Here is a 461373-nt window from a genome sequence, read left to right on the forward strand (position 1 = left end):
CAGCAAGCAAGCTGTAAATCAAGCTACCTATCGGACGACTCTTCAAGATGGTCAACTAACTGTCGGCATTACGGGTACAGGGGTTGGCGGATATTTAAATGGACTAATTATTCAGCAGATTGTACCAGGTCCATTGAAAGCCCCTGAGGGATTAGTGGTTCATAATATCACCCCCACTGAGGTATCTCTGGGGTGGGGCAGCGTGACAGAAGCAGTCTATTACAATATTTATCGAACGGTTCTTCCTAGTGGAACTCTTCAAGCCATAGGTCAAGTTGCAGCTAACAGCTACGTGGATTCAGACGTAAATGAAGGCAGTGGCTACATTTACAATGTGTCAGCTGTAAATGGAAAGGGTGAGGAGTCTGTTTTGAGCGCATCTGTGACAGTAGACAAAATTCCGGGGGTAGAGGTTCCCGCAGCACCAACCGGTCTTTCAATTGTCAGTGTAGGTGTAAGTTCTGTTCAACTGAGTTGGAACAGTGTGGCTGGAGCAAACCGCTATACGATCTTAAGGTCTGATTCAGCAGATGGAACATTCCATGAGATTGGTCAGTCAGAGAAGACGACATTTACGGATGTCTCAGCGGATACCTCAAAACGGCAATATTATGGGGTGAAGGCAGCCAATGACCAAGGAGAATCAGAGCTATCTGATAAGGTGGAAAGCGCTGTGTATTCGCCTCCTGGAACTTTGCCAGAAGGGGATGTTTATTCCTTTGATTTTGGCCCGGGTGCTGTGGCTGAAGGTTATCTTAAGGCAGATGCAGGGGTATCTTATTCCTCTGAGGTCAAATATGGATTTACAGATATATCGAAAGTAACTGGGGTAGACCGAGGAACCTCAGATCCTTTGCGTTCAGATTTTGTGGTCCCTAAGGATGCAACTTTTAATGTAGATTTACCGAATGGCGACTATACAGTTTCACTTATCGCTGGTGACAGCGCCGGAGATACAGAGATTGGCATCAAAGTAGAATCCATTCAAAAAGTTCAACAGACGAGCAAAACAGCAGGCCAGTATTTGGAAATGAGCTTTGACATCGCTTTGGTGGATGGACAAATGAACTTGGTGTTCTCTGGCACTAAGCCTAATATCAATGCACTGGTGATTACTAAGCAGCCAGACCGTCCTGCTAATGAATTGCCAACAGTTTATATTGCGGGTGATTCAACCGTGCAGACTTATGATCCTTATTGGATACCACAAGCAGGCTGGGGACAAATGATTCCTGATTTCTTTAGCGAGGAAGTAACGTTTAAGAATCACGCTATCGGAGGCCGCAGCTCTAAGTCATTTATTGTCGAGGGAAGGCTGGATGAAGTCCTGCGTAAGATCCAACCGGGTGACTATTTCCTTATCCAGTTTGGTCATAATGACGCAACGATTAGCGTTCCAGACCGATATGCTTCTCCAGCCGATTACAAAGTTTATTTAAAAACTTATGTCAATGGAGCTAGGCAAAGAGGAGCAACTCCGATTCTGGTGACTCCCATGGGCCGCAGAGATTATAATGCCGCGAGTGAAAAATTTAATGTGAGCTTTCCAGAATATGTGCAGGCTATGAAAGAAGTAGCAAGTGAGTTGGATGTTGACTTGGTCGATCTTAGCGCACTCAGTGTAGCTTATTACAATTCTATCGGTTTTGCAGCTACACGCTCTGTATTCCTTCACCTCGATGCAGGGATATATGGTGCTTTCCCAAATGGCTCGACAGACGATACTCACTTTCAAGAGTACGGAGCCATTCAAATGGCCCGTCTGCTGGCCAAAGGAATAGGGGAATTAAATATTCCACTCTCCAGCTTTGTGCAGGACATCAAACAGCCGGAAACGGTGCCAGCGAAGCCTGAAGGACTTGTAGCTGGGAGTATCAGTAATGCAGGTGCCGTACTGAAATGGAATAAAGTAGAAGGTACAGATATCTATAAAATCTATCGTAAGCTAGCGGCAGAAGCCGAATCTGCTTATACATTAGCGGGAACTTCAACTGTCCCTTCATTGACATTAAGCGGGTTGGTTGAAGGTCAAAGCTACTCGGTAAGAGTGACTGCAGTGAATGGGCTAGGAGAGTCTGAGCCTTCAGATGAAGTGAAGCTGACTACGAAATCCGCTCAGTATCGTTATGATTTCGGACCTGTTGGTTCACCCGTTGCTGCGGGTTATACGGAAGTGAATGTGAATGTCCTATATACCCCAGAACGAGGATATGGTTTGACCTCGAGTGCAGGGATGATTGATCGGGATCGGGGAAATGCGACGGACGATCTGCGCAGAGATTTTGTGATTTATTTTGGAGGATCGTATGAATTCAAAGTTGATTTACCCAATGGTTATTATTCTGTTAAGACTTATACAGGAGATTGGATTGGATCTGCTAAGACGAATGTAGCCATTGAAGGCAAAGATTACGGAACAGTCTCCTCAGGTAAGGAAAATATTGCTGAGAAGCTGTATAACCAGATTGCTGTCAAAGACGGGCAGATGAATCTTGTCTTTAGTGGCACAACCGCTCATCTCAATGGGCTGGAGATCACACCGTTATTATTAGCCCCAACGAATCTGAAACTGGGTAGCCTGGATTTAAACAGTGAGCCTATTACAGCTAATCTTTCTTGGGACAGTATGGAGGGTGCGCTGAAATACCGTATATATCGTCAGGCTACGGTTGCGAATAGTGCAGAGCTGCTGGGCGAGACAATAGAGCCGTTCTACGCAGATACCACTGCGGATATTGGTATGGAATATATCTATACGGTAACTTCGGTCGACAGCACGGGACTGGAATCCGTAGGCTCTAATGCGCTAAAAGTGTCTATGATTGATCCCTCCGTAGCAAAAGCACCCGTACCTAGTGGTCTAGCTGTACAATCTACGAACAAAAATGATGTGACCTTTACTTGGAATGAGGTACCGGATGCACGGATGTTCAACATTTATCGTGCGAAATCCGCAGACGGTGAGTTCATCCTGATCGGCAAATCATTCGAAGCTTCGTACACAGACATGACCGTTCTGACTACCATTCCTTACTATTACAAAGTAGCCTCGGTAAATGCAGGCGGCATCTCTGATCTATCCGCTACGTTGGAAACCTCAGCGGTGACAACTTTATACCGGAAGATGGAGGCGCTGGATCGTGCGCCTGTAGCGGTTAAGACAGATGAAGGTGTGTATATCAGCTGGCGGATGTTAGGTCTGGATCCGGAAACGATAGGATTCAATCTGTATCGTGGCGATAAGAAACTAAATGATTCGTTGATTACTCAAAACACGAACTATCTCGATATTACAGGCAGGGAGGATGCCAAATATAGAATCACATCAGTAATCAATGGAGTCGAGAAATCTGCTTCGGAACCATTCAGCGTATGGCAGAAGCAATATCTATCGATCCCTTTGCAAAAGCCAACAGATGATTACACCAAGGATGGTCAACCGTATACGTATAGTGCGGGAGATGCAAGTGTAGGTGATTTGGACGGTGATGGTGTATATGAAATCATCATGTTGTGGTCACCTTCGAACAGCAAGGATAACTCTCAAGCTGGGTATACTGGACTTGTCTATATGGACGCTTATAAATTAGATGGAACTCGCTTATGGCGGATTAATTTAGGGCCTAATATTCGTGCCGGTGCACACTATTCTCCATTCCTGGTATATGATCTGGATAGTGATGGACGTGCCGAAATTATGATCAAGACGGCAGATGGCACAGTGGACGGTCAAGGAAAAGTCATTGGCAATGCCAGTGCAGACTATCGTAACAGTTCGGGTTATGTGCTGCTGGGCAATGAATATTTAACGGTGTTCGAAGGGGCAACAGGCCGGGCCTTGGATACCGTGGATTATGATCCGCCACGTGGAGATGTTGGCGCTTGGGGGGATACCTATGGTAACCGTGTAGACCGCTTTTTGGCAGCTGTAGCTTATTTAGACGGCGAGCAGCCAAGCGTGATTTTTAGCCGCGGTTATTATACTAGAACTGTACTTGCAGCTTACAATTATCGCGAGGGCAAGCTCGAGAAAGTATGGCGTTTCGATTCTAATGATGAAGGATATGGAGACTTCGTAGGTCAAGGAAACCACAATCTTTCTGTAGGAGATGTGGACGGCGACGGTAAGGACGAAATAACCTTCGGTGCGATGGCAATCGACGATGATGGGTTGCCGCTGTATAATACAAAGCTTGGCCATGGTGATGCAATTCATTTCGGGGACCTTGATCCTACCAGACCCGGGCTGGAAGTCTTTGATGTTCATGAGCATACCGATTCGAAGTATGGGATTGAAATGCGTGATGCAGCTACAGGAGATATATTATGGGGTGTGTTCACGGGGATTGATACTGGACGGGGGATGTCAGCGGATATTGATCCGCGATATGCTGGCGAAGAGGTATGGGCTGCAACGATCACCAATGAGGAGCATATACCTGTTACGGGCCTATACAGTGCGCAAGGTGAACTAATTACTAAAAAACTGCCTTCCTCCACGAATTTTGGTATTTGGTGGGATGGTGATCTTTTACGTGAATTACTGGATGCTAATCGAGTGGATAAGTGGGACTATAGCAATCAGACAACGGTTAACTTATTGACGGCTGTAGGTGCTTCTTCAAATAATGGCACCAAGGCGAATCCAAGCTTGCAGGCAGATCTGTTCGGGGATTGGCGTGAAGAAGTGATCTGGCGGGCAACGGACAGTTCTGAACTACGGATCTACACAACAACGGATATGACAGATTATCGTATTCGCACATTGATGCATGATCCGATCTACCGCCTGGCAGTAGCTTGGCAAAATGTAGGCTATAATCAACCTCCGCACCCTGGATTCTTTCTTGGTGAAGGGATGGAACAACCAGCGGCTCCAAAAATTCAATATGTAGGCTCACCGGGAGAAACTGAAGATACTACACCACCTACGATTTCTGGTTTACCTTCTGCTCAAATGAGTGAAATGGATGTATTGAAGGTGCAGGTCGTAGCGGAAGATCCAGAGTCTGGTATTCGCAGTCTGGATATTACTTTTGATGGTAAACCTGTAGTTTATGGAGATGAGATTCCACTCACAGAACTTGCGGGAGCGCATACGTTCATCGCAACAGCCATTAATAACGCTGGACTCTCAACGACAGAACAAGTGATTGTGGTCGTAAGTGGACCTCAGAAGGCTACAGGTGTTCCGGGGCAATGGGTTCTATCCAATAATAATGGGCAGGATACAGGACTTTTGGACGGGGATTACCAAATCACAATGAATATGTGGTGGGGCAATAATGGTACGGTCTACAAGCTATATGAGAATGGTGCCTTAATCGACACGCAAACCTTACGTGATGATTCCCCAGCTGCACAGACTGCAGTGACTAATATTACCGGAAAAGAAAACGGAACCTACACCTATACGGCTGAGCTAACCAATTCTTTTGGCACAACGGTGTCTGCTGCTCATGTAGTTATCGTGAAGGATGCTGCACCAGCTAAGCCGGTGTTGTCCAATGACAACTGGGATGGCGATGGAGAGTATAAAGTGACTATGAATTTATGGTGGGGGATGAACGGCAAAGAGTATCGCTTGTATGAGAACGGAATACTGATCGATACTCAGACTTTAACAGCAGGCACCCCAAACGCACAAACGGCTTCTACTTCTATTACTAACCGTTCTCCAGGCGTCTATGAATACCGGGCTGAGCTGTTGAATGATCAAGGGGTAAGTGAGAGTGCTATCATGAAAGTTACGGTAAAATAACTGAATATTTGTTAAAAAAACGCCTAAGTCGGTAATATCCGGCTAGGCGCTTTTTTAAGATTATCTAAGATTTAAAGGATCTGCAAGACTAATTCTCCTATCAGCCTCATATGAATCTAAACAACGAATGATAGGGGGGATTGTAAATATGGATTTGACGCATATGATCTCAAAGCTTGTGGTAGTTATACATGTTATAGCATCCATAGTGGGAATTGGACCAGCTTTTGTGCTGCCAATACTGACAAGCTCAGCCAAGACAGGCAGTCAGCTTCGTTTTGTATTTGGTCTTATGAAGAAAATAAACAGATTCCCTAAGACAGGTGGGATCACCCTGATCGTTACAGGTATTTTGTTAATGATCATAGATAAAATGGGCTTGTCGGTGTTGTGGTTAAATCTGTCGTTATTATTTTTTATCGTGATCGAAGTGATTATTATTGGAATGGTTGAGCCCCGATTGAAAAAGCTAACCCAGCTCGTAATGACCAGCGAAGGGGAGGAAATCCCTGAGGGTTACACTACCGCTATGAACAAGATCGCTCCCCTAGAAGCGGCGGTTCATGTGCTTACTATCGTCATTATTATATTAATGGTAGTAAAGCCGGTATAAGATCATAACGTCTATTCTCAATGATCTCTTCATAATCGCGGATGAGTCCATCAAAAATATTCTCCCAAGAGCGGCCGAGTGCCAGCTGTCGACCTTCATGTCCCATAGCAGCTAGCTTTTGAGGGTGCTCTATACATGCACAAATCTCACGAATAAAAGCATCCGGGCAGCGGGACTCGACAATCATTCCTGTGCGGCCGGGTGTGACCAGATCCTTCACTCCACCTTCATTTACTGCGAGGACAGGCAGTCCTGAGGCCATAGCCTCAAGGACAACATTACCGAAGGTTTCCGTACTGGAAGGGAAGACGAACAGATCTGCTGAGGCATATAATTGGGCAAGCTCATCACCATGTTTATAGCCTGTAAACGTGACATTATGGGGCGCCTGTGCCCGCATTTCCGGCAGAAGGGGGCCGTCCCCTACGACCAGCCAATGAACCTGAGATTGCATAGATTCGGGTAATTGCTGCATGGCGAGAGCAAGGGTGTTTATATCTTTTTCAGGGGCGATCCTTCCCACATATAGAAGCAGTAACGGTGCGGTAATTCCGTAGCGCTCACGGACCTCATGGCTGCGTTTTTTGGGGGTGTACTGCTGGCAGTCGATGCCTCTGGACCACAGCTTCAGGCGATGAAAGCCTTGAGCTTGGAGGGAATCGAGGGTTTCGTAGGATGGTGCAAAGGTGGCGTCGCAGGAGCGGTGGAACCACTTCATGTATTTCCAATAGAGCGGAGCGATTTTTTTCATCCGGTAATATTCAAGATAGCGGTCAAAATGGGTATGGTATGAGGCGACATGGGGCAAGTCATGTTTTCGCGCATAACGAAGGCCGCAGAGACCGATATTGAACGGAGTTGCCATATGAAGCAGATCGGGACGAAAAGCTTTCAGCTCTGATTGGATAGAGGACATATTGGGCAGTGCGAGTCTACATTCGGGGTATAAGAAAAAGGGGATGCTGGTAATGGGACGTATGGGATCGGCATAACTGTCTTCAGGAGCAGATTTCGGTGAGAAAAGCAGATGTTCAATACCACGCCCTTTCAAATGAGTGGTTAATCGTTGAAGCGTACGTGAAACTCCGTTGGTTTGCGGAAGAAATGTGTCCGTGAATAAAGCAAGACGCATGGAACCCCTCCCAGATACTCTTGATGCCCTGATCATAACAGGCGATTATTTGATGGAGGTCAAACGGATGTTAAACAGAATATAAAAATCCACTGCACCAAGTAAGGTAAAGAGGTGTGCAGTGGATTTATTAGTTTTAATGGGATGAAGCCCTACAGGGATTCGTATAACTGTTGCAAAAAGGTAATGCTTTCTCCTAAATGTGACTCAGGAGTGCTTTCCAGGATTCCTTGAATATGAGGACGTTCATATTTCATATAACGAAGAATCGGCTCAAACTCTAGCCACCCTTGACCTACAGGGACAATTTTTATAGCTCCATCTTGGACGATAAAGTCTTTTAAATGAATGATAGCAATTCGATTTCCTAAAAGCTTCAAAGCCTCCATAATAATAGCTTCTTGATGCAAGTAATTTGTAGGTGACATTAGATTTGCGCAATCCAATATGACCTGAAGATTGTTAGAAGGGACTTCATCCAGAAGTCGGCGGGTTAAGGGCGCGGTGTACAGCGGATGATGAAGTCCTGCTTCGATTCCTACCGTCACACCAAAACGTTCGGCCTCCGCCACCATGGCCTTAACTGATGTCACCACCTCTTGGAAGGCTTCTTCTGTAAAATTATCTGTGGTATACCCAAGTCCCACACTTCCGGTTTCCGTACCTACCAGACTAGCGCCAAAATCTCTGGCCAAGCGCAGATGGGTATTAAACGCGGCTAACGCTTGTGCCCGTTTGTGAGGATCGGTATCTACAATGTTTACATAGCAGCCCAGAACCGCAATCTGAATACCTGCCTGCCTAAAGGCATTGCCATAATAGCTGGCTGTTCCAGGGCTTATAGCCGTCAGACTAGGGGCACTATCAGGAAAAGATTTCTTAAGTGCAAACTGGATATGAGTGAAATGATAGGACTTAATCTTCTCAATTAACTCTTGCAATGGAACTTGTGTGAAATCATGTGCTCGAACACCTAGATGAAGGGGAATGCTCATATGATCGATCGCTCCTATTAGTATTGTTGTTTGTGAGGTGCTAATTTGTCCCAGTCAAAGGTAACGCCAGTGCCCGTTACTTCAGGCGCTACTGCCATCCCATTGTCTTTGTTAATCACTAGCGGACGTGTAGTGTATTGATCGATAGGGAAGCTATGCATTTCGAGATAACCTGCATTTGGCATAGCTGCTAACAAACTAACGTGTAATTCCTGCATCCCATGTGTGGAAACGGAAAGGTTATAGGCTTGTGTTAAGTGAGCTACCTTTAACCAGCCCGTAATTCCGCCTATATTGGAAGCATCAGGTTGAGGGAAATCAACATGACCATATTGCAGCATGTGATGGAATTCGGTTAATGTGCGCAAGTTCTCTCCGCCTGCAACGGCCATTCCTGTTTCTTCAGCAATCCGTGCATAGCCGGCATAATCCTCCGGAATCGTTGGTTCTTCTAAGAAAAGAATGTCATATTTCAAAAATTCACGTGCGGCTTTTATCGCTTTTTCCACACTCCAGCTCATATTGGCATCGACCATAAAGGCTACATCCGGGCCGACCAATTGGCGTACCGCAGCCACTCGTTCCACATCTTCAGCTAATGTTTTTTGGCCTAGTTTAATTTTGACAGCCTGGAGGCCCATATCTAAGTATTTTTGATTGTTGCGCAGGAGCTTTTCTAATGGGAAATTCAAATCAATCGCTCCACCATAACATTTGACCTCATTGCTTGCGCCACCCAGAAGTTTGTAGAGAGGTTCATCTGCTTTCTTCGCACGTAAATCCCATAACGCAATGTCACATGCCGCAATGGCGAAGCTAGCCAGACCCCCGCGAGCAACATAATGTATTCCCCAGTTCATCTGCTCCCAGATACTTTCCACACAGCTGGCGTCTTTGCCAACTAAAATATGTGTTAATTCATTAGCAATTAGTGAACAGATCGCTTTGCCGCCAAATCCGCCAGTATAGGTATAACCTACACCTTCACGACCGTCATCCGTTCTAATTTTGACAATGGGTACTTCAAAATGAGTATGCAAGCCGTGTTTAGCATCCTCCATGATTTCTGGCAAAGGGATACGATAGTACTCTGTAATAACTTCTTTAATTATAGACATCTGTGATCACTCCTTATAAAAGTTGTTGTAAGTTTGATATAGGGGAGGCTGTATTTTGTTTAAGTGCTTGAACCACAAGTTTAGCAATTTGCTGGGCACCTTCATCCGAGAAATGAGTATCATCCGTAACTCCATTGGGGTAATTGGGATGTGTTTTCTCTGGCAAGTGCATGAATAACTTCTTGGATTCTTCTTCGCCTAATGAACGATAGAGTGCTTGCGAGGCTGTGAAAATATCAAGTAGCGGAGTGTGCGTTTCTTCAGCCACTTGTCTCATTACCTCGGGATAAGCGCCTACAGCCAACGGGTCAAGCTCTCCATCGGCGTTAAAGCGGCGGCGACTTACAGAGGTTAACAGAATCGGAGTCCCCCCTAGCTGCCGAGCTGCATCTATATATTGAATTAGATTGTGGCGATATTCAGTTTCAGGATCGGTGTAACGTAATGGATCATCTTTTTTCTCATCGTTATGTCCAAATTGAATAAACAGGTAGTCGCCGGGTTGAAAGTCTTTTTTGATGGCATCCAGGCGGCCGTCTGTTATGAACGATTTGGTGCTTCGACCATTAATTGCACGATTCTGGATTTGAATAGAAGTCCCAAAATAACTTTGCAGGTATTCTCCCCAGCCAGTCATAGGTTTTTCTCCAGCGCCTTTAATAGCCGCAGTGGAATCGCCTGCAATAAATAGTTGTTGTCTCATAAGGCCTTCTGCTCCTTTAACGTATTGATGTTCCCTTAGCCAGTTCTCAGCAAGGGAAAGCCATTGCTGGCAATGAGGGTGTTCTTTAGCAAGCCCTAAACCATGCCGCCCTTCTTCAAAGATATGTAATTCAAAAGGAATTCCCTGATTAGACAGGGCAGAGGCGAACAACAGACTATTCTCCACGGGAACGCTGGCATCGTTTGCTGTTGTCCAGATAAAGGTTGGAGGTGTGAGTGAATCCACCTGGGCTTCTGAGGAAAAGGAGTCAAGCTCCGCTTGTGATGGGTCGTCTCCAAGAAAATGTAGCCGGCTTCCCTTATGCGAATGGGACTCTTGGAAAGTGATTACAGGATAACCTAACAGAAGAAGATTTGGTTTCTCTGCTCTAGTGGTAGAAAAGATGGAAGCTAAGTGTCCTCCAGCCGAGAATCCAATCATCCCTACTTTGTCTGAGATCACATTCCAAGCTTTGGGTGCTTCCCTAATCCATTTGAGAGCTTCCTCAACATCATTTAACAAAGAAGAGACGTTGAAGTCTCCGACCTGATAATCTAGTACACCTGCATGAATACCTAGATTGTTTAGCCATTGAGCCACAGGTTCTCCTTCATGTTTGGCTAAGTGCTGATATCCTCCACCAGGCAATACCAATATAAATGGACGGGGTTGATCCGTCTCGAGCGGATAGAGGGTGAGTAGTGAGGTTTCCTGAGAAATCTCATCTTGTTCTACACGGTTAGTATTTAGTCGAAAGTTCAACATTGCGTTCAAATTCCTCCCTAAATGGTTATATGCACACGTTAACATATTTTCCGAAAAAAAGAGAGACTCTTTTTTTTTAGATTCGACCTTGAACGATTATTTTGTGATTTTTACATAGATTCGTCAAATGTTGGTTTGGATTTAGTGCCTGTATTGTTATCCCGGTACTGTCCAGGGGTCATCCCTTCCTGTTTACGGAAAGATCGAATGAAATTCTGAGAATTGTTGTATCTTAATTTGGCTGCAATATCTTTGATCGGCATATCGGTTTCCTGCAGCCATTTTTTCGCCATTTTAAATCGGTACATCGTTAAATATTCGCTGAAATAGTATTGGGTCTCCTTACGGAAGACACTGCTGATATAGTTGGCGTTGTAATGCAGCCGAGAAGCGCATTCTTCCAAGGTTAGATCTGTATCATATTCATGTTGGATCAGATCAATGATTTTCTCAGAGATGTTTTGGTATTGGGCATTTTGCCTGCTGATAAAAATTTTGATCATCGGGTAAATGACCATGCTCCAGAACCAATCCTCAATCTCAGCCACAGTATGAAGGTCATGCAATTCCTCAAAAATAGAGCCATTAGCATGATAGATCTGATTTAAGCTAATGCCCGATTCCTGCATCATAATGAGCAAGTTATTGAGTAAGCGGGTCAACGGGATTTGATATTCCTGTGGTGAAAGCTCAAGGGCAAAAATAGATTTAAAAAGCAAATGAATCAGTTCCTTGGCTTTATCCGTTTCAGCCAGCTTGATAGCATCCATTAGATCGTTTTCTTTATGCGTAGGGTAGTTCAAGTTCAGATAATGTTTGCCGGAGTTAATGTTCTCATATTGAATAATAACGCCTTTGCCAAGCTTAATGCGATGTTTCAGTGCTTCTAGACCTTCTCTGTAGGCGATGGCTAGTTTATCGAAGGCGTTGAAGGGAAGGCTCAGCCCAATACTCACCTGCACCTTTAGATAATTATTTATTTCTTGCTGCAGCTTCTCCGTTAACGAATACAGTGTCTTATGAAAAGACTGGGTATCGCAGTCTGGACTGCCCAATAATACGACTACCGCATGGTCCATGATTACAGGAGCCAGCCGTTGTTCAGGACAGATTAACTCTTCGATCATATTGTGGGCAGCGAACAATAAGAGGCTGAGATCTTTTTTCTCATAGCTGGAATCCTCGGCATAATCAATAGACAACGTAATTACTGCCATGGTTTTCCATTCTTCAAGTTGTGTTTGGTAGCCGAATTGCCCTAATTCTTCGAGCAAATCACGTTTCTTAACATTTCCGTGGAAGGCATTGATCAGAAAAAACGTTCGCACCTGCTGAAAGTGTTGCCGGACTTCTTTTTCCAGCTGTGATTTGGATTGGAACAAAGAATGAACTTTTTCTCCTATAATCTGAAATTCATTGCGATGTCTCGATTTAATATCCGGTTTGCGTTGGCCCATCTGATTAAGCAGTCTTTCGATAGGGGTGTACATACGCCTGGAACCGATCCATGCCAGAAGAATGGAGAACAAGAGCATAATGGTGCACACGATTATCGTAAACATCCCGATTTTATTGGACTCCTTCGTCAAGCTTTCCATAGAAGTAACCGATAGATAAACCCAGCCATTTAACTGAGAACGCATGAAAGTGACGGAGTAATTCTTTTTATTGATCACAGTCTTGAACTGTCCGGATGGTTTAGAAGGATCAGAGATTAAAGGGACTTCTTTAAATCCGCCTTGCTCTTTAGGTTTTCCGATTAAGCTGGTATCCGGATGGAGCAGGAAGCGGCCAGCTTGATCCAAAACGATAATGTCATCGAGTGGCTGCACATCTGAATTAATGAAATCCTGAAGACTGCAGACCGGAATATTAGCTAGGGCAAGCCCATATTTTTGCAGCTTATTGGTGGGAAGCTTTTTGATAAGACTAATGCTGTAATTGCAGCCAGTGACGTTAATGCTCTCCTCGCTATAAAATAAGGACGACGGATTCAAAATCCATGAAGTATCGTCAGCTATATTCATTAGATTAGAGAGTTGCGCGTGGTTTTTGTATTCATTCAGACGGTAGACGCCTGAATTTTTGATCATCCAGTTCTGCTGCTGATTGAGCAGGATGACATCCTCCAGTTTCGTATCGAAGGATTGCATATTGCGGATTTCGTTTCTTAAATCATTATATAAAATAAAATCGGTTTCATTTAAAGGGTTATTTAGTGCTTTTTTTAATACACTAGAGTTGATCACTTGGTTTAATGTTTGATTGACAGTTGTTAACTTATGTTCTACATTTGAGGTGATTTGTAATATAAGTTCCATTTTACTGTTGTTTACGTTCTTTTGGATCTCATTAGATGATGTGAAATAGGAAAAAGAACCGATGAATATCACCGGCAACGTGCTAATTACAAAGGCAAAAATCGTTAATTTACTTAAAAAGCTTAATGGTCTCACGGGGCTCAGCACCTTTACTTATGTAGAAGTAGACACTTGTTCTTAGTGTATGAAACCTGGTGGAAAATAACAATAATCATCTCGTTCTGCAATAATCATTAATCCTAATTATGACTACAAAATGGAAATTCTTCAAGCTGTAGGGTGAAAATCCTTACAATACCTTAGGAGGCTGTAGAAATGTTCAGACAATTTTTGTGTAGAAGGGCAACGTTTTGTTTCTGCTTATTTTTCATGCTTGTTTTCCCTATGTTAAGCGCTTGCAGTGATGGAAAGTCAGCTGCTTCTGTACTGCAAGAAGCTCGCCCGAACATCTCCATCTTGGCACCCCTTCATTTTCCACAGCAGCCTTCAAAAAAGATTATAGCTGAGATTGAAAGATTAACAGGGGTGGAGCTTGATATCACGTGGGTGCCTGAGGGTGTTTATACCGATAAAATGAACACGGCGTTGACCACTAATTCCTTAGGAAAAGTCACCTTTGTGAAGTTCTCAGATTATAATCTGGTGAAAAACGCCATCCGTTCTGAAGCATTTTGGGAGATCGGCCCATATCTTCAGGAGTTCCCCAATCTTAAAGCACTGGACCCCGCTATTCTTAAACAGACCGCTGTAGATGGAAAGATCTACGGCCTATATACAGAACGCCCTTCCTCCAGACAGGGTGTCATTATACGTAAGGATTGGCTGGACAATCTTCATTTAAGCAATCCACAGACCTTAGATGATCTATATGAAGTAATGAGGCAATTTACATATAACGATCCGGATCAGAATGGCAAACAAGATACCCTTGGATTAGTCGATCGTAATGATCTTGTTTATGGTGTATTTAAGACACTAAGCTCTTATTTTGACACACCAAATAATTGGAAGCTAGAGAATCATCAATTTGTTCCGGAATTCGTAACAGCGGAGTATATGAACACAATGAATTTTATGAAGAAATTATATGATGAAAAAATCATAAATCAGGACTTTGCTCTTACCAGTAAAGAGGTTCAACGCGATAAATTCATTAACGGAATCGCTGGTGTGTTTATTGGCAGCATGACTGATGTGCAGCGGTTGTCAATTGAAGCTCAAGCATACAATCCAAAGGCTGAACTTACCCTGATCAATCGTATCGGGGGGCCTGATGGATATAAAGTGTGGTCTATCCCCAATTACAACGGACTGTATCTCTTTTCCAAAAAGTCCATTGCCACAGAGGAGGAGCTTCGGCAGGTGCTTGGATTTTTTGATCGGACCATGGATAAAGATGTAGCCAATATAATGATGTATGGCTTTGAGGGGCGGCATTATAAGCTTGAAGGCGGCAAGATTATCCTTCCCGAGGAAACCTCACAACTGCGGGTACAGGAAGTGAATCCGCTATATGCTTTAATGATCGCGGACATTAGTAATAAAAACATTATGGAAGTGGCTCAGAAGGAGCAATTAACCTCTCTAGCAGATCAGCTGAGTAAAGATAATGAATCTTTTCTGGTCGATGACCCGACAGTTTCTCTGAGCTCATCTACTTTTGATGAGAAGAATATGGAGTTATCTACAATCATTGTGGATGCTACATATAACTATATATTAGGTAATATTACCGTCGAGGGATTCCAGCAAGAGGTTGAGAAATGGAGAGCTCGTGGAGGCAATCTTATTATTAAGGAATATGCTGAGGCTGAGTTTGGGACAGAAAAGTAAATAGGTTAAAAAGGTTTTGATCCACTGCGGATAATGCGGTGGATTTTTTTGTGCTGCGATATCACGATAATCATTTGCTCAGATCCCTTTCAGAACGCGCCGTTATGGGGAAATGATTGTTTTCGTAACCTTGCCGACGATGTAACGTGGAACTCGTAACCAATACAAATTATGGAGGTCAAAATGGTATGAAGAAGAAATCCTTCACCATGTTGTTAACAGCACTGTTAACATTCAGCACATTGTTAGCTGGATGCGGTGGTAACAACAATAACAAAGAAGAAGCAGCAGCCCCAACTACAAGTGCAGAGAACACTACGAAGGTGGAAGAGACTGAAGCACCTAAAGAGGAACCTACAGAAATTAAAATCATGCTTCCATTGAATACATCAGAGACTCCGCCTGATACGATTAAGAATGAACTAGAGAAATTGACCAACACGAAGCTGACTTATCAATTTTTTCCGGCTGATACTTATGAAGAAAAACTGAATTCATCTTTTGCAACGGGTTCATTGCCGCAAGTAACATATTTGAAGAATCAGACAACCTTCATTCAGATGAAAGAAGCGATAAAAGACGGACAATTCTGGGAAATCGGTCCACTATTAAGCGAATTTCCGAATTTGAGCAAACTGAAACCAGAAATTCTTAATAACACGAAAGTAGATGACAAGCTTTATACCCTATATATCGGGCGTCCACTTGCACGCCAAGGGATCATTTACCGCAAAGACTGGGCAGATAAATTAGGACTTGCTGCACCAGCTAATGTAGATGAATTATTTGAAATGGCTAAAGCCTTCACAGAACAAGATCCAGACGGTAATGGAAAGAAAGATACTACCGGTATTATTGACCGTAATGAGTTGACCTATGGAGCTTTCAAAACTGTTTCGTCTTGGTTCGGAACACCGAATACCTGGGGTGAGAAGGATGGCAAATTAGCGCCTGAATTTACCTTCGATGAATATTTCGACACAATGGATTTTTTCAAAAAAGCTCGTGATGGCGGATACATTAATCAAGATTTCGCTGCCACCAGTAAAACGGATGCAGTAAATATGTTTAAGGCTGGAAAGGGTGGACTCTATATTGGGGGCTCCATGCAAGATATTGATTCCCTCAATAAAGATACTATTAAGAATAACCCTGACGCTGTTTTGGATGCGCATAGTATGGTTGCAAGTCCAGATGGAAAATATGCTCAATGGATGATTCCAGGCTATAACAATGTTGTCTTGTTCCCGAAATCTGCTGTCAAGGATGAGGCAGAGCTGAAGAAGATTCTTGCTTTCTTTGATCAAATGATGACTCCAGAAGTAGCTAATTTGATGTATTGGGGAATTGAAGGTACTCACTATACCGTTGAAGACGGTAAAGCGAAAGCTGCAGACGACAAAGAATTGATTGAACGTGAAGTAAAGGGATATAAGGACAGCGTTATCGGCGAAGCTGAAACCAATGGAATGTACGAAAACTATAACACGCTGCCAGGAAGAATTCATGCAGATCAATTGGTTCTTGAGAATGTCAAAGTTGGTGTAGCGGATCCAACAGCTGCTATGGATTCGGCTACCTATACAGAAAAAGGCGTAGAGCTTCAACAGATTATTACAGATGCAACCTATAAATATATTTATGGTCAGATTGACAAGGCTGGATTTGAGAAGGAAGTAGAGAACTGGAAGAGCCGTGGTGGAGATAAGATTATTGAAGAATACAACGCGTTATACAAAAAATAGTAACCCGTACTGGAATAGTTAAGCGACAAATTGTAGCTGAAAAGGTTGTTGATCTTGTTTCAACAACCTTTTCTATTCCTCACTGGGTTCAGAAATATCGTGTTTGAATAAAGAAGGAGAAAGGAAGAATATCATGCAGGAAGTCACCGCACAGCCCAGCTCAGCTCCTCAAATGAATCCTAAGCCTGAAATTTATAAAAGCAGCAGCGAACTGAAAAAGCGGCTGTGGAGAAATAAATGGCTCTACGTCATGCTAACTCCGGGAGTACTGTATTTTCTGATTTTTAAATATCTTCCAATGTACGGATTAATTATCTCATTTCAGGATTACAAACCCTATCAAGGGATCAACGGTAGTGATTGGGTAGGGATGAAGCATTTCAGCAGGTTGTTCACAGAGCCGGATTTCTTAAATATATTAGTGAACACACTTATTCTTTTCGGATTAAATATTCTTATCTATTTCCCGATGCCGATTATTCTTGCCCTGATGTTAAATGAACTTCAAGGCAGCTTTTTCAAAAGAACCTTTCAGACGATCTTCTATTTGCCCCATTTTCTGTCATTGGTTATCATCGTCTCCATTTCTTATGTAATGGTCACGATGGATGGAGGGATTATCAACGAGCTGCTTGTCTATTTTGGCTTTGAACCAATCAATTTCCTGCTTAATCCAGGGTGGTTCAGGCCCATGTATATTATTCAGGTGATTTGGAGAGAAGCAGGTTGGGGAACGATTATTTATCTAGCTTCCATAGCTGCGATTGACCCAGGGCTTTATGAAGCATCGCGTATGGACGGAGCTGGAAGACTTAGACAAGTCTGGCATATCACTCTTCCAGCGATTAGAGGCGTAATTATTACATTATTTATTCTGAAAATTGGTTCCGTTCTTGATCTTGGATTTGAACATGTATATCTGCTACTTAACTCCATGAATCGAGAAGTTGCGGAAATTATCGATACGTATGTATATACTGCTGGTTTGAGACAAGGGCAGTTTAGTTACAGTACAGCTATTGGATTCTTTAAATCGATTGTAGGCTTTGTAATGGTGATGATGGTGAATAAATTATCCAAGAAAATGGGAGAAGAAGGCGTTTATTGATATTTTGTGGGAGGAATCGAAATGGTAGAAGATAAAACAATCAGTGGTAGAATCTTTTCTGCTATAAACTTTACGCTGCTTGCGATCATTGCTTTAATTACTGTGCTTCCCCTTGTTCACGTTGTAGCAGGCTCTTTCACAACGAGTGCAGAACTAGCTTCTAGCAAATTTGTACTGATTCCAAAGGTATGGAGTCTGGAAGCGTACAAGTTCATCTTTTCGACGAATACAATATTTAAAGCCATGGGTGTTTCCATTGGTATCACGGCAATTGGTTCTATTTTTAGTTTGTTTATAACTTCTTTGATGGCCTACGCTCTTACCAGAAAAGATCTGGATGGTCGTAAAGTGGTTAACTTCATGGTCGTGTTCACCATGCTTTTTCATGGTGGGATGATTCCAACGTTCCTCGTGGTGAAGGAATTAGGACTAATTGACACGTACGCATCACTGATCCTACCGTCAGCGATTAGTGCCTTTAATATGATCATTTTGAGAAACTTTTTCCAAAATATACCTGAAGGTTTGGAGGAATCGGCTAAAATTGATGGTTGTAACGATTTTGGAATATTATTTCGGATTGTATTGCCACTATCCTTACCTGCGTTAGCGACTATCGGATTGTTCTATGCGGTAACGTATTGGAATACCTACATGAATGCGATTCTGTATTTGAATGATAGTGCGAAATGGCCAATACAGGTTCTGCTCAGACAAATTGTCGTCCTTGCCAGCGGTATGGATCACAGCGCTACACTGGATGCTGCTGTTCCACCGCCAGATCAATCAATTAAAATGGCTGTTATCGTTGTAGCTACCTTACCAATAGTTTGTGTGTATCCGTTCCTGCAAAAGCATTTTGCCAAAGGTGCCATGTTGGGTTCTATGAAGGGCTAGCAAGAAAGAGAGAGACTATACTTAGGGGAGGAGCTTCGAGATGACTGTACAGATACCTACAACGCCGATAGAGTGGGCAAAAAAAGCTTGCGATTCACTAATGGATACTTACAGGGCGGGAGAGCTTCCCCCCGCGCATCGATGGCACTATCATCAGGGTGTATTTCTGTGTGGCATGGAGCTTTTGTGGAATGCTTATCAAGAAGACCGTTATATCAACTATATTCAGGAATATGTAGATGATTTGGTGGATGAATACGGGAACTTTTATTTTGCACGTGATGAGCTGGATGCGGTTCAAGCAGGACAGCTACTATTCACTCTTTATGAACGGACAGGCAAACTTAAGTATCGTATTGCAGCAGAGAAGCTAAGGAATTTACTGCTCACACTAAATAAAACCTCTGAGGGCGGGTATTGGCACAAGGATAAGTACGCCAACCAAATGTGGTTGGATGGACTTTATATGGCAGGCGTATTCTCCTTGAAATATGCTAATGTCTACGATGAACCAAGCTTGCGTGAAACGGTCCTTCATCAGGAAATGTTAATGCGCAAGCATATGAAGGATGAGACAACGGGTTTGTTATACCATGCCTGGGATGAGAGCCGGCGGATGCCTTGGTCGAATCCGGAGACGGGTTGTTCACCGGAGTTCTGGAGCCGATCATTAGGATGGTATGGTCTCGCCTTATCGCAATTTCTGGATCTGTTACCTTCCCATGATTCAGCCCGGACAGAGCTTTCTACTACGCTGAGAGATTTTGTGGATGCACTTATTCGTTACCAAGATCAAAAAAGTGGACTTTGGTATCAAGTCGTAGATAAGGGACATGAGCCAGATAATTGGCTGGAGACTTCAGGGTCATGTTTGTTCGTCTATACGATTGCCAAAGCCGTGAAGCATGGCGTTGTAAGTGATGTGACTATCGCTACAGCTGCCGCTAAAAAAGGATATGAAGGGTTAACCAAAGTAATCCAGTGGGATGAGCATAACCGATTAGTTCTGCCGGACATTTGTATCGGTACCTCAGCTGGAGATTACGAGAGTTACGTGACTCGGCCTAAGGTTAAAAATGATCTGCATGGTGTGGGCGCATTGGTGATGGCTTGTGTTGAAATACAGTCAATGCTCCAAGACTATATCGCTCCGTATCCTTACTAAACAATGACTTGATTCTCTGAGATTGCAGAGAATCAAGTCGTATTATTTTATGTACAAAGTAATCCTTAAATCGGGTGAACCTATTTATAGTTTTTGAGCTCTTAAATTTATAAATATTTTGGGGGTTGGGATGAAGAAATCACAGTGGGCAATTCAAACGGCAGACTCTATTATGGCGCGGACACCGAAGCTTTATGAAGATAAAGGCTACAAAGGAAGCTGGACCTACGATTATGGCGTGGTATTGAACGGTTTTGAATGGCTTTGGAAGCAGACCGGTGATTCGAAGTATCTGCAGTTCATTCAAGATAATATGGACTACTTTATTCAGGAAGATGGCAGTGTCAAGGGCTACCACCTAGAGGAGTATAACATCGATCATATTAACAACGGAAAATTATTATTGACTCTATATAAAGAAACGAAGCAGGAAAAATACAAAAAAGCGGCTGCTCTACTTAGAAAGCAACTTGAGACCCATCCGCGAACCTCGGAAGGTGCTTTTTGGCATAAAAATATATATCCCTATCAGATTTGGTTAGATGGACTTTATATGGGCGCTCCTTTTTATTTAGCCTACTTGCTAGCTTTTGAAGAAGGAAAGGGACTTGGGGATGTAACTAAACAATTTATCTTGTGTGAGAAGCATACGAAAGATCCGGTAACAGGTCTGCTATATCATGCATGGGATGAACAGCGTATTCAACCTTGGTGCGACCCTGAAACAGGACTTTCGCCTAACTTTTGGGCCCGTTCACTTGGCTGGTATCTCATGGCATTGGTTGATGTTCTGGAATTGCTGCCTAGTGAGCACTCAGATTATCCAGAGCTGGTACGAATACTAAATGATACCTTAACTGCGGTGAAGAAATATCAGGATAAGGAATCCGGGGTCTGGTATCAAGTGATTAATCTAGGGGAACGCAAAGGAAATTATCTTGAGGCCTCTGCTTCAAGTATGATCGTGTATGCCATGGCTAAAGGTATCCGATTAGGCGTGTTAAACGCTGGATGGTACGAAACATTAGATCTGGCTCAACAAGGACTTATCTCGGAGTTTGTACTAGAAACCAAAGAAGAATGGGTCAATTTAAATAAGAATTGCCAAGTAGCAGGATTAGGTGGAGTGGACCAACGTGACGGTACTTTCGCTTATTACATTAGCGAGCCTATTGTCACTAACGACCAAAAAGGTGTGGGTGCTTTCCTTCAGGCCTGTGTGGAATACGAACAATTAAGAGGCTGGATCTGATATAGAACAGGGGGGCTTATGAATGTTGATCTACAATATTGAGGATTTTGGAGCGCTTAAGAATAGTAAAAAGTTAGCGACTGAAGCGATAATACGTGCGATTGAAGCGGCAAATAAAGCCGGTGGAGGAACCGTTTATGTGCCGGCTGGCACGTTCTTAACCGGTGCAATTCATATGAAAAGCAATATCGAATTGAATTTAAATCCGGGTGCCATTCTTTCATTTAGTACGAACCCGGAGGATTACCCTGCAGTGGAATGCAGATGGGAAGGAGTGAAGCAGCGGGTTCATTCACCTTGTATTTATGGAAGAGAGTTAGTTAATGTATCGATCACTGGCAGCGGAATGATTAACGGAAATGGTGAACTCTGGTGGGATACGTTTCGGAACCGCCGGGAAGAGCTGCAGTATCCCCGGCCGACTCTAATCGGCTTGGACAGCTGTCAGCGGGTAACCCTTAAAGATATCGCGCTGGTCAATTCTCCAAGCTGGACCGTTAATCCGATAGGCTGTTACAATGTGACTATTGATAATATTTCCATTCTGAACCCGGCGGACTCTCCAAATACAGATGGTATTAATCCAGAGTCTTGCACCAATGTGCGAATTAGCAATTGCAATATTGATGTCGGTGATGACTGCATAGCGATCAAGGCAGGAACTGAGGATACCAAAGAACGAGTTCCTTGTGAGAATATTACGATCACCAACTGCACTATGGTACATGGACACGGGGGTGTCGTACTCGGTAGTGAAATGAGTGGAGATATTCGTAATGTCACGATTAGTAATTGTGTGTTTAAACAAACCGATCGTGGAATCCGGATGAAATCAAGACGGGGACGCGGGGGAACGATTGAAGATATTCGGATCAGCAATATTGTAATGGAGGACGTTATTTGTCCGTTTACTCTAAATCTATATTATTTCTGTGGACCACGCGGAAAAGAAAAATATGTGTGGGATAAAAATCCTTATCCGATTACAGAGGAAACGCCGTGTTTTAGACGCATTCATTTTGCCAATATTACCGCACGTAATGTTCATGCCGCAGCGGGTTTCTTATACGGGCTTGCGGAGCAGTATGTATCCGAGATTACGTTTACCAATGTGGACATCTCCATGGCGACGAATGCAATTCCCGGCCATCCAGACATGATGACAGGGATCGAAAACATGAATAATCGCGGGTTTTTCCTCGGGAATGCAAGAGATGTTCAATTTCATCAGGTGACGATTGAGAACCATGAAGGGCCTGCTTTTTACATTGAAAATGGAGAAGCTGTAGAGATCATAAATTGTCGATCAAAAAACACGAAGAAGCCGGAAAAATTAGTAGAACAAGCTACAGTGTCACCTGAAGAACAGAATGTCTGTCCATAAGAGAGAGTCATCAATTTATTGAAAGGAAAAGAATCCACTATGCTTGTTGTAGGGAAAGAATCCTTTTGCGCTTATCACACGATTCAAGAGGCGATAGATTCACTAGAGCAGGGGCCATCCGGTCAAGCGGATACGCTTTATATTTTGTCAGGGGTCTATAAAGAGGCAGTGCGGATTTATCGTTCTAATCTTACGATCATAGGGATTGGCTACGTGGAGATTGTTATGAATCGTTACGCGAAAGAGCGTGATGAAGCGGGCGAAGAAATCAATACATTCTCTACACCAACGTTATTTCTGGGCGGCAGCCACCTGATCTTGGAGAATCTGGTGATTACCAATAATGCAGGGCAGGGTGAAAATATCGGGCAGGCGGTAGCCGTGTATGCTAATTGTGATCAAACCGTATTCAGAAATTGTACTTTAAAAGGGTATCAGGACACGTTGTTCACGGGACCTTTGCCACCTGCACCCAAAGAGCGATCTACGTTTGGAGGTATACCACTGAGAAAGCACCATGCCCAATATCGGCAGTTGTATCAGCATTGCTATATAGAGGGCACAGTGGACTTTATATTTGGTGGGGCTACGGCTTATTTTGACAGATGTGAAATTCGCAGCTTGCGTCATAGTGAGAATCAAGCAGGTTATATTACGGCAGCCTCCACACCCGTGGGACAATCGTATGGTTATATTTTTAAAAATTGCTTTTTAACAGCGGCTCCTGATATTGCTCCGGTGTTTCTGGGCCGTCCATGGCGTGAGTATGCTAAAACCGTATTTGTAGATTGTCAGCTGGGTGCACATATTCATCCACTTGGCTGGGATAACTGGAACAACACCGCTAATGAACAAACCGTTTGTTATCAGGAATATGGCGTGAAGGATGCAATTCTCCTGAGTAAGCAACGTGTTTCTTGGGCAGATTGCTTTGAAGATGGGGACGAGACGTTGGATAAAGAGTTTGTTTTTGCTGGTACGGATTTTTGGAAATAGATAATTTAATTAACGAGTACACAAATAAAAAACGGTAGTCTAGACGAGAAGCATAAAGTCTTAGACTGCTGTTTTATTTATGTGTTGTATCACTTTATTTTTAATATGATCTTTCCTTTAGCTCTGCCCGATTCGGAATACTCCATCGCTTTCTGCGCCTCTACAAAAGGAAACACTTGATCAATAACAGGTTTTATTTGTCCGGACCTTATCAAATGCTTCGGTTTTATAATTGATAATTTGATCGGCTCCAAGTGACTTGACCAATTCTGCTCCAGCATCGCTTGTAGTAGTAGCCACGTATATCCCCATCGCTTTGGCAAGTTGGATAGTAAAAAGTGCCAACACCGCCCGCTCCCGCTTGAATCAATACCTTTTGTCATCATCTATCTTGAATTTTATAACTTTTTTTCCTGCTTGGATGACAATCTCTGAAAAATCATTTCCTAAAACTAGGGGCATATCGTATTTCAACAGCGTACGAACTTTGCCATCCCGCACTTTGAAATCGATAGGATTAATACTTGCTGCATGGATCTCTGCCAATACATCATAATCACCCACTGCGGGTGTAGGGACGTCGGCTAGTTGAAGAGGATATTTTCCGTATTTTTTAATTATCATTGCTTTCATCCTAAAAACTCCAACTCATTAATTATTCATTTTTGCTGTTCCAGAAAAATAACTCATCTCAACGGGGGAGATGTTTTTTGGTTCCGATCGGTCTTCGCTTTTATCTGAGCAGTCTCGGCGATATTTCCCTTGTTCCAGCTTCATATCAATAAAATCGACAACCTGCTGCAGCGACGAGATTTGGCTGACGATGTTTTCTCGATGGTTCCTTAAATGCTCCACCAGTTCAGGATAATCCGCGGGATCAGCGTCGGCGGAGACCGCCAAAAATGGCTGCATATCCTGCAAGGGCATACCTGTTTTTTTGAGGCAGGATAGCAGCCGGATTGTATCTATGTCTTCCTGCCGGTAAACGCGATGCCCGTTGTCCTTCCGGTCCGCCCGGGGAAGCAGCGCGATCTTTTCGTAATAGCGGATCGTATCCTCTGATATTCCGGTTTGCGCGGCGGTTTCTTTTATCGTAAACGTCTGCTCTGCCTTCATACTCTACCTCCTGGAGATTGCTTTGTGTGTGCATTATACAACTTGGAGCTGACTCCAAGTCAAGACCTTATCTCTGGGACAAAATCTTTTTATTACGCCTTGACTTGGAGTCGACTCCAATTAATAAAATGTGCGTTATAAGAGGAAGATATCCCGAATTCAGGAGGAGATTTACAATGAGCACACAGCAACGTGAAAATATCGCATTGATTACAGGCGCTAACGCCGGGATTGGATTGGAATTAACTCGAAAACTGCTAGCGGAGGATTGGCAGGTGATTGCTTTGAACCGTTCCGATTTTCCCGCCGACGATGTGAACATCCAAAAAGCCATCAAAAACGGCTGGCTTCGTATTTATAAAACAACCGATCTCGCGGATTTTGCCAGCTTGAGAGGGACGCTGGAAGAGATCAAAGGCAAGGAGCAGCGAATCGATATTTTGTTCAACAATGCCGGCGGGAGCTTCCCCGAACTAAGCTATTCGAAACAGGGGCGCGAAAAGCACTATGAATTGATGACCGTTGTTCCGTATATTATTTTAATGGAATTGAAGGATATCCTACAAAAAGGACGCTTAAAAACGGTGATCAACACCTCATCCTCAGCGCTTAATTATACGAAAGAGTTTACGATCGAAATCCTGGAGCATCCCACAACCTTCCGAAAGTTGCTTGGTCCTTACGCCACCTCAAAGCTGGCATTATCGTTATGGACACAGGCCGCTGCGCCGCAGCTTGCTAATGAGGGCATCATGATTCGCAGTGTTGATCCGGGTAGCAATAATACGCTGCGAAAAGGAAAAAATTCTGGACTGCCTCTAATAGTTAAACCGTTGATGAAGCTGTTTTTCTCTCCGCCTACCCACGGCGCCGGCCAATTGTATGAGGGTGCTCTGGGAGAACACCGTGAAGAGACAGGTATATTTCTTCGGAAAGGCCAGGTTGCGGATTTCAAATTTAAGGATCAAGCCCGGAATGTTTTGGAAAGGATTAATGATATTTACGAAAATGAGTATCTTCGTTGTTAATCTGATCTTTAGATCTCTAATTTTTTTTGTAATTCCTCCAAACGTATGAGATAATAGAGTTTTTCCGTTGATTCTATTTTTCATGGCATGGTAGAGATGCCTGATCAAATATTGGAGGTAGGCTTGTTGGCGAAACAGTATCCTTTTGAATATGATCGGACCAAACCTTTTATGGAGCAAGTAGGGGAATGGGTCGGAGATGTATTCTATGAAATTCTTCCTGAGGCTGGATTTGAAGTACGTGATGAACAGATATACATGGCCTTTCAGGTAGAGCGAGCTTTTGCCGAGAAAAAGACGATTTTTGCTGAGGCAGGGGTCGGAACAGGCAAGACATTAGTGTATTTGTTGTATAGCATTTGTTACGCGCGTTATATGGGCAAACCTGCGATTATTGCATGTGCGGACGAGTCCTTGATTGAGCAGCTTGTGAAACCGGAAGGCGATATCGCCAAGCTTGCGAAGCATCTGAACATGAATATTGATGCCAGACTAGCGAAATCTCCGGATAAATATATGTGTCTGAAAAAGCTGGATCAGGCTCGGAACCATGATGATGAAAGCTTACCACTGGAGAGCTTGTACAGTACATTACCTGATTTTGTACATTCACATGCACCGATGCAGCAATTCCATGCTTATGGAGACCGCAGAGATTACCCTGATCTGAATGACGAACAATGGAATAAGATTAACTGGGATACGTTTCAGGACTGCTTTACTTGCGATATGCGTCACCGCTGCGGGCAGACCTTGTCCCGTGATCATTACCGGAAATCAAGCGATCTGATCATTTGTTCCCACGATTATTACATGGAGCATATTTGGACCTATGAAGCGCGTAAGCGGGAAGGGCAAATCCCTTTGCTTCCGGATCACTGTGCGGTTGTATTCGATGAAGGACATTTATTAGAATCAGCGGCCATGAAGGCGCTTGGCTATAAGATGAAGCATGTCGTCTTTGAAGAATTGATTTCTCGCCTGCTACAGAATGAAATCCGTGAAACGCTGGCCGTTCTGATTGATGAAGCGATCATGCAAAGTGAGCAAATGTTCAAAGCGATTCGCCGTCAATGCCGAAACATACCTGGATCAGATCGGAAAAGCATTGAGCTGAATGCTTCATTGATTCGTGAGGTACACCGGATGCGGAGTGTAATTGCTGCTATCGAAGAAGAATTAGTATTCGAAAGCGGACTCTACACGATTGATGAATACCAACTGCGAATTGTGGAGGAACGTTTGGAGACCATAGAGATCGCTTTGCGATTGTTTGAGGATTCGGGAGCTCTAATCTGCTGGGCGACAGAAGAAAGCGATGGTCTAACGCTGTCGGTCATGCCACGAAATGTCAAAGAGGTACTTCAAGACAGCCTGTTCACGCAAAAAATGCCAATTGTATTCTCATCGGCTACATTGTCTGTGGATAAATCATTCCAATACTTGAAGGACAGTCTTGGGATACAAGATTTTTTATCCTTCTCTGTAGACTCACCTTATGACTATGAGCACCAGATGAATGTCTATGTGCCAGAGCTTCAGAGTGGGGATTTTGCTGAGAAAATGGAAATTTCCCTGAAGCTTATTCAGCGGACTGAAGGTAGAGCACTGCTACTGTTCCGTACTCGTGAAGAGCTTCTGCAGTTCAAGCAGCTTAACTCATTACGACCGGAAAGCAGTTCATATTCATTTTTATATGAAGGGGATCAAGAAATCAGCTATTTGATTTCGGCATTCCAACGGGATGAGCATAGCGTGTTATGTGCGGTCACCTTATGGGAAGGGCTGGACATCCCTGGACCTTCATTATCCAATGTGATCATATGGTCGCTGCCGTATCCTCCGCTTGATCCAGTGTTTATGGCAAAGAGGGCGGAAACCTCCACTCCTTTTGAAGATGTGGATTTGCCTTACATGCTGTTAAGACTCAAACAAGGGATGGGGCGGCTGATTCGAACCGGTACAGATCAAGGAATTGTAACTGTACTTGCGGAAGAGGAAGGGCAACATCCGGTATACGAATATATAACTTCTGTACTTCCAAAAGGGACTCGACTACAGAAGCTGGAAGCTTAAATATCACTAACGATTATAATTGCTCCTTTGGTGAGGCAGATGCTACGGCATTTATGTTTCACTCGAAGGAGCTTTTTTTGTCTAAAATTAAGCATAAGTATTCCTAATCTTACGGATAGGATATTGGTATTTAACTTCCGAGCGCTGTCGTATTATTGTTGAGTCATGGGATGTATTTATACAGCATCATCTAGAGATTCATCAAGGAGTGTATACGACATGGGTCAATCAGAAGGTTTGTATCAACCAGATCACAACAAAAAGGTTGGGTTTGCATTAGGGATAGGGCTAACCTTAGTTATCGCATTATTGGCGAAATTTTTAGCGGGTTTTCCATTCCTATCTATTATGGGGCAATTGGTCATTGCCATCTTAATCGGGATTATTTGGCGAGCTACGATAGGAGTGCCAAATAACATCACACATGGCACCGATTTTTCCAGTAAAAAACTGCTTCGTCTAGGGATTATCCTGCTCGGTATGCGGCTTAATCTAATGGATATCGTTGCTGCAGGACCCCGGGTATTTCTTTTGGCAGTCATCGTCATTATATTTGCGATCTCCGTTGTATACGGACTGGCTCGACTGTTCAAAGTAGATAAGCGCCTCAGTATCTTAACTGCCTGCGGAACTGCGATTTGCGGTGCGGCAGCGGTGGTTGCCATCGCTCCACAGATAAAAGCCAAAGATGACGAAACTGCCATTGGTGCAGCTATAGTAGCTATATTAGGTACAATATTTACACTGCTGTACACATTTCTATATCCTTATCTCGGCTTATCAGATTTAGGTTATGGGGTATTCTCAGGAGCGACTTTACATGAAATTGCTCACGTTATCGCAGCTGCGGATGCTGGTGGAAATGCTGCCGTTGATATGGCGGTCATCGTTAAATTGACCCGGGTGGCCTTACTTGTGCCAGTGGCTATTTTAATTGGGATTTGGTCCAATCGTGAAGAAAGAAAAGTGCAAGGTGGAGCGGCTAAAGCTTCGTGGAAAAGCATTCCAATCCCTTGGTTTATTCTAGGATTTCTAGTCGTCAGTGGTGTGAATTCGTTAGGGATCGTCTCCGCATCAGTAGCCAATGGAATCGTTACGATTGCTTATATGTTAATCGCTATGGCGATGGCAGGGCTTGGGTTAAACGTTGATTTGGCGGCATTTAGACGGCTTGGAATGAAGTCTTTTGCAGCGGGACTTATAGGCTCGGTCATGTTATCTCTAGTTGGATTTATGTTAGTTCACTTACTTGCACTAGCATAGTTAGCATGTACACCCTGAGTATGAAATGAGTTACTTCATATCCAAACAGCGTCCTTCTCTTTATCATTTAGTGTGGTAGGGTATGCATGAAATGAATGGAGGGACTTCAGGTGAAGTATTGCATAGGTGAATTTGCTTCCATTCTCGGGGTAACTGCGGATACGCTGAGATTATACGAGAAACATGATATTGTTAGGCCTACAAAAGATAACAGCAATAATTATAGATATTTTAATGATTTAGATGCAAGGGATCTGTTAATGAGCAGATGGTATCGCAGTATGGAAATTCCATTGCCCGAAGTGGCACTTTTGATGAAGGAGTCCTCTATTGAGCAAGTTATGGGAATGATGCAGCAGTCTCGGCAGAGTTTAGAAGAAGAGATTAAGCAAAAGACGATGCTGCTAAACAAGATGAATGAAATTCATAAAGAGCTTAAGGAAATAGAGTCCTCACTATATATATGTAAACTTAAACAGCTGCCAGGCATGTACAGGCTTAAGCAAACGGATAAAAATGCATTATTAAAAAATGATATCGTAAAAAGCCTCGTCAACACTTGGATGGATAGGCTTCCTTATGCGTTTTATTCTTTTAAGATTGAGGACGCGGGGGTGTTATCCGGTGATAATAACTTTGACTATAGCTGGGGGCTTACCTTACCAGAGGAGGAAGTGCAGAAATTTGCGATGGATATCGATGAATATGTAGAGTACATTAGCCCGAGTACCTGTATCTCTGCTATCATGTTATCTACGGATGGACATTATATCACGAAGAAATCCTTGCAGTTTATGATAGATTACATCGAAGCAAATGGATATACTATAGCGGGTGATGTGGTGGGTAAATTAATGCTTACTGAAAAAATAGAAGGCAATAACCGCTCGTATTTGGAAGTGAATATCCCAATTCTATAAGTGTATTTCTATAAACACCTGCTCTGAGAGCGGGTGTTTTTCTTTTTGGACAAGAATTGGACATTGACCTTGGTGCTGCACCAATGTTTATACTTCGGTATATAGCTTGGCAACGTTCGGTAGATATGTATAGATATGAATGTGAAAAATATCACGTTATTGGCGAGCTATAAGATATTAGATACTGGGGGAGAAGAGAATGCGCAACAGAAATTTCACCAAGAAAATGCTCATGTTAACTTTTTGTATGGTGCTGATCGTTTCCATGCTGAGCGGATGCAAAGGAAATGGGGAGTCGGCAAATTCGTCATCATCATCTTTTAAAGCCGGTACATTCGCTGGGGAAGCGGAAGGCAAAGAAGGCGTGATTAAAGTAGAAGTCACTATGGATGAGCCAGATAAAATTAAAGATATCAAGATCGTAAGCCAGTCAGAAACGGGTGGTCTAGGCGATAGTGCACTTGAAAAAATAAAAGATCAAATTCTGGAGGGACAAACCTTGGCAGTAGATGCTGTTAGTGGTGCGAGTCTTTCCAGTGAAGCAATGCTCGCGGCCGTTGAAGATGCCGTAACCAAAGGTGGAGGAAATCTGGAAGTCCTCAAAGCCGATGGCGTGCAAAAAGCGGGTGAAGGTAAAACGGAAAAGCTTGAATCAGACGTAGTGGTAGTAGGCGCCGGTGCATCTGGTGTGTCCGCAGCGGTAACTGCTGCTGATAAAGGTGCCAAGGTTATTATTATCGAAAAAACAGGAGTTATCGGGGGAGCAAGTAATCTATCCTGGGCTGGTAAGTTCTATAATTCTTCCGCAGCTACTGACAATAATCTTAAAGTAAATGTGGAAAAAGAAATTGCCGATTGGATTGTCAACAATCACTGGAGAGTTGACGCTGCAGCGATTAGACAATACGTAACGAAATCCGGTGAAACTTATGATTGGTTAGCAGAAAAAGGGTATAAAACCAGCTTCCTGAACTTCTTCGGAGAGCAGCTGCATGTACTGCCAGCTTATGAAACCCGTGAAGAGACCCTTCGGAAAATGTTGGCTGAATCGGTTGAACAAAAGGGTGGACAAGTGATCACTGAAACCACTGCCAAAAAGCTGATTACCAATGAAGCAGGAGAAGTTACAGGTATTGTGGCTGAGAAATCAGACGGGACTACTCTTGAAATCACAGCAAAAAGTGTCGTAATGGCAACAGGCGGTTATGCCGCAAATTCGGAAATGGTTAAAGAAGCTTTTGGCTTTGAAGGGGTTAACGGAGGACTAGGTCAGAACGTTGGGGAAGGTCTGAAGATGGCTTGGGAAGCAGGAGCCAAGGTTCCTGATAACTTCGGTGGACAGATGCTGCACCAAACATTAGCCAGAGCAACACAAGGACTAAAAGCACAATATGAGCCTTTTGAAGCAAGTTATCCGCTGATGTTGACATATCTGCCTAACTTCATGAATGTCAGTTCTTCCGGAGCACGTTTCAGAGATGAAGCAGCTACATTAACATCGGTCGCCGCAGCTAATACGAGTGCATTTAATGGTGCTTATCATATGGTTATCGTATCAAAATCACAATTGGCTGCTCTTCAGTCCAATGGGATGAAAGGTGTTAACGCACCAAGCCTGCCAGGAATGCCACCAGAATTTTATGCCGAATTTGCAGATCAATTCACGTTAGAGAATCCATGGGTAAATGCAGAAAAGGTCTTTGATTCTATGGTAGAAAACGGAGATGGCTTCAAAGGAAATACAATCGAAGAATTAGCAACAAATGCAGGTATGGATGTAGATGTGTTTGTAGAAAATTACAATAGTTATAAAGAAGCTACAAAAACTGGTGTGGATACTGAATTTGGTAAAGCTGCTGATTATTTAGAGCCAATGGGCGAAGAAGGACCATATTATGCCATCGTCGCTGAAATCAACAACTTGGGTTCTGTAGGTGGCTTGCTGGTAAACACTAAGTTCCAAGTGCTAAATGATAAACGTACACCAGTAAAAGGATTGTTTGCTGTAGGGCTTGAATCGGAAGGCGTATTATTCAACGATACCTATGTTGGCAATGGGGTTGGAATTGGTTATTCCTTTACCTCAGGTCGTCTAGGTGGAGAGAGCGCGGCAAACAGTGCTTTGAAAGCTAATTAACGACAATTTCCCGGAAAATAATTCAATCTTTTTAAAGACGCAGAGTAGACAACTCTGCGTCTTTTTTTGCTGGAGATTAGAGCCAATCTTCTTTTAGCAAAGATTTAAGAAGCTCTACATTTGTTACTCCTAGCTTGGCAGCGATCTGCTGCTCTAATTCAGTTTTGGTGATCATCATTCTGTTATTGCATTCTATTCCCTTTGGAGTGAGGACAATATTTTTGTCACGCTGATTTCCTTCGACTTCAACGGCTTCGACATAACCACGGGATAACATGCCTTGAATGCTTTTATGCGTGCCCTGTCTTGAAATATGAATTATTCTACTGATTTCTGAGATCGATAACATTTCTCGGGCCTCAAGAACTGCAAGAATGTGGGATTCGGTCTTATTAATTTGATCCGGGTCTTTGTCTGTCACTATTTTACGTAAAGCTAGATGCTTCTCACTGAGTAAATCGATCAGGTTCATTTTTTGCAGCTGCTTATTCATTAGAACACTCCTAAATCATGGCTCGTTTATCCCAGTATAAGACATTTGCGAATATTGTCAACTTGGTTGACTTGATTTGAGAATTTGTGTTATTGTAATCCAAGTTGACAATATAGAGATAAAAGGAGCTTGAAGATGGGAAGAAACAAAAAAGAAGCATTTTTATTTACGTTCATCATGTGTTTTTTGATGGTGCTGGGTATGAGTATTTACAATGTAGCACTAATGGAGGGTTGGTCAGGCACGTTAGTTAAGGATGTGATTGTCGGCTACTTGCCTGCATTTATAGTTGCACTCATTCTAGATGTATTTGTTGTAGGCAAGGTTGCGAAGGGGATCGCGCATAAGCTGGTTAAAGAAAATGATCCGATGATCAAAAAAATCATGTTCATATCCTTTTTTATGGTGACCGGAATGGTATTGTTCATGTCCTTCTATGGCGCAGTTCTCCATGTTGGATTTTCTGCTGAACTACCAAGAGCTTATCTGTCTGCCATAGGTAAAAATTTTATTTTTGCACTTCCACTGCAGATCATTTTAGTTGGGCCGCTTACACGATTTATTTTTGTGAAAATTACTCCAGCTGTGTCTGCGCAGGGAATAAATCAATAGAAGCAATGTACAACAAAACGCTCTCCGTCTGCCCGAATAAGCAGATGAGAGCGTTTTGTTTTTTTAAAGATTAGAAACGTTTATCTATGGCTCGCTCATTTACGCAAGCGCGTGAACTCTCTTTTTTACAGGTTCGAGTAGATTTAGGGCATACTCATTTCCGCTACCTTTGGGACTATCGTTACGGATATGCTCCTCAAGACATAATCTGGAATTGTGATCCGCTTGATAATCAGGATGAGTATCCAGATACCCCATTAGGGCTTGCCATGAGCCGTAGATATCATCAGTGCTTTCTGTCAGAGCATAGAGGCCGCCGTCGAGCCGCATTTCCTTTAGATGAGCTGGTATCTTCACATTTTCCGGAATTGAGGCACAGAATCCATATCCGTAAGGTTTATTCTCACCAGTTGGATGCGGGTTCGTATTGCCGCCAAAAAGCCGTGCTGTGCCTAATAGTTGACTAGCTTCCAGCCATTCATTAACTGGGATCATAGCCTCATCTTCTGGAGAGGTACTAACCGCAACATTGTAGGCAAATCTCATAGCTGGAAGAGTAATGAATCTTACATGAATAGGGGTAGAGTGATTAATAGTTGGCATAGATATAACCTCCTCAGTTTTAGTCATACCATCCGATGGATTGCATGACTTTTCGTTTAGTTCAGATAATAATTGATTTGTAATGGGTTCCTCGATATGGGCAGATATCCACTGTAAAAAGAGATGTATTTCACCTTCTCTATTTGTTAGTTCTGTTTTTTGATTGTGAATAGAAGCCGCTTGCTGGCTGAGCGCTTCATACATGGACTGAACGGACATATGTTTAAGCACAGTTCCAATATCCTTGATGCTAATATCCAGCTTTCTTAATAATGAGGTAACCCGAATGGCGAGTATTGCTTTCTCATCATAAATCCGCCAGCCAGAGCTGCTATCCCGCTTACTTTCAAACAATCCTTGAGCTTCCCAGTGACGCAGAGTCCGACTCGTCAGTCCGAATTGCGCAGAAAGCTTATCAATGGTAACAAATCCGCTCATAGACAACTCCCGTTTCATAGTTTGATAAGGCGCCTTATGTGGATTATTTTAGCATTTAACGTTACGTCAATTGCAAGGAGAATTAATGATTGGGTATTCGAGATAATTTACATTTCTCATACAAAACATTGTCCAGTATTTAACGTCCAGCTTCTACAATCAAGATATTGGTAGAATGTACCTATTGCAATATGAGGCTTTATACGGAGGATGATATTGTTGAAAGCTAGGTCTATGCATCTAACTATGAAATGGAAGTTGATTTTGAGTTTTTCCGCCATTGTTCTTTTCTTTTTGGGAGTAGCGTTTTATCAAAACCATAAAATCAGCCAAGTGGAGATTTCTATGGAAACGCAAAAAGCTGAGATGGAAAAACGAATTACCGTGTCATTAATTACGCAGCTGCTGCAGGAAATGAATGCGGTAGAATCTTCGTTAGCGGGTTCGAGTGATTTGGAGTTCGTCCAACCCTTTAAGGACAAGCAAACAAAGCTGACTAAAGAGTTGGCGACGGTGGATTTTGCGGCAGATTCGCCGGCATTTAAAGAGTTAGAACAATTACATAGTCAGATTGGGGAATATACGGGATATTTTGACGAATTGGTAAAGACCATAGAAGATGAGCAGCTCGATCCCATGAGTGTGCTGGAACAAATCGATGAATTACATACGAAGGCTACAGCGTTGAGTGAAGTCATGCTAGTGACTAATGAAAAGTTGTATACGGCAGCAGCAGAAAATGCAGAAAAAGCACAGGATTATTCTTTTGATCTGCTTAATCTAACCACCTCTATAGTTGCTTACGCAGCTGTGCTAGTGTTTATTTTCACATTAGTGATTGCGGTTATGCTCATACGTTCCTTCCTGAATCCTATCCATAAACTGCAAGTGGCTCTGCGAAAAATTGCAGAAGGAGATTTGCGTCAGCAGATTAACTCACCTTACAACGATGAGTTGGGCAGTTTGAGTCATCATTTTGATCATATGGTGGAGCGGGTCCGGGAAATGCTTCAGCATACCCAGTCAGTAGCCTCTTCGCTGGCAACTTATTCGCATTCTTTTCAAGAATCTTCATCTATAACGGCGCATACGAATCAAGATATCGTAAGCACTATACAGGAAATTTCGGTAGGCGCAGAACAGCAGGCAGGACAATCCGAGCAGAGCGCTGGCCTGATTCAGGAGCTGGAACGTGAAGTGAATGAGATCACGGAGTATACCGAGGTTATGCTGGCTACCAGTCAAACGGCTAATCACAATACTCGTAAAGGATCTGAATCCGTCATCGCCCTCCGGGAGGTGTCTGAGCATTCGCGAGAATCTGTTAATAAAGTATATCTGGCTTTAACCAAACTGAGTGATCAATCAAAGGACATCTCGCGCATCACTAAATCCATAACAGATATTTCTAATCAGACCAATATTCTCTCACTTAACGCAGCAATTGAAGCAGCCCGGGCAGGTGCCTACGGAAAAGGGTTCGCTGTCATCGCTGATGAAGTAAGACAATTATCTGTACAGACCAAAGAGTCCTCCGTACATATCAGTCAGATTATTAGCGAGCTGCAATCCGGGATGGATGAATTCCAGCAATATATGCTGGTGACCAAAGGAAATCTTGAGGAACAGGATCATAAAGTGGCTGAAACGTTGTCCTCTTTTGAAGCGATTGATCAATCTATTGTGGAGATTAGTAAACAGATTGGGCAAATTCACGACAAAGTGGATATGACGCAGACTATGAACCGTAGACTCGCAGAGTCTGTGCATGCCGTCGCGGCCATCGCCGAGGAAACTGCGGCAGGGGTGCAAGAGGTGAACGCCTCCAGCGTACAGCAGGATCATGCTATCCGTGATATAGCCCGTCAAGCCATTGAGATTAATGAAATTTCGCAGAATTTATTTAAAGAAATCAATATTTTTAAGATTGATTCAGATGGGGACGATGGGGTCAGCGATGAAGGGGACAGGGATACAAAGCATGCTGGCACTCCAGAAGCTGGGGACACATTAGGAGACGCATTAGGAGATGATACATTAGGTGCTGGCGATCCTCCAGATGATAGCGGTACTCCAAATGATGGTGGTACACCAAATGCAGACGCTTCTAAAGAGGGGTCTTATCTGACAATCTCTGCGTAGCTCAGCGGGAATTGGCATTCGTAGCGTAAGGTGGAATAGGGAATAGAGAATAGAGAAGAGAGAAGAGAGAAGAGAGTAGAGAGTAGGGAGTAGGGAGTAGGGAGTAGGGAGTAGGGAGTAGGGAGTAGGGAGTAGAGTAGAGAGTAGAGAGTAGAGTCCAGAGATTAGAGTTTATAGAATAGAGTTTAGAGATGAGAGGCTAAAGTTTAGCGCTTAGTGAGGTTCTATCTGCCGTTTTGATTTTAAGTGTATTTTATACAACTAAAAAGGTTTGTATTTAGCTTGATTAGGGTTTAGTTGTATTTAGTGCAGCTATTTCGAGCTGAAAAGGGGATAGCGGCTGTTTAGTGGGGATTTAATTGCATGAAATACAACTAAAACCAGGTGGGAGTGCACATACCTGAAAATAGTTGTATAGAGTGCAATTAACTCAACGCATAATTGTGATTTGTTGCATAAAGAAGCTGGCTCCTTCGTGGGAGTATCCACGAATGAGCCAGCTTTTTTATGTAGAAATATAATTAGTCCTCGTAAGTTTGATTTAGGGTGCTAACTAACTCTGGGAGCCAGTCGCTTAGAGTGAGAAACTTGTATCCCTCCGATTGAGCTTTAGCTGTATCCATAAACCAGGATTGTGTGATCCCGAATGGAGAATTATGCGCATCCGCTGTTTCGCTTTGAATGACGGCTTGTTTTCTGGTCTCTTTTTCAATCAGCGAGATAAGCTCCTTAATACTAACCGTACCGTCTGAGCAAGCGTTGAGAGGACCCGTCACCGTCGAGTTGCCGAGCCAATACAGAAAATTAGCGGCTTCGTCCGAACGGATAAAACAAATATTTGCATCTGGATTCGGAATCCCGATGGGCAGTTTATTACGTACATGTTCAATATGAAAATGGAGTCTTCGTGTATAATCGTCAGTTCCCAGAACAATCGGAAAGCGGACAGCGGCTACAGGGAAGTTAGCTTGTTGGATAAGGACGGCTTCCGCCAGTCTTTTCCCCTCCTGATAGGTGAAGTCATTTCGTCCTCCATAACGAATAGGGTGCGTTTCAGGATCGAACACCTCTTCCGTCAGCGCTTGCTCACTGAAATCATAAACAGATAAACTTGAAGTCAGTATGTAACGTGTGGTTTTGCCGTCAAAAATACGGCGCGCCTGATCCGCTTCATCAGGTGAAAAACAAATATTATCGTAAACTACATCCCAACTCGTATCACCTAATGCTTGAGCGAAGGCCTCCGGTTGAGACCGATCCACCTGTATCCGGTGAACGAGATCGCCAAAAGGGTCGCTTGTTTCCCCGCGCGTTAATATGGTTACTTCGTTCTTAGAATCCTCAAGCAGACGCTCGACCAAACGTTTCCCAAAAAAGCGTGTGCCGCCTAAAATAAGAATCTTCCTCATCAACCTCACTCCTTGATTGCTATTAATGGTTATTAAAATGACTGTTTATTGGTTTATGTGAAGCTTCTGATTCATTGTAGAGAAGCGGCGGGATCAGCCAGATCAGCAGCAATGTATTGAGTTTTGAGTGATACAAATTGGACTAACGGGAAAGAGTTAGTTTGATTGTACTTCGTGCAATAGAATTCGTATTAGAGTGGAGAAAATTTGATCCTATTGCACTCTATACAATCAATGGATGATCAAGTGGCATTAAACTAGCTTTTCACCAGAATCTATTGCAGAGATTGCAGCAGATTCAATTTTTGCGGCTAGGACGGCGGATTCTGTTGTACAATATGCAACGTTTGTAGCTAGTTACCACAAACAGCCCAAATGTTAATTACACATTAAGCACACTAATCACAATTATATCTGTTCGTTTTTAACGTAACGAGACACTTAGCTGCCCGAAATCGAGCTTAACGAAAAACTACGCCACCATACACATTCCTGGCGTGGTATAATTCCAGCTGTTTGAACTGAATCCACCAGCTTGGAAGGTCTGGAAGCCTTGCAAGCTTTGGCTCGATACCGCCATTACAGGTTCCTGACTTTCGTCCGCAAATACAAGCTCGATCAGCTCGGCAATTTCCCCATGTTCATACGCGGCTGCAAGGCGGGTCAAGACAATCTGCATGGCTGTGTCCTGTGGTAAGGAAGGACCATCGGCCTGAAGCAGCTCTTGTCTTACGAGAGGAAGGGCTTGCCGGGCTCGGTGCAGAGCGGCTTTTATTGCCCCTTCTGTGGTATCGAGAATCTCGGCAGCTTCCATTGCAGAGTGTCCCAACACATCTCGAAGCAGGAACACCGCCTGCTGCAGCGGAGATAAATGCTCCTGTAGTGCTTGAAAAGCAGCTTCAATCTCAAATGAACCATACTCCGCAGAGGCCTCAGTGGGGGACTGATCCAGCTCCAACACTCGTGACAAGGTGGCTTTTCGCCGCAAGATATCAATCCATGTGTTTCGGGCAATCCGAAAAAGCAATGCCTCAGGATTTGGGTGATTTGTAGAACTTGTATGATGAGTAGAATTTGTAGGAATCGTAGAATGCATTGCAGATTTTGCAGATCTTGTAGATGGTGCAGTCTTAGATGGCGTTACAGCCTTAGCAGACGTTGCAGCCTTAGAAAACGTATAGTTCATTTGATTAGTTTGATTAGTTTTAAGTTTTTCATTGGCTCCATTTGCTCCATTAGCCTTATCATTTTCAATGGTTTCTTTATTTTGTTTAACTTCATTCATTGGACTGTTCCCATTATTTGCGCTCGTTGAGTTCGAAGTCTTCATATAACCTAGAGCCTTGACCCATGTATCCTGAGCTAAATCATCGGCATCCCACGGGGATTGTGTCAATGCAAGACAATATCGCTTCAGAGCTATCTGCAAAGACCTGCTGTTACTTTCATCCGGCTCATCTCCGGTGCTAAGCTTCTCAAGGATGATCACTCTGCATAACTCCTTTTCCAGTAAGGTGATTTCGATTACTTCTAATAATAAACGAATGAGCAGGAAATTAAGATACGCAATTTTAAAAAATAAAAATTCTCACGCCTAACGTATCCTATCCCCGTATTAATCCGTTTACAGGGTAGATTTCAAAACTCTAAAACAGATGGAGGTCGAATACGGATGGCGTACGTTCCTTATGTAGTCGAACAAACGAATCAAGGTGAAAGATCTTACGATATTTATTCGCGGCTGTTGAAGGACCGGATAGTGTTCGTAGGTGCGGAAATTGAGGATCAGCTGGCTAACAGTATTGTTGCCCAGTTATTGTTTTTATCAGCAGAAGATCCGGATAAAGATATACACATGTATATCAATTGTCCAGGTGGCTCTATCACCGCAGGCTTCAGTATTTATGACACGATGCAGCTTATTAAGCCTCCGGTGAATACCATTTGTACAGGAATGGCGGCTTCTTTTGGTTCTTTGTTGTTATTGGCTGGGGCCAAAGGGAAACGTTATGCCTTGCCGAATAGCGAGATTATGATTCATCAGCCGCATGGTGGGGCGCAGGGGCAAGCTAGTGACATTGCGATCAGTGCCAAACGTATTTTGAAGGCAAGGGAAGTGCTTGTGCAAATTACAGCGGACCGAACTGGGCAGACGGTAGAGAAGGTACTGCAAGATATGGATCGAGATTATTTCATGTCAGCCGATGAGGCGGTTGAATACGGAATTATCGATAAGGTCATCACAAATCTCTAAGACGAAGGAGTGAAGAAGGCTATGCTGGAGGTTTTGCAGGGAAAAGAGGTAACAATCTATTTTGTGGATGGCTCCAACGCTACAAAAGGAGTGCTGGAAACGGTAAGTGAAAATTTCGTCAAATATCGGACGGATTTTGAAGAGTTTTATATTCCAATCAGCTCGATCTGTTCTATCTCTCTAGATACCAAAACGCGTGAACGAGCCAAAGTAGGGTTCACACAATAACATCAACAACATCATCTGTATAAAAAAGGGTTAGGAGCTCCCCAGCTCCTAACCCGTACTTTCCCGAATAGCCAAATAATGAGCCACATTTGCATGATGCGGCACAACGGTCTCCCCTTTAATCAGCTTGATTAAGGTTCGGGTGGCGGTCATCCCAATCTCCGTTCCAGAGTATTCAACCGAGGAAAGCTTAGGTCGAACGATAGAGGCAATGAAGCTGTTATCAAAACCGAACACGGCGACATCAGCTGGCACCCGTAGACCGTTATCGGTTAAATGATTCATGGCTCCAACTGCCATCCAATCTGTAGAGCAAAACACCGCAGTAGGTAACTCCCCGCTATCCATAATTCGGCGCATGGCGTCGCTCCCATCTTCGACGGCCATCGCACTTTCTACTACCCATTCTTTCCTTAAGGTTATGCCTGCATCCATAAGGGCTTGTAGATAGCCTTTATACCGATCCCCACCCACCGCATTATCTCCCGAGCCGCGAATCATAGCGATTTTGCGATGACCTTTTTGAATCAGATAAGTAACAGCTTCATAGGAGGCAGTTATATTGTCCAGATGAACGGAAGGAATCATATCCACCTGCGATTGTTGCCCGACAAGCACGCAAGGTGTATTTGAGCTGCGGATGATCTCCAGATGTTCATGGTTTGGAATTGAACCCACAAATATATTTCCTTCCGTCCCAATACGCTGGAACATCTTCAAATAGTGTTGTTCACTTTCTGCACTGCCGTCCGTTAATCCGACCATAATGTCGTATCCATACAAATCCGCAAGATCGCGAATACCAACATTGAAGTCATCCAGTACAGTGTTGCTATTCTGCGGAATGATCACACCGATCAGCTGTGTATTAGCTTTGTCCGTTTCAAGGCCGATGACATTCGGACGGTAGTTGGTTTGTTTAATAGCTTCCAATACTCGTTTACGGACATCTTCGTTTACTGGTTTGCTGTTATTGATTACCCTGGACACCGTAGAAATCGAAACGTTCGCCATTTGGGCTATATCTTTTATCTTTACCTTCAAGAAGATCACCATAACTTTCCATATGATTCACTTGGTGTTTCAACTCTCGCAAGCATATCACGGATAGCTTCAAGAATCCAAAAGATTGTTGTTGACCTAGGAAATAAAAGGTCCTATAATGATCGCTGTAGGAAAATTATTTCCTTGAAAAAAGCTTTTTTTGAACGATAAAGTTGGATTTTTGCTAAAAACAATAACTGAATTATTAATTTTAATGAATTTAGGGAAAATATTTTCCTATGAAGGGTATATGAATACGAAGGAGCTGCATGCATTGAACAGAACATGGTGGAAAGAAGCCACGGCGTATCAAATTTACCCACGGAGCTTTATGGACAGCAATGGTGATGGTGTAGGGGATCTGCAAGGAGTCATTTCTAAACTTGATTATTTGCAGGAGCTTGGCATCAATGTCATTTGGATCTGTCCTATTTATAAATCCCCAAATGATGATAATGGTTATGATATTTCGGATTATCAGGATATTATGGCGGAGTTCGGCAGCATGGCCGACTTTGATCAGCTGCTGCACGAGGTTCATGCACGAGGCATGAAGCTGATTCTGGATCTAGTGATTAATCATACTTCGGACGAACATCCATGGTTTGTTGAAGCACGTTCAAGCAAGGATAATCCGAAGCGGGATTATTATATTTGGAGTGATCCTAAGGACGGGAAGGAGCCGAATAACTGGGAGAGTATTTTCAGCGGTTCGATTTGGGAGCTTGATCCCGCCACAGAGCAATATTTTATGCATGTATTTTCCAAAAGACAGCCAGACCTCAACTGGGAGAATCCTGAGGTGCGCCGTGAATTGTATAGCATGGTCAACTGGTGGCTGGACAAAGGAATCGACGGCTTCCGGGTGGATGCCATTTCACATATTAAAAAAATCACCGGACATCCCGATCTGCCGAATCCACAGAATCTTCCGTATGTTCCGTCTGGCGATGGTCACATGAACCGTGAAGGGATTCACGATTTCTTGCAGGAGCTCAAGCAGGAGACGTTTGACCGATATGACATCATGACGGTTGGCGAAGCGAGTGGTGTAAATGTTGATCAGGCGGAGTCGTGGGTGGGTGAAGAGCAAGGCAAATTTAATATGATTTTTCAATTCGAGCATTTAGCTCTTTGGAATAAGAGTGTGACAGGTGGATTGGATGTTTTGCAGCTAAAATCAGCTCTCTCCCGTTGGCAAAAAGGTCTTGAGGGCAGAGGCTGGAACGCATTGTTCATCGAAAATCACGACCAGCCGCGTTCAGTTTCTACTTGGGGAAATGATGGCCAGTATTGGAAAGAGTCAGCTAAATCGTTGGCTACGATGTATTTCCTGATGCAGGGAACACCATTTATTTATCAAGGTCAAGAAATTGGGATGACCAATGTAAGATTTGAATCAATGGATGATTACGATGATGTGGCGATGAAGAACTTGTACCGTTTGGAGACTGAAGCCGGTAAAACACATGAGGAAGTCATGGAGGTAATCTGGAAGAACGGCCGGGACAACTCTAGAACACCAATGCAATGGAGCGACTCTGAAAACGCTGGTTTCAGCAGCGGCAAGCCATGGATGAAGGTGAATCCGAATTATACGGAAATCAATGTGGAGCGGGCGAAGCAGGACCCTTATTCCATCTATCATCATTACAAAAAGCTTATCGCTCTTCGGGCTGCTAATCCCGTTACTGTTTACGGGACTTATGATCTCATTTTGCCTGAAGATGAACGTATTTATGCTTATACTCGGACGCTTGGAAATGAAAAACTGCTGGTCATGTCTAACCTGACAGCAGAGGAAGCACTGTTTGACCTTCCATTTGATTTGGAGTTTGATACTAGTGAATTGCTCTTGCATAACTATGAGGTTGATCCTGCGGAGCCGATTGAGACTGTCGCATTACGGCCTTACGAGTCCCGTGTGTATATGCTGGTTAACGCACCTGTAGAGCAAGAGGGTAGCAGTGAACTTGTACCTGCACAAGAGTTAAGTGAAGCTTCTTTTCCAGAAACCGTTTAATATATTTATTGTAATTCAAAGCGTTCGGTTATCCGGGCGCTTTTTTTTGTTGCGGTAGTGTAGGACTCTTGCACAAAATGAATACGCTTACCTAGGCGAGTCGTATAAAAATATTATTTTTTCTATTATTTTTGTTTCCAAAATTAATAGAATACTATATTATGTTATGAATACAGATTCATATAAGTGTATATTCATTCAATTCGGGGTGAAAGTAGACAAAATTATAGGAGGTAAAAAATGTCCAAGAGAATACTATCTTTATTACTAGCTTTTACACTTATGATGTCGGGTCTGCTTCCAGCTGCATATGCAGGTGAAGTTGCAACCGAAATTAACCCGCAGGCGGTTGTTGCTCCGGTTTCTACGGAGAACGCAGCTGATCCAGAGGTGCTTTCTTCAGAACAAACTACGGTAGCGACTGCTGTCTATGAACAAATAGCGGCGACAGTTTCCACTGAAGTATACAAAGCTTCTATGACGGAAGCTAGAACATTAGAATTGACTTTAGATCTTCCTGATGGGGCATCGCCTCAAGATATCATCTGGAATTTTGGCAGAACGGCGGAAGAGATGAAGCCGCTGGCAGAGTGGAAAAAATGGAATAAAGATGCGAAAGATTATTCAGGTAATCCTTTCGTAACAGTGACATATGAGCCGATCTCAGGTTCAAAAGTAAAGGCTTTAATTCATTTTGATTTGCTGTACGGAGAGAATCTCTCACTAACGGGTATACGTGCAGAGTACGTCAAACGAGTGGGAATTTATAATCTAATCGGGACATTACCTGCTGGAGATGTGCTGGTAGAGCAGCAAGTCAAACTAAATCCATATGAAACCTATCATACATATGATGAGATTAAACCCGCGATCGATAGGATTACTGCTGAAAGCAATAATAAATATGATCGATATGTAGAGTATCAGCAAATTGGGACCTCAACTCAAGGTCGTGCCATTCATTTCTCTATTGTTGCTAAGGATAAGTCCTCAGTAGATCAATATTTGAACGAGACCTTACCGCTTATGATGAATGATCCTGAAGCCCTGCAAAAGAAAATTAACGACGGGGATCTGCAGAATTATAAGGTACCTATTTGGTTGAATAACATTCATGCCGATGAAGCCAATGGTGTCGATGTAATCATTAAGTTTTTGGATACGCTGATGACACAGCAAATTGTCACCTATGATACCACTGATGAGAATGGAAATCCGAAAAAGGTTGTTCTGAACATCGACGAAGCGCTTGACCATGTGATTTTTCTGCTTGATTATGTAGAGAATCCTGACGGTCGCGCGTTAAACACGCGTCAAACTTCAACACTGCTTGATCCAAATCGGGACAACTCTTACCAGACGCAACCTGAGACACAAGCGGTAACTGCACAAATTGCTAAGTGGACGCCGCTTACCTTTTTGGACATGCATGGATTTGTAAGTGGCTTCTTGATTGAGCCTTGCACACCACCTCATGATCCTAACATTGAATATGATCTTGTAATGCCAAGTATGCTTGAGCAAGCAAATGCCATGGGTAAGGCGGGAATTGCTAATACTAAATATGATTCCTACCATATCCCTTATGAAGAATACGAAAAAACACAACAGGATCCGAACTATAAAGGAACGAATGCAACAGGTTGGGATGATGCTTCACCAGCCTACACAGCTGTATATGCCATGCATCAAGGAGCACTTGGGCATACCATTGAAGTGCCTGAATTGAATGAAGATTCACTGGATGCCTTTTATTATGCGGCTTTGGGGGCAACCGATTATGTGATCAACAACAAGCAGGAACTGTTCCTGAATCAATTGGAAATCTTCAAACGGGGTATCCAAAATGAGAATACTAATGCTGCTGTTAAAGATTATCTAATCAATGCACAAAATGAGTCTATTGGACGTCCAGGGGTAGAGGAAAATACGAATTTCTTCCCTGAGTATTACATTCTTCCGGTTGCAAAAGATTTGCAAAAAAATGATCTGGAAACCTACAAAATGGTTCAGTACCTATTACGTAACAATGTGAAGGTAGAACGGACAACAACCAGTGTAACTGTAGATTCCGTAGTCTATCCGGCTGGAACCTATGTGGTGAATATGCATCAAGCCAAAAGAGGTTATGCGAATCTTGTCTTGTATGATGGACTAGATGTCTCGGATTTTAATGAGATGTATTCAGATACGGTACAGAATTTCTCGGCTATGCGTGGTTTTGACCGATATATTAGCCGTTCTGTAGGAGCATTCACTGGGAAGACAGAACAGGTTAGCAGTGTAACGATCCCTAGTACGAATCTGGATCAATCTCCGTTCGAGCAAAATTATGTCATTAAAAACAGCAACAATGATGCCATAAAAGCTGTGAATGAGCTGCTAGCCAATCATAAGGCAGTAACATTGCTGGAGAATGGGGGGACGGGTTACGAGAAGGGAAGCTTCCTTGTTTCCAGATCCAACCTTAGAACGGTATCGTCTAAATATCTGCTGGATATTGTTCCGTTTAGTGCTTCAGAGAACAGAACGGGTAAATTGCTTAAGGCTCCTAAGGTAGCTATTGCAGGAGCGACTGCATTTATGCTGAAGGATCTTGGATTTAACGTAACTACGGATACAGTGGCAGCAGATGTTCTAATCAATTCGGGAACGAATCTGATTGCTGCAGGCAAACCATTTATCGGTTATGGAAGAACGATGCTGAAAACTGTTAAAGGGCTTAAGGTCCTCCCTGGGCTGGACTATTCAACTCCGGTCAATAAGGATGGCAAAGAAGATGCTCATGAGGGATTGTTTAAGGCTGAGGTCTCTCAGGACAATGTAATTACAGCGCCTTATGCCGATAGCGAATACCTCTACACGGTTTCCGCGGCTTATATTACGAAAGTGCCTGAAGGCGCAGAGATCTTGGCGAAATACGGATCAGGAGCTGACTTTTTCAAAGCAGGCTGGTGGCCGAATAACGAGGCTGCACAAGACCAAATATTGGCGCTTACTTACAATACAGACAACATTCATGTGACGTTATTTGCGAATGATCTGATGAATAAATATCATCCGCAAAATCAATTCAGATTGCTTGCCAATTCAATCTATGCTGCTGCTCCAGCGGCGACTGAAGAGGACGGTATGGATAACGGGGTGAATGAACAAGAGCCAACAACACCTTCGACACCGTGGCAGCCATCTGTAACATCAACACCTGCACCGACCGTGCAGCCGTCTGCAACACCAACGCCAGCTCCAACTCCAACTGTGCAGCCGTCTGCAACACCAAACCCAATAGGTTCAAACTTCACGGATCTAGGTAAGGTAGCGTGGGCAGCATCGGCGATTAAAGAGCTGGCGGCAAAAGGGATTCTGCAAGGGGTGAGCGATAATACCTTTGCTCCGCTTAAAGAGGTGACGCGTGCCGAGTTTATTACCATGATCGTGCGAGCTTTTGATCTGCTTGATGTGAAATCATCCGCTACCTTCAGTGACGTGAAAGCTTCTGACTGGTCTTACGGATACATTGCATCCGGGGTCAAGAACGGATTGATTAACGGTGTAGGCAACGGAAAGTTTGATCCTAACCGTGCAATTACACGCGAGGAAATGGCAATCATTGTATCCAACGCACTTAAGAAATTTAAAGGCAAGTCGGTAAGTGATACAAATGCCGCTTTGGTTAACTTTAAAGATCAGGCAACAATCGCTGCTTACGGTAAAGAAGCGGTGGCATTACTAACACAGGAAGGTATTGTGCAAGGTCTGACTGCGGATACCTTCGGTCCTAAAAATATTGCCAACCGTGCTCAAGCAGCAGTGATTATCGATAGGATGTTGAAGCTTAATTAAGGTTTAGGTTCTTATAAAAAAATGCAAAAATGCCCCTCAGCTATTTGGCTGAGGGGCATTCTTTTATAGTTACTCTGCATTATCCGTAGATGGTAAATCCGGCAGTTGTTGAATGTAGCTGTTAGACATATTTAGAAGCCGCTGAACGGCGTCAAATTGTTCTTTTGTCGAACCGCCCTCTGTTTCAGAGCCATCGATTAGATTAAAGTTGTCTCCATCATCGTAATCGACACCAGTCAAATACATGCTTGTGTCATTAATGAAAGAGCCGGTAGGCAAAAAGTGTCTGACAGGGAGCATGTTGGTCTGTTGGTTCATCAGATCTTCTCCGAAGTAGAGCTGATCTTTCATTGAAATCCCTAACAGGTTAGCTACAGTTGGCATAATGTCGATCTGGCCGCCAGTTTGGCTGTAGACCGTAGGTTGACCTACCCCTGGCGCATGTACGATGAAAGGAACGTTGAACATATCGGTATAACCATATTCGTGACCGACCATTTCTTCCATTAACGATTTCTCGTTGCCATCAAGGGAATATAGCGATACACCCTGATGGTCCCCGTAAAAGACAATGACGCTATCATCCCATAGACCACTGGACTTTAATTGATCCAGAAATTGTCCCATTGCATAATCTGCGTAATTTTGAGCTAGAATATAGTTGCCAACTAGGGTACCTTCATACCGTTTAGGCAGCGTCATTTTATTTTTTGACTCTGGCATTTTATAAGGGTGATGAGCACTCATAGAAATGACCATTGCATAAAAAGGATCATCTTTAGCATCCATTTTGACTAATTCAGGCACAGTCTTGGCATAGAGTACCTCATCAGAAGCACCGAATGCGATATGATCACCATCCCCATAGAACGCTTGATCGTAATACTTATCAAAGTCTAGGACTTTGTATAGAGTTTTGCGGTTCCAGAATTCTACGCTATTGGTGTGAAAGGTTGCTGTATTATATCCATTAGCTTTCATCAGCTTAGGCAGGCTCGGAAGCGCCTTATCCATATAATTGGATGAAGTGGCTACCTCGTGATGAGGAACGTACAACGAAGTATTCACCACAAATTCAGCATCCGAAGTTGTTCCTTGCCCGGCATTAGTATAGAAGTTATTGAAATAATGTTCGCTTTTCAAAAGCTTATTTAGATTGGGTGTTACTTCCTGTCCGTCAATGCTCAGGTCCAGCAAAAAGTTCTGAAAAGATTCCATTTGTACCACGATTAGATTTTTACCTTGAGCTGCCGCCCAGTACTTCGGTGAGACAGGCTCTGTAATTCCTTTGGTCTCGTTAATGGATGGTTGCGTGATTTCTTTGCTGTCGATTATTTCTTCTGTTTCCCTTGTATCGGCAAAAATAGTATAGACCTCGTAATTAAGAATCCCCATACTCTCCGCTTTTTTGTTCTCGTTCATACTGGCATGATTCGGCCAAACATTAAAGACACAAACTGCTAAGGAAACACTGATGATCCCAAACAAAGCGGTCCGGTTCATGCGGCGGTTCATACCTCTTTCTTTCCAGATCGCAATATATTTCGGACGGAACATAAAAAACATGAACACTACAATATCCACAAAAATGAACAAATAGTAAGGGTCCAGCAACGAGTATGTGCTTTCTCCCACCTTAGTTACTTTATCTGCTTGTTCCAAGGCATGATAAGTAGCAATTACACCGTAATATTTGTAATACATTAGGACGGCGAAATATATGACTGAAATCAATAGGTTGGCTATCATGTAATACAGAAATTTTCGTTTGGAAGCCATCCATTCAATAAGTCCAAATACGATAAAGAAAAATGGGATCTCTGTCAGCAGCATGCTCCAGTTAGGACCGTCGCTAAAAACTACGAACCAGGCCACTGCGCATTTTAGCAGCAGGACGAAGCTAAAGACTAGGAAGGGTTTGTTTTTTATATCAAAATCTTTTTTCACTCGTTATCATCCTCTCTGATGCAATTACACCAAGGTCCTGCATATACCTGTATTTCATGGAAATCCGTTGCAATATGCCGAAGCTTATTATGCTCCCGAAGTTATCAAGTGTCAAAAGGTGGACGAGAGTCCTAGAGTGAAGCAACAAGCGATTTATGCCGCATAAGCAGGTAAAATCAACGCCAATCCCAAACTACAGGGTCCTATGCGTATAAAATGATTTTAATAATTTCCAGTTTCCCGCAACTTTGTATAATATTCCTCAGTCTAAATATAGAGGAGTGATTAGAGAGGCGGGAATTAGATGACCCAGCGGCAGTTCATAACGATGGTAACGATTTGTTTTCTTGTGCTCTTAAATTCAGGTTGTAATCAAGGGGAGAACTCCATTGGTGTGGAGCCTTCTGGCTCTATAGCTTCAACGTCTGTACCACAGGTTCCCGAAGACTTTTTACTAACACTGGATTATAAAGTTCAGAACCATCCGGATACATTTGCAGTTGAGGTACCACAGAACTGGGAGGTTAAGCTGGGGGAGTATCCAGTGGGACTTTACTGGCGATTAGCGAATGAGTTCTCTAAAGATGCCGGATTGGATTTGACCCTCCTGAAGGGTGCCACGGTAGAGGTACAGCGGTATTCCTTAGTCGATGGTTTACCTGGTTCTGGCGAACAAAAAGAATTTTCTTATCCCTCGAATCTCGTTTTGCTTGTGCAATCAGGGAATACCGTTGGTGCGTGGCTGGAATTTAATATTCAAAGTATCGGCCCGTCTATTAAGAAGCGTAGCTTGACCGACATTACAGGACTTACATTTGAGGAGTGGACGGAGAGAGAAGGTTTGTTTGATGAGGAAGGTGAGAATGGTGACTTAGCCTCATTAGACCATTTCGAGCTGCTGGATGCTTTTTTTCAGGCTATTCAGGACGGTAATCATACCCGTGCCCGCGCATGTTTGAATCCTAATGCCTTACTCACTGCATTGACGGTTAACCGTCAAGCACATCAACTCTATAACCCGGGTTTTGGTGGTGAAAATGCTCTCAGTGAAAGTATTGTTGAGGCTAAGCCTACCTCTTATAAAGTGATGGATTATGATACTGGCTCTGAAATCAAAGACATCGGCGATCGCACAACGTTAAATATTGTGGTCGATCTGTATATGAAATCACTAAATCCTGTCTTTAATACCCCAGATGGCCGGGAAACTCGCTTTGCAGTGTTGACCAAACACGCTAACGGCTGGAAGATTGGAGGTTTTGGGACGGGACCGTGAGTTGTTGCGTTATCTATTTTTTAATAAAAAGGAGTGATCTCAAGTGTTTAAACAAAGCTTGATGTCAAAAGTGCAGGTAAGTCGGATTTGTAGAGTTGTTGTTGGGACTGTTCTTAGCTTGGCAATGGTTTCACCCTTAGTGGCAGCAGCAGATAGTGTTGTGAACCCAACTGAAGAAAAGAAATTATTGTCTGGCATCACCCAACTGGACGCTGGTGACAGAAGTGCCTATGCCATCACTGCGGATGGAACAGCCTGGGTGTGGGGTGGTGGGTACGGCTCTATTGGTAATGGGGCGACCACACCAGCGTATACTCCCGTCAAAATGCATATCGATCATGTAAAGCAAATCTCAGGTGGTTATCGCCATAACTTGATGTTGAAGGACGATGGAACAGTGTGGGCAGTAGGGGGGAACGAGCATGGACAACTTGGCATTGGAACACAGTCCTCTAAGATTCTTGTAGAGCCTGTTCAAGTGCAAGGGCTAACAGATGTGAAAGCTGTTTCTGCGGGGGGCACCTTTAGCTTAGCTCTTCTTAAAGATGGAACGGTCTGGGCGTGGGGAGGCAATGAACAAGGTGAACTCGGTGACGATTCGCGGAAAAACAAGCTAACCCCGGTGCAGGTGAAGGGACTACCCTCCGTCCTGTCTATAGCAGCGGGATCGAATAATTCAGTGGCTCTTGGTAATGGTGGAGAGGTATGGGTGTGGGGATCGCAGCAACCGCTGGGAACGCAAAAAGGCGTAATCTTAAAGCCTACGCTTATTAAAGGAAGCGGAGAATATAGAGCGGTTGATATGGATGGAGCCTATGGACTTTATGGGGCGGCATTGAGATGGGATGGTACAGTATGGATTTGGAATAATTACATAGATCCATATCTGGGAGAAGCTCTAAAGACTGTTCAGGTTCCAGGACTTACAGACGTCATTTCGCTGACAACAGATTCCGCAGTGAAGGCGGATGGGACCGTGTGGCAGTGGACGGTTGGCGATAAGAACAAGATTAATGTTACACAGTCTAAGGGTATTCAGAATGCAGTTTCCATTTCTAAAGGGAGCAGAAATCATTATGTACTCTTAAAAGATGGTCATGTCCTTGCCTGGGGAGCAAATGAATTTGGGCAGACGGGTCTGGGGGTCAGAGAGATCGAGGTGAATACGCCTCAGCTCGTGAAGAAATCTATTCAAGTATTGTTGAATGGGAATGAAATGGAACTGACTATGCCGCCACTACTAATTAATAATTCGACATATGTTCCTTTAAGAGGAGTCTTCGAGCAGATGGGAGTTAATGTTCGTTGGGATGTTCCATCGAGAGCTGTGGTCGCTGTAAAGGGATCTACAACTCTGATCTTGAATTCGGTAACTGGACAAACGACTGTTAATGGAAAGGTAATAGCAACAGATCAAAAACCGGTCTTCATTAATGATAGCGTTTATGTACCCCTCAGATTGATAAGCGAAATGCTGGGGGCGCAGGTAGAATGGGATGCAGATGCTTATGCAGTTCGAATAAATTCCAATAAATAAGTTGACTATTTATTAGAAGCTTTAGGCTGAATTCTCCTTCTGGGGAGTTCAGCTTTTTGCGTGGAAGGCAGAAGATTTAGAGGGAAATGCAATAACGGTAAACAAAGCGTACGCGATTTTGAAGAATGTGTGCGGGAATCTTTTCGAGGATTCTTTATACGGATGATGATGAATATTGGAAAAATGGGACAACTTATAATTATCCCAATGGTCGTTCAATTCTGGTCACGAAACGGATGGGCATAGCAACAACGATTAATATTGCGACAAAAACGGGTAAGAGTATATATTACGGCCTCTTTGTATTTGTTGCAGTGCTGTTGATCGGAATGGGTGGGAACTGTACGTCTTTACGCGGAGTTGAAAGGATGGTGAGGTTTTTCATTGATTTTAAAATAAATCGTATGAAGTATAACCCTCTTGTGATAGAATAATCTAGTTGCTCTAGTTTCTGAAAATCCACTCTGTTCCAGCAAAACACCTGATCTATACACGTGGATAATCGAGGAAATATGAGCATTTAAGAGTATTAACAAGATTTCTTAGAGATTTTACACAAAACACATCATTTTTTGTCGGTTTTTATTGATTTATTCAAAAATATTATGTATAATCAGCCTTGTTGATTTTGCAAATGGAATTTTAGGAGGTTTTTATTTTGGGAAAAGCGTTAATTATTGGCGCTGGCGGCGTAGCAAGTGTTGTTGTTCATAAATGCTGCCAGAACCCGGATGTATTTGAAGAGATCTGCATTGCCAGCAGAACTGTCGCGAAATGTGACGCTCTGAAAGATAAATTAGCCGGAGGCCGCACGAAGATTTCTACTGCTCAGCTCGATGCAGATAACACGGACGAAGTCATTGAACTGATCAAGAGCTTTGAGCCGGATGTCGTTATTAATGTCGCTCTCCCATATCAGGACCTGACGATCATGGATGCGTGCCTGGCAACAGGAGTGCACTATGTGGATACTGCCAATTATGAACCACAAGATACAGCGAAATTCGAATATTCCTGGCAGTGGGCTTACAAAGAAAGATTTGAGAAAGCTGGCCTTACCGCTTTGCTCGGCAGTGGATTTGACCCAGGTGTAACTGGCGTGTTCACGGCTTACGCGCAAAAACACTATTTTGACGAGATCCATACCATTGATATTGTAGACGCCAACGCTGGCGATCATGGATATCCATTCGCTACAAACTTTAATCCTGAAATCAATATTCGTGAAATTACAGCTAATGGCCGTTATTTCGAGAATGGCGAGTGGATTGAAACCGCACCACTTTCTGAGAAGAAGGTTTACGATCTTCCGGAAATCGGACCTAAAGATATTTATCTTTTGTACCATGAAGAGTTGGAATCCTTGGCTGTTAATATCAAGGGCGTGAAGAAGATCCGTTTCTGGATGACTTTCTCGCAGAACTACCTGACTCACTTGAAAGTGCTTGAGAATGTGGGTATGACTTCTATCGAGCCTATCATGTACGAAGGCAAAGAGATCGTTCCTTTGCAATTCTTGAAGGCAATGCTGCCTGACCCGGCTTCCCTGGGACCAAGAACAAAAGGTAAAACTAACATTGGATGTATCATCCAAGGTACTAAAGACGGTAAGCCAAAAACTTATTATGTATACAACGTTTGCGATCATGAAGAATGTTATGCAGAGGTTGGCTCCCAAGCCATTTCCTATACTACAGGCGTTCCTGCAATGATCGGAGCAATGTTAATTATAAAAGGAATCTGGAAGAAACCAGGCGTGTACAACGTAGAAGAGTTCGATCCAGATCCATTCATGGAAGCTTTGAATAAACATGGTCTGCCTTGGCAAGAAGATTTCTCGCCAACGCTGCTAGATTAAGGCGCGATTGATGGATATTGATATCAGCGTTGTCCCGTCACCATGTTACCTTGTAGATGAAAGATTGCTTACCCGCAATCTTGAGATTATGAATTCTGTACAAGAACGTACAGGAGCTAAGATTTTGCTCGCGCAAAAAGGCTTCTCAATGCACTCCTTGTATCCGCTAGTTGGCAAGTACTTGCATGGCGTAACTTCCAGCTCCTTATTCGAAGCCAGACTTGGCTATGAAAAAATGGGCAAAGAGGTTCATGTCTACGCACCAGCTTATGTGGAAAGTGAATTCGATGAGCTTCTTGAATACTCGGATCACATTGTGTTCAATTCTTTTGACCAGTGGAATCGATTCAAGGATCGTGTGAAAAATGCACCGAAGCATATCAGCTGCGGCATTCGGGTGAATCCGGAGTATTCCGAGATCGAAGTTCCGCTGTATGATCCATGCTACAATTATTCCAGAATGGGAGTAACTCTCCCTAACTTTAGACCTGAAGAGCTTGAGGGAATTGATGGATTACACTTCCATACCATGTGCGAACAAAATTCAGACACACTGGAGCGTACGCTCAAAGTAGTCGAAGAGAAGTTCGGACCTTATCTCAAAGGGATGAAATGGCTTAATTTTGGTGGCGGTCATCATATTACACGTCCCGATTATGATCTGGAGACCCTTGTCCGCTGCATTTTGCATATGAAAGAGACTTACGGTGTGGAAATCTATCTGGAGCCAGGTGAGGCCGTTGCGCTTAATACTGGATATTTGGTAGCTACCGTTCTGGATGTTATGCATAACGGTATGGACATTGCGATTCTTGATACTTCGGCTGAATGCCACATGCCAGATGTACTGGCTATGCCATACCGTCCGAACATTATCGATGCTGGACAACCTGGGGAATATCCTTATACGTACAGATTAGGTGGAATGACTTGCCTAGCCGGAGATGTTATTGGAGATTATTCCTTCAAGGAGCCTTTGAAATACGGCGATAGACTCGTATTCCTAGATATGGCGCATTATTCTATGGTGAAGAACCATATGTTTAACGGCGTGAATCTGCCAGCTATCGTCAGCTACAATGACGAAGAGGGAATTAAAGTAATCAAACAGTTCGCTTTCGAAGATTTCAGCGGACGTTTATCTTAATAGAATGATCTAAAAAGGTGTCCCTTCAGGGACACCTTTTTTGCTATGGTTCCAGTCCTTTGAATGCGCGATGACATCTAGGAAAAGAGGAGTGATCCTAAAGGACCGTATGGCAACTATTGTTGTTTATTAGCTCATTTAGCTAAGGTTATGGACTGTATAGCTCTTATTGGTCGGATAGTGACTATTATTAGGGCGCATTTGGTAGAATAGCTGCAACTGAGTCCGATTGTATGCTGAAACAGCCGATTTTTCGGAAATAGAGTCTCCTCGGTCCGATTCATCCTCGTGGGGAGAAGATAGATGTCGAACCGATTTTTCAGAGGAATAACTCTCTTATATATGCGTTTATCTTACAGTTGGACACTTGTATTACTGGAAAAGTTTCTTCATAATTAGCCGCTCACAAGTAAGGTCTCATGTGATACAATAATTTAGTCTGTTTTTTAAAATTAGTTATTGAAGGGTCCGTATCTGAGGAGGAAGTCAGCATCAATGGAACATGCACCGTTTATTGCAGTGGAAGGCCCGATCGGGGCTGGAAAAACAACATTAGCTTCGATGCTTGCAGAGGAATTAAACTTACCGATTATTAAGGAGATTGTGGATGAGAATCCGTTTCTGGCTAAATTTTATCAGAACATGGATGACTGGAGCTTTCAACTGGAGATGTTTTTTCTCTGTAATCGGTACAAGCAGCTTGAAGATACAGTAACTCAGTACATAGATAAAGGTAAACCGGTGATCTCGGATTATCATATTTATAAGAACCTTATCTTTGGGGAACGAACGCTGAAGGGAACGAAACGAGAAAAGTATCGACAAATCTATCATGTGCTGACGGATGACCTGCCGAAGCCAAATATTATTCTCTATATAAAAGCAGATCTCGATACCTTGTTAAAAAGAATCGCCAAACGCGGACGCCCTTTTGAAGGGGATATGGATACTGCGTATTTGCAGCAATTGATAGAAGATTATGATGATGCGATGGGCTCTCTAGCGATTCAAGAGCCGTCTACCGTTATTATTACCATAGATGGAAATGCAGTCGATTTCGTGGAGAACCCAGAACACTTCGTCGAAATTGCCTCTCACATAAAGGAGCTAATGAAATGAATCCATATAACATCCCAGCTAACGCCATAATTACCGTGGCAGGAACCGTGGGGGTGGGGAAATCCACTTTAACAGGTGCTTTGGCTAAAAGGTTAGATTTTCAAACCTCGCTGGAGCAAGTTGATCATAATCCTTATCTTGAAAAGTTCTATCATGATTTTGAGAGATGGAGTTTTCATCTACAGATTTATTTCCTAGCCGAACGTTTTAAAGAACAGAAGAAAATGTTCGAAATGGGCGGTGGTTTTGTTCAAGATCGCTCGATTTATGAGGACACTGGTATTTTTGCTAAAATGCATGCGGATCAAGGCACGATGTCCAAGACAGACTATGAAACCTATACAAGCTTGTATGAAGCCATGGTCATGACACCCTATTTCCCGCACCCTGATGTGCTGATTTATATTGAAGGCAGTCTTCCTTCTATTTTAGCGCGAATTAATGAACGCGGCCGCGAGATGGAAATTCAAACGGACGTATCCTACTGGGAGCATATGCATGGCAGATATTCGAAATGGATCAATGAGTTTACAGCTTGCCCAGTGCTTCGTCTGAACATTGATGATTATGACGTAAATGACTCGGCATCAATGGCGGATATTCTCACGAAGGTAGGCAACACCATTCGTAAGCCTGTTGATAAAATATAATAGTTGATGATTAGCAGCTCCCGTGGTTTGGGGGTTGTTTTTTTATGTGCTCATAAAAAAACCCAAATCTATGATTTGGGCCTAATAGGGAAGTGTCAGTTGTCCTAATCATAAAATACGAAAAGAAAATAAAATGGTGTGGACATTGTAATGTACTTAAGGGCCACCTCCTACTTTATTAGCCCTTTTTTATGAAAATAGGTTCCAGTCTAATAGAAACTAGTTATTGGTCCATGTCTAAAATTAGTAAGATGCGTACACTGAACTATATTTATAGGGAGGTGTACGCATTGAGTTGTCCAGACGATAAAAAGTGTCATAAGAAAAAAGTCGCCACTGTATTTCCTTCGAAAAGAAAAAGAAAAGAACATCGTCGAAAAGTTATTAAGAAGATTGTAAAAGTCACTTGTCCTCCACCAGAAGTGAATGTTACTACACCGACAGTCGTTGGTGCTACAGGACCGCAAGGGCCGCAAGGAGCACAAGGACTCCAAGGAATACAAGGGGCCCAAGGCGTTCCCGGAGCTCAAGGAGCACGAGGACTCCAAGGAGCTGAAGGACCTCCAGGACCCGCCGGCGGACCTCCAGGACCCCAAGGACCTCAAGGTGAACCAGGGCCAGCGGGAGCGATTGGTCCACAGGGTGTAGCGGGACCCGTTGGTCCTCAGGGTGCCCAAGGCGTGCCGGGTGCCCAAGGAGTTGTAGGTCCTCAGGGATCGCAAGGTTTACCTGGTCCTGCAGGAGCTATAGGACCACAAGGTTTTGTAGGAGCACCGGGAGCACCGGGAGCAACAGGAGCAACAGGAGCAACAGGAGCACCAGGAGCGCCAGGAGCGCCAGGAGCACCAGGAGTAGCTGGAGCAACGGGAGCACCGGGAGCGGCCGGAGCACCGGGAGCAGCAGGAGCACCGGGAGCAACCGGAGCGCCGGGAGCAGCTGGAGCACCGGGGGCAACCGGAGCACCAGGAGGTGTATTAGGTTTTGCTGATTTTTTTGCCCTAATGCCTCCTGATAATGCAGCAACTGTAGCACCGGGCACAGACGTAAGTTTTCCTCAAAACGGACCTACCAGCGGGACGACAATTGCACGAACGGGTCCTAGTTCTTTTAATTTAGCAGCAATAGGGACTTATCAGGTGTTGTTTCAGGTTAGTGTAACCGAAGCAGGACAACTCATCTTGACTCTTAATGGCGCGGATCTCGCCTATACTGTAGTTGGACGCGCAACAGGTACATCACAAATCGTAGAAATGGCTATAGTGCAAACAACGGTTATTAACACCATCCTGACCGTTCGGAATCCTGCTGGTAACTCTACTGCACTTACTATTACTCCTCTCGCTGGAGGAACAAGATCTGTTTCAGCACATCTCGTTATTACACAATTAGCGTAATAAGGTGTATTTCGTATAGATAAGTTGGTCACCTTAATATTGGTGATTTTACTTATGATTATTGTAAAGAGGAGGACGAACGAAGGTCCTCCTCTTTATTCAGAGTATTTACTATTAACATTCTATTGTTTTTCTATCGTCTAACGACTTGAAATTAATCATCTATTTATGTGAATTCTTTTGATTCTATCTTAAGATGCCATATCGCTTTCCTCATGATACAATAAAAGATAAGTTTATAAGGATGAGGTGACTTTAGTTGAAGTATGATTTCGATCGCGTAATTGACCGCCGTAATACTAGCTCTTACAAATGGGACCAATCCGAGAAGTTGTTTGGTGAGAAGGATATTATGCCGCTTTGGGTGGCAGACATGGATTTTGAAAGTCCTCCCGCAGTGAAGGAAGCCATTCTGCGCCGCGCAGAACAAGGAGTTTACGGTTACAGTGTACCTAGTGATACTTATAAAGAAGCCATCACGTCATGGTTTAAAAGACGGCATGATTGGCAGATCAAACCGGAGTGGATTTCAGATTCTCCCGGAATTGTAACTTCCTTAAGCCTCTCTGTTGAACTTTTTACTGAGCCTGGGGACGAGGTTATTTTACAATCGCCAGTTTATTATCCCTTCTATGATGTCATCCAGATGAATGACCGGAAGGTTGCCAAGAATCCGCTTATCGTCCGTAATGGGCGCTTTGAGATGGATTATGAGCAGTTGGAAGGGCTGATGTTGGGTGGAGCTAAGCTGCTGCTGTTATGCAGTCCGCATAATCCAGGCGGTAGAGTATGGGAAAGAGAAGAACTGTTGAAGCTCGGTGAACTGTGCTTGCGCCACGGAGTGACAGTTATCTCTGATGAGATCCATTGTGATTTGGCGCTTCCAGGGTATGAGCATATTCCTTTTGCATCTTTGTCTGAGGAAATTGCCAATATTACGTTAACCACACTTGCCGCGACCAAAACCTTCAATCTTCCGGGGCTTCAATCCTCTTTTATCGTGTCCTCGAATCCGGAATTGAAACGTAAATTTGATCAAAAAATGAAAGCCTTGAGCTTACATATGGCTAGTTTCTTCGCGCAAGGAGCAGTACAAGCCGCTTACAACGACGGAGAAGAATGGCTGGATGAGCTGTTACAATATGTATCAGATAATGTGGATTATACTATTAGCTATTTGTCGGAGCATTTACCACAGGTTCATGTGATGCAGCCGCAAGGAACCTACCTGTTATGGGTAGATTGCCGCGAACTGAACTTGGAAATAGACGGTCTGAAGCAGCTGATGCACAAAGAGGCTAAAGTTGCTTTTAATGAAGGTTCTGTTTTTGGAACAGAGGGCAAAGGCCATCTGCGGATCAATCTGGCTTGTCCGAGATCTACGTTAGTTGAGGCATTGGAACGCTTTTGCAAGGCAGCCGCAGCTTATACAAAGAAATAAACGGTGATTACTGAAGCTTGATGATTCCGCTAATGGGGTCGTTAAGCTTCTTTATTTTGCAATAGGGTAAAAAGAATAATAAAATGGAGTCCATTACGACAAGCAGGAGGACTGCAAATGAAATGGGTAGCCCAGCTTCCGTATTATAAGATACAACGAGAAATTAGGGATGGAGAACAACGAAGTGTTGCTTCCAATCGGCTAATGTATCTATATCAAGATAGAATTGTAACTCGTCATCGGGAATTCCCGCTAAAAGATATTTTCGATATGTCTTATCGTTCAATGGGGGATATGGGCGGCATGTTCTATCTGCACACGAGTAAGGGTGTGTATGCTTATTTGATAGAGTGTGATCCCGAGCGGTTTATTGAAGCCTTTAAAGAACAGGAATTGAATAAGAATTGAGCGATCCTCGTTGGCCGTGATATGATAACTTTTATGAAAAAAGCATAATGGGAGAGAACATAAATGAGCAAAACACGAATTATTATTGATGCAGACACAGGTATTGACGATGCACTGGCGATTCTATATGCCTTACGCGCTCCAAACGTAATTGTAGAAGGAATTACAACCGTTTTTGGGAATATTGATGTCGAAAAGGCGGCGGACAATTCACTGCGGCTAATTGAGCTTGCTAAGCCTGGTTATGAGATTCCTGTAGCGATCGGAGCATCCAAGGCACTTGTTCGTGAGCACTCAGGCTACGCCACTCATGTGCATGGTGAGAACGGTATTGGTAATGTGGAAATTGCTCCAGCCAGCCAGCGTCCCATTAGCGAAACTGCATCTGAGTTTATTGTTCGGATGGCTAATGAGAATCCCGGAGAGATTGTATTAGTCACACTGGCACATCTAACTAACCTTTCTATGGCGCTTGACATGGACCCTGGTATTAAGAATACTTTGAAAAAAGTAGTGGTGATGGGCGGTACGATCTTCAATCCCGGCAATAGAACACCGGTTGCGGAAGCGAATATTGCTGGGGATCCGGAAGCTGCTGATCATGTATTTACATCTGGACTTCCTGTTATGATGGTGGGTCTAGACGTTACGCTTAAGACGCGGATTACCCAAGAGCATATCGATTTATTAAACCGTTTTGGACGTGAAGAAAATAAAGCGATCATTTCGTTCATGGAACAATCGCTTACTCATTATTTTAATTTCTATCGTGAAGCGAACTTTTTGATCAACAGCGCACCGCTGCATGATCCACTCGCACTTATGGTTGCGCTGCAACCAGATCTAGTAACCTACAAAGAGATGAATGTTCGTGTGGAGCACAAAGGTGAGTTTACATCGGGAATGGTCGTAGCGGACTTGCGGGCTCAGCCAAAAGTAGGTAAACCTATACAAGTTGCAGTGGATGTAGATGTTGAACGAGCAGTGGGAACCTTTTTGAGCGTGTTTATGTAATTTTGCCGACCTCTTCTAATATGAAAAATAATTTCGAAGCTCATAGATGACAATCTATTAATTTTACAATTGGATAATCTTTGGTAAAATGGTAGAGGACATATAAGAGTTTACAAGATTAGACTTCATATCATAGAAGAGGGAGACTTATCATTCATGAACAAGCGAATCGGTAAATTAGTATTATGTTTGGCTATTTCGCTAGGAGGCACCACGGCTTTATTCCACAATACCACACAGGCAGCCACAGCTGGTGGAGTTAGTATTGTGCTGGATGGTTATCCACTACCCTTTCCAGTAGAACCTGTTGTGATGAGCGGAACAACGATGGTGCCATTCCGAGCTATATCTGAAGCTTTGGGAATTAATGTCGAGTGGAATCAAGCGCAGAAGAAAATTACGGCTACCAAAACAGATACTGCAGGGACCAAAGTGGTAACCCTGACCCTTGGCAGCAAAAATGCAGGTGTTAACGGCGCGGTTGTGAAGTTAGGAGTTGCTCCGCAGACGATCCGGGATACAACGATGATTCCCCTTAGCTTCTTCGGCCAGCAGTTTGGTGCGGGTGTAGCTTGGAATCAATCTACGAAGACCGTATCTATTACTTCGCCGAAGACTGAGCTGTACACTCTTGGTTTCTATGCTCTGAGTTCTTATAGTGAGATTTCCTTACTTCCTAATTTTGATGCTGTGGCCTTTGGTTGGAGTGGGATTGATAAAAGCGGGCAATTCACCACAACGGGGACTGATTTCAAATGGCCTCAAGCGGCTGGTGACGTAACGCCAGAATCGATTGTCACGAATGCAGCGGCAGGTGGAACAGCTCCTTATCTGATGGTCTTCTCTGGAGATACCGCATCAGAGTTAACTAAGAACCTGGAAGATAAGCAGCTTCAAGAACAGACGATTACTGGAATCGTAGATCTTGCAACGCAAAAAGGATTCCAAGGCATTACCCTGGATCTGGAGGGCCTAGGTCTAACAGGTGATAAGGCGAAGGTGCAAGCAGATTACAATGCTTTTGTTAAAAACCTATCACAAAAAGCACATGCAGCAGGACTTAAACTTACCGTTATTCTTCATCCATTAAATAGTTCTTATAAAGGATATGATTACAAAACTTTAGGAACACTTGCAGATGATTTGGTCATTATGGCGTACGATTATTTACAAGAGAAAAAAGTTCCAGAGCCGATGAGTTTAGTTGATGAAGGCATCCGGCTTGCGCTTCAGCAAGTGAGTAAGGATAAGCTGATCCTCGGGATCTCTGTGTATAGCGAAAACGAATCTTCAGTGAATTCGAAGGTAGGACTTGCTAAACGTTATGGTCTTAAAGGAATTGCGATCTGGCGTTTAGGTCTGATCGGACAGCCTGTCTGGAACGAAATGGGTAAGTCAGTAGAGCTGTAAGTGGAATTTGTATTGACAGGGAATAATTTCTAAATATATACTAGGTCAAAATACAATACGGAATAAACGTAATGATTGGGAGTATTAAGGAATAACTACTGCCCAGAGAGCTGCCGGTTGGTGCAAGACAGCGGAGTAGGTTCCCCAACTCACCCATGAGCGGTAAGATCGAACCTCAGTAGATCTTAACGGCTAACCCTCCGTAATCGGGTTCTAAGATTCGTTGTTTATTATAAGCAATACGCAACGATCAAAAAGAGTGGTACCGCGAAGGTTAAACCTATCGCCTCTTTGGAGGCGATAGGTTTTTTCTGTTCTCTACAGTAAAAAATACAATTGAAGGTCGGTGTTTTGGTAATGGGCAATATTATTGAATATTACTCCCAATTTGATGAGTGGGGAAGATTGGATAGGGAGCCGCTGGAGTTCATCATTAATCTGCATTATATAAAACAGTATTTAACTACCGCACAATCTATACTGGATAATGGTGCTGGGCCCGGTAAATATGCCATGGAGCTGGCGAAGCTGGGCTATAACGTAACGTTATCGGATCTTACCCCTAAGTTAGTTGAAATAGCTCAGCAGAAGGTTAATGAATTAGGATTAACTGAGCAATTTAAAGGTTTTCATGTGCTGAATGCAACTAGTTTAGAGGGAGTATCTGACGAAAGCTTTGATGCTTCTCTGATGTTAGGCCCTTTATATCATTTGCAAGAAGAAGAGGATCGGATTTTAGCAGTTAAGGAATTGTTTCGTGTGACAAGGAAGAATGGCATCGTATTTGTAGCCTTTCAAAGTCGGATGAGAATGACTCTTACATCCTTACAGTTCCCACAACATTGGAAGCCTAATGACAACATGGATTCAATACAAGAGTTTTATGATAGCGGGATTTTTAATCATAAAGATGAAGGTAGGTTTACGGGAGCTTATTACTTCAATATTGAGGATATAAAACCTTTCATGGAGGAGAATGGATTTCGAACCATTGATTTAATTGGTTCTTCTAGCCTCGGAGCATTACTGACAAATGAGCAGAAACAATACTGGACAGACCGGGGTGAGCATGAGGAGCTCTTTGAATTTCTCATTAACGCAGCAAAGGATCCATCCATTTTGGGGATTTCCTCTCATCTGTTGTATATAGGGCGAAGAAAATAAATAAGGAAAAATCATTTTATCATCACGGGATTGAGGTAGGTCTAGTGAACAATGATTACAGGGTGCGTATTCAGACGGTTCTTCATTTTATCGAGGACAACTTAGATCAAGAGATAAATCTAGAAACGCTAGCTGAAGTTTCTAATTTTTCTAAGTATCATTTTTCTAGAGTTTTTTCTGCAATTACAAATAAAACACCAATGACCTATCTGACGGAAAGACGTCTACATCACGCGGTTACCTATCTTGAAACAACCAATAAAACCATGCTAGATATCTCAATTCTATGCGGTTTTAGTTCCATCTCAAGTTTTAATTCATCCTTTAGGAAACTGTTTAAGACAACCCCAAGCGAGATGAGAAGGTCAATGCAAGAACATAGCAATTATCAGTTAATGTCCAGCAATAATCAGGAAGAATTGTCTCCTTCTAAAAATTATGATGTGAGTATCAACATAAATAATAATTTTTTAAGGAGAGTATGGGAAATGAACATTGAGGTAAAAGAACTTCCAAGTTATCAAGTGGCATACGTAAGGCATGTTGGCAGCTATCTTGAAACGTATAAGGCATGGGGAACACTCAGCAAGTGGGTTGAGAAAAATGATTTACCCTCAACAGAATACTTCATTGGTATTTCTTTAGATGATCCCAGCGTGACTGACGAATACTCTTGTAGATATGATGCCTGCATAACCATTCCAGAAGAGTTTGTTAAAGAGGGTGATTCGAGCGTAGAGTTCAAAACTTTATCTGGTGGTCTTTATGCCTTATATCCGTTTTATGATACGATCGACAAATTGGCTATTGCCTATCAAAGTGTGTACGGTCAATGGCTACCTAATAGTGATTATGAACCGGATGATCGGTATGCGCTCGAATTTTGTATGAATGATCCATATACAGACCCTGAAGGTAAAGCAAAAGTTGATCTTTATATCCCTATAAAAAGTGTCGGTGGACATTAAAAACAAACTCTACTACTCGATTACAGTTCCATTCTCGATGGACGAAATGGTAGTAAAGCCCATAACCCCAGGTTTTATAGGTTTCACCAGTTTGAAGATAACCTGTAACATATATGCCTGAATGCGTATCGGTTTATCCATCACTCCACGAGGCTTCCGGACTCGGATGACGTTATTTGTATGTTATCAGCTATCAAAACATGATTTCGGACTCCGCTGACGCTATTCATTGCAAAAGGCACTTATTGGGCGTTTTTTCGGTCAATAGGTGCACTGGAGTCCGTTACAGGTTACTACGCGTATCTGAAAGTGATTACGCATGCGCTTCCGACTACGATTATGGTGAAAATTTGAGTGTTGTTCAATGGACTCGTTTATCAAGTGAGATCATAGAAATCTGGAAATAAGCAGCGGCAGATCAGTATTCGTTAATCAAACCGTACACTCGAATGTTATAAAACTCACATTAACCTAAGCTATAAACCTATATAATCTCTAAGGTTGAACTTTTGAACTAAATTCATTATTTTTCAGGAGGACTTTAGAGTATGAGATATAAAGCATTAGAGCTCGACAAACCGCTTACTTATGAGCTGGAAGGGTTAGAAATAGGGGTAACTTCGAACTGTAATTTCCGCTGCGATTATTGCTGTGCATATAATAGAAATGATGGACAAAGCATCAAAGCCAAAGAGGTCATCCGCATTCTGGACGAACTTCCAGGCCTTAAAAGAGTACGTTTATCAGGTGGAGAAGTGACGCTGAAGTTCGATGACTGTGTGGAAATTGTAACCTACTGCGCATCCAGAGGGATTCAGACACAACTGAATTCCAACGGCAGTCTTTTAAATGCTGAACGAATTGGCCAATTGGTTTCCGCAGGATTAACGACCATACATATTTCCTTCAATTTTACTACTGCGGAAGCTTTCTCAAAATATTATAATATTCATCCAAGCATTTATGAGAAAATAAGAGAAAATATTACCCTGTTCGCCGCAACAAGTGTAGATACTGTGCTGGAGACGCTGCTGTTCAGTGAAACCCAGGATAATATGAAGGAGATCAGCGATCATGTCTACGCAATGGGCGTGCGCACACATGAAATTCAGAACAGTATTATCATGGATCATACAGGGTGGAAGTCGATTGCTGCGCGGGAACAATTAAAGAATGCAGTGAGTGAGCTGATCGCACGGAAGAAAGAAGATACGATTCTGTATTTCACCTGCATGGACCGCTTTATGGACGCCCTTGGGTTCGAAGAGCAGCCGGGTGTGTATTTTCCTCACTGTATAGAGGGGAAGAAGCAGCTTCATTTGCATGGAAATGGCGACATTTTGATTTCAGAGCTTTGCCATCCGGTGATTATCGGCAACATTTATCAAGGAACTTCACTAAAAGATTTATACAATAATATGCCAGCGCCATTGGCACAGTTTTTGGATAAGCAACCTTGCCCAGCGCTGGATGCATTGTTTCCACAAGGCATAGAAGTTTAACACTCTATATAGATTACTTCGAGGGACCAATTTAAGAATTGGTTCCTATTTTTTATGGTAGACTTAATAAAAAACACAGATAAGGAATGTATGAGCTTCATACATAAGGTGTACTGCCAAGTGTTTGCTAATATAAGAAATGGACTTATCAAATCTAATGTTGTTCTAGAAAAGATTATGCCGTTATTAACACCCACAGCCATCGTGGTCGGTGTGCTTAACGAAAGCAGACTGCTGCCGTTCACAGGTCTCGTGCCCTGGATTTTCGCTGTAATGACGCTGATCGGTAGCTTGAAGTCCAACCTAAAGGACCTGCTAGGGGTACTTCTGAAACCCCAGAAGCTGATTATTCTAATGGTAATTTTACATATTGTAATGCCGCTGATCGGCTGGCTTGCAGCCATGGCTTTTTTTCCGGGAGATCCATATACAGTGACTGGTTATGTATTGCTGTTCGCGATTCCTACAGGTGTTGTAAGTGTGGTATGGGTGTCGATGTACGGAGGAAATATTGCATTGACATTAGCCCTTATTCTGATTGATACGCTCTTGTCGCCAATTGTTGTCCCGGGTACCTTATATTTGCTGATGGGAGCGAGTGTGGAAATTCAGCTAGGTGATATGATGAAAGGGCTGCTATGGATGGTAGTCATTCCTTCTGTAGTTGGGATGCTGCTGAATCAATGGACAAAAGGGAAAGTCAATACGGTATGTGGACCGCCGCTTGCTCCATTTGTTAAAGTCGGATTATTTGTAGTTGTTTCTATTAATGGGGCCAGCATTGCCCGTTATCTGAAACATCCGGATGGCAAATTAGCGATCATAATTGGAGTGACCTTCATAACCGTTGTGCTTGGCTATGTAATCGGAGCTTTGGTGTCACGCCGTTTCCGCTTTAGTTATGAAGATTCCGTGGCGGTGCAGTTTAATTCGGGTATGCGGAATTTAAGTGCGGGAGCTGTATTAGCAGTGAAATATTTTCCTCCTGCTGTCGCGCTTCCAGTAATTTCGGGGATGTTGTTCCAACAAATACTCGCTGCGATGTCTGGTCTATTTTTACGTAGTAGAACTAAACGACTGTTAAGTGAGGGTGCATTAATGCAAGTGAATACTGCCTCTCAGATAGAACCCTCTGCTTCTTCTAGGACAGATGATAGGTCTTGTTAGCCGGTTTGTGAAGGATATATGACCTAAAAGCTGTGATATTTTATTCATTTACATGAAAATTTTCGACATTTTATGATATATTTCTTATTTTTGCGCGATTTATATTCACTATTCAACTTTGCCACCCGATAGTAATTGTATTATTTACAATTTCATTGTTCGCAAATGAACAAGGAGTCGGAAGGATGAAAAGAATATGAAGATTCGCCTAAAGTTATCACTTGTTATGATAGGTGTGACCCTTTTATGTATTTCTGTAATGGGGATATTTACGTATTTGAAATCAACTCAGGCGATTGTGAATCTTACTGAGAATTCTATGAAGCAGGTCAATACGAACAAAGCTCAGACCATATCAGCCATGATAGCAAAAGAGCAGAGAAGCACAGAGCTTATTGCGAGCCGCTCGGAAATTGTTGATCTACTGCTGCAAGCTGGGAATGGTGGAGTTAGCAAAGGTGATAAGCTTCAGAATGAGGTGAACGCCAGTCTTCAAAGCATTGTGGAGGAAGCAGGGAACCTTGAGCACATTCTTGTCAGTGATATGAAAGGTATTAGTGTGGCTGACAGTGATACTAAGCTTATAGGGACAGATTTTAGTGAAAGAGATTATACGAAAAGAGTAATGGAGACGGCTGAGCCTGTGATCAGTGAAACGCTGAAATCAAAATCTACAGGAGCTTATGTAGTGGCTTTTGTACAGCCCGTAAAGAGTAATGGAAAGATGATTGGATTTATTGCTTCAGCTGTTTCCGCAGATAGTATGATCAAGTATTTGGCGGATACCAAAGTGGTAAACACGACGAGCTCTTACGCTTACTTACTGGATGAGAACGGCAATAAATTATATTATCCGGATAAAACACAAATTGGTCAGCCTATTGAGAATACGCAGATCGCAGCTGTTATGGAGCGTGTGAAATCTGGTGAGAAGGTAGCGGATGGCCTGCTCAATAATACATATAAAGATGTGGAAAAAAAATCAACCTATACAGTTTTACCTGAGACGCACTGGTTGCTTGTATTAACCGCAGACCTCGATGAAATCGTGAAACCTGTCACTGATATGAGAAATTTCAACTTATTTCTTGGTGTGGGAAGTTTGATTATTGCCTTGCTGATTGCTCTTTATTTTGCTAAAAAAATCTCTTCTCCGATTGTTAAACTCCCTCGAAATGATTCAGTTTCCTCACTCAGACTCATGAATTCGCAGGATTTCATCCTGTAGTTAAAGTGATGAAGAGGATGATGAAGGAGCCGGTGGCTGGGAGATGGGGAATTGGGCATGCGTAAATAAGGGTGAATAAGGATCACCCATATTGTTCCATTATATGCACGTCTCCACTTCGCCCTAGCGATTCTCACTCCCATGTCTCAACGGGTCATAGCCCTTTCATTCCTTCGTCACATCTAACTAAGGGGTGGAGGTCGGTCTTTCTAACGGAACGGGTCCGAGCCCTTTTGCGTAACGTCTCCCGATACTCCGTGCTTCTTGTTATCCTGCGAATGCATGAGTCGATGAGGATTAATTGGTTTTATGCTGCTTGTGGGAATACCTTGATCGGTTCGTAAGCGGTACTGCTTTTAGCCAATGCGACTAGCATTCTCGCTACTTTACCGATTAATTTCATAATGGATTTCATCTTCTTCAGTTTCTTTTCCTCTACATTATAACGATGTGCCGCTCGTATCTCCGGATTTGTCATAACCATACTCATTGTCATGAGATAAAGAAAATGACGTAAACGTGGCCGGCCTCGTTTGCTGAGCACCATCTTTCCTCGCCATTTCCCGGAGCTAGCTTCAGCTAGATTTAACCCAGCATGACGCAGTAAAGCATTTCCGTGCGTATATCCGCTTAGATCACCAGCCTCACCGAGTACACCAGCTAGATTCGTAACATAGATGCCTCGTATTTCAAGGAGCTTCTGTGCATAAGGAATACGCTTAAGAATGAGGCGGAGCTCATGCTCAATTTGTTCAAGCTGGCGCTGGGCCAGGTCATATTCTTCGAGCAATTGCCCAAGATGGAGCTTGTATGCGTGGAGTGCCTGAGTGGCACCCACACTGGATTTCGCAAGTGAAATGAGTAGCTCAGCACGTTTAACTCCAGCATGACGCTTTACATATTGCTTCCAACCGGCAAGGACCTGTTCCGTATTTAACAGACGGATCTCTTTTGGCAAGGGGAAGAGTCGGAGTGTTGCGATTGCACTGGTGCAAGTGAGGATTTTAAAAACCTGACGAAGTTCAGGGAAAACAATGTCTACCCAGCGATGAATCTGATTAACCGCAGCGTTGAGGCGCTTGGTAACCGTCTCTCGGTTCGCCATTAGAATACGTAGTTCCTCGTAATCTTCGGGATGAAAACGAACAGGGGAGTAGTACCCGTTTTTGACCATGTCTGCTATGACAAGCGCATCTTTATGGTCACTTTTAGACGGTGTATTATCTCGGTTTTCCTTGTTCTTTTTGACGAGATGAGGATTAACCAGAACGGGCTCCATGCCTTGATCGAGGAGCCAACGTGCCAGGCTAAACCAGTAGTGGCCAGTGGGTTCCATACCAACTATGACGCTGCTAAGTTTGTAGGATTTGAGTAGATCTTGGATCCAGCGTTCGAACAGATCGAACCCTTCACGATGGTTACCGAATTCGAGCGGAGTTCCCAAAGCAATCCCACGAAAGCTGACCGCGCGGGCCACATGGACTTCTTGGGCGATGTCTACGCCAATGACCAAATGATGAACGGTAATGTTTTCAATGAGTTGATTTTGCTTGTCTTGAGCTTTAAACTTCATAGTAGAGCGACCTCCTAAATGGTGAGATTAAAAGGGCTGTAGACCCGTATCCAACTCCCATGTTACCGAGGCGCTCGTTTTTGTTCAAACTCCAAATTATTCAGTTTACAGGAATTCTAACGGACATGATTAATAAAACGGCAGAATTGAATTTGACGCATGACTCAGAGTATGAGTATTTGACTAAAAACAAAGATGAAACAGGGACGATCGCCAAAGCGATGTTCCGCACCCGGGCTACACTTCGTGAGATGGCTGGAAGCTTAATTACGATCTCGTCCAAAGTGCTTGAAAATGCAGAAACGTTGGAGAAGCTGTCTATAGATGTGCGTGAAAATGCCCACGATAATTCAGCGACTACGCAGCAGCTATCGGCAGGTATGGAAGAGACCGCAGCCTCCACAGAGGAAATGACAGCAGCAATTACTGAAATTGATAACAATGTATCCGGGATCACCAATAATGTGAAGGAAGGCGCTGCCGTTTCTAGACAAATTAGTGAGCGGGCGCTGACTCTCCAAGATGAGGCAACAGAATCTACGACGAATGCTAAACAAATTTATGAATCCGTGCGAATCGATATGGAAAAAGCGATTGAGCAGTCGAGCGCGATTGCAGAGATTAATGTACTGACGGATACGATTCTATCCATTGCCAGTCAGACCAATCTGTTGGCCCTGAATGCAGCTATAGAAGCGGCAAGAGCGGGTGAGGCAGGCAAAGGTTTCGCGGTTGTAGCTGGTGAGATTCGGAAGTTGGCTGAGAAGTCGTCTAAGATTGCGGCTGGAATTCAAGGTGTGGTAACAGGTGTATATTCCTCTGTTGAATCCATGAAGGAGAATTCTGAGGCATTACTTTCTTTTATTGATCAGAATGTCCTAGCAGATTATGAACGATTAACTGAGGTAAGTCAGCAATACAACAGTGATGCTGCTACTGTAAATACGCTGTTAAAACAATTCGAGAGCGCAGCCGATCATTTGAGTATGGCCATATCGAGTATTAATATTGCCGTTAATGAGGTAGCTGCTACAGTAAACGAAGGAGCTATAGGGATTCAGGATATCGCGGTGAAAACGGCGGATATCGTGGAAAAAACATTCCTGGAGGTTACTATGGCCGATGAAAATACTCAAAGTGCCAAAGAGCTTCAGGGGTTAGTAGATAAGTTTAAGATCTAAGGGTTTGAAAAGAATTAAGGGAATCCTTATCTCTTTTTCATAAAATATTAAGCTTGCAGGGTTATAGTACATGTATAACCTCCCTTATATATAGACTTTACCCCGCCGGTCGCCGGCGGGGTCTTTTTTTTATGCGAATCTTTCAAAAAGAATATCAGGCAGTAGTTTAGCCAGTAATAAGGTAGATGGCTTCATCTAATGGAACTATAACCTCTGTTTGTTCCTTCATATCCTTCAGCCGCACCTTATCCACACTGGATTCACTCTCGCCGATCAGAATAACGTAACGAATTTTTTTGGATGAGGCTGTGGCGAGTTGCTTTTTAAGTTTTCTTTTACCGGATACCAGAGTGGTTCGGATAGAACAGGCACGGAGCTCGGCGGCTGCAATTAAAGCCTGTGGGAGCGTCTCGCCAATCGGAATGACCATAACCTCTGCTGTCTTGTGCTCTTGGATAGGACGTTCTGCAAGGAGCGCCATGATAGACTCCATACCAAAAGATAAGCCAACCGTAGGATATTGAATATCCTCTCTGCCCACTAGCTGTCCGATGATAGCGTCATATCTGCCTCCACCCCCAAGCTTGAGGTAAAGGAACCGGATGCATCAAAGATCTCGTAGACGGTTCCAGTGTAGAAAGAAAGCCCGCGGGATAAAAAAGGATCGAAACGACAAGTCTGTTGCAGCTGAATGTCTTGGAGCAGCTTTTGCAGGACAAGAACCTCCATCGCTCCCGGTTGTCCGGTAAGACTATATTTTTCGCATAACTGCTCAAAGCTTGGATTGTCCATTTCAATAAGCTCTAGAATAGCAGCGATGGTTGTAGGATCTATTTCCTTGCTGCTCAATTCATTTTTCACGCCGCTGAGGTTGATTTTTTCTAATTTATCCAAGGTTAGCATAACGGACAACTGGTCCTCAGCAGGTACACCAATCGATTCCAGAATCTCACCGAGAAAACGTCTGTTGTTCCATTTTAGGATGATCGGGATATCCAGCTTGCGAAAAGCTTCTGTGGCCAGCTGCATCAATTCAGCTTCCGCCTCAGGTCCTGAAATACCAACGACATCAACATCGCATTGCAGAAATTCACGCAGGCGCCCACGTTTCACGGGACCATCACGGAATACTTTTCCGATCTCATAACGCTTGAAGGGAAACTCTATTCCAGGATTTAAAGCGATCACTTTGGCAAAAGGGATGGTCAGATCATATCGTAAGCTCAGCTTGCGGTTGCCTTGATCGGTTAGTTGGTACATCTCCTTGAGAATTTCATCCCCACCTGCATATTTCGAGGTTAATAAATCCAGTTCATTTAATAATGTGGTGTCCATGGATTCAAAATCATAGAGTTCGAACAAATCCTGCAGCGTATTTTGAATGTTCTTTCTGAGCGCCTGCTCTTTTCCGAAGTAATCATAAGTTCCTTTAATGTTTTGCATCATTAGTAGCTCCTTTGAATTGGCATAGTTTAGAGAATAAAAAAACGCGCAGGACCTCATGGTCCTGCGCGTGATCTATGCCGCAGGGAGGCCAACGCGAGTAGCGTTAGCCTCCCTGAGAATTTCAGGGTTGCTAACGCTGTTTGTGATAATAATGAAGTTGATTCAGCATGATTGTTATGGTGTTCATCAGAATCAATTCCCTTCGACATTTTGATTACTGCCGATTATAGCGGATCATTTGGAGTCGTGCAAGTAAGAATTTGTTATCACGAAGATTTTTAGTAGGCGAATGGACAGGCAATCAGCTATAATAGGGCTTCGATATTTCATAGGCGAGGGGAGCTTGTTGACGATGAATCAACCTTTAATAATAGCCCGGGCGGAAGAATTTGTGAAAGAACAACTGGGACAAGATACTACGGGTCATGACTGGTGGCACACCCATCGGGTCCGCAGCACGGCATGTGAAATTGCTGAGATCGAGCGTGCGGATGTGTTTATCTGTACGATGGCAGCCTTGCTGCATGATGTTGCAGACGAGAAGCTTACTCCGTCAAAAGAAGCAGGTCTGCTTAAAGTCCACACTTGGCTTACGGCAAACCTTACAGAGGAGGAGCAAATTCGTCATATCATGCTGATCGTTGAAACGATGTCCTTTAGTGGTGGTGGAGGAGAACCTATGCAGACTCTGGAAGGTCAAGTGGTGCAGGATGCAGATCGACTAGATGCGCTTGGCGCGATTGGCATTGCCAGAACCTTTATTTTCTCAGGCGCGAAGGGACGTCCGGCTTATGATCCAGAAGTGGCTCCACGCGAGGAGTCGCTGCAGAAGGAATACAGGGATTATAGCAAAGGGACGGCTGTGAATCATTTTTATGAGAAGCTGTTGAAACTAAAATTCTTAATGAATACGGCTTATGGACGCAAGTTAGCGGAAGAACGGCATGATTTCATGTTGAATTTTCTGGACCAGTTCTATAAGGAATGGAATCAAGGACGCCAATAACTGTTATAATGATAAGTATGCACAAGATGGAAGGATCGCGGAGTTTCCGCTTTAACCAGAACAATCGGCATAGAAGAGGTTGAACGATGAGTGAATTGCAATTTAGAGATTATGAGTTAGACGAAGAGATAATTAAAGCACTGGATGTTCTGAAATTTATGACACCTACGGAGGTACAGAGCAAGGTAATTCCTGTGGCTTTGCAGCAAAAGGATCTGATTGTGAAATCGCAAACAGGCAGTGGCAAGACGGGAGCTTATGGTATTCCGCTTTGCGATCTGGTGGATTGGGTGGAGAATAAGCCGCAGGCTTTGATTCTTACGCCAACTCGAGAGCTTGCGATGCAGGTGAAAGAGGATATTACGAACATCGGACGTTTTAAACGGATTAAGGCAGTTGCTCTTTTCGGCAAGCAGCCCTTTGCCCCCCAAAAGATAGAGCTTACGCAAAAAACACATGTTGTCGTAGGTACGCCTGGACGCGTATTTGACCATATTGAAAGAGGCACACTTCCGCTAAATCGAATCAAATATTTGATCATCGATGAAGCTGATGAAATGCTGAGCATGGGCTTTATTGAGCAGATCGAGAAGATCATCAAGCAGCTGCCCAAAGAACGAGTAACCATGTTATTCTCAGCTACCTTACCCGAAGTCATTAAGAATTTGTGCCGAAAATATATGAACGATCCAACGGATATCGAGATTCAGGCAAGTGGAATTACGACGGCTACGATTGAACATGCGTTGATTGAAGTGAGACAAGCTGCCAAATTCTCTTTGCTAAGCAATATCATAACGGTGGAGAATCCGGATAGCTGTATTATTTTTTGCCGTACGCAGGAGCAGGTGAATGCTGTATTCAGAGGACTGGCGGATCTGGAATATCCTTGTGATAAGATCCATGGGGGTATGGAGCAGGATGAGCGCTTTGAGGTCATGAATGCTTTTAAAAGAGGGCAATTCCGCTATTTAATCGCTACCGATGTGGCGGCTAGAGGGATTGATATCGAGAATATCACCCATGTGATTAATTACGATATTCCACTGGAAAAAGAAAGCTACGTGCATCGTACAGGCAGAACCGCGCGTGCAGGCAAGACGGGTAAAGCGATCACTTTTGTCACTCCGAATGAGCAGAAGTGGGTAACTGAAATTGAAAGCTATATTGGCTTCAGCATTCCGCATATGAAAGCTCCTTCGGACGACGCAGTTGCCTACGCAAAGGAAGCGTTCGAGCAGAAGATCAATAAGCAGCCTGTCCGCAAAAAGGACAAAAGCGAGAGCTTAAACAAAGAGATTATGAAGCTATACTTCAACGGCGGCAAGAAAAAGAAGCTAAGAGCCGTGGATTTTGTCGGCACAATAGCAAAGCTTGAAGGTATTTCCGCCGAAGATATCGGGATTATCTCGATTCAGGACAATGTGACCTACGTGGATATTTTGAACGGTAAAGGCGCAATGGTGCTGCAAGCGATGAGAGAGACCACCGTAAAGGGCAAGCAGCTGAAGGTTCATATTGCGAAAAAATAAATCAAGGATGACAGCTTATTGCTAAGCTCCTTGCAAATATGCCGCTACTGATGCGGTTTATAGGAAGAGGGAGTCGTGTTCACTACACGGCTCCTTCTTTAATTTGTTGTTTTATCTCAGCATTTCTATGTTTTCGTTGTGAAATTATAGAAATTAGAATATAACTTGTGAGAGGTGATAGATTGAAAGCTGAATCTAGAAGCACAAGGATGAAAGCAATCCTACAAGTTACCATTGTTATTTTCTTACATTTAATAATTATCTACCTTTTGGGAATGAAAACGGGGAAGTTGGAAGTAGAAGTAGTAAAACAAATGTTTATAATGTATGCAGCGCCAATAATTCTTCTGAATGTGTCTTGCAAGATAGCTTTAAAGACGCAAAAGCTTAGGTACAACATTTCTTGGTTAGTTATTAGTATTGTTCCTAGCACGAGAATTCTATTTTATTTAAAAGAATTACAAGGAAAAGAGTCTAGAGGTTCAGGGGTTGTTGATTTAAGGTTTTTTGATATGAAGCCTGACTTTGATCAGATAAGTCTTATCTATTTTTTCCCTATAATATATTTAGGTATTCAACTAGTTTTGATTTTTTTACTATTGATCATGATAGTAACGAAAGAAAAATCAATAGCTGACTAGCATAATTTTCTTGTACATACTAGGAATGCCGAAATGAACGGTATAACTCCCGTACAATGTGCTGATCCAGCTGGAAGTGGCGAAATGAACGGTAGAAATCCCGTACAATGTGCTGATCCAGCTGGAAGTGGCGAAATGAACGGTAGAAATCCCGTACAAAGTGCTGATCCAGCTGAAAGTGGCGAAATGTACGGTAGAACTCCCGTATAATGTGCTGATCCAGCTGGAAGTGGCGAAATGAACGGTAGAAATCCCGTACAATGTGATGATCCAGCTGGAAGTGGCGAAATGAACGGTATAACTCCCGTACAATGTGATGATCCAGCTGAAAGTGGCGAAATGTACGGTAGAAATCCCGTACAAAGTGCTGATCCAGCTGAAAGTGGCGAAATGTACGGTAGAACTCCCGTATAATGTGCTGATCCAGCTGGAAGTGGCGAAATGAACGGTAGAAATCCCGTACAATGTGATGATCCAGCTGAAAGTGGCGAAATGTACGGTATAACTCCCGTACAATGCGCTGATTCAGCTGGAAGTGGCGAAATGAACGGTAAAACTCCCGTACATTCAGCCAGCATGTTATGTAACCCAAGAGACAACACCATAATGGTGTCGTCTTTTGGGTTTTTTCGGCGTTAAATGGATCTGATAACGCAGATCCGTTCAGCTTAAGTAAAATAAGATCGAAAATAATTAATTTTAGTTCCATAAATGGAAACAAATGTGATATTATGGCGATATAGAGCCCATACTTCACGGATGACCTGCCTAGCTTGGTTCCTCCTGAGGATAGGCTCTGATTTTTTTATGAGGAAGGTGGTGTGGCCCGAGCGGTATCGGGGACAGGAAGAAACGAAGCAATAAGGTTCGAACCTAATTCAGAAGGGAGAATCGAAGCGATGAAAAAAGGAACTTTTTTGAAAGCGCTTAATTTTGTTTTGGTTTTATGTTTGCTTGTACCTGTGTATTGGGCTGCACCCGCACATGCGGAGAACACGCTTATTCAGCAAAGCGATTTTGAAGATGGTACTGTTCAGGGCTGGAGTGGACGTGGGGAAGTTGAGGTGCTTACGGCCAAAACAGATGCGGCACGCAGCGGCACATATGGCCTGGAGGTAAGCGGCCGAACAAAAACGTGGCATGGACCTTCACTGGATGTGACTAGCCAGCTGGAAGTGGGACAAACTTATGTGTTTATTGGATGGGTGAAGCTGCCTGCCGGATCATCTAACGCGAATATCTATATGTCATTGCAGCGGACATTACCTTCTACCATTCATTATGATAATTTGACCTTTGGTGCAGTGACAGCGAACGGTTGGGTGAAGCTTCAGGCGCAGTACAAGCTATTGGAGCCGGCAGATCAACTTTCTATTTATTTTGAAGTGCCGGGTAGCGCGACAACTTCTTTTTATTTGGATGATTTTCGATTGGAAATGCTACCGGATCTCGGTCCAATTGTCATCGAGGATGCGATTCCTTCGCTGAAGGATGTGTTTGCAAACAAATTTCTGATCGGCTCGGCTTTTACGAATAGTGAGCTGCTGACAGCTCCGGATCGGCAATTGTTATCCAAGCATTTTGATAGTGTAACGCCAGGAAATGTTCTGAAATGGGACAGCACGGAGCCGCAGGAAGGTGTGTTTAATTTCGCTGACGCTGACACGGCAGTAGCTTTTGCTACCGCAAATGGGCAGCAGGTACGTGGACATACCCTGGTCTGGCATTCGCAGACACCGGATTGGGTGTTCCGTGACGCCAGTGGTAATTTGGTCTCCAAAACGGTGTTATATGAGCGGATGAAGAGTCATATTAAGACCGTTATGGAACGTTATAAAGGTGAAATCTATGCTTGGGATGTCGTCAACGAAGTGATTGACACTTCGCAATCTGATGGCATGCGCCGCAGCCTGTGGTACCAGATCGCGGGTGAAGAGTATATTGAGAAGGCGTTCCAGTTCGCTCATGAAGCTGATCCTAACGCAAAACTGTTCATCAATGACTACAATACGCATGAGCCAGCCAAAAGCCAAGCACTATACAATCTGATTGTACGACTTCAGGCTAAAGGGGTTCCTATTGACGGAGTAGGGCATCAAACGCACATCAGCTTGTATTATCCTTCGCTCTCTGAAATCGAAAATTCGATTATCAAGTTCAAGGCTTTAGGGCTGGAAACTCATATTACTGAGCTGGATATTAGTGTGTATTCTGATAATTCTCAAGCCTATGAGACCTTCCCTGATCATTTGAAGCAGCGCCAAGCGGCTTTATACAAATCATTATTTGAGATCTTCATGAGGCACACGGATACGGTCACGAATGTCACTCTCTGGGGGAAGGATGACAGTAATACTTGGCTGCGCACTTATCCGGTAGCCCGCAACAATTGGCCTTTATTATTTGATGAGCGCCTTCAATCTAAGCCGGCCTACTGGTCCGTATTGGAGACAGTGGCAGCTCCCGTAGTTCCAGCTGCTCCTGCTAACTTGAATGCAGCTGCAGGCAATGGGCTCGTGAATCTTAGCTGGAGCACCTCGGCGGGCGCAACTTCCTATACGGTGAAACGGTCACTTACGAGTGGTGGCCCTTATACCACTCTGACTACGGCTACCGGGACGAGCTATAGCGATGCGGCCGTTAGCAACGGAACGACTTATTATTATGTTGTGAATGCTGTCAATAGTGCGGGTACGAGCAGCAATTCTGTACAAGCGATGGCTACACCGCAAGGCTCGGGGCCTGTCGAACCGGTCACCGGGCTTGCAGTGGCGTATCGGACAGCGGATACTAACCCAAATGACAACCAGACGAAGCCCTATTTTAATATTAAAAATAACGGCACAACTGCAGTCGATCTTAGCGAGCTGAGCATCCGTTACTGGTATACGATCGATGGAGACAAGCCGCAATCCTTTTTCTGCGATTATGCCCAGATCGGCAACAGCAAGGTAGCAGGCAGCTTTGTAAAGCTGGACACGCCTCGAACGGGAGCAGATTACTATTTGGAAGTACAATTCAACGCAGGTGCGGGCATGCTTGCAGCTGGAGGTGCTTCCGGGGATATTCAGACCCGGATACACAAGACAGATTGGAGCAATTTTAACGAGGCCAATGATTATTCGTTTAATTCACTTCAGACCGCTTATGCGGATTGGAACAAGGTGACCCTTTATCGGAACGGAGTGCTGGTATGGGGAACAGAGCCGCAATAGCGAAAGTAGGGGAACTGAGCTTTAATTGTGCTGTTTTTAAATTTTAGGGAAAACCTCTCTGAAAATAGCTGATTTATGCTGGTTACTTAGCTTATCAGGGAAATCCTCCCTAAATATCGCCTGAATTCCACTATTATGAGCAAATTGGGGTGAATCTGCGGGAGGTTTTCCCTGATTGCAAGGATTAGAGCAATAAACCAAAGAAAATCAGGGAGGAATTCCTTAATCAAGCATCACGTTTGCTGCAAATAGAGGAGTTACGCGAAAAAGCAAGCCTAGTCGCCAAAAACATGGTGACTAGGCTTGCTTCATTTTTGCTCAGCTGTGGCAAATTACTTTTTAAAAGTTATATTGCGCCTGATGCAGACGGCTGTAAATTCCACCAGCATGGACTAATTCTTCATGTCTGCCTTGTTCAGCGATTCCTTCTTCATTCACGACCATAATCCGGTCGGCATTTTTGATCGTCGTCAAACGGTGAGCGATGACGAGTGTGGTTCTGCCTACGGACAGATCAGCCAGGGATTGCTGAATCGCGGCTTCGGTCTCTGTGTCCAGCGCGGAAGTAGCTTCATCCAGAATCAGAATCGGCGGATTCTTGAGGAACATGCGAGCGATAGCCAGGCGCTGCTTTTGTCCACCGGACAGCTTCACACCGCGCTCCCCGATGACTGTCTCCATTCCATCTGGCAGATTCTGAATGAGCTCCTCCAGATGAGCACGTCGCGCAGCTTCCCAGATTTCAGGCAGCTTTGCATCCAGTTTCCCATAGGCGATATTCTCGCGAATTGTCCCGGAGAACAGGAAAACATCCTGCTGCACGATCCCGATTTGTTTGCGCAGCGATTCCAGCTTCATGTCACGGATATCGATGCCATCAATCGTGATGGCCCCGGCTGTGACATCATAGAAGCGCGGAAGCAGGCTGCAGATTGTTGTTTTACCTGCGCCGGACGGTCCAACAAAGGCAATGGTTTCGCCAGCCCTTACGTTAAGGCTTATATTTTGCAGAACCGGACGATTCTCTTCGTATCCAAAAGATACATCCTGGAATGTAATATCACCGCGCAAAGCGTTGATCTCCACGGCATCCGGTTTGTCACTGATGTCAGGTTCCGTGTCAATGATCTCCAGATAACGTCTGAAGCCGGCAATTCCTTTAGGATAACTTTCGATCACTGCATTGATTTTCTCGATAGGTCGGAAGAAGATATTCGACAACAAGATAAACGCCACAAATTCACCGATTTGCAGCTCGCCATTGATGAAGAACCATGCGCCGCAGATCATCACCAGGATGGTAATGAGGCGGGTCATCATATAGCTGACGGACAAGCTTCTAGCCATGATTTTATAAGCCAGAAGTTTTGTTTTGCGGAACATTTGATTATCTACTGCGAATAGTTCTTGTTCATGCTGCTCATTGGCAAAAGATTGCACGACCCGAATCCCACCGACATTGTCTTCGATACGGGCATTGAAACTGCCTACATTTCCAAATAGCTGACGATAAGTGGAAGTCATATTGCGCCCGAAGTAGATGATTACCCAAGCCATAATTGGAACGATAATAAAAGTAATGATCGCCAGCTTCAGATTAATATCAGCCATTAGGAGAAAGGCTCCGACAAGGGTCATGATTGCAATAAATACATCCTCAGGACCGTGATGCGCAACTTCGCCGATATCATTTAAGTCATTGGTGATTCGTCCGATTAGATGGCCTGTTTTATTATTATCAAAGAATCGGAACGAGAGTTTCTGAATATGGTCAAACATTTTTTTGCGCATATCAGTTTCGATATTTATGCCCAGCATGTGACCCCAGTAAGTGACAATATACTGCATCACTGTATTTAAGGCGTAAATCGCCAGCAGCGCAACACAAGCGATAAGAATAAGCGGCCAATCTTGACCAGGAAGTAAATCATCAATAAATTTATTGACGGCTACCGGAAAAGCCAGTTCTAGCAGTCCCGCAAAAACAGCGCAGGAGAAATCCAATATAAATAGTTTTCTATACGGACGATAGTAGGAAAAAAACCTTCGAAGCATTCTGTTCACTCTTTTCTGTGGTTTAAATATGAGTCCAATTGAAATTAATTCTCAACTACCCGATGATATGGATACTAAAGATGGCCAGCGGTTTTGTCAATAATTCGGGTATAAAATTACTTAAGGGTTGTAACTTCTAATAGAATAGTAGATGATGGTTCATAGTGTTTAAATATTTCAGATCCTTGACAAGCTTTCTGCTTGGCGGGGTTATTTGTTTGTAATTTAGGAGGATACACGATGAAAGCATCACAACGCGAAGGACAGATTCAGAATAATAGCTTAATGGATAGCAAATATGATCGCTGGCTGCTTGTGCTGGGAATTATTTTTATCGCTGCAGCGCTGCGGGCTCCATTTACTTCTGTGGGTCCATTAATACAATTGATTCAGGATGACCTCGGCTTATCCAATACTTTAGCGGGAGCTATTACTACTTTACCATTATTAGCTTTTGCCATCTTGTCCCCGTTTGCTCCAAAGCTGGCCCGCCGTTTTGGTTTGGCTAATGTGTTATTAGTTGCCATGGTCATGCTGGCTATGGGAATTCTAATTCGCTCGGGATCTGGAGCAGGTCTGTTGTTCACAGGTACTGCTATACTTGGATTATCTATTGCCGTGTGTAATGTACTGCTTCCAGGTCTTATTAAGGGGAAGTTTCCTCACAAAATCGGGCTAATGACAGGTATCTACACGGTTTCTATGAATTTATGCGCAGCTATTGCCTCAGGAATTAGTGTACCGTTGGCAACGAATGCTGGATTCGGTTGGAGAGGGACCTTGGCCATCTGGTTTATGATCGCAGCTCTAGCAACAGTGTTCTGGATTCCGCAAATGCGTAAGCTTAATCAAGGAACCGGCTCTAAGAGTGCAGCCTCAAGCAAAAATATGTGGCGTTCATCTCTTGCTTGGAAAGTCACGATCTTTATGGGCTTACAGTCACTGCTTTATTACGTCTTTATTGCCTGGTTTTCGGTTCTCCTCGGTGAACGGGGAATGTCGTCGAGTAATGCGGGTTGGTTTCTCTCGCTCATGCAATTGGCACAACTACCCTTTACTTTCTTCGTACCGCTGTGGGCAGGCCGGATGAAAAACCAACGTATTCTAGTTATAATCACTGCTGTTCTTTATTTCATCGCATTAGGTGGCATCTGGCAAGGCAGCGGCGCTTTAATGGCTGTATGGGCGATATGCTTTGGTATTGCCGGGGGATTTGCCTTCGGTCTTGCGATGATGTTCTTCAGTCTAAGAACAAGAAGCACGCAAGAAGCGGCGGAGCTGTCAGGAATGGCCCAATCTGTGGGTTATGTACTGGCAGCAATGGGACCGGCATTATTCGGCTGGCTGCATGATGTAACGAACAGCTGGACGGTGCCATTGATTTTACTGCTGGGTGCAAGTGTGCTGTTGATGGTTGTCGGACTTGGTGCTGGCAGTGATCGGTACGTTGGAGATAGAAAATAGGATCCCGTGTAAAAAGAGTGTACTAACGCGTACTAAGCGCCAGTGCACTCTTTTTTTGATTATTGAACATGGGCAGTAATTCTCATCTATATTAGCTTCGTTTGTAAGCAACAACCCGGATTCTGCGATAGTCCATTACCCAGCGGCCGTCCTGATATAGCGTGGGTTTCAGTTTCTGTTCCATAGAAGAGAGAACTTCTGCGCGTTCAATGGGTGTGAGCACACTTAAGATTCCATCGGCAAAAGTATTCAACCACCGCTGAAATCCTTGCTCCAAGCCTTCCAGTGGTGTTGGCCGGTCAAAACAAAGAGCGAGGTCCACGGTCAGTCCGTGCTTCTCTAGTAGAGTTGCGTACTCGCCAATGCTGGGGAAGTACCAGGGCAAATGCAGCTTATGACTACAGCCAATGGCTGCAAAAGCTTGTGGAAGTGTAGCGACGATGGAAGCAATATTGCCCAGTCCACCGAACTCGGCCACGAAACGGCCGCCTACCCGCAAGCTGGCAACGATGGACGCCGCCGCTCCGTTTGCGTCTGTTAGCCAGTGAAGGGCAGCGTTGCTGAACACAGCATCGACTGGCTGTTCCGCGACATAAGTTTGCCCATCAGCTAAGACAAAGCTTAGATGGGGATGTTTGTCACGGGCTGTCTGAATCATTTCGGCAGAGGCATCAATACCTGTCACAGTGGCGCCTCTAGCAGCAATGGCTGCCGCCAAATCTCCGGTTCCACAGCCCCAATCGATAATCTGTTCGCCAGGCTGTGGGCGAAGCAGCTTAATCAAAGACTCTCCAAACTGAGACACAAAGGCCATATCAGTATCATAGGTTTGGGTATTCCACTGCTGGTTCATAAGTATTCATCCTTTCTATTGATAGATTATTCAGACATCTCCGTCATAACGCCATACTTTATCTATGTTGTACCATATGAGATCTTATAATAGAAATATATAAACTGAATAATATTGATTGGTTGTGCCTATGAGGTCTATATATAGCCCAATTCAATAATACAAAAACCTTGCGTTTTATATGCAAAGGGAGTATAGTATTATGTACAGGCGGTTTTGGTCGCCAGTTACATAATACGCGGTCATGGCGGAATTGGCAGACGCGCTGGCTTCAGGTGCCAGTGGTAGCAATATCGTGGAGGTTCGAGTCCTCTTGACCGCATCATAGCTTAATAGAAAGCCCCTAAATTCGCTCCTATGGCGATTTGGGGGCTTTCTTATTTGCAATTATCATGTAGCTAAATTAGCAATTATGTAGCTGAGCAGCAGTCATGTAGATCAATAGCATCCAACTGATGAATCTCAGCGTTCTCAAACAAATTAACGAAACTATCTCTAAATACAGTCACCGCCAGAGCGCATGGTGTTCTTAAGGTCCATAAACGGAACCTAGGTGAACGGTGTTAAACTAACGGACCGTATGGCCGCTATTATTGATATTTTGCACATTTTACAGGGGTTTCGGACTGCATAGCTCTTATTGCTAAGGAATCGTGTGAAAGCGAGTGTTTGGAGACGAATAGCTGCATCTGAGTCCGAACGTAAGCTGAAACACGCTATTTTTCGGAAATAGCGGCATCTCAGTCTCATACATCATAATGAGGAAGGAATAGTTGGCACGGTGGGAGTATCTAGCTGCTGAGTAGCGGTCATCCAGATGAGCGGCAGTCAAGTAGATGAATCAGTCTTGCATGCAAATAAATTAGTTTTCGTGCAAATAAACAGCGTCGATCTAATCAGCAGCATTCATGCGGAGACCATCCATCCCTCAAATAACAACGCCCCCAAATCCGTCCTTAGCTAAGTGCTGGGCGGTTTTTTTGTTGCGCTCATGATCGCTGCGATTGAAAAAAATGGGTGTTTTTGTATTGACAATTATATCGGCTTCCGTAATAATGGTATTACGGAAGCCGATATATCGACAACAGTAATAGATTGGAGATGAAATGATGCCTGAAAGCACAGAAAGAGGCGCATTAACTGAAGCTGTATTTTATATCTTATTGTCTCTATATACAGCAATGCACGGATACGCAATTATGCAGAATGTGAAGGACTTAAGTAACGGTCGGGTTGATCTGGGCGCGGGCACTTTATACGGAGCACTTAACACTTTACTGGAAAAAGGCTGGATAAAAGCAGTGGAAGGGGAGCAAGGTTCCCGTCGAAAAGAATACGAAATTACCGACTTAGGAAAGTCAGTGATTCAGGGAGAGATTATCCGTCTGGAAGAATTGATAGCGAATGGGAAGAGAATAGCTGGAGGTGAGTCCAAATGAAACATGTGGTTCGCAAGCTGATTTGGGATTATGAGAAGGAAGAAAAGTGGCTTAATGAAATGTCTGCGAAGGGGATGGCTCTATCAGAATTATCTTGGTGCAAATATGTGTTTACAGAGACCCCCAATAATGAGTACACGTATAGAATTGAGCTTTTAGATAACATGCCTGATCATCCGGATAGCATCAAATATCTCAAGTTTTTAGAGGAAAACGGTATAGATTGTGTTAGTACTTACATGCGCTGGGTTTACCTTAGAAAGAAGTCGGGAGAAGGTCCGTTTGATATTTACACAGATCTGGAATCCAGAATAAAACACTATAAGCGAATCAACAGGTTATGGAAATCTGTAATGTGGCTAGAGTTGATTTTAGGTCTATTTAATGTGATGATTGGTGTAATAAATTATTCTTTTTCATCACAGAATCTCAGTATGGTAAACGTAATAATGGGCGGAATGTTGATTTTGTTAGGTCTTGTTTTTGTAATTATTGGTGCACCTATCCGTAAGAAAATTAAGAAGCTTCAGCTGGAAAATTTGATAATAGAATAGGACTTTAGAGTTGTAACATGCACACACGGCAAGTTTCCTTTTCAAAGGGAGACTTGCTGTTTATTTTTGCGCAGTTTTACTGCGAAATTTACCAGTCTATCATTTAGGACTCAACTATCAAGCTTATTTACCGAAAAAAAGGTATACTGAAATTATTACAAGTTTGTTAATATAGTCCCCCATTTTCAAAAGAGGAGGCTTACAGGTGTCTGATTTTCTTTTTAAGCAGCTATACTTACGGTCTTCTATCGGGATTGCGGTAGTCTCTCCGAAGGATGGGACGTTATTACAATCGAATCCTGCGCTATGCCAAATGTTTGGTTATGCAGAAGAAGATCTTTTGAATATAAATTATCTGGATCTTGTGTATCCGGAAGATAAAACTAATAACGATCATTCCGTTATCCTGAACGATCTGCTAGCTGAGCCTGGGACTGCATTGGAGAAAGAACGGCGGTTTTTGCGTAAGGATGGCGAAATCATCTGGGTAGCCCAACATATATTTTTAATCTATCAGGAGAATTCCAGTGAACCCTATGTCCTGATTTCTGAGTTAACGGATATCACTGACCGAAAACTTGCTGAACAGAAGATTCAGGAAGATGAGCATTTATATAATTTGATCACGCAAAATACACCGGATATGATTTCTTTTGGCGATCCTGACGGAACACTGCACTACGTATCTCCCTCAGTGGAGCTGCTGTTAGGTTATTCTGCACAAGAAATGATAGGTACCAAAAGACCCGAGTATTATCACGTAGATGATGCTCTTGAGATGATTGAACAAGGCAAGCTATATTCGGATACGGACGTATTTACTCGTAGAGCCCGTCATAAAGATGGACATTATTTGTGGATCGAGAGTTCTTCCCAAGTGGTACGTGATGAGCAGGGGAACATTAAACAGATATTAACCATTGGTCGCGATATTACTCAGCGCAAGAAATACGAGGATATGCTGGCTAAAGCTCAACACCTTGCGAAGATGGGATCCTGGGAATGGGATATGACAAAATCACGGCTGACGGTTTCCAGAGAGATGCGTAATATTTTTGGCTTTTTGGAAGATGAGAGCAATCATTCTTATTTTGATTACAGACGTGTTTTTGCTTGCATTGATCCTGACGATTTCATCAGACTTGAACAGTTAGTACATCAATCCATGGAGAATGGGGCTAATGGCGAAGCAACGGTCCGTATTCATAGTGCGGATGGAGAGCTGAAGTTTCTGGATGTGCACTGGGAAGTGATTACAGATGAAGAAGGAAGACTGCTGCAGATCAGCGGGATAGCCCAGGATGTGACCGAACGTCAACGAATGGAAGAACAACTGCGGGATAGTGAGCAGAACTATCGTCTGATCTCAGAAAATTCTATGGACTTCATTTCACGTAATGCAGCGGACGGGAGCTTTACCTATCTGTATGCCTCACCCATCTGCCAGACTATGTTTGGCTATGCACCAGAAGAAATGTGCGGAACTAGAGGGATTGATTACATACATCCGGAGGACAGAATCAAATTAACTTCATATCTCAGCAATTGTATGGAAGGGAAGAAGCTTGAGCCTGTTATTCTCCGGTTTTTTTGCAAAGACGGAACCTTTATTTGGACAGAAACGACTCTGCGGTATATTTACTCTGAGACCTGCGGGAATCAGGAGCTTGTCTGTGTAACCCGCGACATTGGGGAACGTACGCGTCATTTTGAAGAAATACAGAAATTAAGTAACGAGTATGCGCTGATCTTGAATTCGGTCTCTGAAGGCATATTTGGGATGAACCTTGAAGGCAACACGATGTTCATTAATCCAGCAGCCATTACTATGTTGGGATTCGATCCTACTGAGTGGGGAAACAGCAAATTTCATGCAATTCACCAAACCTGGCTGGATAACGAGTCTTTTACAGGAATTCAGAAGACGCTGCTTCCTTCACGCTCCAGTAATCTCACTATTGAAGATAGGGAGGGTGTGTTTTGGAGGCAGGATGGTTCAAGCTTTTTAGTCAGATATCGAATGACCCCACTGTTTGATGGTGATGAACGGATTGGGGCGGTTGTCGTCTTTCGAGATATTACGGAGGAGAAGGAGATTGTGCGGGCGAAGGAGTCTGCCGAGGAAGCGGACCGGGCAAAATCGGAGTTCCTAGCGATCATGAGCCATGAGCTGCGCACGCCTATGAACGGCATTATTGGGATGGCTGATCTTTTATCTGGGACGGAGCTGGATGAAGAGCAAAGCTACTACACACAGATCATTAACAAAAGCGGTGAGGCATTGCTTCATATTCTGAATGAAGTGCTGGATTTCAGCAAAATTGAAGCAGGCATGATGACGCTTGAACTACAAATGGTGGATTTGCATGAAGTGATACAAAACGTTTGTGAACTGTTTTATCCGAAGGTTAAGGAGAAAGGGCTTTTACTTACTAGCGAGCTATCTCCTGAGCTTCCAGCCGTCATCATGACTGATGGGGCGAGATTGCGTCAAATTCTCGTAAATCTGGTTGGGAACGCAGTGAAATTTACGGAGACAGGTGAAATCAGTATCTCTGTTATGTTAGAAGCTTCAGAGGCATCCGGAAATCTTATCGTGAAATTTATCGTAAAAGATACAGGATTGGGGATTCCAGTTTCCAGCCAAGGTTTATTATTTCAATCCTTCTCGCAATTGCATCCGTCGATCAATCGTAAATATGGTGGAACTGGGCTTGGACTTGCCATAAGTAAAAAGCTGGCCGAGCTTCTTGGCGGATCTATCGGTGTCAATAGCTGTGAGGATGAAGGCTCGGAGTTTTATTTTACAGTGGAAGTCTCTCTACCCAAAGAGGAATGGGATCAGAAAGTGACCGTCAACGCCTCAACAGATGTGGTCAGAAATGATAAATCTGCTGTTAAAGAGTTAACTACCGGTGAGTATGGACCGATGTCCATTCTTATTGCTGAAGATCATCCTGTGAATCAGCAGCTTATGCAGGCTTATCTGAAAAAGAGGGGATATGTTCCTGACATCGCTTTAAATGGTGAGGAAGCGGTTCGGGCTGTGCTTTCCAATCATTATGATCTGGTATTTATGGATATTCAGATGCCTATTATGGATGGAATTGAAGCAACGGGAATCATACGTGAGAAGCTTGGGCTGACTCCAATTATCATTGCGGCTACAGCTTTTGCAAGAGATGAAGATAAGATGATGTGTCTTAGTGCTGGAATGCAGGATTTCATTTCTAAACCCATCTCGATAAAAGAGCTCGACCGGGTATTAAGAGAATGGTCTGCCCAAATTCGTTTAGGTGAGCATCATTGACAAATAGGGTTATGATTAATATATTGATATTAATCGTAATCATTACGTATATTATTTGTCATGAAAGGATTCTTACCTTGTTAACAATGAAGCGCGGGGATATTTTAATTATTGTGATAGCCTTGTTAGCTGCGGGCTTGATTTATGGCATGAAGTGGTGGGACAGCAGCAATGAGCAGTATCAGCAAGGGGATTTGAAAGCTATAATTACGGTGGACGGTAAAGAGTACAAAACCGTTTCTTTGACTAAAGAAGAACAAATTATAGATATTCAAACGAAATTCGGCCACAATACGCTAAAGGTGTTTGATTATGGAATCCAAATGACCTATTCTGATGCTCCCCTAAGAATTGCTTTGGAAATGGGGTTCATCTCAAGACCCAAACAGCAAATTATCTGTATTCCAGCTCGTATTATGGTAGAAGTATTTAATCCTAATAAGTCTGAGAATGATGAGGATGAGCTAGATGCGATTATTTAGTAATCTTAGTTGAACCTTCTAACTCTTTCCATGCGGTGATAGAGTCAGGACTGGTGTAAATGTAAGGTGTTGCGGGTTGTTTGATAGGTGTAATAGACTCAGCACTAATTTGCATGATTTCTTGACCTTTATAGGGAACAACTTGAAGCTTGCCCCGGACCTCTATCCAGGTATCGGTAGGCAGGCTTTTTAGTTTGCCGGAATCCACTAATATCCCAAAGGGTGTAGCATCGGCAGTGCAGCATTGGACCAGAAATCTACCTATGGCAAAAGAATTCTCTGAATGTTCACCTTGATCACGATATAAAAAGCCGGAAATAGTAATTTCTTTGCCTGCAAATTGTTGTTTATACAGCTCAAGGGCACCTAAGGTTTCGGAGAAAATCGCTGAATAAACTGGGACCACAGGTTGTGTATAAAGGATCTTAGCCAGCTCGGTAAGCTCCTCATGGTAAGGATCAATGGACTCGAATCTCGCGGAATTTTTAGCTTCAGTGGGCAAGGAGGATAGGGAGATTCCTTTTTTAGCAGCGGCCATACTTCCCAAAGCGCGATCCGGAAGGAGAAATCCGAGCAGCAGTGGAAAAAGGAATAATCCATATAGCGCTGTACTTTTGAAAAAAGAATGTGGAAGCCGATGCTCGCAGTCACAGAGAACACTACCCTTGCCAAATAAAGCCTGTACGGCCAGACTGAGCGCCATAAGTGTCAGCGGGATTGGACATAATTGAACCCAGCGTGCCAGCTTGGGCGCTACATAATAATGCAAAGCGTCCTGCTGTACCAGATGCCCGATATAGAGGGCGAAAGCGAGCAGAATGACCGCCCTTAACAAATAGTGAAACCGGATGCTTCGAGAGTCATTCATGCTCTATCCTCCTACCCATGTTGTAAACAACAGCTTACCACCTCTATGAATTACAGCCACAAGGACATGAATACCGCCCCAATAAACACGCTTGCGAAGATCAGAAAGAACAAATAAAGAGCGAATTTGGTCTTAAACAGTGAGAGCAACATCAATGAATTTTTGAAATCCAGCATCGGTCCGAATACCATAAAAGCGAGCAGAGCACCAGATGGAAAAGAATGTACGAAGGTGGAAGCTACAAAGGCATCTGAGGAGGAACAAAGTGAGAGCACAAATGCCAGTCCCATCATGAAAAAATATGAACCCAGCGGCTTAGCTCCGATCGCAGCCAGACTGTCTTGAACCATAAATGTCTGAATGCCAGCGGTTAATAAGCAACCGATAATTAAATATTTTCCCATCTCAAAAAACTCATCTGAGGTATGGACGAAGACAGCGGCTATTTTTCCCCCACGAGAATTATTGTGATGAGCTTCCCCTGTTTCACGCTGAACATTTAGGCGGATGGGAGATTTTTTAACCGTTGCGTAGATTATCAAACCTATTAGACAGGCTACAACAAAAGCCAGACCCATACGGGCATAGGCCAGCTCCGAGTGGCTGCGAAATGCTGTCATGGTCGCCCCATAGACGACAGGATTTAGGATCGGTCCGGACAAAATAAACACGATAGCCACGTAAACAGGCATACCTTTATGGATAAGTCGGCGGACGAGCGGGATCATTCCACATTCGCAGACCGGAAAAATAATTCCGAGCAGACATGCGAACAGAATGGCCGGAAGAGGTCGCCGCGGAATCCACCGGGAAATCATTTCATCCGGGATAAAGACGCGAAGCAGTGAAGATAACAATGCTCCTGCTAATACAAACGGCAAGGCTTCCAGCAATATGCCGATAAAAGCGGTTTTGAAGGTGTCGATGTATGCATTATCCAGCAGCTCCAGATGATTCGGCAGCCATACAAAGCCAATGATAATCAGGAACGAGATCGGGAGGAGCAACGGCAGTATTTTTAATGGTGAAAAGGTAGTCAAAACTCGAATAAGGCGGACCACCGATCTGCCAGCTGTTCTTCATCTATATTCATCCCGATGAACACCACATAAGGCATACCAGGATAACGAGAGGCTTCCCAGGTAGTACGCATCCCCGCATATTGAACAAGCTGAACCGGCTCCTGTTCGGACAAAAGAATATGCCCCTTGGCACGTAATAGATTGTCACCCCATTCTTGGAAGAAGGCCTCTAGGCGTTCTTTAGAAGGCATAGTTGTCCTTACCTGCGGAATGGTTAACGTGATGGCTGTTACCTGCGAGAAAGAAGCGTGCTGCTCCTCATGCAGCTCTTTTACAGCGGTTCCCCCATGCTCTGAATGCATTTGTTTCAGTGATGCTCCTTTGAAGGTTTGAGGCGCTCGCTGTGGAGCCGGAGCTATAATTTTACGTGGGATTATTCCTGACAATATCGGAGACAGGTTGATTTCACTGTAATGGGTGTATACAATTTCAGCCTCCGTATTTTGTTTACGAACTCCCTTTTCAATTCTCCATAAGGTTTCCGGCTCTACGAGATCGCTTTTATTAACGACAATAAGATCAGCTGTGGAGAGCTGCTTACGCAGGGTCCGAACGAGCTGTTTGTCAGAGGAGAGTCTGCTGTTATATTCCAGAGCATTTTCCGCATCTAACAGAGTGATGGTATAGTGCAGCTCCACCAGATCCTGTAGAGGGGTTTCCTGCAACGTTTTGGCGATTTCTTCAGGATCGGCGACGCCGGTCAACTCCATGTAAATGGCATCTGGACGTCCTCTCAGCAGCACCATCAGGCTATCTGCCAAATCCTCTTTACGGCTACAACATACGCATCCGTCCAGCAGTTTAGTTACAGCTGTACCGGTATGCTCCTGCAGAATATACCCGTCCACATCCCGTTTGCCCAGTTCATTCATTACTACTCCTGGATTCAGCCCTCTTACCTTGCTTTCTTTCAGCAGGGACAACAGCAGAGTTGTCTTCCCGCTCCCCAGAAACCCGCTCAAAATAATTACTGGTATCTTCATGATCTCCACTCCTGCCTGATTCTCTAGGAATTACAAGAATCATATTTTTTATAATTCCATCTATACGTAATTTGTCCACCAGAAAGACCACAAAATTAAGAGAGTTGAAATTTTTACAAGATCATAGTTGACAGATTGTGAATAAACCGTGTACGATGTGTTAATCGTAATTATTACGATTTGATCAAAAGGAGATGGAAACGATGAGAGTAATCATTACTTTGGCATGTACGGAGACAGGAGATCGCAACTATACCACTACCAAGAATAAGCGAAATCATCCAGGGCGTATGGAAATGAAAAAATATTGTCCACGCCTAAAGAGAGTAACCTTACATCGCGAAACCCGTTAAGGGCGGAGGATTTTAATCTTGATTTTATAAACGATAGGAGTGGTATAGATGAAAAAGCTCCCTGTTACCGTGCTCAGTGGATATTTGGGCTCTGGGAAAACAACGCTGCTGAATCATATTCTGCACAACCGTGACGGGCTTAAAGTAGCTGTTATTGTAAATGACATGAGTGAAGTCAATGTGGATGCGAATCTGGTGAAGTCCGGAAATACGCTTTCTAGAACAGAAGAGAAATTAGTTGAGATGTCTAATGGTTGCATCTGTTGTACGCTTCGTGATGATTTGATTGTCGAAGTACAAAAGCTGGCTGCGGAAGGGCGATTTGATTACATCCTGATTGAATCCTCAGGCATTAGCGAACCTGTACCAGTGGCACAGACCTTTACCTATGCCAATCCCGAGTTGGATATTGATTTGACTTCGCTTGCTCAATTAGACACGATGGTGACTGTTGTGGATGCTGGGCGTTTCTGGCATGACTTCTCTTCTGGTGATAGTCTGATGGACCGCAACCAAACGGCTGGCGAAGGAGATTTCCGCGATATTGTGGATCTGCTTATTGATCAGATCGAAACTTGTGATGTCTTGCTGCTTAATAAGTGTGATCTGTTGAAAGAAGATGAACTCAACAAGCTTGAAGCTGTGCTCCGTAAGCTTCAACCGTCTGCCAAGCTGATCCGCACGATTAACGGCGTAGTAGATCCGAAGGAAATTCTGAATACCGGATTGTTTGATTTTGAGAAAACAAGCTTATCCTCTGGTTGGATCGCGGAGCTGAATAAAGAGACCCATACCCCTGAAACGGAGGAATACGGAATTTCTTCCTTTGTTTATCGCCGGAGAACACCTTTCCACCCGCAAAGATTAAGTTTTTTCTTTAGCAACTGGCCGGAAGAGGTCGTTCGGGCAAAAGGTGTGGCATGGGTAGCTGCAAAAGGTGATCTTGCAGCTACTATAAGTCAGGCAGGACCTTCCATTCAGTTCGGACCTGCTGGCTACTGGTTGGCTACAATGCCTAAGGATCAGCAGCTGGAGGTACTGGAAAGCGAACCTGAGCTGCAGGCGAAATGGGACGAGCAGTGGGGCGATAGAATAAATGAAATCGTATTTATCGGTGTAAATATAGATCAGGCACAACTCGAAGCCAGATTGGACAGATGTTTGCTGACGGTGGAGGAGCTGAAGCAGGATTGGACAAAGTTCAACAATCCACTTCCGTGGCCTGTTGAAGAACTCCTTGCGGCTGCTGAGGAATAGATACTTAGTAAATTAGCGATGGAAATCCGGAATCCAGAAGGTGGGATTCCGGATTTTTGCTGTATGAAAAAGAGGTCTAATAGTTATTATTACGATTAATTTTTAATTTTGGGTTTACAAATCGTAATGATTACGATATTATCAAATTTGTTAAATCGTAATGATTACGATATTATCAAATTTGTTAAATCGTAATACTTACGATTTAATCCGAGATGGACATAACATCAGTCAGAAGGGAGGCGAGGCACGATGATCCTATCATCCATGCGGAATGTAGTGTTCGGGTATGGGGATGAAGCTGTCCTTGATAACATTTCATTAGATATTCATACCGGACAGTTTATTGGTATAACGGGACCCAATGGAGCTGCTAAGACCACCCTGCTGAAGCTAATGCTCGGCCTGCTTCGTCCATGGAGTGGAACGGTTCAGTTGAATAAAGAGTTATCAGATAACGGAAAGATGGTTATCGGCTATGTTCCACAGCAGGTAGCTTCTTTTAACGCAGGATTCCCAAGTAAGGTGATCGAACTGGTTCGCTCGGGTTGTTATCCAAGGCTGGGATTATTTAGACGCTTTACACCTGAGCAGGACGAGATCGTCGAGCGAAGTTTAAAGCAGGTGGATATGTGGCATTTGCGAGACCGGAAGATAGGAGAACTGTCAGGCGGCCAGAAGCAGCGGATTTGCATCGCTCGAGCATTGGCACAACAGCCGCAGATATTGGTTCTCGATGAACCTACTACGGGAATGGATCTGGACAGTCGCATTGGGTTCTATAAGCTGATGCGCCATGATGTCAGTGAACACGGCCGGACCGTAATCATGGTGACGCATGGCCTGGAAGAGACCAGTTCCTATCTGGATACGTTGATCAGCCTGGAACGAAAGGAGAATGAGGGTTGGCAATGTTTAGTTACGAATTCATGCAACGTGCATTTTGGGCCGGTGGTTTAATTGGCATTATTGGTCCGCTGCTCGGGGTATATCTCATGCTTCGCCGTCAGGTCCTAATGGCGGATACCCTCTCTCATGTTTCGCTTGCAGGAGTAGCACTAGGCTCAATACTTCAGCTTAATCCGGCACTAAGTGGTTTCATGGTGGCGATTCTCGGTGGTATTGTCATCGAACAGCTTCGACGTTCTTATCGTACATATAGCGAGCTTCCGGTAGCTATTATTATGACCTCTGGATTAGCATTGGCAGTTGTACTTATGAGCTTAAAGCAGAATTTAAGTAAAAGCTTCAGTTCCTATCTGTTTGGTTCCATCGTTGCGGTCAGCGACACTCAACTAAAGATTATCGCTGCGGTTGCTGTAATCGGTCTGGTCTATTTTATTGTGTTACGCAGATCTTTATATAATCTGACCTTTGATGAAGAGACCGCTAGTATTAGTGGAGTTCATGTGGGCTGGTTATCATTTTCGTTTGCTGTACTAACTGGAATGACAGTAGCTGCTGCGATGCCAGTTGTTGGAGTGCTGTTAGTCTCAGCGCTTATTGTTTTGCCAGCTTCGATTGCCTTGCGTATAGCGTCTGGTTTCACGACAGCTATATTGATATCAATTGGCGTAGGGTTACTCGGCGTTTTTAGTGGCCTAAGTGCCTCGTATTACATCAATACACCGCCTGGTGGGACGATTGCTCTTATACTGCTATCGTTCTTATTAATCGCAATTTTGGTACAGAAGCTGATCCGACTTAGAAATCGTCGGCGAATTCATAAATCTATTTCCAGAAAAGGAGTTACAACTCTCAATGAAATTTAGAATCCATCATTTAGCCATTTTGTCCCTGTCCGCGTTACTTATTGCCGCAGGTTGCGGTAATAATAATGCCAGTAATTCTTCTACTACTACGAATGCTTCTGGAGCCGCAGAAGCCACAGCCCTTCCAGAGTCATCTAAACTAAATATTAAAGTCAGTTTCTATCCAATTTACGAGTTTACCAAAAATGTGGCAGGAGATCTGGCGGACGTGGAAGCACTCATACCGGCAGGAATCGAACCCCATGATTGGGAACCGACTGCACAAGATATGGCAGAAATCTCAGATGCGGATATGCTGATCTATAATGGCGCAGGAATGGAAGGCTGGGTAGACCAGGTGCTGGAAAGTGTATCTGGCACTCCGTTAATTACTGTAGAAGCGAGCAAGGGTCTGGACATCATGGAAGGCACGGAAGAGGAAGAAGCTGACCACCACCATGAAGAAGGAGAACATGCTCATGAAGACGGAGAGCATGCTCATGAAGAAGGGGAGCACGCTCATGAAGAAGGGGAGCATGCTCATGAAGAAGGAGAACATGCGCATGAAGAAGGAGAACATGCTCATGAAGAGCATTCGCATGATCACGGTGGATTAGATCCGCATGTGTGGCTCAATCCTACACTAGCCATTCAAGAAGTGCGTAACATTGAAGCAGCTTTAGCTGCTGCCGCACCTGAACATGCCGAGGATTTTAAGACAAATGCAGAGGCTTATGTAGCTAAGCTGGAGCAACTGGATCAAGAATTTAAGGACGGTCTTAAGGATACTAAACGCAAGGATTTTATCACTCAGCATGCGGCTTTTGGTTACCTTGCCAAGCAGTATGGATTAACTCAGGTCCCGATTGCCGGACTATCTCCGGAGCAGGAGCCTTCTGCCGCAAATATGAGTAAGATTGTGGAGTTTGCGAAAGAGCATAAAGTGAAGACGATTTTCTTCGAGACACTTGTATCCTCCAGTGTGGCAGACACAATAGCAAAAGAGATTGGTGCCAAAGCAGCCGTTCTAAACCCAATTGAAGGATTAACAGAGGAAGATCGCAGTCAAAACCTGGATTATTTAGGAATCATGCGTCAGAACCTGGAAGCCTTGAAGAGTGCATTGAACGAGTAGATTTAAAGGATGGAAGGAGAACGAACATGGCCAAGAAATCTAAAGTTGTGAAAGAATTGAAGAGACAAGCACTAGTCGCCAAATACGCTGTTAAAAGAAAAGAACTAAAGGATCAAGGGGACTATATGGCTTTGCAAAAGCTGCCACGTGATTCCTCCGCAACTCGTCAAAAAAATAGATGCCAAGTGTCTGGCAGACCTCGAGGTTATTTGCGCAAATTTAATGTTTCCCGAATTGTATTCCGCGAATTGGCGCATAAAGGCCAGATTCCGGGTATTACCAAGTCGAGTTGGTAAATGAGAACGGCCAATCCTCCGTAGTTTAGAGGATTGGCCGTTTTTGCTGCTCATCCATCATGGACTTTAGAAAATTCGGCTATGCTAAGAATAGGAAAATGATTTATCATAGAAGGAATATATTTCTATTTAATATGGAGGTGATGCAAATGAGCTATACCGATACTTTTATTCGTGTAGCAGAGGACTGCCCTGAGGAAATCGGAGTTCCTCCGATGTCTTGCCGAACGCTCCCGCCTGCACATGTGATTCAATATGAACTGTTAATTAATGAGCCCTACAAATACAATCATGAAGAACTTCTGTACGAGGTTCATGTGCGCCATAAACAAATTCCACAGGAAGAACGTTTGGCCCGTAAGGAACAAATATGGAACGAGCTATTTTCCAAAAATCATCCTTGTCTAAGGGCTTCACTGCTGCCGAAGCGGTTTGGTTGGGGTGTTCACTATAACGGTGAGGGTAAAATAGCTCTTTATGGCAAAGAGTCTCCCGAATATGACTATTTCACTTCCCAAGAGGAGGGAACTGTGAAATTACTGCCTGCGATGCGTAACAAACGTGCTTCAAGAGGAGAGGAATAAGCTGTATAAATTCATAGAAGAAATCACACTTAATACTTGGCCTGCGGAGCAGAGCGTTCTCCTGCAGGGCTGGATTCTACGTACGGCAGCTGGTTATACAAAAAGGGCCAATTCGGTCAATCCATTATACGGGGCTGACAGCTCTCAGGTTGATCTCGCAGAACAAATCAAGCTTGCGGAGCGGTATTATGAGTATGCTGGACTACAGCCAGTGTTCAAAATAACCCCCTATATCCAGCCGGCAAAGCTTGATGAGATGCTTGCGGATCGCGGTTATACAATTGTCGAGCCTTCATCGGTAAGGCTTCTTGATCTGGGGGGCTTAGCGAGCCCCGATCTGTGTTATACGGTTCAGATGCAGGAGAGCTTGACTGAAGAGTGGCTGCACGCCTTCAGTGAGCTTACCGGGTTGTCTGGCAAGAACCGGGAAACCTTAACTAGAATGTTGTCTGCATCACATTTGCAGCAGGGTTATGTCCTGTTGTTTAATCATGGTGTTCCTGCCGCCTGCGGACTTGGTGTGATTCAGAATGGATACTTGGGTCTGTATGATATTGTCACTTCCCCTGCTCATCGTAGAAAGGGAATGGCGGAACAGCTGCTGCTAGCGTTGCTTAATTGGGGTAGAGCAAAGGGAGCAACAACTTCCTTTCTGCAAGTTGTGCAAGCGAATACGGGGGCTTCAGCCTTGTATGACAAGCTGGGTTTTAAGGAGATTTATCAGTATTGGTATAGAGTGAAAAACTAGCTGAGGAGGGGATGCGGTGAGAAAATTAGGATTAAATCTCCTGATCATTAGTGAGTACTGTTTTCCATTTGTATATTTCGCGATGGATAAAGATTTCAATAATGGTTCAATGGTTGGTTATTTAATGATGATCGTCATAACATCGCTAATAGCTTTTTTGGGAAAATGGTCTAATAATATAATTGCTGTAGTCATTGGGAATATCGCTTCTGCGTTTGTTTCGTATTATTTTATTAGCAAATTGTCAGGAGAAGGCGGTTGGGACGGGACGTTTTTCAAACCACTTGGACCTACAGGATCGTTTTTATTTTTTAGTATGCTAAACCTGATCCCTCAATTCCTTGCGATGAAATTAGCGAATAAATTTAAAAAGAAGGTCTAATCTATGTCCGAATACTGGAGTCGAAGATTTGCTCAGGAAGGCATGATCTGGGGGAGTGAACCTAGTCCTACAGCTCAGGCAGCAAGGGAGATATTTCGGCAATATGACGTGAAATCAGTTTTAGTCCCGGGTGCGGGATACGGAAGAAATACGAAGGTGTTCTCAGATGAGTTTAAGACCTTAGGCGTTGAGTTAAGCGAGGATGCGTTAAGGATGGCGGCAGAATGGGATCCCAAGAGCCATTTTATCTCAGGTTCCGTATTAGATACTATTTCTGAAGTACAGGTTGATGCTGTCTACTGCTATGACGTGTTGCATTTATTTCTCGAAGAGGATCGCCGCAGGCTATTAGCTAATTGTCTGGAACAGCTGCGGCCGGATGGCTTGCTCTATTTTACCAGTTTTTCCGATGAGGATGCGAACAACGGCTGTGGAACACTTTTGGAACCGGGAACCTACGAATACAAAGACGGAAAATATGCCCATTTTTTTAGTGATGAAGATTTAAGACAACATTTTGCAGGTACGAAAATAATTACGACCGGCTCATGTGTGGAGACATTATGTGGGCCGCTTGGAAAAAACCATCAATACATACTGAGATATATAGTCGCACGTAAATCTGCACTTAGCAAATAATATAGGGAGGAACTCCCTATAATTTCGTTGAATATCCGTAGAATCGGCTATATCAAATGAATTATAGGGACTTTTTCCCTAGACCTCTGCTCGATGATCAGGAATACCTTATTTACACAAATTTACCTTGACCCGGTAGCGCCATTTCTTTGAAATTTTTGCATAAATGAGCAAGCTGGGTAGACAGCTCCTCACCTTCCATGGGTACTCCATGTCCCGAAAGAACAAGATGTGGATTCAGCAAGGCAAGGGTACGGACTGATTTCTCGGCATCTTCCCAGTCTGTCGTGAAATAAGAGGGTGGGCCATGCACCACCTGATGCTGCGTAGCCACTGCAAATACGGATTCCTGTTTGACCGTAAGGAACGTATCACCAGCGATCAGGACTCTATCCTCAGGCCTGAACAGGGAGATATGCCCGGGACTATGTCCAGGGGTATGGATCCATTCCCAGCCCTTCGCACCAGGGACAGTCCCGTCTTCCGGCAAGGGGTGAACGGCTGAACCAAGATCAATGCCATGATGTGAAAATAAAGGGGATATCATGCTCATAAGCCCGCCGCCTACGGCCGGATCGGCTGGAGGGTAATCTTCTTTACCTGTCAGAAAAGGTAGTTCTAGCGGATGAGCATATACAGGCACGTTCCATTCCTCAACAAGCCTTTTCACACCCCCAATATGGTCAAAATGCCCATGCGTCAGGATAATTGCCACCGGAGGCTTATCATAATGCTCCGTAGCAAAATCAATAATATTGCCTGTATATGAGCTAAGACCAGTATCTACAAGAACCCAATCCGAAGAGGGCTGGCCAATTAATGCGACATTTACAAACATAGTGCGAAGTCCAATGACACCAGGGGCCACTTTCCAAGTATCGGTATAGCCCTTTGACAGTATTCCGTTAAGTTTCATCTTGCGCCTCCTGACCCGTTCTTTAGTACTACACAATATATTTACACACAGTAGTATGACCTCTTTTAAAGAAAAAAAGGTATGGCAAATAACCCTTCTCATGATTTCTTGAAGAAGGGCTGTGTTAGACGTGTTTTGCGAGAGGATTGTATTAGAGCGTTCCGCAGTCTGCAAATAGAATATGGCGTGGAATCCGGAAGAAAGCTTCGGCTTTTTCCTGCAGAGCAGGGGTCGGCAGATGGCTGTTGTGGAGCCATTTTCGAAATGTTCCAGGATGGACGCCTATCCAGATACTTACATCCGTTACTGAGAAATCGTAAACCATACAAAGTCCGGTCAGGATAACATTGCTGCGCGGTGAACTGGTAATACTTCTTTTCATAAAACGTGAGGGTGTAGGCTGACATACAATGGGGCTTTGACGAATCAATGCTTCATTGAACAGAATGTGGGGTGGGTACCCCAATAGGCGGCAGGTCTTGTCAATGTTATTGTTGGAAGGGATACGACCTTCGTATACCCAAGCGCTTACACTGCGTGAGGATATACCAAGCTCTTCTGCGAGTCGTGACAGCTTGATATCCTTAGCCATCAATACAGCAAGCAGCACACGGTTTCTAATCTGGCTGCGCTTTGGACGGCGAAATCTTTTGACTCGAACGCCTTGTCCAAGGTATTTGCGATTGATCAGAGACCACGCCTGGATATTATGAGTTTCTTGTTGGTTATTAGGCATAATTCCTCCGATTTTTTAAAAATATACTACAACACTTTCTGGTATATCGGCAATGGTTAATGCTGCTATTTCTGACAACACTGTTTAAGTTTCTTTCAGAACAGCTACGCTTATGATATATTTTTAATATCTAATTACAATATTACATTAGGGAGCGATATAGAATGATCAAACATATTGTGTTTTTCAAATTAAAAGATCGGTCCGAAGAAAGCGTAGCGGCAACGGTAGCGGTATTGCGTAATATGGAAGGCAAGATTCCGCAGCTTCTCTCCATCGAGGTGGGTGCTGACATCATTCATTCCGATCGTTCCTTTGATATTGCTCTAGTCACAGAAGTGGCTTCTCTAGAGGATTTACAGGCGTATCAGGTTCATCCGGCTCATAAAGAAGTTATTGCTCACATTAATGAAGTCAAAGAGCTCTCAATTGCTGTAGATTACGAAATTTAAGCTGCTGCTTGAATATAGTATCATCATTTTATACCGGAAGCGGTGACAGGAATGCGTGAGCTTGAGTATCCAATGGAAGCGTTAACTTATTTAATCGTTTTTCTCGGAGCATGTTTCGTAATGTTCTTCTGGCTGAAACGCCGTGGCAAACGCGGTAAGTAGAGATTAGGACGATTCTCTAACTATTATCGATATGGGGGTATTGCTGTGTATTATGTCAACCGCAATCAAATCGAAACCATTCTAGCTCAAATCCCTGATATTACCGCTGGTCTTCGGACTGTAGCAGCTTCCTGGGAGGGTACAACACTAACCGGACTAATACAGGAACGCAGCCTCCATCTGGCAATAGAGGTTGTAACAGACGTTGGTAGCTGTCTCATTGACGGGTTTATTATGCGTGATGCTGGAAGTTATGAGGATATAATTTCTATTATTCATGAAGAGAAAGTGCTAGGTCAAAGTGAGATTTATGAGAGATTGATAGAATTAGTTTCTCTGCGTAAGCCACTCGTTCAGGATTATTATGCCTGGGAGAGAGGTGATCTGCATCCACTTACCCCCATTCTTTCGGAAGTACTTGAGCAGTTTGCCGTTGAGGTACGGAAATATTTGGACCAGGAGCTTGGAGCCAGTGTACCGCTATAATAGCATAGGATAGAATCACATAGAATAGGCGATAGCCGTGAAAGAGAGGGGTTCCTTTATGATGAAGATGGGGCAGGAAAGCGGATCGACAAGACAAATGATTATGACGCTCCTGAAGACGAAAGGAACACTGACCATCGGCGCGCTGGCAGAAGAATTGGGAATTACAGAGATGGGTGTCCGTCGTCATGTGCTTCAGCTGGAGCAAGAAGGGCTTGCAAAGACAAAAGTGGTCCGGCAAGCGATGGGGCGGCCTTTACATATGTACTCATTAACGGAGAGAGCCGAAGAATATTTTCCAAAAAGTTATCACAACTTGGCTTTGGAGCTTCTGCGTGAATTGGATTACGGCAGTGGACTGGATGCTGTTAATACATTATTTGAAGGCCGCCGCCGCCGGATGCTCGCTCAGTATGCTCCGATGATGGAACGGCGCAATTTGGAAGAACGCGTCGCCGAATTATCTTCTATCCAAAATGCCGGTGGATATATGGCAGAATGGAACCGTGAAGAGGATGGCTCATATGTCATAAGGGAGTACAATTGCCCGATTCGCCAAGTGGCTACCCAGTATCGTAAGGCTTGCCAATGTGAGCATAGTCTTTTCGAAGAACTGCTGGATGCTAAGGTAACACGTAATGAATGTATGGCAGAGGGCGGCCATTGCTGCCGCTACGCTATCGTACCCAAAAATGTTACAGACAAAACTTCTGAAAAGTTATAATAATTAGTCACAAGACAATCCCCTGCTGCTTATGATATAGCAGATATAGGCATTAGCCCGGTAGAGCGGGGAGCAATGAATTTAAAGGAGAGATGAAACGATGAAAAAGGACACCAAAGGTTTATTATGGGGCGCTTTAGTCGGCAGTGTGGTTGGATCGGTGACAGCATTGCTGTTCGCGCCTAAACCAGGTAAAGAGCTGCGCAAGGATATTGCAGAAGGAACTACCGCTGGTATTGAAAAGGTTCAAGAACTTGCCGTTCAAGCGGGAGATAAGAGCATTGAGATTTATGACAAGGCAAAAGATTCGATTGGGCATGTAGTGCATGAAGTTCGGGAATGGAGCAAATCATGTGCGAATGCTGTTGATGAAGAAGAAAAAATTACAGTAACTGTCAGCGGCATCGCTACAGAAGAAGCTGTAGAAGCAGTTGACGCTGTAGAAGCTGTTGAAGAGGCTGCTGCCACTTTGGAAGTGGAAACTGAGTTGGTTGAGGCCACTATAAGTGAAGATGTAAGTGAAGAAGCCAGCTTTGAAGAAGTCGTTCAAGATGACAAGGTTAATAAAGAAATTCTATAATGGAACCGTGGTTTAAATCCTCTGTTTCAGTGGTAAAAGAGTACTCATTCTCTTATAATAGAGCCGCTTTTTCGCATTGGGCGGAGGGTGGCTTTTTTAATTAGTTTGCACCCGCTTGTTAAATGATGGAAGAAGACTACTCTTGAACTCAGAGGGCAAAAGGAGTAATATCTGCAATTGGGGCTGAAAGCCAGGTACATTTTGTTTTCACCTTACATAAGCTACACAAAACAAGTAGAAGGAAGCGGTGTGTTCGTGCAGCAAGCTATAGCAATATTAGACTCAGGTGTGGGAGGGTTAACAGTTGTCAAAGAAGTGATGAGGCAACTCCCGCGGGAGAAGATCATTTATTTCGGAGATACTGCCCGAGCTCCGTACGGACCCCGTTCGACCGAGGAAGTACAACTGTTTACTGAACAAATTGTAGATTATTTGATCCAGTTTAATCCTAAAATGATCGTTATCGCTTGTAATACCGCAACAGCTGCGGCACTCGATTATATCTCAGCTAAGGTCTCCATCCCTGTAATTGGGGTGATTCATCCCGGAGCCCGCGCAGCAATTAGCGCAACCAAAAGCGGACATGTCGGCGTGATCGGTACGGTAGGAACCATCAACAGCGGTGCTTATACTAACGCATTAAAGCAGTTGTCCCCTTTTGTTGAGGTTGTAAGTCAAGCCTGTCCAGCGCTTGTCCCACTCGTCGAGCAAGGCAAGTTCCGCTCAGAGAAAAGTTACGATATCGTAGAAGAGGCACTAGAAGGCATTAAAGACACTAACATCGATACTTTAATTTTAGGATGCACTCATTATCCATTTCTTGTAGAACCCATTGGTGAGACTATGGGATCGGGAGTCAAGCTGATCAGTTCTGCAGATGAGACCGCTCGTGAGATCAGCACAATTTTATATGATAAAGGCAAGCTGTCCATCGGGGATGAAAGTCCAATTCACCAGTTTTTCTGCAGCGGTGATGCTGAGATGTTTCAAAGCATCGCGCGAGACTGGCTTGGAGAACAAATTAGACGCACCCCAGTAGTGTGGCAAGTATCTACGTTATAAGCAGGAGCAATGTTGAATTGAATAGGGACAAACTCCATGGGAGTGTAAAAGAAAAACAGACTGGGAAAGCACATTTCCCAGTCTGTTTTTTTGAAATATAAGCACTTATATGCTGCGGAACTGTAATATCCTTATTTTTCATGAGAAACGGTTGCCATCTATAAAGGGCGATGACGTTGTTTTTTCTTGTGATTCATTTCTCCTTCATGCCGGGTAGTGGCGCTTGCATACAATAGAGTTAAGTGCTGTATGCCGCTGTTTTTGTATTGCTGTATCAGCAATTTAAGGCCGAGAGGATGAGACCTAATGCGACAATATATTGCAAACAGGGGAGATACCGTAAGCCGAATTGCCGCTCTACATGGATTAACTCCTGAGCATGTTATTCAAGGTAATCCATGGGTTGGGAGACAATCTTATTTATACCCAGGTCAGGTTTTATTTCTGCCATCTTCGCCGCGTAAAAGGTATGCTGTGCAGGAAGGGGACACTCCAGAACGGATAACCTCATTATTTAAGGTGAATTTAGAGGATTTGGAGAAGCTTAATCCTGGTGTGACCTCAGGGCGCTGCTGTACACCTGGAAAAATACTTGTCATTCCACCCCCAATTCCAGACCGCGTGGTGTTTCTGCGCGGGGAGTACGGTCCGGCTGAGGTTGAGAGCGACATTGACAGCTTGCTTGTCCAATACCCGTTTATACAAGCAGCCACAATAGGCACGAGCGTGCTCGGCAAGCCGCTCCATGTACTCAAGATCGGGAATGGCACTCGTCATCTGCATGTTAACGCCGCTTTGCATGCCAATGAATGGCTGACTTCGCCATGCTTGATGTCCTTCATAGAGGAGTATGCAACAGCTTATGCTGAAGGCTTGGAATGGAATGGACACAGTCCTGAGGTTTGGTTCCAAAACTGGACATTATGGGTCGTGCCTATGGCTAATCCAGATGGCGTGGAGCTGGTTCAGGAAGGGGTTTTGCCAGACCATCCGTTTTATGATGACCTCATGAAATGGAATGGTGGACGAAGCAGCTTCCGGCATTGGAAAGCTAACATCCGCGGTGTGGATCTTGGGGATCAATTTCCCGCTCATTGGGAAGAGGAGCGGGAACGTCGGGGAGTAAGGCTGCCCTCACCGCGGGATTACAGCGGCCCTGAGCCGCTGAGTGAGCCAGAAGCAGCCGCTCTGGCTGCCCTGGCTGAGGCAGCGCCTGGCGAAGCTGCAGTGTCTCTGCATAGCCAAGGAGGAGAGATTTATTGGAACTACCGGGGGTATGAACCTCCCGAGAGCCGTGAATTAGCCGCGCAGCTGGCAGTTGCGAGCAGTTACCGGGCAGTGGAGCTGACTGGAAGTGATGCCGGATATAAGGATTGGTTTATTCAGACCTTCCGCAAACCTGGATTTACGGTGGAGCTGGGGATCGGCAAAAATCCGCTGCCACTAGCAGATTTTGAAGATATGGCCTTGGAAACAGGACTTATATTGGCAACGCTCCTTTCTAATGTGAAATAATTATGAAACATTTGCAGTAAACTTGCGTAAAATAAAACATGGGGTATGGCCGCTGTCGTCACTACACGTTATCCGCGGCTGTATCCTTTTTACTTGGGAGGAGGGTCACCATGAAACTGAAAAAAATACTGTCACTAAAACAATGGTCCCATATCTTCAGTAGCTCCTGGCAATACATCCGCTCCCCTAAAGTAGCAATGGGGGACAAGCTGTTATTTACAATTCCAGTACTGCTCTATTGGGTCTTGCCGGACTTCATGCCATTTATTCCGATCGATGATATTGGAGTGACCATGCTGCTAATGGGCTGGTTCGTGTCACGAATGGGGCGGAAATATCCTACACTTCAGCAGGGTGAATAGGATCGCACCACACATTTTCGACAAGAACTTCAGAGCTAATTAGCTAATATAGTTGCTTTTAGATGTCATTTACCTTTAAAATAAGTAATTGAGTATTTAATTTTCGGACTAGGAGATGGAATATAGATGAAGGTCAAAATTACCCGCAATGCGGCTAAAGTGATAAAGAAACAAATGGAGCTTGAAGGAAACAGCGAGTTGAAGCTGCGCGTAGCAATTACACATGCACACGGTGATCATGCTCACTACGGACTGGACTTGGACACGCCTAAAGAGAACGATGTTGTAGTGTCGACAGATAAGGAAATCGATGTTATTCTTGATCCGAGCCAACCACTCCTTGATGGTGTGGTCGTTGATTATTTGTATCTTCCACAAGAAGGTTTTGTCATTACGAATCCCTCTAAAGGTAATCACGGCGATCACTAAACACTCGCCTGTAAATTTCGAACACAAAGAAGGGTTGCTCCATGGCTAACGAAATACAAGTGTGCGATGAATGTAATTTCATGAAGTTGAAAAGTATTATCCCTAAGCTGCAAAAAATGGCACCTGATGCCGAGATCAAGGTTGGCTGCAAGTCGTACTGCGGTCCATGTGGCAAACGGGCTTTTGTTTATGTGAATGGTCGTTATGTGAGTGCTCCAACGGAGGATGAAGTGTTGAAGAAAGCAGAAGCTTTTATCAAACAGCCCTCCGTTCAGAAATAATACTGAGTTCTTATCAACTAAGATAATAGGGTCGATCCCTCTTCATTCTCAGAATAAGTAAAAGTAAACAGAGCAGCGATTCTCCTGTTATTGGAGGATCGCTGCTCTGCGTTTTCTGTTCATTGACGGCTCTCTTCAATCGTGTCCATCATCCCATCATTTCTCCGTCTCCTCATCTCATCGACCCATCATCCCATCATCTCACCATCTCATCGACCCACCATCATCTCCTCATCCCATCATTCCACCATCCCACCATCTCCTCATCCTACAAGGGTTACGGACTCAGATGACGTTATTTGCGTGTTTTTAGCTGTTAATGCAAGATTTCGGACCCCAGGGACGCTATTCCTCAGAAAAGAGGCTCATATCGGCGTTTTTCAGGCTAATAGCTGCTCTGGAGTCCGTTAGCATTCCAAATCTCGGATATTGCTGGGTTTAAGGTCAGCTGTGTCCGTTAGTGAGATACTTCGCGTATCTAAGTCGGAAAACCCAACGTGCTTCCAACAACGATCAGGAGTTAGTGTCCAACATAGAGAGGATGTCGCAGCAGCCCTTTTCGATAGTTTTGTGGACAGTCTCTTCATTTACCGGGATATAAGCTTAAGGTGCAGATTGTGTATTCTTAAGCTTTTTGATTCCATCATATTTCATGATATCGTCGGAGATCTGTAGGCGGAGCTTGCTGGTCTCATACCCGATGCTGCACTCCCCTACGTCCACGGCTTCGCGGCTTTCGAGACTATAACAGGTTCCGCTGGCAAATTGCCCATTCTCGCTGGGGAGATAAGACAGCTTTGCATCGGCATAGGCGCCGGATCGCAGCGTTACAAGACGCTCATGCCCGCTAAACAGATTATTGCCCATGAGATAATAAGGATCACGTGAGATCCCCAGCAAATGGAGCAAGGAAGGTGTAAGATCCAACTGACCAGCTGGAGCTGAATCTAGGACAGAGGCGTTAGAGCCTGGAAGATGAATGAGCAAGGGAACCTGATGCATTATTTGCTGCATATCGAGTGCGCTAAGGCTTTTGCCGAGAAATTGTTCGTAATAAGCGATCTCCTGGATCGAATTATCATGATCTCCATAGAAAGCAACAATGGTATTATCCCACAGCCCACGCTGCTTCATCTCTTTGACCATTTCCCCTAAAGCTTCATCCGTATAGTGAACAGCCTGCAAATAATCTCCGAAGATCGTGCCCTTGAACTCTCCAGTATCAAGCCCTTGTTTATCTGCAGGGAGAGAATAAGGATGATGGCTGGATAGTGTAGTCAAAAATGAATAAAAGGGCTGCTGTATCGTTTCTGAAGTGTCCATAATATCGAGGGATTGCCGCAAAAAAGAATTGTCACCCAGAGACCAGCCTAGAGGTTCGTCTATTGTATAGTCTTTTTTGTTATAAAAATGGTCATAACCCATCGCGTTATACATAATCTGCCGATTCCAGAAGCTACCTTCGTACGCATGAAAAGCATTGGTACTGTAGCCCTTTGATTTCAAAATAGCAGGCAGCGTGTCAAACTGATGATCCGGGTAACGGACAAATACCGAGCCGGAGACCAGCGGGTACAGGGAAGCGTTGGACGTGAAATCCGCATCGGAAGTTCGGCCTTGTGAGGTCTGATGGTAGTAATTGCTGAAATAGGTGTTTTCTTTGATTAGAGCGTTCAGATTAGGCGTGATCTCCTGGCCGGATATTGAGCGTCCAACTACAAAGTTCATAAAAGCTTCAGCTTGAATAACAACAATGTTGCTTCCGCTGTATTCTCCAAAGCTGTCATTATTGGCACTTTGCTCAGTGTTTTGTTCATTGAACCAGAGCTGCATCGAGGTGGCTTCTTCTTGTGAAAGCTCGGGCTGCGGACCTAGATGATCTTTAGCATATAAGTAAATATCATAACCGTGAAAACCGATTAGTCCGGTTACGTTATACATGGCGAGACTCCACCAGTTGCCAGTGAATAGATCTTTAGCCCAGGTAGTAGCGTAGGTGTGGATAGGTCCAAAGGTCAGCACGCAACCTAGCACCAGAGCAACGATCCCATTCACGCTTCTTTTTAGCGTCCTGCTTAGGCGTGAAGAGCGGCGGGAATAACCGGTTTGAGAATAAGAGTGAGATTGCCCATAACGGCGAGGGACGGCATTAGACAAGTATGTATGGGATTTGCGGCGGTATAATCCTACGCCGATTCCGTATGCAATAAGAAATAGCCAGTCAGCGAACAAATAAAGATCGGAAGGACGCAGTAGGGCGAAGATACTTCCACCAAGCGCATCCATCTGTCCAGCCTGAAACAATACGGGTACCGTGATAAAATCCTGAAAATAACGATAGTAGACGATATCCGAATAAATAAGCAGCGTCAGAAGCAAGTTTATACTTAACAACGCTATCGTCTGTCCCCAGCGGGGAAGCCACAGGGTCCAAAAAGACAATAACATGACTGAACCTACAGCGATCCATTTGTCCTGCTGGTTCATATCTATATTGGGAGCATGCAGCCCACTATGCAGAAATAATAACTTAGCCAGCATGATGCCAAGAAAAAGGAGATAACCGATATATCGGGAGCGAATCACAGCAGCTATTGTACTTGTTAAGGTTGTGCTGCTCCGATTTGATGGAAAAACTGACATTTTGAAGCCTCCTAGCAGAGAAAATAAACAAAACGAGAAGAAACAACGTTGTTGTCTTTTTTAGATGACAAACGTTTCTCTTAGAAATATAAGAGCGTAAAGGATGGGTGCTAAACTAAAACTGTCTTATACTCGGAGAAAAACGGACACCCTCCTCATACGATACGAGGTAGATGTCCGTTCTGCATTCAAACCAATGGTGATCCTAATTATTTCGGATTTCTAGGTGGAAGTGGACCCAAGTATTGATAATATTGACACTCGATACGTCCGTTATACAGTTTGCGGCGTTTGTCTGCCTTACGACCGTAAAATTGTTCAAATTCCTTGTAAGGGCTAATCGCAAAAAATGACCATGTTGGCAGATATATCATCATTTCACCAAACTGGCGGGTCAGCTTCTCCACTTCTTTGTCATTACTGATGCGTTCACCATATGGAGGGTTGGTGATGATACAACCATATTCTCCTTCAGGTCTTGCTTTGGCGGCAGCCATCACTTTGAAGGTGATTTCTCCGGACAGTCCAGCACTCTTGGCGGCGGCTTCAGCAATTTCAATTGCTTCTGGATCGATGTCCGTACCCGTTAATTGCAAAGGATAATCGTCGCGCACAGCATCGAAAGCTTCTTCGCGAGCCTCTTCCCAAAGATGTTTCGGAATGACTGGCCAATGTTCAGATGGAAATGAGCGGCGTAGTCCTGGTGCAATATTCCAAGCGATCATGGCGGCTTCAATTAACAGTGTTCCCGAACCACAACATGGATCGAACAGCGGCCGATGGCCATTCCAGCGGCTAAGCTGGATTAGTGCAGCAGCCATTGTTTCCTTCAGTGGAGCCTCTGTTGCATGTCTGCGGTAACCACGTTTGTGAAGTGCGGGTCCTGTGGTATCTAATGTGATCAAAGCGATGTCATTTAATAAAATCACTTCGATCACATATCGAGGACCGTTCTCCGGGAACCAGTCTGTATGATACGAAAGCTTCAGCTTCTCGACGATTGCTTTTTTGACAATCCCTTGGCAAGCGGGTACACTCGTTAGTTGTGATTTATGGGACCGTCCTTCAACCGGGAATTCTCCATTCTCTGGAATCCAGTCTTCCCAAGGCAAAGCTTTAACCCCTTCGAATAACTCGTCAAAGGTTTTAGCAGGGAATTGGCCCATTTTAACCAATACGCGGTCAGATGTACGCAGCCACAAGTTACAGCGACAGATATCGATGTAATCACCGCTGAATAATACTCGTCCGTTCTCGACCTTGGTCTCATAACCCAGTTCGTTTAATTCGCGCGCTACCACAGCTTCTAAACCCATAGGGGCAGTAGCGATTAATTGTAATTTGCTCAAATACTCTCAACTCCGTTTAACTTGTAGATAAATACAAAAAGCCAGTACAATAAGAAGAGACGACATTGTCGTCCTTTAAAGCATCCATACAAGTATAGGGGAATGTGGGACACTTCACAATGCCCGGCATTCCATAAATCATAAAATGTTCCCCGTCATCCCTTACTATGAGCAAACGGGGGATCCTCAAAGGAGAATCTTTATGCTTACGCAAGAAGAATATAGTGAACAACTTTATACAGAGGACGAAATTCTGCTTCAAGTAAAAGAAGCAATTGTCCAAGCAGGCATGCCGCCGGTGTCTGTCGAGCCGGGGTACGGAAGACTGCTCACCATGCTAGTTAGACTGTCTCGCTCTAAGCGTATTTTGGAAATTGGCGCACTTGGCGGTTACAGCGGAATTTGCTTGTCCCGCGGTTTCTCTGAAGGTGGCACACTGACTTCGCTAGAGCTGAGAGCCGACTATGCCGAGCTTGCCCGACGTAATTTAGAGCTGGCAGGCTTCGGCGATACTACGGAGTATAGAATAGGACCCGCAATGGACAGCCTGAAGGCACTGGAAGCAGAGGGCGCTAGGTTCGATTTCTTTTTCATTGACGCAGATAAGTTGAACTACACTAACTACTTGGAATATGCCATCAAGCTGGCCAATCCAGGAGCGATCATTGCGGGTGATAATATTTTTCTCCGTGGACGGACCTTAAATACAGATAGAAATGGTCCTGCCATCCTGGCTGTGCGCCACTTCAATGAGATGATCGCCACGGATGAACGTCTTATCAGTACATGTCTGCCTGCCTATGATGGATTGGCGCTAGCGATGGTGAAATAGCTGATTAGCGAAATAACCGCGGTGTTGTTACTTTGTACAGCTTCAATCGAACCCAAATCGTATTAACCAGCAGCAAGCAGCCGGATATAATGAAAAGCCCCTCAATTCCGATGTAACCTGATAGAAAGCCGCCCAAGATAGCTCCCAGCATATTGCCTAGCGCCAATGTACTGCTGTTGAAGCCGAATGCGCGGCTTTCTTTTCCGTCAGGGGTATAGGAGCGGATAAGCGCATTAACGCTGGGCAACAGTCCACCCATGAAGACTCCCATTAGGAAACGGACTATAATCAGCTGCCAGACACTAGTTACGAATGCCTGCGGAATTAGGAATAGTGAAGCGCCAATTAACGCATAGGTCAGAATACGATGTGCGCCGACTTTGTCACTTAGCTTACCAAGCAAGGGAGAAGCCAGCATATTGGAGATCCCTGTAACGGCACTGACCATTCCGGCCAAGAAGGCTATATTCTCGGCGGGTCCATTTAATTTTTCTACATAAAGTGGCAACAAGGCCATAGGACTAATCATTGCAAATTGCAGCAGAAAGGTTACACCGAATAGAGCTGGCAGCTGAGGGATTTTGATTAATTCCTTCAAACCTGCGAGTACAGAAACCTGCGGTTCCTGTGCAGCTTCGGCGCGGTCGAATTTTTCCTTAACAAGAAATAATGCCAGGAGAGAGGCGATAAAGAGCAAGGCCCCAACGACATAAAAAATCGGCCGAAATCCGATTAAATCGGCAAGTAAGCCACCAATCAGTGGCCCTAGAATTGTTCCTGCTACAGATCCTGATTGCATTAATCCCATGGAGAAGCCCATACGTTCTTTGGGGGTAGTACCTGACACCAGTGCGATGGAGGCGGGATTGAAGCCAGAGATTGTACCGTTTAAGAGACGGAGCAGGAGCAGCTGTAAAGGGGATTGTGCGAAGCCCATTAATACCATGACAATAGCCATCCCAAAGCTGGAACGCAGCAACATGATCTTACGGCCATACTTGTCTGCAAGCTTGCCCCATAATGGCTGGAATATGAAAGAGGTTAAGAAGTTTGCGGCAAAAATAAGTCCCGCCCAGATTCCAATTTCATGTTCACCCTGGACACCAAGATCCTTCGCAAGGTACAAGGTCAGGAAGGGTGTAATCATTGTCATTCCAGCATTCACCAAAAATTGCCCGAACCAAAGCACTAAGAGGTTGACCTTCCAGGTCTCCCATTTCTTCATAGTGCTTTCACATCCTTTCAAAGAATTTCAGAGAATATATGATTCACGGAAAAAATGCCATTTTATCAGTATATCATTTTTTGCAGCTTAATGTGTGCAACACATGTCATAGTAATGTCATAGGATTGTCATTCCAAACTCTTCGTATTAGTTGTTACAAGCTTTTAAAAAGGGCATAATAGTAGATATGCCGATTAAAAAAATCTAATAAAATATAATGGAGATCTTATCATGACCTACAATGACACTTTTATCCGCGCCTGTAGAAAGCAGGACACGGAGCACGTTCCCGTATGGTACATGCGGCAGGCCGGCCGTTATGATCCCGAGTACCGTAAAATCAAGGAAAAGTATTCGTTGCTTGAAATCTGCAAGCAGCCTGAGCTGGCGGCAGAAGTAACCATGATGCCCGTTCGCAAGCTGGGTGTGGATGCGGCCATTTTGTATTCCGACATTATGAATCCAGTTGCTTCAATCGGAGTGAAATTCGATATCGTTAAGGATATCGGTCCAGTGATTGAGAATCCGATCCGTAGTGCAGCTGATGTGGAGAGACTAAAACCCATTGATGTGGAGGGTGATCTGAGCCACATTTTGGAAACGATTGCTATTCTCGATAAGGAACTGGACGTTCCTTTGATCACTTTTGCAGGCGCGCCGTTTACAATTGCCAGCTATTTGATCGAAGGTAGACCTTCCAAAGGATATATCCGTACGAAAGAGCTAATGTACAGTGAACCCCGTGTCTGGGAAATGCTGATGGACAAGCTGGGCGATATGATTATCACGTACCTCCGAAGTCATGTGCGGAGTGGAGGAAAGGCCTTCCAATTGTTCGACAGTTGGGTTGGTGCGCTTGCTCCACGCGATTTTGAAACGTATGTGCTGCCGACGGTTTCTCGTATTTTTTCCGAATTATCTGATCTTGATGTACCGAAAATATACTTTCCTGGCGTAAGCTCTGGAGAATTGCTGCCAAGTCTTACGAAGCTTCAAGCAGACGTAATCGGGCTGGATTGGCGAGTTAGCTTGACTGAAGGCCGACGCAGAATAGGCAATAAATTTGCGATTCAAGGAAATCTTGATCCATATTTGCTTACAGCTCCGATGGACCTCTTGAAGGAACGCGCGAAAGCACTGATCGATGAAGGTGTACTTGAGCCAGGTTATATCTTCAATCTGGGCCATGGATTATTCCCGGAGGCCTCATTAGACAAACTTAGAGAATTGACGGAGTATATTCACGCTTATTCTCAGGAAGTATTACAAAAAACGGCCAAGCAACGTTCGTAAAAATATAAGAATTTATATGTTCCACGCTATTAAATTGTAAAGGGGACGGAATCCGTGACAGTAAAAATAGGTGTTCTCGTCATGTCGTATGGCACTCCTAAGAGCCTAGAAGATGTTAAGGCTTATTACACGCATATTAGACGGGGGAATCCGCCATCAGCGGAGCAGCTTAAAGAGTTAACCGACCGTTATGAAGCAATCGTCGGGGGGGTATTCCCACTGCGGGAGAATACAGACCGGCAAGTAGAAGCTTTACAAGCAGCATTAAATGCGGATAAAGCGGGAGCAGATGTTGAATTTGTCTGCTATCAAGGCTTGAAGCATGCCAGTCCCTTTATTGAGGACGGCGTTGAGGCTATGGCGAAGGATGGCATTACTCAAGCAGTGGGTATTGTTTTGGCGCCACACTATTCCAGTATGAGTGTGGGGAGCTACATCAAGCGTGCTCAGGAAAAGGCTGATGCATGCAAGATTGACATGGGTTTTGTAGAGAGTTACCATATGCATCCTGAATTGATCGATGTGTTAAGCCAAAGAGTGTCGGCGAAGCTGGATCAATATATTGAAGCAGGCGCGACCCGTGATGAGATTCGCGTATTATTCAGCGCTCATAGTCTTCCAGAACGTATTCTGGCTATGGGTGATCCATATCGGGATCAGCTGCTGGAAACTTCGCAGGCAATTGCAGCTCAAGCAGGCGTAACCAACTGGCAGTTTACTTGGCAAAGTGCTGGCCGCACAGCTGAACCGTGGCTTGGTCCAGATATTCTGGACACGCTGCAACAGCTTAGTAAAGAACAGGTGGAATACGTATTGGTGGCCCCTATCGGATTCGTATCCGATCATTTAGAGGTACTGTACGATCTCGATATTGAGGCAACAGCCGTAGCTGCAGAGCTTGATATGCGTCTTATGCGGATTGACTCACTGAATAGTGATCCCGCATATATGTCTGTATTGAGCGATGTAATTCGTAAACGACTGGAGCAGATGAAGGCCGCTCAATCATGATTGGCCCCACAAGAAAAATTGTTATCATAGGCGGAGGGCTGAGCGGACTCAGCGCCGCCTTTTATATTCGTAAATTTTATAAAGAAGCGGGTATTAAGCCTGATATAGTCTTGCTTGAGAAAGAGAAAAACCTCGGTGGAAAGATTGAAACCTTACATCGCGATGGTTTTGTGATTGAAAAGGGTCCAGATTCATTTCTAGCGGAAAGGGCGGAGATGTGCGAGCTGGCTAAGGAATTGGAATTGGATCACGAGCTGGTATCCTCCAACCCTCTTGCTAAGAAGCGATATATCTTGCAGCGGGACAAGCTTAATCCTCTGCCAACCGGTCTTGTACTCGGTATCCCTACCGAACTGAAACCTTTTTTATCAAGTGGGTTAGTTTCGTTTGGGGGCAAAATACGTGCGATGATGGATTTTATTCTTCCTCCGCGGCGTAATGATGAGGACGAATCGCTTGGTGAGCTTATTGCGCGACGTCTAGGATCTGAAGTGCTGGAGAATTTAACTGAGCCGCTCCTTTCTGGCATGTACGGCGGAGATATACAAAAGATTAGCCTGCAAGCTACATTTCCGCAATTTGGAGAATTAGAGCAGCAGTATGGGAGCCTTATTCGTGGAATGCGCACAGGGCGAAAGAATAAAAAGGCACAGGAAGGTACTACACAGAGTACCTTCCTCACGTTCCGCAAAGGGCTGCAAAGTCTCGTGCATAGTCTGATTTATGAGCTGCATGATGTAGAACAACGGACGGAGTCTAACGTAGTTTCTATTCAGGCTGCTGGGAGTCCTTCTATCTATGAGGTAGAGCTGGAGAATGGCGAACGGTTGCTTGCGGATGATGTATATATCACTGCGCCTAATTTTTCGGCTGCTGACTTACTTCGTCCCTATATGGATGTTACAGCGCTGGAAGCGGTGGATTATGTTTCAGTGGCGAATCTAGTCATGGCTTTTAACAAAAAGGATATTGTTAACGAATATGATGGATCGGGTTTTTTTGTGCCTCGTAAAGAAGGGCGAAATATTACTGCCTGCACATGGACATCTACGAAATGGCCGCATACGGCTCCTGATGATAAGGTGCTTTTACGCTGTTATGTGGGTCGTTCTGATGATGAACAGAATGTTCAGCTGCCTGATGAGGCTTTGACGGAGCTTGTACTTAAAGATTTGCGAGAGATCATGGGCATTACTGCGAATCCAATATTTACGGAAATCACCCGCTTAGAGCATTCCATGCCGCAGTATCCTATAGGACATCTTGATAATATTACCGAATTCCGCAAAGAATTAGCGGCTTCGCTTCCTGGTGTGTATGTCATTGGCGCCGGATTTAATGGCATAGCAATGCCGGATTGCATCAAGCAGTCCAAGCTTATTGCGGAAAGCGTTGCTAAACAGCTAATGAATGAAATGTGAGTACGATGACTAAATAAAACAGTGAAGCGAAGCATGAGGCGCTTCACTGTTTTTCTTTAGTTAGTAAAATTTTCTATTTCTATCGACTCTCTTATTTGTAGGGTGCTGTGATAGATATGCTATAATAAAAACAATTTGAGAGTAGAGGAGATCACAGAAACCATGTATCCGCCGCGATCGCGTTCTAGACAAAAGAACAAACATAAGAGCAAACGCAAGCGCAGAACGGCCTGGGCTTGGATCAATGCAGGTCTTCTTCTGATGATTACCGTGTTATTGACTTATAGCTTTACGAATGACCCTGACAAGAAAAGCGCCTCACCGCCTCCGGTTGCAGAAGCGACAGCTACGCCTATACCGGAGAGTAGTGATCAGCCTCAGACAGCACCTCCGGTGGTTGCAGTTGCAACGCCTGAAGCTACAGACACGCCAAGCCCTTCTCCTACGGCAACTCCAGAGCCAACGCCTACACCGCAGGAGGAGCCCGAAGAGATCATTGAAACACAAGCTCCTGAAGCGACAGCGACCCCTGCGAAGGATGAGGACAGCTCGGAAGCAGCAAATAATGATCCAGTGTCTGGTCTGCCGTCAGATGATGACGCGTCTGGTAAGACGGTGACTTTGAATTTTGGTGGAGATGTTATATTTTCCGGGAAAGCTGGAGAACTGCTGGAGAAGAAAGGTTATGATTATTCGTATGCCGCATTGGAGGGTCTGTTCAAGAAAGATGATCTTACGATCTTGAATCTGGAAACTCCAGTGACCACAGGTGGCGTAAGTGCCACTAATAAGCAATTTGTATTCAAAGGATCACCACTCGCTCTGGATGCGCTTAAGTCAGCTGGTGTGGACGCAGTAAATATGGCGAATAATCACACGCTTGATCAAGGAGAGCAAGGCTTGCGGGATACCCTTAACCACCTTGCTGAAAGAGGAATTCCTTATGTGGGTGCGGGGCTTAACAGTAAAGAAGCATATTCGGCGCAATATTTTGAACGTAAGGGCATTAAGATCGCTTTGCTGGGATTCACCCGGGTGATTCCTGCGTCGGATTGGATGGCAGGAAAAAATAAGCCGGGACTTGCCTCCGTATACGATAGTGCAGAAGGACTGAAGGCTATTGCTGCAGCCAAAAAGAAAGCCGATTTGGTGGTCGTAGTTGTCCATTGGGGTAAAGAACGGGTAGAACAATATGATAAAACGCAACAGTCGCTGGGCCATAGCTTTATCGATGCAGGAGCCGATCTTGTCATTGGCGGCCATCCACACGTGCTACAAGGCGTGGAGCCATATAAGGGCAAATGGATTGCCTACAGCACCGGGAATTTTATTTTTACGAGATCTACAGTGCCTGCCACTTGGGAAACTGCGGTTTTTCAGGCGGAATGTAGTGTAAAAGGTCAATGTTCCCTAAAGCTGAAGCCTATGAAAGCCGAGCTAGCACAGCCTGTGCCGATGAACACAGTGGATGGACAACTTTTGTTAAAAAGAGTAGAAGCTCTATCCGCAGGACGGGTAAAGATCGGCAGCGACGGTAAAGTCACTCAAGTTACCAAATAGGGTTCCTGGGAGGTCCTTATGATGAACAATTTGTGTGTAGCCCATCGAGGGTTTTCCGGTAAAGCTCCAGAGAATACATTGGCAGCCATTCGGATGGCGATTGCCATGCCCTATGTGCACTGGATGGAAATTGATGTCCAGCTCTCCAAAGACGGCGTTCCTGTTGTCATTCATGATTATACGTTGGACCGGACGACCAATGGTCATGGCAAGGTGAAGAACATGGACTGGGAATATATCCGGCGTCTGGATGCGGGGAGCTGGAAAGGGCGTTCTTTTCAGGGCGAGCGGGTGCCTTCTTTGGAAGAGGTGCTGTCACTAGCCTCCGGAAGATTGCGTCTGAATATTGAACTGAAAACAGTGGGAGATATGTATCCTGGCATTGAGAAGACGGTGACGGATCTTATTTCTGCAAAAGGTATGCGGGACGACGTGATCTTGACCTCTTTTGATACTGGAGCATTAAAAAAAGTCAAGGAAATTGATTCCCGTTTTCGCACCGGATTGATCTTTGATTCCAGATTTGGCAATCCTGCACGCAGGCTGCATGAACTGGATTGCTCTTTACTTTCGATTAGCTTCTCGCGTCTGAATCCTAGACTGGCTAAGCTTTTGTCCGAGCGTGGGGTGGAAATTATGGCTTGGACTGTGAACAAAGCGAAAGAGATGCGTCGCTTAGCCGACATGCATTCTGATATAATGATCTGTACAAACCGCCCGGATATATGGGGCGACACCTTTCTGAAGGTATAAATAATCCAAATCGATGGGAAAGAGAGCTGACTGTTTATGTGCGCTGCTGTTAATAATCTATATTGTGTTGGACGCAACTACAAGCTACACGCGGAGGAATTGGGTAACAATGTGCCAGTGGAGCCGCTCATCTTCATGAAGCCCTCACATGCGGCTGTTTCCCTCGATAAAGCAGTAATTAAGCTGCCAAAGGATGCGGGTCAGATTCATTATGAAGGTGAACTTGTACTGCGTATTGCACGTGATTATACACCCGGCATGAGCGTGGAGGATCTGGTAGATGTAATGGCACTGGGACTGGATTTCACGCTGCGTGATGTGCATAATGATCTGCAGAAGAAAGGTTTGCCGTGGACGCCAGCTAAAGGCTTTAAAAATGCCGCACCACTCACCCCTTACATAGCATTTCCAGATAAGGAAGAGCTGGAGGGAACTGATTTTACAGTGGTGAAAAATGGGGTGGAAGTACAACGCGGCAATGTTAAAAACATGATTTTTTCACTTCAAAAAATTGTTGATTTTATCGCCGAGCGCTACGGGTTAGGGAAAGACGATGTGATATTTACAGGTACTCCGGCAGGCGTGGGTCCTACTGTAGCTGGAGACGCTTTCGAGCTGTACTGGGGCGACAAGCTGATGGGGACTTGCCTGATCGGTTAATAGATCTGTTGGAGATGAATCTATGCAGTGGGTTATTGGCGCTTTAGGCGCTTTGATTGTTGCGGGAGCGGCATATTGGAAGCAGTCTTTAAGTCTCTCTGGCATGATTGCCGCGGTAGTGATGGGCACTATTTATTTTGGTGCCGGAAATGCTTTTTGGTTTGGGATATTGCTGATCTTCTTCATCACTTCAAGCCTGCTGTCCAAACTTCATCATGATAATAAAGCAGAATTAGAGCTGACGTATGCTAAGACGGGCCGCCGCGATGCCGGGCAGGTCTTTGCTAACGGTGGACTTGGCATGGTTCTGGTTCTCCTGAATGCGATCTTCCCGCATGAGCTGTGGGGGTTCCTATTTATTGGTGTAATGGCTACAGTAACCTCGGATACATGGGCTACGGAGATCGGAACACTGAGCAAGAAACCGCCTCGTTCTGTCCTTACGGGTAAAGTTCTTGCTGCCGGAGCTTCGGGAGGTGTATCCAGCTTGGGTACGCTGGCGGCAGCAGCAGGAGGCGCACTCATCGGTGCGTCAGCTTGGCTGCTGCGAATGATATCCGGCATGCCGGATCACTCTTTCGTGCTGCTTACCCTAGCAGGACTTGCCGGAGGACTAGTCGGCGCCTTTGCCGACTCTATCCTTGGTGCAACCGTGCAGCAGATGAACCGCTGTACCGTATGCGGCCGCGAAGTGGAAGGCTCACAGCATTGTGGGGCTCCAGCTGTACACGCAAGAGGCTGGAAGTGGATGAGCAATGATGCAGTCAATGCCATCAGCTCTATCCTCGGCGGTGCAGCTGCCTTACTGCTGAGCATGATCATTTAGCATTTGAATTTAAGCTTTGAACGGCACAGTTTAGGGAGGGACCGATGAGTAGCGCATTCAATCAAAAACATACTGCTATTCTGGATGCCGCATACGAGCTCTTCGGTTCAGGTGGATTTTACGAAACGAAGATGTCGGAAGTGGCGGAGCAAGCCGGGATAGCAAAGGGCACCGTTTATTTATACTTCAAGAGCAAGGAAGAATTATTCATGGCAGTGACGCGCCGCGATTGTGAGGGGTTTCTCCTGCAATTACAGGAAAGGCTGAAGGCTAGTGATACTTTGGCCGGTAAACTGTCGATCATTGCTAAACATCACCTGAATTATTATTATGAACGCAAGCGGCATACGAAGCTCTTTTTCCGTGCCCCTAACAATAATCCTGAATTAGTGGCGTATATGACACAATTTATGGAGCAATACATGCAAGATGTGGTCAAGGTATTATTAGAAGGTGGAGCATCCGAGCCTGAGCTTATGGCACAGTCCTACATAGGGATGTTGGATCGTTTGAAGATGGATATCTTATTTGATCCGTCTTTTACGGAGGAGGACGCGTATAAACGCGCTGATTTCGCTGCTGGTCTTTTTATTAGAGGGGCCATGATCACCTGAATTTTGGATAGGATGATAGACCGGATAAATAGCATTGGTTAGATGCGGCCGGTTTTATGAAAATATAAGGCAAGCGAGGAAATAGCATGAATATTATGACCGTGGAACATCTTTCCAAGAGTTATGGCGAGAAAGTACTCTTTAGCGACGCTTCATTTGGTATGGACGATCGGGATAAAATTGGCTTGATCGGTGTGAATGGAACGGGTAAATCAACCTTTTTACGGATTATTGCCGGTCTGGATACTCCGGATGGTGGGCAAATTGCCATCGGGAATAATGTAAGAGTACAATATTTGGCGCAGAATCCTCCTTATGATCCTATGAATACAGTTTTGCAGCAAGTGTTCGCCGGGGATGATCCAGACCTTGCTACCATGCGTGAGTATATGGAGACTATGTCTCTACTTGAACAGCAGCCTGGTAATGCTGAACTGGAAGGAAAACTAGTAAAGATTGGGCAGGCGATCGACGCTGCGGGAACATGGCATTTGGAGAGTGAAGCCAAAAGTGTGCTTACCAAGCTAGGCATCTTAAAGTTTGATGCGCTAATGGACACACTTTCTGGTGGACAACGTAAACGTGTAGCTCTGGCAGCTGCACTGATTACCCCCTCTGAACTGCTGATTCTTGATGAGCCTACCAACCATATTGATACGGATTCCGTGGCTTGGCTGGAGCAATATTTGCAGAAACGGCGCGGCGCTCTTTTGATGGTGACGCATGATCGTTACTTCCTGGAGCGTGTGGCTAGTGTCATGCTAGAGCTAGATGGTGGCCAGCTTTATCGTTATGAAGCTAACTATTCACGGTTTCTAGAGCTTAAAGCCGATCGCGAAGAACGAGAAGCCTCTGCCGAACAGAAGCGTAAGAACCTGCTGCGTACAGAGCTGGCTTGGATTCGTCGCGGTGCCAAAGCCCGTTCAACAAAACAGAAGGCAAGAATCGACCGCTTCGAAAAGCTGAAAGAGAGTACAGGAAGCAGCTCGAACGGTTCATTGGATATTTCTGTGGCTTCTACACGTTTAGGTCGCAAGATCATTGAAATTAATGACCTGTCGAAAGCGTTGGATGGTCGACAGCTAATCAAAGATCTCAGCTATATCGCTGTACCCCAGGATAGAGTGGGCATCGTCGGCCCGAACGGCAGCGGCAAATCAACACTCTTAAATATGATTGCAGGTCAGCTGCAACCCGATAAAGGTGAAGTTCAGCTTGGCGCTACGGTTAAGCTTGGTTACTTTACACAAGAGCATCAGGATATGGATGACAGTATGCGTGCCATTGAATACGTGAAGGAAGAAGCAGAAGTGATACGGACAGCAGACGGCAGTGTGATTACGGCGGGTCAAATGCTGGAACGCTTCTTGTTCCCTCCTGCGATGCAATGGACACCGATCTCGAAGCTGTCCGGGGGCGAAAAAAGACGCTTGTATCTGCTTCGTGTATTGATGGGAGCACCTAACGTATTGCTTTTGGATGAACCTACGAACGATTTGGATATCGGCACATTGGCTGTATTGGAAGATTATCTGGATGAATTTCCGGGTGTCGTCTTTACCGTATCCCATGACCGTTATTTCTTGGACCGTACGATAGATAAGCTGATTGCTTTTGAAAATGGCGATATCCGGATTCACGTTGGCGATTATACGGAATATGAAGAATGGCTGGCCAAAAATGTACCGTCACGCATTGGAGAATCGAACAAAGAAGATGGAAGCTCAAAGCGAAAAGAGGCCGCGGACACTGGCAGCAACCCTGCATCTTCAACGGCTCCCAAAACAAAACTCAAATTCAGCTTCAAGGAACAGCGTGAATATGAGGGCATTGATGAGCAAATTGAGCTTGCAGAGCAACGTTTGACGGATATTAGTGTACAGATGGAGGCGGCTTTTGCTGACTCTGGAAGGCTGCAGGAGCTAGTAGAGGAGCAACGCCTAGCCGAAGCAGAGCTGGAGCGTCTTATGGAACGCTGGACCTATCTGAACGAGCTTGCGGAGAAAATCGCTGGTAAGGCTTAAACCCGTTGGATGGCTTTTAATGAAAATAGGGGAGGGCTCTGTGTGGAAGATAAACTTAAAGCTGCCGTAGCCCTACGCAACGCTGGTAAAGCGGAAGAAGCCAAAATGATGTTGTTTGAGCTATTCCAGCTAATAGCTTGTCAATATTTAATTATTAATGGCCGATTCCTGAAGTGGTATACTTAAAAAAAGATATGACAAATAACCGTCCCCTTCGGCACAGGAATATATTTCATCTTTTTCTATTTCATGCTGCTCATTCTAGACGAAATGCTTCTTTTGAAGTTAAGATGGCAAAAATCCAGTGGATGAGTTTGTTTACACAAGCAATTACCGCTACTTTGAACAGCTTTCCTTCCGCACGCTTTTTATCGTAGTAAGCTCTTAATTTCTTGTTTCTATTACTACGAATACCACAGCGCACAGCTTGATACAGGGCTGTACGAAGCCTTCTCGAGCCATGTTTCGTGATTCGATTTTGGGTTGCCACAAACTTACCTGAAGCAAATACACTGGGATCAACACCAGCAAAGGCCACCAGCTTCTTTGCGTGATCGAACCGATCGATTTCTCCAATCTCAGCCAAAATTGTTGCAGCAATTTTCGTGCCGATACCGGGTATCGATTGGATTAAATCATATTCAAGTAACTCTTCAGCCAGGGTCTCTATCGATTTATCAAGGTCTGATAGATGGTCCTGGTATTGAAGAAGTAATTTGATGAGCAGCTGCATGGAGATCAAATGACTTGGAAAAGCCGTCTCCTTAAAGGGATTTCGCCTTGCTGCAGCCGCTAGGATTTGAGCGCGTTCCAAACACCATGAGACGGATCTTCCGCGTCCAGTAAGACGTTGGATTGTTGTTGTAATCTCTTCCACAGTCATACCCAGGACTTCTTTAGACGTCGGGTGTAAGGCTAGAAATCGAAGTGAAACTTTCGAATAAAGGTCACCAAACACGCCATGGTATTCGGGAAAAACTTGATCCAGAATGGCCTGGAATTGTAGTTTTGCTTGAACATACATACCCGTTAGGGATTCATACTGTCGTGTTAGATAGCGTAAATTCATGAGATGCTGACCCCGTTTTTTGATGGGTTCAAACTCTTCTTTATAGAACAGTGCCCCAAGTTGATAGGCATCAGCAGCATCCGTCTTGACCCGTCTTAAATTAGTTTTTTTGGCCTCATATGAGATTAACGGATTAATGACGATGTATAGATACTGGTGCTCATCCAGAAACTGAACAACAGGGCTATGATAATGACCTGTTGCCTCCATTACAATGCAAGGGCTCACCCCAGCAGCTGATTCCACTGCTCTAACATAATTAAGAAAAGACGATAATCCCTCTAGATCATGATTAAATTTAAAGATCTTCCCATGAGGTACTCCACGGTCTAAAAAAGCTTGTGCATGGCTCTCTCCCTTGGACACATCCAAACCAATGACTGGATTCATGACATCACTCCTGTAGTATTTTCACCGGCAACCCCTAACCTTCTTGTCTTCCACACTATCGCATGTGATACGGGATCAACGTCCCAACCAGCCTAACCATGGTTGAACAAGTAGGGGGGATGAACAGAATAGCTCTCGGGATCCAAGTCCCACGGGCAGAAACGTTCGATCCCCGGCTACCGCTATCTTACGACCATACAAAAAAAAGGTCGACCAGAAAGATCTGGTGACCTCATAATACGATATGAGCAGAATAGAATGCTGGGGACGCTGAACTTCTATATCAATTGGCCTGGACGCATGATGTGCTGGGTTTGGAGCGGGCGGCAGTACCCTTTTATGAGAAAAGCTTGGCGTTAGGATTACCCTCTGAGCAGAGAGTTGGCGCTCTATTGGGACTGGGCAGCACCTACCGGACACTCGGAGAATACGAGAAGTCAAAAGGTCTTCTGATGCAGGCTGTTCAGGAGTACCCGGAGAATAAGGAATTTCCGGCGTTCCTAGCCATGACCTTGCACAATCTTGGAGAGCATAGTCAAGCGATGGAGCTGCTGCTTAAGCTGTTGGCAGAAACCTCTGCGGATGAAGGGATAAGAAGTTACAGTAAGGCCATTTCTTATTATTCAGATAAGCTGGAGCAAGTCTGGGATTGATGCTAGCTTTTAGATTGCATTAATACTTACGAAGTACTATCCGGACACCACTGACCTTAAACGCAGCATTATTGCACATTTGGAATTTTAACGGACACCACAGTCGTTATTGACACTAAAAGCACCCAATACGTTCCTTTTTAGCGTGAATAACGTCGCTTGGGTCCGAAACAATGCTCCAAAGGCTAATAATTTGCGAATAACGTCATCTGGGTCCATAAGCACTAACCGAAGGGGTTGACCCCCGAAAATTCCGGCAGTGTCTGTTGAAGAACAAGCGAACCACCAATAAACAAAAAAAAGAGTAGGGTCCTCCATTAATTGGAGAATTCTACTCTTTTATTTTTCTACTCTTTTATTTCGTTCCGTCCACAGCAATCATTTGCACTACAGACCGAGAATCGCCGGGTACAATGATTTCCTTCGCATTCATCTGGGAAGAGCCATCTCCGTCCAAGAAGATACCCTCCAGACCCTTGGCAGGAACTGTCTGGAGGATCGCTGAGCGGAAATCTGCCGCTGTTGAGAGCGTTGGGGTAACAATCAGCCAGAGCTTTCCTGTGTTGTCATACACCATGCCTGAACGCAGGCGTTTCTCATCAGCGTAAGGAAGATGCTCTTCAGCTACTGCCGCTTCCCATAAGTCTTCGTGTCCCAGATTCATACTAATGCCACCTTGCGCAAAATAATGCTGGCGATCAGTAATCTTCAATTCTTCTCCAGAAGATACAACCTGTACGGAGAAGCTACGGGTGGCACCATCCCAGACAAGAGTTCCACGTGCGTATTTAGCATTGAACCAGCCAGACCCATAAACCTTCTGGGCTCCGTTGACTGGAGTATCATTCATGATAGCCATGGATAAAAGCGCATCTTGATAGAAAAAACCACCGTTAATCCCATATGCATTAACTTGCCGTAAAGGGACACCCGCGGCCCTGAGCTTAATATCTTCAGGTGAAAGTGACATCATATAGAGCTGCACATTATCTGCACTCACTGTTTCCAAAAAGCTATAGGCGTGAGGAAGACCTTTAAAGGGATCTTCCTTGTGATTTCTAAATACCAGAAACAACGATAGCGCTAATCCCGCTATCAATAACACCAGAAGTGAGACGATAAGTCCCTGTCTGCGTCCCCAGAGCTGTTTCGACTTGCCAGAGCTAACCTCAGTTTGTCCCCACATAAGCAGCGAGAAGCTTAGCAGTGTTCACTACAGCTTGCTTATGCGTGCGTTCCATGGAGTGGGAGGCATGTACACCTGGGCCAATCAATGCTGCACGGATATTGTTTCCGCCTCTGAGCGCTGCGGAAGCATCGGAGCCGTACATAGGATAAATATCAACGGCATAAGGAATTGCGAGTGCTTCTGCCAGTTCAATCAAACGGCCTGTCATAACATAATCGTAAGGACCGGAAGAGTCTTTTGCACAGATAGATACATCGGTTTCTTTACAGCTGAGATCATCACCCATGGCACCCATATCGACAGCAATCATTTCATTGATTTCACCAGGAATCCAAGCTGTACCATGTCCCACTTCCTCGTAGTTAGAGATGAGGAAAGAAAGGTTGTGGAGAGGTTTCCAGCCTTCACGTTTAATACTTTCCAGCAATCCGAGAAGGGCAGCCACGCTTGCCTTGTCATCTAAATGACGGGATTTAATGTAGCCGCTAGGCGTAATCACTGCACGTGCATCGAAAGAAATGAAATCTCCGACGGAAATGCCAAGCTTGAGTACGTCTTCTTTAGAAGATACCAGCTCATCAATACGTACTTCCATGTTCTCCTCTGATCGTTTGAAGTCACGAGCGTCTGGATATACGTGAACAGATGGATGGCTGGTTAAGATGGTTCCTGTATAAGTTTTGCCGCTACGGGTATGGATCGTGCAGTATTCATTCTCAATGCTGTGCATGGCGAAGCCACCCACAGAGGTCAGACGCAGTGTACCATTAGCTTTAATCGAGCGGACCATGGCACCAAGTGTATCCACGTGAGCGCTGATGCCAATAGTACGAGAGGGATCTAGGCCCGGGACGTTAAGAATTACGCCGCCTTTTTCATTCCAGCTTAAAGGTATGTTCAGCGCAGCTGCTTCTTCAGCAACTAGTGTCATTACCTGTGCGGTGAAACCGCTTGGGCTGGGGGTATCGAGTAATTTTTTTAGGATGGAAAGTATGTAGTCTTCATTAGGTTGAATGGTAATCATTAGTTAAGCCCTCCTGTTAAGCCATCATTGTCTGTGTTAAAAGAATCCAGTGAAGTGTCGGCATCACGAAGCTTGGTAAGCTCAGCAGTTAAGCTTTTAATTTGCTTTTGTAGTTTGTATTGACGAAAAATGCCGTAAGAGCCCACGATGATTCCGCCAATTAACGCGCAGCCAAGAATAACGAGTATAAGTGGTATATTAACCACATCAAAACCGAAATTGACTTGAACGGGATCAACGTTGATGACTGCGAATATGGCGGTTAGCAGCGCGAAGATTAGACCCGCAATTAGTGACCATTGAATTCTCATTGAATTCTTCCTCCTCAGGGGGATATAACAATATAAAATCCCCTGCCCAGATAGGGCAAGGGATTAATGTAATACTAAGCTCTCTGCCTTATTTGGTCAACTGTTCCATTTGCGCGATAACACTTTCGAACACACTCATCGCTTCGCGAATCGGCTCAGGAGACGACATGTCAACGCCTGCTTTTGACAAAATATTGATGGAGTAATCACTGCCACCGCTCTTCAGGAAGCCGAGGTAACGATCTACCGCCGGTTTACCTTCTTCAAGGATTTGTTTGGCAAAGCTAGTCGCTGCCGAGAAGCCTGTTGCATATTTGTAAACATAGAAGCTGTTATAGAAATGCGGAATTCGTGCCCATTCCATCTCGATATCCTGATCTACAACCATTTCTTTGCCGTAGTATTTGACATTCAGGTCGTAGTAGATACTCGAAAGATCTTGTGGGGTAAGCGAATCGCCCTCTTCAACACGCTGATGAATGATCTTTTCGAATTCTGCGAACATCGTTTGCCGGAAAATCGTTGTCCGGAACTGATCGGCATAGTAGGTGAGCAGATACATTTTTTCCTTAGGATCTGTAGACTTTTTGAGTAGATAATCCATAAGCAAAGCTTCATTGGTAGTCGAGGCAACCTCTGCAAGGAAAATGGTATACTGTGCATCCCGATAGTTCAGAGCGTTGTCTGAAAAATAAGAGTGTAGAGCATGACCCATCTCATGTGCCAGAGTAAACATACTGTTCAGATTATCGTTATGGTTCAGCAGGACGTATGGGTGTGTGCCATAAGGGCCCCAGCTGTAAGCTCCAGAGCGTTTATTCTCGTTCTCATAGACATCAATCCAGCCATTGTCGTAGCCTTTTTGCAGCACATTCAGATAATCTTCACCCAGCGGTTTGAGGCCTTCTTTGGTAATTTTCTTCGCTTCTTCGTACGTGATATCCAGCTTATATTCATCTACTAGTGGTGCAAATAGGTCATACATATGTAACTCATCCACACCAAGCAGCTTTTGACGCAACTTCATGTAACGGTGCATTAAAGGAAGACTCTCATGAATCGTATCGATCAGGTTGGTATATACCTCTTTTGGAATGTTATCACCGTAAAGAGACATTTCCATTACAGATGGATACTTGCGGACGTGTGAGAAAAAGACGTTTTTGTTCACATTGGCGCTAAGCGTTGCTGCGATGGTGTTTTTTTGCTTACGATAGGTGTCATAGACTGCTTTAAAAGCATTTCGGCGAACCTCGCGATCGGAGCTTTCCAAGAACTTGATATAGTTGCCGTGAGTCAGCTCGACCTCTTTGCCATCTTCATCTTTAATCTTAGGGAATTTCAGATCTGCGTTGTTCAGCATACTAAAAATGTTCTGAGGCGCTTGTGCTAGGTTTCCAACTTGGGCAAGCAGAGCTTCCTCAGCCTTGGACAATACATGCGCTTTCTCACGTTTCATCTCTTTTAAAGTGAAGGTGTAAGCGGACAGTTCAGGATCAGCAATAAATTGATCCAGCTTCTCAATAGGCAGTGCCAAGATTTCTGGGGTTACAAAAGAAAAGGCTTCGCCTGCTTCGATCCCAAGCTTCTTCGCTTTGGAGGACAAAGCTTGATATTCAGGATTAGCAGTGTCTTCATCCTGACGCATATGAGCATAGACAAAAAGTCGCTCAGTGGAGACTGACAGCTTGTCATCCAGCTCAAAACATTGTTTCACAGCTTCTGCGGAATCAAGTTTACCTTGGAAATCAGCAGCTTTTTTGATCAGTGATTTAGCTTCAGCATATTCTGCATCCCAATCCTTCTGAGAGGCAAATATATCTTCAAGCTTCCAACGATTCTCAGCAGGTACTTCACTTCTCTTCAATAATTGTTCCATAGAAACCCTCCTAGAATGATGAGATGTAGTAGGCATAATCTCCCTCGGCAATACTGTGGATGATATTTCACCCGGTAGCAAGCTGAGCACAAGTAGAAGAGGGATGGACTTAAGTGTAATAGGCATGACGTCCTCCTCTTTGAAAAGTAGAGTCAGCTTATTATGTCCTGCTAAGTCCTGATTATTAATATTTAGTCTTCTTTATATGGTAGTTATGCCAACAAGCTATAAATAACAAAGATGAAAGCAAACAGAATCATTACGACCGCAGCCATGGCCATGCCCCGCTTTAGTTTCGGCGGGACACGATCCTTGGTCATAATTAATACTGCGCCTAGACAGAGGACTAGGACAACATAAATCGTGAGATTTTCGTTATTCATTTCCTGTTATACCTGTTTGAAAGCTGCAATGATGTTTTTGTACTCTTCTTCATTGTCTTTATAAGATTCCTTGTTGAAGCGGTTATTCACCCATTGCATCATCGCTGGACGACTCAGGAAGGTATGTGTTTCTTCTCCCCATTGATCGGAAATTTCGCGGAGTACAATGTAGCGGCCTTGAACTTCTACTGTCATCATATTCCATTTGTCTGTTTTGTATATTTCATGTTTTTTGATCATTATCATTACCACCCTGGCGATTTTTGGCTTTTGGCTCAATGATAACGCACTGGAGAAGGGAAAAGCAAATTAAATCATATATTAAGGGTTGGGTTTGATTGATTTGAACAGAAGATTGCAGTATACTATAGTTATACGCCATATATGGCGGTTATTTTTAGGAGGTTGTTCAATTGAAAGGTACAGTAAAATGGTTTAACGCAGAAAAAGGTTATGGTTTTCTTCAAGTAGAAGGCGGCGAAGATGTATTCGTACACTTCTCAGCAATTCAAGGTGAAGGATTCAAGACTTTGGACGAAGGTCAAGAAGTAGAATTCGACATCACTGATGGTAGTCGTGGACCGCAAGCTGAAAACGTAGTAAAATTATAAGAAACAGCAGGACAGTTAAGCTGTCTGCTACAAATATATAATTTACTTGGCAAGCCCTTGCAAGAGTGGTTACCAACTTACAGAACACAGTTCTTTCGGGAACTGTGTTTTTTTACGCCCACTATAGAAGTTATCCAAAATGAAAAAGGTCGTTACACTCCAGTGAAGGGGAGTGCAACGACCTTTTTGTATTATGAAATAATACCAACCCTAATTATAGGGAGGCTTTTTTGTTCTTTTTTCTGAAATAATTGATCGGATCCAGGTTGGATTTCAATAAATGCTGTCCCAGAAACCCTGCAAAAGCGAGTAAGCTGAAACCCGTAGCCACTATATAAAAAATATAACGCCCCGCCTCTTGATAAATAATGCCGCCAAAGGTACCGCTAAGCAGCCCAGACGCACTTGACCAAACGACGGTGAAAATGGCAAGACCTGTTGCCCGAAGGCGATCCGGAATAATCCGGGTGATATAACGGACAGATGTTACATAAAAAACACCAAATGATATACTGTGCATGGCTTGAATGGCAATCATTGAGCCCGGATGATCCGCTAGGGACATCAAAAGAAAACGCAGAGCATACATCAGACTCCCCAAGGCCAGCAAGGGCAATTCTTTGAATTTGTCGCCGTATCTGCTGAGGATAAATAATACAGGGATCTCACTAAGAGCTGACGCGAGCAGTGCCCAGCCAATGATTTCCTCACCAGCGCCTAGTTGTTTTAGACTGATCGTCAGAAAGGCTTCGTTCATTCTATGGCCTAACGCGAGTACAAACACACAGCCGAAGAACCACAGCACCTCTTTTTGCAACAATATATCTTTAAGTCCATTTTTGCTATTATCAGCTTCAGCTGTGTCCTTATCTTGATTCGTTGTTTCTATAACAGCAGGTTTTTTAACATCCTTAAGTCCTAGGGTAATTAAAAGTGCAGCAATAATGATGATGATACATAGGGTCAAGCTCCAAGTAGAGCCCAATGCTCTTAATGCATAGCCAACGGTTAGAGCAAAGAAAGAATAGCCTAAGGAGCCAAAAACGCGAATGGTAATGAAGTTCCGTCCGTGTCTTTCGGCAACTTTGATAGCCATTGTATCGGCAAGCGGAAAAACTGGGTAATAGAAGAAGTAGAAGAAGGACAAAATAAGCATGACAGATGAAAATTCCGTCGCTCTGGCTAATAGAAGACCAGTTACTAATTGACCCGCAAGTAATATGAACATGATCTTTCGAATGGTGCCTAACTTATCGCTTATCATACTCCAGAATAGATTGGATAGGATGGAGATAAGGGGGCCGAGGGAATACAAGTAGCCTATCTGAGAACTGCTAAACCCTAAATGTGTGTAGAATAAAGGAAAGTAGGATACTACAAGGACGCTGGTACCATATATGGTAAAGAGAAAGGAACGCAGCCAGTTTTGATCGCTGTAAAGGCTGCCGGTCCGTTTTGAAAACATGGATTGCACTCCTCCGAAATTGAAATATGCCTAGTATAGCATAAAGCAATGGGGAGATGTTTTTAAAAACTGCTGTATTTCTGAATCTTTCATGATTTTACGAAAGTGATTTTGTTGTTTGTACAAATACGCCTGATCATATTATAATAAGTGGTGATTTGGATAAGGAGACAACAATGTGGAGGCACTGTCATTGAGTGAATTAGAGCAAGGCCGTTACCTTAGCCCGCGTGGTCCACTGGGACTTATGAACAGGGTCTATAAGTACGTGCTGCCGGAAGTGAGAGAATGTCTCCATTTCTGGCGCCAAGATGCGAACGGGATTCCCGATCCCGAGCTCCGGAAGCAAGCACTTGCCAGCATTGAAACTAAAGAGTTTCATTGCATAGGCGGTGGTATTTATGCCGCCGGCAATTTATCGATGAAACATATACTGATTCCGCTAATTGTTGCTTATCAAACTATCAGTGATTATCTGGACAACTTATGTGATCGCAGTACTTCGCTTGATCCTGCAGATTTCAGGCTGCTGCATCAATCTATGCTGGATGCTATTGATCCAAATGCTGAGCCAGGTAATTATTATGCGCTTCGAAGTGAACAGAATGACGGCGGATATTTGTACAGGCTGGTTCGCAAATGCCAAGAGATGATTTCTTTGTTGCCAGGTTATTCCGCTGCTGCAGCGGAGATTCGAGAACTGGCTGTGCTCTATACAGATTTACAAGTGTATAAGCACATCCGCCCGGAACTCAGGGAAACAGCCCTGAAGGAGTGGTGGGAGGAACAGGGCAGTCGAGCACCACATCTGCAATGGAATGAATTTTCGGCTGCAACGGGATCAACGCTAGGTGTATTTATGTTATTTCTATCCGCATGTGATCCGAAGCTGAACCAAGCTTCTGCGGCTTCGATTCGAGCCGCGTATTTTCCGCATGTATGTGGTCTGCACATTATGCTGGATTATCTGATTGATCAGGAAGAGGACCGAGCAGGCGGTGATCTTAATTTCTGCAATTATTATGATGACACGGATACCATGCTGAGTCGGATCGCTGCAATGGTTGAGTGGGCCCGTAAGGATGTTCGTAATCTTCCAGAGTCTTCGATGCATCGTATGGTGATTGAGGGATTGCTGGCACTTTATTTATCTGATCCGAAAGTTAGCGAACAGCGGGAAGTTCGCTCTGTATCTAAAAGCCTGATGAAAGGCAGTCCGCTTACAAGACTGTTCTTCTTCGCTAACAGCCGTTGGATACGCAAACGCTTTTTGTAACCATGTCGCGAAGTTATTTTTATAAGAAGTATCAGGCTTCGCACAATTTTAAGGAGGAACAACAGAATGTCTAAAATTCAAAAAATCGCAGTATTGACTAGTGGTGGAGATTCACAGGGAATGAACGCCGCTGTTCGTGCGGTTGTAAGAAGCGCACTTTATTTCGGTATTGAGGTATTTGGGGTGCAACGTGGTTATCAAGGTCTGCTGAATCGCGATATCTTCCCAATGGATCTTCGCAGTGTAGGAGATATTATTCAACGTGGCGGTACTGTTCTGCAGTCTGCAAGATGTCTGGAGTTCACGAAACCGGAAGGACAGCAAAAAGGCGCGGATATCCTTAATGAACTGGGTATCGATGGTCTAGTAGTTATCGGTGGAGATGGTTCCTATAAAGGAGCTAACAAATTAAGTAAACTCGGTATCAAGACTATGGCTTTGCCAGGTACAATTGATAACGATATTTCCTTCACAGACTATACCATCGGGTTTGATACAGCGGTTGGCGTTGTTGTAGACGCTATTAACAAGTTGCGTGACACTATGTCCTCCCATGAGCGTTCTTCAATTGTAGAGGTTATGGGACGCCACTGTGGCGATATCGCGCTGCATGCTGGACTGGCTTCCGGAGCAGAAACAATTCTTGTGCCGGAAATGCCATATGATTTGAATGAAGTTGCTGACCGGATGCGCGATAACTTTATCAGAGGTAAACGCCACAGTATCGTAATTGTTGCCGAAGGCGTTGGCAAAGGTGAAGATGTGGCTCAAGCTCTGAAAGACCGTCATGCTTCTCTGGATGCACGTGTTACTGTACTCGGACATATCCAACGTGGTGGAACACCAACTCCTGGAGACCGGAATTTGGCTAGCCGTCTTGGCGATTTTGCCGTACGTAAGCTAATCGAAGGTGAATCCGACAAGGCTTGTGGTATCATCAAAGGTGAATTAACCCTTACGGATATTGATCTCGTTGTAAATACGAAAAAGGGCTTTGACCTGGAGCTGTACGAGCTGGCTTCCCGTCTTTCCCAATAATTAGCGACCCTATATATAAAAAGGAACAGCTGCGAGATTCGCACTGTTCCTTTTTTGTGTAATATGGATCGTTAACTCTGTGGTTGTTCCTGTGTGTATTGTGCGGCATAACGCCGTTGAACTTTGATAAGCCGAGACAATAGCAGGGTCGCACCGATGGCAAGACCGGTGATAAGACCAATCCAGTAGCCGAATGCTCCTAGATCTGTGTAAGTTGCAAGTACATAACCTGTAGGTAAGCCAATTACCCAATAGGCAATAAAACAAATGATAAAGGCTGGGTTAACATCCTTATATCCGCGAAGCGCACCTTGAGTAGGTGTAGCAATCGCATCTGAGATTTGAAAAAAGATTGCATAGATCAGGAAATGCTGAATTAACGAGATGACATCGGGTTCATCTGAATATAGACCAGCTACATGATTTCCGGCAAATAAGAGTAATAAAGCTGTGGCCAGCGAAAGGATTGCCGCCAGTCCGATACCCATTATGGCATATTGGCGTGCATCCTTTTGTCTGCCAGACCCGGTCTCGAAGCCGACGAGGATGGTAAGGCTGATGCAAATACTGAGCGGAATCATATAGAGTGTTGTTGCAAAATTGATTGCTGCCTGATGCGCGGCAATTGTTACGGTATCAAATCGGCTCATTAACAAGGTTACAGCGGAAAAGACAGCTGTTTCGAAAAAAATCGAGAAACCGATGGGTACTCCGATTTTGAGCAAATCTTTAATGCTGTTTAACGATATAAAATAGAACTTACGGAATAATCTGAGATTTACAAAGGCCTGAGAACGATATATGAACAGTAGAGCAACGGCAAATATAACCCAATAGGTAATAGCTGAAGCGACCCCAGCACCAACGCCCCCGAGACGAGGGAATCCGAAGTTCCCGAAGATGAGCAAATAGTTCAAACCTACATTTACAGGCAAAGCTATTAGTGTAATACACATGGATACGCGTGTTTGCCCTAAAGCGTCTATACAGCTACGAAGTACCGTATATCCAAACAGGGGGATAATTCCGAACGAAATAGCACTGAGAAAGCGGAAAGCAACATCTCTTACACCAGACTCCAAGTTCATAAAATTAAGAATAGGTGACAAGGCAAAGCTGCCAATCAGCAAGACGATGATCGAAACAATCAGTGACAGCCAAATACCTTGTGTGACTTGAAAGGCAACATCCTTATCCTTTTTGCTCCCGATGAGCTGTGAAACAATAGGTGTGATCCCCATAAGAATACCGCTGAGACCGGTTTGGATTGGAATCCAAAGACTAGTTCCTATCGCAACTCCTGCCAGATCGACGGTTCCGAATTTACCGGACATATTAGTATCAAAGAAGGTGATCGCGGATAAAGCAATTTGTGTAACAAGGATTGGGAATAAAATATGAAAAAATTGTCCTGCCTTTTGTTTTAAAGAGGTGGTCTGTATCATAATTATGTGCCTCATTCTTTATGGTTTTTCAAGGAATAGGTTAAATAGTTCAATAAGTTTCCGTTAAAAGACCCGGCAGACGCCGGGTCTTTAGCATACGTATATCAGATCAGCTATAAATAATAAGGGCTGTATTCATTGTTTTTCGTAATCAACATCGGCAGTATAGCGATTGTTGGCGTTCCATAGAAGGAACTCATCCACGTTCTCATCTTTTAAAGCGCGGATTTGATCTTCCACCTGTTTTTTACCATATTTCACATAATGACCACTTCCGAGCCAGCTTGCTGTAAAGTCTTGAATCCAAGGTCGAATAACGGGTTTATAGCTGCCCAGTGGATCAAGCTTCTTATGTGTATCAACCATGGAACCTTTGATTGTAGCGTAAGGATCTAAGTCGGGCTCTTTCACGCCAAACCATCCCGTTGAATAGTGGCTTGGATAAACCATTGGACTGATAACATCCACATTCTTGGATATTTTAACAAAGTCCTGGCCGATACCCTCAGCAGGGGCAGATGCGGCATATCCAAAAATATCTACGGACACACGGACACCAAGTGGAGCTAGCTCTGCTTTGGCATATTTAACAAAATTAGATACGATTTCTACGCGTGAGTCAGTGGTTTTAGTGTATTTAAGGGTATCAGCACGTTTTTCGAATCCTTCCGGAAAGCGAACATAGTCGAACTGAATTTCTTTGAAGCCGAGCTTAACAGCTTCCTTGGCGATATCCACATTGTATTTCCACACATCTTCATTATAAGGATTAACAAAGCTGTCGCCGCCCTTATTCTTCCATACAGTGCCGTCAGTATTAACAAAAGACATCTGCGGGTTCTTCTTGGCAAGAATAGAATCTTTAAAAACAACAATCCGGGCGATAGGATAGACATCATGTTTCTTCAAACGTTCCATTAACTTATTGATATCTCCAATAAAAGGCTGAGGGTTACCGAGCTTCTGGAGGTCGGCATTATCGGTCTTATACGTGATATAACCCGCATCGTCCTTAATGTCTATTACCATTGAGTTAAGTTCGGTTTGGTCAAGTAATGTAAGCAGCTTTTCCATTCGTTCCCCACCAGCACTGTAGGCGGTAACATAAATGCCTTTTACTTTGGGTGCGTCTGGTTGTGGATCGGTGTGTAACATACTTTCTGAGTTTGTTGCTTCAGGTGAAGCGCTTGGAGCTAGAGTTGCTACATTCGAATTGTTGTTTTGTTGTGCAATGATGGGGGGATTCATGGCGGACTTCAAAGCGATCGCCACTTCAGCGTCATGTTGATTCTGTTGTACGCCTACGCTTCCCAAGGCCATCATCAGTAGAGCCCAGGTGATGTTCATTCGTTTTTCTCTCCCTTTATGTACTTTCCCCTAAATTATATAGGAACGGTTGCTCCCAAAAAGAACAGTGTTGTAACAATATTAGCTCAGATTGGGAATAAAAAACCGCCTTTGTTGTTTATAAACGAGATGTATGGATTCGAAACGGTATGAAAAAAGTAAATGCCGCCTTAAATCGGCAACAGGGCCGAACCCAAGGCGGCAACTATCAAGACTTCTCTTGCGGCTTGCTCATTGAAGATACGCAGAATTCTGATGTTCACAGATGCTGTAATGGATAATATCCATGGCATCTGCAGGTTCCAGAATACTTAGCCCGTCTCGCAGAACGATTACTGAATTTAATTCGTCCTGTTTGAGAAACGGCATCATATCAGGATACCACCTCATGACGATTGCTGACAGTTTTACCGTTTCCATTTCCACAAAAATCACCCTTTCCTTTTTCGATAGTTCTGAATAGATTCAGTGTTCATCGGAAAACGAAGTGCTTTGGAAAAAAGAGGGGTAAATCTCAATCTTTATGAAATTGTTAGGGTTCTGCGTGTGTATAATATATCATAATTCTGAGGTTGGTGCATTTTCCAATACTAGGAATTTTTATTTCCTCATTTTGTCTTTCCGGAAGGAACCCATAACACCCACTGTTTCAACAATATTTACAAAAGCTTGCGGATCTGTCGTGCGGATGATACGTTGCAGCTCTGCAAGTTCGTAGCGGGTTGTTACCGTCATTAGCATGTCCTTTTCAACGTGAGAATAAGCGCCTTCTGTTTTAATCTTTGTGACACCTCGTTGAAGGCCTATTAGATGTTGCAGTAATTCATCTGTACGGTTTGTTACAATATATACAGTTACCTTTAAGTGGCTGATATGAATCATATCCAACACTTTACCTGTTACATATATAGATACCATTGATGAAAGTGCTAAATTCCAGTTCTGGTCAAGATAAGCGGCCGCCAGGATAACAAGTCCATTTAAACTTACTACTACATTGCCGACCGGGAAATCTCGGTATTTAGTGATAATTGAACCCAAGATGTCAAAACCTCCGGAAGAACCTCCTGCACGGAAGGAGATACCACAGCCAATCCCAACGAGAACTCCGCCAAATACAGAGGACAGCAGCATATCTGTAGCCACCAGATGCTCGGGAATCACTGTTAAGAACCAGGTTGTAAACACAACGGACAACATGCTCATAATAATAAATCTCCGGCCTAACTGGAACCAGCCTGCAGCCAGCAGAGGAATATTAAAGAGCAAGTATAGGAGGCTTATGTTTAATGGAGTGAAATAACCCACTAACATGGAAAGCCCAGATACACCACCACTTAGTAAACGGTGTGGAATTAAAAATAGATTAAATCCACTGGCGATCAGCGCTGCCCCTAAAAAAACAACCAAACAATTCAAAATCTGTCTTAACAAGTAAATCCACCCTTATATATATATTTAAAAAAATAAAACATGAAAGCAATGAAAAGAAAGGAACCCACTGGTATTCTCACATGTGTTTGTGATATAATGTATAGGATATTCTTGAGTAGAACGTTACAATGGTATTTTTGCATTGCATCGGATGTAAAGCTACAGTTGCTCAGGTACAACAAGGTACCTGATGATTAGGGAGGCTTTTCGTCCCAAAAGCGCTATATCATGCAGAAAATAGAGCATGATTGGACAGCCTATAAATGTGTTTACCGCTACTTAAGAATACAGACAAGCATGTGGAATGTCCACTGTATAGAAGGAGCATGAATAATTTGAAAACATTCGCAGAATTTGGCTTGGAGCCAAAAGTGCTACAAGCAATCACAGAGTTAGGATTTGAGGAGGCAACACCGATACAGGAACAGTCGATCCCATTAGCATTGACTGGGTCGGATCTGATCGGTCAAGCTCAGACTGGTACAGGTAAGACTGCTGCTTTTGGTATCCCCCTCATTTCGAAGATTAACCGTGAAGACGAAAAAATCTTGGCCCTTATTATGGCACCAACACGTGAGTTGGCCATCCAAGTGTCAGAAGAAATTGGCAAACTAAGCCGTTTCAAAGGTCTTCGCTCGTTGGCGATTTATGGCGGACAGGATATTGGACGTCAAATCCGTGGATTGAAAAAGAAACCACAAATCATTATTGGTACACCTGGTCGTTTGCTCGATCACATCAACCGTAAAACGATCCGTTTGGATGATGTTCAAACCGTTGTATTGGATGAAGCAGATGAAATGCTGGATATGGGCTTTATGGAAGATATTCAGACTATCCTGAAGCTCGTTCCTGTAGAACGTCAAACCATGTTGTTCTCTGCTACAATGCCACCAAACATTCAACGCCTAGCTCAACAATTTCTTAACAACCCGCAACATGTCTCCGTTATTCCGAAACAAATCAGTGCCCCACTGATTGATCAAGCTTATGTGGAAGTGCCTGAGCGTCAAAAGTTTGAAGCTCTTAGTCGTTTGATTGATATGGAATCACCTGAATTAGCTATCGTATTCGGACGTACTAAGCGCCGGGTTGATGAGCTTGCTGAAGCTTTGCAAAAACGCGGATATTCTGCTGATGGATTGCATGGTGACTTGTCACAGAACCAACGTGATGCTGTAATGCGTAAATTCCGTGATGGCAGCATTGACGTGCTGGTAGCTACTGACGTAGCGGCACGTGGTCTGGACGTATCCGGCGTAACTCACGTAATTAACTTTGACTTGCCACAAGATCCTGAAAGCTATGTACACCGTATTGGTCGTACAGGACGCGCAGGTAAAGAAGGTACGGCTTGGTCATTCGTTACTCCACGCGAAATCGATCACCTGCATTTGATCGAACGTGTTACTCGTCACCGGATTACTCGTAAACCTTTGCCAACAATGGCTGAAGCTATTGAAGGTAAACAACGCGTTACTGCTGAGCGTTTGCTTGAAGTGGTAGAAAGCGGAGAGTTGAACGAGTACAAAGGAATTTCTATTCAATTGCTTGAGCAATATGATTCCGTACAATTGTTGTCCGCAGCTATGAAGCTTCTCACTGGCGACAAGAAGGATTCCGCAATTGAATTGACTCCTGAAGATCCAATTCGTGCTAAACGTCGTGGTGGCAAAAACGATATCCGCAGTGGCCGTAAACCTAATGGTGGTTATGGCGGAAACCGTGGTACTTCCGGTGGCAGCGGTAGCGGTGGCGGATACCGTGGTAACCGTGATAATAACGGTGGCGGTAGTCGTGGTGGCTATAGCAGCGGTGGCAGCAACTACGGTAGCGGCAGTGGCGGCTATGGCGGTGGCTATAAAGGCAACCGTGATGGCGCACCAGCTCGTGACGGTGGTGCAAACCGCAGCGCAGAGCGTAAACCATACACTCGTCCAAGCAGCACGAGCACTCGTCCTGCAAAACGTGAAGATTTCGATAATTAATACTTCGTCAAGATACCAAAGAAGACGAGATGCCGCATTGCGGTTCTCGTCTTCTTTTTGCTGAAATATAAGGATGTTTGGTGAATTGTTATGTCCTTAGTAGGGCGCGAATTTGTTTTGTGTGATATTAGTATCCGAATGTACGAGTGATGATAACGAGCAAGATAAACAATACGAGGATCGTGCCTGTAGAAGTCCAACCGCCGAAGCCAACAGGTGTAGACATGAGATAACCTCCTTTAGAATGTGGGGATTTTGGTATTTCTTATGGTTACAATCCTAATATATGGACTATAAAGGCTTTACGTATAGACGATAGTCTATAATTCAGAAAGTTGGGCTATGGAAATGAGGAGGTCAAATGAGGTATAGTTAAGATATGTAGTATGTAAGAGACAGAGGAGGAAGGGAATTGGAGTTTAAAGGAGCAATGGGCGGCTTATACCGCGTGACAGAATGGATTTCACGTATCGCAGGCAGTAATATCTTATGGGCACTATGTTCCGCCCCGTTTTTGTTTTTTGGTGTTTTAAAGATGATTATGTTAGGGACAGGCGCAGGTGGAGCGAACGAGCAAATTACATTGAACTGGGCAATGGGGATTTTAGCGCCCTTTACGGTGTTTCCAGCTTCAGCCGCTTTATTTACCGTAGTGCGTAAATGGGTAATGGGGAATACGGATGTAGGAACTTTTCGTACATTTTTTCAGGGGTATAAAGAGAACTATGTAAAAAGTATGCTCGGAGGAGTTATCTATACATTGATGTTCGTTGTTATGTACGTTGATGTAACAGTTTACATGACACAAATGCCTAACTTCAGAATTGTTGGTATTTTGATGTTGGTGCTGATGATACTTTTGTCGGTATCCATGTTTAACTTCTTTTCCATTGTGGTTCATTACCAAATGGGCTTCAAGCAAGTGATGACCAATTCTATATTGCTGACTATAGCACGCCCAATTCGTGTGTTCTCTACATTGATTGCAGCCGCAGTTCTTGTTTATATCGGTCTTAGATATCCGGCTCTTTATTTCATTTGTATTCCAACGTTGATTGCAATGACGGCCTTCTTTAACTTCTACGCTACTTATAATAAGCTACAGCTGCAAGTAGAAAAGAAGAAGCTGAAAGAGCAGGAAGAAGCAGAAGCAGCAGCATTGAACAATCGGAATGAATATGACGACGATGACGACGATGATGATGACTACGAGGATGAAATTGATGAAAAGGACACCAAACGCATTTAACAAAAACTGGATTAGCGTTGGATATTTCCAGGTAATTAATTCCTGTGTAAAAATAAAGCGCATACAGGTTTACTTTTTCGTTAAAACGCAATATAATAATAACAAATCCTGCGATGTACGTTACGGTTACTCGTTGTTTTGAACCAATGATAATGTCTTGGGAGATCTACACGAAGCGCAGCTGAACCGCCCTGTCTATATGACTTGGGGAATTCAAAAACGTTTTCTGCGATCACCCACCTGCTCTAGCAGGTTCAGAAGACACTGTAGCCGGACGGCATAAGCGGGTTTTCTCTTGTTTAAGCCAAGGCGCCCTGTTTCCCGTGAATAATGGGAGCGGGCGCTTTTTTGTATGTCTGGAATAAAGGGAAAGTGAGTTATACCCTTTTGTTCCTGAGACAAGAGTGTTACACTTAGAATAATGAACTTGGGATTTGTAGAGGGGGAAGAATTTTGTCGTTAAAAAGAACCTTGGTTGGCTTATTCCGCAGTCATGATGGAACAAGCGACCGCGCCAAAGATCCGACATTAAAAACGCGTTATTACAATCTAACTAAAGACAAAGCATGGGAAGAAGTTTCATCGACTTTAAAGAAAGTTCCTGGATTTAAGGTGCTTCACGAAGTGGAGTCTGTAGGTGAGATTACTCTTGAGAAGAGAACGGCATTTGGCCGTACGCTGGACATTACGGTATCGGTGCTTAATACGACGCCTGTTCGTTGTGGTGTAGATATGTATTCTGCATCTAGAGGTTCACTTGGTGATCTCGGGGCGAATTACCGTGTGATTCAACGCTTGTATGCATCTTTGGACAAAAAATTAGGAAAATACAAAGCAGACTGATTTTTAGAGGCCCGTCAAACCCTTCTTGCTTAGGGATAGTATGAATGCGTTTACGTAAACGGTGAGCTGCTCAGTGTGTTATCGATAAATCTTTCTATTACAAAAAAAGCGGGAGAAGGATGGACCTTCTGCCGCTTTTTTAACAGAGATTATTAAGTATTGTTGTAATAACCGCTACTGATTGGAGAATTAGAGCAGCTTCTTCACAGCAGCAATAGCATCTTCATAGTTAGGGTGCTCGGTCATTTCACTCAAATATTCAACATATACGATCTTGTCGTTCTTATCCAGAACAAAAATGGAGCGCATATCTAAGCGGAATTCTTTAATCAGCACACCATAGGCTTGTCCGAATGAGGTTGCTTTGTGATCGGATAGAGTAACAACTCGATCGATGCCGGCAGCACCGCACCAACGAGCTTGGGCAAACGGCAGGTCCGTGCTTACAGTGAGAATTACCACATCGTCACCAAGCTCTGCGGCTTCACTGTTGAACCGGCGGGTCTGTGCGTCACATACCCCGGTATCAAGAGAAGGGACAACACTGATCAGCTTGATTTTACCGGCATAATCACTTAGAGACACGTCTTCCAGGAGATTCTTGCTCAGAACAAAATCGGGTGCAGGATCACCAGTTGTTAGCTTAGGTCCTACGAGAGTGATGGGGTTGCCTTTAAAAGTAGCTACGCCTGTTTTTTCTTGCGTCATATCCTTGTTTTCCTCCTCGAATTATAATATTGGATTCTTACTGCCACAATAAATTATAATCTTAATAGCAGGAAGATGTCCAACCGGACAAGATATATATGTAAAGGGATGGGTGTTATGATATTTATTCGGTACGAAAATTGGAAAAGTTATGTCCGGTATTATCCGGTAACCTGTCTGCTCATATTGGCCAATGTGATCATGTTTATCCTGATGGCAGTTAACGGAGGATCAACAAATATTCAAACGCTTGTTGATTTTGGTGCTATAGTTGATGTGAGTCCGTACAAAGAGGAACTGTGGCGCTATCTGGCCGCTATTTTTTTACATAATGGGTTTTCCCATCTGTTCTTTAATTGCTTCGCTCTCCTGGTGTTTGCACCGCCTCTGGAGCGATTGCTGGGCTGGTGGCGTTATGCGCTGCTCTATCTGGTGGGCGGATTTCTGGCAAATGTGCTTACAATTGCGATTAGTGCTCGCTCAGTAGTAGAGGTTGGTACGGTTTCGGTTGGCGCTTCTGGAGCAATCTACGCCATTTATGGTGCATTTTTATACATTGCCGTTATTCAACGGGCGATGATGGATGAGGGCTCGCGTAAGACTTTATACGGATTGCTAATGATCGGGATCATTATGTCGTTTGCTACACCGAATGTGAATTGGGTTGCACATCTCGGAGGTTTGGTTTCTGGCTTTTTCGTATATGGGCTAATTATTCGTATATTCAAAAAAAGCCTAAGACAGGGGCGATGATGGAGTGGAGCTAAGACAGCTGCAATATTTTTTAAAGGTAGCTCAAAAAGAACACGTAACAAGAGCGGCAGAAGAGCTTCATGTAGCGCAGTCTGCGGTAAGCCGTCAGATTCATCAGCTGGAGCAAGAGCTTGGGGTTGATCTATTCATGCAAAAAGGGCGCAATCTGCAGCTTACGCCTGTTGGACAGCTCTTTTGCAAGAAGGTTGAGAGTATCCTTAAGGAGCTGGAGCATTCGGTAAATGAGGTGCATGAATTTCTGGATCCTGAGCGTGGAGAGATTCGGATCGGATTCCCGCATAGTCTTGGTACACATCTCATCCCGACTATCGTTGCAGATTTTCGTAAATATTATCCTCATGTCAAATTTCGTTTTAAACAAGGATCTTACCCTTCTTTGATAAAAGACGTATTGTCTGGAGAAGTGGACTTAACTTTCATTTCGCCTTTTCCGGAGAATGATGAGCATGTCTCGGGGGATATTGTAATGACTGAAGAGTTGTTTGCGATTCTTCCTCAGAATCACAGGTTGGCAGGAGAGTCTGAGATCCGGTTGGAACAGCTGCAAAAAGAGAAGTTTGTTCTATTCAGCCAAGGCTATTCGTTAAGACCTATCGTTTGGCAAGCTTGCTTGCAGGCGGGATTTCAACCGCAGATTGCATTTGAAGGCGGAGAGACCGATACCATTCGTGGTTTGGTGGCCGCAGGGATGGGTGTAAGCCTGCTTCCGGAGATGGCGTTCTATCAGACGAATCCTCTTCAACCAGCTCAGGTGAGGGTTGTGGAGCCTGCGGTGACGAGAACGGTTGGCTTGATCTACCGTACAGATAGTAAATTGCCGCTGGTGGCACGTTCCTTTCGGACTTTTTTAATCTCCTACTTTAAAGCTAGACAAAATAATACCCCGGTCGGCTCTTAGCCTTCCGGGGTTTTTGTTGTTTAGAGGTATGCGATATTAGTCGCGGTTGCCTAAAAAGACGGTGATTAAGCGAAGCAGTTCAAGCAAGGATACTAGAGCAGCGGCAACATAAGTTAATGCAGCGGCGTTGAGAACCTTTGCTACTCCGCGTTCTTCTTCGTTACGGATGAAACCTTGTTCTACCATGACCTGACGAGCCCGGTTACTGGCGTTGAATTCTACAGGCAGGGTTACGAGCTGGAATGCAACAGCAGCTGAGAAGAAAATGATACCCAAGCCTATAAGATTAAAGTAACCGAAGATGAAACCTGCCATCAGCATGAAAGGCGCGACACCTGATGCGAAATTAACTACCGGGAACATCCGGTGACGAAGTGTCAACATAGGGTAACTTACTTTATGCTGAATCGCGTGGCCTACTTCGTGACAAGCGACAGAGATTGCAGAGATGGAGCTTTCATAATACACAGGCTCTGATAAGCGTACAACCCTGTGGATGGGGTCATAATGGTCTGAAAGTGTGCCTCTTACAGGTTCAATCGGAACATCGTGTAAGCCATTGGCGTCGAGCATACGTCTAGCTGCTTCATATCCAGTCAGGCCGTTCGAATTAGCTACCTTCGACCATTTGCTGAAGGTTCCTTTAACTCTAAACTGTGCCCACAATGAGAAAAGAAAGGCAATAATTACTAACAGGTACATAAACATAGGTGCATTCCTCCACTGTATTGTAAATATGGTATTTACATTGGCGGTCCTTGCGTAAGCAATAGCCGGATCGCTTCCATGCAGGCTAATCCCTGAGGGAGCAGATTTGAAAGTACGCGACTGGCCTGTCCTGGCTTCAAACCACTTATAAGAGGTTCAAGGGCTTTTACTTCCCGTTCTAGCCGCTGCATTTGCTGCTCTAACTCGACTAATTTATCAGAGACGTCGGTTTCTGGTGTTGCCTCATTCCATTTGCCTAGCATAGATTTGATTTCTTCCAATGAATACTTGTCATGCTTTAATTGAGTAATACGTTCTAAAGCAGCCAAGGTTTCATGGCTGTATAGCCGATAATTTTTGGTGCTTCTAGATTCCGGGGAGATTAATCCCAGTTTCGTGTAATAATCAATAGTTCGTTCACTAATGTGAGCAGCCTTAGCTAATTCTCCAATTCGATACAAAATCATATCCCCATTTAATCTCGCCTCACTAATTGAATACGACTGCCGATAAGTGGCGGTCATCTTCTAAATTGATGGTTTCTTATGCTATCTGTAATGATAACAAACTGGAAACCATACAGTCAAACGTCATACTTTCATAAAGTATATGCAGTAAAGAAGGGTTAATTCATGAACGGTGATCTGTAGTTTCTATACAATACACTCGAACTCAAAGGGATATCAAATTTGAAGAATGATTGGGGATGAAAACTATAAGTTACCCCAATACATAACATTAAATGTTATGTATTTTGTGATTTTGGTAAAAGATGCGTTCAATAATTAGGTAATATATAGGTAATATAAATGAGATTGTACACGTAGTTATTTTAATGAAAATGCAGCTAGAATCAGGCCTTTAGGACCTCTAGTCCATTAGTACTGTGAAAATTTCGTGTGCTCAAATAAAATAAAATAAAAACATTCCCAAAATAGTCTTGTCAATTTACCTGACTTCTGATTATAATGACATTAAGAGTTTCACGCTTTGTTAGAAAATATAACATTGGGGAGTGGGGTAAAAATGAAAAAGAAATGGTTGATGATGTTACTGGCCATGATTACACTGATGATTTATCCGGTAAGTGCTTTTGCAGCGGACGGTCCGACGAACGTTGACTTACAAGTCGGATTGGACACAGCGTTTACCTTCCTGGCATTCATTTTAGTATTCTTTATGCAAGCAGGGTTTGCAATGCTCGAAGCGGGTTCGGTTCGGATGAAGAATGCAGGGCACGTAGCAGGTAAGACAGTACTCACCCTGGCTATCGCAAGTCTTTGCTTCTGGGCTATCGGCTTTGGACTTGGTTTCGGTAACGGCAATGGCTTCTTCGGTACTACAGGCTTCTTGTACGGAGGAGATTCAACCGCAGCTTCTTTTGAATCACTTGCATTTTCTGATGTTACTTTAAATGTTAAATTCTTATTCCAAATGGCCTTTGCAGCAGTTTCCTTGGCTATCGTATCTGGTGGTATGGCAGAACGTGCGAAGCTAAGTGTGTATATCATTTTCGGAATTTTGTTCTCCGTCGTAATTTATCCAGTTGTAGCTCACTGGGTATGGGGCGGTGGCTGGTTGGCTGAGCTGGGAATGCAAGATTATGCAGGTTCCACAGTTGTCCATCTTACAGGTGCAACGGCAGCAGTGGTAGCAACCATATTGCTTAAGCCTCGGCTTGGTAAGTTTAATAAAGAAGGAAAACCAGTGATTATTCCAGGTCATAACCAAGTATTTACTGTACTCGGTGTTATTATCCTCTGGTTTGGTTGGTTCGGATTCAATCCAGGTAGTGCTTTGTCCCCAATGGGCGGTTTCTTCGGTCACGTAGCCCTAACAACGAACATCGCAGCAGCAGCAGGTGGTTTGGCGGCATTGATTGCTTCTTGGTTGTACTTTGGTAAGTCTGATATTCCAGCAATGCTGAATGGTGTTCTGGCTGCATTGGTTGCAATCACAGGAGCGTGTGCTTTCGTTGATCCATGGGCAGCAATCATTATTGGTTTTGTAGCCGGTGCTTTTACATTCATGACTTCCCAATGGCTGGAACGTGCAGGGCTTGATGATCCAATCTATGCTTTCTCGGTGCATGGTATTGCGGGGATGTGGGGTGCAGTTTCAACGGGTCTGTTCGCTGTACCTGAGCTTATTACTAAAGGCGGCTTGGTAGGTGAAGCTGGGTTGTTCTACGGTGGCGGTTTCCATCAACTAGGGGTTCAAGTGCTGGGTGTGGTTGGAACATTTGTTTTCGTAGCCGTTCTTTCTTTCATCATCTTATATGTAATGAAGGTAACTATCGGACTTCGTGTTACAGAAGAAGAAGAATTGATGGGTCTGGATATCAGTGAGCATGGTACTTACGGATACCCTGAACAAATGAAATTGATCGCAGATTCGGAATCCAAAACCCTTAAACAATAATATTTCACCTCGGACAGGGAGGCGGACCGTGTGGCATCGATGGAGTTAACAGATGAGTATAATGAAGAAAGCTTTAGGACCATCGTATTGGCCGGTTCGTCAGAGGAGCTTAGGGAGAGGCGTGTTGCCTGTCAAAAAGTACTTCTCGAACAGTTGAATGTTATTCCTATAGAGGAATGGATGTTCCGTGTGAATACTATGCATGATCTTATTGCCCAAACCGCAGTACTCATATGTGAGGCGCAGTTGAAAGAGGCGGGCTATGGCCCGCCTCCCTGTGCCTATTCCTTTATTGTGTTTGGCAGCAGTGGGAGGCAGGAGGCAACGCTTTGGAGCGATCAGGATAATGGCCTGATAGTCGAAGGAGAGCCTGATGGGGAAAAAAATCGCTATTTCGAATTTTTCGGAACTTTGTTATCCGATATGCTTGAAGAAGTAGGGTATGAGAAATGTGCGGGGAAGGTGATGTGCTCCCAAGTTATGTGGCGTAAGACATTATCTGAATGGATAGAGCAGCTTGATAGCTGGAGAAATCAGTTGGAATGGGAGCCGATCCGGTATCTTATTATCTCTTCTGATATGCGTCATGTGGCAGGAAGCGTGGAGTTATCAGCGAAGTGGCAAGAAGCTTTCTATGAAGGCTTTCCGGACAATGAGCAGCTGTCTAATGCTGTTCTTCGCAATACAGTACGCCATAAAGCGACTTTGAATTTACTGGGACAGGTGTTAACAGAGCGGTTTGGTGATTATGCAGGCGGATTTGATGTTAAGTATGGGGTCTATATTCCGTTAGTGAACATTGTTAGACGGTTGTCCTTACTACATGGCATTAGAGCTGGCTCGACATTAGAGCGGATTGAAGCGCTTGATAGGCTTGGGAAATATCAACATTTAGAGGATATTCGCAGAGCTTTCTTATTAGCAATGCGGTTGCGAGTGAACACGCCATATAGTGTTCAGGATGGATTGTTAATCAGCAGTGATTATGTAGCTGAGAGTGAATTGAAGAATAAGCAGCTGCTGTCTGAGCTGCGTGAAAGCCTGCTGCTTGTCAGACGCCTTCACCGGGCGCTGCAGCGTCAGCTCCGCTCAGCGGAAAGGTGGCGGTCATGAGGGAGCCGAACAAAAGCGGAGGATTCTGGAGTAATCTAAGACAAGGTGGAATGCCCTCGGCTATCGCTTCGATGAGAGGTGGGGAAACTGCGCAACAGACTGCGCAGCAAATGGCCTTTATTCGATCTTTGATGCGAGAGAAGCGGCGTCCTGAGGTCCTGCATACCCCATTGTCTGAACTAGAGACAGTGATCTTTGATTTAGAGACGACAGGCTTTTCCCATCAGCATGGGGATGAGATTATGTCTTTTGGAGCCGTCAAGGTTGTTGGAGAGCAGATTAAAGAAGAAGAATGCTTTTATACACTGGTGAACTGTCAGACGGCTATTCCGGAGGATATTACAAGGCTGACTGGGATTACGGAAGAAATGACACAATCCGCTCCCTCCTTAATGGATGGTCTTCATAATTTTATGTCCTTTGTAGGTCAGAATGTGCTGGTGGCACATGCAAGCTCACATGATAAGGCTTTTCTTAATGCTGCTTTATGGAAAACCTCTAAAGTTCAGCTTACACACCGTGTGCTGGACACGATGATGTTAGCGCGTTGGCTTGAGCCACAACGAAGTAATTATTCGCTGGATGAGCTGCTATATGTGCACGAAATTCCGATTCATAGCCGTCATCATGCCTTGGAAGACGCAAAGATGACAGCGCAGCTGTGGGTGATCTACCTTCGGGAAATTTCGGAGCGCGGCCAAGTGGATACCTTGGGAGATCTCTATGCTTATTTAAGTAGAACGTGAAGCGGGGCTTGGGATAAACCGCGGGACAAATTACCGTGGTCATCAGGCAAACGCTCAATATAAAATCCGTTCAGAATTGGATTGCCGCTGTCTTTGGTGTTGGGAGAACCTATAAGATAGAGGGCAAACTCAGGTCCTAGTGCTGTTAATCCTTTATAATCGGCAACTGAAGGGATAGGTGCTGAATGTGGGTGGGAATGAAATAGACCGATGATTGTCGGTTCGTTGTAAAGAACATTAATCCACTCTTCGGGGTGGGGAGTGAAGGTGTGCAGCGGGTCTGGCGCTACGTTGCGCAAGGGTACGTAAGTATCAATGAGCATGCCACCCGCTGCGGCAGCACCCAGCAGGACTCCGCATGCTTCATGCGGATAACAGGACAGCAGGTGCTTCCCCAGTGCTTGCTGTACGGAATATTTCAGTCTTATTGGCTGGACATTTCCCTGGAATGCTGCCATTTGTTCACCCCTCTCTCTTCTTTAGGGTTTCGTCGCAGACGAAACCCTCTTTTTTATTATAAAAGTATATATTATTGTGTAAAATATGAATGGTTTGAAATTTAACCTAATAAGGGTACAATAGTAGAAAACTATTCCAATTGTAAAGGAACAGATGACTATGAAAGCAAGTAACAAATTAAATATAACAGTGTTGCTCATAGTTGTATGTGTTGCTGTGTTTGCGGTGTGGCATAATCGTGAGCCAAAAGCAGAAGCTGTGCTTGCGCAGCAAAATGAGCTGCCGATGAAGAGTGGACCTAAGGCTGGACTGCGTGCACCTTCGTTTTCACTTCAGGGAACAGATGGGACTACCTATGTTGTTGATGGCCCCAGAGATAAAGCGGTAATCCTTAATTTCTGGGCTTCATGGTGTGATCCCTGCCAGCAGGAAGCTCCTGAACTTAATACCATGGCCACTAAGTATAAGGATGTTCTAGATATTTACGGTATTAATGTGAGCAGTCAGGATTATAAACCCAATGCTGAACGTTTTATCAAGAAATACGGTCTTGTGTTTCCGGTTATGTTTGATGTAAAAGATGAGGTGTACAGCAAATATAATGGAGCTGTTTTTCCCACCAATGTGCTCATTGATAAGAATGGAGTGATCTCCGAGATTATTTTAGGTATTCTTAGCCCTGAAGAGTTGGAAAAGAAAATAATCAAGCTTACCGAATCATGAAGCGGGCTGTCCATATAAGAGACAGATCTGCTTTTTTCTCCAAACAGCAAAAGTCTAAAGATCAGCGATTCTTCTTATTGGAGGATCGCTGATCTGCGTTTTTGGTCATACGCGATTTGCTTTAGTGGACCACAAGCATTAATTTCACTATACCGTGGAGCAGAAATGGCTGGAACCCCGAAGGAAGCCGCGTTAGAACAATTAGTTATGATGAACGAAAGGCAGCCCCTGTTTCGCACACCGTAGGTTAAAATGGAAGTTAAAAGGACAACCATTACAGAGCTACATGCGAAAGGAGCTGTTACTATGAAGAATACCATAAAATACGTCGGTTTGGATGTGTCTAAAGAAAAAATTGCGGTGGCGATTGCAGATGAGGGTCGGGAACCCGCACGATATTATGGAGCCATCCCCCATACCCCAGATGCAGTGGCTCGAATGATTCGGAAACTCAAAGGTTCAGGGATTACACTGGAGGTCTGCTATGAAGCCGGGCCTACGGGGTACGACTTATACCGCTGGTTGACGAAGATGGGAATTTCCTGTGTGGTAATTGCACCTTCGCGTATGCCACAGCGTCCCGGAGATGCCATAAAAACCGACCGACGGGATGCAGAAAAACTGGCTCAGTTACACCGGGCTGGAGAATTGACTGCGATCTATGTGCCAACGCCAGAACTCGAAGCTTTACGAGATCTCATTCGTGCACGAGAAGATGCTAGGCAAGACCTACATCGGGCTCGGCAACGGCTCATTCATTTTCTATTGCGCCACCAAATTCACAAGCCAGAGGGTATGAAAAAACGCTGGACCAAAAGGTACCGGGAATGGCTCTCTATGCTGAAGTTTAATAATGTAGCTCAAGAACGGGTATTTACCGAATCCCTGCAACAGCTCCGGGAAGTGGAGGAGCGAATCAAGCGACTTGAAGCCGCAATGCGAGAAGAAGCACAGATCTGCCCTTACGCACCTGTCATTCAAGCGTTGCAAGGCCTGAGGGGAATCGCCCTGCTGACAGCTATGACTTTAGTTGTCGAGATTGGAAATTTCGAACGTTTTCGTTCACCGGCTCAGCTCATGAGTTACCTGGGACTCGTGCCACGGGAATATTCCTCGGGAGCAAGTACCAAAAGAGGGAGTCTTACAAAAGTCGGAAATTCCGGAGTGCGGCGCGCACTGGTGGAGTCCGCATGGAGTTACCGTCACCGCCCTGCCGTCAAGGGAGATTTAGCAGTGCGTCTTGAGGGCCAGAGTATTCATGTCCATGAAACGTCGTGGAAAGCCCAAGAACGGTTACACAGCAAGTATTTAAAATTAGTCAGACGCGGGAAACACCGAAATTTAACCATGGCAGCAGTGGGTCGTGAGTTAATTGGATTTATCTGGTCGATTGCGGTAGAGGCAGAACGAAAAATGGCGTAGGTGAAACGAAAAAAAATAAAAACATACCCAAAAGATTTGAATCCTTGGGGCATGGAGACAAAGAGAAAGGTTCGAGGAGAATCCGTGAATTCCCTGTGCACAGGATCCCTGATCTAACGTGCGAAATTAGTTTACGGAAGCTCCTTCGACGTAGGCATAATATGTGGTAACCAACCCACGGATAGCAGATTGCCAGCCGACGACTCGCATTTTGTCTCTGTGCCCAAGGGATTGAAAACCCTCTAGTTAAAGGGGAAAACAGGGGAATTGACTAATTCGTTCATAGCAGGGAATTTCTCCCCATAAATTTGAGATCTCGGGTCATTCAACGAATAATTAGGGGAAATATCCCTCTAATTTAGCTGTTTTGGTAAAAAATAATGAAATTACCCTAATTTTTAGGGAGGAATTCCCTGTTTCTGTTTATTTATAGCAAATATCGGCTATTTTCAGGGAGTTTTTCCCCAATTACTCTACCTCGCCACGAACCCGCACTCGCATCCCCCACATCCCGCACCCGAACTCGCACCCCATGCATCCCGTACATCCCTCAACGCCCACTGCACACTGCCCACCACCCATAGTCTATGGGCTAAAGTAATAGTCCGTTATTTAGCCTATTTAATAAAAAAGAAGCTGCCCTATAAGTAGAATTCGCTACTATTGGGAAGCTTCTTTTTTTGTCTTACAAAAGTCTATAAGTGATCAATTAATGATTGACCAGGCCTCTAGGTTCATTGCTGGTTGTCTTCTCATTCTCCAATGAGAGCTCATTGAGAAGCGCGTAGCGCATACTGTCAACAAGTGCCTCCCAGCTGGCTTCAATTACGTTACTGGAGACACCAACCGTACTCCAGGTGTCTGTGAAGTTCTTGGATTCAATCAATACCCTTACCTTCGCTGCAGTCTGATCCTGTTCATCTATTACACGGACTTTATAGTCGGATAGATGCATTTCCTTTAATTGTGGGAAATAGGTCTGTAATGCTTTACGAAGCGCGTTATCGAGTGCGTTGACTGGACCGTTACCTTCAGCAGCAGTATAAAGATTCTCACTGCCAACTTTCAGTTTAACGAACGCTTCAGATACTACTGGATGTTCTGCGGTTTTCTCAACTAACATCTTGAAGGATTCAAAGGTAAAGGTTTCATTCATCTCGCCGGTAGCTTCCCGAAGGAGTAGCTCCAGTGAGGCATCGGCACCTTCAAATTGATAACCTTGATGTTCCATCGTTTTAATCTTCTCGATCACCCGGCGAGCCTGCTCGCTGCTTGGATCCAGATTTAAACCCATATCCTGCGCTTTGGAGAGTACATTGCTCTGTCCAGCCAGTTCGGAGACCAGCACACGCTGCTTGTTCCCGACAAGCTCAGGAGCGATATGCTCATAGGTCCGTGAATCACGCATGATGGCGGAGACATGGATTCCACCTTTGTGGGCGAAAGCTGCATTTCCGACGTAAGGCTGATTTACCGGCAGATTAACATTGGCCACTTCACTAATATAGCGGGCAGTGTTGGTAAGCTGTGATAATGAATCGCCTGGAATACAGTGATAACCCATTTTGATCTGTAGTGTAGGAATAATAGAACATAGGTTGGCGTTGCCACACCGTTCACCGTAACCATTAATGGTACCTTGTACTTGCCGTGCTCCAGCTCCGATGGCGCTAAGTGCATTGGCAACCGCCAGCTCACAGTCATTATGAGTGTGAATTCCGAGATTGGCTCCGGGTAATTGTTGATTTAGAGCGGTAACAATCTCATGAATTTCATTAGGTAAGGTTCCACCGTTGGTATCGCACATTACAAGCCAATCTGCTCCGGCTTCCCGGGCTTTGGACAGAACAGCTGCTGCATATTCAGGATTATTCTTGTATCCGTCGAAGAAATGCTCGGCATCAAAAATCACTTCAAGGCCTTGGCGTTTCAAGTAGGATATGGAGTCGCCGATCATGGCGAGGTTCTCCTCAAGCGTAGTCTGTAATGCAGTGTGTACATGGAAATCCCAAGATTTTCCGACGAGTGTAGCAGCAGGAACCCCTGCGTCAATCATACGTTTTAAATTGTCATCGTTTTCGGCCAAGGAATTCTTACGCCGAGTGCTGCCGAACGCTGTAATTTTGGCGTTCAGATGAAGCTCCTTGACTCTTTTGAAAAATTCAATGTCTTTATTGTTGCTTCCCGGGATGCCACCTTCAATATAGTGCACACCCAGATCATCGAGTTTCTTGGCAATCTTCAGCTTGTCGTCAGCCGACAGACTGATGCCTTCACCTTGGGTGCCGTCGCGTAATGTAGTATCGAAGATGGAGATGGACTTAGACATGAGAGTCCTCCTTATAGGGAAATGAATTTATATATTATAGCATTTTTACGCGGGAATGTAACAAAGAACTTTACAGCCTCTTAAGTTGACCTAACCGCAGCGGAGAGTTATTCTAAATTGGACAATAGAAAACCTGAGGATAAGAAGGTAGATATTGTGCAGAATGTTGATCAGTATTATCCAACGAGCGGCAGGGTTATCCTGCATGTCGATATGAATGCTTTTTACTGCTCTGTGCATGAGGCAGAGGACCCTGACCAATATAGAGGCAAAGCTACTGCGGTTGCGGGTAGTGTTGAATTGCGGAAAGGGATCATAGTGACTTGTTCCTACGTCGCCCGCAGAATGGGGATTTCGACGGGAATGCAAGTTCAGAAGGCGCTTCGTATTTGTCCATCGCTTATCGTTATTAAACCGGACTTCCATTTATACCGCAAATATTCTAATGCTTTTATGCAGATTGCATATAGCTATACTCCGTTACTGGAAGCAGTGTCCATCGATGAATGTTACCTTGATATAACTGGCTCCAGACAATTCGGTACACCCATGGAAATAGCGGAGACGATTCAGCGCCGTATAATGGAAGAATTGGGCTTGCCATGCTCAGTGGGGATCGCTCCCAATAAGCTGCTTGCGAAGATGGCTTCCGATTTAAAAAAGCCAAACGGCATTTCGGTGCTGCGGCTGCGGGATGTGCCTAAGATTTTATGGGACAAGCCCTGTAATGAAATGTTCGGCATTGGTGGAAAAACAGCAGAAAAGCTCCGCAAACTGGGCATTTACAGTATTGGTCAATTAGCAGCGGCTGATGAAAATATGCTGGTTGAGAATTTCGGAGTTATGGGCTCATGGCTAAAGCGTGCCGGCAACGGTATTGATCATGGGATCGTTAACCCTGAGCGGGAGCAGAGTAAGTCGATTGGGCACACCACAACATTGCCGCGGGATGTCGTAGGTCTTGCTGAGGTACGACCGATTTTGCTGAATTTAAGTGATCAGGTAGCTCGGCGATTGCGTAAGCAAGGTCTTGTTGCCTCAGGGGTACAGCTGACCATTCGGACGCCCGATATGAAGACTATAACCCGCTCGCGTCAGCTAGAGGCTCCTTCGGAGAGTGGGGAGGATATCTACAAGTCCGTCTGCGATCTATATGTTCGTCATTGGAATGGGGAGAAGCCTGTGCGGTTGCTGGGTGTGACCCTGCAGGGCTTGATTGCTAAAGAGGATTCCGCCATTCAGCTTGATTTGTTCGATTACGAACGTCAGCCTAAGAAAGAGTCTCTTAACAAGACTATGGATATGCTGCGTAATAAATTCGGTGAAAATGCAGTGTTAACTGCCGGGATGTTAAGCGATTCTCACTCTGCAAGGCTCCGCAATCATAAAGAACGGGGCACTTCACTGCAAAAGGATAATCTTCTATCTGTCGAGTCTGATAAAGAGTGACAAGAACATTCTATGACATGTCAAAATAGGTGTCGTAGAATGCGTCAGAAATGCAAACGTATTGAAAATCGATTGAAATTGTATTCTTTTTATATTAATATGAGAAAAATAAGACGCTGGTACAACAGCGCTGTATTGCTCAACGGGAGGCAGAGATAAAATGGCTAAGTACACTTGGGTCGAAAAAGACACTTGTATCGCTTGCGGTGCATGTGGCGCAACGGCTCCTGATATTTTTGATTACGATGATGAAGGTTTGGCAGAAGTTATTTATGAAAATGACGGAAACCACGGCATCACAGCGATTCCGGATGATTTGTTTGATGATCTCCAGGATTCTTGTGATGGATGCCCAACCGATTCTATTAAAATTGCGGATGAGCCTTTTAACAAAGAGGGCTAATTAACCGGGGTTTTGTAACTTCCAGCACAACATAAAGACATCTCCTGCGAACTTTTGTTCAGCTAGGGATGTCTTTTTTGCGATGTCTGACCGATATTAATGTAGGAAGGAATTATAAAATTTCGGAGGTTCCGATGAAAAATTCTCAGCACCTCAAAGCATATGTACAGATGCATCCAGACAATAAGATGGCATGGTACTTGCTGGGTAAGGAATACTATAAGAACGGTCAACAGGGGAAAGCTAACTATTGCTTCAATCAGGCTGGAGAAGTATATGAAGCTTTCGAGCATAGTAAGGTGCCTGCGGAAACGCTGCGGGAATATGAGGAAGGGCTGCTTCAGGCAAGCCGCCAGCGGGACCGAAGGCAGCAAAGATTCCGCTACATTATGCTTGGGCTGATGCTTCTATTACTGGTTATGGTGCCATCGGCTGTAGCTCCGGGTCTAGATATTGCGGGAGATCAGGATACGGTCCAAGACACGGTTACTTCTGAAGTTAAAGATCCGCTTGATCAAAAAGATATTGAGAAGGAACCCGTTCTAGAGGCACGAAAAATGATGTATACAGCGCAAGAGAGTGGAGCTTCGGCTTCGTCAGGGAAGCTGATGGCAACTATGCTAATGCGCGAGGAACCGTTTCAAGCTGCTATTTTGGGCATGGAGCGGGAAGGGAAGTGGCTGCTGTGGAAAGAGAAGCTTCCGCTTAATTCCACACTGCAGAAGAATGGGAATGGACGGTTGGTATACCAATCCTATGATTCAGCGGCATGTGCATGCGAACCGCCAGAGCAAGGGGAAGTTGCGGAGGATGCAGCTGAGTGGCAGGGTGATCAAGAGGAGCTAGCTACATTATGGAGTGCAATGAGGGCTTATCAGAATCATAAAGGCAAGCTTCCGGTTTCCTTGGCGGAATTGACTAGACCTTTTCCGGAGAATTGGATTGGCGGGACGACACCAGTCATGAAGCGTGATTTCAATTCTCTAAAGGAAGTAGCGACTGCTAAGGCACTTGGGATACCAGAAGTTGCGGAGGAGCCTCCAAGCTCAATTGTTGAGGCGGGAATGGGCATACCGACGGCGTTAAGCGAGAGTGGAAGTAATGGAAAGGGTGTTCCCTTTTTTGACCAGCCGCTTAGAGTGATTGTGGATAAACAAAAACACCGCTTGGCAGTAGTCAGCGGCTCTGTTATTCTGCGGAATTATGAGGTAGGTCTTGGGGGAGACAAGACTCCAGAAGGCAACTTCATCATTACAGATAAAGTGGTCAATCCAAACGGTCATGATAATGGGGAGTTCGGAAGCCGCGGACTACAACTTTCAGATAGTAATTACGCTATTCATGGCACCAATGAGCCAGAAAGTGTCGGCAAGGATGAATCCCTTGGCTGTATTCGGATGAGTCGAGAAGATGTGGAAGAACTATTCGCTATGATTCCAAAAGGAACAAAAGTGGTGATCAGTAAAGGGGTTCTGCCTGAAAAGCAGCTGCTGCCGGCGAAACGCTTCAACCCTGCTGCTCCGTATGATCAGACCAACCCCCACAAAGTATATCACTGGCTGAATTAGTTCCCGGCAACTATAAACAGAACGATGATGAGAAGAATTAGTAAAGTTAAACTTACGCCGATCCACATTAGCGCTTTACGATTAACTTCTTCTTTCTTTTGCTGCAAAGTTGGTGGTTTACGTTTAGTTGACATCCAGCATACCTTCTTTCTCTCTTAATCGCTGATTACCCCTATATTGTAATGCGTTTACAAGAAAATTACTATACTTTGGGTTAAGCTCTCTGCACACTTACAGGGTAAAATGCTTTTCTTTTGTTCAAGAAAAGGCTAAAATTAAGAAGAAACCTACAGAATCGGGTAGACACGTGGATTAGTGAAGTACCCCTTAAGGAGCGAGAACGGTGTTGTATCGTAATTTTGGTAAACCAATTTTCTTTAAGCTGGACCCTGAGAAGGCTCACCATCTCGTCATAGGTGGATTGGACAAATCATCGTCAGTTCCAGGGGGAAGCGCGGCATTGCGTTTAATGTATGGCGTTCCTGAAACGGCAGATTTAGCAGTTGATCTGTTTGGCATACATTTTCCGACTCCAGTTGGACTGGCAGCAGGCTTGGATAAGAATGCTGAGGCTGTTTCTGGATTCTCTTCGATCGGATTCGGATTTATGGAAGTGGGGACGGTTACCCCTAAGGGTCAACCGGGAAATGATAGCCCGCGTTTGTTCCGTCTTCCCTCTGATGAAGCTCTGATCAATCGTATGGGCTTCAATAACGAAGGGGCTGACGCTATGGCAGAGCGTCTAAAAAAATTAAAAAATCGCAGAGTTCCAATAGCAGTAAATATTGGACGGAATAAAATAACTAGTAATGAAGCGGCTCATGAAGATTATCGTCAGTGTATCCGTACGCTTTATCCGTACGGTGATTTTTTTGTGGTCAATATCAGCTCACCAAATACGCCGGGGCTGCGCAGTCTCCAGCATGGCAGCGAATTAGCGTTCCTGCTAGCACAAGTAAAGGAAGAAATGGAGATTCAGCGTAAAGCCACAGGCATGAATAAGAGCTTGTTGGTTAAGATTGCTCCAGATGTCAGTGATTCTGAATTGGAGTATATGGTTCAATCACTGACAGAAGCTGGTATGGATGGTATTATTGCTACGAATACTACATTGAACCGGGATGGACTTAGTCATGAAAAGGCTAATGAGACAGGTGGATTAAGCGGTAAGCCGCTTCGTGACCGGTCAACGGAAATCATCCGTAGGATTTATCGCCAGACTGAAGGGAAGATGCCGATCATAGGTTCAGGGGGCATATTCACCAGTCAGGATGCGTATGACAAGATAAGAGCAGGCGCAAGTCTGGTCGAAATTTATACAGCACTTATCTACGAAGGACCGGAGGTTAACCGCAGGCTGCATGCCGGATTACGGCAGCTCTTACGGCGGGACGGATTCAGTCATATCTCTGAAGCAGTGGGTGCTGATCATCACTGATTGAAGGAGTCGAAAGGACAGGAGGACGAAGGCGATGGACGGCAGGGACTGGGGAACTTTTTTGCTTCCATATGAACAGACTGTGGAAGAATTGAAAGTTAAATTCAAAACAATGCGTTCGGAGTTGAAGAAAAGAGAGGAATACACGCCGATTGAATTCGTAACTGGTCGTGTAAAGCGGCTGTCAAGCATTTTGGAGAAGGCTAAGCGCCTGAATGTGAAGATGGAAGATCTGGAGACGGGCATTGAAGATATAGCCGGGATCCGGATTATGTGCCAGTTCGTGGAGGATATCCGCAGAGTGGCTGAATATATCCGGGCTCGTAAGGATCTTGAAGTCCTGTATGAGAAGGATTACATCACCAATTATAAAGAGAGCGGCTATCGCAGCTTTCATATGATTATTAAATATCCTGTGCAGACAGCTCTGGGACAAAAAATAGTGCTCGCAGAGATCCAGATTCGTACACTAGCTATGAATTTCTGGGCAACCATAGAGCACTCTCTGAATTATAAATATCGGGAAAGCTTGCCGGATGAAATGCGAGTGCGCTTGAAAACTGCAGCTGAAGCAGCCTCCATCTTGGACAGCGAAATGTCCAGTATTCGTGATGAAATCCTGGAAGCACAAAAGACCTTCGAGGAAAACTCGAATATGACGACTCAAATTCTCAAATCTATTCATCAATTGTATTTCTATCATTTGGTGAATGAGGCTATAGATACTCAGGCTCGATTTAACGAAATATGGCAGGCTCAGGACATGGAAGCGATGAAGGAGCTTCTGAATCATGTACGGGGACTTCTCTCCGCAGCTAAAAAGGATAGTTTGCCGGATGGCTTATGATCCGTTGTACTTGGCTTATCTAGTGTACTTTAATCGTGACCGGGATTATTTCGAATGTCACGAGGTGCTCGAAGAGCTATGGCTTGCCAAGCAACGCGACCCATTGTACAAAGCACTTCTCCAAGTAGCTGTTGGGTTGTACCATTGCCGCAATAATAATATGCGTGGTGCAACGATTATGCTAAGTGGGGCTGCTGCCAAGCTGGAAGAATATTCAGCAGTGACACTTGGCATTAATTTGGCTAAGCTAGTGGTGGAAGTGAAGGATTATGTTCGCCGCTTGGAGTCGTGTGAGCAGCAGCCATTTTCTTATTATGATCTGACTATAGAAATCATTGATCAAGGTCTGGCGGACGAAGTGAACTCTGCGGCTATGGCGATCACACCGAATAATCCTCAACGACGAGGTCCTCAAAGACCGACCTCTTCTCATCGTAAATAATGAACCTCTATAAATGAGTATTGCCAAAGGGACACCCGTAAGGGTGTTCCTTGAATCTTTAAACACCTAAATTTTAGCAGTACTATCAGGAGGACGGCATCATGGCGGCACAACTGCCCAGTTCTTTCAGCGAGCGTATGATGGACTTGCTGGGAACGGATTATAATCAATTTGCGGATTCGTACAAGGAGACCCCTAACGGAGGCGTTCGTGTTAATACATTGAAAATTTCAGTGGAGAAATTGAAAGCTCTTTCCACTTTAGAGCTGGAACCCATTCCGTGGTGTCCAACCGGATTCTATACAGAGGATGGGGCCAGACCAGGTAAACATCCACATTATCACGCAGGATTGTATTACATTCAAGAGCCAAGCGCTATGGCACCTGTGGAACTGCTTGATGTACAGCCAGGAGATCGTGTCCTTGATTTATGCGCTGCACCTGGGGGCAAATCCACACAGATTTCTGCCAAGCTCTCAGGAGAAGGCTTGTTGGTTACCAATGATCTTCATCCAGAACGCACGAAAGCCTTAGCCAAAAATCTAGAGCTGTATGGGGTGCGCAACGGTATCGTATTAAACGAAAGTCCAGATCATATTGCAGCGGCATTCCCGCTTTATTTTGACAAAATCTTGATTGATGCTCCATGCTCAGGTGAAGGGATGTTCCGTAAAGACGAAGACATGGTGAAGCAGTGGGATTCAGGTACACCTGCCAAATATGCTGCCATGCAGCGGGATATTTTACGTTCTGCTGCAACAGCGTTGGCACCGGGAGGTACACTTGTCTATTCCACCTGTACATTTGCTACAGAAGAAAATGAGGAAATTATAGCGGAGTTTATTTCTGAACATCCACAGTTTTCGGTGATTACAGTTGGAGGCACTGGCTCGTTTGCTCCAGGTTTTGGAGAATTATCAGGGACGGCAAGACTATGGCCGCATAAAGTAAAAGGTGAAGGACATTTCATGGCTGTGCTGCAGCATGTAGGGCCAAAGGTATCTGCGGAGGAACGTGATCAAGCCGAAGTTAAGTTGAGCGCAGTTACACGGAATACGAATAAAAAAGGCACTGCTCATGTTAAATCCGCAAACAAACCAGAAGCCAGACGAGGGAAAGAAGGTAAGTTCTCTAATAAATCTGCTGCTGGCGCTGAACGTGGCCGTCAAGGTTCAGGAGAAGAGCAAGCATTGGCTGCATATGGAGATTTTATAAAAGATCAGCTTGGCTGGGAGCCAAAAGGGTATCCGATTTTCTTCGGTGATCATCTGTACATCTCCCCACTACCTAAGGAAAGATTAAATGGATTAAAGGCGATTCGTCCAGGATGGTATGTAGGACATGTCCGTAACGGCAGATTTATCCCAGGACATCCAATGGCTACCGCGTTACACCCTGAAGAGAGCTGCCGAAGTGTCTCACTTTCCAGTACGAGTAATGAAGCTATTTCCTATCTTAAAGGAGAGACATTGTTGATTAGTCAAGAACGTCTCTCTATTAAAATAGGAACTACCCAAAAAGGATACGTACTGGTCTGCATAGATGGTTATAGTGCAGGCTGGGGGAAGTGGCAGGACGGTGTGCTCAAGAATGAATATCCCGCAGGCTGGAGGTGGATGTAAGAATGAGCCTATCAGGGAAAACTGCAAAAAAGCAGCGTTTAGATAAAGTATTGTCCCATATGGGGGTAGGATCACGCAGCGATATTCGTAAACAAGCCAAGCAAGGTTTAATTACCGTGAATGGTGCAGTCGTCAAGGATAGTGGATTTCATGTAGACCCTTATCACGATGAAATTGTGGTTGGCGGCGAGCTTGTTACCTATCGTGAATTTATTTATCTTATGATGAATAAGCCACCGGGAGTTCTGTCGGCAACAGAGGACAAGCGGGATCGGACTGTTCTGGATCTTTTAAAGCAGGAATATGTACAGTTTGAACCTTTTCCTGTAGGAAGGTTAGATAAGGACACAGTAGGGCTGCTTCTGCTCACCAATGATGGACAGCTTGCCCACGAACTACTATCGCCACGCAAGCATGTCCCTAAGACTTATGAAGCTACAGTTGAGGGAGACGTAGATGCAGACGATGTAGCGGCTTTTGCGGCAGGTGTCGAGCTGGAAGATGGATATGTTACTTTACCTGCACAGCTAACTATATTGGGAAGAGAACGTGGCAGTAAAGTAATCTCACATATTTCGCTGATCATCACAGAAGGAAAGTTTCACCAGGTGAAGCGAATGTTCCAAGCTGTCGGCAAAAAAGTCACTTTTCTGAAACGAGTATCTATGGGAGAATTGAGGCTGGACGAAAGTCTGCCACTGGGAGCTAGCCGGGAACTTACGCTAGAGGAACTGGCACTCTTAAGTACAGAAGCACCAGAACAATAATATATAGAAAAAATGGTATATAAATTGATTTGGAAACTTGGGATAAGGGAATGGAGTGACGGAGGGGAAATTTGGAACTGTAAGAGCGATAGCGACCGCCTTTGTTTCCGGATTTCAACCACTATTAAACGGTATAAATCAAGAAATCTGGAAACAACAGCGGCTGGAAGCCCAAATATTCACCGCAGTTGCGACTGAAACTTAACTCAAATAGCCAGGTTCAATATATATAGAAAAAGAAAGACAAGGATGGTGGGAGTATGAGATACAAACTGATTGCACTAGATGTGGATGGTACACTGTTGAATGATGATCACCACTTGAGCACTGAGAATAAAGAAGCCATTGCTGAGGTTACGCGTCTTGGCGGGCAAATCGTGTTATGTACCGGCCGCAGTCCGCAGAACTCGATTCCTTTTATGGAGGAAATGGGGTTGTCTGGTTATGTGCTGGGTCATAACGGAGCTGCAACGGTTCGTGTGAAAGATCGGGAAGTGCTGCATCAATACGGTATGGATGCTCGTGGTCTTGACCCTTATATTGATTATTGTAGAAAGCATGATATTCATTATGATGTGAATACGGCTTTTGATATGTATGTAGATAATGTAGAAAACCTGACCAAAGAAGCCAATTATATGTATGAACACTTCCGTATCGTGCCGGCTACACTGCCAGCATGGGAAGATTTCCGTGAACCGGTTGTTAAGTTTACTGTATTTACACAACCAGAAATCCTTGACGAAGCTGAACGTGAATGGCGTACTTGGACCCATGAGTACAATATTTTGCGCAGTGGTGAATTTTTCGTTGATTTGATGCATCCGGAAGCCTCCAAGGGCAACGCCTTAAAGAATCTGGCTGTGAAGCTGGGAATTCCGCAAGAGGAAGTTCTTTCGATCGGTAATTATTTTAATGATATTTCTATGCTTACATACGCGGGTATGGGCGTTGCGATGGATAATTCTCCGGTTGAGGTCAAAGCGGCAGCGAATGCTGTAACGGGGTCTAACAACGAGCATGGTGTGCGAGATGCGCTGGTTAAATATTGTTTATCTTAATAATGGAAAGCATAAAGCGGACTTGAGTCCGTTCTATGCTTTTTTTGTTGTGAAGGAAATAAAAGAGATACATAAACAGAATTGATTCTATTAAAAATAATCCGCCCCTAGATTAACTTCCTGTATTAAAGTTTAATTTCCTCGTTCCGGCTAGGATCGCTATATTTATAGATACCAGGGTTCAGTTCGATTTTTTCGTCGAAAGGGATATCTTTGTAGCTATCAATATTAGTTCCTGTAGATATCATGCCCTTAGGTGTAATTTCAGGCACAACTTCTTTGCCATTAATCCGTAACGTAGTTTGGTTAACGCTTTTGAAGCCAGAAGATTTGGATGTTGATTCCACAATCAAATTTCCCCCCTCAGTATAGTAAGTGAATTCAATTTTTAACCCATCGACATCAAGTGAAGTGAACTGCTTTTCTTCTTTAGGTTTGTTTATAGTGATCCAATTCTTAGTAGTATCACGTTTCTCAATGACAGCATCCTTTAATATAAGTTTCATTGGAACATCGGACCAGTCGTTATACCATTCCGGAGATTCGAATTGAAATAAATGCTGGTAGCTTTCGGAATGATCTCCCTTCAAATTCCAACCCCCAGTGATTGTTTGATCACCTATAACCAACTGAGCGGTATTATAGTGGACAATTCCTTTTTTAAGCGAATCATTTTCATCTATTAGAATTTGGATATCCAAAGGGGTAACCACTAGCTGATCTAAGGTCATACCGGTCTTTTCTTGAAATTCAGGACTGTTATACAGTTTCTTAGTGTAAATCGCCTCACTTGCTTTTTTTCCATCTGCGTTAAAATCGAACTTCCACGTACCTGAAAATCGTTTCGCTTCTTCAATGTAACTAAAATGAAGACTAGCTTCCTTCCAATCTGATTCAGTTATATTAAAGACCTGTTCAATAAATAAATCCGATCCTTCGTTAGGCATGATGGTTGGAATTGCTTCATTCTCTTGACCACCAGTACTAACTACCAAATGTGGGTTACCCCGTCCTAAGTCAGATGGTGATGCAGCGACTTTGTAACGGATAATGGTTTGATTGGAAACATGTCGAACGGATTCGATTTGAATGCTTGGATATTGCTTAACTCCAGTATTGATAGTATCCCCTGCTTGATGATTAGATTGTAAGGGAATATTCCGATCACTGTAAAAAATGAGATTCCGTGCTTCAAACCTGTAGTCCTTTTTATCATCCTTTAATGTATCAGGTGTCACATATACTCCAATGAGTTTCTGGCTTTCAGGATCGTATTCTAAATAACCGTATACCTTTGCCTTGGCACCGGATTCACTAGTCATGATGTTTTCCTCTGTAGCAAATCCAGTATATTTGGATAGATCAGATTTAGTATCAAGTGATAACAGCATTTTCATTTTTTCTCCATCAGTTACAACACCGTTCAAATTCATTGTTACTCCTGAAATGGAAGTTTGAAGATTATACTGTTGACCGATGCCGTTATTTAATGCATTGCTCACACTTCGACCACCAATTTTATCCCAATTAATCGTCATACTAGCGAATACAGGAATGGTTACAAGTAAGAGGCAAGAGAAGACAATACTGATAGGAATAAGCTTTTTATTAGACCTAGGAGTATTCTGGGAGGCATGCAGATTTCTTTGACGTGTATAAGCTTCTTGTTCTATGGCAGTCCACATCAAATCATAATCCGGTCGGGGAATATGTTTATCTTTTTCAATATAGAGACTCATTACTATTCAGCTCCTTTAGTTGGGTTCCACCCATTCTATTTAGTATTTTAAGTCCCTTGTTCAGTCTGGATTTTACAGTTCCTTCGGGTATGCTCATAACTTTAGAAATCTCGGGTACAGTCAATTCGTTTATAAAACGAAGGACTACTACCATTCTGATTTTGTCAGGAAGCTGACTGTATAACCCTTGTAATTCTTTTTTAGTTTCCTGTCGATCCAAACGTTTTTCTACAGGGTTTGATTCCTCAGACCTGGATAGTAAATAATTACGTACTTCTTTCATCCACCCCGTCTTACGCCTTTTGATCACACTGCTGCACTCATTCGAAGCAATTCGTAAAATCCAAGCTTTCAAGTTTCTTACCTTCGACTTATCCGCTAAGATAACTTTTACAAATACCTCTTGGGAAATATCCTCCGCATCTGCCTGATTTTTCATTAAGTAGTAACAAAAATAATATACTTGTTCTTTATAGAGCTCGAAAATTTCCCGGTCACTCATTTTGCTGCACCCCCTGTCTCTGCTGTTCTCATTAATAAGACTTATAAGCGTATGTAATCGTTCATTTTTCATTTTGATTGTAGTATTTCTTCTGAGTATCATAGCGAATTCGAATGGAAGATAAGTCGTTTACAGGTAATTATAACCATGATAAAATTAGCGGTGGGACATGCGTCCCTAATCTATTAAAACTAATTGAATGTCCGCGTTAAAGGTAAAATCATCGAAAGATGATGACACAAAGCCATGGGTCTAAAGCCTTTCGACAGAAGGAAATGATCGCCAGGCCGCCATAGGGATGTCTTATGAAGCATAAAGGATAGCTCTAAGAATATGTAGTCTATTTTGAGCTCTTTTATTATTTCGACCTATACGGCGTTACATTATCGCAAGGGGCCGAAAGGGGAAGTACATGAACAGTTTTTTCAAAACAATAGGTACTAGTTTGGCAGTAGGTGCTTTATTGCTGTCCGGAACGATCGGATGGATGTCTAATCCAGGAGTAGTGTCTGCAGCTACCTCAACAGTAGTAACCGCGGATCAGATGATCAGCAAAGTAACGGCAGCCTCCAAAGCAATAAAGAATTTCCATCTGGATGTGACCAAAAAACAGGATATTCAAAGCGGCGGGGTGCGTATCAGCAACACCAACACTCTGAAGCTGGATATCAACCGTCTGCCGAATTTTGCCGCAGCAGGCACTGTCGCTAGTAGTCTTTTAGAAACATCGTACAGTCTATATGCCAATGACAAGGAGTTTTACTATCTTGTAGACGGAAGTGAACTGATCGATGAATCTGAAGATGAAGGTTACGACGATGACGGGGAGCCGATCGATCCTGATGCACAGTATTGGCTTGGACTGGAGAAAACGGAATGGGATGCCTTTTACTCTAAAGGCCAATACGATCCTGTTTCCATGCTTGATTCGGTCAAAAGTTATAAAAAATCCATGAAAGTCAGCACGGCTGGCGCACAAACGGTCTTACAATTCACGGTAACCGATCCGACAGCAGCTAAGGGGATAATCAAACTCTATGACCAGGAGAACCTCTGGGATGGTGAGACAGTTCAACCCAAAAGCGTAACGTGGAAATTATTCGTCAATACTAAGACCTGGCAAACGGAAAAGCTGACAGTCGATCTGAGTTATGTGCTGGTAAGTGATGGAGCAAAAGATACATACACCACGAAAATTGAAGCTAAATACTCCAAGAATAATAAAGGTACAGCCATTGTAAAACCGGCCGAACTAGAATAATAAGGACGATTCATATCGAGCAAAAAGCGCTGTTCCGCTGAACAGTGCTTTTTGCTGTATTCAACAGTAGTTGTTTATTAGTTGACAAGAATAAATCATTGCTGTAATTTATATGTATGCGCATGTATATAATATTTTGTTTAAATATAATTTAATGAAAGTTGGGAAAAAGATGATAGCACTAGACACAACATTAACTTTTCGCAGAGGACTGACATTAAAAAACCGAGTGGTTATGGCTCCAATGACCACGCGAATGAGCTTTTATGACGGTGTAGTAACACAAGATGAATTGAAATACTATTCACTAAGAACGGGCGAAGTAGGTGCGGTCATCACTGCGGCAGCAAATGTACAAGAGGGTGGAAAAGGATGGGAAGGTGAACTTAGTGTTTCCTCCGATCAATTTATTCCTAGCCTTAGCCGATTAGCATCTACTATTAAACGAAATGGAACAAAAGCTATTTTACAACTATTCCATGCAGGAAGAATGACAGATTCAAAAATACTACGTGGCGTACAACCAGTTTCCTCCAGCGCCATTGCTGCCGAACGTCCGAATGCAGAAATTCCAAGAGCATTAACAGAAGATGAAATTTTCGGTGTAATTGAGGATTTTAAAAAAGCGACTCAACGTGCTATTCAAGCTGGATTTGACGGGGTAGAAATTCATGGAGCAAACACATATTTAGTCCAACAGTTCTTCTCTCCACACTCCAACCGTCGTGATGATCAATGGGGCGGAAGCTTAGAGAAAAGATTTAATTTCATTAACCAATTAGTGGATGCAGTTATTGCTGTCGTTGACAATTCAAAGGTTAAGGATTTTATTGTCGGCTATCGTTTTTCTCCAGAAGAATATGAAGAGCCTGGAATTAAAATCACCGATACCTTTTATCTTATTGATAAATTAGCTGATAAAAAGCTAGATTATCTGCATATTTCATTAGGGGATTTTAAGAAAGTATCTGCATCAGAAGATTTTAAAGAAAAATCAATCCTGCAATATGTACATGAGAAAATCAATGGCCGTGTACCTTTAATTGGGGTCGGAGATATCCGTACCAAACAGGACGCAGAGGACACGTTGACAAATGCTGAATTAGTAGCAGTAGGACGTTCTCTTATCATTGATCCTCATTGGACAAGTAAAGTGCTGGAGGGTAAAGAAGATATCATCAGAAGAGTACTTGCTGATCAAGATAGAGAAGAACTCGTAGTAGAGAATGGTATTCTAGAATTCCTTAAATTAATGATGCCTGATCGTTTACGCTAAACCCAAACACAGTTTTGAGCGCTATATCTATAACGTTCCGCGGTAATTCCGCGGAACGTTATTTTTCTGTAACGACTCTATTCCCTCTTTAAGATTGTTGTCGTATGTTTCAACATTCGATTCATGAGATTTCGCCGTTCTGTTTTTATGTCGGTGTCGCTTCTCTTTAATGCGTCGCGGATGGGGATGATCTCTGTAATTTTCCTGCCGCTTTTTATTCTTCGATCTACACAAGTCGGAATGTAACCTACGTTAGTTATACTCGTGTGTCCTTTTTCATCCTTCTTTATTTTAAGCGTAAGAATGATACCGCTTTGTGTATAAGGAATATTCATTAGTTTAGTCGAAACAAAATTCCCCAATGAGTAAATAACGAATTGTTTTTTTCCACGAAGCGCTAACGGTTGTAGAACATGTGGGTGAGACCCCAGTATGATGTCGGCGCCATTTTTAAAGAAGAGATTGACCAGCTCTTTTTGCCTCTTGTTTGGAGTGTAACGGTATTCGCTTCCGAAATGCAGATAAAGCAAGACTAGATCGACTTTCTTTTTTAAATCTCGAATCTCCCGAATGATTTTGGGCGTAGATATCCGGTTAACCAGCCATGGCTTACTCACTGGTACAGGAATTCGGTTGGTTCCTGCTGTGTAGGAGAGGATGCCGATCGTAATTCCTTTGACGTTTTTAATAAGAGTTCTCTTGGATTCTTCTAATGATTTAGCTGTTCCCGTGTGGTCGATTCCATTACGGTCTAGAACTCGTAACGTCCGAACCAGACCCGGGGCACCATAATCCATGCAATGATTGTTGGCCGTTACTAATACGTCGAATCCGGCTTGCTTAAGTGCAGGGGCCAGTTCGTCTGGACATTTGAATATCGGACCGCCTGAACGTGGGCTTTTCCGGCATTCGGGGCCACTTCCAGCAAAGGTAGTTTCGAGATTGCCAATTGTCAAATCAGCCTGTTTTAGATAAGGAGCTACTTTTGCAAACAGGGGGCTGAACGAATAGGTTCCGTCAGGCTGCTTAGCATCCGAAATAATATAACGTTTGACCATTAGATCTCCCACAGCAGCTATTTGTATTTCAGTCATGGATATCCACCTTTTTATTATTTTCATTAGGATATGGCATAAAGTTGTTATGGGTTATTCTTTCTTTAAGGCGAAGTGCAAACATTTTTGTGGCTTTTTATTTAAAATGTGACCCAACGCATAATCACTTTATTTAGATCGTCTAAATTTAAGGTATTCATTTTTTTTCAAACTTTTATAATTTGATTCAAATCCTCTTTTTTGTTTGGCAACCATAATAAAATAAGGTTGTTGATAAACATTATCAATCAAACATTGGAGGTTAAAGAAATGAGTACACAATTCAAAAAAATCGCCGAGGATACTTACTGGATAGGCAAAATCGATAACCGCCAGGTTCCATTTCACCGCCTGATTCTGGCAAAAGGAACTACCTATAATTCTTATTTATTAAAAACAGGTAAGCCAACTGTCATTGATACCGTAGATATGGAATTCGGACGTGAATATGCCGAGTGCCTGGGTGAAATGATTGATCTTCTAGATATTCATTACATTGTAATTAATCATACAGAGCCTGATCACTCTGGTGGACTGGCAGCTCTCGCTGCCAAGGCTGCAAATGCCACGATCGTATGCACCGAGATTGCTGTTCCAGAATTGCAGGAAATGTACAAGCTTCATAGCCGGAACTTCCTGGTGGTTAAAGATGGAGACAAGCTGGATATTGGCGGGAAAACGCTGCTGTTTAAAGAAACACCGTATCTCCATACCGCCGAAACGATGATAACCTATTGTATCGAAGATCAAATCTTATTTCCTTGTGATATTTTCAGCACGCATGTTGCGGTGGAGAATCTATTCAGCGATGAAGCCGGGTTTGATATTACGGAAGATTTCCAGGGCTATTACGCAGCTATTATACATCCTCATAGAAGATATGTAAGAACACTGTTAGAGGCTGTTAAGGATCTTGAGATCCGGATGATCGCTCCTTCCCATGGGTTTGTGATCCGGGAGGACATACGTAAATATATCGGGATGTACGCCACATTGAGCCGCGAAACGACGCAAGGAAAAAAGGCAACCATCGTTTATACCACCATCAAAAACAGTACCAAGAAGATGGCCAAAATTATACAGGATTGCTTGCAGGAAAATAATATTGAGACAGAGGTCTGGGATGCAGATAAAAGCAGTGCCACCGATATTCTGAACAGCATAACGTCAGCTGACGCGGTCTTTATTGGCAGCTCCACTAAATACGCGGACATGATTGGGAATCTGGAGAACATTCTGAAAGAATTGCACAATATGAATCTGGAAGGCAAACTTGCTGCAGCCTTTGGCTCCTACGGTTGGAGTGGTGAAGCCATTGAAGTCATTCAGGATTATCTGAATGGAACAAACATGACGGTGCAAAGCACATCTGAGGTTATTAAATCCACGGGGATGACACATGTAGAGTTCCCTGTACGAATCAGGTTTTCCCCGAAAGAGCCTGAGAAAGTTCAAAAAATTAAAAATGCGGCTGAATTTGTATCGGATTTGCTGCTGAGTTCATTTTAGGGAGGGGAGCATAGGATGACAAAACATTACGTTATTGTTGGCGGCGGAGTAGCCGCCGTCCATGCCGCCAAAGCCATCCGTGATCAAGACGCAGATTCGGAAATTTCGATCCTCGGGGAGGAAAGCCAACTGCCCTATAACCGGATTAAGCTGACTAAAGGGCTGTTTACCGACCTGCACAGTGAGAAGGTGCTGATTAAAAAGGAAAAGTGGTACCGCGATAACCGTATATCCGTAAAAACCTCGACCCGAATCCGTTCTGTCCACCCGGACCGGCAAATTGTTGTGACAGAAGATGGGCAGAGTGTTTCTTATCATAAGCTTTTACTGTGTATGGGAGCGAAGAATCGTGAACTTTCCCTTGAGGGCTCCGGCCTGAACAATGTCCATACCCTCCGGGACATGAACGACGCGGACAGATTGAAAGAAAACCTGCAGGATGGCAGCCATGTAGCCGTAATCGGTGGTGGAGTGCAGGGAATCGAAACCGCTTGGGCGCTGCATGTAGCTGGATATCAGGTAACGGTGATCGAAGCTTTTCACCGGTTGATGGGCAGACAGCTTGATGAGAAATCCTCACAGCTACTTAAGGAGAACCTTGAACAAGCAGGTGTGAAGGTTATTCTTCAAGCAGATGTGGCGTCTATTACAGGAACAGAGTTTGTTACCGGAATTACGCTGGACGACCAATCTCATTTTTCCTGTGACCATGTGGTCTACTCCATTGGTATTGTACCGAATACGGAACTGGTAAGTGGCTCGAGTATTCAAGTCCGGCAGGGCATTATCGTAAATGAACAAATGCAAACAAATGATCCACATGTGTACGCAGCCGGAGATGTGGCTGAAGTTAACGGGCATGTGGAAGGACTGTGGGGCGGAGCGATTGAGCAGGGCCGGATTGCCGGCAGTAATATGGTTGCCAATCTGACTGCGTATCGTAGAGCTGTTCCGGTTACCTTATTTAACGCCTTTGGCATCTCTTTATTTTCGATAGGCAACGTGGATGAACGGTATTGCGATACGGTGGTAAGCGGAGAAGAAAATGGGGCGTATACGCGAATCTATGTGAAAGATAACACAATGATTGGTGCGATATCCTGGCAAGGAGCAGCTGCTTCACTGGGGTATAAAACCGCTGTAGAGCAAGGCATCCCCCTTGAGGGGATCGATGTTAACGGGAGCAGTATCGAGGAGATTATGGCTGAAGTACAAACCAGGTTGAACTAAACTATTAACTTTTTAGGAGATGATAAAGATGAAAAAATACATTTGTCTACCCTGTGGTTATATCTATGATCCGGCATTAGGCGATCCCGATGAGGATGTTGTTGCAGGCACCGCATTTGAAGACTTGCCTGAAGATTGGGTCTGTCCGGTATGCGGTGAAGATACCAGTCATTTTGCAGCGGTTGAAGACAAAAAAACTTTTGTATCCTAAAGGAAAGTAAAAGTTGTACAAAAAAAATGAACAACAGGGGGGACAGTTATGAAGGAGTATTCTTGCCGATACGCTGCTGAACCTTGTACCCGCAAGGTGCCTATTTTTGCTGCGTTAAGCGATGACGATCTCTCCCGGATCAGCGCTATGATCAAGCATCGTAAGTTTACTAAAGGTCAACCTTTAATTCTGGAAGGGGCGCCGTCAGATACGCTGTACATTATTCAGCGAGGGCATGTTAAATTATCTAAAACAACTCCTGAGGGCAAGGAACAAATTTTGCACATCTTGACGAATGGAGACTTTTTCGGGGAACTGAGCATTTTTAACAGCGATGAGCTGAGTAACTTCAGTGCTTATGCTCTGAAAGACACTAACATTTGCATGCTGACCCGAACGGATATGGAGCAGCTGATGAGGGATAATCCGGATATTTCGCTCAGGCTACTGAAGAGTGTGACCAAAAGACTAGCCCATACGGAAAATCTGGCGCAAAGCCTGGCGACCAAAGATCCCGAAATACGAATTGCTTATATGATCATGGAACTCAGCGACAAATATGGTAAGCAGCGTGGCGCTCATATTCATATTGACCTTCCGTTGTCTCGTGAAGAGCTGGCCAGTTATGTTGGGGTCACCCGCGAAACTATTAGCAGAAAATTCTCAAGGTTCGAAGATTCAGGTCTTATTGAGCTAATCGGAAACAAGCAAATGATCATTATAGATCCAGCCGGTTTGGAGAGTTATATGGGGTATTAAGAGGATTACGGTGTATTGACTGTCCTGTATGACACCGTTGGTGCAGAACATACGCTATATGGGGCCAGACTCCGAATACTTGTCGTTCCCAAAGGATTTCAGTATGATGAATACTATATAAACTTGTCCCTATGGGCTCGATTAATCGGAAGATGGCGAGGAAACCCAATGCAGAAAAGGAATAGCAGAAAATTTTTCAGGATTAGGCTAGAGGAAATGATTCAAACCTTGCGACATGAAATTCGTTCGGGAAGTATAGCGATCGGCAGTTATCTTCCTTCAGAAAGCGACTTAGAGGTGCGTTTCGGACTTAGTAACGCTTCTGTGCGCAACGGGCTCAAGGTGCTGGTGGATGAAGGCTTAATTGAGAAAATTCCGCGTGTTGGCAATCGGGTCATCCCTCCGGTAGAGGAAGGCAGAACGACGATCAAGTTCGGATATGTGAACACCATCCCCAAGCTTGTAGAGATGCAAGAGTTACTGAATGAGTTCGGCAAACGCTATCCGCATATCGACGTTCAGCCGCTCGAGTTGTCTTCAGGAAACTACTCAACATCTTTGAAAGAATATTTGCAATCGGAAATCATGGATGTCGTACTGATGAATAATAACAATTACCAGGATTTTTTGGAGCAAGGCTGTACAGAGCTGCTGGAGCCGATGGAGGAACAGCCGGACACGTATCGTTTTCTTTCCGACCCGTTCCGGTACGGTGACCGTAATCGCGTTCGCCCCTTCATTTATTCTCCAGTTGTGCTTTGTTATAATAAACAGCACTTTAAGGAAGCCGGCGTATCACCACCCGACAGTAGCTGGACCTGGGACGATTTGTTCGCTAATGGTCGAAAGGTAGCAGAAGGTCATGACTGGTACGGTTTTTATTTTTATTTGCCTTCTCGTAACCGGTGGCCGTTGTTCCTGCTTCAAAGCGGCACAACGTTTGCGGCAGAACAGGATGACGAAGGCAAATACCGGTTCAGTGGCTCAAAGCTACTCGACAGTTTAGGAACCATCCGAAAGCTGATAGGCATGAAGGATGTATTTCCAGCCGTATTGTCCGAGAGCGATGCGGATGCGGAAGCCTTGTTCTTGCAAGGCAAAGTGTCCATGATAATGACGACCTATTATTTCTTGAATCAATTGCGTCAATCCGATTTGGCATTCGATATTGCTCCATTGCCTCGGCTGCAAAATGCTGATACGCTGCTGATTATAAATGGACTGGCGGTTAACAGCAAATCACAGAACAAGGATGCATCCATGCTACTCGTCGATTTTCTCACCTCATACGAGGCGCAACTGATCATTAGGCGAAAGACGCTGAATATTGCAGCCAACCGTTTGGTCATGGATTGGGAAGGCGAGGAAGTGGGTTATCGTCCGGCCCGGTTTCAGCTTTACCGTGAGATCTTCCCTACCTATCGTCTGGTCACGGAGCTGGGTTTAAGCAACCGCCAGTTGAAAGAGATCCAACGCGATATCATGATGTTTGTATCAGGCCTACTGGACAACGACGAGTTATGCCGCAGGCTTGAGGAGATATTGAATACGGTAAATCAGGAGACTCAGCACTCTTGAGGGCTGAAAGTTTTTCGAAAATTCCGGCACAGGTTCAATTCTGAATCTGTGCTTTTTGTTATGCTGAAGTATTTGTTTGTCGCACAATAATTGACTCATATATGACTCATAAAAAACATGTTGACTATACTTTTATTATTATTATATGATGCAATAGAAGTCAGATATGAGTTAACACGAACTCATTATTATTAAGGTGGTGTAGCTGCAAAGATGGAAAAGGAAGGCGTTTATTTTCACAATGTTTCGGAGCTGGTTCATAAACCCTATCAATCTGGATTGCATCTCCAGCGTTTTCCACAGCATGTGCGCAATGGCTTGTCAGAGAAAGGAAGAACCAAAGCTATACAATCGAACGGCTGCGAATTGCGGTTTGTCACCGAATCCAAGCATGTTAGGGTCACTGTCGGATCGAATGATAGTAACGGCCGAGTTGTGGTATGCAGAGGGGATTTTTTTCATTCTCAGCATTTTTTGCAGGCGGGTACGGTAACCACTCTGCACTTGGAGGAGCCGGAACGTTTTACAGAGGTATCAAGTAAGCGGCTGAATCAGTCTGGATTTTCCTCTAACGTATGGCGTTTGCATTTTGATCGTTTCGGAGCTGTTTTCTACGATATGGATGCTTTTGGTTGTGAAATACGTGCGCCTAGACCGGATGAGGTACCGAAGCTTACGATGCTCGCCTATGGATCTTCCATCAGCCAGAGCGCGGGATCCACGCATCATTTCAATGGTTACTTACAGCAGACAGCGCGCAGACTTGGTGTGGATGTGCTAAATCTTGCGCTTAGCGGATCTTGTTATTGCGAGGACGTAGTTGCCGATCATCTGGCTGAACGTGAGGATTGGGATTTTCTGTTTCTGGAACTTGGTGTCAATATGCGTGCTGTAGTATCTCCCGAGGAATTCAAGCGTAGAGTGTCTTACATGCTGGACCGGGTTATCGAAAATCATCCTGACAAACCTGTGTTTGTTACTACGATTTATCCGAATCGTGCAACGTATTTTCTTGATGCAGGCCATCTTCTTCATGTCCAAGAGGGGATTTTTAACGAAGTGCTGCTTCGTTACTGTGAGAGCAATAAACATCCACAACTACATCTGCTGGATGGCGCATCAGTCATGCGCGATCTTACCTCGCTGACCTCCGATCTGATTCATCCTTCCGATTATGGACACACGCTAATGAGCGAGCATTTAGCAAAACTGTTGCGGCCCATGATCGAGCCCCTCCGAACTTCTAGTCATTCTAGTGCCGTGTCCCAAATTTTGTAATAGGGAGTTGATGGAAATGAAGCGTTGGATGCTTACCATGGTGGGAGTTTCATTATTAGCCGCCTCTATGAATGGATGTTCCTCTTCTAATAAGGGGGGAGAAGAGCAAGCTGGGGAGAGTCCAGAAAAAACCACTGCTTTCTCCATATCGTTCCGGAGCGGAAACATTTCGTATGCAGACAATCATCCGAATATCAATGATGACAAATGGGTCAAAAAGCTGGAGGAACTTACAAATACAGATATTAACATCCGTTTGATGCAGCAGAAAAATTTTGATTCCCAAATGATTCAAATGTTCGCGATCAACGACATTCCGGATGTCGTGCAAGCAAGCTCTGGGCTGACGAACCCTCAGTTGGCAGGTTCCGTGGAGGCTGGAGTATTCATGCCACTTAATGAATTGCTTGAGCAGTATGGGCAAGATCTTCTCAAGAAAGTTCCGAAGGAGGCATGGGACAAGGAGACCGATGCGAAAGGTAATATCTACGCGATTCCGGAATGGCTGTCCAATCCGTCACGCCGGGCAACTTGGATTCGTGCGGATCTTTTGGAACAAACAGGGCTGCCAGAGCCTAAAACAGTCGATGACTTCCTGAATGTCATGCGTGCTTTTAAGAAGATGGGTGTGGAGAATCCTTATATGGGCCGGGAGGACTTTGTATATTCGGATATGTTCTTCGGATCTTACGATACCTTTGCCAATTTCTTTATGAAACAAGGGGATCAAATTGTCCCGAAATTTATGAATATCGAAAATATGCAAAAGACGATCCAAACGTACAAGACAATGTTCGACGAAGGACTGATAAACAAAGAGTTCGTCACAATTAATCCCACGAAATTCAAGAACGATATTCTTGCAGGCAAGGCGGGTATCTGGAACATGAATGCCAACCTGTTGATCCAATGGGATCAGCAGCTAAGAGAACAGGTGCCTACTGGTAAAATGAAGCTGATCGCCTCGCCCACAGGACCTGACGGTAAGGGGGGACTTCGACTTGTCGGTACGGTGCCGCGAGCGTATTTAATTAACAAGGATGCGAAAGATCCTGCCGGGATCGTCAAGTTTTTCAACTGGATGGTTAGTGACGAAGCGGAAAAGTTTTTTACCTTCGGAATTGAAGGGGAAAACTACACTGTAGAGAACGGAAATATTAACTATAACAGACCGAAAACAGCCGATGAAGCTGATGAGGAAACGTTCCGTCAAATCCTGCTGTGGTTCGTACAGGATACTACCTACAATAAAGGCGCGCTTAGTCTCACACCCGAAGGAAAAGATTTGATGAAGCTCTACGACACAGTACTTGCGAATGAGGGACGCGACGGGATTCAATTTGAACCGCAAGTAAAAGGCTATCAGAAAAACCCGGACATCACTCCAGGTGGAGATAAATTGCCGCCTGTTATATTGACGCATGTGATCAATATGGTATACGGCAAAAAGCCGATCTCAGACTATCCGAAGGTGGTGGAGGAATGGCTGCAGAAAGGGGGAAGTGACGTCGTCAAGGAAGCAACAGAACGTTATAACAATAACGACGGTGTAATTTTGTCCCGACATTAATAAGCTGCATCTCAAAAGAGGTTTGAACTCCATAATGCTTGTGATTACCTATACCATGTCAGGGAGGAATTCATTTGAGAAACGGACTATATAGGAAAGCTTTTCGAGTGGGCATTAGAGTACTGTTGGCGTTGGCTTTGTTATACTCGCCTTTGGAAATGCAAGCGCTTACCAAAGTTTATGCAGACGGAATAAACGATGACTATGTTACGCTCTACGAGGAAAACTTCGATGACCCTGACAATTTTGGATCGACCGGTGGCGTTACCATTCCGGGGCCTTGGCTGCAGGAAGGTGAAGGAAACAGCATGGCGAAAACTTCGGTTTCGTCCACGGCCCCGTCCGTACCGAATCTGGTGAAAATCGATGGCAAGGATGCATTGGCGCTGCCAGTGAATTCGACGGGGTACCGCAATCTTCAATTGAGTTATTATACACGGGCATCCTCCTACATCGGAGGAAGCGTCATCGTAGAATGGTCAGGTGACGGAGGGATAAATTGGACAACGTTGGAGGAATTTAAGCTGCCCCCAGGGACGCTGGAACAAAAGAACAGTGAGCCGAACCAACTCAAAGTCCAAAACTTGGGCAGCGGAGCTGACAACAACCCGAACGTCAAGATCCGGGTCCGTGTGGGGGAATTGATGAGCGCGAATATGTACATCGATAGTGTCGCCCTCAAAGCTCAAGCGATTCCTGGAATACCACCCGCAGAGACACCGGTGCCAATCCCTACACCGGTTGAACCTAAGCCGTTTGTGGTTCCTGAAGGCGTTAAGCTGTATGAAGATGTGCTGATTGGGAACGCTGGAACGCGGCCGATTTATACTTCGATTGCCGTACCTAAGATCCCGCCTCATGCACCGATGCCAGTGATGGTATACATTCATGGCGGAGGTTGGAACCATGGGGACCGGAAGCAAGCCCTTGCCAGTATCTGCAACTATGTAACCAAGCGAGGATATATCGGAGTATCGCTGGATTACCGCCTAACCCCGGAAGCGCCATTCCCGGCGCAAATTCAGGATGTGAAGCTTGCTATCCGTTACTTGCGCGCGCATTCGGCAGAATACCATTTGGACCCGAGTCGGATCGGTGTATGGGGTTCGTCGTCAGGGGGGCATCTGGCCTCACTGCTCGGTACCACTGGGGACATCAAGTCAGGCGAGACAATCACATTGGATACTGGACATACCGTAAACGTTCCGGATTTGGAGGGGAATGGCGGTTGGCAGCAATATTCTGATCAAGTGCAAGCCGTTGTCGATCTGTACGGTCCAGCGGATTTTACAACAAATTTCGCTAATAGCTATAAATCCGTGAAGGCGCTTTTAGGCGGGAACGACGCGTTCTCTGTGCCAGACCAGGCAAGGTTGGCCATGCCTGGCACTTATGCGTCACCGGACGATCCGCCTTTTTTCATCCGCCATGGGGATGTGGATGCAACGATCCCATACACGGACAGTATTACGTTCTCCAGTCAATTGAAGGATGCAGGCGTGAAAGTGGTCGATGTCAAAATTGTACCTAAACAAGGTCACGGTTTTATAGGCGAAGCGGCTGAGCAAGCAAGCGCCGAGGCTTGGGCTTTTATGGATCAATATGTAAAGAATCGAACGGCAACAACATCTGATGATGAGGTTGTATACCGCGATCTAGCCAGTCTGACACCGAGCGACGATGCAGTCATCGACAGCAGCAAGCCCACTGTAAACTTCAATAGCGCGACGGGCAGCAGCAATGGATTGTTCAGTATTTCTTCTGGCGCCGAGAACAAGAAATATGTGTATTTTAAATTTGATGTCTCTTCATATAGCAATCCTGCAAACAGGTATATTTTTAATGTTGCTGCCAAAAAGGGTTCATCCAATGCGGACCTCGAACTTTCGTTATTCGGCCTAAAGGATACAAATTGGACTGAATCGGAGCTGACTTGGAGCAATGCGCCTGTCACGGATCTGACCATTGCTTCGTTAAGTGGGAAATTTACCGTAACGGCAGACAAATCAGGAGCTCCACAGGTTTACAGCATCGATGTGTCCGAGTTTGTCAGAGACAGATTGTCCGCATCGGGCGGTAATATCGCTTTTCTGCTTGGTGATACGGCAAGCACTGGAATTTCCCTCAATGTCTATTCGAAAGAAGCTAATGGCAACAGCAACCCCCGTCCACAGCTTGTTGTTCAAGAAGCGGTTGAACCTTCAAGTGACCTTGAGAAACCTTCCTGGCCGGATGGAAGTTCTCTGAAGGCTGTCAATATAGGTACAGAGTTCATTCAACTTTCATGGCCGGCCGCCAGCGATAATCAAGGTATCGCCTCCTATCGCGTATACCGGGATAACACCCTGTTATCCAATGTTAACGATGCAACGTATACAGTCGTTGGGCTTAGCCCTAGCACGGCGTACAGCTTTAAGGTTGAAGCGGTGGATCAGTCGGGCAATACATCCGTACCGCTTGCTTTTACCCGGTCAACGCTTACAGAACCCATCATTCCTTATGCGATTGCAAACGTGACAGCTAGCGACAGCGATGGCAATATCGCAACGAATACCATCGATAATAACTTGTTCACCCGTTGGTCCGCTGCAGGTAACAGCCCGTGGATCCAATACGATTTAGGCGAAGAGAAGCAGATCAGTTATTTAGGTATTGCCGTTTATAAAGGTGATACGCGCACGGCTCAATTGAGTATCGAAACTTCAAATGACGGTTTGGCTTGGACTACGATATGGACTGGTGCAAGTATGTTCAGGACGATAGAGATGCAACCTTTCGATCTTCCTGACACAGAAGCAAGATATGTGCGCATCGTAGGTCTTGGGAATTCTGATGGCAGCGCGTTTACAAGTTTATCGGAGGTAAACATCTATGCGCCGTTCGCAAATGGAGATACACCTGTAGCCAGCATTCCGAATTACACGCCTAATCCACCCCGGGAACCGATCCCATTCACAGCTCCCGGATTAACTGAACCTGATGGTACGGTGCATCCGGTTCATTCCTCACCTACTACCACTGGGCGCCTCTTGAACGTGCTGGACTATAATGCTGATCTCGCCGATAACGACACAGATGACGGTATTGCTATTCAAGCTGCCATAAACAGTGCTGAGCCCGGCGATGAGGTCTATTTGCCGTCTGGGGTTTATAATTTGAACTCAACATTGGATACCCTTGTCAATTTGAAGCTCAAGTCAGGTGTAAACCTTCGCGGTGAGGATCAATCAACAACCATCCTCAAGACATCTCTCAATAAGGTGAAAAACAGCACCTTGATGAAAGTATCCGGACAGCATGATCTGTCCATATCCAACCTCACATTGACTTCTACCTGGAACGGTGTCTACACGACGGATCATAAAGTGAACAACCCGGACGCAGGTGGTCCCGACAGCATGATTACCATCGCAAATTTTGGTGAGGTTCCGTCATACAACATCACGGTTGATGGGGTTACTGTAGAGAAGTATTCACGTATGGGTGTGCGTATCGACAACAGCCGTGATATTGTCGTACGCCGCAGCACGTTCCGAAATGCGACAGATGTAGGGCCGGGCGGTGCTGGCTATGGTGTGTCGATTCAGGGCATGGCCAAACAGGACCGCAACGGGTATGAGAACGACACGGTTTGGAATGTTGTGGAGGACTCCCATTTCGAAGGCCCTTATTTGCGGCATGGGGCGCTGATCCAATTTGTTGCCCATAACAATGTCCTGCGAAACAATCAGTTTATGAATACAAAGCTGGATGCCATCGATCTGCATGGAGAACTCGAATATTTGAACGAGATATACGGCAATTTGATTAGTGACATTCCCTACGGCGCGGCGATCGGGCTGGGAAACACCGGGGGTACAGCACCCAGCAATCACAGTAAGTCAGGACCGCGCAACTATATCCATGACAATACGATTCGTAATACAAGAGAAGGAATCAATGTAACTATGGGCACTCCGGATACAGTCATCGAGCGAAATGTGATTGAAAATACAACTCATATAGAGGACGCCAAAGGCATTCAGATTTTGAACGGGCCAGGTACAATCATTAAGGAGAATATCATTCGCAACAATACTGCGTCGAATTATTGGGCTGTATCCCTTGAGCATGATCCCGGCGACAGCAAAGCAAATGATATCGGAGCGGGCGACCCGCAGGACGTTCAATTGATCGGAAATTCGCTGATTGGTAATACGAACGGCATTCGACTTCTTGCTGGAAAAGGGATCATCCTGCAGGGGAATCTTATTGACAGTATAAGTCGCAATTATTTCAAAAATGATCATGTGGTAGTAGAGGGTTGGCCGTTACCGAATATACCCTAAAGAAAACACAAGCTCACTCATAGAAACTCCATATTGCAAGCGCTTTATTGTAGGTAGAATGAGGTTAGATTCATTCACTATTCAAGGAAATGGAGGAAGGCCGATGCCACATATTGAGATTAGGATGTACGAAGGCCGAACGAGTGAGCAAAAGGAGGAGATAGTCACCGTATTCACGCGGGAGTTATCCCGAATTATTGAACGGGATGAACGATTTATTACCGTCGAATTTCAAGAAATTCCCCTGGATGAGAATGCTCCGGCGAACCTGCTGAAAACAGGATCTATAGGAAACGGTTATGAAAGCTAAGTTAACTGGGGTTGACCTTATTAACTACAAAGCCGACACGAAAAGATCCTTGCTTTTAAACATGTGGAAATTCAGAGCACTCTATGTGATAGCGATTCCCGGGATCTTGTATTTCATCATTTTCAAGTACTTGCCGTTGGCTGGTTCAGTTATTGCATTTCAAAACTACAACATTTTTAAAGGCTTTACAGGCAGTGAATGGGTGGGACTTGAGCACTTTAGGACGATGTTTCAATACCAGGATTTCGGAAGAATCTTGAGCAATACAATTCTTCTAGGCTTGTATGATCTTATATTCGCCTTTCCGGCTCCAATATTGCTTGCACTTCTGCTGAATGAAATTCGGCTTGTGTTTTACAAACGGTTTTTGCAAACGGTGGTTTATATGCCCCATTTCCTGTCTTGGGTAATTGTCAGCGGTATCGCCTTGGGTATCCTCTCCCCAGGAACAGGGATTGTGAATCAGGTTTTACAAGCCTTCGGCTTTGAACCAATTTATTTTCTTGGTGAAAATTCATACATTCGCACGATTTTGATCAGTTCCGGTATCTGGAGGGATTCCGGGTACGGTACGATCATTTATCTGGCCGCGTTGGCAGGAATAAACCCAGATCTTTATGAGGCTGCTGAAGTAGACGGAGCCGGGCGCTGGAAACAAACCTTAGCCATTACACTGCCGTCTCTGATACCGACGATTATGATTTTGTTCCTTCTCCATATCGGGAGATTTCTTGATCTTGGCTTCGAGCGGGTATGGGTATTCCTGAACGCGCTTAATACCGGGAACGGGGAGATTCTGGACACTTATATCTATAAGGCGGGGCTGCTGTCTCAGCAATACAGCTATACAACAGCAGTGGGGCTATTCAAGTCGGTAGTTGGACTCATTCTGGTGCTCATCGGCAACATTTTGAGCAAAAAAACAACCGGTGAATCGCTGTATTAATCGCTCTTTATGGAGGTAGGGATGATGAGAGTACGCTATACTCGCGGCCAGAATCTATTTAATGTGTTCAATCTTTTGTTTCTGACCGCTCTCGCTTTGGCTATGTTTCTGCCGTTTCTGAATGTGATTGCCCAGTCCTTTAGCAGCTCTGAAGCAATTATTAATGGCAGGGTAGGTTTGCTGCCAAAGGAATTTACCGCGATCAATTATCAGTACGTTTTCAGCGATCATTCCATTTGGCGGGCGTTCGGTGTCTCCGTCTATATTACGGTACTGGGCACCGCAATTAATCTGATTGCGACAGCGTCTCTCGCTTATCCGGTGTCGCGGCCGGAATTCCTAGGACGTAAATACATCGTCATGATGGTATTGTTCACTATGGTATTCAGCGCCCCTCTTATTCCAAATTTTATCCTGATAAAAAATTTGGGGCTTATGAACTCCTTATGGGCACTTATGATTCCGGGCGCCATCAGCGCTTTTAACTTTTTCGTGATGAGAAGCTTCTTCATGCAGCTGCCTCAGGAGCTGATAGATTCCTCTAGAATCGATGGGTGTGGCGAGCTGCGGATCATAGTCAATATGGTACTGCCGTTGTCCAAACCGGTAATGGCCTCATTGGGGATTTTCTACGCCGTCGGGCACTGGAATACGTACATGAGCGCTCTGTATTATATCAACAAGCCGTCTTTATGGCCTCTGCAGGTGATGTTGAAGAAGCTCTTCGAGACGGACGATATCAGCATTGATCCGGCTTCCTCAGTGTATAGCTCTTTGGCCCACACCTCACCTGAGGGCATTAAAATGGCTGTTATCATTGTCGCTACTATTCCGATTATCATGATTTACCCGTTTCTTCAACGCCATTTCGTTAAAGGAATGATGGTCGGATCCGTCAAATCCTGATCTATCATAGTGTGGTAGAATAGGAACGCGTTAAGCGAGACGAATCGGAAGGTGGTATCCATGGATGAGATGTGTATTAATCGTAGACGACGAGCCCATGATTCGAAAGGGACTTTCTATCATGATCCAGCAATGCGGCGAGCATCCGTATAACATTAAGCTGGCCCAGAATGGCGAAGAGGCAATTCAGCTCATTATGGAGGAGCAGCCGGATTTTCTTTTTACAGATATCCGTATGCCCAAGGTAGACGGACTGGAGCTGTGCCGGCGGCTGTCGGAGATGGAGACGGATATTCAGACTGTTGTCATCTCGGGTTATGGGGATTTTGAATACGCCCGCCAATGCTTGTCCTATGGAGTGAAAGAATATCTCCTGAAACCCGTGAGCAAAGGGAACCTTCAAAATGTGATCGGCAAACTGGAAGCGCATAGAGAGAAGTTAGAGAGTTTTGTCTCTGTCGCTAAGCTCGATGAATGGGTCGTGCGTATGGATGATGCCATCTGGACCTTGGATAAAGAAAGGCTGTACCTTGTACTGAAGGAATGGGAAACTGACTTCCTCCAGCGTAAGATGAGCCGAATTCAGCAAAAAGAGCTTCTGGAAGAGGGCTATGCTTTACTCGTGAAGAAGCTGCTTGTCAATTCAGTTACACCCGGTAAAAGCGTGTTAGACTTGTCCGCAGCAGCTGGACCTGAGCAGTTATTTCACTGCTTCGCAGAAGCGTCAGCAGCTATATTGGAAGAGCTTCGTAGAAAGCGCAAGGGTAAAGCGAAGGATCCGATAGAGGAAGCTAAAGCATTTATTGAAAAGCATCTCGCCCAGGAAGTATCGCTGGAAGAAGTGGCGGAAGTGCTTGGGCTAAATGCCTCTTATTTCAGCCAGATGTTTAAGCACTCAACAGGAGAGACCTTTGTGCATTACCGCATAAAACGCAGGATGGAGAAGGCCAAAAGATTACTTGCCGATGCAAGCTATCGGATCACCGATATTTCCTATGAAGTCGGGTATGCAGACCATCCTCATTTTACGAAGACGTTCAAAAAGTTCACCGGGCTGGCTCCTTCTGAGTACCGCAACCAGCTGGGGATCGATTAATGAGAAAGAGTCTGTCAAACAAGCTGTTTGCCTCCTTTCTCACCGTCATTCTTCTATCCTTGTCCATGGTTGGATTTATCTCTTATTTTCAGGCTTCGGCTGAGCTGGATAAGTCTTCTGAGAAGTCCATTGCTCAAGTCATCAGAAGTGCGTCTTATCAAACGGATCTGTATTTGCAAAATTATGAAAAGGCTAGCGATTCCATCCTGTCCTACAATCAAGTCAAGGAGTTCTTGGATATGGACCCGGAGGATAGCTTCTCCTACTATCAATATACGAATGACATTCAGAAGTATTTGTTTCGTTCTTTGTTTATTCTGTATCCCCAGATTAATCTGATGTACGTCATCGGTGAACACGGCAAGGCCATTAGCGATGATAACTCCTATCAGGCACATAGCCTGCAGTTTCATCCTCAGGAACGCTACCGTTTCTTAAGCGAACATACGCCGGAGAGCGGCCGCATTACCATTCTCAACACGAATGTGATGAATGAAGGGGATAAGAACATTATTACGATGGTCCGCCGAATCAGAGGGGTCTCTTCCTATCGTTCCAAAGGTATAGTCGCCATTGAATTCAAGGCTGAGGATCTGGCCCGTATATGGGAACCTCTTGATCTGGGACAGGGCGGGTCCTATTTTATCATGGACGAATTCGGCAAGCTCCTTTACCGGGCGGAAGGGAATAATAACCACCCTGGGTTATCTGCTGAGCACATTCAGAATGTATTTCAACACCCAAATGACTCTGTGGTGGAAAAAGTAGACGGGAAAGAGTATTTGTTCGTGTCGAGAAAATCCGAATATTCCAAATGGCAGCTTGTAGTATCCATACCCGTTGGTGAGCTGCGCAAGCCTATTTCTACCATTCGTACGACCACGCTGGTGGTGGGAGTTCTCACGCTTGTCGGCACACTGCTCCTTGCAGCCTGGTTCGGACGATCCATCACGAAGCCCATCCTGATTCTTAAGGAGGGCATGAGGGAGACGGAAAAAGGCAAGTGGCGCAGGCTTGAGATGAACGGCCGTCAGGATGAACTGGGGGGATTGATGCGCAGCTACAATCTCATGGTGACCCGGCTGTCCGAAATGATTGAGCGGGTATACGAAGCGGAGCTTACCACCCAGAAGGAGGCTCTGGAGCGTCATCAAGCTGAATTCCAGGCACTCCAGCTGCAGATTAATCCGCACTATCTATATAACACATTAGAGACTATCAAATGTTATGCGGTCGTTCAGGATTCGGATGAAATCACAGAAATAGTGGAGGCCATGGCATTCATGCTTCGCTACTCCATCCAAACTAATCTGGAGGAAATTACGATTGCCAATGAGCTTAATCATGTACTGAGCTACATGACGATTCTCAAGCACCGGATCGGCAGGGAGTTCGAAATTGACGTAGTGATTCCGCCGACGCTGCTACTGGCTAAGATGGTCAGGCTTACACTTCAGCCCTTGATCGAAAATATTTTTCAGCATGCGTTTCCCGAGGGAATTGAAGACAAGCACTATATTAGAATCGACGCCAGAAAAGAGGGAGATCGTTTTCTAGTTCTTGTAGAGGATAACGGCGCAGGGATGTCCCGCGAACGGCTTGATAAGCTTCGTGAGAAGCTGAATCTGAATCAGCTGGCGGATACGGAAGGAGACTCCCTCTATCATAGAGGTGGAATCGGGCTCATGAACGTGCACCGGAGAATTCAAATGGTGTTCGGTGAACAATACGGATTAAGTGTCGAAAGCGTGGAGAATGAGGGAACCCGGTTGATCTTATCCATGCCTGCGGAGTGAGGAAAAAGATGTTTTCAGAAAAAATTACTATTAGGAGGAAATAGGCAATGAAAATTGATTTGACTGGTAAAATTGCGCTTGTTACAGGGTCCAATGCAGGGATAGGCCGACAAATCTTGGAGACTTTGGCTGCTTCCGGCGCCAAAGTGGCGGTAAACTATTTGTTCGGTTCTGCGGAGGAGACGGTGGAAGCGATCCGTCAGGCCGGAGGAGAAGCTTATGCTTTTCAGGCAGACGCAACAAGTCCTGCCCAATTGGAAAATATGGTAAAGGAAATAGAGGAGCATTTCGGCGGAACCATCGACATTCTCGTCAACAATGCAGGCGGCATGATCAATCGGGTTCCCAATACTGAAATGAACGAAGAGCATTACAACAAGGTGATGGACGTCAATTTTAAATCATGCGTGTTTGCCTGCAAAGCCGTATCCGCAGGGATGATTGCCAAGAAAAGCGGTAAAATCATCAATGTATCTTCCCTTGCGGCCCATGACGGCGGCGGACCGGGGGCTTCCATTTATGCAGCGGGCAAAGCTGCGGTATGGTCTTATACCAAGGGACTTGCCAAAGAGCTGAGTCCTCACGGGATTAATGTAAACGCTATCTCTCCTGGATTTATCGGTCAGACCGCTTTCCATGCTACCTTTACTGCGGATGCGGCAAGACAGGCAACGATTGCGAAGATTCCGCTGGGCCGGGAAGGTGCTCCACAGGATGTGAGCAATGTGGCACTCTTCCTCGCTTCAGAGCTGTCGGATTATCTGACAGGCGAAATTATTGAAATTAACGGAGGCTTGTTCATGCGATGATGAACCTTAAGGAGAAAGCAGATACTTTTTCCTGGGTTGGTCTTGAGGTGGATAAATTGAAAATGGAGCTGGATCCCTTCCGGAGAGAAGAGATTCTGCTCCCGACAGAACCTGGTGGCTGGTGGCACCAATATGTATGTCCCCAGCATCATACTGAGCTAATCTTCGATGTTATGGAGCAAGATGCGGTTGTCTTTTCTTGCCCGAAGGGCTGCAAGCTGGAAGGTGAGCCCTACCGGGGAGCATGGCTGGTATACCGGCATCAGGCAATGGCGCGATACGCGCTGCAAGCTGCCGTGGTATTCGCCGCAGACGGAGAAGAATTCTACAGCAGCTTAGCCCGGAAGATTCTTGTCGGTTATGCGGAGCAGTTCCCTTTGTATCCGGTTCATCCCGATGCTCAACCCTGGATGCTTAGTGGCCGTGCCTTTCATCAGGCGCTGACAGAGGCTATCTGGTCCACTACGCTTATTCGGGCCTATCTGCTGCTTGTGGATCATGGAGTAACGTTCACTGGGGAGGAAGAGGTAAAGCTGAAAGTGTTCTTCTCGATGCTGGAGGAGAGTATGGAGCAATACCGTCACATCCTCATTTACGAGAAGAAGAATGCAGAGAACAATTATACCGCATGGTTGAACGCTAGCCTGGCTTGTGTATATGCCGCCAAAGGTACCAGAGAAAAGCTTGCTTCTTTGCTGGAGGGAGAAGGCGGATTCTATCATCATCTGTCCATTGGCGTGAAGCCAGATGGCTTTGAATTTGAAGGCAGCACGTACTACCACATTTTTGTATTGCGGGCTTATCTCATAGCAGCCGAGATGTCCGGGCGCTTTGGGGTTGACCTCTATGCTGCCAAAGGAGATCAGGGACAATCCATCCGTGGCATGTTTCAGTTGCTGGTAGAGCTTAGCGGCGATAACGGGGAGCTTCCAGCCGTGCATGATGGTCCTTATGCGCGCGTTCCTTTCGCCCGAGAAATTGCTGAAGTATTTGAAATAGGTATTGCGGTTTACAAAGACCCGAGTCTCCAGCCAATACTGGCGAATGCTTATAGGTATCTATATGGACAGGAATTAAGGACTGGTCTGGAGGCAGTGCTGTATGGAGCAGGTGAGAGTAAGGAACTTCAGACCAGTTACAGGGTGAGAGACTCTGTTCTACTGCCGGATTCCGGATTCGCCGTGCTCCGCCACCCGGGCAATCCGTTGTCCGTTCTGGCGGATTTCGGAGAGCATGGCGGATCACATGGGCATTTTGATAAGCTTCATATCACGATTATGCACCGATGGGGGGAGGTTGCTCCCGAGCTGGGCATGGTTCCTTATGGATCTGTTTTGCGGAAGGAATGGTATTCCGAAACCGCGAGCCATAACACGGTTACCATCGGAGGGCGCTCCCAAGCTCCACATACCGGAAGCTGCTGTCAATTCCGTCAGGAAGGCAATGCTACGTACTTATGGATTCGCTCAGACGGCGCCTATGAAGGAGTTGTTCTAGACCGGCATCTTGTATTGGCCGGCGGTTGGCTGTTGGATTGGTTTCATGTTGAGCAGGTGACGGAGCGGGATCAGGAAGTGGACTTATGGTTTCATCCGACGGGACATTTGCTGTTACCGTTCGACCTTCACCGTGTCCAGACGGACTCTCCGGCAGTCCTTGGTCTGGAAGCAGGTTATGGCTCAGTAGAAGTACTGTCCGCAATGAAAAATGAGACGGATTGTCCGTTAAATACGGAGTGGAATATCCGTTATGATGGAGTGAGCACCGGCCGGGAGTATGAAGTATCCACGAGTACTATACTGGCGCCCGGCTCCACTATGTATGAAATCCGCACACCGGGTAATGCCGAAGACCCGAGTAGATTGCTACGAGGTATTATGCTTCGGCACAAAGGACCGTCGGTTAATTTTATTACGGTTTATCGGGACGGTCACGAACCTGCTGTACTGAAGCTAGTGAGTCAGGTGGGCGAACCGCCCCGAATCCAAATAGCAACAACTGGGCAAGTAGTGGTCTATTGCCTTGACCCTAAAGCGGGACTGATTCAGGAAAAGTCCCGGAATACGGAGGAGTAGAGATGTTAGAACCTTTATTTCAACCTACCAGCGGCGTACTCGACCTGTCATATGGGCCAGATGAACATACAGATGTTGGAGAGAATCCTCCGCGGTTTACTTGGATGCCTGCATGTCTAGAAGAGAGTATGTACGAGCTGCAGATCTCCTCAAACACTGGATTTGAGCCGGAAGGTACGTTGACCTACAGCAGAATTCCCTATAATTTGTTTACCCCGGATAAGCCGTTGGCGCCCGGCTCGTATTATTGGCGATACAGTCTTATCGGGGAGAATGATATCCGTTCCGAGTGGAGTAAAGTAAGAGCTTTTGTGGTGGAGGATGAATTGCCGCTAACGCCACTGCCTTCCCGTACAGAACGATATTCAACTGCTTCCGCCCACCATCCGCGGCTATGGCTTCAAGCGGAGCAACTTCCGTCTTACCGGGAAGTTGTCCGCCAAGACCCCATTTCCACTGGCTGGGATGACTTCCTGAAGCATTCCGTTTTACCCTGGACAAAGCGCGAGCTTATTCCCGAGCCTGCACCGTATCCAGATAATAAGCGTGTCGCCACACTATGGCGGCAGATGTATATGGACTGCCAGGAAGTTTTCTATGCTGTCCGGCATCTTGCTATAGCTGGAGTTGTGTTGGAGGACGAGGCGCTTATCGCCAAAGCTAAAGAGTGGCTGCTTCATGCGGCAAGCTGGAACACGGATGGTACCACCAGCCGGGATTACAATGATGAATGCTCCTTTCGCATAGCCGGAGCGTTGGCATGGGGCTATGATTGGCTTCACGGCTCTCTGGTGGAAGAAGAACGCCTTAAGGTAAGGCAGGCGCTACTGCGAAGAACCGGGCAGATCGCATTCCATGTCATCGAACGTTCCCGCATCCATCAAGTTCCTTATGACAGCCATGCGATCCGCTCTTTATCCTCTGTACTCGTACCGTGTTGTATTTCCATGTTGGGTGAGGAGGAGAAGGCGCAGGAATGGCTTGATTATACGCTGGAGTACTTCTCCGCCATGTATACTCCATGGGGTGGCAAAGATGGCGGGTGGGCCGAAGGTCCGATGTATTGGACCACTCAGATGGCATTCGTTACGGAGGCGCTCAATCTAATTCGCAAATACATGGCAATCAATTTCTATGACCGTCCTTTCTTTCGCAAAACCGGTGACTTTCCGCTCTATTGCTTCAGTCCGGATACCGTGAGGGCCAGCTTCGGCGATCAATCGTCACTGGGAGATCCGGTCAATCTCAAGACGGGCTTCAATATCCGCCAATTCGCCGGTTTAACCGGGAATGGCCAGTACCAATGGTATTTTGAGCAAACTAAGGAACTGAACCCTGACACCCAGATGATCTTCTATAACTACGGCTGGTGGGATTTCCGGTTCGATGAGATGGTTTATCGCACGGATTATCCGCAGATTTCTTCAGAGCCACCGGTGGCTGCAGAACCTCTGAAGTGGTTTCAGGATGTGGGATGGGTCGCCATGCATCATCGGATGGAGGATCCGCAGGAACATATCATGCTGTTGACCAAGAGCAGCCGTTACGGCTCTGTGAGCCATAGCCATGGGGATCAAAACGCCTTCCTGCTGCATGCCTTCGGCGAGCCTTTGGCTATTGAAAGCGGCTATTACGTTGCATTCAACAGTACGATGCATATGCAGTGGCGCAGGCAGACCCGCTCCAAGAACGCAATTCTTATTGACGGCAAAGGCCAATATGCTGGCACGGACAAGTCGAAGAACATGGCAGCCTACGGCAAGGTGTTGAAGGCGTATAGTACGCCCGGAATCAACTACACGCAAATGGATGCCACCGAAGCCTACCGCGAGAATGTACCCTATATCAAGCGGTATGTGCGGGAAATATTTTTCTTTGATAGCGCTTACTTTGTTATCGCTGACAGTGTCGAGCTGGAACGTCCGGGAAAATTGGATTGGCTGTTTCATACACTGTATCCCATGAAGTTGAAGGAACAATCTTTTAAAGTAAATGGTAAAAAAGCTCAGATGGAGGGCAGATTTGTCTATAGTTCCTCGGGAGAAATGACACTTAGCCAAAGCAATCAATTTACAGATGTAGATCCGAAAGAATGGGAAGGGCTGCCCGAGCATTGGCATTTGACTGCCTCTACCCAAGAGGCTGTAAGCCATCGGATCGTCACTCTTCTGATTCCCCAAAAATCAGGAAGCCGGGATTACGTATCGTACTTTATGGACGATCAGGACCATGGGGTTCATGTCTACTTTACGAATCAGGGAATTACCCACCGGGTTGAGATCCCAAAAGCTTATTAGTCTTAAGATATCTTCATTTTACGTATACACCCCATTGTACAAGGAGAGGGTTATATTATGAAAAAATGGATTGGCATCTGTCTGGTTACTGTAATGGGTGCTACCGTTATTGCAGGTTGCTCGGACAAGGACAAAGAAGAGACTGCCGGAGGCGCGTCAAATACGCCGAAGAAAACTGAATTCTCGATCTCGATGCGGACGCTGGCTTTTAACTACGTTGAGAAATCACCCGACTTGAACAAGGATAAATGGGTGAAAAAGCTGGAGGAGATGACAAACACAGACTTGGATATAGTGTTGGTTCCTCATAAAGAGTTCGAGCAGAAAATGGTGCAGATGTTCGCCACTAATGATATTCCGGATGTCGTTCAAGGCTCGGGTGGTGTAAATGGCAAGGAAATGGCTGGTTCGGTTGAAGCTGGTGTGTTCATGCCCTTGGATGATCTGCTGCAGCAAAACGGCCAGAACCTTTTGAAAGTAATCCCGAAGGAAGCTTGGGAGAACGTCACCTATCAAGGGAAAATTTACGCAATACCGGAGTTTCTGTCCAATCCCTCCCGCCGGGCGACTTGGATTCGCAAGGACCTGCTGGATCAAACCGGCTTGCAGGTTCCAAAAACGGTCGATGAGTACTTGACTGTGTTGCGTGCCTTCAAAAAGCTGGGGATAGAGAACCCGTACATGGGCCGTCAAGACTTCAAATATGCGGATGCTTTCTTTGGCGCTTATGATGTTTTTCCGTATCTGACTATGTTCGAGGAAGTAAACGGCCAGGTTCAGCCGAAGTTTATGGATAGCGAAAATATGATGAAGGCGTTACAGACCTACAACACCATGTATACAGAGGGTTTGATCAACAAGGAATTTGCCACCATTAACCCGACCAACTACAAAAATGCGATTCTCTCAGGAAAAGCGGGCATGTGGACGATGAATGCCAACGAGCTTCTGCAGTGGGAGCAACAATTGAAGGCTACGACGCCATCCGCCAAGCTGGAGATTATTCCTTCGCCAGTGGGAACTGATGGAAAAGGAGGCTCCTACTTGTACGGCTCCGCTACGCGCACCTACTTTATCAAGGAAGGTACGAAAAATGCTGCGGATATCGTGAAATTTTTTGACTGGATGTTGAGCGAAGAGGCTGAGACCTTCTTTACCTTTGGGATCAAGGACGAAACCTATAAGGAAGAGAACGGCAAAATCGTATACACTTCTCCTGCGGATTCCGCTGCTATAGATGAGGAGCGCTACCGCCAGTCTTTCCTCTGGATGGTGCAGGATACTACTTATAATAAGGGTGTCCTTAACATGACAGAAGAAGGCAGAAGCTTGATCAATGTATATGATACTATTCTGGCTAATGAAGGCCGTGACGGAATTCAGTTCGACCCGCGGCTAGATGCCTTGGTGAAGAATCCAGACATTGCACCTAACTCGGACACGGCTCCTCCGGTACTGCTGACGCACATGGTAAAGATGGTATATGGCAAGGAACCTATCAGCGACTGGCCGAAGGTTGTGGAAGAGTGGCTTTCCAAGGGCGGCAACGATGTTATCAAGGAAGCTACGGAAAAATATAATAACAAAGTTGGCGTCACCATGCCTCGCAGATAAACTTACCCTCCAGAGGAGCTGGAATTCAATTAAAGTTGTAGAGAATTCACTATCTTTTCAGCATAAAAAGCAAAGGATTTATTAAGGGCTGCCGGGAGGTAGCCTTTTTAGTTAGGACCAGTTTACTTTAATGCAATATCCAAATTATGGATTATATGGTAAGTTAAATAGAGACATTCTAATGAACTATCTAAAAAGAAACGGAGTGATTTCATGAAGATGCGGAATTCAAAATTTTTATATTATCTTGTCTGGATCATAGTGGGGGCGCTCTTATTACATTATGGCAACTCGCTAATTAGTCATTACACTGAAGAGGCACAAAAGAACTATCAATTAGAAAATACTGTGTGGATCACGGCTATTGTCCCGTTTGTCTATGGGATCTATCTGGCGTTGTTAGAAGGATTACCTAAAGCTTTTATTGTTAATTTGCCGCTGTTGTTTATTGTGTTTCTTCCAAGTTTTCTTCTGCTTATGTATCCGATTTTAGTAATGTATTTTAACATTTCGAACATAGAGATTTACAAATTTGCAAGCATACATGATGGGGTAGTATTTGGTCTGGTTAGTGGAATGGCACTAGTTAAATCTCTAACGACAAACCGTTAACGAGATTACAGCATTGCTGTTACAGAATTATTGGAGCAGTATAAAATAGTTATATGCAAAATCACCCTTTCAATTATTTGGGTTTTATTGCAAGATATTTATGCATCATGTATTTTATTGAATAATAAGGGGGAGTGCGAATAATGTTATCATCCACAGAGCTTAGCAAGCTGAACGAAGTGAATTACAGGGAGGACCGATTAGAGGCACTTAATCATTTTTATGAGGATCTCTGTAATAAGAAAGTAGCCGATGGCTATATTTATTCTCTTAGTCGTTATGGAAAAATATTTGCCAATGGAGCGGGGGGACGCTTCAGTTACGAAGAAGATAGCGACCAAGAATTGAAAACGGATACAATTTTTCGAATCGCTTCTATTACCAAGCTGTTTACGGCAACAGCGATCTGGCAGCTTGCAGATGATGGAAAAATTTTTATGGGACAACCAGTTAGTTCTATTCTTCCAGAGTTTGATGCCGACCCTTTTAAGCCGATTACAATTGCTCATTTACTGACTCATACCTCCGGCATCGCACCTGATCATGGAACTATAAGTGATACTTACTATAAAAGTGCATGGTGGTATATTTATGAATCAGAGCTTGGAAAAGAAAACTGGATTAAAGCTGGACTTTCCTATGGCATTCGTTTTCCGGTAGGGACTCAATGGATGTATTCCTCGTTTGGATACGTGGTTCTTGGTGCAATTATTGAGAAAATAACAGGTGTTTTTGCAGAAGATTACATAATGGACCACATTGTAAAACCGTTAGGCATGACAGATACTTTCTTTGATATACCGCCTGAGAAAGCTGGTAGGATCGCTATTCGTTCGGAAGAAGCCAAGGAATATCTTCAGAAGCTGCAAAACGGGGAAATTACGGATGAAGAACAAAGGTCTGAGGAAGAAATCAAGACTCCCGGAACTGGTGGGGGACTGTATTCAACCGTTAATGATCTACAAAAGTTCGGAATCATGCTGCTTAACCATGGGGAATACGAAGGGGGTCATGTCTTAAGTCGGATGGCTGTTCAGAGAATGACCAAGCGGTTCAATTCTGAAAAAATTCCAAACTACGCATGGGGAGATGGAGGAGCGGATAGACCATACGGTCTTGGGCCAGACCTTCGATATAATGAAAGTACATCTTATTCTGAAGGCACTTTTTTTCACGAAGGATGGGGGTCTTGTTCTTTGGTCGTTGATCCGGTAGAAAAGCTGATTGCCGTTTGGTATATCCCTTTTCATAAAAATATATGGGACGGTAGAGGGATTTTCGGTACAAACAATGTGATCTGGTCCGGACTCGAATAAGAAAAAGACTTTTTTATGTGATATCTATAGATAGGCAGGATGTGACTTATGTTTGAGATGATAAAGCACCGCTTTCGCATTATGAGGGCGGTTGCTTTTGTTACTTATAAGGAATGGAGTGCGTACAGGACGCATTCGATGGTTTCTATTTTTGTAGGCCCAGTGTACTTTTTAGTGCAGTATTATATATGGAGCGCTGTTTATAGCGGGGAATCTTACATCAACGGGATGTCACTCTCCCAAATGCTTTCCTATTTTTGTGCTACGATGTTGATCAACTATCTGACTATGGATTTTGCCGATTGGAATTTACAAATGCTTATTCGTACCGGGAAATTCATTACGTTTTCGTTAAGACCGCTAAATCATATGTTCTTTGCTTTATCTCAGAAGGCAGGGCATAGGGTACTTGGGCTTTTGTTTGAATTTTTACCCTGCTTTATGATCTTTTTCTTTATTTTTCATATTGATGTCTTACCCGCAAATTTACTCTACGCGATTCTTTCAATAGCTATGGCGTTTATGATGAATTTTTTCATTCATTATAGTATTGGAATGGTCGCCTTTTGGATGGTGCAATCCTCTAGTATTCGTAATTTTTTTAATCTCTGCGAAGGGATATTTTCAGGATCGCTGATTCCATTAGTATTTTTCCCAAAATCCTTACAAATGGCGTCCTTTTTCTTACCGTTTCAATATACGGCCTTTCTTCCAGCAATGGTCTATACAGGTAGCTATACTTTAGCTGATATAAGCTTACCTATTCCTCAAGTGTTATTGCTGCAGCTCATAGCCGTAATTATTGCCGGAGTTGTCTGCCGGGTGCTGTATGCGGTGTCGCTTAAGCATTTTACGGGGGTGGGCGCATGAAACGTATGTATCAAATATATAAAACCTGCATGAAGGCGAATATTGCTTCTGCTATCACTTATCGTGTTAACTTTATTCTTAATAGTCTTATCATGCTCATAGGGAATGTGTTGTTTCCTCTAGTAACGGTATTTATTTATAATTCGAATGCTTCATTTGCAGGATGGACCTTTAAAGAGGCGCTGTTAATTCAATCCGTTTTTATTCTGTCTACGGCTTGTGCCGGGATTTTTTTTAACGGAATTATGTGGAATACGATGTCTCATGTTGTAGAAGGGACTTTGGAAGTGGTATTAATTAAACCGACCTCGAGCCTTTTTCTGCTGTTGGCCAGATCTTTTGAGTTCGAAAGTATCGGGCTTTTAGGTGGAGGAGTAATCATGTTCGTATACGCACTTAGCGGAATCGATGGGATGACCATAGGCTCTTGGTTATTGTTCCTGTTGTTGTTTGGTGCAGGGCTGCTTGTTATGTTCGGTGTGGCGCTTATTGTGGCAGCGATTTCCTTCAAATGGGTGGCGAATTCCCGCTTGCCGGAGATGTTTGAGAGCATTAAGTCTTTTGGACGTTATCCAGGGACGATTTTTCCTAAGGCAGTCGTAGCTGTGAGTTCTTTTCTGTTTCCGGTCTCCATGATTGCCTACTTTCCAGCATCTACACTGATTGGCCGATGGGAACCCTATTTTTTTATAGCGATTATTCCTTGTGTATTATTTGCTGCCTTCGGAATTTGGCTCTATACATATATGCTTCGCAGTTACAAAAGCGCCGGAGGATAAAAGATTAGTTAAGATCTAAGAAGGAGAATTTCACTTGGACATTATTACCGTCAAGAACTTAACCAAGCAATATGAAACCTATCACCGTGGACAAGATGCAAAAAGTGTATTTAAAAGTCTGTTTCACCGTGAAAAATCGATAATTACCTCTGTAGAAGATCTTTCGTTTAGTGTTGGAAAAGGAGAAATCATTGGCATTCTGGGTCCAAACGGTGCAGGGAAATCTACGACTATTAAAATGCTGACAGGCGTTCTCTATCCTACCTCGGGCGAAATAAATGTTCTAGGGTACAACCCTCATAAGCAGAAAAATCAATATGTAAAACAAATCGGGGTATTGTTCGGACAGAAATCGCAGTTAATATGGGACATTCCCCCTTTGGATAGCTTTTATATGAACAAGGAAATCTATGATATTCCTACGAACGACTTTCGTACAAGACTAGACCAATTTGTAAACATGTTTGAGATTGGCGATATTATTACTAAGCCCACGCGCACCCTTTCCCTGGGAGAACGAATGAAATGCGAGTTTATTATGGCGATGCTTCATTCACCACCTGTGGTTTTTTTAGATGAGCCAACGATCGGGCTGGATGTAATAGCTAAACAAAGAATCAGAGAATTCATTAAGCAAATGAATCAGGAAGGCACCACATTTATTCTGACAACACATGACTTGGAAGATGTAGAGCGTTTGGTTCAAAGAGTACTTATAATTCATCAAGGGAAAAAAGTATATGACGACAAGTTCTCTGAACTTCGACTGCATCTGGGTGCCCAAAAAGTAGTTAGGCTTTCAGCCGCCACAACTATTGGAAATATTGATCTGCCTGGCACTCAGATATCGGAAAGAATATCGGATTACGAAGTGGAGCTGCTGATCGATACCGAGCAATGTAAAATGGGCGAGTTTCTGCATATTCTTAGCGAAAAGGTAGAGATCCTTGATATATCCATTAAGGAGATTCCCATTGAAAAAATTATCAGCTCCATTTATGAGATGGATATGGGAGAACATATTCAAGCTTGAGAACGGATCATCTGCAGATTTAGATCGAGCATGGACCATAACTTTTCAGTGATCTCTTTTGCAGAGCAAGGATTACTATGGGTAAACCACCATTCAATCACTCCGACAGTCGCCGAACTTAAAAATTGCACAGATATATCTTTACTCAGCTCATCGAGATTAAAATTGTTTTCTAAAAAATTGTACCTTAATCTGCTCATTTATCATTTCTTGTAATTGGTTTCTAAAGGAGAGCAGAGCTTTGTTTCTTAATAAAGTCTTATAAAAAAGAGCATTCTCCTCCAATTGTTCCAGCGTGCGGAGCAATGACGCCTTCGAGGGATTGGGTTCGGTTTCATCCTCCACTGCGGAGCAGCTTTCGATTAGTTGCTGGAGCTGAGCCTCCAGGCATTTATCCATCAGATCGTATTTGTCCGCATAATGGGAATAAATCGTTCCGCGGTTTACATCAGCACGCTCTGCGATTTCGTTGATCGTTATTTTTTCAAAATCTTTTTCAGCCATCAGTTGAATTAATGCATTCATGATGGCTGTTTGGTTTTTTTAAATTCTTCTATCCATGATAAGACTCCCTTTTTATTAAACAATGTATTGTATTTTGTTGAAAAATCAACAAAACCGGTCAAACTAACGATTGAACCCTACCGGAGATGTGATAATCTGATTTTATCGAACAGTTGATCAAAATTCAACAAATGTCTAAAAAGGGATAGAGGAGCTAAATATGAGAGTTTTAGTTTTTGGAGCGGGAGTATTAGGCAGCTATCTTGCGCATGTTCTAGTGCGTGGGGGAAATGATGTCACCATGCTTGCCAGAGGGAAGCGAGCAGAGCAATTGACGAAAGACGGGCTTGTGCTTCGCCATTATTTTCAAATTAAAAACACTGTGGATACAGTAAAGGTCATCTCTACGCTTCGATCCGATGATCTCTATGATCTTATTTTTGTTGTTATGAAATATAATGATTTTCCATCTGTGTTACCTATTCTAGCTGAGAATCAGAGTCTGAATATAATTCTTGTGGGGAACAATGGCGATGCTCTTGGCATGCAAAAGGATCTCCAGGAAATGAGCAATGTGAGGAAAAATATACTCTTCGGATTTCAACTTAGTGCAGGAATTCGGGAAACGAGCGGTCGTGTTATTAAAATACACGCAGGAGGGCAAATGGTACTTGGCAGTTTAGACGGTGAGATTCCAATAAAACACTTACTGGAAAAAGCGTTTGAGAACGCTAAGTATAAGCTAACTTATCATGAGGATATGGATGCTTGGCTCAAAAGTCATATCGTGCCAATAGTGGCTTTGAACTCCCTTAGTTATCTGCATGACGGGGATTTGAAAAAGGTATCTAAAGATAAGAAGCTATTAAGACAAGCCATTTCAGTAATGGATGAGGGGTTTCAAATCATGGAGCAATTAAGCTATACTGTTACTCCAGCAGGTCAAGTTAACTTTGTTCGAAAGCACAAGCAGGCTGTATATTATGGTCTGACAATAATTCATAAATTACCGTTTATGAAATTAGTGGACGGTTCTTTCAGCGAAATAGCGGCTTTGTTTAATTCATTTGATATTTTGAAGCAACAAGCAAACATTGCAACGCCCAATTGGGATCAACTTAAAAAACAAGCGTTTTCGAAGTTTAATGCAAATGTATAACAATCTTGTTCAGGAGGTATACAATCGATGGCTATATATTTTATAAGGCATGGAATAGATGATGAAGGCTTTCGTGGGGGTTGGAGTCAACGTGGACTTGTAGTAGAGGGATATAGACAAGCCGAACGTCTTGGATATTATCTTAAGGAAAATCAATCTAGCTTTAACATAACCCGTATTCTTTGTAGTGATTTGCAACGTGCGTTAGATACAGCAAATGAGATCGCCAGAGAGCTTGATTTGCCTGTTGAAAGCAGCCAGTATTGGAGAGAAACGAACAATGGTGTAATCGCTGGAATGCCCCATGAAATCGTAAATGAACGATACCCGGGTCTTTATTTCTCGGCTTTAAGAATGGATGAGAGATTTCCAGGAGGAGAAAGTCCTCAGGAATTTTTTACGCGAATAAGTTCAAGTTTCTCAAAACTATGTAATGAACTGGAGAGTACTGATCCAAATGAAAATGTAATTGTGGTCACTCATGGTGGCGTAATTAATGTTATATACCATATTTTAAAAGGGCTAACGTGGACGAATAAGAATGCTCATTTCCCGACTTCATATACTAGTATTCATAAAATAGAGTATCAAGTAGATAAGTGGGCAGTTACAGCAGAAAATCTTACGGAACATATATCAAGTGATCAGGCTGCTGGTATGGCCAATTGATTGGGAGGTACAAATATGGGTTTATTGAATGCGCTGATTGAGCAAGCCAAGAATCCTAGAGGGTTCGTAGGAAATATCATGATCAAAATCATGAATCAGGCACATACCAGCATCACAACATGGGGACTTAGAAAAATAGAAATTAAGAGCGGCGATCCTATCCTGGACATAGGCTGTGGTGGCGGTCAAACTATACATACGTTAGCAAAACAAAATAGACAACATGAAATTTACGGCATAGATTACTCACAACAAGCTGTAGAGACATCTATTCAAAAAAACAATAAGGCTGTAATCGCTGGTAAGGTGAAAATTAGTCAGGGAGATGTGTCAGCGTTACCGTTCAACGATAGATTTTTTGGGACGATCACAGCGATTCAGACACATTATTTCTGGCCGGACCTCGAACACGATATAAGTGAAGCATTTAGGGTGCTGATGGCAGGCGGTACATTTGTTATTATTTCTGAGATCTATAAAATCAATTATCATATGAAGCAATTCACTAAGAACGAAGAGATGGAGCAGTTATTTCGGAAATCGGGCTTTCAGACGGTAAATATTCACGAGAATAACAAATGGAGATGTTATGTTGGAAAGAAATAAAGCGGCCGCACCGCCCCAAAAAGGACGACACAGCCGCTTCGTTTCACCAGCTATTTAAGCCGGGAAGGTATTAAACAAACAACGAACGGGAAATGATGACCAGCAAGATGAAAAGTACCAAAATCGCTCCGGTCGAAGTGAAGGCTCCTCCATGAAATTCACCCATGATTTATTCCTCCTCAACTTATGTCTTCTTCTCAATTGCTGTGACTGATGTCGCAGCTTTCTGAGATAATGACATCATATGCCGAAGAGGGCCTGTTGTACTGGTCTATGGCCTATTGCTCGTCAATATGGGCTTTTAGGATACGTAATCCTTTAGGCAGATGATTTTTAAGCTGCCCTAAACTCGCTTTGCCCCAACTAATCGGCAAACCATCTAAAGTTACAAGTGTCCATCCATGTAATTCGCTGGGGACAGGCAGGCTTTCACCACGTAGCCAAGCATGTATTTCCGGGCCATCACTGCTGAGATCAAAGCTTCGTGAAGCTTGTATGGGCTGTAGTGCCATAGCTAATGCATGAGCAGGTTCAATCCGATTTTTCTTCAAATGGGCGATATGTAGTCCAGCTCGTGGAATACGCAGTCCGTCCAGCAGCCCGGTATGGAGACTGCCATTAAAGGATTCTGGCAGCAAATAAAGGGATTCGCCGAAGAGCAGTGGCACACCTTGGCATGAAAGACCAGGCAGCTCTACCGCAGCCCAGTCTTGAAAAAACTGGTAGGCATCGCGTACAGAAGAATTAGTTTTTGGGTTGTTTTTACTTCGGCGTTTTTTGGCGTTGCGGTTGGCATCATCATTCACGGATGCAGTGTCAATTTGCTTACGCAGGAGTGCTACAAAGTGACCTTCGCCCTTTTCTAAATGCGGCCAAAGGCGTTTGCAGGTGAGTAGTTCCATATCGGGGTAACTAGCCGTCAATCGAGTAATGGTTTCTTCATTCTCTTGACGGTTAAAGGTGCAGGTAGAGTAGGCTAAAATACCCCCTGGTTTAAGCATAATGTAGGCGTCTTGCAGGATATCCCATTGTCTCGCTGCGCACATAACTACATGAGCAGGAGACCACTCTTGAATGGCTTTTGGATCTTTTCGGAACATGCCTTCTCCAGAACAAGGAGCATCCAGCATAATTCGGTCAAAAGCTTGCGGGAAACGCGCAGATAGCTGTTCTGGTGTTGCACAGGTTACGAGGGTATTCTTAATGCCCAGACGTTCAACGTTCTCTGCTAGAATTTTTGCGCGTTCCGGATGAATCTCATTAGAGATTAAGAGGCCTTGTCCCTGCATTAAACCAGCGATATGCGTAGTTTTACCTCCAGGGGCTGCTGCAAGATCGAGGACGGTTTCACGGGGTTCAGGTGCCAGCAGTTCAGCTGCGGACATTGCGGAAGGCTCCTGAATATAATATAGTCCAGCGGCATGGTAAGGATGCCTGCCTGGTCGAGCGGGCTCATCATAATAAAACCCGCCCTGGCACCATGGGATAGGTTTCAAATTAAATTGTGAGACTGTACGGTCCACCGCAACTTGGCCTATGGCTGAGGTGCTTTTTAGCGGATTAAAGCGCAGTCCTTGAGTTCGTGGTGCTGAATAACTTTCTAGAAAAGCATCTGCCTCTTGCCCCAGCATTTCTTTAATAGATGCGGTGTAAGAGGCAGGCAGCTGTTCTTCCTTCATAGCTCATTCTCCTTTTTCTTAGTTGCTGTTTCATGTTTATACCGATAAAATCAAGGTATGGGGAACGTAATCGTACCTGAAATTCTACATATATTCAACTATATCATAATTGCCAAGTCTTACAGTACACAGGGCAATTGTAAAGGGGATGTACCATATGAATTTGCTGCAAGCGCTCTTCTTCCCGCCGGAGCAACCCGGTGGTGTATCATCTATGATCCCTTATCTTCAGGAAAGATTCCGTTCAAGCCGTTGGGAGATGGATATGTTTTGGCTGCCTAAGCGGATTCGCAATAAGGGGCATGAGGAAGTAATATTCGAGACGTTTGATTGGACGCAGTATGGAGAAAGTCCTATCGTTCAGAAATATATTCAGACCTATCGTGATTATTTATGGTGGACTAAACTGCGGATGAGTAAGCCCTATGATCTTATTCATTCTCATCATCCGATTGCGGGCTTAGCAATGAAAAAAGTGTTCCCTGATACTCCGTTAATTCATACCCTGCATTCCAGTTACGAGCGGGAATTGATTCTAAATGGAGCGATTTCCGAGGATGGCTTGGAGCATCGTTTTCTAGTCTCACTTTATCGTGAGCTTGAGCATGTTAGTGATCGATTAATGACGGTGTCGCGATCTTTTGCAGATTATGTGGCCCCTTATATTATTGATCCTTCTAATATAGGTGTTATTCCGAATGGTTTTGATGAAAAAAGATTTAAGCCTGTTCCGCATGATAATGCTATTCCGCAGCTAGTGACCGTGACACGTCTGGTTCCGGCTAAAGGAATAGATATATTACTCAAAGCTTGCGCGGAGCTTAAAAATCGCGGCCATGAGTATGTACTGCATATTATTGGCGATGGTCCTTCACGTGCGGATCTGGAAAAGATGGCCCAACATTTAGGGATCTATAATGAAACGATTTTTTACGGATATACGCTGCACCCTGAAGAATTCATGCCATTTTTTGATATTTTCGTATTGCCCTCTCGGGCGGAGGCGTTCGGTTCAGTGTTTGCGGAAGCGGCACTTAGCTGCCTGGCTTTAGTGGGGACAAATGTGGGCGGAATACCGGAGCAGATTGAAGATGGTGTGAATGGTCTATTGGTCAGTCCGGACGATGAGATTGCTCTTGCTGATGCATTAGAGAAGGTGATATCTGATCCGGCTTATCGTTATGAGCTTTCACGTTCCGCATGGGATAAAGCCAAAAGCCTATATTCGTTGACACGAGTTGCTAATGAACTTAAAAAAACCTATTTACAGTATCCCTCAGGAACGAAAGGGTGAGCAGCTATGATACCATTTCGCTTTCTGCATACTGCTGATTTACATCTGGATAGTCGTTTTGCCGGGCTGGCGCATATTTCGCCAGCCATTCGTGCTTATTTACGTGAGTCTACCTTTGCCGCCCTCGGGCGGCTTGTCCGCGTTGCGATCCAAGAAAATGTTGATTTTATTGTCATTAGTGGAGATGTGTACGATGTATCAGATGCTTCATTACAGGGACAGCTGCGATTTCAGGAAGCGCTCAAAGAACTCGGTGAGCACGGGATTAACGTGTTCCTGATTCATGGCAACCACGATCCGCTTGACGGACTGCGTCTGACAACGGAAATGCCAAAGCATGTTACCGTATTTGGCGGAGAGAAGCCAGAACACGCTACAGCTTACCGCCGTATAGATGGCCAAGAAGTTGCCATCGTTAGTGGAATCTCTTATCCAACGGCGAAAGTGACGAACAACACAGCTGTAACCTTTTCTCGTAAACCTGGCAGCCGCCTGTTTCATATTGCGATGCTGCATGGCAATGTAGACGGTGATTTGCTGCATGAGACCTATTCTCCTTGCAGTCGCAGGGACCTTATCGAACGGGGTTTTGATTATTGGGCGCTTGGACATATTCATAAACGGAGTGTACTGCATGAGAAGCCTGTGATTGTGTATCCAGGCAATATACAAGGGCGCAGCATTAAGGAAACCGGTGCTAAAGGCTGTTATATTGTGGATGTAGATGAGGCTGGAAGATCCGCTCTGCAATTTCATGAACTGGATTTCGTTCGCTGGCAGGTTAGAGACCTATCTATAGAAGGATTAAGCAATGAAGCAGAATGGATACAGGAAGTGGAGCAGGTTATTGAAGACATCCGCGCGGAGTTCCCGGAGCTCATGTCGGTGGTCAGATTTCGTCTGATTGGACGAGGGGACGTACATAAAGTATTGGCTGAAAAAGGGGCGGCAGAGGATCTGCTGTCAGAACTCCAGCGCCGTGAGGCGATTAGGGCTGAGCGTAAAGATTACAAAGGGCTTGTCTGGACCGAAGGGTTCGCCATCGAGTCCGGCTTAGCTATTGATCGCCAACGCTTATTGGAAGAAGATAGTTTTCTTGGAGAAATGCTGCGCATTGCAGAGCATACAGAACATTCTCCGGAAGCGCTCGAAGAACTATTAAATAGTGCGCTTAAACCGCTATTGGAGAATCAGGAGCTGCGTAAGCTGTTGTCTATGACTAGTCAAGAAGAGAAGTTGAGCTGGCTACGTGGTGCAGCAGAGCAGGGAATCACGATGCTTGGTGGGATGGATGATACTGTTGAAGCGGCGGAAAGTCTTTCGTATCTACAAGCCGGAGGGCAAAACGATGAAAATTGAACATTTGCATATCAATGGCTTCGGGCGTCTTCACAATCGAGAGATTCATTTAACGCAGGGAGTGACCGTACTTTATGGGCGTAATGAAGCAGGAAAAAGTACGACACTGCAATTCATACGCTCTATGCTGTTTGGAATTCCAAGCCGTGGAAATCCCTTGGAAAGGTATGAACCTATGCAAGGTGGATTGCATGGGGGGACCCTGAAGATACGTGACTGTGATGATGGTTTGTGGACCATTCGCCGTTTTGCTTCAGGTGCTGAGGGATCAGGAAGAAATGAAAAGCTGAACATTACAGTAAATCATCCAAATGAAACGACTCAAGAGCTAGGACAAGCTGAAATGGAACGACATTTACTTGGGGGGATCTCTAGGAGTATGTTCCAGCAATTGTTCGCAGTTTCACTGGACGAGCTGCAGGAGCTTGCTGCCCTTCAATCTGAGGAGATGAGCAGCTTTCTTTTTCATGCAGGTATGGGCGGTGGAGGTGCAATCATGCGTGCGGAACGCCGTTTGGTGCAGGAAGCTGAGAAGCTGTACAAACCTCGTGGCAAGCTGCAAGAAGCAGCAAAAGTTGTGCAAGCCATTGAAAAGCTTGAGCGCCAAATGGTTGAGAGCCGTTCTTATCTCCCGCGATATAACGATAATATAGTGGCATTGAGGGCAACGGAGTCGGAGCTAGATGAATTGGAGCAACAGCGTAAGCTCACTGGAGAGCAGCTAGTGATGTTTCGAAAAGCACAGGAAGTCCGTGAGCTGTGGTTAAAGTGGAGCGAGGCTCAGCTAGAGCTGCAAGGATTGCCATTGATTTTAGCCTTTCCTGAAGAAGGTGCAACTCGCTTTCAGGCACTTGAAGGAGAAATTCGTAATGCACAGGGATCAGTAGTACGTTATGAACGTCTTCTAAGCGAGCTTACTATTGAACTGGCAAAGAACCCTCCAGATGAAGTATTAGCAGCGCAGGGGCCTGCTTTGGAGCGGCTGGACCGGCATCGGAGCAGTTATGAGAACCGTAGAACGGAAAGACAGCGGCTTGAGGGAGAATTAACGGCGCTGAATGAGCATTTGCGGCGAATTCTGCGCGGCATTGATGTGAGCTGGGGCCCTGCAGAGCTGACTTCATTCTCCGGTGCAGCGGCAGATCGTGAAGCTGCACGGAAGTTTGCGGCGGCGTTCGCTAGTTATGACCGCCGCATGGAGGCGGAGGGTGCAACGCGGCAGTCGTTGCGATCCCGTTTGGCCGCTGCCTCAGCGTCGCTCCAAGCAGCAGAACGGGCGCTGGCGCGTGAGCATGCTACCGGCGCGGAAGCTTTTGCGCAGCTGGCTCCGCACAGCGCCCGTGAAGTGCTGCAGCTGTGGGACGAGCTGCAGCAGGCGGCCGAACGCTGGCGCGAAGCGCAGCTCAGCGAAGGGCCAGCGCGCGGCGCCGGAAGTGACGGCCTTGGCGCGAAGCGCATGGCCGCGCTCTACCGGCGCCTGCTGTGGGCTGGGGCAGCACTAACCGTGCTGCTGCCCGCAGCGCTGTGGCTGACCGGTGCTCCGCCGGCCAGCGCCGTGCTTGCGATCGGCCTGCTAGGCGCGGCCGATCTGGCCCTCTGGGCCGGCTTGCGCGGAGCGCGCCGGCCGGAAGCGTCCCCGGCAGAGCATGGCGGGGACGTCAGCGCAGCCGCAGCCGAGATGCTGCGGCTGCGGGGGCAGCTGCTCTCCGGGGCGGAGCCGGAGAGCGTTGTGCCGGGGCGGCGGCCGGCCGCCCCGGGGTCCAGCCCTGACGCAGGCGGGCTGGAGGCCTCCATGAGGGAGCTTCGCAGGCTCATGGAGGCTTGGTCAGCTTGGCGGCAGCGCATCGAACGCTATGCCGCCGAGCGTGATGCCTGCCGCACGGAGCTGGAGACGCTGGCAGGCCAAGAGAAGCTGCTCGCTGAAGAAATGCACCGGGCGGAGGCGGCATTCACGGAAACGGCTGAGCAATATGAAGAATGGCTTTGCCAACGCAGGTTGCCTGAAGGATTATCTCCTGAAGGGCTGCCGGATATTTTTGCTATGGTTGAACAAGGGAATGAGCTGCTGCGCCAAGAGAATAAACTCTCCTTACGATTGAAGGAGCTGGAAGCAGAATGTAACGTGTTTGAGGAGGAGCTGCTCGCTCTTATTTATGAGTCGGGTGCTGATCTTGGCGACGAGTTTGGTGTAGCGGCAGCTGGTTTTGAAATAGATCCGCAAGAGGGGAAACGAGTATCTGCATTAACCTTACTAAGCTGGCTGGAACTGCGAAAAAGAGCATGGGATGATCTGAAAAAGGACTTGATTCGCCGGGAAACTATGCAGTCAAGATTGCAGGATGTGGATGAAGAACTCAAGGAGAGCCACAGGATATTAGGTGAGCTGAGAGAACATCGTGAGCTTCTGATACAGGAAGGCGGGGCGACTGGTGGAGAGGATTTCTTACGCAGGTCAGCAGCTGTGCAGCGGCGCAGTGATCTGAATAAATCGATTCGCCAGTGGGAGCTTGTTATGTTCGGTGGTTGGGAGGAAGAGCGAGTTACTGCTCTGCTGGAATTATTAAATCATCATGATGCGGAAGCATTGCAGCTGAAGCGGTCATTGGCTGAAGAGTTGATGGAACGGCAGGAAGAGGGTTGGAACACCCTGCTGGAGCAGCGAGGCAAGCTGCTTCAGGAAAGGGAGTATCTGAAGGAGCGCTGCGTGGGGGATTCCGTTATTCAGCAACTGGAAGAGCAGAGAGCAGCCTTGCGGATCGTGGCTGATAAATATGCAGTGGCAGCGATAACTGCCGAACTAATCGGGCGAACTCGTCGTGTGTATGAGCAGGAGAAGCAGCCACAGGTATTACTGCTTGCCTCAATTTATTTCTCCAAGCTGACGGAAGGGGAATATAAAAGGGTTGTTATGACACTAGGGCACAAAGAGCTGAAAGCTGAACATAAGAATGGGGGATTACTAGACAGCGGACTGCTCAGCCGAGGGACGGCAGAACAGCTGTATCTTGCCATCCGGCTGGCATTGGCAGAGACCATGTCACGGCAAGTATCGCTGCCGCTGTTATTCGATGATCTCTTCGTTAACTTTGATGAGTCTCGTCTTCATGCTGCGCTTGGACTTCTTGGAGAACTGTCGATCTCCCGCCAGATTGTGATGATGACCTGTCACAAGCATGTGGCGGAAGCGGCAGCACGTATGATTCCTACAGCAGCGGTTATTTCCGTGTAGTTCGGGTGATTGGTTTTACGGATACGAGACTGTTCCCCTTCTCCTTTGAGTTCGATGAAGTATTACTACCTGGTGGAGAGGACCATGGCGTGCGCAGCAGCTTGACAGCCCAGACCAATGATAAACCTCCGAAGATTGGGTAGAACACGGAGAGCAGTGAACTAAAGCCAAACTGGCTCAGTAAATAGCAGACCAACATCAGAAGTGGTGTAATCAATGCGGTTGATAGGGGAAGCCGTTGCTTAAGCTGTACAGCTACTCCATAAATATCGGCGACAAAAGTGCTGAAGATCTCCAAAAAGATCAGCAGGAGATATATAGTTTGCACTACAGTACCCAACCGGACGGCGATGCTGCCCATCGGAATTTCAAATTTGAGAATCCCTGGCATCTGTGAGCTCATTGCGAAATGTGCGGCGATCAACATAAAACCAATCCCGGTACCCCCAATAATACCGCCCCATACAAGGGATTTTTCTTCCTCTGTGTGACGAGCCATAGGGACTAAAACAGCTTGTGCCATCCCTAAATTAAAGGCGGTGTAGAGCAGCGGTGACATCCATGCGCCAAAGAGAGAGCGATCGTTATCAAGGAACAGGAACCGTCCAGCTCCCGGAATTTGAAAAGTATTAAAAATAATGATAAGTGACAGAGTAAGCATTAAAGGTACAACAATACTGTTCATTTGCAGAATACCGGAAATCCCTCGTTTTAGCAGAAAGTATGAACCAAGCAACGTGATAATTAGTCCAGTCTGATAATGAAGTCCGAGATGCTCCTGAAAAATAGCGCCGGCCCCTGCAAGCATAATACTGTTTACTCCGATCAGGACGACCATCGTGAACAAACTGATGGTGCTTCCGACCTGTTCCCCGAAGAGGTGGCGGTTAAAGTCTTCATAGGATTCCGCTTCTATTCGCCGAGCAATGACCATCATTTTTGTACCCAGCCATATGAACAATATAGTTGAGAGCAGGATGGTCAGGACTGCCCAGTGCCCGTAACGTGTGAAAAATTTTAATATTTCCTGTCCGGTGGCGAATCCGGCTCCTACAATGGTGCCAATATAAGTGAAAGCGATCTGTAATGTTCGGACATGTGATTTCATGGCTCCCCTCCTAATAGTTTTACGAAGCTAAAGAAAAATCATAACGAGTGCTATGCAGGATAACCTTGTGTACTCTGTATAGTACAGGTTATGATGAGGATCAGTAGGACATGACTTCCGTCGTAATTGCTTTATGATCAGTGATTAATTTGTACGGAATGTCTGCGATTATAAAGGGTATTGGAGGTTCAAAGTCATGGAAGTGTTGAAACAGCGGATTTTGGAAGAAGGTGTCGTCGTTTCGGATGAAGTGCTGAAGCTGGATGCACTGCTAAATCATCAGGTTGATCCACAGCTTACGATGGAAATGGGACGGGAGTTTGCCGGGAGGTTTGCGGACTCAGGAATTACACGTATTGTGACCGTTGAATCCTCGGGCATTGCCGTGGCATTTGCCACCGCGTATGAATTAAAGGTGCCGCTAGTTTTTGCACGCCGCAAAAAAACTCTGTTAGCTGATCCAGATGCGCTTTGCGAAAGAGTTCCGTCTTTTACAAAAGGTATCGTTACTGATATTATGTTGTCTCGCCAATTTATCTCTCCAGAGGATAAAATCCTCTTTATCGATGATATTATTGCCAATGGTGATGCAGCGCGTGGGTTGATTAAGATCATTCAACGTTCTGGCGCTGAGCTAGTTGGTCTTGGTGTTGTAGTTGAAAAAAGCTTTCAGGCAGGGGCTCGGACGATCAGAGAGCAAGGCATTCGTCTGGAGTCACTCGTAAGAATTACCTCTCTAAATGGAGGCACCATCGAATTTGGGGAATAACCTAATTGGCAATAAGAACAGGCCTATTTTTTAAACAACTGCTTTTCACCCTATGGATTTTCCTTTATAATAAAAATTAGACATAGGGAGGAGGCGTCACAATGGGGAAAGAACCGGTGACTGAACAATTTTTTATTGATAAATTAACCGAGGCCAAGGATCATTTCGAGCGTGCGCTGGACTGCAAACACACGGAATTCGACGATCTGTATCCCTATATGATTGAACATCCTCAGTTTTTTTGGTACAAACGCTATGTAGCCTGGTCAGAGCTTCTGACAATCAAAGGTTTGTGTGAAGAGTTATCCTTTCCTTGGAGGGAAAAATTCACTACTAACCAAGTGGAGTATCTGGAGCAACGTGTGATGTCCGCTAAAGTTCTTGACTTCTGGTTTGAGAAGAATGAAGCGCTGATATAAGAATGCTTTAGTAGACATGCAAGTCGTTAATTGCCTACATGAGACCCAGATGATTTATCATTTGGGTCTTTTTTCTGAGACTAAATAGGACAAGCTATGACAGGAGGGATTAATGATGATTAGCGATGAGCAATTGGATGCTTACCGGATTTCCGGTGAGAAAATTCGTGTAGTGCGCGATGGCTTGGAAAGTAACGACGTAAAAGGGATAGTTCTTGCATGGGATGATTCTCAGGTGATGATACGTCGTCAGAATAGACGAGTAGTGAAGCTGGATCGCAATTATTTATTCCAGCCATTTAGTGAACCAAGACAAGATCCGGATAATATATAATTTTTACAGTAATAATATCCGCAGTAATAATCTTCATAATACAAAACAGCTCCTCGCCCTACTGGGCGGGGGCTATTTCTGTAATGTCATTTGGGACTATATAGTTAGAGCAAGTTCAGACGCATTCTCTTCTCTGGAGAGTATGGAGAGTTCTGTGGACAGTCCAAGATACGCGCGCATGCGCAGCATCATTTCTCTACGGAAGCCTGGCCATAATATATTCATCTCTCCTTGAAATCCTCTGCAGGAATATAATGCTTCGACTCCTCGCTGATCTTGGCGAACGGTAGTAATCTTCAAATCATGGGAGCTCAGCTCGCGCGTAACCTCTTGAAGCATTAGTGACGTCTTCTTAGTGGCACCAGATACGAGCTCCATATATAGCTGAGGGGTCTTAAACAGGCCGCTTCTACTGATTACACGGCAGTCGCGTTCGAAAACTTTATGAATAAACGTTAGCAGCAAATAGCTTCTGACCAGGGACAGTTCTTCTTTAGTTACTTCTTCATCAATAATGGATGTGTTTAGCTTCGTAGTCGCCATTATAAATCACCTCATTTATATTATGCGAACTTTTGTTCTCATTATACCTTATATTCGGCAACAAAAGCAATAATTATCCATAAATTAATGAATGATAAGAAAATGACGGAAATATATTGACGTTGGATTCTCAGCGTGGTATGATCTATCTTGTGACCGCAATAAGCGAGTCATTATAATACGCGGTCATGGCGGAATTGGCAGACGCGCTGGCTTCAGGTGCCAGTGGTAGCAATATCGTGGAGGTTCGAGTCCTCTTGACCGCATAGCTAAGAAGGATTATAGAACTGCTCCAGTAGCAGTTTTATAATCCTTTTTTTTGTGTTTTTCAGCAGACGGTAGTGCTTAAGCGAAAGAAATCTTTAAGAAACATCTCCTGAGGCTTACGGACCCAGATGAAGCTATTTGCTCATTTATCGCTTTTTGAGCATAGTATCGGACCCCAGTGCAGCTATCGCATAGGAAAAGGATCGAATTTGGCGTTTTTTATGCCAATAGCGACTGTGGGGTCCGATAGGAATCTAAATGTGCTCTAAAGCTGCGAATAAGGTCAGCTGAGTCCGATAGCATCTTCGTACGCGCAGATTGGAGAAATACTAATTTGTGTTTTACTTCTAAGCTACTCACCCCGCGGAATCATCATCACCTAAGGCTTATGGACCCAGCTGACGTTATTTGCTCATTTATCACCTTTTGAGCAAAGTATCGGACCCCAGTGCAGTTATCGCATAGGAAAAGGATCGAATTTGGCGTTTTTTATGCCGATAGCGACTGTGGGGTCCGATAGGAATCCAAATGTGCTCTAAAGCTGCGAATAAGGTCAGCTGAGTCCGATAGCATCTTCGTACGCGCAGATTGGGAAATACTAATCTGTGTTTTGGTCCTTCGCTATCTGCAATAGAGGCACTACGTTCTGCTTTAAGCTACTCGCCCCGCTGAGTCCGATAGCGCCTTCGTACGCGCAGATTGGCGAAATACTAATCTGTGTTTTGGTCCTTCGCTATCTGCAATAGTGACTCTGAATTTTGCTTCTACGCTACTTAACCCGCTGAGTCCCATAGCAACTTCGCGCGCGCAACTATGCTCGAATCCAATGAAGTTTGTTGTCTAGATCAAAGTCTAAGACACGAAAAAAAACAGGTGCATCCAGCAACCATTGCATGGCTATTGGGACACACCTGTTTTTTATGGGATAATGAATTACACGGTTGCTCTACGCAGCATCAAAAACGATAAAAGAGCGTACACGACTGTCAGAGGCATGGACCACAAGGCAAGTTCAAATGCGGTATATCCAGCAAACCAGTTAAAGAGGTCTACCCACCACTGATTATAGGTCATTAACAATACGCCGAGACTGCACAGGATAAACGTAACCCCTGAGAAAATGAACAAACCGCTTCGGCCAAATCTCCGGAAGATGCAGGATATCATTAGCCCCAGAAAAAACATATTAAGAAAGAGCACAAAATACATCCACAGCTGTTCCATGGCATTACCATCATTTAAAAAGGGCAAATGAAAATAATGTAGTTCCAAACCCCAGCCACCCGTAAGCTTGCTTTCAATGATTGCGAGCAGGTAGAGGAGAATTGAGTAGGTGGCGCTAGTTATAATAGCCATTAAGGAAGTGCCTATGAAATAATCCGTTCTTCGTTGGCTTAAGCCCAGAGCAAAAGGGAAGGTCTGCACCAAAATGAGTATACCGGTAATTAACATATAAATGAAGATAGAGACGAGACCGCCGGTATAGATTGGTTCTTGGATGAAAGAAGCGACGATGACATTTACCAAGAAGCTGGATAACAAGATTACCCAAGGCGTATACAACCATAACCACTTATCTCTGAAATGCATTTTTAACATACCTGCCGTAGGATTCATTACACGGTCACTTCCTTTCCTAGAGATTTTTTATTTGTGAGATGAACAATTAATTGCTGTAAAGATACAGGTGAGATTTCTAAGCCTAACTTTTCAGCATGTGCTTGATCCTTCACGTTGAAGCCGATAATGGTGGCTGTAAGCAATCCGCCAAAAGACTCGCGGGAAATGACTTGTTTGCCAGCGATAAAATCTTCGATCTTTGCTGTCGCGCCGATTACCGTAACAGCTTGCCCGCGAAGGGCTTCAGCATCTTCGTTAATAATTAGCTTGCCGTTGTCGATGACGATAACATGCTCTAAAAGCTGACTTACTTCATCGATCAAATGGGTGGACAAAACAACCGTACGTGGATTTTCAGCATAATCTTCAATTAGGCGATCGTAAAACAGGCTTCTAGCTACTGCATCAAGACCTAAATAGGGTTCGTCAAAAATGGTAAGCGGAGCACGGCTGGCTAGACCTACTACAATTCCTACAGCCGAGAGCATACCTCGGGACAGCTTTTTTATTCTTCTTTTTAATGGCAGATTGAAATCCTTGATTAAAGAGTGAGCATATTCCCGATCAAAGTTTGGGAAAAATAATTCGGATACCTCCAGTACATCGATGATTCGGTACGTGTCCGGATACCTTTGGCTTTCCTTAATGAAGCAAATCTGCCTGAGAACCCGGTTATTCTCGTACGGATGTTCACCAAATACGTTCAGGACACCACTTGTAGGGAAAAGCTGAGCTGTGATCATATGCATTATTGTGGTTTTTCCTGCACCGTTTCTGCCGAGTAGCCCGTATATCTTATTTTTCTCCAAAGAAAAACTGAGTTCATGGATGGCAGTGACATTTCCGTATGACTTAGTCAATCCTTTGATTTCAACGACTTCATTCATGACTTGTTGTCTCCCCTCTGAATCATAATTGTTAATTGATCCAACGTAATTCCTAATTTTTCAGCTTCACGGATCATGGTTACTACATACTGTTCATAAAATTGTTCTTTTCTCTTCTCCATCAATACTGCACGCGCTCCAGAAGCTACAAACATACCGATTCCTCGTTTTTTGTACAATATCCCTTGATCCACAAGCAAATTCACACCTTTCGCAGCCGTAGCCGGATTGATCTGGTAGAAAACAGCAAACTGATTTGTCGAAGGAACTTGTGACTCCTCCAGCAGTGTTTCTTCGATGATGTCATTTTCTATTCGTTCGGCGATCTGCATAAATATCGGTCGTGTATCATCCATTAAGTTTCCCATGTATTCACCGCCAACTTCATTGGTTAGTTAGTTATGTAATTAACCATATATGCAACGAAGTTAATTGTCAATATTTTTTAATTATTTTGGGCTGTATCCACATAAATAAAGGCTGCCCAGAATGCTCTGGATAGCCTTTTATTTGCATTACATAAATGCTATGATTTTGTCCTTGGTAAAAAAGAAGGGGGAGTTCAGCTATGAATGATTATGGTCCGGATCTGTTCAAAGATACTGCAAGCTATTACACCAGATATCGCCCGCTATATCCGTCCTCACTGATTCGATATCTAGTGAACAAATTCTCACTTAACGGAGAGGGCCGGTTGCTAGACTTAGGTTGTGGTACTGGGCAGTTAGCGCAAAGGTTTACGGATTGGTTCGAAAAAATTGTTGGCGTAGATACTGAACTAGAGATGCTAGAAGAAGCAAAGCTGTTATCAAAGTACAACAGGGTTGAGAATGTTAGCTGGCAACAGGGTAGAGCGGAAGAACTATCCAATGACTGGGGTTCCTTTCGTCTCATCATGATGGCTAAGGCGTTTCACTGGATGGACCGAGAATCCATTCTTGAAATTCTCTATCACAGTTTAGATGATAACGGCGGTATTGCTGTAATTGATACTTTTAATGAACAACAAGAACCGTTACCTTGGCAACAAAAGGTAGATGAAGTAGTGAAACGCTGGTTGGGTGACGAAAGAATAGCCGGGAACAGTACATATAGACATCCACAAGAAAGACATGAGGATGTTGTAAAGCGATCCAGTTTTACAGATGTTGAAAGACAGGTGTTATCGAGTTATTCCATCACTTGGACTGTTGATTCTATTCTAGGAAATTTGTATTCTACGTCTTATGCCTCTAAGCGATTATTTAGAGATAACTTAGAACGTTTTGAAGATGATATGAAATCAGCTTTATTAGAAATAGAGCCTACAGGTATATTTACAGAGGAATTGTCGGTTTCAATCATTACTGCCTTTAAAAAAGAAGCGGATTTACGATAAGAATCGCGCATTGATCTCACCGCATCCTGCTGTGTTAGGACTTAGTTTAAGGCGAAATGTGTTCTTTTTTAGTATGGATTTTACTTGCTTAGGCGTAAGAGAAGGGTTCCTCTGGAGTAGTTGCGCGATCACACCCGAGACGATAGGTGTTGAGACACTGGTACCGGACAGCACAAAGTAATCTTTAGCTATCCGCAAATAAGGAAGCTCGCGATCCAGCTTGGATCGTGGGGCACGAAGGGAGATGATCGTTTCGCCTGGAGCAACGAGATCCGGTTTCTTCCTTCCTCCCGGTGCGGGCCCACGACTGGAGAACCAAGTGATTCGGTCGTCCGCTTGCGTGAGCGTGCGACGGTCATCCACTGCACCGACAGTAATTGCTGAAGGACTAATCCCTGGAGATTCGATCGTACTGCGTCCCGGTCCGCTGTTTCCAGCTGCTATTACAACGTTCAGTCCGGCTTTAATTGCTTTTTCTACAGCTTGGCAGAGTGGATCATCTGAACAAGGAAGATTCACCTTACCCCCGAATGACATCGAAAGAATACGAAGATTAAGTCTTCTCCGATTCGCAATACACCATTCAATTCCTTTAATGATTGTGGAATCATATCCATCGCCATTTTTATCGAGTACTTTGACACCTACTATCCCTGCCTCTGGAGCAGGGCTTTTGTATTTTCCTTTACTCATCCAACCGTTGCCTGCTGCATCCCCTGCGATATGAGTTCCATGGCCGTTATCGTCATAGGGCTGTTTTCTATGATTGATAAAATCTTTAAAAGCAACTATGCGGTTAACAGGGCGAAACAGGTCAGGGTGCCGATACACCCCTGTATCAAGAATAGCAATATTAATCCCTTTTCCGGTAAGCCGCTTTTTCTTTTGGGCAGCTGTGGAACCAATGGATGGTGTCGCTATATTAAGGGATGTTTTTTTGACTTGATCCAAATAAATTTTTTCGATACCATCCCAGCGGCACATCCGGTTCAGGCAGTTCTTTGAAACTTTGGATGATATCGAATTGAGCAGGTGAAGATGATGTCTGATCGGAAGGTCGTGGGATTTTAAATGGTTTTGTAAAGACTGTAGCTGGGCTGTAGTTATTTTTTGTTTGAATTTAATGATAACTGGAATGGAATTTGCTTTATGTGCTGGAAGATAGGAACGTTGAACTCTTTTTCTCAAAGAATGGTGCATTTTCGAATGATATTGCTCTAGCCATTTTTGACCGTTCATTAGTAATGAATCACCTCTTGAAGGTATTATATGCACTGCAGAGCTAGTGGACACGAAACTATGAAACTAGGATTTAACACATTTTCAGATTTGTAGGTGAAAGAGAGGTCAAACATTACGATTCTTGCATTTACTAACGTATCCTAAAAAGAAAGTGGTGAAGTAAATGGCAATTATTAAAAAACCAGTTAACAAGAAAGCAGTTATGGCTAGCAAAGTTCTCGCGGCTAAAAAAGCGAAAGCAGCTCCTACGAGAAAGAAACGTAGAATTAGACAGACTCTGGATAGATTTATTGTTGTTGCTATTGGTACAAATGCAACGGGTACACCTAAAGATACTACGGGGTGGTCAGCTTCATTGAGAGCTGGAACTACAACGGTAACTGCTGATTTTGACGAATTTGGTGTAGTTAGATTCCCAACAATTAGTACCTTAACATCAGTACCTTATCTTCTCACTTTAAGAGATGAGAGTGGAGCTACTATAAGAAGTTTTAACGTTCCCGCAGACCGCGAATTTTTTGTGGCTAGATTCTAGTTTGGACAAGCCAGGTCAAGTAAACAGCATGTGTCGATTTTATATCGATGCGTGCTTTTTTTTATGTATTTTTCTAACTTTGATTCAAGTGAGTGATTTGTTACAGACAAACAGAATGGGGGGATGCCATACTTTCAGCATCATAATTTTGGGAATATAGTACAAAAATGGACATAAGGCGGGTGAGAGGTTTCGTGAAAGAAAAAGGGAATATATCAGGTATTCAATATTTTTTATTAGGACTGCTTGTATTTTTAATGTTAGGAATGGATATGTTCATCATGGGATTAGATCAATGGTTATGGGGGGATTTGTTTAATATAGACGACTTTTTTGTCAGCCCTTGGTACGTACTAGTTGTTCATTGGAGCATAGTCACCATATTGTGGTCAGTTGGAGCTATGATATTTCTACTTTGGTTCAGGAAGAGGAAGTTGATTGAAAAGGTAATATCTTTGCGTTGGAGCTCTAAGGTCATTCCTTTGTTAATTGTAGCTTTTATATCAAGCTTTTTGTTCGCTGTGTTGGAATTTTGGATTAATGGGGAGAGCATTCCACAGATTTATAGAGAATATGAAAACTTCAAGTTAGAACATGGTTTTATGGGCGTATGGGTTGCCTTGGTTCAAAACATATATTACATTGTGGAAGCTGTACTAGTTGTACTATTGGTTGCGCTAATGCAGTCTGCAGGAGAAGTATGGTTTAAGAATCCTTCTCTTCCTTATGGCGGAATAGGTTTAATGCTGACTTGGGGATTAGGTCATTTGACACATGGTCTGCAAAGCGGCTTGTATATTACTGCTTTTTCTTTGGTGTTTGGCTGGCTGTTTGTGAAAGCGGGTAAGCAGTGGTGGCCAAGTTTTCTGTTTATCTGGCTTGTATTTGTTTTATAATATTTAGTTTAACGGGGGGATACCATTGTACAATCCAGAGAAGAGAACAATTACTACTGAAAGATTGATTTTAAGACCTTTTGCATTGTCTGATGCACAGCGTGTCAGTGAGCTCTGCAATAATTATAATGTTTACAAAAGTACATTAACTCTACCTTATCCATACCCCATTGAATGTGCGTTATCATGGATTGAAACACATGAAGATGAGTTCAATAATGATAATTCATATGAATTCGCTATTACTGATAAAAATACAAACGAGCTGTATGGTGCTATAGGACTGAGAAATAACCGGACACACAGAAACGGCGAGCTTGGATATTGGATAGGTGAGGAACACTGGGGTAATGGATATGCTACAGAAGCAACAAAAGCGGTCATTAATTTTGCTTTTACAGAAAAACATTATCACAAAGTGTATGCCAGATTCTTTGCTACAAATCCTGGTTCGGGACGGGTTATGCAAAAATCTGGCATGCTGAAAGAAGGCGTTTTGTTACAGCATATTTATAAAGAAAATGAGTTTGTGGACCTTATTCATTATGGGATTTTAAATACGAGAGCTACTGACTAACGCTTGGATTTCATACACCACTATTTGAAGTCACGCCCATTGGGCGTGGCTTTTTTTATTAGAAATGCTAGTCCGCTTCAACGGACAATAATGAAATCCCTTCTTATTTAAAATTTAAATAAAATTCTTGACACTTCTCATTGATAACGATTATCATAGGAATCGATGATTGAAAATGAAAATCATTATCACTACATGAAACGTATAAATATACATATTCGGAGGGATAGATTTTGAAAAAATTATTAGTACTCCTGGTTGTTGCAGCGGTTACTGCAATGACTGCTTGTTCGTCTACTAATACAACGGACAATCGAAAAAATGAAGCAGTAACGAATACAACTGCTAATGAATCGAAAGAAGCGAATGCAGCAAATACAACAGAAGTAGCGAATACAGCGGAAGCTGCCGGCAAGGTGTACAGTCTGGAGAATGATGGTGTGGATGAAACGTTGTTCAACGAAGCCTTAAGCCAATTCCCTTCTACAGTACCGGAGCGTATTGTAACAACTTCTGTACCGTTAACAGAAATGCTTTATTTGCTCGGCATAACACCGGTAGGTGTACCTACTTCAACGAATCCAATCCCTGCTGATTTCGAAACAATTGATCGTATTGGATCTCCTATGGCACCGGATCTGGAAGTAGTGACAAAACTTGAACCAGACTTGCTGCTGGGAGCGGAATCACTTCGCAGCACATTAGACAAATCGCTAGAAGGAATCGACCTACAAAAAGCATATTTGAGAACAGAATCATTCGAGGATTTAAAGCTTAGCCTCAAAGTTTTAGGCACTTATTTTAATAAAAAAGATGAAATGAATGCTGCTTTAACTAAGATCTTGGACAAAGAAAATGAGCTGAGTCAATTAGCCGAAGGCAAAGAGCTGCCAAGCGTGCTGCTCGTAATCGGAACCGCGGATTCTTTTATGGTCATGAGTGAGAAATCTTATTTAGGTAGCTTGGTGAAAAAGCTTGGTGCTGATAACATCGCAACTTCTGTATTGCAAGTTACTGACACTTACTCACCTATTAATATGGAGAACATTGTAGCCGCTGATCCAGACATCATTCTCGTACTCGCTTCAGGCGACCACGGAGCGACAGAGGATAAGTTCAAAAAAGAAATAGAGAAAAATGAAACTTGGACAAAGCTCTCAGCTTATGCAAACAACAAAATCAACATTCTAGATTACAGCGTATTCGGTGTTACTTCGATCCTTAACGCCGAGACAGCCTTAACCGAAATTGCAAAATACTTCTATGAATAATTAAAGGAGACAGCAAGTGATAAATACATCTCGTAGCAGAATTATTGTTATTGTAACGTTAGCACTTGCGCTCGTTGCCGCCATAATTGCGATTGGACTAGGCTCAGTATACATCCCCATACCAGACATCCTAAGCACAATCTTTGGGTCAGCGGCAAAAGCGGTGAATGCCACCATCATATGGGATATTCGTTTGCCGCGTGTATTACTGGCGATGATCATTGGGGCAAATATCGCGGTTTCAGGCGCTCTGCTGCAAGCTGTGATGGGCAACCCACTTGCTGATCCAGGATTGACCGGTGTAACGAGTGGAGCGGCTGCATGTGTGCTTGTCATTATGCTTGCAGCACCACAATATACGGAGTTTATTCCAATTGCGGCTTTTGTTGGTGGACTAATCGCTGCAGGGATTGTATATGCATTAGCGTGGAGAAGAACCGGCATTTCGCCGATCACTATTATTTTATCAGGAGTTGCTGTGAATGCTCTTTGCGGGGGATTAATAGGACTCCTGACCATCATGTACAGCGACAGACTTCCGGCAGCAGTCCAATGGTTGAACGGCAGTTTGGCTGCAAAAGGGAACAATGCCTTGATGATGGTTTTCCCGTATGCCATTGCAGGCTGGATCTTATCCTTTTTCGCGATCCGCAAGGCGAATATTATACGTTTAGGCGATCAGGTGGCTTCGAATTTAGGTGAAAATGTGGATCGAATTCGTATTCTACTTTCCTTGCTGGCAGTATTTCTAGCGGCTATCTCTGTAGCGGCTATAGGGATGATTGGCTTTGTTGGACTTGTTGTGCCACATATGGCTCGATTGTTGGTGGGTTCAGACTATAAATTTCTTTTGCCGATGAGTATGGGACTTGGAGCATTGGTATTGTTGATAGCAGATACAGGTGGACGTACCTTATTTGCACCTTTAGATATTCCTGCGGGTATCCTTATGGCGGTGATCGGTGGACCATATTTTCTATACCTGATGAGAAAGAAGGCGTTCTAACATGTTTACTGTCGACTCTATTTCGATTCGGTATGAGCAGAAAAACATTATTAACAACTTCTCTTTTTCCGTAAAAAAGGGTGAAATCGTCTCGATTATAGGACCAAACGGTTCAGGTAAATCTACATTACTTAAGGCGGTATCACGACTAATTCCATATCATACGGGTGCGGTCACACTCGAGGGTACGGATCTAAAGTCCATGACTGCCAAACAAGTGGCTCGAAAAATGTGCATGCTGAGCCAGAAGAACCAAGCGCCTAATGATATGACCGTGATCGATCTCGTCTCCTATGGAAGGTATCCTCATAAAAAATGGTTCGAAAAATTAAATCATGAGGATATGGAGATTGTCCACTGGGCACTGGAAAAGACACATTTAAAGGATTATAAGGATCGAGCAGTTTCCTCGTTATCCGGTGGTGAATCACAGCGTGCTTGGATTGCTATGGCCTTGGCGCAGCGCCCTTTGGTTATGTTGCTTGACGAACCGACCACTTACTTGGATATTTCGCATCAGCATGAAGTTCTTGAGCTAGTACGTGAGCTAAATCAAGACATGGGGATGACCGTCGTGATGGTGTTGCATGACCTCAATCAAGCCTCTACCTATAGTGACAGTATTGTTGTGGTGCAGGCGGGTGAAAAAGCGATGTATGGGACACCAAATGAAGTTATGACAACCGATATGATCCGGAATATATACCGAATGGATGCCGAAGTTCAATATGTTCCTGCAGAGACGAAACCTCGTATTCATTTGCTAAGTACCGTTCGCTAGATTCGTGGCTAGATTACATAACCTATTAATGGAGGGATATTATAATGAAGAAGCCTGTAGATGTAGAGAAAAATAAAGAAAACTATTTGCAATTTATTGCGAATCGTAAAAATCTGATTTTGAGCTTAATAGATGACGAAGGAAAACCTTTTATCAGCTATGCTCCTTTTGTTAAGCATGAAGGCAAACTTTATATTTACATTAGTAAGATCGCCGAGCATTACCGATATATGGAAAATAACGAGTTTGTAGATGCGCTTCTAATTGCAGATGAGTCTGCAACGAATAATAAATTTGCAACGGAGCGTGTGCGGTGGAATTGCACTTCAAGCAATATCGGGAATGACGGGCATGAGGAGATCTTTGAATTGTTTAATGCTGATCATGGGGCGGCAATGGTGAATTTGCTGCGTGGATTGGATTTTTCATTGTTTGAATTGACCCCTCTCCAAGGGCGTTATGTTGTTGGTTTTGGTTTGGCCTTTGACATCGACGTAGATGCGAACCTGTTCAACCATGTGGTGATCGACAAGAAAAAAGACGAAGAAGCCACTGTACAAGGGAGCAAATAATCTATGACTTTCACTTTAGTGTTGCCAATCTGGCAAGCGGTGCAAACGCGATTTCATAAAATGGTGAAGGCATTGCCGGAAGAGGATCTTAACCTTAAGCTAGGGAACTCTACGATTGGGGGATTAATTCAGCATAATGCGGAAGTTGAGTTTATGTTCGCAGAGTGTTTTTTTGCAAGACCTAATCCTCAAAGCGACAAGGCGGCATATTCTACATTGAATGAACTCGTTGATCTGCTGACTGTTTCCAATGAGAATCTAACTGCTGCGATGCAGGAATTTCCGGAAGAAGCGTGGCATGTGAGTGTGGAGTCGGCTTTTGGCACATCTACACCGCTTGAAGCGATAGGCAGGCTTATGTATCATACAGGCATTCATGCCGGACAGATTTCGCTTATACAGAAAAATGCAGTCCGAAGTGAAGTGAGTAAATTGGGAAATGATTGATGAGAAAACGGCAGAAATGTCGTTTTTTTTGTGCGTAAATAAGGAGTTTTTAAAAGGGAGCTTGGTTACTTGTTGACGTTCTTTTGATGTCCCTTTGATGTCCTCTGCAGCCTCTGTTTGGTATAATATAGGGGATTCTAAGGGGGCGCTGATTATGACAGAATACTTGCGAGGCCAAATTGCTAAAATGGCGAATGTGAATATGGAGACGTTAAGGTATTATGAAGAGCTCGGATTAATTAGCACTCCCTTACGTTCAGAAGCTGGTTATCGTCTTTATTCGGATGAGGTGCTTAGCCGACTTGTTTTTATACATAATGCTAAACTGTGTGGTTTCACTTTAAAGGAAATCAAGAAGGCACTCACTAAATCTGAAAGCAGCGGCATTAGCATAGATGATTTTGTAACTGTTGTGGATAAGAAAATGGATCGAGTTCGTGGCGAAATTGCAAAACAGGAAATAAAACTAACAGCCCTCGCAGATTTGAGAAAAAATTTGTTAGCCACAGATAAACATCCAGGCGTACAGTCCACGCTCGAAATCCTAAAAATGGATTCTTAACTTGACCTTGTAGTCTCCTACAGACTTTACAATCTGAGTTGAAAAGAATTGTAGGAGGGATTAACTATATGGAAAAGTCAAGTACAGAGCAGCTTGCAGCGATCAAAGATTATCTGCGACAAAGCAACCGATTGGATAGCAAGTCTATCGGGCAAATACGGCAGGAGATGGCCGCGACGGCTGCGAACATGCCCATTCCTACGGATGTTATCGTCGAGCGGGTCATGATTGGGCCCGTAAGTGGAGAGTGGATTATTCCTGTGAAATCTGCTCCACCCGCTGATGAAGTGATCCTCTATTTCCATGGTGGGGGTTTTATTTCTGGGACTTGTGAATTTTATCGAGATTTGGTTACACGAATTGCAAAAGCTAGTGGCACGAAGATCCTAGCCATTGAATATCGCTTGGCACCAGAGTTTACTTATCCGGCTGCTAACGAAGATTGTATAGACGCTTATCTGTGGCTGCTCGCGAATGGATATTCTGCCGGGAATGTCGTGCTTGGAGGGGATTCTGTTGGAGCCAGCCTTGCGCTGATGACGTTGATTACTTTACGGGATGCGGGTGTGGAATTGCCGGCGGGTGCTTTTTTAATCTCGCCGCATACAGATCTCGTCCATTTGGATGGTGAATCGTATCTGAGTCGAGCGGAGTTTGATCCAACAGGCAGCATAGAAGGAAATAAACGAATAATTGATGTTTATCTAGGTGCTCGGACAGAACTAGCTCCTATATTATCTCCCTTAAGGTTGGATTTGCAGGGATTACCTGATTTACTTGTTCAAGTAGGCGACCACGAGGTATTGTTAAGCGATGCAACGAGGTTGTCTGAACGAGCACAAGCCGCGGATGTTCATGTAGAACTGGAAATATGGGAGAACATGTGGAGCGTCTTTAACTTTTTAGCTTATATGCTGCCAGAGGCGCAGGAAGCGATCGCGAATATCGGTAAGTTTGTTAGAACGAGGCTAGATCGAATTGAGGAAAAAAGCAGCTGATATTACCCGCCTTCTTGAGAGATCAAGGAGGTTTTTTGGCGAAATCGTTAGGTTCGCAGAAGGTGGATTGCTAGATGCTGGGCTTCTTCATCGTAACGGACCGTATTGCAGCTCCTTGCAAATTTAGCTTGTTTGGCTAACTTTTCGGACTGCATAGCTCTTATTGGCACATAAGAACGCCGAAAAGGTGGGGATTTGGGTGGATAGCTGCATTTGAGTCCGATAGCATGGTGAATTACGGTGATTTTCGGAAATAAGGGCTCCTCAGTCCGAATTCATGTAGGAAGGGGGCTACGGAGAATTAGACACCAGACGTGTATCTAAGTTTAATAAATGGGTGTGAGTATATACTGATAATGATTTAACGAATGACAAAGTGGCAATATTGTCAGTTCGTTTTTGAACATGATATGCTATGATAATTACCACCAGAGATAGAGCGAGGGGAATACATATGTCGAATGATCTTCCATTATCAAAAGAAAACATTTTGGACGCGGCTGAACAAGTGCTCCGGCGTTTTGGCCCGGACAAGACTTCTGTTGTTGATGTAGCGAAGGTGCTTAAAGTTAGTCATGGTACGTTGTATAGACATTTTTCCAGTAAATCTGCTTTGCGAGAAGCAGTAACCGAAAGATGGTTGCAGTATAATATTTCAGAGCCTTTAAAGAATATTTCAGAGCATTTTGATGGGAATGCCAAAGAGCAGCTCCGATTATGGATGGACACGCTGATTCGTAGTAAACGCACCTATGCTGTGGATGATGCCGAAATGTTTGCTATGTACGCAGCTGTAACTTTAGAAGCGGTGGATATGATTACCCTACATGTAGATCAATTAATTGGGCAAATTGCAGGCATTATTGAAAAAGGCATACAATCCAAAGAGTATAGAGTGGTGGAACCAGTGGTAACGGCTAGAGCAATTTTTAATGCTACTTCGCGGTACCATCATCCAGCACATGCTATAGAGTGGCAGTCGGCTACGATTGATCAGGATTTCGCCTCTGTTTGGGATTTGCTCCTTTCCGGGATTTCTTTGTAGCATCTAATTAAAACCTTCTGATGTTCAGGAGGTTTTTTTGTGTCTTATAGCGGTATAAATCCCGCAGTTTAGTTTGAATTGAGCGACTTGCAGCGAATGAGCGGTATAAATCCCGTAGATTAGGCTGAATCGAGCGACTAGCAGCAGATGAACGGTATAAATCCCGTAGATTAGGCTGAATTGTGCGAGTTGCAGCGAATGAACGGTATAAATCCCGTAGATTAGTCTGAATCGAGCGACTTGCAGCGAATGAACGGTATAAATCCCGTAGATTAGGCTGAATCGAGCGAGTTGCAGCGAATGAGCGGTATAAATCCCGCAGTTTAGTTTGAATTGAGCGACTTGCAGCGAATGAACGGTATAAATCCCGTAGATTAGGCTGAATCGAGCGACTAGCAGCAGATGAACGGTATAAATCCCGTAGATTAGTCTGAATCGAGCGACTAGCAGCAGATGAACGGTATAAATCCCGTAGATTAGGCTGAATTGAGCGACTTGCAGCGAATGAGCGGTATAAATCCCGTAGATTAGGCTGAATCGAGCGACTTGCAGCGAATGAACGGTATAAATCCCGTAGATTAGGCTGAATCGAGCGACTGTTGCAAAATATGTGAAAAGCGAATTAGAATGACAAATATTAAAAAATGTCACTTGTAATTTGTAATCGATCGATTTATAATCAGACCAACAAGAAGGACAAAGTAATAGGAGGAATAAATATGAACCACAATTTAGCTGGAAAAGTAGCATTAGTAACAGGTGCATCGAGAGGCATGGGCCGGGAGATTGCGGAGAACTTGGCACAACAAGGTGCGAAGGTGGTCGTTAACTATTCAAGTAACCCCGGCAAAGCCGAGGAAGTCGTAACCGGTATTAAGCAAAAGGGTGGAGAGGCCGTCGCTATTCAGGCAGACATCAGCCAGGTGGCAGAACTTGAACAGTTATTCCAAACTACACTAGAAGCCTATGGACAACTCGACATTCTCGTCAATAACGCTGGTATTATGATCACGAAGCCGATTCTAAATATGACAGAAGAGGATTTCGACATGCAGTTTGCGATTAATGTGAAAGGCACCTTTTTTGCTTGCCAGCAAGCAGCTAAATATATGAATGATAACGGACGGATTATCAATTTTTCAACTTCCGTTACGGGTCAAATGTTCCCGACCTACAGCGTCTATGCAGGAACTAAGGGAGCAGTGGAACAAATCACTCGTCAGCTGGCCAAAGAATTTGGACGAAAAGGAATCACTATCAATGCTGTTTCACCGGGACCTGTGAATACGGAGTTATTTACCGTAGGGAAATCAGCGGAAGAGATTGCAACCGTGGGAAATATGAATTCCTTTGGACGTTTAGGCGAGCCTGAGGATATCTCAAACATTGTGTTGTTCTTAGCCAGCAAGGAATCACAGTGGGTTACAGGGCAAACGATCCGTGTGAATGGTGGATTTATTTAAGCTGGTGGCTAAAGGGATCTTTTTAATAGCTGAATGTGGTCAATCCTTCTAATATGAATGTAAATAAAAGGAGGAGTGAACCATGACGCAGATCATCTGCTCACCAACTAAATATATACAAGGACATGGTGAAATTCGTAAGCTGGGAGATTATTGTTCGCAGCTTGGAGCGACAAGAGCTTATGCCATTATTGATCCTTATATTTTCTCTGTGTACAAAAAAGAGATCACATACAGTTTTGAAATGAACGAAATGCCACTAGTGATGACTGAATTCAAGGGCGAGTGCAGCAGTAATCAGGTTAATGAGATAGTTGCAGCACTTGGCTTGAAGGATGCGGAAGTCATTATAGGGATTGGTGGCGGCAAGACCCTGGATACGGCAAAAGCAGTAAGCCACATGAGTAACCTCCCGGTAGTTATTGTACCCACAGTGGCTTCAACGGATGCACCTTGCAGCGCTTTATCAGTGTTGTATACGGATGAAGGAGACTTTGACTGTTATCTTCCATTAAAAAGAAATCCCGATCTGGTTATCGTAGACGTCGATATCATTGCCAAAGCTCCTGCAAGATTGCTTGTTGCTGGAATGGGTGACGCGTTGTCTACTTTTTATGAAGCAAGAGCTTGCCGAGAATCTGGGGCTATTACCCATGCAGGTGGGACTAGCACAATTGCAGCCCTTTCATTAGCTCGTGCCTGTCTGGATACCCTTCTAGCAGAGGGTGAAACGGCATTAAAAGATGTTAAGCAAGGCATTACCTCTCCTGCGGTGGAACACATTATTGAAGCCAATATTTACTTAAGTGGCATTGGGTTTGAAAGCGGCGGACTTGCTGCGGCGCATGCGATTCATAATGGATTGACGCTGCATGAGGAATGCAGGAATACTCTTCATGGTGAAAAGGTTGCTTTTGCTACGATCGTTCAGCTTGTACTGGAGAAAACACCATATGAAGAGATTGATCAGGTGATTGATTTCTGCAAAAAAATCGGCCTTCCCGTTACTCTCAAAGATCTTGGGATTACCAATAAGGATATCGATCAGTTGATGACTGTAGCTGAAGCTAGCTGTTCTAAGGATAGCCCCATCTGGAATATGCCAATTGAAATTCAAGCACTGGATGTGCTGGAAGCTATTCTTGCCGCAGACGCACGGGGACAATAGAAAAAACTCGACTGTAAATTATTGCGAACCTTCCTCGTACATATTTAACCTTCGTGAACCAAACAATGAGAACAATTGTTTAAGACGAAGGAGGCGTTCCTCTTGATGAAGGACAGTCGAAGTTTCAAACGTTATTTACTGATTTGGATTGCTGTTGCTGCTCTAATGGTTACTTTAATCGGTTCCGTGGTACCGTCTGTTTCAGCTGCCGAGTCCAGAGACAACCCTACAAACACACCAAGTGAAGAGAAGGCATCTCGACGTAATAAGGTCGTAATTATTATTGACGATTTCGGCAATGACATGAAGGGGACGGATGAAATGTTTTCACTGCCGATTAAGCTTACGGTGGCGGTCATGCCCTTTTTGCCTACATCTGTGAAGGATGCCACACGCGCGCATGAACGCGGAGATGATGTTCTTCTCCACTTACCGATGGAGCCGCGCCAAGGTAATCCTAAATGGCTTGGACCAGGAGCTGTACTGGCCAAGATGTCTGATGAGGAAGTCCGTCAAAAAGTAGAGGCAGCACTCGATAATGTGCCTTATGCTATCGGCATAAATAACCACATGGGCTCTAAGATTACCGGGGACGAACGGATTATGGGTGTGATCTTATCCGTGTGCAAAGAGCGGGGATTGTTTTTTGTGGACAGTAAAACCAACTACCGTTCTGTTGCTGGCAATATGGCTTATCGAATGGGGCTGCCGCGTGTAGAGAATCATATCTTTTTGGATGATACACACACAGCCAATCATGTCCTGAAACAAATGGGCCTCGTAAATAACCTGGCGAAGGATCAACGATTCTGCGTAACCATTGGTCATGTTGGTGTATATGGAAAAGAAACCGCCGCAGGCATCCGCAGCGGTGTTGAGCAAATAAAAGATGATGTTGAATTTATAGGCATTTCTGATCTAGTCAAAAACGAAATGAACTGGAACTTCGAATCCTACACTTCCATAAGATAAGCTACTATGCCGCCAGCAATCGCTTCTGCAATTTCTTGTTGCCCTTTAGGGGTGCATAGCTTTTCGCGATCTGTCGGACTGCTTACAAAACCCGCCTCAACAATTACAGTTGTGGCGGTTATTTTGTTGAGTAAATAAAAGGGCTTACCCGGTCTTGTCTCAGCACGGATATTATAGAGACTGTTTAATTGTTGCTGAATGGTCTGGGCAAGGATAAAGCTGCGGCCTTCTTGGCGATATAATACAAGCGGACCATGTTTGGAAGGAGAAGGTGCCCAGTTAACATGGATGCTGACCACTACGGTAGCTGGTAATGTCTCAGCCAGTTCTTTACGCTGGGCAAGATCGCGCAGATGTCGGGATTTACTGCGCAGCCAGCGGTTCTCATCACTTGGGGCATAATCTCCATTACGATTTAAGGCAACATCAAATCCATCGCTGCGCAGCAGCAGAAATAATCGGCGTGAGATATCTAATGTAATATCCTTCTCAAGAATATTTCCGTAGGAAGTTCCTCCGTCGATCCCCCCATGTCCTGCATCAATTAAGATCATACGGTGGCCGTGGCTTAAGAGATGCTGACGTTCATCATTCACTACGGGTTTGGATGGAGTTGCAGAAGCATATGCACTCCCCACAAACAGCATTAGAAGTCCAACTGTAGTTAAAGTAATACGTAAGCCGCATATTGCAGCTGCTGTCTTGGAATAAGCTTTATTTCTCCCATTGTTCAAATGAACTCCTCCTTGCATGTGAATAACCTCGTGCCCTAGATTCTTTGTTAGATTGTGCTTTAATAGGTAAACCTATTCGAACAATCCGGGACAAGAGTTTAGATATATGCTCGCTGGTGCACACTAAGAGCATGGAACGACGCTGGTTATCTTAATTCACTTATAATGTAGGAGGTGTTACAAATGGCTTCCGGCGGCGATGAGCTTGTAAAGTATATCACTGAGAAGGTAGTTGTTTATATCGAGGATCCGCGTGCCATTCATGCTCGAAGAGCGGCTACTAAGCAGCCGTGGTCACAGAAATGGTTCGGTATGCTTCCGCTTGGTTGGTCGATCTGGCGAAGCAAATGGAGCCACAGTGATAAGGATTGAATATCACAAATAACAAATAACAAATAACCTTCCAGTGCCTAATCGAGGGTGGCAGCGGAAGGTTATTTGTTATGTTTATTTATAGATATTTTTGTCGGGCAGCTTGTGCAGTGTTCCGATAGCCTGCAAGGCAGTGAGTGGCAAATACCGTCTTCCTTCTGGCCCTGATGCTGCGTAAATGGTAGGCATGTTGTTTATTGCTTGTGTTTTATTCGAAGCAGGCAACCAGTTTTGATAACCTGTAATCATAAAAGGGGCCCCTACGATATCATTTCGACCAGCGGCTTGATAAGCGATACTTTCCTTGGGACGAATCAGTGCGGCGATATTGTCACCGCCTACAGCAAGCAGTTTTGGGGAGGTCAACCACATGATATCTTTATAAGGATCATCTGTTCCCCCGCTTTGATAGGCAGAAAGCGGCGACAGGTCAGTAGTTAAGTTAGTGATTACATCCGTTTCTGTCTGCTGCCCTTTAAGCACTTCTTCCGCTTTACTGAGCGTCCATGGTAAAACTTGGGGTACGGAAGCATTGATAAAAATCGTCTTATCGTCAATGGCGATTTTCCATACGGGTAGAAGTGGTGCATATAAGGCTGTAAGTTTTATTTTGCCTGTAAAAGATGAAGGTATAAGTCCTTCCTGCACCAAAAATTGGCGCAGTTCTAATAAACTATAGGGGAGACCGTAAGTGCCAGCTCCATATTCGCTAAGCATATAACCACCTTGATCCGTAGCGGAAATGATCATGTAACCGATCCGCTGTTCACCTTTCATAACGTTGACAAGCCAGCTATGAGTACCTGGACCCAGAGGATAATATTCTATTCCTGCGTCCTTCCAGGCTGTAAATGGAGCTTCTGCTGCGAGCTTGTTCAGTGTACTCTTGGCAAATTCTTGGACCGTACCGGGTGAAGGTAAGATGTCCATCTGCAGTACAGGTATCAAATCCTGTGAGACTGAATCAACTACACTTACTCTGGAAGCGGCAAGCGCAGAAGAGGAACCGGAGCTCGTTGCGATGAGTCCGATGCATAGAAGCAGGAGGAAGCAGCTTTGACCTGCAAGAAGCAGCCTCCGCCGTACACTTATTTTCATGGCGTCGTTCACCTTTCTTTGTTATGAAATATCAGAAAGTATAAGCTTCCTTTTTATTGTAGAGGACAAGCTATAAAAAGGCTGTTGCTTGCTGTCGCGCCGGAAGGCGGAAGTTCTCTTGTTTTTTTGCCTGCTTTTAGCGAGTAGGGTCGCATTCTATAGGCTCCGCAGATGAAACAGTCCATAGGTTACCGCAGAAACTGCGATTTGCGGCTCATATTGCCAAATGGTCTCTTGGCGACGACGGTTATACTGTTCTTGTGTCGCTAGGCGTTTTTCTTCATCAGGCTCCTTCAACAGCTCTCCATAATAGACATCAATGATGTCCAGCTCAACCCTTAGCCGCTCACGCGCCTGTTCTGCCCAAGTATAGTCCAGTTCGGCTAGCTGAGCGGTTAGATGAGTTTCCAATAGTTCGGTAGCGGCTGCTACTGTCATTTCATAAGGCTGGATATGCACATTTTCCGGCAAGCGTGGCATCATCTCTTTTGTGGAAACTTTTGCATTAAAGTCATCAATGATGGTTCCCTTTGTTAGGGAGATGCCAAGATAATGGAGTTCTTCACGTTTCAAATCGCAGCTCATCTCCACCTTATAGCAGACACTAAGCCATGGTTCGTAAGCGGCAGAGAAAAGCGTATTTCGCTGCCTGCTGCCCGGGTCCTCAAATAAATAAAGGCATTTCCCTTCGTCCCTAGCGGCGTTCCAAATTTGTTGCAATCGCTTGCTTCCGTAAATAATATCCTCTCTTCGGATCATCCCGGGTCCAATTCGTGGGAGTGCCGGCACAATGCCGAAGTAGCGGGCTAGGATACTTTCCTCCGGGTCAGTAGATGGAGCATTCACTGCTTCTGAGCCCGGGGAGGCGGATTCGAGTAAGTCAGCGCTGGCCTCTGCATCGTTTGTTACACCTGTAGTTAGGCTTCCGGTGACAACTTGATTCAAAATGCCAGCACTACGATTTGCAATGGGGGGAACCTCTACAGCAGCTTGACTGTCGTATTTTTCCGGATCAAAAACAAAGGTGAAAGAAAGGGTCTCAGGATCTACACCTGTGCGCTCCACGAATCCCCAATAATACGGCCGGTCGGTGAGCATTTTGTCAGCTCTAGGTGATAATTTCACAGTTACGTGAAGGGGCGAAGCCTCAATGATGGAGCATTCAGTGGCTTCAAGATAGTCCATCACATGCTTGCGTACTTCCTGTGCGGTGAGGGTCATGTCGCAGTCTCACTTTCTTTTTTAATACCCTGTGTCAATTCACTGAGGGATTCACCAATATGGTCCAGCTCATGCCGCAATTCTTCGTCGGAGCGGGATTCGAGCATGATTTTGTATAAACTTTTCTCCAGCGATTCCTTCTTTTCAAAACGTTCCAGGATTACATCCAGCCCGCCAATCACCATTTCAAACATATTGATTTTCTCATGCAGCAGATGCAGGATATGTTCTTCAATCGTGCCTTGAGTAGACAAGTTGTAGATCACTACGTCATTTTCTTGCCCTAACCGGTGGACACGGCCGATACGCTGCTCCACGCGCATGGGATTCCAGGGCAGGTCAAAGTTGATCATATGGTGGCAAAATTGCAGGTTTATCCCTTCTCCGCCGGCTTCCGTAGCAATCATAACTTGAGCCCGGCCGCGGAAAAGATCCATCATCCAATCTTTTTTGCCACGGTTCATTCCGCCGGAATAAGAGACACACATCAGCCCATGTTCACGGAAATACTGCAGTAAATATTCTTGAGTTGCGCGATATTCCGTGAAGACGATGACCTTTTCATTCATTTCTTGAATGAGGGCTAAGGTTGTTTCAGCTTTAGTGTTTGTTTTAACGGTACGGAGGGTTTGTAGTAGCTCCATCATCCGGTCTCTTTTTGGTGAATCCGCAGGCAGCTTTTTGATCAAATTAACTAAAGTGATAAAGACGGCATCCCGGCTGCTGCACACCTCACGTTGAAGGGTTACCAGAGAAAGCATGCTGCTAAGATTGCCACCGGATTCCTGATACTGGTCTTTGACAAAGGAAGTAACACTGTTATACAAATCTTTCTCTTCTTGGGAGAGAACTAAGGGAATATTACGGACTTTTCGTTTCGTGAAATTAACTGGACCTTCACCACGGCGATTGCGGATCATGACCTTCGAAAGCTCGTCCCGCAGTTGACCTTCATTCTTAGGCTGGCGTTTATCAACCACGAAATTCGAGGCAAAATCGCCCTGATTTCCAAGTTGCCCCGGCTTCAGTATAGTGATCAGATTAAAGAGTTCGCCCAGATCATTCTGAACGGGAGTCGCGGTGAGCAGCAGGCAATATTTTTTGCGTAATTGCTGTACAAATAGATAATTGGTCGATTTTTTATTCTTCAGCTTGTGAGCTTCATCAATGATCAACATATCGTATTCATTTTCCAGCAGGATTTCCTTATGCGGATCGCGTTTGGCAGTATCCATCGATGCGACGACTATGGCGTTGCCCCAGGAATAGGCTTTTTTCTGAGCGACAGCAGTGATGCCGAATTTCGCATTCAGCTCACGAACCCATTGCAATACTAGAGAAGCAGGTACGAGAATAAGCACTTTGGAGACAAGACCGCGTACGAGATATTCTTTGAGCACCAGTCCTGCTTCAATGGTCTTGCCCAGTCCAACCTCATCTGCAAGAATCGCGCGGCCTGACATTTCGAACAGAACCTTATGCGCTGTATCCAGCTGATGGGGAAGAGGGGACAAGCCGGATAAATGCTTCATACATTGCAGCTCATCGAAGCTCGTTACTAGACCTGTTTCCTCTCCTTGTACGGCAAGCTTAGATAAACGGTAGTCTCCCCATGGGCCGCCCTTTTCCAGTTTGAGCTCCAGATCTTGCAACCAATTACGGTCAAAAGAAAGAGGAACAGGCAGTATCGGCGCGGGTGTTCCCCCTTGCTGGGGTAGAGAATTACGGAATAATTGCGTCATAATGCAGCCTCCTCAAGCTCGGATTTATATCACCATTCGTAAGAGTAGTATGCTCGTAAACGAGAGAATTCATAACCTCTTATTTTTCACGATAGCCTTTAAAAAAGAGAGCAAGAGCGAGAAAAAGCAGCAACGTTTGCGATAATTCGGCAACTTGACTCTATTTTCGAATAAGACCTTCGATACAATATGTGGTATAGTTTAAAAGCTGATGCACACAATATATTGTGACAAAAGCTTGAATATGTATTTTTTATAGAGTGCTTAGCTGGTATTTGTTATTGACAAGATGAGCTTCCTACATACACCTGTTAAGCAGCGGAGGATGGTAAGGGAGTTTTTGTTGTGGGCCCATACCTTGGACCGGAAACTAATATCTACTACACATGCGGGAGGTTTTTTTATTGAGTAAAGTGGAACGTAAGCAACGCCTTGAAGGGCTAAGTGAAAAAATATTTTTGGATCGTTATGCTTGGAAGGATGCAGACAACAACAATGCTAAAGTAGGCGATGTTGTATTGGTGCTGACCAAAGATGATCCGAAGTTTCCAACTAAGGAAGTCGGAGAAATTGTGGAGCGCAGTGGGCGAATCGTAACTGTAAAGACACGCAGTGGCGAGCTTGTGAAATCGGATGTTGAGAAGTTGACCCTTAATATAGAAAAAACTCCTGAGGAAATGTGGGACCGTCTATCCACAGCGATGGCTTCTGTAGAGAAGACACCTGAGCTTCAAGCAGAATGGGCAGGCAAATTCCGTTCAATCCTGGATGATTGGAAGCTTGTACCGGGTGGACGTATTGCGGCTGGTGCAGGTGCTAGTGAAGAATTAACATTGTTCAACTGTTATGTGATTCCCTCTCCAAAAGACAGCCGTGGCGGCATCATGCAGACATTGTCTGAAATGACGGAGATTATGGCCCGTGGTGGCGGTGTGGGCATTAACCTGTCTTCATTGCGTCCTCGTCGTGCGATTGTTAGAGGGGTTAATGGTTCATCCAGTGGTTCCGTATCTTGGGGCGGTTTGTTTAGTTATACTACGGGGCTTATTGAGCAAGGCGGCAGCCGTCGTGGTGCGCTCATGCTAATGATTAATGACTGGCATCCCGATGTTGAGGACTTCATTACCGTGAAGCAAACGATGGGCCAAGTCACTAATGCTAACCTTTCGGTATGTGTGAGCAATGGTTTTATGAAGGCTGTAAAAGAAGATCTGGACTGGGATCTCGTATTCCCGGATACAACCGATCCTGAATATAACGAAATGTGGGATGGCGATCTCGACAAGTGGAAAGCTGCCGGCAAAAACGTTATCCATTATCGCACCGTAAAAGCGCGTGACGTGTGGCGTACGATCATTGAATCGGCATGGAAATCCGCTGAGCCGGGCGTCGTATTCATGGAATACTATAACCAGATGTCTAATAGCTGGTATTTCAACCCGATTATTTGTACAAATCCGTGTGGTGAACAAGGCCTGCCTGGCTGGGGAGTCTGCAATCTGTCTGCGGTGAACCTGTCCAAGTTCTACGATGAGAAAAATCATGATGTGGATTGGGAAGATCTTGCGACTACCACACGTTATTCCGTCCGTTTTCTGGACAATGTAATTGATAAAACACCTTATCATTTCCCGGAAAATGAAGCGAATCAGAAAAAGGAACGCCGCGTGGGTCTCGGAACCATGGGATTGGCGGAGCTGATGATTAAATTGAACATCCGTTACGGCAGCCCGGAATCGTTGGAGTTTCTGGACAAGCTATACGGCTTTATGGCTCGTGAAGCCTACCTTGCTTCGGCAGAAATTGCTGGAGAGAAGGGTTCCTTCCTAGCTTTTGATACTGAGAAATATCTAATGAGCGGCTTTATGAAAAATATAGTCGAAGCGTATCCAGAGGTTGGCGAAGCGATTCGTGAACATGGTATGCGTAACGTTACAGTGATTACACAAGCACCTACAGGTAGTACAGGTACAATGGTAGGTACTTCTACGGGAATTGAGCCTTATTTTGCCTTTAAATATTTCCGTCAAAGTCGTCTTGGCTATGATGAACAGTTTGTTCCAATCGCTCAAGAGTGGCTGGAAGCTCATCCGGGTGAAGAGCTACCGGACTACTTTGTAACTTCGATGGATCTGTCAGCTAAAGATCATATCCGTGCGCAAGCAGCGATCCAACGCTGGGTAGATAGCTCTATTTCCAAAACAGCGAACTGCCCGTCTGACTTTACGGTTGAGGAGACGGCTGAGCTATATGAAATGGCCTTTGATCTAGGTTGTAAGGGTGTTACGATCTACCGCGATGGAAGCCGTGACGTTCAAGTCCTGGAAACCACGAAGAAGGAAGACAAAAAAGAAGCCGCTCCGGTTGCGGCAGAAGAAGCTACAACTACTGTAGAAGCGAGTACAAGTGTTGTAGCAGCAAGTCCAGCGCCTCAAGTGACTACAAAAGAGGCGGATAAACAATACAAAAAACGTCCGCAGGTTCTGCGCGGCGCTACCTATAAAATCAACACACCATTTGGGATGGCATATATTACGATCAATGACCTTGATGGAATACCGGCTGAAATCTTCCTGAATGTAGGTAAAGCGGGTTCTGACGTCTTTGCTATGGCTGAAGCATTAGGCCGTGTCTGCTCCTTGTTCCTCCGTTACGGAGATCATGGTGAGAAAGTGGAGCTGTTGATTAAACATCTGAAAGGCATTGGCGGATCAGGTGCTATCGGCTTCGGCGCGAACCGGGTTGAATCCATTGCTGACGCTGTAGCTAAGGCACTGGAATCACATGTGCTGAACAATGCTCATGATGATCATGTACCTGCTCCGATTGCGGCAACTTTGGAGCTGGAGGATTTCAATGAAGCATTAAATGCGGAGTTGAAATCGAGCGTTCCGTCAGCTACGGAAGATGGACATGGTGGTCATCATGGACATAACCATGCTACGGCTTCCCGTGACCTTTGCCCATCCTGCGGCAGCGCCTCGCTGATTAATATTGAGGGCTGTAAGACTTGTGGCAATTGCGGGTATAGTCGTTGTGGGTAAACGGTGAATATTCAGTGATACATTACTAATTGTGGTGGATCACCAAAGCTGCGAAAATGACCAAGAAAGCTGCAAAAAGCGGCTCATGAAAAGAGAAAAAACCATGGATTATTCTATATAATGAATAAATATACATTAACGCATATTTATTCATTATCATGAACATTTTTATATTATTGATTTGTGTTTCATATGGATCTCAGAAGACAATAGTAAACACCAAAAGTCCCGATTAGGAATTCCTATATCGGGACTTTTTTAATATTACAATAAGCACTAATAGTACTTAATATTATGTCCTGGTGACCGCTGTTTATTTATTGTTGGGTGCTTTGTGCTCGGACATTTTTAACGGAAACTCAGCACCACCGACACCACCGACACCAACACCGACTGCGCACAGCTGTGAACCTGCTCCGGCATCGTCGCCAAATCCAGAGGAAAGAACGCCGTGTTCAGCGACAACTCCAGTCACTGGGCAGCAGACCACATCCCGCAACGGTAGATTCCGGCTTGTGGAGTACAGGTACACGGATAAGAAAGGGAAGTCCCACCGAGTTCGGGTCCTAACGAATCGCTGGGATGTCACTGGGCAGAAACGGCCGAGCTGTACCGCTACCGCTGGAAGGTAGAGCTTTTCTTTAAGTTTATGAAATCGAAATTACATCTGAAGAAAATCTATAGCTATACTACGCCGGAAGCGGTATTGAACCAGATTTATTTAAATCTGATTGCGTATGTATTTTACGAACAGCTTCGTCTACAGCATGCACCGGACGAACGAATTTGCCGATTTTTAGCGGTGTTCCGTTTATACCTCATGGGAGAGTGGGCAGACTTTCTAGAGCATTTAAACCGGGCCAAGACGCGAAGCAGCAAGGGGCGAAGGAAAAAAGGCGGCCGGCCAAGAATTAATCCGAAGCGATTGAAGAAAAAGCGTCTACTCTTTTACTGAAATGAAGTCAGGTTAGACAACTGAAGCTAAACCAATCGAAAAAAAATGGATGTTGTTTACGTTTAATTGAAGGAAAGATGTTTTTGTCTTTTTTTAGCTAATTCCCAGGTAAAATCCACCTAACGCCAGGGGAGTACCGCACAGTTTCACTAGTCACCCCCATACGCTTGGCTATGTTATGTTCTTTGCAAAATTACTGTCAAGAAAAGGGGATTATACCTGACCGAACGCTTTTACTTAAGGATGGGCGTAAAAGATATCTGTTTACTCAGAATAAGATTGAAGAAATATGGAAGGCTTTGAGATAAGGGTTAGTTTTAAAGCTTTTGGTGAGAAGAACAATCGTAAGGTGCGAGATCAAGGCTTTAGAATTAAACAAATTGCAGTTTCGAAATTCCCATGTAGTCGTTGATCTTAGCTATAACCAGGAAATAAATATTTCCAGTTAATTACTCCTAATTGGAAGCCAGATGAAAAGACAAGAGCCAATGGATTGGATATGTAAATAGCGTTATTGAGGACCTAATAATTTCACAAGAGGCAACAGATTTATTCAATGTGAATTATACGGTACGCTAAAAATTACACTTTTGGGGTGCTGAGATAATCAGCACCTCTTTCCATTTCTCTGATGGAGCAACTTCACCTTCATCCCCGAAGCCCAAAAATTATTTCCTATAGGCAATATGACGTACAGTCCACAGACGTTTACCGCCCGATAAGCTAAGATAAACTAACGGAATTTGAAGTAATGCTATCTAAAGTAATTCCATAATATATACCGGCTCATCAATAATCAGCTGAGCTTATGGAACAGGCTCCTGATATTAGTGGGGGGAGGTAGTGATAGTAAACTACTGTAAAGATGCCTTCCTTTCAATGTTGAGCCGTTCACAAAATCAAGAACATCGACACTATTCCTGAAAGTATATATATAAATTAATCCTCCGGTATCCTACGCATTCGTAAATCTCTTAAAGCCGCTTTGAATTTCAAAGAGTCGTTTAGTAAAATCTCAAGCAGCTTTAGTCTTAAATAATATAAAGGCAGCTTTCTTTTTCCTTTCTCCGAGCTATTGCGCTTTCCAGTCAATTTGTTTCTCAACCATTGGTCCAAATGCTCCCAATCAGGAAAATCTTCGGCTAGATCACTTAATAGACTATCATATAAATTATCAAGCCTTCCTGGCCATCTGCCGCTTAAATCATAGATACGATTAAAGTTTTCAACCCTGGCAATAGCTGTGTCTTCTTTTGATGAAGCTGTTAACTGAACAATGAATTTATCACGTGTTCCGAATCTAATATCTATTTCCATTTCATCAATAGCTTCATGTTTGTACGGGATAAATGCTCTTTGAATCGCCCCCGGTATGGACGAAGTATCAAGCGGGTCTTGTTGAATCTTGATCCGCTCGTTACAGGCTAAACAAACAGGGATGAGATTATCTGGAAGGATCGCCAAGGCCGGATATTCATGTTTGGGAAAATAGTGATCCAAATCTGCAATTAAACTTTGTGAAATGTCTATTTCACAAAGACATGCAGGACATAGTTTAACATTTTCATTTTCTTGCTGGTAACCTTCAAAAAAATAGGAGCGTTTAAAAGGGTGTTTAGAAAACGTTCCTATATGGTCAAAACCTGTCTTATTGAAGATTAGACTGTAGAATGGCACGATAAAACCATTGAGTGCACTTTTAAGTTTTGGAGGAAGCTTGGTTGACTGAAAACAGAATGTGGATGTATTGTACTGATCGAAAAAGCAGATATCGTTTCGAAAAGCATCATGCACCTGACTCCGTTCCTGAATAGACAACACATGGAATAAACCCAAGTATCCTGAAACGACGGGGCCATTTAAATTTTTGCTTTTAGATAGATACCATGAGCCCGCTCCGGTTGGTTTACCCGCATTAAAGTGCGCAAGAAAATGCTTTTCAACAAATTGCGCATGCTGGACTGAATATTCCAACAATTGGTCCACAAAGTCCAAAACTATATTGAATTCATTATGATATTTTGATTTGTTCATTCGAATCAGCATGAGGTTTCAATCCTTCTCCTCCAGCTCCAATAAACGATTGGAGACACGGAAGTAGTGGTAGCCAGGTCCCAGCATATCTTGCAGTTGTTTAAGCTTGTCATAATTGTTCTCCTCATCAGCCAATCGGAAGGCTTCATCAATCAGTTCTTCAGCATACGATCCGATAATGCCTCCAGTCCCAAAAATTTGCTTACTGATTTCTCCTAAATTAGCTCCGAAGGTGGAAATACGTGTGGATTTGATTTCTGAACGCGGTTGTCCATTGTCCAAAATCAGCTTAAACTGATAGAGCTGTTTCGGATCAACATCGGTCAAAATCATGGAGGAATGGGTAGCAATAACGACTTCATGGCTGGCGGCAGTGTCTTCTAATGAGATGAATTCGTTTAGATAATTGATAAAATTTACATTCCAAGCTTCGTTCAGATGTACATCAGGTTCGTCCAACAAAAGCAGAATGTTGTCTTCACAGCTCATGAGCAGCAGGATACCTAAATGAGCAAGCCATAAATATTCACCATCACTAAGGTTTTCACTAGTAAATATGACATCAGATCCTTTTAGCTTAAAAGCAAGCTCGGAGTGTTCCAATAATCCCATGCGTTTTGCATAGATCAGGGATGACAGAAAGGACAATGGCGTAGTCTCTTTACTAATGTTTTTGTGAAAGTAGTTGAAATGTACATAATTAGGGTCTTGCTCCAAACGAAAAACAGCATTCCTGCGATAATGGTGAGTAGATGATTTTGGGAAAACTCGCTTAATTTCACCGTTATGCTGAGTGAGTGTTCTGCTTACAAAATCATATAAAGCCAAGGTGCCTGATTCCTGTTCGCTGTAAACTAACTTCATAAATTCCCGCTCAATCGAGCCGCTCTCTTTTCCGAACCTGGAAGCAATCTTTCCATCGTTTCCCGAAAGCGAAAAAGAAACTGGAGTAAAGTTTCCTACTAGATCAAAAAGCTTTTTTCTCTTACGGCAAAAGATGCGATTTAGTTCAGGATCGTTAGAGATCTCAGAGAAAACACACAACGTAATAATGACGTAAAGTGCAGTTTCACCGTTAATAAACAAATAACGAGGATCCTCGTGAAGTCGCTCAATCTTACTGAGAAGACGGTCCAGTCCTGCGGCGTCTTCAACTTCATGTTGCGGATCAGAGATATAATCAAATACGTCACTGATTAAAGCATCTTCCGGTGTTTGAAGTAAGACGTCATCCAACATATTATTGGGACCTGTAGACTGAGCCAAAATTTTGGTTGGATGATACTCCTGCCTGTCGCTGAACGGATTCGTTTGCATATCTTGTTTAATGCCATCAACAGAGTAGGTTAATGGGCCCTCCAAATTCCATACGGAGATCTTGGTTTCCCGGCTACTGAGCATTATTGAATAATCGATTTTAAACCGGAAACCCGGTGACTCGTCCTGCATGATGCGGGTGAAAATGAGGCTGATTACCTCTAGCAGGGCCGATTTGCCGGAGCCGTTCTGGCCGATCAGAAAGCGGCAGGATGCCCGGTATTGTGAATTCGTACTCTCGTGAAAGTCAATCGTGAATTTTTTTAACAATTTATATTCCTCAACATAGATTCGATTCAGTTTCACAAATTTTCACCCTCCATATACGAAATTGCCGGCTGCCAGCGGTGCATGCTCAGTGGATTTCCCTGGCGGTCGACAACGGTGGTTTCGACTTCAGCCTCATTCAGGGAGGGGACCCTTATATCCTTATCCAAGGTGCGTTCCAGAATTCCGAAGGATTCAAAGAGTAAAATAGTCTGTAGAGCCGCTTGTACACCGATAATTTTTTTCGCTGCTTCATGCGCTGCAAGTGGTTGGGGTTTTCTGAAGAAGCGATTAAGAAGCTTTATCTGCCATTCTGCCAGTTCGTTCAAAAACCAACCAAGGCTTGAATTAAGATTTTCGCGTTGCTTTTTCATGAGTTGCTTTCGCTCGTTCCGTGTTATATCCATTATGATCTTATGAAAATCTTCTTCTTTCCACACAGACTCTTGAGTAGGCAGTGAAGCTTTCACAGGAGCTTCGGGAAGTTCTTGATTCGTCGTTTCAGTAATCCAACGTGCCTGCGCTATAATTTGACGCAGTTCTTCGGCAATTTGCTCTTCCAAATCCAGTACCTCGCGGAGTAATTCTTGCGGATCTCCAAGAGTCTGAGGCTCCGGCTCAATGTAATTGTAATTATCCATGCTCAGATGATAATTTTCTTTCTCGATTTCATTTAATGAAGCGAATGTAATGTTCTTTGACTCAACATGGCTAAGCGGGTATGAGCGGAAAGGATATGTCTCGTTTTTGGCTCTAAACCATTGATCCGCGTCCTGAGTGCGTCTGCGCCAGGCGGAGAGTAAATTGTGAAAAAAATCTTCTTCTTTTGAATAAAAATCTTCGTTTTGAGCGACTTCGTTGGATTCCATTTCATAAAACCAGACATAATCTGTCTCGATTGTGTCAGAACTCTTTTTGCGAAATAAAAGAACGGAAGTTTTTAATTGAGAAGAAGCTTTAAACATCCCGCGCGGAATTGATACAATACCTTCCACAAGAGCAATTTTAAATAGATTCTTTCTTGCTTTCACATACTTTTCGTTGGTAAAGAAGCTTTCTGGTAAAATAACCGCACCTCTTCCACCGGGCTTCAACAGCGACAGACTTCTCCAAAGAAAAAGAATTTCGGAAGGCTGTTTTTGTTTGTTATTGAATTGAATTGAGGGTGAAAGCTGTTTCTGGTTCATTTGCATAGAAAATGGAGGGTTGGTAAGAACAACGCTTGCCTCGGATTCCATGTAGTTCATCCCAGTCTCCAAAGCATTGCCAAGATATACTTCCGGGGAGGTGGAACCATTTAAATATAGGTTAGCTTTAGTTATTCGTACTGAGAAAGCATTAATATCGTATCCCTTTATCTGCCTTGAAAAGGGCATTGAAGCAATCAAAAAGCTTCCAATTCCGCAGGATGGGTCTACTAAAACATCAGAATCCTGAACTTCAGTCATGCGCACTAAGGTATTCGCAAGCCTCTGTGGTGTGAATACAACTGACCTTTTTTGCTTAGCTAAGGTGGAACCAAGAATATCAAAGATGTACCCAAAATCTATACTACTATTAGTCTCATTAACAATATCCTCTACTAGATCCATAGCTTCAAACAGCATTTGCATCGGTGCATTCCAATAGAAGGATCCCGTTAAGCCATGACCGGCTACTTGCTCGATTTGCTTCTTGGCATCCTCGACCAGTTCATTGACAGGGAGCTGTATGGTTCTGTCCTTGACTTTATTCCATGTTATTCCTATTTGCGATTGAGGAATATCCAGAACTTTAAATAAAATCAGAAATGTGATAATGTCAATGCTTTCTTCCGACCCGCTTATTCCGTTTCGCCACAGCAGATCCATGAGTGCGTTTAATTTTTTTTCTAGTATTCTCCTGTTCAGTTCAAGCATACTGCTCGTCCTTTCTTAAATGAGGGCTATAAAAAATTGTTTTGAGCGAAATCCAATAACTGAACCAACCGTTCTTTAGCGAAGGATTGGCTTTGCCGGATCATATTCATAGAATAGATGACATCAGCAAATTCCTTTTGAAGCTCAAACGGCGGCACCGGGACCCTCCATGACTTTATAAATGAAGCAGAGATGCGCCGACGTACAGTACTGCCGGTCAGGAACTGGGCGGCATACTTGCGGGAACTTGGGAGAGATAATAACCGGTGAATCCAGAAGGCGTGAGTAACATCAGAGATCGGTCGAAGTACTGCAAATTCTCTCGACCCAAAACTAATGTCTTGCGCCAGACCAGTAATAACGCAGCCTTTTCCATTTTCTAGACTTGGAGAGCTAGTGGGGAAAAGAACATCACCGTTAGCAAAATAGCTATAACTGCCTTCAAGCATTTCTCTAACTCGTCGATAATCAGATAGTAAATATCCCTCTTCCAATAGATCTTCCATTTTAATATAAGGTGCTGATAGGTCATCGGGAACCGAAATGCCTTTTTTGGAGGGATTGATTGCTACTGCATCACTTAATGGTACAATATTGAATCCTTTTGGATTTTGAACCGGATCGCCAAAAAAGGAGATGAATATTGTATTAAACGTTTGTTGCATCAAGCTGTCCGACTTTAGCCTCATATCAAGCAGGCGGTTTGCTTTTTGGAACACTTGAACAATTTCCTTTTGTATAGGCAACTTGGGGAGAGGGATGCTCTCATGGTAAAGAAGGCGATATTCAATTGTTGTCCTGTGTATTGCTTTGTTTCTGTCCCAAGAAATCGGATAACGATAGGAATTAAGAAGTAAATACAGGTAATCTTCATCAATAATATCAGGACGAAGAATATTGATTTTACCCATACCATCCGGAATATTACCATCCTGATTATATCGGGAAAATCTGAAAATATCTGGTCCGAATAGATTGATAAGAATATTTCCCGCCTTAATATGTTCGCTTTGCGCTGTTAGTTTAGTAATACTAAAAAGCTCATAGAGCGGAATTGGGGATGATGAGACCAAAGTGATCCCTACCTTTCTTTATTTCGGAAAACTATGGAAGCATTACCATGTGTATTTTCTCATTTCAAGGAACTTCACGCAATAGGGAATTGAATTGGATTAATCATGCAAGTAAAGTATTTCAAGCTCAAGTGCCAAAGAGTGGCTAGTGAGGTCATCTATATCGCCATGGGGATCGATGAAGACTGACACCAGGAATTTTTCATCCTCAGTATTGGCGTTAGGGAGAGCACCTATGGCTAGCGGGAGTTGATGTAGGACCTGTATCACAGGAATGCGTATGAGGTTCTGCTAGGCGTCTTTGATGGGCTAGCCGGGCTGGAGGAAGCTTTAAGAAACCTACCCCAAAGCTGATGTCCAGCGCTGCGAGATCCACAAGATGCCGTAATACATTGCCCAAAATTCGGATTCCAATAAGACTGAGTTTGTCGCCGATGTCAAAAGAAAATATAGTAATAGACAGAAAATAATGTGTTAGACTTGGGAAATAAAGTTATAGATTGTCACGGCGGTGGCCAGCTGCGCGGCGAAGCGCAGCTCATGCTCCTGGTTGTTCTTCCGGAAGTGCCAGCCGACCTACGTGTTTCAATTTGCATTTCATCTCCCCGTCCTCGGCACTAAGAGATAACAAAGAGCGTATCCTATAGGATACGCTCTTTGTTATTGCAACTGCTGTCCGAAAAAAACCAAAGTATTTAACTGAGAAAATAAAGTTATAGACTGTCACGGCGGCGGCCAACTGCACGGTGAAGCCGCAGCTAGTGCTCCTAGTTGTTCTTCCGGAAGCACCAGCAGACCAGCGTGTTTCAGTTGGCTTGAGAGTCTATACTTTATTTCCGATTTTAGGTCTTTGACTCTTTGCGACACTTAGTCTAAAACATATTATTCAATATCTGACGATTTTCGAAGCCCTTAACTGGGTCATATTAACTACTTGATTCTAATACTTTAATATCTTTTACACTTAAATTCTTTAAACGCTCATGTAATCTGTAGGATCATTTGTTCCAATACTAACTGAATCGTAACAATAGAGATGAGGTATTAAACGGGAGTTCGGATTCTAGAATAAAGCTGATTACAATATGTTTTAGCCATAATTTGCAGAATGGGCAAGTAAATCTAAAGCTTTAAAGAAAATTAAATAAAAATTATTAACAAAGCAACTAGATTTCTTGAAATGGGGTAATAAATTAAGTGACTGCCATTATTATGACAAAATCTTTGGCCAAAAAACTTGATATACAGGAAAATGAAAGTTTGACTCTGATGAATAAGCTAAACGAATCGAAATTTAAATTAGATATTGATTACATCAGCTCGGTCTATACCGGGGATATCATCTACATTCCTCTGGCTATGTTCAATTCGCTGAATAATTATCCGGAAAACAGTTTTATGGAGGCGATATCTAAGAAGAAATTAGATATTGATAGAGCAAATGTATTGTCTTTCAATGATAAAAGTGAGCTGATAGAAGGTTACCAGACCTTCGTCAAACCTATACGATACATGGTTGGAGTTGTAGCCTTTATTTCTTTTGTTATTGGCCTGATTATTATTTATATTATTACCACAATGATTATTGAAGAGAATAAAGCTTCCATATCATTGCTCAAAATCTTAGGATACAGTAAGAAGAAAATCAGCGCATTGATATTAAACAGTAATATATTTATAGTGATCATTGGATATTGTTTATCTATCCCGCTTATTAATCAGTTGATGGATCTGTTCTTTAAAGCAGCTTTTCCTAGTATGGCTATTCCAACGAAGCTTGAATTTAAGAATAATGTAATTGGTTTCTTAATCATTATATTTACTTATGAAGTGTCGAAGTATTTAAGTCAAAAGAAAGTCATCGAAATTTCAATGGCGGATAGTTTGAAAAACAGGGCGGAATGAAAAGACAAGATTTAAAGCATCATAAAGAAAGCCGGAGCCAGGTGCCTGGGGCATGCCTGGGCTCTGGCTTTCTTTACATGTTACTGTTCTATTTTCTTCCAAAAAAGCTTGAACATCTGCTGTAAGAGTAGTAAATGAAAAAGGAGTCCGATAATAAAATAAATGGCTATTTTATAGGAAGAATGATTAACAGCTATACCTTCAAGGTATAGTTTGGCTGGCCAATACGTTGGAAACACCCCAGCTAATAGTTGCCATGGTTCTGGAACAAAATATGCGAAAACCGCGCCCAGGAGAGTTAATCCGATCATTTTGGAAAAGGCAAGCCCTTCTACTTTATTAGCAGCAAATGTAGCCATGAGCATCGCAAGAATAGGTGTCTCCAATACGAGCAAAAGGAGTACTGCGATATTCTCTAACTTATGTTGTGAAATACCGCTGAATAGTAGAAACACTGCTGACATTACTATGCTGATAAAGATCGGAAGAATTAACCGATAAGCGAGATATCCATTTTTCATCAAGGGGGTTACTGCATAAATTCCAATCAGGCGTTCGTCACGCTCGTCCAGGATCAATAAACCTGCTGCTATTCCAGCTAATTGAGGAACAAGCAACATCAGAACAACGGTAATAAAATCAGAGTAGGAAAGAAGGTGGAAGGACGAGAGGGAAGCTATCCAATCTGATAAGGGAGGGAATCCATACCTGATAATGAGTGTGAGCAGAAGCGGGCCTAGAGTTATTAGCAGGAGCATCGGGTCTTTTACTGCATTTTGTAGGTCTTGCCGAAGCATGGTTCTATACTTAAACATGTTTTTCATCTCCGTCCTGAATTCTTACGGTCCTTTGGATTAGAGAATAGACCCACCAAATTGCTAACCCGATCCAAATCAACAGGATGAATACTGCATACAAGAATTCTGATATATTCAGAGGTTGAAAAGCTCCTTGCAATAGCATTAATGTTCCTTGGACAGGAAGGACAGCATAGAGAGGTGTTATAACCCAATTTAAGTAACCCAACACAGGAAGTATAAAAACTAGAGAATACACTTGAGATAATATTAAGAAGCTGTTGATAGAACGGCTCTTTATGGCTGCAGCTATTCCTAGTAAGGTGAAAAATGAAGAGGTCAAAACAATGCCAAGAACAAACTGTACAATAGACGCAGGCCATCCAGTAGAGGACAGGTGTATAGCAAAAGCAATGGCAAGTGATAAGCAACTTAAAGAAAAACATTTGGCCAGAATGTATTCTAGCGTTTTAACTGGTGTAACAAACAGGTTCTCAAAAATTCCCTGGTCTCTCTCCAATAGCAGTATTCCTCCTGCCAGAATCAAACCAAGAGCGCTTGGATCTGAAAAAGTAAGCAGTACCAGTGTCTTTGCCAAATACGCTTCAGGAATAACGCTAAGTCCCCCAATATAAACGACACAAACAAGCAGATACACTAAATACAACCCATGCTTCCATTGAAAGCGAACGTCAAAGAGGAATAACCTCCATAATCTCATATCAGACTTTCCCCCGTGACATCCATAAAGATTTGATCCAATGATGCTTCTAAAGTGTGCATAGTAACAATAGGATTAGATCGAATAATGGAGAGGAATTCAGTGTTAGTTCCAATATCGGCTAAAGGGAATTCCGCCATTTTCTGCACTCCTTGTTGTTGATATTCAATTCTGAGCTTACGTTTTCCGCCTCGAAGCATCAGATTCCTCGGGGAATCAATTAATTTGATTACACCGTTCACAACAAAAGCAACTCTATCGCATAGTTGCTCGGCTGCCTGCATGTTATGAGTGGTAAGTATGATAGTTGTCCCAGTATCCTTACGCTGTTTAATAAGTTTTTTAAGCATATCGGCATTTGTTGGATCTAGTCCAGAGGTGGGTTCATCCAGAAATAATACGTCCGGATTATTCAGTACAGCGCGGCAATAATTCAGCCGCATTTTCATTCCTTTGGAGTAATTCCCGACTTTCATATGTGCAGCTTCCATCAAACCTACCTGCTGCAGCAAATCCATCGGTTCTGAACAACGCTTACGATAAAGTGACCCGAAATGTCTTAGATTCTCAAAAGCGGTAAAACGGTTATAAAAGTTGGGGAATTCGAATGCAACGCCGACCCGTTCATAATATTCCGAACCCACAGATTTAACCTCTTCATCTAAAACGATGGCGGAACCATTATACTGTTTGAGTTTACCGATTAAAATATTTTGTGTAGTGCTTTTCCCGGCGCCTGATGGCCCTAAAAAGCCGAATATTTCACCTTTCTTGATGTTGAAATTCAGTCCTTTCAAAACAGGGCTGTCTTGACCTGGATAAGTGTAAGAAAGTTCTTGGACTTTAATCATTATTGAATCTTCTCCTCTTCTGAGAATAGACCTTCAGCTATGGTAGATATAAGCATTTTAAGCGTATCCTCATACACCGTCTCTCCAATTTCTCGTCTATGTAGAGAGAGTAATACGAGTGAGCGAATCATACTAACAATGAGCTCGGGAGAACTTTTTTTGAGCAACCCTGCTGTTTGCCACTTTTGAATAAAGGGATATAGCATATCTTGATCTTGGTTGTAATTACGTTCTAATCGCTCGAGCGGCAGCTTGCGAATTAAGGCTTCAAATTGTTCAGTCAATAATATTTGGTGGATGATTGGATTTTCAGACATGAGTTTGAAAGACTCCAATAAAAATAGCTTGAAGGACTCTTTATTTAGCGGCCTTTCTGCTGCATTCTCTAAAAGAACGACTCTTATGTGATTTTCTTCAACTTCCAGAAGCTCAAAAAAGAGTTCTTCCTTAGATTGATAAAAGCCATAGAAAGTTCCTGCTGCAATACCTGCGCCTTTAGTTAAGTCCTCAACACTGGTTTTCTTAAACCCATAACGAGAAAAGAGGTCTCTGGCAGATGCAAATAATTTTTGTTGGATGTGAGCTTTCTCAATTTCACTGAATTTTTTCGGCATATCTTTTATCCTCTCTTTATGAACTTATGAATAATAGTATATTTTATTCACTTAAAATATACAAACTATTACTTTTATAGAATTTAGTCTTAAATTAAACAATTGATAATCATATATAGATGTATAAAATTACTCGCATAATATTTTGAAAATTATGTATAAAAATGGATTTTGTGAAGGGTATCGGATTTATTCGTCGAATATTATTTATAAAGCCGATTAGTGCTGAATTATTGTAAAAAATGCCAACTTGAGGTGATATGATGAGTGATAACAAGATAGAAGTGAATAAAAACGAAGAAGCCGGGATCATCTTTGAGAACTCTCATTGTTTATGCAAGAAAGATAATATTGATTTTGAAGTTATGTATATGGACTCTTTTAGTAATTCTGATTATAAGCTTCATTTGACGTATGAAGGGGATCAACTGCAGTTGGTAAAGCTTCAAACGATTCATAAGGATAATAGAGAGTCTGAGTCTATTTTTATGGATAATTATTCAAAACTAATGACTTCCTTGTTTATTGAGGACTATATCTATAATGATATGGATTTTTATAAAAAGATGTTAGGAGATAAATATGCTGCTGACGGGTATTATTTATCACAGAGAATTGTTGAAGCGTTTTTTAATAGATTTTTTACGTAATTGGTTACTTAGTTTTCGTTACTGCGCAATAATTTTGCGAAATGTCTGAGGATAAAGTAGAGTCATTTAAGAATCCATGCTAGACGCGGTGATATTTTTTAGGAGAGAGGTTCTTTTCCTCTGAGTATGGAATCTAAGGGGAGAAGAATCTACTCTACTTGGATTGTATCTGCTGCTGTAGGAAGAAGGCCAACGAAAACAGCGATCAATCCGAGGTGACAAAGATTGTTGATTCCATCGTAAGCTGAACCGTTGCCATCACAAAAAAAGTGACAGTATCGCTATAACCTGCGATATTGTCACTTTTTAATTTCTTAGGTACACTTGATAAGCCACCTGATAGATTGGAAGGAAGCGGGTGTTGTGGAGTATGAAATAGAAAGAGAGGGAGTCATTTGTCACAAGAACCTGGAGCCAAACAACACATTATTCCTGCAGCACATATCGGAAGTTTTTCTATTAATGAAGAAATTGGAAGTAAACGGAAAAGACCGATATGGTTTCGCAGAGATGGGATGCAGCAGACGAAAGAACTAATCGCGGAGGCTGTGGGAGTACGGAAACATATCTATACACTTAAAAGAAATGCTAATTGATCTTGAACCATTAAACTTTAGTTCTATATTTAGTTCTGGGCAAAATATTTTAATTTCAACATTGACAGAAGTTATTTCTAATATAGAAAAGGATTCTATATTATTATTCGATGAACCAGAATTACATTTACATCCAAATGCTGTAGCGGCGCTAAAGAAACATATGAATTTACGATTTAGACCATACTGCGATGGCTGCCAGGAACTTGCGGATCTGGTATGCCCATCCTGCGGGAAATTTGAGATCATTGTATTGAGTAGAAAAGGACGGTCCACAACCGTAAAGTGTGGATTTTGCTCAGAAAACATGGAACTGGATCAACTTACATGCCTGATGAGCCATAAAGTAAGAGTTAACTCCTGGTATGAGGGTGTATTGATGTATCCTAATACAGCACTGACATCTTTGATGCAACGTATGATTAAGAAATACTTCCCTGAGGTTGATTTTATGGCTGAAGAGGAGCAATTCCATCTCTCTAATAACGTTTTACACTATTCTGCGAATAAATCCTCCAGAGTCATGTACCGTGTGGAGGAAATCCCCGAGTTTGAGAAGGTATGGGGGCGTAGAATTTCAAATCAGCGTAGAGAAGATTTACAAGAAGTTATGGAGCTTTTAAAGGAGAAGTGCTCAAAGCAAAGTTCAGACGCTTGTAAGGCTTGCCAGAAAGAACATAGCATTCGTTGTGTGATGAAGCCTTTTGTTACCTTTACAAACCATCATCTACATCCCCATCATGGTCAAGAGTATGGCGATATTAGCTTCAACATGAAGATGTTAAATATGGACGATGCTGTTTTTGTAGGCATTGCCAAGAGCTATGAGAAGAAAGAAATTACAAGCGCAAGTGATAAAGGGCGGGAGATGCTTGAGCAGTTCTATGGCAAGTGTACAGATTCGATGACACATGTCATAGGTATTGTGGTTGCAGGTCATTTGGAGCAAGGTTTTACTGCTAAGTTACAGGACTTAGCCAGAAGATACAACAAAAAAGTTGTCATGTGGACTTATAATGAGTTATTAATGGCAGTTGATTACGCAATTCATAAATACGGGTTAAGTATTGAAAATATTATTATTGATTTGAAAGCAGACGGATCGAAGCGAAGAGGCCGTCCAAAAAACGTTAGTTAACGCTCCTGATTTTTAATTTCATATTAGCAATCTTATTTGGTATTGATCGACCAGATAAGATTGCTTTCGTAAATTACTACTACTTTTTTTGGATTTCTAGAGCAATTTGAAGCAGAATAAATGAAATAGATATCATCGGAACTGCTATTTTTCCGCTTCCATCTTGGATCGTATGGTAATATAAGGATACATAGTTGAATATTTCGGTGCGAAAGGGTCATAGAGTTAATACTAGAGAGCCACTTCAGAAATCTGTTGGTACCACTTACTAAATTCTAAAAAATTGCTTCCGTCTCTCGGGGCAATCGGGAAATAGATTTGACCATATCAAACCCCATCCGTCTCAGTACATCCAGTGTTGGTTTCTTGAGTTGAAGGGGAGCATAGGTCAAGCTCTAAAGACTTGGGAGTTGTTCAGCTGCGATATCCCAATGTGTGATGAAAAAACATTAATGTTTAACTAATATCCAACTCGTTGAGCGGTACTTATAGTTTTATTGGGGGAATGTTAATGGAAGTTAATTTTACAGCAACGGGATACTGGACAATTGAGGACGCTATGACTCAGTACCATGGAGATCTATATTTAAATAGAGATGCGGGTGGAATTGTTGTTTATATTCGAATTCCTAATCAGGGTGCCCCTAAAAGTTACTTTGAATTACCGCTTGAAATATCTTTAATTAAGGGAACTACAATAAATGGAGCGAAAATTACTCTTATTGATTGTTCAAGAATATCAACGCAGAGTAAGATTGGCACTGAAAATATACGGATACCAAGCAAAGTATATGATTGAAGGTGTCTCATTTGATCATAAGGAAAATGTAGTGTTTTCAAAAAAAAACTCAGTATTCCTAAAATAATTGAATGGGGTAATGTATCAAATTATATTATGCCTGATGCTAGCAAGGATAATGTGCTCATTGAATTGAAAAATGTAAACCAATAGAAATCTATACATGTGAAGAATATACCCTGTCATATTATTTAACTTACAACTATCCACTTTTTAATCTGATGAAAGAAAAAATCCTATTGGAGCAAACTCCATACCTTACAGTCGAATCTGAATCACTTCATTCATTGGATTGGTTTATAGATATAGTTATGAAAATGAAAAGAATTATTGAAATTGCAATAGGCCTACCACTCGAATTTGATAAAATGATTGCAGAATCACCAGCCATCACATGGGAGTTTGATGATGAGAGGACCCGAGTAAGGCCTTTAGAGGTAGTTCATGCATTAACACGAAACTTTAATAAAACTAAAATAAATAGTGATGAAAGTAATACAAAATTTCTCTTCAATTTAAATGAATTATCTGAAAAAGCTGACTTTTCACATTGGCAGAAGGCATCAACAATCATAGAGCCTGTAATCGAGTTGTATATTGATGATTTGTATAATCAGGAAGTATCGGCTAGCCGCCATTTTCTTAATATGATTCAGGCACTACACCAGATGCTCCTGAGTGAACTCCAACATACGCCAATAATTGTAAAAAATACGGATACCGCAAAACTGATAATCACCCACCGTTGCGCCAACTCATTATTTGCAAGTAAACAATGCTCGCAAAGCATCAACGAAAATCGATCCGCGCATTCGGTGCATAGTCCTTTGCCGCAACTTTGACATTGCGCGATCGCGCTGATTTCCCCATGTTTGTAACACTTCATCCGTTTATCCCCCTTGTTTCGCCCCTGCTGAATGAGGAACTTCCTCCGATACACCATTGACGAACAATCGATTCCAGTCGTGAGGCCGAGACCTTCCGAGGGGCTATGATACGGCGATCCTGCCGACGGCTTTGGATATCAAAGACGCCTTGTTTATCCTTCATTTTCACGATTCTAAGAATACCACGTCCACCCGTACCGTTAGCCGGTTTGATATAGACTACTGGTGTCTGTTTTAACATCCGGCGTAGCTCGATCGATGAGTGATACAGTATAGTTTCCGGCATATGCTGCTTGAAGCGAGCCCTTTATGAAAAGGTTTGATGTATCGTCCATTTGTTACGAAGCGGACGATTTAAAATAACAGATGCATATAACGTTCACGGAAGCGAAGCAGCTGCTGGAATCTTGCACTGCGTTGAATACGGCAACGGTCATAAATCATATTCAGGAAGGTACGCCATTTGCGTGACCAATTTCCGCTTTTAGGATCAAAGACAAGGGCGTGTATCAGCTCTTTACTGGCATGGACATTCATGGGTGTGAACACATTGACACGTGCATCATAGACGTGGTTGCAGTAGTTATATAAAGCGGTACTATATAGATTGTGGAATAATATTCAAAAGATTCTCACCGTAGCAATAACCAAACTATCGTGTTGTTTATTACATGTGTTTGTAACCAGCTTTACGATCTATACAGCTTTTCTAAGTAATTTGAACTCAACAGGTCTAATGAAAAGGGTTGTACTTAACTTCTACTTTGTTCTTTGTTCATAAACTTTAAATCAGTTCAAATAAATTATCTAATCTTGACTCGGAAGAGGGGGTTACTATTAATTTTCGCCTTAAAATTCCCGATGATTACATTATAAGGATATTTAGTGTTTTAGTTAAAATTAATCCATATAATTTCAGGGGTAGTATATAGGTGCTTGAAGTAAGAAGAAAATCTCGATGAAGGGTGATGATATCATTAGAGCATTAAGTGAACGAATGGAAAAGGGGGACGAAAGATGAAGTCATTCAAGACAGGACTACAAGCCATTCTTTATGTAATACTTGTGGTTGGACTGCATCTGATCTTAATCTATTTTTTAAAGATAAGAATAGAGGGATGGGGAACGGAGTTATTAAATACCTCATTTAAGGTGTACTTTATACCACTTTTATTATGTTTTATTAATTCTTTTTTGTTTATAAGGACTCAGAGGATAAAGTACAATGCCATTTGGTTTTTGGTAACTATGCTATCCAGCCTCTTACTTCTTTTATTTTTCAATGCAATACAAGATGACAGTGATAGTGAGTATGGAGTTGTCGTTTCTATTGAATTTTTTCCAAAATATCAAGTGGAAATGCTCTTTCTGCTTCCTTGGAGTATTTCTATTATACAATTTATCTTAACTCTATATTATCTAATCAAAATAAGAAAAAATCTAATCGTTAGAAATAATAAAGGGGGAATGTAATATGAAAGGAATATTTTCATTAAGTATAATTATTACAGTTATTGTTTCTTTATTTAGTCCAACTGGAAAGCTCCAAAACTATACATATGCTAATTCAGTTCATAAATCTGTATACAGCAATAATCCAGTCGAACAATCTTCGATCGGAATATTGAGTACATCAGTATACCCAGATAATGCTGTCGTGAAATATGGAGAAAAGATATACATCAATTATAGTTTCAATGATAAGGCTCACCCAGTACTCATTAATATTTATAAAGATGGTGACTTACAATCGGATTATTATTATGAACAATCAAGTTGGGGAGACCATTTTTCTTATGAACCCAAAGATGAAGGAAGCTATAGATTTGTTGTACAGCCGACCGATCAACCTTACTATACTAATGAGTGTACAGTTACAGTTTATAAAGATAGAATAATATTTTTACCTGGAATAATGGGAAGTGAGTTGTTTCTGGGCGATGAGCAAGTATGGGAGCCTGAGAATAGCAAAAATCTTACTCGCATTCGTAGCCAAATTAATAGCCTTCAAATGACCACTTTAGGAGAAAGTAAAAATAACATTAGCGTTCACAACAGTATCAGTGATTATGATGACATTTTAGCCTTCTTTAAAAACGAAGGATTTCACGTCGTTGATTTTCCCTACGATTGGAGATTAGGCTCCAGTATAAATGCACAGAAGTTGAAAGAAAGAATAAATATTGAGCGGGCTGCGTCTCCATATAGTAATTATTACATTGTTGCTCATAGCATGGGAGGAATTGTCGCCACTGAATTTATAAGACAGGGAAATAGTAATTTAATAAAAAAAATGATTACAATAGGCACACCATTTCTAGGCGCTCCTCAAGCTATCAACATGCTTGAAACAGGGAATCTGACAGACAATTTATTAGCCGTTCTACTGGCAGGCGATGCAGTGAAAAATCTGGAGAAAAATGTTCCCTCTATATATGAATTACTTCCTACAAAGGACTATTTTTCTTACCAAACCAATGGATACATTGAGACCCAAACATATCAAGATCCGTACGGACCGAGAATGAAGGTTAGAAAGTATAATACTTTCAGTGATACAGAGAGCTATATAAAAAATAGTAGAGATTGGTCAAATAATGGTTTGTTTGACAAAGCAAAAGATTTCCACTCTGCTTTGGATGTGCTCAATACTCTTAAGAAAGTAGATTCTTACTTTATAGTAGGTGATCAGAAAACAACACCTGGTAAACTTGTATACCACTCTCTTTCAATAAACGATAAAGTTCTTGCTGATGTGAAAAGTATACAGGGAGATGGTGTTGTTCCGGTTTCCAGTGCGACAGTAGGTTTTAAGCTTGATAAGGCACGAACTTTTTATATTACCAGATCTCATTTAGGTCTAGTAAAAAGTACTGAAGTACAGCAAAAAATTCTAAAGATTTTAAAAGATAAACCTAATGAATTTGTCTCTGATAAAATTCGTAATGAGACAAAAGAAATAAAGACTATAAAATTCAAAGCAGAATGCCCGGTAGAGCTGCATATAAATGATTCATCTGGTAATCATACGGGACCAACAGGCGCCGAAACATTTGAGTCAAATATTCCAGATATCAATTATTTTACAGATGGAGAAACAAAGATTGCTCTAGTTAATGATGTTGAAAACTATAAAGTTCGTATCGTTGGTACAGGATATGGTGAATTAACCTTCTCAATTGTATGGTCAAACGAAAAAGATATTGAAGATAGAACAATGCGTTTTGACAATGTTGCTGTTACTCCTGGCTCAATATTTAAAGCTGATGTTAATCAGAATGGGCAAGTGGTGCTTCAGATAGATCAGAATGGCGATGGTAACTTCGAAGGTAGCGTTAGTCCTACTGTAGAACTAGATCTAGGAGGTACTCAAGACGAAACAATTCCAACAATAAGCTCACATGTGGATGGAGTAAAAGGCATAAATGAATGGTATGGGAAAAACGCTTTTTATAACTTAACCGGAGCTGATAATGCGTCTGGGGTTTATAAAACCTTTTATGATCTTAACGATTCAGAATTTAAGGAATACAATGAGCCAATAGCACTCCCTAATACTGGTATATATAATTTCAAGTCTTATGTTCGAGATAAAAATAGAAATGATTCTGAAGTATTAACTGAAATTGTGAAAGTTGACACTACCAGTCCGACAGTGCCAGTAATGACAGTTGATCCAACAACATGGACGAATAAGTTTGTCACTATTACATTAGATGGTGGAACCGATGCGGATAGTGGATTTCAAAAATATCAGTACAAGATAAATCAGGACGGAGAATGGAAAGATTATAAAGATCCTTTTGTGATTGATACAGAAGGACTATACAATGTTTACGCCAGATCAGTGGATAATGTATTTAACCTTAGTGGGGAAGTTACTGGGGTAACTAAAGTTGATAAAACGAATCCTCAAAAACCACTAATGAAAGTTGAACCATTAAAGTGGACCAATCAATCGGTTGAGATTACGCTGTCAGGTGGAAGCGATACGGACAAGGGTTTTCCAAACAGTGGGTTCCAAAAATATCAATATAAAATAGGATTAGACGGAGAATGGAAGGACTACACCGTACCTTTTATCATTGATAATGAAGGGTTAAATAATGTATATGCCAGAGCAGTAGATATAGCTGCTAATCTCAGCGATGAAGTTTTCGGCGACGCAAAAGTTGATAAGACGAGACCGTCTAAACCAACTGGATTTGATATTGATTTATTTAATTATGATAACGTGAGGATATCTTGGTCTCCTTCCTCTGATAATGTGGGCGTTACAGGTTATGATATTTATCAAGATTCTATACTTTTAGATAATATTACTGATACTGCGTATACATTTAATAATCTGGAATCTAATAAATCATACACCTTCAAAGTAATTGCATGGGACGAAGCAGGGAACTCTTCACTTGAAGGAGTATATGTAGTTCGGACTCCATTGAGTCTTGTTGGTACAGGAAGAGACCACAGCCTTCACGTAAAAGAAGATGGAAGTGTATGGGCATGGGGAAGTAATGATTTTGGTCAATTAGGGGATGGAACGACTACCTCAAAAACAACAGCGGTGCAAGTTCCTGGATTAAATCACGTCATAGCAGTTACTGCCGGAACATATCATAGCATGGCATTAAAGAGTGACGGTACAGTATGGGCATGGGGTCGTAACACTTTTGGTCAATTGGGAACTGGAAACAGCAATGGTCCTATCTCCGTTCCAACACAAGTGAACTCCTTAACAGGAGTTGTTGCAATTGCGGCTAACGAATTTAGTAGCTACGCATTGAAGAGTGATGGAACGGTATGGGCATGGGGAATGAATAATGTCGGACAGCTAGGAGTCAACTCAACCATAGATCGATATTATCCTGCTCAAGTTGTAGGTGTTAGTGGAGTGAGTGCATTAGCTACATGGAAGCAAACAGCTTATGCCATAACGAGTGCCGGAACGGTATGGGGATGGGGAAGTAATAGCCAATACGAGATTCTGGGAACTTCAGCGCAGACCGTATTAAAGCCTTTTGAAATTAAGGCCGTCACAAATGTTGCGAGTATAGAAGTGACAGAATCAAATTATCAGTATGCATTGAAGAAAGATGGTAGCGTCGGAATGTGGGGCGGAAATTATGGTTATTATACGGAACTCAGCAGCCCAAGTGGAATTAAGAGTATTTCTGCAAAAAGCGGATTAGACTTGCTTGCAGTTTTAGGAGATGGAAGTGTATGGAGTGTAGGTGGAAACTCTGCTTCTAAAATAGAAGGAATAAGCGATGTAAATGCTGTGGCATCCGGAAAAGGTTATTGGTTAGCTTCCAAGGTGGATGGAAGTGTGTGGGCAATGGGAGGCGACAACAGCAAAGGACAACTAGGGGATGGAACGATAGTCGCACGAAGCACATTAGCGTTAGTGAAAGAGAATGTGGCCCCGCGAGCAACCGTAACCTATCCACTGGGTAGTAAAGATGCACCAGAGAGTAGTAATGTAAGCCAGCCAGCGATTCAATGGACCCAAGGGGATGCAGCATTAACGAATTTTTCGGCGTACCAAGTACAGATCTTGGATGAAAGTGGAACGACAGTAGTAGATTCAGGTGAGGTCAAGCAAGCGGTAACAACAAATAATAACATATGGACAGTAAGTAAACCTTTGCCAGCCGGTCAAGCATTCCAAGTCCGGGTCAAGGTATACGATGAACAGTTGTGGTCAGATTGGTCATCTCCGGGTTGGATGGAAATCACTAATATGTTTCCGCTTAAGCTTAAAAACTCACTGACTAGTTCCATTGAAATAAGCCAAACAACTATTAAAGCTGGGGAACCAACTAATGTTAGATTAAGCATCTATAATAATGTCTATGGCGAGGATGGTATTGAAACTGATTTATTTAATGAAATTGTTAAATTAAGAGTTTCCGGCTATATGCTATCAAGCACTGAATCCTCCGGAAAATTCGGTGATGTAGAGCTCTCAGCTACTGATACCACGTTAATCGATGTTCAATTTCATGATGGTATCGCAGAAATTCCATTAATTTTAACAATGCCTGGAAAACAGATCTTATATATCGAAATTGTCGATCATAAGAACAGTTTAAGCTTAATTGAAATTGAAGTACTTCCTATTGAGTTAAACAATGTCTTATTATTTCCAACGCCGATTTTCAAAGAAGCGAGAATAAAAATGTTTGCGTATTCTTATAAAAGTTTATAAAATCAGTTAATCTGAATTTCAGTACTCTGATGATCATTCTGAAACGCACTAAAATCCTCGACTTACAACAACCGCACTTTCTGCATCATGCGGAGAGGCGGTTGTTTGTCAGAGGTATATCGTTAATCAAACGTCTCTAAATAAGTTGATTGAAGAGCGGGGCAGTAATAAAAATAATTGTTTGCTGGTTGATAAATGTTCGAGTTGCAACCAATTCTTAAGGATGTATGGAGATAAAGTAACTATATATAATAGTGGTTTTGATTTGCTTAACGTAACATGAACCTGGTGTGGAGGAACTACGCTTCACCAGCCCGTAAAGAAGATTTTTCGGGATTACCAGCCGCTTATATCAGCGTTGGGTCGATAGATCTCTTTGCAGAAGAGGCCATTGAATATGCAGGACGGTTGCTACGCGCGGGCGTAGCTACAGAGTTACACATGTATCCACGTGGCCACTATTTTTTTTCCTCTATCCAGGAGGCAAGGATCTTGAAGGCTGAAACGCGTGATTCACTTGAAGGATTGCGGTGTGCCTTTTTCGGTTAAGAGTACTTATATCTTATATCTGATTTAAAATAGAGGACGAAACCCAAGCGTAGCAGTGGGAAGCGTCCTTTTATGCAGTTAAACGACAAGGCTATAGAGCCTAATCAAGTAGTTACGAATTAATAATTTAGCAACAATTCTGAAATTAAACTTAAATATTTTATTGATAGAATGGGTTAAAAGTTGATAACGCAATTGGGGGGTAGAATTGATACAACAAGATTTTATCCAAATGAATACCATTAAGTTGAATCGAATTATTACGTCAATACTGGGTATTATTTGGATTATATCGGGATATTTCTTCCTTCAACATCAACTAAACGGGGCTGTGTTCATCTCACTTCTTATTGAGTTAATCCTTGCATCAATTCTGCAGCTGAAGGCAAACCATCCAACTAGCACTGTTATTCATGAAGGATGTAGCCCATGGTATAATCGAGGGCGCATCCCTTTTATCTTCAAAATAATTATTCCAAGGAGGTGAAACTATGGAACACCTTCATAGTCATAGCCTCTCTCATTTATTTGAGCTGTTCATCCTTGCTGAATAATAGGGAGAAAGTGGGAAGAGTCTTAGACCCATAGACGGATTATTGATTAGATAGAGATCGTTGAAGAGAATTGTATATTATGCAAGAATCATGAATACTACTAAAATGCCCTTTTTCTCAAGTTAAGTGAAAAATATGATGGTTTAAATTAATCTTCTGAAATTTTTCTCACATTAAATGAAAAATCTTTGTTGATTATACAGGACTTTTTGATGTTTTTTTCTCATCCTAAATGAAAAATCACAGGGAAAACTTGAAATGTGACTATGCATAGCTACTAAAAGCAAGCGATCATCGAGAGGAAGTGTTAACCTTTTATCTCAATGGATCGCTTGTTTTTTTATTATTGATGATGTTCATTGAGAGGTTTTAACTATATGAGTTTGATAATTAGTGTAATTCAAAAGGGAAGAATAATTGTAGATACTAATTTTTTGGAGGAGCAGGTGCCTGCACCACACAATAATTTATTTGGTTTCGAATCATGCAGAAAAACTCTCTGGGGAAATGATTTAATTAGTGAACTCGGATGTGAGTTAATATATTCTTTAAAGAATACGAATATTTTTGCATTTGATGAAGGAATAGAAAAACTGGAAAGTGAATTCCTTATTTTGCTTGATAATTTAGATACTATAGCACTACATACAGACTATGATAAAGAATTTATTGAATTTAGGGTAAGAAATGCTTTGGAAATGATAAAGGTAGTATTTAAAGAAAAAGATAAGGTTGGAATTGCGATTTGGTAAGTAACAACGTATTTACGCGGTGTGTCTGGTCTGTGAACTCTGTGTTCTGACTAAGCTTTTTAACACAAAAACACGCGTACTTGTCTAACACAGGTACGCGTGTTTTTGTTATTCCACTACGAGAGGAATTATTTTTACATATCTAAATTTTTGAATGCATAAGGCAATAAATCCTTTAAACTCAGCTCTAAGATCTCTTTTTTCTCATTGGTTAAATAGACAGGCATGTCAGGCAAACAGAATTCCGATAATACTTGTCTGCAGATACTGCATGGCGGCAGAAAATCCATTGTGTCACCTGCTACAGCTATAGCCTGAAAATCACCTTTAGTATAGCCCTTTGTAATAGCTGTGAAGATTGCTGTTCTCTCTGCACAATTAGTAGCGCCAAAAGATACATTTTCTACGTTTACTCCATTAATAACATTTCCATCTTTAAGCAATAAGGCTGCTCCAACTGGAAATTTAGAATAAGGGGCATAAGCAGCTTTCTTTGTGTTACGTGCGCTTTCCATTAATTCTTCTTTATTCATAATACTCACCCTTTTTAAATAAGAATGAACCTTTTGGTCCCCTTATCGCCAACTAAGGTTGGCAGGACTTCTAATATTATAGTCACACCAAATGGTTGTCAACATGTACTACTCGAAAAGTATCATTAGGGAATCATAGCTTTAAAATATAACTAGATATAGTAAATAGAAGTTACACATATTAAGCCTGCCATGGTAACCTTATCTTAAAAGCGACGAGTAGAGGGGTTTTATAATTTGGGAGCGGCAGAGAATACATTTAAACAAAAAATATTGAGCAAAAACCCGGGTATTATAACATATGGGATGACACCACCGAAGGCAAGCCACGCACCAGAAAAGGTCTCGGAAATCGCCCAGAAACAGGTTGAAAGACTTAAAAACCTTGATTTAGATGCGTTAATTCTGTACGACGTTCAAGAAGAAGTAGATAGAGTGGATCATGAAAGACCTTATCCCTATTTACCAACGATTGATCCGGCTGTCTATGGTGATAAATATCTAAGACAGGTGGAGGTCCCAAAGATAATTTACCGGTGCGTCGGTAATGATACAAGAGCCCAGTTCGAGGATTGGGTTAAAACTGACGAAAATGAAGATAGATTTTCAGTGTATGTGGGCGCTTCGTCAAGTAAACAAGAGGTGAAATTGAATTTACCAGATGCTTATGAGCTAAGCAAACAGTTAAATAGTAATTTAACTTTTGGTGGAGTTGTCATTCCGGAAAGACATATAAAAAAGAATGATGAGCATATACGGGTTGTCGAAAAGACCAACAATGGGTGCAACTTTTTTATCACTCAGGCAACTTATAATGTAGAGGCATCTAAGAATTTATTGTCTGATTTATATTATTACTATACAAATAACGGTTTTGAGATGGTTCCTATTTTATTTAATCTTGCACCATGCGGCACAGCGAAAACATTACAATTTATGAAGTGGTTAGGGATCAGTATCCCGGGATGGTTAGAAAACGAGTTAAAATACTCGAATGATATTTTGGATAAATCAATCCAGCTATCACAAAAAATCTTTGAAGAATTGCTAGATTTCGGGCTGGAGAAGGGAATTCCTATTGGTTGCAGTATTGAAAGTGTTTCAACAAGTAAGTTGGAGATTGAAGCATCCGTACAGCTTGTTAAAGATGTGAAGGCCATTCTAGATAAAAAGCTGCCTACTAAATAGAAAAAGATTCCTCAAATTATTGAGAAACCCAGGTCATTTAAAGACCATGGGTTTCTTTTTAGGTTATATGCCACTAGGGTCAACTAATTAAGCATTATAGCCGAAGCCAAGTATAGTAAAAGACTTGTACTGATCTTCCGGCACCATTCTGATTTCTACCTGATGCTCCCCGCTAACCTCATTTTGATAAAGAATTACCGGATTGCAATGTGTCCAGTTATTCTCATGTGGATCAGCGGTGACTACAAGACAACCATCGACGTAAATGTTCGCCTTGCCGAATTCGCTGCTGCCAGAATCCTTGTATACGAGGATGAGATTTTTGCTTGTTATCGTCAGCTTGAAGCTGTGTTCCCCAGACGACGCTGAATGCATCCAATTTTGAGGGAATTCCGGAGTTCCGAAAGAATTGGCATCCATTTCTACCCGCTGCAAATCGGTATCGATCCCCGAAAATCCGCCTACCTCAATCCTGCCTGCGTCAATATGGCTTTTGCGGTCCAGCAGGAGGGTTCCCGCAAAATCATTCCCGATGACCGGATGCTGATCCAATAGGAGATCATCTTCGTCCATTAGCGTTTTGTGGGTTTCGGAGAATAAATAAGCCAGACAATCTGCCATCACCCGGTGACCCTCATTAGTAGGATGATAGATATCATAGAAAAATTGCCGTTTCGAGAGGATGTTCCCCTCATTTTTGCTTAGGCGGAACTGCCCGGATACCGCATCCTTTACACTAACCATAGGAAGATTATAAGCTCGGCCAATGGGGGAGAGCCGTTCCTGCAGGTTCCAGTCATTCATAAACACGCTGAACAGGAGAACTACTGCCGGTCTATTATCGGCGGAAAGTATTTTTAGGCATAAGCTTTCAAAACAGTTGCCTTTCGTTTCATCCCCTTCGTCGTTTACCGCAAATTCCACCACCACGATATCCGGTGTTACAGAACCTTCCCGGAGAATATCCCTTTCATAACGGATGACCCCAAGCTCGGATGGTGTTCCACCTACCCCAGCCTTCACAAAATGGATGTTCCCGCCACCATTCGTACCGAATAATTCCTTAAATCTCAGATACGATTGGTAGGCATAACATTCTGTATGGATCGGTTTAGCGCCTGCTCCCTGAGTAATGGAACCCCCAATATAAGCAATCGTGACATCCTCACCTTTTATAGCCTTATGGATGGCAGTTTTTAATCTTTTATTATTGCCCGGATGAAGCAAGGATTGGGTAATGATCTCCCGGTATTCGTTAGAATCAAACGCTACAGGCGGTTCAATGACTAGCTCTGGTACAGAATAACCGTCATGCAAATAAAAAATTATACTCGCAATGGCCAGTTCGCCTTCATGTTTAAATTCAAAGGCGAATTTGCCGAGCACTGCATCCTCTTCAGACCATTCCAAATCCTCCAACTTCAAGAGAATCTCAGAACCGTCGGAGGGACAGGGCACACGTATGCTGCTGCCTGTTTCGTATTTGCTGGTTTTGCCCCAGTTCTGCAATAGAAAAGAGATGGGCTCGTTCTGCTCAGGATCCCTTCTCACAGACACTCCAATACTATGAACCAATTTGCGAAATCCAACGCAGTTTCCTAGCAGCTCCAGTATTGTCTCATCAGTGACGCCGCCAATATATCTGGCCTTGTCGATTAGATAGTTACCTTCCAGATAAACTTCCTGTGAAGGTGGACCTTCGGCCCAGGCTGTCGCCTCAATCGCGGTTTCGTAGAGCACAAAAAAACCGTTCCTGCGTTCAGCCGGATCCTTGGGTGCCTTTGGACCTTCAATCTTGCCTCCTGTAATGATCCCATTATTGTTTTTCATATTGATCATCCTCGCTTTTTGTATAAGCTTTTCTTGTTATGGATGCGCTTGCAAAAAACATATTTTTATTAGAAGGAATACCTGTTAACAGTAACACCAAATATCCAGATTGTTCAACCGATAAACAAAGTTTCATTTAATAATTACAAAAAGTTGCTAGTTTACACATGGATGTTGAAATCGCTTACTTATATAATGTGCCTAGTCATACGAAAATAGGATGCTTAAGGGGAGAATTATCATGCCTACGAAGGAATTGCACCTTGTGAAGCAGGGCAGTGCTGCCAAGATTTACGTAGACCCCATGGGGAAAGATTATGAGGGATTACGCCGGGTGGCACAGTCTTTTGCAGCAGATGTTAAACAGGTAACAGAGGTAGAGCCTGAGATATATACACAATTGAACGAATTGGATGGAACAGTCATAATCGCTGGGTCGATAGGGAGTAATGATTATATCGATGATTTAATCGCGGAGGGAACCGTTGATGTATCGGCCATCCAAGGTAAAAGAGAATGTTATAAAATTCAGGTGGTTGAACAACCCACAGCGGGAGTGGACAAGGCGCTCGTCATTGTAGGAAGTGATAAACGGGGGACGATTTACGGGTTGTATTCGATCTCCGAAAAGATTGGAGTTAGTCCTTGGGTGTACTGGGCGGATATTGTGCCGGAGAAGAAGCCGGCATTGTCCATTCCTGATAACCAGCTTCATGTGATCTCCAAGGAGCCTTCGGTTAAATATAGAGGTATTTTTTTGAATGACGACTGGCCGTCTTTAGGTTCTTGGGTAACTCAAAGATTTGGTGACTTTAATGAAGATTTCTATGACAAGGTATTTGAACTCATTCTTCGCTTGAAGGGGAATTATTTATGGCCGGCGATGTGGAGCGCCGAATTCAGCCTGAATGGTAAAAGCAGCCCGATTGCCAACGCCAAGCATGCACAAGAATACGGAATTATTATGGGGACCTCCCATCATGAACCCTTATTCCGGGCAGGCAGTGAATGGCAGAAGGTATACAGCCAATACGGAACAAGTAACCTATGGGATTTCGCCCGTAATAAACAGGCGATTACAGATTTCTGGGAAGACGGAATCAAGCGCAATCAGGCCTTTGATAACTTGATTACCCTAGGCATGCGGGGGGAAAGTGACTCTGCGCTGGAGGGCTCCGACCAGGAGAATATTGATCTGCTGAAGGATATTATACTTACGCAAAAAGAACTATTGAAGAAATACAATCTTGAACATGCACCGCAAATTTTGGCCGTTTATAAGGAAGTTGAGAAGTACTGGTATGGCACTGCCGGGGTGGAAGGGTTGAAGGACTGGGATGTTCTGAATGACGTTACGATCCTGCTTGCTGACGATAACTTTGGCAATCTCCGCAAAATCCCGACGAAAAACGAACGTAACCGCAGCGCAGGATGGGGGATGTATTATCATTTTGACTATCATGGTGGTCCGCATTCCTATGAATGGTTAAATACGACCCCGCTTGAAAAAGTCTGGGAGCAAATGTGTATGGCATTCGACTATGGCATCCGTGATGTATGGATTGTGAACGTCGGAGATTTGAAGCCTATGGAATTGCCCATTTCCTACTTTCTGGATTTGGCCTACGATTTTGAGGCTTGGGGGACAGGTGCAATCAATCGGATTGTGGAATACACCAACCGTTGGGTAGAGCAGCAATTCGGATATGCGCTGGAACAAGAGACATGTCTGGGAATCGCACAATTGTTAGGTGATTATACCCGGATGAACGGTCGGCGCAAGCCTGAAATTATTTATCCGTCCACCTTCAGTCCTATCCATTACAATGAGGCGCACAGAGTTCTGGAGCAAGCGGTGATGATCGAGAAGGCTGCCGGCAAATACGATGAGCTAATCCCGGAACAACTAAAGGATGCTTACTTCCAGCTCGTATATTTCCCTGCTGTTGCCTCGGCCAATGTGGTCAAAATGCAAATTTATGCAGGACTGAACCATCTATACGCTAAACGAAATAGTATGTTGGCAAATACTTACGCTGCTCTGACCTGCGAAACCATCGAAAGGGATAAGCATCTGGAGCTGGTTTATAATAGCGGAATTTCGGATGGGAAATGGCAGGGAATGATGAGTTCCCCTCATGTTGGGTATATACATTGGAATGCAGAAGGGTGGAACTATCCGGATGTAAACACCCAAACTCCCGCCAAAGGTTCTTTAATGATTGTCGATGTGGAAGGAACGGAACAAGCGTATGTTTCCGGCACAGTTGAACTTCCGGTAATTACAAATCTTCAAAAAGAAAATTATCGCATAACAATCAGTAACGGTGGAGAAGCGGGTTTTGAATATCAGGTGCGGAGCAGCGTGGATTGGATCAAGCTTGAGAAAATACGCGGCTGGATTGAGGCAGGGGAGACGCTTCAGGTTTCCGTAGATTGGGAGAAGGTCAAAGAAGCATCGACGGGCGAAATTACGATCTCCGGTGCCGGGAATATAGTTAAGGTGAAGGCAGCCGTGGATTGGATAGACATTCCGGATGTGCCACCGATGACTTTCATCGAGACCCATAATATTGTGTCCATTAAAGCGGAGCATACCATAACTCGTGTTTCGAAATCAGGGGTGGTATGGAAGACCATTGACAGCTATGGACGTTCTTTATCCTCGGTTAAAATGTATCCGGATGCTGTATCTTTTGAACAACCGGAGGATGCACCTTATCTGGAATATCGGATTATAGTGCAGCAGGACACTGATTATAGCTTAACCGCGTATATTGCGCCGACAAACAATCTGTCACAAACTAGTGGGTTGAAATATGCGATAGGTTTCGATGATCAGGCACCCGTGATTAAGGATGCTTTACCAACGAACTTTGAAGGCGGTAATCATGATAATGAACCGTGGTGCCGCGCGGTTATGGACAATATTCATGCTGTGACCACCAGCCATGCTTTAACAAAGGGTCTTCATACCCTCCGCTTTTACGGATTGGATGCGGGTCTGGTTCTGCAAAAGCTTGTATTGTCCGCTGCCCAGCTTCCTTATTCCTATTTAGGGCCGGAGGAGAGCTTTTATACTAGCGGGACGGCGTCCATTCTTAGTTAGGTTGAATTAAAAGGGCGAACAACTGGGTTGTTGCTTCGAATCCTCCGTTATTTCAGGGCAGATGACGGAGGATAACCCTTTATATTTTTGAAAACGTTGCTGAAGTAGGCGACATCTTGATAACCACAGTGCGCTGCCACTTCGGACACATTAAAACCACCTGCCGATAGAATCATCTCAGCATTGTTCACCCGCACCTTGTTTATAAATTCTTTATAGGTGGAGCCAGTGTTCTGCTTAAATAGCTTACCAAGATATACGGGATTTAGGGCAACCAAATCTGCCAGCTCCTTGATCGTAACTTCCTCCGAATAATGATCCATAATATAGGTCATCACTTTTTGGATTCTTAGATCTATCAGAGGTGTTTCTTGATGGTGGGCGATACTTAATAAGCGGTACACTATCAGTTGAAAGATGGCCCGGGCCTTCATTTTGTAGAAAGGTTGTTTGCCCATCCAGACATGTGAGAATTCTTTAATATCCTCTAGAATCTCTTTAGTTCTCCAATTCCTAGTTACAGTCTCAAAAGGGAGCTGCACATGATTGTCCTCCCCCTCCCAGAAGAAATTAAACGCAAAGGAACGCATTGGTGCCTCCTTAAAGGTCTGAGCTTCCCGAATGCTGCCAGAAGGGGCATAGAGCATATCTCCGGCTTCAACCGTGAATTTCTCTCCATTAATAAAATAGTCAGACTTCCCTTCTACGATGAAGGTAAGATCATGGAAATCGATTTTACTCCTCGTAATCTCCCAATCCGGGAAGGATCGGCGATCAACAAACAAAAAAACACGGGGAACAAGATTTTCATATTTGGTAATGTCCATTTCTACCACCCCTCCTTCCTAATAAATAGAGCCGCGCTAATGCCGATTGGTATATTATACAAAAATGAAACCGATTAAGAAATGGGATTGTAAATTGACTTTGCGCAATCAGAAGAATAAAATAGTTTTATGACTATCGAACAATATTCCTTAAAAGATGATGAAAAGCGAGTGAAGATTTTTAAAGCATTAGCAGAAGTGAAACGAATTGAAATGATTCGTTATCTTCATCTCCATAAGGAGAACAATACATGTGGGTCCATTGGTGAATCTATGGGAATGGACAAATCTAATGTGTCGTACCATCTGAAGATTTTGTATGAAGCTGATTTAGTAAGTGTCACACGTATGGGGCAGAATAAGATTAGCCAGCTTCGAGAGGATACGTTTAGCGAATTATTACCGGGTTTCTTGGACAGTTTATAATATGTCCGGAAACCTATAATTTTTTCTTGATAGTTTGATAGTTTTATAACTATTTGATAATCATGTACAGGGTTTGGTTAATAGTTATAGGTAGCAGCAAAAATAAATATTAATGGAGTAGTGATCTATGAATCAGTTGAAAAATAAACAGGTCCTGTTAATTTCACGTCCTGTAGGCATGCCAACCCAGCAAAATTTCGAGTTCAAAGATATTCCTGTAGTTGAAGCAAAAGAAGGACAAGTTGTTGTACGTACGTTGTATTTGTCAGTGGATCCTTATATGCGCGGAAGAATGAATGATGCTAAATCGTATGTTCCTCCGTATCAGCTTAATGAAGTCATCGCTGGAGGACTTGTGGGAGAGATCGTAGACTCCAAATCGGAGCTATTCAAAGCTGGAGATAAAGTCATCGGTATGCTGGGCTGGCAGTTATATAATACTGTAGATGCTAAAGCAGTAACCAAAATCGATGATTCGATTGCACCTGTATCGGCTTACTTAAGTGTTCTTGGTTTGACAGGGCTCACTGCATATTTCGGTTTACTTGATATCGGTCAGCCGAAAGAAGGAGAGACTGTCGTAGTGTCTGGGGCAGCGGGTTCAGTGGGGATGTTTGTTGGACAGATTGCCAAAATCAAAGGCGCTCGTGTCGTTGGGATCGCAGGTAGCGATGACAAATGCGACTTTTTAAAAAAAGAACTTGGCTTTGATGCAACCATTAATTATAAAACAACGGAAAATTTAGGCCAGGCTTTGGAAGAAGCATGTCCAAATGGTGTTGATGTTTATTTTGACAACGTGGGTGGAGCGATTTCAGATGCTGTGATGAGCTTGCTTAATGATTATGCACGTATTCCACTATGTGGCGCTATTTCTTCCTATAATAGTACAGACGGAGATATGGGTCCACGTATTCAGAGCAGATTGATCAAAACCCGCTCCCTTATCAAAGGATTTGTTCTTAGTGATTACGCAGCCCGCCAGTCAGAAGGCCTTCAAGAGCTTGGAAAATGGCTAACAGAAGGTAAATTAAAATATGAAGAAACAGTTGTTGAAGGATTCGACAATGTGGTGGAAGCATTCCTGCAATTGTTCCAAGGTGCGAACCTAGGGAAGATGCTTGTTAAGGTGAGCGACTCCGAATTCTAAAACAACACAAACAGCCCTGGTAGAGACTTCTATATATCAGGGTTGTTTGTATTATCACCAATCTAATTTGTTCAGACCATACCCTGTTTGGACTTCATGCATTTAAGATTGTATGTGCGGCCATAGGCTTTCGCATATTTGACGATTCGCTCAATCATGCTGGTGTCATTCAGTTTGGTAAACGGGCACGGATCGGGGGCCGTATTTACTTCCAAGATCCATGGTTTAAGGCGTCGATCCAAGGCAATATCCACACCGATTTCCTGCAGGTCGGGATAGGCTGTGCTTAGCTGTCTGGCGGAGTTCACTCCAATTTGTTTCATGGACCGGATCAACGTGCTACTATTCTCTACGTTTGTGTAGAATTCTAATAATGCCTCTACCGGATAAATCGTTCCCCCTTGGCTCCCATTCGTAACCACTTTGCGAGGATGAGCAACGCGACCCGCAATGCCTGTAGCTTCCCACCCACCCTTAAGATTTCTTTGCACCATTACCCGGATATCAAATGGCCTTCCTTCATAAACCAAAAGCCAAATCCCCTTTTGCACCAAATAGGATTTTCCTTGGGTCTCGCTAAAGATTGCCCGATAAGCCATCTCGTAATCAGAAAATGTATGTTTATGCGTACCGGATTGATAGCTGTAGGCTGGTCGTTTTTTGGCGGAATGATCTTGTGATCTTTCAATCCGGATTACACCCTGTCCCAAAGATCCACAGCAGGGCTTAATGTACACCATTCTATGTTTTTGCAACATCTCATAGAGTACGTTTTTATTCATTTTTTTCGTTACCGGGATATACTTCCTTAGCTCTTGTTTTCTAAGCAGTACCCTTGTTTTCGTCAGCTTATTGGATATCCGCCGTATTGGCTCCTTCATTTTGTTCCTCCGTTCTATATATCTATAGGCTATATTACGGGAATACGCAGTTTTTGCTTGGGCAACCACAGAATAATAGAACACATGCAAAGAATTCTACATATGAATATTGGAGGCATTTATTAAACTTGGGCTGCAGCATGCGGTCAACGGGAGGCGGCTATGATGCTGCTCGGTAAATTGCAGAATAAGGTGCAAGAAGTAATGGACGAATACCCTTGGTACAAGGGGCTGGTCGATGGGGAGAAAACGAATTATAACTTGCAGAACTTACCTCTTATGTCTTCGAAAACACTTGAAACCTTCTATTATAACCAACCCATCGATCCTTCTTGGACTGTTTATAGGACGTCTGGTACAAGCTCAGGCCGTAGAAAAGCAATCCTCTACTCTGAGGAAGATGACAAATACTATGTGGATATTAAAACGAAGCTATTCGGCGAGCTTATTGCGGGAAGCGGATGTAACAGAGCGTTGGCGGATATGGGCACTGGACATGCAGCAAATACTGCGCTAACCATTTTTGAAAGGTTAGGATTGGAAAAAAGTTCAATCCCCTTTGAACTGCCAATCGAACAGCATATTGAACAGCTTAAAGCTTTTAAACCTGACTTGCTCTATACGATGCCGTCCATCCTCTTGACCATATCGTATATGCTGCCGGAAACCCGCGTGAATTCGGAATTCGCAAGATTATTTTGGTAGGGGAAATTGCTCCGCCTGAGTGGCAGCGGAACATGGCTGGCATGTTCGGTATTGAGCCTAGAGACATCATCGATACTTACGGCTCCATTGAAATCGGTACGATCGCTTATTACTCCCATGATCATGGCAGGTACATTTTTGCCGACGGAATTTTTGCGGAAGGAATCGGGGTTCATGAGTTAGACGAAGAAGTAAGGCCACTTCGGAACAATGAAAGTATTCTGGTGCTTACCTCAACTGTCCGCAGGATGCTGCCAGCCCTTCGTTTTGTTACTTATGACGTCGTAAGGGATTTTAGGCCTGTGATGATAGACGGGGTTGAACAACAAAGCTTTGAGTCCATTGTAAAAAGAGTGGGTCAGGAACTGAAGCACGGTGAGAAAATCAGCCTGTACGATATCGAGCAGGTCGTATACCGTCATATTGAAGATGCGATCATTCGGGTCAAAGTAAAAAACAATGCGCTCTCTATTTATATCAAGAGTAAATCTGTGAAGCACTCTATTATTCCGGTAATCAAAGAGGAAATCAGGGAGTGTATTCCGGAAATCGGGATGATGATTCGCAACCATCTGCTTGATGATATTGAGATCATTATAGTAGCTAAAGGGGAGCCGCTGGCCAGCGGGCAGGTCAAGAACAAGAAGTTATATTATCAGAAGGACAAAGCTAAGGTGGACATAAATATCCAAGACGGTATCTTATCGACTATCGGAAAAACACCATTAATCAAGCTGGATAATCTGTTCCAGAACAGTGAGTTCGAAGTCTACGCAAAAATGGAACTGCTAAATCCGGGAGGAAGTGCGAAAGACCGTCCAGCTCTGCGGATGATCCATGAGGCATGGAAGGAAGGGAAAATCGGGCCGGGAACTACTATTATTGAGTCGAGTTCGGGAAATATGGCGATTAGCTTGGCGATGATTTGCCAATATTTAGGGCTGCGGTTTATTAGTGTGGTTGATCCAAGAACTACCACAACAAATCTGCAGATTCTGAAAGCATTAACTGCGAAAATTGACTTTGTTAGCGAACCCGATCCCGAGACCGGTGAATATCTGCCTGCTAGACTGAATCGAGTGCAGCGACTCTTGGAGGAAATACCGGGCAGCTACTGGCCGAATCAATATGCAAACGCAAATAACTATTTGTCCCACTACCATACGACCATGAAAGAAATCGTGACTGAGCTTGGCGAAGTGGATTATTTGTTTTGCAGCGTAAGTACATGCGGCACGATTCGTGGCCTCGCGGAATATGTAAGGGATCATGGTCTGAAGACTAGGATTGTTGCCGTCGATGCGGAGGGAAGTAGTATTTTTGGTGGCAACAAAGAGAAACGGCGGTTCCCGGGACTGGGTGCAGGCATCGTACCCCCTTTCTGCAGAACGGATTTAATCGACCGTATTGTGCATGTCTCAGACTTGGATATCGTAAAAGGATGCCGAGCACTCGCCCAGAATGAATCGATTCTGGCCGGTGCATCCTCGGGGGCTAACCTTGCCGCTGTTAGGCGTATGGAGCAAGAAATGGCTCCAGGATCTGTCTGTGCGGTGATTCTGCATGACAAAGGGGAGCGTTACCTCGATACAGTATACTCTGACCCATGGATTCAGAATGAATTTGGGCAGGAATTCTCGCCTGACGGTGGAGATGTTCTTGCTTAACGAACGGAAAAAGGAGGTTGTGGAATGCTGTATTTAAACGATCGGGACATCCGGGAGGTGGGGCTTGATTGGCCTTCTCTCGTGGAATCGATAGAAACTACGGTGCGCATACTTGATTCTGGAGATTACGCGCAGCCCGTAAAACCTTACCTAAGGTATAAGAATCCTCAAAATCGTATTATTGCAATGCCCGCATACGTAGGGGGGAACGTGAACGCAGCAGGGATCAAATGGATTTCCAGCTTCCCGGATAATATCCAGGCTGGTCTTCCCCGCGCGCATAGCATCATTGTCTTGAATGATCCCATTACGGGCGAGCCTATATCCGTCCTAAGCTCTCCGCTCCCCAGCATCGTAAGGACAGCTTCCATCAGTGGACTGATGATTGGTCACTTTTTGCAGGCTCGTTCACTTGAACGGATTCATCTTGGCATTATCGGCTGGGGACCAATCGGGCAATATCATTTTCAAATGGTTATGGCATTGTACGGAGATCGAGTTGAACGTATCCGCATCTTTGATATAAGGGAAGTAGATTTGTCAGACATCTCATCTATATATAAGGATAGGATAGAAGTGGAGGAGACGTGGGCGGGCGTTTATCGAAAGTCCAATATCTTTATCACCTGTACCGTATCCAATCATAGATATATTGATATACTTCCGGTGGAAGGTAGTCTTCTACTGAATATTTCACTGCGTGATTATAAGCCTGAGGCATTAGCTTCGGTGAAGGCCATAATCGTCGACGACTGGGATGAGGTGTGCCGCGAGAATACTGACATACAGCAGCTCCATCTGAAACATGGGTTAACTCGTGCCGATACCCGAATGATTACCGATGTCGTCTCGCGCCATTGCCTGAATGAACTCAGAGCAGATGAGCCGATTTTCTTTTGTCCGATGGGGATGGCGGTTTTTGATATCGCAACAGCGGTATACTTCGTGAAAAAGGCGAGAGAAAAAGGGATCGGGACTGAGCTACAGTAAGGTGGTAGGCATACGTTCGCTATGGGATTTTTTATAGGTTTTTGTGATGTAACTAGACTATGATCCGTCACTTTTAAGGGTGGATTGCTGTCTAGTTTTTTTATTGTCTTGTTAACGTTCCATTCATAATACTCTGATAATCTCTATAAGTGTTAGGCGGATGATCATCCACCCCAATAAATGATGACTCGGAGGATAATAATGTTAACACCTATGAAAAAAAGGCTGATCGCTGGTCTGACTCTATTGGCTATAATTAGTGCCGGCTTAGGCGCAAGCTTGGTATTTCCCGGGAAACAGGCCTCGGCTGAGACCAAAATGGGTCAAACCGCGCTACCGGCAGCTCAAATTGAAGCATCTGCCAAGCTCGATGATACCGCAGGACTGACTAGCTTCGTTGATGGAATTATGGAAAAAGATATGAACCGGCTGCAAATTCCGGGAGCGGTTATCTCCATTGTAAAAGACGGCAAGATTATTTTAGCCAAAGGTTATGGCAGTTCCAATCTGGAAGAAGCGGCACCGGTTGATCCGACAACCAGCATGTTTCGAATCGCTTCAACAACAAAGCTGTTCACCTGGACAGCGGTGATGCAACTGGTCGAACAAGGCAAGATAGATCTGGACACTGATATTAACACCTACCTGAAATCAGTGAAGATCCCTGCTACTTATCCTGAGCCGATCACGATGCGCCATTTGATGACACATACAGCGGGGTTTGAAGAGGGTGGAGTGGGTTATCAAATCACTACCGACCCTGCCAAATTGCCGGGATCAATCTCGGAAACACTCAATGAACATATGCTGGCACGGGTAAGACCTCCCGGAGAGATGAGTTCTTATTCGAACTTCGGGGCTACACTCGCGGGTCTGATTGTGGAGGAAGTCAGCGGTGTTCCTTACAATGACTATATACAAAAGTATATTTTCGATCCGCTCGACATGAAATATTCGACTGTGGTAGAGCCTTTGCCGGAGTCATTCATACCCAATCAAGTTGTAGGGTACACGAGTGAGAACGGCAGCTTTATTCCTGGCACACCTACCTTCGAGGGCGGCTTTCGTCCTGCCGGCTCGGGTACAGTATCAGCAGTAGATATGGCGCACTTTATGATTGCCCATCTGCAGAACGGGAAATATGGTGACCAGCAGATTCTTAGAACGGAGACCGCAGAACTAATGCATTCAACGGCGTACCAATTCGATAAACGTCTGCCGGGAGTAGATCTGGGGTTCTCTGAGAAACGCATCAATGGTCTTAGACTAATTACTCATGGTGGTTCCGACCCCATGTTTAATACCGAGTTTTATCTTGTGCCTGCCAAGCATATAGGTATCTTTGTTTCCTATAACGGCGGTCAGGGCGGTGATTCCGCGGCAGGCCTAGTCCATGCCTTTTTTGAGTGCTATTATCCCGATCCTGAAGCGAAGCGGCCTGAATTCTCCACTTCTGCGGAATCTGTTCAGAAGTATGTGGGAACCTATCAATTCACACGCCGTAACCACAGTGATATTGATAAATTTTTCAATTTTTTTGCCCAGCTAAATGTTAAGGTAGAGGATAATAAGCTATCTTTGGGAAGGGGTAGTGAACAACAGCTGTACAGAGAAATCGGTCCGAATCTGTTCCAGCTCGAGGGAGGTACCGAACAAATCGGCTTCCGCACAAATGATTCCGGTAAGGTTACACATATGCTCTTAGGTATGGCACCGGAAATGCCGCTGGAGCGTACGCCACTCTTGAATCAGAATAAGTTTTGGCTTATTTTACTTGGCAGCTCGGGGTTGATTTTCATCACTGCATTGCTTGGACTAATCTTCTCCAGACGCAAGATCAAGGCGATGACGCCTCCGGAAAAGTGGGCCATCCGCTTATCTGCGGGAACTGCTGGGTGGGCGCTGCTATCTTTCTTCACGATATTTATGGTGGTTATGTCCATGGACACGATGCAGAAGTTCAGCGGTATCAGTCTTTTGCTTTCTCTCAGTTTAGTTATGCCAATCCTTTTGGTTGGACTGACTTTAGCTTTGCTAATCTCGGCTATACTGGTTTGGAAAAATAAATACTGGACAGCTTTCAAGCGTGTGCATTATACACTAGTGGCACTTTCGGCTGTAGTGATGACTCTGTTTTTCTACTATTGGAACCTGTTGGGTTGGCAGTTCGGATAACTTCGTTTCTTGTCAAGAATATATCATATATAATGTAAGCTTAAGAGAGGAGGCAAATCGTGGCTACTATACTTATCGCTGATGATGATGATAACATCCGAAAGCTAATGTCTTTGTTTTTGCGAAAAGAAGGTTTTTGCCTCAAAGAAGCCAGGGATGGTACCAAAGCGCTGTCCATTATAGAGAACTCGCGAGTCGATCTCGTCATCCTAGATATTATGATGCCAGGATTGGATGGTTGGGATCTGTGCAGAGAAATCAGGCGCTCTGATGCCAACATTCCCCTCCTCATGGTGACGGCTAAAGGAGAATCTGCACATAAAGTGAAAGGTTTTCAACTCGGCACGGATGACTATCTGACCAAACCGTTTGATCCGCTTGAACTGGTGATGCGAGTAAAAGCTTTGCTTAAACGCTCGCTGGTCGTTTCTTCCCAGTCTGTGCAGTTGGGCAATGTGGTGCTTAACCGCCGCACTTTCCAGGTTAAGCGTGATGAAGAACCGGTAACGATTCCTTTGAAGGAATTTGAGCTACTGTTTCTGCTGGCTAGTCACCCTAGGCAAATCTTCACAAGAGAACAGTTGATTTCTCAAATCTGGGGATTGAACTATGAAGGAGACGGCCGGACTGTAGATGTGCATATAAGCCGGTTGAGGGAGAAATTCTGCGGTAACGACGAGCAATTTCAAATCGAAACGGCCCGCGGCCTAGGATACCGGCTGATCCCTGCGCTATGATCAAGGCATTGTATGTACGCGTCGTTCTCACGTTTCTAGGCATCATCATCTTTAGTCTGATCTGTTCCTTTTTCATTGGTTTGTATGTCTTTCAGAAACAAATAAGTTACGAGGGACAGAATGAAATGATCACAGTGGGGAAGGAGATCATTCACCGTTATGATGACGCCAAGCCTGAGGATACAGACGAGTTCTTGAATAGTATGGTTAAGGTATCTGCATACCCTATCCACCTGTATAATCATTCCGGGGAATATACCTTCTATGGGCTTAAGGGTAGTCCGGCCGTCACTATCACCCCCGATGCTGTGAAACAAGTGCTGCAAGGAAAACTCTATCGTTCCTCTGCGAAAGATAAGGATACCTTTATCGGGATGCCCTTTATGTTTAACGGGGAGTGGCAAGCAATGTTCTTGCAGTATTCTGCCGAGAACGAAAATATCGTCAATCGGATGCTGCTCTTTGTGCTTTTACTCGTGCTTTTACTGGGTAGTCTATGCATTCTTATTGCCGCCAGATATTTGGTGGAGCCGATCAAAGCTTTGACGAATGCGACAAGAAGGCTAGCCAAGGGTGATTTCGAGGTAGCGCTTAAAGTAAACCGAGTAGACGAAATAGGGGAACTGACACAAAGCTATGTGGAGATGGCAGGGGAGTTGAAGCAGTTAGAACAGATGAGGCAGGATTTCGTATCCAACGTGTCTCATGAAATTCAGACACCGCTTACGTCTATTTCCGGCTTTGCTAAGGCATTGCAGAACAATGATCTAATCATGGAAGAGGAACGTTCTGAATATCTTGATATCATCATTGCTGAGAGTGAGCGTCTGTCGAGGTTAAGTGATAATTTGCTGAAGCTCGCTTCCCTGGATTCTGAACATCATCCTTTTAACGCAGATTCCTTCAATCTTGACGAGCAGATTAGAACCATCGTTGTGACCTGTGAGCCACAATGGTCAGCCAAAGGCATCGTTATCGATCTTGAGCTGCCGGAAGCTGTCAAAATTAAGGGTGATGAAGATCAGCTGAAGCAAGTATGGATGAATTTGCTTAGCAACAGCATCAAGTTCACACCGGAAGGCGGGAACATCCGCATCAGTATAGATGACAGTGCAGCAGATGTATCGGTCACCGTCAGTGATAACGGGATCGGGATTTCCCCGGAAGAGTTCAACACCGTATTCCAAAGATTTTATAAAATAGACAAGTCACGGAATGGAAACAACAATGGCAATGGCTTGGGACTTGCAATCGTTAAAAAAATTGTCTCCCTGCATCAGGGAAACATAGAAGTGGACGGTGCGGTTGGAGCGGGAACGACGATTATCGTCAGTTTGCCCCATAAGTGAAATTAAGGGTTTGTCTCATTCTTGGATTGCCGTACGCCAAACATAATGAAATCCTTGAATTGCCGGTCCATAACCCGATCTTCCTCCGTAACCACACCCCCCCGCTGATGAGTAATAATGACGGCTTTTTGTAAATACATGAAATACAGGTGGGTGGACTTGTGCAGAATGTCCAGCCACTTATTTTTTTCCTCCGGAGCGACTGAAATTGTCTCAAGGAGAATTAACCGTGAATACCAGCCTTCCATAGCCTGCTTAAAGTCAGGAAGTTCCGCGGGATTTTTGGAAAGCGTGCTGTAGTAAACTCCAAAAATGGCATCATAGTAGATCAGGGCTTCCTGATGATCTCTTAACGCCAGATATTTATCGAGAATGTTCTCCAATGACTGTACAGGGTGTTCAAAATCAAAATCAAACAGCAGCTGTCCAAACATCCGCTCCAGATTAAGGGCATAGATTTGAGCGGCTAACTCTTCCTTGTCCTTATAATGATGATACAAAGTACGCCGGGAGATGCCGGCTTGTTCCGCAATCTGTGCCATATCCGTGCGCTCAATACCTTGGGCACAGAATAAGCTAAGCGCTGTATCCTTAATGATCTCCCTTGTCATTTGCATTTGCTTTTCCCGCAAATTCATTGATTTTCTCTCCTGTCTTGTTGCAACTCTTCCGCTGCTTCTAGCACTATTTCTGAGCTGGCTTCGAATTCATGAGGAATTTGCTGCCCACTGAATAGGGGGTCTGCCGGTTGATCGCATCACCTAACCAATTCAGAAGCTTCACACCATCCTGTTCAGCCTGAAAGAAGGTCTCTCTGGTGGCAAAAGTGTGCGGAGTTGTACCCGTCTTTGCGTTCAGTCCATAGTCGGTGAGATAGTAATAATAATTAGGTAAAGTGGCTGCCAAAGAAGAAACAGATTGCCGCATTTCCTGTGACCACTCATTAATGATGCTTTGATCTCTTGGCCCCTTGTAATCGTTGATGTTGTTCAGAAAGTGGATCAGAATCTCGTCAAATACCGAGTAGGATTGCAATATTATCGCATTCGCAGGAAGTAGATGGCCGTTCGCTTTAAAAGCTGCCCCGATGATATCCGCTTCAGGGGCATATCCGAAGTTCTTCACGAAGTCTGCCTGCCATTCCTGCTTCACAACATTTGGCCACTTGTCTGATTTCAAGAAGGAACTGTCCGAATATTGGAAGATCTCGGAGTCCTTGTAGTGAGAGGCGATCTCGGGAGCCCAAAAAGCGGACCCAAAGCCACCAGCACTTTCGCCAGCAATCAGTAGTTTGCCGGGTTTATCCACGTTGGCATATATCCAATCGAGGCTGCTTCGCACATTATTGCTGCCGTTATAACGCATAGTAAAGGGGCTGCCGTCATCTTTTTTATATTCAACTGTGCGGTTGCCGATATGGAAGTCACCGGTCGAATAGGGAAGGTAGACCACATTCCAGCCATGAAATGGATTGGCAGGGTTATCCGTATCCATCATGCCTCTCAGCAATGTAAGCATATAGAAGGGGATGTTGGGGAAATAGTTGCCTGTATCTCCACCTTTAATAAAGTTCATAAGCTTGATGGGGTGTGCGGCACTTTGGGCATCCCAGCTGGCCCCGCCCCCGGAAAAGAAGATGATCCAGTTATTATTTTCACCCTTTTTATTCCACAAAAAATACTCTGATCCATCACTTGATATGACATTTCCGTCTAGCGTGACTTTATTCCACTTGTAAGGCTTCACTTCCGCGATTACGGGGGTGGTAGTCGCCGGTCTTTTGATTACAAAAGCGCTGATTACAAACATGGCAATCAAAACAAGGCTGAATAACCCAATACCTGTGAATATTGTGATTTTCCTCATTTTTCTCATATCCATCTCTCCCTTACTCGGAGTATACGTCAAGATTACTCATTGCACAAGGTGTATACTTAAAAGCATAAGAAACAATCGTGAGAAAATATATAAAGAGGTGTCCTCGCAGCCTTTGATCCATGGCTACAGGGACACCCCGATTTTTGTATGTTACTTTATTTTTGTGTATTACTTTATTAATTTTTCTGTTTCGATTTCAAATGTTTTTAGTTCGTAAGGTTCAAGTATAAAAGTAATGACAGGTTCAGTGTGGACTTCCCCTTCAGGACGCTCCATTAGATTACACTCTTGCCACGAAATAATATTCAAGTCGCTAGTCATATCAATTTGCTGGCGGCTTCCAGAATAGTCGTGCACACGTACGATTAATTTTTGACCATCCTCAGACTTCTTGATCGCAGAAACCATAACCGTCTGTGTAGAAAGGGCAATAAGCGACTTGGTTGCTACTTCTGCTTGCCCCATGGTGCTCCGTAGAGGGTTGTTGACGGACCAAGCTTGACGGACGGTGTCACCTTGTAGCCAATCCCCAGTATGAGGCAGAATAGAGTAGGTGAAAGTATGTTCGCCTTGATCCGCTTCAGGGTCAGGGTGCGTTGCCGATTTGATTAAGGATAGACGCATCACATTATCCTTGATGTCATAACCGTATTTGCAGTCGTTCAGCAAGCTAACGCCATAACCACGATCTGATAAATCTGCCCACTGATGCCCCACAGTCTCGAATCTAGCGTAATCCCAGCTAGTGTTCCAATGTGTTGGACGCGTAACATTACCGAACTGGATATCATAAGTGGCTTCGGTAGCTCGTATCGCAACAGGGAAAGCTACTTTCATTAGCTGTTGTCGCTCATGCCAGTCTACCTTCGTCACGAAATCGATACGACGATGGTGTGCATGTAAGATCATTTGCTGCTTAATCGTGGAATCCATATAGCTCCATGTGAATTGTACAACACATCGCAGTGAACCCTTTTCTATGACTTCAATGCTGCGGCAGTCGGTGACTTCACGTTTCTTTTGCTGATAGTAGATGTCAATGTCCCAAGCTTCATGGGCCAGGGGTTTATCTTCAAACACTTGGAACACGTTACCGTGACTTCCGTTTGCTAATACTTGTCTTTGTTCATTTATATCATAGATGGATACTAATTGACCTTGTTCGTTCCATTCAATATCGAAGTGAGGCGTTGAAATTCCTGATTCATTTAGCTTGAATGGAGCGCTTAGAGACTCAGAATTCACATCTTCTACGAAAGAAATGGTGGTGTATCCTAGAGAAGGAATGTTAGATACTTCAACGATCCAGCGGTCACCTTCACGTTGAGCTTGTAGTTGTTTACCTTCTGAGCTTATCCAATGTCCTGTTTCCATCCCGGCTTCAACAGTAATTTCTACGAGTTCTGTCAGCTCCCAAGCAGCATTGTTCCAGATCGTGTATTTACCGGCTTCATTTCCGCTCATAAGTGCCTTACTGGATTGCTCCCAGACAGACTGACCTATTGCTTCTGCTTGTGCATATTCAATTGTACTGTCTTCATACACTTCACGAATCGAAGAGCCCGGAATAATATCATGGAATTGGTTGCGCAAAATAATTCTCCAGCCCTCGTCTAAATCGGTCTGACGATAGTTCGACCAGTCACCTGTCATCACACTTTGCAGTGTATTTAGCCATTCCGCCTCACGGTATAGCAGTTCAAGCTTACGGTTCATCCGCTTATTGTAGGCTTGGCTTGTGTAGGTGCCGCGGTGATATTCTAAGTAAAGCTCGCCATCCCATACATGGACATAACGATCTGTATTTGCAACAGTTTCTTGCAGGGTACGGAAGTACTCTCCCGCTGTTCCTGTTTCAATCTTCGGCAAACCGGGAAGATCGTTTAGCCGACGGCGCATCTCTAGCATTTCACGGTTCACACCCCCGCCACCATCGCCATATCCGTAAGAAAGTAACAGATTGCGATTCACTTCTTTATCCCGGTAAGTATCCCAAATTCCTTTTACAGTCTTAGGAATAATCCGGCCATTATAAGTGTAGAACCAAGAATCTTCTTCGGACCAAGGCTCTGGCGTTGTAATAAAATGTGTTAACACCTCAGTGCCATCAATCCCACGCCATTGAAAGGTATCATGTGGCATCCGGTTATATTGATTCCAGCTAATTTTTGTGGTCATGAAGGTATTAATTCCTGATTTTTTTAGGATTTGTGGCAAGGACCAGCTGTAGCCAAATACGTCCGGCAGCCATAAATAGTCACATTCAACCCCAAATTCATTACGTAAGAAGCGAGTTCCATACAGTAATTGACGGACTAGAGACTCTCCTGAGGTCAAGTTGCAATCTGCTTCAAGCCACATGCCGCCGCCAGCTTCCCAGCGTCCTTCAGCCACACGTTCACGAATATTTTCGTAGATTTCTGGATAGTCATTTTTGATATATTCATAGAGTTGCGGCTGAGTCTGTAAAAAGGTATAGTCCGGGAACATTTCCATCAGACGTAGTACGGTTGAGAACGAACGCGCACATTTCTCACGGGTGTGTTTCAATTGCCACAACCAAGCCACATCAATATGGGTATGGCCAATACAGGTAACTGTGACGGGTGAGGACTTCTCCATTTTATTAATTTCATCACGCAAATAATTGCGGGCTTCCCCGATCGAAGCGTAGAAGTTGTCTGAACCTGGACGAGACCAGTCGATCAGAAGAAAAGAGCGGTCCACTGTACTCATAAGTTGTGTATATTCTGGAGTTTTGGCATCGAGTACGTTCAGCGTCTCAACTACAGCAAGCGCGGTAAAATAGAAATCATCCGTTGGTTCATCCAGCCAACAAATTTCAGCCATGCGAATGCCATGTGTCTGATCCTTTTTAGGGCCGCCTCCTTCGAGTCCCGACCATAACCGGAAGGTCAGTGGAAGCTGAGTGCCTACCGTTTCATTTGGCAAGAACACTTCGGTATGATTGGAATCTACACCTTGATAGGGTTTGCCGTTGAAAAAGAATAAGGATTCAAATCCGGAGTTGTTTCCAGCACCCGTCTCGCCAAAATCAAATCGACCCAGTACTCTACGGCCTGCCCAAGTGGCGGGTACGTCTATATTTGTCGTTAGCCATAAATACAAATCGCGGCCTTTCCAGGTATCGCCAACTCGTAGCTCAGACCATTCTCCATCCACGGGCGGTTCGGCTGCAATTTCACCTTGTTCGTCAATCATTGAGTTGAAAAAAGGAATGTGTATACGATCCCGGTAACGATATTCGGAAATTTCGTTTAGTTGGGAGTTGAGTTTGCGTTTGGTTAGAAACATGAGTAATAGCCCCTCCAATATGTTGATGGGGGACGAGGAAATTAAGATCTATTTGGGTTATTATAGGTTTGTTTGGGGGGTAGAAATCAACTATAGACGATTTTTTGTGAGTTGTAAACTCTCGATGGAGAGAAAAGTTGGAGCGCTAGATTTTATAAATAAAAAATGCATGCGCTTCCATTGCAGAAAAAGAAGTGTGATGTTAAGCTTCTAATCCTAAAGGTGATATTCAGAAAGAAGGTGGCTTTGTTGAATGTAAAGAAATTTTATCAAAACCATTTGCAGAAAAAACTGTTCAATAAAATATTAGCTATATACTCTTCAATCATCATAATTACGTTAATAGCCTCTTCCATTACCGTATATAAATACTATGAACAGACGATCACTCGCCAACATGTAGATGCCAATCGGGAGGTGCTGGATTATGTAAGTTTGTATATGAATCAGCAGTACGAAAGCATCCAAGTGGCTATCCAGCAAATATATAGCGATGCCTCTGTCAGTGAGGATTTGTCCTACTTTTTGCAAAATGATTATGGGGATTATCTTAAATACCGTTTAGATCAATATGCAGATATAGGGAGCTCCGTTCCTCATACGTTCGATACGTATTTCAAAACCTATTTGAATCAGAAAAATGGGATTTATGACGTTATTTTGTACAGCACAGAGAAAGAATTTTATTATTTATATAAAAATAATACCCGACAATTCTATTTGAGCGACATGGACGGACCTAAGCAAAAATTATCCTTACCGAAGAATGGCTGGGTCTCGCATGAAACCAAATTAGTGCTTAAGGAAATAAGAGAAGACAATAACAATTTGTATACAATGACTAGGGAGATTAAAGATCCGATTACACTGAAAACGATCGGTATGCTCATAGTAGATTTTGACGCGGAACTTATTTCAAAATGGCTTGGCACAAAAGTTACAGAGAATAATGGTCAATTGTTAGTCTTAACCCCAAGCGGTGACGTTATATATGATTCATTGGGAAGGTATATGGGACAGCGATATCCACATATCGATGCGCTTCATACGGATGGCTGGACAACACTGGATGAGATCTCCAAGGTTAACTTAAATACAACGAACAGCTCAGGTCTTATTATGGCAGGAATCATTCAGAAGTCACAGGTCAACAACGAAATGAAAACGGTTCGAACTTGGATTATCGGAATTACCACAGCGCTTATTATTACTGCAATGTCTTTTACATACGGAATTATTTTACGTTTCTCTAAAAAAGTGAAGATCATTGTTAAATCTATGAAGCGCTTACAGGAAGGTGATTTGAGCACACGTATTCACCTTAATCGAGAAGATGAATTGCAGCTAATTGCCAACAATTTTAACTATATGTGTGAAAGACTAGAACTCTATATTAACAAAGTGTATATTTCGGAGCTTACCCAGAAAAATGCTGAGCTAGTTGCACTTCAATCACAGATTAATCCACACTTTTTATATAACACACTTGAGGCGATTAGGATGCGGGCAATTACGCAAGGAGCGAAGGATGTAGGTCAGATGATTTACATTTTATCGACATTATTTCGAACGATGATTAAGAAAAGTATGGTCGTTACAATATCTGATGAGATTGAATATTGTAATTTGTATCTGGAGTTGTTCCAGATTAGACATAAAGATAGGCTCCAAATCGAATCACAAATAAGTCCAGCTTCCATGAATTGTTCTATCGTTAAATTGCTTATTCAACCGGTTATTGAAAATTATATTGTTCACGGATTTAGACCTGACCGTTTTGGCAATCTCATCCGTATTGAAGTTACTGAATCTGGCGGGGAAATTCAAATTGCTATAAGTGATAACGGAAATGGAATTACTCCCAGCAAGCTAACAGAGCTACAGCAAATGCTTCAAGTCAGTATGAGAATGGATGAACCTCCTTCTTCGGTAGGCCTATGTAATGTGAATGAACGAATTAAACTTTATTACGGGACTGAATATGGATTGACGATCGCCAGTGAAGTAAATAAAGGAACAATAGTCATCATGAATATACCAGTCGTAAGGGAGAGTACTAATAATGCACAATATACTTATCGTGGATGATGAACCTCTTATTCTTGAAGGATTACGTTCAGTGATTGAATGGGAGAAATATGGATTGAGAATCGCGGGACAAGCGACTAATGGGGAAGAAGCTTTAGAATTTCTGCGCAATCATAACGAAGGGATCGACATATTAATTACTGACATTACGATGCCCAAACTTACGGGACTTGAACTGATTCAACAAATAAAGGTTTTTGATTCAAAAATGAGGTTTATTATCTTGAGTGGCTATGAGCAATTTGAGTATTTAAAAGCTGGAATGAGTCTAGGCATTGAAAATTATATTCTCAAACCCATTAATATAAATGAGTTGGAATCAACCATTGAACAAATTGTTGAAGTGCTGAATCAAGAGGATGTTGAACAATTTCATGCTAAAGAGGATTGGCAAGTTCTGCGCAACAATATTCTAAACCGCTGGGTAACTGGCAATATAGGCCGGCAAGAGCTACAGCACCGTTCAAAAGTCTTAAATATCTCACTGGATTGTTCATTTTTTACGGTGGCTGCGATTCGGCTTATCACTGAACAGGATGACGATGAGGGCCAAGATAAACTCCATAGGAATCAGCTTATGGATGAATGTTATCGTATCGCTGTGAAGTCATTAGAGCAACTTGGAACCGTTATTGTATTTAAAGATATGGAAGGTGATCTTGTTCTTATTATTGCTGAGCGGGCTGAAGCTGAGAACAAAGAAGAGCTTTATTGTGTACTGGAGCAAGTACAATATGAGATTATGCATGAGTTGGAGAAGTCTGTCTGGATAACGATAGGGAGTAAGGAGCATGCTTTTCAGGAAGTCCCCAAAAGTTATAAAAAGGCGAAGAGTTTATATGTTGATCATCTTATGCTACCGGGTTACCCGATTATAGATGTGGAACAACTATCAAAGATGGTTCTGCACGAGGAGAAGCTCGAAATTGATTATGAGGAATTCACCAAATTATTATTATCTGGGGACCGGGAGGCTACGAACCAGTTTATCGCAGAAACGTTCGAAAAGCTGTTTGGCTGTGGCATGATTACCCGCATTGATAATTACAACGTAGCGATTGAGTTAATGTTGATTGCTAAGAAAATGGAGAAAAACTCTAATTTTAGTGCCGTGTTTAATCCATTGCTGCGCATACATACTATTGAGCAATTGGTGCACCATGTGCAGGAAAGTGTGAAAGAAACGCTGGACCAATTATCATTAGTAAATGATGAGCTCAGTCCAAATATGAGATATATGGTTGATCAAGTAAGCAAACACTATAGAGAAGAGCTATCCCTGAAAACGCTCAGTCAGCGTATGGAAATGCATCCCAATTATTTGGGGCAGCTATTTCAGAAGGAAATGGGCCGTAGTTTCTCTGATTATGTTAATCAATTTCGAATTGAAAAGGCAAGACAATTGCTGCTTCAAACTACGTTACTAACCAACGAAATTGCAGCTGAAGTAGGATATCCGGATCCAGCATATTTCTATCGCCAGTTCAAAAAATCAGTAGGTGTATCGCCAACAGAGCTTCGGAATATGTACAAAAAAGCAAAATCCTAAAATAAAGGAAATGTTCCTGGGTATCGCGTTCAAGTACGGGTTTCATGGACGTTGATAACGAGAATGTTTCCTTTTTTTTTGCTCAAATTTAAGAGGAAATAGACTTTTTAAATGTCCTTTCTGCTGTGGATCTTTAATTTTTACATCTGATTCTGGAGTTTTTCAACTTTATGAAACCGCTTTTATAGCGCAGAATTAAGGGTAGTTAAAGGGGCGAGGGAAAAAGATCTAAGGGATATATAGGGGTTGTTTGGGGATAGAGAGAAGGGGGATGTGGAATAATGCCTGCATTTTTCAAAAGTTTAATTAAGGATAAAGTACTCTGGTTTATGGTATTACCAGGGACATTATGGTTCCTGATCTTTTGCTACTTACCGATGTTTGGAACAGTAATTGCATTCAAGGATTTCAAGATTCATCGGGATGGATTCTTTGCAAGCGTTTTAAATAGTAAGTGGATTGGCCTTGAAAATTTCAACTTTTTGTTCTCGACGGAGGACGCCTATATCATTACAAGAAATACGATTCTTTATAACTTGGCGTTGATCTCTCTCGGTTTAGTTCTTGCGGTGGGCATTGCGATCACCTTGAATGAACTTGTGAACAAACGGATGGCTAAAGTTTATCAAACGGCGATGTTTATGCCGTACTTCCTTTCTTGGGTCATTATTAGTTTCTTTACCTTCAGCTTTCTGAGTGTAGATAAAGGAATATTGAATCAAGTGGTTGTTTACTTCGGCGGCGATCCTATTTCCTGGTATGGGGATACTCGCTTTTGGCCATATATCCTAATTTTCATGGGGATTTGGAAATCAATTGGTTACTCAAGTGTTGTTTACTTAGCGGCTATAGCGGGTATCGACAAGTCCTATTATGAAGCGGCTATGATTGATGGGGCCAGCAAATGGCAGCAGATTAAGTTTATTACACTTCCTTTGCTTAAACCTTTAATGGTAACGCTAACGATTTTAGCGATTGGTGGTATTTTTAGATCGGACTTCGGTTTATTCTATCAAATCCCTCGGGATTCAGGTGTTCTATACTCCGTAACGAATGTTATCGATACTTATATTTATCGAAGCATGAGTACGACAGGTAATCTAGGAATGAGTACAGCAGCGGGTCTATATCAATCGGTTGTTGGATTTATCATGGTGCTTGTAACGAATTCTATTGTGAAAAAGATCAGCAAAGAGAATGCGATATTCTAGAAAGGAGTTAGTGACGTTATGGCAGTATTCAAACGTAAGCCAAAAGAAATCGACAACAACGCCATTACTCCTTTATGGAATGTGGTACTCAATATTATAATTGGCATCTTCGCTTTTACTTGTGTGTTTCCGTTCTTGTTTGTGATAGCGATTTCTTTTACAGATGAAAAAGTACTTGCTTTAAATGGATTTAGCTTGTTACCCGAAAAATATAGTTTAGCAGCTTATCAGTTTGTTTTTAACACAGGTGATCAACTACTTCGTTCCTTTGGAGTTACTTTGATGGTTACTGTACTAGGTACACTCATTAGTTTATTTCTAATAACAACTTATGCGTATGTACTCTCTCGAAGATCATTTCGCTATCGTAATTATTTCAGCTTCTTCGCCTTCTTTACGATGTTATTCTCAGGCGGAATGGTTCCTAACTATATCGTGGCTACGCAGTTTTTACATCTGTACAACACGATATGGGCTTTGATATTGCCAATCGCGATGAATGCATTCTTTATTCTAGTAATGCGGACCTTCTTCCAGACTAGCGTACCTGATGCACTCGTTGAGGCTGCCAAAATTGATGGGTCTGGTGAGTTTCGGACCTTCCTGCAAATTGTACTTCCCATCTCTTTACCGGGGATTGCAACGATTGGATTGTTCTGTACGCTGGGCTATTGGAATGATTGGTTTAATGCCCTGCTGTATATAGATGATGCGAGTCTTGTTCCACTCCAAGCGATGCTGATGCGAATTCAGAATAATATGGAGTTCGTCATTCAGAACAGTATGCAGATGGGATCAAGCTTTGAGATTGCTGCAACCTTGCCAACAGAAACCGTTCGTATGGCGATGGTTGTACTGGCGACCTTGCCTATAGCACTAGCGTATCCGTTCTTCCAAAAGTATTTTGTACAAGGTTTAACCGTGGGCTCTTTAAAGGAGTAACACTACTAAGATGTATTTATTCGAATCGCTAGGACAGGAATCGATATAAATAAAGCGTTCATTAATCTAAAGGGGGAAAATAGAAATGAAAATGAAAAAAGGCTTAACACTCGCTCTTGCAGGGACAATGCTTTTTTCTGGCCTTCTAGCTGGATGTGGTTCGAATAATAATACAAATGCTGCTAAAGAAACAAACAATTCAGCGGCAGCAGGTGATTCAGCAGGGAACACATCAGAATTAAAGCCATATGAGCTGAAGATGTATTTAATTGGTGGACCTCAAAAGGATTTGGATCTTGTCTTAAAAGAAGTTAATAAATATACCCAAGAAAAAATTAATGCGACGTTGAACATTACGATGTTCGATTGGGGCGATTACGATAAGAAGATGCAAGTCATCACCGCTTCTGGTGAGCCTTATGATATTGCCTTTACCTCTTCTTGGACAAATGACTTCCGCCGTAACGCTGCTAATGGTACGTTCTTGGGTCTGAATGATCTGCTGGATAAGTATGGTAAGGAAACGAAAGAGGTTTTGGACCCTCGTTTCTTAGAAGGAACTAAGATTAAAGGTGAGATCTATGGTGTTCCTGTAAATAAGGAGCTTGGACAGCAATGGGTATGGCGCTTCAATAAGAAATATGTTGATAAATACAACATGGACATTTCCAATATCCGTACATTGGATGATCTAGAGCCACTGCTTAAAACGATTAAAGAGAACGAGCCGGCTGATATTACACCGCTAGCTGTTCCTAAAGGCTTTAAACCATTTATGCCATTTGACTATGTACTAGGTGATGAGTTACCTATCGGGGTCTATATGGATTCCACAGATGGCAAGGTTGTTAATATTCTGGAGACACCTGAACTTGCAACATCGTTAGATACGATGCGTAGACTTTACACAGCAGGTTACTTACGCCCAGACGTTGCGACACTTGAAGGAATCGATAACATTAAGACCGGCAAATGGTTTGCCGATCGCGAAATCACACAACCTTATGCAGAAAAAGGTTGGTCTCGTTCAGCAGGTTATGAAATTGTAACTTCACCTATGCATGATCCTTATGTATATACACAGTCCGCCGCAGGTTCGATGCACGCGATTTCCGTAACCTCAGGTGATCCTGAGCGCGCGATGATGTTCTTGAATCTTTTGAATACAGATAAGTACTTACGCAATTTGCTCAACTATGGTATTGAAGGCACTCATTATAAGAAAATCTCCGACAATGTCATTGAAGATCTGCCAGCTATGCAAGATAGCTATGCAATGCCAGGCTTCACGCTTGGGAATATGTTATTGACTTATCTGCATGCTGATGACCCTGCTGATAAATGGGATGCTTTTAAGAAGTTTAATGATTCTTCAAAAGAAGCCCCTACCTTCGGTTTTGCATTTGATCCTACACCTGTGAAAACAGAAGTAGCGGCCATCAACAACGTAACTAAAGAATTTATGCCAGCGCTGTACACAGGTTCTGTTGATCCTAAAACATATCTGCCAAAAGCAGCGAAGAAATTTAAAGAAGCTGGATTGGATAAAGTCATTGCAGAAGTTCAAAAGCAACTTGATGAGTGGAACCAGACAAAGAAATAAGCTAATGAACGTAACACGCCTAAGATTAATCACTAAAGGTAACACAAATAGGATTAGTGGAGACGGGCAGCTATGCTGCCCGTCTCTCTATCTATCCCCATTTATTATGAAGGAGTGAGAATATGGAAAAATTCCGACTTCCCACCATCTCTATGCCGAAGCTGCCGCTTCCTCAAGCGGTTCAAGAGGTATTGAACGAAGCAGAGGAGAAGTTAGCTCATCGGCCGAAGCTGTTGCAGCTCTTTAAGAACTGTTTCCCTAATACGCTTGAGACAACGACTAAGCTTATGGATGATGGAACAACGTTTGTGATTACAGGAGATATCCCGGCTTCTTGGTTGCGAGACTCTGTAGAGCAGGTTATGCACTACGTGCCCTTTGCTAAAAACGATCCCGATCTTCAGCGGATTATCAGCGGGTTAATTAAACGTCATATCGAGTATATTCATATCGATCCGTACGCCAATGCGTTTAATGAGACGGCGAATGATTGGCATTGGAGTACTAGCGATATTACAGAAATGTCCCCCTGGGTGTGGGAGCGTAAATTCGAGATCGATTCTCTTTGTTTTTCCATGCGTCTGGCTTATGCCTATTGGAAAGAAACCGGAAAGACTGATATATTCGACGCCGGATTTAAGGCAGCCATGGTCAAAATATACAACCTGTTCAAAACTGAACAGCGCCATAGTGAATTATCTCCATACCGCTTTACGCGTAACAATGGGATTCCTGAAGATACACTGCGTAATAACGGCCTGGGTATGCCTGTTAATTACTCGGGCATGGTTTGGTCCGGGTTCCGCTCGAGCGATGATGCTTGCGACTTCCATTACAACATTCCGGGGAATATGTTCGCTGTTGTTGCATTACGTCATATGCAGGAATTCGCTGAATGGGTATTCCGTGATCTTGAATTTCTGGAACAGCTTAAAGCATTAGAAGCTGAGATTGATCACGGAATTCAATTGTACGGTATTTATCGTCATCCGAAATTCGGTCCAATCTACGCCTACGAGACCGATGGTTATGGCAACTACTGCTTGATGGATGATGCGGGAACACCAGGACTCCTGTCGATTCCTTATCTCGGCTATGTTACCGCAGAGGATGGAATTTATCAGAATACGAGACGATTTGCTCTGAGCAAGGAGAATCCTTTTTATTTTGAAGGAACCGCAGCGAAGGGAATCGGCAGTCCGCATACTCCCAAAGACTACATCTGGCATATGGCATTATCCATGCAAGGTTTGACGGCTTCCACTAAGGAAGAAAAGCTGGAGATGCTTGCGATGTTAGAAGCTACAGATGCGGATACTGGCTTTATGCATGAGGGATTCCATGTTGATGATCCGAATACGTTCACTAGAAAATGGTTCGCCTGGTCCAATAGTCTGTTCTCCCAACTTGTCTATAAAACGATGAAGGAAGGACTACTATGAGCAGCCTGAGCAGACCTGTCATCATATTTTATGATTCTGATTTTCCAATTTCCAGTCCCATTCCTAGCGATGCGATTACATCCATGAGTGAGTTCGGATCTATTGTAAGTGAGAATCAGCTTGCACAAACGCTATGCGAAACGGAAGGCGGCTGTTTCATCAATCTGCATGCCCCTTATTTCCCGAAAGCGGCCTGGATGGCCATTCTTGAATACCTGCAAAGAGGTGGCGGGCTGATTAGCATTGGAGGCGCACCCTTCAAACAACCTGTTCGTTGGGAAAATGGCCGATGGCATGTGGAAGCGGAGCAGACTTCCTATCATCAGGAGCTGTATATTCATGAGGCACTTCGTGTTGAATGCTCACGCAACCATTCATTGCTTGCCTCGGATGTCATTCCTCTGCTTAAGGGTCAAGAAACTCTTTTTCTAACGAGTGCAGACACATGGAACCTCGTGCCACATACGACAAAGACGAGTGATTTACCACATCAAATGGGCTCGGCAGGTCCGATGAGCACACGGATTTACCCGCTATTAAAAGGAATTACACTCGAGGGTCGGGAAATTTCTGCCCCAGTGGTTCTTTGGGAGAATACGATTGGTTTATATGCAGGTTCACGCTGGCTGTTCGTAAATACACCTGCAGCAGCTTCTTTTTGGGAGCAAAAAGGTCCTTCCGCGATATCCAATTGGTCTCGTTTCTGCAGCAAGGGTGTTACGGAAATGTGGGTTAAGCCCAATTACGCGTCTTATGAATCAGGAGAACGAGCTTCCCTAACCCTTCAGATTCAGCAGCTTGAACGAGTGAGACCTTCTATGCGAAATGAAGATACATGGAATTTCACAATTCATGTAGAGCATGAATCAGATACCTCTTTGAAGTGGTCTCAGAGTTTGGAAATGAAGGCGAATGCTGAACTAAACATGGTGCGTCTGCCTATTCCTTTGGAGATAGGTAGGGGCCTCTACCAGATTCTCTGTGAAGCAGAAGCCAGTGATGGTGAGGTTCGCATTCTGCGCCAAGGGTTCTGGGGTCATGCTCCTGAGCTGCTGGCAGCAGGCCATCCGGTAACGAGCGGCAGAGATTATTTTATAAAAGATGGGCGTCCGCTACCAGTGGTCGGCATGACTTATATGGCGAGTGATGTGGCGCGTAAATTTCTATTTCTACCGAACGTGGGAGTTTGGGATCGTGATATGGGCCAGATGCGGAAGGCCGGGATTAACTGGATCCGTACAGGGATCTGGACAGCTTATCGCAATGTGATGCAAGACGATGGACATGTCTCGGAAGAAGTATTGCGGGCGATCGACGCCTTCATCATGACGGCGAAGAAGCATGATCTTCAAGTGACTTTCACGTTCTTCTCCTTCACACCGGAAACGTGGGGAGGGGTAAATCCTTATCTGGACCCACAAAGTGTGGAAGCTCAGAAGCGGTTCATTCGGTCTATTGTATCTCGTCATAAAGATTCTTCGAATGTAGATTGGGATCTTATTAATGAACCGTCGATGTTTGATCCGGCACGTATTTTTTCGGACGGCCCGAGTTCATGCCATGATCGTTTTGAGCGACAAGCCTTTATGGAATGGCTACAAGAAAGACATGGTGTAATCGACGTGCTGCAGGAACGCTGGAATATGACACCTGCACAGCTTCCGAACTTTGCATCTGCAGGGCTGCCAGAAGCAAAAGAGATTAACTTCGACGTACAAGACATGCACAGTGCTAAGAGGGGAACACGCTGGTTGGATTATTGTTTGTTCTCTATGGAGATGCATAACCGTTGGGTGAAACAATTATACGACGCCATTAAGGAGCAATGTCCAGCTCAGATGGTTACGGTTGGTCAGGATGAGGGACTAGGAGCGCAGCGACCTTCGCCGTTCTTCTACGAGGAGGCGGTGGATTACACCACTGTTCATTCCTGGTGGTTTAATGATTATCTGGTGTGGGATGGCATCTTTGCCAAGACGCCTAATAAGCCAAACCTAATTCAGGAGACTGGCGTCATGTATGTAGAAACTCCAGATGGCCGAGCCAAACGTTCAGAACAAGAGCTGCAGAATTTGCTGGAACGCAAGTATGCTTACGCTTTTGGAACGGCAGGTGCGGGGGCTATTCACTGGATCTGGAATACGAATTTCTATATGGATAATGCGAATGAGTCCCATATCGGAGCACTGAGAGCAGATGGAACCGAGAAGCCTGAGGCAGGCGTATCTTATGATTTCGGGAAGTTTATAGAAGGTATCCGTGATATATTTGGTGATCGGAAATTGGAAGAGATTGCGGTGGTGTTCCCTTATTCGAATGATTTCTCTAATCGGAAGTTGGCTTTTGCTGCTACAACAGAGCTTACCCGCATTCTGTCTTATGAGCTCAAGATGTCTTTTCGGGGGGCTTCCGAATACCATCTAGATGATTTGGAGAAGAACCCTGCGAAACTGATTATACTGCCAAGCGCGCATAACTTCGCTGATGCAGCAATGGAACGGTTGTTACACATTGTTGAAGAGACAGGAGCGGTATTGCTTGCCACTGGACCGTTAGGCATTGATGCCTATTGGCGTTCTTCGGATCGGTTGAGTGATATCCTTGGCAAACGTGAATTGCGTAATGTGCGCCGCGAAGAAGTGCTTATGCTTCAAGGTCAAGTCCTGCCTGTCTCTTTCGGCCACCGCCGGATAGCTGAGGTGACAAAGGAAACGATCATTCAAGAAACTGGTGGAAGTTCAACTATAGAGACTGTCGTGAACCTTCCGCTTGGCAAGGGTCGACTCCTATGGAGCCCACTGCCAGTTGAATTGAGTGAGCGTAGGGATACTACGGCTGCACTTTACCGCTACGCGGTTAATGCTGCTTTTGTGGAATGTGATTTGGAATGGATTAGTGGTGGGGACTTAGCGGGTATCTACGGACGGAAATTGAGCTTTGCTACGGGTGCGCTTTTTACCTTCGTGTCGGAATATGCCCAAGATGCAAAGATCGAGGTGAAGGATTCAGCCACTGGCCGAACCTATTCGTTCGTGTTAGAACAGGAACGTTCTGTTCTCTTTGCTACGGATAGTAAAGGAGACTTGCTTGGTGTTTATCGCCCGCAGGAAGTCGAGATCCATGTAAATTAACCACATCTTCTACATTAAGCATCTTGGTAGAGAGAACGCATTGCATATAAGGAGGTCTTCACTTTGGAAAGTTCAAATCAATCTATTAAACCTCAGACTGCCCATATCATTTCCCATACACACTGGGATCGGGAATGGTATCTTCCCTATGAGAAACATCATGTACGCTTAGTGAAACTGGTTGATGAATTACTGAACCGGTTGGATGAGGATAACGAATTTAAGAGTTTCTATCTGGATGGACAGACGATTATTCTGGAAGATTATCTTCAGGTACGTCCCGAAAATCAAGAGCGGCTACAGAAATATATTACGGAAGGTCGCCTTCTAATAGGACCTTGGTATATTTTGCAGGATGCGTTCCTTACTAGTGGGGAGGCCAATGTTCGTAATATGCAGATTGGCCATCAGGATTCGAAGCGTTACGGGGAACCCTCCAAAATCGGTTATTTTCCGGACACCTTTGGTCTAGTCGGCCAGACTCCACAATTAATGCGGCAATCCGGCATCAATAATGCCTTTTTTGGAAGAGGTGTGAAGCCCACTGGATTCAATAATACGGTGTCAGATGGAGGTTACGAATCCTCATTCTCGGAGCTGATTTGGGAAGGTCCTGATGGATCAAAAGTGCTCGGCATCTTATTTGCTAATTGGTATTCTAACGGAAACGAAGTGCCTGTAAATGAAGCAGAAGCCAAAGTGTTCTGGGAGAAAAAGCTGGCAGATGCGCGGAAGTTTGCCTCTACAGGTGAGCTGCTGTTCATGAATGGTTGCGATCATCAGCCGGCTCAACTGGATTTGCCAGAGGCTATCGAAACTGCGAAGCGGTTGTATCCAGATATGGAGTTCATTCATTCGAACTTTCCTGATTACCTTAAGGCCGTAGAGGGTGTAATGGATCGCAGCAGCTTGTCGACTGTAAAGGGAGAACTGCGGAGCCAGCATACCGATGGATGGGGTACGTTAGTGAATACCGCGTCTGCGCGTGTCTATTTGAAACAGATGAATCAGGAAGGGCAAATCTTGCTTGAAAAGTTGGCCGAGCCACTTGCTTCGTTCGCACATTTACTGGGCAAAGAGTACCCCCATCATCTGTTCAACTATGCATGGAAGACATTAATGCAGAATCATCCGCATGATAGTATTTGTGGATGCAGCGTGGATGAGGTACACCGTGAGATGGTCACCCGTTTTGACAAAAGCCGTCATGTGGCAGAGACCATTGTTGAGGGTAGTAAACGAGTGATTGCAGAAGCTGTGGATACGACCGGGTTTACAGCATATGGTGAAGACGTGCTTCCACTAGTTGCGATGAATATGACGGGTTGGAGTCGCACGGGTACTGTGAGCGTAGAACTTGATGTGGCGCGTCTATATTTGCGAGAAGGGTTCTCTCTGGAAGAAACGGCTAGCCGTATGACCGGAATTGACTTGCACGATCGTGTGTTAGTAGACGATCAAGGGAATGATATTGCCTGCCAGATGGAGGACTTAGGTCTTCAGTTTGGTTATGATTTGCCAGATGACAAGTTCCGTCAGCCGTATATGTGCCGCCGGGTAAGACTTACCTTTGAAGCCGTAGAAGTTCCTGCGCTGGGTCTTCGTTCATATGCTTGGGTTCGCCGGGCAGATGCAGAACTGCCAATAGCCGCTGAATCTTTGCTACAAGGAGATCGGGTGCTGGAAAATGACGTTATCAAGGTAGTTATTAATGATGATGGTTCGTTTATGCTAAGTGACAAAACTAGTGGAGTGACCTATCAAGATCTTGGCGTATATGAAAACACCGGGGATATCGGCAATGAATATATGTACAAACAGCCAGAGGCCGAACAAGCTCTGACGACTAAAGGACTAAAGGCTAATATTTGTGTGCTGGAAAATACATCGTTTCGCGCCGCTATAGAAATTAAGCATGACTGGGAGATTCCAGCTTCGGCAGATGATAAGCTGGATGAGGAGCAGCGTGCACTGGTTTACTATCCGGAGCGCAAAGCTCAGCGCAGTAGTGACACAGTCATTCTAAAACTTCGTACTGTAATCACCTTGGAGCGGGGCGGAAAGGGATTGCATATCGAAACGACAATAGAAAACCAGGCCAAAGATCACCGGATTCGTATACTGTTTCCGACAGATTTGAACGCTGCTACGCATCGTGTAGATTCGATGTTCGAGGTTGCTGAGCGGAATATTGAACCCGCCACAGAATGGAAGAATCCGAGTAACACGCAACATCAGCAAGCCTTTGTTGATATTAGTGATGGGAAAGCGGGTCTAACCGTCGCTAATTTTGGATTAAATGAATATGAAGTGCTGCGAGATGGGCGTAACACTATTGCGATTACACTGCTACGTTCTGTTGGCGAACTTGGTGACTGGGGGCTATTCCCTACTCCAGAAGCGCAGTGTCTTGGAGAGCACGTTGTTCGTATGGAGCTAATCCCGCACACAGGCGAGGGTATAACTTCTGGTGCTTATGCTGAAGCTTACCAATTCCAGGTTCCGTGGATTGTATGTCAGACAGATGTACATGCAGGCGTGGTTGCGCCGGTGTATACTCCATTCGATTGGGAGAGTAAGGAACTTGCATTTTCTTCACTAAAAATGAACAAGCAGACTGGAGACTTGCTGCTGCGTTGGTATAACATGAGTCAGCAGAACACCAACCTGTCCTTCCGTTCAAGTATTCCACAGCAGTATTTCTATAAAACGACGATCCTAGAAGAGGAGAGCCACCCAGTCTCTAGTGATGAGAAAGAGAAAGGAAGCTTTGACTTACAGATCGGTCCATGCGAAATTGTAACGATTGGTATTAGAAAATAAATGAAAAAGGACGGTATCCAGAGAGTCGTATGACTTTTGGATATCGTCCTTTTTTGTATAAATACGTATCTTAGGAAGAAGATTTGCCGCGCGCAGTGGATCCAAGATGATCAATCTGCTCTTCTAGAACCGCACTTGCTTTGCCTAAAAACTGCGAAACAAGGGCGAGCTCTTCATCCGTATAAGAAGCTGCGAGCTTAACCATGGCGGTATGGAGCGGTTGGTACGTATTAATGACATCATCTTTATTCTCATATAATGGCACAATAATCACTTTACGGCGGTCATTCGGGTCATTTTGTCTGCGGACATAGCCATTTTTTTCGAGCCGGTCTATTAATGCTGTAACACTTCCGGTGGTCAGACCGGTTAATTTAGACAGTTCTCCGGCAGTGATCGGACCTTTCTCCCGTAGAATATCTATAGATAAGAAATCATTATTGTATAACCCAAGTGAGGCGGCTACATTTTGTTGGTACAATACCGTTCGGTTTCCCAAACTGCGCATAAGCAAGGTGAATTGTTCCTGCTCTGGTGTAGGTTGTTCGTGGCTTGACAAAAGATAACGCTCCTTTTAAAATAATTATATCTTGATAGTCAAGATATTAGATTATAAAGTTATTTGAAAATTTTGTGATTTATCAAATACATTCTATCGAAATTAGAAATGTTTTGCAAAATAATTGCAATACAACAACTTTGGGCAACCATATGGATAGAAGATATAACTACAAACCAGTGGGTTGAAATGAGAGGGGAATAGATGTGAAAGAGACTATTGTTATTAAAGGTGCAAGAGAGAATAATCTGAAAAATGTCTCGCTCACGATTCCTAAGTATAAGCTAGTTGTCCTGACAGGACCTTCGGGATCAGGCAAATCGACGCTAGCTATGGATACACTACAGCGGGAATGCCAAAGACAGTATTTGGATTCCATGGGCATGACGTCAGATACGATCAGTAAACCAAAGGTGGAGTCTATTATTGGACTATCTCCGTCCATTAGTGTTGGACAACATGTCACCAATCGTAATCCCCGTTCGACAGTCGGGACTGTCACTGACATCTATACGTTTGTCCGTTTTATCTTTTCCAGATTAGGCGAGCGGGTTTGCCCTTCCTGTAGTGGCAGCATCCCACCTTCTTTTGAAGCGAGGGGATTGCTGATCGAGGAAGACGAGGAAATGGATGGTCAGACGATGGGTTGTCCACATTGCGGAGCAGAGCTTGAGAAGCTGGGCATGTCCCACTTCTCTTTTAATAAACCGGAGGGAGCTTGTGAAGCCTGCGGTGGTGTTGGATCTGTGGCAACTATAAATGAAGCGGCGGTGTTTAATCCAGAGCTTAGTATGCGTGAGGGTGGGGTTGCCTCGCTGAATGGTGTTCATCGTGATATACAGATGCGTATATTATTGGCCGCTGGCAAGCATTTTGGCTTTGAGTTTGACCCGGATCAGCCCTTAAAAGATTACGGTGAAATTCAGCGCGACTTGTTGTATTACGGAGTGGAAAGTGAGGCGTTTAAGCGCCATTTTCCCAATGTTAAGCCGATTCAAGGCACCAAATTTGAAGGCGTCATTCCTGGTTTGTGGCGGCGTTACAAGGAGAAGGAAGGAGAAGCTGGTACACAGGAAAAAGACGGCGGATTTTTTCATGAGCAGCAATGCCCGGAATGTCTTGGCGCTCGTTTAAAAAACGAAGTTCGTCTCGTACGGGTAGCTGGCGTATCGATTACGGAGGTATCGGATTGGTCATTAAGCGATGTTTACGAGTGGACGAAAGGCTTAGAGGCGGCTTTGCCCGCCGAGGGACTTCATCTGCTTGAACCCATCCTTCACGATATGCCTACCCGACTAAAAAGGATTATCGATGTTGGTCTAGGTTATCTTTCTATGAACCGTCAGACGGTCTCCTTATCTGGTGGAGAGGCACAGCGGCTGCGCCTTGCCTCATTGCTGGGGTCAGGTCTGACTGGAGTGTTATACATTCTAGATGAACCGACGACCGGGCTTCATCCGCGGGATACTGTTGGCCTCATTCGTGTGCTTCAGGAGTTACGCGATTTGGGGAATACGGTGCTCGTTATCGAGCATGATATTGAGATGATGCGCGCTGCCGATCATATTATTGATATGGGTCCGGGTGCTGGTCTGGACGGCGGGCAAGTTGTTGGCGAGGGCAGCATTGAGGACTTGATGGCAAGCGAGACTTCTGTTACGGGAGCCTATCTTAGAGAAGAGCGTCATAAGACTGCTGCATATGTTCGCCGGAAAGGTGACGGAAAACAGATCACCATCCGACAGGCTCAATACCGGAACATTGAGATCCCGGAGGTTACATTTCCTCTAGGTTGTCTAGTTTCTGTAACTGGGGTTTCGGGTTCAGGCAAGTCGACGCTAGTCTTTGATATTCTTGCGCAAGGTAGTGCGAAAGAACATGAGCAAACAGGCTGTGCGGAGATTGCAGGCTTAGATCAGGTTGGAAATATAGTGATTTTTGACCAATCGCCCATGGGGAGGATGTTGCGTTCTAATGTAGCGACATATACAGATGTTTTCACACATCTGCGCCAGCTGTTTGCTGCATTGCCGGAGGCGAAAAAAAGAAAACTGACCTCCAAGCATTTTTCCTTTAACACACCGGGTGGACGCTGCGAAACCTGTCAGGGTCTTGGGGTGCTGACTGTAGACATGAATTTCTTACCCGATTTGGAGGTTAAATGCCACGTTTGCAAGGGGAGAAGATTTACGGATGAGGTTCTCCAGGTGAAATATGATGGATATTCCATCTCGGATCTGCTGGACATGTCCGTGCAGGAAAGCTTGCCAATTCTTAAGTCGGAAGCCAAAATGGCGGGGATAATCGAGACGTTGTGTGAGGTGGGTCTCGGTTACCTTAAATGGGGACAATCTGTCAAAACCTTATCTGGTGGTGAAGGGCAACGGATTAGACTGGCTAAAGAGTTGAGCAAACCTTCCAAAAACCATACCCTCTATCTGCTCGACGAACCAACAACAGGCCTTCATCCGTCAGACATCAGGCAGCTCCATACCTTATTGAGCAAATTGGTTGATACGGGAAATACGGTCGTGGTTGTGGAGCACAGCTTAGAGTTGATTCGGGAGTCCGACTGGGTGATTGACATTGGCCCTGAAGGTGGCGTTGTGGGCGGTAAGCTTGTAGCTGAAGGTACACCGGAGCAGGTTGCTGAAGTGCGGGAATCCTACACAGGGATGTTCCTGAAACGGATTCTGGCTGAGGGGCTATAATCAAAAAAAGAGGTGTCCAAAAGCCATGAAAATGGCTAGGACACCTCCTTTTTTTGAACTTAAACCAACCACTGCTCTCAACTCTAAACTTCGTCTGAACGTTTGAACCGATCCCATTCACGCGTACTTAACACTTTCGGAATAACAGATGAATTTACACGTACGTAGCACATTAGGATTAACAGATGAATTTACACGTATGTAGCACTATAGGATTAGCAGATGATCATGAGTCGATGGTGTTTGATCCGCAGATGATTAGGATACGGTAGCAACAGACAGCGAATGACTAAGATACGGTAACATCACACAGTAAAAGAGCAGGATACGGTAGCATCACTCAGCGAATGACCAAGACACGGTAGCATCACACGGCGAATGACCAAGATACGGAAACAACACACAGCGAATGATCCTGCTTCGGCGGTATCGGACTCAGCAGACCTTAAATGCGGGAAAATCCGTCATTTGGAGTATTATCGGACCGCATAGCCCCTATTGGCGAAAAAAACGCCTTATAAGAGCCAGTTTCTAAGGAATAGCTGCGCTGGTGTCCGATGAGTTGCTGAAAAGGCGATAAATTAGTAAATAGCGTCATTGGGGTCCGAAAGCCTCAGCAGGAGATCATGGTGTCAGCAGCAGTAGCAGTAGCAGTAGCAATAGCAATAGCAGTTGACCCAGCGAATGACTATGCTTCGGCGGTATCGGACTCAGTAGACCTTAAATGCAGGAAAATCCGCCATTTGGAGTATTATCGGACATAGCCCCTATTGGCGAAAAAAATGCCTTATAAGAGCCAGTTTCTAAGGAATAGCTGCGCTGGAGTCCGATGAGTTGCTGAAAAGGCGATAAATTAGTAAATAGCGTCATTGGGGTCCGAAAGCCTCAGCAGGAGATCATGGTAGCAGTAGCGGTAGCAGTAGTGGTAGCAGTAGCAGTAGCAATAGCAATAGCAATAGCAATAGCAGTTGACCCAGCAAATGATCATACTTCGGCGGTGTCGGACTCAGGAGTCCAGCAAATGATCATTCTTCGGCGTATCGGACTCAGCAGACCTTAAATGCAGGAAAATCCGTCATTTGGAGTATTATCGGACCACATAGCCCCTATTGGCGAAAAAAACGCCTTATAAGAGCCAGTTTCTAAGGAATAGCTGCGCTGGAGTCCGATGGATTGCTGAAGAGGCGATAAATTAGTAAATAGCGTCATTGGAGTCCGAAAGCCTCAGCAGGAGATCATGCATCTAGCGCAGCTTAATAATCGAGCAGACGTCCATTATCATGCCATTGCCCGTACATTTCATTTTCTTTAGTGTTTGTTATGAATTTGTCTAATTTACTCTTAAATAAATCTGGCTGATGTTTATTGCTTTGGATCGTGTCGATCCGAACTCTTTTATAAAGGGGGGGGAAGGCCCGGAAATTCTCATATACTTGCCTGTCCTCTTTTAGCCTTTGCTCTATAATCTTATCTACTATAAAAGAATCAGGGTTCATATCAGGAAGTATCCGTTTTCCTTCAGCACTCATTAACCCCAGCTTTTCGAGGCGGCGGACCCGTTCTTTGTTCAATTCAGTCCAAGAGCTTTTTTTACTTCGGGGAGAGAGTCTTTGCGCCAGCTCTGTTTCCGAAATTTTCTTTTTCACTCCATCGATCCATCCAAAACACAAACATTCCTCAACTACGTCCAAATATAGCAACGTTTCTGGGTTTGGCGTCATACTAACGAGTACCCAACAAGATTTTTCAGTCTTACAATTCTCCTGCAGCCAAACTCTTAAATCTTCTCTCGTTTTTACTGTAATTAGATTTTCAATCTCCATAATTAAAATACAATTTCCTTTCTAGGTATGGAGTGGGGCAGATTGCCCATTAGTGTTTAAATAGCTTCCGCTGTTACCTGATACCAAAAAAGAGAATAGTCATTCATGGTGGAAGCGTGGCCTAACTGCCGTAACATAGTAGATATATTACCTCTATGATAAGTCCCGTGATTGACGACTTGCAACACAATTTCTGATAGGCGTGTTTGGCGGATTCCGGCGAATGGATTGTCAAGCAGAATGGTTTGCTCCAAATCGGATTGGTTGTGTAACCATTCTTTGTATTGTTCTGATAGCTGGGCAAAGATATTTACGTATTCATCCACAGAATCTAGAATGCTCAAATTTAGCGGGATACTTTGTTGAAAAGCCTCAGGCATAGCAGTGCCTGTTAAAACAAGATACCACATCGTATCAACCGCATAGATATGGCTAAGGGCATGAGCGATGGTGGGAAACGAGCTGTTCACTTCTTGACTTAGCACAGAGGATGGGAGTTCCTTGATTCTCCCCAGGATAGTTTGGTTTGCCCAAGTGTGGTATTTAAACATTTCTACTGGATAATTTGTCATTCGTATGGTCTCCTTTTGAATTGTCATGGATTTGTTTTTGTTACTGTTGTTAATATAAAAGAAGAAGTATGACATCAGACTGTCATACTTCTTCATAAAGTTTGAGTGTGTTTTGAAGCTGCTCTTTTAAAATACCTCGCAATGCAGGGGGTTCGAGGACTTCGGCCCCGCTGCCGAAACTCAGCAGAATGGACCAAAGCCAACGAGCTTCCAATGGCTTATACACAGGGATTCGCATCGTCATGCTTTTATCGGAATGAAATTCCTTGTCGACTTGATGAAACTGATCCAAAGCTTCTGCCAAAGCCTCAGGGTCCACCCGGATTACTATTTCCTCCACCTGATCTACCCTGTTTGAACAGCCAGCCTCTTTGGGTACTTCATGTTGTGATTGAAAGGTATCCTGCGTCAGGAACAAATTCAGCATCCGGGAAAGACGAAACTCCCGATAGTCCTGCCGTGCCCGGCAATAACCATAGATGTACCAGTTGCTATATTTAAAATTAAGCTTTACTGGTTCCATTTCACGGGTTGTACGTTCATTTTTTACACTGATGTAATCAAAACGGACAACATTTCGTTCCGCTATAGCCGCACGTAAAAGAGGAAGTGCGTCAGGATCCGTACGCCGGGTTTCAAGATCCACCGCGAGACTAGAAGTCTGTGGCTCCGTTCCTATCGTTTGCAGCCGTTCAATGGTTCCTTGCGTATGCTCATCTTCAAACACGGAAGAGAGACTGTTAAGTACAGTAATCAGAGAAGTGACATCATACGAACGGAGCAGGCTTTTATCCATTTTATATCCGTCCATAATGCCATATCCACCTTTAGTACCCTGATACGATACGACCGGGATGCCAGCGGCACAAATCACATCGATATCCCTATAGATTGTTCGCTGGGAAACCTGAAACTCTTCAGCCAGCTTGGAGGCAGATAAAACTTCGTGGTTCAATAGCTTGTAGATCATAGAAATCAATCGTTCCAATTTCATGTGTGCATTCCCACCCATTAGTCCATTTCGTGTTACAGCGTGATTATATCATAGATTTTTTCGGGCTAATTTTGGGAGGGAGGAGTTTTGTTGTTGGTGATGAAGAAATATCCTATGACAGAGTCTGACAGAGCCGATTAATTTATTTACAGATTAAATCCGCAGGCTCTGATAAATCATTAACAGAAATAATAGCATCGTTTTTTTTCACAGGTGGGGTCCAATATTGCTCATTCCCAGGCAGGTCATCGAACCATTCGGCGTCCTTTGGACAATCTAGAATCATGAATTTTCCGTATTCCTGATCTCTGGATTGATGGTATTTGAGATAGGCTTTCCCGTTATCAATGGCGAGAATTTCTATTTTTCCTGAGGTGTGGCTCATGGATAAGCGTACTCTTTTGCCAAGTCCTGAGGTTCTAGCTTTGGCTTCTTCTACAATTTGATAGACTTGCTCGAGCGGTAATACGAAATCCCGGTTTCCGGCAACGGGCCGGTTCACAAAGAAGTAGTAGGGTGTAACGCCAGCCCATGAAAGTCGGTCCAGTAGTTCCCCTAAAATAATGGGATCATCGTTGATGCCTTTGAGGATGGGAGTCTGATTTACGACAATTGCCCCTGCGTTGTGGAGAGCTTTAAATGCTTTTTTGGCTTCAGGTGTGATTTCACGAGGATGATTGATGTGCGCCATAACATAGATTCGTTTGTCTTCGGTAGAGTAAGTACGAATCAGCTCCAGCAGCTCTTCGTCTTCAGAGATCCGCATCGGATTAAATACGGGAATTTTGGAACCTAGTCTAATGATCTTAACATGCTCAATGCTTCTTAGATTTTCAATAATGGATCTTAGCTTCGGTGTGGAGAGAATTAAACTGTCCCCGCCCGTAAGAAGTACGTTGTTAATCTCCGGATTCTTTGCGATATACTCCAAGCCCGGAGAGACATCAGCCATCGCCTCTTTCACGTCATTTCGGAACAGACGCTTACGGAAACAGTAGCGGCAATAAGCCCCGCAGACCTCGGATACAATCAGTAGTGCAGTGGTTCTATACTTGTGCTGACAACCAGGTACCACATAATTCGTGTCCTCATCGGAGGCGTCCCAGCGCCCATACTCCAGCAGTTCACCTTCGTTAGGAATAACCAGCTTACGGATGGGATCATCTGGATCATCCCAGTTAATCAAAGACAGATAGTAGTCATTTACACGAAAAACAAATTTGTCTGTAATTTCTTTCAGATTCTCTTTTTCCAGCTCAGACAACATAGCTATTTTGTTAATATCCGTGAAGTACTTTACCTTTTGCACGTACATCTCTCCTTTGTCTCGTAGTGTGAGAAATGAGGGAGCCTTAGTGTCAAAGGCCAATCTACTGCCAGCAGGGTCCAAAAAAAGCACAAAAAGAGACCCTTAGCAAGGGTCTCTGGTTATGTAAATAACATGAAAAGCAGACCCATCCACTGCTGACGAGGTTAGCTGACGGACTCGGGTAAGATGGTACCCTACATTCTAATGCTCAATGATTCGCCCCAATTAACTGGTTCCCCCGCTTTTCAACTGTAAAAGTTGGAAATTAAGCGTAGATAAAGTATACCCTATCAAGTTTTGAAAAGTCAAAAGAGAATCCTAGATTCACCTTCAATTGCTAGCGCTACTTCCGCCGAGTAGTTTAGGCAACAGCGTTAGCAGCTTCTCCCGGGTTAACGCATCACTAGAGTTCCATTTGCTTCCGTCGAGCAGATAAACATGTCCCTGACGTACTGCCGGAAGAGTATTCCAAAGTGAACTGTCTAGTAATCGTTCCATCGCAGCTCGCGAGTCTTTGCGTTCCGGAATGAACATGAAGATATGATCTCCGGCGTAGGCAGGCAGTCGTGTTGGATCAACTTCGGCGAACCCTAACTCTTCGTCCAATATGGCTTGGATCTCTTCGGTCGGTTGTAAACCACATGGGGCATAAAGCGCAGTGGAGAATCCGGACATTCCCATAGCATATAGATGATCTCCATGATCATAGACCAAAGCAGAGGCGGTTTCTCCAACTTGGAGAGTTGTCGAGTAAAGCTGCTGCCACATGGCAGCATTTTTGATTGTGAATGACTCCAGCCATGCTTCGGCTTCGCGCTGTTTACCTAGCCAACTGCCTAATGTCCGCATTCGGTTGTCGAGAGGCGCAAATGAATCAAAGGTGAGTGTCGGAGCGATACCAGAAACTGCTCTGTAGGCTCTTTCATCACTATTTGCCAAAATGATCAAATCTGGGTTTAGGGAAGCGGTCAACTGCGGGTCCAGTGGAAACCCGACGTTGGCGAGCTTCTTAAGTCGATGTTTATAGACGCTGTTCCGGGCGAATGCTTCATCTCCACCGATAGGCTTTACACCTAACGCGAGAAGGTCGCCAAGTGTCTCGCCATGATAGACAATACGTTTCGCTCGTTCAGGAATTTCCACCTCATGACCCGTCCAATCCTTGACGGTAAGCTTACGACCTTGCTGATGTGCATATTGTCCGGGTGTAACTCCTGTTTTTTGCCGAAAGCGGCGGCTGAAATAGTATTCATCCGAGAAGCCGACCAGTCTGGCGATTTCCCGCAGTGGTTCAGTCGATTCCTGCAGGAATCGTTTGGAATGATTAATACGCAGATCCGTCAGGTATTCAAGCGGCTTTTTACCCGTAAGCTGTTGAAAGATCGGTGTATACTGCCAGATCGATATCCCCGCCCGTTCAGCCAACTGCTTCACGGTGATACTCTCTGTATAATGCTCCTGAATGAATGTTATGGTCTTTTCTACGGATTCCGTAGGACTTGGCAGGTGTTTGGAAGGGTAATTATGCTCAAAAAGTAGCAGCAGCAATTCTTGGAATTTTAATTGTCGCTTGAATTGTTGTACATCATCGGTATTATTCCTGTTCATGAGCAGCTCTTCGACTAGTCGGATTACCTTGGTGAACGGGTGCACAATTAACTCCCGTCTGCCGGAAAGCAGCTCTCCAGAATATCGTTTAGGATGCTTGGTTGTATAAATTGCTGTAAAGGTGATGAGGTAATAATACAACGTCAGCTCCTGGTTGTTCGTACTATAGGAGATTCCAGGAGATAGTAGATAACATTTATCCGTACTTAGTATCACGCTTTGATCATCGAGGTTCAATTGTCCGTTCCCTCCAGTAAATATGAGAAGGGTATAGTCCTGGGTTGTACGCGTTATAGAGCTTGAATCGGCAGCTTGAATCATCAGTTCGGCCTCGTTTAGCTGAAATAACAGAGAGTGGAGTGGGGGGCAGGACGATGATGTATGCAGCATGGGTTCAGCCTCCGTTCATTTGGTGAGAATGATTATCAATGAATTCATTGTATATAAAAAAAAGAAGCATATCAACAGCTGTTGACATGCTTCTTGCAGTTTTTTATCAGCCTTGTGTTAAACACTTCATCTCGGAAGGTTATTTCATATTCAATAGCTGTGGAATTTCGCCAAGCAGCCATTCTCTTGTTGTCGCATCACTTGAAGTCTTCATGATGTCTTGTGTATAGACATATCCGTTCTTGACGGCAGGAAGGCTCTTCCAGATAGGGCTCTTTAATAGATTCTCTGTGGATTGTTTTGCTTCTTCTGCCACTGGAGTCAAGATGAATATCCGGTCTCCGGCATATTCTTTCAGGACTTCCATGGATACTTCCTGGAACCCTTTACCTTCATCAAGTATCTTCTGAATAGCTGGAGTTGCCTTGAAGCCATTCTCCCCATAGAGTACCTGTGAAAGTCCGGTTGCTGCCATTATAAATAGTCTGTCTCCTGGATAATAAGTGAAGACCGCAGCCGTTTCGCCCTCTTTCATGCCTGCGGATTTCAATTGCTTCCACATGTTCTCTTCAGCGGTTTTATACTGGGCAAGCCATGCTTCTGCTTCAGTCGTTTTACCAACAATTCCACCAATGTCCAGCATACGTTCCTGGAGTGGGGCAAAGGTATTAAATATTATCGTTGGTGCAATTTTGGAGAGCTGCTCGAAATCAGCTTCATCTGTGCCCGCATAGATGATCAAGTCAGGCTGAAGCTCCAATGTTTTTTCCAGATTGATAGGGAAGCCTACATCCTCCACACCTTGCAATTGATCTTCAAAAACCTGGCCTTCCCCCATAGAAAGAGGATAACCTACCGCCTGCACACCAAGTGCAAGCAAATCGCCATAAGTTTCTCCAGAATAGATAATTCGCTGCGGATTCACTGGAATCTCTACAGTATGTCCTATGTAATCTGTATAGGAGCGGGTAGTCGCTGCAGCTTCATCTGTACTGCTATCTGAGGGTTCTGCTGAAGGTGCCGCGGTTGCAGCGGAAGAGTTCCCGGTTGCGTTCGCCGTACTATTGGCAGAGGATTGTTCCTTTGAGTTTCCGCACGCCAGTAGCAATGTACTCAGCAAAAATAGTACACATACCACAGCGAAGGACTGTCTTACCTTGTTCATATCTTATTGCCTCCCTATTATATGTAACGACCACCAATAATGATAATCATTCTCGATTAAAAACTATCATAAATTAAAGCCTCTTTTTACTCAATGGACAAAAAATAACCCCGTAATTTGATTTGTACAATCAAGTAAAAAGGATGTGGTTGAAATTATTTTAAATTATTTTTAGCTGCTTGGAAAAATACTCTAAATAACAGCAATGGAAAGAAAGAGAGGGAGCTTGCCTTCATAACAAACTTGGCAGAAGGAATCCCTTGAAGCACATAGGATTGTGGTGTTTTTTTGAATCTGATTATTGTTATGTATTAAGATGTTCAGGTGATGCAAAAATTCAGGGTTGTCCGCATTGATTGTAATCGTTATCATTACGTGGCATGTTATCTACCGTGCTTGACGTCAGTAGAAGGGCTTTGTTATGGTTTTTATAGTCAAACGCAAGCCGAAATAGCTTTTTGTAGAATATGCAGAAGGTTTTGCGTAAGATATTCTAACCAAACATAATACGAGGGAGATGGTTGATTGTGATCAAAGGAATTATTTTTGATTTTGACGGAACGATTATCGACACGGAGACTGCTTGGTACACCGCATTTAACGAGGCTTATGCAGAATATGGAGTGGACCTGACGCTTGAACAATATTCCACCTGCATCGGCACGAGCTTGAACAGTTTTAATCCTTATGAATATTTGATGACTGATCTTAAGCTCGCTATTGACAAAGAAGAGTTCAGTAAGGCTGTTAAACAGAGACACAGCAAACTGATGGAGCTTGAAACAATACGACCAGGTATTCAGCATTATCTTGATTCCGCCAAAGCAGCTGGACTGCGCATAGGGCTGGCCTCAAGTTCTTCCCTGGAATGGGTGGAAAAATATCTGAATCAATTGGGTATTCGCGAGTATTTCGAATGCGTTCGGACTGCCGACCATGTGGCAAAAGTGAAACCAGATCCGGAGCTATATAACCAAACGTTAGCTTGTCTTGGAATCACAGCTGATGAGGCGGTTGCTATCGAGGATTCACCGAATGGATCTAAGGCAGCGGCAGCAGCTGGCATCCGTTGCATTGTGACGCCTAACGAAATTACTAATTTTCTTGAATTCGATAAGCAGCACCATAAAATTGATAATCTAAGTCTTCTTGAATTTGATCATGTAGTTACTCAACGTTGCTTCGTATAGAGAAACCGAGAAACTGAGTTCAAATTAAAGGGGGATACCAAATTGAGAGCCGTACACTTTGGAGCGGGCAATATTGGCAGAGGATTTATTGGGCCTATGTTGTCGGACTCCGGTTACAACGTTTGTTTCGTCGGAAGAAATAAGAGTAAAATTGCCCAATTGCAAAAACGTGGCCAATATCCTGTCACCCTAGCTAACAAGAACCGGGACAGCTTTATCGTTGATAATGTTACAGCGATCAATCTGAATGATACTGAGGACGTTACTAGAGCTATAGCAGAAGCTGAAATTGTGACAACTGCAGTCGGAATATCCGCTTTACAAGATATTGCTGAGACCATTGCGCAGGGCATCGAACGAAGGCTTGAAAATAGCAGAAATCTCACCCCTCTTCATATCATCGCCTGTGAGAATGGGATTGGAAGCAGTCAGAAGTTGAAAAAATCTGTTTATCGATATATGAAGCAATCCTTCAAGGAGCTTGCTGACCGCAATGTCGCTTTTCCCAATGCGATGGTTGACCGGATTGTACCTATGCAGAAAAATACAGATTCACTTGAAATCCTCGTTGAACCCTTCAGTGAGTGGGTTATTCCCCGCAGTGGAATGATTGGTAACTACAATGAAATTAAAGGCGTCCATTATGTAGATTCGCTGGCGCCATACCTCGAACGGAAGCTATTTACTGTGAATACAGGTCATTGCAGTGCAGCCTATTTTGGATACCTGGAAGGTTATACTAGCATTCAAGAAGCGATGTCTGATCCCGAAATCAGAGCTCGTGTTCACGGGGTGCTTAAGGAAACAGGGACCTTATTGGTGCATTTATATGGCTTCAAGCCCATAGAACATGACCGGTATATAGAAAAGATGATGGAACGATTCACTAACCCCAACTTTAACGATAAAATTACACGTGTCGCCCGCTCCCCGCTTCGCAAGCTTTCACCTAATGATCGACTCGTAAAACCGGCAATGCTTGCTCATGAACTTGGTTTTGAGACCTCACATTTAGTCTCAGCTATTGTTTCTGCACTTTATTTTGATTATGAAAAAGATCCAGAAGCCTTACAGCTTCAAGCGGACATCCGAAACCACGGGCTAAGTGAAGTCATTGCTACACAACTAAAAATCCCTACGGTGCATCCGCTTCATGGTCGCATTATTTTGGAGTCCAACAAATTACGCGCGAGATATCCTCATAGGACTAGAATGAAGACAGTAAACGTCAGGGTACCCTACTTTTAATATAAATTGATGGTTATAAAACTATAAAAGAGTGTTCTCTGCTGGATGGGCAAGAACACTCTTTTTATAGGTTTTGAAGTTCTGTAAGTGTCCCTAATCCAATTCAATCCGCAGAACAACCGGAGTCTCACTGCGAACCGAGGTTGTTTTTATAATCAGGGCTTCATCGGTTCTTTCCCATGCAGGTTGTTCCTCAAAACCTAAGATTTTGATCTGTTTAATCATCCCATGGAAGTGAGCAGAGTTTTCTTTAAGGGATTTGATTTGCACTATACCGTTGTTTGGATAGACAAGAACAGTAGCATAAAGATAACTGCCTTTTACCGTAAAGCGGATATCTTCATTGGTGAAAATCTTCGTGATCCCATCTGTAAACTGACCTTCAACGATCTCTGTAGGGCCTTCCCCGAAGGTGCGCCAGTAGGTCGTATCATAGATTGCTTCACCATTCACCTTTAGCCATTCTCCGATACCAAGCAGAATCTCCTGATCCTGAGCTGGAATGCTGCCGTCCGCTTTAGGGCCTATATTCAGCAGCAAGTTGCCGTTTTTGCTTACGATATCTACTAAATCTCTGATAATTTCTACGGCAGATTTATAATCATTTTCCGGTGTAAAACACCATGAATTTTTAGCTACTGCTGTATCCGTTTGCCAGAAATAAGGTTTAAGCCCGGAGAAATGACCTCTCTCAATATCTGGGATCGCTGAGCCAAACATGAAGGCATCATGCTTATAATTGATTGCAACCGGAGTTCCCCATTCCTCTCCCTTGTTGTAATAGTAAGCAGCGAACTTTTTGAGATAGGGTTTGAAGGCGGCTGTGTGAATCCACCAGTCAAAGTAAAAGATTTTCGGCTGATAATTGTCTACCAGCTCGCAGCAGCGAATCAACCAATCCTCCAGAAATTCTTGATTGGGTGGGGAGCCGAATAAATCCTGATGATCGGGTTCGGGCATAGATGGCCAATAGAGATCTCCACATACAAGCGGTTCATGGATATCGGAATCAAATTCCTTGCCATGAGACAGGAAGAACCAGTGCTCAGCTCTATGGGAAGATACACAAAACTCTAATCCCTGCTGCTCAAAAGCGTCTTTCATTTCCCCGACTAAATCCCGCTTGGGACCCATCTCATATGTGTTATAGTGGGAGTAAGCGCTCTTATATATTTGAAAGCCGTCATGGTGCTCTGCAACAGGCATCACGTATTTGGCTCCAGATAATTTAAAGAGATTGGCCCATTCCTCAGCATTGAAATGCTCAGTCTTGAACAAGGGGATGAAATCCTTATAGCCAAAGGTTTTATGCTCGCCATAAGTAGCAAGATGATGTTCATATTCCCGTGAACCCTGGATATACATATTTCGGGGATACCACTCATTGGCGAAAGCCGGAATAGAATAAAGACCCCAATGAATGAAAATACCAAACTTAGCGTTCTCATACCACGTGGGCACTTGAAATTGACTTAGTGAATCCCAATCGGCTTTGAATCTTCCAGTTGCAATCGTATCTTCGATTACTTTTAAATATTCGCTTTTATCCACCATTTTGCAATCATCCTTTCAAACGTTTATTTCTTCTTCATTGTAGTGAATGGATGTGGGAATCAAAATGTAGGACATTAACTTTTAGATGTACAAAACTAACCTGATAAGGCGGAGTAAGGGATGGATAACCATGTTTTGCTTACTAATTATTTATCCAATTTAAAGGTTGATTTATTTATGGCTGATTACAATCTTTGTGGCCGTGACTGGAGAGATCTCGACTATACACCTGACTATAGCAAGTTTTATTTTATTTGCGATGGGGAGGGTTGGTTAAAGATCGGGGATCGAGAATATTATCCGAAGCCTGGTCAGCTTTTTTTGATGCCTGAGGGAGTTAAGCAATCTTATTCTTGCATAAGTGATCAACCCTTTGAGAAGTATTGGTGCCATTTCAGCGCAAAAGTCGGAGACATTAATCTATTCAAAATGTTAGAGTTAAGTCATGTGTGCAGAGAAGTAGATCCTCATGTAATCCAAGAGATTTTCAGCAGCCTAACGAGTCATATGAAATCTGATGCGGTGTATGCTCATTTATTAGCCAAAAGTAAGTTAATGGAGTTATTTTCTTATTTTATTATGAACATAGATGTAGACGAAATCACTTTTAAGAATCTAAGCTCGATCGAAAAATTAACGAAAATATTAACGTACATAGACGCCCATATCGAGCGTAATATCACCATACACGAGCTTGCCGAGATTGCGTATATGCATCCCAACTATTTTATCAGGCTATTTAAACAGCAAATCGGAGTTCCACCCATTCAGTATATCACCAGAAAAAAGATAACTAAGGCCAAGGAGCTATTGAGGGTGACGCAAAGTTCTGTCGGTGAGATTGCCCATGATCTTGGTTTTAGCGATCTCTATTATTTCTCCAAACAGTTCAAAAAAAATGTGGGTTTAAGCCCTTCGGAATTCAGACAAGGAACAGTAGCAGTGAAATAAATAAAAGAAGACCGTCCTGTGTGGTAGAAACCAACCAGAGACGGCCTTTTTTATAAGTGGAAGAGATTAGAGCAGTGAGACAGTGAAACGGAAGATGTACGGGCGATTAGCCGGCAGAGTGAACTCTTCGTGGGTTGGTGCGCCCCAGCTGTCGTCCCCGCCAACACCCATTTGCTTGTAGTTAACTCTTAGTACGCTTTTGTTCGAGACTGGTAATTTATAGACGTGATCATGGGCTTCCAATTCCTCAGGTTTCCAAGGCAGGGCATTAATCTCTATAGGCGTTGCACTTTCAAAATAGAGCCCTGATCCATCCTTGCTCTCTGTAATTGAAGCAAATCTGACATCTGTCTTGTTGCCGCACTCCTGAGGTTTGAGATAAGGCGTGAATTGTTCACTGACCTTGCCTGTATAACGTCCGAGTGGTGCCCCTGTTTGTCTATCCCAATAATTCTCATGAGGCCCGCGGCCGTACCATGATAGGGTATCAAGACTTCCATCTAGAACGAACATCATTCCGAACTCAGGAATTTCTGGCAGAACGCTGCTGCCCGGACTCAGTTCTTGCGTGATCTCTAAAGTCCCGTCAGCGCGAATCACATACTGAACCCGAAGCGTGGAGTCCGGACTTGTAGCCAGAAGGTAGCTGGCAGAGACGAAACAGAGAGAGCCTTCGGTTCTAAATGTAAAGCTGATTAAGTGTTGTTTATGCGATGCCTGCTTCCATACTGCACACCGCTGTGGCAATTTATTACCGCAATCATTATCTGTGACTGCTCTCCAGAAGTTAGGTCTTACAGGCTCAAGCAGACGTTCTTTGCCTGAGAAACGATAAGAGTTCAGAGCACCCGTAGTGGTACTAAAGCTCAGTTCGAAATTATCACCTTGCACGTTCAAAACATTCTCAAGCTCGCTGACACGCAGTGTTTCTGTGGTTCTCTTTGAGGTATTGGTTACGAAACGAGGTGACAGAATGAACTGTTCCCAAGCGATTTCGTGATTGGCTTCTGCCCATATAGTTGCTGAAGGCTGAATAAAGGAAAGATTCAGAACTGCCTCATGATTGCCACGCAGTGAATCCAGCTCGTAAGGAACTCTGCATGAAGTGCTCTCACCTGGTGCACATGAGATCTTCAGTAAGCCTTCTTGCGCAGTTACTCCGTCTAAACGAACTTCCCATTTGAGATCGTATTCCTTTAAGTTGGTAAATAAGAAGGAATTGCGAATCTGGAAGAGTCCTTCTAGGATATTTTCAGTCGTTACTTTAATATTCTGATAACATTTTTTGACCTCAAAGAGCTTAGGAGTAACCGTACGATCAGCAAAAAGCAATCCGTTGCCACTAAAGTTGCCGTCATGAGGCGATTCACCAAAGTCTCCGCCATAAGCGAGATATTCAATTCCTTCGGAGGTGTGGGTCCGAATGGCTTGATCTACCCAATCCCAAATGAATGCACCTTGAACAATGTCATATTTGTCGAACAAGTCACAGTATAAGTGCAGCCCACCGCATGAATTGCCCATGGCATGACTGTATTCGCAGAGGATATAAGGCTTCTTCGGATTATTAAGCGCATATTTTTCAACATCCTGCGGTTTAATGTACATAGTAGATTCTATGTCACTTGCTGCTTCCGATTCTCTACAGTGAAAGATCCCCTCATAATGAACTGGCCGCGAAGGATCGGTTTCTCTCAGGTAGTCGTGCATAGCGATAAAATTGTCGCCTCCGAAAGATTCATTGCCGAGAGACCAAATGATGACAGAAGGGTGGTTTTTGTCCCTTTGCATCATGGAGTTGCAGCGGTCAATGACATTGGTCCGCCATTCCGGTTTGCTTCCAGGAACATTCCCGTCATTCAATCCTTCTTGGCTGTATGCCCAAGTGCCGTGCGTTTCCAGATTGGTTTCGTCAATTACATATAATCCGTATTCATCACATAACTCGTACCAGACAGACTGATTCGGGTAATGGGAGGTTCGAACGGCATTAATATTATGTGTTTTCATTAATTGGATGTCGCGCAGCATATCTTCTTTGGCTAAAGCACGACCTGTGTCACAAGAGAACTCGTGGCGATTGACGCCCTTAAGCACGATTCTTTTGCCGTTGATCTTCATAAGTCCGTCTCTAATCTCAAACTTGCGGAATCCAACCTTACAGCTGACCGTTTCTTGTGTATGCCCGTTGTCGTCATTTATAGACAGGACTAAGGTATAAAGATAAGGGGTTTCAGCACTCCATTTAAATGGCTGCTCAACCGGGGCAGAAAGCTTGAGTTGCTGGACGCCTTCTTGCTCAAAGGAACCAGTAGTGGAGATAGGAGTCTCCCAAACAGGCTGGCCATCTTTATTGTAAAGCTGCATTTGCAGTGTATATGGGCTTTGCTCGTTAAAGTAATTTTCCACCTTGATATCTACATTTAAATCCGCATGTACGAAGTTTTCATCCAGGTCGGTGTGGACGAAGTAATCAGCAATATGAACGGAAGGCGCCGAATAAAGATAGACTTCCCGAAAAATACCGCTAAGGCGCCAGAAATCCTGATCCTCTAGCCAGCTGGCATCACACCAACGATAAACCTCGACAGCTAGTTTGTTGTCCCCTGCAACTAAATATGGGGTGATATCGAACTCTGATGGAGTAAATGTATCTTCACAGTACCCGACAAGTTCACCGTTTACCCAGACGTAGAAAGCGGATTCAACACCCTGAAAGCTTAGGTACACCGGTTGACCATTCCAAGACTCAGGTACAGTAAAGGTTCGTAGATAAGAGCCTACTGGATTATATTTTGTTGGGGCAAAGGGGGCTTTAAGCTCTGGCTCGGATTCCGCCCAAGGATACCGGAGATTTGTATATTGTGGATAGTCGTAACCTTGGAACTGCCAGTGGGACGGTACAGGAATTGTATCCCAAGTACTGCAATCGAAATCGGCTTTATAGAAATCCACAATTCGTTGATCCGGTGTTTCGGAAAAAGCGAATTTCCAAAGCCCATTGAGGGTTTGGTAGAAAGGTGAGGTTTCTTTATCGTTAGTTAGCGCTTGGGATAAACTACGGTAAGGGATCATGGAGGCATGTGCATCCAATCGATTCAATTCAAAAGTCTCTGGGTTGTTATTCCATTCCGGATAACCGTTAGCAGGTGGCTGGTAGACAAACTTTGCTCGCATGAGTTGATCTCCTTTATAATCATTGTAATGTTATTATATTCATATTATAAGTTGAAGTAATGTTAGGATAAATAAAAGAATTTTAGTCCCGGATAACAAAATATGAAACGAGGACTTTTTTATGGAGAGCAAAATTATTTTTTGCCAAACAGAAGATGTAAGCATGCTGCCGCTTTATGCTACAACCCTTGGATTTTGGGAGCACCAGCCAGAAACTATACGTCCTGCAGGCTTTCCAGACTATCAAATACATCAGATTCACGAAGGTAAGGGTGAGCTTATCATTCATGAGAGCCGATATCTCGTGGGTCCAGGTGATGTGTTCTTTTTGTTCCCGGATATTCCTCATTCGTATGCCCCTATCAGTGGGAAGGAGTGGAAGGTATCATGGGTCTCGTTCAATGGCAGAGAGGTTGGTCAAATGCTGCTCTATGCGGGCATCCGCGAGTCTGGTCCTGCTAGATTAAAAGAAGATCAATGGCTCAATCCTCTAAAGCAAATCCTTATGCTGCCAGATAGCAATGAGCTGGAAACCAATTTAGCACGATCAAAACATCTTTACGCATTGCTTCTGGATTTAAAAAGAAAGCTAGTATCGCCTCTAAATGAGGCACATGAATTGGAGCGAATCAAACCGGTGCTGCGTTATATAGAGAGCAATCTGCATAGGACGCTTCCTTTAAAGGAGCTGGCGGAGATTATTTCTGTATCGCCACAGTATTTATGCAGGCTTTTTCAAAAAACAATTCATGATCGACCTGTAACCTATATCAATAAGCAACGTATCAATTTGAGTAAACAGCTTATGTTTAATGGACGCGATAAAAAAATGTATGAAATTGCCCAGCTAGTGGGCTTTGATAATGCTAGTTACTTTTGTTTGGTGTTTAAAAGATTGACAGGGATGAGTCCTGAGCAATTTAAGCAGCTGCATGGTTTGGATTAGATAAACGCTTACTTGTTACCGTCTAGCACAACATGATATAGTTTACTTGAGTTCCTGCGATGTTTTTTTTACTGCTTAGCCCATACTTTTACTGCCACAAGAATTCAATACATAGAACCAAATTAACGATCTGAAATGACGAAAAGCATCAGGAAGGAGACATCATTTTGAATGAGAAGCTAAAGCAAGCCTATGAGCGTTTGAACTTGCCTGAAGACGTTACCCGGGAGGAATTGAACAAAAGGTTAGATATTCATTTGAAACGCCGTCGATCGAATTCGACTGAAGATGAGGTCGCAGCTTATGAAGAGGAATTCCGCGCTTACAAAACCATCCTAGATGGCTTGGATCAGAAGGAGATTCAGGAAGCGGAGGACAAGCGCCTGGAGAAGTGGGGAGCCATGTCCGGCGTAGCACGTAAATCGGAGAATTTCTTTCGGCTCTACAAAACGCACACTATTATTTCTATTATCGTGCTGCTGGTAGTTATCTTTGGGGGGAAAGCGCTCTATGATCAGTGGCAGGAAAGAAAATATGAAGCTACGCTCCCACCGGTAGATGTTCGAATCATGTTCCTAGGCAACTATGAATCTCAGGACTCGTCAGGTAAGAATGAAGAGCTAAAACAAGAGATTATCAAACGTTACCCGACCTGGAAGAGAGTGGAGGCAGAAATCGTTTATCTACCCTCAACAGGTGGGACGGACGGTGGAGTCTTGGATATGAGCTATATGCAGCGGGCTATGGCGATGCTGGCAGCCGACCATCCGGATATCCTGATTATGGATGATGCTACTTTTGAATGGATTGGCCAGCAGTCGGGACTGCAAAATCTGGAGTCGTTTATTAAATCCGCAGGACTTCCTCTGGACGATAACCGTTTGAAACGTATGACTAACCCGGAGAGTGGTCAAGAGCTGATTACTGGCATAGATATCACAGATACGGATTTTGCTACAGAACTCCCTATCCATTCTAACCAGATGATCATCGGAACGTTAGGGCAAGATGACAGTAAGACTAAATCAACTGATTTTGTTGAGTTTTTACTTAAACAGATCACTAATCAATAAATTAATAGGGCCGATGTTGTATGGATGTTCATACGACATCGGCTTTTTTATGATCTGTAGAGCTTGCGGTACGCGATGGGTGTCTGGCCGACTATTTTTTTGAATACAGCGTTAAAGGAGTCGATGTCACGGTAACCAACTAGCTCGGCAATCGTATTAATTTTATGTCCAGAAGTACGCAGCAATTCACAGCTTTTATGCATTCGCAGATTCTTCAAGTAGGTCCCAAAGGACTGGCCAGTATGCTTGTGGAACATACGCTGAAGATGCCTGCTGCTCCACTGTGTAATACGGGCTAATTCGGCAAGTGTAATCTTCTCCGACAGATTATGCTCTAGGTATTGAATGACTTGCGTGAAGTCAGCCATATCCATCGTAGATTTGTCATCTTCTCCGTATTTTTGCCTGTACACTGCTATGATTAATTGACTCAGCAGGGTGTAAAGCATTGTTTTGGAGCCCATACCGGATACCGACATTTCATGATATAAATTCAGCATTAAGCGCTCAATAGAGCCATCACGATCTGAGACGGAAAAGTAAGATGAGCTGCTACTCCCAAGAGTGGCTAGGTGCTCCCGGATAGATGGCTCTTGAAGGACGATATTTAATTGCTCCACCATTTGCATATCAAAAAGGCAATTATAGACGATCAGGCGATTCCCTAAAGTATCAGAAGTTGCTGGACGGAACACATGGGGAGCACCTACAGGAATCACGAACAGCATTCCTTTTCTAACGGGAAAGATCTCATTTTCAAGGTGATGAAAACCTCTTCCTTCAGCTACATAGCAATACTCAATAAATTCATGTGCATGAAAAGGGGCATGGAAGTTCTCTGAATAGCGGTTAACCAGCAGATGCAGATCGTTTTGAAAAAAGACTTCACTTTTGAACAACTCGGTGGTTCGTTGCATGTATAATTTCCCTTCCAAATTTATGGCATGATTGCAGGGGTATGATGTCCTTTTTACCGGGTGATGAAAGCGGTAACGCAGCTATAATTATAGGGCAAAGACTAATTTGTCGCTATAGAAGGAGGTTTTTATCTATATGTTCGGCATTACTAAGCTTCGTTGTGAGTACAAAGAAAATCCGCTAGGAATTGATGTGATCAGACCTAGAATCAGTTGGCAGTTAGTTTCAGATGACAGGGACTGCATGCAGTCTGCTTATCAAATTCAAGTGGCTGAGAATATGCTTTTTCAAGGCAAGCTATGGGATACAGAGGAAGTAAAGTCTTCTCAATCGATCCATGTTGAGCTTGAAGGTCTGCTGCTGGAAGCTCGCACGCGTTATTATTATCGGGTTCGGGCATGGAATCAGAATGCAACAGACTCGGGTTGGTCTGAGGTTGCATTTTTTGAAACCGGAATATTAGATGCAGGGAATTGGCAGGCGGAGTGGATCAGCGCTCCTACAGCCTCTTTTTCACAAGATTCTGAGATTTGCCCACAGCTTCGTACATTCGTGGATGTAAAAGGTCCAGTGGAAAGTGCAAGGATTTATGTTACTGCTTTGGGCTTGTATGAACTGCAGCTGAACGGAAGTCGGGTGGGAGATCATTATTTTACTCCAGGCTGGACCAGTTACAGTAAACGGCTGCAATATCAAACTTATGATGTCACAAAGCTTCTGCATGAAGGTGCGAATGCGTTAGGCGCACTGTTAGGCAATGGCTGGTACAGAGGGTATTTGGGCTGGGATAATCAAAAGGAGATTTATGGATCAAAGACTTCACTTCTGCTGGAGCTTCATATCCGGTACGCAGACGGTTCAAATGAGCTTATTAGCTCAGATCAGAATTGGCAGGCTGCAAAAAGCGCAATTATGATGTCTGAAATTTATAATGGTGAAACCTATGATGCTCGGCTGGAGCTGGATATCACCGATCCTTCATCAGAAGGTTGGCATCCAGTGGAGATTATTAACTATTCCAAAGCGATTATCGTTGCCCAGGAAAATGTGCCAGTGACACAAGTTGAAACCTTGAAGCCGATTGCACTGCTGACTACCCCGCAGGGAGATAGAGTGCTGGACATGGGCCAGAACATGGTAGGGTGGTTAAAATTTAATGTGAAAGGTCAATCTGGTCAGGCGGTAGAACTTCAGCATGCTGAAATATTAGACCGGGACGGAAATTTCTACACGGAGAATATGCGTAAAGCGAAACAGTGCATCCGCTATACTCTGAAAGGTGGAGAGCAAGAGACGTATGAACCACACTTCACTTTCCAAGGTTTTCGGTATGTGAAGCTTAGTGGGTTCTCAGCAGATCTTCAACTAGAGGATTTCACAGGAATTGTGATGCACTCCAATATGGAACGTACGGGTGATTTTCAGTGCTCAGATCCACTTGTGAATCAACTGCATCACAATATCCTGTGGGGGCAAAAAGGGAATTTCCTCGATGTGCCCACTGATTGTCCACAGCGTGATGAGCGGCTCGGCTGGACGGGGGATGCTCAGATGTTTGTCCGCACAGCCTCTTATTTGATGAATACGGCACCATTCTTTACGAAATGGCTGCGGGATTTGAAGGCAGACCAAACCCCTGAGGGCGGCATTCCGTTTTTTATTCCAGAGCTGAGAGCAGCTCCTCCTGGCGGTGGAGATACTAACCATTCTTCTGCGGCCTGGGGAGATGCAGCTACGATCTGTCCATGGACAATCTATGAAATGTATGGCGACAAAAGGCTGCTTGCAGAGCAATACGAGAGCATGAAGCAATGGATTTCTTATATTTATGCACAGGGAAGCAATCCCTATCTATGGAATACTGGGTTTCATTTCGGCGATTGGTTGGCGCTTGATTCCAAGCCAGACAGCTATGTAGGGGCTACAGATCGGGATTATGTCGCCACCGCTTTTTATGCCTATTCTGTTTCTCTAACTTTGAAAGCGGCAATAGCCTTAGAAAAATCGGAGGACGTGGACTATTATAGTGAGCTGCACGCCAAAATTATAAAAGCATTCAGTGATGAGTTCATAACACCTGCGGGAAGGTTATCCGTCTCTACACAGACTGCACAGATATTAGCCTTACGTTTCGATCTTGTAGAAGGGGTCGCCAAAGAACGTGCAATTCAGAAGCTCACTGAGCTGCTTGCTGAAGCTAAGGATCATCTGACTACTGGATTCGTGGGCACACCTTATCTGAATCCTGTGCTCAGCGAGATTGGAAATAACGAACTCGCGTATAAGCTTCTTTTTCAAAAGGATTATCCATCCTGGCTGTATCAGGTGACGAAAGGTGCGACGACGATTTGGGAGCATTGGGATGGGATCAAGGAGGACGGCAGCTTCTGGAGTGCAGATATGAATTCTTTCAATCATTACGCCTATGGCGCAATAGGTGAATGGTTGTATCGTTACGTTTCAGGAATTGGAACAGATGAGTTGGAGCCTGGCTTCAAAATCGTTCATATCAAGCCACAGCCAGGCCCCGGTCTGGATTATGCAGAAGCTAGTCTTGAAACCATGTACGGAAAAGTGGAGTCAGCGTGGCGGCGATCAGAGGATAATGGAATGGTGATCCACGTTACGATTCCTGCCAATACCAACGGTATTGTCGTTCTGCCTAGAGCCAATCAACTAGGGTTATTAGAAAATGGAGTCCCTGTGAAGCAGTCCAGAGGCGTGCACAGCATCAGCTTGGTCGATAACGGAGTGAGACTCGAAATAGGTTCGGGCAGCTATCAATTTACGTATTCTTTATAACCTATACTAGGGGGCTTCCTAGTGTGAACTGACATCGAGGGGTATTCGGTGTCAGTTTTTCGTTTTCGAATTGACGAATGTAGAGAGGAGTTATTATAATGATTTATATTGATATGAACTAAGTAATATAAATATAAATCAAATTGGAATTCACAAGGAGGAAGACAAAAGAATGAAGACAGAAGGAAAATTGACGATACATACGCAGCAGCGGGGGGCGGAGTTAGGCGATCTATTCGGTATTTTCTTCGAGGATTTGAATCATGCGGCCGATGGTGGGCTTTACGCTGAGCTAGTTCAGAACCGATCTTTTGAATTCGACCCGATTGACCGGGCAGATTATCATGCGCTGATGGCTTGGGAGCCTGTAGAACGTGGAGATGGAAAGGTAAATATCTCTGTAGAAGACAGCAAGCCCTTAAATGATCGTAACCAACATTATGTTGCCATCGATATTGTGGCTGAAGGTGACGGCGTTGGCCTGATGAATCTAGGCTTTAACAGTGGTATTCCGGTAAAAGAAGGCGAGAATTATAACTTCTCGGTGTATGCCCGCCGGGAGACAAGCTTTGATGTGCCGCTTACCGTAAACATCGAAAGCACAGACGGCACCATTCTTGGTGAAGTGGAAATAGCCGTTAGCAGCTCGGAATGGAACCGATATGAAGCCGTTATCACAGCTAATAGCACTGACACAAGCAGTCGTCTTGTAATCGTTACCAAAGGTAGCGGGAAGGTATATCTGGATATGGTTTCCCTGTTTCCTGAGAAGACCTTTAAGAATAGACCCGGAGGCATGCGTGAAGATATTTCGCTGCTGCTCGCTGATTTAAAACCTAAATTTATGCGGTTCCCAGGAGGATGTCTGGTGCATGACGGTTCCTTGGATCCAGATGACAGAGACTCCATGTACAGATGGAAGAATACGATTGGGGATGTTGCACAAAGACCTGCAAGACGCAATAACTGGTCATATAATCAGACGCTTGGGTTAGGTTATTATGAATATTTTCAGTTCTGTGAGGATATTGGAGCTAAGCCGATCCCCGTTCTTCCGGGCGGCTATGACCCGCATCATAAACGGATGGTCCCGCTGGATGAATTAACGCCTTGGATTGAGGATGCTTTGGATTTAATTGAATTCGCCAAGGGGGATTCTTCCACGAAGTGGGGAGGCATTCGTGCAGAACTGGGTCACCCCGAGCCTTTTGGGCTGGAGTATGTCGGCATTGGGAATGAAGAGGTAGGCGCACCCTTTTTCGAGAGATATCCTTACTTTCATCAAGCCATCAAAGCAAAATATCCGGAAATCAAGGTCATTAATTCTAGCGGCCCGTTCTCTGCCGGTCAGGAATATGAACGGGGCTGGACGTCGGCAAAAGAGAATAAGTCTGACCTCGTAGACGAGCATTATTACTGTACACCTGAATGGTTCCTGGCTAATCATCATCGTTATGATGACTTCAAAGCGGATGAGCCAAAGGTATTCCTCGGTGAATATGCTTCATGGGGCAATACCTATTACAACGCAGTGGTGGAAGCAGCATTTATGACAGGTCTGCAAAATAATGCCCATGCCGTTGGCTTAGCTTGTTATGCTCCAATGCTCTGCAATGTGGATTATATCAACTGGAAGCCGGACCTGATCTGGTTCAATAATCATGAAGTGTACGGAACGGCAAACTATTATGTGCAAAAGCTATTCATGAACCATCAGGGAGATCATTTGCTGAAGATGGAAGCAGATGGCTTCACGGCACCGAAGGAAAGCAGAAAGGAAGCGATCACTGGAGCCGTCAGTTTCGGTGTGGATGCCTCTGCTGCTCGTTTCTCCGAGATCACATTAGTCAACAATCTTACGGGAGAAGTGAAGACGTATTCTGACTTATCAGAGGAGGTTTCAAATCTGCCTGACCCTGCTCAGAACAGAACGGCTAAACGGACACTAGAGCTTGGTGAGACAGAGTGGGAAAACTATACTTTGCGTTTTAAGGCTAGACGAACCGCAGGAAATAAAGGGTTTATCTTCTATTTTGGTAAAGCGGATGATCAGAATCATTTGTACTGGGAGCTGGGTGGCTGGCAGAATCAGGATTCGATTGTGGCCTCAATTATCAACGGAAGAAATTCTGTTCTGACGCATGCTATGTTTACGGTTGAAACAGATGTAGAATACGATCTTAAGTTAGAAGTAGTGGGCAGACAGATCCGTACTTTTATTAACGGAGAACTGGTGAATGAGACAGAAGATAAACTTCCGGTCATCGAACCGCTGTATTACACGGCAAGTGTGGAAGATTTAACGGGGGATATTATCCTCAAGACAGTAAACGTACAAGAGAATAGTGTTTCTGCTGAGGTTGCACTGGAATCTTTGGCAAAAGAAGCACTGACCATCGAAGTCTATGAAATGTCGGGATATCAGCTTGAGGACGAAAATAACTTCGAGAATAAGCAGCAGGTCTCTCCCAAACAAACCAGCTTTAAGACAGATGGAAGCAGCTTTAGTTATGAGTTTCCGAAGCAATCCGTGACAATTTTCAGAATAAAATAACGAAGACGCCCCCATGAATCGATGGCTTATTAAAGATTCATGGGGGCATTTCTATGACTATTACAAGTTAACTTAGCCGTTCACCCGCAGACGAATCACATTCCAGGAAGCTTTTGCGAGTAGGGCTTTTACATGTCCACTCTCAACAACGGCTTTGCCTTGGCTAGGCATCACGTTATGAGGATTGGATTTGGTATTTACAGCTTTTATATCTTCATGTTCCAGTACAATATGTTCAATAATGTTTACGGAACTGAAGCTGCGCAGATCCACGTCGAGCTCTAGTCCTTCGGATAAATGGCGGTTTACAGCGAAGACGGTTACTTCATTCAGCTCTTCGTTGTATACACTAATGGCTTCCAAGTAAGGCACATCAGTGAAATCTTTGGAATCGTATTTAGGGCTGGAAATCAGCGGGTGAAGTACGGTTCCACGACCATAAAGGGAAGCATGCAGGTACGGATAATAAGTAGTCTGCAGCCAAAGCGGTCCGCCATTTTCAGTCATAATTGGGGCGATTACATTGATCAGCTGCGCTAAGCAGGCCATTTTCACACGATCAGCATGCTTCAATAATGAAATAAGACAGCAGCCCACAACAAGTGCATCTTCAAGTGTGTACACATCTTCGAATTCTGGCGGTGCGATCTGCCAATGTTGTTCGGCACGGCTGCTGCCTTGTGATTTCCATACATTCCATTCATCGAGCGACAGATTTATTTTCTTTTTGCTCTTTTTCTTCGCTTGAACATAATCACAGGTGGCAGCCACACTGCTGATGAAATGATCCAAATCCATGGAGCGGGCTAGGAAGTTAGGCGTGTCGTCATTGTTGTTATTGTAGTACGTATGCAGTGATAAATAATCCACATTATCATAAGAAAGATCAAGCACGGTAGCTTCCCACTCGGCAAAAGTGTCCATACCGCTGCCGGAGCTGCCACAAGCCACAAGCTCAAGCGTTGGATCGACCCAGCGCATAGCTTTTGCAGTTTCGTTCGCTAACCGGCCATATTCGACCGCGGTTTTAGCTCCAATCTGCCACGGACCATCCATTTCATTTCCGAGACACCAGGTCTTAAAAGCGTGAGGCTCTTTATACCCATGAGAGATCCGCAGGTCACTGTAGTAGGAGCCGGAAGGATGATTGCAGTACTCTACTAGATTTCTAGCTGCATCGATACCGCGTGTTCCAAGGTTAACTGCCATCATGACTTCGCTGCCTACGAGCTTAGCCCAATCTGCAAATTCGTTGGTACCCACTTGATTGGTTTCTGTGGTCCACCAAGCTAATTCAAGAGATTGCTTGCGTTCATGCTTGGGTCCAACCCCATCTTCCCAATTGTAACCGGATACAAAGTTTCCTCCAGGATAACGGATGATAGGAACGTTTAGGGCACGAATAGCTTCGATGGCATCGTTCCGAAAACCATTCTGATCCGCAGTAGGGTGACCCGGGTCATAAATCCCACCGTAAACTGCTCTTCCTAAATGTTCGATAAATGAGCCGTAGATCCGCGGGTCTACTTCAGCTAGTCTGAAATCTTTGTCAATAATCATTGTCGATTTAATCGGCATGAGTGTACAGCTCCCTCTAGTTGAATTAATGATTTCACTAATTAAGTAATTGTTTTATGATTACATGATACTGATTTTAGCTTATAATAAGCAATGAATTAATTTAGGATTCGTTAAAATACTAATTCAATAAGCATAGGAGACGTTGAAATGTACTTAACCACAGATTCTGAATCCTTGCAGGTGTATGAAGCACTGGCAAGTGAAGTTAGGCTGCGAATTATTGAACTTCTGGACCGCAGAGAGATGCACATCAAAGAGCTGGCAGCGGAGCTCTATCTTAGTAGTGCAATTGTTAGTACTCATGTAGCAAAGCTGCAAAAAGCAGGCCTGATCAGTTCTAAAATGAGACGAGTAAATGGAGGGACCTATAAATATTGTTCTTTGTCTGCGAATTACCTGCAGATTAAATTATCGGGCTCCCGTGGAGTTGCCAGAAAGGTGGTTGAGGTGTCTATCCCTGTAGGGCAATATACCGATATTCAGGCTTTACCTACCTGCGGGATTGCTACTACTGAGAAACTGATCGGCTATTATGATGATCCACGTTATTTTCTGGACCCGGAACGGGTGAATGCCGGCATTGTATGGTTTGCGAAAGGTTCTATCGAGTACAAGATTCCAAATTATCTATTTCAAGATCAAGTGGTGCAAGAGATTGAGATTTCACTGGAAATAGGTTCCGAAGCTCCACATGTAAATGAGAAGTGGCCGTCGGATATCGGCTTTATGATGAATGGACAGGATTTAGGAAAATGGACCAGTCCGGGCGACTTTGGCCTCACTAGAGGACGATTAAATCCCATTTGGTGGCGTTCGGATGTTAACCAATATGGTTTGCTGAAGGTTCTGCGGATTAATGCAGGTGGAACCTTTGTGGATGGGCAGCAAATCTCAGATATTACCTTAGAGGATGTACGAGTAGAGCAGGATCAGTGGACCTTTCGTTTAACGGCAGAGAATAGCGGACGGAGAAGAGGTGGACTAACCATATATGGCCGTGGATTTGGGAACTACGAGCAAGACATTATGTTTAGAGTGTATTACGAATGATTTCGAGTTTACAGGTAAAGTGTTTATAAGATTCTGTAGAAAATTTAAGCTTGTGTACCAATTATTACCTCTGATAAAATAAAAATAAAAAATATATTGTAATGAAAACGTTTTTATGTTAATTTAAATCTATAAAAACGTTTTTATTCGTAAAGGAAGATTGAATCATTATGGAAAAGGTAACGATCAAAGATGTTGCCAGAGAGGCTGGAGTCTCCATTTCTACGGTTTCCAACGCGTTAAATGACGTAGATGTATTGAACCCGGAGACGAAATCACATGTTCTTAAGGTTGCGAAGCGATTAAACTATGTTCCTAACCTGAACGGTAAGCTCCTTAGGAACGGGAAAACCAAAATGCTGGGTTTTTTCACAACAAGTGTGTCGGGTCCATACTTCTATAAGCTGGTTGAGTCCATGTCGCGTGAATGTGATCGGCTAGGTTACGGGCTGAATGTATTTGTTACCAAGGATAAACAAGTGATTATGAGCAATATTCTAGGCCGGCGAGTGGATGGTGTCATTATCTACGAGGAGCTGAGAATAGACGAAGAAGAAATTGCTGCAATGGTGAAAGACAAGATCAAGGCTGTATTTTTGGATCGACCGCTTAAGAACGACACGATGGGAAGCGTGATTTTTGATTCCTTTGAAGCGGGGTTTGAAGCGACCAAATATTTAATCAGTCTAGGGCATAAAAAGATTGCTTACATATCTGGTGTGGATGAGATGTACGACAGTGTTCAGCGGAGAGAAGGATACTTAGCTGCTTTGCGTCAGTATCAGCTACCCACGCATGAAGAGTATATTATACAAGGGTATTTTGAGGAAGAAAGCACTTACAACGCTATAAAATCTTTTCTTCATTATAGTCCTGATAAAATACCTGATGCCTTCTTGGCAGGGAACGACTTGAGTGCGATTGGATGTATTCAAGCTTTGAAATCGCATGGATACGAAGTTCCGCTAGATGTTAGCGTTATGGGGTTTGATGATATTGATATTGCGCAGTATTTCTCACCACCTTTAACTACGGTAAGAAATCAAATTGCTAGACAAGGTATTTTGGCTATTAATCACCTAGTTCGCATGATCCAGAAGAAGGAACAGGGCGAGATGATGAAATTGGCGGGTGAATTAGTCGTAAGAGGTTCTAGTCAAGTAAAGATTGGTCGGTAAGAACACATATATGTAATAGGTTCAAGATTTTACCCGATCATTTTTTATAATTTTGTTGTTTTGGGAGGGTTTTTTTTTCAAAAAAATAAAAACGTTTTTATTGTGTGGGGATCATGATTTGGAGGGGAGAAGAAAAAGTGGATAAATTAGCCGTAGTGCCAGCAAACGGAAAGAATCCAATGAGCGGGAAAAAGCCTATGGGGCAGAGGGTCAAAGAATTTGTAATTGATTACAAGAGACAATGGGAAATTCAATCCATGGTCATCCCGGGAATTATTTTTATGATTATCTTTTGTTTTATTCCGATTTACGGATTGACGATTGCTTTTAAAAGCTACACCGTAATTGATACGCTCGATTCTGCACCTTGGGTAGGGCTCGATAATTTCAGAATTATTTTATCTGATAAATATTTTTGGGACGCTGTAGTCAATACATTAGGGATCAGCTTTCTGAAATTAGCCATAGGGTTTGTTATTCCTATTATTTTATCCGTTATGATTTACGAATTAAGTGGCGGACGCTTTAAAAAGATAGTGCAAACCATCTCTTATTTACCACACTTTTTGTCCTGGATCGTTCTCGGCGGGATGCTGATTGCCTGGTTTTCCTCATCGGGTATGTTTAATGAGATTATGCTCAGTTTGGGACTGATTTCGAAACCGGTAAATATTTTGCTTGATGCGAATAAATACTGGTGGATTGCAACGTTATCCGATATTTGGAAAGAGGCTGGTTGGGGAACGATTCTCTACTTAGCCATTATGTCGAAAATAGATCCTACTTATTATGAGGCTGCCAAAATAGATGGCGCAAGTCGTATGAGACAAATTTGGAATATTACGCTTCCTAATATGAAGCCGATTATCAGTTTAAATCTGATTCTCACTGTAAGCGGTTTATTAGGATCAAATCTGGATCAAACCCTGGTATTGATGAATTCTCAGAACCGCGTTAAGGCGGAGGTCATTAATTCTTATGTGTATCGTATGGGTATGACGCAAGGTGACTTCTCTTATGCTACTGCTGTTGGTTTAGGTGTCTCCATCGTTTCAGTCATCCTACTGATTAGCGCTAACAAAGTATCCAGTAAATTAAATGATAATCAATCAGTTCTGTAGAAGGAGGCATTTCTGTGAATCGTACGGTGGCTAAAGAAGATCTCGATAGTCGAATCTTTAATACCTTAAATATTATCCTGCTCTGTATTTGTACAATCATTATTGTCGTTCCTTTATGGAATGTAGTCATATCCTCTTTAAGCTCGGGCAAGGCGCTTGCGGAAGGCGGATTCATATTTTGGTCTCCAGAGTTCTCCTTGGAAAATTATCGTGCTGTATTTCAAGATGAGACCATTGGTTTAGCGTTCGTAGTATCGCTTGCCAAAACATTTATTGGTGTCATTACCCACGTATTCTTTTGTGCCATGATCGGTTATGGCTTGAGTAAGAAATACATACGTGGACGTAAGTTGTATGTTGCCATGGGTGTAATCACCATGTTTTTCTCAGGTGGAATGATCCCTACGTATTTATTGATTAAATCATTAGGCCTCTTAAACAGCTTCTGGGTTTATATTATCCCGGCCTTGTTCAGTTATTATGATGTAGTTATTCTAATGAACTTCTTCAGAAATGTACCGGATTCACTTGAAGAGTCAGCCAAAATTGATGGTGCAGGTGACTGGCGCATTTTCCTAAAAATCTTTATCCCTCTTTCCATGCCGGCTATGGCCACCATTGCGTTATTTAACGGGGTTGGGCAGTGGAACGACTTTATGACCACCAAGTTATATATTACCGATCAATCGCTCTACCCGCTGCAGATGAAGCTCTATGAAATCATTGTTCAGTCGCAAACACAATCCATGCAAAATGTGGGTGGATCTGCGATTATCGAAACTACGACTAAAGGGGTTCAACTAGCAACAATTGTCATTACAACTTTGCCGATTGTTGTGATGTATCCAATATTACAGAGGTACTTTATCTCAGGCATGATGATGGGGGCGGTGAAGGAATAGTAAGTAAATCTCCAAGTAGTGAATGCTTACAAAACTTTTTAGGGGGAATCAAAAGATGAACAAAGCATTTGGGAAAAAAGGACTCAAACTTTGTACGGCACTTATGGCTGTTGTATTAGTATTTACAGGTTGCGGATCGAAAGGTAATTCTGACAGCTCCAGTAAAGAGTTAAGCTCCATTGAAGGCCGTTATACTATAGATCCGGAAACACCGGCATGGAAGCTGGATACAAAAAAAGAGACAACAGATCTGACTTGGTACGTGAATGCAGACTGGTGGAATACTGATTTTGGAAAAGACCTTGTCACTAAGAAAATTAAAGAGGATTTAAACATCAACATTAAATTCATTACAGGCGATGACACTAAGCTAAATACGATTTTTGCCGGCGGTGAAATGCCAGACCTGTTGACTATTTTTGATTCCAACTCTCCAGTCGTACAAAAAGCTGCTACATGGGCATTGCCTTTGAATGATCTGGCAGATAAATATGATCCTTATTTCAATAAAGTTGCAGAAAAAGATACGATGAACTGGTTCCAGTTAGCTGATGGCAAGACCTATGGATACCCTAACTATTCCAATACGCAAAACGATTATGATAGCGGTAACATCCCTGCTAAAACAGCCTTTGTCATCCGCAAGGATGTTTACGAGGCCATTGGAAAACCAAGCTTTGGAACTCCTGAAGAATTCAAGAGCGTTATGCAACAAATCAAAAAACAATTCCCGGACATGATTCCTTTTGGTTTTAACTCCATTGGTTCAGGCACTGGTTCTTTGGGAGATGTATTGGAGGACTTCATCGGAGTGCCGATGGAAACTGAAAATGGCGAATTCTACAACCGTAACCTGGATGAGGATTACTTGACGTGGTTGAAAACGTTAAATGAAGTCTACAGAAATGGTGACATCAGTGATGACAGCTTTGCTGATGACGGTACTGCCTTTGAAGAAAAAGTGAAATCCGGTAAATATGCAACAATACTTTTGGATGGAACACCGCAACAAAGTGGTAACCTGCAAATCTTCATGACAGAAAATCCAGGCAAGGAATATATCGCTATTGATGGCCCACAAAGTACTGTTGGACATGAACCAACGTTGAATCAATCAGGAATTACAGGTTGGATGATTAGCTATGTTACTAAAAAGGCTAAGGACCCTGCCAAAGCGATTCAAATTTACACTTATTTGCTCAGCGACGAAGGACAAAAGCTCATGAACTACGGTATTGAAGGAGAAACCTATAAAGTTAACGACAGCGGTAAAATTGAATTCTTGCCTGAAATCAAAGACCTGCAATTAAATAATGCCGATAAATTCAAAAAGGATTACCGGATGGGTGAATTTATGTTTTTTGGACATGACCGTGATAAGGCGCTAAGTAACGACGCATTCGCAGATTCCATTAAACAAATGCAAGAGTGGGGCAAAGGAAAGCTGAAACCACACTTTATTCTTGAAAACATTAACCCGGCTCAAGGAACGCCTGAAGCTCGCAGTCTTACTGCAATTGACACTACTTGGAACACTACGCTTGTAAGTATGATCCGCGCTAAAGACGATGCTACATTCGACAGCACCTTAGCTGCTTACAAAACATTTTTAAATGATAACAACTGGGATAAGATTGTAGAAGTTCGTTCTGAAAAAATGAAAAACAACAAAGAAAAATTAGGCCTTAAATAAGTTAGAAAATAGAATGTGGCCCCTTCACTGGGGCCTCTTCATAGAAAGATGGAGGGAAACAACATGCCAGAGCTTAAAATTTATCAATCCACCGGGGAGAATACATTGTTTGTAGAGCAAAGTCTGCAACAATTAACTCCAATTGCTGACGCAGAGGCGACCACTACTGTAACTATTGACGAGAATCAAACCTTTCAGGAAATGGATGGCTTTGGAGCATCTTTTACGGATTCATCCGCTTATTTGATTAATCAAGTCCTGGACAACGAACAGAAAAAGGAAGTCATGAGCAAGCTTTTTGACGCACAAGATGGAATTGGTTTGTCCGTATTAAGAAATCCAATGGGGGCATCGGATTATGCTAGAGATATTTATAGCTATGATGATAGACCTGCACAGGAAACGGATACGGAATTAACCCACTTCTCTATCGCACATGATGAAGCAGACATTATCCCTTTGTTGCAACAAGCTCTGGAAATTAACCCTGAGATCAAACTGATGGCTTCTCCATGGAGTGCACCAGGTTGGATGAAGACTAGCGGATCGATGATTGCTGGAGAACTTAAACAAGAATATTATCAGGCTTATGCCGATTATTTTGTTCGATATATTCAAGCTTTTGAAGGGCACGGATTGCCAACTTATGCTGTAACACCACAGAACGAGCCTTTATTTGAACCAAAACACTACCCTAGTATGTTAATGTTGCCTGAGGCGCAAAAAGATTTCATTAAAAACTACCTGAAGCCTAGCTTTGTTAAGCACAACATCGCTACAAAAATTCTCTGCTACGACCACAACTGGGATCGTCCAGATTATCCGTTAACCGTGCTCGATTATGCAAAAGATGAAGTAGATGGTGTAGCTTGGCACTGGTATGGTGGCAATGCATCAGCGCAATCAGAGGTTCTGAAAGCTTTTGCTGATAAAGAAGTGCATTTTACAGAAGGTTCTGGTGGAGAATGGATTCCTCCGTTTGAACAAGCCTTCTCCAATGTAATGAGAACAGGGATTGATATTCTTAGAAATCATAGTAAATCCTTTGTGTTATGGAATATGGCCTTAGATGAAAAGAACGGCCCAACCGTACCGGGTTTTGGCAAAAGTACTTGTCGTGGTGTTGTGACAGTCAACCAAGAGACCAAGGAGCTTACGTATACGCTCGACTATTATGCGCTGGCCCATTTCAGTAAATTTATTCGTCCGAAGGCAGTGCGTATTGACGCTTCCACCAATCAAGAAGAGATTCGTTCCGTAGCTTTTAAGAATACAGATAACTCTATTGCAGTTGTTCTGTTCAACGATAGCGAAAAGGCTGAGAATGTTGCTTTGAACTTGCCGGGAGCGGATGAATTATCTTTCCGTTTGGCGTCAAAAAGTGCTTTATCCATTTTGATAAAATAATTAGAGGACGTAGCTCAGAAGCACTCGAATCTTGATTCGGGTGCTTTTTTTATGAAAATAATCGTATAAAAAATCTATGTTCGGTAAGCATAGTTTTGAATTTACGGATTTTCAATAATAGTAAATAAAAATGGCAGTCCAGAGCTGATGTTCAGCGTCTGGACTGCCATTTATTTTTCTGTGTAATTGGATTGCGAGTTCTAACGTTCTAAACGGTAACCACCGTGAAATACAGGACCCACATATTCATTAAACGCAAATCCATTACGAATGGCTGCGGAGACAAAATCTTTAGCTTTTGCAACAGCCTCATGAACCGTTAATCCATTAGCTAGACCGCCTGTAATTGCTGCGGCAAAAGTACATCCAGCCCCGTGATTGTGAGCGGGTTCGATTTTGGCTGTTTGGAATACAGTGTACTCAGAACCGTCGTAGAAGATATCAATCGCTTGATCGCCGCCGAGTGCTTTGCCGCCTTTAACCACGACATTACGTGCACCGAGCTTATGAATCAGACGTGCAGCTTCTTTCATTTCCTCAAGGGTAGTAAGTTTGCCAAGACCTGAAAGAACACCTGCTTCAAACAAGTTTGGGGTGACCACAGTTGCTAGTGGTAGCAATAAGTCACGAATAGCCTCAGCGCTGTCAGGGTTCAAGACTTCATCTTCACCCTTGCACACCATAACTGGATCAATAACTACATTAGTCTGAAGATTTTCTTTGATCGCTTGCTCAGCAACGCGCACAATTTCAACACTTCCAAGCATACCTGTCTTCATGGCATTAACCGGGCCACCAGCGAAAATAGTTTTTAACTGCTCAGCAACAATGGAGGCATCAATTGGATAAACATTATGGTGCCAGCCGTTGTCCGGGTCCATAGTAACGATAGTGGTCAAGGCACTAAAGCCGTAGGTACCATACTCTTCAAATGTTTTTAGATCCGCTTGGATGCCTGCGCCACCACTGGAGTCGCTGCCTGCAATAGTTAGAGTTTTAATAATTTGAGTCATGGTTACGTCCCCTTTATATATGTCTGAATTCATAAACAACGCATTGCATTGATTATAACAAAAAATAACACCTACGTCTTTCTAAAAGCAAGAGCAAGGTTGAAAATACATTCCTCTAAAAATTCCCACCCTTAGTCCAGCTTCTCTGCGTTTGGGTCAGCAATGAAGAGCGGTCCGTGATTATCTGTAAAGAACTTCATGAGGGTCTCCACTACTTCCTGCTGTGGGGATGTTTGAGCTTGATGTATTCCGATACTGCGGAATAAATAACCCCATTCTCTCTTATCGTAATAGGCAGCACCCTCATTCTGATAGCCATTCGCGTCTGCTTGAAGCGTATATCTGACCGTTCTTGCTTCAGCTCCTGCAGTACCTAAAATATGCTGTTCGCTAAACTTAAGCGGATTATTAATCGTAAATCCCAGCGCGTCAGCCCATTCGGCTTTTTCCGGGAAATAGGCTCCGATTGCAGTGATGGCACAGCCTGTGCAAGTCCAAGCCGTATCTGAATAGTTCATGTTTTGTTCCGGATGGTTCGGATCCTGAAAGGTAACTCCATAAGAACCGTTAGCGCCGACAACCGCCGTAGCCTGCCATCCGGCAGGAGCAAGTAGAAGATAACCTCCACCGATATCAGGGCGGTAGACCAGCGTTGCTTCTACTTGGTTTTTCATGTCTTGAGATAAAGCAAAGGTCATTTCAGGTATGGGGGGGATTTCTGTATTTATATATTCGCTGCCACTATCAATATTTAGCTGCGCGAGCGTGGTATGCAGTGGAATGATGACCTGCCCATTATCGGGATTACTGCTAGGAAATTCGAGCATTTTTTGAGTGGGGCTGGGTTCGTTATCTGCTTCCTTATTAGTTTGTGCGTTGGTGGACGTGGGTGGTGTGGTGGGCGTTCCCCAGTCGAGCCCTTTATATCCAATCAGCAGCACTAGTACAATTACGACGCACAATATTGAAGTTAAGATCCAGCCGTTTCTAACACCTCTTCGTTTGGATTTCATATATTTTGTACCTCCTTTGATCTTACTTATATAGACCTAAGAATGGAGTGGAAAGTTTCTTACATAACCTTTATATTTCTGAAGTTCTTCATGATCGGGCGGGATAGAGAGGGAGTCCGTTTCTTAAACCCTGCATATCAATATAGAAAGAATTTCAAACAAAGCGTGTAGGAGGGCGAGTATGGTTACGATTAGTTTATGTATGATAGTACGAAATGAAGAAAAAAGCTTGCACCGATGTTTATCTACCATTGCAAGTCTCGTAGATGAAATTGTTATCGTGGATACAGGCTCGACGGATAAAACAAAAGAGATTGCGTTGTCCTTCGGAGCTGTAATTTATGATTTTGAATGGATTGATAATTTTAGTGCCGCACGTAATTTTGCCTTTAGCAAAGCTACTCAGGAGTACATTTTGTGGCTTGATGCGGATGATTATATAAAGGAAGAGGATCAGATTCTTTTAAAAAAACTAAAAGAAATCCTGCCGGGACATATTCACAGTGTGAACATGCAATATAATCTGGCTTTTGACGAAGCGGGAAATGTCACAGCTAGTTTACGCCGCAACAGGCTGGTTCGGCGCAGCTGCAACTTTCAATGGATCGGGCCTGTTCATGAGTATTTAGAGGTAAGTGGTCCTTCTTTTAGTAGTGATGTCTGCATCACACATGAGAAAGATAAGGAATACACAGATCGTAATTTGCGGATTTATCAAAAACGTGTTGCACAGGGTGAAGTATTTTCGCCGAGAGACCAGTATTATTATGCGAATGAATTAAGAGATCATGCTATTAATGAAGAGGCTTGCAAATACTATGAGATTTTCTTAGCGGGTGGACAGGGCTGGATTGAAGATAATTTTCAGGCTTGCCTAAAGCTTGCCGAATGCCGGGAACGGCTGGGGGATAAAGAAGGTGCATTTGAAGCGTTATGTAAAACCTTGCAGTATGATAAACCACGTTCAGAGTTTTGTTGCCGACTGGGGTCACTTCTGCTGGATAAAGGCCAGTTGCATCCAGCCGCATACTGGTATGAGCTAGCGATTAAGCTACCGCGGGATAACGATTCGATGGGGATGAAGAATGGGATCTTTTATACCTGGCTGCCGCATCTTCAATTGGCACTTTGTTATGATCGTCTCGGCCAACACGAGAAGGCGAATCATCACAATGAAACGGCGTTGAGTTTTTATCCATCCCATCCTAGTATGTTATACAATCGCACCTATTTCAAAAATCTACTTGGTGATAAATATGTAGCGCTTCAGGCTTAATTTAGTAAAAGAGATGCCCCAGCCGTTCTGATTATGACTGCTGGGGTATTTATGTGTTTTTTGGAGCTTGCAAGATTACTGGCGGTGGGGAAGCTTCCCGTGATCCCCGGCAAGCTTCGCTGGTTCGAATAGATTTCCGCGTACAAAGCAGCTATCGGACCCAGCTGACCTTAAACGCTGCTTTATGCCACATTTGGAATTCTAACGGACCGCATAGTCGCTATTGACCAGAAACACACTCCATTTGGAGCAATATCTCAGGAATAGCTGCACTGGAGTCCGAAACTGTGATCAAAAGGCGATAAATGGGCAAATAGCGTCATCTGGGTCCGGAAGCACCTTGGGCGGGTGGTTACTGGATGGTTACTGGATGTAAGAGTAAGGTATGAGGTGTAAGTTTCCCGGTAGCGTAGGAGTAAAGGTGCGGTGGATGATTACTATGTGCAAGAGTGAAGCGGATAGTTACTGGCGGAGTTGTGCTGTCCCCTTGATCCCCGGCATACTTCGCTGATTGGCTACAGATTTCCGCGTACAAAGTAGCTATCGGACCCAGCTGACCTTAAACGCTGCTATATGGCACACTTGGAATTCTAACGGACCGCATAGTCGCTATTGACCTGAAACACACTCGGTTTGGAGCAATATCTCAGGAATAGTTGCACTGGAGTCCGTAACTGTGGTTAAAAGGCGATAAATGGGCAAATAGCGTCATCTGGGTCCGGAAGCACCTTGGGCGGTGGTTACTGGTGGTGTTGGGATTTTCTAAGATCCCCGGCATACTTCGCTGATTGGCTACAGATTTCCGCGTACAAAGCAGCTATCGGACACAGCTGACCTTAAACGCTGCTATATGGCACATTTGGAATTCTAACGGACCGCATAGTCGCTATTGACCAGAAACACACTCGATTTGGAGCAATATCTCAGGAATAGCTGCACTGGAGTCCGAAACTGTGCTCAAAAGGCGATAAATGGGCAAATAGCGTCATCTGGGTCCGGAAGCACCTTGGGCGGGTGGTTACTGGATGGTTACTGAGCGTAAAAGTAAGCTCGGAGTAAATGACTCCGGTAGCGTAGGAGTAAAGGTGCGGTGGATGATTACTGAGCGTAAAAGTAAGCTCGGCGTAAATGACTCCGGTAGCGTAGGTGTAAAGGTGTGGCGATGATTATTGAGCGGAAGAGTAAGCTCGGCGTAAATAACTCCGGTAGCGTAGGAGTAAAGGCGTGGCGTATGATTACTGGGCGCAAGAGTAAGCTCGTAGGTGGATCATTATCAGCAGCGTAGGAGTAAAGGTAGGCAGTAATTAATATGCAGAAGATATCCCAAAGAGGGTAACCCAGCATCCATGAACTAGATGCTGGGTTACCCTCTTTTAGTAAGCTGGATTGTATTGTTGTTCCTTTTTATAATCGTTTGGAGGGAGACCTACCTCTTGTTTGAAAAGCTTGGAGAAATAGGAGTAGTTGCTATAGCCAACTTTGTTCGCGACGGTATATACAGACATATTTGTGGTTTCCAATAAATGTTTCGCAGCCGCGATTCGGACGTGGATGACATAACTGCCTAATGAAACCCCAGTTTCTCGTTTGAATATCCTTGCCAGGTAATCAGGATTGAGATAGACAATTTCAGCCAAATCATTTCGGGTCAGGTCATCGCCGTAATGTGAATGAATGTATTGTTTGATTTCTTCTGCGACGGACTTAGGCTGGGCAGCAAAGTCACGATATTTCATGGCTGTAGTGACAAGGTATTTAAGATATTCTTCCATATCCTCGATTGAATCCAAAGAGTGCATAGATAATTTATCATTAGTTTTGCCAGAGTATAATTTGTGTGATCTTATCCCTTTCAGGTTGAGAAATGAATAGACTAGCTGTACTACATCTAAACGGAACAAGCTAAGGACAGAGGTCTCAAGTGTTCTATTGTTAAGCATGACCTTTAAATATTGTGTAACTTCTTCAAGAAAAGCAGTGAATTTATTCTGATTCAGCAGTTCTTCCAAATAGGCAAGATCCGGTGGTGTATAGCCCGGTTTATTTTGATGCAGATAAGCCTCCACCAAAAAGGTCTGATTTCTGCATCTCGTAATTTCTTCATCCATAGTCAGGGATTGTTTTAGAACATTCCCCACATTACTCAGTTTATCGTTTAAACCAATATTGCAGCAGACATCACATTTTAAATAAGGATTCGCCTTTTGAATAAAAGAAGCACATAATGCTTCAAGCAGTTGCGTATCTGGAGCCTGGTTCCATTTTAATATGGCGATCCAGTTATAATCTTTGTATTCCAGAATGCTTTCGATGGTAAAACTAGGGTGCTGAAACAATTCGTACAATACATTTAGCAGGGCAAAATCAAACAGATCCTTTTCTTCTTTTCCCATACTGCCATTGTAAGGGAATAAGTTAAATATCAAAGGCTGTAGGGTATCACTCATTTGATAGGAGAGGTTTTGTTCTTCAATGGCATGTGTGATGTCTGACAATTTAATGGGAAATGATGTACTGCCACTAACTAGCTTCCGCCAAAAATGCTCAAGAATCTTCGCCTGATTTTTTTGCCAAAAGTAACCGCCCTGAATGGCTTTTTCGTTTTTTTGCTGCTCTTTTGCTTGGGTAACCGCCTTATGGATGATCAACATCAGCTTGTCAAATTCAATGGGCTTAAGGAAATATTCAAAGCTCTGCAATTCGATTGCTTTCTGCGCATAGTTAAAATCTGCATAATTGGTAAGAAGAATAGCCTGAATACTATAATTTCCCTCGCGAATCCATGCTAGTAATTCCAGTCCGCTGCCCTGTGGCATTTCAATATCTGAAATCAGAATTTGAACAGAATGCTTTTCTATTATTTCACGTGCTTGAGCGACATTATTAGCCGTATAAACAGTATCAATGTGTAGTGATTCCCAATCAATTTTCTTTTGCAATGCGGCAATAACATAAAAGTCATCATCAACAAGCAGTACATTCATAGTTTGCTCTCCATTCATTTAGATTTATTAGGAAGCTTCGGAAGATATAAGATTACACTAGCGCCGCCGCCCTCCAAATTGGAGAAGGTAACGGTTGCTCTTTTTAAATATAGGTACTCTAGTCTTTTAAGCGTATTCATAATGCCGATTTGTGTACCTTTACTTTGATCCAAAGGCTCTCCAAGATTAAGTTTCTCTAACACCTGAGATGGAAAACCGGGACCGGTGTCGGTGAGCTGGATAACGAGCATTTCTTCTTCCTGATCCATCTGTAATCGTTGTACTGTAAGCCTGATCTCGGCTTCATGTTCGCGTGAAATCGCATATTTAATTGAATTTTCGATAAAGGTTTGCAGCACTAACGGTGGAATTTCCACACTGCCTGCCTGATCCTCTTGTTCGATGTAATAAATAAATGCGTCCTGATAACGTTGCTTTTGAATCTCCAAGTAGGTTCGGACATGCTCGATTTCATCCTCCAACCGGACAAAATTCTCGCCATTCTGAAAAATGTAACGGAAATACTTAGAGGTAGACAACGTCATATTTTCAATTTCTTTATACATATGAATTTGCGCCATGCTATAGATGCTAGTCAGACAGTTTAAGAAAAAGTGTGGTTTAATCTGTAGCTTCATATAGTCCAGCTGTATTCTTTGTTTCTCCAGTTCCTGCTCGTACATAGCGATTTTAAAGGTTTTGATTTGTTCAACCAAGCCTTTAAACTGAGTGTTTGCCTGTTCCAGCTCTATAATCTCACTGCTTCTGAAATCTGCGGGTTGCCCAGACTCATTAATGAAAGCAAGGTTATCGGAGAAGCTTTGAATCGGACCTAACACTCTTTTTTTGAAAAAGAGCAGAACAATGCATAACGTGGAGGTCACAATGAAGAACAATAACATAATAAGCAGCTGGGCAATCATGATTTTTTCGAATATGCCATATTTAATGACCATTTTGGTGCTGAAGGTGGTGTCTGAGAATGCACTGTTGATTGTTGTACGCGATTGCAAAAGATTAGAGAATCCCCCATTTTCCGTTATTAGCTTTCCGCTATTGGAGATCGGACTAGTTAAAGGCTGTTCATTCTCATCTACTAGAGAAACATAACCATTGGCGCCAAGATTAATTTGGCGTAGCGGCCGGATCAGATTATCTGCGGAGATCAGTCCAATTAAATAGCGATTGTAATAGGGCACGATATTAATCACATAATAATGGTTGTTTACTAGAATAGGCGTCCATTTGGAATAAAACTTCTCGTACATCTCCTTATCATCAATATAAGAAATAATCTTTTTTTTCAGCTCCCTGTAATCCGTATAGGTTACGCTGATCGGTGCGCAATTCAAAAAATAGGTCTCATTTTTCAAATAGTAGAAGAAGTTATACTCATGCCCGTAGTTTTTTTGCAGCTCGGTAAAGCGTTTGAACAGATTATCATTTGCCTTTAAGAACTCGATACTGTTGACCCCGTAAGTATTCATCGTTAGTAAGCTCTCATCGTTCCCAAGCGTCCAGCCCATATAGTGATTAATGTAGGCAAAATCATGATTAATACGATTGATGTAAAGCGCCGCAGTATCCTGCAAATTTCGAGTGGACTGCTGCTTAACGATGGAAATGGAAGCGATGCTGATTCCTAAATCCAGAATAAGGACTGTGAATGAAACCAACATCATGACTTTTATATAATGGCGAATGGGGTAGGTTTTGTGGTTCGCTGTTTTTTTGATCATAAAGTCATTATAAAACCTCTGCGTGAAAAAAACATAAGAACTCGCTAGCGATTTCCCTCAAAGTCCGGATAGCACATACAGAAGTCGGGATACTGTTATTAAATCTCCCCAAGTAGAGCATTTAGCTTTTGCATTTTTTGTAAGCGAATTCAAAGGTCTGGATAACCGTCTTAATGTGTCCGGAATACGAAAAAATAAGAAGTTATTATAAAGCTATTCAGATGCATTTTGATAAATTGAAATGGGGGATTAAGAGATGAGTCAACACAGTAAGAAAAAAACTGCAAAGAAATGGACTGTGGGTCTGCTGGCGGCTGCGATGGTATTTGGAATTGCTGGCTGCGGCGGTAACAACGGGAATAATGCAGCGACAAATGAAACGAGCAGCTATAACAAAGAAGGTCTGCCGATTGTGAATGAGCCTGTGACACTTAAAGTGCTGACTGTCCGTTGGGGGAGTATGGGGGACACCTTTACGCAAAACCAATGGCTGAAGGATCTGGAGAAAAATACGAATGTCAAAATCGATTGGCAAGTAATGTCCTCCAATGACTGGGGTGAGCAGAAGTCGATTATGCTGGCAAGTGGCACGCTTCCGGATATCGTTTTGGGAGATCAAACCTTTGGGGATGCCGATATCGTAAATAATCTGAGCTTTTTCCGGCCGCTTGATGATTATATCGAGCAAAATATGCCTAATCTCAAAGCAGCTATGGAAGAAACCCCAGAAATGAAAAAAATCAGCACATTTCCTGACGGGAAAATCTACTCCCTGCCAACAAGACTTCCTGCACGTCCAAAAAGCTCACGTCAGCCTGTGATTAACAAGACCTGGCTGGACAAATTGGGCTTGAAGGTGCCTGAAACGCTTGATGAGCTTTATAACGTGCTCAAAGCTTTTAAAGAACAAGATCCGAATGGGAATGGAAAACCAGATGAGATTCCTTTTATTGAAATTGGTAATGACTTGATCAGTCCTTTCGGAATTGCCGATTTGAATAACAATAATATGATCATCAAGGACGGAAAAGCGATATATTTCCCTGTTTCAGAGGAGTTCAAAGAAGGTCTCAAATGGGAAAATAAATTGTATGCGGAAGGCTTGCTAGATAAAGAGGTATTCACTCAGGACGATACGATGAGATCGGCTAAGTTCCAGAATCCGGATGCTCCAATTGTAGGCTTTACGTACCAGTGGACTCCAGACGCCGTGTTTGGAAAATGGAGCGATCAATATGTGACGATTCCACCGATTGCCGGACCAGATGGTAAACGTTATACGATCGGGAATCCGATTGGGATGAATCTTAACCGTAATGAGCTGCTGATCACCACATCCTGCAAATATCCTGAGGTTGCTGCACGTTGGGCAGATCAGTTCTACACTGACGAAGCGAGCATTCAGAATTTCTGGGGTGCGATTGGAACGGTTATTAAGAAAAACGATGATAGCACTTATACATTGATGGATCCACCAGCTGGAACCAGCGCAGATGCTTGGTATTGGGATCAATCTCTACGTGATTTTGGACCGAAATATGTGAGCCCATCCTTTGAATCGAAAATCGTCCTGAACCCTGAAAGTGGAGATGGACTGAAGCTGCAACTGGATAAGCTGGGCAGTGAATATGTAACAACACCTTTCCCTAACGTAATGTACACTTCTGAGGAGTTCGAGGAGCTGCCAACCTTGACTACGGATATCGACAGCTATGTGAATACTATGCGGGCGCAATTTATTAGCAAAGGCGGAATTGACGAGGGCTGGGATGCTTATGTGAGCAAGCTTAATAAAATGGGACTTGAAAAGTTAGTTAAGATTCGCACGGATGCTTACACCCGTTATATGAACGTGAAATAACCTATTCGTCTTTCGAAAAAGGTGCTGCCCTACAGGATAGCTGTGGGGTAGCATTCTCTATTTTAAATAAGGAGGGGATGTCATGAAATCTGGTCCACTTCATTTCGGGCGGAAATTCGGACAAATCAAACAAAATTGGGGTCTCTATCTATTGCTTTTTCCTGCTGTAGTTCTGACGTTATTATTCGCGTACAAGCCAATGTACGGGGTGCTGATTGCCTTCAAGGATTATAGCCCGGCGTTGGGAATTGGGGGCAGCCCATGGGCTGGATTCAAATACTTCGAGAAATTCTTTCATTCCTATCAATTTTCATCAACGATTAAAAACACATTGATCATCAGTGTGTACAGTCTGATTACCTTTCCGATTCCAATTATACTGGCGTTGATGGTTAACCAGATGAGACCTAACCGGTTTAGACGTTTTTTCCAGACGGTGTCCTATATGCCGCACTTTATCTCCACGGTAGTAATGGTGGGTTTAATGATGATTTTGTTCTCACCTAGCACCGGACTGCTGGGCAATATATATAGTCTTTTTGGTAAAGAGGCTCCTGATCTGATTGGCTCCGCTGGATTATTCAGCAGTGTATATGTTTGGTCGGATGTGTGGCAGCATGTCGGCTGGGACAGCATTATCTTTATCGCTGCGCTCTCCGCAGTTGATCCTAGCTTGTACGAGGCGGCAACCGTAGACGGAGCAAGCCGGATGCATAAAATTCGTTATATCGATATTCCGATGCTGATGCCAACAGCGATAACCCTGCTTATTTTGCGGGTCGGAGGACTGCTTGGGGTTGGCTTTGAAAAAGTGTACCTAATGCAAAATGACTTGAACATCACTTCAAGTGAAATTCTTTCTACTTATGTCTACAAAATTGGCTTGCTCAGCAGTCAATACAGCTTTTCCTCGGCGATCAACCTATTCAACACCGTTATTAATTTTATTTTATTGATCATGGTCAATCAGATATCTAAAAAACTAAGCGAAAATAGCTTGTGGTAGAAGGGAGGAGAATTGAAATGGGAGGTTTAGAGACAGTTACTAAAGGGAATGTGGGGAAAATAAAGAAGAATCGTTCTTCGGATACTATAATGGAAATAGTGATGTATGTTATATCAGCAATTTTTCTAGTTATCTTAATCTATCCGCTGTATTTTATCGTCATTGCTTCGTTCAGTGATCCTTCCGCGGTGGCGGGGGGGCAGGTTTGGTTATTTCCTAAAGGGTTCACCTTCGATGGTTACAAAGAGCTGCTGCGTCATGAAAATATTTGGATCGGTTACTGGAATACCGTCATGTATACGGTGGTAGGGACGGCAATCGGTTTAATTGTAAATATTTCTGCGGCCTATGCGTTGTCCAGAAAGGATCTTGTGGGACGAAAATATCTTTCCCTGTTTTTCATCTTTACGATGTTTTTTAATGGGGGGTTAATTCCGACTTTTCTAACGATCCGTGATTTCCATCTGTACGATACATTTCTGGTGATGGTACTGCCTTTCTCCGTTGGGGTGTTTAACATAATCGTTGCCCGCACCTTTTTTCAGTCGAGTATTCCGGGAGATTTATGGGAAGCTGCACAGATCGATGGTTGTGGAAATCTTCGTTATTTTCTACAGATCGTTTTACCACTGTCGAAGGCGATTATTGCCGTGCTGGGTCTATGGATCGCCGTTGGTTACTGGAATTCATATTTTAATGCTTTGATCTATCTGAAAAATCCTAATATGTATCCTTTGCAGCTGATCCTGCGAAATATTTTGATCACCAATCAGATGCAGTCGGGGATGGGAACCGGGGAAGCTGCGCAAATCGCACTACGACTCGCCAATATGATGCGGTATTCTGTTATTATCGTGGCAACGGTTCCGATCATGTGCGTGTACCCTTTTGTACAAAAATACTTTAACCAAGGGGTAATGATCGGCGCAGTGAAGGAATAGTACATTCAGCTATTCTACTAACATTCGTAAGGGAGCAAGAACGTTATGAAAAAGCAACAAAAAAACAGGATATATAGAACAATCACCGTCATTCTTTTAGTGACAACGTTGCTTGCTAGCCTTACAGCTTGTAAAGGGAACAGTGGGATTAATTCTGTTGAAACTGAACCGGGTGAATTTAACAAAGAAGGATTGCCGATAGTGGATAAGCCTGTGACGCTGAAAGTACTCACTGTCCGGTGGGTCAGCATGGGAGATTCTTTTACCGAGAATCAATGGCTCAAGGATTTGGAGAAGAACACGAATGTCAAAATCGAGTGGCAGGTGATGTCCTCCAATGATTGGAGTGAACGGAAGTCTATTATGCTGGCCAGCGGCACACTTCCAGATATCATTTTAGGGAGTCAGACCTTCGGAGATGCGGATATCGTCAATAATTTAAGCTTATTTCGGCCGTTAGATGACTATATTGAGCACAACATGCCTAATCTCAAAGCAGCTATGGAAGAAACACCGGAAATGAAAAAAATCAGCACCTTTCCTGACGGGAAAATCTACTCGCTGCCTGCAAGATTACCCTCACGTCCTAAAAGCTCACGTCAGCCTGTGATTAACAAAACCTGGCTGAACAAATTGGGTTTGAAGGTACCGGATACGATAGACGATCTTTATAACGTGCTAAAAGCATTCAAAGAACAAGATCCGAATGGAAACGGAAAACAGGATGAGATTCCTTTTATCGAATTAAGTAATGATCTAATCAGTCCCTTCGGAATCGCAGATTTGAATAATAACTTCATGGTGGTCAAGGACGGAAATGCGGTTTATTACCCGATTTCAGAGGAGTACAAAGAAGGGCTCAAATGGGAGAGCAAATTGTTTAAAGACGGATTACTTGATAAAGAGGTATTCACTCAAGACGAAACGATGAGATCGGCAAAGTTTCTAAATCCGGATGCCCCAATCGTAGGCTTCTCTTATCAGTGGACGCCAGACGCTATGTTTGGCAAATGGAGTGATCAATATGTGACCATTCCGCCAATTGCTGGACCAGACGGGAAGCGCTACACCGTTGGGAACCCGTATGGGATGAATCTGGAACGCAACGAGCTGTTGATCACCACATCCTGCAAGTATCCAGAAATTGCTGCACGCTGGGCGGATCAGTTCTATACCAATGAAGCCAGCATTCAGAATTTCTGGGGTGCCATTGGAACGGTGATTAAGAAAAATGACAACGGTACGTATACATTGATGGACCCTCCAACCGGCACCAGTGCGGATGCTTGGTATTGGGAACAGTCACTCCGGGATTTCGGGCCGAAATATGTGAGCCCAGCTTTTGAAAAGACCATCTTTCTAAATCCTAAAACCGGAGATGGACTGAAGCTACAACTCGATAAGCTGGGAAGTGACTACACAACACCACCTTTCCCTAACGTAATGTACACTGCAGAAGAGTTTCAGGAGCTGCCGACCTTGACCACCGATATTGACAGTTACGTCAATACAATGCGTGCTCAATTTATAATCTCAGGTGATATTGACGAGCAGTGGGATGATTATGTGAAGCAGCTGCGGGGGATGGGCCTCGAAAAGATGGTGAAAATTCGGACAGATGCTTTCAGCCGTTATATGGGTGTTGAATAAAAAGAAATGAGGTTTTTACTTGATGGGAAATACGATGAAAGAGCCACCCCCTTTGGCGACCCAATTAAAGCTGCGTTCTGAACCAGGCAGTAATGCTGATGCGATTATTCAGGGGGAGTGCTATCGGTTCACTGTCTTAACTCCGGAGCTTATCCGGATGGAATATAGTGAGGAAGGTTATTTCGAAGATCGGGCGTCACAGACCGTTGTGAATCGCAATTTTCCGGTTCCAGAGTTCCGCGTAATTGATCTGGGGAATAAACTTGAGTTGATTACGAAGCGCCTGCATTTAACTTATGACAAACAGCCTTTCTCCCGGCATGGTCTCAGTATTCGGGTGAGAAACGAAGCGGGTCATTTAATGAGTGTCTGGAATTATGGAGATACAGTCCAAGATTTGGGAGGGACAGCACGTACACTGGATAATGCAGATGGTGCCATTCCGCTGGAGCACGGACTACTCTCACGTGCCGGGTATACGTTAGTTGATGATAGCACCTCCCTAGTACTGGAAGAGGATGGACGGGTAGAGCTACGGGCGTTGGCTGGCCTCGATGTTTATTTTTTTGGATACGGTCATGATTATTTGCACTGCTTGAAGGATTTCTATCACCTTTGCGGTCGTACGCCCCTATTGCCACGTTATGCACTTGGCAACTGGTGGAGCCGTTATTACCGATATTCAGAAGAAGAATACAAAGCGTTAATGGAGCGGTTTGAGCTCGAGCGAATTCCGTTTTCCGTCGCTGTTATAGATATGGATTGGCATCTCGTCGATATTGATCCGCAGTACGGCAGTGGTTGGACGGGTTATACCTGGAACCGGGAATTGTTCCCGGAGCCTCAAAGATTTTTGGCATGGCTGCATGAAAAAGGACTTCGAGTAACGCTCAACGTACATCCAGCAGACGGTGTACGGGCGTTTGAAGATCCTTATCTTGCCATTGCTGCGGAGATGGGTATGGACCCGGAAAAAGGGGATGCTGTGGAATTTGATATCACGGATCCGAATTTTTTGCGAGCATACTTTAAGTTTCTGCATCATCCGCTAGAAAATGAAGGTGTGGACTTCTGGTGGATTGATTGGCAGCAGGGTGGAGTGACTAAAGTACCGGGACTAGATCCGCTTTGGATGCTGAACCATTATCACTATCTGGATAGCGGCCGGCGAGGCAACCGGCAGATTACTTTTTCCCGTTATGCAGGTCTTGGCAGCCATCGTTATCCTGTGGGCTTCTCTGGAGATACCATTGTCACTTGGGAGTCGCTGGATTTCCAGCCATACTTCACAGCCAACGCCGCTAACGTGGGATATGGTTGGTGGAGCCATGATATCGGGGGCCATATGAATGGTTATTTAGACGATGAGTTGGCAATGCGCTGGGTGCAATTCGGTGTGTTTTCGCCTATTCTGCGGTTACATAGTTCTGCTAGTGCCTTTAACAGCAAGGAGCCATGGCGATTCAATAAGATTGCGGAAGATGTGATGAAAGATTGCCTGCGCTTGCGGCATAGTTTACTTCCCTATCTGTACACCATGAATCGCTACGCCAGCCGCGATAGTCTTCCGCTAATCCGACCGATGTATTATCATCATGCGTTGTCGAATGAAGCCTATGAAGTGCCCAATGAATATTATTTCGGAACGGAACTTATTGCCTGTCCGATTACACAGCCGGTCAACCCAAAGGTAGGCGTTGCCGAATTTAAGGCTTGGTTACCAGAAGGGGTTTGGATAGATTTTTTTAACGGAAGAGTGTACGACGGTGGCAGAAAGCTTTCTCTCTATCGCAATCTAGAAAATATCCCTGTATTAGCTAAAGCAGGTGCTATTGTTCCCATGGCAGATCTGACGCAATATACGTCTTCAGTGGATAATCCGAGGCATATGGAGGTCCGTGTGTTTGCGGGAGGAAGGGGTCATTTTCATCTCTGGGAGGATGAGGGGGATACTGCGGAGGATCAGGATGATCAATGGTGCGATACAGAAATGATCCTGGAAATGGGGGATAAAGCCAGCTTCAAGATTCTCTCTGCTCAGGGAAATACAAAGGTTGTGCCTGAGCGGCGATCATGGAAGTTGTCCTTTGTCGGTTTTGCTGATACGAAGGTACAGGTATTCGCTGGCGGCACAGAAATCGAAGCAAACATAGACTATGATGAGGCAACACATACGCTTACGATCATGATCTCGGATCAAGCGGTAGAGCATTCCTTGGAGGTAACGTTCACAGATGCCCGGATTGCGGTGAATTCTGTAGATGATGAGGTGTTCAGCCTTCTGAACCGTGCGCAAATTCTTTTCCAATTGAAAGAACAAATTTACCATGTAGTCAAAGCAGCAGTAACGCCGATGGCGGCCCTGGCTTCTCTTGCCTCGTTGGATCTTGAACATACACTGTATGGAGCGTTATGCGAAATACTATCAGCAAGGCTTTAAGCACTATTTCTTTTAATTTAATAAAAAAGGAGGTTCTCTCTGTGCGCTGGCATAAAGAGAACCTCTTTTTATTAGAAATGAACAGCTGCTACTTAATTAGCAGGGTTTGAATGGCATGAGCCGGAATCATGTTCTCAGCCAGTTCGTCATGGAAGCGCAAGGTGAATGGAAGCTCTTGCTCTGTGCGGTTCATAACGATAACAGCAATAGTGCCATCAGGGTTGCGGAAAGCTGTTGTTTCAAGCTTATCTGTATATTTAGAGAAACCAATACGTTTAGCACCCGGACGAATATATTTACTGAAGTGCCCGATGTAATAGAAAGAGCTCTCAAAAGTAATTTCATCGTTTTTGGTATCTCCGATAATTGGAGCGTCGCAGTAATTTCCTACATGGTTAGGTCCACCTTGCTCATCCAAGACAATGTTCCAGTCTGTCCAGCTCGACATCCAGTTGTTCAGATTGCCGATGATATCATGTCCGTAACGTTCACCGGTGTTCCATGAGCCGAGATGAACGCCACCTTCTTGGCAGCCTTCGCTGAAGAACAGCTTTTTATCTGGGAAACGATCATGAACGGCAGAGAGGGCTTCGAAGTGATCACCGGAATACCAGTGGAAGCAGATTCCCCATATGTATTTGGATGCAACTTGATCTTCAAAAGCAACCTTAGCACGGTCATACACCCGTTCTTTATTATGATCCCAGATCATAACCTTTACATGGCCCAAGCCCGCTTGTTCCAGAGCAGGTCCCAAGTAGTCACGCACAAAATCCTTTTCTTCTTCGGCGGTATACAGGCAGGAATCCCATCTTTGTACAGCTTTGGCTTCATTCTGAACACTGACAGCCCAGATATCAATCCCTTCTGCAGCGTACGCCTCAATATATTTAACGAACATGTTAGCCCAAGCCTCACGATATTCAGGCTTAAGAGCTCCGCCTCCGTTCATTTGCCCGTTAGTCTTCATGAACGCTGGAGGACTCCATGGGGAAGAGAACAGACGGAAATCTTCACCTACTGCTGCGGCAGCATTTTTTATGAGGGGGATAACCGACTCGTGATCTCTGGAAATATCGAACGAACGTAGCTCCGCATCGCCTTCCTCTACATAAGCATAGTTGCCCAGTGAGAAGTCGCAGCTTTGGATATGTGAGCGGCAAAGGGTATATCCAATGCCGTGCTCAGGATGAAAATAAGCGTCGATGATTTCTTTTTGTTTAGCTGCACTAAGTTTAGAGATAGTAACGGCAGAGGACTCCGTAAGAGCTCCACCAAAGCCTTCAATTTCTTGATACTCCAGATCATCATAGATATTGATTAGCTCTGATTCGACTCCTGACGTATCGGGAAGGAAAATCAGAGGGTCCTTTTCTGTTAAACGATCCGTGGTTTCTTTAGCGGTTTGAATGACGCGAATAGTTTTACTCATAATGGTTGATAACCTCCTACATATGAATTCTGTCTTTATTATAGAAGGAGATTCACTGCACTTTGAAGAAACTATATGGCTAAGAACCTCAACAATCTGGTCATCGACTACTATAGAATGAGGAGCATATGCGATGGAAACAAACAGCGTTCAAATTAGTCTGTGTGGATTTATCCGCCATACTCAGCCTTTTCGGCAACTATATCGCAGTGGGTTGGATACCTATATCATCAGGCTGCAAGCAGAAGGGGAATGTGAAGTCCTTATCGATGGAGAAATGACTGCCGTAGTGCCGGGGGATCTATTGTTATTTAAGCCCTACGATATATATGATCTGAGAATCGGTGAAAAGAAAAGTCCTTTGGGACATAGTGTGGACTATTTTGTAATGTGTACAGGGGAATGGGTGGACCACTGGTGGAACCTGCGTGAGCGACCCAAAAAGGGTAGAATTGCGGATGATGGTAAGCTGCAAAGTATATGGCAACAGCTTGATCTGGAGAATAGAAGACTAGACGGGGGTAGCCCTGAAATACTTGAAGCACTATTTAAAGCTTTATGTTTGTTGTTAGATCGGGCTATGGAAGAGGCACCTGCATCATCTTCGGCTTCGCTTCTACACGGACTTAAAATGAAGAGTTATGTGGAGGAGCATGCTACTTCAGAGATCAGACTAAAGGACGTAGCTGCTCATGCTGGAATTAGTGTGACAAGGGCCGTACATTTATTCAAGATCCAATTCGGTTATTCTATTATGCAATATGCGGGGCAAATCCGGCTTGCGATGGCACTGAGATTAATGGACAATACCAATTACACCTTAGAGCGTATAGCAGAGGAGACGGGGTTTGGAAGTTACACCTATTTTCACAGGGTGTTTCGGGAGCGTTATGGTGTCTCGCCAGGTATCTATCGAAAGAGAGAGTAGAAGGTTTATCAGTAAAAAGAAGCTGCCCCATAAATCACAGAGTAGGACTTCGGGGCAACTCTCGATTAGACGTTAATTATAGTAAGGCCAGCCAGCAGAATCCCATTCGAGATCACTGATTAACAATTTGGGTGCGCCATTCTCAGCGACACTGTAAGCATGGCGGACGATAACGTTGGTTCCGTATATATCCTGTCCACCAGGACCCGCCCAAAAACTGTTGCCGCTATCGATGACCGTAGCCCCGCCATTTTTCATATCGGTACCGTCCTTCGCATAGAAAGGCCCCAGTACGCTGGTTGAGCGTCCCACTGCAATTTTATAGGTGCTGTTTACGCCTGAGCAGCATTGGCCAATGGATACGAATAGATAATAATATCCGGTGTTTGGATTGTAAACCATGCTGGAGCCTTCGATCCCCCCGGATTTAGTCGCAATGCGATACGAGTTGCCCGTTGGCTTCATGGTTGTTTTGTTGATGGAGGTAATGTAAATCCCGTTGCTCCAGGAACCGAAGGTCATCCATAGGTTTCCGTTAGCATCTGCCGTAATGTTAGGATCAATGGCGTTATAATTGGAGGCGTCATTAGACGAGATAACGACACCTTGGTCCGTCCATTTTCCCCCGGAGATCGATTTAGTAGTTACTAAACCAATAGCAGACACTCTTGAGCCGAATGTGGAGATAGAATAATAGAGGTAATAGGTACCGTTATAGTAGAAAATTTCTGGGGCCCATACATCTAGCCCTTCTTGATTGGGAACGTAAGAGCTCCACCAGGAGGGTTTCGAGGTATAAATCGGGAGGGAGCGAATATAGTTAGTTCCATCGTTTGAGAACATCACTTGGAGACCTGATCCCGTGCTGAATACCCAATGTGTGTTCCCCTCTTTGATATATGAAGGGTCGTGTACGTTGGTATCTCCAGTCAGATTCCAGGTTGCTGCATAAGCTTGCGATCCTCCTGAGAAAACAGTTGTAAAAAGCATTAAAAAAGACAACAATAACAACCGATAACCTTGCCTACCTTTTTTCGCCATATTCCTTCTCCTTTTAGTTTAGATTTCCCTAAAGTGTTTCATTATTTTGCAATTGATAACGCTTACATAATATCTTGTATTATTTCTCTAGTCAATGATTCTTTTGGATCAATAAAAAAGCAAATCTCAGCCATTGGAGACTTGCTTTTTTATATTTTTATAATAAATCTGTGATCGCTTGTTCAAATAATCTGACACTATTTTCCCAAGTCCATTTGCGCGAATATCTTTCCCCCTGCTCCGCTAATTTAGTTCTTAAGTTGGGATCACGTATTAAGCGGATGACATCTTCACCGAGCCGGTTCTCATATCGATAAGAGAGCAAACAGTTTTTCTTGTGATGGGCGTATTCCATATTCCCACCCGAATATACACAGACTAACGCTGCTCCACAACGCATGGCCTCAAGTCCCGGTAAAGAACCTGTATCAAAAATACTTGAGCTAACAAAAATATCCGCACCGTTATAGTGATAGCAGAGCTCCTCATCATTTGCTGGCGTAAAGAACCGATATTTGCCAGTAGCTTTCATTCTTTGGAGAATTTCTGAGGTGTTGAACTCGTCAGGCGGACTGATGAAGTTAATATTTACATCGGGATATTGGCTTTTTACGTAATCCAGCTGTTCTATAAGGTAATCTTGCTCGCGGTGCCAGGAGAAACCGCGTTCTGTTTTTCTTAATATAGCTGTTATGTTTAAAGGCTCTTGAAGACTGTGACGGATATTCATATCTTTAAAAGAGGAGCTAATGCCAATGGGCACGATACTGCCGGTGATGCCATGATTTAAAAAGATCAGCTCCTGCTGCCAACGTGATAAAACGATTAGATGCTCAGTGATGTGATAGGAGGGGAAGGAGCGTCCGTTATCCGGTAAAAAAGGAGGCTCATAACATAAAGATAAACGTACATGAACCCCTTTTCCTTGTTTGCTTGCTGCTTGGGCGATGGGGACAGTTGTATAATAATTAGAAACTATGACGTCTCCGGGAGGAAAGTCATGCTCGTGAATATTCATATGTGAGGAGCGGATTACGTTTGCGCGCACATCATAAGAAATAGCGCCATCCACAGGCAAGAGGAGGTTGACCTGATGGCCCAAATCTGTCAGCCCATTGGTGAGCTCTACCAGCATACGTTGTGCTCCGCCATGAGATAAGGTCAGAATAGGGAATGTGAATCTCATTGATAATCCCGTCCCTTCCAAGTTAGAGCTGTAATAGTGAAACAATATGATTCAATCGTTATGTTTCTTATTTTATTCAGCTCCTATAGAAAAGTACCATTTAACAAGTTTACAAACAAAAGCAGAAGGAAGAGGGATTAGTATGAGTGAAATCATTATCGAATGTATGAGAAGGCTCGATCAATCCTTGGGGTATGTGGAGCAAATTTTTGACCAGAGGCGGTTATTCATCACAGGAATTATTGCAGTATATGCTGAAGGTCAGGGAAGAAAGCCGTGCGGTGGTGGGCAATTTGACGAAGGCTGATCTAGAACGGGAGGTCACCATTAGTTTCCCTGAGGGGGCTGGAATGGAGAATTATACTTGGAGTATTCAAAAGATTATGATCGGAGCGGTAGAACATTATTCCTATCATACAGGTCAAATCGTATATGCCTCCAAATTGCTGCAGGCAGAGGATGATCATCTGCTCAATAACTGGAAACACTATTTTTGAGCATAGATAAAGCTGGGATAGATGCGCAGCTGCTGCTAACACCTATCCTCAGAAGTGGGTTTTTATTGTGTTATAGGAGCAAGCTTCTTCAGTAAAGCAACGGTATCATTAACCTCCAGATCCTTGATATCTTCTAATGACACATCGATCATTGGCTTATATTCTTGGAGTTTGCGCAGGAAAGCTTCGGTATGGAATAATCCGCTGCCTGCTTTTCCGTGGTATGCTTTTTCACCATCTTGATAGATATCTTTTAAATGCGCCAGAATGATACGGTCGCCGAATAATCTGAAGGAATCATCGACAATTTGATCCTGCAAATGCGCAGCCGTGCCAATAAAATTACAAGGGTCCAATACAACACCTATACAGCTTGATGGGACTTCATCTAAGATGCGGCGCATCTTGTCTGGTGTAGAAAGTGTATGTGTGCAGACCCCCTCTAGTCCTAGAAAAACGCCCCATTTTTCAGCTTCCTCTGCAAGTTCTTCTATAGTTGCCCTTAACGTATCCCAGCCGATAGCTTCGTAATGGACCGGATCTTGTGCTTGAAAAGTAGTCAGCGCACCGGTCTCTGTTGCCACCATAGGTGCGCCGAATTGGCGGGCATAACGAAGATGCTCTTTAAAACGATTGATCTCAGCTCTCCGGATGACAGGATCCGGATGAACAGGGTTGATGTAACAGCCCAAAACACCGATACGTATTCCTGCTTTATCAAATTGTTCGCCAATATAGCTGGCAAGACCTGGACTTAGTTTACCGGTAGAAGTGTCGATGTCCTGAATGGCTTTGGATAATGCAAGCTGAACAAAATCGATATCATAATTCTGAAGGGTTGCAGTTAACGACTTGAGCGGCAGGCAGCCAAATGTGTGGGCTAGAGTTCCGTATCTGATGGGTAACCTCTCCTTTAATAGAGTAAGTATGAGTAATAACCTTCATAATAGTAACGCTTTCATAAGGATGCAAGTGATTTATCATTATCGCCGGTCAGGAAATTGATGATTTCAGTGTTGACTCTATCCGGTTGCTCATGATTAATGCCGTGTCCCGCACGGGGGATGACTTGGTAATGAAACTTTCCGTCCTCTAAAATATCTATGAAATCCTTTGATTGTTTTAATGCGTGTTCTCCTACTAAAAAATAGAGCTTATCTCTGACGGCAACTGCGGCGTTTCTATCGTATTTTTGAAGCTTATGAACAAACATAGCTTGTTGATTATGAGTGCGCATTAAAAGGATTAGATGAGCAGCTACTTCTGGGTGATTGTCAAATAAAGGGGAGTCAGGCGCACTTAACTTCTTCAGCACTTTCAGTAAATTGCGATCCGTGGGAACCAGAATCTCTGGGAACATCATCATTAGCGTTTGCAGCATGGCTTTGATTGGTGTGGTGACCATTCCGCCTTCCAAACAAATCACACGGTTCACTTTGTCCGGTTGCTTGGTCGCATAATTAAAAGCAATATAGGCGCCATTTGACACCCCTGCAATATTAAAGACGTCTATGCTCAGATGTTTGGCTATTTCATTAATCCATTCCACCTGCTCAAACTTTTGTTTATTAAAGTACGCATTAGGAATGCTTTTTCCGGGTCCGCCCAGAGTATCAATAGCGATGCAGTAAAAATGCCGCGATAATTCCTCGATGTTAAGGAGCCACATGACCGCCGAGTTATCACCAACGCCATGAAATAGAAATAAGGGGGGATTACTCTTTTGCCCGGTAAGGATACAATGCGTCAGCCCATATGTGGTTGGGAGATCGAGTTCTTCAAGAGGAATAGGCCACTGATCAACTAGCTGTTGGTAGGACTGCCACACTTGTTCTTTCGCCTTGGCATTCTTAAAGCTATTTACCATCACAAACCTCCTTAGTGAAAAATACAACATCTGTATCTTTTTCCAATAAGTATACTACGAGAGTGCGGAAGGAGGGGCGAGAAATAGAAACATTCCTGTGAAAAGAGGGGGAGCAGAAGGTGATTAGAGGGCGAGTAGATGGTGATTAGATTAGATTAGATTAGATTAGATAGATTAGATAGATTAGTTTAGATACCTGTTGCTTGATCACCTAGTAGTCACAAGGAGCCAGATAAGTGTATTTGGTACAACTAAATTGCTACTTTACTCTCACTTCGGTGATATAGATGTACTTTGTACAACTATATCTCTCGTAATTAGCTGATTTAGCTAAATTGGGCGAATTTAATTGCACAAAGTACACTTAATACATTAGGCGTGAGCATTGAAGTACATTTTAGTTGTAGATTGTGCAATTAAATAATGCATGCCGGTCTTGTTTGCGGTAAATTTTTGATAGGGAAGTTATTAATAACGTTCTAGGGGGGGATTATTATGCTTGTTGAGCTAAAGGAAGCTAGCATTTCAGATGGACGCGATATTTTTGAGATGATTGTGGAGATAGGTCCGGGGGAAAATGGATTCGTCAACAATGGATTTGATCTGGCTTTCAGTCAATTTCCTGATTTCATCCGGGAGAGGATAGCACTTTCACAAGGTGATAATCTTCCACCACAGTATGTAGCACAGACCAACTACTGGCTACTGATTGACTCCTATCCCGTTGGTGTCGGAAAATTAAGACATTCCTTAAATGATCAATTGAGGAAGTCAGGTGGACACATTGGCTATAGTATCAGACCCAGTGAGAGAGGAAGAGGTTATGGTACGATTTTTTTGGCAGAGCTGTTAAAAAAAGCTGCGGACATGGGGATTGATAAGGTCATGCTGACTTGTGAGCCGGACAATATATCTTCGAGAAAGGTTATTGAAGCGAACAAAGGAAAACTACATGGCATTAAGGATGAAAAATGTAACTACTGGATCACCCTTTAAGCTGGTTTGAAAAATAGTGGAGGAGTTGCCAAGAGGCAGCTCTTTTTTGTTATTCACGAGGTTATTGTAGTTCATCCAATGTAGATTCGTCTAAAATGTGAAAATAATTTAAAATTTTGTTGAAAGCGCTCTATTCAAACACAAACAAATAGTTTAAAATCAAAACAAACAAAAATAAACAAAAAAACAAACATTCAAAAACGGAGGTATTCACAAATGGTACAAAACTTATGGGATTCATCTCGGGAAACGAAATTAAACGGGGGATTGGATGCTTTAGTGTTCCGCTCTAATCTGCTTGGAGAAGATCGCCGAGTCTGTAACTTTGGCGGAGGGAATACCTCCAGCAAAACGATAGAATTGGATTTTCGCGGGCGTGAGGTAGAAGTAATGTGGGTGAAAGGCAGTGGTTCTGACCTTGCTACAATGAAAGCAGGCAATTTTACCGGACTAAGGCTTCAGGATATTGCCCCGTTATTTGAACGTGATGAAATGCCAGATGAAGAGATGGTAGCTTATCTCGCAAATTGTATGATTGACCCTAAACATCCTCGTGCTTCCATCGAGACGTTGCTGCATGCGTTTTTACCTTTCAAACATGTGGATCATACGCATCCAGATGCCATTATCAGCTTATGCTGTGCGCATAACGGTAAGGAAATTGCCCGTGAGATTTATGGGGATCGTTTCGTATGGGTGCCTTACATCCGTCCAGGCTTTACTTTATCCAAAATGATTGCCGAAGGTGTGCTCGCAAACCCGAAAGCTGAATTAGTGCTGATGGAGAAACACGGTCTTGTGACTTGGGGGGATACACCTGAATCTTGTTATGCCAAAACAATCTCCATAATTAACGAAGCGGAAAGTTATATTGAAGAAAGAATTGAAGATCAGAACCTATTTGGCGGCCGCAAATCAGAAGCACTTCCAGAAGCAGAGCGACGGGCTGTAGCGGCCGCAGTGATGCCACTGATCAGAGGCGCAGTTAGCGATGAGCGTAAAATGATTTTGACCTTCGACGATGCGGAGGATGTGCTGCGTTTCGTAGGAGGGGCTGACTCGGAGAAGTTATCTGATGTAGGCGCAGCTTGTCCGGATCATTTGGTACATACCAAAATGAAGCCGCTTTTTGTTGCGTGGGAGCCAAACACCAATGATATCAATGGCTTGAAGGCGAAGTTGAGCGAAGCGATTAGCGCTTATAAGGAGCAGTACAAAGCATACTTCGACCGTAATAAACATGAGGGCGATGTAATGTTCGAGGCTGCGCCACGTGTGATCCTGATTCCTGGCGTGGGCATGATCAACACAGGTAAAAGCTGGAGCAATTCTAAGATCAGCGGAGCCTTGTATCACCGGGCGATTGCTGTTATGCGCGGAGCTACTGCACTGGGAGATTTCGTCTCTCTTAGTGAGAATGAATCGTACAATGTGGAATATTGGCCCTTGGAATTATATAAATTATCACTGGCTCCGGCTGAAGCGGAGTTCTCCCGTAAAGTTGCCTTTATTACAGGTGGTGCCGGGGGAATTGGGAGTGAGACGGCTCGTCGTTTAGTATCAGAAGGGGCGCATGTTGTATTGGCAGACCTCAATCTGGAAGGTGCACAAAAAGTAGCGGAAGAGATTAACGCTAAGTATGGTGAAAATCGTGCATTCGCCGTTAAAATGGACGTAACTCAGGAAGAGCAGGTAACCGCAGCATATGCGGAGACAGCACTTTTTTATGGCGGGGTCGACATTATCGTTAATAATGCTGGGCTTGCAACCTCCAGTCCGTTTGATGAGACTTCATTAAAAGAGTGGAATTTGAATATTTCTGTACTGGGCACAGGATATTTTCTCGTTGCACGCGAAGCTTTTAAAGTGATGAAGGAGCAAAAAATCGGTGGCAGCATGGTGTTCATCGGCTCCAAAAATTCTATTTTTGCAGGAAAAAGCGTTTCGGCTTACAGTTCTGCCAAGGCGCTCGAAGCCCATCTGGCCCGCTGTATAGCAGCTGAAGGCGGAGAGTTTGGCATCCGTGCCAATACGATTCTGCCCGATGCAATTTTACAGGGATCAGCCATCTGGAATTCGAACTGGCGTAATGAACGGGCGGCTGCTTACGGGATTGAGCCGGATCAATTAGAGGAGCATTACCGTAAACGCACGACGCTGCTAGTTAATATTTATCCGCGTGATATTGCCGAAGGCGTTGCTTTTTTTGCTTCTTCCAAGTCAGAGAAAACTACGGGTTGTATGCTGACAATCGACGGTGGAGTGCCAGCAGCTTTTACTAGATAAGAGGTAGCTTGAATATAGATAGGGATAACGGAGGGAAATCATGCTGATTGCAGACAGATATGAACGAATCGTAGAACTAGTGAATGAACGCGGCAGCATCCGTGTCTCAGAATTGAGTACATTATGCCAAGTGACGGAAGAAACCATTCGCCGCGATCTGGATCGATTGGAAAAAGCGGGGCGGTTGCTGCGTTCGCATGGCGGAGCAGTTAGCCTGCGTGACCGGCAACCGGAGACCCCTTATGCCGAACGAGAAATCATGAATGCAGCGGAGAAACAGCGGATTGCCCGTGAGGCGGTAATGATGATTAAGCCGGGCGATCGAATTCTGCTGGATGCCAGTACAACGGCTTGGTATATGGCTTCGCATTTGCCGGATATGCCGCTTACTGTGTTGACCAATTCTACTAGAGTGGCAGCAGAGTTAAGCGGGAAGGAGCGGATCGAGGTCTTTTCTACAGGCGGACAGCTGAGCCGCAGATCAATGTCCTATGTTGGTCATTTAGCAGAACGTTCGCTTGAATTGTATCACGTGGATAAGATGTTTTTTTCCTGCAAAGGATTTCATCTCGAACGTGGCGCTAGTGAATCAAATGAGCTGCAAGCTATGGTGAAACGAAAGATGATTTCTATAGCGGAACAAGTGATCTTATTATGTGATTCCAGTAAATTTGGAATACAAGCGTTCACACATTTTGCGGCTCCTAGTGATGTGGATGTCCTAATAACGGATTACAACCCTGTTGGAGAACAAATGAAGCAGTTGCAGAATCTGAACATCGCAATAACGACGGTGTAGTAAATAGTTGTGCAGGAGGTGAAGGCATGAAGGTATCGATGTTTATAACTTGCGTCAGCGATGCCGTGTTCCCGAAGGTCGGGGAAGCCATGGCTCGTCTGCTAGCCAGGTATGGCGTACAGCTGGAGTTCCCGGAGGTGCAGACTTGCTGCGGACAGCCTGCGTACAACAGTGGATATTGGAATGAAGCGCGGCAAGCTGCACTTACGATTCTACAGGCTTTTGATGACAGTGATTTTGTCATTGCACCTTCCGGATCCTGTACGGGGATGCTTCATCATTACCCTAAGCTGTTTCAGGATGATCCGGTTAATCTGGTCAAGGCGCAGAATTTGCAACGCAAATCCTATGAATTTAGCCAGTTTATGGTGCAGGTACTTGGCGTAACTGATCTAGGAGCAGTCTTTCCGCATAAGGTTACCTATCATCCTTCCTGTCATGGCACAAGGATTCTAGGGATTCGCGACGAACCTATGCAGCTTATGCAAAATGTGAAGGCGATGGAGCTGGTGCCACTGCCTTTTGCTGAGGACTGCTGTGGGTTCGGTGGAACCTTTGCCGTGAAAATGTCTGATATCTCCGGGGCGATGGTCACTGAGAAATCAGATCATGTGCTGGAGACGGAAGCAGAAATCCTAACGGGTCTGGATATGGGTTGTCTGATGAATATTGCCGGGAATCTGCGTTACCGCCGCGAACCCGTTCGAGTTATGCATTTAGCAGAACTGCTGTATGAGGGGGTGACTGATAAATGAGCCAAGCTACCACCAATCCCAAGGCGGGTTCAGAGAATGGAAAGCCAGCTACAGTAAAAGAACGTGCAGACTTGGCGCTGAATAATGACTTTTTACGCAAGGCTGTTCGTTTTACCACGGAGAGACTGCGTGATGGAAAACAAAAAGCAGCTAACGATCATGGCCACTGGGAAGAGTGGCGTGAACGTGGGCGGCAAATCCGTCTACACACGATCGCCCATCTTGATTACTATCTGAATCTTTTTGCAGACAAGGCAAGAGCAAACGGCACACATATTCATTTTGCAGCAACGGGTGAAGAGGCTGTGAAGATTGCCCTTGAAATCGCGCAGCGAAAACAGGCAGCTTCTGTGGTCAAATCCAAATCAATGGTTACAGAGGAGCTGCATTTAAATAAGGCGCTGGAATCCATTGGTGTGGAGACCATAGAGACGGATCTGGGGGAGTATATTATCCAGCTTGCCGGGGAAACCCCGTCACATATCATTATTCCGGCGATTCATAAGAACCGCTACCAGATTGCCGAGCTGTTGTCCAAAGAGGCAGGAGAGGAGCTTTTGCCCGAAACTACTATCCTTGCTGGATTTGTAAGGCGTAAGCTGAGAGAGAAGTTCCTTGATGCGGATATCGGAATGACTGGCTGTAACTTTGCTATTGCAGAGACGGGTTCGATGGTGCTGTTCGAGAATGAAGGTAACGCTCGTATGGTCACCACTTTACCGAAAACGCAAATTACCCTGATGGGGATGGAGCGGATTATTCCTTCGTGGAGTGATCTTGAAGTGATGGCTACATTATTGCCTCGTTCGGCAACAGGGCAGAAGTTAACGGTATATATGTCGGGTATTTCTGGTCCCCGCAGGGATAATGACGGTGATGGGCCGGAAGAGCAGCATATTATTATTCTTGATAATGGTCGATCTGAGCAGCTAGGCGATCCTGAGTTTCAGGAGCTGCTGAACTGCATCCGCTGTGGAGCTTGTCTGAATGCTTGTCCTGTCTACCGTCATATTGGCGGTCATGCATATGGAGGAACGTATAGCGGACCTATAGGAGCGGTGTTGACCCCGGCGCTGAATAAAAATGTAGATCAATGGGATGACATCGCCTCAGCCTCTAGCCTGTGCGGAGCATGTTATGAAGCCTGTCCGGTCAAAATTCCTCTGCATGATATGCTCATCTATTTACGGCGGCGGAAGGTAGAACGTGGTTATGGGGATAAGGCAGAAGGTCTCGGCATGAAGGGTTTTGGGGCGATCATGGCGAAGTCACAGCGATTTAGTAATGTGATGAAGGTAGGTAGAATCGGGCAAAAGCTGCTCGTACGAGACGGAGGAATTCCGTCGAAACTGGGGCCGCTGAAAGGTTGGAACAATTATCGGATCGCCCCGAAGCTGGCAGATCAATCCTTCCGTGAGAGCTGGAAGGGGCTGCAACAGGAGCTAGATAAGAACAGTCGCGAAATGGACCCGGTGATACAGAAGCGAATGGAAAATTTACTAGCGAAGCGGAAGCGGGAAGAGCTGAAAGGAGGGGCCGGACATGACTGAAGAGACGCACAGTAACTGGTTGGAACGTATGGAGCAGGATTCACGTGAACAGCAGCAGGCATTCATGAATGATATCGCTCGCCGCCTGAAGCGGCCGAGAATTACTGAAGCTCCTGCACATCCTTTTCGCGGCGCACCGCAGTACTGGCAGCAATTCCAGTGGAGTCCGGAGGAAAGGATTGAACAATTTACGGCGAATTTTCAAAGCGCCGGTGGTCATGTATTTCGTGTGCAGGATATGGATGAAGCCAAGGCTTTCATCGTCAGCAAAGTCAATGAGATGCTCGCACGGTATATTCTCCGGCAAAATGTCACCGAGCTAGCAGTACTTCGACTAGAGGAGGAACTCACAGATACACGGGTCACTGTCTGGAATACAGATGATCAGGAGGCATGGAAAGCTAGGGCGGCCGAGGCTGATATTGGAATTGTGATTGCGGATTATGCAGTTGCCTATACAGGCTCCATTACTGTGCTTTCCTCTGAGGATAAAGGCCGTTCAGTCAGCTTATTGCCTACCGCATTAATTGCCATCGTTCCATTGGAGCGGCTGAAGACTCGTCTCGGTGAGGTGCTTATTGATTTTGATGAAGCTGGGCCATCGGGGCTTCCGGCGGGCATCCATTTTATCTCCGGACCTAGCCGTTCAGCGGATATTGAGAATGATCTGACGATAGGCGTGCATGGTCCAGGAATCGTATTCGCTTTGCTAGTAGGCTGATAGGAGATAAGGAGTGTTGTATAGGGATGAATACACAAGCTCATAATCAAATTCAGAATCATATTGCTGTTGATATCGGAGCCTCTAGTGGGAGAGTGGTCTGTGGAACCTTGCAGCAGCCGGGAGGAACCCTGTCTATAGAAGAAATTCATCGCTTCAGTAATGGATTCGCTGAACAAAATGGTAATCTATATTGGAATATAGATTATTTAGTTGCTGAAATCGTCAAGGGCTTACAGCAGGCCAAGGCTAGAGGGATCGAGCGCTGCACCGTGGGCATCGATACTTGGGGTGTCGATTATGTACTTCTCGATCAGGAGGGGGCGCGGATCCATGAGGTTTTTTCTTATCGTGACTCCCGAACGGATGGAGCGATAGAGAGGCTGCATCGTAACATCTCAACTGAAAGCGTTTACGAAAAAGTGGGGATACAATATCTCCCGATAAATACGTTGTATCAGCTGTTTGTGCATGATCAGGCGGAGCTGGAAGCAGCACATTCCATCCTGCTGGTCCCTGATTATCTTTATTATCGGCTTACGGGTCGCAAGATTAGTGAAGTGACGATAGGTTCCACCTCTGGGATGCTGAATCTTCACACTCGTGATTACGATGAGGATCTTCTGTCGGTGCTTGGTCTTTCAAAAGAGCAATTCCCTCCCTTAACAGAACCTGGGGAACCCGTTGGGAGGTTGACGGAGGACTTGGCGGCTCGCGGTGATCTTCCAGATTGCGAGTTCATAGCAGTAGCCTCTCATGATACAGCATCAGCTGTATTAGGGGTTCCGGCAAACAGCGAGAAATGGGGATTTCTCAGTAGTGGTACTTGGTCACTCATCGGGGTGGAACGGGGTTCAGCCATCACAAGTCCAGAGGCAATGTTACGCAACTATACGAATGAATGGGGAGCCTACGGCTCATTCCGGTTTCTTAAGAATATTATGGGCATGTGGTTGATTCAAAAGGTTCGTGAGGAGTACGGCGGACAATACAGCTTCGGTGAGCTGGTAGAGCTGGCAGCACAAGAAATCCCTTTTAGATCGATCATTTATTGCAATGATGAACGATTCATGAATCCACAGAGCATGATTGACGAGATCCGCAGCTATTGTGTGGAAGCAGGACAGTTGGTTCCTCAAACGCCTGGGGAAATGGCTCGATGTGTATTTGATAGTCTTGCTTTATCTTATTATTTCTACATTCAGGATCTCCAGCAATTGACGGGTGACAACTTAGAGAGGCTGCATATCGTTGGCGGAGGTGCGAATAACGGTCTGTTGTGCCAGATTACGGCAGATCTGCTGGAGATGGAAATTCACGCCGGACCAACGGAATCTACGGCTTTAGGCAATCTGGTGGTGCAGATGATCAGCACGGGTGCTGTAAATGATCTTCAAGAGGCGAGAGAAATTATAAGTCGTTCATTCCAAGTTACATCTTATATACCGAAGGGGATGGACCCCACGACCAAAAAGGCGGCTTTGGCACAGTTCGCCCGGCTGCAGGCCGTTAATTAGTAGCTAAGTTAAGAGGCACGCGAGCCAAAGAGAGGCAAAAGTGCCTCACCTAAAACACACTAAGCTAAAAATCAGGAGGCTCAATCATGGAGCAGAGTAAAGAGAGCTTACAGAGCATTCAGAACAGCTACAATGAAGCGAAAAAGCTTTACGCACAGCATGGGATCGACGTAGATAAGGTGTTGCAGCAGCTAGCGGAAATTAAGATTTCTTTGCATTGTTGGCAAGGTGATGATGTGAAGGGATTTTTGAATAAGGAAAAAGAACTGAGCGGCGGGATCGCAGTCACTGGAAGTTACCCGGGGAGGGCCGGGAATCCGGAGGAGCTGCGCCGTGATTTGGAACAGGCCCTTGCACTCATCCCAGGCCAACATAAAATAAATTTACATGCTATTTATGCGGATACAGAAGAGACTGTAGATCTCGATGCTTTAGAGCCTAAGCATTTTGAGCGATGGGTGAGCTGGGCCAAAGAGCGGGGACTCGGATTGGATTTCAATCCTACCTGTTTTTCTCATGAAAAAGCAAACGATGGCTTCACACTGAGCCACCCAGATCCTGAAATCCGCAACTTCTGGATCGCTCATTGCAAGGCCTCACGTCGAATCGCCGAGTCCTTTGGCCAGGCATTAGGTCAGCCTTGTGTGACTAATTTTTGGGTTCCAGATGGTTATAAAGATACGCCGATCGACCGTTTGTCACCAAGGGTACGGCTTCAGCAGTCACTCGATGAAATCTTCAGCGAGGAAATCGATCAGCAATATAACATTGATGCTGTAGAAAGTAAGCTGTTTGGTATTGGTTCGGAAAGTTACGTGGTTGGCTCACATGAATTCTATATGGGTTATGCGCTAAGCCGGGGCAAGGCGGTGTGCTTCGATGCTGGGCATTTCCATCCAACCGAGACGATTTCGAATAAGCTGTCTTCCTGGCTGCTGTTTGGGGATCAATTGCTGTTGCATGTTAGCCGTCCAGTACGCTGGGATAGTGATCATGTGGTAACTATGGACGATGAGCTGCTCGAGATTGCCCGTGAACTGGTTCGTGGCCAGTTTCTGGACAGAACGCATATTGGGTTAGATTTTTTTGACGGAAGCATCAATCATCTTGCTGCTTGGGTGATCGGAACACGAAATACATTAAAAGCTTTGCTTCGTGCCATGCTGGAGCCAATCGAGCAATTGAAGCAAATTGAGCTGGATGGAGATTACACTTCAAGACTTGCCTTGGTCGAGGAATTTAAATCGTATCCGTTTGGAGCCATTTGGGATTATTATTGTGCGAAGAATGGCGTACCGGTCCGGGAAAGCTGGCTAAATGAAGTAAAACAGTATGAGGCAGAGGTTTTATCGAAAAGATAGAGGTAGAAGTAGAAGTAGAAGCAGAACGAGCTTTGACAATATAAGTAGATAATAGATAGGCGGTTACCAGCAGGTGGCCGCTTTTTTTGTTTATAAATCGTACATTATTTGAATTCAGCTCTGATCTCTGCTATGTTTTATCCAAAAGAGAGCGAGGCGTAAACTATGAAACAATATGGACCGAACCCGAATACGCTCTATCCCAATGAACAAATTAAAAGTATCTGCTATATAAAAAATGCGATTACAAGAGACAATATCATTGTTGGCGATTATACCTATTATGATGATATAAACGGTGCAGAGAAGTTTGAGGAACGTGTGACTCATCATTATGATTTTATTGGCGACAAGCTTATTATTGGAAAATTCTGCGCGATTGCCAAAGGCATTGAATTTGTCATGAATGGTGCCAACCATCGGATGAATTCGGTTTCGACCTATCCGTTTAATATTATGGCACATGGCTGGGAACAGGCGGTCCCGGATTTAAAAGATCTGCCGCTAAAAGGCGATACAGTCATCGGAAACGATGTTTGGATTGGACAAAATGTTACGGTTATGCCAGGTGTGCGTATTGGAAATGGAGCAGTTATCGCAGCCAATTCTACAGTTGTAAAGGATATTCCGGCGTATAGTGTAGCTGGAGGAAATCCCTGCAAAGTGATTAGACAACGTTTTGATGATGAAATGATCGAATATCTTGAAGCGCTGAAGTGGTGGGATTGGGATGCAGAGCGAATCTTTAATAATCTTGAAGTGTTATGCAGCAGCGATTTAACGAAAATCAAAGCAATCGATTAATCGTAAGTAGGTTCAGGATACGGACTTTAGTTTATCTTAAAGATATAAACCTCAATTGAGGGAATACTTTAGGTATGTACGTCATATGAACCTTTCGGAGGGAACCGGCAATGAAGAAAGATAAGGTCAAGAATAGCATGGAGCTCACTGCAGAGGAATTTCCATATAGCAAAGAAAATGAGGAAATGGTAACGCAAAATTTTTGGACGAAAACTAAAAAGTTTGCAGGCAAAATTCCATTTACTAAAGATGCTATCGCGATGTATTATTGTGCCGTCGACGCTAAGACACCTTTATGGGCGAAAGGAATTGCTTTCGGTGCATTGGCTTATTTTATTTCTCCTATAGATGCTATACCCGATGCGATTCTAGGCCTTGGATTTACAGATGATGCAGCGATTATCGCAGCAGGCATTAAAGCGATATCCGGTCAGGTAACCAACGAACATAAGGAAAAGGCGGAAGCGTTTTTTAATGGGGAAAAATAAAAGGTGCAGCATTAAGCTACACCGTTATATCTGTACTTTCAGGACAGCTTTCTGCGGAAAGCTGTTTTGTTTTGTACACCTCGCCCCAATCTTTCATGAGTTTAATAATAGGAATCAGTGTCTTGCCGAATTCAGTTAAAGAGTATTCGACTTTTGGGGGAACCTGATGGTAGACCTCACGGTGTACAACCCCATCCTCTTCCAACTCTCTTAGTTGCAGGGTCAGCATACGTTGGGTAATTCCCGGGCAGATCCGGCGGAATTCGTTAAAACGTTTCGTGCCATCAATCAAGTGATAGATGAGAATTCCTTTCCATTTGCCTCCTATAACGTCCAGTGTGAATTCTACAGGGCAAGCTTCTTTATTGCTTTCCGGGAAATTTCCGAAGCCACCTTTTCGGTCACGCATAGCTGTTCAACTCCCATGGTATCATTTTGTATACTACATAACATTATTGTGCGTACTTTTAAAGAAGTGATATATATACTAATATTAAGCATGTGATCGGCAAACAGTCAAATGCCCGTCGATTCTAATCAAGTAAAGGGAGTGTTACTCATGGATACTTTATCGTTAAACAAGAATGAAATCCTGTCTGCATATCAGTTCAGACATGCAACTAAAGAATTCGATAGCCATAAAAAAATTAGTGAATCGGACTTTCAATTTATATTGGAAACTGGACGATTGTCACCAAGTTCATTCGGATTCGAGCCTTGGCGTTTTGTGGTAGTGCAAAGTCCGGAAGTACGTGAGAAATTACGTCCTAATGCCTGGGGAGCACAAAAGCAATTGGCAACCGCAAGCCATTTTGTGCTTATTCTCTCACGTCTTCCTAAAGATATGGCTGCTGACTCCGATTATATTAAAGGGATCATGGAGAATGTGCAGGAGTTGCCTCCGCAAGTAATGGAAGGAAAACGTAAAGTTTTTGATAAGTTCTTGAAGGTTGATTTCGGACTGATGGCGAATGAGCGGGCGATGTTCGAATGGAGCTGCCGGCAGACTTATCTGGCACTTGGGAATATGCTGACATCAGCTGCGTTAATTGGGATCGACTCCTGCCCAATAGAAGGTTTCGATAAAGCAAAGGTTGAGCAGATATTGGCAGAAGAAGGTATTATGGACGCTGAGCATTTTGGAATCTCTTGTATGGCAGCTTTCGGATATCGCCTGAATGAACCACGTGGTAAGACGCGTCAAGGTGCAGAGCAAGTAATTCAGTGGGTTTAACGAAATTGAATTTTAATCTTTGAGCCTGTAAAGTCTCTATATTCTGGGGATTTTGCAGGTTTTTTTGCGATATTTCTTATAAGATTCAAAAAGTAATTGAAAGTTTCATGAAAACTCTGATACCCTTATGAAGGTGACTCAATATTAGCGCTATCGCTTTAACTTAATAATGAAGGGATCCTGCATCATGAAAATCATTCGCATTATTATCCAAGTGTTCCTGCTATATTTGTTCTACTTGGCTGGGGACTATCTGCAAAAGCAACTGCATCTCCCCGTGTCCGGGAGTATCGTAGGATTACTGTTACTTTTTGTTCTATTGCTATTCAGGGTCGTGCCTGTGAAGTGGATTGAAGAGGGTGCAACAACGATATTAGCTTATCTTCCGTTATTTTTTATTCCAGCGACAGCTGGGATCGTGAATCATATGGATATCTTTAGTGGTAGAGGTTTACTATTAATCCTAATCCTTATCGTTAGCAGTGTTCTCACGATTGCCGCAGCTGCACATTCTAGCCAATGGCTTACTAGTGTAAACAACAAGCTGAAAGCGGGTTGGAGCGGCAAGAGACTAAGCGAAAAGGGGAAGGAAATATAATGTTTTTTATCGCAACAGGTATTGTACTTCTTAACGTAGCTATTTATTTGATGATGTCAGTAGTATATAGACGATTTCGTATTCCTGTACTTATTCCCGCGCTTACAGCAACAGTGATTGTTGTAACTTTACTGCTATATTTTCATATTCCGTATGATACATATATGATAGGCGGCCAATGGATTAATCAGCTGCTCGGTCCTGCTGTAGTCTCGTTAGCCTACCCATTATATAAACAACGTAATGTGTTGATTGAGAATCTCCCGGCGATTCTGGGCGGAGCGATTGTGGGACTGCTTATAGGGATGTTTAGTGGACTGCTTTTGGCGGCAGGTCTAGGCTTCTCTAAATTATATGTTTTATCTTTATTACCTAAATCGATCACTACACCTGTAGCGATACAGATCTCGAACAGCTTAGGTGGGGACTCTTCTTTAACCTCCGTATTTGTTATGATTGCTGGATTTACTGGTGCGATTGGCGGACCTTTTATCATCAAGCTGTTTAGAATTCGTAGTGAGGTTGGAATCGGAATTGGTCTAGGAACCGCTTCTCATGCTCTAGGAACAGCAAAGGCCTTGGAATATGGTGAACAATCCGTTTCGATGAGCTCGGTTGCAATGACTGTTTGCGCCATAGTTGGCTCTTGTATCGGCCCACTTGTAGCGTGGATGATGTACCCTTAAATTATTCTTTTAATTGGACTATGTTTGCAAAACACTCCATCGGGTAACTATAACTAAGGAACAAAAAAAGCAAAGCACCTGAGGAGGATTTCACATGTCCGATCACACACAAGATGAAGCGGAAATCCGCAACAAGGAAAATAAAGAAGGCGATTCATTAGCTGAAATTAAGAAGATGGAGAACGGTGTAGACATCGAGCCAGAGGCAGATGAGTGGGTAGCCAAACCTGCTGAATCCTCACATCCAGATCCGCTTCCCGATAATTTGGAGTAAATGATTCGGAAGACAGGCTGTCCTTTAGGGGACAGTCTGTTTTTGTTGATGATTGTAGTAAGTATTGTATAATAAATAAAAGTACAACCTCATCAGAGTGTTTTCTCCAAGTTCGTCTTAGCTTTTCGCAAATTTCACAGATCTTTGCCAATGGGGAGGAAATGGAATGCGTAGTCGAAATGAGAACAGCCGTTACCGGCAAAAACGTGGTGAGGCTCTCGCAGGAAACTTTGAGAAAAAGTACGGTTCAAACTTTGGCGTACGCAGTGAGCTTAAGATGGATGCACTGAAGAAACAAAACGACGATCAGTTGCTGACGACACCTCATGAAGAAGAGCATAAATAATTAGAAAGTAACGAGTGGGAGACTTTTACTCCTGGAATTCTGGAATGAAGGCATAACCTTTTGGGTTATGTCTTTTTTGTGCGCATATTTCCTGAACGATCAAGACATAATAGGGCCGGATGGGCAACTAAGAAAATAATGACAACGAGAGGCGGGATTAGGTCATGATTATTCCTATATTTTCGTTAAGTGGAGATATAGCAGTTACTGTGGTGGGCCAATACTTTTTTTATTTTATGGTCTATTCCTTTTTAGGCTGGGTATTGGAAGGGACCTATAATCTATACAGTAATGGAAGCTTTCGCAAAGAAGGATTTCTAAAAGGTCCATTTAAGCCGATGTATGGCTTTGCTCCACTATTGCTATTGATTGCTAGAGATTTGACGCTGCCTCTTCCGCTTTTCCTATTTCTTGCGCTAATCATTCCTTCTGCTGTTGAATTTATAAGCGGTTGGCTGTTAAAAACGGTATTCCATAAGCAATGGTGGGATTACTCAGGAATGTCTTATCAACTGCAAGGGCATATTTGCCTGCGTTTTTCTCTATATTGGTGGGGGCTTTCAGTAGCTAGTGTGTATGTAATTCAGCCGCTTATGGAGCTTTTATATTCGGGTGTTCAGCCTATTTGGAAATTCGTGCTTCCGATCGTGGGGTTCTACTTTATGGCGGATTTATTATGGACCTGCTGGAGCCGATATCGGATGGAGAAAACCCCTCAATATCAGAAATAATGGTTTTCCATATGTATACAATGAGTCTTCTTTTGTGTATCAAGCACAAACATTTCGTGGACAGGCATTTCGGTATTGCATATCCGTTTCTAGTCATAAATAATATAGCAATATATTAAATACTAGACGGACTGGTGGCGATAACGATGACAGGGAAGATTCTAGTGAGCGCATGTCTGTTAGGGCATAAAGTACGTTATGATAATGGCGATGTTCCGTGTCTCGATGCCCGATTCCTAAAGTGGTATGAGGAAGGGCGTTTTGTCCATATTTGTCCAGAGGTAGTGGGCGGTTTGCCAACCCCTCGTCCTGACGCACAGCGGCAAGGAGATCGGGTAGTGACGGGGGCGGGCACGGATGTTACCGAGCCATTTATGAAGGGGGCTCAAGCCACACTAAAGCTGGCTAGGGAGCATCAGGTTGCATTAGCTATTTTAAAACAAGACAGTCCTTCATGCGGAAGCCTGTATATTTATGATGGAACCTTTAAAGATACGAAAGCACCGGGAGAGGGCACCACTACGGAGCTGTTGAGGAAAAATGGGTTTAAAGTATTTGGCGAAGATCAGCTGGATGAAGTCGAGCAGGAACTCGCACGTATGGACGGGCAGGTTATTCTTTAAGTAATAAATAGGTTGCAGGATACATAGTGTGTATAAGGGGAACGAAGCAGTGTCCTTGGGAGAGGAAATGCCGTCCGATGAGCCATCCTTCATTTGGGATAGGAGGCGGACGCAGATGAGTATTGATCAGCTCATTGCTTTGCTCGTTCTTGTCATTATGATCGTACAGCTTGCTGGCACAAAAGGTAAACACTAAGTCTCACCTCATTGTAACTGCTTCCGGAGCTCAGGATTTTTTGAGTTCGGAAGCTTTTTTTGTCCCTGGCTATGCATATTGTGAAATCTAAAGGATTCCTTCATAGTGATGTCTAATATACATATAGTGGGTTTTTGGGAAGTCCAAGGAAAGAAATTAGGGGGAACTATGAAATTTAGAACATGGATAATCATTGTTCAGTTGTTTATGATTGCTGTGCTTGTAGGCGTTTTGGCGGCCGATCTAGGTAAGCCAGGCTCAGATGAGTCTAAACATGATGATATTTTAATACATTTTGATCAAAAAGATTTAAACAGGATAAAAGAAACGGTTCAAAGGTTTAGTGAAGGTAAAGGGGATAACCTGATGTTGATTGAGCCAACCACGGATAGTGGACGGTTAATTCATGATTTCTATTCTAATGGTAAAGAGCTTCATTGGGTAAAGGATGATACAAGAGATGCATGGAGTAATAGTCCTGGGAAGATCGAATATGTATGCAAGGCGATTGAACTAATAGAGACAGGTGAGCGGTTTAATGTCGAGTTATCCCAATGTAATGTTCAGCCAGACGGTGAGAAAATAAATGTGATCAGCTTTTTAAAAGAAAGATTATAAACCCATTTACGGAGAGGATGGATGAACAATATGCCGATGTCTGAGTACTATCAAGGAATTCGTGGGAAAGTGGGCTCAGAATTATTAATGATGCCTTCCGTAGCTGCAGTAATAAGAAATAAAGAGGATGAGATTCTGTTCATCCGCAAGCCAGGAGAATCTTTGTGGGGATTGCCTGCGGGAGCGATTGAGCCAGGGGAGCGTCCTGGAAGAACCTTACGCAGAGAGGTATATGAAGAGACAGGGTTGATGGTTCATCCTATGTCTATTTTAGGTGTTTTTGGTGGAGCGAAATATAGATACGAATATAGTAATGGCGATCAGGTAGAATATACGGTTATTGTATTTGAGTGCTCTATCATCAGAGGAACGCTTAGAGCTATAGATGGGGAGATCGAAGAATTTAAATTTTTCAAAGAGAACGAGCTGCCAGAGATTGCAATTCTATATCCTAGAGAGATTTTTATAAAAGACCGAGAGAAGACTGCAACGATATTTGAGTGACTGAGAGGAGTGCCTCATGAAGACCTACATTTATATGGTTAGACATGCAGTGTCACCTTTTGTATTAGGGAATGAGCGGGAACGGGGATTATCCGAAAAAGGGCACGCAGACGCTTATAGAATCAAAGAGCTTTTGGCGGAGGAGAAAATTACACATTTTGTCTCCAGTCCATATAGACGAGCCGTAGAGACGATCAAGTATTTGGCAGAAGCTTCGAACCAAGAGATTGAACTGTATGAAGAACTCAGAGAACGAGCAATCGGAAGTGTCGAGATTGAAATTAGTGAAGATGACTTTCTGCAGGGCATTCGGACATCATTTAGCGACAAGCATTATAAAATGCCGGATGGAGAGAGTACTCAGGAAGCACAAGAGCGTGCAATTCCTGTTATCAAGCAATTAATTAAACAGCATAAAGGCGGCAAAATCGCTTTAGGTACGCACGGGAATATCATGACCATTATCCTGAATTACTTCGATAAGAAGTATGGATATGAGTTCTTTGAACAGACGTCCAAGCCGGATATTTATAAGCTGGAATTTGAAGAATTGGAGCTTACCCATGTGGAGCGGCTGTGGGACTCCGAAGTGCTGAACAGATGAAATGTTTTATAAAGTTGAATGCACTAAGCGTACTTTATGCCTTTATGTTATTTGTTGTAATAGAGCTGCCATTGAATATTTATCGAATCAGCAGAATTTCAGGCTTGTTGGTACCCAATCACAGAACCTGCAGATAAACCTGCACCGGTAACAGGACTGATCATAATAGGAGCCATGATTATTTATCCGTTTTATATCGCAATGATTAGTATTATCGCAAGCATCACTTTTAAGTCAGACGCTGGATAGAGGTTGGAAATGAGGATCAATGATTTGAAAGAAAGACTTTTTTATACTTGTATCTGCCTCGTTGTTATTGTATTGGGGTTAAGCTCTAGAGTATTCACGAATCAGCTGCCTTTGTTTGTATCTAGACATTTCGGAGATGCGCTTTGGGGCAGTATGGTTTATTTTATGTTTCGGGTCCTACTGGTAAATCAAAAGCTAAGGCTCGCCTTTGTATGGAGTTTGGTGTTTAGCTTCGGCATAGAATTTAGCCAGCTGTATCAAGCGGAGTGGATCAACAGCATCCGATCTACAGTATTGGGTGGTCTAATTCTCGGAAAAGGATTCCTATGGATCGACCTCGTTAGATATTTGGTTGGCATTACCCTTTGTTATGGATTGGATCAATACTTTCACCAAAAGGTGCACCGAAATGATAAATAGTGTTTATTGGAGAGGAACCTTTAAATGGTAAATAGTTTGATTGTGGTATGCTTGCTTACGATGATTATTCACACGGCAGAAACCTTATCGTATTCGGTACGATATGCCGGAGTGAAGCTGAACAAGATAGCCATTGCGTTATCTCTCACAGGCATTATTGTTCTCGTCTCAAGAACTGCAAATATGATCCAAGCTCCACTGACGGCTAAATTCGTAGATTATGCCAAAATACATTCTGATTTTCCGCTTCTAAATTACTTGAGAATTATATTATTGGCTTCTTCCTTAGGGACATTAATTGCCATTGCTGTGTTCCCTACCTTTGTCGGCTTGTTTGGGAGAATCATCTCTAAGCTTGAAATTGAGGGTTCTATCCCAAAACTGCTTACCAGTGTAACGATCGGGCAACTAAAGAACACAAGAAAATACATAAGAAAACCAAAAGTGAATCTATATAACTTCAGATACCTGGGAATTCCTAAACGATTTATTGTGATGAATGTTTTTGTTACAGCCTTTTACACCGTAGGTGTCATATCATCATTGTATGCTGCTCATCTAATGCCTCAATATAGCACGACTGCTTCTCAAGCTTCCGGACTGATTAACGGTATGGCGACTATTCTGCTGACCATATTTATCGACCCACAGCTTGGTCTAATTACCCATAAGGCTACTGAAAATGTAGAATACCGTGATCAGCTAGGAAAAATATATGTGGTATTGATGGGTTCTCGATTTGTAGGCACTATATTTGCTCAGCTCCTGATTGTGCCCGCAGCCCAGCTAATTAGTATGTTAGTGAAGCTGATTTGAGCCAGTGGGAGCTAATCATTAGCGAAGTTTAGATTCTGCTGCTCTTAGAGCTAGCGAGATCTTCTGCTCCCAGCTGTAAATATTCTGCTGCATGGAATGAATTCGTTTCATTTGCTCATAGGATGATTTCAATTCTGTAGCGGCTCTAACTGCATCACCTTGCTTAACAGCTGCTTTATATTGTTTGTCAGCATCCGCGCGTACTTTCTGCGTGACAGTGAGATTCTTACTTTCGGCAGTTATTTGCTTCTTTAAAGCAGTGATGGGTGCCAACGCATCTTTGACGGGTTTAAGCTTAGCAGCGGTTTGCTTGCGAGCGGCTGCCAAAGCGGTTGTCTTCGTTTTAATTTCGGCTCGAGCCAGGGTTACAGCAGCTTTTAATTTATTGCGCTTCAGGTCTAGCAATGTGACTGTTTTCAAGTCTTTAGCTTTCTTGGCTGCGGTAGACTGTTTACCGAGTGTGCTGTATTGTTCCAGAAGGGGAGCGTGTTTCTTCTGAACTGAGGTTGCTTCTGAAAATAAGCGGCTTAACAGTGCTTGATCTGTTGACTGTATGACGGAACGAATAGATTTCAGAGCGTCATTATTCTGCTTGCGTAACTTCTGAATTTCTGAGTTATCTGTCTTGAGGGTGGCTTGAAGCGCGGTATAATTACCATGAAGACTGTTAATGTCATCCAGCGCGGCATCCCAGCCAGTAGCAGCAGACACAAGTGTAAGGTTACAGGTTAGGAAAGCTGCTACCAGCACTAATTGAGCCACCCATTTTAAATCCCTAATTCTGAAAAGGTTCTTTCTACATCTGACGGTACCTTTTGGTTTAAACATTCATCTCAGCTCCTTAATGAATTAGTTAATATACGCAAAAAAGCACCTCCAAGATAGGCATTGACGCCTGTCTTGCGAGGTGCTTCTCCCGCACAGAAATATAAAAGATGCTCTTACTATAACTTGAAATTAATGGATAGTCAATGGACAATAGAACGTTTGTTTGCTTGTTTTTATAATTGTGAAATACAAAGGGGAGTAAATATGAGTTCACATCTAGAGTATGGGCACGATCGAGTGGCCCTGATTACCGGAACCTCCAGTGGATTTGGATTGCTGACAGCGCTCAAATTGGCTGGACAGGGGTTTAAGGTGATAGCAACCATGCGTGATTTAAGCCGTAAAGCCGAGCTGGTGCAGCAGGCAGAGCAGGCAGGAATTTTAAAGCAGCTTCATTTAATGACGATGGATGTCACCGACAGCGATTCTATAGAGACAGCAATATCTTCAGTACACGAAACATTTGGAAGAATTGATGTTCTAGTCAATAATGCAGGTTTTGCCATTGGCGGTTTCATAGAAGAAATATCTATGGAGGAATGGCGGCGGCAAATGGAGACGAACTTTTTTGGATTAGTGGCTGTGACAACAGCTGTGCTGCCCATTATGCGAGAACAGCAGAGCGGCACGATTATTAATGTGGGAAGTGTAAGCGGATTATCCGGATTTCCAGGTTATGCGCCTTATGCAGCTTCTAAATTTGCTGTTGAAGGTTTCAGCGAAAGCCTGCGTCATGAAATGTCCCCTTATGGAATACGGGTGGTATTAATTGAACCGGGCTCCTTCCGTACACCGATATGGGGAAAAGGCATGGAGCAAATTCGACGTAAGGAGGATTCTCCGTATAAAGAACGTCTTGACGCTGTGCTACGATATTCCAAACATACTGCTGAGACAGCGCCTGACCCTAGTCAAGTGGCTAATCTTATCGGTCGTATTACCGAAATGAAAGCACCACGGCTACGTTATCCTATCGGCAAAGGCACGCGAATCTTAATCTTAGGCAAAACGCTGCTTCCATGGAAATGGCTGGAGAGAATTATTGCGAAAGAATTGAGGGGATAGGATGGAGTCATCCATAAATTTAACAATCATTAAACTAATAGGTTATATGTCCAGTTTGATGACCGTTTTTTTATGGCTAATTTTTATATTCATCAATCCTTATGCTGAGATTACGAATCGCTCCACTCTTGTAATTAGTATAATTATGTTGTTATTACCGGCGGGGTTATTAGCAATAGGTGTCTTTTTAAACAGAAGTCGGCTAATGCTGCTTGCATTTATCTGGAGTTTTCCCTACAGTTTATATATGTTATTAACGCCCGGAATCTTTAGGTTGTTCGGGATTACGAGCCTAATGTATTTACTTTGTTTTGTGTTATTTAGAATGAACAAGATTAGATATTGAACAAGGATAGAGGTGTGCCGATGCTAGAATCGTCCGGAATCCATATCTGCTTCAACGCAGATGGCCGTGAAATAGAAATCCTCGATGTTACTCCATTTGGCAAAGATAAATTTCGAATTGAAGAGACACCGATTTTTAATCCGGCTGTTACAATGGGAGATATTATACAGGTGAAGGAAGAAAATGGAGTCTATTATTATCAAGAGACCGTCCAGAAATCTCCTTTCAAAAGATACGCTTGGCTGCTTAGTAAAGAGGCTGTTGATTCTACGGCCATTGCAGATTTTAAACATAGAATTATAGAGAATGAAGGCAAATGTGAGTTGATCTTTGGCGGTTTGTTCGTCATTCATATTCCTAAGAATACTTCGATTGATGTTGATGGGGAAATGAATCGAATTATTGAGCGGTTCGAGATTTGAATACTAAGAAAAAAATGCTGCGTCATGAAATGCAAGGAAACTTGCACACGATGACTGCAGCATGGAGAATAGAAGAAACGCTTTTTATTTTATTTCTTCCATAAATGTCTTGAAATTTTCAGTGATTTCTTTTGATTTGGTATGGTGCAGATAATGTCCTGCATCAAGTTTTACCAATTTTCCTTGTTTAGCATTTTTGACTTGCTCTTCATGCAATGATATCCAATCTTTTAAGAGAGTATCATCCCCTTGTACAAAGAGCAAAAGGGGAAGATCCTTTGGAAAAGTTGAATTTAGAGCCCCTTTATAATTAGAAGACATATGTTCCACTTCATTTAAGTGAGTGTAATTATAAGTGTTTCTAAGTGTAAATAATCTCAATTGTTCTTTAGTTTCATCATCAAACGGCAATCCAACATAGGGGTTTCCACTTGTTTTAAATAACAATCTGCCCAAGCCTGATTTTCTAAGTAGTTTTAATTTTCCTGTTGGTATTTTAACATTTGTTCTGTCTTCTGTTGCAATACTGTTATCAATCCCGACAAATACACTCACTTCGTTTGGATATTTGTTCACATAATTCAAACTGTACATACCGGAAATAGAGTGTGCCATTAGAATATAACGGTCAATATTAAGCTGCTTTACAGCTTCATGAATTTCACTTACAATATTTTCCGTGGTTCGTTCTTTTTCAGTTCTATCACTTAATCCATAACCGAAAGGCTCAATCGCGACAACTTTGTAAAATGGAGATAGTTCATCTATCAGCAGTTTAAAATCAAGTCCCGGTGCCACCGTTCCATAACCAGGTAAGAGTACGACCGTCTCTTCGCCATTTCCTTGAATCAAAACATTCATATTTTTACCGTCGACGCTTACAGACTGACCATAGGGTTTTATTTTAGCTTGGTCCGATTTATTAAGGAAAATATTAGCGACAAAAACAGTCACTAGAAAAAGTACTATTGCAGTAGCTAAAGCCCCTAAGGAAATAAGTATAATTTTCAGCGGTTTATTCATCCTTTTTTTAATAACCTCTTCTTCTGGTTTCACTCGCATCTTCTCCTGTTCTAATCGCTTTATTCTAGCTACCTTAACGAGTCGCTAAAGGAAGCTTACCCGATGAAGATGAACTATACATGACGACAATATGAACTGAATATGAACCAGCTGAAAAAGTTTGACTCATTAAAATGAATGGGAGGTGAGCAATAATGTTGAAATTTATGAAGCAATGGTTGCCGAGTATTATGATCGCAGTGGTTATTTCTTTGTTTGTTAGAACCTATGTTGCTGAAGCCATGCGAGTTCCAACGGGCTCTATGATCCCAACGATTCAAATCAATGATCGCTTAATTGTTGAGAAAATGTTATGGATGACCACACTGGAGCATGGAGATATTGTTGTATTTACGCCACCTGTAGCTGGTGATGAGAATAAAAGATATGTAAAAAGGCTAATGGGGCTGCCTGGAGATACCTTGGAAATTAAAGATGGCGAACTTTACCGAAACGGAGCGAAGGTTAACGAACCTTACCTCAATGAACAGATGGATTACACTTTTGGACCGGTTACGGTACCCGCCGATCATTATTTTTTTCTTGGAGATAACCGGAATATAAGCTATGATGCTCATCTGTGGGATACTCCATTTGTGTCGAAGGATAAGCTGATTGGGAAAGTGATCGCTGAATTTAGCAATCCCTTTTAGGTAGTGTGTAAGACGGATAAATGTAAGGCTTAATCTCTAAAAATAGATTTAGGGGTGCTGAAGTCGCGGGGGTCTTTTGAACTAACCGAGTGGTTTAATGAGACTTTAACCATATTGTTACTTTGGAAGAATTTAGCTATCCTTAAGGTAAAATATACCTACATATAGTAAGGGGTGCTGAATTTTGAAAGCTCATGTCACAGATCTCAAACATGGCGATTGTCTAATAGCAGATACATTCAATAGTGTTGGCCTACACGTGCTTCCGAAGGGGACAGTGGTCTACGGAGAAGAAATCACCATCCTGATGAGGCATCAGATTGATTATGTCGATATTGAACCACGCATGATGGCGCTGGATAATGAAGAAATGAATGTGGCACAAGGGATAGATGGTAATTTTGATCAAGCCATCCAAAACTATGAATCTATATTTCTGGAAGCACTCAGCAAGGGTAGCTTTACGCAGTCGGATGTTGATAATACGCTGCAGCCATTGCTGGAGAAATTGGATGAACAAAAGGATGTCGTTTCTTTATTATTGCTGCTTGAACGTGATGATATCAGTACATACAATCATTCATTGCAGGTCGGACTGTTATCCTTTTACATAGCGACTTGGTTAGGTCATACAAAAGCCGAAAGATTTGAGATTAGTAGAGCCGGTTATTTGCACGATATCGGAAAAAGCCAGATTGCTCCACATATCTTAAATAAGACGGATAACTTAACTCCTGAAGAATCAGAAGAACTAAAACGTCATACTACGTATGGATACGACATTATCCTTAAATCGATGAATGACGAAAAGACCGCACTAGTGGCGCTTCAGCATCATGAATTCGAGGATGGTACAGGTTATCCTAACAATCTCCGTAAACAGGACTTGCACCCGTATACGCAGATTGTTGCTGTCGCAAATACTTATGTAGGCATGACCTTAGGAAGAGCGAATCAACCGAAACAAGGCCTGATTAACGTTCTTCGCAAGGTACATGAACTTGGATTTGGCAAGCTGAATGGAAATGCGGTACAAGCTCTGATCGGACATTTATTGCCGAATTTTGTGGGTAAGAGCGTTCAGCTTAGCAATGGTGAGCAAGGTACGATTATTATGAATAATCCGTTGGATATTTTCAAACCTCTGGTAAAAATAAATGAGACTACGTTCAGAGACTTATCTAAAGAGCGTAATTTGACTGTTGAAGAAGTATTTATTTAACGAATATTTTTGTGGCGAAAAATAGTAAGGCTATCTCCTTGATCCGTAAAATCAGGGGATAGCTTTTTTGTGTTATAATCGGAATTGGGTTAAAAACCCTTCAATATGGAATAGGAGAGTGCTTATCGTGATTATCAAATTCATTCGTTTACGTTAATTTGAGGTGCAATTTAATGATGACATCATCCATTTTTTTGAAAATGTATTGAGTCTTATTTAACTGTGCATTCATTGATAAAATTCGAATGAAATGAGGAATGAACAATGAGCGAAAAAATAGTAAAAGTAAACGGAATTGATATATGCTCGGAAAGTTTTGGAGATCCTAACAATCCTGCGATATTGCTGATTATGGGTGCCACATGTTCTATGGTTTATTGGGATGAAGAGTTCTGTCAGCGATTAGCAGATACCGGACGTTACGTTATTCGTTATGATAACCGGGATGTCGGACGTTCCGTTGTTTATGAGCCTGGGAGTTCCAATTATACCGTGATAGATATGGCTAATGATGCCGCTGGGTTACTAGACGCCTATAATATTGAACAGGCAAATATCGTTGGGATGTCCTTAGGCGGAATGATTGCACAAGTCCTTGCTACACGTCATCCGCAAAAAGTTCTAACCTTAACCTTGATCGCATCAAGTTTTTTCGAATCTGATGATAATGATCGGAACTTGCCTCCTATGGATGAGCGGATCCTCACATTCCATGCAGATGGAGCAACACTGGATTGGTCTAATGAGGAAGCGGTAGCCCATTATTTGGTTTCAGGTTCCGGCATACTCTGTGGTTCAAAACATAAATTCGATGAGAAAAGAGCGTATAAACAAGTAAGGATGGAAATAAAACGTGCCAACAACTTGCTTAGCATGTTTAATCATTCTCTCCTTACAGGGGATGACGACTACGAGGGCAAGGCAAAAAATATCATGGTTCCTACCTTGGTTATCCACGGCACAGAAGACACGGTGCTTCCTATAGAGCATGGCTTGGCACTTGCTGCGGAAATTCCTAATGCGTCGCTTCTACCCCTGGAAGGAACGGGCCACGAAGTCCACCCGGATGATTGGGAAACAATAATCAAAGCGATTTCGAATCATACATTAGGCGGTAAAGCTTAACAGGGCTTAAAGAGTAAATTAAAGAAGGGCTACAATTCGGTGTTGCCGATTGTAGTCCTATTTTTTTCAGGATTACTTTGTCCCTAGGAATTAAACCGCTTCACTAATTTGTCTTTATGTGCAGTAAAAGCCTCTTCTAAAGTGATGCCATATAAGTCGGCTAACAATGCGATATTTCCGAGAACATCCCCGATTTCCTCAATCAAGTCGTTTTTCAGTTGCTCTGGAGTGCGAGTCGATTCATCCGGTCGATCTCTGCCGATTTCATAGGAGCGTACAGCTCGTGCTACTTCACCTGTCTCTTCCATTAAGAATCCCACTCTTATAAAAGGACCATAAGTAGTCCAGCCTCGTTCTCCATAAAAATGATTAATCCATTTCTGCACATCATTAATTTCCATATTATGTAGCACTCCTTAATCTTTCACATGATTTATACTCCAACATATAGTATATTAGATAGCGGACATTATCAATATATAGTTTGGAGATGGGATTTTGAAATCAATATGTGTTTTCGCAGGATCGAATTTAGGGGGACATGAGGATTATAAAGCTAAAGCTGTTGAACTTGGTAACTACATGGCTATGAATAATTATCGTTTAATTTACGGTGGCTCAAAAATCGGATTAATGGGTGAAGTCGCTAATGCTGTTTTGAATGGTGGAGGCGAGGTAATCGGGGTAATGCCTAGAGGATTATTTAATGGGGAAATGGTACATAGAGAATTAACGGAGTTGATAGAAGTAGAAGATATGCATGGCCGTAAAGCAAAAATGGGAGAATTGGCAGATGGCTTCATTGCTTTACCTGGAGGGTTTGGAACGTATGAGGAGCTTTTTGAGGTTTTGTGCTGGTCACAAATTGGCATACACAAGAAGCCGGTAGGGGTTCTAAATATCAGGAATTATTTTGATCCTCTGCTGAATCTGATTCATAACAGTATCCAAGAAGGCTTCTCTAATTCTTCGCATCTCAGTCTGCTAAACGTATCCAACGAGCCGTTGGAACTCTTAACTCTATTGAAGGAGTATGTTCCGCAAACGCTAGAGCAAAAGTGGAAACAGCTCAACTAGAAAAAGGAGAACTTACATGAATTCAGAATTTGCATTTACTGATTTCCCTGTGTTACAAACTGAACGATGTACACTACGTAAAGCAACAGAAAATGATCGCTATGATATATTTGAACTTTATTCCCAAGAAGCCGTTGTGAAATATATGCCATTTACACCCTTCATTTCGGTCGAGGATGCGATAGATGAAATGAAATGGTATGACAAAATTTTTAAGGAACAATCCGGTTTACGGTGGATGATTGAAGATCGTGAGACTCAAAAAGTGATTGGAACCTGCGGATTTCTGAATTATGAGCAAGATCATCATCGTGTGGAAATTGGGTATGACTTAATGCCTGCTTTTTGGGGAAAGGGGATTATGACAGAGGTAGTGAACCGTGTTATGCAGTTTGGCTTTTTGAACATGAAACTAAATAAAATTGAAGCGAGAGTGGAACCGAAAAATGAGGCGTCACTTATATTGATGAATAAGCTCGGCTTCTACAAAGAAGGGGTCTTAAGGCAACATGAGTTCGAAAAAGGTCGGTATGTGGATCTTGCTGTCTTCTCTAAATTGAAAAGTGAATACCGCTGAATTTGAATTTCACTAGTGGATTGGCTATGATAAATATAGAGAAACGCTACAAGAGGAGAAATGAGATAATGACCCCCGAGAATCAAATTGAACAATTTAAGAAGCTTAAGCACGATATCACTCGTTTCATGTTGATTTATAAATTTGCATTGGATGAGATGGAAACAAAGATTGAGATCCTAAAACAGGAGTTTCAGTCTCTGCATGATTACAGCCCAATTGAACATACCAAATCGCGTATTAAGTCACCAGAGAGTATCATGAACAAAATGCTGCGCAAAAATGGTGAATTATCGCTGAATTCAGTGAAAAATTGTATTAAAGACATCGCTGGTCTGCGGATCACCTGTTCTTTTATCTCTGATATCTATCATGTTAGTGAGATGCTTCAGAAGCAGGATGATCTAACGGTTCTTGAGGTAAAGGATTATATTAAGAATCCTAAACCTAACGGATATCAGAGTCTTCATTTGCTGATTCAAGTCCCTGTTTTTATGTCCGATCGCCAGGAGCTTGTCTGTGTAGAAGTTCAAATTCGTACCATTGCTATGGATTTCTGGGCAAGCCTCGAACATAAAATCTTTTATAAATATAATAAATCAGTACCTGAGAGCATGACTCGTGAGCTGAAAAATGCGGCGGATGCCGCCCATGCTCTTGATCTGCAAATGGAGCGTCTGCACCGAGATATAAAAGAAATTAAAGACGATGATGAAGATGATCTTAGCTCTTTCGAGGAGGAGCTTCGCCGTATAGTGGTTCATAATAAGCAGTTCACACTTCCAGCTAACTTTATTAAACTGCTTGACGATAAATAAGCTGTTTTGTCCGCCTAGAGTTATCCGTTTCGTTTCGGGTGACTCTAGGTTTTTTCTTGTATACATCATTGCCATAGATAACTAGAATAGAGTATTCTCAACTAGAAGAGAAAGGTTACTTCAGCTTCATCATTTTTACATAAAAGGAGAATGAAGATGAGCGAGCGTACACTTCGCGCCATTACTGTGAATCAAATCGGATATCCGCTGGATGGAGAAAAAATCGCAGTATTTACAGGTGCTGAGCATGATTTTCAGGTAGTTGATGTTGATAGCGGGACTATTGTGTTCAAAGGTAGTTCAGATGCTGGAAGATTTGATAAAGCCAGTGGAGTAACTTTGCACACAGGTGATTTCTCGGAGGTCAAGGCTGAGGGAAGATATCGGATTGAGCAGGGCGAGGGTGTAGCTTCGGCATCCTTTACAATCTCAGATCAGCCTTATCATGAGCTTCAACAGGGCTTGCTGAAAGCTTTCTATTATTATCGCTGTGGCGTTGGATTGACTGAAGAATATGCTGGAGATTGGAAGCACAAGGCGTGTCATACCGCAAAAGGGATTGTATATGGGCAACCGGATCTTCAACTAGACTGTTCGGGTGGCTGGCATGATGCAGGTGATTATGGAAAATATAGCGGTCCCGGAGCGAAAGCTATCGCGGATATGCTGCTTGCATATGAATTATATCCCTCGGCTTTTGTAAGCGCTATCCCATTGCCTGAAAGTGATGGATCTACGCCAGATGTGCTGCTGGAATGCAAGGTGGAGCTCGATTGGTTGTTTAAAATGCAAGACTCCGCAACAGGTGGTGTATACCATAAACTGACTACGCTAAGCTTTCCTGGACTGGATGTTATGCCTGAGGACGATACAGCGGATCTGTACTTCTCACCAATATCTGCTACTGCTACTGGAGATTTTGCTGGGGTTATGGCTATGGCTGCAAGAGTGTACGAGTCTTTTGATGCTGCTTATGCGCGGAAATGTCTGGATGCTGCAGGGGCAGCATGGGAATGGCTTGTTCAGCATCCAGATGTACCCGGTTTTACGAATCCGCCTGAGATTAGCACTGGAGAATACGGGGATGGAGTCGATAAGGACGAGCGGTATTGGGCAGCGGCGGAGCTGTATCGTACGACAGGGAAAGAGGAGTATCATCAAGCTGTTCTCCAGCTAGTGCAGCTGGCTTTTCCAAAATACAGTTTAGGCTGGGGTGATATGGGGGGCTATGGCACTATTGCTTATCTGTTAAATGGTGAGGAGCAAGCAGAACGTGCTTTATATGTCTCGTTAAAAGAAGGGCTTGTTGCTGAGGCGCAACGATTAGTGGAACAGAGTCGTGAGGAGGGCTATAGGATCTCTTTAAAAGAGGAGGACTATATCTGGGGCAGCAATATGCTTGTAATGAACAATGCAATGCTGCTGCTGGTGGCTGAATATTTTAGTGGAGACTCCGGTTTTGCGGACTGTGCCATAGATCATCTACATTATCTGATGGGGCGTAACGTATTGGATATCAGCTATGTTACCGGATTTGGGGATCATGCCGTGATGAATCCGCATCATCGCCCTTCTGTAGGTGACCAAGTGGCTGATCCGGTGCCAGGATTGGTGTCAGGGGGGCCAGATCGTGGGCTGCATGATGAATATGTAGTTGAGCATTTACAGGGAAAACCAGCTGCGCAGTGCTTTGTCGATCATGAGCTTAGCTATTCTACGAATGAAGTGACGATCTATTGGAATTCACCTGCGGTGTTTGTTGTGGCCCGGTTTAATCAATAAAAAGCAATAGTTCGAATAGGGAAAGGCGTCCTGGATCTGGATGTCTTTCTCTTTTTTATAGTTGAAATGCTATAATACTAGACGGTATGCTATTTTAGCGGATGGTATTAGGAGGTAGGGGATTGAGTAGTATTTTTGAGATTCAGAGACTTGCAAAACTTAACTGGAAAAGTAACGACCAAACTTCAAAATATCTTTTCTCGGAGATCTCCGCAGACATAGCTGAATCGGACCGCATCGCATTGATTGGTGCCTCTGGCCAAGGGAAAAGTACACTCCTTAGAATCCTGGCTCTCTTGGATGCTCCGGATGAGGGAGATATGTTGGTAAAGGGGACTTCATATAAAATTATGAATGCGAGATTATGGAGGATGAAAATAGGATTTGTAGCACAACAAGCGGTCATGCTGTCTGGCAGTGTGGAGGATAATCTAAGAACTGTCAGCAGACTGCATGACAAACCTTATGATCTTAAACTAGTGCAGCGACTAATTGGGCAATTGGGGCTGGAGCATTTGGATTTAAGCAAAAAAGCGGCAGATTGTTCGGGTGGTGAAAAGCAGCGGATTTCTTTAATTCGATCCTTGCTGCTCCGACCTACGGTATTATTGCTCGATGAAATCACCGCTTCGCTCGATGTCAACAGCACTCAAATGGTTGAGAAGCTACTAGAGGATTGGCATAAGGAAGAAGGCACTTCGATGATTTGGGTCACTCATGATCTTAAGCAGGCGAGCAGAATAAGCACAACTACATGGTTTATGGGAAAAGGCAGGTTGGAACAGCATGTGAGCGAGTCTTTTTTTGCTGAATCTGCGGAAGAATTGGCTAAAAGGTTCGTTCGGCCTTCGGAAGGAGCGTCGTTGTTATGAGTTATACAGCACTAAGTTTCACGCTTCTGTTTGTATTAGGGACAATGTTGGTCTCCGTGTGGCAAAAGCTCGGACTGGAAAAAGATATCATTGTAGGCACAGTGCGGTCGGCCATTCAATTGCTTGCGGTGGGGTATGTGCTGCAATTTATTTTTAAATCGGAGCAGGTCATTTATGTAATTGTGATAATACTCTTTATGATCAGTGTAGCCGCATGGAATGCAGCCAAAAGAGGCAAAGGCTTGCGCGGATTAGTCTGGAGAATTGGACTGGCGATTGCTACTATGGAACTGCTCATGATGGGCATTCTGCTCAGCTTACATATCATTGAGGCTACGCCACAATATATCATTCCGATTAGCGGCATGACCATTGGCAGTGCTATGGTGGTTTCAGGGTTGTTCATTAACCATATCAAGCATGAAATTCAGCAGAGCAAAGGGGAGATTGAAACGTTGTTGTCTCTTGGCGCAACGGTCCCACAGGCGATCCAGGAAGTTAGAAAAAGATCTGTAAAATTCAGCATGATTCCTACCATCGACGGTATGAAGACGGTTGGGCTTGTTCAACTCCCTGGAATGATGACCGGAATGATCATCGCGGGTGCTGATCCTGTAGTAGCTGTTCGTTATCAGATATTAATTGTGTTCTCGTTCACTGCCTCTGCTGCCGTAACGAGTATGCTGCTCAGTGTACTGAGCTACAGACTCTTTTTCACGCCGGATCTAAGGCTCAAGCAAATAGTGGAGCAAGGCTAAGCCTATTTCTCACAAGCAATTCCGTCTTTGTCACGGTCGCTTTTTTTATTGGCAGTATAGAGTTCTTTCGATACGTAGGGTTTGTATTTCGTTTTGCCGCCTTTGTTCTTGGTTGAGCTGGAAATGGCTACTCCACCTTTGTAATCTTTGTTTAGCTCCGTGCAGTTTTTGTAGGTTTTGGCCTTGGATTCTGCGCTAGCTGTATTCAAGGTAGCGACGGATAGAGTGAGTAGCAGGCCTGCTACTAGACAGATGTTTAAGATTTTTTTCATGGGAACACTCCTATAAAAATCTAATGGAATTAATGATTGTGTAGTATCGTTGTATTTTATATTACCAGTTTAATTCATTGAGGTATACATTATTGGTGGATTTGGAAACCGTGTACATATTTATAAGTGAAGTGGGGGAATAATTAGATTCAATTCACATGTAGTGAACAGGCTACGAATGAGGTGATTCTAATTAGCAAAATGAAAATGGCGACTGCCTTAATTGCGGGATTGTTGCTTCTGCCGGGAATGGCTATGGGTGCATCAGCCCCCGTTACTATGACTCACGTTAATGGAGAACTGCTATCGGCTATGCCCAAGCCAGCTCCGGAGTCTAGGCGCATTATATTACCTTCTGCAATTCAAGCATCAGAGCTATACGGGTTCGGATTACAACATCGGAATGCCTCGATTCAATATTCGATCTTCTCCAAAGATTTCAAAAAGATTATGTATCCGCGGTTTGTTGAACTAAACTGGGTGACGGGTGTCTCCAGCCCTTGGATCACGAACTACGAGGTCACTAAAGAAACGATAATTAACAAGAATTCAGAGGTCATTGAAATGCGTCTGGATACTGCGACTTCAAGTGGACCAGCACCTTCTATACTTTTGACAATCTCACTTGTGCAAGAGAAGAATAGCTGGGTGATTACCGGAGTGACATCGGACCCCGAGCTGCCGCGTGGCGGATTGCCTAGGAAGTAGGTTGGTTATGGATAGGAAAAAGAGCAAGCGTAGTAGGGGGTTCCCATACGCTTGCTCTTTTTTTGATTCGAAAGCACATCGATCAGTCCACGTGGTCTGTTTCTCCACAAATCATCAGCCTACGTTGGTGATTAATTAAGAGACCTCGCGTCAGACATCGTTACGGACCGTATTGCAGCTATTTTGGCATTATGATCGTTCTGGCGAGAGTTTCGGACTGTATGGCTCTTATTCCCCTGAAATCACGCATTATAGGAGTACTTTTGGGTGAATAGCTGCATCTGAGTCCGATAGCATGGCTAAATCGCCGAAATTATGAAAATAAGGGCTCCCCGGTCCGATCCCCGCCAAGCTCTAGTGGATTTGGAGTCGCAATGTTCAGCTCAGAGTGGAAGGCCAACTCAGCATCACAAAGCCCAGCTTGCATTATAGAGTATAGCATACGTCACCAGCCCAGCTCATATCATACAGCGCAACTGACGTCGCATAGCCCAGCTCGCATTACACAGCGCAACTCACATCGCATAGCTCAGCTCACATCACAAAGCGCAGCTCGAGCCACCAGCCCAGCTCACGTCACCAGCCCAGCTCGCGAACCCCAGCTCAAGCCACAACAGCTACTAGACTATCCAGCTGTTAGGCGACTAATCTCTTCCCGCCTTCACCATCAATTCCGCCAGCATTTTGGGTTCGGTTCGAACGGTGGTCATGTGATCTCCTTTGCCCTCGATGAAGCGGAAGACGCCTAAATGACTGGATTGTGTAGGATGGAATCCGTATGGACCTTGCGGTATCGCGGTGTCCTCCGTTAGATAAAGATAACTTTTGGGGATCTGGAGACTGTAAAATTTCTTGAGATCAAGCTTTTCGAAAAGTGGACTTGCTGGCTCAGGAGGAGCTTGTTTATAAAAAGCTTGCGCTTCCGCAAGACTGGCGGTGTTGACGAATGTATCCCGGAAAAGAGGGAAAGGGAGCGTTATGGTATTATTGCCGGAATTATCTCTCAGCTGTTCAAAGTACTTCAGCGAATCAGCTGGAAATTGGTCCGCCACACTTTGCCCATCCAGCGGTACGAAGGCATCGAAGAATACCAGACGTTTGATCCGATCCGGTACTTGCTGAGAGACGGTTTGGATCACCGATCCACCAAAGCTATGTCCGAGCAGAATGATATCCTTTAAGTCTTTTTGCTTGATAAAGTCGACAACAGACTGTGTAATTTGCGCATGCGTTACATTATTGTTTTTGTCCCCGCCATGACCGGCATATTCCGGAGTATAGACGGTGTGTCCTAAGCTGCGAAGTGCGGCGGCCGTTTGATCCCAAAAACCAGCAGTAGCCCAAGACCCATGAACTAGAACAAATGTAAGAGGCGCCTGTTTCGATGATGTTTTGTTATTGGCGGCCTCAACCGTGGAGCTGAGATTCATAGGCTGGAAACCCATAATTGTAAAGAGAGTGATACATAACGCTAACAATATTTTTGTGTGAATGGATTTCATACTATGCCTCCTATGTGGGGTGAGAGTGTAATACTTAGAGGATGCCCCGTTTAGAAAAGAAAGATGAATTTTTATCAGGAGTAGTGAATCTCCGCACCTAGGCATAGGCAAACGCATATCTTGTGTTTAGGGAAAGCAAAAATTTATAGCAACAGAAAGGCAGGAAAAAAAGTGACTTCATACATGGACTATACGTCCCCCAATACAGAGTTTACTTTTGATGTGAACACCAATACACTTTTTAAAAAAGATGCCAACAACTTCATTAACTTGCTGTCGATTAAACAATTGAACACGCTTGAGAACATATCGCTGCTGGATATTTTTCTTAGCAAATCAAATGTTGTGGAACCTCATTATCATCAAAATGCTGCAGAGCTTGTGTATTGTATCTGCGGTTCAGCGGTAGTGTCTTTAATCAATCCGTTCACAAATGAACTTCTGCATTTTCCGATTTGTCCGGGTCAAGTGGCAAACGTGCCGCAAGGCTGGTGGCATTATGAGGTAGCTACTGTGGATAATACACATCTGCTCGCGATTTTTGACGCACCTATTCCTGAGGTCATTTTAGGTTCGGATATTCTTAGCAAAACCCCAGCAAATGTATTAGCCCATACTTACTGCTTAAATGAAGCTAAGGTAAAAGAAGCTCTTGCTCCAATCAAGCTGGGAACCTTCATCGGCCCTCCTGCTGACTGCTGCGAAGAAGATAAAGTAATGGGCAGCAGCAATATGGCTCCTAATATGGCCCCTAACATGGCCCCAAATATGCAAGCCAATGTTAAACCAAATATGCATCCTAATATGCAGCCAAATATGAATCCATACGCTCATATGCAGGCACAACCCATCCCGATATCTTCACAAATGCCTCCAGCTACACAAGCCTTTAATTATCAGCCATACCCGATGCAAGGGTACTATACGCAGGGTTATGATCAGCATTATCGCCAACAACCCTATGTACAGCAGCAGCCGCATTACCAGTATCCAAATAACCAAGAGTAAACTAAAAAAACCTCCCGGAACTCTAGATTCCGGGAGGTTTCGTTGTTAAACCTAGGATAAACGGACAAGTACTCTTCCTCTAAGGTTTCCTTGTAGAATATCTTCCAATGCTTGCGGTAGCTCGTTTAACGTGACTTCACGATCCACGAGGTTCTCCAGCTGACTTGGCTTCAGATCGCTCGCCATCCGTTTCCAAGCCTTCTGGCGAAGGTCTGCAGGACATTCAACGGAATCTATGCCGAGAAGGTTAACACCCCGAAGAATAAACGGAAGTACTGTAGTTGGAACTGAAGTGCCTCCGGTTAAGCCACTTGCAGCTACAGAACCTCTGTAGGTGATTTTACTCAAAACTGCGGCAAGGGTGTCACCACCCACCGAATCTACTGCGCCTTGCCATAATTGTTTGTCCAAGGGTTTGCTGGCGCCGCCAATGACCTCTTCACGTGAGATCACGTCTTCGGCTCCTATACCTCTAAGGTAATCGGTAGCTTTGGCGTTACCTGTGCTTGCCACTACGCTATACCCTTTTGCGCCAAGCATGGCAATAGCAGATCCACCTACACCGCCGGTAGCGCCTGTTACAAGTACTTTGCCTTTGTCCGGGGAAACGTCATGATCTTCCAGGGCTAGTATGGACAAGGCAGCTGTCAGTCCTGCAGTACCGTAGATCATAGCTTCTTTAAGCGTCAGGCCTTCGGGAAGGGGAGTGATCCAACCTGCTGGAATCCGAGCGTATTTGCTAAAGCCGCCAAAGTGTGATACGCCAACACCATATCCTGTCGCAATGACTTGCTGCCCTTTATGAAACCGCTCATCTGTGGAAGATACCACAACACCGGATAAATCTATCCCTGGAATAAAGGGATATGTTCTTAGAATTTTACCGTTTGGAATACTGGCTAAACCGTCTTTATAGTTTACACTGGAGTAAGCAACCTTAATTACAACCTCTCCAGCTGGCAGATCCTCTAGGGTAACCGGTTTAACAGCTACGGAGAAGGAAGATTCTGTTTTGTCGACAACTAACGCTTGAAATGATTCTGTCATAAGTGTGAGCTCCTTCAACTACGTTATAGGTAAGACATGTATATAATATTTATTCTGCCCGGTCAACTTGTGATTGTCTATGATATAGCGCAATTGTTTATTAAGGTTCCGTTAAATCTTGTGATAGAGGGTGAAGCTTATGAAATGGAAAAATTTAATGGGTACAGTCTTAGCGGGTATCACATTAGTCTCACTTGGCTTTAATGGATATTCTTTTTATAACAAGCCACCAAAAGAGACTAACCAAACTACCAAGGAGCTTGTTCAAACTATAGGCGAGATTTCAATCCAATCTAACTCTGAGAGTGGAGTGCAGGGTGAAAGCGTGGAGGAACTGAAAAAAATTATTTATAACTTACCTCAAGTGGAGAAAAAATTAGCTTTTATAAAGGGAGTAATCACAGAAGGGAACTCGGTTTATCTGGATCTGGATGAGGTGGAATGGTTCGGTGGAGAGGCGGCAGAAATTGCGGCTAAAGAAGATGGTATACAAGAACCCGAATCATTGCCTAATGGATTCTATATCCGAAATGCAAGCGATGAAATCGAACGACTTAAGCTTGAGACTGATGTAACTATAGCTGAACTAAATGGGGCGAGACCTCAGCAAGTTGACTATACGAATTTTATTAGCGAAGAGCTTGTGGACAGATTATTCCATCTGACATTTGTAGAAGGTAAGGCTGTTTTGCTAGAAGAGCAGTACAGACCTTAGTGAGGGAGAGCAACTGAAAGTGCCAGCGGAGAAAAGAATCGGCGGGATGCTCTACAGCATGCAGAGAAGGTAATGAAGAGTAGAAGAGCTTACTGTTTGTTTATGCTTACATACACTTAAGATTATGATGAAATTTATTTTCACGGGAAAAATGGCTCTGTGTCCGTAGCTGCCATACCTGATGTATTTGGACCGGGTGCGGATGGGAATACTGTATGAAGAAAAATTTTTCGTTGATCTAGTTAATAGGCGGAAGATATGTTTAAATGGGAAAGTATAGTATTTTTTAAATAATAGGATTGAAGAAAGAGAGGCTAATTCATGTCGATTGCGACTACAATGATTATCAGGCTCGAAATTCGGAAATCGGTTGCATCTTTTGGCGATGTTGCTTCAGGAATTGCCGCAGCTGGCGGAGATATTGTTGCTATTGACGTGATACGTGCAGGGAAGGATGTCACTACCCGAGATATAACAGTGAATGTGCAAGACGCAGCTAATGGAGAAATTATCTCAATATTATCGAAGATGCCGGGAATTAAAATAATCAACGTGTCGGATCGGACGTTTCTGGCTCATCTTGGCGGAAAAATCGAAATCACACCTAAAATGCCGATTAAAAATCGGGAGGATTTATCCTTAGTGTATACGCCGGGGGTAGCCCGAGTGTGTACGGCGATTGCCGAAGATCCCAGAAAAGCTTATTCTCTGACGATGAAAAGAAATACAGTTGCAGTCGTTTCGGACGGCACTGCTGTACTTGGACTAGGGGATATCGGTCCGGAAGCAGCGATGCCTGTCATGGAAGGTAAGGCGATGCTGTTTAAGCAATTGGCGAACATTGATGCTTTTCCGCTGTGCTTAAATACCAAAGATCCGGATGAAATTATCAATATCGTAAAAGCAGTTTCTCCTGGCTTTGGAGGGATAAACTTAGAGGATATAAGTTCACCACGCTGCTTTGAAATCGAACGCCGGCTTGCGGAAGAGCTGGACATTCCGGTATTTCATGATGATCAGCATGGAACATCCGTGGTGGCTTTTGCAGGACTTTTGAATGCGCTTAAAGTTGTTAATAAATCTATTGAAAATGCGCGGATTGTTGTTGTGGGTATAGGGGCGGCTGGGGTGTCCATATGTAATCTGCTGCTGGCAGCGGGCGCGCGTTATATTTATGCGGTTGATCGTGAAGGCGTTCTCAGAAAAGATCTCCAGTATGATAATCCGGAATGGCAGAAGCTTGCTGCCGCAACCAATCCTGAGGGAATTGAGGGTGGAATAACGGAGGTTATACAAGGGGCAGATGTCTTTATTGGGGTGTCCCGTGGGGGGATTCTGACCGTGGAGCATCTTAAAAGCATGGCCAGTGATAACATCGTTTTTGCGATGGCTAATCCTACACCGGAGATTGAACCGGATTTGGCAGAACCTTTTGTTCGCGTTCTAGCGACAGGCAGAAGTGATTATCCGAACCAGATCAACAATGTGTTATGTTTTCCGGGTATTTTCCGTGGCGCACTTGATTGCCGGGCTAGAACTGTGAATCTGGAAATGAAGCTGGCTGCGGCAAAAGCCATTGCATCGGTCGTTCATCCGGATGAACTCAATGAGCAATATATCATCCCAAGTATTTTTAACGAAAAAGTAGTTGAACAGGTGCGCCTGGCAGTAATCCAAGCGGCTATATCCACGGATGCAGCACGCCGGATTCCTAAAGACGTAGCAGCTATAACTGAATAAGAGCTATATGATAAATGGACTGCTTTGCTTCATTAGAGAGCAGTCTATTTGTTTTTATATTTGGAGGGAAATTGCCTTAATTGCAACTTTAAATCCACTTAAAGGTGAGGGAATGTATGAGAAGAATTCATATTATGGGAGCCTCAGGCGTAGGAACGAGTACATTAGGTTACGAATTAGCTAAAGTGTTGCCACATGTCCAGTTGGACAGTGACGACTATTTTTGGGAGCATAAATTCACTAAGCAACGTGAGGTCAATGCGCGATTAGCGAAACTTACAAACGATTTGACCCATATGGAGCCTTGGATTCTAAGTGGTGCGGTATGTGGCTGGGGAGATGGCCTTCGACCATTATTCGATTTGGTTATTTTTCTAGGACTTCCACCGGAAATTCGTTTAGATAGATTAAGAGCCAGAGAGTACGAGAGATATGGTGATCATATTTTGCCTGGAGGAAGTAAATACGAAGCGTATCAGACCTTTATGGAGTGGGCGGCATTATATGATGTTGCTGGAGTTGAAGTCAGGAGCAAAGTGCTGCATGAGGAATGGATGTCCGCACTGGAATGTCCTATTTTACGAATAGAGGAAGATTTATCGGTTGGAGAGCGTGTTGAGATCGTGCTCAGATATTTACAAATGGCATAGGAGGAACTTTTGGTCGGCGGAATATATTCAACAGGCTACAGAAGAATTCAGCAATAATGTTGAGGGAGTCAAAGGTGAGTTAAAGTCCGTACATTCTGGGATTGGTGCGTAGAGTGGGATGGACAGATGGATGAATTCGAGTTGATAGTTCGTAAATAATGGGGCTATGAAGAAGATTAAGCTGCATCCATTTTATGTGGCTAGTGCTGGGGCGGATGGCTTGGTATTATGGGCATTCTTCTTTTATGAAGATGTTGGCACAGCAGTTGGTCCAAAGAGGTTATAATTGAAAGCGTATATCTCATCCACGGAATGGTGGACTGTATGTGTATGAGCAGGGCTGTTAATTTAAAAGAAAGCAGGATGAACAATCATGGTTGATATTAAAGAAATAGAAATGGAATCTCTTCCTGAACTGGGGAATTTATATCAAGAGCTGATGAATAAACCGTCTGACTTTAATAAGCTTGAAGAAGTGTTTAAAGTGGTTAAGGCGGATAACCGGTACATTCTATTGGGTGCTTTTGTAGAGGGGGAGTTACTAGGGTCTTTGATGGGCATCGTGTGTCAGGACTTAGTGGGGGACTGCAAACCGTTTATGGTGATTGAGAATGTGGTCGTTTCAGCGCGGGCACGTCGTCAAGGCGTCGGCAAAAAACTTATGAACGCCATTGAACAAGCGGCCCGGGAAAGAGACTGCTATTATATTATTTTAGTCTCCGGTGAGCAGCGGAAGGAAGCGCATGTGTTCTATGAATCGTTAGGTTATAGAGATGAAAAGGTAGAAGGATACCGAAAACATTTAAGTTCCCATTAAAAAGTACAACAACTTTCTAGGAGGTTTTTATTTGCAGACATTTTTTCAATATAACTGGATGGTCCGCGAACAATGGTATGAGTGGTGTGCAAATATTTCTGAGGAGGAGCTGCTTGCAATACGTATAGGTGGTGTAGGCAGTATACTCAAGACGCTTTTTCACATTGTGGATGTGGAGTGGAGCTGGATTCAAGTATTGCAAGGAAAACCGGATTTCCAAGAGGATTTTGAGCAGTACAAGACTTTGCAGCAAGTACGAGAATTGGATGCAAAATTCCACACAGAGGTGGAACCCTTTGTAACGGCTTGGCATGAGGGGCTGGAGCAGAGGATTTTTGAGGATCACCTTCCGGATGGCAGGATCGTGACCGATGCCTGGGGTGAGGTAATGCGCCATGTGATTGCTCATGAGATTCATCATGTCGGGCAATTATCGGTCTGGGCCAGAGAGATCGGAAAACCGCCGGTTTCAGCTAATCTGATTGGCAAAGGGCTGATAAACAGCCTGCCTGGCAAAGCTTAGACAAGCTATTCAGCGTATATTCAGATTCATATTTTACAATCTCCTTGAACTGCGAAAACATAAATCTGTACTTCAAGGAGGATTACACATGGTGAAGAAGAAAAATTTGCTGAGAAAGTTCATGGCAGTTACACTAAGTCTTGCTATCGTCTCAACAGCGTTTGGAGTTGCTGGAAACACGCCCGTAGTTAGTGCGGCGGATGCAGGTGTAACGAAAGCGTATGAATCCCTGTTCGCGGGTGACAGAATCATTGATGTTAAAGTAACGATTGATGATGCGGATTGGAAAAGTATATTAGCAAGTCCCCTCGAAAAAGAATACAAAAAAGTTAAGGTTGAAGTTGACGGGAATGTTGTTGAAAATGTTGGATTTTCTACTAAAGGGAATCTGACGTTAAAATCGGTAGCCAGTATGACAGACTCGGACAGATACAGCTTCCGGCTGAAATTTGATAAATATGATAAGAAGCAAACGTTACTTGGTCTTGATAAAATGGTACTGAACAACAATTTTTCGGACCCTTCGTATATTCGTGAATATTTACATTACGAAGCGCTCCGTTCTGTTGGTGTGGATGCACCTTTGACTGTGTTCACCAACCTGTATATCAACGGAGAATTATATGGGTTTTATGTAGGTGTGGAAGCGATAGATGACAGCTATCTAGAACGTACCTATGGAGAAACTTATGACGAAGGTGTTCTGTATGATACAGAAGAAAAAAGTTATCTGCAGTACAAAGAAGACAGTGACTACGAAACGATAACTTATGATACAGGTAAAGAAGATGATAAAGCTTCGTTAAAGAACTTCATCAAGGTACTGAATGAGATGCCTGCCGGTGAGAAGGGTTCTATTGAAAGTGTGCTAGATGTGGATTCGGCCCTGAAGTATATCGCCGTTAATGCTGTATTGGGTAACTATGACAGCTATAACGGGGATAAAGGTCATAATTATATGTTGTACGGGGATGCATCCGGTAAATTTAGTGTACTTCCATGGGATATGAACATGTCCTTTAACGGGTATTCTGGTGGCGGAGGCGGCAGAGCAGGTACAACAGCTGCTGCGGGCACAACTTCTACATCGGCAACAACCATTGCAGCCAATAGCAACGCAGTAACTGCATCGATTGATAATCCTACACTTGGGATAAGTTTAGATCAGGTCCCAATGATTGCTAATCTGTTGGAAGTGCCTGAATATAAGACTAAATACCTGAAATATGTATCTGAGCTGGTTGATTATTTGGAAGGAATTCAGAGCAGAATTACTGAATTGGCTACCTTAATTAAACCTTACGTTCAAGCAGACCCAACCAAATTTTATACCATGGAACAATTTGAAAGTAATGTTACTTATTCAGCAACAGGTGAGATGGGTGGTAGTGGAGGAATGACTCCACCAGCTGGGATGGAAGGCATGACACCTCCTGAAGGGATGGAGGGCATGACACCTCCGGATGGAACGACACCGCCAGCACGTCCTGATAATACAGGGACTGCGACTGATGGTAATCCTACACCTCCAACAGGTAACGCTGGAGGCGGGGGACAAGGTATGGGCACAATGGCTGCAGGTTCGATTATGACCTTTGCGCTGAACAGACTTGCTAATCTGCAAGGCCAGCTAGGACTTAACGTCACACCTCTACCCTCTGTAACTACAACACCATCAACAACTAATCCGAACACGACGGGCACTAACGGAATATCCGTACTTTTAAACGGAACAGCGGTCAGCTTTGTAGATCAGCTTCCTGTGAATAAGGATGGCCGGGTGCTTGTGCCAGTGAATGCAATCTTTAATGCTCTGGGTGCTACAGTAACCATGGATCAAACGACTAAGAAAATCACTGCAGTAAAAGACAATACAACGATCGTAATGGCCATTGGCAGCAAGACTGCTTACATCAATGGAAAAGCGCTCACACTCGACGTTCCTCCGCAAATTATCGGAAATCGGACATTAGTTCCGGTTAGATTTATTTCCGAGGGATTGAATATGGATGTGAAGTGGGATGCGGGGACTTCTACAGTTACAGCTACGACTAAAACAGCAGCTTAATAATTAGCTTTATCGCGTATGCGGAAATCCGGGGCAAGCTCTGGATTTCCGCATTTTTTAATTCAAGCAGATCAACTCGTGCTGCTGCTAGAGAGCAGTGGCGGAAACCAGACATGACGAAGATCGACCCAACCCTGGCTATTGAAGCTAACCCCGCGGACAGAGGGGAGATAAGCTGTCTGAGTGGGCTTTTCATACAAAATATGTAGGTGGTGTTCTTTAATCAGACGGTTCTCGATGATACTGAAACTTTCCGCTCGGGCCACCGGATTAGGTTCGCGCGCGATGGTATACAGCCAGCCTTCTATATCCGCCCGGGTATACGGTTCAATATGCTGGGAGAGCGTAAGGTATAGATCAAATAAACGAAGTTGTTCATCCTCATCACGGAATAGTGAGAAAACAATCAGGTCAGATTCCAGCCGAATCGGACCTTTAAATTCCTCTGGAGACACGGAAATGACATTGCATTTATAACCTTGTTGCTCTAGTCTAGTGGCAATAAAATCAGCATCGCCAGCATATTGTGGAATCGTAGAGATTTGCAACGTGATTTCTTGATCTTTTATCGCTTCTTGCTCGATGGACGCTGAATCGTCTTTTAAACAGGAGACTATTTTTGCCCGAAGCAGGGGATCGCTTAGCGGTCCCTTTTTTTGCGTATTGCAGGTGACGAATTTCCGAATGGAAGACTCCGAATGAATTCGGCTCCAGGTCGAAGAACTGGCGGATGAGGGGTTTTGAATCACGTGAAAAGCAGAACCCGTATCAGAGGATGACGTTTCGGTATCCCACGGGACATAAAGGATTTCAACCCGATCTAAATGAGCCCGTCCTTGAAAATAATAAGGAAAAACCTCCAGCACACAAGTGTCCTCGGTCATGTCCACAACCTTAAAGGGGCCAGTCCCCACGGGTCTACGGCCAAAGCTCTGCTCATCTATTCCTTCTAAATCACGCGGTACAATTGCGGCTCTGCTCGTGCACAAAAATGGCAGAAATAGTTCATTAGGCTGCTTAAGCGTAATTTGAACGGTAGATGGATTTAATGCGGTGACCCGCTGGATTTCTTTGAAAATATAGCTATAGAGTGTCCGTTTAGAGGTTCGCATCAACCGTCCCAGGGAATAGACTACATCCTTGGCTGTAAGCACTTTTCCATGATGGAATAACACCTCTTTGCGCAGAAAAAAAGTCCAGAGCGTCCGGCTCTCATCGACTTCCCAGGCGTGAGCCAGACAGGGAACAATTTTGTCCCGTTCACCGCTTCTTTTCACTAACCCGTCGAAAACATGGCTGGAAACAAATGACTCTGCCAGCAAATTCATATATAACGGATCGAAGGTATGTAGCTGCTGGGTAATGGGCAGGCGGAGAGTATCAATTTGTTTGTCACTACGAATTTCAGAATGATGCCCAAAATAGGTCAGCAGCCAACCCTGTAGTGTATCCTGCAGTGAGGTGGAGCTGGCATGGGTTTTGATGCCTTCTATAGCGTGGTGGACATCTTTGCGGCTAATCGCCTGCATCATGGATTGAAGGGCAATTTCTTCGGAGGGAACAAGAAATTGCAGCAAAGAGCGGCTTCCTCGCCCACGCTTAGGCGTCCATTTGATCCATTCCTGCAACATCATTTTATTCACAATATGCATGGCATTGCGGTGTGTACAGCCGAAAATCAATGCCAACTCATCCATCGTCACTGAGATTTCTGTGGCTCCCCCAAAATGAGATTGCAGCTTTAAAAATTGGCTATGCAGCTTCATTGTTTTGGTTCCTTTCGGAAAATAGGAAATTATAAATAAATTCTTTCTCTTTTTTTTCTTATTTTATCACGTAAAATAAGGATGAGAAAGTAAGAAAATGGGGGTAATTACCATGACCGAGGAAATGGAAACGGGAACGGGACTTAGGCTTAATCGATCGCTTGCTGCTTTGCTTGCTGCGTTCTTACTGGCAATAGTTCATCAGTATTTATTTTATGGAAAGCTGGCGGGCCTATCGTATCCAATCTTTGTGTGTCTGTTCTATGCGTTCATGCTTTATTATGCCAAGGCTAAAATCCGCAAGCTCAACAAATTCTGTTACTTCTGGTTTGGAGCGATTTTTCTACTTTCATTAACCTATTTATTCTTTCATAATTTTTTCTTCTTTGGGCTGAACCTGCTGGTGATCCCGGTGTTGATTTTATTACATATGACTTATTTGCTTAGTGATAAACGGCCGGCTTGGAGCCGGCTTGGATTAGTGGGGAACACGCTGGAGCATGTGCTTCCACAGAATTTCCGCCATTGGAGCACTGTGTTTACGATCATTAAAAGGACTGGCGGCAGTAAAATGAAGGACGAGCGTAAGCAGGTCATGGGGAAAGTGCTGATAGGACTTGCGATCTCTTTTCCAATATTGCTGGTTGTGGTTACTTTGCTGTCCTCAGCGGACGGAGTGTTTCATCATGTACTGCTGGAGCTGCCGAATGTGCTGGATCGGATTTCATTTGGGGAAGGTTTTGTGCGGGTGCTGTGGATTATCCTGCTGGGCATGGGCTTGTTCGGCTTAGTGTGGGGGTATGTGGATTCGAAAATCTATGACTGGAATATGCAGCCTAAGGAATATGGTCCAGTGCTGGCGCCTGTAAGCTTTAAAATGGATCCGATAATTATGACGACGATTCTTATAGCCATTAACACGGTATATGTATTGTTTGTTTTCGTACAGTTTTCTTACTTGTTTGGAGCATGGGAAGGGATTTTACCAGAGGGCAGCTCATATGCTGATTACGCACGTAGTGGATTTTTTGAGCTGATTATGGTGGCTGCGATTAATTTCGTGATTTTGCTGCTGGCTTTGGTATCGGAAGGAAAAAGAAGTGGAGGGCTGCAAAAATTTATTAATGTCCTGCTCTACATTCTGGTTGGTTGCTCGACAGTGATGCTATATTCCGCCTATACCCGTCTGACTCTATATGAAGAGGTGTACGGCTATACCACGACTCGGTTTTTAGTGCATGCATTTATGATATTTATGGGCTTATTGTTGGTGGTTGCAGCCTTACGGATAGCTGTTCAGCGTGTGCCATTGGCGAAATGTTATATTGTGCTGGGCTTGATCTCCTACGTCGTCATGAACTATATCGGGATGGATGTTATTATCGCTAATAAAAATATGGATCGTTATGCGGCAAGTGGTAAATTGGACGCCAATTATTTGGTCCGTTTATCTCCGGAGGTCATCCCTTCTCTGATAAGGTTTAGTGAACAGGAAGATGGGATGCTGGATGATTTTTTAAAGAATGAATGGAGAGAACTCAATAAGCGTGAGCGGGCCTGGCAGTCGTTCAATTTCCCGCAATATCTGGCGCAGCGTGAGCTGGCTGAATATTTTGCACAGTAAAGGTAAGAAGAAGGTGTGAGGTCAGTGAGGAAGAAGCCATTTAAAAGAGGCTGGTCATTTATCATCATTTTTATTACGGTAGGTTTAAGTTACGGGATCTATCATATCTATTTATACAATGCGCCCAAACAAAATCATTACTCGCGTGTTTCCAGCACCAATCTTGAACAGGAAAGTCTGGGCGGCATTCAGCTGCTTCAAAGCCTTGATTCAATTGCTAGGGAACCTAAGCCAAATAATGATATAGAGCGGTATCAGTATTATGATCTGGGTAACGAGACAACAATAGCCACAGCGCGTGGTGATGATAAAATAATTCTAATCAGCGTCTATTCCGATCATACGATGAGTACGGCAAGAGATATTCATGTTGGAGCTTCAGCAGACGAAGTGATCAAGGCTTATGGCACTTCTTATTATAAAAGAGGGGAGCAAGGGGCTGAGATTATCGGATACGTGGATAAAATCAACCATCGGAGTATTGAATTTTGGCTGCAGGATCAGAAGGTAGAGATGATTCGTTATTGTGTGGATTCTGTTGTAATGTAAAGTGTCATAGGAAAACCTCATTAAAAAGGACATATGTCCTTTTTTTGTGGGGTATTCTAAATTACACTGGAGCAAACAATAGAGGGGGCACAACATGCAGACGATAAATGACCGTGAGGCTGTCCGTGCCTTGGCAGTGAAGAACGGTCTGGACGGAATATTTAGCCCGCTGGTAACGCATAAAATGGAGTTGAGACGTTACGCGGATGAAGAAAAGCTGTGTTTGGTTGGCGATCAATTGGATGGAATGTTCATATTGGTTGAGGGCAAGCTCAAAATTCAGACCTTGCTGCCAAATGGCAAATCTATGCTGGTGCGGTTTACAAATCCGATATCTGTGATTGGGGATGTAGAGCTGCTTCACCGGTTCCCTGTTAAGAATCAAGTGGAGTCTGTGGGTGAGAGCTTGATTCTTTTTGCAGGGAGAAGACTACTCCTGAGAGAGCTTGAGGAAAATACAGCGTTGTTACGTTTTCTCGTCGGAGAACTTAGTCACAAATTGCATACGCTCGGTCAAGCCTCCGCACTTAACCTGTTGTATCCTGTGGAGAATCGATTTGCCAGTTATTTAATGTCTTTGTTCGCAGATAAAAACGGTGACCGGCGAGTGGAGGAGATTCGGACCTCAAGTCTTATTGAAACAGCAGAATTGCTTGGCACAAGCTATCGGCATCTTAATCGAATCGTGCGTCGTTTTATTGATGAAGGAATCATTACACGAAATCGTGGACGCTTAAGTGTACTGGATGAATCGAAGCTGGCAGAGCTGGCTAACGGAAATTTATACGAATAAAAAGATCTCAAAAGACCATTAGTTCCTGCCCTCGGCCGGAAATAGGGGTCTTTTTGTTTTTTTAAGCAAACATTCAGTTCAAATTCAGAGAGGCTTAAGGGAGAGCTAGTAGGATAAAAGTACCAAATAGACCTACATACATATAGAGATGAGGAAAAACGATGGTGAAAAGTATCCGTGGGAAAATAGTCTTAGGATTTACTGCTGTGATTATAGTCTTTCTAGTGGCGATAGCCGGAAACACATTGTTTCAGGGGAAGGTTACCCAATTGACAGATCAGGTTAATCGTAACTGGGACAAGCTGTCACTTGTTCAAGGCTTAACGGATAAGATTCGTACCGCAGATGAGCTGGGTGCTCGTTATGTGATGAGCAACACAGATGATGAGCGGAATTCCTATCTGGCGCAGTATGAAGAAATGCTCCCATTGATTGAAAATGCTATTACAGAGCTGGAGAGTGCCCGATTAAGTGAAGCTGAGTTAAAGGGTGTAACTGAGCTGAAGAGCAAATGGAATGATTATTTGATCGTTCTGAAGGAAGCTTTTGCTTTAGCTAAGGAAGGCAACTTCCCGGAAGCGCAAAAGAAATTCACGGACCTATCATTAGACGCTATGATAGAATCTCAGATTGTGTTTCAGAACATGCTCATGGAGGAAATAGAGAATGGACAAAGCCTGGCAAATTCGCATCGTAATAACGCTTTGATTACTAGCTTTGGTGTGACCGGATTGTCGGTAGTGCTCGCGGTGATCCTTGCGCTGCTAATTTCTGGACGAATTATTAAACCGCTTCGTGATGTGAACACTCAGTTGAAGGAAATTGCAGATGGGGATGCCGATCTTACGCGCAAGTTAAGTGTTCGTTCTAAAGATGAGATTGGTGAACTGGCGTTTAACTTTAATAAAATGACAGATAATCTGGGCACGATGATTGAACAGGTGAAGTTATCAGCGAATAGTCTCGCGAGTTCCTCTACAAAGCTTCGGTCAGATAGTGGAGTGACGGCAGGGGCCACAGAACGAATAACGGATATTATGGGTGAAGTCGCTTCCGGAACAGCCAAACAGATGAATGATTTGCAGACCAATACAATTACAATCTCAGAAATATCACTAGGAATCGGCCAAATTGCTGCCAGTGTCCAGGACATCTCGGAAGCCTCCCATCGCTCTGCGGCATTTGCCATTACAGGAGATGAATCCCTTCAGGCCGCTGGGCAGCAAATGGAATCGATTAATCACTCCATACAATCTTTATCACAGCAAGTCCAAGGTTTTGTGAATCGATCTCAGGAGATTGGCAGTATTGTAGGAGTCATAAAAGGAATCGCTTCGCAGACGAATATGCTGGCCCTAAATGCGACGATTGAGGCAGCTCGTGCTGGTGAGCAAGGTAGAGGTTTTGCTGTGGTTGCCGATCAGGTCCGTAAGCTGGCAGAGCAGTCCGCGGAATCCGCCAATCAAATTGCAGAAATGGCGACTGGGATCCAAAGTGAAGCAGATGATGCCATGAAGGTGATGATGAGCAGCATGCGTGAAGTAAAGGGAGGTACGGAGATTATCGAGGAAGCGGGACGTTCCTTCGGTGAGATTCGATTATCTATAGATTCACTCGCCGAACAGGTTCAGGAAGTATCTGGAGCCGTGGAGGAGATTACGGCGGCTGCGGATGAGATTGTAGAGTCAATTCGTAACGTTACGCAAATCTCGGAAACAACCGCTGCGAGTACTCAGCATGTGTCAGCAGCCTCACAAGAGCAAATGGCTTCGGTCGAACAAATTGCATCCTCTGCAAGTGAATTAAGTACAATGGCGCATGGACTGCAAGGGTTGGTAGCTAGATTTAATGTATAACATGAAGCTTCGGAGAGTTAAGGGGCAATATAGTCCCCTTGTCCTCTCCGGGGCTTTTTTTTGTTGAACGTAATATCCCACATACAAAGCATAGAAATTGCCATCGACGGCCATCTACGTATAACTTATATTATTAGCGTTATTAGTTAGCTTGTATCCGTAATTCATCACTTCAAATGTAGGAGGCGAATGTCTATAAAACTACTATTTTGAAAGCGCATCCTTTCTGCTGTATAGCTCCACAAAATTTTGGAAGGTGGTTATTCAATGATAGCAGCTTCTAAAAGATTTACCGGGAAGACGGCAGTACTTTATTGTTTGATTGTTATATTATTTGTAGGTCAGTTAGGATTATATCCCTCGGTGAGTTTAGCTGCGGGGAATTTAGCCCAAGGGAAGACTATTACTTCAAGCTCGTTCGGTGATGTATACGTAGCAGCCAATGCTAATGACGGCAGCCAAGGAACGTATTGGGAGAGCGCAAGCGGTGTTTTTCCGCAATGGATTAAAGTGGATTTAGGGGCAGCAAGCAGCGTGAATCAGGTTGTGTTAAAGCTGCCTACGAATTGGGAAACAAGAACTCAAACGTTAGCGGTGCAAGGGAGTACAGATGATGCAGCTTACAATAACTTAGTAGATTCCGCCAATTATACATTTAATCCAACGAGTGATTCCAATACAGTGACCATCAGCTTTACAGCTGCGAATGTCAGATATGTTAAACTGAATTTCACATCCAATACGGTCTGGCCAGCAGCACAGTTAGCGGAATTTGAGGTTCATGGTAATACAACTACAACTCCATCCTCAGGATATGAAGCGGAGAATGCCGCATTATCCGGTGGTGCCAAGGTTAACACGGATCATACAGGTTATACAGGTACAGGATTTGTTGATGGTTACCTAAATCAAGGTGCTGCGACTGCATTTAGCGTTAATGTGGCTTCTGCTGGTAACTATGATGCTACATTAAGATTTTCAAATGCATCAGGCAGTACAAAAACCATTAGTGTTTATGTGAATGGAACTAAAATTAAGCAAACCTCACTTGCGAATCTGGCCAATTGGAATACGTGGTCAACAAAGATTGAGACGCTGGCTCTGAATGCTGGCGCTAACACGATTACTTATAAGTACGATACAGGAGACACTGGAAATGTGAATCTAGATAATTTGAACGTCACTCCAGCTTCTGCGACAACACCAACGCCGACGGCAACTCCAACACCAACGGCAACACCTACCTCAACTCCAACGGTAACACCAACACCGACACCGACGGTAACTCCTACGCCAACACCGACAGTAACACCTACACCAACTCCAACGGTAACACCGACCCCGACACCAACAGTTACACCAACGCCTGGGGCGGGTTCCAATCTGGCTTTGAACAAAAGCATCAACGCTTCCTCTTCCGTCTTTACCTTTGTTCCTGCAAATGCGAATGACGGTGATGTAACTACTTACTGGGAAGGAGCAGGAGGAAGTTATCCCAATACATTATCTGTAAACCTGGGGAGTAATGCCGATATTACATCCATTGTCCTCAAACTGAATCCATCATCGGCCTGGTCCACACGTACTCAGACTATTCAAGTGCTTGGGCATAATCAGAATACAACAGCCTTTACTAGTCTTGTGCCAGCAACCGTGTATACTTTTAATCCGGCAACCGGCAATACGGTCACTATTCCGGTAACGGCCACGGCTAGTGAAGTACAGTTGAAGATTACCACCAATACTGGTTCAACCGCTGGACAAATCGCTGAATTCCAAGTGATGGGTGCACCAGCTGCTAATCCGGATTTGGCGATAACCGGTCTTACATGGTCACCTTCAGCTCCAGTAGAGACCAATGCCATTACTTTAAATGCAACGGTAAAAAATATTGGAACATTAGCTTCCACAGCGACTAATGTAAATTTCTACTTGGGCAGCACACTTGTAGGTACTAGCCCAGTGGGGGCATTAGCGGCTGGCGCATCTACGAACGTCACTTTAAATATGGGCGTAAAGGATGCAGCTACCTATACTTTAACTGCAAAGGTTGACGAGAATAATACGGTTATTGAATTGAACGAAGGCAATAACAGCTTCACTAGTCCAAATTCTCTTATTATTGCTCCCGTATCCAGTTCTGATCTAGTAGCTTCCCCAGTTAGCTGGACACCAAGCAATCCAGCAGGCGGCAATGTGGTCAGCTTCTCGGTGGCAATTAAGAATCAAGGGACGGCAGCATCCGCAGGGGGTGCGCATAACATAACCTTGAAGGTTCTGGATGCTACTACGAATGCTGTACTCCAAACCTTAACTGGAACCTATAACGGCGTGATTGGCAGTGGAGTAACAGCGCCTCCTGTTAGCCTTGGCACTTGGACAGCAGCTAATGGCAAATATACTGTGAAGACCGAAATTGCCGTAGACACTAATGAGCTGCCAGTTAAACAAGCCAACAATATTCAAACACAGTCTCTTTTTGTAGGTCGTGGAGCCAATATGCCTTACGACATGTATGAGGCTGAGGAGGGCGTGATTGGTGGCGGGGCTGTGAAGCTTACTGCTAATCGGACCATTGGAGATCTTGCGGGTGAGGCTTCAGGCAGAAGAGCAGTTACACTGAATACTACAGGCAGTTATGTAGAATTCACTACTAAGGCTGACACTAATACACTGGTCACCCGCTTCTCGATTCCAGATTCGGCGAGTGGAGACGGTACGAATGCTACACTGAACATCTATGTGAACGGAGTTTATACCAAGGCGATTAATCTGACCTCTAAATATGCATGGCTGTACGGTTCAGAGATAAGTCCCGGCAATTCACCAAGCGCGGGCTCTCCGCGGCATATTTATGATGAAGCCAACATTATGTTCGACAGCACGATTCCGAAAGGTAGTACGATTCGACTGCAAAAGGATGTGGCAAATACCTCGCAGTATGCCATTGATTTCATCAGTCTGGAGCAGGTTTCACCGATTGCCAATCCAGATCCGGCCAAATATACGGTCCCAGCCGGCTTTACACATCAGGATGTGCAAAATGCGCTAGATAAAGTACGCATGGATACGACCGGAAATCTCGTAGGTGTGTATTTGCCAGCAGGTAACTATCAGACCTCCAGTAAATTTCAAGTCTATGGAAAAGCAGTGAAGATCATTGGTGCAGGCCCATGGTATACGAGATTCTACGCTCCAACGAATCAGGAGAATACGGATATCGGTTTCCGGGCAAGCGATACTGCTAATGGCTCTACTTTTGCGAATTTTGCTTACTTTGGGAACTACACATCACGTATTGATGGTCCGGGTAAAGTATTTGATTTCTCCAATGTGGCAAATATTACGATCGATAACATCTGGACCGAACATCAGGTGTGTATGTACTGGGGAGCTAATACGGATTACATGGTGATCAAAAACTCCCGTATCCGCAACACCTTCGCTGACGGCATCAATATGACGAATGGCAGCACGAATAATCTCGTATCCAATATTGAGGCACGGGCTACAGGGGATGATAGCTTTGCATTGTTTTCGGCTATTGATTCCGGTGGTGCAGATATGAAGGATAATATTTATGAGAATCTCACTTCAATCTTAACCTGGCGGGCAGCAGGTGTAGCCGTCTATGGCGGATATGCCAATACCTTCCGCAACATTTATATTGCCGACACGCTTTGCTATTCTGGAATTACGATCAGCTCACTTGACTTCGGGTATCCAATGAACGGCTTTGGCGCTTCACCGACAACGAATTTTGAGAATATTTCCATTGTTCGTGCAGGTGGACATTTCTGGGGGGCACAGACCTTCCCGGCAATCTGGGTATTCTCAGCCTCTAAGGTATTCCAAGGCATTCGTGTCAGTGATGTGGATATCATTGATCCAACCTATCATGGTATCATGTTCCAGAGCAACTATGTCGGCTCCGCGCCGCAGTTCCCAGTGACAGATACCATCTTCACGAATGTCACAATTTCCGGTGCGCAAAAGAGTGGAGATGCTTTTGACAGCAAATCCGGAGTGGGCATCTGGGTAAATGAAGCGGCTGAGGCTGGGCAAGGTCCTGCCAGAGGGTCAGCCACCTTTAACAATCTGAAAATTACCAACACGGTAACGAATATTAAAAATAATACGTCTACTTTTACGATTAACGTTAATCCGTAAAAATAAAGCTGCCAATACTGAACAGCCGTCTCCCGCTTTCGTGGGGGGCGGTTGTTTTCAGGTTGCAGAAACCAAGGGTTCTGAATCGACAGGAGGTGCTGCTCACGTTACAATAATGGAAGGTACAGAAATGAAGGAGGCTCTAAAATGACATCCTTAGTGGTTAACAATATAACAGAGCTGATTGGGAATACACCGGTTGTAAGATTAAATCGGCTGACTAGCCCCCAAGATGCAGAACTATATGTGAAGCTGGAGCTTTTTAATCCAAGTGGCAGTGTAAAAGACCGGGCAGCTTATAATCTAATCCTGCAAGCCGAGCTAGCAGGTTTGTTGAAGCCGGGGGGGACGATCATTGAGCCGACTAGTGGAAATACAGGGATAGGATTAGCGATGAATGCCGCGGCAAAAGGGTATAAAGCGATTCTTGTCATGCCTGATAATATGACCAAGGAACGAATCAATATTCTAAAAGCTTATGGTGCGGATGTTGTGCTGACGCCGGCAGCAGAACGGATGCCGGGAGCTATAGCAAAAGCGATTGAGCTGGGAAAAGAAGTGGAGAACAGTTTTATTCCACAGCAATTCGAGAACAAAGCCAACCCTGATATTCACCGGACAACGACCGCTCTGGAAATCCTGGAGCAAATGGAAGGTAAGCTGGATGTGTTTGTTGCTTCATCAGGAACTGGGGGCACGATAACTGGAACCGGTGAGGTTTTGCGTGAGCATCTACCTGATATCCGGGTTCTTGTGGTTGAGCCGCAAGGCTCGCCCGTATTATCTGGAGGAAAGCCAGGACCACATAAGCTGGTAGGAACGAGTCCGGGCTTTGTGCCCGCAATTTTGAATACACAGGTCTACGATGACATCGTTCAGGTCGCGGATGAAGCTGCCTTGGAGACGGTAAGAAGGCTGGCTGCAAAAGAAGGAATTCTGCTGGGTCCATCCGGTGGTGCCACTGTATGGGCGGCGTTGCAGGAAGCGCGTCGTCTTGGGGCTGGCAAACGCGTGCTTTGCATTGCACCTGACACAGGGGAACGGTATCTTAGTATGGGAATATTTTAGTTTCGTCTGGAGGAATGGGAATGAATAAGCTCAGTGTGAGTTTCCTTATTGTTCTACTGCTGGCGGGCTGCTCAGGCTCTAACAAGCCAACCCCTTCTCCAAGTGCAGAGCCAACACCAACGGCAAGCATGCAGCAGCCAGCAGCTTATCTGGAAGCTGGAAAGCTGAAGGCGAATTTTGGTTTTGCAGATGAGTCTGGCAAGAGCATCTTAGTCACCGGGCAGGAAAAAGGGCTGGATGCGCAAATGCAACAATTGAATGAGGCGATCGGCGATCATGGGCAAGTGCTAAAAGTGAAATTGAATAAATGGCAGGAGGGTACGGAGAACAGTAATGGCCGGGAGATGGCTCACAATTTTGTGAATCTGCCAGGGTATCTTTATACGGTTGAAGAGGGGAATGCGACTCCTGATGAGACCTATTACCTGACGGATCAGGCAGAGTTTAATACGAATGCGCTAATCTCTGTTAAGCCTACGGAGGTTAAGCAAGCCTCGCTAAATGTTGCAGAAAATGTGCGGCAGAATATTGTTTCTGCAAAAAATCGTGAAGTAGAGCATATTTGGAAACTTGCTGACCTGTCTGGTGAACGGCAGCTGTATCTCGTTCAATTCATTAGGCAGGATCAGGATATGTTATTCAGTCTCGTGCTGGAAGACAAGGTCGGGCTTACCTTTATGGATTATCCGGCTGTCATTCAAGGCGATGAATTTTCCGTCTGGAGAGTGGATGATGGTGGGGAAGTCATACCAGAGATGTTCTCTATTCTTTTTGCGGCGGAAACCGCTGAAGGTCCATTACTCGGTATGGAGTGGTGGGGAGCGGAAGGCGTAAATACATTTTTCCTGAAAAAAGAGGGAGATGTTTTTAAAGAAATGGACATTCAATACGGACGCTACACATCACCACTATAACTGGGATGCAGATACATCGAAGGATGTATCTTTTTTTTGCTACAATATAAGAAAGTATAAATTTTCACTATATATTGCTTATAATATTATGAAGGATAGCATTAATTTTTTAAAATACTTAAATTTGTAACAATAAGAACTTTAAATAGCCCGATCGAGTCATGTAGCAGAATTGTGACGGTGATATTGTTAATCATAAGATGTACGGGAGGGGACAGCAACGTATAACCGAATCAAGTACATGATCCTGTTACTGCCAACGCTAATGGTAGGGATCTGGGAGGTCGTGCGCCATCAGTTTCTAATGCCTTATATTTCGATGGATCTGGGGAATTATTTGACACCTGTCCTCGTATTTTTGTTCACTCTTGTATTGCTCGTCCCTATGTTTTCGCTTATGGAGCGGAATCAGCGGGAGCTGGAGCAGGAACGTGCGCTCAAAGAGGCAATGAAAGCCCGGGAAGGGCTAGCTAAGGAACTGCATGATGGGATGGCGCAATCTTTATTTCTTTTATCTGTCAAAATAGATCGTCTGGAAGCAAGCCGCAGGAATGGGGAAGTCAGCGAAGAAAATGTGGATCAGATCAAAAAGACCGTCCACGAGGTGAACCGTTATGTTCGGCAGGCGATCGCTAATCTGAAGGTACCAGTGTCTGAGCAGCACTCTTTTTCATTGGAACAGTCGGTTAAAGATCAGCTTGCTCAAATGGCTAACGAGATTATGATTGAAGTTTCCTTGGATTGGAGTCTACAGGATGAAGCCCTCTCTCCTTCGGAAAAAGCAGAGCTGCTATCTTGTATCCGAGAGGCTATTATTAATGTGCGTAAGCATACAAGAGCGGCGAAGGTTTCTATCACGGGTGCAGGCACTGAGAAAAACTGGAGCGTGGCGATTGTCGACAATGGCGAAGGATTTCAGCATGACCCTTTTGAGGTAAACGGAAGTTACGGCCTTCAGATCATGAAGGAACGTGTCGAAGGAATGGGTTGGAAGCTTCAGGTGAGCTCCGGCAATACGGGGACAAATGTGGAAATTACGAAAGGAGGGGGAAGTTTATGAGCCGGTACCGGGTTTTGGTTGTGGATGATCATGCGCATGCGCGTGAGGCGATGTGTGAGATTTTGTCCATGGATGATAGTTTTGAGGTCATTGGTGTAGTGGAGAGTGGTCCTGAGGCGATCGCGTTCACGGCCCAGTGGATGCCTGATCTCATTCTTATCGACATTCAGATGCCGGAGATGGACGGGCTGGAGACTACTCGCCGGATCAAGCAGGAATATCCCTATGTCAAAATCGTTATCGTTACGGTATCGGACGAAATTTCCCACCTCCTCGAAGCGCTGAAGCAAGGTGCACAAGGGTACTTATTGAAGAATCTGGCACCTTCCACCTGGATTGAATATTTGCAAGCCATTGTGAATGAAGAAGCACCGCTAAGCCGGGAGCTGGCTTTTCAAATCCTGAAAGAATTTACCGTTCCTTCAGTAACGGACGAAGGAGAGTCATTGACGGCAAGGGAGAAGGAGATTTTAAGCTGTGTGTCATCCGGATCGACGAATAAAGAGATTGCCATAAGCCTGTCGATTTCGGAGCATACCGTAAAAAACCATCTGAAAAACATCCTTCAAAAGCTTCAACTCCAAAATCGTACGCAGCTGACGCGTTATGCTCTGGAGCAGGGGCTTGCTTCACGTAAACGTGATTTTCCGCGGTAATTATGAGGATAGAGATGAAAGTGAAAAATGATAAAATTACTTAAGGAAAGAGGCACTCTAACTATGAACAGATTATCTCGCAAAATAATGACACTATTCGCACCAGCCGCTGCAACACTTCTGTTGTTCGCAGCCGTGGCAAGCGCACACGTAACCGTGGCACCAGCACAATCCAGTACCGGAGCATGGGAGACTTACACACTTAAAGTCCCTTCAGAAAAAGATGTAGCGACTGTACAAGTTGATCTACGTATCCCGGCAGGTGCCGAGTTCAAGCAATATGAGGCTACACCGGGCTGGGATGTTACCATTGAGGGGAACAAAGTTAGCTGGATAGCTAATGGAGAGGGAATTAAAGCAGGACAATTCCAACGTTTCTATTTCACAGCGAAGAACCCTGATACTGCAGGTGACATTGCTTGGGATGCTTATCAGCATTATGCCGATGGCAGCTTGGTGCAGTGGTCTGGTGAGGCAGGAACAGAAAGTCCGCATTCTATTACTTCGATTGTGCAAGCCTCCGGTGGGAATGAACATTCTCACGGTTCCAGTGACAATGGCATGAGTATGGAAGAACATAATGCCATCATGGAAAGCGAGAACAACTCAACCAGTGTCAACCCAATGGTCTATATCGCATTAGGGATCTCTTTACTAGCCTTTTTAATAGCAACCATAAGTATATTGCGCGGGCGGAAAGAGTAAGCGGGAACTAGTTGTGATACAAGAATATAGTGTTCATGCAAGAAGCCTCCGTCAATAAACGACGGAGGCTTCTTGCATGAATTATTTGTTGATGAGGATACTTTTTACTGCTCTACAGCCGTTTGCGTTTGTAGTGGGTTATGAAAGCAGCAGTGAGTATTAGGAGAAGGATGGCGACGCCAGTGGTGATGGCTTCACTTGTGCTGCCTTTCTGCTGCATAGTACCAGCACCACCAAAGTCGCCACCGCCCATACCACCAGGCATACCGCCACCAAATCCACCGCCGCCCATGCCGCCACCGCCAGGGCCATTTCCGCCGCCTTCAGGGAAAGCGGGTCCGCCCATAGCTCCAGGCTCACCACCCGCGCCGCCGTCAAATCCACCTTGAGCAGCTTGCCCGTTGGTGTTGGTTTGTCCGTCTTGAGCAGTTTGGCCGTTAGTGTTGTTTTGTCCGTCTTGAGCAGTTTGCCCTGTTTGTGTAGTCTGCCCACCCGCAGCTGCTTGTGAGTTACTGCCAGGACCATCGCCGGCATTAGGGATAGCCGGTCCGCCTATGGCACCAGGCTCACCACCTGCACCACCCTGAGCAGTCTGTCCATCCGTAGCCGCTTGCCCTCCGGTATTTGGTGCAGCTGCGTTTGCGCCAGTATTACCAGTAGCGCCATCCGCACCTGTGGCCTGCCCAGCACCCGCAGCGCCTTGAGCTGCACCATTTTTAGCGCCGCCACCAAAGCCACCGCCGCCCATGCCACCACCCATGCCGCCACCACTTCCTGATCCGTCACCGGATGAAGGAATGGTGCCGTCGAGCTGCTGCTGGATACTTGTGGCCATGTTCGACATGAAGGTCTCAACAGCCTTTATCCCATTTTCATACTGTTCGAAAGTGTAGAAGGCGGATGGATCCGCTTTGACATAGCTGGAAATCATCGTGTTCAGCTCATCAATCCGAGCCTGGAACGTATCGTCCGCTAGATAGCCAGTAATCATCTCACTAACAATTTCGTGATATTTCGTTTTGTATTCTTCATTAGCGAGTAGTTTCGCAATCAGCGGGCGTTCTGCCAACGCACCTTGGGTAGGCTCGTCAATTAACACATCTGCGCTTCCCATGCCGCCAAAAGCCATATTATAATCCCACGGCAGAATCGAGAAGACTCCATCGTCTTCATATAAGTAATAATTCTGCTTATTCCCACCTAAATAACTGTCCATATTACCCGTGACCGCATTTAGAGCGATATACTTCAGCGATTCCTCTACGTCGATGTATTTTTCATAATCGGTGCCGTTATTTAGCTCATTCAGCATGTCGACAAGAATATCATCGTTGGACTTATCGGATTTCATTTCTAGTCCAGTATAGAGGGCTGGATCATCGCCCAGCCAAGTCAAATCACTGCCCTGACCGGTCATTACACCTTTATAAAGTGCACCATAAGCGTTGCCGAAATTGCGTTCCAGATAAGCATCACCGATCTGTTCTACTGCAAGATAGAAACCCTTCAGTTCATCGTTTACATACACATTGACGAAGGAATATTTCGGCGTCGGGAGGCCGACACTTTCAGCGAGCTCATAGGTTAGAAATTCACGCATATAAGAAGCATCGCTGTAATTATTATTAAGATTGATTTTAGTAATGCCGAATAAATTCTGGTTAACATACTCATCAAAAGAAATTTTGAAGCTGTAGCGGTCAGAGTCTGTCATCTGTACTACGCTTCTGAGACTGAGATTTCCTTTGGTCCGTACAGCTACATTATCGTATTTCATACCGTTGTACTCTACGGAAGCCATTTTATATTCTTCTGCACTGGCATTATCCAGCATATCCTGAAAATCGTCCGGGTCCAAAGTGATTTTGACATCCACGACCTTATCTTTTGGAAAGACCTGCTCGTCTAGCTTTTTCTCATCGCTCGAAATGACCTTGTCTTGAGCATCAGACGTTGGATTATTTGTTGCAGACGGACTTGCGTTCTGACACCCGGCTACGGCGATGACCAGCAGCAGGCAGCAAAAACTCAGCAGGATTGACTTACCTCTGGTTTTCATCTGGGGCACCGCCTTTCATCTCGTTGTAATTAAGATACATAGTCACCGCTATAGCTGATCAAGAGTGCATTTTTGACACCTTTTAGGTCAGAGACTGTGTTGACAAAGCCGCCTACTTTATCATCCAGACGAAGCTCCAGCGTCAATTCAATATTGTTTGCGGAGACTGTTTTTTGCTTCACATTGTAACGTTTTACGGATTTGGTGATATGGCTGTGTACTTCACGTTCACTTTCATCACTGTCGCAGTTAATGACCAGTAAGTATGGCGTTTCGATAGAAGAGTGTTTGATGAACAGGAACAAAATGAGGCCGATAATGATCGAACCGATAATAGCCAAGGTGAAAAATCCTGCGCCTGTTACAATCCCTGCTACAGCTGCCCAGAACAAGAAGATCAGATCAGTTGGATCTTTGATTGGTGTTCTGAAACGAACGATGGACAATGCGCCGACCATACCGAGGGACAGCACAAGGTTAGAGTTAATCGCAATAATGACAGTAGCTGTAATCATGGTCATGCCCATAAGTGAGACGTTAAAGCTTTTGGAATATAAAACACCGCTAAAGACACGTTTGTAGAGCAGGTAAATGAAGTATCCGATCAGAAAAGCTACGCCCAAGGTAATCAGCATCTTGGAGATACTAATATCAGATACAAAATTGTCGATCACCGAGTTTTTAATAATGTCCGAAAAATTATTTGTAGTATCTGTAGTCGTTGTTGTAGCTGCTAGCGGTGCTAGTGATGCATTCATAATCAATAATCCTCCCAAGTGTTAGTTTTTAAGAATTTGCGGCAGATCACGTATTTCGAAGCGGACTGCCTATTCAGTCCCTCAAGCTGCAACGCGATTTTAATGTACTCCGGAATGTACTCATCAAATTTCACTTCAAAAATTATGAAGTTCTCATCAATCGCCCGAATCGGATGCAAATCCTTATCGAAAATATCCGTAGAATGCAGGCCCGTACGTAATTCTTTATCGAACGTTATTCGCACATTGCCGTTGTGGCAAACATAAGGCTCGCGAACATAATCCACGATGACCTTGGGTCGCAGCAGGTTATGGCGCATCTGATCGTATAACTCCATGAACAGCGGACTGTCCGGGACGTTCAGCACTTCGTAGTTGCCCGCCATAATCTCGTCGTACATTTGCCGTGTTAGCGGTTCTTTGATTTTGGCGATATAATCGTCCATTTTAATTTTTTTCTCAAAGTGAATGATGTTGTCTTGGATGTTGTAAATGCGAATCCGGTATTTGGCCCGCTCTCTGAGACCGCCGAGCTTGTCTGCAAGTGCCGTGTTGTTGATATCGTCAAAATACAAACTCCGAATGTGGTATTCTCCACTCTCATTAGCGTGTTGATCTTTATCAATCAAGCTTTGCAATCGCTGGCGTAATATAAGGTATTGATGATAGTTAATGAAAAATTTAAGTTCATGCCGGAATTGAAGCTTCTTATTCATTTTCACACCTCGTTTCTCTCTCTATCTCTGGCTAACCTTCCTGCTTGACTAATTCTAGGAGACAGACCTTATGCTTAACTTAAAATAGACTGAATGTTTGCTGAATGTTTTACACTGCGTTAACAAAAGTCTGTATAAAGAATCGTGTGCAGATTTGACTTCTGACTTTGTAGGGGGCTATCTTATTTAGAAGGCTAGAGAGAAATTTTCATAAGGAGGTACCGTGATGAGAGACTATAAATTTGCCATAATCCTAGGAGTGCTTGTGATTGTGGTTATTTTAGTGGCTTATGGGTTGGAACGATCGAAAAGCGGAAGTGATGCAAATTCACCAGCACCGTATGATCTCGTGACTACCTTTAAGGGAGCCGCGAGCACAAGCCGCGCGTTTACTTGGTATACAAGTGATTCTAGTGCAGCAGGCATTCTGGAGATTGTAAAGGGACAGGTGTCCTCTTTTGCAAATACGGATGTACAAAGGGTAGAAGCGAAAAGCAGTTCCATCAAAACAGACAATGGCACCAAAGGTGTTCATAAAGTGGAAGCTACGGGTCTTGAACCCGGGACGTTATATACTTATAGAGTGGGTAGTGGCATTGAAGGGGAATGGAGTCCGGCAGAGGAATTTACAACGGAAGAAGATGGACTGGACAGTGTGTCTTTTATCAACGTAACGGATTCTCAAGGGGAAACGGCAGAGGATTTTAAGCTGTGGGGGAATACACTGAACAAGGCTTTTCAGACATTTCCTGAAGCCAAATTTATTGTGCATAACGGGGATTTGACGGAGGATCCGGAGGATTCGGCAGGCTGGGATGATTTTTTTGGCAATGTGCAGGGCTGGATTTCAGGGATTCCGTTAATGCCGGTAACAGGCAATCATGATGAGGTGGATGAGGATGCAACGTATTATACTTCACACTTCAACCTGCCGGATAATGGGGCGAAGGGTTCAATTACTGGCACCTCGTATTCCTTCGATTATGGACCTGTGCATGTAACGGTACTGAATACAGAGAGCAATCTAAAAAAGCAAACGGAATGGCTGAAGGAAGATCTGAAGAACACAGACAATAAATGGAAAATCGTTGCGATGCACCGTCCGGCTTACGGGGGGAACTCCTATAAGAAAGTTGAAGATTGGACGGATATTTTTGATACGTATCAGGTTGACTTAGTGCTGCAGGGTCATAATCATGAATATTCCAGATCCTACCCGTTACGTGGCGGAAAAATAGTTCTAGAAGGTGAGATTTCCAAAGGTGCTAAACGAGGGACAGTCTATGTTGTGACTAACGCTTCTGGAGGGAAATTTAACGAGAAAAAAGAAGATCAGTTCTATCATGCGGTGCATTTTCAGAACAATAAGCAAATGTTTGCCGGCATTAACGTTACCGGGGATACATTAACCTATCAGGCCTATGACGTGGATGGAAAGCTGCTGGATGAGTTTGTGTTGACACATTGAGCTAAGGGAATTGGTAATATTACTAAAATACCTTCTCTGCTGTAAAGGCGGGGGAGGTATTTTTTTGATTTGCATCAAACCACCAAACCCGGCGCAACTGTACACCATAAGACGCTTTTTCACATGTCTACCTTTTCCGTCATATAAGCTGTTAGCTTTATAATGATAAAATAGATTTAGTTATATTTGGATTTCATTTGAAGTGAAGGGGAAGTAATATGTTTATCAGAAAAGCGGTTTTTATCGGTATCATTTGTATGTTAGGTTTGACAGGTTGTGCAACGAACACTAAATCGGGTGCTGAAGGAGGGGGAGATAAGCGTGCAGAGGAGCTGCTCAGCATGTCTCGGAGTGAACTGGCTAAGCAGGAGAGCTACACTATAGAAATGGAGAAACAAGAAGAAACATCAAGCAAATCGGAAAAAAGTGAAGATAAACATTGGTCGAGCGCTGTCTCATTTCATGTCGACTATGTTAGAAATCCTTATACCGTATATCTAAAATCGGAGACTGCGGAAGGGAAGGAACGAGAAGAGTACATATCGGATACTGAATATCATACAAAGGTAATGGATGATTTATTTATCAAGCAAGACGATTATATTCCAGTGAAAGAAAAACAAATGGTACAAAGATTTATTGATCCGTACGATTATATAGACACGTACCAGATAGATTCTCAGGAGATCGTTGTTACTGAAGAGGAACAAGAATACATGCTTTCGATGGAGATATCGTCTAATGATGCGAGTAAGGAAACACTCAAATTGATGAAACAGAATTTAACAGACAAAATTAAACTAAGATATACGCTGGATAAAACTACACATTTGCCGCAAAAAGTGGAAGCGGAAATATTCACTTCATTAAAATCAGAAAACTTAGATTCAGAATCAGTGCTCACTTTGCAAACAAATATCAGCCATTTTAATGGTATAAAAGAGATTGTTATGCCTGCAGATACTAGTGAAGAATAGTTATATTAGAAAGCCTCTGGGATTTATTCCGGAGGTTTTCTTTATCAATAGAATTATTTTTGATCAAAATTTAGTGAAATTGTATCCTGAAGTGTGAAAATGGTACGATTTTTAGAGACAATCTTCTGCAAAATATAACCATTTTCTCTCGATAATGAAAAACCTTACCATTATAATGAAAGCGTTATCAGAAAATGGATTCTAAGTTCTAAAGGTATGGATTAAGGGGGAGGGAGGAGCAGGGATATAGAGTAAGAAGAAGGCATAAACAAACCAATTATATCGTAGGAGGCGTAAAACGTGATTCGTAACCGTATCCGGAAAACAGGACTTTTGGTCCTGCTTGGCGCGATGGTAGGCTCTTTATTCTCTGCATTCCCAGCTACTACCCATGCAGCCTCAAGTGAACCTTACACCTGGAAAAGCGTTGTAACGGGAGCTGGCGGGGGCTTTGTACCCGGAATTATTTTTAATCAAACTGAACCGAATCTGATTTATGCCAGAACAGATATTGGCGGTGCCTATCGCTGGAATCAAGCTACATCCAGTTGGGTCTCAATTAGTGACTCGGTAGGCTGGGTGGATTGGAACAAGAATGGCGTAGATGCTCTGGCTACAGACCCAATTGATCCTAATAAAGTCTACATGGCAACGGGTACGTATACTAATCATTGGGATAATAATGGCCAGATTATGCGCTCTAATGACCGGGGGAACACCTGGCAAACTACTCCACTGCCTTTTAAAGTAGGTGGCAATATGCCGGGCCGTTCCGCTGGTGAACGCCTAGTCATCGACCCAAATAAGAACAACATTCTCTACTTTGGAGCTAGAAGTGGTAATGGCCTCTGGAAAAGTATTGACTCAGGTGTAACTTGGTCAAAGGTAACCTCTTTTCCAAACGTAGGCACGTATATTCAGAATCCGACACTTGATTATGGGAATGATCTCGTCGGATTGTCTTGGATCACTTTCGATAAGAGTACAGGTACACTTGGCAACGCTACTCAAACGATCTATGTCGGTGTAGCCGACACGGCTAGCAGCGTATATCGGAGTACAGATGGTGGAGTAACCTGGACAGCTCTGGCTGGACAACCTACGGGTTTCTTGCCACATCACGGCGAGCTGTCATCCACAGGCGACCTCTATATTACTTATAGTAATGGTGTAGGACCGTATGATGGTAGTAAGGGTGAAGTATGGAAATACAACAAAACTAGTGGGGCTTGGACCAATATCAGTCCTACGACTGGTACAGATAATTGGTACGGCTTTGGTGGATTGGCGCTGGATGCTCAGCACCCTAACACATTGATGGTATCCAGCTTAAACGCCTGGTGGCCTGATGAAGTCATTTTCCGCAGTACCAACGGTGGCGCTACTTGGAGTCGCATTTGGGATTGGGGCAATTATCCAGAACGGACTTATAAGTTCAGTATGGATATCACCGCCGCTCCATGGCTCGATCATGGAACCACTTCTACATCCCTGGATCCTTCACCGAAGTTAGGCTGGATGATGGGTGATTTGGAAATTGATCCATTTAACTCGAATCGAATGATGTACGGCACTGGAGCAACAATTTATGGCTCGAACAATTTGACCTCATGGGATACCGGAGGCAAGGTAAATATCTCAGTCATGGCAAAAGGTGTGGAGGAAACTGCAGTGCTGGGTCTAATTAGCCCGCCAACTGGAACTTCGCATTTGATCACTGCACTTGGTGACGTTTCTGGTTTCCGTCATGAGGATTTGTCGGTAGCACCAACCAAATTCCAGACCAGTCCTTCATGGGCAACAACGATGAGTATTGACTACGCTGAATTGAGTCCGTCCTATATGGTGCGGGTAGGCAGTGCAGATAAAGAAAAAACGCCAAGCATGAAGTCCAGTGGTATCTCTACCGATGGTGGAGTGAACTGGTACATGCCAAACTCCGAGCCTTCCAATGGAACCAAAACAACGGTGGGCCATGGACAAGTAGCTGTATCTGCAAGCGGCAATTCCATTCTGTGGAGCACCTCAGATATCGGGGTGTATTATTCCAAAACCTCAGGCAATTCTTGGACAGCAAGTGCAGGATTACCGGCTGGAGCGAAGATAGCGTCTGATCGCGTGAATCCTAACAAATATTATGGATTCTATGCAGGAACTTTCTATGTAAGTGTGGATGGTGGAGCTACATTTACTGCCACCGCAGCTTCGGGCTTCCCGACCAATAATGTGGCTGGATTACAGCCGAATGAAGCCCAAATCAGTATGAAGGCAGTTCCAGGTATTGAAGGCGACATTTGGTTCGCCGGAGGGAATACGGTTGAGAATAAATATGGTCTATGGCACTCCACTAATTCAGGTGCGAGCTTCACGAAGTTAACGAATGTAGAAGAAGCTGATCTTATTGGTTATGGTAAGGCTGCTCCGGGCCAAACTTATATGGCATTGTACACCGTAGCGAAGATTGATGGTGTAAGGGGCGTTTTCCGTTCCGATGATGTTGGCGCAACTTGGGTACGTATTAATGACGATGCTCACCAATACGCTAAGATCAATATGGCGATTACTGGGGATCCAAGAATCTATGGACGTGTATATCTCGGTACGAATGGCCGAGGCACCTTGTATGCTGATCCTGTAAATCCACCAGCTACAGGCTCGACCATAACGCCAATAACTGCAAGCTTTGATAAGAAAACAGCGAATCAGGCAGACGTCGCAGTAACTATGACGTTGAACGGAAATACACTGAGCACGATCAAGAACGGAACGGCAACCCTCGTAGCCGGAACGGATTATACGGTAAGTGGACCAACAGTAACGATTAAAAAAGCGTATTTAGCGACGCAAGCGGTAGGAACGACTACGCTGACGTTTAGCTTTAGCGCTGGAGCTACACAATCTTTGGCGGTAGCGGTAACGGATACTACAACACCAGTATCTAACTCGACCATCACCCCAAGCAGCGCAGGTTTTGATAAGAAAACAGCAAATCAAGCAGACGTTGCAGTAACTATGACGTTGAACGGAAATACACTGAGCACGATCAAGAACGGAACGGCAACCCTTGTAGCCGGAACGGATTATACGGTAAGTGGATCAACAGTGACGATTAAAAAAGCGTATTTAGCGACACAAGCGGTAGGAACGACTACGCTGACGTTTAGCTTTAGCGCTGGAGCTACACAATCTTTGGCGGTAGCGGTAACGGATACTACAACACCAGTATCCAACTCGACCATCACCCCAAGCAGCGCAGGTTTTGATAAGAAAACAGCAAATCAAGCAGACGTTGCAGTAACTATGACGTTGAACGGAAATACACTGAGCACGATCAAGAACGGAACGGCAACCCTCGTAGCCGGAACGGATTATACGGTAAGTGGATCAACAGTCACTCTCAAGAAGGAGTATCTGGCAACTCAAGGCGTAGGAACGACAACGCTGACCTTTGAGTTTAGTGCAGGAGCCGCACAATCCTTGGTTGTCACCATCTCAGATACGTCAGTAGCTCCTACAGTAGCACTGAAAGTGCAGATGTATAACGGTACAGTGTCTGCTTCCGGAAATACACTAAATCCAAAGTTTAAGCTGGTGAATACAAGCACAAGTGCTGTTGCACTTTCTGATGTGAAATTAAGATATTATTACACAATTGACGGTGAGCAGGCACAAAGCTTCTTCTGCGATTGGTCACAGGCTGGAAGTGCGAATGTAACGGGCACGTTTGTGAAGCTGCCAACGGCTAAAGCTGATGCGGATTATTATCTGGAGCTTGGATTCTCGAGTGCAGCAGGTTCACTTGCTGCGGGTGCGAGCATCGATATCCAAGTGCGAGTAGCTAAAGAGGATTGGTCAAATTACACTCAAACCGGAGATTACTCCTTTAATGCGGTTGATACCAATTTTGTAGACTGGACAAAAGCGCCACTACGTTCTATGAGTCATGCGATATGTGGTATGTCGGATGGCTACGTTCTATGAATCATGTGGTATGTGGTATGTGCTATGAGGAGGCGTGGGTATACGTTATGTGGTATGTCAGATGCATTTATGGTTCGTGCGGTGTGGGCTAGAGAGTAATTAGGGAAAACCTCCCTGAAAATAGCCGATATTTGCTTTAAATGAACGAAATCAGGGAATACCTCCCTAAAAATCAGGCGAATTCGTTATTTGCCAGTAAATTAGCTAATAATTAGGGAGGTTTTCCCTAATTATTGGTTGGATGACCAGAAAACTCAGAATTTTAGGGAGAAATTCCCCAATTATTCTATCAACGCTTCACTTCGTCCTGTACGGTACGTAAGAACCAGCTAATGATACTTAAAAGTAGTTCTGACATACCATTAGCTGTTTTGGCTGTTACAATGTTTGTCCGCTATCTATGGTAATGATCTGTCCAGTCATTGCTTCCTGTTCTAGCGCAGCGCAGACGAACTGGGCGATATCTTCGGGGGTTGAAATATGCTGAAGCAGCAGATTAGGGGCTAGTTTATACATCTGTTCTTCTCGTCCAGCCCACCATCTAGTAGCAACGGCGCCCGGTGCTACACAGTTAACTCTAATATTTGGAGCCAGCGCGTGTGCCAGCGATTTCGTAAGACCGTGGACAGCCGCTTTGGAGACGGCATAAGGAAGGGAGGAGCCTAAGCCTGTCTGTCCAGCGATGCTGCCGAGATTGATGATGGCTCCTGAATTTTTATGATTCATATATGGTGCAACCGCTCTGGCGCAGAAAAACATTCCTTTCACATTTACATCATATAGCTCATCCCATACTTCCTCGGTTGCCTTTTCCAGATCTCCGAGAGCAATATGTTTAGTTATACTGGCATTATTCACTAGCAGATCTATTGTCCCGAAATGCTGAATAATCGAATCCACCATACTCTGCACTTCTTGATCTTTAGAAACGTTGGCTTGTATTGCTATAGCCTGCCCTCCTTGATTCAGAATCGTCTTTAAGGTTTCGTTAGCTTCATCCTCAGATCTAGAATAGTTCACTACGACGTGAGCCCCGCGTTTGGATAGTTCCAAGCTTACAGCTTTGCCAATTCCAGTCCCTCCACCAGTTACTAATGCGACTTTATTGTTGAGATCCATCCTCATGCACTCCTTAAGTTGGCGTATGTTGTTGATATAAAGTATTCTATAGAGAAAAGTGGATTTCGTATAATTGAATATAATGAATGTTTGGTTCAATTTATTTGAATTGAACACTGGAGGACACTAGGATGGATCTAAAAACAATAAAAACCTTTCAAACAATCGTAACTTCCGGAAGCTTTAATCGTGCCGCAGAAGAATTGAACTATGCCCAATCTACAGTTACGATGCAGATGCAAAGGCTTGAATCTGATCTGGGATGTCAATTGCTTGAGCGGGGTAAGCAAATCAGCTTAACAGAAGCAGGCAGATTGTTTTATGAAGAGAGCTTACATATCGTTAAAGATATGGAACGACTAGAGAGCCGTTTGGCTGATTTAAAAATAGGGGAAGCTGGCAACGTGCGATTAGGGGTAACGGACCCGACGGCGAGCTATCGTTTGCCGCAGCTTTTAAATGAGTTTATGGCACAGTTTCCTAAAGTGAAAGTCTCCGTGGATATTGCGGGAACCGCAGCACTTAGTGAACTACTCCTGCGTGGTGAAATTGATATGGCTGTGTGTTCGGCGCCAGAGCTCGGCAAGGAGCTTTATTTTGAACCCTTATTTGCAGAGGAATTCTTGTTACTTTTGCCAGAAGAGCATCCGCTAGCATCCAAGGAGAGTATCACCCCAGAGGATCTACAGGCTCATCGCTTATTGATTACGGCAGCGAATTGTCCTTATCGCAAAAAATTAGAAAGTGTGCTGCAGGAATCAGGTGGGCCGCCACTAGATACAATGGAGATTGGGAGCATGACAGCGCTGAAATATTTTGTGGGAAGTGGTTTAGGAGTGGCTCTTGTGCCTGAGATTGTGCTGAATCCAGCCCCAGCAGGAACTATAGTACGGAAGCTGGAGGGAAAGGTTATTGATATGACCTGTGGGATCCTATGTAAACTTTCAGATTATCCGCTTAAGCTAGCGAGCTCCAGATTGTATCATTTTTTAAAACAGGAACTAACCGTGACAAGGATATTTTGAATTTTAAACGAATTGTTAAGAAATAGAAAAAATAGAAAGGGCGGTGTTTGATGTTTTTTAGGAGGAAATTCAGTTTCTGGCTTTCGATTATAAGTATCATCATCTGTCTGAGTGACTATCTGGGGGTGGGGATCGCGAATATTATTCTTGTACGTTTGAACCCTATTATAGATACACTGATCTTTACAGAACCTTTTGAAAGCTTCATGGTTGATGTAAATAATCCGAGATGGGGAACCAATAGTGCGTTAATCAGCGTCAGATTCCCAACTTATATTATTCATTTTGGAACGTTTTTGATTTTGGGGATTCTAATCGATTACCTTATTCGTATATTAAAACAGAAGTAGAAGTGTAAATGAGCCTAGAAGAGGAAAGGTGAGCTGAGATGAGCGGAGCAAAGGGAAAGCTTGATTTGGAGAGAATTGTTTTTATTGGCAGGACCTATGAGGAATATTTACGTATGTTTGATTTGCTGGAATCAGATCTCATCGGCCAGAGAATTCTGGATTGTCCTGCGGGTGCTTGTTCTTTTACAGCAATAGCGAATCAGTTGGGTGGTGATGTAACGGCTGCCGATATTGCTTACTATTACTCTGAAGATGAGCTGGCAGACAAAGGGGTTCAAGATATTGCGCATGCGATGTCCGGAATGGAAAAAGTACAGGATAACTTCGTTTGGAACTACTTTAAATCAATCGAGGGCCTGACCGAAGCTAGGAACGCAGCTTTAACCGCCAGCACTAAAGATCGAAGACAAACCCCGGAGCGTTATGTTCCTGTGGTACTTCCGGATCTGCCATTTGCGGATGAAGCATTTGATCTGACATTATCTGCTCACTTTCTATTTATGTACAGCGATCGGCTGGACTATGAATTTCATCTAAAGGCTGTTAAGGAACTAATGCGGGTGACGAGAGGCGAGCTTCGAATCTTTCCACTAGTCGACCTTTCTTGTAAAAGGTATGAGTATTTAGACCGCCTTATTGATGATTTGGTGAGGCAAGGATTTACTGCAGAGGAACTAGAGGTTCCTTATGAATTTCAAAAAGGTGCAAAGCAGATGTTGAAGATTAGAAGAGCAGAATTGTTCCTCTGAAATATAAAACGAGGGTGCCTCAAGCCATGATGACTTTGGGAGCGCCCTCGTTTTTTGTATAAATATCTATAAAGCTTACGCCACAGTTTCTTTCCGTTCTGCTACAAAACAAGCTATGCCTAATACCAGACCAAGGCCCACTAGAACCGCACCGACCCAAGGAAGCGAAGTGATCGCTAAATGAGAAATGACCCAACCGCCAATAAAGGCACCCGTTGCGTTACCGAGATTCCCGGCGGAGTGGCTGGTCGTTGAGGCAAGTGCAGGGGCTGCCTGAGCCAGACTCATAATCCGTATTTGCAGACCCGGCATGACCGCAAAGGACACCATACCCCAGAAAAATATTGTGATTACCGCAGCTATTGGGCTATGCATCGTGAAGGAAAAGATCGTTAGAATCATACTGACTGCAAAATAAAGTCCCACGATAGAAGGCATCAGCTTCCAATCCGCAAGCTTTCCGCCAACGATGTTCCCGATGGTCACCCCACAGCCGAATAAGACTAGAATCCAAGTCACACTATGTTCAGCAAAACCAGTCACTTCTTCAAGCAGTGGAGTAATATATGTGAACACGGTGAACAAGCTGGCGTTCCCTAACGCCCCGATCAATAAGAATAGTAGCAGCTTTGGATTAGCCAGCGCAGCAATCTGCTGGAGAACACTCGCTGGTTTCTCTTGTTTAAGCTTTGGAATAAAAATGAGAATACCGATCAGCGCGGCGACTCCCATGACAGCAATCGCTGCAAATGAGGCCCGCCAGCCCATACTTTGTCCAATAAATGTCCCTAGAGGAACTCCGACAATATTGGCTATCGTTAAACCTGCCATCATAATAGATACGGCTCCGGCCCGCTTATTGGGTTGTACAAGATTGGATGCAATGACTGCGCCAACCCCAAAAAAAGTACCATGAGTTAAAGCTGTAATTATACGAGCTACCATGAGAACGGTATAGTTGGGTGCAAACACAGAGATTCCGTTGCCCAGTATAAAAAGAATCATGAGAAGACATAACAGTTTCTTTTGTGGAATGCGTTGCGTGAGAATGGTCAGGATGGGTGCGCCAACGGCCACTCCAAGTGCGTACATTGTAATGAGTTGGCCAGCAGTCGAAATACTAACCTGTAAATCGTTGGCCACATTTGGTAAAATACCCATAATAACAAACTCAGTCATACCAATCGCAAAAGCGCCTGCCGTAAGAGAAAGTATAGAGATGGGAAAGGGCTCTTTCCCTGCTCGTTCTTTGCGTGTTTGTGCCTTGTTGAGGTTTGGAATTGCGTTCATGATGCCGATGTTCAACCTTTCTTCTGCCTGTAATGAAGCTCCACCTTGGTTAAGATGATAGATCCGACATGTAAGTATTGCTTTTCTATTATTTAGTTTTCTGAAAATATTTTCAAGATAAATATTTTTTCAGATAGTTTTCATTTTTATAGATCATTGAAGGGATGGTTATATATGAATGTTGAAGGCCAAGTCCAAGTGCTTGAATTGCCGGAAATGAAGCGAGAATTTAATAACAGTTTGCAGAGTAATGATCTTGGATTGGATATAGAATTCTATCAAATTGCGAACCCTTCCTGGCCCGATGAGGCTGAAGTGTTCCTTCCTTTGCGATGAGAAAAAATTATAAGCAGGCAGCTTTAATGGCGCTTCAGAACTTTGACCTGGATTGGACGCAGATTCGTTTTAACCAGCTATCGGATACCTGTACCTTTGTAATCGAAACTAATAAAGAGGGAACTTTTTTACTGCGCCTTCATTCGGGGAGATCTAAAGAGGAAATCAACTCCGAAATCGCGTGGCTGGAGCTTTTGAAGAGCAAAATTGATGTCCCCCTGCCAAAAGGTATTCACGATCGCACAGGTGCTGTAACGTTCAGAGTGGAACAGGGAAATGGAGAAGGTGTGTATGCCTCTTTGATGCGTTGGGTTGAAGGGGAACATGCGAATGAAAGACTTACCGAAGAACAAATTTACAAAGAAGGCGTTCTATTAGCCAAGCTGCATAAGGCGGCACAGGAGCTGGAGTTACCCTCTGGCTTTAATCGTCCTGTTTGGGATGAGCATAGCTTTCGAAAAGCAATGCTTCGTTTAAAGCTGCATTATCATTGTTTTCTTACGGATGATGAGTTTGTGCTGTATCAGTCGGCAGCTGAAAAATTATACAACTGGTTAAGCAAGCAGCATAAAAATAAGAACAGAAGGTCTTATGGCGTTATCCATGGAGATTTACATCAAGGCAACATCATATTTAAAGAGGGCGAACCTCGGCCGATTGATTTTGGAAGATGTGGTTGGGGTTATTATCTTTATGACGTGGCACATACTCTTCTTGGACTGTATCCATTGCAAAGAGAAGGGGTCATTAAGGGGTACGAAAGTATCGCCAAGCTCGATGGGGAGTGGGTTCAGACTTTAGAGAATTTTACGGTCATGGTTATGATCGAAAATTATTGCCATCACGTATCCGATCCTAGGGAAACTGAGGGTCTAAAAGCAGAACAGCCCTATGCGCTAGCGATCCTGAAAAATTATCTTAAGGGAGAACCCTTTCTTTTTGACAGGATTGAGATTTAACGTATAAAAATAGGGTCTCTTTGGGGAATTTATATAAAGTTCCCTAAGGAGGCTATTGTGATGAAAAAAAGCTGGATTGCTCCCCTTCTTGTCGCAGTGATGCTTGTTCTGACGCCACAACCTTGCTCCGCTAATAGGTTAATTCAACCTCAATCTATAACGCCCTCCAGGTCTGATTCGGGACTTCAACTGCCAGATCAAGATTCTCGCGAACTTAAGTTTCAAGACATTCTGATGTTATTACTTTTACCCCATATTGAGAAAAAAATTGCAGATATTTATTCACCGCTTCTGCGAGAATCGCCAATGGTTTATCCTTACTTTGTGGATGTGACTGAGGTGAAGCGGCTCAATGGTTTCCGTGGGTTTGATTTCTTGATTACACTTAACGTATATCCTACAGTAGGTCCACATATTTCAGTTGGAGAAGATACCATGACTTTTAGGATCTCTCCTGGTCCTAAGGTGAAGCTTGAATCGTTCAAGCATCTAAAAGACCCCAAAAAGTCAGACTTCCCACCAAATTATCAGAACATCCTGAGATAGTGTAGTTTCGGTAAGGCAGGCGGAAGAGTAGATGTTAATATGTGCCGCGTGTTGAGTTATGAGGCGAGCTATTTTTACATGAGTAGGGAGTTCTGCGGTAAAGGTGATGGGTTGAGTAGGGAAGGGAGTCTTAGGAGATGGTGAGTGAGAGGGGAGGAAGGTTGGGCTAGTGGCGTGATGAGGGTGAGTGGAGGGGAGGAAGGTTGGGCTAGTGGCATGATGAGGGTGAGTGAGAGGGGAGGAAGATTGGGTTAGTGGCATGATGAGGGTGTGCGTGAGGGGATAGAGGTTGGGTTAGTGGCGTGATGAGGGTGTGTGAGAGGGAATGAAGGTTGGGCTAGTGGCGTGATGAGGGTGAGTGCGTGTGTCCGGGAGTGGGTAAACGGGATAGTTGCAGTTTATACACTTATTTGCAGGAGATAAGAAGCTTAGTCACTTTTAGTTGCATTTGGTGCAGTTAAAAGAAGTCTTTTCACACTAATTTGTTAATATCGATGAATTTAGTTGCAGAGAATACACTTATTTCGCTCGGGCAGCACTATGTATTGTTTATAGTTGTATAAAGTGCAATTAACTCATACATTCACAAACGATTTTAAGCAAAATAAAAAAGACATGGGTCAATGTGGCAATACCAAACTCATACCCAACGCATACCAAACTCATGCCTAGCCCACCACACACACTCCGATCTTTGGGGTGTTTTTTTTTGTGGTTAGACTTGTGGTGGATTAATGGCGATTATGGTATTATGAAATTAGTGAATGCATTGATTTAAGTTACTAAATTCAAATACGGAGGTGCGAGGGATTGGGTGATCATAAATTCGAAGGCGTACACAAGAGGAGCAATTTTAACGAAATTAAAGATAAAGTCACTAGCGATAGCGCAAGTAACAACGAGGATAAAGTTAAAGTAGGTGTAGCTACTAAAGACGGGCAGTTGGGGTTTCTTTTTACAAGGGGAGGTCTTCGGGAGGGTGCGGGTAGAAAAAGCACTGGTGTAACTAAAAAGGTATCTTTGACGTTATCTGAGGACGTTTGGCAGGAGATAGAGCAGGCTTGTGCGGATCAGAACGCATCTCGCTCTCAAGTATTTCGGAACATTATTGAGGCGCATTTTGTAAAGGAATCTAAGGAGAGTTAGGTGAAGTCTTTGCTAATCCATGTATCAAAAGATTCTCTTAGTACCGCATTACAGGCAGCATTAAAAGCCATATCCGCGAATAGTTCCTCACGTGTTCTGTCAGGAATACTTATTCAGGCGCAAACTCAGGGTCTGATATTAACAGCCAGCAATATAAGAATGACCATTGAATATAAGCTCCCTGTGAAGATGGATTCGATGGTTGTGCACAACACAGGTGAGATCGTAGTTCCCGCGCGTTATTTTTATGAGATCATTCGTAAGCTTGATCCTGGACTAATTAGGCTGGAAATCGAAGAGGCATTGATTCTAAACATTCAATCAGGGAACACTCAATTTCGTTTATGTGGAATGGATGAGGCAGAGTTTCCAAGAATCCAATACATAGATCATCCAAACATTCAAAAGATAAGCATGAAGAACACTCTCCTGAAGCAAATATTTAAAAGAGTGGTTTTTGCGGTCTCTTCATCGGAAACCAGACCTGTGCTCACAGGAGTTTTGCTTCAAATAGATAAGCGAAATATTCGTGTAGTCGCCACTGATGGCATCCGCTTCGCCCAGCATATTGTTGAAAGCGTAGAAGATTACGGTGCAATTCCTTTAGATGTTGTAATCCCGGGCAGCAGCCTGGAGGATCTTTTAAAAATATTAAGCGATGATGCAGACAGCAGCACCGATTTAGAAATAGGCCCCAAGCAGATCAGATTTATTTCTAATGGATTGAGGGTTCAGTCTGCCCTTCTAGAAGGAACTTATCCCTCTGTCAATAATTTAATCCCAAAAGCGTATCTCTCCGAAGTGATTGTTAAGACAGACCGTTTGTTACATGTGGTTGAACGTATTTCTATATTGGCTGGTGAGAGTGTTATGCTCAGCGTACTTCCTTCTAACACGCTAAGTTTAGTGTCCAAGACTGCAGAAATTGGGGATGTAAAAGAAGAGATTCCTTTGGAGCATCTAGAGGGTGATCATTTTCGAGTAGCCTTTAATGGAAAATATTTCAGGGACATCCTTCGGGCGATAGATAGTGAGACGCTTAGAATCAGGTTCGCGGGAAAAGAAAGGCCGCTGGTGATCCTGCCTGTAGACGCATCTTCGTCCACACTTTTTTTAATTACTCCTGTGAGGACGCATGATTGAGGATATGTTAATTGCAGTATTTGAGTACATTTGAGCGAATAGCTGCAACTGAGTCCGAGCAATTGCTGAAAAGAACGCCACCTGCCAAATCTGCTCCTAAACGTGCTAACCAGTGCTTAAACTAACTGTCTATGACTCAACTTATCTACTCCGTGCGCGGAATTAGCTGCCTATTGCTCAACCTATCTACACCGTGCGGAATTAGCTACCTATAGCTCAACCTATCTACTCCGTGCACGAAATTAGTTACCTATAGCACAATCTATCCGCCTACGTCTCGAAACCAGTTACCTTTTGCTCGATCTAGATCGTAGCGGACCGTACTGCAGCTATTTCAGCATATGGGTTCATTTTGCGAAGGTTTCGGACTGTATAGCACCTATTGCCCTTGATTTACTCAGAAAAGGAGTACATTTGAGCGAATAGCTGCAACTGAGTCCGATAGTGTGGCAAAACGAGCGAAATTATGGAAATAAGAGCAACTGAGTCCGAAATAGCCCAAACCCACTTCAGCATCACAGCTTTCCCAGACGGGAATGAGGTATATTTGATCTGGGAGGGGATGGAATGCATAATGCAAAGACGGCCATATTTTATTTCTCAGGTACTGGCAATACGGAGATTATTGCTAAGCAATTTGCTGAAAGGCTAAGAAGTAAAGGGCAAGACGTAGATTTGTTTAGAGTGGAAGATATTATTAAAGGCACTCGTTCTGTAGAATATGAAGCTTATGATCTTATAGGTATTGGTCATCCGGTTCTAGGCTTTGGCGCTTCCGGTTTTGTTGAACATTTTGCAGATCAGCTGCCTGAATGTAATGGAACCCCGGCATTTGTATTCAAAACGGCATCCTCTCCACACTATATCAATAACGGTGCTTCGAATACGGTTCTTCGTTCTTTGCGTGGGAAGGGATATATCCCTTTTCACAATTCCATTTTGGCGATGCCATGTAATTTTTATATCAAATATGATGACAGGTTGAATAAGCAGTTGTACCAAGCCGCACAGCGTAAGGTGGAATTGTTTGCAGAGGAAATCGTAAACCGAACACCACGAAATCTGCCGATTCACCCTGTGTTGGAGCGGGTTCTGAGAACAGTATATTATTGTGAGGAACACCAAGGGGGAAAATACTTCGCCAAAGGATTGAGTACAACGGACGCTTGCACACTATGTTTAAAATGTGTCAGCAACTGTCCAACATCCAATATTAGTAGCGGCGGAGAAGGAATTGTTTTCAGTCAAAATTGTTTATTATGTATGCGTTGTGTTTATTCTTGTCCTCAGAAGGCAATCCAAGCGACACGACTGAAGGCTAGCGTAGTAGATCCCTATACTGGAGGTCCGAATCTTCATAAACTAATGAAGGATTCTGCGAATGATGGACGGTTTGTTACTCCCAAATCCAAGGGCTACTATAAGCATTTTATTAAGTATTTGGAGGAATGACATATGAATCTGTTTCGGATGGGATCTAAGCCACTGGGGATTGAGCGGATCAGCACATTTTTGGAGGATAATTATGTGAGTATCGGCTACCCCGGAATAGGGGATCTGGAGAATCTAAGCATAGAGGAACTTCGTGATCGATTAATCGGTACTTACCAATATAGTGAGCCGGAGCTTATGCAACATCTGCAAGCCCTTCAGCTATTTGTACATACGATGCAAGATGGAGATTATGTGCTGGTGGCCGATGGAGATTGGGTACATCTCGGAGACCTCGGAGATTATTTTTACAACGAGTTAAATGATAATGTTGACGAGGGTACATGCCATCGGCGTGGTGTAACGTGGTTGAAAAGTCTGCCGATTTCTGAACTAAACGCAGGCGTGCGGGAGTTATTTAACCAAAGTGCACCGGTTGTACAATTTAAGGGTCCAAAACCAAGTGCTCGCTTGGATCTGTGGATTACAGGTGTTTCTGCTAATGAACAAGAAGTGAATAGTCCGCTGGAATTGGATGAGGAGACGCTCTCTAAGGCGCTTAATATTTTGAAAGAAGCTTTGATTTGTGATGACTCCGAACGACGGGAACGAGCAGCGATTGCGATTTTACAATATGCGAAGTAGAGCACCTCTTCTATATCGGGCACACGGTTCATTATCTTCATGATGAGTTCCAATTAAAAAAACGTTCCACCCGTTACTTGCCTCGGATGGAACGTTTTGCTGTATCTATAATCAGATGAACTCAACGAATTCGTTGACTGGCTTACGGTAGCCGCGGGGTCTGATTTTATGTTTTTTGTCTTTGCCGATCGTGATCAGCATAACAGGTACCATATGATCCGGCAGATTCAAGGTGGATTGGATAACATCAGCATCGAAGCCGATCATCGGGCAGGTATCCCAGCCTTTATCTTTGGCGATCAGCATAAAGTGCATGGCCGAGAGAGAGGCATTACGTATTGCTTCATCTCTTTGAAAAGCATCCTTATCAATGTAAGCATTGTTAATCATCTCTATTTGCTCATCATATTCCTCTTGTGACATCGCTCCTAAAGCTTTAAGCCCGCCATAGATTTCTGGAGCCTGCTGATAAGCATGCTTATCTCCTAGCACTACAATAACTGCTGAAGCAGTATGGATTTTATATTGGCCGTAAGCCGCTTCGCGAATTTCTTCTTTTAAGCTCTCGTTAGATATCACTTTGTAATTTGTATGCTGTAGATTATAGGCCGATGGTGCCAATCTGGCGTAAGAGAACATTTCCTCTAATTCATTCTGAGGGATGGTGACCCCTTCCACAAAATTCATAGCGGATCTGCGGGACTGAATCAAGTCTGTAAAAGCGCTCATAAGTATTCCTCCGTTGTGTATGTATTCGGTTGTAAAATATAAACACCTGATATTTGTAAATGTACTAACTAAATGTTACTAACTCAAAATAACACAGCCTATAAAATTCGTCAATGATAAAATTTATTGAAGTTAATCTTGAATACCCTGTTGTCAAAAAATAGGACATAAATTAGGATATTGGGATATGTAAAAACACGGTGAATGAAAGGGTGGATAAATTGATTAATAGTAGAGAACGATTGATGATAGATTTACAAAGAATCGAAGAGAATGACTACGAGCTTAGAAGTGGACAGGACATAAAGGATTATGTGAAGTTGATGCTTGAGCATTTAGGAGATCCCGAGCCTGTGCTGCGTGATGAATTGATTTATTACACATTCTACAAATGGATTAATGAGAAACATTGGTTTAATGATGCGGAGCTTCGTGAACTGTTGTGGATACTCCTTGACGAGCAGCATCTGTTTTATCACATTGGGAACAAAGAAGATCAGACGGTGTATACAAGAACATTTTCTGTATTGGTTGTTGCTCTTATTCTCCAGCGGCATAGGGAAAAGGCTATATTGGATAGCTCTGAATTTACAAAGGTGAAGCAGGGTTTAATTCGTTATTATAAGGAAGAACGGGATTTAAGAGGTTATATGGAAAAAGAAGGCTGGGCACACGCAGCAGCCCATGGCGCAGACGCCTTGGATGAGCTGGTTTTATGCTCGGAGAGTGATGCCGAGGTGCGGGAAGAGGTTCTGACAGTTGTTCAAAAGATGCTTTATAACGATCAATACATATTCAGGGAGGAAGAAGATGAACGGATTGCTACTATTATAGTTACAATCATCGATCATCAATTACTTCCACAGCAGTCTATAACCGATTGGATTCTCAACTTGGCGCAATGTGGCAGTTGGCCTAGAAGCCACAGCCAGTACGTTACTCGAATAAATACAAAGAACTTCCTGCGTTCTCTTTATTTCAGGTTACTTCTAACAGAGAAGAATATGGACATTGTGGATGTTTTGTTGAAAACTGAGAAGAATTTGAATGAATTTGTACATTAATTCACTCAAACGGTTTTAATTAACACTGGTAATTTAAATAATTTATTATAATGTAATAAAAATCACAAAATTTTATGGAAATTCAAAAACTTTGTGACATTTATAACTTGATAAGTGCTATAATAGAAATATGGCGTTAAAAGTTCTTATGTTTTTCATTACTATTAAGCAGCAAAGCTTATTGCAGAGGAGATTTGGATATGTCAGAATCAATCACTCAAACACAACCTGAACAAGAATCACCAAAAGTAGCTGTTAGCAAGGAACAAATGGATGTTCTAGAGCAGCTCTTGAAACCAGAAGTTCAGGAATCATTAACAGTCTTGGTGGAACAGCTGCCAAAATTAACTGAGCTTGTTGGCGTGCTTACAAAGTCCTATGACTTTGTGCAAACTGTCGCAGCGGATGATGTCTTGAAAAGTGATACGGTAAGTGCAATTAAAGAACTTGCTGAACCTGTAGTGCATTCCGCGAAGAATATGGCAGCTACAGTGATCGAAGCAAAAGATCGTGCGAATGAAAGTAACGAAGTTATTGGTCTTTTTGGTCTTATGAAGTTGTTGAAAGATCCACAAGCACAAAAGCTTTTCCGTTTCGTAAATGCATACCTTCAAGTTGCTGGAGAACGCAGTAAGCAGGAATAATCATTTTCATATCTTATTCGTAAGGGACGGAGGAAACATCATGTCTAAACATATTGTCATTCTAGGAGCAGGTTATGGTGGTCTACTAAGCGCCTTAACCGTACGCAAGTATCTCAAAAAAGATGAAGCTAAAATTACTGTAGTTAATCAGTATCCTACCCACCAAATCATCACAGAATTGCATCGTCTTGCAGCAGGTAGTGTTGCAGAGGGGGCTGTTGCTATGCCTCTAACTAAGCTTTTCGCAGGTAAAGATATTGACCTGAAAATCGCGAAGGTTAATTCATTTTCTGTGGAGAACAAACAAATTGTTCTTTCTGATGGTGTGACACTAACTTATGACGCGCTTGTTGTAGGTCTTGGCAGCACTACAGCTTATTTTGGCATTCCAGGGCTTGAACAATACAGTATGGTATTGAAATCAGCTGCAGATGCTAACAAAATTCATCAACATATTGAGGATCGTATTCGTGAATATGCGAAATCGAAAAATGAAGCAGATGCAAACATCCTGATCGGTGGCGGCGGCTTAACAGGTGTTGAGCTTGTTGGTGAAATCGCGGATGTATTGCCTACACTTACTAAAAAGTATGGCGTTGATCCTAAAGAAATTAAGCTTATGCTCGTTGAAGCAGGTCCTAAAATCCTTCCAGTATTGCCAGATGCATTGATCGAACGTGCTGTAGCAAGCTTGGAAAAACGTGGTGTTCAATTCTTGACAGGTCTTCCTGTTACGAATGTAGAAGGCAATGCGATTGACTTGAAAGACGGTCAAAAAATTATTGCTAACACGTTTGTATGGACTGGTGGCGTACAAGGAAATCCACTCATCGGCGAATCCGGTCTTGAAGTTAACCGCGGTCGTGCAACGGTGAATGAGTTCTTGCAATCCACTTCCCACAAAGATGTATTCGTTGCTGGTGACAGCGCTGTGGTCTTTGCAGAAGATGGACGTCCATACCCTCCAACTGCTCAAATCGCTTGGCAAATGGGTGAATTGATCGGATACAATCTGTATGCCTTCTTGAAAAATAAATCGTTTGAAAGCTTTAGCCCAATCAACTCTGGTACGCTTGCTAGCTTAGGCCGTAAAGACGGTGTAGCCATCGTTGGTGCAAGTTCTACTCCGTTAAAAGGCTTGCCTGCAACTCTGATGAAGGAAGCAAGTAATATTCGTTACTTGTCCCACATTAAAGGATTGTTCAGCCTAGCTTACTAATATAGTTTAACCCTAAACCCTGCTCGAATCTGAGCGGGGTTTTTGTTATTGTTTTTTTAGTGAAATGTTTGCATTATTGATGTTTCGTAGTAGGCTGTATTCATTGTATTTGATATAATAGATTGGGTTATATTAACAGAGGTAGTTAGAGGAGGATTTCATTTATGTTATTCCAACAAAACGATGTCATTCTGTTTCAAGGTGACAGCATAACAGACTGGGGACGTAATCATGAAGACGCTTCATCGCTTGGAGTGGGTTATGCAATGATGGTCGCCGCTCGTCTGGGGTATTTATACCCAGAGAAGAATCTTACTTTTATTAACCGTGGCATTGGTGGCAACCGTATTGTTGATTTACAGGGGCGTTGGGATAAGGATTGCCTGGAGTTGAAGCCGACTTGGGTGTCCATTTATATTGGAATTAACGACACTTGGCGCCGTTTTGATTCTGGTGAAGAAACCACTCCCGAGCAGTTTGAAGCTTCATATCGGGATCTGATTAAACGCACTCAGAAATCTTTGGATGCTAAATTAGTTCTTATAGAGCCTTTTGTTTTGCCTGTACCGGAAGATCGTAGAACTTGGCGTCAGGATCTTGATCCTAAAATTCATATTGTCCGCGAGCTGGCACGTGAATATGGGGCGCCGCTGGTTCCGCTAGATGGACTTTTTGCAGCGGCCTCCGTAAAAGCAGAACCGGCTTACTGGGCATATGATGGAGTACATCCTACTCCTGCAGGTCATGCACTTATTGCGGATGCTTGGCTCAAAACGATGGGAGCAATCTAATCAATTGTCATTTTAAGACTAGAACCACGCTTTAATAAGCAGGTTGTAGTCTTTTTTAATCGCGTGTTCGTAAAGTCGTTTTTATATATTTATAGACACTGTTATAATTGGAATATGCTTATGTATTGGAGGCGATTCGCATTAGGCGGTTAATATGGATAGCACCTTTGTTATTGGTCGTAGTGTTAAGCGGATGTAAAAGTGATTTGGGCTTCATCAATGCCAGATGGATCGAAGGCGTGTCGTTGACACCCGTCGCAACTAGTGATCAGAAACAAGCGGATCGTCCTATGCACTCAGAGAGCTTAACGCTAAAGGATTCTGTTTTGATCAAGACGCTAGCGGAGGCTATGAACAAGAGTAAGAAATTTTCTGATGATCTGGATTGGGGTCCGGAATTTGAAATGAAGCTTGTTTATGGGGACGGCTATTCGGAAGACTATTACATAGCGCTTGGAGATCAACTTGGACATGAAGGGATGTTTACTACAGCGGAGAACAGCAGTCAGGGCTACACGATTCCTGTAAAAAACTCTGACCAGTTAAGAAAGCTCATTTATGGAACAATCGATACGGAGAACATTGAACAGGCAGACCCTGTGGAGACTTCTGTCGAGGTAACAGGTCCAGTAACCCTATCACATAATGAACTGTCTCCGGTCACAGGCAGAGCGGGATTTTTAAATCTGCAACTGCTAGAGGGGACATATAGCGAAGATTGGACTACACCCAGTCCGTTAACGGGAAGAAACTGGAGTGGCCGATTTAGGCTAGTAGTGACTGATGAGCATGGAAAAACGCTGAGTAGCTATTCGTTAAATGATCAATTTGCCCAGACCTTTAATGATTTTTTCCAGCTTCAGTTTGAGGATTATAATGGAGATGGTGATCCCGATTTTACGATCGGACAATATGGAACGAGTAACGGTTATTTCTACAAGCTTTTTACACTCAGAAGAAATAACGTGATAGAAGAACTGCCTATTAAACCTGAAAATCAGCTGTTTATCAGCAGTCCTGAGCGGTATTCCATAAAACTGGATAAAGTTGATGAGCATAGCTTCAAGAGAAGTTACTACGATAACGCAGCAGGCAAACAAGTGGAAGATACTTTTCAGTGGGTAGGGAGTGCATTTCAGAGGCTAAACAAATGATTAATTCATGAAGTGAGAGGAATGTGTGTTGGATGACAAGTGATACGGTACAAGATTTAGAAGGGTTAAAAGCTATTGGGAAAGTGGTGGGCCACACCATCGCCGAGATGAAAAAGAAAGTAACCCCTGGGATGACGACTGCGGAGTTGGATCTTATTGGAGCTGAGATTCTGGAAAGCTTCGGAGCATCCTCAGCCCCGAAGATAACTTATAATTTCCCGGGCAGTACCTGCATCAGTGTGAACGAAGAGGTTGCTCATGGTATTCCGGGTCCGAGAGTGATTAATGCTGGCGATTTGATCAACATTGATGTCTCTGCTGAGCTGAATGGGTATTATGGGGATGCTGGCGTTTCTTTTCAACTGCCGCCCTATAACGATGATATTCTGCGTTTATGCCGGAGTACAGAGGAAACTATGATGAGTGTGATCAATCATCTGCGGGCAGGAATGAAGGTTAACGAGATCGGCAGAATGATGGAACTTGAAGCTCGCAAACGCGGTTATAGAGTGGTGCGTAATCTGTGCAGCCATGGAATTGGCAAATCACTGCATGAGAAGCCTTTTGAAATTCTACCCTTCTATAATCCAAGAGTGACCACGGTGCTGAAGGAAGGACAAGTAATTACAATAGAGCCCTTCCTCTCGACTGGTGCGGACTATGTGGAGCAGCAATCGGATGGCTGGACGCTAAGTGTTGTAGATAACGGTCGGGTAGCGCAGTTTGAACATACGATTATCGTGACTAAAGGTGAGCCTGTTATTCTGACTAGTGTGTAAGCTCGAATAGCGACTTAAAGGGGTGGAGGATGGAGGGGGATATGAGCAAAAGCCCTTACCCGGACCCTCCGTTCCTTCCATGTCGTTAGCGAAGTTGTTATTAGCCGTGATAAGTGGCAATGCGGTAAATACTTTAAAGAGACCTGTCTATTTGACAAGTCTCTTTTTTTCTAGGATGAGGCGTTACGCTTATATCCTATATTTGGCATAAGTTATCGATGTTTTTTTCAATGGAATGATAAAACAGGTCTTCCGCATGAAGGACATAGGCCATGTATTCTTCCATCTGGTCAGTAAGTGTAAATTCATTCATGATATACTGCCTGGTCATAACATTCCTTAAAAGTTCCCATTGTTCGATGCTTTGCCGAGCACAATGAATGACATCGCTGAGAGCATTAGGATTTGCTAAGGAATTCAGCAGCAACAGCAATACTTTTTTCCTATCTGAATGACGGGTGAGCGTCGTCCGGGTTAAAGAGTAAAGGTCATGGGGGCGGTTTGAAATCTTTGTATTGAGGATGAAACGTCCACTTGCAAACAGATTGTTCAGTTCCTGGATGGCTGATCGTCCGATATATTCCAGGCGTCCTTCGGTACAAGAGGGCGGCTTATAATAATTCGATAGTGCGGTTCTTAAAATGAGCGAGGCTCGGGCTGGCAATTCAGCAAGCTCATCTTGATTAGGATGTACTGTGAAACAGGAAAACTGACGATTGTAGGCATCCATAAACGAAGTTTTGGCATCTTGACCGATATTTTTGTTATGCGGATAAGGCTTGAAATACTCTTTGTTGTAATTTATATAATTGTCCAAGAAATAAAAATCAGTTGCCGTCTGCCCTAGGATCAAAAATATATGCCCATCCACAATATGATCTGTTTCTAGAGCCGGGTTTAATTCAAATGTTCTATAAAAGGGGACTCGTTTCATTAACGTATTGACAAATACGACTTCGTTATTTGCTAACAGTGTCTCTATCGTCTGGATGGCTGCCTCTGCATTGTTGCTAAAAGTATGTTTATTAGCGACTGTTATATAATCCTCGGGATCTTTGATCTCGTTCAAGCTTAATTCAAACTGGTCACTGTCAGTATGGGTAACTAATTTCAGATTAAAATCATCTAAAAACATCTTGTACAATACGCTAGAGTCATTGACATACCTCTTTAGCATGAAAAAAATATTACGGGTATAGCAGTTTCCCAGTGACTGTACCTCTGCAATAGGCTCCCCTGCAGAATTATAGTAATATTCCATTTCTAACGTCTGCAACGTCTGCATAATTGTCCCTCCAACTGCTACTAATTCTCCAATTCATCCCTTGGAGCCGAGCGCGCTTATTATTTCGCCCAATAATTTGGTTTCGTCTGTTTGTATGGTCAACAGAGAATGTTTGAGTGCGTCTAGCACCTTGGGGTCCATGGACAGATTATACCGAAGCACCATATTTCTATTCAGAAGAGAGCGTTCTTCAAGCTCAGTACAACGCTCAATCCATCGGTCGCTTTGCAGCAGGAGTTTTATTTGTTGGAGATATTTAAGTCTTAAAACCATAAGCTTCTTATGCTCCCACAGCAAATGATAGGCTCTAATGTCAAGCTCAGGGTCATCTTCTTTAGGATGCTCCATTTGATAAATGAGGTGTTGGTACACACTTTGTCCATAGATGCTGGTAGTGGTATGGTTAATAAAATCGAATGAGCGCTTGGAGGATAGATATCGCTGCAAGCTGTCGACAATCTGTTCGACGTTTAAATCAAATTCTGCATCGATTTTGCTAAGCAAAGTTACACGCGTAATAAAATTTTCTTCCCCGGACAGATAGTCAAAGGCGGATTCCAGTTCGGAAAAGGTGCATTGAGCGGTCATAAATTTACCGCCCGTAATATTGTCCCGAATGCAGACTGTTTGGCGATCAAGATCGTAGCCGTAAATTAATGTCTCGTGAAAACGGTGTTCTTTGCCGAACTCCTGATATGCAGATATAAAGTACCGGTCGAGATGGCACCATACATAGCAATCGCCGTTGATAGAGTCTACTACAAAATCCGTAAAGGAAGACCACTTGGAAATGATGGTTCTAGGCAATATGAACTTATTGAGAAATGGGCAATAATCAACAAGAAGCTCATGATTGTCAAAAAAGTAAGTTTCCCAATCCGTTACATATCTCAGCTGAATGAAGTTGGAATAAACCCAGGGCCATATGCGGTTATCCGAGGAAATAATAGAAAACAAAGTCCCATAGGCGTTGGAAGTATTTATTAGTGGATCGGAAACGGGTAAAGTAATTTTACTCAATTTACACCTCCATATTCCCCTTATATGTAAATGAAAATGAAATAAATGACATTATTATACTATAATAATTGTTCATTCCAATTATGTGATGATAATCATATTATGATAATAAAGGGAAATGTTAATCTGGCGAAGAATAGTACTTTTGGAAACATTTTGACATACGTTTCTCTGATAAAAAAGCAGCAGAATGTGATGGGAGGAGCGATATATTGCGAATAGTGGTTTGTTTAAAGTTTATTGCACACGTGAACAAAGGCGATGTGCGTGGCATTGCTGATGGCCGTAAGATCTCGGCCTCACCGCCACCGAAGGCAACCTTTGAGCTAAACTATCCGGACCGGCAAGCCATCCATGTGGCATTGGAGCTGAAGAATAGCTGTAATGCTAATGTAACTCTTATTTCCATGGCCCCTCCCGGTTGTAAAACGGCTCTGCAGGAGTTTATGGGTTATGGAATCGATGAGGCAGTCCTGCTCAGCGACGCTTCTTTTGCCGGTTCGGATACATTGGCGACATCGCTGGTACTGGCTCGTGCTGTTGAGAAGCTTGGTGGATGTGATCTGGTTCTGACCGGCAGCCATTCAACCGACAGTGATACCGGTCAGGTAGGTCCGGGAATCGGCGAGTATCTAGATATCCCCCACGCGATAAATGTAACACGGTTTGAGGATATTTCGACCGATGAGGTATTGTTCCACCGCCAGCATGACGAAGGGGTAACAACCAGACAGTCTTGCCGGCTTCCGGCAGTATTGAGTATTGGTGGAATGACAGCCGTCTCTGAGTTGAAACCGCTAACAATTGCTGCCAAATTGCATGCCAGAACCAAGGATATTCTGGTATGGTCCTGTCATGACCTTGGCCTTGACCCACAGACGGTTGGTTTGGCAGGCTCGGCTACTGAAGTAGTTTCAGTGTACGAACAGCACTCCGAAAGAAAGGGGATTTTGCTAGAAAGCGATGAATATCTACGGGTATTGGAGCCGATAATCAGCAAAATCAGCGAGGTTAGAAATGGATGATTAGGATTGATCAGGAACAATGCACATATTGCCTCCTGTGTTTAAAACGCTGTCCCGCCGCTGCAATCAAGGATGAGGATGAGGGCTTGCGTATCGACGTTGCGGCATGTACTTATTGCTCAGTCTGCACGTCTTGCTGTCCTAACCAAGCCATTATAATGAAAGACAGGGCACAGGAGACCAGACAACCGTACCCTGAGCATGAGGGTATTTGCCTTGTTGTGGAACATGCTGAAGGCGCTCTCTCTTCATATTTTCCGGAACTGGTTACCGCAGCAAAACAGCTGCAGGCTATGAGAGCCCAGCGCATTTACGCTTTGGTGGTCGGAGAGCGTATAGAAGACCTAGCCCAGCGTCTGCTTCAGTGGGGAGTAGATGAGGTGTGGATGGTGAACAAACCGGGAATACAGCGTTACGCCGAAGATATTCATTATAATTTGATTTCTGCGGTGCTCCGGGATCAAAGACCGTCTGTCGTACTAGGTATGGCTACCGCATGGGGGAGGTCTATTTTCCCCAGAGTCGCAGTTCGCCTGCGGACGGGGCTATGCGCCGATTGCATCGATTTGAAGATGGGACCGAATCACGGGGATTTTATTATTACCAGACCGACGCAAATGGGCGAGCAATTCGCTGAGATAAAAATACCGGCAAGACGGCCGCAAATGGCAACTGTAAAAACCAATTTTTATTCCGCTGCTGAGACCGCACACGTCGCGCAGGGCAAGATTGTTGATTTAAGCTCCCTGTATTCTTGCTCTTCCTCAGTCCTGCAGTTTATGGGAGTAATTGAAGAAGCCGCGGGCAAGGAGAACATCGAGACTACAGAAATTATTGTTGCTGCCGGGAGAGGCATTCAAAACGCAGACAATCTTCGTTTAATCTATGCGCTCGCCGATGCGCTTGGGGGGAAAGTAGCGGTTACCAGACCGCTTGTAGAATGTGGATGGATGGATAGTATGCATCAAGTCGGACTGACAGGTAAAATGGTCAAGCCCAAACTGTACATCGCCTGCGGAGTGTCTGGGGCAGTGCAGCATAAGGTTGGGATGCATCATTCGGAGACGATAATTGCAATAAATACGGATCGCAATGCACCTATCTTTGATTACTCCACATATGGGATCGTAGGCGATCTTTTTACAGTCATACCTGAAATATTGTCGGCATTGAACACAGTACAGGAGGTTGGGCGATGATTGAGAAGGAGCTATTAAGACAACAAACGCTGCATACGATTGGCGTCATGCTCGATGAGCACTTGCTTCAGAAGGAGGATATGTTCAGGTTTCAAAGCGATGTCCACGACACATATTCTCCGGAATACATCCGGAGCGAGATGGAGAATTGGTACAGAACATTAGGAATCGAATATATCATCCAGCGAAAATTTTCACTTCGGATGCCGCAGTTTACGAGAGAAGAATTAGAAGAAGCGGACCGAAGAAACGAGATCATTTTATGTGTTCCCCAAGGCGTCAGTCGCAAGCAATTAGGCTGCTTGTTTAATATCCGCAATTGGGCGCTGGAGAGTGAACTGGTCGCAGCAACTCCGGAAATTGAGGATTTCTGGTTCACCGTTCCGCGGACAACCGAACCGGATATGCTGGATCGGACGGCTGTGGAAATACAGCGTACATACAAGAAAACCGGAAAATTGGGAATGAGTCTGGAGCGGTATCTGGTATTTGTCGCCCGCATGAGGCATCTGACAGGACAAACACCGGATATAAGGACAAAGATGTGGATTACCAACGGCAAATATGAAGGAAAGGCGATGCTTGTGGTTGGTTTCGACTCGGCTGGCGAGTTTACAGCACATGGCTGGATGCCGAATTTCCACTCGCCTATGGTGGGCGGACGTTATACCTGGATACCTGACCATATATAAACAGTAAGGAGACGGTTATTTCGGCTATGTACAATAAGTTCACTGAATCGGGGCCTCAGCCTAGTGTACACTTCACCGCTGCTCGCAAGGCAGAACCGGGTCCTAATGAATTGTTCATTACCAACCGTTTTACTTTAACGGGAACGGTAAAGGACCCATCCTGCTTGCAGCTTTTTCATGGGGCATGCCATTTACCAGGGCATTATCCTTACTCCAGTGTCGGAGTAGTGACTAAAGCGGGGCTTGGAGCAGAGCATCGCGTAGGCCAAGCTCTTGTGTTTTCTCCTCATTATACAAAGGATGTATGTGTCCCTCTGCACAGTGGGGTGGATGGTCAGATCTTTATTTCCAACGACTTAGACCCTGTGACAGCTGCGTTTGTTCCTATGTTTTGTGTGGCACTAAATGTGTGTGAAGAGCTGGCAGATGAAGGCATTAAAACGGTGGAACTGTGGGGAATGGGACTGCTAGGAAAGCTTTTATTAAGGTTGCTGGAGCAGGATGAAGATTTGAGCTTCAGTGTTGAAAAGAAGGAGGCCAAGGATGAGATTTGGGCCGGGTTAAACAGCGGTGTGTGGGACTGCGAGGAGAGAGCCATTGTTGCACTTGATTCGGACCTGCTCTCGCAGGTTCAACGGCATTCGGCTTTAAAAAACCATCCACCAGACCAGCACATACAATTTATTGATCTGACAAGACCTGGAATACTTAAGGAATCCATAACGCATGACCGTATTCAGGAAATCTCTCGCAGAATTGGGAAGCAAGAGCTTGAAGTAACCAGCCTAATTGCCCAACATATTCATGCGGAACATATGGAGCAATTTATCAGGCAAGCGGCGGAAGGCTTTTTTGAAGGGAAAACTGTAGTCTATGACTGGTAGAGGAGGTTCGTCATGCAGTTGACACAAGGTGTTATGGATGTACCCGCACTCGATATTGCATTTTCTGAGCAGGAGCGGCGTATCATTATGGAGCGAATTGATGATTGTCTGTCGAGAGGAGCGTTGAGTCAGGGTAGGTATGTACAGGAGCTGGAGGAACGTTTTGCCCGGTATGTAGGAGTTACTCATGCCATTGCGGTTAATTCGGGTACAAGTGCGATTGAAGCGGTAATGAGAGTGCTCGAAGTAAAGGGGCAGGAAGTGCTGGTTCCGGCAAATACGTTTATTGCCACGGCTTCCAGTGTCCTGTTTGCCGGAGGGCATGTTCGCCTTGTTGATATTGATCCCCGTACATTTTCGGTGTCGCTGGCTGAAATAAAGAAGCAGGCCACGAGTCGTACCCGAGGGGTTATTATCGTACATATTGGCGGAATTGTTACACCGGAGATTGAAGAAATCAGGCAATGGTGCGATGAGCAGGGGCTCTGGTTATTTGAAGATGCCGCTCATGCACATGGCAGCAGGATGGCCGGAAAAGGTGCGGGAGCTTTCGGAATTGCCGGAAGTTATTCCTTTTTTGCCACGAAAATCATTACCTCGGGGGAAGGAGGGATCATTGTCACAAACGATCATTCAATGGCTGAGAAGCTAAGAATGTTCCGCAATCATGGCAAGCCCCAGCCTTGGGAGACTTACCACACCTCGCTTGGCAATAATTATCGAATGAGTGATATCACAGCAACGATAGCGCTTACCCAGTTTGAGCGGCTCGACGCGATCATTGAACAACGGGAAGCGATCGCCAACCGTTATACTTCCTTCTTTACGAAAAATCTTCCTGATTTCGAGATTGTGATGCCGCAGGACAGATGCAGTTGGTATAAGTACATTGTTATAGTGCCTTTAGACGTTGACAGTTCCGATTTGAAGGACAGACTCAAGGAGAAAGGCGTTTCGCTCCAAGGGGAGGTATATGCAACGCCGCTTCATAGGCAGCCGATCGCTGCTTCCCTACAGTTCAGTGGGGAATATCCGCTAGCGGATGATTATTGTCGGCGTCATATCTGCTTGCCGATTTATCCCAATTTGACTGATCAGCAGATCGATTATGTTTTGGCTGTATTCTTAAGTGTGGTCGCAGAGTTAAGGGGGCAGCAATGAACGAGGGCATTATTATTGATAATCTGAGAAAGGTCTATCGCGTCCCTGTAAGAGAACATGGGTTAAAGCATGCGTTCAAAAGTCTGATCAAAATGGAATACAACGAAGTTGAGGCGGTAAAAGGTATCGACCTCAGGGTTGAGCCGGGAGAAATTGTCGGGTTCATCGGACCTAACGGCGCGGGAAAGACAACCACGCTGAAGATGCTCTCCGGTATCCTGTATCCGACATCAGGCAACATTTCCGTCTATGGCTTCAAACCGTGGGAACGCCAACATAAGTTTCTGCGCAACATCAGTATGGTAATGGGGAACAAATCGACGTTAACCTGGGATATTACGGTCGAGGACTCTTTCTTTGTGATGAAGGAAATATACGGAGTCTCTGATGCTGATTTTAAACAAAGACTCAACGAGCTAAAAGAACTACTGGATATAGGGCATCTGCTTAAGAATCAGGCACGGAATCTCTCTTTGGGAGAACGCTCCAAGTGTGAATTAACAGCAGCGTTGTTACATCAGCCACGTGTATTGTTTTTGGATGAGCCTACTTTGGGGCTGGATGTTAGCATGCAGCTGCGGCTTCGCAGTTTTATCAAGGAGTATAACCAAAAACATGAGACAACCATCCTGCTTACCAGTCACTATATGGAGGATATTTCTTCCCTTTGTAAACGGGTTGTGCTGATCAATCAAGGCAAGCTGTTATACGACGGATCTCTGGAGCAGCTGAGCGGTAAAATAGCTCCCTACCGCATTCTCAAAGTCAGTTTTATGGATGAAGACGTAACGGGCACAATTGAAGAGCTAAAGGAGAAGTTTACTGACAGCTTGCAGGTCATGGAGCTTGCGGAAAGCTACGTATTGTTTAAGATTCAGAAGGAAGCTGTACCTGAGATTGTTTCAGAAATCTTTAATAGCTATTGCATTGGAAATGTAACAATCAATGATGCTCCAATCGATTCGGTAATTGATGAAGTGTATCGAGAGGGGAGGCTCCTTTGAATTTTCGCGGAGGCTTTGCGCTGATACGTAGGACTATGTTCGGGTTTATGGCTGAGAAAGGTTTTTTCTGGACATTGACGCTTGGTTGGATGATGGGACCTATCATCTATATGTTTGTTTGGACCGTTGCTGCGGGAGATGGAAGCATAACCGGGTTCACTCAGCAGGATTTTGTGAGGTATTATATTCTGTTAATTCTTGTGAACCAGCTGACCTACCCTACATCACACTGGACGGTCGGCGATCAAATCTATGGCGGCAAGATGTCGATTGTATTATTGAGGCCGATATCGCCTTTTTACGATGTGGTTGCATCAGATTTGGCTGTCAAAATCGTCTGTATGCCTTTTGTTATATTTGTTGCCGGTGTGGCTGCCATTTTTTTGAACTTCAGACTGGCTATATCCGGTCTGGACTTGCTGGTGGCCGTTTATCTTCTTCTCATGGCTCAAATAATCAGATTTATGCTGGCCTATACACTTTCCCTGTTTGCATTTTTCACCAATAAAATCAAGTCCTTGCTTTCTATTAATGACACCCTGGTATTTTTGCTGGCCGGACAGGTAGCGCCTTCGTCGTTGCTTCCGGGATTTATGCAGGATATCTCGGATTATTTACCTTTTCAATATATGATCAGCTTTCCGATAGAGTTTTCCCTTGGAAAGTTGGATCATTCACAGCTTGTTTTTGGCATAATTGTTCAATTCGTTTGGGCGGTCGTTATCATATTATGTAACCGTTTAGTGTGGAAAAAAGGGATTCGTGCATACATGGCCGTGGGAGGGTAGGGAACATGCTGAGATATATGCGTTTGCTGAGATTGTTTTTCTCTACAGCGCTTCTAAAGGAAGCGTCATTCCGCGGTGACTTTCTAATCAAAATTTTGTATACCGCAATTAATTTAACCGGGACGATTGGGGGGATCGCGATCCTCTTTTCCAACACAAATTCGCTTAACAGTTGGACTTTTGCGGATACGCTGGCATTATCGGGCGTGTACTATTTTATTTTGGCAATGAAAAATCTATTTGTTGGTCCAAGCCTTGGCTCATTAGCCGGGATGGAAGGGGAGCTATGGACTGGAGGATTTGATTTAACGCTGCTCAAACCGATTGAGACCCAGTTTTATGTGAGCACGAGATACTGGTCTCCGCTTAATCTGTTTGATGTTATGGTGGGAGTAGCGGTGATGGTGCTGGGCGTTTCTCAAATGCAAGAAGCGATAGGAATATCCACTTGTCTGATGTTTGTATGGGCCATTTGCAATGCTTTACTGCTGTTGTACTCAATACTGCTGTTATTAAGCTCTTTGGCGTTTTGGTATGCCGGAAGTCCGATGTTGAGTATATTCGACAGTATCATGCAGATGGGTAGATTTCCGGTCAATGTATATCAGAAACCAATCCAATTGGCGCTTACCTGGATCGTTCCTGTCGCCTTTATCGTTTCCATTCCTGCAGAAGCATTAGTGGGCAGGGTAAGCCTGTCCTATTTATTCGGAGGCAGCTTGCTAGCTGCGGTTTTGCTAATGTTAGCCAGTGCGTTTTTTAAACGAGCAGTGAAAAAATATGCAAGTGCTTCTAGCTGAGGAGGATTCTAAGTGAACACTTCTTCCATATTGGATTTGATTTATTTCAATTGCTCGAATAATCCAGGGCTTACGGCCATTGATTATGAAGGAACAACGATCACTTATGAAGAGCTACGGCAGGAACTGGAGCACAGTAGTGAGAAGCTGGATCTCGCGGGGATCCGGCCCGGGCACAGAGTTGCCTTAGCCGTTGCAGACAAATCTGCTTTTATCATGCTGTGGCTTGCATGCTGGCATACGGGAGCCGTTCCGATCCCATTTGAACCTGTGAAGAACTTACCGGAACTGGAGAGAATGCACTCGTCAAGCCATTGTCAGTATTTAATTTGCGATCCAATTGATTCGGAGGGCAGCAGTCAGCTTGAGCTCGTACTCAGAGTACCGATGTTTATTTTTAGGACTGCAACGCTTTTTTTACAGGCAGATAAGCAGTCTGATGAAGATATTGCTTTGAATTTTTATACCTCAGGAACGACTGGACCGCCTAAATGCGTACAGTTTAGCCATCGGGCCATCTACAATAATGTAATGGCCATCTGTAGAGGGCTTGAAATTACTGCAAACGACAAGCTGTTCACACCGATTTCGCCGTGGCTGCCCGCGACGCTAACCACTGTAGTCCTACCGGCCCTCTGTGCCGGTGCTACATTAATCATGTCGAAGGGAACAATGCCTGCTAGAATTTGCGAGCAGATCAATCGCAAAGAGGTAACGATTCTTTTTGCGGTTCCCTATATGTATGCCTTGCTTAATGAGTCAGTCGTGTCATCGTCAAGTGTAGCTTGGGATAAAGTGAGACTGTGCATCAGCTGCTCTGCTCATCTGGACGCAGCGACTTTTAAGGACTTTTATAAGCTGTCGGGCAAGTCTATCCGTTCATTGTTCTGTTCATCCGAAGGTGGGGCAATTGCCTATAATCCTTCAAATGAGCAAGAACTGATCAGAGATTCGGTGGGACAGCCACATCTGGGAGTTTCTATTCGGCTGCTTGACCCGGAGGGGCACGAGGTTGCTCATGGAGAGGAAGGAGAGATATGGGTCAGCGGCGCTCATATATCGTGCGGGTATTACGGGCAACCCGAGTTGCAGGCAGAGGTCTTTCAACAGGGTTGGGTACGTACGGGTGATCTGGGAAGGTTGGATGAGGCTGGGTATCTGTATTTGTCGGGGCGGCTTTCTGATAACATCAATGTCGGCGGACATTTGGTAAATCCGGCAGAGATTGAACAAGTCCTGCTGCTCCATAACGGCATTAAAGAAGCACTTGTATATGGTGTTTCCGATAAATACTATGGCAGCAAGCTGATTGCGGAGATCGTGCCGCTGGATGCCCAGGTATCAGCCGATGATATTATCAGATTCTGTTCAGCGAGACTTGCGGCATATAAGGTGCCGAGAGTAATCAAGTGGACGGATAACATTCCCAAGGGTCGCTATGGGAAGAAGCTGAGAAATCAGAATCAAGCAGCCAGTCACATCCTGACGCCATGAGGTTTCTTGTGACAGGTTGCAGCGGTTTTATCGGGAGCAGGTTAACAAGCAGTTTACTGGAACAGGGACATGCTGTCAGAGGGCTTGTATTGCCGAAGGAAAAAGGCGTTGGCGAAACACTTGCAGAATTGGGTATGGAACTGTGGGTAGGCGACGTTCTGAACCCTGAAACGATGGATGGCATAGGGGAGGATATTGATGTCGTCTATCATCTTGCCGGCAAACATTCTGGTTCTGTGTCCCGGATGAGGCAGCTGTATGTAGAGGGGACGCGGAATCTGCTGGACCAACTTTTGCGCAGCGGAACGTATGGCAAGTTCATTGTGGCAAGCAATGGGGCTGTATATGGAAGCGACAACGTTTGTGTGGCCGATGAATCTGCACTGTGCCATCCCGTTCATCCATTTGGAAGAATTACACTCGAAATGGAGCGGCTGGTCCAGCAATACTGCACCCATGCGAAATTTTCTTATATCATTCTCAGGATCGCTGAAGTGTACGGCCCGCTTGAGCATAATTATATCCGGCAATTAATGCGCTGCACTCAGATGCTGGGGAACGGGCGCAGTTATTCATCTAAAGTGCATATTGATGATGTTATTTCAATGATGCAGTTGGCCTGGAGTAATCTTGCTGTTCAAGAGATTTATAACGTGAGTGATGATCTTCCTCTAACACAGGAGGAATTGATAAAAGAGGTTCGGAAATATGCTCAACTGTCTGAAATACAATGGATTTCTCCTGAGGCTGTCACTGATCGTATCAGACTAAGTATACATGGTTTACGCGCCCTTTCCGTACGTATGGGAAACGAAAAGATAAAAAAGAATGCCGATGTACGGCTGGCATACCCTACTTACGCCCATGCGATTCCTTATTTAATCGAAGAAATGTCCAATAGAAGCGAGGTGAATAGTTTGTGAGTCCGCCAAGAATTATGCTTCTTCCAAGCCCCCCTAGCTCCGGTTCTGTAGGATCAGTGAGCAAAACGCTGGGCATTGCCAAGGTTCTGCAAAGCCAAGGTTGCACGGTCAGCTTTGTGATTGGCGGCAAGCTTGCTGACTTTGTCCGAGCCAACGGCTTTCAGGTTTATGACTATCCGATTCCGCTTCCTTCAGGGAATTCCGGAGATGTTCGCAGTGCTGCCGATTATGTAGAGTGGACAGGGATGGCAGAATCGGGCTTTATTCGTCAAGCGGTTGAGGCTGAACTGAAGGCGATACAGGCTTTTAAACCCAACGCCATATTTGCCGAGTCTCGTCCGAGTGCTTCCATTTCAGCTGCCGTGGCCCAGATTCCCGCTTTGATGATTGCGAGCTGGCCAAGCCATCCAGCCTTCCCAGCCAACCTACAGTATCCGGGATCTGCCAAAGCTATCGCCGCTTTTAATGAGGTGTTGGCGGATTATTCACTGGATTCTGTTTCCAATCTGGCTGAATTATTATTTTCAAGAGCAACAATTAAAATGGCACCGACACTACCGGAACTGGAGCCGGAGCTGGCTGCGTTGAAGGAGTGCGATTTCGCCGGTTACATTCTGGATTTGGAGGCAAGACAATCTTCAAATCTGCAGTGGCATCCGGACTGGCAGGGCAAGCCGCTAATTTTTATTTATTTAAGCGTTAGTGCCATTCCCCCTTTAATTTATATTGAGCTGGTCAAAGAGATCTTTGACAAGCAACCCTACCGTGTTGCCTGTTTATGCGGATTTCATTATGAGCTTAAGGTGCTTCCTGACCATACCGACAATATTCAATTCCATTGGTTTATCCCGGCTGCTGAAATTATGCCGGAAGCAGCTCTGGTAATCTTTCATGGCGGACAAGATACTATGCTTACGACAATGCTTCATGGACTTCCGAGCATAACCGTTCCCGGTCAACATTTTGAACGGGACTATAATTGTACGCAGCTCCAAAATCTTGGTCTCACTTATAAGCTACCCGTTCAAGCATTCAGACCAAGCCGTATCCGTAAGATTGTTGAGACAGCGTTGAACGATAATTTGGCTGAGCTTCGCGGGCATTATAGGTCCAAGCTGAGGACTTTAAGCGGAACTGAGAATTGCTGTGCTGCATTGATCGCACTGGCACAAAAAAATAGCTGGCAGGTGTAATTTATGAAGATATCTGTTCCATATAACGGCGATATCCAGCTTATTGACGAGCTGGGCGGATACGAATATATCAGCTGCTTCTTCGGTGGTTCTTCTCAGGAGGGCTGTGGAAGCGGAAGATCGGCTGCGGCAATGCCGATAAGTACGCGGAGCGATATTGAACAAGCGGTTAAGCGGGCCCATATGTACAACAAAGAGTTTAACTATTTGATGAACAGTTCCTGTCTCGGCAACAGGGAATATGAGGATGAAGGCTACCGACAAATTGTAGATCAAATGGATTGGGCCGCTGAAATAGGTGTGGACTGGATCACCTTAGCCAATCAGCTGCTTGTGGACATTTGCAGGAGAAGACATCCTGAGATCAAAGTGAGCTTGTCCTCCTTTGCGGTGGTCGAAAGTGTGGAACGGGCAAAATACTTTGATTCAATGGGCGTCAAAGAGATCACAGTAAGAGAAAACATAGCCAGAGATTTCAGGCTGCTTGAACGTATACAGAACAGCGTTGAATGTGAAATCCAGGTCATTGTCAATCAGACCTGTCTCTATGAATGTCCAATGCAGGTCTATCATGACAATGTAATGAGCCATGGCTCATCCAACCGTGGAACGGATAACCAAAGCTTTATGGATTATTGCTCCGTCAAATGCACTTACGAGAAATTTAATGATCCAGGGAATATCATGAAGGCGCGCTGGATCAGGCCGGAGGATTTGGCGGAATATGAGAAGATAGGCATACACCGTTTTAAGCTGACGGACCGGTCAAAATCTACTGTCTGGCTGTTGCAGGCGGCAAAAGCCTATCATGATAGGCAGTATCCGGGGAACTTGGCTGATATTTTGAACATCGTTCACACCAACCATCGCAGAACGGCCGGTGCGGTTACACGAGAAAAGGCGGTTTTTTCCCGGCAAACGCAGCAGAGCCGCCAGAGCATCCGTGCCCTGACCTTATTGGATGTTTATATTGACAATTCTAAGCTGCAAGGTTTTATTGATTTTTTCAAAGAAGTCGATTGCCGGTCACTGGATTGTGCGGTATGCGGGTATTGTGATCAATTTGCCGTTGAAGCCCTTTCGTTTCCTGATCCTTCCGCCCGGACCAAGAGCTTAAACATGCTGCAGCAGCTGGTACAAGATACGGCAGAGCGGCAACCAAAGGTTTTCTGAGAGGAGATATAAGCATGCAGAACAAGGAGATTCTGGGTAAGCTGGCCGCTATTTTTTCAGAGGTCTTGAGCAAGGAGGTTACAATGGAGGAACTGGATGCGCAAGCGGATTTACTTGAAGCGTTCCATATGGATTCACTGATTGCTTTGCAGATTATCGTTAAGATTGAACAACAGCTTGGAATCGTCATTGAAGATGATGACCTGGCACTGGAACTATTAAATGATACCGGAAAATTGACGGCATATATTGAGGGACAGTCGGAAAGGGTGAGCAGCTGACGATGAATCTTTTGTTTCTTTCTGAAGGTGCTTATTTTGCCTATTATCAAGGGGCCGTCAAGGCTAACCGTGCAGTATTCGAGTCCCTGGCTGCCAGGGGACATCAATGTAGAGTAGTCCATCTGGTAGACCAGGAAGATTCTCTGTTACAGGTGGAGGAACAGCTGCAGGAGCATGGGGTAAACAATATTATTCGTTCCGCGCATAGTCTTCAGGGGACAGTAAATGGTGTAGAATGCCATTTCACCACGAGTGTTATGCTGTTATACAGAACAGCAGGGGATTTGATGAAAAAAGGCAATCCGGACGTGGTTCTTGTGAATATGGCTTACCACACCATGGTTGCTGCGGGAATAAAGCTCGTGGCTGGAAGCGCAACAAAATTGGTTGTGATTTGTCATGATGTGATCACTCTCCCTTTTGGGCCGCATAGCTGGATCGAAAATCCGCTGCTCCGACAGGAACTTGCCCAGGTCTCCGGCTTTATTGGTGACAGTGATTTCGTAGCTCATAATATCACCGAATGGGGTGGTTATACCAATGCTGTTTCGCTACGTTTCTCAATTTATGGGGATGGTATTTTTCCAACCTTTCATAATTTCAACAGAGGATACATCGCGATATGCAACCCTACAGAGATAAAGGGTTTATCCATTTTTCTGAA

At 43.9% G+C, this 461373-nt stretch carries 407 protein-coding genes, 2 tRNA genes, 1 other RNA gene, 1 pseudogene, 2 riboswitches and 1 other annotated feature (2 of these 414 only partly in view); of the genes and pseudogenes, 294 read left to right on the forward strand and 117 right to left on the reverse strand.

The window, feature by feature from the left end; translation table 11 throughout:
- Both MHH86_RS09985 and MHH86_RS09990 read left to right on the forward strand, forming a co-directional pair.
- On the forward strand, positions 1-5761 hold the 3' portion of the coding sequence (locus MHH86_RS09985; protein WP_339211735.1) for an SGNH/GDSL hydrolase family protein. It extends 428 nt beyond the left edge of the window; only the last 5761 of its 6189 coding nucleotides appear in the window; the start codon falls outside the window, past its left edge; the stop codon is at positions 5759-5761.
- Between the two features lie 148 nt (positions 5762-5909).
- Positions 5910-6374 (forward strand): DUF2269 family protein, encoded by a 465-nt coding sequence (locus tag MHH86_RS09990; protein ID WP_256717040.1) that lies wholly within the window; start codon positions 5910-5912, stop codon positions 6372-6374.
- On the opposite strand, the gene MHH86_RS09995 is transcribed toward MHH86_RS09990, so the two are convergent.
- The 5 genes from MHH86_RS09995 to MHH86_RS10015 all read right to left on the reverse strand — a co-directional run bounded on the left by MHH86_RS09995 (position 6346) and on the right by MHH86_RS10015 (position 13543).
- Entirely contained in the window at positions 6346-7506 is a 1161-nt protein-coding gene (locus MHH86_RS09995) for a glycosyltransferase family 1 protein (protein ID WP_076179087.1), read from the reverse strand. The two genes, MHH86_RS09990 and MHH86_RS09995, sit on opposite strands and share 29 nt — an antisense overlap.
- 152 nt (positions 7507-7658) lie before the next feature.
- On the reverse strand, positions 7659-8501 hold the full coding sequence (locus tag MHH86_RS10000; RefSeq protein WP_076107527.1) for a sugar phosphate isomerase/epimerase: 843 nt from the start codon (positions 8499-8501) through the stop codon (positions 7659-7661).
- 17 nt (positions 8502-8518) lie between these two features.
- Positions 8519-9619, reverse strand: coding sequence for a mandelate racemase/muconate lactonizing enzyme family protein (locus tag MHH86_RS10005; protein ID WP_038569729.1), 1101 nt, complete (start codon positions 9617-9619; stop codon positions 8519-8521).
- A 13-nt stretch (positions 9620-9632) separates the two neighbouring features.
- Positions 9633-11087, reverse strand: coding sequence for a GDSL-type esterase/lipase family protein (locus MHH86_RS10010; protein WP_076179090.1), 1455 nt, complete (start codon positions 11085-11087; stop codon positions 9633-9635).
- Between the two features lie 110 nt (positions 11088-11197).
- Entirely contained in the window at positions 11198-13543 is a 2346-nt protein-coding gene (locus MHH86_RS10015; RefSeq protein ID WP_342479709.1) for an AraC family transcriptional regulator, read from the reverse strand.
- 180 nt (positions 13544-13723) lie between these two features.
- On the opposite strand from MHH86_RS10015, the gene MHH86_RS10020 reads away from it, so the two are divergent.
- From MHH86_RS10020 to MHH86_RS10055, 8 genes are all read left to right on the forward strand, one after another.
- Positions 13724-15241 (forward strand): extracellular solute-binding protein, encoded by a 1518-nt coding sequence (locus MHH86_RS10020; RefSeq protein WP_111503311.1) that lies wholly within the window; start codon positions 13724-13726, stop codon positions 15239-15241.
- Positions 15242-15429: 188 nt separating this feature from the next.
- Complete coding sequence (locus MHH86_RS10025; RefSeq protein WP_036679248.1) at positions 15430-16986, forward strand: extracellular solute-binding protein; 1557 nt, start codon at positions 15430-15432, stop codon at positions 16984-16986.
- A gap of 133 nt (positions 16987-17119) precedes the next feature.
- Entirely contained in the window at positions 17120-18094 is a 975-nt protein-coding gene (locus MHH86_RS10030; protein WP_036679252.1) for a sugar ABC transporter permease, read from the forward strand.
- A gap of 21 nt (positions 18095-18115) precedes the next feature.
- Positions 18116-18991, forward strand: coding sequence for a carbohydrate ABC transporter permease (locus tag MHH86_RS10035; protein WP_076107520.1), 876 nt, complete (start codon positions 18116-18118; stop codon positions 18989-18991).
- A gap of 40 nt (positions 18992-19031) precedes the next feature.
- Complete coding sequence (locus tag MHH86_RS10040) at positions 19032-20156, forward strand: glycoside hydrolase family 88 protein (RefSeq protein ID WP_339211737.1); 1125 nt, start codon at positions 19032-19034, stop codon at positions 20154-20156.
- Between the two features lie 130 nt (positions 20157-20286).
- Positions 20287-21408 carry a glycoside hydrolase family 88 protein gene (locus MHH86_RS10045; RefSeq protein ID WP_036679258.1) on the forward strand — a complete coding sequence of 374 codons (1122 nt, stop codon included), beginning with the start codon at positions 20287-20289 and terminating at the stop codon, positions 21406-21408.
- Between the two features lie 22 nt (positions 21409-21430).
- Positions 21431-22792 carry a glycoside hydrolase family 28 protein gene (locus MHH86_RS10050; RefSeq protein ID WP_076098491.1) on the forward strand — a complete coding sequence of 454 codons (1362 nt, stop codon included), beginning with the start codon at positions 21431-21433 and terminating at the stop codon, positions 22790-22792.
- A 39-nt stretch (positions 22793-22831) separates the two neighbouring features.
- Positions 22832-23788 (forward strand): pectinesterase family protein, encoded by a 957-nt coding sequence (locus MHH86_RS10055; RefSeq protein ID WP_036679262.1) that lies wholly within the window; start codon positions 22832-22834, stop codon positions 23786-23788.
- Between the two features lie 89 nt (positions 23789-23877).
- Here the strand turns inward: MHH86_RS10055 and MHH86_RS10060 are convergent.
- Both MHH86_RS10060 and MHH86_RS10065 read right to left on the reverse strand, forming a co-directional pair.
- Positions 23878-24421: pseudogene (locus MHH86_RS10060) on the reverse strand (zinc-binding dehydrogenase).
- Positions 24422-24439: 18 nt separating this feature from the next.
- Positions 24440-24904: a MerR family transcriptional regulator gene (locus MHH86_RS10065; RefSeq protein ID WP_342479710.1), complete on the reverse strand. Its 465-nt coding sequence runs from the start codon at positions 24902-24904 to the stop codon at positions 24440-24442.
- A 176-nt stretch (positions 24905-25080) separates the two neighbouring features.
- Between MHH86_RS10065 and MHH86_RS10070 the strand changes: the two genes are divergently transcribed.
- The 5 genes from MHH86_RS10070 (at position 25081) to MHH86_RS10090 (ending at position 32328) form a co-directional block, all read left to right on the forward strand.
- Entirely contained in the window at positions 25081-25932 is an 852-nt protein-coding gene (locus tag MHH86_RS10070) for an SDR family NAD(P)-dependent oxidoreductase (RefSeq protein WP_094901443.1), read from the forward strand.
- A gap of 96 nt (positions 25933-26028) precedes the next feature.
- Positions 26029-28008 carry an ATP-dependent DNA helicase gene (locus MHH86_RS10075; RefSeq protein WP_342479780.1) on the forward strand — a complete coding sequence of 660 codons (1980 nt, stop codon included), beginning with the start codon at positions 26029-26031 and terminating at the stop codon, positions 28006-28008.
- Positions 28009-28227: 219 nt separating this feature from the next.
- Positions 28228-29271, forward strand: a complete 1044-nt coding sequence (locus MHH86_RS10080) for a YeiH family protein (protein ID WP_076179097.1) — start codon at positions 28228-28230, stop codon at positions 29269-29271.
- Positions 29272-29381: 110 nt separating this feature from the next.
- Complete coding sequence (locus MHH86_RS10085) at positions 29382-30191, forward strand: MerR family transcriptional regulator (protein ID WP_036679284.1); 810 nt, start codon at positions 29382-29384, stop codon at positions 30189-30191.
- Positions 30192-30390: 199 nt separating this feature from the next.
- Complete coding sequence (locus MHH86_RS10090) at positions 30391-32328, forward strand: FAD-dependent oxidoreductase (protein ID WP_342479711.1); 1938 nt, start codon at positions 30391-30393, stop codon at positions 32326-32328.
- Positions 32329-32404: 76 nt separating this feature from the next.
- Here MHH86_RS10090 and MHH86_RS10095 read toward each other — a convergent pair whose 3' ends face one another.
- On the reverse strand, positions 32405-32821 hold the full coding sequence (locus tag MHH86_RS10095; protein ID WP_036679291.1) for a helix-turn-helix domain-containing protein: 417 nt from the start codon (positions 32819-32821) through the stop codon (positions 32405-32407).
- Positions 32822-32956: 135 nt separating this feature from the next.
- On the opposite strand from MHH86_RS10095, the gene MHH86_RS10100 reads away from it, so the two are divergent.
- Positions 32957-33433, forward strand: coding sequence for a DUF2798 domain-containing protein (locus MHH86_RS10100; RefSeq protein WP_036679295.1), 477 nt, complete (start codon positions 32957-32959; stop codon positions 33431-33433).
- A 99-nt stretch (positions 33434-33532) separates the two neighbouring features.
- Here MHH86_RS10100 and MHH86_RS10105 read toward each other — a convergent pair whose 3' ends face one another.
- Positions 33533-34474 (reverse strand): MerR family transcriptional regulator, encoded by a 942-nt coding sequence (locus MHH86_RS10105; protein WP_036679297.1) that lies wholly within the window; start codon positions 34472-34474, stop codon positions 33533-33535.
- Between the two features lie 246 nt (positions 34475-34720).
- Here MHH86_RS10105 and MHH86_RS10110 point away from each other — a divergent pair, with 246 nt between their 5' ends.
- Positions 34721-36616 (forward strand): methyl-accepting chemotaxis protein, encoded by a 1896-nt coding sequence (locus tag MHH86_RS10110; RefSeq protein ID WP_342479712.1) that lies wholly within the window; start codon positions 34721-34723, stop codon positions 36614-36616.
- A gap of 521 nt (positions 36617-37137) precedes the next feature.
- Here MHH86_RS10110 and MHH86_RS10115 read toward each other — a convergent pair.
- Positions 37138-38025: an NAD-dependent epimerase/dehydratase family protein gene (locus MHH86_RS10115; RefSeq protein WP_340889716.1), complete on the reverse strand. Its 888-nt coding sequence runs from the start codon at positions 38023-38025 to the stop codon at positions 37138-37140.
- 472 nt (positions 38026-38497) lie between these two features.
- Positions 38498-39514: an RNA polymerase sigma factor gene (locus tag MHH86_RS10120; protein WP_051491062.1), complete on the reverse strand. Its 1017-nt coding sequence runs from the start codon at positions 39512-39514 to the stop codon at positions 38498-38500.
- A gap of 183 nt (positions 39515-39697) precedes the next feature.
- On the opposite strand from MHH86_RS10120, the gene clpP reads away from it, so the two are divergent.
- Together clpP and MHH86_RS10130 are read left to right on the forward strand one after the other, a co-directional pair.
- Positions 39698-40279, forward strand: a complete 582-nt coding sequence (gene clpP / locus MHH86_RS10125; RefSeq protein WP_036679301.1) for an ATP-dependent Clp endopeptidase proteolytic subunit ClpP — start codon at positions 39698-39700, stop codon at positions 40277-40279.
- A gap of 21 nt (positions 40280-40300) precedes the next feature.
- Entirely contained in the window at positions 40301-40507 is a 207-nt protein-coding gene (locus MHH86_RS10130) for a hypothetical protein (protein ID WP_036679303.1), read from the forward strand.
- Positions 40508-40555: 48 nt separating this feature from the next.
- On the opposite strand, the gene MHH86_RS10135 is transcribed toward MHH86_RS10130, so the two are convergent.
- Positions 40556-41563 (reverse strand): LacI family DNA-binding transcriptional regulator, encoded by a 1008-nt coding sequence (locus MHH86_RS10135; protein ID WP_076107495.1) that lies wholly within the window; start codon positions 41561-41563, stop codon positions 40556-40558.
- A 262-nt stretch (positions 41564-41825) separates the two neighbouring features.
- On the opposite strand from MHH86_RS10135, the gene MHH86_RS10140 reads away from it, so the two are divergent.
- Positions 41826-43574 (forward strand): alpha-glucosidase, encoded by a 1749-nt coding sequence (locus tag MHH86_RS10140; protein WP_081383590.1) that lies wholly within the window; start codon positions 41826-41828, stop codon positions 43572-43574.
- Positions 43575-43814: 240 nt separating this feature from the next.
- Entirely contained in the window at positions 43815-47417 is a 3603-nt protein-coding gene (locus MHH86_RS10145; protein ID WP_051491063.1) for a M14 family metallopeptidase, read from the forward strand.
- Between the two features lie 69 nt (positions 47418-47486).
- Here MHH86_RS10145 and MHH86_RS10150 read toward each other — a convergent pair whose 3' ends face one another.
- Positions 47487-49364, reverse strand: coding sequence for an LTA synthase family protein (locus MHH86_RS10150; RefSeq protein ID WP_340939785.1), 1878 nt, complete (start codon positions 49362-49364; stop codon positions 47487-47489).
- A gap of 304 nt (positions 49365-49668) precedes the next feature.
- On the opposite strand from MHH86_RS10150, the gene MHH86_RS10155 reads away from it, so the two are divergent.
- The 16 genes from MHH86_RS10155 (at position 49669) to MHH86_RS10230 (ending at position 68647) form a co-directional block, all read left to right on the forward strand.
- Positions 49669-50640: a DUF4830 domain-containing protein gene (locus MHH86_RS10155; protein ID WP_036679308.1), complete on the forward strand. Its 972-nt coding sequence runs from the start codon at positions 49669-49671 to the stop codon at positions 50638-50640.
- A 43-nt stretch (positions 50641-50683) separates the two neighbouring features.
- Complete coding sequence (locus MHH86_RS10160) at positions 50684-52177, forward strand: stalk domain-containing protein (RefSeq protein WP_051491064.1); 1494 nt, start codon at positions 50684-50686, stop codon at positions 52175-52177.
- 658 nt (positions 52178-52835) lie between these two features.
- The gene (locus MHH86_RS10165) at positions 52836-54035 is read left to right on the forward strand and encodes a saccharopine dehydrogenase family protein (RefSeq protein ID WP_036679313.1); all 1200 of its coding nucleotides are present in this window, start codon (positions 52836-52838) and stop codon (positions 54033-54035) included.
- A gap of 10 nt (positions 54036-54045) precedes the next feature.
- Positions 54046-55182 carry a carboxynorspermidine decarboxylase gene (gene nspC, locus MHH86_RS10170; protein WP_036679316.1) on the forward strand — a complete coding sequence of 379 codons (1137 nt, stop codon included), beginning with the start codon at positions 54046-54048 and terminating at the stop codon, positions 55180-55182.
- Positions 55183-55677: 495 nt separating this feature from the next.
- The gene (locus MHH86_RS10175; protein WP_036679318.1) at positions 55678-56301 is read left to right on the forward strand and encodes a deoxynucleoside kinase; all 624 of its coding nucleotides are present in this window, start codon (positions 55678-55680) and stop codon (positions 56299-56301) included.
- Positions 56298-56951 carry a deoxynucleoside kinase gene (locus MHH86_RS10180; protein ID WP_036679320.1) on the forward strand — a complete coding sequence of 218 codons (654 nt, stop codon included), beginning with the start codon at positions 56298-56300 and terminating at the stop codon, positions 56949-56951. The genes MHH86_RS10175 and MHH86_RS10180 overlap by 4 nt, the downstream gene beginning before the upstream one ends.
- Before the next feature lie 281 nt (positions 56952-57232).
- Positions 57233-58345: a collagen-like protein gene (locus MHH86_RS10185; protein ID WP_235219426.1), complete on the forward strand. Its 1113-nt coding sequence runs from the start codon at positions 57233-57235 to the stop codon at positions 58343-58345.
- Positions 58346-58604: 259 nt separating this feature from the next.
- Positions 58605-59786 carry a MalY/PatB family protein gene (locus MHH86_RS10190; RefSeq protein WP_036679326.1) on the forward strand — a complete coding sequence of 394 codons (1182 nt, stop codon included), beginning with the start codon at positions 58605-58607 and terminating at the stop codon, positions 59784-59786.
- 117 nt (positions 59787-59903) lie between these two features.
- Positions 59904-60194, forward strand: coding sequence for a hypothetical protein (locus MHH86_RS10195; protein WP_036679330.1), 291 nt, complete (start codon positions 59904-59906; stop codon positions 60192-60194).
- 63 nt (positions 60195-60257) lie between these two features.
- On the forward strand, positions 60258-61208 hold the full coding sequence (locus tag MHH86_RS10200; RefSeq protein ID WP_036679333.1) for a nucleoside hydrolase: 951 nt from the start codon (positions 60258-60260) through the stop codon (positions 61206-61208).
- Between the two features lie 156 nt (positions 61209-61364).
- Positions 61365-62618, forward strand: a complete 1254-nt coding sequence (locus MHH86_RS10205; RefSeq protein ID WP_036679335.1) for a stalk domain-containing protein — start codon at positions 61365-61367, stop codon at positions 62616-62618.
- 62 nt (positions 62619-62680) lie between these two features.
- Positions 62681-62912, forward strand: a binding site (T-box leader).
- Between the two features lie 63 nt (positions 62913-62975).
- Entirely contained in the window at positions 62976-63782 is an 807-nt protein-coding gene (locus MHH86_RS10210) for a class I SAM-dependent methyltransferase (protein ID WP_036679449.1), read from the forward strand.
- A gap of 44 nt (positions 63783-63826) precedes the next feature.
- Complete coding sequence (locus MHH86_RS10215; RefSeq protein ID WP_080742455.1) at positions 63827-64750, forward strand: AraC family transcriptional regulator; 924 nt, start codon at positions 63827-63829, stop codon at positions 64748-64750.
- 548 nt (positions 64751-65298) lie between these two features.
- Complete coding sequence (locus MHH86_RS10220; protein ID WP_038569765.1) at positions 65299-66252, forward strand: radical SAM protein; 954 nt, start codon at positions 65299-65301, stop codon at positions 66250-66252.
- Positions 66253-66342: 90 nt separating this feature from the next.
- Positions 66343-67419, forward strand: coding sequence for a bile acid:sodium symporter family protein (locus tag MHH86_RS10225; RefSeq protein ID WP_080742456.1), 1077 nt, complete (start codon positions 66343-66345; stop codon positions 67417-67419).
- A 196-nt stretch (positions 67420-67615) separates the two neighbouring features.
- Complete coding sequence (locus MHH86_RS10230; protein WP_342479713.1) at positions 67616-68647, forward strand: cache domain-containing protein; 1032 nt, start codon at positions 67616-67618, stop codon at positions 68645-68647.
- A 307-nt stretch (positions 68648-68954) separates the two neighbouring features.
- Here MHH86_RS10230 and MHH86_RS10235 read toward each other — a convergent pair whose 3' ends face one another.
- Entirely contained in the window at positions 68955-70220 is a 1266-nt protein-coding gene (locus MHH86_RS10235; protein ID WP_036684113.1) for an IS110 family transposase, read from the reverse strand.
- Between the two features lie 125 nt (positions 70221-70345).
- Here MHH86_RS10235 and MHH86_RS10240 point away from each other — a divergent pair, with 125 nt between their 5' ends.
- Positions 70346-71401 carry a methyl-accepting chemotaxis protein gene (locus MHH86_RS10240; RefSeq protein ID WP_342479714.1) on the forward strand — a complete coding sequence of 352 codons (1056 nt, stop codon included), beginning with the start codon at positions 70346-70348 and terminating at the stop codon, positions 71399-71401.
- Positions 71402-71567: 166 nt separating this feature from the next.
- Here MHH86_RS10240 and MHH86_RS10245 read toward each other — a convergent pair whose 3' ends face one another.
- Together MHH86_RS10245 and MHH86_RS10250 are read right to left on the reverse strand one after the other, a co-directional pair.
- Positions 71568-71942, reverse strand: a complete 375-nt coding sequence (locus tag MHH86_RS10245; protein WP_342479715.1) for a His/Gly/Thr/Pro-type tRNA ligase C-terminal domain-containing protein — start codon at positions 71940-71942, stop codon at positions 71568-71570.
- Positions 71942-72847: an ATP phosphoribosyltransferase regulatory subunit gene (locus MHH86_RS10250; protein ID WP_342479716.1), complete on the reverse strand. Its 906-nt coding sequence runs from the start codon at positions 72845-72847 to the stop codon at positions 71942-71944. The genes MHH86_RS10245 and MHH86_RS10250 overlap by 1 nt, the downstream gene beginning before the upstream one ends.
- 352 nt (positions 72848-73199) lie before the next feature.
- Between MHH86_RS10250 and MHH86_RS10255 the strand changes: the two genes are divergently transcribed.
- From MHH86_RS10255 to MHH86_RS10265, 3 genes are all read left to right on the forward strand, one after another.
- Entirely contained in the window at positions 73200-73853 is a 654-nt protein-coding gene (locus MHH86_RS10255; RefSeq protein ID WP_076275023.1) for an HD domain-containing protein, read from the forward strand.
- Between the two features lie 86 nt (positions 73854-73939).
- Positions 73940-75385, forward strand: a complete 1446-nt coding sequence (locus MHH86_RS10260) for a DEAD/DEAH box helicase (RefSeq protein WP_076275022.1) — start codon at positions 73940-73942, stop codon at positions 75383-75385.
- Between the two features lie 182 nt (positions 75386-75567).
- The gene (locus MHH86_RS10265) at positions 75568-76026 is read left to right on the forward strand and encodes a hypothetical protein (RefSeq protein ID WP_036679346.1); all 459 of its coding nucleotides are present in this window, start codon (positions 75568-75570) and stop codon (positions 76024-76026) included.
- 19 nt (positions 76027-76045) lie between these two features.
- Here the strand turns inward: MHH86_RS10265 and MHH86_RS10270 are convergent, their stop codons facing one another.
- On the reverse strand, positions 76046-76735 hold the full coding sequence (locus MHH86_RS10270; RefSeq protein WP_342479717.1) for a hypothetical protein: 690 nt from the start codon (positions 76733-76735) through the stop codon (positions 76046-76048).
- 190 nt (positions 76736-76925) lie between these two features.
- Between MHH86_RS10270 and MHH86_RS10275 the strand changes: the two genes are divergently transcribed.
- Positions 76926-79241 (forward strand): endo-1,4-beta-xylanase, encoded by a 2316-nt coding sequence (locus tag MHH86_RS10275; protein WP_076275021.1) that lies wholly within the window; start codon positions 76926-76928, stop codon positions 79239-79241.
- A gap of 339 nt (positions 79242-79580) precedes the next feature.
- On the opposite strand, the gene MHH86_RS10280 is transcribed toward MHH86_RS10275, so the two are convergent.
- Positions 79581-81296 carry an ABC transporter ATP-binding protein gene (locus tag MHH86_RS10280; RefSeq protein ID WP_076275020.1) on the reverse strand — a complete coding sequence of 572 codons (1716 nt, stop codon included), beginning with the start codon at positions 81294-81296 and terminating at the stop codon, positions 79581-79583.
- A 285-nt stretch (positions 81297-81581) separates the two neighbouring features.
- Between MHH86_RS10280 and MHH86_RS10285 the strand changes: the two genes are divergently transcribed.
- On the forward strand, positions 81582-82760 hold the full coding sequence (locus MHH86_RS10285; RefSeq protein WP_244886503.1) for an MFS transporter: 1179 nt from the start codon (positions 81582-81584) through the stop codon (positions 82758-82760).
- Positions 82761-82851: 91 nt separating this feature from the next.
- Here MHH86_RS10285 and MHH86_RS10290 read toward each other — a convergent pair whose 3' ends face one another.
- On the reverse strand, positions 82852-83613 hold the full coding sequence (locus MHH86_RS10290) for a methyltransferase domain-containing protein (RefSeq protein WP_038569774.1): 762 nt from the start codon (positions 83611-83613) through the stop codon (positions 82852-82854).
- Positions 83614-83851: 238 nt separating this feature from the next.
- On the opposite strand from MHH86_RS10290, the gene MHH86_RS10295 reads away from it, so the two are divergent.
- The 5 genes from MHH86_RS10295 (at position 83852) to MHH86_RS10315 (ending at position 89398) form a co-directional block, all read left to right on the forward strand.
- Positions 83852-83935, forward strand: a tRNA-Leu gene (locus MHH86_RS10295).
- A 787-nt stretch (positions 83936-84722) separates the two neighbouring features.
- Complete coding sequence (locus MHH86_RS10300; protein WP_036679357.1) at positions 84723-85052, forward strand: PadR family transcriptional regulator; 330 nt, start codon at positions 84723-84725, stop codon at positions 85050-85052.
- Positions 85049-85606: a DUF2812 domain-containing protein gene (locus MHH86_RS10305; RefSeq protein ID WP_076275019.1), complete on the forward strand. Its 558-nt coding sequence runs from the start codon at positions 85049-85051 to the stop codon at positions 85604-85606. The genes MHH86_RS10300 and MHH86_RS10305 overlap by 4 nt, the downstream gene beginning before the upstream one ends.
- 205 nt (positions 85607-85811) lie before the next feature.
- Positions 85812-88916 (forward strand): PAS domain S-box protein, encoded by a 3105-nt coding sequence (locus tag MHH86_RS10310; protein WP_326047369.1) that lies wholly within the window; start codon positions 85812-85814, stop codon positions 88914-88916.
- A gap of 86 nt (positions 88917-89002) precedes the next feature.
- Complete coding sequence (locus MHH86_RS10315) at positions 89003-89398, forward strand: NusG domain II-containing protein (RefSeq protein WP_036679457.1); 396 nt, start codon at positions 89003-89005, stop codon at positions 89396-89398.
- On the opposite strand, the gene MHH86_RS10320 is transcribed toward MHH86_RS10315, so the two are convergent.
- From MHH86_RS10320 to MHH86_RS10330, 3 genes are read right to left on the reverse strand one after another with little or no spacing between them, the layout of a single operon-like run.
- A complete protein-coding gene (locus MHH86_RS10320; protein WP_036679366.1) occupies positions 89391-90266 on the reverse strand; it encodes a TIGR03943 family protein in 876 nt (291 codons plus the stop codon). The two genes, MHH86_RS10315 and MHH86_RS10320, sit on opposite strands and share 8 nt — an antisense overlap.
- 50 nt (positions 90267-90316) lie before the next feature.
- A complete protein-coding gene (locus tag MHH86_RS10325; protein WP_036679369.1) occupies positions 90317-91306 on the reverse strand; it encodes a permease in 990 nt (329 codons plus the stop codon).
- Positions 91303-92331 carry a GTP-binding protein gene (locus MHH86_RS10330; RefSeq protein ID WP_036679372.1) on the reverse strand — a complete coding sequence of 343 codons (1029 nt, stop codon included), beginning with the start codon at positions 92329-92331 and terminating at the stop codon, positions 91303-91305. Before MHH86_RS10330 ends, MHH86_RS10325 begins: the two co-directional genes overlap by 4 nt.
- A 203-nt stretch (positions 92332-92534) precedes the next feature.
- Here MHH86_RS10330 and rpmG point away from each other — a divergent pair, with 203 nt between their 5' ends.
- From rpmG to MHH86_RS10380, 10 genes are all read left to right on the forward strand, one after another.
- Positions 92535-92684, forward strand: coding sequence for a 50S ribosomal protein L33 (rpmG, locus tag MHH86_RS10335; protein ID WP_076098468.1), 150 nt, complete (start codon positions 92535-92537; stop codon positions 92682-92684).
- Between the two features lie 48 nt (positions 92685-92732).
- Complete coding sequence (locus MHH86_RS10340) at positions 92733-93941, forward strand: GTP-binding protein (RefSeq protein ID WP_036679375.1); 1209 nt, start codon at positions 92733-92735, stop codon at positions 93939-93941.
- A 252-nt stretch (positions 93942-94193) separates the two neighbouring features.
- Entirely contained in the window at positions 94194-94901 is a 708-nt protein-coding gene (locus MHH86_RS10345) for a metal ABC transporter ATP-binding protein (protein ID WP_036679376.1), read from the forward strand.
- The gene (locus MHH86_RS10350; protein ID WP_036679378.1) at positions 94847-95713 is read left to right on the forward strand and encodes a metal ABC transporter permease; all 867 of its coding nucleotides are present in this window, start codon (positions 94847-94849) and stop codon (positions 95711-95713) included. The genes MHH86_RS10345 and MHH86_RS10350 overlap by 55 nt, the downstream gene beginning before the upstream one ends.
- Positions 95703-96827, forward strand: a complete 1125-nt coding sequence (locus tag MHH86_RS10355) for a metal ABC transporter substrate-binding protein (RefSeq protein ID WP_036679379.1) — start codon at positions 95703-95705, stop codon at positions 96825-96827. The genes MHH86_RS10350 and MHH86_RS10355 overlap by 11 nt, the downstream gene beginning before the upstream one ends.
- Before the next feature lie 26 nt (positions 96828-96853).
- Entirely contained in the window at positions 96854-97123 is a 270-nt protein-coding gene (rpsN, locus tag MHH86_RS10360; protein WP_036679381.1) for a 30S ribosomal protein S14, read from the forward strand.
- A gap of 149 nt (positions 97124-97272) precedes the next feature.
- The gene (locus tag MHH86_RS10365; protein WP_080742457.1) at positions 97273-97707 is read left to right on the forward strand and encodes a DUF6157 family protein; all 435 of its coding nucleotides are present in this window, start codon (positions 97273-97275) and stop codon (positions 97705-97707) included.
- Positions 97685-98455 (forward strand): GNAT family N-acetyltransferase, encoded by a 771-nt coding sequence (locus MHH86_RS10370; RefSeq protein ID WP_081394549.1) that lies wholly within the window; start codon positions 97685-97687, stop codon positions 98453-98455. Before MHH86_RS10365 ends, MHH86_RS10370 begins: the two co-directional genes overlap by 23 nt.
- 16 nt (positions 98456-98471) lie before the next feature.
- Positions 98472-98837, forward strand: a complete 366-nt coding sequence (locus tag MHH86_RS10375) for a hypothetical protein (protein WP_036679384.1) — start codon at positions 98472-98474, stop codon at positions 98835-98837.
- Between the two features lie 3 nt (positions 98838-98840).
- Positions 98841-99476 (forward strand): class I SAM-dependent methyltransferase, encoded by a 636-nt coding sequence (locus tag MHH86_RS10380; RefSeq protein WP_036679387.1) that lies wholly within the window; start codon positions 98841-98843, stop codon positions 99474-99476.
- A gap of 112 nt (positions 99477-99588) precedes the next feature.
- Here MHH86_RS10380 and MHH86_RS10385 read toward each other — a convergent pair whose 3' ends face one another.
- Positions 99589-100392 (reverse strand): MBL fold metallo-hydrolase, encoded by an 804-nt coding sequence (locus MHH86_RS10385; RefSeq protein WP_036679389.1) that lies wholly within the window; start codon positions 100390-100392, stop codon positions 99589-99591.
- A 151-nt stretch (positions 100393-100543) separates the two neighbouring features.
- The gene (locus tag MHH86_RS10390) at positions 100544-101128 is read right to left on the reverse strand and encodes a helix-turn-helix transcriptional regulator (protein ID WP_036679391.1); all 585 of its coding nucleotides are present in this window, start codon (positions 101126-101128) and stop codon (positions 100544-100546) included.
- A 164-nt stretch (positions 101129-101292) separates the two neighbouring features.
- Between MHH86_RS10390 and MHH86_RS10395 the strand changes: the two genes are divergently transcribed.
- From MHH86_RS10395 to MHH86_RS10435, 9 genes are all read left to right on the forward strand, one after another.
- Positions 101293-101580, forward strand: a complete 288-nt coding sequence (locus MHH86_RS10395; RefSeq protein ID WP_036689213.1) for a Dabb family protein — start codon at positions 101293-101295, stop codon at positions 101578-101580.
- A gap of 207 nt (positions 101581-101787) precedes the next feature.
- On the forward strand, positions 101788-102228 hold the full coding sequence (locus tag MHH86_RS10400) for a HepT-like ribonuclease domain-containing protein (RefSeq protein WP_036689215.1): 441 nt from the start codon (positions 101788-101790) through the stop codon (positions 102226-102228).
- Between the two features lie 58 nt (positions 102229-102286).
- Complete coding sequence (locus MHH86_RS10405) at positions 102287-102952, forward strand: metalloregulator ArsR/SmtB family transcription factor (RefSeq protein ID WP_036689218.1); 666 nt, start codon at positions 102287-102289, stop codon at positions 102950-102952.
- Between the two features lie 100 nt (positions 102953-103052).
- Positions 103053-103532, forward strand: coding sequence for a YtxH domain-containing protein (locus tag MHH86_RS10410; RefSeq protein WP_051491605.1), 480 nt, complete (start codon positions 103053-103055; stop codon positions 103530-103532).
- Positions 103533-103787: 255 nt separating this feature from the next.
- A complete protein-coding gene (gene racE / locus MHH86_RS10415; protein WP_036689641.1) occupies positions 103788-104594 on the forward strand; it encodes a glutamate racemase in 807 nt (268 codons plus the stop codon).
- Positions 104595-104900: 306 nt separating this feature from the next.
- Positions 104901-106109: a M14 family metallopeptidase gene (locus MHH86_RS10420; RefSeq protein ID WP_036689219.1), complete on the forward strand. Its 1209-nt coding sequence runs from the start codon at positions 104901-104903 to the stop codon at positions 106107-106109.
- 110 nt (positions 106110-106219) lie between these two features.
- Complete coding sequence (locus MHH86_RS10425) at positions 106220-106471, forward strand: hypothetical protein (protein ID WP_036689222.1); 252 nt, start codon at positions 106220-106222, stop codon at positions 106469-106471.
- Between the two features lie 126 nt (positions 106472-106597).
- Positions 106598-106900: a heme biosynthesis protein HemY gene (locus MHH86_RS10430; RefSeq protein WP_036689223.1), complete on the forward strand. Its 303-nt coding sequence runs from the start codon at positions 106598-106600 to the stop codon at positions 106898-106900.
- 41 nt (positions 106901-106941) lie between these two features.
- Positions 106942-107181, forward strand: coding sequence for a DUF1450 domain-containing protein (locus MHH86_RS10435; RefSeq protein ID WP_036689224.1), 240 nt, complete (start codon positions 106942-106944; stop codon positions 107179-107181).
- Between the two features lie 603 nt (positions 107182-107784).
- Here MHH86_RS10435 and MHH86_RS10440 read toward each other — a convergent pair.
- Positions 107785-109824, reverse strand: a complete 2040-nt coding sequence (locus MHH86_RS10440; protein ID WP_341144739.1) for an LTA synthase family protein — start codon at positions 109822-109824, stop codon at positions 107785-107787.
- A 209-nt stretch (positions 109825-110033) separates the two neighbouring features.
- The gene (locus MHH86_RS10445; protein WP_036689227.1) at positions 110034-111173 is read right to left on the reverse strand and encodes a class I SAM-dependent RNA methyltransferase; all 1140 of its coding nucleotides are present in this window, start codon (positions 111171-111173) and stop codon (positions 110034-110036) included.
- A gap of 202 nt (positions 111174-111375) precedes the next feature.
- Here MHH86_RS10445 and MHH86_RS10450 point away from each other — a divergent pair, with 202 nt between their 5' ends.
- The gene (locus MHH86_RS10450) at positions 111376-112005 is read left to right on the forward strand and encodes an O-methyltransferase (protein WP_036689230.1); all 630 of its coding nucleotides are present in this window, start codon (positions 111376-111378) and stop codon (positions 112003-112005) included.
- Positions 112006-112009: 4 nt separating this feature from the next.
- Here MHH86_RS10450 and MHH86_RS10455 read toward each other — a convergent pair whose 3' ends face one another.
- A complete protein-coding gene (locus MHH86_RS10455; protein WP_038569803.1) occupies positions 112010-113230 on the reverse strand; it encodes an MFS transporter in 1221 nt (406 codons plus the stop codon).
- A gap of 231 nt (positions 113231-113461) precedes the next feature.
- On the opposite strand from MHH86_RS10455, the gene hemE reads away from it, so the two are divergent.
- From hemE to MHH86_RS10505, 10 genes are all read left to right on the forward strand, one after another.
- The gene (hemE, locus tag MHH86_RS10460; protein WP_038569805.1) at positions 113462-114523 is read left to right on the forward strand and encodes a uroporphyrinogen decarboxylase; all 1062 of its coding nucleotides are present in this window, start codon (positions 113462-113464) and stop codon (positions 114521-114523) included.
- Between the two features lie 54 nt (positions 114524-114577).
- Positions 114578-115534, forward strand: a complete 957-nt coding sequence (gene hemH, locus MHH86_RS10465) for a ferrochelatase (protein WP_076143310.1) — start codon at positions 114578-114580, stop codon at positions 115532-115534.
- Entirely contained in the window at positions 115531-116955 is a 1425-nt protein-coding gene (gene hemG, locus MHH86_RS10470; protein ID WP_076143308.1) for a protoporphyrinogen oxidase, read from the forward strand. Before hemH ends, hemG begins: the two co-directional genes overlap by 4 nt.
- Before the next feature lie 162 nt (positions 116956-117117).
- Positions 117118-118515, forward strand: coding sequence for a CapA family protein (locus MHH86_RS10475; RefSeq protein WP_076143306.1), 1398 nt, complete (start codon positions 117118-117120; stop codon positions 118513-118515).
- An 18-nt stretch (positions 118516-118533) separates the two neighbouring features.
- Complete coding sequence (locus tag MHH86_RS10480) at positions 118534-119268, forward strand: glycerophosphodiester phosphodiesterase family protein (RefSeq protein WP_244886457.1); 735 nt, start codon at positions 118534-118536, stop codon at positions 119266-119268.
- Positions 119269-119304: 36 nt separating this feature from the next.
- Positions 119305-119928 (forward strand): fumarylacetoacetate hydrolase family protein, encoded by a 624-nt coding sequence (locus MHH86_RS10485; protein WP_036689251.1) that lies wholly within the window; start codon positions 119305-119307, stop codon positions 119926-119928.
- Between the two features lie 22 nt (positions 119929-119950).
- Complete coding sequence (locus tag MHH86_RS10490) at positions 119951-120754, forward strand: DUF92 domain-containing protein (protein WP_076140916.1); 804 nt, start codon at positions 119951-119953, stop codon at positions 120752-120754.
- A gap of 44 nt (positions 120755-120798) precedes the next feature.
- Positions 120799-121368: a helix-turn-helix domain-containing protein gene (locus MHH86_RS10495; RefSeq protein WP_342479718.1), complete on the forward strand. Its 570-nt coding sequence runs from the start codon at positions 120799-120801 to the stop codon at positions 121366-121368.
- An 86-nt stretch (positions 121369-121454) separates the two neighbouring features.
- Complete coding sequence (locus MHH86_RS10500; RefSeq protein WP_038569816.1) at positions 121455-123392, forward strand: ABC-F family ATP-binding cassette domain-containing protein; 1938 nt, start codon at positions 121455-121457, stop codon at positions 123390-123392.
- Positions 123393-123434: 42 nt separating this feature from the next.
- Positions 123435-123578, forward strand: a complete 144-nt coding sequence (locus MHH86_RS10505; RefSeq protein WP_342479719.1) for a hypothetical protein — start codon at positions 123435-123437, stop codon at positions 123576-123578.
- A gap of 70 nt (positions 123579-123648) precedes the next feature.
- Here MHH86_RS10505 and MHH86_RS10510 read toward each other — a convergent pair whose 3' ends face one another.
- Positions 123649-124851 (reverse strand): IS110 family transposase, encoded by a 1203-nt coding sequence (locus MHH86_RS10510; protein WP_076121959.1) that lies wholly within the window; start codon positions 124849-124851, stop codon positions 123649-123651.
- A gap of 287 nt (positions 124852-125138) precedes the next feature.
- Between MHH86_RS10510 and MHH86_RS10515 the strand changes: the two genes are divergently transcribed.
- Positions 125139-125504, forward strand: a complete 366-nt coding sequence (locus tag MHH86_RS10515) for a tetratricopeptide repeat protein (protein ID WP_342479720.1) — start codon at positions 125139-125141, stop codon at positions 125502-125504.
- Between the two features lie 355 nt (positions 125505-125859).
- Here MHH86_RS10515 and MHH86_RS10520 read toward each other — a convergent pair whose 3' ends face one another.
- The 6 genes from MHH86_RS10520 to MHH86_RS10545 form a co-directional block, all read right to left on the reverse strand.
- Positions 125860-126690 carry a hypothetical protein gene (locus MHH86_RS10520; RefSeq protein WP_076143304.1) on the reverse strand — a complete coding sequence of 277 codons (831 nt, stop codon included), beginning with the start codon at positions 126688-126690 and terminating at the stop codon, positions 125860-125862.
- Positions 126674-127714 (reverse strand): M42 family metallopeptidase, encoded by a 1041-nt coding sequence (locus MHH86_RS10525; RefSeq protein ID WP_036689645.1) that lies wholly within the window; start codon positions 127712-127714, stop codon positions 126674-126676. The genes MHH86_RS10520 and MHH86_RS10525 overlap by 17 nt, the downstream gene beginning before the upstream one ends.
- Before the next feature lie 2 nt (positions 127715-127716).
- Positions 127717-128028: a lipopolysaccharide assembly protein LapA domain-containing protein gene (locus tag MHH86_RS10530; protein ID WP_042126298.1), complete on the reverse strand. Its 312-nt coding sequence runs from the start codon at positions 128026-128028 to the stop codon at positions 127717-127719.
- An 88-nt stretch (positions 128029-128116) separates the two neighbouring features.
- A complete protein-coding gene (gene pepF, locus MHH86_RS10535; protein WP_036689265.1) occupies positions 128117-129907 on the reverse strand; it encodes an oligoendopeptidase F in 1791 nt (596 codons plus the stop codon).
- Between the two features lie 212 nt (positions 129908-130119).
- Complete coding sequence (locus MHH86_RS10540; RefSeq protein WP_036689267.1) at positions 130120-130290, reverse strand: hypothetical protein; 171 nt, start codon at positions 130288-130290, stop codon at positions 130120-130122.
- 6 nt (positions 130291-130296) lie between these two features.
- Complete coding sequence (locus MHH86_RS10545) at positions 130297-130530, reverse strand: hypothetical protein (protein ID WP_036689271.1); 234 nt, start codon at positions 130528-130530, stop codon at positions 130297-130299.
- A gap of 173 nt (positions 130531-130703) precedes the next feature.
- Here MHH86_RS10545 and MHH86_RS10550 point away from each other — a divergent pair, with 173 nt between their 5' ends.
- Positions 130704-130901 carry a cold shock domain-containing protein gene (locus MHH86_RS10550; protein ID WP_036689272.1) on the forward strand — a complete coding sequence of 66 codons (198 nt, stop codon included), beginning with the start codon at positions 130704-130706 and terminating at the stop codon, positions 130899-130901.
- Positions 130902-131115: 214 nt separating this feature from the next.
- Here MHH86_RS10550 and MHH86_RS10555 read toward each other — a convergent pair whose 3' ends face one another.
- A complete protein-coding gene (locus MHH86_RS10555) occupies positions 131116-132366 on the reverse strand; it encodes an MFS transporter (RefSeq protein WP_036689275.1) in 1251 nt (416 codons plus the stop codon).
- Positions 132367-132559: 193 nt separating this feature from the next.
- Between MHH86_RS10555 and MHH86_RS10560 the strand changes: the two genes are divergently transcribed.
- Positions 132560-133642, forward strand: a complete 1083-nt coding sequence (locus MHH86_RS10560; RefSeq protein ID WP_036689648.1) for a tetraprenyl-beta-curcumene synthase family protein — start codon at positions 132560-132562, stop codon at positions 133640-133642.
- Between the two features lie 66 nt (positions 133643-133708).
- Positions 133709-134680 carry a 6-phosphofructokinase gene (gene pfkA, locus MHH86_RS10565; RefSeq protein ID WP_036689277.1) on the forward strand — a complete coding sequence of 324 codons (972 nt, stop codon included), beginning with the start codon at positions 133709-133711 and terminating at the stop codon, positions 134678-134680.
- Positions 134681-134751: 71 nt separating this feature from the next.
- Here the strand turns inward: pfkA and MHH86_RS10570 are convergent, their stop codons facing one another.
- From MHH86_RS10570 to MHH86_RS10585, 4 genes are all read right to left on the reverse strand, one after another.
- Complete coding sequence (locus MHH86_RS10570) at positions 134752-136125, reverse strand: MATE family efflux transporter (RefSeq protein ID WP_036689279.1); 1374 nt, start codon at positions 136123-136125, stop codon at positions 134752-134754.
- Positions 136126-136260: 135 nt separating this feature from the next.
- On the reverse strand, positions 136261-137472 hold the full coding sequence (locus MHH86_RS10575; RefSeq protein ID WP_036689282.1) for a putative glycoside hydrolase: 1212 nt from the start codon (positions 137470-137472) through the stop codon (positions 136261-136263).
- A 231-nt stretch (positions 137473-137703) separates the two neighbouring features.
- Complete coding sequence (locus MHH86_RS10580; RefSeq protein WP_036689649.1) at positions 137704-137892, reverse strand: hypothetical protein; 189 nt, start codon at positions 137890-137892, stop codon at positions 137704-137706.
- A gap of 180 nt (positions 137893-138072) precedes the next feature.
- Positions 138073-138906, reverse strand: a complete 834-nt coding sequence (locus MHH86_RS10585) for a YitT family protein (RefSeq protein WP_036689285.1) — start codon at positions 138904-138906, stop codon at positions 138073-138075.
- A 335-nt stretch (positions 138907-139241) separates the two neighbouring features.
- Between MHH86_RS10585 and MHH86_RS10590 the strand changes: the two genes are divergently transcribed.
- Complete coding sequence (locus MHH86_RS10590; RefSeq protein WP_036689288.1) at positions 139242-140894, forward strand: DEAD/DEAH box helicase; 1653 nt, start codon at positions 139242-139244, stop codon at positions 140892-140894.
- 127 nt (positions 140895-141021) lie between these two features.
- On the opposite strand, the gene MHH86_RS10595 is transcribed toward MHH86_RS10590, so the two are convergent.
- Positions 141022-141120, reverse strand: coding sequence for a hypothetical protein (locus tag MHH86_RS10595; protein WP_036689290.1), 99 nt, complete (start codon positions 141118-141120; stop codon positions 141022-141024).
- A 186-nt stretch (positions 141121-141306) separates the two neighbouring features.
- Between MHH86_RS10595 and MHH86_RS10600 the strand changes: the two genes are divergently transcribed.
- From MHH86_RS10600 to MHH86_RS10610, 3 genes are all read left to right on the forward strand, one after another.
- Positions 141307-142143: a DUF624 domain-containing protein gene (locus MHH86_RS10600; RefSeq protein ID WP_076143302.1), complete on the forward strand. Its 837-nt coding sequence runs from the start codon at positions 141307-141309 to the stop codon at positions 142141-142143.
- A 102-nt stretch (positions 142144-142245) separates the two neighbouring features.
- A non-coding RNA gene (gene ssrS / locus MHH86_RS10605) (6S RNA) lies at positions 142246-142437 on the forward strand.
- Between the two features lie 159 nt (positions 142438-142596).
- Complete coding sequence (locus tag MHH86_RS10610) at positions 142597-142986, forward strand: DUF1499 domain-containing protein (protein ID WP_036689295.1); 390 nt, start codon at positions 142597-142599, stop codon at positions 142984-142986.
- Positions 142987-143175: 189 nt separating this feature from the next.
- Here MHH86_RS10610 and tpx read toward each other — a convergent pair whose 3' ends face one another.
- The gene (gene tpx / locus MHH86_RS10615; protein ID WP_036689298.1) at positions 143176-143694 is read right to left on the reverse strand and encodes a thiol peroxidase; all 519 of its coding nucleotides are present in this window, start codon (positions 143692-143694) and stop codon (positions 143176-143178) included.
- A 117-nt stretch (positions 143695-143811) separates the two neighbouring features.
- Between tpx and MHH86_RS10620 the strand changes: the two genes are divergently transcribed.
- Complete coding sequence (locus MHH86_RS10620; protein ID WP_036689651.1) at positions 143812-144447, forward strand: rhomboid family intramembrane serine protease; 636 nt, start codon at positions 143812-143814, stop codon at positions 144445-144447.
- 4 nt (positions 144448-144451) lie between these two features.
- Positions 144452-145366 carry a LysR family transcriptional regulator gene (locus tag MHH86_RS10625; RefSeq protein ID WP_036689300.1) on the forward strand — a complete coding sequence of 305 codons (915 nt, stop codon included), beginning with the start codon at positions 144452-144454 and terminating at the stop codon, positions 145364-145366.
- A 36-nt stretch (positions 145367-145402) separates the two neighbouring features.
- On the opposite strand, the gene MHH86_RS10630 is transcribed toward MHH86_RS10625, so the two are convergent.
- Complete coding sequence (locus MHH86_RS10630; protein WP_036689302.1) at positions 145403-146074, reverse strand: zinc metallopeptidase; 672 nt, start codon at positions 146072-146074, stop codon at positions 145403-145405.
- A 35-nt stretch (positions 146075-146109) separates the two neighbouring features.
- The gene (locus tag MHH86_RS10635) at positions 146110-146541 is read right to left on the reverse strand and encodes a MerR family transcriptional regulator (RefSeq protein WP_036689305.1); all 432 of its coding nucleotides are present in this window, start codon (positions 146539-146541) and stop codon (positions 146110-146112) included.
- A gap of 559 nt (positions 146542-147100) precedes the next feature.
- Here MHH86_RS10635 and MHH86_RS10640 point away from each other — a divergent pair.
- Genes MHH86_RS10640 through MHH86_RS10650 form a run of 3 tightly spaced genes read left to right on the forward strand, consistent with a single transcriptional unit; the run spans position 147101 to position 150354 of the window.
- Positions 147101-148495 carry an ammonium transporter gene (locus tag MHH86_RS10640; RefSeq protein WP_036689307.1) on the forward strand — a complete coding sequence of 465 codons (1395 nt, stop codon included), beginning with the start codon at positions 147101-147103 and terminating at the stop codon, positions 148493-148495.
- A gap of 39 nt (positions 148496-148534) precedes the next feature.
- The gene (locus MHH86_RS10645; RefSeq protein WP_076098509.1) at positions 148535-149608 is read left to right on the forward strand and encodes a DUF294 nucleotidyltransferase-like domain-containing protein; all 1074 of its coding nucleotides are present in this window, start codon (positions 148535-148537) and stop codon (positions 149606-149608) included.
- Complete coding sequence (locus MHH86_RS10650; protein ID WP_076223250.1) at positions 149605-150354, forward strand: exonuclease domain-containing protein; 750 nt, start codon at positions 149605-149607, stop codon at positions 150352-150354. Before MHH86_RS10645 ends, MHH86_RS10650 begins: the two co-directional genes overlap by 4 nt.
- Here the strand turns inward: MHH86_RS10650 and MHH86_RS10655 are convergent.
- Positions 150336-150812, reverse strand: a complete 477-nt coding sequence (locus MHH86_RS10655; RefSeq protein ID WP_051491608.1) for a M67 family metallopeptidase — start codon at positions 150810-150812, stop codon at positions 150336-150338. The two genes, MHH86_RS10650 and MHH86_RS10655, sit on opposite strands and share 19 nt — an antisense overlap.
- Positions 150813-150966: 154 nt before the next feature.
- Here MHH86_RS10655 and MHH86_RS10660 point away from each other — a divergent pair, with 154 nt between their 5' ends.
- Together MHH86_RS10660 and MHH86_RS10665 are read left to right on the forward strand one after the other, a co-directional pair.
- Entirely contained in the window at positions 150967-151536 is a 570-nt protein-coding gene (locus tag MHH86_RS10660) for a TlpA disulfide reductase family protein (protein WP_256717338.1), read from the forward strand.
- 306 nt (positions 151537-151842) lie between these two features.
- The gene (locus MHH86_RS10665) at positions 151843-152958 is read left to right on the forward strand and encodes an IS110 family transposase (protein WP_036683961.1); all 1116 of its coding nucleotides are present in this window, start codon (positions 151843-151845) and stop codon (positions 152956-152958) included.
- Positions 152959-153667: 709 nt separating this feature from the next.
- On the opposite strand, the gene cimA is transcribed toward MHH86_RS10665, so the two are convergent.
- Positions 153668-155287 carry a citramalate synthase gene (gene cimA / locus MHH86_RS10670; RefSeq protein ID WP_076223248.1) on the reverse strand — a complete coding sequence of 540 codons (1620 nt, stop codon included), beginning with the start codon at positions 155285-155287 and terminating at the stop codon, positions 153668-153670.
- 156 nt (positions 155288-155443) lie between these two features.
- Between cimA and MHH86_RS10675 the strand changes: the two genes are divergently transcribed.
- The 3 genes from MHH86_RS10675 (at position 155444) to MHH86_RS10685 (ending at position 158707) form a co-directional block, all read left to right on the forward strand.
- Entirely contained in the window at positions 155444-156736 is a 1293-nt protein-coding gene (locus MHH86_RS10675) for a DNA polymerase IV (protein ID WP_036689656.1), read from the forward strand.
- 160 nt (positions 156737-156896) lie between these two features.
- Positions 156897-157139: a ferredoxin gene (locus tag MHH86_RS10680; RefSeq protein WP_036689316.1), complete on the forward strand. Its 243-nt coding sequence runs from the start codon at positions 156897-156899 to the stop codon at positions 157137-157139.
- Between the two features lie 134 nt (positions 157140-157273).
- Positions 157274-158707 carry a L,D-transpeptidase gene (locus tag MHH86_RS10685; protein WP_076140923.1) on the forward strand — a complete coding sequence of 478 codons (1434 nt, stop codon included), beginning with the start codon at positions 157274-157276 and terminating at the stop codon, positions 158705-158707.
- Here MHH86_RS10685 and MHH86_RS10690 read toward each other — a convergent pair.
- A complete protein-coding gene (locus MHH86_RS10690) occupies positions 158704-158841 on the reverse strand; it encodes a hypothetical protein (RefSeq protein ID WP_167348489.1) in 138 nt (45 codons plus the stop codon). The two genes, MHH86_RS10685 and MHH86_RS10690, sit on opposite strands and share 4 nt — an antisense overlap.
- A 209-nt stretch (positions 158842-159050) precedes the next feature.
- Between MHH86_RS10690 and MHH86_RS10695 the strand changes: the two genes are divergently transcribed.
- The 6 genes from MHH86_RS10695 to MHH86_RS10720 all read left to right on the forward strand — a co-directional run bounded on the left by MHH86_RS10695 (position 159051) and on the right by MHH86_RS10720 (position 164884).
- Positions 159051-160145, forward strand: a complete 1095-nt coding sequence (locus tag MHH86_RS10695) for a quinone-dependent dihydroorotate dehydrogenase (protein WP_036689322.1) — start codon at positions 159051-159053, stop codon at positions 160143-160145.
- A gap of 34 nt (positions 160146-160179) precedes the next feature.
- Complete coding sequence (locus MHH86_RS10700; RefSeq protein ID WP_076223245.1) at positions 160180-160992, forward strand: GTP pyrophosphokinase family protein; 813 nt, start codon at positions 160180-160182, stop codon at positions 160990-160992.
- Entirely contained in the window at positions 160982-161434 is a 453-nt protein-coding gene (locus MHH86_RS10705; protein WP_036689328.1) for a DUF309 domain-containing protein, read from the forward strand. Before MHH86_RS10700 ends, MHH86_RS10705 begins: the two co-directional genes overlap by 11 nt.
- Before the next feature lie 101 nt (positions 161435-161535).
- A complete protein-coding gene (locus MHH86_RS10710) occupies positions 161536-163056 on the forward strand; it encodes an RsmB/NOP family class I SAM-dependent RNA methyltransferase (protein ID WP_076316546.1) in 1521 nt (506 codons plus the stop codon).
- Positions 163057-163058: 2 nt separating this feature from the next.
- Positions 163059-163823: a pseudouridine synthase gene (locus tag MHH86_RS10715; protein ID WP_036689333.1), complete on the forward strand. Its 765-nt coding sequence runs from the start codon at positions 163059-163061 to the stop codon at positions 163821-163823.
- Positions 163824-164083: 260 nt separating this feature from the next.
- Positions 164084-164884, forward strand: coding sequence for a Cof-type HAD-IIB family hydrolase (locus MHH86_RS10720; protein WP_036689337.1), 801 nt, complete (start codon positions 164084-164086; stop codon positions 164882-164884).
- A gap of 125 nt (positions 164885-165009) precedes the next feature.
- Here MHH86_RS10720 and MHH86_RS10725 read toward each other — a convergent pair whose 3' ends face one another.
- Complete coding sequence (locus tag MHH86_RS10725) at positions 165010-166623, reverse strand: DUF4179 domain-containing protein (RefSeq protein ID WP_342479721.1); 1614 nt, start codon at positions 166621-166623, stop codon at positions 165010-165012.
- A complete protein-coding gene (locus MHH86_RS10730) occupies positions 166607-167125 on the reverse strand; it encodes an RNA polymerase sigma factor (protein WP_076100881.1) in 519 nt (172 codons plus the stop codon). The genes MHH86_RS10725 and MHH86_RS10730 overlap by 17 nt, the downstream gene beginning before the upstream one ends.
- A gap of 203 nt (positions 167126-167328) precedes the next feature.
- Positions 167329-167420: riboswitch (cyclic di-GMP riboswitch) on the forward strand.
- A gap of 117 nt (positions 167421-167537) precedes the next feature.
- On the opposite strand from MHH86_RS10730, the gene MHH86_RS10735 reads away from it, so the two are divergent.
- Complete coding sequence (locus MHH86_RS10735) at positions 167538-168386, forward strand: DUF6612 family protein (RefSeq protein WP_036689342.1); 849 nt, start codon at positions 167538-167540, stop codon at positions 168384-168386.
- 112 nt (positions 168387-168498) lie between these two features.
- On the forward strand, positions 168499-169662 hold the full coding sequence (locus tag MHH86_RS10740; RefSeq protein ID WP_256717037.1) for an NADH-dependent flavin oxidoreductase: 1164 nt from the start codon (positions 168499-168501) through the stop codon (positions 169660-169662).
- Between the two features lie 77 nt (positions 169663-169739).
- Here MHH86_RS10740 and MHH86_RS10745 read toward each other — a convergent pair whose 3' ends face one another.
- The gene (locus MHH86_RS10745; RefSeq protein ID WP_076100879.1) at positions 169740-170756 is read right to left on the reverse strand and encodes a CapA family protein; all 1017 of its coding nucleotides are present in this window, start codon (positions 170754-170756) and stop codon (positions 169740-169742) included.
- Between the two features lie 270 nt (positions 170757-171026).
- On the opposite strand from MHH86_RS10745, the gene MHH86_RS10750 reads away from it, so the two are divergent.
- The 22 genes from MHH86_RS10750 (at position 171027) to MHH86_RS10855 (ending at position 199678) form a co-directional block, all read left to right on the forward strand.
- Complete coding sequence (locus tag MHH86_RS10750) at positions 171027-172265, forward strand: FprA family A-type flavoprotein (RefSeq protein WP_076100878.1); 1239 nt, start codon at positions 171027-171029, stop codon at positions 172263-172265.
- Positions 172266-172280: 15 nt separating this feature from the next.
- Positions 172281-173495, forward strand: a complete 1215-nt coding sequence (locus tag MHH86_RS10755; protein WP_076272650.1) for an FAD-dependent oxidoreductase — start codon at positions 172281-172283, stop codon at positions 173493-173495.
- 28 nt (positions 173496-173523) lie between these two features.
- The gene (gene rd / locus MHH86_RS10760; protein WP_038569857.1) at positions 173524-173706 is read left to right on the forward strand and encodes a rubredoxin; all 183 of its coding nucleotides are present in this window, start codon (positions 173524-173526) and stop codon (positions 173704-173706) included.
- A 48-nt stretch (positions 173707-173754) separates the two neighbouring features.
- Positions 173755-174465 carry a Crp/Fnr family transcriptional regulator gene (locus MHH86_RS10765; RefSeq protein WP_076104615.1) on the forward strand — a complete coding sequence of 237 codons (711 nt, stop codon included), beginning with the start codon at positions 173755-173757 and terminating at the stop codon, positions 174463-174465.
- Positions 174466-174681: 216 nt separating this feature from the next.
- Positions 174682-176043 (forward strand): extracellular solute-binding protein, encoded by a 1362-nt coding sequence (locus MHH86_RS10770; protein ID WP_179088404.1) that lies wholly within the window; start codon positions 174682-174684, stop codon positions 176041-176043.
- Between the two features lie 213 nt (positions 176044-176256).
- A complete protein-coding gene (locus MHH86_RS10775) occupies positions 176257-177321 on the forward strand; it encodes a GDSL-type esterase/lipase family protein (RefSeq protein WP_076275002.1) in 1065 nt (354 codons plus the stop codon).
- 16 nt (positions 177322-177337) lie between these two features.
- Entirely contained in the window at positions 177338-178891 is a 1554-nt protein-coding gene (locus MHH86_RS10780; RefSeq protein WP_036689352.1) for an extracellular solute-binding protein, read from the forward strand.
- A gap of 74 nt (positions 178892-178965) precedes the next feature.
- Entirely contained in the window at positions 178966-183219 is a 4254-nt protein-coding gene (locus tag MHH86_RS10785) for an alpha/beta hydrolase fold domain-containing protein (RefSeq protein ID WP_076316547.1), read from the forward strand.
- Between the two features lie 103 nt (positions 183220-183322).
- Entirely contained in the window at positions 183323-183529 is a 207-nt protein-coding gene (locus tag MHH86_RS10790; RefSeq protein WP_051491612.1) for a tautomerase family protein, read from the forward strand.
- Entirely contained in the window at positions 183519-184475 is a 957-nt protein-coding gene (locus tag MHH86_RS10795) for an ABC transporter permease subunit (RefSeq protein WP_036689353.1), read from the forward strand. Before MHH86_RS10790 ends, MHH86_RS10795 begins: the two co-directional genes overlap by 11 nt.
- Positions 184476-184496: 21 nt before the next feature.
- On the forward strand, positions 184497-185381 hold the full coding sequence (locus MHH86_RS10800; protein WP_094902792.1) for a carbohydrate ABC transporter permease: 885 nt from the start codon (positions 184497-184499) through the stop codon (positions 185379-185381).
- 64 nt (positions 185382-185445) lie between these two features.
- The gene (locus tag MHH86_RS10805) at positions 185446-186477 is read left to right on the forward strand and encodes a response regulator (RefSeq protein WP_076316548.1); all 1032 of its coding nucleotides are present in this window, start codon (positions 185446-185448) and stop codon (positions 186475-186477) included.
- Positions 186477-188273 (forward strand): sensor histidine kinase, encoded by a 1797-nt coding sequence (locus MHH86_RS10810; RefSeq protein WP_076316549.1) that lies wholly within the window; start codon positions 186477-186479, stop codon positions 188271-188273. Before MHH86_RS10805 ends, MHH86_RS10810 begins: the two co-directional genes overlap by 1 nt.
- 47 nt (positions 188274-188320) lie before the next feature.
- A complete protein-coding gene (locus tag MHH86_RS10815) occupies positions 188321-189082 on the forward strand; it encodes a glucose 1-dehydrogenase (protein ID WP_076186672.1) in 762 nt (253 codons plus the stop codon).
- Positions 189079-191157 carry a heparinase II/III family protein gene (locus tag MHH86_RS10820; RefSeq protein WP_076316550.1) on the forward strand — a complete coding sequence of 693 codons (2079 nt, stop codon included), beginning with the start codon at positions 189079-189081 and terminating at the stop codon, positions 191155-191157. The genes MHH86_RS10815 and MHH86_RS10820 overlap by 4 nt, the downstream gene beginning before the upstream one ends.
- A gap of 2 nt (positions 191158-191159) precedes the next feature.
- A complete protein-coding gene (locus MHH86_RS10825) occupies positions 191160-193454 on the forward strand; it encodes a DUF4962 domain-containing protein (protein WP_076272643.1) in 2295 nt (764 codons plus the stop codon).
- 57 nt (positions 193455-193511) lie between these two features.
- On the forward strand, positions 193512-195068 hold the full coding sequence (locus MHH86_RS10830; RefSeq protein WP_076316551.1) for an extracellular solute-binding protein: 1557 nt from the start codon (positions 193512-193514) through the stop codon (positions 195066-195068).
- Between the two features lie 213 nt (positions 195069-195281).
- Positions 195282-195680, forward strand: a complete 399-nt coding sequence (locus MHH86_RS10835; protein ID WP_339211764.1) for a hypothetical protein — start codon at positions 195282-195284, stop codon at positions 195678-195680.
- Between the two features lie 143 nt (positions 195681-195823).
- Entirely contained in the window at positions 195824-196996 is a 1173-nt protein-coding gene (locus tag MHH86_RS10840; protein ID WP_038569878.1) for a serine hydrolase domain-containing protein, read from the forward strand.
- Between the two features lie 138 nt (positions 196997-197134).
- Positions 197135-197866: an ABC-2 family transporter protein gene (locus MHH86_RS10845; RefSeq protein ID WP_256717035.1), complete on the forward strand. Its 732-nt coding sequence runs from the start codon at positions 197135-197137 to the stop codon at positions 197864-197866.
- On the forward strand, positions 197863-198645 hold the full coding sequence (locus MHH86_RS10850; protein ID WP_036689373.1) for an ABC-2 family transporter protein: 783 nt from the start codon (positions 197863-197865) through the stop codon (positions 198643-198645). Before MHH86_RS10845 ends, MHH86_RS10850 begins: the two co-directional genes overlap by 4 nt.
- A 34-nt stretch (positions 198646-198679) precedes the next feature.
- On the forward strand, positions 198680-199678 hold the full coding sequence (locus tag MHH86_RS10855) for an ATP-binding cassette domain-containing protein (RefSeq protein ID WP_244886461.1): 999 nt from the start codon (positions 198680-198682) through the stop codon (positions 199676-199678).
- Here MHH86_RS10855 and MHH86_RS10860 read toward each other — a convergent pair.
- Together MHH86_RS10860 and MHH86_RS10865 are read right to left on the reverse strand one after the other, a co-directional pair.
- Positions 199669-199878 (reverse strand): TetR-like C-terminal domain-containing protein, encoded by a 210-nt coding sequence (locus tag MHH86_RS10860; protein WP_256717340.1) that lies wholly within the window; start codon positions 199876-199878, stop codon positions 199669-199671. The genes MHH86_RS10855 and MHH86_RS10860 overlap by 10 nt on opposite strands.
- A complete protein-coding gene (locus tag MHH86_RS10865; RefSeq protein ID WP_256717341.1) occupies positions 199838-200203 on the reverse strand; it encodes a TetR/AcrR family transcriptional regulator in 366 nt (121 codons plus the stop codon). The genes MHH86_RS10860 and MHH86_RS10865 overlap by 41 nt, the downstream gene beginning before the upstream one ends.
- Before the next feature lie 199 nt (positions 200204-200402).
- On the opposite strand from MHH86_RS10865, the gene MHH86_RS10870 reads away from it, so the two are divergent.
- Genes MHH86_RS10870 through MHH86_RS10880 form a run of 3 tightly spaced genes read left to right on the forward strand, consistent with a single transcriptional unit; the run spans position 200403 to position 202616 of the window.
- Entirely contained in the window at positions 200403-201341 is a 939-nt protein-coding gene (locus tag MHH86_RS10870; protein WP_076316552.1) for a 2-dehydropantoate 2-reductase N-terminal domain-containing protein, read from the forward strand.
- A 27-nt stretch (positions 201342-201368) separates the two neighbouring features.
- Complete coding sequence (locus tag MHH86_RS10875) at positions 201369-202010, forward strand: histidine phosphatase family protein (RefSeq protein WP_036689381.1); 642 nt, start codon at positions 201369-201371, stop codon at positions 202008-202010.
- A gap of 15 nt (positions 202011-202025) precedes the next feature.
- A complete protein-coding gene (locus tag MHH86_RS10880; RefSeq protein WP_036689384.1) occupies positions 202026-202616 on the forward strand; it encodes a class I SAM-dependent methyltransferase in 591 nt (196 codons plus the stop codon).
- A gap of 70 nt (positions 202617-202686) precedes the next feature.
- On the opposite strand, the gene MHH86_RS10885 is transcribed toward MHH86_RS10880, so the two are convergent.
- Both MHH86_RS10885 and MHH86_RS10890 read right to left on the reverse strand, forming a co-directional pair.
- Positions 202687-202782 carry a sporulation protein YjcZ gene (locus tag MHH86_RS10885; RefSeq protein WP_197069771.1) on the reverse strand — a complete coding sequence of 32 codons (96 nt, stop codon included), beginning with the start codon at positions 202780-202782 and terminating at the stop codon, positions 202687-202689.
- Positions 202783-202894: 112 nt separating this feature from the next.
- On the reverse strand, positions 202895-204295 hold the full coding sequence (locus MHH86_RS10890) for an RsmF rRNA methyltransferase first C-terminal domain-containing protein (RefSeq protein WP_076316553.1): 1401 nt from the start codon (positions 204293-204295) through the stop codon (positions 202895-202897).
- 157 nt (positions 204296-204452) lie between these two features.
- On the opposite strand from MHH86_RS10890, the gene MHH86_RS10895 reads away from it, so the two are divergent.
- The 3 genes from MHH86_RS10895 to MHH86_RS10905 are packed head-to-tail and all read left to right on the forward strand — an operon-like array spanning position 204453 to position 210177.
- Complete coding sequence (locus tag MHH86_RS10895; protein WP_076316554.1) at positions 204453-205589, forward strand: glycosyltransferase family 4 protein; 1137 nt, start codon at positions 204453-204455, stop codon at positions 205587-205589.
- A 6-nt stretch (positions 205590-205595) separates the two neighbouring features.
- A complete protein-coding gene (locus MHH86_RS10900) occupies positions 205596-206948 on the forward strand; it encodes a DNA repair exonuclease (protein WP_076316555.1) in 1353 nt (450 codons plus the stop codon).
- The gene (locus MHH86_RS10905; protein ID WP_342479722.1) at positions 206938-210177 is read left to right on the forward strand and encodes an AAA family ATPase; all 3240 of its coding nucleotides are present in this window, start codon (positions 206938-206940) and stop codon (positions 210175-210177) included. Before MHH86_RS10900 ends, MHH86_RS10905 begins: the two co-directional genes overlap by 11 nt.
- Here MHH86_RS10905 and MHH86_RS10910 read toward each other — a convergent pair.
- Positions 210164-211285 (reverse strand): membrane protein, encoded by a 1122-nt coding sequence (locus MHH86_RS10910; protein ID WP_038569894.1) that lies wholly within the window; start codon positions 211283-211285, stop codon positions 210164-210166. The two genes, MHH86_RS10905 and MHH86_RS10910, sit on opposite strands and share 14 nt — an antisense overlap.
- Before the next feature lie 196 nt (positions 211286-211481).
- Here MHH86_RS10910 and MHH86_RS10915 point away from each other — a divergent pair, with 196 nt between their 5' ends.
- The 3 genes from MHH86_RS10915 (at position 211482) to MHH86_RS10925 (ending at position 212807) form a co-directional block, all read left to right on the forward strand.
- Complete coding sequence (locus tag MHH86_RS10915) at positions 211482-212054, forward strand: xanthine phosphoribosyltransferase (RefSeq protein WP_038569895.1); 573 nt, start codon at positions 211482-211484, stop codon at positions 212052-212054.
- A gap of 101 nt (positions 212055-212155) precedes the next feature.
- Positions 212156-212473 carry a hypothetical protein gene (locus MHH86_RS10920; protein ID WP_036689410.1) on the forward strand — a complete coding sequence of 106 codons (318 nt, stop codon included), beginning with the start codon at positions 212156-212158 and terminating at the stop codon, positions 212471-212473.
- Positions 212474-212588: 115 nt separating this feature from the next.
- Positions 212589-212807 carry a hypothetical protein gene (locus MHH86_RS10925; RefSeq protein ID WP_036689413.1) on the forward strand — a complete coding sequence of 73 codons (219 nt, stop codon included), beginning with the start codon at positions 212589-212591 and terminating at the stop codon, positions 212805-212807.
- A 96-nt stretch (positions 212808-212903) separates the two neighbouring features.
- On the opposite strand, the gene MHH86_RS10930 is transcribed toward MHH86_RS10925, so the two are convergent.
- Positions 212904-213350, reverse strand: a complete 447-nt coding sequence (locus tag MHH86_RS10930) for a hypothetical protein (protein WP_051491615.1) — start codon at positions 213348-213350, stop codon at positions 212904-212906.
- A gap of 182 nt (positions 213351-213532) precedes the next feature.
- On the opposite strand from MHH86_RS10930, the gene MHH86_RS10935 reads away from it, so the two are divergent.
- Positions 213533-213616 (forward strand) — tRNA-Leu (locus MHH86_RS10935).
- Positions 213617-214550: 934 nt separating this feature from the next.
- Here MHH86_RS10935 and MHH86_RS10940 read toward each other — a convergent pair.
- From MHH86_RS10940 to MHH86_RS10950, 3 genes are read right to left on the reverse strand one after another with little or no spacing between them, the layout of a single operon-like run.
- Positions 214551-215234, reverse strand: coding sequence for a hypothetical protein (locus tag MHH86_RS10940; RefSeq protein WP_076316557.1), 684 nt, complete (start codon positions 215232-215234; stop codon positions 214551-214553).
- Positions 215234-216124: an ABC transporter ATP-binding protein gene (locus tag MHH86_RS10945; protein WP_038569899.1), complete on the reverse strand. Its 891-nt coding sequence runs from the start codon at positions 216122-216124 to the stop codon at positions 215234-215236. Before MHH86_RS10945 ends, MHH86_RS10940 begins: the two co-directional genes overlap by 1 nt.
- A complete protein-coding gene (locus tag MHH86_RS10950) occupies positions 216121-216492 on the reverse strand; it encodes a GntR family transcriptional regulator (protein WP_036689422.1) in 372 nt (123 codons plus the stop codon). Before MHH86_RS10950 ends, MHH86_RS10945 begins: the two co-directional genes overlap by 4 nt.
- A gap of 200 nt (positions 216493-216692) precedes the next feature.
- Between MHH86_RS10950 and MHH86_RS10955 the strand changes: the two genes are divergently transcribed.
- The gene (locus tag MHH86_RS10955; protein ID WP_036689424.1) at positions 216693-217502 is read left to right on the forward strand and encodes a class I SAM-dependent methyltransferase; all 810 of its coding nucleotides are present in this window, start codon (positions 216693-216695) and stop codon (positions 217500-217502) included.
- Here MHH86_RS10955 and MHH86_RS10960 read toward each other — a convergent pair.
- Complete coding sequence (locus tag MHH86_RS10960; RefSeq protein ID WP_076104628.1) at positions 217494-218741, reverse strand: S8 family peptidase; 1248 nt, start codon at positions 218739-218741, stop codon at positions 217494-217496. The two genes, MHH86_RS10955 and MHH86_RS10960, sit on opposite strands and share 9 nt — an antisense overlap.
- 166 nt (positions 218742-218907) lie before the next feature.
- Here MHH86_RS10960 and MHH86_RS10965 point away from each other — a divergent pair, with 166 nt between their 5' ends.
- From MHH86_RS10965 to MHH86_RS11015, 11 genes are all read left to right on the forward strand, one after another.
- Positions 218908-219279: a hypothetical protein gene (locus MHH86_RS10965; protein WP_051491616.1), complete on the forward strand. Its 372-nt coding sequence runs from the start codon at positions 218908-218910 to the stop codon at positions 219277-219279.
- A gap of 194 nt (positions 219280-219473) precedes the next feature.
- The gene (locus MHH86_RS10970) at positions 219474-220175 is read left to right on the forward strand and encodes a hypothetical protein (RefSeq protein ID WP_076214312.1); all 702 of its coding nucleotides are present in this window, start codon (positions 219474-219476) and stop codon (positions 220173-220175) included.
- A gap of 25 nt (positions 220176-220200) precedes the next feature.
- Positions 220201-220752: a GNAT family N-acetyltransferase gene (locus MHH86_RS10975; RefSeq protein ID WP_076214314.1), complete on the forward strand. Its 552-nt coding sequence runs from the start codon at positions 220201-220203 to the stop codon at positions 220750-220752.
- 233 nt (positions 220753-220985) lie between these two features.
- Complete coding sequence (locus MHH86_RS10980) at positions 220986-222023, forward strand: ABC transporter substrate-binding protein (RefSeq protein ID WP_051491617.1); 1038 nt, start codon at positions 220986-220988, stop codon at positions 222021-222023.
- Between the two features lie 16 nt (positions 222024-222039).
- Positions 222040-223029, forward strand: a complete 990-nt coding sequence (locus tag MHH86_RS10985; protein ID WP_051491618.1) for an iron ABC transporter permease — start codon at positions 222040-222042, stop codon at positions 223027-223029.
- A gap of 1 nt (position 223030) precedes the next feature.
- Positions 223031-223810, forward strand: coding sequence for an ABC transporter ATP-binding protein (locus MHH86_RS10990; protein WP_036689433.1), 780 nt, complete (start codon positions 223031-223033; stop codon positions 223808-223810).
- Positions 223811-223854: 44 nt separating this feature from the next.
- Entirely contained in the window at positions 223855-224382 is a 528-nt protein-coding gene (locus MHH86_RS10995) for a pyridoxamine 5'-phosphate oxidase family protein (protein ID WP_036689436.1), read from the forward strand.
- Positions 224383-224385: 3 nt separating this feature from the next.
- Positions 224386-224829, forward strand: coding sequence for a DinB family protein (locus MHH86_RS11000; protein ID WP_036689438.1), 444 nt, complete (start codon positions 224386-224388; stop codon positions 224827-224829).
- A gap of 154 nt (positions 224830-224983) precedes the next feature.
- Positions 224984-225391 (forward strand): MerR family transcriptional regulator, encoded by a 408-nt coding sequence (locus tag MHH86_RS11005; RefSeq protein WP_051491619.1) that lies wholly within the window; start codon positions 224984-224986, stop codon positions 225389-225391.
- A gap of 68 nt (positions 225392-225459) precedes the next feature.
- Positions 225460-226389 carry an alpha/beta hydrolase gene (locus MHH86_RS11010; RefSeq protein WP_051491620.1) on the forward strand — a complete coding sequence of 310 codons (930 nt, stop codon included), beginning with the start codon at positions 225460-225462 and terminating at the stop codon, positions 226387-226389.
- Between the two features lie 454 nt (positions 226390-226843).
- Positions 226844-227434 carry a TetR family transcriptional regulator gene (locus MHH86_RS11015; RefSeq protein ID WP_036689440.1) on the forward strand — a complete coding sequence of 197 codons (591 nt, stop codon included), beginning with the start codon at positions 226844-226846 and terminating at the stop codon, positions 227432-227434.
- Positions 227435-227458: 24 nt separating this feature from the next.
- Here MHH86_RS11015 and MHH86_RS11020 read toward each other — a convergent pair whose 3' ends face one another.
- Complete coding sequence (locus MHH86_RS11020) at positions 227459-228085, reverse strand: hypothetical protein (protein ID WP_143766121.1); 627 nt, start codon at positions 228083-228085, stop codon at positions 227459-227461.
- A 68-nt stretch (positions 228086-228153) separates the two neighbouring features.
- On the opposite strand from MHH86_RS11020, the gene MHH86_RS11025 reads away from it, so the two are divergent.
- The 3 genes from MHH86_RS11025 (at position 228154) to MHH86_RS11035 (ending at position 231037) form a co-directional block, all read left to right on the forward strand.
- Positions 228154-228897 (forward strand): SDR family oxidoreductase, encoded by a 744-nt coding sequence (locus tag MHH86_RS11025; protein ID WP_036689442.1) that lies wholly within the window; start codon positions 228154-228156, stop codon positions 228895-228897.
- A gap of 82 nt (positions 228898-228979) precedes the next feature.
- The gene (locus tag MHH86_RS11030; RefSeq protein WP_036689444.1) at positions 228980-230065 is read left to right on the forward strand and encodes a glycerol dehydrogenase; all 1086 of its coding nucleotides are present in this window, start codon (positions 228980-228982) and stop codon (positions 230063-230065) included.
- A 105-nt stretch (positions 230066-230170) separates the two neighbouring features.
- Positions 230171-231037, forward strand: coding sequence for a divergent polysaccharide deacetylase family protein (locus MHH86_RS11035; RefSeq protein ID WP_080742461.1), 867 nt, complete (start codon positions 230171-230173; stop codon positions 231035-231037).
- Here the strand turns inward: MHH86_RS11035 and MHH86_RS11040 are convergent.
- Positions 231019-231771 carry an N-acetylmuramoyl-L-alanine amidase gene (locus MHH86_RS11040; protein WP_235219580.1) on the reverse strand — a complete coding sequence of 251 codons (753 nt, stop codon included), beginning with the start codon at positions 231769-231771 and terminating at the stop codon, positions 231019-231021. The genes MHH86_RS11035 and MHH86_RS11040 overlap by 19 nt on opposite strands.
- A 183-nt stretch (positions 231772-231954) precedes the next feature.
- On the opposite strand from MHH86_RS11040, the gene MHH86_RS11045 reads away from it, so the two are divergent.
- Positions 231955-232143 carry a YqzE family protein gene (locus tag MHH86_RS11045; RefSeq protein WP_036689445.1) on the forward strand — a complete coding sequence of 63 codons (189 nt, stop codon included), beginning with the start codon at positions 231955-231957 and terminating at the stop codon, positions 232141-232143.
- Between the two features lie 75 nt (positions 232144-232218).
- On the opposite strand, the gene MHH86_RS11050 is transcribed toward MHH86_RS11045, so the two are convergent.
- From MHH86_RS11050 to MHH86_RS11060, 3 genes are all read right to left on the reverse strand, one after another.
- Positions 232219-233241, reverse strand: a complete 1023-nt coding sequence (locus tag MHH86_RS11050; RefSeq protein WP_051491621.1) for a hypothetical protein — start codon at positions 233239-233241, stop codon at positions 232219-232221.
- A gap of 156 nt (positions 233242-233397) precedes the next feature.
- Positions 233398-234462 carry a YqhG family protein gene (locus tag MHH86_RS11055; protein WP_036689447.1) on the reverse strand — a complete coding sequence of 355 codons (1065 nt, stop codon included), beginning with the start codon at positions 234460-234462 and terminating at the stop codon, positions 233398-233400.
- Entirely contained in the window at positions 234459-236204 is a 1746-nt protein-coding gene (locus MHH86_RS11060; RefSeq protein ID WP_038569930.1) for an SNF2-related protein, read from the reverse strand. Before MHH86_RS11060 ends, MHH86_RS11055 begins: the two co-directional genes overlap by 4 nt.
- 386 nt (positions 236205-236590) lie before the next feature.
- Between MHH86_RS11060 and MHH86_RS11065 the strand changes: the two genes are divergently transcribed.
- Entirely contained in the window at positions 236591-239248 is a 2658-nt protein-coding gene (locus MHH86_RS11065) for an adenosylcobalamin-dependent ribonucleoside-diphosphate reductase (protein ID WP_076316558.1), read from the forward strand.
- Positions 239249-239561: 313 nt separating this feature from the next.
- Here the strand turns inward: MHH86_RS11065 and MHH86_RS11070 are convergent, their stop codons facing one another.
- Positions 239562-239780: a hypothetical protein gene (locus MHH86_RS11070; protein WP_143766838.1), complete on the reverse strand. Its 219-nt coding sequence runs from the start codon at positions 239778-239780 to the stop codon at positions 239562-239564.
- Between the two features lie 75 nt (positions 239781-239855).
- On the opposite strand from MHH86_RS11070, the gene MHH86_RS11075 reads away from it, so the two are divergent.
- On the forward strand, positions 239856-240203 hold the full coding sequence (locus MHH86_RS11075; protein ID WP_256715901.1) for a transposase: 348 nt from the start codon (positions 239856-239858) through the stop codon (positions 240201-240203).
- A gap of 939 nt (positions 240204-241142) precedes the next feature.
- Here the strand turns inward: MHH86_RS11075 and MHH86_RS11080 are convergent.
- The 4 genes from MHH86_RS11080 to MHH86_RS11095 are packed head-to-tail and all read right to left on the reverse strand — an operon-like array spanning position 241143 to position 246792.
- The gene (locus MHH86_RS11080) at positions 241143-242237 is read right to left on the reverse strand and encodes a hypothetical protein (RefSeq protein WP_143766122.1); all 1095 of its coding nucleotides are present in this window, start codon (positions 242235-242237) and stop codon (positions 241143-241145) included.
- A gap of 18 nt (positions 242238-242255) precedes the next feature.
- Positions 242256-243860, reverse strand: a complete 1605-nt coding sequence (locus MHH86_RS11085; protein WP_036689551.1) for an AAA family ATPase — start codon at positions 243858-243860, stop codon at positions 242256-242258.
- The gene (locus tag MHH86_RS11090; protein WP_081383542.1) at positions 243857-245719 is read right to left on the reverse strand and encodes an N-6 DNA methylase; all 1863 of its coding nucleotides are present in this window, start codon (positions 245717-245719) and stop codon (positions 243857-243859) included. Before MHH86_RS11090 ends, MHH86_RS11085 begins: the two co-directional genes overlap by 4 nt.
- Before the next feature lie 26 nt (positions 245720-245745).
- Positions 245746-246792 carry a restriction endonuclease subunit S gene (locus tag MHH86_RS11095; protein ID WP_036689556.1) on the reverse strand — a complete coding sequence of 349 codons (1047 nt, stop codon included), beginning with the start codon at positions 246790-246792 and terminating at the stop codon, positions 245746-245748.
- Between the two features lie 1269 nt (positions 246793-248061).
- Here MHH86_RS11095 and MHH86_RS11100 point away from each other — a divergent pair.
- Positions 248062-248697, forward strand: coding sequence for an FtsX-like permease family protein (locus tag MHH86_RS11100; RefSeq protein ID WP_179088405.1), 636 nt, complete (start codon positions 248062-248064; stop codon positions 248695-248697).
- Positions 248698-248777: 80 nt separating this feature from the next.
- Here MHH86_RS11100 and MHH86_RS11105 read toward each other — a convergent pair whose 3' ends face one another.
- Positions 248778-249521: a hypothetical protein gene (locus tag MHH86_RS11105; RefSeq protein ID WP_342479723.1), complete on the reverse strand. Its 744-nt coding sequence runs from the start codon at positions 249519-249521 to the stop codon at positions 248778-248780.
- Positions 249522-249793: 272 nt separating this feature from the next.
- On the opposite strand from MHH86_RS11105, the gene MHH86_RS11110 reads away from it, so the two are divergent.
- Positions 249794-250129 (forward strand): hypothetical protein, encoded by a 336-nt coding sequence (locus MHH86_RS11110; protein WP_342479724.1) that lies wholly within the window; start codon positions 249794-249796, stop codon positions 250127-250129.
- A gap of 82 nt (positions 250130-250211) precedes the next feature.
- On the opposite strand, the gene MHH86_RS11115 is transcribed toward MHH86_RS11110, so the two are convergent.
- Both MHH86_RS11115 and MHH86_RS11120 read right to left on the reverse strand, forming a co-directional pair.
- Entirely contained in the window at positions 250212-251066 is an 855-nt protein-coding gene (locus MHH86_RS11115; protein WP_036689569.1) for an ABC transporter ATP-binding protein, read from the reverse strand.
- Positions 251066-251680, reverse strand: a complete 615-nt coding sequence (locus MHH86_RS11120; protein WP_036689571.1) for a TetR/AcrR family transcriptional regulator — start codon at positions 251678-251680, stop codon at positions 251066-251068. Before MHH86_RS11120 ends, MHH86_RS11115 begins: the two co-directional genes overlap by 1 nt.
- A 263-nt stretch (positions 251681-251943) precedes the next feature.
- Between MHH86_RS11120 and MHH86_RS11125 the strand changes: the two genes are divergently transcribed.
- From MHH86_RS11125 to MHH86_RS11145, 5 genes are all read left to right on the forward strand, one after another.
- Positions 251944-252330 (forward strand): hypothetical protein, encoded by a 387-nt coding sequence (locus tag MHH86_RS11125; RefSeq protein WP_036689573.1) that lies wholly within the window; start codon positions 251944-251946, stop codon positions 252328-252330.
- 395 nt (positions 252331-252725) lie between these two features.
- Positions 252726-252926: a hypothetical protein gene (locus MHH86_RS11130; protein ID WP_076316560.1), complete on the forward strand. Its 201-nt coding sequence runs from the start codon at positions 252726-252728 to the stop codon at positions 252924-252926.
- Entirely contained in the window at positions 252916-254064 is a 1149-nt protein-coding gene (locus MHH86_RS11135; RefSeq protein WP_076316561.1) for an AAA family ATPase, read from the forward strand. The genes MHH86_RS11130 and MHH86_RS11135 overlap by 11 nt, the downstream gene beginning before the upstream one ends.
- Before the next feature lie 511 nt (positions 254065-254575).
- A complete protein-coding gene (locus MHH86_RS11140) occupies positions 254576-254863 on the forward strand; it encodes a hypothetical protein (protein WP_036689581.1) in 288 nt (95 codons plus the stop codon).
- A 155-nt stretch (positions 254864-255018) separates the two neighbouring features.
- Positions 255019-255705 carry a hypothetical protein gene (locus tag MHH86_RS11145; RefSeq protein ID WP_327196855.1) on the forward strand — a complete coding sequence of 229 codons (687 nt, stop codon included), beginning with the start codon at positions 255019-255021 and terminating at the stop codon, positions 255703-255705.
- Positions 255706-255745: 40 nt separating this feature from the next.
- Here the strand turns inward: MHH86_RS11145 and MHH86_RS11150 are convergent, their stop codons facing one another.
- Both MHH86_RS11150 and MHH86_RS11155 read right to left on the reverse strand, forming a co-directional pair.
- Positions 255746-256036: a YheC/YheD family protein gene (locus MHH86_RS11150; protein WP_076178984.1), complete on the reverse strand. Its 291-nt coding sequence runs from the start codon at positions 256034-256036 to the stop codon at positions 255746-255748.
- A 68-nt stretch (positions 256037-256104) separates the two neighbouring features.
- Entirely contained in the window at positions 256105-256299 is a 195-nt protein-coding gene (locus tag MHH86_RS11155; protein WP_143766126.1) for a hypothetical protein, read from the reverse strand.
- A 468-nt stretch (positions 256300-256767) separates the two neighbouring features.
- On the opposite strand from MHH86_RS11155, the gene MHH86_RS11160 reads away from it, so the two are divergent.
- The 4 genes from MHH86_RS11160 (at position 256768) to MHH86_RS11175 (ending at position 263816) form a co-directional block, all read left to right on the forward strand.
- Positions 256768-257223, forward strand: coding sequence for a hypothetical protein (locus MHH86_RS11160; RefSeq protein ID WP_036689583.1), 456 nt, complete (start codon positions 256768-256770; stop codon positions 257221-257223).
- A 1-nt stretch (position 257224) separates the two neighbouring features.
- Positions 257225-261961: a hypothetical protein gene (locus tag MHH86_RS11165; protein WP_342479725.1), complete on the forward strand. Its 4737-nt coding sequence runs from the start codon at positions 257225-257227 to the stop codon at positions 261959-261961.
- A gap of 279 nt (positions 261962-262240) precedes the next feature.
- Positions 262241-262510 (forward strand): alpha/beta hydrolase fold domain-containing protein, encoded by a 270-nt coding sequence (locus MHH86_RS11170; RefSeq protein ID WP_076316563.1) that lies wholly within the window; start codon positions 262241-262243, stop codon positions 262508-262510.
- Between the two features lie 931 nt (positions 262511-263441).
- Positions 263442-263816 carry a hypothetical protein gene (locus MHH86_RS11175; protein WP_076316565.1) on the forward strand — a complete coding sequence of 125 codons (375 nt, stop codon included), beginning with the start codon at positions 263442-263444 and terminating at the stop codon, positions 263814-263816.
- A 134-nt stretch (positions 263817-263950) separates the two neighbouring features.
- Here MHH86_RS11175 and MHH86_RS11180 read toward each other — a convergent pair whose 3' ends face one another.
- Positions 263951-264349, reverse strand: a complete 399-nt coding sequence (locus tag MHH86_RS11180) for a cytidine deaminase (protein ID WP_076186474.1) — start codon at positions 264347-264349, stop codon at positions 263951-263953.
- Between the two features lie 237 nt (positions 264350-264586).
- Between MHH86_RS11180 and MHH86_RS11185 the strand changes: the two genes are divergently transcribed.
- On the forward strand, positions 264587-265537 hold the full coding sequence (locus tag MHH86_RS11185) for a methylenetetrahydrofolate reductase (RefSeq protein ID WP_254924596.1): 951 nt from the start codon (positions 264587-264589) through the stop codon (positions 265535-265537).
- An 87-nt stretch (positions 265538-265624) separates the two neighbouring features.
- Here MHH86_RS11185 and MHH86_RS11190 read toward each other — a convergent pair whose 3' ends face one another.
- Positions 265625-267367: an SGNH/GDSL hydrolase family protein gene (locus tag MHH86_RS11190; protein WP_342479726.1), complete on the reverse strand. Its 1743-nt coding sequence runs from the start codon at positions 267365-267367 to the stop codon at positions 265625-265627.
- A 241-nt stretch (positions 267368-267608) separates the two neighbouring features.
- Between MHH86_RS11190 and MHH86_RS11195 the strand changes: the two genes are divergently transcribed.
- Positions 267609-270476, forward strand: a complete 2868-nt coding sequence (locus MHH86_RS11195) for a glycosyl hydrolase 115 family protein (protein ID WP_342479727.1) — start codon at positions 267609-267611, stop codon at positions 270474-270476.
- Positions 270477-270523: 47 nt separating this feature from the next.
- Here the strand turns inward: MHH86_RS11195 and MHH86_RS11200 are convergent, their stop codons facing one another.
- Positions 270524-271303 (reverse strand): helix-turn-helix domain-containing protein, encoded by a 780-nt coding sequence (locus tag MHH86_RS11200; protein WP_051491630.1) that lies wholly within the window; start codon positions 271301-271303, stop codon positions 270524-270526.
- A gap of 129 nt (positions 271304-271432) precedes the next feature.
- Here MHH86_RS11200 and MHH86_RS11205 point away from each other — a divergent pair, with 129 nt between their 5' ends.
- A complete protein-coding gene (locus MHH86_RS11205) occupies positions 271433-271729 on the forward strand; it encodes a metalloregulator ArsR/SmtB family transcription factor (protein ID WP_038569940.1) in 297 nt (98 codons plus the stop codon).
- A 127-nt stretch (positions 271730-271856) separates the two neighbouring features.
- A complete protein-coding gene (locus MHH86_RS11210; RefSeq protein WP_094902539.1) occupies positions 271857-272879 on the forward strand; it encodes an NADP-dependent oxidoreductase in 1023 nt (340 codons plus the stop codon).
- 71 nt (positions 272880-272950) lie between these two features.
- Here the strand turns inward: MHH86_RS11210 and MHH86_RS11215 are convergent, their stop codons facing one another.
- Positions 272951-273760 (reverse strand): YheC/YheD family protein, encoded by an 810-nt coding sequence (locus MHH86_RS11215; RefSeq protein WP_339211780.1) that lies wholly within the window; start codon positions 273758-273760, stop codon positions 272951-272953.
- A gap of 162 nt (positions 273761-273922) precedes the next feature.
- On the opposite strand from MHH86_RS11215, the gene MHH86_RS11220 reads away from it, so the two are divergent.
- The 6 genes from MHH86_RS11220 to MHH86_RS11245 all read left to right on the forward strand — a co-directional run bounded on the left by MHH86_RS11220 (position 273923) and on the right by MHH86_RS11245 (position 281383).
- On the forward strand, positions 273923-274465 hold the full coding sequence (locus MHH86_RS11220) for a hypothetical protein (RefSeq protein WP_342479728.1): 543 nt from the start codon (positions 273923-273925) through the stop codon (positions 274463-274465).
- 32 nt (positions 274466-274497) lie between these two features.
- The gene (sbnA, locus tag MHH86_RS11225; protein ID WP_342479730.1) at positions 274498-276132 is read left to right on the forward strand and encodes a 2,3-diaminopropionate biosynthesis protein SbnA; all 1635 of its coding nucleotides are present in this window, start codon (positions 274498-274500) and stop codon (positions 276130-276132) included.
- 24 nt (positions 276133-276156) lie between these two features.
- Positions 276157-277122: a 2,3-diaminopropionate biosynthesis protein SbnB gene (locus tag MHH86_RS11230; RefSeq protein ID WP_340890071.1), complete on the forward strand. Its 966-nt coding sequence runs from the start codon at positions 276157-276159 to the stop codon at positions 277120-277122.
- Positions 277123-277335: 213 nt separating this feature from the next.
- Positions 277336-279297, forward strand: coding sequence for a serine hydrolase domain-containing protein (locus MHH86_RS11235; RefSeq protein WP_342479731.1), 1962 nt, complete (start codon positions 277336-277338; stop codon positions 279295-279297).
- Between the two features lie 59 nt (positions 279298-279356).
- Positions 279357-280034 (forward strand): response regulator transcription factor, encoded by a 678-nt coding sequence (locus MHH86_RS11240; protein ID WP_342479732.1) that lies wholly within the window; start codon positions 279357-279359, stop codon positions 280032-280034.
- A complete protein-coding gene (locus tag MHH86_RS11245) occupies positions 280031-281383 on the forward strand; it encodes a HAMP domain-containing sensor histidine kinase (protein WP_342479733.1) in 1353 nt (450 codons plus the stop codon). The genes MHH86_RS11240 and MHH86_RS11245 overlap by 4 nt, the downstream gene beginning before the upstream one ends.
- Positions 281384-281385: 2 nt before the next feature.
- Here MHH86_RS11245 and MHH86_RS11250 read toward each other — a convergent pair whose 3' ends face one another.
- The 3 genes from MHH86_RS11250 to MHH86_RS11260 all read right to left on the reverse strand — a co-directional run bounded on the left by MHH86_RS11250 (position 281386) and on the right by MHH86_RS11260 (position 286576).
- Positions 281386-282021, reverse strand: coding sequence for a TetR/AcrR family transcriptional regulator (locus tag MHH86_RS11250; RefSeq protein ID WP_051491631.1), 636 nt, complete (start codon positions 282019-282021; stop codon positions 281386-281388).
- Positions 282022-282067: 46 nt separating this feature from the next.
- Positions 282068-283258: a pectinacetylesterase family protein gene (locus MHH86_RS11255; protein WP_235219590.1), complete on the reverse strand. Its 1191-nt coding sequence runs from the start codon at positions 283256-283258 to the stop codon at positions 282068-282070.
- 171 nt (positions 283259-283429) lie between these two features.
- A complete protein-coding gene (locus MHH86_RS11260) occupies positions 283430-286576 on the reverse strand; it encodes an alpha-mannosidase (RefSeq protein WP_036689619.1) in 3147 nt (1048 codons plus the stop codon).
- Positions 286577-286855: 279 nt separating this feature from the next.
- On the opposite strand from MHH86_RS11260, the gene MHH86_RS11265 reads away from it, so the two are divergent.
- The 8 genes from MHH86_RS11265 to MHH86_RS11300 all read left to right on the forward strand — a co-directional run bounded on the left by MHH86_RS11265 (position 286856) and on the right by MHH86_RS11300 (position 301365).
- Positions 286856-288664, forward strand: a complete 1809-nt coding sequence (locus tag MHH86_RS11265) for a sensor histidine kinase (RefSeq protein WP_342479734.1) — start codon at positions 286856-286858, stop codon at positions 288662-288664.
- The gene (locus MHH86_RS11270) at positions 288639-290213 is read left to right on the forward strand and encodes a response regulator transcription factor (RefSeq protein WP_036689621.1); all 1575 of its coding nucleotides are present in this window, start codon (positions 288639-288641) and stop codon (positions 290211-290213) included. Before MHH86_RS11265 ends, MHH86_RS11270 begins: the two co-directional genes overlap by 26 nt.
- A gap of 281 nt (positions 290214-290494) precedes the next feature.
- Positions 290495-291424, forward strand: coding sequence for an ABC transporter permease subunit (locus tag MHH86_RS11275; protein WP_036689622.1), 930 nt, complete (start codon positions 290495-290497; stop codon positions 291422-291424).
- Positions 291425-291442: 18 nt separating this feature from the next.
- Positions 291443-292366 carry a carbohydrate ABC transporter permease gene (locus MHH86_RS11280; RefSeq protein ID WP_036689623.1) on the forward strand — a complete coding sequence of 308 codons (924 nt, stop codon included), beginning with the start codon at positions 291443-291445 and terminating at the stop codon, positions 292364-292366.
- 85 nt (positions 292367-292451) lie between these two features.
- Positions 292452-293969, forward strand: a complete 1518-nt coding sequence (locus MHH86_RS11285; RefSeq protein WP_036689624.1) for an ABC transporter substrate-binding protein — start codon at positions 292452-292454, stop codon at positions 293967-293969.
- A 122-nt stretch (positions 293970-294091) separates the two neighbouring features.
- A complete protein-coding gene (locus MHH86_RS11290) occupies positions 294092-295411 on the forward strand; it encodes a glycoside hydrolase family 125 protein (RefSeq protein WP_036689626.1) in 1320 nt (439 codons plus the stop codon).
- Positions 295408-298542: a beta-galactosidase gene (locus tag MHH86_RS11295; RefSeq protein WP_036689628.1), complete on the forward strand. Its 3135-nt coding sequence runs from the start codon at positions 295408-295410 to the stop codon at positions 298540-298542. The genes MHH86_RS11290 and MHH86_RS11295 overlap by 4 nt, the downstream gene beginning before the upstream one ends.
- A 63-nt stretch (positions 298543-298605) precedes the next feature.
- Positions 298606-301365 carry an alpha-mannosidase gene (locus MHH86_RS11300; protein WP_036689629.1) on the forward strand — a complete coding sequence of 920 codons (2760 nt, stop codon included), beginning with the start codon at positions 298606-298608 and terminating at the stop codon, positions 301363-301365.
- A gap of 70 nt (positions 301366-301435) precedes the next feature.
- Here the strand turns inward: MHH86_RS11300 and MHH86_RS11305 are convergent, their stop codons facing one another.
- Positions 301436-301873: a MarR family transcriptional regulator gene (locus tag MHH86_RS11305; RefSeq protein WP_051491639.1), complete on the reverse strand. Its 438-nt coding sequence runs from the start codon at positions 301871-301873 to the stop codon at positions 301436-301438.
- Positions 301874-302130: 257 nt separating this feature from the next.
- Here MHH86_RS11305 and uvrA point away from each other — a divergent pair, with 257 nt between their 5' ends.
- Positions 302131-304635 carry an excinuclease ABC subunit UvrA gene (uvrA, locus tag MHH86_RS11310; RefSeq protein ID WP_036689634.1) on the forward strand — a complete coding sequence of 835 codons (2505 nt, stop codon included), beginning with the start codon at positions 302131-302133 and terminating at the stop codon, positions 304633-304635.
- Between the two features lie 898 nt (positions 304636-305533).
- Positions 305534-305695 (forward strand): hypothetical protein, encoded by a 162-nt coding sequence (locus MHH86_RS11315; protein ID WP_342479735.1) that lies wholly within the window; start codon positions 305534-305536, stop codon positions 305693-305695.
- A 193-nt stretch (positions 305696-305888) separates the two neighbouring features.
- On the opposite strand, the gene MHH86_RS11320 is transcribed toward MHH86_RS11315, so the two are convergent.
- From MHH86_RS11320 to MHH86_RS11345, 6 genes are all read right to left on the reverse strand, one after another.
- Positions 305889-306458 carry a YdeI/OmpD-associated family protein gene (locus MHH86_RS11320; RefSeq protein WP_036689712.1) on the reverse strand — a complete coding sequence of 190 codons (570 nt, stop codon included), beginning with the start codon at positions 306456-306458 and terminating at the stop codon, positions 305889-305891.
- A gap of 56 nt (positions 306459-306514) precedes the next feature.
- Positions 306515-307030: a DinB family protein gene (locus MHH86_RS11325; protein ID WP_036689713.1), complete on the reverse strand. Its 516-nt coding sequence runs from the start codon at positions 307028-307030 to the stop codon at positions 306515-306517.
- An 82-nt stretch (positions 307031-307112) separates the two neighbouring features.
- Positions 307113-308024 carry a YafY family protein gene (locus MHH86_RS11330; RefSeq protein WP_036689714.1) on the reverse strand — a complete coding sequence of 304 codons (912 nt, stop codon included), beginning with the start codon at positions 308022-308024 and terminating at the stop codon, positions 307113-307115.
- Between the two features lie 142 nt (positions 308025-308166).
- Complete coding sequence (locus MHH86_RS11335) at positions 308167-309333, reverse strand: KamA family radical SAM protein (RefSeq protein WP_036689715.1); 1167 nt, start codon at positions 309331-309333, stop codon at positions 308167-308169.
- Positions 309334-309473: 140 nt separating this feature from the next.
- A riboswitch (cyclic di-AMP (ydaO/yuaA leader) is annotated at positions 309474-309615 on the reverse strand.
- Between the two features lie 48 nt (positions 309616-309663).
- Positions 309664-311331: an AraC family transcriptional regulator gene (locus MHH86_RS11340; RefSeq protein ID WP_036689716.1), complete on the reverse strand. Its 1668-nt coding sequence runs from the start codon at positions 311329-311331 to the stop codon at positions 309664-309666.
- 139 nt (positions 311332-311470) lie between these two features.
- Positions 311471-312496 carry an ABC transporter substrate-binding protein gene (locus MHH86_RS11345; RefSeq protein ID WP_036689718.1) on the reverse strand — a complete coding sequence of 342 codons (1026 nt, stop codon included), beginning with the start codon at positions 312494-312496 and terminating at the stop codon, positions 311471-311473.
- A 527-nt stretch (positions 312497-313023) separates the two neighbouring features.
- Between MHH86_RS11345 and MHH86_RS11350 the strand changes: the two genes are divergently transcribed.
- A complete protein-coding gene (locus tag MHH86_RS11350; RefSeq protein WP_036689719.1) occupies positions 313024-313686 on the forward strand; it encodes an HAD family hydrolase in 663 nt (220 codons plus the stop codon).
- A 42-nt stretch (positions 313687-313728) separates the two neighbouring features.
- A complete protein-coding gene (locus tag MHH86_RS11355; protein ID WP_051491640.1) occupies positions 313729-314934 on the forward strand; it encodes a mannitol-1-phosphate 5-dehydrogenase in 1206 nt (401 codons plus the stop codon).
- Positions 314935-315027: 93 nt separating this feature from the next.
- Here MHH86_RS11355 and MHH86_RS11360 read toward each other — a convergent pair whose 3' ends face one another.
- Positions 315028-316488, reverse strand: coding sequence for an alpha-L-fucosidase (locus tag MHH86_RS11360; protein ID WP_036689721.1), 1461 nt, complete (start codon positions 316486-316488; stop codon positions 315028-315030).
- Between the two features lie 120 nt (positions 316489-316608).
- Here MHH86_RS11360 and MHH86_RS11365 point away from each other — a divergent pair, with 120 nt between their 5' ends.
- Complete coding sequence (locus MHH86_RS11365; protein WP_036689722.1) at positions 316609-317439, forward strand: AraC family transcriptional regulator; 831 nt, start codon at positions 316609-316611, stop codon at positions 317437-317439.
- Positions 317440-317505: 66 nt separating this feature from the next.
- Here the strand turns inward: MHH86_RS11365 and MHH86_RS11370 are convergent, their stop codons facing one another.
- The gene (locus MHH86_RS11370; protein WP_342479736.1) at positions 317506-320616 is read right to left on the reverse strand and encodes a glycoside hydrolase family 2 TIM barrel-domain containing protein; all 3111 of its coding nucleotides are present in this window, start codon (positions 320614-320616) and stop codon (positions 317506-317508) included.
- Positions 320617-320737: 121 nt separating this feature from the next.
- Here MHH86_RS11370 and MHH86_RS11375 point away from each other — a divergent pair, with 121 nt between their 5' ends.
- Positions 320738-321562 carry an AraC family transcriptional regulator gene (locus MHH86_RS11375; protein ID WP_036689725.1) on the forward strand — a complete coding sequence of 275 codons (825 nt, stop codon included), beginning with the start codon at positions 320738-320740 and terminating at the stop codon, positions 321560-321562.
- A 167-nt stretch (positions 321563-321729) separates the two neighbouring features.
- The gene (locus tag MHH86_RS11380) at positions 321730-322635 is read left to right on the forward strand and encodes a hypothetical protein (protein WP_036689727.1); all 906 of its coding nucleotides are present in this window, start codon (positions 321730-321732) and stop codon (positions 322633-322635) included.
- A 47-nt stretch (positions 322636-322682) separates the two neighbouring features.
- On the opposite strand, the gene MHH86_RS11385 is transcribed toward MHH86_RS11380, so the two are convergent.
- The gene (locus MHH86_RS11385) at positions 322683-323552 is read right to left on the reverse strand and encodes an AraC family transcriptional regulator (RefSeq protein WP_036689729.1); all 870 of its coding nucleotides are present in this window, start codon (positions 323550-323552) and stop codon (positions 322683-322685) included.
- A 136-nt stretch (positions 323553-323688) separates the two neighbouring features.
- Between MHH86_RS11385 and MHH86_RS11390 the strand changes: the two genes are divergently transcribed.
- Complete coding sequence (locus MHH86_RS11390) at positions 323689-326355, forward strand: family 78 glycoside hydrolase catalytic domain (protein ID WP_076225165.1); 2667 nt, start codon at positions 323689-323691, stop codon at positions 326353-326355.
- A gap of 172 nt (positions 326356-326527) precedes the next feature.
- A complete protein-coding gene (locus tag MHH86_RS11395) occupies positions 326528-328909 on the forward strand; it encodes an alpha-L-arabinofuranosidase C-terminal domain-containing protein (RefSeq protein ID WP_342479737.1) in 2382 nt (793 codons plus the stop codon).
- A gap of 72 nt (positions 328910-328981) precedes the next feature.
- On the opposite strand, the gene MHH86_RS11400 is transcribed toward MHH86_RS11395, so the two are convergent.
- On the reverse strand, positions 328982-330487 hold the full coding sequence (locus tag MHH86_RS11400; protein WP_076187265.1) for an alpha-N-arabinofuranosidase: 1506 nt from the start codon (positions 330485-330487) through the stop codon (positions 328982-328984).
- 150 nt (positions 330488-330637) lie between these two features.
- On the opposite strand from MHH86_RS11400, the gene MHH86_RS11405 reads away from it, so the two are divergent.
- The 6 genes from MHH86_RS11405 to MHH86_RS11430 all read left to right on the forward strand — a co-directional run bounded on the left by MHH86_RS11405 (position 330638) and on the right by MHH86_RS11430 (position 337841).
- Positions 330638-331540 carry an ArsR family transcriptional regulator gene (locus tag MHH86_RS11405; protein ID WP_076100771.1) on the forward strand — a complete coding sequence of 301 codons (903 nt, stop codon included), beginning with the start codon at positions 330638-330640 and terminating at the stop codon, positions 331538-331540.
- 170 nt (positions 331541-331710) lie between these two features.
- A complete protein-coding gene (locus MHH86_RS11410) occupies positions 331711-332718 on the forward strand; it encodes a LacI family DNA-binding transcriptional regulator (protein WP_036689737.1) in 1008 nt (335 codons plus the stop codon).
- A 179-nt stretch (positions 332719-332897) separates the two neighbouring features.
- Positions 332898-333839 (forward strand): ABC transporter permease subunit, encoded by a 942-nt coding sequence (locus MHH86_RS11415; RefSeq protein ID WP_036689816.1) that lies wholly within the window; start codon positions 332898-332900, stop codon positions 333837-333839.
- A 14-nt stretch (positions 333840-333853) separates the two neighbouring features.
- The gene (locus tag MHH86_RS11420) at positions 333854-334741 is read left to right on the forward strand and encodes a carbohydrate ABC transporter permease (RefSeq protein WP_036689738.1); all 888 of its coding nucleotides are present in this window, start codon (positions 333854-333856) and stop codon (positions 334739-334741) included.
- Between the two features lie 55 nt (positions 334742-334796).
- Positions 334797-336434 (forward strand): sugar ABC transporter substrate-binding protein, encoded by a 1638-nt coding sequence (locus MHH86_RS11425; RefSeq protein ID WP_038569996.1) that lies wholly within the window; start codon positions 334797-334799, stop codon positions 336432-336434.
- 63 nt (positions 336435-336497) lie between these two features.
- Positions 336498-337841: a glycoside hydrolase family 30 beta sandwich domain-containing protein gene (locus tag MHH86_RS11430; protein ID WP_038569998.1), complete on the forward strand. Its 1344-nt coding sequence runs from the start codon at positions 336498-336500 to the stop codon at positions 337839-337841.
- Between the two features lie 200 nt (positions 337842-338041).
- Here MHH86_RS11430 and thiD read toward each other — a convergent pair whose 3' ends face one another.
- Together thiD and MHH86_RS11440 are read right to left on the reverse strand one after the other, a co-directional pair.
- Positions 338042-338854 (reverse strand): bifunctional hydroxymethylpyrimidine kinase/phosphomethylpyrimidine kinase, encoded by an 813-nt coding sequence (gene thiD / locus MHH86_RS11435; RefSeq protein ID WP_036689743.1) that lies wholly within the window; start codon positions 338852-338854, stop codon positions 338042-338044.
- Positions 338855-338985: 131 nt separating this feature from the next.
- A complete protein-coding gene (locus MHH86_RS11440) occupies positions 338986-339867 on the reverse strand; it encodes a DUF4850 domain-containing protein (protein ID WP_076143205.1) in 882 nt (293 codons plus the stop codon).
- 181 nt (positions 339868-340048) lie between these two features.
- Here MHH86_RS11440 and MHH86_RS11445 point away from each other — a divergent pair, with 181 nt between their 5' ends.
- The 3 genes from MHH86_RS11445 to MHH86_RS11455 all read left to right on the forward strand — a co-directional run bounded on the left by MHH86_RS11445 (position 340049) and on the right by MHH86_RS11455 (position 342428).
- Positions 340049-341143 carry a glycosyltransferase family 2 protein gene (locus tag MHH86_RS11445; protein WP_076143203.1) on the forward strand — a complete coding sequence of 365 codons (1095 nt, stop codon included), beginning with the start codon at positions 340049-340051 and terminating at the stop codon, positions 341141-341143.
- Between the two features lie 1025 nt (positions 341144-342168).
- Positions 342169-342309, forward strand: a complete 141-nt coding sequence (locus MHH86_RS11450; protein WP_179089001.1) for a hypothetical protein — start codon at positions 342169-342171, stop codon at positions 342307-342309.
- Positions 342300-342428, forward strand: a complete 129-nt coding sequence (locus tag MHH86_RS11455; protein ID WP_256719394.1) for a hypothetical protein — start codon at positions 342300-342302, stop codon at positions 342426-342428. Before MHH86_RS11450 ends, MHH86_RS11455 begins: the two co-directional genes overlap by 10 nt.
- Before the next feature lie 88 nt (positions 342429-342516).
- On the opposite strand, the gene MHH86_RS11460 is transcribed toward MHH86_RS11455, so the two are convergent.
- Positions 342517-344127, reverse strand: coding sequence for a helix-turn-helix domain-containing protein (locus tag MHH86_RS11460; protein WP_076224952.1), 1611 nt, complete (start codon positions 344125-344127; stop codon positions 342517-342519).
- A 14-nt stretch (positions 344128-344141) separates the two neighbouring features.
- On the reverse strand, positions 344142-345866 hold the full coding sequence (locus MHH86_RS11465; protein WP_256717107.1) for a sensor histidine kinase: 1725 nt from the start codon (positions 345864-345866) through the stop codon (positions 344142-344144).
- 256 nt (positions 345867-346122) lie between these two features.
- Here MHH86_RS11465 and MHH86_RS11470 point away from each other — a divergent pair, with 256 nt between their 5' ends.
- From MHH86_RS11470 to MHH86_RS11490, 5 genes are all read left to right on the forward strand, one after another.
- Positions 346123-347727, forward strand: a complete 1605-nt coding sequence (locus MHH86_RS11470) for an extracellular solute-binding protein (protein ID WP_076224951.1) — start codon at positions 346123-346125, stop codon at positions 347725-347727.
- Positions 347728-347809: 82 nt separating this feature from the next.
- Positions 347810-348733: an ABC transporter permease subunit gene (locus MHH86_RS11475; RefSeq protein WP_036689753.1), complete on the forward strand. Its 924-nt coding sequence runs from the start codon at positions 347810-347812 to the stop codon at positions 348731-348733.
- Between the two features lie 17 nt (positions 348734-348750).
- Positions 348751-349674 carry a carbohydrate ABC transporter permease gene (locus tag MHH86_RS11480; RefSeq protein WP_076105383.1) on the forward strand — a complete coding sequence of 308 codons (924 nt, stop codon included), beginning with the start codon at positions 348751-348753 and terminating at the stop codon, positions 349672-349674.
- A 45-nt stretch (positions 349675-349719) separates the two neighbouring features.
- Complete coding sequence (locus MHH86_RS11485) at positions 349720-351324, forward strand: extracellular solute-binding protein (RefSeq protein WP_076224950.1); 1605 nt, start codon at positions 349720-349722, stop codon at positions 351322-351324.
- Between the two features lie 22 nt (positions 351325-351346).
- Positions 351347-353764, forward strand: a complete 2418-nt coding sequence (locus tag MHH86_RS11490; protein ID WP_256717106.1) for a TIM-barrel domain-containing protein — start codon at positions 351347-351349, stop codon at positions 353762-353764.
- 88 nt (positions 353765-353852) lie between these two features.
- Here MHH86_RS11490 and MHH86_RS11495 read toward each other — a convergent pair whose 3' ends face one another.
- Positions 353853-355196 carry a glycoside hydrolase family 30 protein gene (locus tag MHH86_RS11495; RefSeq protein WP_076224949.1) on the reverse strand — a complete coding sequence of 448 codons (1344 nt, stop codon included), beginning with the start codon at positions 355194-355196 and terminating at the stop codon, positions 353853-353855.
- Between the two features lie 133 nt (positions 355197-355329).
- On the opposite strand from MHH86_RS11495, the gene MHH86_RS11500 reads away from it, so the two are divergent.
- Positions 355330-356124, forward strand: coding sequence for an AraC family transcriptional regulator (locus tag MHH86_RS11500; protein ID WP_076224948.1), 795 nt, complete (start codon positions 355330-355332; stop codon positions 356122-356124).
- A 72-nt stretch (positions 356125-356196) separates the two neighbouring features.
- Here MHH86_RS11500 and MHH86_RS11505 read toward each other — a convergent pair whose 3' ends face one another.
- Together MHH86_RS11505 and MHH86_RS11510 are read right to left on the reverse strand one after the other, a co-directional pair.
- Positions 356197-357165: a glycoside hydrolase family 43 protein gene (locus tag MHH86_RS11505; protein ID WP_036689758.1), complete on the reverse strand. Its 969-nt coding sequence runs from the start codon at positions 357163-357165 to the stop codon at positions 356197-356199.
- A gap of 157 nt (positions 357166-357322) precedes the next feature.
- Positions 357323-358351 (reverse strand): glycosyltransferase family 4 protein, encoded by a 1029-nt coding sequence (locus MHH86_RS11510; RefSeq protein WP_342479738.1) that lies wholly within the window; start codon positions 358349-358351, stop codon positions 357323-357325.
- Between the two features lie 142 nt (positions 358352-358493).
- On the opposite strand from MHH86_RS11510, the gene MHH86_RS11515 reads away from it, so the two are divergent.
- Together MHH86_RS11515 and MHH86_RS11520 are read left to right on the forward strand one after the other, a co-directional pair.
- Positions 358494-358658 carry a hypothetical protein gene (locus MHH86_RS11515; protein WP_162164296.1) on the forward strand — a complete coding sequence of 55 codons (165 nt, stop codon included), beginning with the start codon at positions 358494-358496 and terminating at the stop codon, positions 358656-358658.
- Complete coding sequence (locus MHH86_RS11520; protein ID WP_179088432.1) at positions 358603-358848, forward strand: DUF1572 family protein; 246 nt, start codon at positions 358603-358605, stop codon at positions 358846-358848. Before MHH86_RS11515 ends, MHH86_RS11520 begins: the two co-directional genes overlap by 56 nt.
- A gap of 62 nt (positions 358849-358910) precedes the next feature.
- Here MHH86_RS11520 and MHH86_RS11525 read toward each other — a convergent pair whose 3' ends face one another.
- The gene (locus MHH86_RS11525) at positions 358911-359777 is read right to left on the reverse strand and encodes a sugar phosphate isomerase/epimerase family protein (RefSeq protein ID WP_305953653.1); all 867 of its coding nucleotides are present in this window, start codon (positions 359775-359777) and stop codon (positions 358911-358913) included.
- Between the two features lie 29 nt (positions 359778-359806).
- Positions 359807-360715, reverse strand: coding sequence for an alpha/beta hydrolase (locus MHH86_RS11530; RefSeq protein WP_076100760.1), 909 nt, complete (start codon positions 360713-360715; stop codon positions 359807-359809).
- A gap of 495 nt (positions 360716-361210) precedes the next feature.
- On the opposite strand from MHH86_RS11530, the gene MHH86_RS11535 reads away from it, so the two are divergent.
- The 10 genes from MHH86_RS11535 (at position 361211) to MHH86_RS11580 (ending at position 371992) form a co-directional block, all read left to right on the forward strand.
- On the forward strand, positions 361211-361711 hold the full coding sequence (locus MHH86_RS11535; protein ID WP_076100758.1) for a GNAT family N-acetyltransferase: 501 nt from the start codon (positions 361211-361213) through the stop codon (positions 361709-361711).
- Positions 361712-361927: 216 nt separating this feature from the next.
- A complete protein-coding gene (locus MHH86_RS11540; RefSeq protein WP_076143199.1) occupies positions 361928-363997 on the forward strand; it encodes a bifunctional aldolase/short-chain dehydrogenase in 2070 nt (689 codons plus the stop codon).
- Positions 363998-364037: 40 nt separating this feature from the next.
- Positions 364038-364796, forward strand: a complete 759-nt coding sequence (locus MHH86_RS11545) for a DeoR/GlpR family DNA-binding transcription regulator (RefSeq protein WP_076143198.1) — start codon at positions 364038-364040, stop codon at positions 364794-364796.
- Between the two features lie 26 nt (positions 364797-364822).
- Positions 364823-365551 carry a (Fe-S)-binding protein gene (locus MHH86_RS11550; RefSeq protein ID WP_036689769.1) on the forward strand — a complete coding sequence of 243 codons (729 nt, stop codon included), beginning with the start codon at positions 364823-364825 and terminating at the stop codon, positions 365549-365551.
- Positions 365548-367101, forward strand: a complete 1554-nt coding sequence (locus tag MHH86_RS11555) for a LutB/LldF family L-lactate oxidation iron-sulfur protein (protein WP_342479739.1) — start codon at positions 365548-365550, stop codon at positions 367099-367101. The genes MHH86_RS11550 and MHH86_RS11555 overlap by 4 nt, the downstream gene beginning before the upstream one ends.
- Positions 367094-367822 carry a lactate utilization protein gene (locus MHH86_RS11560; protein WP_036689770.1) on the forward strand — a complete coding sequence of 243 codons (729 nt, stop codon included), beginning with the start codon at positions 367094-367096 and terminating at the stop codon, positions 367820-367822. Before MHH86_RS11555 ends, MHH86_RS11560 begins: the two co-directional genes overlap by 8 nt.
- A 26-nt stretch (positions 367823-367848) precedes the next feature.
- Entirely contained in the window at positions 367849-369339 is a 1491-nt protein-coding gene (rhaB, locus tag MHH86_RS11565; protein WP_235219594.1) for a rhamnulokinase, read from the forward strand.
- Positions 369340-369425: 86 nt separating this feature from the next.
- A complete protein-coding gene (rhaA, locus tag MHH86_RS11570; RefSeq protein WP_036689772.1) occupies positions 369426-370700 on the forward strand; it encodes an L-rhamnose isomerase in 1275 nt (424 codons plus the stop codon).
- Between the two features lie 165 nt (positions 370701-370865).
- Positions 370866-371504 (forward strand): Vat family streptogramin A O-acetyltransferase, encoded by a 639-nt coding sequence (locus MHH86_RS11575; RefSeq protein ID WP_036689774.1) that lies wholly within the window; start codon positions 370866-370868, stop codon positions 371502-371504.
- A 110-nt stretch (positions 371505-371614) separates the two neighbouring features.
- Complete coding sequence (locus MHH86_RS11580) at positions 371615-371992, forward strand: YkvA family protein (RefSeq protein WP_080742463.1); 378 nt, start codon at positions 371615-371617, stop codon at positions 371990-371992.
- A 16-nt stretch (positions 371993-372008) separates the two neighbouring features.
- Here the strand turns inward: MHH86_RS11580 and MHH86_RS11585 are convergent, their stop codons facing one another.
- Entirely contained in the window at positions 372009-372401 is a 393-nt protein-coding gene (locus tag MHH86_RS11585; protein ID WP_036689775.1) for a helix-turn-helix domain-containing protein, read from the reverse strand.
- A 150-nt stretch (positions 372402-372551) separates the two neighbouring features.
- On the opposite strand from MHH86_RS11585, the gene MHH86_RS11590 reads away from it, so the two are divergent.
- From MHH86_RS11590 to MHH86_RS11650, 13 genes are all read left to right on the forward strand, one after another.
- Entirely contained in the window at positions 372552-373226 is a 675-nt protein-coding gene (locus tag MHH86_RS11590) for an NAD(P)H-dependent oxidoreductase (RefSeq protein WP_036689777.1), read from the forward strand.
- Between the two features lie 187 nt (positions 373227-373413).
- Positions 373414-373824 (forward strand): CidA/LrgA family holin-like protein, encoded by a 411-nt coding sequence (locus MHH86_RS11595; protein ID WP_036689778.1) that lies wholly within the window; start codon positions 373414-373416, stop codon positions 373822-373824.
- A complete protein-coding gene (locus tag MHH86_RS11600) occupies positions 373824-374510 on the forward strand; it encodes an LrgB family protein (protein ID WP_036689780.1) in 687 nt (228 codons plus the stop codon). The genes MHH86_RS11595 and MHH86_RS11600 overlap by 1 nt, the downstream gene beginning before the upstream one ends.
- A 94-nt stretch (positions 374511-374604) precedes the next feature.
- Positions 374605-374784 carry a hypothetical protein gene (locus tag MHH86_RS11605; protein WP_036689781.1) on the forward strand — a complete coding sequence of 60 codons (180 nt, stop codon included), beginning with the start codon at positions 374605-374607 and terminating at the stop codon, positions 374782-374784.
- A 166-nt stretch (positions 374785-374950) separates the two neighbouring features.
- The gene (locus tag MHH86_RS11610) at positions 374951-375130 is read left to right on the forward strand and encodes a hypothetical protein (protein WP_038570027.1); all 180 of its coding nucleotides are present in this window, start codon (positions 374951-374953) and stop codon (positions 375128-375130) included.
- 164 nt (positions 375131-375294) lie between these two features.
- Positions 375295-375861: a putative ABC transporter permease gene (locus MHH86_RS11615; RefSeq protein ID WP_036689784.1), complete on the forward strand. Its 567-nt coding sequence runs from the start codon at positions 375295-375297 to the stop codon at positions 375859-375861.
- A gap of 146 nt (positions 375862-376007) precedes the next feature.
- Positions 376008-376484, forward strand: a complete 477-nt coding sequence (locus MHH86_RS11620) for a DUF523 domain-containing protein (RefSeq protein WP_036689786.1) — start codon at positions 376008-376010, stop codon at positions 376482-376484.
- 49 nt (positions 376485-376533) lie between these two features.
- Complete coding sequence (locus MHH86_RS11625; protein WP_155288116.1) at positions 376534-376680, forward strand: hypothetical protein; 147 nt, start codon at positions 376534-376536, stop codon at positions 376678-376680.
- A 168-nt stretch (positions 376681-376848) separates the two neighbouring features.
- The gene (locus tag MHH86_RS11630; RefSeq protein ID WP_036689788.1) at positions 376849-377298 is read left to right on the forward strand and encodes a DUF4362 domain-containing protein; all 450 of its coding nucleotides are present in this window, start codon (positions 376849-376851) and stop codon (positions 377296-377298) included.
- Positions 377299-377328: 30 nt separating this feature from the next.
- Positions 377329-377802 carry an NUDIX domain-containing protein gene (locus MHH86_RS11635; RefSeq protein ID WP_038574363.1) on the forward strand — a complete coding sequence of 158 codons (474 nt, stop codon included), beginning with the start codon at positions 377329-377331 and terminating at the stop codon, positions 377800-377802.
- A gap of 16 nt (positions 377803-377818) precedes the next feature.
- Positions 377819-378406: a histidine phosphatase family protein gene (locus tag MHH86_RS11640; RefSeq protein WP_076317005.1), complete on the forward strand. Its 588-nt coding sequence runs from the start codon at positions 377819-377821 to the stop codon at positions 378404-378406.
- 273 nt (positions 378407-378679) lie between these two features.
- Positions 378680-379075, forward strand: coding sequence for a DUF2809 domain-containing protein (locus MHH86_RS11645; protein ID WP_036689831.1), 396 nt, complete (start codon positions 378680-378682; stop codon positions 379073-379075).
- Between the two features lie 24 nt (positions 379076-379099).
- The gene (locus MHH86_RS11650) at positions 379100-379891 is read left to right on the forward strand and encodes a lipid II flippase Amj family protein (protein WP_036689792.1); all 792 of its coding nucleotides are present in this window, start codon (positions 379100-379102) and stop codon (positions 379889-379891) included.
- 18 nt (positions 379892-379909) lie between these two features.
- Here MHH86_RS11650 and MHH86_RS11655 read toward each other — a convergent pair whose 3' ends face one another.
- Positions 379910-380719, reverse strand: a complete 810-nt coding sequence (locus MHH86_RS11655) for a hypothetical protein (protein WP_143758677.1) — start codon at positions 380717-380719, stop codon at positions 379910-379912.
- A 204-nt stretch (positions 380720-380923) separates the two neighbouring features.
- Between MHH86_RS11655 and MHH86_RS11660 the strand changes: the two genes are divergently transcribed.
- Together MHH86_RS11660 and MHH86_RS11665 are read left to right on the forward strand one after the other, a co-directional pair.
- The gene (locus tag MHH86_RS11660; RefSeq protein WP_038570030.1) at positions 380924-381784 is read left to right on the forward strand and encodes an SDR family oxidoreductase; all 861 of its coding nucleotides are present in this window, start codon (positions 380924-380926) and stop codon (positions 381782-381784) included.
- A gap of 366 nt (positions 381785-382150) precedes the next feature.
- Positions 382151-382552 carry a DUF4265 domain-containing protein gene (locus MHH86_RS11665; RefSeq protein WP_036689795.1) on the forward strand — a complete coding sequence of 134 codons (402 nt, stop codon included), beginning with the start codon at positions 382151-382153 and terminating at the stop codon, positions 382550-382552.
- 84 nt (positions 382553-382636) lie between these two features.
- Here the strand turns inward: MHH86_RS11665 and MHH86_RS11670 are convergent, their stop codons facing one another.
- Positions 382637-383614 (reverse strand): alpha/beta hydrolase, encoded by a 978-nt coding sequence (locus MHH86_RS11670; RefSeq protein ID WP_076100751.1) that lies wholly within the window; start codon positions 383612-383614, stop codon positions 382637-382639.
- Positions 383615-383769: 155 nt separating this feature from the next.
- Between MHH86_RS11670 and lepB the strand changes: the two genes are divergently transcribed.
- The 3 genes from lepB to MHH86_RS11685 all read left to right on the forward strand — a co-directional run bounded on the left by lepB (position 383770) and on the right by MHH86_RS11685 (position 386614).
- Positions 383770-384267, forward strand: a complete 498-nt coding sequence (lepB, locus tag MHH86_RS11675) for a signal peptidase I (protein WP_036689798.1) — start codon at positions 383770-383772, stop codon at positions 384265-384267.
- 184 nt (positions 384268-384451) lie between these two features.
- Complete coding sequence (locus MHH86_RS11680) at positions 384452-385489, forward strand: HD domain-containing phosphohydrolase (protein WP_036689800.1); 1038 nt, start codon at positions 384452-384454, stop codon at positions 385487-385489.
- A 264-nt stretch (positions 385490-385753) separates the two neighbouring features.
- A complete protein-coding gene (locus MHH86_RS11685; RefSeq protein WP_036689801.1) occupies positions 385754-386614 on the forward strand; it encodes an alpha/beta hydrolase in 861 nt (286 codons plus the stop codon).
- Between the two features lie 83 nt (positions 386615-386697).
- Here the strand turns inward: MHH86_RS11685 and MHH86_RS11690 are convergent, their stop codons facing one another.
- The gene (locus tag MHH86_RS11690; protein WP_036689803.1) at positions 386698-387015 is read right to left on the reverse strand and encodes a MazG-like family protein; all 318 of its coding nucleotides are present in this window, start codon (positions 387013-387015) and stop codon (positions 386698-386700) included.
- A 97-nt stretch (positions 387016-387112) separates the two neighbouring features.
- Between MHH86_RS11690 and MHH86_RS11695 the strand changes: the two genes are divergently transcribed.
- From MHH86_RS11695 to fetB, 6 genes are all read left to right on the forward strand, one after another.
- Positions 387113-387691: a TIGR00730 family Rossman fold protein gene (locus MHH86_RS11695; RefSeq protein WP_036689805.1), complete on the forward strand. Its 579-nt coding sequence runs from the start codon at positions 387113-387115 to the stop codon at positions 387689-387691.
- A gap of 16 nt (positions 387692-387707) precedes the next feature.
- Positions 387708-388268, forward strand: coding sequence for a GNAT family protein (locus MHH86_RS11700; RefSeq protein ID WP_036689806.1), 561 nt, complete (start codon positions 387708-387710; stop codon positions 388266-388268).
- 68 nt (positions 388269-388336) lie between these two features.
- The gene (locus tag MHH86_RS11705; protein WP_036689808.1) at positions 388337-389086 is read left to right on the forward strand and encodes a GTP pyrophosphokinase family protein; all 750 of its coding nucleotides are present in this window, start codon (positions 388337-388339) and stop codon (positions 389084-389086) included.
- Positions 389087-389242: 156 nt separating this feature from the next.
- Positions 389243-390868, forward strand: coding sequence for a glycoside hydrolase family 9 protein (locus MHH86_RS11710; RefSeq protein ID WP_076317004.1), 1626 nt, complete (start codon positions 389243-389245; stop codon positions 390866-390868).
- A 122-nt stretch (positions 390869-390990) separates the two neighbouring features.
- Positions 390991-391740, forward strand: a complete 750-nt coding sequence (locus tag MHH86_RS11715) for an ATP-binding cassette domain-containing protein (RefSeq protein WP_179087092.1) — start codon at positions 390991-390993, stop codon at positions 391738-391740.
- A complete protein-coding gene (fetB, locus tag MHH86_RS11720) occupies positions 391737-392498 on the forward strand; it encodes an iron export ABC transporter permease subunit FetB (RefSeq protein ID WP_036689811.1) in 762 nt (253 codons plus the stop codon). Before MHH86_RS11715 ends, fetB begins: the two co-directional genes overlap by 4 nt.
- 2 nt (positions 392499-392500) lie before the next feature.
- On the opposite strand, the gene MHH86_RS11725 is transcribed toward fetB, so the two are convergent.
- Positions 392501-392770 (reverse strand): excalibur calcium-binding domain-containing protein, encoded by a 270-nt coding sequence (locus tag MHH86_RS11725; RefSeq protein ID WP_036689812.1) that lies wholly within the window; start codon positions 392768-392770, stop codon positions 392501-392503.
- A 207-nt stretch (positions 392771-392977) separates the two neighbouring features.
- Here MHH86_RS11725 and MHH86_RS11730 point away from each other — a divergent pair, with 207 nt between their 5' ends.
- Positions 392978-393478 (forward strand): hypothetical protein, encoded by a 501-nt coding sequence (locus MHH86_RS11730; RefSeq protein ID WP_139331043.1) that lies wholly within the window; start codon positions 392978-392980, stop codon positions 393476-393478.
- Positions 393479-394122: 644 nt separating this feature from the next.
- Here the strand turns inward: MHH86_RS11730 and MHH86_RS11735 are convergent.
- Positions 394123-394980, reverse strand: coding sequence for an alpha/beta hydrolase (locus MHH86_RS11735; RefSeq protein ID WP_036683444.1), 858 nt, complete (start codon positions 394978-394980; stop codon positions 394123-394125).
- Between the two features lie 171 nt (positions 394981-395151).
- Between MHH86_RS11735 and MHH86_RS11740 the strand changes: the two genes are divergently transcribed.
- Entirely contained in the window at positions 395152-395988 is an 837-nt protein-coding gene (locus MHH86_RS11740) for a cupin domain-containing protein (protein WP_143766186.1), read from the forward strand.
- 51 nt (positions 395989-396039) lie between these two features.
- Here the strand turns inward: MHH86_RS11740 and MHH86_RS11745 are convergent, their stop codons facing one another.
- Entirely contained in the window at positions 396040-397035 is a 996-nt protein-coding gene (locus MHH86_RS11745) for an acryloyl-CoA reductase (protein ID WP_076142368.1), read from the reverse strand.
- 139 nt (positions 397036-397174) lie between these two features.
- On the opposite strand from MHH86_RS11745, the gene MHH86_RS11750 reads away from it, so the two are divergent.
- From MHH86_RS11750 to MHH86_RS11775, 6 genes are all read left to right on the forward strand, one after another.
- On the forward strand, positions 397175-397750 hold the full coding sequence (locus MHH86_RS11750; protein WP_036683450.1) for a hypothetical protein: 576 nt from the start codon (positions 397175-397177) through the stop codon (positions 397748-397750).
- A 321-nt stretch (positions 397751-398071) separates the two neighbouring features.
- Complete coding sequence (locus MHH86_RS11755) at positions 398072-399490, forward strand: NAD-dependent malic enzyme (RefSeq protein ID WP_076317260.1); 1419 nt, start codon at positions 398072-398074, stop codon at positions 399488-399490.
- 116 nt (positions 399491-399606) lie between these two features.
- Positions 399607-400140: an AAA family ATPase gene (locus MHH86_RS11760; RefSeq protein ID WP_076142367.1), complete on the forward strand. Its 534-nt coding sequence runs from the start codon at positions 399607-399609 to the stop codon at positions 400138-400140.
- A gap of 373 nt (positions 400141-400513) precedes the next feature.
- A complete protein-coding gene (locus MHH86_RS11765; RefSeq protein WP_076142366.1) occupies positions 400514-400957 on the forward strand; it encodes a GNAT family N-acetyltransferase in 444 nt (147 codons plus the stop codon).
- Between the two features lie 31 nt (positions 400958-400988).
- On the forward strand, positions 400989-401480 hold the full coding sequence (locus tag MHH86_RS11770) for a DinB family protein (protein ID WP_076317259.1): 492 nt from the start codon (positions 400989-400991) through the stop codon (positions 401478-401480).
- An 88-nt stretch (positions 401481-401568) separates the two neighbouring features.
- Positions 401569-403548, forward strand: a complete 1980-nt coding sequence (locus MHH86_RS11775) for a CotH kinase family protein (protein ID WP_076317258.1) — start codon at positions 401569-401571, stop codon at positions 403546-403548.
- Positions 403549-403619: 71 nt separating this feature from the next.
- On the opposite strand, the gene MHH86_RS11780 is transcribed toward MHH86_RS11775, so the two are convergent.
- On the reverse strand, positions 403620-405314 hold the full coding sequence (locus MHH86_RS11780; RefSeq protein WP_036683466.1) for an ABC transporter substrate-binding protein: 1695 nt from the start codon (positions 405312-405314) through the stop codon (positions 403620-403622).
- Between the two features lie 112 nt (positions 405315-405426).
- On the opposite strand from MHH86_RS11780, the gene MHH86_RS11785 reads away from it, so the two are divergent.
- The 10 genes from MHH86_RS11785 (at position 405427) to MHH86_RS11830 (ending at position 418709) form a co-directional block, all read left to right on the forward strand.
- On the forward strand, positions 405427-406938 hold the full coding sequence (locus MHH86_RS11785) for a DUF4173 domain-containing protein (RefSeq protein WP_076317257.1): 1512 nt from the start codon (positions 405427-405429) through the stop codon (positions 406936-406938).
- A 24-nt stretch (positions 406939-406962) separates the two neighbouring features.
- On the forward strand, positions 406963-407487 hold the full coding sequence (locus tag MHH86_RS11790) for a hypothetical protein (RefSeq protein ID WP_076106116.1): 525 nt from the start codon (positions 406963-406965) through the stop codon (positions 407485-407487).
- Between the two features lie 94 nt (positions 407488-407581).
- Positions 407582-408280: a cyclic nucleotide-binding domain-containing protein gene (locus MHH86_RS11795; protein ID WP_036683474.1), complete on the forward strand. Its 699-nt coding sequence runs from the start codon at positions 407582-407584 to the stop codon at positions 408278-408280.
- Positions 408281-408441: 161 nt separating this feature from the next.
- Positions 408442-410136, forward strand: a complete 1695-nt coding sequence (locus MHH86_RS11800) for a methyl-accepting chemotaxis protein (protein WP_076317256.1) — start codon at positions 408442-408444, stop codon at positions 410134-410136.
- 267 nt (positions 410137-410403) lie between these two features.
- Positions 410404-414306 carry a discoidin domain-containing protein gene (locus tag MHH86_RS11805; RefSeq protein WP_076317255.1) on the forward strand — a complete coding sequence of 1301 codons (3903 nt, stop codon included), beginning with the start codon at positions 410404-410406 and terminating at the stop codon, positions 414304-414306.
- 147 nt (positions 414307-414453) lie between these two features.
- The gene (cysK, locus tag MHH86_RS11810; RefSeq protein ID WP_076224936.1) at positions 414454-415374 is read left to right on the forward strand and encodes a cysteine synthase A; all 921 of its coding nucleotides are present in this window, start codon (positions 414454-414456) and stop codon (positions 415372-415374) included.
- Positions 415375-415394: 20 nt separating this feature from the next.
- Complete coding sequence (locus MHH86_RS11815) at positions 415395-416288, forward strand: hypothetical protein (RefSeq protein ID WP_076317254.1); 894 nt, start codon at positions 415395-415397, stop codon at positions 416286-416288.
- A 241-nt stretch (positions 416289-416529) separates the two neighbouring features.
- Complete coding sequence (locus MHH86_RS11820) at positions 416530-417348, forward strand: histidine kinase (RefSeq protein WP_076106124.1); 819 nt, start codon at positions 416530-416532, stop codon at positions 417346-417348.
- Positions 417345-418004 carry a response regulator transcription factor gene (locus tag MHH86_RS11825; RefSeq protein WP_038570057.1) on the forward strand — a complete coding sequence of 220 codons (660 nt, stop codon included), beginning with the start codon at positions 417345-417347 and terminating at the stop codon, positions 418002-418004. Before MHH86_RS11820 ends, MHH86_RS11825 begins: the two co-directional genes overlap by 4 nt.
- A 63-nt stretch (positions 418005-418067) precedes the next feature.
- Positions 418068-418709 (forward strand): DUF1775 domain-containing protein, encoded by a 642-nt coding sequence (locus MHH86_RS11830; protein ID WP_051491292.1) that lies wholly within the window; start codon positions 418068-418070, stop codon positions 418707-418709.
- A gap of 112 nt (positions 418710-418821) precedes the next feature.
- Here MHH86_RS11830 and MHH86_RS11835 read toward each other — a convergent pair whose 3' ends face one another.
- From MHH86_RS11835 to MHH86_RS11845, 3 genes are read right to left on the reverse strand one after another with little or no spacing between them, the layout of a single operon-like run.
- A complete protein-coding gene (locus MHH86_RS11835; RefSeq protein WP_076317253.1) occupies positions 418822-420768 on the reverse strand; it encodes a CotH kinase family protein in 1947 nt (648 codons plus the stop codon).
- A 29-nt stretch (positions 420769-420797) separates the two neighbouring features.
- Positions 420798-421526, reverse strand: coding sequence for a DUF4956 domain-containing protein (locus MHH86_RS11840; protein WP_036683492.1), 729 nt, complete (start codon positions 421524-421526; stop codon positions 420798-420800).
- 2 nt (positions 421527-421528) lie between these two features.
- The gene (locus tag MHH86_RS11845) at positions 421529-422242 is read right to left on the reverse strand and encodes a polyphosphate polymerase domain-containing protein (protein WP_036683495.1); all 714 of its coding nucleotides are present in this window, start codon (positions 422240-422242) and stop codon (positions 421529-421531) included.
- A gap of 226 nt (positions 422243-422468) precedes the next feature.
- On the opposite strand from MHH86_RS11845, the gene MHH86_RS11850 reads away from it, so the two are divergent.
- From MHH86_RS11850 to MHH86_RS11860, 3 genes are all read left to right on the forward strand, one after another.
- Positions 422469-423710 carry a metallophosphoesterase family protein gene (locus MHH86_RS11850; RefSeq protein ID WP_076317252.1) on the forward strand — a complete coding sequence of 414 codons (1242 nt, stop codon included), beginning with the start codon at positions 422469-422471 and terminating at the stop codon, positions 423708-423710.
- 218 nt (positions 423711-423928) lie between these two features.
- Positions 423929-424687 (forward strand): DUF6612 family protein, encoded by a 759-nt coding sequence (locus MHH86_RS11855; protein WP_076317251.1) that lies wholly within the window; start codon positions 423929-423931, stop codon positions 424685-424687.
- A gap of 351 nt (positions 424688-425038) precedes the next feature.
- Positions 425039-428668, forward strand: a complete 3630-nt coding sequence (locus MHH86_RS11860; RefSeq protein WP_342479781.1) for a X2-like carbohydrate binding domain-containing protein — start codon at positions 425039-425041, stop codon at positions 428666-428668.
- A gap of 378 nt (positions 428669-429046) precedes the next feature.
- On the opposite strand, the gene MHH86_RS11865 is transcribed toward MHH86_RS11860, so the two are convergent.
- Complete coding sequence (locus MHH86_RS11865) at positions 429047-429787, reverse strand: SDR family NAD(P)-dependent oxidoreductase (RefSeq protein ID WP_076317104.1); 741 nt, start codon at positions 429785-429787, stop codon at positions 429047-429049.
- Between the two features lie 131 nt (positions 429788-429918).
- Between MHH86_RS11865 and MHH86_RS11870 the strand changes: the two genes are divergently transcribed.
- Genes MHH86_RS11870 through MHH86_RS11880 form a run of 3 tightly spaced genes read left to right on the forward strand, consistent with a single transcriptional unit; the run spans position 429919 to position 431911 of the window.
- Complete coding sequence (locus tag MHH86_RS11870; protein WP_076317103.1) at positions 429919-430812, forward strand: LysR family transcriptional regulator; 894 nt, start codon at positions 429919-429921, stop codon at positions 430810-430812.
- Positions 430813-430862: 50 nt separating this feature from the next.
- Complete coding sequence (locus tag MHH86_RS11875) at positions 430863-431162, forward strand: hypothetical protein (RefSeq protein WP_076100716.1); 300 nt, start codon at positions 430863-430865, stop codon at positions 431160-431162.
- Between the two features lie 38 nt (positions 431163-431200).
- Positions 431201-431911, forward strand: a complete 711-nt coding sequence (locus MHH86_RS11880) for an SAM-dependent methyltransferase (RefSeq protein WP_076100714.1) — start codon at positions 431201-431203, stop codon at positions 431909-431911.
- A gap of 75 nt (positions 431912-431986) precedes the next feature.
- Here MHH86_RS11880 and MHH86_RS11885 read toward each other — a convergent pair whose 3' ends face one another.
- On the reverse strand, positions 431987-433201 hold the full coding sequence (locus tag MHH86_RS11885) for an MFS transporter (RefSeq protein WP_076317106.1): 1215 nt from the start codon (positions 433199-433201) through the stop codon (positions 431987-431989).
- A gap of 156 nt (positions 433202-433357) precedes the next feature.
- Here MHH86_RS11885 and MHH86_RS11890 point away from each other — a divergent pair, with 156 nt between their 5' ends.
- The 7 genes from MHH86_RS11890 to MHH86_RS11920 all read left to right on the forward strand — a co-directional run bounded on the left by MHH86_RS11890 (position 433358) and on the right by MHH86_RS11920 (position 439407).
- Complete coding sequence (locus tag MHH86_RS11890) at positions 433358-433537, forward strand: hypothetical protein (protein ID WP_179088444.1); 180 nt, start codon at positions 433358-433360, stop codon at positions 433535-433537.
- Positions 433534-434496 carry a phosphotransferase gene (locus MHH86_RS11895; RefSeq protein ID WP_076317102.1) on the forward strand — a complete coding sequence of 321 codons (963 nt, stop codon included), beginning with the start codon at positions 433534-433536 and terminating at the stop codon, positions 434494-434496. The genes MHH86_RS11890 and MHH86_RS11895 overlap by 4 nt, the downstream gene beginning before the upstream one ends.
- 60 nt (positions 434497-434556) lie before the next feature.
- A complete protein-coding gene (locus MHH86_RS11900) occupies positions 434557-435042 on the forward strand; it encodes a DUF3888 domain-containing protein (protein ID WP_256717400.1) in 486 nt (161 codons plus the stop codon).
- Between the two features lie 810 nt (positions 435043-435852).
- Positions 435853-436188: a hypothetical protein gene (locus tag MHH86_RS11905; protein WP_249267736.1), complete on the forward strand. Its 336-nt coding sequence runs from the start codon at positions 435853-435855 to the stop codon at positions 436186-436188.
- Complete coding sequence (gene dnaN, locus MHH86_RS11910) at positions 436189-437331, forward strand: DNA polymerase III subunit beta (RefSeq protein WP_342479740.1); 1143 nt, start codon at positions 436189-436191, stop codon at positions 437329-437331.
- Positions 437332-437898: 567 nt separating this feature from the next.
- Positions 437899-438783, forward strand: a complete 885-nt coding sequence (locus tag MHH86_RS11915; protein ID WP_340890193.1) for an EFR1 family ferrodoxin — start codon at positions 437899-437901, stop codon at positions 438781-438783.
- Between the two features lie 3 nt (positions 438784-438786).
- Positions 438787-439407 (forward strand): hypothetical protein, encoded by a 621-nt coding sequence (locus MHH86_RS11920; RefSeq protein ID WP_076147170.1) that lies wholly within the window; start codon positions 438787-438789, stop codon positions 439405-439407.
- A 111-nt stretch (positions 439408-439518) separates the two neighbouring features.
- On the opposite strand, the gene MHH86_RS11925 is transcribed toward MHH86_RS11920, so the two are convergent.
- Positions 439519-440136, reverse strand: a complete 618-nt coding sequence (locus MHH86_RS11925) for a nitroreductase family protein (protein ID WP_036685885.1) — start codon at positions 440134-440136, stop codon at positions 439519-439521.
- A gap of 245 nt (positions 440137-440381) precedes the next feature.
- Here MHH86_RS11925 and MHH86_RS11930 point away from each other — a divergent pair, with 245 nt between their 5' ends.
- From MHH86_RS11930 to map, 6 genes are all read left to right on the forward strand, one after another.
- Positions 440382-441200 (forward strand): DUF2785 domain-containing protein, encoded by an 819-nt coding sequence (locus tag MHH86_RS11930; RefSeq protein ID WP_340950736.1) that lies wholly within the window; start codon positions 440382-440384, stop codon positions 441198-441200.
- Positions 441201-441400: 200 nt separating this feature from the next.
- Positions 441401-441844 carry a DUF1641 domain-containing protein gene (locus MHH86_RS11935; RefSeq protein WP_342479741.1) on the forward strand — a complete coding sequence of 148 codons (444 nt, stop codon included), beginning with the start codon at positions 441401-441403 and terminating at the stop codon, positions 441842-441844.
- Between the two features lie 40 nt (positions 441845-441884).
- Positions 441885-443063 (forward strand): NAD(P)/FAD-dependent oxidoreductase, encoded by a 1179-nt coding sequence (locus tag MHH86_RS11940; protein WP_036685891.1) that lies wholly within the window; start codon positions 441885-441887, stop codon positions 443061-443063.
- Positions 443064-443227: 164 nt separating this feature from the next.
- Positions 443228-443854, forward strand: a complete 627-nt coding sequence (locus MHH86_RS11945) for an SGNH/GDSL hydrolase family protein (protein ID WP_342479742.1) — start codon at positions 443228-443230, stop codon at positions 443852-443854.
- A 167-nt stretch (positions 443855-444021) separates the two neighbouring features.
- Complete coding sequence (locus tag MHH86_RS11950; protein ID WP_342479743.1) at positions 444022-445008, forward strand: hypothetical protein; 987 nt, start codon at positions 444022-444024, stop codon at positions 445006-445008.
- 32 nt (positions 445009-445040) lie between these two features.
- Positions 445041-445787 (forward strand): type I methionyl aminopeptidase, encoded by a 747-nt coding sequence (gene map / locus MHH86_RS11955; RefSeq protein WP_036685897.1) that lies wholly within the window; start codon positions 445041-445043, stop codon positions 445785-445787.
- Between the two features lie 196 nt (positions 445788-445983).
- Here the strand turns inward: map and MHH86_RS11960 are convergent, their stop codons facing one another.
- The gene (locus MHH86_RS11960; RefSeq protein ID WP_036685899.1) at positions 445984-447072 is read right to left on the reverse strand and encodes a hypothetical protein; all 1089 of its coding nucleotides are present in this window, start codon (positions 447070-447072) and stop codon (positions 445984-445986) included.
- A 33-nt stretch (positions 447073-447105) separates the two neighbouring features.
- Positions 447106-448092, reverse strand: a complete 987-nt coding sequence (locus MHH86_RS11965) for a hypothetical protein (RefSeq protein ID WP_036685902.1) — start codon at positions 448090-448092, stop codon at positions 447106-447108.
- 221 nt (positions 448093-448313) lie between these two features.
- Here MHH86_RS11965 and MHH86_RS11970 point away from each other — a divergent pair, with 221 nt between their 5' ends.
- The 14 genes from MHH86_RS11970 to MHH86_RS12035 all read left to right on the forward strand — a co-directional run.
- Positions 448314-449117, forward strand: a complete 804-nt coding sequence (locus MHH86_RS11970) for an electron transfer flavoprotein subunit beta/FixA family protein (RefSeq protein ID WP_235219536.1) — start codon at positions 448314-448316, stop codon at positions 449115-449117.
- A 158-nt stretch (positions 449118-449275) separates the two neighbouring features.
- The gene (locus tag MHH86_RS11975; protein ID WP_342479744.1) at positions 449276-450316 is read left to right on the forward strand and encodes an electron transfer flavoprotein subunit alpha/FixB family protein; all 1041 of its coding nucleotides are present in this window, start codon (positions 449276-449278) and stop codon (positions 450314-450316) included.
- Positions 450313-451008, forward strand: coding sequence for a hypothetical protein (locus tag MHH86_RS11980; protein ID WP_036685905.1), 696 nt, complete (start codon positions 450313-450315; stop codon positions 451006-451008). The genes MHH86_RS11975 and MHH86_RS11980 overlap by 4 nt, the downstream gene beginning before the upstream one ends.
- A 26-nt stretch (positions 451009-451034) precedes the next feature.
- A complete protein-coding gene (locus MHH86_RS11985) occupies positions 451035-451892 on the forward strand; it encodes a hypothetical protein (protein ID WP_036685907.1) in 858 nt (285 codons plus the stop codon).
- A 12-nt stretch (positions 451893-451904) separates the two neighbouring features.
- Positions 451905-453053 (forward strand): DegT/DnrJ/EryC1/StrS family aminotransferase, encoded by a 1149-nt coding sequence (locus MHH86_RS11990; RefSeq protein WP_052096964.1) that lies wholly within the window; start codon positions 451905-451907, stop codon positions 453051-453053.
- Positions 453050-454057 (forward strand): ATP-binding cassette domain-containing protein, encoded by a 1008-nt coding sequence (locus MHH86_RS11995; RefSeq protein ID WP_036685909.1) that lies wholly within the window; start codon positions 453050-453052, stop codon positions 454055-454057. The genes MHH86_RS11990 and MHH86_RS11995 overlap by 4 nt, the downstream gene beginning before the upstream one ends.
- 47 nt (positions 454058-454104) lie before the next feature.
- Entirely contained in the window at positions 454105-454845 is a 741-nt protein-coding gene (locus tag MHH86_RS12000; protein WP_178420359.1) for an ABC-2 family transporter protein, read from the forward strand.
- Between the two features lie 5 nt (positions 454846-454850).
- Positions 454851-455645: an ABC-2 family transporter protein gene (locus tag MHH86_RS12005; protein ID WP_036685913.1), complete on the forward strand. Its 795-nt coding sequence runs from the start codon at positions 454851-454853 to the stop codon at positions 455643-455645.
- Between the two features lie 12 nt (positions 455646-455657).
- On the forward strand, positions 455658-457139 hold the full coding sequence (locus MHH86_RS12010) for a class I adenylate-forming enzyme family protein (protein ID WP_076147183.1): 1482 nt from the start codon (positions 455658-455660) through the stop codon (positions 457137-457139).
- Entirely contained in the window at positions 457136-458062 is a 927-nt protein-coding gene (locus MHH86_RS12015) for an NAD(P)-dependent oxidoreductase (protein WP_076100699.1), read from the forward strand. Before MHH86_RS12010 ends, MHH86_RS12015 begins: the two co-directional genes overlap by 4 nt.
- Positions 458059-459255 (forward strand): nucleotide disphospho-sugar-binding domain-containing protein, encoded by a 1197-nt coding sequence (locus tag MHH86_RS12020; protein WP_076147185.1) that lies wholly within the window; start codon positions 458059-458061, stop codon positions 459253-459255. The genes MHH86_RS12015 and MHH86_RS12020 overlap by 4 nt, the downstream gene beginning before the upstream one ends.
- A gap of 3 nt (positions 459256-459258) precedes the next feature.
- A complete protein-coding gene (locus MHH86_RS12025) occupies positions 459259-460428 on the forward strand; it encodes a peptidase U32 family protein (protein ID WP_076147187.1) in 1170 nt (389 codons plus the stop codon).
- 14 nt (positions 460429-460442) lie between these two features.
- Positions 460443-460709 (forward strand): acyl carrier protein, encoded by a 267-nt coding sequence (locus MHH86_RS12030; protein WP_036685924.1) that lies wholly within the window; start codon positions 460443-460445, stop codon positions 460707-460709.
- A gap of 2 nt (positions 460710-460711) precedes the next feature.
- Positions 460712-461373 carry the 5' portion of a glycosyltransferase gene (locus MHH86_RS12035; protein ID WP_076317099.1) on the forward strand. It continues 532 nt past the right edge of the window, so 662 of the gene's 1194 nt are visible here — the first part of the coding sequence; the start codon lies at positions 460712-460714; its stop codon lies beyond the right edge, outside the window.

It is taken from the genome of Paenibacillus sp. FSL F4-0097 (assembly GCF_038593125.1).
In the GTDB taxonomy this organism is placed as follows: domain Bacteria; phylum Bacillota; class Bacilli; order Paenibacillales; family Paenibacillaceae; genus Paenibacillus_AQ; species Paenibacillus_AQ odorifer.

Excerpts from the sequence above, each read along its gene's own strand:
- rpsN (WP_036679381.1), top strand. The coding sequence starts at position 96,854 with ATGGCCAAGAAATCTAAAGTTGTGAAAGAATTGAAGAGACAAGCACTA.
- MHH86_RS10000 (WP_076107527.1), bottom strand. The coding sequence starts at position 8,501 with ATGAGCATTCCCCTTCATCTAGGTGTTCGAGCACATGATTTCACACAA.
- MHH86_RS11440 (WP_076143205.1), bottom strand. The coding sequence starts at position 339,867 with ATGAAATCCAAACGAAGAGGTGTTAGAAACGGCTGGATCTTAACTTCA.
- MHH86_RS11105 (WP_342479723.1), bottom strand. The coding sequence starts at position 249,521 with ATGAAAAACATGTTTAAGTATAGAACCATGCTTCGGCAAGACCTACAA.
- MHH86_RS11545 (WP_076143198.1), top strand. The coding sequence starts at position 364,038 with ATGCTGATTGCAGACAGATATGAACGAATCGTAGAACTAGTGAATGAA.
- MHH86_RS12000 (WP_178420359.1), top strand. The coding sequence starts at position 454,105 with ATGGCTGAGAAAGGTTTTTTCTGGACATTGACGCTTGGTTGGATGATG.
- MHH86_RS11445 (WP_076143203.1), top strand. The coding sequence starts at position 340,049 with ATGGTTACGATTAGTTTATGTATGATAGTACGAAATGAAGAAAAAAGC.
- MHH86_RS10900 (WP_076316555.1), top strand. The coding sequence starts at position 205,596 with ATGATACCATTTCGCTTTCTGCATACTGCTGATTTACATCTGGATAGT.
- MHH86_RS11825 (WP_038570057.1), top strand. The coding sequence starts at position 417,345 with ATGAGCCGGTACCGGGTTTTGGTTGTGGATGATCATGCGCATGCGCGT.
- fetB (WP_036689811.1), top strand. The coding sequence starts at position 391,737 with ATGAGTTATACAGCACTAAGTTTCACGCTTCTGTTTGTATTAGGGACA.
- MHH86_RS11650 (WP_036689792.1), top strand. The coding sequence starts at position 379,100 with ATGGTAAATAGTTTGATTGTGGTATGCTTGCTTACGATGATTATTCAC.
- MHH86_RS11735 (WP_036683444.1), bottom strand. The coding sequence starts at position 394,980 with ATGAAATCCATTCACACAAAAATATTGTTAGCGTTATGTATCACTCTC.
- MHH86_RS11320 (WP_036689712.1), bottom strand. The coding sequence starts at position 306,458 with ATGGAGATTGAAAATCTAATTACAGTAAAAACGAGAGAAGATTTAAGA.
- MHH86_RS10475 (WP_076143306.1), top strand. The coding sequence starts at position 117,118 with ATGTATCCGCCGCGATCGCGTTCTAGACAAAAGAACAAACATAAGAGC.
- MHH86_RS10105 (WP_036679297.1), bottom strand. The coding sequence starts at position 34,474 with ATGAGCGGATTTGTTACCATTGATAAGCTTTCTGCGCAATTCGGACTG.
- MHH86_RS11280 (WP_036689623.1), top strand. The coding sequence starts at position 291,443 with ATGGCAGTATTCAAACGTAAGCCAAAAGAAATCGACAACAACGCCATT.
- MHH86_RS10480 (WP_244886457.1), top strand. The coding sequence starts at position 118,534 with ATGATGAACAATTTGTGTGTAGCCCATCGAGGGTTTTCCGGTAAAGCT.
- MHH86_RS10650 (WP_076223250.1), top strand. The coding sequence starts at position 149,605 with ATGAGGGAGCCGAACAAAAGCGGAGGATTCTGGAGTAATCTAAGACAA.
- MHH86_RS11805 (WP_076317255.1), top strand. The coding sequence starts at position 410,404 with ATGATAGCAGCTTCTAAAAGATTTACCGGGAAGACGGCAGTACTTTAT.
- MHH86_RS10050 (WP_076098491.1), top strand. The coding sequence starts at position 21,431 with ATGTTGATCTACAATATTGAGGATTTTGGAGCGCTTAAGAATAGTAAA.
- MHH86_RS10990 (WP_036689433.1), top strand. The coding sequence starts at position 223,031 with ATGTTTACTGTCGACTCTATTTCGATTCGGTATGAGCAGAAAAACATT.
- MHH86_RS10860 (WP_256717340.1), bottom strand. The coding sequence starts at position 199,878 with ATGAGCAGATTAAGGTACAATTTTTTAGAAAACAATTTTAATCTCGAT.
- MHH86_RS11640 (WP_076317005.1), top strand. The coding sequence starts at position 377,819 with ATGAAGACCTACATTTATATGGTTAGACATGCAGTGTCACCTTTTGTA.
- MHH86_RS10910 (WP_038569894.1), bottom strand. The coding sequence starts at position 211,285 with ATGAAATCACATGTCCGAACATTACAGATCGCTTTCACTTATATTGGC.
- MHH86_RS10490 (WP_076140916.1), top strand. The coding sequence starts at position 119,951 with ATGCAGTGGGTTATTGGCGCTTTAGGCGCTTTGATTGTTGCGGGAGCG.
- MHH86_RS10840 (WP_038569878.1), top strand. The coding sequence starts at position 195,824 with ATGTTATCATCCACAGAGCTTAGCAAGCTGAACGAAGTGAATTACAGG.
- MHH86_RS11270 (WP_036689621.1), top strand. The coding sequence starts at position 288,639 with ATGCACAATATACTTATCGTGGATGATGAACCTCTTATTCTTGAAGGA.
- MHH86_RS10010 (WP_076179090.1), bottom strand. The coding sequence starts at position 11,087 with ATGTTGAACTTTCGACTAAATACTAACCGTGTAGAACAAGATGAGATT.
- MHH86_RS10175 (WP_036679318.1), top strand. The coding sequence starts at position 55,678 with ATGGAACATGCACCGTTTATTGCAGTGGAAGGCCCGATCGGGGCTGGA.
- MHH86_RS11220 (WP_342479728.1), top strand. The coding sequence starts at position 273,923 with ATGATGCTGCTCGGTAAATTGCAGAATAAGGTGCAAGAAGTAATGGAC.
- MHH86_RS11045 (WP_036689445.1), top strand. The coding sequence starts at position 231,955 with ATGGCTTCCGGCGGCGATGAGCTTGTAAAGTATATCACTGAGAAGGTA.
- MHH86_RS11100 (WP_179088405.1), top strand. The coding sequence starts at position 248,062 with ATGAATAAGCTAAACGAATCGAAATTTAAATTAGATATTGATTACATC.
- MHH86_RS10790 (WP_051491612.1), top strand. The coding sequence starts at position 183,323 with ATGCCACATATTGAGATTAGGATGTACGAAGGCCGAACGAGTGAGCAA.
- MHH86_RS10240 (WP_342479714.1), top strand. The coding sequence starts at position 70,346 with ATGATTAATAAAACGGCAGAATTGAATTTGACGCATGACTCAGAGTAT.
- MHH86_RS10225 (WP_080742456.1), top strand. The coding sequence starts at position 66,343 with ATGAGCTTCATACATAAGGTGTACTGCCAAGTGTTTGCTAATATAAGA.
- MHH86_RS11540 (WP_076143199.1), top strand. The coding sequence starts at position 361,928 with ATGGTACAAAACTTATGGGATTCATCTCGGGAAACGAAATTAAACGGG.
- MHH86_RS11470 (WP_076224951.1), top strand. The coding sequence starts at position 346,123 with ATGAGTCAACACAGTAAGAAAAAAACTGCAAAGAAATGGACTGTGGGT.
- MHH86_RS11215 (WP_339211780.1), bottom strand. The coding sequence starts at position 273,760 with ATGAAGGAGCCAATACGGCGGATATCCAATAAGCTGACGAAAACAAGG.
- MHH86_RS11360 (WP_036689721.1), bottom strand. The coding sequence starts at position 316,488 with ATGGTGGATAAAAGCGAATATTTAAAAGTAATCGAAGATACGATTGCA.
- MHH86_RS10545 (WP_036689271.1), bottom strand. The coding sequence starts at position 130,530 with ATGATCAAAAAACATGAAATATACAAAACAGACAAATGGAATATGATG.
- MHH86_RS11190 (WP_342479726.1), bottom strand. The coding sequence starts at position 267,367 with ATGAAAAACAATAATGGGATCATTACAGGAGGCAAGATTGAAGGTCCA.
- cimA (WP_076223248.1), bottom strand. The coding sequence starts at position 155,287 with ATGTCTAAGTCCATCTCCATCTTCGATACTACATTACGCGACGGCACC.
- MHH86_RS11930 (WP_340950736.1), top strand. The coding sequence starts at position 440,382 with ATGATAGATTTACAAAGAATCGAAGAGAATGACTACGAGCTTAGAAGT.
- MHH86_RS10705 (WP_036689328.1), top strand. The coding sequence starts at position 160,982 with ATGGCTTATGATCCGTTGTACTTGGCTTATCTAGTGTACTTTAATCGT.
- MHH86_RS10110 (WP_342479712.1), top strand. The coding sequence starts at position 34,721 with ATGAAATGGAAGTTGATTTTGAGTTTTTCCGCCATTGTTCTTTTCTTT.
- MHH86_RS11060 (WP_038569930.1), bottom strand. The coding sequence starts at position 236,204 with ATGACGCAATTATTCCGTAATTCTCTACCCCAGCAAGGGGGAACACCC.
- map (WP_036685897.1), top strand. The coding sequence starts at position 445,041 with ATGACAAGTGATACGGTACAAGATTTAGAAGGGTTAAAAGCTATTGGG.
- MHH86_RS11120 (WP_036689571.1), bottom strand. The coding sequence starts at position 251,680 with ATGCCGAAAAAATTCAGTGAAATTGAGAAAGCTCACATCCAACAAAAA.
- MHH86_RS10725 (WP_342479721.1), bottom strand. The coding sequence starts at position 166,623 with ATGAGTCTCTATATTGAAAAAGATAAACATATTCCCCGACCGGATTAT.
- hemE (WP_038569805.1), top strand. The coding sequence starts at position 113,462 with ATGACCTACAATGACACTTTTATCCGCGCCTGTAGAAAGCAGGACACG.
- MHH86_RS10260 (WP_076275022.1), top strand. The coding sequence starts at position 73,940 with ATGAGTGAATTGCAATTTAGAGATTATGAGTTAGACGAAGAGATAATT.
- MHH86_RS10815 (WP_076186672.1), top strand. The coding sequence starts at position 188,321 with ATGAAAATTGATTTGACTGGTAAAATTGCGCTTGTTACAGGGTCCAAT.
- MHH86_RS11590 (WP_036689777.1), top strand. The coding sequence starts at position 372,552 with ATGGATACTTTATCGTTAAACAAGAATGAAATCCTGTCTGCATATCAG.
- MHH86_RS11550 (WP_036689769.1), top strand. The coding sequence starts at position 364,823 with ATGAAGGTATCGATGTTTATAACTTGCGTCAGCGATGCCGTGTTCCCG.
- MHH86_RS11000 (WP_036689438.1), top strand. The coding sequence starts at position 224,386 with ATGACTTTCACTTTAGTGTTGCCAATCTGGCAAGCGGTGCAAACGCGA.
- MHH86_RS11865 (WP_076317104.1), bottom strand. The coding sequence starts at position 429,787 with ATGGATCTCAACAATAAAGTCGCATTAGTAACTGGTGGAGGGACTGGA.
- MHH86_RS10450 (WP_036689230.1), top strand. The coding sequence starts at position 111,376 with ATGCTTACGCAAGAAGAATATAGTGAACAACTTTATACAGAGGACGAA.
- MHH86_RS11530 (WP_076100760.1), bottom strand. The coding sequence starts at position 360,715 with ATGGTAAATAGCTTTAAGAATGCCAAGGCGAAAGAACAAGTGTGGCAG.
- MHH86_RS10715 (WP_036689333.1), top strand. The coding sequence starts at position 163,059 with ATGAGCCTATCAGGGAAAACTGCAAAAAAGCAGCGTTTAGATAAAGTA.
- MHH86_RS10885 (WP_197069771.1), bottom strand. The coding sequence starts at position 202,782 with ATGGGTGAATTTCATGGAGGAGCCTTCACTTCGACCGGAGCGATTTTG.
- MHH86_RS11815 (WP_076317254.1), top strand. The coding sequence starts at position 415,395 with ATGAATAAGCTCAGTGTGAGTTTCCTTATTGTTCTACTGCTGGCGGGC.
- MHH86_RS11410 (WP_036689737.1), top strand. The coding sequence starts at position 331,711 with ATGGAAAAGGTAACGATCAAAGATGTTGCCAGAGAGGCTGGAGTCTCC.
- MHH86_RS11450 (WP_179089001.1), top strand. The coding sequence starts at position 342,169 with ATGGTTACTGAGCGTAAAAGTAAGCTCGGAGTAAATGACTCCGGTAGC.
- MHH86_RS11605 (WP_036689781.1), top strand. The coding sequence starts at position 374,605 with ATGTCCGATCACACACAAGATGAAGCGGAAATCCGCAACAAGGAAAAT.
- MHH86_RS11175 (WP_076316565.1), top strand. The coding sequence starts at position 263,442 with ATGAGTTTGATAATTAGTGTAATTCAAAAGGGAAGAATAATTGTAGAT.
- MHH86_RS10730 (WP_076100881.1), bottom strand. The coding sequence starts at position 167,125 with ATGAGTGACCGGGAAATTTTCGAGCTCTATAAAGAACAAGTATATTAT.
- MHH86_RS11425 (WP_038569996.1), top strand. The coding sequence starts at position 334,797 with ATGAACAAAGCATTTGGGAAAAAAGGACTCAAACTTTGTACGGCACTT.
- MHH86_RS11990 (WP_052096964.1), top strand. The coding sequence starts at position 451,905 with ATGCAGTTGACACAAGGTGTTATGGATGTACCCGCACTCGATATTGCA.
- MHH86_RS10390 (WP_036679391.1), bottom strand. The coding sequence starts at position 101,128 with ATGCCTAATAACCAACAAGAAACTCATAATATCCAGGCGTGGTCTCTG.
- MHH86_RS11405 (WP_076100771.1), top strand. The coding sequence starts at position 330,638 with ATGTACTTAACCACAGATTCTGAATCCTTGCAGGTGTATGAAGCACTG.
- MHH86_RS10155 (WP_036679308.1), top strand. The coding sequence starts at position 49,669 with ATGACCCAGCGGCAGTTCATAACGATGGTAACGATTTGTTTTCTTGTG.
- MHH86_RS10960 (WP_076104628.1), bottom strand. The coding sequence starts at position 218,741 with ATGAACGGTCAAAAATGGCTAGAGCAATATCATTCGAAAATGCACCAT.
- MHH86_RS10635 (WP_036689305.1), bottom strand. The coding sequence starts at position 146,541 with ATGATTTTGTATCGAATTGGAGAATTAGCTAAGGCTGCTCACATTAGT.
- MHH86_RS11685 (WP_036689801.1), top strand. The coding sequence starts at position 385,754 with ATGAGCGAAAAAATAGTAAAAGTAAACGGAATTGATATATGCTCGGAA.
- MHH86_RS10340 (WP_036679375.1), top strand. The coding sequence starts at position 92,733 with ATGAAAAAGCTCCCTGTTACCGTGCTCAGTGGATATTTGGGCTCTGGG.
- MHH86_RS10665 (WP_036683961.1), top strand. The coding sequence starts at position 151,843 with ATGAAGAATACCATAAAATACGTCGGTTTGGATGTGTCTAAAGAAAAA.
- MHH86_RS10905 (WP_342479722.1), top strand. The coding sequence starts at position 206,938 with ATGAAAATTGAACATTTGCATATCAATGGCTTCGGGCGTCTTCACAAT.
- MHH86_RS10230 (WP_342479713.1), top strand. The coding sequence starts at position 67,616 with ATGAAGATTCGCCTAAAGTTATCACTTGTTATGATAGGTGTGACCCTT.
- MHH86_RS10115 (WP_340889716.1), bottom strand. The coding sequence starts at position 38,025 with ATGAGGAAGATTCTTATTTTAGGCGGCACACGCTTTTTTGGGAAACGT.
- MHH86_RS10800 (WP_094902792.1), top strand. The coding sequence starts at position 184,497 with ATGATGAGAGTACGCTATACTCGCGGCCAGAATCTATTTAATGTGTTC.
- MHH86_RS11055 (WP_036689447.1), bottom strand. The coding sequence starts at position 234,462 with ATGACCCTCACCGCACAGGAAGTACGCAAGCATGTGATGGACTATCTT.
- MHH86_RS10630 (WP_036689302.1), bottom strand. The coding sequence starts at position 146,074 with ATGTTTATGTACCTGTTAGTAATTATTGCCTTTCTTTTCTCATTGTGG.
- MHH86_RS10945 (WP_038569899.1), bottom strand. The coding sequence starts at position 216,124 with ATGAATGAAGTCGTTGAAATCAAAGGATTGACTAAGTCATACGGAAAT.
- MHH86_RS11830 (WP_051491292.1), top strand. The coding sequence starts at position 418,068 with ATGAACAGATTATCTCGCAAAATAATGACACTATTCGCACCAGCCGCT.
- MHH86_RS10780 (WP_036689352.1), top strand. The coding sequence starts at position 177,338 with ATGAAGCGTTGGATGCTTACCATGGTGGGAGTTTCATTATTAGCCGCC.
- MHH86_RS10080 (WP_076179097.1), top strand. The coding sequence starts at position 28,228 with ATGGGTCAATCAGAAGGTTTGTATCAACCAGATCACAACAAAAAGGTT.
- clpP (WP_036679301.1), top strand. The coding sequence starts at position 39,698 with ATGGCGTACGTTCCTTATGTAGTCGAACAAACGAATCAAGGTGAAAGA.
- MHH86_RS11500 (WP_076224948.1), top strand. The coding sequence starts at position 355,330 with ATGGAAACAAACAGCGTTCAAATTAGTCTGTGTGGATTTATCCGCCAT.
- MHH86_RS10690 (WP_167348489.1), bottom strand. The coding sequence starts at position 158,841 with ATGTCAACTAAACGTAAACCACCAACTTTGCAGCAAAAGAAAGAAGAA.
- MHH86_RS10100 (WP_036679295.1), top strand. The coding sequence starts at position 32,957 with ATGGGAAGAAACAAAAAAGAAGCATTTTTATTTACGTTCATCATGTGT.
- MHH86_RS10825 (WP_076272643.1), top strand. The coding sequence starts at position 191,160 with ATGTTAGAACCTTTATTTCAACCTACCAGCGGCGTACTCGACCTGTCA.
- MHH86_RS10045 (WP_036679258.1), top strand. The coding sequence starts at position 20,287 with ATGAAGAAATCACAGTGGGCAATTCAAACGGCAGACTCTATTATGGCG.
- MHH86_RS10035 (WP_076107520.1), top strand. The coding sequence starts at position 18,116 with ATGGTAGAAGATAAAACAATCAGTGGTAGAATCTTTTCTGCTATAAAC.
- MHH86_RS10810 (WP_076316549.1), top strand. The coding sequence starts at position 186,477 with ATGAGAAAGAGTCTGTCAAACAAGCTGTTTGCCTCCTTTCTCACCGTC.
- MHH86_RS11765 (WP_076142366.1), top strand. The coding sequence starts at position 400,514 with ATGGTTGATATTAAAGAAATAGAAATGGAATCTCTTCCTGAACTGGGG.
- MHH86_RS10745 (WP_076100879.1), bottom strand. The coding sequence starts at position 170,756 with ATGACTGAAATACAAATAGCTGCTGTGGGAGATCTAATGGTCAAACGT.
- MHH86_RS10645 (WP_076098509.1), top strand. The coding sequence starts at position 148,535 with ATGGAGTTAACAGATGAGTATAATGAAGAAAGCTTTAGGACCATCGTA.
- MHH86_RS11255 (WP_235219590.1), bottom strand. The coding sequence starts at position 283,258 with ATGAGAAAAATGAGGAAAATCACAATATTCACAGGTATTGGGTTATTC.
- MHH86_RS11025 (WP_036689442.1), top strand. The coding sequence starts at position 228,154 with ATGAACCACAATTTAGCTGGAAAAGTAGCATTAGTAACAGGTGCATCG.
- MHH86_RS11900 (WP_256717400.1), top strand. The coding sequence starts at position 434,557 with ATGAAAAAAAGCTGGATTGCTCCCCTTCTTGTCGCAGTGATGCTTGTT.
- MHH86_RS11555 (WP_342479739.1), top strand. The coding sequence starts at position 365,548 with ATGAGCCAAGCTACCACCAATCCCAAGGCGGGTTCAGAGAATGGAAAG.
- MHH86_RS11885 (WP_076317106.1), bottom strand. The coding sequence starts at position 433,201 with ATGAACGCAATTCCAAACCTCAACAAGGCACAAACACGCAAAGAACGA.
- MHH86_RS11895 (WP_076317102.1), top strand. The coding sequence starts at position 433,534 with ATGAGAAAAAATTATAAGCAGGCAGCTTTAATGGCGCTTCAGAACTTT.
- MHH86_RS11365 (WP_036689722.1), top strand. The coding sequence starts at position 316,609 with ATGGATAACCATGTTTTGCTTACTAATTATTTATCCAATTTAAAGGTT.
- MHH86_RS11390 (WP_076225165.1), top strand. The coding sequence starts at position 323,689 with ATGTTCGGCATTACTAAGCTTCGTTGTGAGTACAAAGAAAATCCGCTA.
- MHH86_RS11620 (WP_036689786.1), top strand. The coding sequence starts at position 376,008 with ATGACAGGGAAGATTCTAGTGAGCGCATGTCTGTTAGGGCATAAAGTA.
- MHH86_RS11840 (WP_036683492.1), bottom strand. The coding sequence starts at position 421,526 with ATGAATGCATCACTAGCACCGCTAGCAGCTACAACAACGACTACAGAT.
- MHH86_RS10700 (WP_076223245.1), top strand. The coding sequence starts at position 160,180 with ATGGACGGCAGGGACTGGGGAACTTTTTTGCTTCCATATGAACAGACT.
- MHH86_RS11295 (WP_036689628.1), top strand. The coding sequence starts at position 295,408 with ATGAGCAGCCTGAGCAGACCTGTCATCATATTTTATGATTCTGATTTT.
- MHH86_RS11210 (WP_094902539.1), top strand. The coding sequence starts at position 271,857 with ATGAATCAGTTGAAAAATAAACAGGTCCTGTTAATTTCACGTCCTGTA.
- MHH86_RS10090 (WP_342479711.1), top strand. The coding sequence starts at position 30,391 with ATGCGCAACAGAAATTTCACCAAGAAAATGCTCATGTTAACTTTTTGT.
- MHH86_RS10135 (WP_076107495.1), bottom strand. The coding sequence starts at position 41,563 with ATGGTGATCTTCTTGAAGGTAAAGATAAAAGATATAGCCCAAATGGCG.
- MHH86_RS09995 (WP_076179087.1), bottom strand. The coding sequence starts at position 7,506 with ATGCGTCTTGCTTTATTCACGGACACATTTCTTCCGCAAACCAACGGA.
- MHH86_RS11915 (WP_340890193.1), top strand. The coding sequence starts at position 437,899 with ATGCATAATGCAAAGACGGCCATATTTTATTTCTCAGGTACTGGCAAT.
- MHH86_RS10835 (WP_339211764.1), top strand. The coding sequence starts at position 195,282 with ATGAAGATGCGGAATTCAAAATTTTTATATTATCTTGTCTGGATCATA.
- MHH86_RS11665 (WP_036689795.1), top strand. The coding sequence starts at position 382,151 with ATGCTAGAATCGTCCGGAATCCATATCTGCTTCAACGCAGATGGCCGT.
- MHH86_RS10965 (WP_051491616.1), top strand. The coding sequence starts at position 218,908 with ATGGCAATTATTAAAAAACCAGTTAACAAGAAAGCAGTTATGGCTAGC.
- MHH86_RS11920 (WP_076147170.1), top strand. The coding sequence starts at position 438,787 with ATGAATCTGTTTCGGATGGGATCTAAGCCACTGGGGATTGAGCGGATC.
- MHH86_RS10040 (WP_339211737.1), top strand. The coding sequence starts at position 19,032 with ATGACTGTACAGATACCTACAACGCCGATAGAGTGGGCAAAAAAAGCT.
- MHH86_RS10940 (WP_076316557.1), bottom strand. The coding sequence starts at position 215,234 with ATGAATCCTACGGCAGGTATGTTAAAAATGCATTTCAGAGATAAGTGG.
- MHH86_RS11325 (WP_036689713.1), bottom strand. The coding sequence starts at position 307,030 with ATGACAAATTATCCAGTAGAAATGTTTAAATACCACACTTGGGCAAAC.
- MHH86_RS10850 (WP_036689373.1), top strand. The coding sequence starts at position 197,863 with ATGAAACGTATGTATCAAATATATAAAACCTGCATGAAGGCGAATATT.
- MHH86_RS10520 (WP_076143304.1), bottom strand. The coding sequence starts at position 126,690 with ATGTGGGGACAAACTGAGGTTAGCTCTGGCAAGTCGAAACAGCTCTGG.
- MHH86_RS11080 (WP_143766122.1), bottom strand. The coding sequence starts at position 242,237 with ATGAACAAATCAAAATATCATAATGAATTCAATATAGTTTTGGACTTT.
- MHH86_RS11415 (WP_036689816.1), top strand. The coding sequence starts at position 332,898 with ATGAGCGGGAAAAAGCCTATGGGGCAGAGGGTCAAAGAATTTGTAATT.
- MHH86_RS10330 (WP_036679372.1), bottom strand. The coding sequence starts at position 92,331 with ATGAAGATACCAGTAATTATTTTGAGCGGGTTTCTGGGGAGCGGGAAG.
- tpx (WP_036689298.1), bottom strand. The coding sequence starts at position 143,694 with ATGACGCAAGAAAAAACAGGCGTAGCTACTTTTAAAGGCAACCCCATC.
- MHH86_RS11230 (WP_340890071.1), top strand. The coding sequence starts at position 276,157 with ATGCTGTATTTAAACGATCGGGACATCCGGGAGGTGGGGCTTGATTGG.
- MHH86_RS10280 (WP_076275020.1), bottom strand. The coding sequence starts at position 81,296 with ATGCTTCGAAGGTTTTTTTCCTACTATCGTCCGTATAGAAAACTATTT.
- MHH86_RS10500 (WP_038569816.1), top strand. The coding sequence starts at position 121,455 with ATGAATATTATGACCGTGGAACATCTTTCCAAGAGTTATGGCGAGAAA.
- MHH86_RS11050 (WP_051491621.1), bottom strand. The coding sequence starts at position 233,241 with ATGAAAATAAGTGTACGGCGGAGGCTGCTTCTTGCAGGTCAAAGCTGC.
- MHH86_RS11160 (WP_036689583.1), top strand. The coding sequence starts at position 256,768 with ATGAAGTCATTCAAGACAGGACTACAAGCCATTCTTTATGTAATACTT.
- MHH86_RS11785 (WP_076317257.1), top strand. The coding sequence starts at position 405,427 with ATGACCGAGGAAATGGAAACGGGAACGGGACTTAGGCTTAATCGATCG.
- MHH86_RS11345 (WP_036689718.1), bottom strand. The coding sequence starts at position 312,496 with ATGAACAAGGTAAGACAGTCCTTCGCTGTGGTATGTGTACTATTTTTG.
- MHH86_RS10270 (WP_342479717.1), bottom strand. The coding sequence starts at position 76,735 with ATGGAACTAAAATTAATTATTTTCGATCTTATTTTACTTAAGCTGAAC.
- MHH86_RS10130 (WP_036679303.1), top strand. The coding sequence starts at position 40,301 with ATGCTGGAGGTTTTGCAGGGAAAAGAGGTAACAATCTATTTTGTGGAT.
- MHH86_RS10555 (WP_036689275.1), bottom strand. The coding sequence starts at position 132,366 with ATGTTTTCAAAACGGACCGGCAGCCTTTACAGCGATCAAAACTGGCTG.
- MHH86_RS10345 (WP_036679376.1), top strand. The coding sequence starts at position 94,194 with ATGATCCTATCATCCATGCGGAATGTAGTGTTCGGGTATGGGGATGAA.
- MHH86_RS10755 (WP_076272650.1), top strand. The coding sequence starts at position 172,281 with ATGACAAAACATTACGTTATTGTTGGCGGCGGAGTAGCCGCCGTCCAT.
- MHH86_RS11855 (WP_076317251.1), top strand. The coding sequence starts at position 423,929 with ATGTTTATCAGAAAAGCGGTTTTTATCGGTATCATTTGTATGTTAGGT.
- MHH86_RS10410 (WP_051491605.1), top strand. The coding sequence starts at position 103,053 with ATGAAAAAGGACACCAAAGGTTTATTATGGGGCGCTTTAGTCGGCAGT.
- MHH86_RS10570 (WP_036689279.1), bottom strand. The coding sequence starts at position 136,125 with ATGATACAGACCACCTCTTTAAAACAAAAGGCAGGACAATTTTTTCAT.
- MHH86_RS11690 (WP_036689803.1), bottom strand. The coding sequence starts at position 387,015 with ATGGAAATTAATGATGTGCAGAAATGGATTAATCATTTTTATGGAGAA.
- MHH86_RS11745 (WP_076142368.1), bottom strand. The coding sequence starts at position 397,035 with ATGACAGAATCATTTCAAGCGTTAGTTGTCGACAAAACAGAATCTTCC.
- MHH86_RS11015 (WP_036689440.1), top strand. The coding sequence starts at position 226,844 with ATGTCGAATGATCTTCCATTATCAAAAGAAAACATTTTGGACGCGGCT.
- MHH86_RS10380 (WP_036679387.1), top strand. The coding sequence starts at position 98,841 with ATGTCCGAATACTGGAGTCGAAGATTTGCTCAGGAAGGCATGATCTGG.
- MHH86_RS10275 (WP_076275021.1), top strand. The coding sequence starts at position 76,926 with ATGAAAAAAGGAACTTTTTTGAAAGCGCTTAATTTTGTTTTGGTTTTA.
- MHH86_RS10640 (WP_036689307.1), top strand. The coding sequence starts at position 147,101 with ATGAAAAAGAAATGGTTGATGATGTTACTGGCCATGATTACACTGATG.
- MHH86_RS10200 (WP_036679333.1), top strand. The coding sequence starts at position 60,258 with ATGAGCAAAACACGAATTATTATTGATGCAGACACAGGTATTGACGAT.
- MHH86_RS10595 (WP_036689290.1), bottom strand. The coding sequence starts at position 141,120 with ATGTCTACACCTGTTGGCTTCGGCGGTTGGACTTCTACAGGCACGATC.
- MHH86_RS10930 (WP_051491615.1), bottom strand. The coding sequence starts at position 213,350 with ATGGCGACTACGAAGCTAAACACATCCATTATTGATGAAGAAGTAACT.
- MHH86_RS12030 (WP_036685924.1), top strand. The coding sequence starts at position 460,443 with ATGCAGAACAAGGAGATTCTGGGTAAGCTGGCCGCTATTTTTTCAGAG.
- MHH86_RS10655 (WP_051491608.1), bottom strand. The coding sequence starts at position 150,812 with ATGGCAGCATTCCAGGGAAATGTCCAGCCAATAAGACTGAAATATTCC.
- MHH86_RS10770 (WP_179088404.1), top strand. The coding sequence starts at position 174,682 with ATGATTCAAACCTTGCGACATGAAATTCGTTCGGGAAGTATAGCGATC.
- MHH86_RS11580 (WP_080742463.1), top strand. The coding sequence starts at position 371,615 with ATGAAGAAAGATAAGGTCAAGAATAGCATGGAGCTCACTGCAGAGGAA.
- MHH86_RS10660 (WP_256717338.1), top strand. The coding sequence starts at position 150,967 with ATGACTATGAAAGCAAGTAACAAATTAAATATAACAGTGTTGCTCATA.
- MHH86_RS11490 (WP_256717106.1), top strand. The coding sequence starts at position 351,347 with ATGGGAAATACGATGAAAGAGCCACCCCCTTTGGCGACCCAATTAAAG.
- MHH86_RS10205 (WP_036679335.1), top strand. The coding sequence starts at position 61,365 with ATGAACAAGCGAATCGGTAAATTAGTATTATGTTTGGCTATTTCGCTA.
- MHH86_RS11725 (WP_036689812.1), bottom strand. The coding sequence starts at position 392,770 with ATGAAAAAAATCTTAAACATCTGTCTAGTAGCAGGCCTGCTACTCACT.
- MHH86_RS11110 (WP_342479724.1), top strand. The coding sequence starts at position 249,794 with ATGGCTGCAGCTATTCCTAGTAAGGTGAAAAATGAAGAGGTCAAAACA.
- MHH86_RS10440 (WP_341144739.1), bottom strand. The coding sequence starts at position 109,824 with ATGTCAGTTTTTCCATCAAATCGGAGCAGCACAACCTTAACAAGTACA.
- MHH86_RS11115 (WP_036689569.1), bottom strand. The coding sequence starts at position 251,066 with ATGATTAAAGTCCAAGAACTTTCTTACACTTATCCAGGTCAAGACAGC.
- MHH86_RS11465 (WP_256717107.1), bottom strand. The coding sequence starts at position 345,866 with ATGATCAAAAAAACAGCGAACCACAAAACCTACCCCATTCGCCATTAT.
- MHH86_RS10305 (WP_076275019.1), top strand. The coding sequence starts at position 85,049 with ATGAAACATGTGGTTCGCAAGCTGATTTGGGATTATGAGAAGGAAGAA.
- MHH86_RS11875 (WP_076100716.1), top strand. The coding sequence starts at position 430,863 with ATGTTTTTTAGGAGGAAATTCAGTTTCTGGCTTTCGATTATAAGTATC.
- MHH86_RS11480 (WP_076105383.1), top strand. The coding sequence starts at position 348,751 with ATGGGAGGTTTAGAGACAGTTACTAAAGGGAATGTGGGGAAAATAAAG.
- rhaB (WP_235219594.1), top strand. The coding sequence starts at position 367,849 with ATGAATACACAAGCTCATAATCAAATTCAGAATCATATTGCTGTTGAT.
- MHH86_RS10430 (WP_036689223.1), top strand. The coding sequence starts at position 106,598 with ATGAAGGTCAAAATTACCCGCAATGCGGCTAAAGTGATAAAGAAACAA.
- MHH86_RS10055 (WP_036679262.1), top strand. The coding sequence starts at position 22,832 with ATGCTTGTTGTAGGGAAAGAATCCTTTTGCGCTTATCACACGATTCAA.
- MHH86_RS10320 (WP_036679366.1), bottom strand. The coding sequence starts at position 90,266 with ATGAATGACTCTCGAAGCATCCGGTTTCACTATTTGTTAAGGGCGGTC.
- MHH86_RS11780 (WP_036683466.1), bottom strand. The coding sequence starts at position 405,314 with ATGAAGCTGCATAGCCAATTTTTAAAGCTGCAATCTCATTTTGGGGGA.
- MHH86_RS11560 (WP_036689770.1), top strand. The coding sequence starts at position 367,094 with ATGACTGAAGAGACGCACAGTAACTGGTTGGAACGTATGGAGCAGGAT.
- MHH86_RS10025 (WP_036679248.1), top strand. The coding sequence starts at position 15,430 with ATGAAGAAGAAATCCTTCACCATGTTGTTAACAGCACTGTTAACATTC.
- MHH86_RS11150 (WP_076178984.1), bottom strand. The coding sequence starts at position 256,036 with ATGCCGGAAACTATACTGTATCACTCATCGATCGAGCTACGCCGGATG.
- MHH86_RS10925 (WP_036689413.1), top strand. The coding sequence starts at position 212,589 with ATGATTAGCGATGAGCAATTGGATGCTTACCGGATTTCCGGTGAGAAA.
- MHH86_RS11880 (WP_076100714.1), top strand. The coding sequence starts at position 431,201 with ATGAGCGGAGCAAAGGGAAAGCTTGATTTGGAGAGAATTGTTTTTATT.
- MHH86_RS10710 (WP_076316546.1), top strand. The coding sequence starts at position 161,536 with ATGGCGGCACAACTGCCCAGTTCTTTCAGCGAGCGTATGATGGACTTG.
- MHH86_RS10250 (WP_342479716.1), bottom strand. The coding sequence starts at position 72,847 with ATGATGCAAAACATTAAAGGAACTTATGATTACTTCGGAAAAGAGCAG.
- MHH86_RS11760 (WP_076142367.1), top strand. The coding sequence starts at position 399,607 with ATGAGAAGAATTCATATTATGGGAGCCTCAGGCGTAGGAACGAGTACA.
- MHH86_RS10030 (WP_036679252.1), top strand. The coding sequence starts at position 17,120 with ATGCAGGAAGTCACCGCACAGCCCAGCTCAGCTCCTCAAATGAATCCT.
- MHH86_RS10510 (WP_076121959.1), bottom strand. The coding sequence starts at position 124,851 with ATGAATCCAGTCATTGGTTTGGATGTGTCCAAGGGAGAGAGCCATGCA.
- MHH86_RS10865 (WP_256717341.1), bottom strand. The coding sequence starts at position 200,203 with ATGAATGCATTAATTCAACTGATGGCTGAAAAAGATTTTGAAAAAATA.
- MHH86_RS10720 (WP_036689337.1), top strand. The coding sequence starts at position 164,084 with ATGAGATACAAACTGATTGCACTAGATGTGGATGGTACACTGTTGAAT.
- MHH86_RS11275 (WP_036689622.1), top strand. The coding sequence starts at position 290,495 with ATGCCTGCATTTTTCAAAAGTTTAATTAAGGATAAAGTACTCTGGTTT.
- MHH86_RS11850 (WP_076317252.1), top strand. The coding sequence starts at position 422,469 with ATGAGAGACTATAAATTTGCCATAATCCTAGGAGTGCTTGTGATTGTG.
- MHH86_RS11180 (WP_076186474.1), bottom strand. The coding sequence starts at position 264,349 with ATGAATAAAGAAGAATTAATGGAAAGCGCACGTAACACAAAGAAAGCT.
- MHH86_RS11615 (WP_036689784.1), top strand. The coding sequence starts at position 375,295 with ATGATTATTCCTATATTTTCGTTAAGTGGAGATATAGCAGTTACTGTG.
- MHH86_RS10895 (WP_076316554.1), top strand. The coding sequence starts at position 204,453 with ATGAATTTGCTGCAAGCGCTCTTCTTCCCGCCGGAGCAACCCGGTGGT.
- MHH86_RS11475 (WP_036689753.1), top strand. The coding sequence starts at position 347,810 with ATGAAATCTGGTCCACTTCATTTCGGGCGGAAATTCGGACAAATCAAA.
- MHH86_RS10955 (WP_036689424.1), top strand. The coding sequence starts at position 216,693 with ATGAATGATTATGGTCCGGATCTGTTCAAAGATACTGCAAGCTATTAC.
- MHH86_RS10750 (WP_076100878.1), top strand. The coding sequence starts at position 171,027 with ATGAGTACACAATTCAAAAAAATCGCCGAGGATACTTACTGGATAGGC.
- MHH86_RS11870 (WP_076317103.1), top strand. The coding sequence starts at position 429,919 with ATGGATCTAAAAACAATAAAAACCTTTCAAACAATCGTAACTTCCGGA.
- MHH86_RS10485 (WP_036689251.1), top strand. The coding sequence starts at position 119,305 with ATGTGCGCTGCTGTTAATAATCTATATTGTGTTGGACGCAACTACAAG.
- MHH86_RS10145 (WP_051491063.1), top strand. The coding sequence starts at position 43,815 with ATGTCCAAGAGAATACTATCTTTATTACTAGCTTTTACACTTATGATG.
- MHH86_RS10020 (WP_111503311.1), top strand. The coding sequence starts at position 13,724 with ATGTTCAGACAATTTTTGTGTAGAAGGGCAACGTTTTGTTTCTGCTTA.
- MHH86_RS11535 (WP_076100758.1), top strand. The coding sequence starts at position 361,211 with ATGCTTGTTGAGCTAAAGGAAGCTAGCATTTCAGATGGACGCGATATT.
- MHH86_RS11515 (WP_162164296.1), top strand. The coding sequence starts at position 358,494 with ATGAGTGAAATCATTATCGAATGTATGAGAAGGCTCGATCAATCCTTG.
- MHH86_RS10385 (WP_036679389.1), bottom strand. The coding sequence starts at position 100,392 with ATGAAACTTAACGGAATACTGTCAAAGGGCTATACCGATACTTGGAAA.
- MHH86_RS10580 (WP_036689649.1), bottom strand. The coding sequence starts at position 137,892 with ATGGAAACGGTAAAACTGTCAGCAATCGTCATGAGGTGGTATCCTGAT.
- MHH86_RS11235 (WP_342479731.1), top strand. The coding sequence starts at position 277,336 with ATGAAAAAAAGGCTGATCGCTGGTCTGACTCTATTGGCTATAATTAGT.
- MHH86_RS11700 (WP_036689806.1), top strand. The coding sequence starts at position 387,708 with ATGAATTCAGAATTTGCATTTACTGATTTCCCTGTGTTACAAACTGAA.
- MHH86_RS11755 (WP_076317260.1), top strand. The coding sequence starts at position 398,072 with ATGTCGATTGCGACTACAATGATTATCAGGCTCGAAATTCGGAAATCG.
- MHH86_RS10355 (WP_036679379.1), top strand. The coding sequence starts at position 95,703 with ATGAAATTTAGAATCCATCATTTAGCCATTTTGTCCCTGTCCGCGTTA.
- MHH86_RS11835 (WP_076317253.1), bottom strand. The coding sequence starts at position 420,768 with ATGAAAACCAGAGGTAAGTCAATCCTGCTGAGTTTTTGCTGCCTGCTG.
- MHH86_RS11170 (WP_076316563.1), top strand. The coding sequence starts at position 262,241 with ATGAACCTGGTGTGGAGGAACTACGCTTCACCAGCCCGTAAAGAAGAT.
- MHH86_RS09990 (WP_256717040.1), top strand. The coding sequence starts at position 5,910 with ATGGATTTGACGCATATGATCTCAAAGCTTGTGGTAGTTATACATGTT.
- MHH86_RS11505 (WP_036689758.1), bottom strand. The coding sequence starts at position 357,165 with ATGGCGAAAAAAGGTAGGCAAGGTTATCGGTTGTTATTGTTGTCTTTT.
- MHH86_RS10820 (WP_076316550.1), top strand. The coding sequence starts at position 189,079 with ATGATGAACCTTAAGGAGAAAGCAGATACTTTTTCCTGGGTTGGTCTT.
- MHH86_RS11305 (WP_051491639.1), bottom strand. The coding sequence starts at position 301,873 with ATGCGCAGTTTGGGAAACCGAACGGTATTGTACCAACAAAATGTAGCC.
- MHH86_RS11960 (WP_036685899.1), bottom strand. The coding sequence starts at position 447,072 with ATGCAGACGTTGCAGACGTTAGAAATGGAATATTACTATAATTCTGCA.
- MHH86_RS11510 (WP_342479738.1), bottom strand. The coding sequence starts at position 358,351 with ATGAGATTCACATTCCCTATTCTGACCTTATCTCATGGCGGAGCACAA.
- MHH86_RS10220 (WP_038569765.1), top strand. The coding sequence starts at position 65,299 with ATGAGATATAAAGCATTAGAGCTCGACAAACCGCTTACTTATGAGCTG.
- MHH86_RS12005 (WP_036685913.1), top strand. The coding sequence starts at position 454,851 with ATGCTGAGATATATGCGTTTGCTGAGATTGTTTTTCTCTACAGCGCTT.
- MHH86_RS11030 (WP_036689444.1), top strand. The coding sequence starts at position 228,980 with ATGACGCAGATCATCTGCTCACCAACTAAATATATACAAGGACATGGT.
- MHH86_RS10255 (WP_076275023.1), top strand. The coding sequence starts at position 73,200 with ATGAATCAACCTTTAATAATAGCCCGGGCGGAAGAATTTGTGAAAGAA.
- MHH86_RS10300 (WP_036679357.1), top strand. The coding sequence starts at position 84,723 with ATGCCTGAAAGCACAGAAAGAGGCGCATTAACTGAAGCTGTATTTTAT.
- MHH86_RS10095 (WP_036679291.1), bottom strand. The coding sequence starts at position 32,821 with ATGAATAAGCAGCTGCAAAAAATGAACCTGATCGATTTACTCAGTGAG.
- MHH86_RS10075 (WP_342479780.1), top strand. The coding sequence starts at position 26,029 with ATGCCTGATCAAATATTGGAGGTAGGCTTGTTGGCGAAACAGTATCCT.
- MHH86_RS11400 (WP_076187265.1), bottom strand. The coding sequence starts at position 330,487 with ATGCCGATTAAATCGACAATGATTATTGACAAAGATTTCAGACTAGCT.
- MHH86_RS10830 (WP_076316551.1), top strand. The coding sequence starts at position 193,512 with ATGAAAAAATGGATTGGCATCTGTCTGGTTACTGTAATGGGTGCTACC.
- MHH86_RS11630 (WP_036689788.1), top strand. The coding sequence starts at position 376,849 with ATGAAATTTAGAACATGGATAATCATTGTTCAGTTGTTTATGATTGCT.
- MHH86_RS11010 (WP_051491620.1), top strand. The coding sequence starts at position 225,460 with ATGGAAAAGTCAAGTACAGAGCAGCTTGCAGCGATCAAAGATTATCTG.
- MHH86_RS10495 (WP_342479718.1), top strand. The coding sequence starts at position 120,799 with ATGAGTAGCGCATTCAATCAAAAACATACTGCTATTCTGGATGCCGCA.
- MHH86_RS11195 (WP_342479727.1), top strand. The coding sequence starts at position 267,609 with ATGCCTACGAAGGAATTGCACCTTGTGAAGCAGGGCAGTGCTGCCAAG.
- MHH86_RS11860 (WP_342479781.1), top strand. The coding sequence starts at position 425,039 with ATGGTAGGCTCTTTATTCTCTGCATTCCCAGCTACTACCCATGCAGCC.
- MHH86_RS10405 (WP_036689218.1), top strand. The coding sequence starts at position 102,287 with ATGATGAAGATGGGGCAGGAAAGCGGATCGACAAGACAAATGATTATG.
- MHH86_RS11330 (WP_036689714.1), bottom strand. The coding sequence starts at position 308,024 with ATGAAATTGGAACGATTGATTTCTATGATCTACAAGCTATTGAACCAC.
- MHH86_RS10950 (WP_036689422.1), bottom strand. The coding sequence starts at position 216,492 with ATGGGAAACTTAATGGATGATACACGACCGATATTTATGCAGATCGCC.
- MHH86_RS11495 (WP_076224949.1), bottom strand. The coding sequence starts at position 355,196 with ATGAGTAAAACTATTCGCGTCATTCAAACCGCTAAAGAAACCACGGAT.
- MHH86_RS11005 (WP_051491619.1), top strand. The coding sequence starts at position 224,984 with ATGACAGAATACTTGCGAGGCCAAATTGCTAAAATGGCGAATGTGAAT.
- MHH86_RS10620 (WP_036689651.1), top strand. The coding sequence starts at position 143,812 with ATGATATTTATTCGGTACGAAAATTGGAAAAGTTATGTCCGGTATTAT.
- MHH86_RS10740 (WP_256717037.1), top strand. The coding sequence starts at position 168,499 with ATGTATGCGCATGTATATAATATTTTGTTTAAATATAATTTAATGAAA.
- MHH86_RS12025 (WP_076147187.1), top strand. The coding sequence starts at position 459,259 with ATGAAGATATCTGTTCCATATAACGGCGATATCCAGCTTATTGACGAG.
- MHH86_RS10890 (WP_076316553.1), bottom strand. The coding sequence starts at position 204,295 with ATGAAGGAAGAACAGCTGCCTGCCTCTTACACCGCATCTATTAAAGAA.
- nspC (WP_036679316.1), top strand. The coding sequence starts at position 54,046 with ATGGATATTGATATCAGCGTTGTCCCGTCACCATGTTACCTTGTAGAT.
- lepB (WP_036689798.1), top strand. The coding sequence starts at position 383,770 with ATGTTGAAATTTATGAAGCAATGGTTGCCGAGTATTATGATCGCAGTG.
- MHH86_RS10845 (WP_256717035.1), top strand. The coding sequence starts at position 197,135 with ATGGTTTCTATTTTTGTAGGCCCAGTGTACTTTTTAGTGCAGTATTAT.
- MHH86_RS11980 (WP_036685905.1), top strand. The coding sequence starts at position 450,313 with ATGATTGAGAAGGAGCTATTAAGACAACAAACGCTGCATACGATTGGC.
- MHH86_RS11705 (WP_036689808.1), top strand. The coding sequence starts at position 388,337 with ATGACCCCCGAGAATCAAATTGAACAATTTAAGAAGCTTAAGCACGAT.
- MHH86_RS10195 (WP_036679330.1), top strand. The coding sequence starts at position 59,904 with ATGAAATGGGTAGCCCAGCTTCCGTATTATAAGATACAACGAGAAATT.
- MHH86_RS11845 (WP_036683495.1), bottom strand. The coding sequence starts at position 422,242 with ATGAATAAGAAGCTTCAATTCCGGCATGAACTTAAATTTTTCATTAAC.
- MHH86_RS10365 (WP_080742457.1), top strand. The coding sequence starts at position 97,273 with ATGAGCTATACCGATACTTTTATTCGTGTAGCAGAGGACTGCCCTGAG.
- MHH86_RS11090 (WP_081383542.1), bottom strand. The coding sequence starts at position 245,719 with ATGCTTGAACTGAACAGGAGAATACTAGAAAAAAAATTAAACGCACTC.
- MHH86_RS10180 (WP_036679320.1), top strand. The coding sequence starts at position 56,298 with ATGAATCCATATAACATCCCAGCTAACGCCATAATTACCGTGGCAGGA.
- MHH86_RS10795 (WP_036689353.1), top strand. The coding sequence starts at position 183,519 with ATGAAAGCTAAGTTAACTGGGGTTGACCTTATTAACTACAAAGCCGAC.
- MHH86_RS11610 (WP_038570027.1), top strand. The coding sequence starts at position 374,951 with ATGCGTAGTCGAAATGAGAACAGCCGTTACCGGCAAAAACGTGGTGAG.
- MHH86_RS10920 (WP_036689410.1), top strand. The coding sequence starts at position 212,156 with ATGGGGAAAGAACCGGTGACTGAACAATTTTTTATTGATAAATTAACC.
- MHH86_RS11245 (WP_342479733.1), top strand. The coding sequence starts at position 280,031 with ATGATCAAGGCATTGTATGTACGCGTCGTTCTCACGTTTCTAGGCATC.
- MHH86_RS11200 (WP_051491630.1), bottom strand. The coding sequence starts at position 271,303 with ATGGACATTACCAAATATGAAAATCTTGTTCCCCGTGTTTTTTTGTTT.
- MHH86_RS11290 (WP_036689626.1), top strand. The coding sequence starts at position 294,092 with ATGGAAAAATTCCGACTTCCCACCATCTCTATGCCGAAGCTGCCGCTT.
- MHH86_RS11795 (WP_036683474.1), top strand. The coding sequence starts at position 407,582 with ATGCAGACGATAAATGACCGTGAGGCTGTCCGTGCCTTGGCAGTGAAG.
- MHH86_RS10915 (WP_038569895.1), top strand. The coding sequence starts at position 211,482 with ATGGAAGTGTTGAAACAGCGGATTTTGGAAGAAGGTGTCGTCGTTTCG.
- MHH86_RS11775 (WP_076317258.1), top strand. The coding sequence starts at position 401,569 with ATGGTGAAGAAGAAAAATTTGCTGAGAAAGTTCATGGCAGTTACACTA.
- MHH86_RS10870 (WP_076316552.1), top strand. The coding sequence starts at position 200,403 with ATGAGAGTTTTAGTTTTTGGAGCGGGAGTATTAGGCAGCTATCTTGCG.
- MHH86_RS10285 (WP_244886503.1), top strand. The coding sequence starts at position 81,582 with ATGGATAGCAAATATGATCGCTGGCTGCTTGTGCTGGGAATTATTTTT.
- MHH86_RS10995 (WP_036689436.1), top strand. The coding sequence starts at position 223,855 with ATGAAGAAGCCTGTAGATGTAGAGAAAAATAAAGAAAACTATTTGCAA.
- MHH86_RS11385 (WP_036689729.1), bottom strand. The coding sequence starts at position 323,552 with ATGCAACGAACCACCGAGTTGTTCAAAAGTGAAGTCTTTTTTCAAAAC.
- MHH86_RS11065 (WP_076316558.1), top strand. The coding sequence starts at position 236,591 with ATGCGGGAGGTTTTTTTATTGAGTAAAGTGGAACGTAAGCAACGCCTT.
- MHH86_RS11205 (WP_038569940.1), top strand. The coding sequence starts at position 271,433 with ATGACTATCGAACAATATTCCTTAAAAGATGATGAAAAGCGAGTGAAG.
- MHH86_RS11975 (WP_342479744.1), top strand. The coding sequence starts at position 449,276 with ATGAAAGACAGGGCACAGGAGACCAGACAACCGTACCCTGAGCATGAG.
- MHH86_RS10005 (WP_038569729.1), bottom strand. The coding sequence starts at position 9,619 with ATGTCTATAATTAAAGAAGTTATTACAGAGTACTATCGTATCCCTTTG.
- MHH86_RS11575 (WP_036689774.1), top strand. The coding sequence starts at position 370,866 with ATGAAACAATATGGACCGAACCCGAATACGCTCTATCCCAATGAACAA.
- sbnA (WP_342479730.1), top strand. The coding sequence starts at position 274,498 with ATGGCTGGCATGTTCGGTATTGAGCCTAGAGACATCATCGATACTTAC.
- hemG (WP_076143308.1), top strand. The coding sequence starts at position 115,531 with ATGATTGGCCCCACAAGAAAAATTGTTATCATAGGCGGAGGGCTGAGC.
- rhaA (WP_036689772.1), top strand. The coding sequence starts at position 369,426 with ATGGAGCAGAGTAAAGAGAGCTTACAGAGCATTCAGAACAGCTACAAT.
- MHH86_RS10420 (WP_036689219.1), top strand. The coding sequence starts at position 104,901 with ATGCGACAATATATTGCAAACAGGGGAGATACCGTAAGCCGAATTGCC.
- pepF (WP_036689265.1), bottom strand. The coding sequence starts at position 129,907 with ATGGAACAATTATTGAAGAGAAGTGAAGTACCTGCTGAGAATCGTTGG.
- MHH86_RS11135 (WP_076316561.1), top strand. The coding sequence starts at position 252,916 with ATGCTAATTGATCTTGAACCATTAAACTTTAGTTCTATATTTAGTTCT.
- MHH86_RS11250 (WP_051491631.1), bottom strand. The coding sequence starts at position 282,021 with ATGAATTTGCGGGAAAAGCAAATGCAAATGACAAGGGAGATCATTAAG.
- MHH86_RS10875 (WP_036689381.1), top strand. The coding sequence starts at position 201,369 with ATGGCTATATATTTTATAAGGCATGGAATAGATGATGAAGGCTTTCGT.
- MHH86_RS11285 (WP_036689624.1), top strand. The coding sequence starts at position 292,452 with ATGAAAATGAAAAAAGGCTTAACACTCGCTCTTGCAGGGACAATGCTT.
- MHH86_RS11460 (WP_076224952.1), bottom strand. The coding sequence starts at position 344,127 with ATGAATGTACTGCTTGTTGATGATGACTTTTATGTTATTGCCGCATTG.
- MHH86_RS11370 (WP_342479736.1), bottom strand. The coding sequence starts at position 320,616 with ATGCGAGCAAAGTTTGTCTACCAGCCACCTGCTAACGGTTATCCGGAA.
- MHH86_RS12015 (WP_076100699.1), top strand. The coding sequence starts at position 457,136 with ATGAGGTTTCTTGTGACAGGTTGCAGCGGTTTTATCGGGAGCAGGTTA.
- thiD (WP_036689743.1), bottom strand. The coding sequence starts at position 338,854 with ATGACTCAAATTATTAAAACTCTAACTATTGCAGGCAGCGACTCCAGT.
- MHH86_RS11035 (WP_080742461.1), top strand. The coding sequence starts at position 230,171 with ATGAAGGACAGTCGAAGTTTCAAACGTTATTTACTGATTTGGATTGCT.
- MHH86_RS11340 (WP_036689716.1), bottom strand. The coding sequence starts at position 311,331 with ATGCTGCATACATCATCGTCCTGCCCCCCACTCCACTCTCTGTTATTT.
- MHH86_RS11395 (WP_342479737.1), top strand. The coding sequence starts at position 326,528 with ATGAAGACAGAAGGAAAATTGACGATACATACGCAGCAGCGGGGGGCG.
- MHH86_RS11800 (WP_076317256.1), top strand. The coding sequence starts at position 408,442 with ATGGTGAAAAGTATCCGTGGGAAAATAGTCTTAGGATTTACTGCTGTG.
- MHH86_RS11935 (WP_342479741.1), top strand. The coding sequence starts at position 441,401 with ATGTCAGAATCAATCACTCAAACACAACCTGAACAAGAATCACCAAAA.
- MHH86_RS10575 (WP_036689282.1), bottom strand. The coding sequence starts at position 137,472 with ATGAACATCACCTGGGCTCTACTGATGATGGCCTTGGGAAGCGTAGGC.
- MHH86_RS10685 (WP_076140923.1), top strand. The coding sequence starts at position 157,274 with ATGAAAAATTCTCAGCACCTCAAAGCATATGTACAGATGCATCCAGAC.
- MHH86_RS11485 (WP_076224950.1), top strand. The coding sequence starts at position 349,720 with ATGAAAAAGCAACAAAAAAACAGGATATATAGAACAATCACCGTCATT.
- MHH86_RS10735 (WP_036689342.1), top strand. The coding sequence starts at position 167,538 with ATGAACAGTTTTTTCAAAACAATAGGTACTAGTTTGGCAGTAGGTGCT.
- MHH86_RS11430 (WP_038569998.1), top strand. The coding sequence starts at position 336,498 with ATGCCAGAGCTTAAAATTTATCAATCCACCGGGGAGAATACATTGTTT.
- MHH86_RS11635 (WP_038574363.1), top strand. The coding sequence starts at position 377,329 with ATGCCGATGTCTGAGTACTATCAAGGAATTCGTGGGAAAGTGGGCTCA.
- MHH86_RS10805 (WP_076316548.1), top strand. The coding sequence starts at position 185,446 with ATGAGATGTGTATTAATCGTAGACGACGAGCCCATGATTCGAAAGGGA.
- MHH86_RS10235 (WP_036684113.1), bottom strand. The coding sequence starts at position 70,220 with ATGAAGTTTAAAGCTCAAGACAAGCAAAATCAACTCATTGAAAACATT.
- MHH86_RS10530 (WP_042126298.1), bottom strand. The coding sequence starts at position 128,028 with ATGAGAATTCAATGGTCACTAATTGCGGGTCTAATCTTCGCGCTGCTA.
- MHH86_RS11750 (WP_036683450.1), top strand. The coding sequence starts at position 397,175 with ATGAAATGGAAAAATTTAATGGGTACAGTCTTAGCGGGTATCACATTA.
- MHH86_RS11820 (WP_076106124.1), top strand. The coding sequence starts at position 416,530 with ATGATCCTGTTACTGCCAACGCTAATGGTAGGGATCTGGGAGGTCGTG.
- MHH86_RS11165 (WP_342479725.1), top strand. The coding sequence starts at position 257,225 with ATGAAAGGAATATTTTCATTAAGTATAATTATTACAGTTATTGTTTCT.
- MHH86_RS11940 (WP_036685891.1), top strand. The coding sequence starts at position 441,885 with ATGTCTAAACATATTGTCATTCTAGGAGCAGGTTATGGTGGTCTACTA.
- MHH86_RS10070 (WP_094901443.1), top strand. The coding sequence starts at position 25,081 with ATGAGCACACAGCAACGTGAAAATATCGCATTGATTACAGGCGCTAAC.
- MHH86_RS11995 (WP_036685909.1), top strand. The coding sequence starts at position 453,050 with ATGAACGAGGGCATTATTATTGATAATCTGAGAAAGGTCTATCGCGTC.
- MHH86_RS11600 (WP_036689780.1), top strand. The coding sequence starts at position 373,824 with ATGTTTTTTATCGCAACAGGTATTGTACTTCTTAACGTAGCTATTTAT.
- rd (WP_038569857.1), top strand. The coding sequence starts at position 173,524 with ATGAAAAAATACATTTGTCTACCCTGTGGTTATATCTATGATCCGGCA.
- MHH86_RS10775 (WP_076275002.1), top strand. The coding sequence starts at position 176,257 with ATGGAAAAGGAAGGCGTTTATTTTCACAATGTTTCGGAGCTGGTTCAT.
- MHH86_RS10765 (WP_076104615.1), top strand. The coding sequence starts at position 173,755 with ATGAAGGAGTATTCTTGCCGATACGCTGCTGAACCTTGTACCCGCAAG.
- MHH86_RS10315 (WP_036679457.1), top strand. The coding sequence starts at position 89,003 with ATGAAGCGCGGGGATATTTTAATTATTGTGATAGCCTTGTTAGCTGCG.
- MHH86_RS11595 (WP_036689778.1), top strand. The coding sequence starts at position 373,414 with ATGAAAATCATTCGCATTATTATCCAAGTGTTCCTGCTATATTTGTTC.
- MHH86_RS11315 (WP_342479735.1), top strand. The coding sequence starts at position 305,534 with ATGGTAGCAGTAGCGGTAGCAGTAGTGGTAGCAGTAGCAGTAGCAATA.
- MHH86_RS10290 (WP_038569774.1), bottom strand. The coding sequence starts at position 83,613 with ATGAACCAGCAGTGGAATACCCAAACCTATGATACTGATATGGCCTTT.
- MHH86_RS10065 (WP_342479710.1), bottom strand. The coding sequence starts at position 24,904 with ATGAAGGCAGAGCAGACGTTTACGATAAAAGAAACCGCCGCGCAAACC.
- MHH86_RS11925 (WP_036685885.1), bottom strand. The coding sequence starts at position 440,136 with ATGAGCGCTTTTACAGACTTGATTCAGTCCCGCAGATCCGCTATGAAT.
- MHH86_RS11375 (WP_036689725.1), top strand. The coding sequence starts at position 320,738 with ATGGAGAGCAAAATTATTTTTTGCCAAACAGAAGATGTAAGCATGCTG.
- MHH86_RS11260 (WP_036689619.1), bottom strand. The coding sequence starts at position 286,576 with ATGTTTCTAACCAAACGCAAACTCAACTCCCAACTAAACGAAATTTCC.
- MHH86_RS10455 (WP_038569803.1), bottom strand. The coding sequence starts at position 113,230 with ATGAAGAAATGGGAGACCTGGAAGGTCAACCTCTTAGTGCTTTGGTTC.
- MHH86_RS11945 (WP_342479742.1), top strand. The coding sequence starts at position 443,228 with ATGTTATTCCAACAAAACGATGTCATTCTGTTTCAAGGTGACAGCATA.
- MHH86_RS11670 (WP_076100751.1), bottom strand. The coding sequence starts at position 383,614 with ATGCGAGTGAAACCAGAAGAAGAGGTTATTAAAAAAAGGATGAATAAA.
- MHH86_RS11710 (WP_076317004.1), top strand. The coding sequence starts at position 389,243 with ATGAGCGAGCGTACACTTCGCGCCATTACTGTGAATCAAATCGGATAT.
- MHH86_RS11730 (WP_139331043.1), top strand. The coding sequence starts at position 392,978 with ATGGCGACTGCCTTAATTGCGGGATTGTTGCTTCTGCCGGGAATGGCT.
- MHH86_RS10880 (WP_036689384.1), top strand. The coding sequence starts at position 202,026 with ATGGGTTTATTGAATGCGCTGATTGAGCAAGCCAAGAATCCTAGAGGG.
- MHH86_RS10680 (WP_036689316.1), top strand. The coding sequence starts at position 156,897 with ATGGCTAAGTACACTTGGGTCGAAAAAGACACTTGTATCGCTTGCGGT.
- MHH86_RS11140 (WP_036689581.1), top strand. The coding sequence starts at position 254,576 with ATGGAAGTTAATTTTACAGCAACGGGATACTGGACAATTGAGGACGCT.
- MHH86_RS11655 (WP_143758677.1), bottom strand. The coding sequence starts at position 380,719 with ATGTTTAAACCAAAAGGTACCGTCAGATGTAGAAAGAACCTTTTCAGA.
- rpmG (WP_076098468.1), top strand. The coding sequence starts at position 92,535 with ATGAGAGTAATCATTACTTTGGCATGTACGGAGACAGGAGATCGCAAC.
- MHH86_RS10210 (WP_036679449.1), top strand. The coding sequence starts at position 62,976 with ATGGGCAATATTATTGAATATTACTCCCAATTTGATGAGTGGGGAAGA.
- MHH86_RS11660 (WP_038570030.1), top strand. The coding sequence starts at position 380,924 with ATGAGTTCACATCTAGAGTATGGGCACGATCGAGTGGCCCTGATTACC.
- cysK (WP_076224936.1), top strand. The coding sequence starts at position 414,454 with ATGACATCCTTAGTGGTTAACAATATAACAGAGCTGATTGGGAATACA.
- MHH86_RS11520 (WP_179088432.1), top strand. The coding sequence starts at position 358,603 with ATGCTGAAGGTCAGGGAAGAAAGCCGTGCGGTGGTGGGCAATTTGACG.
- MHH86_RS10435 (WP_036689224.1), top strand. The coding sequence starts at position 106,942 with ATGGCTAACGAAATACAAGTGTGCGATGAATGTAATTTCATGAAGTTG.
- MHH86_RS11585 (WP_036689775.1), bottom strand. The coding sequence starts at position 372,401 with ATGCGTGACCGAAAAGGTGGCTTCGGAAATTTCCCGGAAAGCAATAAA.
- MHH86_RS10395 (WP_036689213.1), top strand. The coding sequence starts at position 101,293 with ATGATCAAACATATTGTGTTTTTCAAATTAAAAGATCGGTCCGAAGAA.
- MHH86_RS11125 (WP_036689573.1), top strand. The coding sequence starts at position 251,944 with ATGAGTGATAACAAGATAGAAGTGAATAAAAACGAAGAAGCCGGGATC.
- pfkA (WP_036689277.1), top strand. The coding sequence starts at position 133,709 with ATGTCTAAAATTCAAAAAATCGCAGTATTGACTAGTGGTGGAGATTCA.
- MHH86_RS11985 (WP_036685907.1), top strand. The coding sequence starts at position 451,035 with ATGTACAATAAGTTCACTGAATCGGGGCCTCAGCCTAGTGTACACTTC.
- MHH86_RS10425 (WP_036689222.1), top strand. The coding sequence starts at position 106,220 with ATGAAACTGAAAAAAATACTGTCACTAAAACAATGGTCCCATATCTTC.
- MHH86_RS10540 (WP_036689267.1), bottom strand. The coding sequence starts at position 130,290 with ATGAATAACGAAAATCTCACGATTTATGTTGTCCTAGTCCTCTGTCTA.